513 protein-coding genes, 1 other RNA gene, 5 pseudogenes and 1 riboswitch (1 of these 520 running past the window's edge) are annotated in these 445,997 nt (G+C 47.7%); of the genes and pseudogenes, 220 read left to right on the forward strand and 299 right to left on the reverse strand.

Translation table 11 applies throughout. The annotated features are described in order from the left end of the window. Positions 1-189 (reverse strand): cold-shock protein (locus tag MUN34_RS05505; RefSeq protein ID WP_247857040.1); only part of this gene is annotated, 189 nt, incomplete at its 3' end. Positions 190-468: 279 nt separating this feature from the next. Next, the gene (locus MUN34_RS05510; RefSeq protein WP_026828177.1) at positions 469-723 is read right to left on the reverse strand and encodes a hypothetical protein; all 255 of its coding nucleotides are present in this window, start codon (positions 721-723) and stop codon (positions 469-471) included. A gap of 157 nt (positions 724-880) precedes the next feature. On the opposite strand from MUN34_RS05510, the gene MUN34_RS05515 reads away from it, so the two are divergent. The 5 genes from MUN34_RS05515 to egtD all read left to right on the forward strand — a co-directional run bounded on the left by MUN34_RS05515 (position 881) and on the right by egtD (position 5,494). Beyond that, positions 881-1,417, forward strand: a complete 537-nt coding sequence (locus MUN34_RS05515) for a GNAT family N-acetyltransferase (RefSeq protein WP_247857041.1) — start codon at positions 881-883, stop codon at positions 1,415-1,417. A 78-nt stretch (positions 1,418-1,495) separates the two neighbouring features. Next, entirely contained in the window at positions 1,496-1,963 is a 468-nt protein-coding gene (locus MUN34_RS05520; protein ID WP_247857042.1) for an NUDIX hydrolase, read from the forward strand. Between the two features lie 186 nt (positions 1,964-2,149). Continuing rightward, positions 2,150-3,133: a GMP reductase gene (gene guaC, locus MUN34_RS05525; protein ID WP_034769871.1), complete on the forward strand. Its 984-nt coding sequence runs from the start codon at positions 2,150-2,152 to the stop codon at positions 3,131-3,133. 132 nt (positions 3,134-3,265) lie between these two features. Beyond that, positions 3,266-4,537: an ergothioneine biosynthesis protein EgtB gene (egtB, locus tag MUN34_RS05530; protein WP_026828180.1), complete on the forward strand. Its 1,272-nt coding sequence runs from the start codon at positions 3,266-3,268 to the stop codon at positions 4,535-4,537. Further along, positions 4,538-5,494: an L-histidine N(alpha)-methyltransferase gene (gene egtD, locus MUN34_RS05535; RefSeq protein ID WP_247857043.1), complete on the forward strand. Its 957-nt coding sequence runs from the start codon at positions 4,538-4,540 to the stop codon at positions 5,492-5,494. It abuts the gene before it with no gap. Between the two features lie 43 nt (positions 5,495-5,537). Here egtD and MUN34_RS05540 read toward each other — a convergent pair whose 3' ends face one another. Together MUN34_RS05540 and MUN34_RS05545 are read right to left on the reverse strand one after the other, a co-directional pair. Beyond that, the gene (locus tag MUN34_RS05540; protein ID WP_026828182.1) at positions 5,538-5,876 is read right to left on the reverse strand and encodes a hypothetical protein; all 339 of its coding nucleotides are present in this window, start codon (positions 5,874-5,876) and stop codon (positions 5,538-5,540) included. Positions 5,877-5,973: 97 nt separating this feature from the next. Next, entirely contained in the window at positions 5,974-7,074 is a 1,101-nt protein-coding gene (locus tag MUN34_RS05545) for an NAD(P)/FAD-dependent oxidoreductase (protein ID WP_026828183.1), read from the reverse strand. 278 nt (positions 7,075-7,352) lie between these two features. Here MUN34_RS05545 and MUN34_RS05550 point away from each other — a divergent pair, with 278 nt between their 5' ends. The 3 genes from MUN34_RS05550 (at position 7,353) to MUN34_RS05560 (ending at position 9,937) form a co-directional block, all read left to right on the forward strand. Continuing rightward, positions 7,353-7,901: a hypothetical protein gene (locus MUN34_RS05550; protein WP_026828184.1), complete on the forward strand. Its 549-nt coding sequence runs from the start codon at positions 7,353-7,355 to the stop codon at positions 7,899-7,901. A gap of 111 nt (positions 7,902-8,012) precedes the next feature. Beyond that, positions 8,013-8,969, forward strand: coding sequence for a magnesium/cobalt transporter CorA (gene corA, locus MUN34_RS05555; protein WP_247857044.1), 957 nt, complete (start codon positions 8,013-8,015; stop codon positions 8,967-8,969). A gap of 14 nt (positions 8,970-8,983) precedes the next feature. Continuing rightward, positions 8,984-9,937: a LysR family transcriptional regulator gene (locus tag MUN34_RS05560; RefSeq protein WP_051525132.1), complete on the forward strand. Its 954-nt coding sequence runs from the start codon at positions 8,984-8,986 to the stop codon at positions 9,935-9,937. Between the two features lie 56 nt (positions 9,938-9,993). Here MUN34_RS05560 and MUN34_RS05565 read toward each other — a convergent pair whose 3' ends face one another. Together MUN34_RS05565 and MUN34_RS05570 are read right to left on the reverse strand one after the other, a co-directional pair. Then, positions 9,994-13,581 (reverse strand): dynamin family protein, encoded by a 3,588-nt coding sequence (locus tag MUN34_RS05565; RefSeq protein WP_247857045.1) that lies wholly within the window; start codon positions 13,579-13,581, stop codon positions 9,994-9,996. A 265-nt stretch (positions 13,582-13,846) separates the two neighbouring features. Next, on the reverse strand, positions 13,847-15,298 hold the full coding sequence (locus MUN34_RS05570; RefSeq protein ID WP_247857046.1) for an NAD(P)H-binding protein: 1,452 nt from the start codon (positions 15,296-15,298) through the stop codon (positions 13,847-13,849). A gap of 199 nt (positions 15,299-15,497) precedes the next feature. Between MUN34_RS05570 and MUN34_RS05575 the strand changes: the two genes are divergently transcribed. The 4 genes from MUN34_RS05575 to MUN34_RS05590 all read left to right on the forward strand — a co-directional run bounded on the left by MUN34_RS05575 (position 15,498) and on the right by MUN34_RS05590 (position 20,380). Then, positions 15,498-15,887, forward strand: coding sequence for a hypothetical protein (locus tag MUN34_RS05575; RefSeq protein ID WP_247857047.1), 390 nt, complete (start codon positions 15,498-15,500; stop codon positions 15,885-15,887). A 257-nt stretch (positions 15,888-16,144) separates the two neighbouring features. After that, positions 16,145-17,503 (forward strand): phenylacetate--CoA ligase family protein, encoded by a 1,359-nt coding sequence (locus tag MUN34_RS05580; protein ID WP_247857048.1) that lies wholly within the window; start codon positions 16,145-16,147, stop codon positions 17,501-17,503. Between the two features lie 195 nt (positions 17,504-17,698). Continuing rightward, positions 17,699-19,087: a phenylacetate--CoA ligase family protein gene (locus tag MUN34_RS05585; RefSeq protein ID WP_247857049.1), complete on the forward strand. Its 1,389-nt coding sequence runs from the start codon at positions 17,699-17,701 to the stop codon at positions 19,085-19,087. A gap of 477 nt (positions 19,088-19,564) precedes the next feature. Next, on the forward strand, positions 19,565-20,380 hold the full coding sequence (locus MUN34_RS05590; protein WP_247857050.1) for a polymorphic toxin type 44 domain-containing protein: 816 nt from the start codon (positions 19,565-19,567) through the stop codon (positions 20,378-20,380). A 305-nt stretch (positions 20,381-20,685) separates the two neighbouring features. Here MUN34_RS05590 and MUN34_RS05595 read toward each other — a convergent pair whose 3' ends face one another. Further along, the gene (locus MUN34_RS05595) at positions 20,686-20,892 is read right to left on the reverse strand and encodes a hypothetical protein (protein ID WP_247857051.1); all 207 of its coding nucleotides are present in this window, start codon (positions 20,890-20,892) and stop codon (positions 20,686-20,688) included. Positions 20,893-21,123: 231 nt separating this feature from the next. On the opposite strand from MUN34_RS05595, the gene MUN34_RS05600 reads away from it, so the two are divergent. After that, the gene (locus MUN34_RS05600; protein ID WP_247857052.1) at positions 21,124-21,768 is read left to right on the forward strand and encodes a VOC family protein; all 645 of its coding nucleotides are present in this window, start codon (positions 21,124-21,126) and stop codon (positions 21,766-21,768) included. On the opposite strand, the gene MUN34_RS05605 is transcribed toward MUN34_RS05600, so the two are convergent. Next, positions 21,733-22,656, reverse strand: coding sequence for a zinc-dependent alcohol dehydrogenase (locus MUN34_RS05605; protein WP_247857053.1), 924 nt, complete (start codon positions 22,654-22,656; stop codon positions 21,733-21,735). The genes MUN34_RS05600 and MUN34_RS05605 overlap by 36 nt on opposite strands. Positions 22,657-22,885: 229 nt before the next feature. Between MUN34_RS05605 and MUN34_RS05610 the strand changes: the two genes are divergently transcribed. From MUN34_RS05610 to MUN34_RS05620, 3 genes are all read left to right on the forward strand, one after another. Next, positions 22,886-23,461 carry a hypothetical protein gene (locus tag MUN34_RS05610; protein WP_247857054.1) on the forward strand — a complete coding sequence of 192 codons (576 nt, stop codon included), beginning with the start codon at positions 22,886-22,888 and terminating at the stop codon, positions 23,459-23,461. A gap of 318 nt (positions 23,462-23,779) precedes the next feature. Further along, positions 23,780-23,977 (forward strand): hypothetical protein, encoded by a 198-nt coding sequence (locus MUN34_RS05615; protein ID WP_247857055.1) that lies wholly within the window; start codon positions 23,780-23,782, stop codon positions 23,975-23,977. 114 nt (positions 23,978-24,091) lie between these two features. Further along, positions 24,092-24,487, forward strand: coding sequence for an RDD family protein (locus tag MUN34_RS05620; RefSeq protein WP_247857056.1), 396 nt, complete (start codon positions 24,092-24,094; stop codon positions 24,485-24,487). Between the two features lie 81 nt (positions 24,488-24,568). Here MUN34_RS05620 and MUN34_RS05625 read toward each other — a convergent pair whose 3' ends face one another. Next, on the reverse strand, positions 24,569-25,456 hold the full coding sequence (locus tag MUN34_RS05625) for an aldose epimerase family protein (RefSeq protein ID WP_247857057.1): 888 nt from the start codon (positions 25,454-25,456) through the stop codon (positions 24,569-24,571). 175 nt (positions 25,457-25,631) lie between these two features. Between MUN34_RS05625 and MUN34_RS05630 the strand changes: the two genes are divergently transcribed. The 5 genes from MUN34_RS05630 to MUN34_RS05650 all read left to right on the forward strand — a co-directional run bounded on the left by MUN34_RS05630 (position 25,632) and on the right by MUN34_RS05650 (position 32,296). Continuing rightward, positions 25,632-26,624, forward strand: a complete 993-nt coding sequence (locus MUN34_RS05630; RefSeq protein WP_247857058.1) for a LacI family DNA-binding transcriptional regulator — start codon at positions 25,632-25,634, stop codon at positions 26,622-26,624. A gap of 131 nt (positions 26,625-26,755) precedes the next feature. Next, complete coding sequence (gene ganS / locus MUN34_RS05635) at positions 26,756-28,030, forward strand: galactooligosaccharide ABC transporter substrate-binding protein GanS (protein WP_247857059.1); 1,275 nt, start codon at positions 26,756-26,758, stop codon at positions 28,028-28,030. A gap of 57 nt (positions 28,031-28,087) precedes the next feature. After that, positions 28,088-29,344, forward strand: a complete 1,257-nt coding sequence (gene ganP / locus MUN34_RS05640; RefSeq protein ID WP_247857060.1) for a galactooligosaccharide ABC transporter permease GanP — start codon at positions 28,088-28,090, stop codon at positions 29,342-29,344. A gap of 5 nt (positions 29,345-29,349) precedes the next feature. Further along, a complete protein-coding gene (ganQ, locus tag MUN34_RS05645; protein WP_247857061.1) occupies positions 29,350-30,198 on the forward strand; it encodes a galactooligosaccharide ABC transporter permease GanQ in 849 nt (282 codons plus the stop codon). Between the two features lie 46 nt (positions 30,199-30,244). Continuing rightward, positions 30,245-32,296 carry a beta-galactosidase gene (locus tag MUN34_RS05650; protein WP_282104331.1) on the forward strand — a complete coding sequence of 684 codons (2,052 nt, stop codon included), beginning with the start codon at positions 30,245-30,247 and terminating at the stop codon, positions 32,294-32,296. A 69-nt stretch (positions 32,297-32,365) separates the two neighbouring features. On the opposite strand, the gene MUN34_RS05655 is transcribed toward MUN34_RS05650, so the two are convergent. Further along, positions 32,366-33,247 carry a LysR family transcriptional regulator gene (locus MUN34_RS05655; protein WP_247857062.1) on the reverse strand — a complete coding sequence of 294 codons (882 nt, stop codon included), beginning with the start codon at positions 33,245-33,247 and terminating at the stop codon, positions 32,366-32,368. 112 nt (positions 33,248-33,359) lie between these two features. Here MUN34_RS05655 and MUN34_RS05660 point away from each other — a divergent pair, with 112 nt between their 5' ends. The 4 genes from MUN34_RS05660 to MUN34_RS05675 are packed head-to-tail and all read left to right on the forward strand — an operon-like array spanning position 33,360 to position 35,557. Beyond that, positions 33,360-34,097 (forward strand): SDR family oxidoreductase, encoded by a 738-nt coding sequence (locus MUN34_RS05660; RefSeq protein WP_247857063.1) that lies wholly within the window; start codon positions 33,360-33,362, stop codon positions 34,095-34,097. Between the two features lie 5 nt (positions 34,098-34,102). Further along, on the forward strand, positions 34,103-34,678 hold the full coding sequence (locus MUN34_RS05665) for a sugar O-acetyltransferase (protein ID WP_247857064.1): 576 nt from the start codon (positions 34,103-34,105) through the stop codon (positions 34,676-34,678). A gap of 1 nt (position 34,679) precedes the next feature. Beyond that, a complete protein-coding gene (locus MUN34_RS05670; protein WP_247857065.1) occupies positions 34,680-35,150 on the forward strand; it encodes a cyclophilin-like fold protein in 471 nt (156 codons plus the stop codon). After that, entirely contained in the window at positions 35,147-35,557 is a 411-nt protein-coding gene (locus MUN34_RS05675) for a cupin domain-containing protein (RefSeq protein WP_247857066.1), read from the forward strand. The genes MUN34_RS05670 and MUN34_RS05675 overlap by 4 nt, the downstream gene beginning before the upstream one ends. 75 nt (positions 35,558-35,632) lie before the next feature. On the opposite strand, the gene MUN34_RS05680 is transcribed toward MUN34_RS05675, so the two are convergent. Both MUN34_RS05680 and MUN34_RS05685 read right to left on the reverse strand, forming a co-directional pair. Continuing rightward, the gene (locus MUN34_RS05680) at positions 35,633-36,103 is read right to left on the reverse strand and encodes an NUDIX hydrolase (RefSeq protein ID WP_012370524.1); all 471 of its coding nucleotides are present in this window, start codon (positions 36,101-36,103) and stop codon (positions 35,633-35,635) included. A 44-nt stretch (positions 36,104-36,147) separates the two neighbouring features. Next, entirely contained in the window at positions 36,148-36,897 is a 750-nt protein-coding gene (locus MUN34_RS05685) for an SDR family oxidoreductase (RefSeq protein WP_247857067.1), read from the reverse strand. Positions 36,898-37,044: 147 nt separating this feature from the next. Between MUN34_RS05685 and MUN34_RS05690 the strand changes: the two genes are divergently transcribed. Both MUN34_RS05690 and MUN34_RS05695 read left to right on the forward strand, forming a co-directional pair. After that, positions 37,045-37,587 carry a DUF402 domain-containing protein gene (locus MUN34_RS05690; RefSeq protein WP_247857068.1) on the forward strand — a complete coding sequence of 181 codons (543 nt, stop codon included), beginning with the start codon at positions 37,045-37,047 and terminating at the stop codon, positions 37,585-37,587. 323 nt (positions 37,588-37,910) lie between these two features. Then, positions 37,911-38,546: an HAD family hydrolase gene (locus tag MUN34_RS05695; RefSeq protein ID WP_247857069.1), complete on the forward strand. Its 636-nt coding sequence runs from the start codon at positions 37,911-37,913 to the stop codon at positions 38,544-38,546. A 92-nt stretch (positions 38,547-38,638) separates the two neighbouring features. Here the strand turns inward: MUN34_RS05695 and MUN34_RS05700 are convergent, their stop codons facing one another. Genes MUN34_RS05700 through MUN34_RS05710 form a run of 3 tightly spaced genes read right to left on the reverse strand, consistent with a single transcriptional unit; the run spans position 38,639 to position 40,478 of the window. Next, positions 38,639-39,343 carry a class I SAM-dependent methyltransferase gene (locus tag MUN34_RS05700; RefSeq protein ID WP_247857070.1) on the reverse strand — a complete coding sequence of 235 codons (705 nt, stop codon included), beginning with the start codon at positions 39,341-39,343 and terminating at the stop codon, positions 38,639-38,641. A gap of 2 nt (positions 39,344-39,345) precedes the next feature. Then, positions 39,346-40,110 (reverse strand): creatininase family protein, encoded by a 765-nt coding sequence (locus MUN34_RS05705; RefSeq protein WP_247857071.1) that lies wholly within the window; start codon positions 40,108-40,110, stop codon positions 39,346-39,348. Beyond that, on the reverse strand, positions 40,110-40,478 hold the full coding sequence (locus MUN34_RS05710) for a YciI family protein (RefSeq protein WP_247857072.1): 369 nt from the start codon (positions 40,476-40,478) through the stop codon (positions 40,110-40,112). The genes MUN34_RS05705 and MUN34_RS05710 overlap by 1 nt, the downstream gene beginning before the upstream one ends. 219 nt (positions 40,479-40,697) lie before the next feature. On the opposite strand from MUN34_RS05710, the gene MUN34_RS05715 reads away from it, so the two are divergent. Both MUN34_RS05715 and MUN34_RS05720 read left to right on the forward strand, forming a co-directional pair. Next, positions 40,698-41,405 carry a tubby C-terminal domain-like protein gene (locus MUN34_RS05715; protein ID WP_247857073.1) on the forward strand — a complete coding sequence of 236 codons (708 nt, stop codon included), beginning with the start codon at positions 40,698-40,700 and terminating at the stop codon, positions 41,403-41,405. Positions 41,406-41,498: 93 nt separating this feature from the next. Further along, positions 41,499-41,867 carry a PH domain-containing protein gene (locus MUN34_RS05720; protein ID WP_247857074.1) on the forward strand — a complete coding sequence of 123 codons (369 nt, stop codon included), beginning with the start codon at positions 41,499-41,501 and terminating at the stop codon, positions 41,865-41,867. A 229-nt stretch (positions 41,868-42,096) separates the two neighbouring features. Here the strand turns inward: MUN34_RS05720 and MUN34_RS05725 are convergent, their stop codons facing one another. Together MUN34_RS05725 and MUN34_RS05730 are read right to left on the reverse strand one after the other, a co-directional pair. Further along, positions 42,097-42,414, reverse strand: a complete 318-nt coding sequence (locus tag MUN34_RS05725) for a hypothetical protein (protein ID WP_247857075.1) — start codon at positions 42,412-42,414, stop codon at positions 42,097-42,099. Positions 42,415-42,499: 85 nt separating this feature from the next. Next, complete coding sequence (locus tag MUN34_RS05730) at positions 42,500-43,120, reverse strand: serine/threonine protein kinase (protein WP_247857076.1); 621 nt, start codon at positions 43,118-43,120, stop codon at positions 42,500-42,502. Between the two features lie 144 nt (positions 43,121-43,264). Between MUN34_RS05730 and MUN34_RS05735 the strand changes: the two genes are divergently transcribed. Genes MUN34_RS05735 through MUN34_RS05755 form a run of 5 tightly spaced genes read left to right on the forward strand, consistent with a single transcriptional unit; the run spans position 43,265 to position 47,492 of the window. Then, a complete protein-coding gene (locus MUN34_RS05735) occupies positions 43,265-44,743 on the forward strand; it encodes a carboxypeptidase M32 (RefSeq protein ID WP_247857077.1) in 1,479 nt (492 codons plus the stop codon). After that, positions 44,740-45,471 carry a glycerophosphodiester phosphodiesterase gene (locus MUN34_RS05740; RefSeq protein ID WP_247857078.1) on the forward strand — a complete coding sequence of 244 codons (732 nt, stop codon included), beginning with the start codon at positions 44,740-44,742 and terminating at the stop codon, positions 45,469-45,471. The genes MUN34_RS05735 and MUN34_RS05740 overlap by 4 nt, the downstream gene beginning before the upstream one ends. Before the next feature lie 12 nt (positions 45,472-45,483). Then, positions 45,484-45,960 carry a hypothetical protein gene (locus MUN34_RS05745; RefSeq protein WP_247857079.1) on the forward strand — a complete coding sequence of 159 codons (477 nt, stop codon included), beginning with the start codon at positions 45,484-45,486 and terminating at the stop codon, positions 45,958-45,960. Next, a complete protein-coding gene (locus tag MUN34_RS05750) occupies positions 45,950-46,519 on the forward strand; it encodes a guanylate kinase (RefSeq protein ID WP_247857080.1) in 570 nt (189 codons plus the stop codon). The genes MUN34_RS05745 and MUN34_RS05750 overlap by 11 nt, the downstream gene beginning before the upstream one ends. Before the next feature lie 55 nt (positions 46,520-46,574). Further along, positions 46,575-47,492: an aminoglycoside phosphotransferase family protein gene (locus tag MUN34_RS05755; protein WP_247857081.1), complete on the forward strand. Its 918-nt coding sequence runs from the start codon at positions 46,575-46,577 to the stop codon at positions 47,490-47,492. An 87-nt stretch (positions 47,493-47,579) separates the two neighbouring features. On the opposite strand, the gene MUN34_RS05760 is transcribed toward MUN34_RS05755, so the two are convergent. From MUN34_RS05760 to MUN34_RS05770, 3 genes are all read right to left on the reverse strand, one after another. Beyond that, positions 47,580-48,491 (reverse strand): tetratricopeptide repeat protein, encoded by a 912-nt coding sequence (locus MUN34_RS05760; RefSeq protein ID WP_247857082.1) that lies wholly within the window; start codon positions 48,489-48,491, stop codon positions 47,580-47,582. A gap of 69 nt (positions 48,492-48,560) precedes the next feature. Continuing rightward, positions 48,561-49,004, reverse strand: coding sequence for a MarR family winged helix-turn-helix transcriptional regulator (locus MUN34_RS05765; protein ID WP_026828229.1), 444 nt, complete (start codon positions 49,002-49,004; stop codon positions 48,561-48,563). A gap of 63 nt (positions 49,005-49,067) precedes the next feature. After that, entirely contained in the window at positions 49,068-50,147 is a 1,080-nt protein-coding gene (locus MUN34_RS05770; protein ID WP_235188839.1) for a GTP pyrophosphokinase, read from the reverse strand. A gap of 133 nt (positions 50,148-50,280) precedes the next feature. Between MUN34_RS05770 and MUN34_RS05775 the strand changes: the two genes are divergently transcribed. Then, on the forward strand, positions 50,281-51,420 hold the full coding sequence (locus MUN34_RS05775) for a hypothetical protein (RefSeq protein WP_026828231.1): 1,140 nt from the start codon (positions 50,281-50,283) through the stop codon (positions 51,418-51,420). Between the two features lie 205 nt (positions 51,421-51,625). On the opposite strand, the gene MUN34_RS05780 is transcribed toward MUN34_RS05775, so the two are convergent. After that, positions 51,626-52,048 (reverse strand): organic hydroperoxide resistance protein, encoded by a 423-nt coding sequence (locus MUN34_RS05780; protein WP_012370502.1) that lies wholly within the window; start codon positions 52,046-52,048, stop codon positions 51,626-51,628. A 105-nt stretch (positions 52,049-52,153) separates the two neighbouring features. Here MUN34_RS05780 and MUN34_RS05785 point away from each other — a divergent pair, with 105 nt between their 5' ends. Continuing rightward, positions 52,154-52,588 carry a MarR family winged helix-turn-helix transcriptional regulator gene (locus tag MUN34_RS05785; protein ID WP_247857083.1) on the forward strand — a complete coding sequence of 145 codons (435 nt, stop codon included), beginning with the start codon at positions 52,154-52,156 and terminating at the stop codon, positions 52,586-52,588. A 22-nt stretch (positions 52,589-52,610) separates the two neighbouring features. Here MUN34_RS05785 and MUN34_RS05790 read toward each other — a convergent pair whose 3' ends face one another. After that, positions 52,611-53,066, reverse strand: a complete 456-nt coding sequence (locus MUN34_RS05790) for a hypothetical protein (protein WP_012370500.1) — start codon at positions 53,064-53,066, stop codon at positions 52,611-52,613. Between the two features lie 132 nt (positions 53,067-53,198). Between MUN34_RS05790 and MUN34_RS05795 the strand changes: the two genes are divergently transcribed. The 4 genes from MUN34_RS05795 (at position 53,199) to MUN34_RS05810 (ending at position 56,975) form a co-directional block, all read left to right on the forward strand. Then, positions 53,199-53,702, forward strand: a complete 504-nt coding sequence (locus MUN34_RS05795) for a PH domain-containing protein (protein WP_247857084.1) — start codon at positions 53,199-53,201, stop codon at positions 53,700-53,702. Then, entirely contained in the window at positions 53,699-55,153 is a 1,455-nt protein-coding gene (locus MUN34_RS05800) for a PH domain-containing protein (RefSeq protein ID WP_026828235.1), read from the forward strand. Before MUN34_RS05795 ends, MUN34_RS05800 begins: the two co-directional genes overlap by 4 nt. A 40-nt stretch (positions 55,154-55,193) precedes the next feature. Then, positions 55,194-56,120 (forward strand): alpha/beta hydrolase, encoded by a 927-nt coding sequence (locus MUN34_RS05805; protein ID WP_247857085.1) that lies wholly within the window; start codon positions 55,194-55,196, stop codon positions 56,118-56,120. A 66-nt stretch (positions 56,121-56,186) separates the two neighbouring features. After that, positions 56,187-56,975, forward strand: a complete 789-nt coding sequence (locus MUN34_RS05810; RefSeq protein ID WP_247857086.1) for a PP2C family serine/threonine-protein phosphatase — start codon at positions 56,187-56,189, stop codon at positions 56,973-56,975. 46 nt (positions 56,976-57,021) lie between these two features. Here MUN34_RS05810 and MUN34_RS05815 read toward each other — a convergent pair whose 3' ends face one another. Further along, complete coding sequence (locus tag MUN34_RS05815; protein ID WP_200868718.1) at positions 57,022-57,174, reverse strand: hypothetical protein; 153 nt, start codon at positions 57,172-57,174, stop codon at positions 57,022-57,024. 145 nt (positions 57,175-57,319) lie between these two features. Between MUN34_RS05815 and MUN34_RS05820 the strand changes: the two genes are divergently transcribed. Further along, on the forward strand, positions 57,320-57,913 hold the full coding sequence (locus MUN34_RS05820) for a DUF1129 domain-containing protein (protein WP_247857087.1): 594 nt from the start codon (positions 57,320-57,322) through the stop codon (positions 57,911-57,913). A 19-nt stretch (positions 57,914-57,932) separates the two neighbouring features. Further along, complete coding sequence (locus tag MUN34_RS05825) at positions 57,933-59,135, forward strand: hypothetical protein (protein ID WP_247857088.1); 1,203 nt, start codon at positions 57,933-57,935, stop codon at positions 59,133-59,135. 58 nt (positions 59,136-59,193) lie between these two features. Here the strand turns inward: MUN34_RS05825 and MUN34_RS05830 are convergent, their stop codons facing one another. Beyond that, positions 59,194-60,657 carry a potassium/proton antiporter gene (locus tag MUN34_RS05830; protein ID WP_247857089.1) on the reverse strand — a complete coding sequence of 488 codons (1,464 nt, stop codon included), beginning with the start codon at positions 60,655-60,657 and terminating at the stop codon, positions 59,194-59,196. A 163-nt stretch (positions 60,658-60,820) separates the two neighbouring features. On the opposite strand from MUN34_RS05830, the gene MUN34_RS05835 reads away from it, so the two are divergent. From MUN34_RS05835 to MUN34_RS05875, 9 genes are all read left to right on the forward strand, one after another. Then, positions 60,821-61,693 carry an SDR family NAD(P)-dependent oxidoreductase gene (locus MUN34_RS05835; protein WP_026828241.1) on the forward strand — a complete coding sequence of 291 codons (873 nt, stop codon included), beginning with the start codon at positions 60,821-60,823 and terminating at the stop codon, positions 61,691-61,693. A 234-nt stretch (positions 61,694-61,927) separates the two neighbouring features. After that, positions 61,928-62,413 (forward strand): GNAT family N-acetyltransferase, encoded by a 486-nt coding sequence (locus MUN34_RS05840; protein ID WP_247857090.1) that lies wholly within the window; start codon positions 61,928-61,930, stop codon positions 62,411-62,413. A gap of 73 nt (positions 62,414-62,486) precedes the next feature. Then, on the forward strand, positions 62,487-63,536 hold the full coding sequence (locus MUN34_RS05845) for an oxidoreductase (RefSeq protein ID WP_247857091.1): 1,050 nt from the start codon (positions 62,487-62,489) through the stop codon (positions 63,534-63,536). A gap of 174 nt (positions 63,537-63,710) precedes the next feature. Then, positions 63,711-64,790, forward strand: a complete 1,080-nt coding sequence (locus MUN34_RS05850; protein ID WP_247857092.1) for a C39 family peptidase — start codon at positions 63,711-63,713, stop codon at positions 64,788-64,790. A 157-nt stretch (positions 64,791-64,947) separates the two neighbouring features. Further along, positions 64,948-66,612 carry a DUF2339 domain-containing protein gene (locus tag MUN34_RS05855; RefSeq protein ID WP_247857093.1) on the forward strand — a complete coding sequence of 555 codons (1,665 nt, stop codon included), beginning with the start codon at positions 64,948-64,950 and terminating at the stop codon, positions 66,610-66,612. A gap of 131 nt (positions 66,613-66,743) precedes the next feature. Beyond that, positions 66,744-67,574: an iron uptake system protein EfeO gene (gene efeO / locus MUN34_RS05860; protein WP_247857094.1), complete on the forward strand. Its 831-nt coding sequence runs from the start codon at positions 66,744-66,746 to the stop codon at positions 67,572-67,574. 3 nt (positions 67,575-67,577) lie between these two features. Continuing rightward, positions 67,578-68,819, forward strand: a complete 1,242-nt coding sequence (gene efeB / locus MUN34_RS05865; protein WP_247857095.1) for an iron uptake transporter deferrochelatase/peroxidase subunit — start codon at positions 67,578-67,580, stop codon at positions 68,817-68,819. Beyond that, positions 68,803-70,485 carry an FTR1 family iron permease gene (locus MUN34_RS05870; protein WP_247857666.1) on the forward strand — a complete coding sequence of 561 codons (1,683 nt, stop codon included), beginning with the start codon at positions 68,803-68,805 and terminating at the stop codon, positions 70,483-70,485. Before efeB ends, MUN34_RS05870 begins: the two co-directional genes overlap by 17 nt. A gap of 94 nt (positions 70,486-70,579) precedes the next feature. Further along, the gene (locus tag MUN34_RS05875; RefSeq protein ID WP_026828249.1) at positions 70,580-71,041 is read left to right on the forward strand and encodes a YflT domain-containing protein; all 462 of its coding nucleotides are present in this window, start codon (positions 70,580-70,582) and stop codon (positions 71,039-71,041) included. 87 nt (positions 71,042-71,128) lie between these two features. Here MUN34_RS05875 and MUN34_RS05880 read toward each other — a convergent pair whose 3' ends face one another. After that, entirely contained in the window at positions 71,129-71,458 is a 330-nt protein-coding gene (locus tag MUN34_RS05880; RefSeq protein ID WP_026828250.1) for a YolD-like family protein, read from the reverse strand. Positions 71,459-71,654: 196 nt separating this feature from the next. Here MUN34_RS05880 and MUN34_RS05885 point away from each other — a divergent pair, with 196 nt between their 5' ends. Then, positions 71,655-72,323, forward strand: coding sequence for a hypothetical protein (locus tag MUN34_RS05885; protein ID WP_114595721.1), 669 nt, complete (start codon positions 71,655-71,657; stop codon positions 72,321-72,323). Here the strand turns inward: MUN34_RS05885 and MUN34_RS05890 are convergent. Then, on the reverse strand, positions 72,309-73,157 hold the full coding sequence (locus MUN34_RS05890) for an alpha/beta fold hydrolase (protein ID WP_247857096.1): 849 nt from the start codon (positions 73,155-73,157) through the stop codon (positions 72,309-72,311). The genes MUN34_RS05885 and MUN34_RS05890 overlap by 15 nt on opposite strands. 112 nt (positions 73,158-73,269) lie before the next feature. Here MUN34_RS05890 and MUN34_RS05895 point away from each other — a divergent pair, with 112 nt between their 5' ends. Both MUN34_RS05895 and MUN34_RS05900 read left to right on the forward strand, forming a co-directional pair. Next, on the forward strand, positions 73,270-74,295 hold the full coding sequence (locus tag MUN34_RS05895) for a helix-turn-helix transcriptional regulator (protein ID WP_247857097.1): 1,026 nt from the start codon (positions 73,270-73,272) through the stop codon (positions 74,293-74,295). A 286-nt stretch (positions 74,296-74,581) separates the two neighbouring features. Beyond that, positions 74,582-74,764: a hypothetical protein gene (locus tag MUN34_RS05900; RefSeq protein ID WP_247857098.1), complete on the forward strand. Its 183-nt coding sequence runs from the start codon at positions 74,582-74,584 to the stop codon at positions 74,762-74,764. 223 nt (positions 74,765-74,987) lie between these two features. Here the strand turns inward: MUN34_RS05900 and MUN34_RS05905 are convergent, their stop codons facing one another. The 12 genes from MUN34_RS05905 to MUN34_RS05960 all read right to left on the reverse strand — a co-directional run bounded on the left by MUN34_RS05905 (position 74,988) and on the right by MUN34_RS05960 (position 87,205). Next, positions 74,988-75,962, reverse strand: coding sequence for a hypothetical protein (locus MUN34_RS05905; protein ID WP_247857099.1), 975 nt, complete (start codon positions 75,960-75,962; stop codon positions 74,988-74,990). After that, entirely contained in the window at positions 75,959-77,005 is a 1,047-nt protein-coding gene (locus tag MUN34_RS05910) for a DUF58 domain-containing protein (protein ID WP_026828256.1), read from the reverse strand. The genes MUN34_RS05905 and MUN34_RS05910 overlap by 4 nt, the downstream gene beginning before the upstream one ends. Position 77,006: 1 nt before the next feature. Continuing rightward, entirely contained in the window at positions 77,007-77,915 is a 909-nt protein-coding gene (locus MUN34_RS05915; RefSeq protein WP_026828257.1) for an AAA family ATPase, read from the reverse strand. Between the two features lie 150 nt (positions 77,916-78,065). After that, a complete protein-coding gene (locus MUN34_RS05920; protein ID WP_247857100.1) occupies positions 78,066-78,281 on the reverse strand; it encodes a DUF3006 domain-containing protein in 216 nt (71 codons plus the stop codon). A gap of 15 nt (positions 78,282-78,296) precedes the next feature. Further along, entirely contained in the window at positions 78,297-79,169 is an 873-nt protein-coding gene (locus tag MUN34_RS05925; RefSeq protein ID WP_247857101.1) for a ComEC/Rec2 family competence protein, read from the reverse strand. Positions 79,170-79,171: 2 nt separating this feature from the next. Continuing rightward, entirely contained in the window at positions 79,172-79,780 is a 609-nt protein-coding gene (locus MUN34_RS05930) for a histidine phosphatase family protein (protein ID WP_247857102.1), read from the reverse strand. Positions 79,781-79,798: 18 nt separating this feature from the next. Next, positions 79,799-80,593, reverse strand: coding sequence for a DUF3307 domain-containing protein (locus MUN34_RS05935; RefSeq protein WP_247857103.1), 795 nt, complete (start codon positions 80,591-80,593; stop codon positions 79,799-79,801). Further along, complete coding sequence (locus MUN34_RS05940) at positions 80,590-81,237, reverse strand: SatD family protein (protein WP_247857104.1); 648 nt, start codon at positions 81,235-81,237, stop codon at positions 80,590-80,592. Before MUN34_RS05940 ends, MUN34_RS05935 begins: the two co-directional genes overlap by 4 nt. A 229-nt stretch (positions 81,238-81,466) precedes the next feature. After that, the gene (locus MUN34_RS05945) at positions 81,467-81,937 is read right to left on the reverse strand and encodes an NUDIX domain-containing protein (protein ID WP_233494529.1); all 471 of its coding nucleotides are present in this window, start codon (positions 81,935-81,937) and stop codon (positions 81,467-81,469) included. 330 nt (positions 81,938-82,267) lie between these two features. Then, positions 82,268-84,673 carry a DNA topoisomerase IV subunit A gene (gene parC, locus MUN34_RS05950; protein WP_247857105.1) on the reverse strand — a complete coding sequence of 802 codons (2,406 nt, stop codon included), beginning with the start codon at positions 84,671-84,673 and terminating at the stop codon, positions 82,268-82,270. 1 nt (position 84,674) lies between these two features. Beyond that, on the reverse strand, positions 84,675-86,636 hold the full coding sequence (gene parE, locus MUN34_RS05955; RefSeq protein ID WP_026828264.1) for a DNA topoisomerase IV subunit B: 1,962 nt from the start codon (positions 86,634-86,636) through the stop codon (positions 84,675-84,677). A gap of 167 nt (positions 86,637-86,803) precedes the next feature. Then, the gene (locus tag MUN34_RS05960; protein WP_026828265.1) at positions 86,804-87,205 is read right to left on the reverse strand and encodes a CoA-binding protein; all 402 of its coding nucleotides are present in this window, start codon (positions 87,203-87,205) and stop codon (positions 86,804-86,806) included. Positions 87,206-87,629: 424 nt separating this feature from the next. On the opposite strand from MUN34_RS05960, the gene MUN34_RS05965 reads away from it, so the two are divergent. The 8 genes from MUN34_RS05965 to MUN34_RS06000 all read left to right on the forward strand — a co-directional run bounded on the left by MUN34_RS05965 (position 87,630) and on the right by MUN34_RS06000 (position 97,992). After that, positions 87,630-88,670 (forward strand): tyrosine-type recombinase/integrase, encoded by a 1,041-nt coding sequence (locus tag MUN34_RS05965; protein WP_233550644.1) that lies wholly within the window; start codon positions 87,630-87,632, stop codon positions 88,668-88,670. A gap of 41 nt (positions 88,671-88,711) precedes the next feature. Beyond that, entirely contained in the window at positions 88,712-91,342 is a 2,631-nt protein-coding gene (locus MUN34_RS05970; RefSeq protein ID WP_247857106.1) for a DEAD/DEAH box helicase, read from the forward strand. A gap of 350 nt (positions 91,343-91,692) precedes the next feature. Beyond that, complete coding sequence (locus MUN34_RS05975; protein WP_026828270.1) at positions 91,693-92,370, forward strand: 50S ribosomal protein L25/general stress protein Ctc; 678 nt, start codon at positions 91,693-91,695, stop codon at positions 92,368-92,370. A gap of 91 nt (positions 92,371-92,461) precedes the next feature. Then, a riboswitch (TPP riboswitch) is annotated at positions 92,462-92,560 on the forward strand. 105 nt (positions 92,561-92,665) lie between these two features. Further along, positions 92,666-93,241, forward strand: coding sequence for an ECF transporter S component (locus MUN34_RS05980; RefSeq protein ID WP_247857107.1), 576 nt, complete (start codon positions 92,666-92,668; stop codon positions 93,239-93,241). After that, positions 93,238-94,797: an ABC transporter ATP-binding protein gene (locus MUN34_RS05985; protein ID WP_247857108.1), complete on the forward strand. Its 1,560-nt coding sequence runs from the start codon at positions 93,238-93,240 to the stop codon at positions 94,795-94,797. Before MUN34_RS05980 ends, MUN34_RS05985 begins: the two co-directional genes overlap by 4 nt. Continuing rightward, positions 94,763-95,488 carry an energy-coupling factor transporter transmembrane component T family protein gene (locus MUN34_RS05990; RefSeq protein ID WP_247857109.1) on the forward strand — a complete coding sequence of 242 codons (726 nt, stop codon included), beginning with the start codon at positions 94,763-94,765 and terminating at the stop codon, positions 95,486-95,488. The genes MUN34_RS05985 and MUN34_RS05990 overlap by 35 nt, the downstream gene beginning before the upstream one ends. Before the next feature lie 78 nt (positions 95,489-95,566). After that, complete coding sequence (locus MUN34_RS05995) at positions 95,567-96,607, forward strand: NAD(P)/FAD-dependent oxidoreductase (protein ID WP_247857110.1); 1,041 nt, start codon at positions 95,567-95,569, stop codon at positions 96,605-96,607. Between the two features lie 146 nt (positions 96,608-96,753). Beyond that, entirely contained in the window at positions 96,754-97,992 is a 1,239-nt protein-coding gene (locus tag MUN34_RS06000; protein ID WP_247857111.1) for a hypothetical protein, read from the forward strand. A 107-nt stretch (positions 97,993-98,099) separates the two neighbouring features. Here MUN34_RS06000 and MUN34_RS06005 read toward each other — a convergent pair whose 3' ends face one another. After that, positions 98,100-98,918, reverse strand: coding sequence for an alpha/beta fold hydrolase (locus MUN34_RS06005; RefSeq protein ID WP_247857112.1), 819 nt, complete (start codon positions 98,916-98,918; stop codon positions 98,100-98,102). Between the two features lie 166 nt (positions 98,919-99,084). On the opposite strand from MUN34_RS06005, the gene MUN34_RS06010 reads away from it, so the two are divergent. Then, positions 99,085-100,329, forward strand: coding sequence for a hypothetical protein (locus tag MUN34_RS06010; protein WP_247857113.1), 1,245 nt, complete (start codon positions 99,085-99,087; stop codon positions 100,327-100,329). 2 nt (positions 100,330-100,331) lie between these two features. Beyond that, the gene (locus MUN34_RS06015; RefSeq protein WP_247857114.1) at positions 100,332-101,552 is read left to right on the forward strand and encodes a hypothetical protein; all 1,221 of its coding nucleotides are present in this window, start codon (positions 100,332-100,334) and stop codon (positions 101,550-101,552) included. 1 nt (position 101,553) lies between these two features. Here the strand turns inward: MUN34_RS06015 and MUN34_RS06020 are convergent, their stop codons facing one another. From MUN34_RS06020 to MUN34_RS06045, 6 genes are all read right to left on the reverse strand, one after another. Next, positions 101,554-101,784 carry a hypothetical protein gene (locus MUN34_RS06020; RefSeq protein WP_247857115.1) on the reverse strand — a complete coding sequence of 77 codons (231 nt, stop codon included), beginning with the start codon at positions 101,782-101,784 and terminating at the stop codon, positions 101,554-101,556. A gap of 109 nt (positions 101,785-101,893) precedes the next feature. Continuing rightward, entirely contained in the window at positions 101,894-102,217 is a 324-nt protein-coding gene (locus MUN34_RS06025) for an antibiotic biosynthesis monooxygenase (RefSeq protein WP_247857116.1), read from the reverse strand. 71 nt (positions 102,218-102,288) lie between these two features. After that, positions 102,289-102,900: a hypothetical protein gene (locus MUN34_RS06030; RefSeq protein WP_247857117.1), complete on the reverse strand. Its 612-nt coding sequence runs from the start codon at positions 102,898-102,900 to the stop codon at positions 102,289-102,291. A gap of 65 nt (positions 102,901-102,965) precedes the next feature. Next, complete coding sequence (locus MUN34_RS06035; protein WP_247857118.1) at positions 102,966-103,679, reverse strand: nucleotidyltransferase domain-containing protein; 714 nt, start codon at positions 103,677-103,679, stop codon at positions 102,966-102,968. After that, positions 103,672-104,154, reverse strand: coding sequence for a hypothetical protein (locus MUN34_RS06040; RefSeq protein WP_026828284.1), 483 nt, complete (start codon positions 104,152-104,154; stop codon positions 103,672-103,674). Before MUN34_RS06040 ends, MUN34_RS06035 begins: the two co-directional genes overlap by 8 nt. A 147-nt stretch (positions 104,155-104,301) precedes the next feature. Beyond that, positions 104,302-104,706 (reverse strand): hypothetical protein, encoded by a 405-nt coding sequence (locus tag MUN34_RS06045; RefSeq protein ID WP_026828285.1) that lies wholly within the window; start codon positions 104,704-104,706, stop codon positions 104,302-104,304. Between the two features lie 143 nt (positions 104,707-104,849). Here MUN34_RS06045 and MUN34_RS06050 point away from each other — a divergent pair, with 143 nt between their 5' ends. Then, positions 104,850-105,233 carry a hypothetical protein gene (locus MUN34_RS06050; RefSeq protein ID WP_026828286.1) on the forward strand — a complete coding sequence of 128 codons (384 nt, stop codon included), beginning with the start codon at positions 104,850-104,852 and terminating at the stop codon, positions 105,231-105,233. On the opposite strand, the gene MUN34_RS06055 is transcribed toward MUN34_RS06050, so the two are convergent. From MUN34_RS06055 to MUN34_RS06085, 7 genes are all read right to left on the reverse strand, one after another. Then, positions 105,230-106,567: an MATE family efflux transporter gene (locus MUN34_RS06055; protein WP_247857119.1), complete on the reverse strand. Its 1,338-nt coding sequence runs from the start codon at positions 106,565-106,567 to the stop codon at positions 105,230-105,232. The two genes, MUN34_RS06050 and MUN34_RS06055, sit on opposite strands and share 4 nt — an antisense overlap. A 166-nt stretch (positions 106,568-106,733) precedes the next feature. After that, positions 106,734-107,642 carry a methyl-accepting chemotaxis protein gene (locus MUN34_RS06060; protein WP_247857120.1) on the reverse strand — a complete coding sequence of 303 codons (909 nt, stop codon included), beginning with the start codon at positions 107,640-107,642 and terminating at the stop codon, positions 106,734-106,736. 183 nt (positions 107,643-107,825) lie between these two features. Then, on the reverse strand, positions 107,826-108,584 hold the full coding sequence (locus MUN34_RS06065; protein ID WP_247857121.1) for an SDR family oxidoreductase: 759 nt from the start codon (positions 108,582-108,584) through the stop codon (positions 107,826-107,828). Between the two features lie 155 nt (positions 108,585-108,739). After that, positions 108,740-109,180, reverse strand: a complete 441-nt coding sequence (locus MUN34_RS06070; RefSeq protein ID WP_026828290.1) for an Asp23/Gls24 family envelope stress response protein — start codon at positions 109,178-109,180, stop codon at positions 108,740-108,742. Between the two features lie 47 nt (positions 109,181-109,227). Then, positions 109,228-109,434, reverse strand: a complete 207-nt coding sequence (locus MUN34_RS06075; RefSeq protein WP_114595755.1) for a DUF2273 domain-containing protein — start codon at positions 109,432-109,434, stop codon at positions 109,228-109,230. Between the two features lie 15 nt (positions 109,435-109,449). Continuing rightward, positions 109,450-109,992 carry an alkaline shock response membrane anchor protein AmaP gene (gene amaP / locus MUN34_RS06080; RefSeq protein ID WP_012370438.1) on the reverse strand — a complete coding sequence of 181 codons (543 nt, stop codon included), beginning with the start codon at positions 109,990-109,992 and terminating at the stop codon, positions 109,450-109,452. A 290-nt stretch (positions 109,993-110,282) separates the two neighbouring features. Then, positions 110,283-110,723: a hypothetical protein gene (locus MUN34_RS06085; RefSeq protein ID WP_247857122.1), complete on the reverse strand. Its 441-nt coding sequence runs from the start codon at positions 110,721-110,723 to the stop codon at positions 110,283-110,285. 106 nt (positions 110,724-110,829) lie between these two features. Here MUN34_RS06085 and MUN34_RS06090 point away from each other — a divergent pair, with 106 nt between their 5' ends. Next, the gene (locus MUN34_RS06090) at positions 110,830-111,558 is read left to right on the forward strand and encodes an SDR family oxidoreductase (RefSeq protein WP_247857123.1); all 729 of its coding nucleotides are present in this window, start codon (positions 110,830-110,832) and stop codon (positions 111,556-111,558) included. 36 nt (positions 111,559-111,594) lie between these two features. Here the strand turns inward: MUN34_RS06090 and MUN34_RS06095 are convergent, their stop codons facing one another. The 4 genes from MUN34_RS06095 to MUN34_RS06110 all read right to left on the reverse strand — a co-directional run bounded on the left by MUN34_RS06095 (position 111,595) and on the right by MUN34_RS06110 (position 114,305). Beyond that, positions 111,595-112,584, reverse strand: coding sequence for an LLM class flavin-dependent oxidoreductase (locus tag MUN34_RS06095; protein WP_247857124.1), 990 nt, complete (start codon positions 112,582-112,584; stop codon positions 111,595-111,597). A gap of 62 nt (positions 112,585-112,646) precedes the next feature. Further along, the gene (locus tag MUN34_RS06100; protein ID WP_247857125.1) at positions 112,647-113,339 is read right to left on the reverse strand and encodes an ABC transporter ATP-binding protein; all 693 of its coding nucleotides are present in this window, start codon (positions 113,337-113,339) and stop codon (positions 112,647-112,649) included. Between the two features lie 95 nt (positions 113,340-113,434). Beyond that, positions 113,435-113,833: a hypothetical protein gene (locus MUN34_RS06105; RefSeq protein ID WP_247857126.1), complete on the reverse strand. Its 399-nt coding sequence runs from the start codon at positions 113,831-113,833 to the stop codon at positions 113,435-113,437. Between the two features lie 55 nt (positions 113,834-113,888). Next, a complete protein-coding gene (locus MUN34_RS06110; protein ID WP_247857127.1) occupies positions 113,889-114,305 on the reverse strand; it encodes an Rrf2 family transcriptional regulator in 417 nt (138 codons plus the stop codon). A 128-nt stretch (positions 114,306-114,433) separates the two neighbouring features. Here MUN34_RS06110 and MUN34_RS06115 point away from each other — a divergent pair, with 128 nt between their 5' ends. From MUN34_RS06115 to MUN34_RS06125, 3 genes are all read left to right on the forward strand, one after another. Beyond that, the gene (locus MUN34_RS06115) at positions 114,434-115,060 is read left to right on the forward strand and encodes an NAD(P)-dependent oxidoreductase (protein ID WP_247857128.1); all 627 of its coding nucleotides are present in this window, start codon (positions 114,434-114,436) and stop codon (positions 115,058-115,060) included. Between the two features lie 243 nt (positions 115,061-115,303). After that, positions 115,304-115,846 carry a recombinase family protein gene (locus MUN34_RS06120; protein ID WP_247857129.1) on the forward strand — a complete coding sequence of 181 codons (543 nt, stop codon included), beginning with the start codon at positions 115,304-115,306 and terminating at the stop codon, positions 115,844-115,846. A 22-nt stretch (positions 115,847-115,868) separates the two neighbouring features. Beyond that, the gene (locus tag MUN34_RS06125) at positions 115,869-116,402 is read left to right on the forward strand and encodes a DUF4256 domain-containing protein (protein WP_247857130.1); all 534 of its coding nucleotides are present in this window, start codon (positions 115,869-115,871) and stop codon (positions 116,400-116,402) included. Between the two features lie 49 nt (positions 116,403-116,451). On the opposite strand, the gene MUN34_RS06130 is transcribed toward MUN34_RS06125, so the two are convergent. Further along, the gene (locus MUN34_RS06130; RefSeq protein ID WP_247857131.1) at positions 116,452-116,976 is read right to left on the reverse strand and encodes a transcriptional regulator; all 525 of its coding nucleotides are present in this window, start codon (positions 116,974-116,976) and stop codon (positions 116,452-116,454) included. 163 nt (positions 116,977-117,139) lie between these two features. On the opposite strand from MUN34_RS06130, the gene MUN34_RS06135 reads away from it, so the two are divergent. The 4 genes from MUN34_RS06135 to MUN34_RS06150 all read left to right on the forward strand — a co-directional run bounded on the left by MUN34_RS06135 (position 117,140) and on the right by MUN34_RS06150 (position 120,136). After that, positions 117,140-117,382 (forward strand): PLDc N-terminal domain-containing protein, encoded by a 243-nt coding sequence (locus MUN34_RS06135; protein ID WP_012370427.1) that lies wholly within the window; start codon positions 117,140-117,142, stop codon positions 117,380-117,382. Continuing rightward, positions 117,366-118,256 carry an ABC transporter ATP-binding protein gene (locus MUN34_RS06140; RefSeq protein WP_247857132.1) on the forward strand — a complete coding sequence of 297 codons (891 nt, stop codon included), beginning with the start codon at positions 117,366-117,368 and terminating at the stop codon, positions 118,254-118,256. Before MUN34_RS06135 ends, MUN34_RS06140 begins: the two co-directional genes overlap by 17 nt. Continuing rightward, positions 118,253-119,017 (forward strand): ABC transporter permease, encoded by a 765-nt coding sequence (locus tag MUN34_RS06145; RefSeq protein ID WP_247857133.1) that lies wholly within the window; start codon positions 118,253-118,255, stop codon positions 119,015-119,017. The genes MUN34_RS06140 and MUN34_RS06145 overlap by 4 nt, the downstream gene beginning before the upstream one ends. A gap of 225 nt (positions 119,018-119,242) precedes the next feature. Then, positions 119,243-120,136, forward strand: a complete 894-nt coding sequence (locus MUN34_RS06150) for a sensor domain-containing diguanylate cyclase (RefSeq protein WP_247857134.1) — start codon at positions 119,243-119,245, stop codon at positions 120,134-120,136. An 11-nt stretch (positions 120,137-120,147) separates the two neighbouring features. Here MUN34_RS06150 and MUN34_RS06155 read toward each other — a convergent pair whose 3' ends face one another. Then, positions 120,148-121,047: an alpha/beta fold hydrolase gene (locus MUN34_RS06155; RefSeq protein ID WP_247857135.1), complete on the reverse strand. Its 900-nt coding sequence runs from the start codon at positions 121,045-121,047 to the stop codon at positions 120,148-120,150. A gap of 147 nt (positions 121,048-121,194) precedes the next feature. On the opposite strand from MUN34_RS06155, the gene MUN34_RS06160 reads away from it, so the two are divergent. Both MUN34_RS06160 and MUN34_RS06165 read left to right on the forward strand, forming a co-directional pair. Then, the gene (locus MUN34_RS06160; protein WP_247857136.1) at positions 121,195-121,755 is read left to right on the forward strand and encodes an HAD family hydrolase; all 561 of its coding nucleotides are present in this window, start codon (positions 121,195-121,197) and stop codon (positions 121,753-121,755) included. A gap of 118 nt (positions 121,756-121,873) precedes the next feature. Next, positions 121,874-122,269: a GNAT family N-acetyltransferase gene (locus MUN34_RS06165; RefSeq protein WP_247857137.1), complete on the forward strand. Its 396-nt coding sequence runs from the start codon at positions 121,874-121,876 to the stop codon at positions 122,267-122,269. A 6-nt stretch (positions 122,270-122,275) separates the two neighbouring features. Here the strand turns inward: MUN34_RS06165 and MUN34_RS06170 are convergent, their stop codons facing one another. Next, positions 122,276-123,115 (reverse strand): hypothetical protein, encoded by an 840-nt coding sequence (locus MUN34_RS06170; RefSeq protein WP_214854569.1) that lies wholly within the window; start codon positions 123,113-123,115, stop codon positions 122,276-122,278. A gap of 64 nt (positions 123,116-123,179) precedes the next feature. Then, positions 123,180-123,638: an RNA polymerase sigma factor gene (locus tag MUN34_RS06175; RefSeq protein ID WP_247857138.1), complete on the reverse strand. Its 459-nt coding sequence runs from the start codon at positions 123,636-123,638 to the stop codon at positions 123,180-123,182. Positions 123,639-123,734: 96 nt separating this feature from the next. On the opposite strand from MUN34_RS06175, the gene MUN34_RS06180 reads away from it, so the two are divergent. Further along, entirely contained in the window at positions 123,735-124,139 is a 405-nt protein-coding gene (locus MUN34_RS06180; protein ID WP_247857139.1) for a nucleoside 2-deoxyribosyltransferase, read from the forward strand. Continuing rightward, on the forward strand, positions 124,136-124,693 hold the full coding sequence (locus MUN34_RS06185; protein WP_247857140.1) for an AAA family ATPase: 558 nt from the start codon (positions 124,136-124,138) through the stop codon (positions 124,691-124,693). Before MUN34_RS06180 ends, MUN34_RS06185 begins: the two co-directional genes overlap by 4 nt. A 9-nt stretch (positions 124,694-124,702) precedes the next feature. Here the strand turns inward: MUN34_RS06185 and MUN34_RS06190 are convergent, their stop codons facing one another. From MUN34_RS06190 to MUN34_RS06210, 5 genes are read right to left on the reverse strand one after another with little or no spacing between them, the layout of a single operon-like run. Continuing rightward, positions 124,703-126,022: a HAMP domain-containing sensor histidine kinase gene (locus tag MUN34_RS06190; RefSeq protein ID WP_247857141.1), complete on the reverse strand. Its 1,320-nt coding sequence runs from the start codon at positions 126,020-126,022 to the stop codon at positions 124,703-124,705. After that, complete coding sequence (locus MUN34_RS06195; protein ID WP_247857142.1) at positions 126,019-126,690, reverse strand: response regulator transcription factor; 672 nt, start codon at positions 126,688-126,690, stop codon at positions 126,019-126,021. The genes MUN34_RS06190 and MUN34_RS06195 overlap by 4 nt, the downstream gene beginning before the upstream one ends. 12 nt (positions 126,691-126,702) lie before the next feature. Next, positions 126,703-127,848, reverse strand: coding sequence for an ABC transporter permease (locus MUN34_RS06200; RefSeq protein ID WP_247857143.1), 1,146 nt, complete (start codon positions 127,846-127,848; stop codon positions 126,703-126,705). Next, on the reverse strand, positions 127,845-128,525 hold the full coding sequence (locus MUN34_RS06205; RefSeq protein WP_247857144.1) for an ABC transporter ATP-binding protein: 681 nt from the start codon (positions 128,523-128,525) through the stop codon (positions 127,845-127,847). The genes MUN34_RS06200 and MUN34_RS06205 overlap by 4 nt, the downstream gene beginning before the upstream one ends. Continuing rightward, positions 128,525-129,385 (reverse strand): efflux RND transporter periplasmic adaptor subunit, encoded by an 861-nt coding sequence (locus tag MUN34_RS06210; RefSeq protein WP_247857145.1) that lies wholly within the window; start codon positions 129,383-129,385, stop codon positions 128,525-128,527. Before MUN34_RS06210 ends, MUN34_RS06205 begins: the two co-directional genes overlap by 1 nt. Before the next feature lie 165 nt (positions 129,386-129,550). On the opposite strand from MUN34_RS06210, the gene MUN34_RS06215 reads away from it, so the two are divergent. From MUN34_RS06215 to MUN34_RS06235, 5 genes are all read left to right on the forward strand, one after another. After that, the gene (locus MUN34_RS06215; protein ID WP_247857146.1) at positions 129,551-130,246 is read left to right on the forward strand and encodes an ABC transporter ATP-binding protein; all 696 of its coding nucleotides are present in this window, start codon (positions 129,551-129,553) and stop codon (positions 130,244-130,246) included. A gap of 20 nt (positions 130,247-130,266) precedes the next feature. Next, positions 130,267-131,043, forward strand: a complete 777-nt coding sequence (locus tag MUN34_RS06220; RefSeq protein WP_247857147.1) for a hypothetical protein — start codon at positions 130,267-130,269, stop codon at positions 131,041-131,043. A 16-nt stretch (positions 131,044-131,059) separates the two neighbouring features. Next, entirely contained in the window at positions 131,060-133,696 is a 2,637-nt protein-coding gene (locus MUN34_RS06225; RefSeq protein ID WP_247857148.1) for an ABC transporter permease, read from the forward strand. Between the two features lie 96 nt (positions 133,697-133,792). Beyond that, entirely contained in the window at positions 133,793-134,380 is a 588-nt protein-coding gene (locus MUN34_RS06230; RefSeq protein WP_247857149.1) for a DedA family protein, read from the forward strand. An 83-nt stretch (positions 134,381-134,463) separates the two neighbouring features. Continuing rightward, entirely contained in the window at positions 134,464-134,874 is a 411-nt protein-coding gene (locus tag MUN34_RS06235) for a DUF2231 domain-containing protein (protein ID WP_114595777.1), read from the forward strand. Positions 134,875-134,913: 39 nt separating this feature from the next. Here the strand turns inward: MUN34_RS06235 and MUN34_RS06240 are convergent, their stop codons facing one another. From MUN34_RS06240 to MUN34_RS06265, 6 genes are all read right to left on the reverse strand, one after another. After that, positions 134,914-135,297 carry a GtrA family protein gene (locus MUN34_RS06240; protein WP_247857150.1) on the reverse strand — a complete coding sequence of 128 codons (384 nt, stop codon included), beginning with the start codon at positions 135,295-135,297 and terminating at the stop codon, positions 134,914-134,916. Beyond that, complete coding sequence (locus MUN34_RS06245; protein WP_247857151.1) at positions 135,294-136,244, reverse strand: glycosyltransferase family 2 protein; 951 nt, start codon at positions 136,242-136,244, stop codon at positions 135,294-135,296. Before MUN34_RS06245 ends, MUN34_RS06240 begins: the two co-directional genes overlap by 4 nt. A 3-nt stretch (positions 136,245-136,247) precedes the next feature. Further along, on the reverse strand, positions 136,248-137,915 hold the full coding sequence (locus tag MUN34_RS06250) for a DUF6044 family protein (protein WP_247857152.1): 1,668 nt from the start codon (positions 137,913-137,915) through the stop codon (positions 136,248-136,250). 1 nt (position 137,916) lies between these two features. Continuing rightward, positions 137,917-139,128, reverse strand: a complete 1,212-nt coding sequence (locus MUN34_RS06255; RefSeq protein WP_247857153.1) for a chloride channel protein — start codon at positions 139,126-139,128, stop codon at positions 137,917-137,919. Between the two features lie 34 nt (positions 139,129-139,162). After that, complete coding sequence (locus MUN34_RS06260; protein ID WP_236624445.1) at positions 139,163-139,519, reverse strand: potassium channel family protein; 357 nt, start codon at positions 139,517-139,519, stop codon at positions 139,163-139,165. A 124-nt stretch (positions 139,520-139,643) separates the two neighbouring features. Beyond that, positions 139,644-139,994 (reverse strand): cyclic-phosphate processing receiver domain-containing protein, encoded by a 351-nt coding sequence (locus tag MUN34_RS06265; protein WP_034769875.1) that lies wholly within the window; start codon positions 139,992-139,994, stop codon positions 139,644-139,646. A 105-nt stretch (positions 139,995-140,099) separates the two neighbouring features. Between MUN34_RS06265 and MUN34_RS06270 the strand changes: the two genes are divergently transcribed. Beyond that, positions 140,100-140,621, forward strand: a complete 522-nt coding sequence (locus MUN34_RS06270; protein ID WP_247857154.1) for a shikimate kinase — start codon at positions 140,100-140,102, stop codon at positions 140,619-140,621. Between the two features lie 2 nt (positions 140,622-140,623). On the opposite strand, the gene MUN34_RS06275 is transcribed toward MUN34_RS06270, so the two are convergent. The 3 genes from MUN34_RS06275 to MUN34_RS06285 are packed head-to-tail and all read right to left on the reverse strand — an operon-like array spanning position 140,624 to position 142,099. Further along, complete coding sequence (locus MUN34_RS06275; protein ID WP_026828320.1) at positions 140,624-141,007, reverse strand: YkvA family protein; 384 nt, start codon at positions 141,005-141,007, stop codon at positions 140,624-140,626. Between the two features lie 58 nt (positions 141,008-141,065). Continuing rightward, complete coding sequence (locus tag MUN34_RS06280; RefSeq protein ID WP_247857155.1) at positions 141,066-141,863, reverse strand: phosphotransferase; 798 nt, start codon at positions 141,861-141,863, stop codon at positions 141,066-141,068. Continuing rightward, positions 141,860-142,099: a hypothetical protein gene (locus MUN34_RS06285; RefSeq protein ID WP_235188846.1), complete on the reverse strand. Its 240-nt coding sequence runs from the start codon at positions 142,097-142,099 to the stop codon at positions 141,860-141,862. Before MUN34_RS06285 ends, MUN34_RS06280 begins: the two co-directional genes overlap by 4 nt. A 135-nt stretch (positions 142,100-142,234) precedes the next feature. Here MUN34_RS06285 and MUN34_RS06290 point away from each other — a divergent pair, with 135 nt between their 5' ends. The 4 genes from MUN34_RS06290 to MUN34_RS06305 all read left to right on the forward strand — a co-directional run bounded on the left by MUN34_RS06290 (position 142,235) and on the right by MUN34_RS06305 (position 145,311). Further along, entirely contained in the window at positions 142,235-143,233 is a 999-nt protein-coding gene (locus MUN34_RS06290) for an NADP-dependent oxidoreductase (protein WP_247857156.1), read from the forward strand. A gap of 158 nt (positions 143,234-143,391) precedes the next feature. Beyond that, positions 143,392-143,631, forward strand: coding sequence for a hypothetical protein (locus MUN34_RS06295; protein WP_247857157.1), 240 nt, complete (start codon positions 143,392-143,394; stop codon positions 143,629-143,631). A gap of 40 nt (positions 143,632-143,671) precedes the next feature. Beyond that, positions 143,672-144,844, forward strand: a complete 1,173-nt coding sequence (locus tag MUN34_RS06300; protein ID WP_247857158.1) for a hypothetical protein — start codon at positions 143,672-143,674, stop codon at positions 144,842-144,844. 119 nt (positions 144,845-144,963) lie between these two features. After that, positions 144,964-145,311 carry a DUF2200 domain-containing protein gene (locus MUN34_RS06305; RefSeq protein ID WP_247857159.1) on the forward strand — a complete coding sequence of 116 codons (348 nt, stop codon included), beginning with the start codon at positions 144,964-144,966 and terminating at the stop codon, positions 145,309-145,311. Between the two features lie 181 nt (positions 145,312-145,492). Here MUN34_RS06305 and MUN34_RS06310 read toward each other — a convergent pair whose 3' ends face one another. After that, positions 145,493-146,197, reverse strand: a complete 705-nt coding sequence (locus MUN34_RS06310) for an alpha/beta hydrolase (protein WP_247857160.1) — start codon at positions 146,195-146,197, stop codon at positions 145,493-145,495. Between the two features lie 104 nt (positions 146,198-146,301). Between MUN34_RS06310 and MUN34_RS06315 the strand changes: the two genes are divergently transcribed. Both MUN34_RS06315 and MUN34_RS06320 read left to right on the forward strand, forming a co-directional pair. After that, entirely contained in the window at positions 146,302-146,772 is a 471-nt protein-coding gene (locus MUN34_RS06315; protein WP_247857161.1) for a site-2 protease family protein, read from the forward strand. A gap of 14 nt (positions 146,773-146,786) precedes the next feature. Further along, a complete protein-coding gene (locus MUN34_RS06320) occupies positions 146,787-146,990 on the forward strand; it encodes a hypothetical protein (protein ID WP_247857162.1) in 204 nt (67 codons plus the stop codon). A gap of 74 nt (positions 146,991-147,064) precedes the next feature. Here the strand turns inward: MUN34_RS06320 and MUN34_RS06325 are convergent, their stop codons facing one another. After that, entirely contained in the window at positions 147,065-147,508 is a 444-nt protein-coding gene (locus MUN34_RS06325) for an Lrp/AsnC family transcriptional regulator (protein ID WP_247857163.1), read from the reverse strand. Between the two features lie 149 nt (positions 147,509-147,657). On the opposite strand from MUN34_RS06325, the gene MUN34_RS06330 reads away from it, so the two are divergent. Then, on the forward strand, positions 147,658-147,816 hold the full coding sequence (locus MUN34_RS06330) for a DUF1272 domain-containing protein (protein WP_081578956.1): 159 nt from the start codon (positions 147,658-147,660) through the stop codon (positions 147,814-147,816). A 47-nt stretch (positions 147,817-147,863) separates the two neighbouring features. On the opposite strand, the gene MUN34_RS06335 is transcribed toward MUN34_RS06330, so the two are convergent. Beyond that, entirely contained in the window at positions 147,864-148,331 is a 468-nt protein-coding gene (locus MUN34_RS06335; protein ID WP_247857164.1) for a DUF4188 domain-containing protein, read from the reverse strand. Beyond that, a complete protein-coding gene (locus tag MUN34_RS06340; protein WP_247857165.1) occupies positions 148,328-148,873 on the reverse strand; it encodes a PadR family transcriptional regulator in 546 nt (181 codons plus the stop codon). The genes MUN34_RS06335 and MUN34_RS06340 overlap by 4 nt, the downstream gene beginning before the upstream one ends. Positions 148,874-149,077: 204 nt before the next feature. Here MUN34_RS06340 and MUN34_RS06345 point away from each other — a divergent pair, with 204 nt between their 5' ends. Then, a complete protein-coding gene (locus tag MUN34_RS06345; protein ID WP_247857166.1) occupies positions 149,078-150,163 on the forward strand; it encodes a TolB-like translocation protein in 1,086 nt (361 codons plus the stop codon). Positions 150,164-150,216: 53 nt separating this feature from the next. Here MUN34_RS06345 and MUN34_RS06350 read toward each other — a convergent pair whose 3' ends face one another. Then, positions 150,217-150,636 (reverse strand): SRPBCC domain-containing protein, encoded by a 420-nt coding sequence (locus MUN34_RS06350; RefSeq protein WP_026828333.1) that lies wholly within the window; start codon positions 150,634-150,636, stop codon positions 150,217-150,219. Positions 150,637-150,798: 162 nt separating this feature from the next. On the opposite strand from MUN34_RS06350, the gene MUN34_RS06355 reads away from it, so the two are divergent. The 3 genes from MUN34_RS06355 (at position 150,799) to MUN34_RS06365 (ending at position 153,198) form a co-directional block, all read left to right on the forward strand. Then, positions 150,799-151,416: an ArsR/SmtB family transcription factor gene (locus MUN34_RS06355; RefSeq protein WP_247857167.1), complete on the forward strand. Its 618-nt coding sequence runs from the start codon at positions 150,799-150,801 to the stop codon at positions 151,414-151,416. Next, the gene (locus MUN34_RS06360) at positions 151,403-152,611 is read left to right on the forward strand and encodes an MFS transporter (protein ID WP_247857168.1); all 1,209 of its coding nucleotides are present in this window, start codon (positions 151,403-151,405) and stop codon (positions 152,609-152,611) included. Before MUN34_RS06355 ends, MUN34_RS06360 begins: the two co-directional genes overlap by 14 nt. 134 nt (positions 152,612-152,745) lie before the next feature. Further along, positions 152,746-153,198: a GNAT family N-acetyltransferase gene (locus MUN34_RS06365; protein ID WP_247857667.1), complete on the forward strand. Its 453-nt coding sequence runs from the start codon at positions 152,746-152,748 to the stop codon at positions 153,196-153,198. An 85-nt stretch (positions 153,199-153,283) separates the two neighbouring features. Here the strand turns inward: MUN34_RS06365 and MUN34_RS16000 are convergent. Beyond that, positions 153,284-153,370 (reverse strand): annotated as a pseudogene (locus MUN34_RS16000) (IS3 family transposase); the annotation flags it as partial. 58 nt (positions 153,371-153,428) lie between these two features. Here MUN34_RS16000 and MUN34_RS06370 point away from each other — a divergent pair. Continuing rightward, entirely contained in the window at positions 153,429-154,109 is a 681-nt protein-coding gene (locus MUN34_RS06370; RefSeq protein ID WP_247857169.1) for a hypothetical protein, read from the forward strand. A 557-nt stretch (positions 154,110-154,666) separates the two neighbouring features. Here MUN34_RS06370 and MUN34_RS15905 read toward each other — a convergent pair. From MUN34_RS15905 to MUN34_RS06400, 5 genes are all read right to left on the reverse strand, one after another. Beyond that, on the reverse strand, positions 154,667-155,578 hold the full coding sequence (locus MUN34_RS15905) for a methyl-accepting chemotaxis protein (RefSeq protein ID WP_348772893.1): 912 nt from the start codon (positions 155,576-155,578) through the stop codon (positions 154,667-154,669). A gap of 300 nt (positions 155,579-155,878) precedes the next feature. Then, positions 155,879-156,355: a VOC family protein gene (locus tag MUN34_RS06385; protein ID WP_247857170.1), complete on the reverse strand. Its 477-nt coding sequence runs from the start codon at positions 156,353-156,355 to the stop codon at positions 155,879-155,881. Then, the gene (locus MUN34_RS06390; protein ID WP_247857171.1) at positions 156,352-157,173 is read right to left on the reverse strand and encodes a hypothetical protein; all 822 of its coding nucleotides are present in this window, start codon (positions 157,171-157,173) and stop codon (positions 156,352-156,354) included. The genes MUN34_RS06385 and MUN34_RS06390 overlap by 4 nt, the downstream gene beginning before the upstream one ends. Before the next feature lie 18 nt (positions 157,174-157,191). After that, positions 157,192-157,371 (reverse strand): hypothetical protein, encoded by a 180-nt coding sequence (locus MUN34_RS06395; RefSeq protein WP_247857172.1) that lies wholly within the window; start codon positions 157,369-157,371, stop codon positions 157,192-157,194. A gap of 28 nt (positions 157,372-157,399) precedes the next feature. Then, positions 157,400-157,588: a PspC domain-containing protein gene (locus tag MUN34_RS06400; protein WP_247857173.1), complete on the reverse strand. Its 189-nt coding sequence runs from the start codon at positions 157,586-157,588 to the stop codon at positions 157,400-157,402. 136 nt (positions 157,589-157,724) lie between these two features. On the opposite strand from MUN34_RS06400, the gene MUN34_RS06405 reads away from it, so the two are divergent. Then, positions 157,725-157,940, forward strand: a complete 216-nt coding sequence (locus MUN34_RS06405; protein ID WP_247857174.1) for a hypothetical protein — start codon at positions 157,725-157,727, stop codon at positions 157,938-157,940. A 68-nt stretch (positions 157,941-158,008) separates the two neighbouring features. Here the strand turns inward: MUN34_RS06405 and MUN34_RS06410 are convergent, their stop codons facing one another. Next, positions 158,009-159,319, reverse strand: coding sequence for a right-handed parallel beta-helix repeat-containing protein (locus MUN34_RS06410; protein WP_247857175.1), 1,311 nt, complete (start codon positions 159,317-159,319; stop codon positions 158,009-158,011). Between the two features lie 93 nt (positions 159,320-159,412). On the opposite strand from MUN34_RS06410, the gene MUN34_RS06415 reads away from it, so the two are divergent. Continuing rightward, the gene (locus tag MUN34_RS06415) at positions 159,413-160,027 is read left to right on the forward strand and encodes a hypothetical protein (protein ID WP_247857176.1); all 615 of its coding nucleotides are present in this window, start codon (positions 159,413-159,415) and stop codon (positions 160,025-160,027) included. Positions 160,028-160,072: 45 nt separating this feature from the next. On the opposite strand, the gene MUN34_RS06420 is transcribed toward MUN34_RS06415, so the two are convergent. The 6 genes from MUN34_RS06420 to MUN34_RS06445 all read right to left on the reverse strand — a co-directional run bounded on the left by MUN34_RS06420 (position 160,073) and on the right by MUN34_RS06445 (position 164,593). After that, positions 160,073-160,576 (reverse strand): DUF1572 family protein, encoded by a 504-nt coding sequence (locus MUN34_RS06420; RefSeq protein ID WP_247857177.1) that lies wholly within the window; start codon positions 160,574-160,576, stop codon positions 160,073-160,075. Between the two features lie 20 nt (positions 160,577-160,596). After that, positions 160,597-161,775: a hypothetical protein gene (locus MUN34_RS06425; protein ID WP_247857178.1), complete on the reverse strand. Its 1,179-nt coding sequence runs from the start codon at positions 161,773-161,775 to the stop codon at positions 160,597-160,599. Between the two features lie 153 nt (positions 161,776-161,928). Next, positions 161,929-162,672: an SDR family NAD(P)-dependent oxidoreductase gene (locus tag MUN34_RS06430; protein ID WP_247857179.1), complete on the reverse strand. Its 744-nt coding sequence runs from the start codon at positions 162,670-162,672 to the stop codon at positions 161,929-161,931. A 22-nt stretch (positions 162,673-162,694) separates the two neighbouring features. Further along, positions 162,695-163,489, reverse strand: coding sequence for an SDR family NAD(P)-dependent oxidoreductase (locus MUN34_RS06435; RefSeq protein ID WP_247857180.1), 795 nt, complete (start codon positions 163,487-163,489; stop codon positions 162,695-162,697). Beyond that, positions 163,486-163,935 carry a MarR family winged helix-turn-helix transcriptional regulator gene (locus MUN34_RS06440; RefSeq protein WP_247857181.1) on the reverse strand — a complete coding sequence of 150 codons (450 nt, stop codon included), beginning with the start codon at positions 163,933-163,935 and terminating at the stop codon, positions 163,486-163,488. The genes MUN34_RS06435 and MUN34_RS06440 overlap by 4 nt, the downstream gene beginning before the upstream one ends. A gap of 229 nt (positions 163,936-164,164) precedes the next feature. Further along, complete coding sequence (locus MUN34_RS06445) at positions 164,165-164,593, reverse strand: OsmC family protein (RefSeq protein WP_481804375.1); 429 nt, start codon at positions 164,591-164,593, stop codon at positions 164,165-164,167. 286 nt (positions 164,594-164,879) lie between these two features. Here MUN34_RS06445 and MUN34_RS06450 point away from each other — a divergent pair, with 286 nt between their 5' ends. Further along, complete coding sequence (locus tag MUN34_RS06450; RefSeq protein WP_247857182.1) at positions 164,880-166,625, forward strand: methyl-accepting chemotaxis protein; 1,746 nt, start codon at positions 164,880-164,882, stop codon at positions 166,623-166,625. 71 nt (positions 166,626-166,696) lie between these two features. Here the strand turns inward: MUN34_RS06450 and MUN34_RS06455 are convergent, their stop codons facing one another. Continuing rightward, positions 166,697-167,215, reverse strand: coding sequence for a hypothetical protein (locus MUN34_RS06455; RefSeq protein ID WP_247857183.1), 519 nt, complete (start codon positions 167,213-167,215; stop codon positions 166,697-166,699). Between the two features lie 726 nt (positions 167,216-167,941). Here MUN34_RS06455 and MUN34_RS06460 point away from each other — a divergent pair. Then, positions 167,942-168,343: a VOC family protein gene (locus tag MUN34_RS06460; RefSeq protein WP_247857184.1), complete on the forward strand. Its 402-nt coding sequence runs from the start codon at positions 167,942-167,944 to the stop codon at positions 168,341-168,343. Positions 168,344-168,355: 12 nt separating this feature from the next. Here the strand turns inward: MUN34_RS06460 and MUN34_RS06465 are convergent, their stop codons facing one another. From MUN34_RS06465 to MUN34_RS06480, 4 genes are all read right to left on the reverse strand, one after another. Continuing rightward, entirely contained in the window at positions 168,356-168,694 is a 339-nt protein-coding gene (locus MUN34_RS06465; RefSeq protein WP_247857185.1) for a DUF1048 domain-containing protein, read from the reverse strand. Continuing rightward, on the reverse strand, positions 168,691-169,032 hold the full coding sequence (locus MUN34_RS06470) for a PadR family transcriptional regulator (RefSeq protein ID WP_114595817.1): 342 nt from the start codon (positions 169,030-169,032) through the stop codon (positions 168,691-168,693). The genes MUN34_RS06465 and MUN34_RS06470 overlap by 4 nt, the downstream gene beginning before the upstream one ends. A 169-nt stretch (positions 169,033-169,201) precedes the next feature. Next, entirely contained in the window at positions 169,202-170,635 is a 1,434-nt protein-coding gene (locus MUN34_RS06475) for a sucrose-specific PTS transporter subunit IIBC (RefSeq protein WP_247857186.1), read from the reverse strand. After that, positions 170,625-172,277: a glycoside hydrolase family 13 protein gene (locus MUN34_RS06480; protein ID WP_247857187.1), complete on the reverse strand. Its 1,653-nt coding sequence runs from the start codon at positions 172,275-172,277 to the stop codon at positions 170,625-170,627. The genes MUN34_RS06475 and MUN34_RS06480 overlap by 11 nt, the downstream gene beginning before the upstream one ends. Positions 172,278-172,396: 119 nt before the next feature. Between MUN34_RS06480 and MUN34_RS06485 the strand changes: the two genes are divergently transcribed. Further along, on the forward strand, positions 172,397-173,281 hold the full coding sequence (locus tag MUN34_RS06485) for a helix-turn-helix transcriptional regulator (protein ID WP_034769880.1): 885 nt from the start codon (positions 172,397-172,399) through the stop codon (positions 173,279-173,281). Positions 173,282-173,391: 110 nt separating this feature from the next. Here the strand turns inward: MUN34_RS06485 and MUN34_RS06490 are convergent, their stop codons facing one another. Genes MUN34_RS06490 through MUN34_RS06505 form a run of 4 tightly spaced genes read right to left on the reverse strand, consistent with a single transcriptional unit; the run spans position 173,392 to position 175,004 of the window. Then, positions 173,392-173,760, reverse strand: coding sequence for a hypothetical protein (locus tag MUN34_RS06490; RefSeq protein WP_247857188.1), 369 nt, complete (start codon positions 173,758-173,760; stop codon positions 173,392-173,394). 33 nt (positions 173,761-173,793) lie between these two features. Further along, positions 173,794-174,336 (reverse strand): nucleotidyltransferase family protein, encoded by a 543-nt coding sequence (locus tag MUN34_RS06495; protein WP_247857189.1) that lies wholly within the window; start codon positions 174,334-174,336, stop codon positions 173,794-173,796. 14 nt (positions 174,337-174,350) lie between these two features. Next, positions 174,351-174,827, reverse strand: coding sequence for a hypothetical protein (locus MUN34_RS06500; RefSeq protein WP_247857190.1), 477 nt, complete (start codon positions 174,825-174,827; stop codon positions 174,351-174,353). Between the two features lie 15 nt (positions 174,828-174,842). Further along, entirely contained in the window at positions 174,843-175,004 is a 162-nt protein-coding gene (locus tag MUN34_RS06505; protein WP_247857191.1) for a hypothetical protein, read from the reverse strand. Between the two features lie 335 nt (positions 175,005-175,339). On the opposite strand from MUN34_RS06505, the gene MUN34_RS06510 reads away from it, so the two are divergent. Together MUN34_RS06510 and MUN34_RS06515 are read left to right on the forward strand one after the other, a co-directional pair. After that, a complete protein-coding gene (locus tag MUN34_RS06510; protein WP_247857192.1) occupies positions 175,340-178,015 on the forward strand; it encodes an ABC transporter permease in 2,676 nt (891 codons plus the stop codon). A 147-nt stretch (positions 178,016-178,162) separates the two neighbouring features. After that, positions 178,163-179,050, forward strand: coding sequence for a hypothetical protein (locus MUN34_RS06515; RefSeq protein ID WP_247857193.1), 888 nt, complete (start codon positions 178,163-178,165; stop codon positions 179,048-179,050). A gap of 39 nt (positions 179,051-179,089) precedes the next feature. Here MUN34_RS06515 and MUN34_RS06520 read toward each other — a convergent pair whose 3' ends face one another. The 3 genes from MUN34_RS06520 to MUN34_RS06530 all read right to left on the reverse strand — a co-directional run bounded on the left by MUN34_RS06520 (position 179,090) and on the right by MUN34_RS06530 (position 180,959). After that, positions 179,090-180,052, reverse strand: a complete 963-nt coding sequence (locus MUN34_RS06520; protein ID WP_247857194.1) for a DMT family transporter — start codon at positions 180,050-180,052, stop codon at positions 179,090-179,092. Positions 180,053-180,157: 105 nt separating this feature from the next. Then, entirely contained in the window at positions 180,158-180,595 is a 438-nt protein-coding gene (locus MUN34_RS06525) for a hypothetical protein (protein WP_247857195.1), read from the reverse strand. A gap of 61 nt (positions 180,596-180,656) precedes the next feature. Beyond that, positions 180,657-180,959 (reverse strand): putative quinol monooxygenase, encoded by a 303-nt coding sequence (locus tag MUN34_RS06530; RefSeq protein WP_114595827.1) that lies wholly within the window; start codon positions 180,957-180,959, stop codon positions 180,657-180,659. A gap of 119 nt (positions 180,960-181,078) precedes the next feature. Between MUN34_RS06530 and MUN34_RS06535 the strand changes: the two genes are divergently transcribed. Further along, on the forward strand, positions 181,079-181,426 hold the full coding sequence (locus MUN34_RS06535; RefSeq protein WP_247857196.1) for a hypothetical protein: 348 nt from the start codon (positions 181,079-181,081) through the stop codon (positions 181,424-181,426). A gap of 10 nt (positions 181,427-181,436) precedes the next feature. On the opposite strand, the gene MUN34_RS06540 is transcribed toward MUN34_RS06535, so the two are convergent. Continuing rightward, positions 181,437-181,757, reverse strand: a complete 321-nt coding sequence (locus tag MUN34_RS06540; RefSeq protein WP_247857197.1) for a hypothetical protein — start codon at positions 181,755-181,757, stop codon at positions 181,437-181,439. Between the two features lie 104 nt (positions 181,758-181,861). Between MUN34_RS06540 and MUN34_RS06545 the strand changes: the two genes are divergently transcribed. Beyond that, positions 181,862-182,050 (forward strand): hypothetical protein, encoded by a 189-nt coding sequence (locus MUN34_RS06545; RefSeq protein WP_247857198.1) that lies wholly within the window; start codon positions 181,862-181,864, stop codon positions 182,048-182,050. Positions 182,051-182,092: 42 nt separating this feature from the next. Here MUN34_RS06545 and MUN34_RS06550 read toward each other — a convergent pair whose 3' ends face one another. Together MUN34_RS06550 and MUN34_RS16005 are read right to left on the reverse strand one after the other, a co-directional pair. Then, complete coding sequence (locus MUN34_RS06550; RefSeq protein ID WP_247857199.1) at positions 182,093-184,540, reverse strand: FtsX-like permease family protein; 2,448 nt, start codon at positions 184,538-184,540, stop codon at positions 182,093-182,095. Positions 184,541-184,557: 17 nt separating this feature from the next. Next, positions 184,558-185,210: pseudogene (locus MUN34_RS16005) on the reverse strand (ABC transporter ATP-binding protein). A 242-nt stretch (positions 185,211-185,452) separates the two neighbouring features. On the opposite strand from MUN34_RS16005, the gene MUN34_RS06560 reads away from it, so the two are divergent. Continuing rightward, positions 185,453-186,070 carry a CPBP family glutamic-type intramembrane protease gene (locus MUN34_RS06560; protein WP_247857200.1) on the forward strand — a complete coding sequence of 206 codons (618 nt, stop codon included), beginning with the start codon at positions 185,453-185,455 and terminating at the stop codon, positions 186,068-186,070. 114 nt (positions 186,071-186,184) lie between these two features. Here the strand turns inward: MUN34_RS06560 and MUN34_RS06565 are convergent, their stop codons facing one another. From MUN34_RS06565 to MUN34_RS06585, 5 genes are all read right to left on the reverse strand, one after another. Next, positions 186,185-186,955 carry an ABC transporter permease gene (locus MUN34_RS06565; protein WP_247857201.1) on the reverse strand — a complete coding sequence of 257 codons (771 nt, stop codon included), beginning with the start codon at positions 186,953-186,955 and terminating at the stop codon, positions 186,185-186,187. After that, positions 186,952-187,656 carry an ABC transporter ATP-binding protein gene (locus MUN34_RS06570; RefSeq protein ID WP_247857202.1) on the reverse strand — a complete coding sequence of 235 codons (705 nt, stop codon included), beginning with the start codon at positions 187,654-187,656 and terminating at the stop codon, positions 186,952-186,954. Before MUN34_RS06570 ends, MUN34_RS06565 begins: the two co-directional genes overlap by 4 nt. Before the next feature lie 108 nt (positions 187,657-187,764). After that, positions 187,765-188,139 (reverse strand): YciI family protein, encoded by a 375-nt coding sequence (locus tag MUN34_RS06575; protein ID WP_247857203.1) that lies wholly within the window; start codon positions 188,137-188,139, stop codon positions 187,765-187,767. Between the two features lie 252 nt (positions 188,140-188,391). Beyond that, on the reverse strand, positions 188,392-188,856 hold the full coding sequence (locus MUN34_RS06580) for a GNAT family N-acetyltransferase (RefSeq protein ID WP_247857204.1): 465 nt from the start codon (positions 188,854-188,856) through the stop codon (positions 188,392-188,394). Positions 188,857-188,870: 14 nt separating this feature from the next. Further along, positions 188,871-189,308, reverse strand: coding sequence for an NUDIX domain-containing protein (locus MUN34_RS06585; RefSeq protein WP_026828370.1), 438 nt, complete (start codon positions 189,306-189,308; stop codon positions 188,871-188,873). Between the two features lie 160 nt (positions 189,309-189,468). On the opposite strand from MUN34_RS06585, the gene MUN34_RS06590 reads away from it, so the two are divergent. The 5 genes from MUN34_RS06590 to MUN34_RS06610 all read left to right on the forward strand — a co-directional run bounded on the left by MUN34_RS06590 (position 189,469) and on the right by MUN34_RS06610 (position 192,101). After that, positions 189,469-189,939 (forward strand): GNAT family N-acetyltransferase, encoded by a 471-nt coding sequence (locus MUN34_RS06590; protein WP_247857205.1) that lies wholly within the window; start codon positions 189,469-189,471, stop codon positions 189,937-189,939. Between the two features lie 22 nt (positions 189,940-189,961). Beyond that, a complete protein-coding gene (locus MUN34_RS06595; protein WP_247857206.1) occupies positions 189,962-190,531 on the forward strand; it encodes a hypothetical protein in 570 nt (189 codons plus the stop codon). Between the two features lie 46 nt (positions 190,532-190,577). Beyond that, positions 190,578-191,009, forward strand: a complete 432-nt coding sequence (locus MUN34_RS06600; RefSeq protein WP_247857207.1) for a hypothetical protein — start codon at positions 190,578-190,580, stop codon at positions 191,007-191,009. Further along, positions 191,003-191,434 (forward strand): hypothetical protein, encoded by a 432-nt coding sequence (locus MUN34_RS06605; RefSeq protein WP_247857208.1) that lies wholly within the window; start codon positions 191,003-191,005, stop codon positions 191,432-191,434. The genes MUN34_RS06600 and MUN34_RS06605 overlap by 7 nt, the downstream gene beginning before the upstream one ends. Positions 191,435-191,687: 253 nt before the next feature. Next, entirely contained in the window at positions 191,688-192,101 is a 414-nt protein-coding gene (locus tag MUN34_RS06610) for a hypothetical protein (RefSeq protein WP_026828374.1), read from the forward strand. A 364-nt stretch (positions 192,102-192,465) separates the two neighbouring features. Here the strand turns inward: MUN34_RS06610 and MUN34_RS06615 are convergent, their stop codons facing one another. Beyond that, positions 192,466-192,972 carry a GNAT family N-acetyltransferase gene (locus MUN34_RS06615; RefSeq protein WP_247857209.1) on the reverse strand — a complete coding sequence of 169 codons (507 nt, stop codon included), beginning with the start codon at positions 192,970-192,972 and terminating at the stop codon, positions 192,466-192,468. Positions 192,973-193,196: 224 nt separating this feature from the next. Between MUN34_RS06615 and MUN34_RS06620 the strand changes: the two genes are divergently transcribed. Both MUN34_RS06620 and MUN34_RS06625 read left to right on the forward strand, forming a co-directional pair. Continuing rightward, positions 193,197-194,423, forward strand: coding sequence for an MFS transporter (locus MUN34_RS06620; protein WP_247857210.1), 1,227 nt, complete (start codon positions 193,197-193,199; stop codon positions 194,421-194,423). Continuing rightward, entirely contained in the window at positions 194,420-194,908 is a 489-nt protein-coding gene (locus tag MUN34_RS06625) for a hypothetical protein (RefSeq protein ID WP_026828377.1), read from the forward strand. The genes MUN34_RS06620 and MUN34_RS06625 overlap by 4 nt, the downstream gene beginning before the upstream one ends. Before the next feature lie 41 nt (positions 194,909-194,949). Here the strand turns inward: MUN34_RS06625 and MUN34_RS06630 are convergent, their stop codons facing one another. Further along, positions 194,950-195,597 (reverse strand): hypothetical protein, encoded by a 648-nt coding sequence (locus MUN34_RS06630; protein ID WP_026828378.1) that lies wholly within the window; start codon positions 195,595-195,597, stop codon positions 194,950-194,952. Between the two features lie 150 nt (positions 195,598-195,747). On the opposite strand from MUN34_RS06630, the gene MUN34_RS06635 reads away from it, so the two are divergent. From MUN34_RS06635 to MUN34_RS06650, 4 genes are all read left to right on the forward strand, one after another. Next, positions 195,748-196,041, forward strand: coding sequence for a hypothetical protein (locus tag MUN34_RS06635; protein WP_247857211.1), 294 nt, complete (start codon positions 195,748-195,750; stop codon positions 196,039-196,041). A gap of 22 nt (positions 196,042-196,063) precedes the next feature. Next, a complete protein-coding gene (locus MUN34_RS06640; protein WP_247857212.1) occupies positions 196,064-196,942 on the forward strand; it encodes an NAD-dependent epimerase/dehydratase family protein in 879 nt (292 codons plus the stop codon). A 241-nt stretch (positions 196,943-197,183) separates the two neighbouring features. Further along, positions 197,184-199,454 (forward strand): putative bifunctional diguanylate cyclase/phosphodiesterase, encoded by a 2,271-nt coding sequence (locus MUN34_RS06645; RefSeq protein ID WP_247857213.1) that lies wholly within the window; start codon positions 197,184-197,186, stop codon positions 199,452-199,454. 187 nt (positions 199,455-199,641) lie between these two features. After that, positions 199,642-201,534 (forward strand): DUF4084 domain-containing protein, encoded by a 1,893-nt coding sequence (locus tag MUN34_RS06650; protein WP_051525143.1) that lies wholly within the window; start codon positions 199,642-199,644, stop codon positions 201,532-201,534. Positions 201,535-201,659: 125 nt separating this feature from the next. On the opposite strand, the pseudogene MUN34_RS06655 reads toward MUN34_RS06650, so the two are convergent. From MUN34_RS06655 to MUN34_RS06665, 3 genes and pseudogenes are all read right to left on the reverse strand, one after another. Then, positions 201,660-201,869 (reverse strand): annotated as a pseudogene (locus tag MUN34_RS06655) (IS200/IS605 family element RNA-guided endonuclease TnpB); the annotation flags it as partial. A gap of 256 nt (positions 201,870-202,125) precedes the next feature. Continuing rightward, positions 202,126-202,473 carry a DUF3147 family protein gene (locus MUN34_RS06660; protein WP_247857214.1) on the reverse strand — a complete coding sequence of 116 codons (348 nt, stop codon included), beginning with the start codon at positions 202,471-202,473 and terminating at the stop codon, positions 202,126-202,128. Then, positions 202,454-202,864 carry a MarR family winged helix-turn-helix transcriptional regulator gene (locus MUN34_RS06665; RefSeq protein WP_026828382.1) on the reverse strand — a complete coding sequence of 137 codons (411 nt, stop codon included), beginning with the start codon at positions 202,862-202,864 and terminating at the stop codon, positions 202,454-202,456. Before MUN34_RS06665 ends, MUN34_RS06660 begins: the two co-directional genes overlap by 20 nt. A gap of 85 nt (positions 202,865-202,949) precedes the next feature. On the opposite strand from MUN34_RS06665, the gene MUN34_RS06670 reads away from it, so the two are divergent. Next, entirely contained in the window at positions 202,950-203,318 is a 369-nt protein-coding gene (locus MUN34_RS06670; protein WP_026828383.1) for a hypothetical protein, read from the forward strand. Between the two features lie 132 nt (positions 203,319-203,450). Further along, positions 203,451-204,098 carry a homing endonuclease associated repeat-containing protein gene (locus tag MUN34_RS06675; protein ID WP_026828384.1) on the forward strand — a complete coding sequence of 216 codons (648 nt, stop codon included), beginning with the start codon at positions 203,451-203,453 and terminating at the stop codon, positions 204,096-204,098. A gap of 42 nt (positions 204,099-204,140) precedes the next feature. Here the strand turns inward: MUN34_RS06675 and MUN34_RS06680 are convergent, their stop codons facing one another. The 4 genes from MUN34_RS06680 to MUN34_RS06695 form a co-directional block, all read right to left on the reverse strand. After that, entirely contained in the window at positions 204,141-204,578 is a 438-nt protein-coding gene (locus MUN34_RS06680) for a DUF4362 domain-containing protein (protein ID WP_026828385.1), read from the reverse strand. 13 nt (positions 204,579-204,591) lie between these two features. Then, the gene (locus MUN34_RS06685; RefSeq protein ID WP_247857215.1) at positions 204,592-205,884 is read right to left on the reverse strand and encodes a protoglobin domain-containing protein; all 1,293 of its coding nucleotides are present in this window, start codon (positions 205,882-205,884) and stop codon (positions 204,592-204,594) included. Between the two features lie 171 nt (positions 205,885-206,055). Beyond that, positions 206,056-206,571 carry an SRPBCC family protein gene (locus MUN34_RS06690; RefSeq protein ID WP_026828387.1) on the reverse strand — a complete coding sequence of 172 codons (516 nt, stop codon included), beginning with the start codon at positions 206,569-206,571 and terminating at the stop codon, positions 206,056-206,058. A 6-nt stretch (positions 206,572-206,577) separates the two neighbouring features. Then, complete coding sequence (locus tag MUN34_RS06695; RefSeq protein ID WP_247857216.1) at positions 206,578-206,916, reverse strand: ArsR/SmtB family transcription factor; 339 nt, start codon at positions 206,914-206,916, stop codon at positions 206,578-206,580. Between the two features lie 142 nt (positions 206,917-207,058). Between MUN34_RS06695 and MUN34_RS06700 the strand changes: the two genes are divergently transcribed. Then, complete coding sequence (locus tag MUN34_RS06700; RefSeq protein ID WP_247857217.1) at positions 207,059-207,925, forward strand: LysR family transcriptional regulator; 867 nt, start codon at positions 207,059-207,061, stop codon at positions 207,923-207,925. Here the strand turns inward: MUN34_RS06700 and MUN34_RS06705 are convergent. Continuing rightward, positions 207,907-208,539: a hypothetical protein gene (locus MUN34_RS06705; RefSeq protein WP_247857218.1), complete on the reverse strand. Its 633-nt coding sequence runs from the start codon at positions 208,537-208,539 to the stop codon at positions 207,907-207,909. The two genes, MUN34_RS06700 and MUN34_RS06705, sit on opposite strands and share 19 nt — an antisense overlap. A gap of 121 nt (positions 208,540-208,660) precedes the next feature. Between MUN34_RS06705 and MUN34_RS06710 the strand changes: the two genes are divergently transcribed. Both MUN34_RS06710 and MUN34_RS06715 read left to right on the forward strand, forming a co-directional pair. After that, complete coding sequence (locus tag MUN34_RS06710) at positions 208,661-209,428, forward strand: SDR family NAD(P)-dependent oxidoreductase (RefSeq protein ID WP_247857219.1); 768 nt, start codon at positions 208,661-208,663, stop codon at positions 209,426-209,428. Between the two features lie 84 nt (positions 209,429-209,512). After that, on the forward strand, positions 209,513-210,325 hold the full coding sequence (locus tag MUN34_RS06715; protein WP_247857220.1) for an SDR family NAD(P)-dependent oxidoreductase: 813 nt from the start codon (positions 209,513-209,515) through the stop codon (positions 210,323-210,325). A gap of 70 nt (positions 210,326-210,395) precedes the next feature. On the opposite strand, the gene MUN34_RS06720 is transcribed toward MUN34_RS06715, so the two are convergent. From MUN34_RS06720 to MUN34_RS06730, 3 genes are read right to left on the reverse strand one after another with little or no spacing between them, the layout of a single operon-like run. Next, positions 210,396-211,514, reverse strand: a complete 1,119-nt coding sequence (locus tag MUN34_RS06720) for an ABC transporter permease subunit (RefSeq protein ID WP_247857221.1) — start codon at positions 211,512-211,514, stop codon at positions 210,396-210,398. Continuing rightward, entirely contained in the window at positions 211,511-212,632 is a 1,122-nt protein-coding gene (locus tag MUN34_RS06725; protein WP_247857222.1) for a hypothetical protein, read from the reverse strand. Before MUN34_RS06725 ends, MUN34_RS06720 begins: the two co-directional genes overlap by 4 nt. Beyond that, entirely contained in the window at positions 212,629-213,510 is an 882-nt protein-coding gene (locus MUN34_RS06730) for an ABC transporter ATP-binding protein (RefSeq protein WP_247857223.1), read from the reverse strand. Before MUN34_RS06730 ends, MUN34_RS06725 begins: the two co-directional genes overlap by 4 nt. Positions 213,511-213,665: 155 nt before the next feature. On the opposite strand from MUN34_RS06730, the gene MUN34_RS06735 reads away from it, so the two are divergent. Then, positions 213,666-214,712 carry a phosphotransferase gene (locus MUN34_RS06735; protein ID WP_247857224.1) on the forward strand — a complete coding sequence of 349 codons (1,047 nt, stop codon included), beginning with the start codon at positions 213,666-213,668 and terminating at the stop codon, positions 214,710-214,712. 30 nt (positions 214,713-214,742) lie between these two features. Here the strand turns inward: MUN34_RS06735 and MUN34_RS06740 are convergent, their stop codons facing one another. The 3 genes from MUN34_RS06740 to MUN34_RS06750 form a co-directional block, all read right to left on the reverse strand. Next, the gene (locus MUN34_RS06740) at positions 214,743-215,732 is read right to left on the reverse strand and encodes a hypothetical protein (RefSeq protein WP_247857225.1); all 990 of its coding nucleotides are present in this window, start codon (positions 215,730-215,732) and stop codon (positions 214,743-214,745) included. A 24-nt stretch (positions 215,733-215,756) separates the two neighbouring features. Further along, entirely contained in the window at positions 215,757-216,743 is a 987-nt protein-coding gene (locus MUN34_RS06745) for a hypothetical protein (RefSeq protein WP_247857226.1), read from the reverse strand. Positions 216,744-216,898: 155 nt separating this feature from the next. Beyond that, on the reverse strand, positions 216,899-218,143 hold the full coding sequence (locus tag MUN34_RS06750) for a polysaccharide deacetylase family protein (protein WP_247857227.1): 1,245 nt from the start codon (positions 218,141-218,143) through the stop codon (positions 216,899-216,901). 190 nt (positions 218,144-218,333) lie between these two features. On the opposite strand from MUN34_RS06750, the gene MUN34_RS06755 reads away from it, so the two are divergent. The 5 genes from MUN34_RS06755 to MUN34_RS06775 all read left to right on the forward strand — a co-directional run bounded on the left by MUN34_RS06755 (position 218,334) and on the right by MUN34_RS06775 (position 224,835). Continuing rightward, positions 218,334-219,749 (forward strand): NAD-dependent succinate-semialdehyde dehydrogenase, encoded by a 1,416-nt coding sequence (locus tag MUN34_RS06755; RefSeq protein WP_247857228.1) that lies wholly within the window; start codon positions 218,334-218,336, stop codon positions 219,747-219,749. Between the two features lie 315 nt (positions 219,750-220,064). Continuing rightward, a complete protein-coding gene (relB, locus tag MUN34_RS06760) occupies positions 220,065-220,289 on the forward strand; it encodes a type II toxin-antitoxin system RelB family antitoxin (protein WP_247857229.1) in 225 nt (74 codons plus the stop codon). Next, the gene (locus tag MUN34_RS06765) at positions 220,286-220,555 is read left to right on the forward strand and encodes a type II toxin-antitoxin system RelE family toxin (protein ID WP_247857230.1); all 270 of its coding nucleotides are present in this window, start codon (positions 220,286-220,288) and stop codon (positions 220,553-220,555) included. The genes relB and MUN34_RS06765 overlap by 4 nt, the downstream gene beginning before the upstream one ends. A 373-nt stretch (positions 220,556-220,928) precedes the next feature. Next, entirely contained in the window at positions 220,929-221,624 is a 696-nt protein-coding gene (locus MUN34_RS06770) for an ABC transporter ATP-binding protein (protein ID WP_247857231.1), read from the forward strand. Beyond that, positions 221,617-224,835 carry an ABC transporter permease gene (locus tag MUN34_RS06775; RefSeq protein WP_247857232.1) on the forward strand — a complete coding sequence of 1,073 codons (3,219 nt, stop codon included), beginning with the start codon at positions 221,617-221,619 and terminating at the stop codon, positions 224,833-224,835. The genes MUN34_RS06770 and MUN34_RS06775 overlap by 8 nt, the downstream gene beginning before the upstream one ends. Positions 224,836-225,274: 439 nt before the next feature. On the opposite strand, the gene MUN34_RS06780 is transcribed toward MUN34_RS06775, so the two are convergent. Together MUN34_RS06780 and MUN34_RS06785 are read right to left on the reverse strand one after the other, a co-directional pair. Beyond that, positions 225,275-227,287, reverse strand: a complete 2,013-nt coding sequence (locus MUN34_RS06780) for a Na+/H+ antiporter (protein ID WP_247857233.1) — start codon at positions 227,285-227,287, stop codon at positions 225,275-225,277. A gap of 82 nt (positions 227,288-227,369) precedes the next feature. After that, positions 227,370-228,257 (reverse strand): helix-turn-helix transcriptional regulator, encoded by an 888-nt coding sequence (locus MUN34_RS06785; RefSeq protein WP_247857234.1) that lies wholly within the window; start codon positions 228,255-228,257, stop codon positions 227,370-227,372. Between the two features lie 83 nt (positions 228,258-228,340). Between MUN34_RS06785 and MUN34_RS06790 the strand changes: the two genes are divergently transcribed. Next, positions 228,341-228,862, forward strand: a complete 522-nt coding sequence (locus MUN34_RS06790) for a dihydrofolate reductase family protein (RefSeq protein ID WP_247857235.1) — start codon at positions 228,341-228,343, stop codon at positions 228,860-228,862. A gap of 95 nt (positions 228,863-228,957) precedes the next feature. Here the strand turns inward: MUN34_RS06790 and MUN34_RS06795 are convergent, their stop codons facing one another. The 4 genes from MUN34_RS06795 to MUN34_RS06810 form a co-directional block, all read right to left on the reverse strand. Further along, entirely contained in the window at positions 228,958-229,881 is a 924-nt protein-coding gene (locus MUN34_RS06795; RefSeq protein ID WP_247857236.1) for an NAD(P)-dependent alcohol dehydrogenase, read from the reverse strand. Positions 229,882-229,944: 63 nt separating this feature from the next. After that, positions 229,945-231,168 (reverse strand): cation:proton antiporter, encoded by a 1,224-nt coding sequence (locus tag MUN34_RS06800; protein ID WP_247857237.1) that lies wholly within the window; start codon positions 231,166-231,168, stop codon positions 229,945-229,947. Positions 231,169-231,171: 3 nt separating this feature from the next. After that, on the reverse strand, positions 231,172-231,672 hold the full coding sequence (locus tag MUN34_RS06805) for a cation:proton antiporter regulatory subunit (RefSeq protein WP_247857238.1): 501 nt from the start codon (positions 231,670-231,672) through the stop codon (positions 231,172-231,174). A 36-nt stretch (positions 231,673-231,708) separates the two neighbouring features. After that, on the reverse strand, positions 231,709-231,927 hold the full coding sequence (locus MUN34_RS06810) for an AbrB/MazE/SpoVT family DNA-binding domain-containing protein (protein ID WP_026831312.1): 219 nt from the start codon (positions 231,925-231,927) through the stop codon (positions 231,709-231,711). A 363-nt stretch (positions 231,928-232,290) separates the two neighbouring features. On the opposite strand from MUN34_RS06810, the gene MUN34_RS06815 reads away from it, so the two are divergent. The 3 genes from MUN34_RS06815 (at position 232,291) to MUN34_RS06825 (ending at position 234,593) form a co-directional block, all read left to right on the forward strand. After that, complete coding sequence (locus tag MUN34_RS06815; RefSeq protein WP_247857239.1) at positions 232,291-232,602, forward strand: DUF2975 domain-containing protein; 312 nt, start codon at positions 232,291-232,293, stop codon at positions 232,600-232,602. A gap of 84 nt (positions 232,603-232,686) precedes the next feature. Further along, positions 232,687-233,898, forward strand: a complete 1,212-nt coding sequence (locus MUN34_RS06820) for an MFS transporter (RefSeq protein WP_247857240.1) — start codon at positions 232,687-232,689, stop codon at positions 233,896-233,898. 32 nt (positions 233,899-233,930) lie between these two features. Beyond that, on the forward strand, positions 233,931-234,593 hold the full coding sequence (locus MUN34_RS06825; protein WP_026828408.1) for a hypothetical protein: 663 nt from the start codon (positions 233,931-233,933) through the stop codon (positions 234,591-234,593). A 44-nt stretch (positions 234,594-234,637) separates the two neighbouring features. On the opposite strand, the gene MUN34_RS06830 is transcribed toward MUN34_RS06825, so the two are convergent. Further along, complete coding sequence (locus tag MUN34_RS06830; protein WP_247857241.1) at positions 234,638-235,243, reverse strand: GNAT family N-acetyltransferase; 606 nt, start codon at positions 235,241-235,243, stop codon at positions 234,638-234,640. Between the two features lie 89 nt (positions 235,244-235,332). On the opposite strand from MUN34_RS06830, the gene MUN34_RS06835 reads away from it, so the two are divergent. Beyond that, positions 235,333-235,803 (forward strand): GNAT family N-acetyltransferase, encoded by a 471-nt coding sequence (locus tag MUN34_RS06835; RefSeq protein WP_247857242.1) that lies wholly within the window; start codon positions 235,333-235,335, stop codon positions 235,801-235,803. Positions 235,804-235,842: 39 nt separating this feature from the next. Here MUN34_RS06835 and MUN34_RS06840 read toward each other — a convergent pair whose 3' ends face one another. The 5 genes from MUN34_RS06840 to MUN34_RS06860 form a co-directional block, all read right to left on the reverse strand. Then, a complete protein-coding gene (locus tag MUN34_RS06840) occupies positions 235,843-236,376 on the reverse strand; it encodes a hypothetical protein (protein ID WP_247857243.1) in 534 nt (177 codons plus the stop codon). A gap of 13 nt (positions 236,377-236,389) precedes the next feature. Then, complete coding sequence (locus tag MUN34_RS06845) at positions 236,390-237,058, reverse strand: 5'-methylthioadenosine/S-adenosylhomocysteine nucleosidase family protein (RefSeq protein ID WP_348772903.1); 669 nt, start codon at positions 237,056-237,058, stop codon at positions 236,390-236,392. Between the two features lie 29 nt (positions 237,059-237,087). Further along, positions 237,088-237,585: a hypothetical protein gene (locus MUN34_RS06850; RefSeq protein WP_026828411.1), complete on the reverse strand. Its 498-nt coding sequence runs from the start codon at positions 237,583-237,585 to the stop codon at positions 237,088-237,090. Positions 237,586-237,757: 172 nt separating this feature from the next. Then, positions 237,758-239,218, reverse strand: coding sequence for a 6-phospho-beta-glucosidase BglA (gene bglA, locus MUN34_RS06855; protein WP_247857245.1), 1,461 nt, complete (start codon positions 239,216-239,218; stop codon positions 237,758-237,760). Positions 239,219-239,243: 25 nt separating this feature from the next. After that, on the reverse strand, positions 239,244-241,142 hold the full coding sequence (locus MUN34_RS06860; RefSeq protein ID WP_247857246.1) for a beta-glucoside-specific PTS transporter subunit IIABC: 1,899 nt from the start codon (positions 241,140-241,142) through the stop codon (positions 239,244-239,246). Between the two features lie 166 nt (positions 241,143-241,308). Between MUN34_RS06860 and MUN34_RS06865 the strand changes: the two genes are divergently transcribed. Genes MUN34_RS06865 through MUN34_RS06880 form a run of 4 tightly spaced genes read left to right on the forward strand, consistent with a single transcriptional unit; the run spans position 241,309 to position 243,412 of the window. Beyond that, on the forward strand, positions 241,309-242,019 hold the full coding sequence (locus tag MUN34_RS06865; RefSeq protein ID WP_247857247.1) for a GntR family transcriptional regulator: 711 nt from the start codon (positions 241,309-241,311) through the stop codon (positions 242,017-242,019). A gap of 13 nt (positions 242,020-242,032) precedes the next feature. Continuing rightward, complete coding sequence (locus MUN34_RS06870) at positions 242,033-242,479, forward strand: hypothetical protein (protein ID WP_247857248.1); 447 nt, start codon at positions 242,033-242,035, stop codon at positions 242,477-242,479. Between the two features lie 31 nt (positions 242,480-242,510). Then, the gene (locus MUN34_RS06875; RefSeq protein ID WP_247857249.1) at positions 242,511-242,975 is read left to right on the forward strand and encodes a GNAT family N-acetyltransferase; all 465 of its coding nucleotides are present in this window, start codon (positions 242,511-242,513) and stop codon (positions 242,973-242,975) included. After that, complete coding sequence (locus tag MUN34_RS06880; protein ID WP_247857250.1) at positions 242,972-243,412, forward strand: hypothetical protein; 441 nt, start codon at positions 242,972-242,974, stop codon at positions 243,410-243,412. Before MUN34_RS06875 ends, MUN34_RS06880 begins: the two co-directional genes overlap by 4 nt. 45 nt (positions 243,413-243,457) lie before the next feature. Here the strand turns inward: MUN34_RS06880 and MUN34_RS06885 are convergent, their stop codons facing one another. Beyond that, entirely contained in the window at positions 243,458-243,811 is a 354-nt protein-coding gene (locus MUN34_RS06885; RefSeq protein ID WP_247857251.1) for a hypothetical protein, read from the reverse strand. A 330-nt stretch (positions 243,812-244,141) separates the two neighbouring features. Here MUN34_RS06885 and MUN34_RS06890 point away from each other — a divergent pair, with 330 nt between their 5' ends. Then, complete coding sequence (locus MUN34_RS06890; protein ID WP_026828419.1) at positions 244,142-245,527, forward strand: MFS transporter; 1,386 nt, start codon at positions 244,142-244,144, stop codon at positions 245,525-245,527. 145 nt (positions 245,528-245,672) lie between these two features. Here the strand turns inward: MUN34_RS06890 and MUN34_RS06895 are convergent, their stop codons facing one another. The 4 genes from MUN34_RS06895 to MUN34_RS06910 all read right to left on the reverse strand — a co-directional run bounded on the left by MUN34_RS06895 (position 245,673) and on the right by MUN34_RS06910 (position 250,768). Then, positions 245,673-247,676 (reverse strand): heavy metal translocating P-type ATPase, encoded by a 2,004-nt coding sequence (locus MUN34_RS06895; RefSeq protein ID WP_247857252.1) that lies wholly within the window; start codon positions 247,674-247,676, stop codon positions 245,673-245,675. 144 nt (positions 247,677-247,820) lie between these two features. Beyond that, a complete protein-coding gene (locus MUN34_RS06900) occupies positions 247,821-248,498 on the reverse strand; it encodes a response regulator transcription factor (RefSeq protein WP_026831297.1) in 678 nt (225 codons plus the stop codon). 292 nt (positions 248,499-248,790) lie between these two features. Next, complete coding sequence (locus tag MUN34_RS06905) at positions 248,791-249,132, reverse strand: four-helix bundle copper-binding protein (protein WP_348772897.1); 342 nt, start codon at positions 249,130-249,132, stop codon at positions 248,791-248,793. A gap of 106 nt (positions 249,133-249,238) precedes the next feature. Further along, on the reverse strand, positions 249,239-250,768 hold the full coding sequence (locus tag MUN34_RS06910) for a multicopper oxidase family protein (RefSeq protein ID WP_247857254.1): 1,530 nt from the start codon (positions 250,766-250,768) through the stop codon (positions 249,239-249,241). 220 nt (positions 250,769-250,988) lie between these two features. On the opposite strand from MUN34_RS06910, the gene MUN34_RS06915 reads away from it, so the two are divergent. Then, on the forward strand, positions 250,989-251,561 hold the full coding sequence (locus MUN34_RS06915) for a YdhK family protein (RefSeq protein WP_247857255.1): 573 nt from the start codon (positions 250,989-250,991) through the stop codon (positions 251,559-251,561). A 46-nt stretch (positions 251,562-251,607) separates the two neighbouring features. Here MUN34_RS06915 and MUN34_RS06920 read toward each other — a convergent pair whose 3' ends face one another. The 4 genes from MUN34_RS06920 to MUN34_RS06935 form a co-directional block, all read right to left on the reverse strand. Next, on the reverse strand, positions 251,608-252,282 hold the full coding sequence (locus tag MUN34_RS06920) for a response regulator transcription factor (RefSeq protein WP_247857256.1): 675 nt from the start codon (positions 252,280-252,282) through the stop codon (positions 251,608-251,610). After that, a complete protein-coding gene (locus tag MUN34_RS06925; protein WP_247857257.1) occupies positions 252,279-253,595 on the reverse strand; it encodes a sensor histidine kinase in 1,317 nt (438 codons plus the stop codon). The genes MUN34_RS06920 and MUN34_RS06925 overlap by 4 nt, the downstream gene beginning before the upstream one ends. Before the next feature lie 515 nt (positions 253,596-254,110). Then, complete coding sequence (locus MUN34_RS06930) at positions 254,111-255,484, reverse strand: copper amine oxidase (RefSeq protein WP_247857258.1); 1,374 nt, start codon at positions 255,482-255,484, stop codon at positions 254,111-254,113. Positions 255,485-255,784: 300 nt separating this feature from the next. After that, entirely contained in the window at positions 255,785-257,089 is a 1,305-nt protein-coding gene (locus MUN34_RS06935; RefSeq protein WP_247857259.1) for a hemolysin family protein, read from the reverse strand. Positions 257,090-257,427: 338 nt separating this feature from the next. On the opposite strand from MUN34_RS06935, the gene MUN34_RS06940 reads away from it, so the two are divergent. The 3 genes from MUN34_RS06940 to MUN34_RS06950 all read left to right on the forward strand — a co-directional run bounded on the left by MUN34_RS06940 (position 257,428) and on the right by MUN34_RS06950 (position 260,381). Next, positions 257,428-258,480 (forward strand): hypothetical protein, encoded by a 1,053-nt coding sequence (locus tag MUN34_RS06940; protein WP_247857260.1) that lies wholly within the window; start codon positions 257,428-257,430, stop codon positions 258,478-258,480. Between the two features lie 105 nt (positions 258,481-258,585). Then, positions 258,586-259,164, forward strand: a complete 579-nt coding sequence (locus tag MUN34_RS06945; RefSeq protein WP_247857261.1) for a TetR/AcrR family transcriptional regulator — start codon at positions 258,586-258,588, stop codon at positions 259,162-259,164. A gap of 32 nt (positions 259,165-259,196) precedes the next feature. Further along, positions 259,197-260,381 (forward strand): MFS transporter, encoded by a 1,185-nt coding sequence (locus MUN34_RS06950; RefSeq protein WP_247857262.1) that lies wholly within the window; start codon positions 259,197-259,199, stop codon positions 260,379-260,381. 112 nt (positions 260,382-260,493) lie between these two features. Here the strand turns inward: MUN34_RS06950 and MUN34_RS06955 are convergent, their stop codons facing one another. The 5 genes from MUN34_RS06955 to MUN34_RS06975 all read right to left on the reverse strand — a co-directional run bounded on the left by MUN34_RS06955 (position 260,494) and on the right by MUN34_RS06975 (position 263,440). Further along, positions 260,494-260,916: an NUDIX domain-containing protein gene (locus tag MUN34_RS06955; protein WP_247857669.1), complete on the reverse strand. Its 423-nt coding sequence runs from the start codon at positions 260,914-260,916 to the stop codon at positions 260,494-260,496. Continuing rightward, the gene (locus MUN34_RS15970) at positions 260,799-261,155 is read right to left on the reverse strand and encodes an NUDIX domain-containing protein (RefSeq protein ID WP_247857263.1); all 357 of its coding nucleotides are present in this window, start codon (positions 261,153-261,155) and stop codon (positions 260,799-260,801) included. The genes MUN34_RS06955 and MUN34_RS15970 overlap by 118 nt, the downstream gene beginning before the upstream one ends. Positions 261,156-261,171: 16 nt before the next feature. Then, positions 261,172-262,059 (reverse strand): PhzF family phenazine biosynthesis protein, encoded by an 888-nt coding sequence (locus MUN34_RS06965; protein WP_247857264.1) that lies wholly within the window; start codon positions 262,057-262,059, stop codon positions 261,172-261,174. Next, positions 262,056-263,153, reverse strand: a complete 1,098-nt coding sequence (locus MUN34_RS06970) for a flavin monoamine oxidase family protein (protein WP_247857265.1) — start codon at positions 263,151-263,153, stop codon at positions 262,056-262,058. Before MUN34_RS06970 ends, MUN34_RS06965 begins: the two co-directional genes overlap by 4 nt. Before the next feature lie 110 nt (positions 263,154-263,263). Further along, positions 263,264-263,440 (reverse strand): hypothetical protein, encoded by a 177-nt coding sequence (locus tag MUN34_RS06975; RefSeq protein WP_200868719.1) that lies wholly within the window; start codon positions 263,438-263,440, stop codon positions 263,264-263,266. Between the two features lie 203 nt (positions 263,441-263,643). Here MUN34_RS06975 and MUN34_RS06980 point away from each other — a divergent pair, with 203 nt between their 5' ends. The 3 genes from MUN34_RS06980 to MUN34_RS06990 all read left to right on the forward strand — a co-directional run bounded on the left by MUN34_RS06980 (position 263,644) and on the right by MUN34_RS06990 (position 265,062). Continuing rightward, complete coding sequence (locus MUN34_RS06980) at positions 263,644-264,252, forward strand: Pr6Pr family membrane protein (RefSeq protein ID WP_026828426.1); 609 nt, start codon at positions 263,644-263,646, stop codon at positions 264,250-264,252. Positions 264,253-264,379: 127 nt separating this feature from the next. Further along, positions 264,380-264,589, forward strand: a complete 210-nt coding sequence (locus MUN34_RS06985; RefSeq protein ID WP_247857266.1) for a helix-turn-helix transcriptional regulator — start codon at positions 264,380-264,382, stop codon at positions 264,587-264,589. Continuing rightward, positions 264,586-265,062 (forward strand): DUF2178 domain-containing protein, encoded by a 477-nt coding sequence (locus MUN34_RS06990; protein ID WP_247857267.1) that lies wholly within the window; start codon positions 264,586-264,588, stop codon positions 265,060-265,062. Before MUN34_RS06985 ends, MUN34_RS06990 begins: the two co-directional genes overlap by 4 nt. Before the next feature lie 4 nt (positions 265,063-265,066). Here MUN34_RS06990 and MUN34_RS06995 read toward each other — a convergent pair whose 3' ends face one another. The 4 genes from MUN34_RS06995 to MUN34_RS07010 all read right to left on the reverse strand — a co-directional run bounded on the left by MUN34_RS06995 (position 265,067) and on the right by MUN34_RS07010 (position 268,087). Continuing rightward, a complete protein-coding gene (locus MUN34_RS06995; RefSeq protein ID WP_247857268.1) occupies positions 265,067-265,483 on the reverse strand; it encodes a GNAT family N-acetyltransferase in 417 nt (138 codons plus the stop codon). A 92-nt stretch (positions 265,484-265,575) separates the two neighbouring features. Continuing rightward, complete coding sequence (locus tag MUN34_RS07000) at positions 265,576-266,079, reverse strand: YusW family protein (protein ID WP_026828430.1); 504 nt, start codon at positions 266,077-266,079, stop codon at positions 265,576-265,578. 89 nt (positions 266,080-266,168) lie between these two features. Further along, on the reverse strand, positions 266,169-266,606 hold the full coding sequence (locus MUN34_RS07005; RefSeq protein ID WP_247857269.1) for a universal stress protein: 438 nt from the start codon (positions 266,604-266,606) through the stop codon (positions 266,169-266,171). A gap of 17 nt (positions 266,607-266,623) precedes the next feature. Beyond that, complete coding sequence (locus MUN34_RS07010) at positions 266,624-268,087, reverse strand: SulP family inorganic anion transporter (protein WP_247857270.1); 1,464 nt, start codon at positions 268,085-268,087, stop codon at positions 266,624-266,626. A gap of 340 nt (positions 268,088-268,427) precedes the next feature. Between MUN34_RS07010 and MUN34_RS07015 the strand changes: the two genes are divergently transcribed. Beyond that, positions 268,428-268,985 carry a nucleotidyltransferase family protein gene (locus tag MUN34_RS07015; protein ID WP_247857271.1) on the forward strand — a complete coding sequence of 186 codons (558 nt, stop codon included), beginning with the start codon at positions 268,428-268,430 and terminating at the stop codon, positions 268,983-268,985. Positions 268,986-269,033: 48 nt separating this feature from the next. On the opposite strand, the gene MUN34_RS07020 is transcribed toward MUN34_RS07015, so the two are convergent. From MUN34_RS07020 to MUN34_RS07045, 6 genes are all read right to left on the reverse strand, one after another. Beyond that, positions 269,034-270,695, reverse strand: coding sequence for an FAD-dependent oxidoreductase (locus tag MUN34_RS07020; RefSeq protein ID WP_247857272.1), 1,662 nt, complete (start codon positions 270,693-270,695; stop codon positions 269,034-269,036). 19 nt (positions 270,696-270,714) lie between these two features. Continuing rightward, entirely contained in the window at positions 270,715-272,019 is a 1,305-nt protein-coding gene (locus MUN34_RS07025; RefSeq protein WP_247857273.1) for an arsenic transporter, read from the reverse strand. A gap of 103 nt (positions 272,020-272,122) precedes the next feature. Then, positions 272,123-272,440 carry an ArsR/SmtB family transcription factor gene (locus MUN34_RS07030; protein WP_247857274.1) on the reverse strand — a complete coding sequence of 106 codons (318 nt, stop codon included), beginning with the start codon at positions 272,438-272,440 and terminating at the stop codon, positions 272,123-272,125. A gap of 89 nt (positions 272,441-272,529) precedes the next feature. After that, positions 272,530-272,814, reverse strand: coding sequence for a hypothetical protein (locus MUN34_RS07035; protein ID WP_247857275.1), 285 nt, complete (start codon positions 272,812-272,814; stop codon positions 272,530-272,532). Positions 272,815-272,826: 12 nt separating this feature from the next. Continuing rightward, complete coding sequence (locus MUN34_RS07040; protein WP_247857276.1) at positions 272,827-273,264, reverse strand: VOC family protein; 438 nt, start codon at positions 273,262-273,264, stop codon at positions 272,827-272,829. After that, a complete protein-coding gene (locus MUN34_RS07045) occupies positions 273,261-273,839 on the reverse strand; it encodes a GNAT family N-acetyltransferase (RefSeq protein WP_247857277.1) in 579 nt (192 codons plus the stop codon). Before MUN34_RS07045 ends, MUN34_RS07040 begins: the two co-directional genes overlap by 4 nt. 186 nt (positions 273,840-274,025) lie before the next feature. Here MUN34_RS07045 and MUN34_RS07050 point away from each other — a divergent pair, with 186 nt between their 5' ends. Next, the gene (locus tag MUN34_RS07050; RefSeq protein WP_247857278.1) at positions 274,026-274,784 is read left to right on the forward strand and encodes a bacteriorhodopsin-like; all 759 of its coding nucleotides are present in this window, start codon (positions 274,026-274,028) and stop codon (positions 274,782-274,784) included. A gap of 52 nt (positions 274,785-274,836) precedes the next feature. Here MUN34_RS07050 and MUN34_RS07055 read toward each other — a convergent pair whose 3' ends face one another. Further along, the gene (locus MUN34_RS07055) at positions 274,837-275,268 is read right to left on the reverse strand and encodes a hypothetical protein (protein WP_247857279.1); all 432 of its coding nucleotides are present in this window, start codon (positions 275,266-275,268) and stop codon (positions 274,837-274,839) included. Between the two features lie 159 nt (positions 275,269-275,427). Further along, positions 275,428-276,312 carry a LysR family transcriptional regulator gene (locus MUN34_RS07060; protein WP_026828440.1) on the reverse strand — a complete coding sequence of 295 codons (885 nt, stop codon included), beginning with the start codon at positions 276,310-276,312 and terminating at the stop codon, positions 275,428-275,430. 131 nt (positions 276,313-276,443) lie between these two features. Between MUN34_RS07060 and MUN34_RS07065 the strand changes: the two genes are divergently transcribed. Then, entirely contained in the window at positions 276,444-277,634 is a 1,191-nt protein-coding gene (locus MUN34_RS07065) for an MFS transporter (protein ID WP_026828441.1), read from the forward strand. A 98-nt stretch (positions 277,635-277,732) separates the two neighbouring features. Here the strand turns inward: MUN34_RS07065 and MUN34_RS07070 are convergent, their stop codons facing one another. Then, the gene (locus MUN34_RS07070; RefSeq protein WP_247857280.1) at positions 277,733-279,439 is read right to left on the reverse strand and encodes a methyl-accepting chemotaxis protein; all 1,707 of its coding nucleotides are present in this window, start codon (positions 279,437-279,439) and stop codon (positions 277,733-277,735) included. Between the two features lie 160 nt (positions 279,440-279,599). Between MUN34_RS07070 and MUN34_RS07075 the strand changes: the two genes are divergently transcribed. After that, positions 279,600-280,652, forward strand: coding sequence for a C45 family autoproteolytic acyltransferase/hydrolase (locus tag MUN34_RS07075; RefSeq protein ID WP_026828443.1), 1,053 nt, complete (start codon positions 279,600-279,602; stop codon positions 280,650-280,652). 53 nt (positions 280,653-280,705) lie between these two features. Here MUN34_RS07075 and MUN34_RS07080 read toward each other — a convergent pair whose 3' ends face one another. The 7 genes from MUN34_RS07080 to MUN34_RS07110 are packed head-to-tail and all read right to left on the reverse strand — an operon-like array spanning position 280,706 to position 286,703. After that, positions 280,706-281,179, reverse strand: a complete 474-nt coding sequence (locus tag MUN34_RS07080) for a GNAT family N-acetyltransferase (protein ID WP_026828444.1) — start codon at positions 281,177-281,179, stop codon at positions 280,706-280,708. A gap of 18 nt (positions 281,180-281,197) precedes the next feature. Further along, positions 281,198-281,785 carry a GNAT family N-acetyltransferase gene (locus tag MUN34_RS07085; protein ID WP_247857281.1) on the reverse strand — a complete coding sequence of 196 codons (588 nt, stop codon included), beginning with the start codon at positions 281,783-281,785 and terminating at the stop codon, positions 281,198-281,200. Positions 281,786-281,836: 51 nt separating this feature from the next. After that, positions 281,837-282,589, reverse strand: a complete 753-nt coding sequence (locus MUN34_RS07090; RefSeq protein WP_247857282.1) for a VLRF1 family aeRF1-type release factor — start codon at positions 282,587-282,589, stop codon at positions 281,837-281,839. Positions 282,590-282,602: 13 nt separating this feature from the next. Continuing rightward, complete coding sequence (locus tag MUN34_RS07095; protein ID WP_026828447.1) at positions 282,603-283,772, reverse strand: hypothetical protein; 1,170 nt, start codon at positions 283,770-283,772, stop codon at positions 282,603-282,605. A gap of 15 nt (positions 283,773-283,787) precedes the next feature. Next, positions 283,788-284,624, reverse strand: a complete 837-nt coding sequence (locus MUN34_RS07100; RefSeq protein WP_026828448.1) for a YitT family protein — start codon at positions 284,622-284,624, stop codon at positions 283,788-283,790. 12 nt (positions 284,625-284,636) lie between these two features. Next, positions 284,637-285,767, reverse strand: a complete 1,131-nt coding sequence (locus MUN34_RS07105; protein ID WP_247857283.1) for a M20/M25/M40 family metallo-hydrolase — start codon at positions 285,765-285,767, stop codon at positions 284,637-284,639. A 15-nt stretch (positions 285,768-285,782) separates the two neighbouring features. After that, positions 285,783-286,703, reverse strand: a complete 921-nt coding sequence (locus tag MUN34_RS07110) for a cation efflux transmembrane domain-containing protein (RefSeq protein ID WP_247857284.1) — start codon at positions 286,701-286,703, stop codon at positions 285,783-285,785. 224 nt (positions 286,704-286,927) lie between these two features. Here MUN34_RS07110 and MUN34_RS07115 point away from each other — a divergent pair, with 224 nt between their 5' ends. Next, positions 286,928-288,070, forward strand: a complete 1,143-nt coding sequence (locus tag MUN34_RS07115) for an AI-2E family transporter (RefSeq protein ID WP_247857285.1) — start codon at positions 286,928-286,930, stop codon at positions 288,068-288,070. On the opposite strand, the gene MUN34_RS07120 is transcribed toward MUN34_RS07115, so the two are convergent. Beyond that, positions 288,020-288,586 (reverse strand): DedA family protein, encoded by a 567-nt coding sequence (locus tag MUN34_RS07120; RefSeq protein ID WP_026828452.1) that lies wholly within the window; start codon positions 288,584-288,586, stop codon positions 288,020-288,022. The two genes, MUN34_RS07115 and MUN34_RS07120, sit on opposite strands and share 51 nt — an antisense overlap. A gap of 54 nt (positions 288,587-288,640) precedes the next feature. On the opposite strand from MUN34_RS07120, the gene cls reads away from it, so the two are divergent. The 3 genes from cls (at position 288,641) to MUN34_RS07135 (ending at position 291,228) form a co-directional block, all read left to right on the forward strand. Then, positions 288,641-290,080, forward strand: a complete 1,440-nt coding sequence (cls, locus tag MUN34_RS07125; protein WP_247857287.1) for a cardiolipin synthase — start codon at positions 288,641-288,643, stop codon at positions 290,078-290,080. Positions 290,081-290,312: 232 nt separating this feature from the next. Next, positions 290,313-290,858 carry an HAD-IIIA family hydrolase gene (locus tag MUN34_RS07130; protein WP_247857288.1) on the forward strand — a complete coding sequence of 182 codons (546 nt, stop codon included), beginning with the start codon at positions 290,313-290,315 and terminating at the stop codon, positions 290,856-290,858. Positions 290,859-290,913: 55 nt separating this feature from the next. Further along, positions 290,914-291,228 (forward strand): NUDIX hydrolase, encoded by a 315-nt coding sequence (locus MUN34_RS07135; RefSeq protein ID WP_247857289.1) that lies wholly within the window; start codon positions 290,914-290,916, stop codon positions 291,226-291,228. 9 nt (positions 291,229-291,237) lie between these two features. Here the strand turns inward: MUN34_RS07135 and MUN34_RS07140 are convergent, their stop codons facing one another. The 7 genes from MUN34_RS07140 to MUN34_RS07170 all read right to left on the reverse strand — a co-directional run bounded on the left by MUN34_RS07140 (position 291,238) and on the right by MUN34_RS07170 (position 296,361). After that, positions 291,238-291,687 (reverse strand): NUDIX hydrolase, encoded by a 450-nt coding sequence (locus MUN34_RS07140; protein ID WP_247857291.1) that lies wholly within the window; start codon positions 291,685-291,687, stop codon positions 291,238-291,240. A gap of 12 nt (positions 291,688-291,699) precedes the next feature. Then, positions 291,700-292,272, reverse strand: coding sequence for a YdeI/OmpD-associated family protein (locus MUN34_RS07145; protein WP_247857292.1), 573 nt, complete (start codon positions 292,270-292,272; stop codon positions 291,700-291,702). A 13-nt stretch (positions 292,273-292,285) separates the two neighbouring features. Continuing rightward, complete coding sequence (locus tag MUN34_RS07150; protein ID WP_247857293.1) at positions 292,286-292,948, reverse strand: Type 1 glutamine amidotransferase-like domain-containing protein; 663 nt, start codon at positions 292,946-292,948, stop codon at positions 292,286-292,288. A 170-nt stretch (positions 292,949-293,118) separates the two neighbouring features. Then, on the reverse strand, positions 293,119-293,427 hold the full coding sequence (locus MUN34_RS07155; RefSeq protein ID WP_247857294.1) for a PTS sugar transporter subunit IIB: 309 nt from the start codon (positions 293,425-293,427) through the stop codon (positions 293,119-293,121). Beyond that, positions 293,424-293,753 carry a PTS sugar transporter subunit IIA gene (locus MUN34_RS07160; RefSeq protein ID WP_071500674.1) on the reverse strand — a complete coding sequence of 110 codons (330 nt, stop codon included), beginning with the start codon at positions 293,751-293,753 and terminating at the stop codon, positions 293,424-293,426. The genes MUN34_RS07155 and MUN34_RS07160 overlap by 4 nt, the downstream gene beginning before the upstream one ends. Beyond that, positions 293,753-295,036 (reverse strand): PTS sugar transporter subunit IIC, encoded by a 1,284-nt coding sequence (locus tag MUN34_RS07165; protein ID WP_026833097.1) that lies wholly within the window; start codon positions 295,034-295,036, stop codon positions 293,753-293,755. The genes MUN34_RS07160 and MUN34_RS07165 overlap by 1 nt, the downstream gene beginning before the upstream one ends. Continuing rightward, positions 295,033-296,361: a 6-phospho-beta-glucosidase gene (locus tag MUN34_RS07170; protein WP_247857295.1), complete on the reverse strand. Its 1,329-nt coding sequence runs from the start codon at positions 296,359-296,361 to the stop codon at positions 295,033-295,035. Before MUN34_RS07170 ends, MUN34_RS07165 begins: the two co-directional genes overlap by 4 nt. 188 nt (positions 296,362-296,549) lie before the next feature. Here MUN34_RS07170 and MUN34_RS07175 point away from each other — a divergent pair, with 188 nt between their 5' ends. The 5 genes from MUN34_RS07175 to MUN34_RS07195 all read left to right on the forward strand — a co-directional run bounded on the left by MUN34_RS07175 (position 296,550) and on the right by MUN34_RS07195 (position 300,779). Then, positions 296,550-297,284 carry a GntR family transcriptional regulator gene (locus MUN34_RS07175; RefSeq protein ID WP_247857296.1) on the forward strand — a complete coding sequence of 245 codons (735 nt, stop codon included), beginning with the start codon at positions 296,550-296,552 and terminating at the stop codon, positions 297,282-297,284. Then, positions 297,281-297,985 carry a chitin disaccharide deacetylase gene (gene chbG, locus MUN34_RS07180; RefSeq protein WP_247857297.1) on the forward strand — a complete coding sequence of 235 codons (705 nt, stop codon included), beginning with the start codon at positions 297,281-297,283 and terminating at the stop codon, positions 297,983-297,985. Before MUN34_RS07175 ends, chbG begins: the two co-directional genes overlap by 4 nt. A gap of 196 nt (positions 297,986-298,181) precedes the next feature. Continuing rightward, complete coding sequence (locus MUN34_RS07185) at positions 298,182-299,198, forward strand: ROK family protein (RefSeq protein ID WP_247857298.1); 1,017 nt, start codon at positions 298,182-298,184, stop codon at positions 299,196-299,198. Then, complete coding sequence (locus MUN34_RS07190; protein ID WP_247857299.1) at positions 299,195-300,373, forward strand: MFS transporter; 1,179 nt, start codon at positions 299,195-299,197, stop codon at positions 300,371-300,373. Before MUN34_RS07185 ends, MUN34_RS07190 begins: the two co-directional genes overlap by 4 nt. A 25-nt stretch (positions 300,374-300,398) precedes the next feature. Continuing rightward, complete coding sequence (locus tag MUN34_RS07195; protein WP_247857301.1) at positions 300,399-300,779, forward strand: VOC family protein; 381 nt, start codon at positions 300,399-300,401, stop codon at positions 300,777-300,779. Between the two features lie 86 nt (positions 300,780-300,865). Here MUN34_RS07195 and MUN34_RS07200 read toward each other — a convergent pair whose 3' ends face one another. From MUN34_RS07200 to MUN34_RS07215, 4 genes are all read right to left on the reverse strand, one after another. Continuing rightward, on the reverse strand, positions 300,866-301,816 hold the full coding sequence (locus MUN34_RS07200; RefSeq protein WP_247857302.1) for a sensor domain-containing diguanylate cyclase: 951 nt from the start codon (positions 301,814-301,816) through the stop codon (positions 300,866-300,868). Positions 301,817-301,995: 179 nt separating this feature from the next. After that, on the reverse strand, positions 301,996-302,979 hold the full coding sequence (locus tag MUN34_RS07205; RefSeq protein WP_247857304.1) for a FecCD family ABC transporter permease: 984 nt from the start codon (positions 302,977-302,979) through the stop codon (positions 301,996-301,998). Then, positions 302,980-303,972 (reverse strand): FecCD family ABC transporter permease, encoded by a 993-nt coding sequence (locus MUN34_RS07210; RefSeq protein ID WP_247857305.1) that lies wholly within the window; start codon positions 303,970-303,972, stop codon positions 302,980-302,982. A 55-nt stretch (positions 303,973-304,027) separates the two neighbouring features. After that, the gene (locus MUN34_RS07215; RefSeq protein WP_119922815.1) at positions 304,028-304,954 is read right to left on the reverse strand and encodes an ABC transporter substrate-binding protein; all 927 of its coding nucleotides are present in this window, start codon (positions 304,952-304,954) and stop codon (positions 304,028-304,030) included. Positions 304,955-305,124: 170 nt separating this feature from the next. Here MUN34_RS07215 and MUN34_RS07220 point away from each other — a divergent pair, with 170 nt between their 5' ends. Together MUN34_RS07220 and MUN34_RS07225 are read left to right on the forward strand one after the other, a co-directional pair. Further along, complete coding sequence (locus MUN34_RS07220; RefSeq protein WP_247857306.1) at positions 305,125-305,886, forward strand: arylamine N-acetyltransferase family protein; 762 nt, start codon at positions 305,125-305,127, stop codon at positions 305,884-305,886. 14 nt (positions 305,887-305,900) lie between these two features. Continuing rightward, positions 305,901-306,380 carry an NUDIX hydrolase gene (locus tag MUN34_RS07225; protein ID WP_247857307.1) on the forward strand — a complete coding sequence of 160 codons (480 nt, stop codon included), beginning with the start codon at positions 305,901-305,903 and terminating at the stop codon, positions 306,378-306,380. 60 nt (positions 306,381-306,440) lie between these two features. Here the strand turns inward: MUN34_RS07225 and MUN34_RS07230 are convergent, their stop codons facing one another. The 4 genes from MUN34_RS07230 to MUN34_RS07245 form a co-directional block, all read right to left on the reverse strand. Beyond that, positions 306,441-307,151 (reverse strand): DUF554 domain-containing protein, encoded by a 711-nt coding sequence (locus tag MUN34_RS07230; protein ID WP_247857308.1) that lies wholly within the window; start codon positions 307,149-307,151, stop codon positions 306,441-306,443. Between the two features lie 51 nt (positions 307,152-307,202). Beyond that, on the reverse strand, positions 307,203-308,120 hold the full coding sequence (locus tag MUN34_RS07235) for a DMT family transporter (RefSeq protein WP_247857309.1): 918 nt from the start codon (positions 308,118-308,120) through the stop codon (positions 307,203-307,205). Continuing rightward, positions 308,105-308,773, reverse strand: coding sequence for a GntR family transcriptional regulator (locus MUN34_RS07240; protein ID WP_247857310.1), 669 nt, complete (start codon positions 308,771-308,773; stop codon positions 308,105-308,107). The genes MUN34_RS07235 and MUN34_RS07240 overlap by 16 nt, the downstream gene beginning before the upstream one ends. A gap of 95 nt (positions 308,774-308,868) precedes the next feature. Further along, complete coding sequence (locus MUN34_RS07245; RefSeq protein WP_247857311.1) at positions 308,869-309,642, reverse strand: CPBP family intramembrane glutamic endopeptidase; 774 nt, start codon at positions 309,640-309,642, stop codon at positions 308,869-308,871. A gap of 162 nt (positions 309,643-309,804) precedes the next feature. Between MUN34_RS07245 and MUN34_RS07250 the strand changes: the two genes are divergently transcribed. From MUN34_RS07250 to MUN34_RS07275, 6 genes are all read left to right on the forward strand, one after another. Next, positions 309,805-310,128 carry a PadR family transcriptional regulator gene (locus MUN34_RS07250; RefSeq protein ID WP_247857312.1) on the forward strand — a complete coding sequence of 108 codons (324 nt, stop codon included), beginning with the start codon at positions 309,805-309,807 and terminating at the stop codon, positions 310,126-310,128. Then, complete coding sequence (locus MUN34_RS07255) at positions 310,129-310,713, forward strand: HAAS domain-containing protein (RefSeq protein WP_247857313.1); 585 nt, start codon at positions 310,129-310,131, stop codon at positions 310,711-310,713. A 69-nt stretch (positions 310,714-310,782) separates the two neighbouring features. Then, on the forward strand, positions 310,783-311,958 hold the full coding sequence (gene tnpB / locus MUN34_RS07260) for an IS200/IS605 family element RNA-guided endonuclease TnpB (protein ID WP_247857315.1): 1,176 nt from the start codon (positions 310,783-310,785) through the stop codon (positions 311,956-311,958). A gap of 60 nt (positions 311,959-312,018) precedes the next feature. Beyond that, on the forward strand, positions 312,019-312,243 hold the full coding sequence (locus MUN34_RS07265; RefSeq protein ID WP_247857317.1) for a hypothetical protein: 225 nt from the start codon (positions 312,019-312,021) through the stop codon (positions 312,241-312,243). A gap of 3 nt (positions 312,244-312,246) precedes the next feature. After that, the gene (locus MUN34_RS07270; RefSeq protein WP_247857319.1) at positions 312,247-312,420 is read left to right on the forward strand and encodes a hypothetical protein; all 174 of its coding nucleotides are present in this window, start codon (positions 312,247-312,249) and stop codon (positions 312,418-312,420) included. Positions 312,421-312,459: 39 nt separating this feature from the next. Further along, complete coding sequence (locus MUN34_RS07275; protein WP_247857320.1) at positions 312,460-312,690, forward strand: hypothetical protein; 231 nt, start codon at positions 312,460-312,462, stop codon at positions 312,688-312,690. Between the two features lie 86 nt (positions 312,691-312,776). Here the strand turns inward: MUN34_RS07275 and MUN34_RS07280 are convergent, their stop codons facing one another. Continuing rightward, complete coding sequence (locus MUN34_RS07280; RefSeq protein ID WP_247857321.1) at positions 312,777-314,012, reverse strand: MDR family MFS transporter; 1,236 nt, start codon at positions 314,010-314,012, stop codon at positions 312,777-312,779. A gap of 102 nt (positions 314,013-314,114) precedes the next feature. Between MUN34_RS07280 and MUN34_RS07285 the strand changes: the two genes are divergently transcribed. Beyond that, entirely contained in the window at positions 314,115-315,740 is a 1,626-nt protein-coding gene (locus MUN34_RS07285) for an ABC transporter substrate-binding protein (RefSeq protein WP_247857322.1), read from the forward strand. A 178-nt stretch (positions 315,741-315,918) separates the two neighbouring features. Then, positions 315,919-317,073 carry a globin domain-containing protein gene (locus tag MUN34_RS07290; RefSeq protein ID WP_247857323.1) on the forward strand — a complete coding sequence of 385 codons (1,155 nt, stop codon included), beginning with the start codon at positions 315,919-315,921 and terminating at the stop codon, positions 317,071-317,073. A gap of 299 nt (positions 317,074-317,372) precedes the next feature. Here MUN34_RS07290 and MUN34_RS07295 read toward each other — a convergent pair whose 3' ends face one another. Together MUN34_RS07295 and MUN34_RS07300 are read right to left on the reverse strand one after the other, a co-directional pair. Next, positions 317,373-318,299, reverse strand: a complete 927-nt coding sequence (locus MUN34_RS07295; RefSeq protein ID WP_247857324.1) for an MFS transporter — start codon at positions 318,297-318,299, stop codon at positions 317,373-317,375. Further along, a complete protein-coding gene (locus MUN34_RS07300) occupies positions 318,220-318,573 on the reverse strand; it encodes an MFS transporter (RefSeq protein WP_247857325.1) in 354 nt (117 codons plus the stop codon). Before MUN34_RS07300 ends, MUN34_RS07295 begins: the two co-directional genes overlap by 80 nt. 230 nt (positions 318,574-318,803) lie before the next feature. On the opposite strand from MUN34_RS07300, the gene MUN34_RS07305 reads away from it, so the two are divergent. Beyond that, positions 318,804-319,100, forward strand: a complete 297-nt coding sequence (locus MUN34_RS07305; protein WP_247857326.1) for a hypothetical protein — start codon at positions 318,804-318,806, stop codon at positions 319,098-319,100. An 81-nt stretch (positions 319,101-319,181) separates the two neighbouring features. Here MUN34_RS07305 and MUN34_RS07310 read toward each other — a convergent pair whose 3' ends face one another. Next, positions 319,182-319,940, reverse strand: coding sequence for an SDR family NAD(P)-dependent oxidoreductase (locus MUN34_RS07310; RefSeq protein WP_026828479.1), 759 nt, complete (start codon positions 319,938-319,940; stop codon positions 319,182-319,184). Positions 319,941-320,023: 83 nt separating this feature from the next. On the opposite strand from MUN34_RS07310, the gene MUN34_RS07315 reads away from it, so the two are divergent. Beyond that, the gene (locus MUN34_RS07315; protein WP_247857327.1) at positions 320,024-320,404 is read left to right on the forward strand and encodes a MerR family transcriptional regulator; all 381 of its coding nucleotides are present in this window, start codon (positions 320,024-320,026) and stop codon (positions 320,402-320,404) included. Here the strand turns inward: MUN34_RS07315 and MUN34_RS07320 are convergent. Next, on the reverse strand, positions 320,401-321,471 hold the full coding sequence (locus MUN34_RS07320; protein WP_247857328.1) for a threonine aldolase family protein: 1,071 nt from the start codon (positions 321,469-321,471) through the stop codon (positions 320,401-320,403). The two genes, MUN34_RS07315 and MUN34_RS07320, sit on opposite strands and share 4 nt — an antisense overlap. A 131-nt stretch (positions 321,472-321,602) precedes the next feature. Here MUN34_RS07320 and MUN34_RS07325 point away from each other — a divergent pair, with 131 nt between their 5' ends. Both MUN34_RS07325 and MUN34_RS07330 read left to right on the forward strand, forming a co-directional pair. Beyond that, positions 321,603-322,274, forward strand: coding sequence for a hypothetical protein (locus MUN34_RS07325; protein WP_247857329.1), 672 nt, complete (start codon positions 321,603-321,605; stop codon positions 322,272-322,274). A gap of 207 nt (positions 322,275-322,481) precedes the next feature. Beyond that, positions 322,482-322,778, forward strand: a complete 297-nt coding sequence (locus MUN34_RS07330) for a hypothetical protein (RefSeq protein ID WP_026828483.1) — start codon at positions 322,482-322,484, stop codon at positions 322,776-322,778. Between the two features lie 82 nt (positions 322,779-322,860). On the opposite strand, the gene MUN34_RS07335 is transcribed toward MUN34_RS07330, so the two are convergent. The 5 genes from MUN34_RS07335 to MUN34_RS07355 all read right to left on the reverse strand — a co-directional run bounded on the left by MUN34_RS07335 (position 322,861) and on the right by MUN34_RS07355 (position 326,261). After that, complete coding sequence (locus MUN34_RS07335; RefSeq protein ID WP_247857330.1) at positions 322,861-324,003, reverse strand: GGDEF domain-containing protein; 1,143 nt, start codon at positions 324,001-324,003, stop codon at positions 322,861-322,863. Between the two features lie 103 nt (positions 324,004-324,106). Beyond that, the gene (locus MUN34_RS07340; RefSeq protein ID WP_214721421.1) at positions 324,107-324,436 is read right to left on the reverse strand and encodes a phage holin; all 330 of its coding nucleotides are present in this window, start codon (positions 324,434-324,436) and stop codon (positions 324,107-324,109) included. Further along, positions 324,433-325,095 carry a M15 family metallopeptidase gene (locus MUN34_RS07345; RefSeq protein ID WP_247857331.1) on the reverse strand — a complete coding sequence of 221 codons (663 nt, stop codon included), beginning with the start codon at positions 325,093-325,095 and terminating at the stop codon, positions 324,433-324,435. The genes MUN34_RS07340 and MUN34_RS07345 overlap by 4 nt, the downstream gene beginning before the upstream one ends. A 13-nt stretch (positions 325,096-325,108) precedes the next feature. Then, a complete protein-coding gene (locus MUN34_RS07350; RefSeq protein WP_247857332.1) occupies positions 325,109-325,924 on the reverse strand; it encodes a DnaD domain protein in 816 nt (271 codons plus the stop codon). Between the two features lie 136 nt (positions 325,925-326,060). Then, positions 326,061-326,261, reverse strand: a complete 201-nt coding sequence (locus MUN34_RS07355) for a hypothetical protein (RefSeq protein ID WP_247857333.1) — start codon at positions 326,259-326,261, stop codon at positions 326,061-326,063. 134 nt (positions 326,262-326,395) lie between these two features. On the opposite strand from MUN34_RS07355, the gene MUN34_RS07360 reads away from it, so the two are divergent. After that, positions 326,396-327,181, forward strand: coding sequence for a hypothetical protein (locus tag MUN34_RS07360; RefSeq protein WP_247857334.1), 786 nt, complete (start codon positions 326,396-326,398; stop codon positions 327,179-327,181). Between the two features lie 82 nt (positions 327,182-327,263). On the opposite strand, the gene MUN34_RS07365 is transcribed toward MUN34_RS07360, so the two are convergent. The 5 genes from MUN34_RS07365 to arr form a co-directional block, all read right to left on the reverse strand. Next, positions 327,264-327,809 (reverse strand): DUF402 domain-containing protein, encoded by a 546-nt coding sequence (locus MUN34_RS07365; protein WP_247857335.1) that lies wholly within the window; start codon positions 327,807-327,809, stop codon positions 327,264-327,266. A gap of 18 nt (positions 327,810-327,827) precedes the next feature. Beyond that, positions 327,828-328,610 carry a M15 family metallopeptidase gene (locus tag MUN34_RS07370; protein ID WP_247857336.1) on the reverse strand — a complete coding sequence of 261 codons (783 nt, stop codon included), beginning with the start codon at positions 328,608-328,610 and terminating at the stop codon, positions 327,828-327,830. Positions 328,611-328,681: 71 nt separating this feature from the next. After that, positions 328,682-329,782, reverse strand: coding sequence for a sensor histidine kinase (locus MUN34_RS07375; protein WP_247857337.1), 1,101 nt, complete (start codon positions 329,780-329,782; stop codon positions 328,682-328,684). Next, positions 329,775-330,473 (reverse strand): response regulator transcription factor, encoded by a 699-nt coding sequence (locus tag MUN34_RS07380; protein WP_247857338.1) that lies wholly within the window; start codon positions 330,471-330,473, stop codon positions 329,775-329,777. The genes MUN34_RS07375 and MUN34_RS07380 overlap by 8 nt, the downstream gene beginning before the upstream one ends. A gap of 129 nt (positions 330,474-330,602) precedes the next feature. Then, entirely contained in the window at positions 330,603-331,019 is a 417-nt protein-coding gene (gene arr / locus MUN34_RS07385; protein WP_247857339.1) for an NAD(+)--rifampin ADP-ribosyltransferase, read from the reverse strand. Positions 331,020-331,333: 314 nt separating this feature from the next. On the opposite strand from arr, the gene MUN34_RS07390 reads away from it, so the two are divergent. Both MUN34_RS07390 and MUN34_RS07395 read left to right on the forward strand, forming a co-directional pair. Next, a complete protein-coding gene (locus MUN34_RS07390) occupies positions 331,334-332,449 on the forward strand; it encodes a GGDEF domain-containing protein (RefSeq protein WP_247857340.1) in 1,116 nt (371 codons plus the stop codon). Positions 332,450-332,472: 23 nt separating this feature from the next. Further along, entirely contained in the window at positions 332,473-332,709 is a 237-nt protein-coding gene (locus tag MUN34_RS07395; protein ID WP_214721412.1) for a hypothetical protein, read from the forward strand. Between the two features lie 89 nt (positions 332,710-332,798). Here the strand turns inward: MUN34_RS07395 and MUN34_RS07400 are convergent, their stop codons facing one another. Next, on the reverse strand, positions 332,799-333,347 hold the full coding sequence (locus MUN34_RS07400; protein ID WP_247857341.1) for a GNAT family N-acetyltransferase: 549 nt from the start codon (positions 333,345-333,347) through the stop codon (positions 332,799-332,801). A gap of 106 nt (positions 333,348-333,453) precedes the next feature. Between MUN34_RS07400 and MUN34_RS07405 the strand changes: the two genes are divergently transcribed. The 4 genes from MUN34_RS07405 (at position 333,454) to MUN34_RS07420 (ending at position 336,088) form a co-directional block, all read left to right on the forward strand. Further along, on the forward strand, positions 333,454-333,648 hold the full coding sequence (locus MUN34_RS07405; RefSeq protein ID WP_026833144.1) for a DUF4177 domain-containing protein: 195 nt from the start codon (positions 333,454-333,456) through the stop codon (positions 333,646-333,648). Between the two features lie 148 nt (positions 333,649-333,796). Further along, the gene (locus tag MUN34_RS07410) at positions 333,797-334,084 is read left to right on the forward strand and encodes a hypothetical protein (protein WP_026833145.1); all 288 of its coding nucleotides are present in this window, start codon (positions 333,797-333,799) and stop codon (positions 334,082-334,084) included. A gap of 146 nt (positions 334,085-334,230) precedes the next feature. Continuing rightward, positions 334,231-335,469 (forward strand): MFS transporter, encoded by a 1,239-nt coding sequence (locus MUN34_RS07415; protein WP_247857342.1) that lies wholly within the window; start codon positions 334,231-334,233, stop codon positions 335,467-335,469. Positions 335,470-335,590: 121 nt separating this feature from the next. Next, positions 335,591-336,088 carry a DinB family protein gene (locus tag MUN34_RS07420; protein WP_247857343.1) on the forward strand — a complete coding sequence of 166 codons (498 nt, stop codon included), beginning with the start codon at positions 335,591-335,593 and terminating at the stop codon, positions 336,086-336,088. 15 nt (positions 336,089-336,103) lie between these two features. Here MUN34_RS07420 and MUN34_RS07425 read toward each other — a convergent pair whose 3' ends face one another. Further along, complete coding sequence (locus MUN34_RS07425) at positions 336,104-337,198, reverse strand: peptidyl-alpha-hydroxyglycine alpha-amidating lyase family protein (protein ID WP_247857344.1); 1,095 nt, start codon at positions 337,196-337,198, stop codon at positions 336,104-336,106. A gap of 219 nt (positions 337,199-337,417) precedes the next feature. Between MUN34_RS07425 and MUN34_RS07430 the strand changes: the two genes are divergently transcribed. The 3 genes from MUN34_RS07430 (at position 337,418) to MUN34_RS07440 (ending at position 338,809) form a co-directional block, all read left to right on the forward strand. Then, positions 337,418-337,960 carry a hypothetical protein gene (locus MUN34_RS07430; RefSeq protein WP_247857345.1) on the forward strand — a complete coding sequence of 181 codons (543 nt, stop codon included), beginning with the start codon at positions 337,418-337,420 and terminating at the stop codon, positions 337,958-337,960. 23 nt (positions 337,961-337,983) lie between these two features. Next, positions 337,984-338,205, forward strand: coding sequence for a PLD nuclease N-terminal domain-containing protein (locus tag MUN34_RS07435; RefSeq protein ID WP_119922777.1), 222 nt, complete (start codon positions 337,984-337,986; stop codon positions 338,203-338,205). A 178-nt stretch (positions 338,206-338,383) separates the two neighbouring features. Beyond that, complete coding sequence (locus MUN34_RS07440; RefSeq protein WP_026833149.1) at positions 338,384-338,809, forward strand: MarR family winged helix-turn-helix transcriptional regulator; 426 nt, start codon at positions 338,384-338,386, stop codon at positions 338,807-338,809. 19 nt (positions 338,810-338,828) lie between these two features. Here the strand turns inward: MUN34_RS07440 and MUN34_RS07445 are convergent, their stop codons facing one another. Next, positions 338,829-339,158 carry a hypothetical protein gene (locus tag MUN34_RS07445; protein WP_247857346.1) on the reverse strand — a complete coding sequence of 110 codons (330 nt, stop codon included), beginning with the start codon at positions 339,156-339,158 and terminating at the stop codon, positions 338,829-338,831. A gap of 52 nt (positions 339,159-339,210) precedes the next feature. Between MUN34_RS07445 and MUN34_RS07450 the strand changes: the two genes are divergently transcribed. Beyond that, positions 339,211-339,582, forward strand: a complete 372-nt coding sequence (locus MUN34_RS07450; protein ID WP_247857348.1) for a hypothetical protein — start codon at positions 339,211-339,213, stop codon at positions 339,580-339,582. A gap of 42 nt (positions 339,583-339,624) precedes the next feature. Here MUN34_RS07450 and MUN34_RS07455 read toward each other — a convergent pair whose 3' ends face one another. From MUN34_RS07455 to MUN34_RS07505, 11 genes are all read right to left on the reverse strand, one after another. After that, a complete protein-coding gene (locus MUN34_RS07455; protein ID WP_247857349.1) occupies positions 339,625-339,984 on the reverse strand; it encodes a DUF2178 domain-containing protein in 360 nt (119 codons plus the stop codon). Further along, the gene (locus MUN34_RS07460; RefSeq protein ID WP_247857350.1) at positions 339,981-340,199 is read right to left on the reverse strand and encodes a helix-turn-helix transcriptional regulator; all 219 of its coding nucleotides are present in this window, start codon (positions 340,197-340,199) and stop codon (positions 339,981-339,983) included. The genes MUN34_RS07455 and MUN34_RS07460 overlap by 4 nt, the downstream gene beginning before the upstream one ends. 118 nt (positions 340,200-340,317) lie before the next feature. Beyond that, positions 340,318-340,566, reverse strand: a complete 249-nt coding sequence (locus tag MUN34_RS07465) for a hypothetical protein (RefSeq protein WP_247857351.1) — start codon at positions 340,564-340,566, stop codon at positions 340,318-340,320. A gap of 106 nt (positions 340,567-340,672) precedes the next feature. Next, entirely contained in the window at positions 340,673-341,467 is a 795-nt protein-coding gene (locus MUN34_RS07470) for an ATP-binding cassette domain-containing protein (RefSeq protein ID WP_247857352.1), read from the reverse strand. After that, positions 341,464-342,264, reverse strand: a complete 801-nt coding sequence (locus MUN34_RS07475; RefSeq protein WP_247857354.1) for an ABC transporter ATP-binding protein — start codon at positions 342,262-342,264, stop codon at positions 341,464-341,466. Before MUN34_RS07475 ends, MUN34_RS07470 begins: the two co-directional genes overlap by 4 nt. An 11-nt stretch (positions 342,265-342,275) precedes the next feature. Next, positions 342,276-343,130, reverse strand: coding sequence for a nickel ABC transporter permease subunit NikC (gene nikC / locus MUN34_RS07480; RefSeq protein WP_051523971.1), 855 nt, complete (start codon positions 343,128-343,130; stop codon positions 342,276-342,278). Next, positions 343,127-344,071 (reverse strand): ABC transporter permease, encoded by a 945-nt coding sequence (locus MUN34_RS07485; protein WP_247857357.1) that lies wholly within the window; start codon positions 344,069-344,071, stop codon positions 343,127-343,129. Before MUN34_RS07485 ends, nikC begins: the two co-directional genes overlap by 4 nt. A 15-nt stretch (positions 344,072-344,086) precedes the next feature. Beyond that, positions 344,087-345,700, reverse strand: coding sequence for a nickel ABC transporter substrate-binding protein (nikA, locus tag MUN34_RS07490; protein ID WP_247857359.1), 1,614 nt, complete (start codon positions 345,698-345,700; stop codon positions 344,087-344,089). Positions 345,701-345,804: 104 nt separating this feature from the next. After that, positions 345,805-346,650 carry a hypothetical protein gene (locus tag MUN34_RS07495; protein ID WP_247857360.1) on the reverse strand — a complete coding sequence of 282 codons (846 nt, stop codon included), beginning with the start codon at positions 346,648-346,650 and terminating at the stop codon, positions 345,805-345,807. 71 nt (positions 346,651-346,721) lie between these two features. Continuing rightward, entirely contained in the window at positions 346,722-347,285 is a 564-nt protein-coding gene (locus tag MUN34_RS07500; protein WP_247857361.1) for a DUF1349 domain-containing protein, read from the reverse strand. A gap of 40 nt (positions 347,286-347,325) precedes the next feature. Then, positions 347,326-347,712 carry a hypothetical protein gene (locus MUN34_RS07505; protein WP_247857362.1) on the reverse strand — a complete coding sequence of 129 codons (387 nt, stop codon included), beginning with the start codon at positions 347,710-347,712 and terminating at the stop codon, positions 347,326-347,328. A gap of 60 nt (positions 347,713-347,772) precedes the next feature. Here MUN34_RS07505 and MUN34_RS07510 point away from each other — a divergent pair, with 60 nt between their 5' ends. Further along, a complete protein-coding gene (locus MUN34_RS07510) occupies positions 347,773-348,282 on the forward strand; it encodes a hypothetical protein (protein WP_247857363.1) in 510 nt (169 codons plus the stop codon). 25 nt (positions 348,283-348,307) lie between these two features. Here MUN34_RS07510 and MUN34_RS07515 read toward each other — a convergent pair whose 3' ends face one another. Next, the gene (locus MUN34_RS07515; protein WP_247857364.1) at positions 348,308-348,988 is read right to left on the reverse strand and encodes a VOC family protein; all 681 of its coding nucleotides are present in this window, start codon (positions 348,986-348,988) and stop codon (positions 348,308-348,310) included. A gap of 105 nt (positions 348,989-349,093) precedes the next feature. Between MUN34_RS07515 and MUN34_RS07520 the strand changes: the two genes are divergently transcribed. Next, the gene (locus MUN34_RS07520; protein WP_247857365.1) at positions 349,094-349,963 is read left to right on the forward strand and encodes an alpha/beta fold hydrolase; all 870 of its coding nucleotides are present in this window, start codon (positions 349,094-349,096) and stop codon (positions 349,961-349,963) included. A gap of 83 nt (positions 349,964-350,046) precedes the next feature. Here the strand turns inward: MUN34_RS07520 and MUN34_RS07525 are convergent, their stop codons facing one another. Both MUN34_RS07525 and MUN34_RS07530 read right to left on the reverse strand, forming a co-directional pair. After that, positions 350,047-350,553: a DNA topology modulation protein gene (locus tag MUN34_RS07525; protein WP_026828515.1), complete on the reverse strand. Its 507-nt coding sequence runs from the start codon at positions 350,551-350,553 to the stop codon at positions 350,047-350,049. Further along, entirely contained in the window at positions 350,550-351,608 is a 1,059-nt protein-coding gene (locus MUN34_RS07530; RefSeq protein WP_247857366.1) for a DUF871 domain-containing protein, read from the reverse strand. Before MUN34_RS07530 ends, MUN34_RS07525 begins: the two co-directional genes overlap by 4 nt. A 134-nt stretch (positions 351,609-351,742) precedes the next feature. Between MUN34_RS07530 and MUN34_RS07535 the strand changes: the two genes are divergently transcribed. Beyond that, complete coding sequence (locus MUN34_RS07535; protein WP_247857367.1) at positions 351,743-352,231, forward strand: DUF4825 domain-containing protein; 489 nt, start codon at positions 351,743-351,745, stop codon at positions 352,229-352,231. Positions 352,232-352,319: 88 nt separating this feature from the next. Here MUN34_RS07535 and MUN34_RS07540 read toward each other — a convergent pair whose 3' ends face one another. From MUN34_RS07540 to MUN34_RS07550, 3 genes are all read right to left on the reverse strand, one after another. Further along, positions 352,320-353,693: a PTS transporter subunit EIIC gene (locus tag MUN34_RS07540; protein WP_247857368.1), complete on the reverse strand. Its 1,374-nt coding sequence runs from the start codon at positions 353,691-353,693 to the stop codon at positions 352,320-352,322. 12 nt (positions 353,694-353,705) lie between these two features. After that, a complete protein-coding gene (gene murQ / locus MUN34_RS07545; protein WP_247857369.1) occupies positions 353,706-354,590 on the reverse strand; it encodes an N-acetylmuramic acid 6-phosphate etherase in 885 nt (294 codons plus the stop codon). Between the two features lie 148 nt (positions 354,591-354,738). Next, on the reverse strand, positions 354,739-356,679 hold the full coding sequence (locus MUN34_RS07550) for a glycoside hydrolase family 3 protein (protein ID WP_247857370.1): 1,941 nt from the start codon (positions 356,677-356,679) through the stop codon (positions 354,739-354,741). A 314-nt stretch (positions 356,680-356,993) separates the two neighbouring features. On the opposite strand from MUN34_RS07550, the gene MUN34_RS07555 reads away from it, so the two are divergent. The 3 genes from MUN34_RS07555 to MUN34_RS07565 all read left to right on the forward strand — a co-directional run bounded on the left by MUN34_RS07555 (position 356,994) and on the right by MUN34_RS07565 (position 358,670). Next, positions 356,994-357,656, forward strand: coding sequence for a type 1 glutamine amidotransferase domain-containing protein (locus tag MUN34_RS07555; protein WP_247857371.1), 663 nt, complete (start codon positions 356,994-356,996; stop codon positions 357,654-357,656). 266 nt (positions 357,657-357,922) lie between these two features. Next, positions 357,923-358,138: a dihydrodipicolinate synthase family protein gene (locus tag MUN34_RS07560; RefSeq protein ID WP_247857372.1), complete on the forward strand. Its 216-nt coding sequence runs from the start codon at positions 357,923-357,925 to the stop codon at positions 358,136-358,138. Between the two features lie 100 nt (positions 358,139-358,238). Further along, entirely contained in the window at positions 358,239-358,670 is a 432-nt protein-coding gene (locus MUN34_RS07565) for a VOC family protein (protein WP_235188860.1), read from the forward strand. A gap of 77 nt (positions 358,671-358,747) precedes the next feature. Here MUN34_RS07565 and MUN34_RS16010 read toward each other — a convergent pair. Continuing rightward, positions 358,748-358,904: pseudogene (locus MUN34_RS16010) on the reverse strand (IS3 family transposase); the annotation flags it as partial. Between the two features lie 167 nt (positions 358,905-359,071). Between MUN34_RS16010 and MUN34_RS07570 the strand changes: the two are divergent. Continuing rightward, positions 359,072-359,896 (forward strand): dihydrodipicolinate synthase family protein, encoded by an 825-nt coding sequence (locus tag MUN34_RS07570; protein WP_247857373.1) that lies wholly within the window; start codon positions 359,072-359,074, stop codon positions 359,894-359,896. A 165-nt stretch (positions 359,897-360,061) separates the two neighbouring features. Here the strand turns inward: MUN34_RS07570 and MUN34_RS07575 are convergent, their stop codons facing one another. Beyond that, positions 360,062-360,472: an Lrp/AsnC family transcriptional regulator gene (locus MUN34_RS07575; protein WP_026828525.1), complete on the reverse strand. Its 411-nt coding sequence runs from the start codon at positions 360,470-360,472 to the stop codon at positions 360,062-360,064. 153 nt (positions 360,473-360,625) lie between these two features. On the opposite strand from MUN34_RS07575, the gene MUN34_RS07580 reads away from it, so the two are divergent. Next, positions 360,626-361,390: an MBL fold metallo-hydrolase gene (locus MUN34_RS07580; protein ID WP_247857375.1), complete on the forward strand. Its 765-nt coding sequence runs from the start codon at positions 360,626-360,628 to the stop codon at positions 361,388-361,390. Between the two features lie 132 nt (positions 361,391-361,522). Beyond that, on the forward strand, positions 361,523-362,392 hold the full coding sequence (locus tag MUN34_RS07585) for a PhzF family phenazine biosynthesis protein (RefSeq protein WP_247857376.1): 870 nt from the start codon (positions 361,523-361,525) through the stop codon (positions 362,390-362,392). A 19-nt stretch (positions 362,393-362,411) separates the two neighbouring features. Here MUN34_RS07585 and MUN34_RS07590 read toward each other — a convergent pair whose 3' ends face one another. Together MUN34_RS07590 and MUN34_RS07595 are read right to left on the reverse strand one after the other, a co-directional pair. Then, entirely contained in the window at positions 362,412-362,702 is a 291-nt protein-coding gene (locus tag MUN34_RS07590; RefSeq protein ID WP_247857377.1) for a hypothetical protein, read from the reverse strand. 543 nt (positions 362,703-363,245) lie between these two features. After that, the gene (locus tag MUN34_RS07595; RefSeq protein WP_481804377.1) at positions 363,246-363,566 is read right to left on the reverse strand and encodes a winged helix-turn-helix transcriptional regulator; all 321 of its coding nucleotides are present in this window, start codon (positions 363,564-363,566) and stop codon (positions 363,246-363,248) included. Between the two features lie 138 nt (positions 363,567-363,704). Here MUN34_RS07595 and MUN34_RS07600 point away from each other — a divergent pair, with 138 nt between their 5' ends. Continuing rightward, on the forward strand, positions 363,705-364,283 hold the full coding sequence (locus tag MUN34_RS07600; RefSeq protein ID WP_147512593.1) for an NAD(P)H-dependent oxidoreductase: 579 nt from the start codon (positions 363,705-363,707) through the stop codon (positions 364,281-364,283). A 421-nt stretch (positions 364,284-364,704) separates the two neighbouring features. Here the strand turns inward: MUN34_RS07600 and MUN34_RS07610 are convergent, their stop codons facing one another. Further along, a complete protein-coding gene (locus MUN34_RS07610; RefSeq protein WP_247857380.1) occupies positions 364,705-365,568 on the reverse strand; it encodes a LysR family transcriptional regulator in 864 nt (287 codons plus the stop codon). Positions 365,569-365,684: 116 nt separating this feature from the next. Here MUN34_RS07610 and MUN34_RS07615 point away from each other — a divergent pair, with 116 nt between their 5' ends. Continuing rightward, positions 365,685-366,194: a hypothetical protein gene (locus tag MUN34_RS07615; protein ID WP_247857382.1), complete on the forward strand. Its 510-nt coding sequence runs from the start codon at positions 365,685-365,687 to the stop codon at positions 366,192-366,194. A 56-nt stretch (positions 366,195-366,250) separates the two neighbouring features. On the opposite strand, the gene MUN34_RS07620 is transcribed toward MUN34_RS07615, so the two are convergent. Further along, a complete protein-coding gene (locus MUN34_RS07620; RefSeq protein ID WP_247857383.1) occupies positions 366,251-366,550 on the reverse strand; it encodes a hypothetical protein in 300 nt (99 codons plus the stop codon). A 244-nt stretch (positions 366,551-366,794) separates the two neighbouring features. Continuing rightward, on the reverse strand, positions 366,795-367,718 hold the full coding sequence (locus MUN34_RS07625) for a LysR family transcriptional regulator (RefSeq protein ID WP_247857384.1): 924 nt from the start codon (positions 367,716-367,718) through the stop codon (positions 366,795-366,797). A 131-nt stretch (positions 367,719-367,849) separates the two neighbouring features. On the opposite strand from MUN34_RS07625, the gene MUN34_RS07630 reads away from it, so the two are divergent. Beyond that, positions 367,850-368,425 (forward strand): LysE family translocator, encoded by a 576-nt coding sequence (locus MUN34_RS07630; RefSeq protein WP_247857386.1) that lies wholly within the window; start codon positions 367,850-367,852, stop codon positions 368,423-368,425. A gap of 98 nt (positions 368,426-368,523) precedes the next feature. Next, a complete protein-coding gene (locus MUN34_RS07635; RefSeq protein WP_247857670.1) occupies positions 368,524-368,772 on the forward strand; it encodes a hypothetical protein in 249 nt (82 codons plus the stop codon). A 314-nt stretch (positions 368,773-369,086) separates the two neighbouring features. Here MUN34_RS07635 and MUN34_RS07640 read toward each other — a convergent pair whose 3' ends face one another. Continuing rightward, entirely contained in the window at positions 369,087-369,821 is a 735-nt protein-coding gene (locus MUN34_RS07640; RefSeq protein WP_247857388.1) for an acetoacetate decarboxylase, read from the reverse strand. Between the two features lie 13 nt (positions 369,822-369,834). Continuing rightward, positions 369,835-370,857: a ketopantoate reductase family protein gene (locus tag MUN34_RS07645; RefSeq protein ID WP_247857389.1), complete on the reverse strand. Its 1,023-nt coding sequence runs from the start codon at positions 370,855-370,857 to the stop codon at positions 369,835-369,837. A 100-nt stretch (positions 370,858-370,957) separates the two neighbouring features. Between MUN34_RS07645 and MUN34_RS07650 the strand changes: the two genes are divergently transcribed. Next, on the forward strand, positions 370,958-371,833 hold the full coding sequence (locus MUN34_RS07650) for a LysR family transcriptional regulator (protein WP_247857390.1): 876 nt from the start codon (positions 370,958-370,960) through the stop codon (positions 371,831-371,833). Positions 371,834-371,901: 68 nt separating this feature from the next. On the opposite strand, the gene MUN34_RS07655 is transcribed toward MUN34_RS07650, so the two are convergent. Next, positions 371,902-372,231: a winged helix-turn-helix transcriptional regulator gene (locus MUN34_RS07655; RefSeq protein ID WP_012370213.1), complete on the reverse strand. Its 330-nt coding sequence runs from the start codon at positions 372,229-372,231 to the stop codon at positions 371,902-371,904. A gap of 335 nt (positions 372,232-372,566) precedes the next feature. On the opposite strand from MUN34_RS07655, the gene MUN34_RS07660 reads away from it, so the two are divergent. Beyond that, positions 372,567-373,769 (forward strand): MFS transporter, encoded by a 1,203-nt coding sequence (locus tag MUN34_RS07660; protein ID WP_247857392.1) that lies wholly within the window; start codon positions 372,567-372,569, stop codon positions 373,767-373,769. A gap of 2 nt (positions 373,770-373,771) precedes the next feature. Further along, complete coding sequence (locus tag MUN34_RS07665; RefSeq protein WP_247857393.1) at positions 373,772-374,050, forward strand: winged helix-turn-helix transcriptional regulator; 279 nt, start codon at positions 373,772-373,774, stop codon at positions 374,048-374,050. Between the two features lie 14 nt (positions 374,051-374,064). Here the strand turns inward: MUN34_RS07665 and MUN34_RS07670 are convergent, their stop codons facing one another. Continuing rightward, positions 374,065-374,808 (reverse strand): class I SAM-dependent methyltransferase, encoded by a 744-nt coding sequence (locus MUN34_RS07670; protein ID WP_247857395.1) that lies wholly within the window; start codon positions 374,806-374,808, stop codon positions 374,065-374,067. Between the two features lie 157 nt (positions 374,809-374,965). On the opposite strand from MUN34_RS07670, the gene MUN34_RS07675 reads away from it, so the two are divergent. Then, entirely contained in the window at positions 374,966-375,871 is a 906-nt protein-coding gene (locus MUN34_RS07675; protein ID WP_247857397.1) for a TerC family protein, read from the forward strand. Between the two features lie 139 nt (positions 375,872-376,010). Here the strand turns inward: MUN34_RS07675 and sstT are convergent, their stop codons facing one another. The 24 genes from sstT to MUN34_RS07795 form a co-directional block, all read right to left on the reverse strand. Continuing rightward, positions 376,011-377,282 (reverse strand): serine/threonine transporter SstT, encoded by a 1,272-nt coding sequence (sstT, locus tag MUN34_RS07680; RefSeq protein WP_214848625.1) that lies wholly within the window; start codon positions 377,280-377,282, stop codon positions 376,011-376,013. Positions 377,283-377,674: 392 nt separating this feature from the next. Next, complete coding sequence (locus MUN34_RS07685) at positions 377,675-378,019, reverse strand: type II toxin-antitoxin system RelE family toxin (RefSeq protein WP_214848623.1); 345 nt, start codon at positions 378,017-378,019, stop codon at positions 377,675-377,677. A 28-nt stretch (positions 378,020-378,047) separates the two neighbouring features. Beyond that, entirely contained in the window at positions 378,048-378,365 is a 318-nt protein-coding gene (locus tag MUN34_RS07690) for a hypothetical protein (RefSeq protein WP_131504002.1), read from the reverse strand. 237 nt (positions 378,366-378,602) lie between these two features. Further along, positions 378,603-378,773: a DUF6440 family protein gene (locus tag MUN34_RS07695; protein ID WP_247857398.1), complete on the reverse strand. Its 171-nt coding sequence runs from the start codon at positions 378,771-378,773 to the stop codon at positions 378,603-378,605. Between the two features lie 197 nt (positions 378,774-378,970). Next, the gene (locus MUN34_RS07700; RefSeq protein ID WP_247857400.1) at positions 378,971-379,822 is read right to left on the reverse strand and encodes a hypothetical protein; all 852 of its coding nucleotides are present in this window, start codon (positions 379,820-379,822) and stop codon (positions 378,971-378,973) included. 114 nt (positions 379,823-379,936) lie between these two features. Beyond that, entirely contained in the window at positions 379,937-380,170 is a 234-nt protein-coding gene (locus MUN34_RS07705) for a hypothetical protein (protein WP_247857402.1), read from the reverse strand. Between the two features lie 16 nt (positions 380,171-380,186). Then, positions 380,187-380,963, reverse strand: a complete 777-nt coding sequence (locus MUN34_RS07710; RefSeq protein WP_247857404.1) for an ankyrin repeat domain-containing protein — start codon at positions 380,961-380,963, stop codon at positions 380,187-380,189. 326 nt (positions 380,964-381,289) lie between these two features. Continuing rightward, positions 381,290-381,598 carry a hypothetical protein gene (locus MUN34_RS07715; RefSeq protein WP_214848611.1) on the reverse strand — a complete coding sequence of 103 codons (309 nt, stop codon included), beginning with the start codon at positions 381,596-381,598 and terminating at the stop codon, positions 381,290-381,292. A gap of 127 nt (positions 381,599-381,725) precedes the next feature. After that, entirely contained in the window at positions 381,726-382,409 is a 684-nt protein-coding gene (locus tag MUN34_RS07720) for a hypothetical protein (protein WP_214848610.1), read from the reverse strand. Beyond that, positions 382,399-383,025 (reverse strand): hypothetical protein, encoded by a 627-nt coding sequence (locus tag MUN34_RS07725; RefSeq protein ID WP_247857406.1) that lies wholly within the window; start codon positions 383,023-383,025, stop codon positions 382,399-382,401. Before MUN34_RS07725 ends, MUN34_RS07720 begins: the two co-directional genes overlap by 11 nt. Before the next feature lie 109 nt (positions 383,026-383,134). Continuing rightward, positions 383,135-383,392 carry a hypothetical protein gene (locus tag MUN34_RS07730; RefSeq protein ID WP_014970230.1) on the reverse strand — a complete coding sequence of 86 codons (258 nt, stop codon included), beginning with the start codon at positions 383,390-383,392 and terminating at the stop codon, positions 383,135-383,137. Between the two features lie 673 nt (positions 383,393-384,065). Beyond that, positions 384,066-385,238 (reverse strand): IS200/IS605 family element RNA-guided endonuclease TnpB, encoded by a 1,173-nt coding sequence (tnpB, locus tag MUN34_RS07735; protein WP_247857671.1) that lies wholly within the window; start codon positions 385,236-385,238, stop codon positions 384,066-384,068. A gap of 192 nt (positions 385,239-385,430) precedes the next feature. Continuing rightward, positions 385,431-385,823, reverse strand: a complete 393-nt coding sequence (locus tag MUN34_RS07740; RefSeq protein WP_214848606.1) for a hypothetical protein — start codon at positions 385,821-385,823, stop codon at positions 385,431-385,433. Positions 385,824-385,868: 45 nt separating this feature from the next. Beyond that, positions 385,869-386,486: a hypothetical protein gene (locus tag MUN34_RS07745; RefSeq protein ID WP_247857408.1), complete on the reverse strand. Its 618-nt coding sequence runs from the start codon at positions 386,484-386,486 to the stop codon at positions 385,869-385,871. A 209-nt stretch (positions 386,487-386,695) separates the two neighbouring features. Continuing rightward, the gene (locus MUN34_RS07750) at positions 386,696-387,319 is read right to left on the reverse strand and encodes a hypothetical protein (RefSeq protein ID WP_247857410.1); all 624 of its coding nucleotides are present in this window, start codon (positions 387,317-387,319) and stop codon (positions 386,696-386,698) included. Between the two features lie 142 nt (positions 387,320-387,461). Next, positions 387,462-387,941, reverse strand: a complete 480-nt coding sequence (locus MUN34_RS07755; RefSeq protein WP_247857411.1) for a hypothetical protein — start codon at positions 387,939-387,941, stop codon at positions 387,462-387,464. Between the two features lie 159 nt (positions 387,942-388,100). Next, positions 388,101-388,271 (reverse strand): hypothetical protein, encoded by a 171-nt coding sequence (locus MUN34_RS07760; RefSeq protein ID WP_247857413.1) that lies wholly within the window; start codon positions 388,269-388,271, stop codon positions 388,101-388,103. Further along, the gene (locus tag MUN34_RS07765) at positions 388,268-388,954 is read right to left on the reverse strand and encodes a hypothetical protein (RefSeq protein ID WP_247857415.1); all 687 of its coding nucleotides are present in this window, start codon (positions 388,952-388,954) and stop codon (positions 388,268-388,270) included. The genes MUN34_RS07760 and MUN34_RS07765 overlap by 4 nt, the downstream gene beginning before the upstream one ends. A 26-nt stretch (positions 388,955-388,980) precedes the next feature. Next, the gene (locus MUN34_RS07770; RefSeq protein ID WP_247857417.1) at positions 388,981-389,547 is read right to left on the reverse strand and encodes a hypothetical protein; all 567 of its coding nucleotides are present in this window, start codon (positions 389,545-389,547) and stop codon (positions 388,981-388,983) included. A 29-nt stretch (positions 389,548-389,576) separates the two neighbouring features. Beyond that, positions 389,577-389,963: a DUF5412 family protein gene (locus MUN34_RS07775; protein WP_247857419.1), complete on the reverse strand. Its 387-nt coding sequence runs from the start codon at positions 389,961-389,963 to the stop codon at positions 389,577-389,579. A gap of 24 nt (positions 389,964-389,987) precedes the next feature. Beyond that, a complete protein-coding gene (locus tag MUN34_RS07780) occupies positions 389,988-390,224 on the reverse strand; it encodes a hypothetical protein (RefSeq protein ID WP_247857421.1) in 237 nt (78 codons plus the stop codon). A gap of 70 nt (positions 390,225-390,294) precedes the next feature. After that, positions 390,295-391,017: a DUF2750 domain-containing protein gene (locus MUN34_RS07785; protein ID WP_247857422.1), complete on the reverse strand. Its 723-nt coding sequence runs from the start codon at positions 391,015-391,017 to the stop codon at positions 390,295-390,297. 153 nt (positions 391,018-391,170) lie between these two features. Then, positions 391,171-391,752 carry a hypothetical protein gene (locus tag MUN34_RS07790; RefSeq protein ID WP_247857424.1) on the reverse strand — a complete coding sequence of 194 codons (582 nt, stop codon included), beginning with the start codon at positions 391,750-391,752 and terminating at the stop codon, positions 391,171-391,173. 59 nt (positions 391,753-391,811) lie between these two features. After that, the gene (locus MUN34_RS07795; protein ID WP_247857426.1) at positions 391,812-392,381 is read right to left on the reverse strand and encodes a suppressor of fused domain protein; all 570 of its coding nucleotides are present in this window, start codon (positions 392,379-392,381) and stop codon (positions 391,812-391,814) included. A gap of 205 nt (positions 392,382-392,586) precedes the next feature. Here MUN34_RS07795 and MUN34_RS07800 point away from each other — a divergent pair, with 205 nt between their 5' ends. After that, entirely contained in the window at positions 392,587-393,114 is a 528-nt protein-coding gene (locus MUN34_RS07800) for a hypothetical protein (protein WP_247857428.1), read from the forward strand. 62 nt (positions 393,115-393,176) lie between these two features. Here the strand turns inward: MUN34_RS07800 and MUN34_RS07805 are convergent, their stop codons facing one another. Genes MUN34_RS07805 through MUN34_RS07825 form a run of 5 tightly spaced genes read right to left on the reverse strand, consistent with a single transcriptional unit; the run spans position 393,177 to position 396,048 of the window. Beyond that, positions 393,177-393,764, reverse strand: coding sequence for a hypothetical protein (locus MUN34_RS07805; protein WP_247857430.1), 588 nt, complete (start codon positions 393,762-393,764; stop codon positions 393,177-393,179). Between the two features lie 13 nt (positions 393,765-393,777). Then, on the reverse strand, positions 393,778-394,647 hold the full coding sequence (locus tag MUN34_RS07810) for an SMI1/KNR4 family protein (RefSeq protein WP_247857432.1): 870 nt from the start codon (positions 394,645-394,647) through the stop codon (positions 393,778-393,780). Positions 394,648-394,673: 26 nt separating this feature from the next. After that, complete coding sequence (locus MUN34_RS07815) at positions 394,674-394,949, reverse strand: hypothetical protein (protein ID WP_247857434.1); 276 nt, start codon at positions 394,947-394,949, stop codon at positions 394,674-394,676. 46 nt (positions 394,950-394,995) lie between these two features. Then, positions 394,996-395,316, reverse strand: coding sequence for a hypothetical protein (locus MUN34_RS07820; protein WP_247857436.1), 321 nt, complete (start codon positions 395,314-395,316; stop codon positions 394,996-394,998). 48 nt (positions 395,317-395,364) lie between these two features. After that, positions 395,365-396,048, reverse strand: a complete 684-nt coding sequence (locus tag MUN34_RS07825; protein ID WP_247857437.1) for a hypothetical protein — start codon at positions 396,046-396,048, stop codon at positions 395,365-395,367. A gap of 138 nt (positions 396,049-396,186) precedes the next feature. Between MUN34_RS07825 and MUN34_RS07830 the strand changes: the two genes are divergently transcribed. Beyond that, the gene (locus MUN34_RS07830) at positions 396,187-396,408 is read left to right on the forward strand and encodes a hypothetical protein (protein ID WP_247857439.1); all 222 of its coding nucleotides are present in this window, start codon (positions 396,187-396,189) and stop codon (positions 396,406-396,408) included. A 217-nt stretch (positions 396,409-396,625) separates the two neighbouring features. On the opposite strand, the pseudogene MUN34_RS07835 reads toward MUN34_RS07830, so the two are convergent. Further along, positions 396,626-397,520: pseudogene (locus MUN34_RS07835) on the reverse strand (RNA-guided endonuclease TnpB family protein); the annotation flags it as partial. A gap of 359 nt (positions 397,521-397,879) precedes the next feature. Here MUN34_RS07835 and MUN34_RS07840 point away from each other — a divergent pair. Continuing rightward, the gene (locus tag MUN34_RS07840) at positions 397,880-398,635 is read left to right on the forward strand and encodes a geobacillin-26 family protein (RefSeq protein WP_247857441.1); all 756 of its coding nucleotides are present in this window, start codon (positions 397,880-397,882) and stop codon (positions 398,633-398,635) included. A gap of 733 nt (positions 398,636-399,368) precedes the next feature. On the opposite strand, the gene MUN34_RS07845 is transcribed toward MUN34_RS07840, so the two are convergent. From MUN34_RS07845 to MUN34_RS07860, 4 genes are all read right to left on the reverse strand, one after another. Beyond that, the gene (locus tag MUN34_RS07845) at positions 399,369-399,635 is read right to left on the reverse strand and encodes a hypothetical protein (RefSeq protein WP_114596040.1); all 267 of its coding nucleotides are present in this window, start codon (positions 399,633-399,635) and stop codon (positions 399,369-399,371) included. A gap of 21 nt (positions 399,636-399,656) precedes the next feature. Beyond that, positions 399,657-400,073, reverse strand: a complete 417-nt coding sequence (locus tag MUN34_RS07850) for a hypothetical protein (protein ID WP_247857443.1) — start codon at positions 400,071-400,073, stop codon at positions 399,657-399,659. A 74-nt stretch (positions 400,074-400,147) separates the two neighbouring features. Further along, complete coding sequence (locus tag MUN34_RS07855) at positions 400,148-401,104, reverse strand: SMI1/KNR4 family protein (RefSeq protein WP_247857445.1); 957 nt, start codon at positions 401,102-401,104, stop codon at positions 400,148-400,150. Positions 401,105-401,119: 15 nt separating this feature from the next. Next, positions 401,120-402,067, reverse strand: coding sequence for an SMI1/KNR4 family protein (locus tag MUN34_RS07860; RefSeq protein ID WP_247857447.1), 948 nt, complete (start codon positions 402,065-402,067; stop codon positions 401,120-401,122). Positions 402,068-402,238: 171 nt separating this feature from the next. On the opposite strand from MUN34_RS07860, the gene MUN34_RS07865 reads away from it, so the two are divergent. After that, positions 402,239-403,144, forward strand: coding sequence for an EamA family transporter (locus MUN34_RS07865; protein WP_247857448.1), 906 nt, complete (start codon positions 402,239-402,241; stop codon positions 403,142-403,144). A 15-nt stretch (positions 403,145-403,159) separates the two neighbouring features. Next, positions 403,160-403,624, forward strand: coding sequence for a hypothetical protein (locus MUN34_RS07870; RefSeq protein ID WP_026828582.1), 465 nt, complete (start codon positions 403,160-403,162; stop codon positions 403,622-403,624). Between the two features lie 82 nt (positions 403,625-403,706). Here the strand turns inward: MUN34_RS07870 and MUN34_RS07875 are convergent, their stop codons facing one another. After that, positions 403,707-404,183 (reverse strand): glutathione peroxidase, encoded by a 477-nt coding sequence (locus MUN34_RS07875; RefSeq protein WP_131502815.1) that lies wholly within the window; start codon positions 404,181-404,183, stop codon positions 403,707-403,709. Between the two features lie 74 nt (positions 404,184-404,257). Continuing rightward, positions 404,258-404,476: a hypothetical protein gene (locus MUN34_RS07880; RefSeq protein ID WP_026828584.1), complete on the reverse strand. Its 219-nt coding sequence runs from the start codon at positions 404,474-404,476 to the stop codon at positions 404,258-404,260. A gap of 231 nt (positions 404,477-404,707) precedes the next feature. Between MUN34_RS07880 and MUN34_RS07885 the strand changes: the two genes are divergently transcribed. Continuing rightward, the gene (locus MUN34_RS07885) at positions 404,708-405,676 is read left to right on the forward strand and encodes a DUF2268 domain-containing putative Zn-dependent protease (RefSeq protein ID WP_247857449.1); all 969 of its coding nucleotides are present in this window, start codon (positions 404,708-404,710) and stop codon (positions 405,674-405,676) included. Between the two features lie 54 nt (positions 405,677-405,730). Here MUN34_RS07885 and MUN34_RS07890 read toward each other — a convergent pair whose 3' ends face one another. Beyond that, entirely contained in the window at positions 405,731-406,360 is a 630-nt protein-coding gene (locus MUN34_RS07890) for a hypothetical protein (protein WP_247857450.1), read from the reverse strand. Between the two features lie 548 nt (positions 406,361-406,908). Between MUN34_RS07890 and MUN34_RS07895 the strand changes: the two genes are divergently transcribed. Continuing rightward, positions 406,909-407,346: a hypothetical protein gene (locus MUN34_RS07895; RefSeq protein ID WP_247857451.1), complete on the forward strand. Its 438-nt coding sequence runs from the start codon at positions 406,909-406,911 to the stop codon at positions 407,344-407,346. A 291-nt stretch (positions 407,347-407,637) separates the two neighbouring features. Here the strand turns inward: MUN34_RS07895 and MUN34_RS07900 are convergent, their stop codons facing one another. The 5 genes from MUN34_RS07900 to MUN34_RS07920 form a co-directional block, all read right to left on the reverse strand. Further along, positions 407,638-408,366 (reverse strand): GntR family transcriptional regulator, encoded by a 729-nt coding sequence (locus tag MUN34_RS07900; protein ID WP_247857452.1) that lies wholly within the window; start codon positions 408,364-408,366, stop codon positions 407,638-407,640. A gap of 82 nt (positions 408,367-408,448) precedes the next feature. After that, a complete protein-coding gene (locus MUN34_RS07905) occupies positions 408,449-409,870 on the reverse strand; it encodes a glycoside hydrolase family 1 protein (protein WP_247857453.1) in 1,422 nt (473 codons plus the stop codon). Between the two features lie 29 nt (positions 409,871-409,899). Further along, on the reverse strand, positions 409,900-411,237 hold the full coding sequence (gene celB / locus MUN34_RS07910; protein ID WP_247857454.1) for a PTS cellobiose transporter subunit IIC: 1,338 nt from the start codon (positions 411,235-411,237) through the stop codon (positions 409,900-409,902). Between the two features lie 15 nt (positions 411,238-411,252). Further along, positions 411,253-411,582 carry a PTS sugar transporter subunit IIA gene (locus tag MUN34_RS07915; RefSeq protein ID WP_034769915.1) on the reverse strand — a complete coding sequence of 110 codons (330 nt, stop codon included), beginning with the start codon at positions 411,580-411,582 and terminating at the stop codon, positions 411,253-411,255. A 5-nt stretch (positions 411,583-411,587) separates the two neighbouring features. Further along, a complete protein-coding gene (locus MUN34_RS07920) occupies positions 411,588-411,884 on the reverse strand; it encodes a PTS sugar transporter subunit IIB (protein WP_026828592.1) in 297 nt (98 codons plus the stop codon). A gap of 148 nt (positions 411,885-412,032) precedes the next feature. On the opposite strand from MUN34_RS07920, the gene MUN34_RS07925 reads away from it, so the two are divergent. After that, entirely contained in the window at positions 412,033-413,826 is a 1,794-nt protein-coding gene (locus MUN34_RS07925) for a type I phosphomannose isomerase catalytic subunit (protein ID WP_247857455.1), read from the forward strand. Positions 413,827-414,293: 467 nt separating this feature from the next. On the opposite strand, the gene MUN34_RS07930 is transcribed toward MUN34_RS07925, so the two are convergent. From MUN34_RS07930 to MUN34_RS07940, 3 genes are read right to left on the reverse strand one after another with little or no spacing between them, the layout of a single operon-like run. Next, positions 414,294-414,845, reverse strand: a complete 552-nt coding sequence (locus tag MUN34_RS07930) for a hypothetical protein (RefSeq protein ID WP_247857456.1) — start codon at positions 414,843-414,845, stop codon at positions 414,294-414,296. A 47-nt stretch (positions 414,846-414,892) separates the two neighbouring features. Next, positions 414,893-415,366 carry a GNAT family N-acetyltransferase gene (locus MUN34_RS07935; protein ID WP_247857457.1) on the reverse strand — a complete coding sequence of 158 codons (474 nt, stop codon included), beginning with the start codon at positions 415,364-415,366 and terminating at the stop codon, positions 414,893-414,895. A gap of 36 nt (positions 415,367-415,402) precedes the next feature. Further along, positions 415,403-415,690 carry a hypothetical protein gene (locus MUN34_RS07940; RefSeq protein ID WP_247857458.1) on the reverse strand — a complete coding sequence of 96 codons (288 nt, stop codon included), beginning with the start codon at positions 415,688-415,690 and terminating at the stop codon, positions 415,403-415,405. Positions 415,691-415,867: 177 nt separating this feature from the next. On the opposite strand from MUN34_RS07940, the gene MUN34_RS07945 reads away from it, so the two are divergent. Further along, entirely contained in the window at positions 415,868-416,107 is a 240-nt protein-coding gene (locus MUN34_RS07945; protein WP_247857459.1) for a hypothetical protein, read from the forward strand. A 49-nt stretch (positions 416,108-416,156) separates the two neighbouring features. Here the strand turns inward: MUN34_RS07945 and MUN34_RS07950 are convergent, their stop codons facing one another. After that, entirely contained in the window at positions 416,157-416,441 is a 285-nt protein-coding gene (locus tag MUN34_RS07950; RefSeq protein ID WP_247857460.1) for a hypothetical protein, read from the reverse strand. Between the two features lie 765 nt (positions 416,442-417,206). Between MUN34_RS07950 and MUN34_RS07955 the strand changes: the two genes are divergently transcribed. The 3 genes from MUN34_RS07955 to MUN34_RS07965 all read left to right on the forward strand — a co-directional run bounded on the left by MUN34_RS07955 (position 417,207) and on the right by MUN34_RS07965 (position 419,434). Next, positions 417,207-418,451 (forward strand): hypothetical protein, encoded by a 1,245-nt coding sequence (locus MUN34_RS07955; RefSeq protein WP_247857461.1) that lies wholly within the window; start codon positions 417,207-417,209, stop codon positions 418,449-418,451. Positions 418,452-418,789: 338 nt separating this feature from the next. Continuing rightward, positions 418,790-418,999, forward strand: coding sequence for a tyrosine-type recombinase/integrase (locus MUN34_RS07960; protein ID WP_247857462.1), 210 nt, complete (start codon positions 418,790-418,792; stop codon positions 418,997-418,999). A 99-nt stretch (positions 419,000-419,098) separates the two neighbouring features. After that, entirely contained in the window at positions 419,099-419,434 is a 336-nt protein-coding gene (locus tag MUN34_RS07965; protein ID WP_247857463.1) for a tyrosine-type recombinase/integrase, read from the forward strand. A 71-nt stretch (positions 419,435-419,505) separates the two neighbouring features. On the opposite strand, the gene MUN34_RS07970 is transcribed toward MUN34_RS07965, so the two are convergent. Next, complete coding sequence (locus MUN34_RS07970) at positions 419,506-420,651, reverse strand: THUMP domain-containing class I SAM-dependent RNA methyltransferase (protein ID WP_247857464.1); 1,146 nt, start codon at positions 420,649-420,651, stop codon at positions 419,506-419,508. Between the two features lie 109 nt (positions 420,652-420,760). Continuing rightward, positions 420,761-421,134: RNase P RNA component class B (gene rnpB, locus MUN34_RS07975), an RNA gene on the reverse strand. A gap of 134 nt (positions 421,135-421,268) precedes the next feature. Here rnpB and MUN34_RS07980 point away from each other — a divergent pair. Continuing rightward, entirely contained in the window at positions 421,269-421,712 is a 444-nt protein-coding gene (locus MUN34_RS07980) for a hypothetical protein (protein ID WP_247857465.1), read from the forward strand. Positions 421,713-421,768: 56 nt separating this feature from the next. Here the strand turns inward: MUN34_RS07980 and MUN34_RS07985 are convergent, their stop codons facing one another. The 4 genes from MUN34_RS07985 to MUN34_RS08000 form a co-directional block, all read right to left on the reverse strand. Next, positions 421,769-423,112 (reverse strand): S8 family peptidase, encoded by a 1,344-nt coding sequence (locus tag MUN34_RS07985; protein WP_247857466.1) that lies wholly within the window; start codon positions 423,110-423,112, stop codon positions 421,769-421,771. A gap of 60 nt (positions 423,113-423,172) precedes the next feature. Next, on the reverse strand, positions 423,173-423,589 hold the full coding sequence (locus tag MUN34_RS07990; protein ID WP_026828601.1) for a hypothetical protein: 417 nt from the start codon (positions 423,587-423,589) through the stop codon (positions 423,173-423,175). Positions 423,590-423,648: 59 nt separating this feature from the next. After that, the gene (locus MUN34_RS07995; RefSeq protein WP_026828602.1) at positions 423,649-424,341 is read right to left on the reverse strand and encodes a hypothetical protein; all 693 of its coding nucleotides are present in this window, start codon (positions 424,339-424,341) and stop codon (positions 423,649-423,651) included. Between the two features lie 68 nt (positions 424,342-424,409). Continuing rightward, positions 424,410-425,405, reverse strand: a complete 996-nt coding sequence (locus MUN34_RS08000) for a potassium channel family protein (protein ID WP_051525151.1) — start codon at positions 425,403-425,405, stop codon at positions 424,410-424,412. A 69-nt stretch (positions 425,406-425,474) separates the two neighbouring features. Between MUN34_RS08000 and MUN34_RS08005 the strand changes: the two genes are divergently transcribed. From MUN34_RS08005 to MUN34_RS08015, 3 genes are all read left to right on the forward strand, one after another. Continuing rightward, positions 425,475-425,702 (forward strand): DUF1659 domain-containing protein, encoded by a 228-nt coding sequence (locus MUN34_RS08005; RefSeq protein WP_012370146.1) that lies wholly within the window; start codon positions 425,475-425,477, stop codon positions 425,700-425,702. A gap of 34 nt (positions 425,703-425,736) precedes the next feature. Then, positions 425,737-425,943, forward strand: coding sequence for a DUF2922 family protein (locus MUN34_RS08010; RefSeq protein ID WP_012370145.1), 207 nt, complete (start codon positions 425,737-425,739; stop codon positions 425,941-425,943). A gap of 97 nt (positions 425,944-426,040) precedes the next feature. Next, complete coding sequence (locus MUN34_RS08015) at positions 426,041-426,940, forward strand: hypothetical protein (protein WP_012370144.1); 900 nt, start codon at positions 426,041-426,043, stop codon at positions 426,938-426,940. Between the two features lie 145 nt (positions 426,941-427,085). On the opposite strand, the gene MUN34_RS08020 is transcribed toward MUN34_RS08015, so the two are convergent. Continuing rightward, positions 427,086-427,508 (reverse strand): hypothetical protein, encoded by a 423-nt coding sequence (locus MUN34_RS08020; protein ID WP_026828604.1) that lies wholly within the window; start codon positions 427,506-427,508, stop codon positions 427,086-427,088. A gap of 356 nt (positions 427,509-427,864) precedes the next feature. Here MUN34_RS08020 and MUN34_RS08025 point away from each other — a divergent pair, with 356 nt between their 5' ends. Both MUN34_RS08025 and MUN34_RS08030 read left to right on the forward strand, forming a co-directional pair. Beyond that, positions 427,865-428,548 carry a lytic transglycosylase domain-containing protein gene (locus MUN34_RS08025; RefSeq protein WP_026828605.1) on the forward strand — a complete coding sequence of 228 codons (684 nt, stop codon included), beginning with the start codon at positions 427,865-427,867 and terminating at the stop codon, positions 428,546-428,548. 14 nt (positions 428,549-428,562) lie between these two features. Then, positions 428,563-429,144 (forward strand): DUF1643 domain-containing protein, encoded by a 582-nt coding sequence (locus MUN34_RS08030; protein ID WP_247857467.1) that lies wholly within the window; start codon positions 428,563-428,565, stop codon positions 429,142-429,144. A gap of 98 nt (positions 429,145-429,242) precedes the next feature. Here the strand turns inward: MUN34_RS08030 and MUN34_RS08035 are convergent, their stop codons facing one another. From MUN34_RS08035 to MUN34_RS08075, 9 genes are all read right to left on the reverse strand, one after another. Further along, complete coding sequence (locus MUN34_RS08035) at positions 429,243-429,758, reverse strand: GNAT family N-acetyltransferase (RefSeq protein ID WP_247857468.1); 516 nt, start codon at positions 429,756-429,758, stop codon at positions 429,243-429,245. Between the two features lie 235 nt (positions 429,759-429,993). Beyond that, complete coding sequence (locus MUN34_RS08040) at positions 429,994-432,369, reverse strand: glycoside hydrolase family 31 protein (protein ID WP_481804376.1); 2,376 nt, start codon at positions 432,367-432,369, stop codon at positions 429,994-429,996. Positions 432,370-432,527: 158 nt separating this feature from the next. Then, on the reverse strand, positions 432,528-434,051 hold the full coding sequence (locus MUN34_RS08045) for a cardiolipin synthase (RefSeq protein ID WP_026828609.1): 1,524 nt from the start codon (positions 434,049-434,051) through the stop codon (positions 432,528-432,530). Between the two features lie 103 nt (positions 434,052-434,154). Next, on the reverse strand, positions 434,155-435,279 hold the full coding sequence (locus tag MUN34_RS08050; RefSeq protein WP_247857470.1) for a GTP-binding protein: 1,125 nt from the start codon (positions 435,277-435,279) through the stop codon (positions 434,155-434,157). 155 nt (positions 435,280-435,434) lie between these two features. Then, positions 435,435-436,304, reverse strand: coding sequence for an alpha/beta fold hydrolase (locus MUN34_RS08055; RefSeq protein ID WP_247857471.1), 870 nt, complete (start codon positions 436,302-436,304; stop codon positions 435,435-435,437). A gap of 15 nt (positions 436,305-436,319) precedes the next feature. Continuing rightward, complete coding sequence (locus tag MUN34_RS08060; RefSeq protein ID WP_247857472.1) at positions 436,320-436,766, reverse strand: DinB family protein; 447 nt, start codon at positions 436,764-436,766, stop codon at positions 436,320-436,322. Beyond that, positions 436,759-437,274 (reverse strand): GrpB family protein, encoded by a 516-nt coding sequence (locus tag MUN34_RS08065; protein ID WP_247857473.1) that lies wholly within the window; start codon positions 437,272-437,274, stop codon positions 436,759-436,761. Before MUN34_RS08065 ends, MUN34_RS08060 begins: the two co-directional genes overlap by 8 nt. An 89-nt stretch (positions 437,275-437,363) precedes the next feature. Beyond that, positions 437,364-440,081: a bifunctional 2',3'-cyclic-nucleotide 2'-phosphodiesterase/3'-nucleotidase gene (locus MUN34_RS08070; protein ID WP_247857474.1), complete on the reverse strand. Its 2,718-nt coding sequence runs from the start codon at positions 440,079-440,081 to the stop codon at positions 437,364-437,366. A gap of 205 nt (positions 440,082-440,286) precedes the next feature. Then, positions 440,287-441,681, reverse strand: a complete 1,395-nt coding sequence (locus MUN34_RS08075; protein WP_247857475.1) for a hypothetical protein — start codon at positions 441,679-441,681, stop codon at positions 440,287-440,289. Between the two features lie 162 nt (positions 441,682-441,843). Between MUN34_RS08075 and MUN34_RS08080 the strand changes: the two genes are divergently transcribed. The 3 genes from MUN34_RS08080 to MUN34_RS08090 are packed head-to-tail and all read left to right on the forward strand — an operon-like array spanning position 441,844 to position 443,847. Continuing rightward, the gene (locus MUN34_RS08080) at positions 441,844-442,884 is read left to right on the forward strand and encodes a phosphotransferase (protein WP_247857476.1); all 1,041 of its coding nucleotides are present in this window, start codon (positions 441,844-441,846) and stop codon (positions 442,882-442,884) included. Between the two features lie 14 nt (positions 442,885-442,898). Further along, the gene (locus MUN34_RS08085; protein WP_247857477.1) at positions 442,899-443,348 is read left to right on the forward strand and encodes a hypothetical protein; all 450 of its coding nucleotides are present in this window, start codon (positions 442,899-442,901) and stop codon (positions 443,346-443,348) included. Between the two features lie 4 nt (positions 443,349-443,352). Continuing rightward, positions 443,353-443,847 (forward strand): SMI1/KNR4 family protein, encoded by a 495-nt coding sequence (locus MUN34_RS08090; protein WP_247857478.1) that lies wholly within the window; start codon positions 443,353-443,355, stop codon positions 443,845-443,847. 156 nt (positions 443,848-444,003) lie between these two features. Here MUN34_RS08090 and adhE read toward each other — a convergent pair whose 3' ends face one another. Continuing rightward, a protein-coding gene (gene adhE / locus MUN34_RS08095) for a bifunctional acetaldehyde-CoA/alcohol dehydrogenase (protein ID WP_247857479.1) crosses the window boundary here: on the reverse strand, positions 444,004-445,997 show its 3' portion. Its footprint extends 601 nt past the window's final position; the window shows 1,994 of its 2,595 coding nt (coding positions 602-2,595); the start codon falls outside the window, past its right edge; the stop codon is at positions 444,004-444,006.

A 445,997-nucleotide genomic window follows, 5' to 3' on the forward strand; every position in this document is an offset into this window, starting at 1 on the left:
AACGTTAGTTGCTTGCGGTCCGCGTTGGCCTTCTTCAACTTCAAACGAAACTTCTTGACCTTCGTCAAGTGATTTGAAACCGTCTGTTTGGATAGCTGAGAAGTGAACGAAAACGTCGTCGCCGCTTTCACGTTCGATGAAGCCAAAACCTTTTTCTGCGTTAAACCATTTTACTTTACCTTGTTCCATGTGTGTTGCCTCCTGCGTATGACTAAGTCACACTGATTATTACTACTGTGATCAATTTCATCGAGTCGAAAGTGTAAACTTTGTATCTCCACCGAACAACAATAATTACTTAATAATATAACATGGTCTCTAAGAAAAAGGAAGTAATAAACAAAATAAATGATATCTCGCCTAAAATTTATCAGAATCCATTAAGTAATGGAGCGTTAAAAGGAATTGTCGTCTCGTGGTCCGAATACATGAATCTAAGTAAATAAGTAGAAGGATTCAGTCAATTGTTTATCCGACCGGTTCACGTTGAGACCTGGCTTGTTTCACTGCACTGATTAAATAACCATGAATCGATGCGTATCGTTTAGGATTTGTCCAGACATCATGGAAAATTTGTTTTAGAGTAAGTTGGATGCGCCGTTCATCGGACAACATTCGTGTTAATAACAGATATAACGATTTTTCATACCGGTCATATAACAATTCGAGAGCGTATCTATTTTTTAGTTCGATTTGTTGGAATAACTCTTTATCAGTTCGCATGCTCTCCTCCTTGTAGTCGTTTACATCTTATTTTGTAAACACTTTGTTACTTGTTTGTTATTGTAATTTTCCCGATAAAAAAAATATCAAACACCTTAACTCTTTGATATTAAGATATTTAAGGAATAAGTTAGTCACAAAGAAGGAGAATGACTCCATGAATTCGATTTATTTACGTGTGTATACGAAAGAAGACGCACAGGCATTGCTCGATCTCAGCATTCGAAACCAAGGACATTTTGAATATTGGATGCCGGTCAAACCCCCAAAAGATACCTATACGTTGCCGAAACAACTTGAGCGAATTCAACAGTTGGAAGAGAACCAAAAAGCAGACCGTTCGTATGCGTTCGGGATATTTTTAACAGAAACGAATCAACTGGTCGGAGAAGTGTCTGCGGCGTTCGTCGAACGTTTCCCGGCAGAGACGTGTATGATCGGGTATCAACTTGATCAGCAGTATAACGGGCAGGGGATCATGTCAATAGCTGTCCGCCAAGCTGCGCGTCTCTTGTTCGATGAGTACCAGTTCCACCGTTTGCGGGCCGAAGTCATGCCTGAGAATATCGGATCGATCCGCGTCTTGGAAAAAGTAGGATTCAGACAGGAAGGGGTCGCAAAAAAGAGTTTGTTCATTAACGGTGCCTGGGAAGACTTCGTATTGTTTGCACTATTAAAAGAAGAACTCGATTAAAAGAAGAAATCGAATGAAGAGAAACGCTCGGGTACAGTCTTTTAGACATACATCAGGATTATCAAAGGAGAATGATTTATGCCCATGTCGACTTATTACCAGAATCTGCGTCAAAAAACAGGAAATCAATTGTTGTTCACGCCGTCTGTCGGTGCAATTATCCGCGATGCTTCCGGGCGAATCTTATTCCAAGATCCGGGAGGTCCGTTCTGGAGCCTTCCGGCGGGCGCAATCGAACCGGGCGAGCCGCCGGCAAAAGCGGTAATCCGTGAAGTATATGAAGAAACTGGATTGATTGTCCGTCCGGTCCGCCTGATCGGCTGTTTTGGAGGAGAGGCGTTTCGCCTGACCTACCCGGATCAAAACCAGGTGGAGTATATCGGCTTTATTTTTGCGTGTGATGTGTTGGAAGGAACGTTAACAGCGATTGACGGAGAATCCAAACAACTGTGTTATTTTGACAGGAAAGATCGTCCACCCTTAGCGCTTCCTTATCCCGAGCATATTTTTGAAAAAGGAACGGAAAGTAGCTTTTTTGAATGGTAAGAAGCATGGATTGATCAATTAAAGATGGAATACTCTATAAAAGACGAACATTAAAAGGTTTTTTGATAGAAAAATATGTTTTTTAGTGATTTTATTTTGACAAGCTTCCTAATGTTCGATATAGTATCCAAGTACGAACGTTACTATTTAATTAATAAAAAATATTCGTTATTTGGGGTGCTAGTGATGGATGTAGTATTTGATTATGAAGATATTCAATTAATTCCTGCAAAATCAATCGTAGGAAGCCGGTCGGAATGTGATACGACGGTTGAGTTTGGTGGACGACGCTTTAAGTTACCGGTCGTTCCGGCCAATATGCAGACAATCATTGACGAAAAAATTGCGACTTATTTGGCAGAGAACGGTTACTTTTACATCATGCATCGTTTCGAGCCCGAAACACGACTGGATTTTGTCCGGTCGATGCAAAAACGCCATTTGATTGCATCAATCAGTGTTGGCGTAAAAGCGGAAGAATATACATTCGTCGAGACGTTGGCACAAGAAGGCTTGACGCCAGAATATATCACGATTGACATCGCTCATGGTCATTCGGAAGCGGTCATTCGGATGATCCAACATATCAAACTGCTGTTACCGGACAGTTTTGTTATTGCTGGAAACGTCGGGACACCGGAAGCCGTTCGTGAATTGGAACACGCCGGAGCAGACGCGACAAAAGTTGGAATTGGTCCAGGTAAAGTATGTATTACGAAAATTAAAACGGGATTTGGTACGGGAGGCTGGCAATTGGCGGCATTAAGATGGTGTGCCAAAGCTGCCAGTAAACCAATTATCGCTGATGGCGGTATCCGGACCCACGGCGACATTGCAAAATCGGTTCGTTTTGGGGCGACGATGGTGATGATCGGTTCACTGTTTGCGGGACACGAAGAGTCTCCAGGTGAGACGCACGAAGTTGATGGATTACGCGTTAAAGAATATTTTGGTTCGGCGTCCGAGTTTCAAAAAGGTGAAAAAAAGAACGTCGAAGGAAAAAAAGTGTTTGTTGAACATAAAGGCAGCTTGTCAGAGACGTTGATTGAAATGGAGCAAGATTTACAGTCTGCGATTTCGTACGCGGGCGGTAACAAACTGCAAGCAATCAGGACTGTCGATTATGTGGTCGTCAAAAATTCAATCTTTAACGGCGATAAAGTGTATTAAGCTTGAGAAAGCGGCATCCTTAAAAGGTGTCGCTTCTTTTTTTATTTTATTGAGAGCGCTTACTTGAAAGGGAAAAGGGTAAAGAGAATGGTGCATATTTTCAGAAAAATCCATTTAAAGGAGTGCTTTGAAGTGAGACTGGAAACGACGACTTACTTAGTAGACAAGTTTTCTGCTGTCCGCAATCAAACCTTAGCATTGATCGAACCGCTCGAACCGGAGGATTTTATTATTCAAGCCAGCCCGGATGTCAGCCCGCCGAAATGGCATATCGCGCATACCACATGGTTTTTTGAGCGGATGATCCTCCAGGAATATGATGACCAGTATACAGTGTTTCATCCAAAGTATAACTATTTGTTCAATTCCTACTATAATTCGATTGGACCTTACCAACCGCGTCACCAACGAGGTGTTCTGTCTCGGCCAACCGTCGAGGAAATACTTGCTTACCGAATGCATGTGGACAAAGCAATCTTGTCCCTGTTGCAACAAAAGCGAGAAACTCCCGTTCAGCAAAAACTGGAGCAACTGATTGAAATGGGGCTACAACATGAACAGCAACATCAGGAATTAATCTTGATGGACGTTAAGTACAACTTTTTTGCTAACCCCTTACTGCCTGCTTATCAAAATAAAACAGAACCTGAACGTACTTTTGGCGTTGACGGTTCACCGACATTTAAACGGTTTGAAGGAGGACTCGTTGAAATCGGTCATGATGGTCAAGGGTTTGCCTTTGATAATGAAAATCCAGTCCACAAAACCTGGCTCAACCCGTTTGAGTTGGCAAGCCGACCGGTCACCAACCGTGAGTTTCTGGCCTTCGTCGAAGCAGGCGGGTATGAACAGTCAGAGCATTGGTTGTCTGACGGGTTTCATGTCGTTAATCAACAAAGTTGGAAAGCACCTTTGTACTGGATGAAAAACGAACAAGGTGAGTGGTCCGTCTTTACATTAAACGGAATCAAACCGTTACACTTGGACGAACCTGTTTGTCATGTCAGTTTTTACGAAGCCGACGCCTACAGCCGCTGGTGTGGAAAACGATTACCGACCGAAGCGGAGTGGGAGTACGTCGGACGGCAGGTTGAACAACGAGGAAATATGATGGGAGAAGGGTCCTACCATCCTCGACCTGTCAGTTCCGATCTGCAAGAGATGACCGGCCTGTTCGGTGATGTCTGGGAATGGACTGCGAGTGCCTATGCACCGTATCCGGGAAGCCGGCCGCTAGAAGGCGCGTTGGGGGAATACAATGCGAAATTCATGTGTAACCAGATGGTGCTACGAGGAGGGGCATGCGTAACGCCGGATGATCATATCCGCGAGACGTACCGTAATTTCTTTCCTCCGGATAAACGTTGGCAGTTCAGTGGTTTTCGGTTGGCAGGTGACCTTTAAATGAGTCAGCAGGTCAAAAGTTATGACATGTATACGAATCAACACAATATGCGTCAGGAAGTGTTGTACGGGTTATCGCAAGACAAGAAGACGCTCCAGGCAAAATATTTTTATGATCAAAGAGGGTCTGAATTATTCGAGCAAATTACACAACAACCGGAATATTATTTGACGAGAACGGAACTCGAGATTTTATCGGAGCATCAAGTGGCGATTGCCGATTGTATCGGACCGGTCCATACGCTGATTGAGTATGGAAGCGGCAGCAGTCGGAAAATCAAAAGTCTGCTCAGCTCATTACATCAGTTGGAGGCATATATGCCAATTGATATTTCCAAAGAGTTTTTGATTCAGTCCGCGCATCAACTTTCGCAGGACTATCCGACTTTGGATATCAAAGCCGTATGTGGTGATTATTCGACGCCACTGGTTCTGCCGATTGAAGACAAGCTAAAAAAAGTGATTTTCTTTCCCGGATCAACCATCGGCAATTTTGATCCCGACGAGGCCGCTGCTTTTTTGAGTCGTTCGTGTCAACTGCTGGAAAAGGGTGACGGATTTTTGATCGGTATTGATACAAAAAAAGAGGTGACGGTCCTACACGACGCCTATAACGATAAGGCGGGTGTGACGGCGCAGTTCAATTTGAACATTTTAAAGCATATCAATGAATCACTTGACGGAACGTTTGACCTGACATGGTTCGAACATGTTGCGTTTTATAATGAAGTGCTTGGCCGGATTGAGATGCATCTGAGAAGTCGGATTGATCAACTGGTGACCGTCGCGGATCAGACATTTAGCTTTAAACAAGGTGAAACCATCCATACGGAAAATTCCTATAAATACAGTGTGGATGACTTTCAAGTGTTGGCCAGACAAAATGGATTTACTCCGGTCACATGTTTTACGGATCGAAATCAATATTTTAGTGTCCATTATCTAGAAAAGACATGACGACAAAGAAACGACCATCCAATGGCGGATGGTCGTTTCTTTGTCAGCTCAGTCGGCTTCCGTCCGGAATCGGGTGCTCCGGGCAGACCAACACGGGCATGAGCTGATCGAGAGAACCTAACTCGAGAATACGACCGGACGAGCCGACGACGAGTCCTGGGACGTTCAGAGCGACAAGTGCTTGTTTGCCGATGATTTCTTCGTATTCAAAACGTGTTTCTTTCCAATCGAGGAACAAGGACTGTTGAAATTCTAAGAAATCGATCAGCAGTAACAGTAAAGCTGGTTCTTCGTCCGAAGTCCGGAGCGAACGAATTGTACCGACACGAATGTCGAGAGATTCCAGTTGATCAAGGGTCACGAAAGGTTTGATCGGATGCACATTCAACTCTCCTTTGATATCTCGAGTATAGAACGTTTGTTCTTGTTTATTAGCGGGTATAGACTATCAAGAAGGTAAAAGTTCGTTCGTTGTTTGCTCATTGAGGTAAATAATCCTCCAGATTGATATCGAGTTCTTGTCCTAACGCTAACTTCGCTAATTCACGCCCGAGATAGGGACCAATCGTTAAGCCGGAGGCTCCAAGTCCGTTAGCGACCAGTACATTCGGATGAGTCGCGAGTCGTCCGATGATCGGTAAGGAAGTACTGGTATAAGGACGAAGTCCGACACGCATCTCATTGATTTTCGAGTCTTCCAGTGCAGGTGCAACCGGCAAGGCGCGTGTCAATAAAGCATGCATGCCCTTGACGGTCGGTTGGAGGTTATAGTCAAGTTGTTTCTCATGCGTGGAGCCGAGCGCCAATTTTCCATCCTCAATCGATACAAGATACAGTCCACGTTGCCCCATGATGACGGGCCATTGTTGTGTTTGTTCCGCCGTGATGTCCAGATGGAGAATCTGCCCTTTTTCAGGACGGATGTCAAGTTCAAGATGCAACGGTTTCAGTAACTCATTGACCCAGACCCCTGCCGTCAAGATGATTTGCTCCGCATAATGCATTTCATCATCAATTTGGACACCCTTCACTTGACCGTCCACGACGATTAACGCGGCATCTGCTTCGACCACCTTCGCCTGCTGTTTGAGGGCGCCGCGTTCTAGTGCAGCGCGTAACGCACGTCCGTCAACTCGTGCTCCGCCGGAAACGAATAATGCATCTTCGACATATTCAATCAACGGAAACATCTGTTGCACACGATCAGCAGTCAAACGCTCGATTTGCTGAATCGCCGGCGCCTCGGGAAAACGATTTTCAGCAATGACCTGCATTTTTTCGATTTTTGATGTTTCGTGTAAAGCGATTGCGCCTACTTTTTGATAGCCGGTCGTCGTCTCACCAAGTGCCTCGAGTTCCGGAATCAAGGTGTCATAATAATGAGCACCGTTATTGGCTAATCGATACCAAGCCTTGTTCCGACGTTGCGTCATCCAAGGACAAATAATTCCTGCTGCGACGTGCGTAGCACGACCCGCTTCCTTCCGGTCAACCAACAAGACGGATGCGCCTTCTTTCGCTAAATGATATGCGGTTGAGGTGCCGAGAATACCTGCCCCGATCACGATATGGCTGTACATGCTTTTCATCTCATTTCTAAAATAATCTAATTCAAGTGTAAAGAAAAAAACGGCAAAGAACAAATACGAGTAAACGGCTGAAAACAGCACATTCAAATATGGGGAATGATGGGAAAGTAAAACTATTCATTAAAATGTTTCGTATACTGAATATAAACCAATATTTCACACGAAATATACGATTAGAAATGGCCCAATGAGGAAACATACCCTTATAGGCATTAGATCCCGACATCATCGACTCGAACATGTAGTCACCATTGAAGGAGGGGAAGGCAATGAACATTAGTCGCGCCATCGTACGCAAACGCTACACGGATCACACTTTGTTTTATTCTGCCATCCTAATTTGGAAGTTGCTCTTCTTCCTACCCTTGCTCATGTACGTCAACAGTGGGTCGGACAACATTTTTCGTCTTTATTTTGTACCGTATTTGACGGTCATCGTTTTATTTCGTGTCATGACCTATTTTGCCACGTATAAAGCGTCCTTCATGGAGATGACCGAGATGGGATTATCCGTCTTTTTGATCATTGCTGATTTTTATTTAATCGCGTTGTTTGATGTCCCCTTACCGTTTGGTATGATTATCATGCTGTTATCGATTTTACACTTTACAGCTGCTTTCAGTCGGTTCCGTTGGTTCCGCCGTCGTTTATGGCTGAATCGTCATTTAGAAATTTTAAATTTTTTGACCGATCACGGGGAGACACCGATTAAGATTGCTGTCGTCTCGGAGGATGAGATGCTTGTAACGACAAAAAGTGGTAAAGAATTTACGTATCGTCATGTCTATTGGAATGGTTTTTACTTCGAACGTGGATAAAGGGAAAGACTGTAGTGCTTGATTAAGTCTACAGTCTTTTTTTTATGGAAATGGAAGCGGATGTTTGCGATACTAAGTGAACAAACCGTAATGAAAAGAAGGTGAATGTTCATGATACGCTGTCTTCTAGTGACGAACGATCATCAAGTTTTAGTGGATGATGGTTTGGAACGTCTTCACGCACCAAACGTCAGATGGTATTTTGTCGATTTTGATCAGCCGACGGAGCAGGAAAAACAACAGCTGGTGTCCGCATTTGATTTTCACCCGCTGGCCCTTGAAGATTGTTTTCAATACTTACAGCGTCCAAAGTTAGAATATTACGACGGATACAGCTTTTTTGTGTTGCATGCCCTGGATACGGAGTCACTAAAAGGAAAAGAAATTAACCTGTTCGCCAATGAGAACTATGTCGTTTCTTACCACGAGGAGCCTTCAAGTGAAATTGATGTCGTGTTCCAAGCTTTTCAACGGATACATAATAAACCCGAACAGTGGGCAATCGAGATTGTTCATAAAATCATGGATAAAATCGTCGATGGTTATTTTCCGATCGTCCATGCGTTAGAAGACAAGATTTTTGCACTGGAAGGACGGTATGAACAGCGGGGGAATGATAAACGGATCATGGAAGAGATATTTGAGATTCGATCCGATTTGTTAGTAGTCGCCAGGACCATCTTGCCGATGCGGGATTTGTTGTACCGGGTCGTTGAATCCCGCCGGCTTGCGATTCACGCCAACAAAAAAGCGTTTTTCCAAGATATTTATGATCATCTACTTAAACTTAATGAAATGATTGAATATAACCGGGAGATGACGTCTGAATTCCGGGATAATTTCATTTCGCTCAACTCATATCGGATGAACAATATCATGAAGACGTTAACGATTTTCACGACCATTTTCATGCCTTTAACCTTCATCGCCGGAATCTATGGGATGAATTTTGAACATATGCCGGAACTGACGACGCGATTCGGATATTTCTTCACATTAGGAGGAATGGGAGTCATTGCGATGGGGATGATCCTGTATTTCAGAAAAAATCATTGGTTTGATGAGTAAGAGGGGGAAGTCGAGTGGACATTCGGCAATTGACATTTTTTACGACCATCGTAGATCATGCGTATAATCTAACACGGGCTTCCAAGTATCTTCATATTTCGCAACCGGCGCTCAGTCAACTGGTACGGGAATTTGAAGAGATGGAACAAGTGGAGTTGTTTTTGCGTCATCACGGACGATTGACCGGTCTGACAGACGCCGGACAACAATTTTATGAGGATGCGCTGAGTGTCCTGCACGGACATCAACAAATGATGGAACATCTTCACGAACGGTCACGTGTCATACGAGGGAAAGTCCGGTTGGGGATTCCACCGGTCATTTTGCCCGTCCTTTTTTCGCAACTGATTCCGAAATTAATGGCGGAACATCCCGGCATTGAGCTGGAAATCATCGAAGAAGGAGCTTTTGAATTGAAGCGTCGCCTGCTGCTCGAAGAACTGGACTTGGCGATTTTAATTGAACCGGGAGAATCCTATGGCATAGAACGCTATCGATTAATCGAGGATGAGGTCGTCGTCGCGGTGAGGCCAAGCCATCCGTTAAGCCAAACCAAAAGTGTATCTTACCGTGACCTGGCAGAGGAACCTTTGGTCATTCTCAATGATAGTTTCATGTTGCACCATCAGATTTTATCCCAGTTCCGGCATGTGCAAGTCGAACCACACATCTTTTTTACTTCCGGTGCTTGGGACTTATTGATTGGGATGGTACAAGAACTCGACGTCGTGTCGATTTTACCAGAACCGATTCTCCGATTTCATCATGCGGAGGATATCCGGATTTTACCGTTTGACCCTCCGATGTTATGGGATGTTTCGTTAAATCATTTAGCAGGGGTCGAGCAACGTCCGCTCGTGCGTCACGTCCAGGACTATGTCTTACATTACTTTAAATCCTATTGGCCGCATCCATCCGATCGTGGCGCAAACATTAAAAAGAACCCGGACCAGCCACCTCTTTTGTAAGAAGTGGATCTGATTCGGGTTCTTTGTGTAGTAATGGATCCGCTTATTGAGAAAAATTAAACGGTTTGATCCAGTTGGCTGATGCTCGAGTAAGCGTGTTTGAACTGTTCCAGATGGTCCGTCGTCGCTAAACTGCTTCGCTCCATCTCGATTTGTTTTTGTAACGTTCCAGATAATGCTGTATACATCTCGTCGAGCAAACGGGCGACGTGTTGCTGCGCGAGTTCGCGTAATCGCTGCTCTTCCGTTTCAAGATAAGATGTCGCATCCGGTTTCGTCAACTGCATTAATGCGTCTTTCAATTGTTCTTTTTCATTCCGTTCAAAAAAGGCTTTCGGATTACGGAAATACTGTTTGACGGACTGGTAAGGTGCCGCATCCTGGAAAGGACCTTCAAAATGGACGGACGTCATCGCCGGTGCTTCGAATGGAGAAAGTTGGAAAGAAGGGTTCAACTTCGTCGCATACCGCTCTTCTTCCTGGAAACGTTGAAGGAGAGCTGTTTTGATCCAACCGTCAATCCGGAAATGTGTCACGCGTAATTCCTGTTCAAAATCATATTTCAAAAAGCCAAGTAGTTCGACCAAGGCTTCGTGCAGGGCTTGTTGCTTTGTGGCGTTCGCGAAGCGGACGGGATGATACGCTTCTTTAAAGAAATCAGGGAAACGGTAATAGATCCTTTGATTGACATGATGTAACAGTTCATGGATTTCAGCAAATAAGGCATGACGGAGTAAATCGGTCCGTCGGTCTAAAAAATGTGCTTCGATCGTCTGACTCAAGTCATCCAGTTCATCTAGCCGTGTCTCTTTTCGCGCGATGTTGAATTCGGTCTGTTCCATCAATTGACGTAATCGGTGGACGGTTTTCTCCGTTTCCTCCGACAACACTTGAACGGCCAGTCCTTTAAGGTCCCGTTCCAGGAATTGATGGAAGGCAGATTCGAAGACAGGTAAACCTGATTCAAGCTCGCGGTCCGTCTGCTTTTCTGCTAATGCGTGAAGGCTCGAGACACCAAACAGACGAGGCGATCGAATACCAAACCGTTGTAATTCAGTCTCGACATATTGCAGGACCGCTTGTTTTTCAATGTCATTTTGTGCCAGGTCAATCGCATTAACGATGAAGAACATTTTGTCCAGTTCAAACGCATCTTTGACACGACCAAGCTGAATCAGAAACTCACGGTCGGCGCGGGCGAAGGCGTGATTGAAATACGTCACGAATAAGATGGCGTCCGCATCCTTGATATAGTCAAAGGCAACATCTGTATGACGGGCATTGATGGAATCGGCACCCGGTGTATCGACAAGTGTAATTCCGAGACGGGTCAACGGACTATCGAAGTACAAGTCGATCACATCGACAAAGCAACTGAGATGCTCTTTTGCGACATACTCCGTGAACGTCGGTTGATCGACCGTTTGTATCGTTCCGACGAACGGCGAAACAGACGGATAACCTGTTAAAAAAGCACGTAAAAAAGATGTATCCCGCAATGTGTGGTCCGGTTGTGATTCAATCCAATGTGCGGCTTCCTGCAAGGAAGTGATCGTGACGTCAAAAGCCTGAAGAAGGTCATTTATTTCGTCGACGAGTTCCTGTTCCGTCTTAAAGCGGATCGTCGCAGTACCGTGCGGATGTGCCGTACTGACCGGATTAATCCGGTTGATCGAAGCGGTCGTCGGATTAGGCGAGACAGGCAAAACCGGTTGTCCGAGTAACGCATTGCAAAACGACGACTTGCCGGCACTGAACGCACCAAACAAAGCAATCGTAAACGTACTGGAGGAGACACGTTTCAGTTTGTCTTGCAAATAAGCGACCGTATCTTCAAATCCGGAAACGGATGATAAGATCGTTTGAATCTGTTGTATGTCTTCCAGCGAATAAGCCCGTGTCTCCTCGACGCCGTTTGAAAAAGTTGCTTCCGTAGTAACGGCAACTTCCTCGAGTACTTCCTGCGGCTGGAACGGGACTAACGCTTGCTCGGCTTGAAGCAGTTCCTGTTGCCATTTCAAGACCTGTTGTCGAGCAGCTTCTAGTTGTTTATTCGTCGGCGCGTCCGCCTGCTCAAGATACGTCTTGAGCAATTGCCGGGAGTCAGCTTCGGTTTTCAACAAATCACATTTTTGACGTAAAGTTGTTTGTTCCGTCAGCAAGTCCTGTTTGACGCTGCCATCTGTTTGTTCCAGCTCTGCTCGAATGCCATCACGCCAGCGGTTCGTCTCTTTCGTATACCAGTCAGCCGTGAGACTGACGACACGATTCGTAAACTGGAGGACCGATTCACCGGTAATCGTGATACCTTCCTGGACGGCATCCTCGATGACACGGAGCGGCGGATCAAGTGGATAGGTGTCAATCTGCATCGTGTGCCGATCGGACAAAATGCCGGCTTCCGCTAAAGATTGTTTCATCAATTTCCGCAGATGTAAGGCGATTTCGGATGTCGTGACGGAGTGGTACGCCCGCATGAGATCTTCCGCCACCTGTTGCTGGGTGGTATGCGTCTTTTTGGCACTTCTGAAAAATCCGACTTTAAAGGACGCTTGTCGTGTTTCTAAAAAGATTCGCATTTTCTCACGAAGCTCAAACGGCATCAGTGTCGCATTTCGCAACAAACTTTCCCGGTGCTGTGAAAAACGGCTGACCCACTGTTCTGGTGCCATCAGTTCGAGTTGCAAATCGAGCTGATGCAGCTGTTCAAACAACGCTTCGGATTGTTGCCGCTCTGACGGAGTTATTCCTTCTTCCGTCGACTGGACAGCTTCTTCGATGCGTGTTTCGAGATACGTCACATGTTCGGCATGTAAGGATTCCAGTGTCGTGGCAGCTGATTGCAACAGTTTCGGCTGGACGTCACGGATGCTTTGATCGACGAGCTGTTTGACGGTAAGAAAATCATTTTCTGGATGATCCGCTTCCCGTAAGCTCGTAAAGAAGATTCCTTTTGGTTCGACGCCATGGGCTGCAAATGACTGGATGACCGAACGTTTAAAGGCTTCAAACGATAGTTCACTGGACTGGTGTTTGTCGATTTGATTGACAATCAAATACAATTCAGGCACGGAAGTCAACAATTCGCGTGTGACGGTGAAGTTCAACTCGGACTGGACATGGTTATAGTCCATGACGTAAAAAATCATGTCCGCTAAGTGTAAGGCGGACTCCGTGGAAATCCGGTGGGCGTCATCGACGGAATCGACACCTGGCGTATCCATTAAGACAAGTCCTTCCGGTAAGTTTGAGCCGGCATGAGTGATATCAATTCGTTCGACGGTGCCGTCACGTCCTAAGGTCTCAAGATGCGGTAAGTCGGTCGCGGCCAACTGGACGGCAGGACAATCATGAAAATGGACGATGGCGGCATCTTGCTCTTCCCGACGTAATGTGACGATATTGGCACTGGTCGGAATCGGACTGGTCGGTAAAATCGACTCTCCCGTCAAGGCATTGATCATGCTTGATTTCCCAGCCGAAAAATGGCCGGCGAAAGCAATCGTAAATTCACGTTTTAATAGTTTCGCTGAAAATTTATTTAATTTGTCGAGTCGCAGTTGATCCGACGAGGGTTGAATCAATGTTGTGAGAAGCGCTGTCGCTTCAATGTGATTTGTTAACCGTTCTTCGAATGAGCGCATGCCTGTGAAACCCCTTTCTTACAATCCAGTTTCAGTGTATCACGCTTATTTTGGTTCCGTCATCTGTTCATCGGTAAGTTCTGCAAACGGGCTGGAAAAGAGACGTCAAGACTTACGGATTCCGCGAAAACGGTATACGATGAAAAAAGAGTCATATCCGATCAACACGTCGGCAACCGACAATGCATCATGGACATAAAAAAAGATTGAATTCCTGAGAAATAAGGAATTCAATCCGCTGGATGGTAAAGATTTTTCTGAAACATCAGCCGTTCGTCTCAGGGACAATCATTTCCGATTCGTCCGGAGATTGTTCCGTTGTCTGCATCAAGCGAAGAAGATGAAGTTTGAACAGATACATGACGAGTAAATGGATATTGGCTTGTGTTGATTTGTAAATGATCCACGGTAAGGCCGGTACATATTCATGAATGGCGATTAGACATTCCTGGGAACCGGGAATTTGCCGGAATTCGATTCGGCCTTTGCTGTCTTCCTGAACTTGGGCAAACAATCCGCCGGAAATCCGGTACGTCGCTTGCTCAGCATCTTGGAACGGTTCTTTTGTCAATTCGAGTAATGGGGAATCAAGGAACGGCACTTGAATCCGTACGATGGTCTCATTCGCAATGCTTGAAGTCAGGAATGGTTTGGCGAAAGAGGAAAGCCACGATACATAGTTATCGGCTGCCCAGTTGGCATCGCGACCTTCCGGCAAGCGGACGCGCTGAACGGAGCGCACATCAAGCGCTTCCTCTTTTTGAGAAGAACGGCCCGACTGTTTCTTCTGGTCCTTTTCTTCCTGCTCTTCTTTTAACGCCATGCGGACAGATTCCTCAAACGTGATTTTTCCGTCGCTGATGCCGTGGACCATCTTATCTGGATCTGCGACCATCTCATGAACCATACTCTCGACGAGAGGATAAACCGTCTCTTTTGGTTCACCGGAAACTAATGTTACCCAAAGGCGTGATAGTTTGACGGTCATCAAAGGGATGTCAAACGTCGGTTGGTGTTTCCCCATGACTTCTGCTGTTTTTAAGATCATTTCCTTATACGTCATCGATTCCGGACCACCGATATCGATGGCACGGTCTTTCAGGTCCTCACGTCCGACGCTTGCTCCAAGCGCATGAATGACATCCGGCAATGCGACGGGATGTGTCTGATTCCGTGTCCATTCTGGTAACAACATGACAGGGAGTCGTTTGACGAGCTTCGATAAAATCGGGAAGGAAGATCCTTTTGGTCCGACAATCAAAGCGGCACGGATCGTCGTTACCGGTGTTCCATAAGCACCGAGAACACGTTCGACTTCCAAACGGCTTTTTAAGTGACGGGACAAGTCTTCGGTCTCCTCCGGAATGATACCGCTTAAATAGACAATTTGTTGAATACCGTTTTCTTTGGCGGCGCGGGCGTAGTTGTCGACTAAAATCAAATCCATGTCTTCAAATGACCCTTGTGTCAATTTAGCGGACGGCATCATGGAATGGACTAGATAGATGGCGATATCTGCCCCTTTTAATCCGTCGATTGTATCATTTAGTGAAAACAAGTCACACGAGCGCCATTCGACATGGGATTCGTCGTCCTTATCGTCCCCGTTTCGTGACAAGGCGATGACATCATATTTTTTCTTGAGTTCGTTTAAGAGATTGTGTCCGATATATCCAGTTGCACCTGCAAGTGCAAGTCGTTTACGTGTTTGAGTCATGTATTTTCCCCCTCGATTAACGTTACCTGTTGGATTTACCCGAATCAATCCGTTCGTAATCCCTTCAGATGTTTTCATGAGATAACAGGCTTGATGCGTGAAAAACAGGGGAAAAGAAAAAGAGATCAAAATGAGTGAAGACGAGTTATCGATTTCCAGGTACATAATACTTACTTTTTAATTTAAGGAGAGGACGAAGATGAATGCAGTCTGTTTCTTAGATGACCAACACAATAAGCGGTATCAGATGATTTTAAAACGTTTGAGTACACGGAATCGGGCGAAGACTCCGTTTCAGGCGATCCTGTTTTTGGCAACGGGGAATTTACAGTTGATGCAATTGTTCAGTGATTATTTTTTCCCGGAAACGGGTGAGTTTTTTTATCAGGAAATGTTGGCCGAACCAATCAATGACCGGATGATCGACGTGGAGCGTCAGCTTCTGGTGCAACTGTATAACGGTCGTACGACGTTGACTGTGATCGAAATCATCGATCAGTTGAATCCGAAAGAGTTAAAGTTGGTACTCGGAGCTATTCAGATCCGGATGTTTGGAACAGACGAAGAAATTGGTCATCGTCAAACGTGACGGGATTTTGAAAGAAAGGGGCTGAATCAGCCTCTTTTTTATCATTAGGAAAAGCAAAGAAAAAAGAATAAAAGAAAAATCATTAAAAAATGTTTGTGACATAAGCTTATTATCATAAAACGGTATCCGAATAAAAGCTAAGCTTGTTTATTAAGATTTGATTGAAGAGACGGATCACTGGAAATAAGATGTAAGTAACAGGAAATGGACAGTGGTTCAACTGAAATTTCTGACTGAGATGTGAGAGGAGTGGACGTATGCAACTCAAACAATCGATTTACTTTCATTCACCGATTTTTCTTCAAAATATCTTAACGACGATTTATGGGCGCATGCTGTATCAGGAACGATATGGTCCGGTCTATCAGAAACGGTTACAAGAACTAAAGGAAAAAGAACGTTTTCGGACGAATTCGCAAGTGGAACAGTTGAAGCGTCTGAATCAATTTCTACTGTTTTGTCAGACCTACAGTCCGTATTATAAAGAGCTGTTTGAGCAACACCGGATCAGCTTACCACTCCAGACGTTGGACGAATTAAAGCAAATTCCGGTGTTGAGCAAGGAAATCCTCCGGACGCGCAATGCAGACGTTCATGCTAAAATCCGGGCCCCTATCCTTGGAAAAACGGGCGGGACGACGGGAAAGTCGATTCAAGTCCATTACACAAAGGAAGATATGCAAATCCGGATGGCGCATCTCGACTATTTTAAGTGGACACATGGAATCGAACGCGGCATGCGACGCGCCAGCTTCACGGGTCAGACACTGGCTGCAGAATCACAGAAAGCACCGGTATATTGGCGGATGAATAAAGCGATTAATCAGATGTTGTTTACGATCAAAAACATTAACCCTCAAACGGCAACCTTGTACATTGAACAATTGAACCGGTTTAACCCGGAATCAATTGATGGCTTACCTTCAGGCATGATTGAAGTAGCCCGTCATGCAAAAAAATACAATATTCCGTGTACGTTCCGACCAAAGGCAATTTTCCCGACGGCTGAGATGATGACGCCTGCAGAACGCCAATTGATTGAAGAAGTTTTTCATGCGCCGATATTTGATCAGTATGCCTCATCCGAAGGGGCTCCAATCGTTGCGGAATGTCGTTACGGCAAAAAACATCTGCATTATGAAATGGGCATCATCGAGGTCGAAGCAGACGGTCAGATTCTCGTGACAAGTTTTGATACCCACGGGACTCCGCTCGTCCGGTATCGTGTCGGGGATCGAATGACGTTAAGTGAATCGACATGCCAATGTGGCCATGCCGGTCCGGTCATCGCGTCGATTGACGGACGGGGACGAAGTTTCATCCAACTGAAAGACGGTCATCGGATTTTCGAGGGAGAACTGGCCGGGATCGTTCGTGCCTTCCCGAACTGTATCGAGCGGGTCCAGTATATTCAATCGGACAAAGAAGAAGTCGTCATGTTATATGTACCCGACGAACGCTGTTTTAAAGAAGAACATGAAAAAGAACTGTATTTCGTCTTAAAACGTTTGTTTGGCGGACAAATGGAAGTGTTGCTACGAGCAGTACCGGAAATTCCGAAAGAAATCAGTGGAAAAACATTATTAATCAAACAATTGTTGCCGGAAAAGAGTTGACAATTCAAAAAATAAAAAAGAACTGGCAGATTACCCTTCATTTTCAAAAAGGTAATCTGCTTTTTAATTATTTTTCAAAAAAAGCGATACTTTACCAAAGAAGGAGGATCATTAAAATGGAAGTCGAATGCGGTAGATTTTGTCATGTGATTGTCAGAATGAAGACGTAATCTGAATGTATTAGGAAAATACTCAATGAAGGAAGTATCGAGTCGTTGTTCGAAAGGACGTGCGCAGATGGGAATCAAAGAGCAAGTCTATCTGTATTCACCGGTGTTCATGCAAAATCTTCTAACCACCCTGTATGGCTATCGACTTCAACGGGAACGGTATGGACCGGCGTACCAAAGACGATTTCAGGAATTAGCGGACAAATTGGAAAAGCCAATCGATGTGGAACTGGATCAATTGACACGTCTTAATACGTTTTTGCTATTTTGCCAGCAACATAGCGCCTATTACAACACGCTGTTTAAAGACTTGAATCTGCAACTGCCTTTTCAAACGTTAACGGAACTTCGGCAGATCCCGTCACTTGAAAAAGAAACGTTACGGCAACAAATCGAATCGATTCGCACGGATCTCGATGCACCGATTCTAGGGAAAACAGGCGGGACGACAGGGAAATCAATCCAAGTCCGATATACGAAAGAAGACATGCAGGTCCGGATGGCACACCTCGATTTTTTTAAAGCGACCCACGGTGTTAAAAAGGGCATGCGACGAATCAGTTTCACAGCACAGGCGCTCGTTTCGGAACGGCAACAAAAACCCGTCTACTGGCGGATGAATCATGCACTGAATCAAATGCTGTTCACCGTCAAGAAACTTAGTCCTGAAACGATGACAGCTTATTTGCAGGCAATCGACCGGTTTGATCCGGAATCGATTGACGGGTTGCCGTCAGCGATGATTGAGCTGGCCTACCATGCCAAACGAATCGGGATGGAATTGCAGTGCCGGCCGCGCGCCATTTTCCCGACGGCTGAGATGATGACCTCGACGGAACGAAAATTGATTGAAGACGTTTTTCATGCGCCTGTCTTTGATCAATATGCGTCATCGGAAGGAGCTCCGATCGTTTCCGAATGCCGTTTCGGGAATAAACATCTGCATTACGAGATGGGAATCATCGAAATCGAACCGGACGGACAAATCCTTGTGACAAGCTTTGATACTCACGGGACACCGCTCGTCCGGTACCGGGTCGGGGATCGCATGACGAGCAGCGGGAAAACCTGTTCCTGCGGACATGCAGGTCCCGTGATTGATTCGATTGATGGTCGGGGCCGAGGCTATATCGTTAAACAAAATGGTCAAAAGGTTTTTGAAGGTCAGCTGTCGAGTTTGGTCAAAGCGTTACCGAACAGTGTCGAGCGAGTCCAATATATCCAAAACAGTGAACGGGACATCACGTTTTTATATATTCCGGACCGGACCCGCTTTTTATCGGAGCACGAGGAACAATTGTATCGGTTTTTAAAAACCTTACTCGGCGCTGAGATGAACGTCTCGTTACGTGCCGTCGACAACATTCCGCGGGAAGTCAGCGGAAAGACGCTTCTTGTCAAACAGTTGATGTAAATGGAACACGGATCCAAGTGAGGATCCGTGTTTTTTTTGGATATTTTTTATTTACGGTATTTCTATTTTTCATGAAATCATGAGAATGGTAATGCGACTAATGTAATGATTAAAGTGATAATTACAAAAGTGAGATTGATTAGAAGATTAATTGTAAGTCCAATTTTTTGCTTCGCATTCGTTTTGAACATTGCTAATAGAGAAAGTAAAACGAAAAAAGCACTCAAAAAAATTGAAAATAAAACAGGATTTATTGAAAAAGTGTTCAAAAAGAATGAGTGAAAATCTTTGTTAAAGAAAGAATTGTAAATAAACAAAAATACCAAGAATGTTGCTAGATATAAGTTGATAATACGTTTCTTCATTTCTATCCTCCTATGTCAGTTATTAGAAAACAGATGTACTCTTTTTGTAAAAAAGAGTATTTCTATTGATATTATTATCCTATAGCATGTACCAATTAAAGGGGAGTTTAAATTGAAAAAAAATGTTTTAATATCGTCTTTAGCTGTATTAGCTATTACTGTAAGTTCATATTCAAGTGTTAAAGCTGCAGAAATAGAGTCTGCTGAGGAAACGGTAGGTACTTATGGTGTAGTAAATCCAGGGGGAAACGTTACTTCTTCATTTTCATCAATTATGTTGAAAAATGCTGCAAGAGTCTACCAATATAGAATTGAAGATAAAACCGTTCCTGTTGGAACAGGGCGTTTCTTTGCTAAAAAAGTGCAGAGTAGAGGACCATGGGATTACAAGCACGCTTATGGAGCGACTGACAAATACGTTTTCGGTGGTCGCACAATGAAAGGTGAAGATTTAGGAAATATGCATTATGGATATGTAGGAAGATTTGCAGGATTTACTGCTACTCAACTAAAAACTATTGCGGGTGTTGTACAAATATACAGTACAACTTCCAAAGTTAAATGGTACAAATCGTACTTTGACGATCCTAGTGATCAAACAAGTATAATCAGAGGAATCAATTACTATAATAATAAAAACTTACCTACTAAATCTTCTGGCTCCAGCTTACAAGTCCAAGCACTTGCATCTGAGGGGACTGACTTCAATTCATTCAAACGCTTATCACTCAATAATGTTCAAGATAACAATACATCTCTTGAAGAATCTAAGTTTCCAAATGGAATGACCGAAAGTCAATTTTTAGGTCAGTTATCACTAAAGGAAAGAACAAGTATTATAAAAGAAGCTAGGGAAACAGCTGAAGAAATTTTAGAGAATCCAGCTTATGATTCTCAATTAGAGGATCTGGGAATAAAAGATAAGTAATTATCTTAAAAAATAAAATAGCTGAAGAATCACATTCAAGTGATCCTTCAGCTATTTTATCTAGTTTCTAATGCCTACCATAGAAGATAGGCTTTTTTTTATCTACATTTTCAAAATACAGAAAGTCCTCTTTCTCCTTTGAAAATACATCGCTTTTTAAAATGGGTAAATAAGGGATTTAAATGATATAATTTAGACTTCCCATAAGGGATTCGGGGAGGATCTAGCGGAGCACGGTTAAACGGTCAAAGTCGAGCCGGGGCGAACGCGAAAGGGGATCTTCCCCTTTCCCGTTGCATAAATGGTTAATCCAAACTCAGCACGACTTGCTCACTTACTGGAGCAGATGCTTGTTGAGTACGGGACAATACGACATTTATTTTGGTCATGCATTCTGTGCGCAATAATAAATCGACTTGGTTCCCGGTCGTCAGTTGTTCCATCACCCGTCGGATCTCGAATATCTCCCCAGTGATTGCTAATTGATTATCTCCCAGTAGTAATATTTTCATCGTTTGCTAACCTCCCGTTCCCACGACGAGCAGCTGCACATTAACTAATTTATGAGTATTTACCACGGATAATTCACCTAGAAACACAATGTGGGGTGCAACTTTGAATTGCACACCACATTGCACACTTATGACGAAATTCTCTGATTTCACACTAAATTTCACACTAAATATACATCAGAAAACGACGGTATACCACCTCGTATCAACAAAATATAAGGAGAGATACATATGTTATTTCATTATCATCTGTGGACACCGTTGGTGGAGGAAACAGAACGGTTTTATCAACAGCTTGGTTTTCAGGTGACACAACGGATTGGTAAAATTGAGGGAGCATTCACCTCGTTTGATCCTCCGCTCCACTGGGATGATTTCCGTCAGCAACGGATTTTGTTTCGGATCATTGAGATGAAACGCGGAGCGATCAACATTACGTTTGGTCACGGAAAAAAGGTGATGTTTGATCATATCGGATTCCTCGTAACGGAAGCCGACCGACTGCAGATCCTCGACCGGGCGGAAGGTTTAGGATTGACGGTTCAGGCAAACGAACGCCGGACGTTCATTGGAACACCGTTTGGTTTCCGGATTGAATTGCAGACCCATCCGGATGCAGTCCAATCCCAAACAGACGACCAGCTCCTGCAGCTTGGAATCGCGACACCGACACTGGGTCTTGAGCCGTTGTTGTCTCAATTACTTGCTCGACCGGTTCCTGAAATTACGACGTCTGCAGCGGAACGGATGCATGTCAGACAGGCTGTGTTTTCCGGAATACCTGCGCTGCCCGAGCAAGATCCAAACGGTCTCGAAGTCCGGACCGTGAGTCCGCTCACGTCAATCAGCGGACGGATACTTGACGAAGACCTTTAAAGGCGTCGTGTCTGTCAGCAAACGCTCGAAACATCCGACTAAATCTTGGGCTGAGACCGTTTGTTCAAACAACTGCTCGAGGAGCGGAACATGTGGTGCCGTTTTGAAAAACCATACGGCATGTTCTTGGTAATCCCATCCGTCACTCGAACCGACAAGCCGCAATTCCTTCTCGTAAAAGGCGGGCGTCAATGACAATGTCTCGTGATTCCCGTCTGAAAGAATGCAGAGCTGTCCATGGGGAGAAAGCTTTTCCTGTAATAAGGCGAAAGCGTCCTGTCGTGCGGAACATTCCAGTGCATGTGTAAACGTCTCATCAGTGTCTGAGTATGAAGCATGCGCCCCGAGTGACAGCGAAAGCGATGTCCGGATCGGATCAGGATCAGAGACGACAATCCGGTCGACATGATAGTAGTGACGCAGATAGAAAACGGTCAGCAGTCCGATGACACCCATTCCGGTCACTAAAACCGAGTCCGTCGGTTTGGGGGCCAGTTTGCGGACACCTTTCGCAGCGTCGCACGATAAGATGTTCAACAAGGCGAGTTTGGGTGACACACCGTCCGGAACAGGAATGGCTTTGGCTTCCTCGACGAGTGCGATATCCTGATGACCGTAAAAGGCAAGCAGACGGTCGCCGACTTGAAACCGGGTGACCTGATTTCCGACGGCAATGACGGTGGCGTAGCTTTCGTAGCCGGTCTCTTTCGGATAGACAGGAGCCAGATCGGTCGGGTCGTCGCCACGGACTTGCGGCAGTTCAGCCCCGATGCTGATTGCACCGGCAATCGTCCGGACAAGCAGTTCGTGTGCCTGCACTGGAGGAAGATGATGCCTGGTCCAGGTGACAGACCGGGCTGCCGTGACCTGTAAGCGTTCTTGATCCATAAAAACCCCTCTTTTCTGAAAACATAAATCTTCTTTCTGTAGTATAAGGTAAAAAATCCCTTATCTAAATAAAAATATGACAATTTTGTAAGGTGGAAACTGTTCGGACAGGATCAGTTTACGAACAAGTTTGTGTTATTCTGAAAAAAAGACAGAAACAAAAAAGGACGTGACCCCCATCGAACGAATCGAAATGTCAATTCATCGCGGATTAGTGGAGTTAAAAAATTTGGATAAACGGATTCAAAAAGCACAGTCAAAATCGTTTATCGGTGTGCAGAACGGCAGTCAGACGCCGGCGGGATACCCGTCGGTCGTGACATTTGCGGAAGAAGCGCAGGCCAACCTGCAATCGATTCGGGATTTGATGGAGCGGCGGAACCGGATCAAGTCTGCCATCACGGCGTCGAATGCTGTGACGGTCGTCCGTATTAACGGTCGTGAGATGACCGTTGCGGAGGCGATTGACCGGCGGGATGCCGGGCTTGTCTATGAACGGCAATTGTTGCAGACGTTACGGGAGCAACTGCGGCAAGTCGAACAGACCATCGAGACAGAGCGGCAAGATGTCGTACGGCGGGCAGACAGCCACATCGAGGCAACGTACGGTTCCCGGGAAAAAGGGAATGCGGACGAGATGGAAAAATCACGTCGACTGTTCATCGAGCGTCTGGAGCCGAAATTGATTGATCCGTCGAACTTGCGCCAGGTCATCGCTGAACTGGATGAGACAATCGATACCTTTGAAACGGAAGTCGATTTTACATTGTCGGAAAGCAATACCGTAACGAAAATTTTTGCGTAATGACGATTCCCTGTTAGTCTGATATTCCTGCGACCAAACACGCCGGTTTTGTGCGATAACAAAACAATCCGTGCTTCGGCACCTCGCACCGGTTCCATCGAGAACCGGAAGTGAAAGTTCAATGTTCACAGCTCAAGGAACAACGAACAAAGGTGAACGCTCAGAGCATGAAAGCTAAACCTTCAACGAGCAAAGAGTGATCAAATCCACGATTCAACGGGATAAGAGAGGATTTGTTTGCTGCCTCTGGGAGTACCGCGTGGCTGGGCTGACAGGGAACCTACATAAAAAAACGTTGACCGGAGAGGATGGAGAGGTGTGTTGAATCTGTATTTGACTGTACTTGACATGTCGAACCTCGCGCTGGCATCATTTGTCATCGGACTCGTTTTGACCGTGAAGTACGGACGGCTGTTCGTCCGGCGAGATATTCCGGGATCCAGTAAACGAATGGCGGCTGTCCTGTATACGGGCTGTCTATTCGGTTTGAGCAGTATCGTTCTGCTGTATATATGACGAATGAACCTTTTTTGAACGGAGTCATCCGTTTCAAAGAAGGTTTTTTTGGTTGCGGCACGAAGGACATATAAACAGATCTGCCAGTTGAAGTGAAAAAAGGAGGAACTGAAAATGGATGGATTATTAAAACGTCGAATCGCGGCGGGCGTCGTCGATGTACTTGTCCAGGGAATCGTTTCCGGTGTGCTTGAGAAAACAGTATTGAAACGTATCAAGAACAAGGCAGTACATGCCCTGATTACGGAACCGGCCGTTAACTGTTTCATCGAGACGGTCCAGTTGTCGACGGGGAGCGGGCAAACCGTCGGACAACGCCTGTTTCGGATTCAAGTCGTCAGCGAGAACGGACAACCGCTTGCCTTGAAACAGATTGCGAAACGGATTGTGTACCGGGAAACGATTGCTCCGGTTAAAGCCTGGAAAAAACGGAAAGTATATCTGCAAGACGGATCGATCCTGCCGGAGGATGAATTTGCCGGGACCCGGGTCATCCGGAAAATCAACTAGGATCGCCGGTGGACCCGTAAAACAAATCAAACGGAGGAGGATGACAGATGCGCAGTCTGCTGTCCTCCTCTTGTTGTGAAATCAATACGTCGTGCTGAACGAATAAGTCGTCTCGTGAAAATAGGGAATTTGACTGTTTATGAGAGATGACAGAAGGAAAGCGGTTGAATCAAAACAAATACCGGAGAAGGAAGTCTCGGCGTGATGCGCTGCTCCAGAGAAAACAAAGCCGGGTTGGGAAGTTCCGATTGTCATCCAGCGGCCGCTTACTGCTTCGTGAACAGAGATGACCGGTTGTTGATGAAATAAAAAATAGGTGTCGCCAGGAGACCGTGAAAACATCTTGTCTAAAAAGAAACGGTGCAGACGACGACCTAACCGAAAATCAAAGGGGGTTCCTTTCGTCTGTTGCAAGCAGGGATTAATCGACAGCGCCGGTACGGGGTGGATGAAAGCAGAACTGGCAAACTTTAAATCATGTTGTGTAATACTGTCCTTTAAATTACCGCTTAAATTAAAGAAAATAGGAAGCGACAAAGAGAGGCGAAGCGGCTGGTTCGTCGTCGCCGCATAACGGAGAATCAATTGATTGCTGTTAGTCAGCAGATAAAGAATGTCGATTGCGATCACTTGTCCATCGACAGCCATTTCCGCCGACAGACGAAGTCCGGATTCTTGTATTGCCGAGCACTTTTCAGCTGTGAATGAAAGCTCGTGTAATACCAGATCGGTTTCGTAAACGGAACCGGACGACGTATCGTACAGCCGGCCGGATAAACCGGGAGGAATCACAGGAACCGTTGCCAAAGAACAGTCGAATATAATGTCTTCGGAATGACCATTCCGGTCAGGCACCATCAAACGTTCAATGCTTCCTCCTTTGCTTGCAATCTCGACTTCCATTCCCCGATCATTGTTCAAACGATATCGTGTCGACCGGTCTTTTTGTGAATTCATACGGGCCTGCAATGTCTTTCCTCCTCTTTTCTTATGAAATTAAACGCCTTTTAACGGTATAATACAGATACACCAATCAAATCAGTAAAATTATTTCCTTTTAATTTACCATATGTAAAGTATTTAAATCTAAAAATTTACTAAATTTTTTTACTTGAAATAATTCAAAAAAAGAGGAGAATGCAGGATGGCGACGATCAAAGATATTGCAAAGGAAGTGGGCTGTTCGATTTCAACGGTATCGCGGGTCTTGAATAATGACCCGACGTTATCAGTGGGAGACGAGACGAGAGCCCGGATTTTTGAAGTGGCAGAAGAAATCGGATACCGGAAAAAAACACTGAAAACGCTTGTGAAGAACATCGCGTTTTTATATTGGCTGACCGATAACGAAGAGCTCGAAGATGTCTATTTTCAAACGATGCGGGTGGAAGTCGAAAAAAAAGCACGGGAAAACAACATTGAATTGACGACCTACAAACTCGAAGGCGGGATTGAAAAAATCCCGCAGGATATCGACGGGTTCATTGCCGTCGGTTCATTCATGAACCGGGAGCTGGAATATTTGAGAGAATTGACACCGCATGGCGTATTTATCGACTCTACACCGGATCCCGCACATTACGATTCGGTTCGTCCGGATCTTGCGCAAATCACCCGTCAGGCAGTTGAAGTGCTGGTGGAGCAAGGTCACGAAAAGATTGGTTTTATCGGCGGCACGTACCATAACCTCGATACGGACACGGAAGAGATGGATGGACGAGAGCGGGCGTTTCGTCAAACGATGGAAGAACGTGACTTGTTGCGGGAAGACTTCATCTTTTGCCGGCGGGGATTTTCGGTCGACAACGGGTATTACTTAATGAATCAAGCGGTCGAACAACTCGGGGAAGAGTTGCCGACAGCGTTTTATGTAGCGGCGGATCCGATTGCGGTCGGTTGTTTACAAGTTTTGAATGAGCAGCAGATTGAGATTCCGAAACGGGTCAGTCTGATTAGTGTCAATGATACAAGTATTTCGAAATATGTGTCGCCGCCTCTGACGACGTTCCATATTGACCTCGAGGAGATTTGTCAAAATGCGATTCAACTTTTACTGGAACGTGTGTTAAAGAAACGAAACATTGTCAAGACGGTCTATATCGGCGCGAAATTGATTACTCGTAAAAGCACTTTGTAAATAAATTTAGTAAAATATTTTACTAAATTTATTTACAAAGTTTTCTTGTGGTGCTATATTTTGATTATTAAAGCGCTTACAAAAAAGTGTTTTAATCTTTTCAGAATATGACTCACAGGAGGAAAAAGAAGATGAAGAAAACCCTTACATATATGACTGTCCTGAGTAGTCTGGCATTGACGGCCTCGCTCGCGGCGTGTGGTCCCGGGGAAGAAGCACAGGGAAACAAGGAACAATCATCAAACAAAGAAGCGAAGCTGATCGTCTGGGAAGACATTGAAAAAGGCGAAGGAATCAAAGACATCGTTTCAAAATTCGAACGGGACAATGATGTGGACGTAAAGGTCATCGAAAAACCGTACGCCAAGCAAATCGAGGATTTACGACTAGATGGTCCGGCCGGTACGGGTCCTGATTTGTTGACGATGCCGGGGGATCAGATCGGCACGGCGGTAACGGAAGGAATCATTAAAGAGATAGATGTCCCGAAAGAGGTCCAGTCGATTTATACCGATGTCGCCCTTGATTCGCAAAAAGTGAAAGGAAAACTCTACGGTGTCCCGAAAGCAGTGGAAACAACGGTTTTATACTACAACAAAAAACTGGTCTCAGAAGAGGAGTTACCGAAAACACTGGAAGAGTGGTACACCTTATCGAAAAAAACGACAACCGGACAATCGTTCGGATTCCTCGCTTTATTTGATCAAATCTATTACGCCCAAAGTGTCTTAAGTGGATATGGCGGTTATATTTTCAAGCAAGATGATGAAGGGAAATACCAGACAAAAGAAGTCGGACTTGCGAATACCGGAGCCATCGAAGGCGCGTCCTATATTCAAAAGTTCTATAAGGAAAAATTATTCCCGGCAGGCATCATCGGTGAGCAGGGCATCAACGTTCTTGAGTCCTTATTTACGGAAGGGAAGGCAGCCGCCATCATCTCCGGTCCCTGGAATGTCGAGCCCTTTACGAAAGCAGGCATTGATTTCGGCATCACGAAACTGCCGGAACTAGAAAACGGAAAAAACATGAGTTCCTTCATCGGTGTCAAAAGTTATAATGTCAGCGCTTACTCAAAGCAATCGGAAATGGCGAACAAGCTGGCGCTTTACCTGACGAATGCGGAAAACTCAAAAAAACGTTTTGAAATCACAAAAGAAGTCCCGGCCGTCAGTGCGTTGGCTCAGGATCCGGCCGTAACGAAAAGTCCGGCCGCACAGGCAGTAGCCGAACAATCGAAATTTTCCGAGTTGACACCTAACATCCCTGAAATGAATGAAGTCTGGAAGCCGGTCGATGCCGCCCTTCAAACGATTGCGACCGGGAAAGCGGAACCGGCAGCCGCGATGAAGCAGGCCGTCAAGACGATCGACGGGCAAATCGAAGCGAAACACGGAGCGAAGTAAGAACGCTTCATGTGATACGACCAGACAGTCGGAGATTCTAGTAAAGAGGTGAAGGACGTGCAACACCGGAAAATTGGATTGATGTTATCGATCATTCCAGGACTTGGCCAATTGTATCACCGGCAATGGATGAAAGGCGGACTCCTGCTTGTAGTCAGCATTGCTTTTTGGATTTCGTTTGCCGATTTACTCAATATGGGATTATGGGGAATCGTGACACTTGGAACGGAAGTCCCTCGCGACAACTCGATTTTTCTGTTAGCGCAAGGCATCATTGCCATCATCGTCTTGTTATTCGGAACGGGAGTCTATGTGTTTAATTTACGGGACGCCTATCGTAATGGACAAAAGCGGGATCAAGGCATGCGACCGGATTCACTGTTATCGGATTACCGGAACTTGATCGATCAGGGGTATCCCTATCTGGTCAGTGGTCCGTCCCTGTTTCTGCTGATTTTTGCCGTAATCTTTCCGATTTTATTCAGTTTTGCCTTGGCGTTCACGAATTACGACTTGTATCATTCCCCGCCTGCCAAACTGGCGGACTGGGTCGGATTTTCTACTTTTGCTCAAATCTTCACAGTTGATATTTGGCGATCGACGTTCTTTGATGTGTTGTCCTGGACCGTTATCTGGACCTTGGTCGCCTCGACGTTACAAGTGTCGCTCGGTATCTGGATGGCAGTCCTCGTCAACCAAAAAGAGGTCCGGTTCAAACGGGTCATCCGGACGATTTTTGTCCTACCGTGGGCGGTACCGGGATTTGTGACGATTCTTGTTTTTGCCGGTCTCTTTAATGACAGTTTTGGTGCCGTCAACATGGATATCCTGTCTCTGTTCGGAATCGATCCCGTCCCGTGGCTGACCGATGAAAAATGGACACGGGTCGCGCTCGTCTTTATGCAGGGATGGCTCGGGTTCCCGTATGTCTTTTTAGTGACGACGGGTGTCCTGCAATCGATTCCGGAAGATTTATATGAAGCGGCAACGATTGACGGTGCCTCGATTTTCGCAAAGTTCCGGCACATCACGATGCCGATGGTGCTGATTGCGATGTCGCCGATCATCATCACCCAGTTTACGTTTAACTTCAATAACTTTAATATCATCTATCTCTTTAACGGCGGCGGACCGTCCGTACCGGGTTCCAATGCCGGTGGAACGGACATCCTCGTCTCCTGGATTTATAAATTGACGATGCAGTCCGGTCAATACGCGTTAGCGGCCGCGTTAACGATCTTACTGTCGATTTTTGTCATCGGCATTGCCTTATGGCAGTTCAGACGAACGAATGCGTTTAAGGAAGGAGCGTGATTGAGATGGCCACTGGAAACAAGACACGGACGGTTCGCCTGACGCTGACCTATTTGATTCTGCTGTTCGTTGCGACCTGTATCATCTATCCGCTCCTGTGGACGATTGGGGCGAGTTTTAATCCGGGCAACAGTTTGGTCAGTACATCGATCATCCCGAAAAATCCGACACTGGATCATTACCGGGAATTATTTGCCGGAAAAGAAAGTCTGCAATACAGTCAATGGTATATGAACTCGTTAAAAATCAGTCTCTTTACGATGCTCGGGACGGTCGTCAGCGTCTCCTTTACGGCCTATGCCTTTTCGCGCTTCCGTTTTAAAGGACGTCAGCAGGCCTTGACCTTGTTTTTGCTGTTACAGATGATTCCGCAGTTTTCCGCATTGATTGCCCTGTTCGTTTTGGCTCAGATGCTCGGTATGATGAACAGTCACTGGCTGCTGATTCTGTTGTATATCGGCGGTCAGATTCCGATGAATACCTACTTGATGAAAGGATATATGGATTCAATTCCGGTCGATCTCGATGAGAGTGCCAAACTTGACGGAGCGGGTCACACGCGGATTTTCATCCAAATTATTTTACCGCTCTGTCGTCCGATGCTTGCCGTGGTCGCGATGAACGGATTTACGGGACCGCTCGGGGATTTCGTACTCGCTTCGACGATTTTACGGACGCAGGAAGCGTATACGTTGCCGATTGGTCTGTTTAATCTCGTCAATGAAGCAATGGGCGCAAGCTATACGACGTTTGCCGCCGGAGCGATTTTGATCAGCATCCCGGTCGCAGTTCTGTTTGTCCTGCTGCAAAAACATTTTGTGTCCGGGCTAACGGCCGGGGGAACAAAAGGGTAAGAGAGAAAGAGATACGAAATAGAGGATTAAGGGAGAGGCTTAAAAAATGAGACGAACGATTTATACGACGAAAGCCAGACATCTGTTGCACGGCGGGGACTACAATCCGGATCAATGGCTCGACGTACCGGACGTCCTGCAGGAAGATTTACGGTTGATGCGTCTTGCGCATACGAATACGTATTCCATCGGCATCTTTGCCTGGAGTGCGCTCGAGCCGACCGAAAATCAGTTCACGTTCGAGTGGCTCGACCGGATCATCGACGATATTCATGCGAACGGCGGACAGGTCATCCTGGCGACACCGAGCGGGGCACGTCCGGCCTGGTTATCGCAAGCGTACCCGGAAGTGCTGCGTGTCGACGAATGCCGTGTCAGACAGCTTCATGGCGGGCGTCATAACCACTGTCTGACGTCACCGGTGTACCGTGAAAAAACACAACGGATCAATCGCTTGTTGGCCGAACGGTACGGGAATCATCCAGCGCTATTGATGTGGCATGTTTCGAATGAATACGGCGGCGACTGCCATTGTTCGCTCTGTCAGGAAGCTTTTCGTGACTGGCTGAAAGTGAAGTATGAGACGCTCGATGCGCTGAATGCTTGCTGGTGGAGTGCCTTTTGGAGTCATACGTTTGACGATTGGTCGCAAATCGAATCGCCGTCACCGATCGGCGAAAGCATGGTCCATGGTCTGAATCTGGACTGGAAACGGTTTGTGACCGATCAGACGATTTCGTTTTTTGAACAAGAAAGTGTCCCCCTGCGCGAATTGACACCGGATCTTCCGGTCACCACCAATTTCATGGCGGATACCGAAGATCTGATTCCGTTCCAGGCCCTTGACTACAGTCGATTCGCGAAGAATGTCGATGTCGTTAGTTGGGATGCCTATCCGACCTGGCACAATGACTGGGAAACAACAGCCAATTTAGCGATGAAGGTCGGGTTCATCAATGACTTGTTCCGGAGTTTGAAGCAGCAATCGTTTCTCTTGATGGAATCGACGCCGAGTGCCGTCAATTGGCATCCCGTCAACAAAGCCAAACGCCCGGGCATGCACCTGTTGTCCTCGATGCAAATGATTGCCCATGGTTCCGACAGCGTGCTGTACTTCCAGTGGCGGAAATCCCGCGGCTCGTCAGAAAAGTTCCACGGGGCGGTCGTCGACCATGACCGGTCGGAAGAGAACCGGGTGTTTCAGGAAGTCGCCCAAGTCGGACGAACCCTCGAGCAACTCGGCGCCGTCGTCGGTACGACGCGTCCGGCAGAGGTCGGGATTCTTTACGACTGGGAAAATAACTGGGCGTTAAATGATGCGCAAGGGTTCGCAAACGATACGAAACAGTATCCGCAAACGCTGCAGGAGCACTACCGTTTCTTTTACGAACAGGATATCCCGGTCGATGTCATCACGAAAGAACAGCCATTTGATGCTTACAAACTGTTGATCGTGCCGATGCTGTATCTGGTCAGTGCGGCGACCTTGGAACGGCTACAACGATTTGTCGAGCATGGGGGAACGTTGGTCACGACATACATGACCGGTCTCGTCGATGAACATGATTTGGCGTATGCCGGATGGCCGGATGAACTGAAGACGATCTTTGGCCTGACACCGGCAGAGACGGACACGCTGTATCCGAGCGATCGCAATCACGTGATGTTTAACGGGAAACAGTATGAACTGCAGGATTATGCGACGGTCATCCAGGTCGATTCAGCAAAAGTCGTTGGTACCTATACGGATGACTTTTATCAACAGACACCGGCCGTGACCAAAAATCAGTATGGACAAGGTGTCGCCTGGTATATCGGCGGACGACTCGAGGCAACGTTTCAACGTGACATGTATGCGATGTTAACGGATCGGTTAAACATCAAGGCACCTTTCGACACGACGCATACGGCAGAAGTATCGATTCAAGTGCGACGTGGACAGGAGGCGGACTACGGGTTCATCCTGAATTTTTCCGAAGTCGAGCAAACGATTGAACTGTTCGAGCCGTTGCTTGAGTCTGCAACACAAACGGAAATCAGCGGTCAGCTGATGCTTAAACCGTATGAAGTCAAGATCGTTGAACGGAAGAAAACATGAATGCAATTCAAAACGGCTTTTCAGACAGAGATATGTTCTGTCCGAAAAGTCGTTTTTTGGATGTGTCCGTTAAAAGGTTGTGTCCTCTTGCGGACGGCTCATCCATTCGAGCAGTGTTTTAGCCGGACGTGACAGGACTGCTTGTTTTTTCCAAATCAAGTAGGTGTTGGCAGTGAGCGCCGGCGCAAGCGGAACGAAAATGAGTTCACTTCCACTTGTGTTGATGATGCGGTCGAGACACACGGCATGACCGATTCCTTCCTTGACGAGGAGCGAAGCATTAAACAGCAGGTTGTAGGTTCCGACGATATGGACCGTGTCCCAGTCCAAACCGGTCCGTTCGGCAAACGTCCGGTTTCCTTGGAGTTGTTCCGAAACGATTAACGGAAGGTCTCGCAAGTCGTCTGCCATTACCGTCGCCTGTTGACCAAGCGGATGATCGCGCCGTGTCAAAATGCCCCATTGATCCGTTTGATCAAGTTTCAGGTGATGATAAGCGTTGACATCAAACGGCTCAATGACCAGTCCGAAATCAAGAATCCCTTTATCGAGCTTATCGAGGATATCTTGACCGTTCCCGCTGTGAATCCGAATCGTGACGTCCGGATGCCGCAACTGCATCTGTTTGAACGACCGGATGACCGGTAACAGGCTTTCCGTCTCGCCGCCACCGATGTAAAGTTCACCACGCAATGTTTCCTGTGTCGCGAGGTTCGTGACGATTTTATCTGCCAGCGTCACAAGTTCACGCGCCCGTTCCGCCAGATAATATCCGCTTTCTGTCAGGACGATGCCTCCTGGTGTCCGGTCGAACAACGGACCGGTTTCGTCTTCCAACCGTTGCAACTGACGGGACAGAGCGGGCTGTGAAATCCGAAGAATCCGTGCCGCCCGGGTGATGTTTTTTTCCTCGACGACTGCTAAAAAGTATCTTAATTGTTGAATTTCCATGGGGTCCTCCTATGCGTTTTGGTTATGGTATATGATTTTATATTAGCATTAGACATGAAGTGTGAATACTCGTAACCTTGTAGACAAGCAACAACTAAGAGGAGGAATACAAATGAACACACCACTAGATAAAGTCATTGTCATCATGGGCGCGTCAAGCGGGATCGGCGAAGCGACTGCACGTCTGCTCGCAGCACGCGGAGCCAAATTAATGCTCGCCGCCCGGCGGCTCGAGCGGTTAGAAGCCATTCGGAAAGCGTATCCCGAGGCGGATATTCAAATCAAACAGGCGGACGTCACTGAGTTTGATCAAGTTGAAGCTGTCGTACAGGAAGCAAAAGCAGTCTACGGCCGGATTGATGTTCTCTTCAACAACGCCGGTATCATGCCGACTGCTCCACTTGCGGCTGGACACCGGGAGGACTGGAAAAACATGCTCGACATCAACGTGATGGGCGTCTTGAACGGAATTGCCGCGACACTGCCGATCATGGAACAGCAACAGGCCGGGCATATCATTGCGACAGATTCGGTCGCGGGACATGTCGTTTATCCGGAATCAGCGGTGTATTGCGGAACGAAGTTTGCCGTCCGGGCGATTATGGAGGGATTACGTCAGGAGCAACGCGAAAATAATGTCAAATCGACGATTATTTCACCGGGTGCCGTCCAAACGGAACTGTATACGACGATCAGAGATCAGGCAACAGGCGAGTCGCTCCGGCAAGCGCAACAAGAGTGGGGATTGACGAGCGAAGATGTCGCCCAAGCCGTGCTATATGCCATTGATACACCGGACCGTGTCTCGATCAGTAACTTAATCATCCGGCCGACACAACAACAAGTGTGATGCTGATGGAATCATCATCACTTTTTCAACAGATTCAAAATCGACTGATTGAGGCGGACGATCCCCTACTCGAGCAGATTCATGCCGTACAGCGGGACGGAGAGCGGCTGCTCCACCGGTTGAATCAGCAGTTGTTGTCACCAATGGAGTTTCGCGAGACGCTGGGTGAACTGATTGGTCAGCCCGTTGATGAGAGTGTGGTCGTCTTACCCCCGTTTTATACAGACTTCGGGCGACATATCTCACTCGGGAAAGACATCTTCATCAATCGTGGAGTCATGTTGACGGATCTCGGTTCAATTCAAATCGATGATCACGTGCTGATCGGTCCGTTTGCGAAGCTGTTGACCGTCAATCATCCCGTCAGTCCGTCCAAGCGACGGGGACTGTCCGTCAAACCGATTCATCTGAAACGAAATGCCTGGGTTGGAGCGGGGGCAACGATCCTGCCAGGTGTCACGATCGGCGAAAATGCAATCGTTGCGGCGGACGCGACCGTGACGAAAGATGTGCCGGACTTGGCGATTGTCGCCGGAACCCCGGCGCGGATCATCCGTTATATCGATGAATCGGAGGACTGATATGAAGCGTCGAGTCGGGGCTGTCATCGTTCTCCTTTCGCTTGGACTGGCAGGTTGCGGTCCGGCGGTTCCGGTTTCGACCGAAGTCACACAAGAAATCAAGGAGAGTGCTATCATGAACATCACGATCAACGGTCAGGTTGCTTCCGTTCAACTGGAAGATAACGCGACGACAAAAGCAATACTTGCAGAAATGCCGTTTACAATTCAGATGGATGATTTACATCAGAATGAGAAATACTATTATTTCGACAAGTCGTTTCCGGCGAATCCCCAACCGATTCAGACGATTGAAGCCGGAGACGTGTTGCTGTATCAAAATAACTGTCTGGTGATCTTTTACCAAGCGGCTGAACCGGTTGTTCCGTATACACGGATTGGAAAAATCCATCATTTTCAGGATGTCCGGGCGTCGTTCGGAAACGATTCCGTTTCCGTGCAGTGGTATGAAGGAGAGGGAGGACAATTATGACAAAATCGAAGACAACTTTAGAACATCCTTTTGAGCGGGGAGAAAAAAATGAAGCCTTTGCGGCGTATTTCACGGGACAAAGTTACCTGAAACCGTTAGTCGATGATCCAACGCTCGAAATTTCGGTCGGTCAGGTGACATTCGAACCGGGCTGTCGCAACCATTGGCACATTCATCGAGGAGGATACCAAATCTTACTCGTGACAGACGGAGAAGGGTGGTATCAAGAGATGGGGAAGCCGGCCCGTCTGTTGCGAAGCGGCGATACGGTCGTCACCCATGACGGCGTCAAACATTGGCACGGGGCGACGTCAGACAGCTGGTTTTCGCACCTCACCATCACGGCAGGGACTCCGGACTGGCTGGAGCCGGTTTCGGAACGGGAATATGACTTGCTGAAGACATGAATTAAAAACGAGATCTACCTTCAGTCCGTCATCTGGACCAGAGCGTAGATCTCGTTGTCGTTTGAAGTGAAAAAATTAAAATGAACTTCCGAGTGTCCAAAAGGAATCACCCAGTTGCTGCATCAGTTCGTTGGCCCGGCTTTCAATACTTTCCGGTATCGTCGCTTGACTAAAGTAGGCCAGGTCAAGACTTTCCCCGTCAAGCATCGCCAGCGTCCCCGTGACGTTTTGGGCATGATAGAGATGAATGACACCGTGCACTTCATCGCCGTTCGGGTACTGGTAGTAAAAGCGAGGACCAGAGAAGACACCGATCAGTTCCAGTTGGTTTGTATGTAATCCAGTCTCTTCCTGCAGTTCACGGATGGCGACTTCTTCGAGCGTTTCGCCGAGTTCCATCGATCCGCCAGGTAGTCCCCAGTCGAGCGTATCGGACCGGTGTTGGAACAAAACTTCCTGCTGGTCATTTGTCACAAGGACGGTAGCGCCGACACTGATGATCGGACGACTGCCGATGAGTTGCCGTAATTCTGAGATGTATCCCATTTAAATCAATCCTTTCTTTTTCATCGTTTTGACAATATGGACGTTTACCGTGCGAATCCGCCTTCGGCATGGATGACTTGACCAGTGATCCATGCCGCGTCTTCACTGACAAGAAACGCAATCGTCCGGGCAGCGTCCTCCGATGTCCCGATCCGTCCGAACGGAAACTGCGGTATCAGGTGGGTCCGGATGTCATCCGTCATCCAGGTCGAATCGGTTGGTCCGGGATTAAGGGCATTAACCGTAATGCCGAATGGTGCGACGGCTGACGCGAACGAAGTCGTAAAAGCCGAAACGGCTCCTTTTGTTGTCGCGTAAGCGATTTCATCCGGCATCGGTCCGAGATCCTGACCGGATGTCAAATTGACGATTCGCCCGTCCGACAAACCGGCCGCAGCAAACGTCCGCGCGAACAACGTCGACAACAGGACGGTACTTCGGACATTGACGGCGTAATGGGCATCGAGCGACGAGACGTCAAGCGTGGTGAGATCCGTTTGTGTCGAATGCGCGGCATTGTTGATCAGGACAGACGGGGTGCCGAGAGTCGAGCACGTATGCGCAAGCACACGTTCTGCAGCATTCGGCGCCGACAGGTCAATTTCGAGCGCCTCGCTTTGAAAACCGTTTACCGCCAGTTCTGCTTGGAACGTCTTGATCCATTCGAGATCCGCCTTCCAATATGTAAAACAAATCGTCATCCCTTCGGCTGCGAGCTTCCGGCAAATGGCTGTGCCGATATCACGCGGGTGGCTTGCACCGGTGACGAGGGCGATCCGGGGAGTATGTGACATAACAGCGCCTCCAGTTCAACTAAGTATATGCTTGTTCATCTTACCGCTCCCGAAGGAACAACGTCTAGAGAAAAGAGGGATTTTTTTACAAAAAAGACAAGAGGTCTTAATTTTCAAGTGATATGATGGGATATGAGGTGGTCGAACATGACACAACGTAAATATGCCGCCCGATCATCGTGGAAGCGGATCGTAAAACGGCATTACCGGGAACGGTATCTTGAGACGAGATCGTTTACGGGATACGTGACCCGGCTTGATCTTATCGAAGTAACGCATCCGTTATTGGTTCGTTATTCGGAGCAGGAGATTCAGATTGTTGGCGACGGTTATTCCTGGCTCCAACAGTTTCCGGCAGGGCAGAAGCACGTCGTCACGACGATGTTCAATGCACACGGACAGGTTATTCAATCGTACATCGATATTTGTCTTCGACATGGGCGGGATACGACCGGGATTTTCTGGGACGATTTATTTTTGGATCTGGTTTTGTTGCCGTCCGGCGAGTGCCTGATTTTGGATGCGGATGAGTTGGAGACGGCGCGGGAAACAGGATTGGTCAATCAGGATCAGTACGCGGCAGCATGGATGGAAGTCGATATGTTGCAACATCAAATCAGGACGAAAGAGCTGTTGTTCCAACCGCTAGCCCTAGCCCGTGTGCACCATGATTTACTGAATGAAGCGTGACTAAAAGAACCCCATCCCGTTGATTAGATAGATCGTCAACAGGATGGGGGATTTGAAGTGATCGCAGTCTCGCGAGTTACGTCTAAACGATTTTGTTATGGTTATTATAGAGGACAAACAGAACGATACTGATGACGGCTAAGGCGACCACGATGAGCACCATCATGATGGTTCATCTCCTTTTTTTCTAGTGCAACACGACCTGTCCCGTTAAGTATCTTTACCCGCAAATCAGATAAATGAGTATGCAGTCTGAAGAAAGTGTTTAACAATTTGAGAAAACTGACGGGAGTCGTCTCTTAATATGCAAGGAGGACATCAATATGAAACAGGCGTATATCTTTGATATGGATGGCACGTTATTTCAAACGAACCGGATTCTTGGTCATGCGTTAGAAGATGCATTCGACTTCTTACGCATGAATGGTCGCTGGACCGGGGAAACACCGCTGGCTGGGTATCAGACGATCATGGGAGTGTCGTTACCGGAAGTTTGGCAAACCTTACTGCCGGGGCATTCGGACGAGGAACGGGCACTCGTTGACCGAATATTTCAAGACGCATTGATCCGTCACATCGAACAAGGGCAAGGTGCCTTGTATTCCGGAGCGCAAGCGACACTTCAGGTTTTAAAAGAAACAGGGCATCCGCTCTATATCGCAAGCAATGGCTGGAAAGTCTATTTAACGGCCATCGTCCGACAGTATGGGCTAACTCGCTGGCTCGATGGTGTCTACAGCATTGAAGACGTCGTTTCGTTGCAAAAAAGTGATCTTGTCGCCTACATCCTGTCCGAGCATCAGTTAACGGAAGTGGTCGTCGTCGGAGACCGGATTTCCGATTTCCAGGCAGCCAAGGTCAACCGATTACCCGCTATCGTTTGCCGGTTCGATTTTTCAAACGAAGCGGAACTGGCACAGGCAGATGTGATCATTGACGATTTACGGGAGCTCGTTTAAATCGATTTAAAAGCTGTAACGAAGTGACAAAACAGATCAAAACCGGTACCTCCTCCAAATGCTGAAGGGGACACCGGTTTTTGCTTATCTGGTCATTTTTTTCGGAACAGGGCCGTCCACAGTCCGGACAGTCCGAAGACGGAATCGGTCGGAGCCGCTTCCTGCATCAAGCGGATATCAAGAACCTCGAACGGTTCGAAAATCGACCGCAGTTTCTCTTCAGTGAAGCCGAGACCGCCGTTTAGACTTCGTTGCCGGTAGACATCCCAGTCCGTCATGTCGGATCCGCCGTACTGTCCGCCTTCGACGAAACAGGTCAAAGCAAAACAGCCGCCCGGCCGCAGGGCATCCGAAACGACGCGGATATAGTCGTGTCTGCGGTGCGGGGCGATATGGTGGAAACAACCGGAATCATAAACAAAATCATAGGCGCCCTGTTCGAACGGCAATTCAAAAAGGTTTCCTTGGCGGAACGAAATGTCGAGTTGCCGCTCCCGTGCCCGTTCATTGGCCCAGTCGACCGAAGTCTGTGCAAGATCGATTGCGTCGACCTGACTACCGTGTTCCGCGAGATACAAGGCATTTCGTCCGGGACCGCTTCCTAGTTCGAGCACCCGGTTCACCGGAATCTCCAGTTGTTCGACGTAGCGGACCAGATTCTCGTCCGGTTTGTCGACGAAAAAGGGGATCCGTTTCGTCCGGTCGGCATAAAATCCGTCCCAAAAGGCGGTTGGTTCCCGGAGTAAAGCGTCAAGCATCTGCAAAAGATCGTCGTGTGTCCGAATCGTTTCGTTCATCATCAGTCCTCATTTCTTCCCGGCAGGTTTCGCAGGCGGACCGCCGTCGTGAGTGTTTCTTTCAAGTGTTCCGCCCGTTTTTCAGTAAAGGTCGTCCAAAATGTCTCGCCGATCGTTGCCAGTTCGTCCGGCGAATAGACACCGGGTTCAAAGCATCCCCAACAACCGTCCGTCGTCAGTTGATCCCAAAAGACATAATCGGCGACCGGATAATGGGACAGCGGAACGTCCCCGCCCATCGGTTGCAGGTCAACGAGATCCGGACAAAGCCACATCCCGGTTGCGACGGACAACAGACCGCCGTGCCGTTCGTTTAATCCGTCGAGTCCCGCGGCATGCAAAGCCTCCTCGAATGCCCGGTAGCGGTGCGTCGTGATGACGACGAGCTCCGGATATTTAAAGTTAATCTGTTTGACGAAAGCCGACTCCCAGTAAGCGCCACCGTGCCCGTTGCAGAGGATGAATTGAGTAAACCCTTGCCGGTGCAGATTGACGATGATTTCTTCGAGCATCATCGATAACACCGTCGGGCTGACGGTGACGGTCCCGATTTGATTGGCATGTTCTTCGGATGTGTTAAACGGAAGCGTCGGTAAGACATAGGCGTTTAACCGTTCACCGAAAACAGCGGCCTGGCGCTCGGCAATCAATGTATCAAGATGCATCGGCAAATACGGTCCGAACTGCTCGGTCGCTCCGACCGAGAGAATCGCGGTGACAGTCTGACTGTCCTTAATAACCTTCGTACTGTTTTTATAACTGAGCATCAATTCATTTCCCTTGATTCAAATACTTGGCGCAACTCGATTTGTCCTTCACCGTGACCTTGCGGATCCGGCATACGTCTTGCCCAGGCCACTGCTTCGTCTTTTGACGCCACCTCAATCAAAATGAATCCTGCCAAATGGTCTATTGGCGGCTCAAACGGTCCGGATGTGACGTCCGGCTCCTCGTCGGGGCGGCGAAACGAAAACCGGAGGGCTTCCCGTGTCGGATGAAGTCCTTTCGCCATGACCCGGACACCGGCTTCGACCAGGTCACGGTTAAAGGCGGCCATCGCTTCCTGGAGTGATGGATCCGGAAAAAGGCCGGCTTCTGAACGGTCTGATGCTTTAACGAGCAATAGGAATAACATGGATCGACCTCCTTGCAAAATGTGAACGGTGGGGATGAAAAACTTCTATTGTATTTATTTCGACCAATCGGTTACACCTCCTGCATTTTAACTAAAAAATGGATGTTAAAATTCTTTTTGTGGAAGAAGAAAGGAAAAAAGTTGCCGCGTCAGATTCCTTCGATTAGCATAAAGTCAGAAGGCTGAACATGAGGTCGTATCAGAAAAAGGAGCAGGATAATGGTGTATTTTATCGGCATGTTTATGCTCGGTGTCGTTGCTCTGACGGCGCGGGGACTGTATTTTGACATCTTCCGCTTAACGGAGTGGGGGAGTGTCTTCGTTTTTCTCTCGGCAGCACTGTTGCTTTTTTGGGTGGAACGGTGGCAGCAAAAACAAGATACGGCATTCAACGGAAGCGGAAGCGGAACCGGTTACACGTCGCGTCTCAGTGACCGGCAATCGACAGGCATCAAACAGCTTTACCGAGCGGAGACGATCATCGGTTCCTACCGCCGGACGTTTAAGCAGGCCTGGCACCGCTGGTTCGTCGCTTTTCCGAAAGTGGAAAATTTTTTTCTGAATATCGATTTTGATTTTTCGCAGCGCGAACTCCGGTTCGAGGAAAAAGCGGGTAAACGGTGGTGGAGCAATCAGACCGAATGGACGATCGAAGAAGGCGGCGAAACCGTCGGGGACATCCAAACCGAAAATACGGTCCGGCATGCCGTCGAATTTTCCGAAGTATTACGGATGACGTACCGAGATGAGACGTATCAGATCCGGTCGCCTAGGTTATCCCGACGAATTGAAGTGAGACGCGACAAGACAACGATTGCGACAAGCCACCGGAAACGGCACCTGCTGACGTTTGATGTCCCCGATCTTGAGACACGGTCGGTCCTGCTCGCTGGCATGATTTTGTTTCGACTCCATTTTCGCGAGTGAAGCCGGATAATTTTACGTGGCTTGGTACAGACAGGGAAATCAGCTATCCTAGACAGGTAAGCAAAATTAAAAGCAGAAAGCAGGCGATTTTTGATGAGCAATCCACTGAGCCAACTCGCATGGACCTTTGTCTCTGAGTGTGACATCCCACATGACGTGCAAGGATTATTGATTCAAGGCGAAGAAGCGTTGTCCGCCTATAAGACGATCCGGGACGTAGCGATTTTTACGACACACCGGTTGATCATTCGGGACGCGCAAGGATTGACGGGTAAGAAGGTCGAAGTTTATTCGATTCCTTACAAATCAATCAATATGTATTCGACGGAAAACGCCGGTGGGATGTTTGACATCAATTCGGAAGTCCAACTGTTTACACGGGCCGGAACGATCAAAATCAATCTCAACAAAAAGGTCGATGTCCGTAAAATTGACTTGCTGATTGCGAACGCGATTCTTTAAAAAGGGGAGACTGGACGATGAAACGAGGAATTCAAAAAACGGCGGTGCTGGTTGTCTTGACGTTACTTGCAAGCCTCTGCCGAGCGAAACGAGTCCGTTAATTTTATTTCAATTTCCGTAATCTGTGTATAAAATAATTTCATACAGGCACGGGCGATTGTAGTCCTTCCAAACCGTCAGCTGTCATAACAGGTAAAAAAAGAAAAATGTTCAAAAAAAAACGGATCCTTCAAGGACCCGTTCCGCAACTGACGCTATACTGTTGTGCTGTTTTTTTGCTGTAACAGATCGTCGGGGTCATGCCGGTTTCACTGTCATAGTCGTACCACACGACATCATACATCCGGCCGTATTCCGGATCGAGCATTCGTTTATCGAGGATGGCGCTGTAACTTTGGTACGGATGACCCGCTTCATACAGATAATGCCGGATGGCACCGCTCTCCGTCTCATTCGAAAATACGACCGGAGACAGCAGGGGTAAGACGATGAACAAGGTGAGTACGGATCCACCAATCCACAGCCCGATTTTTTGCCAACGCTTCATTTGAAAATCACTCCATTTCAGTTAAAATATTGAAGTTATATGTAAAACAACGACCGACAGTCACTGGATTGTCGGTCGTTTTGGTTTACCCTGTCTTTCGCATCGACTCAAACAAACGTCCCTTGTAGACGTCTGCGATCGTGTTCAGGAAGGATTCGGAAAAACGTTTCGGGAAGTACGGTTTCGCATAAAAATACTGATAGGCACGTTTTAAGTCATCCCACTGCGTACACGGATCCGTCTGCCGGAACCGTGCGACATCAATGATTCGCGTGCCGGTCGGCGTCAACAAGATGTTTCGTAAGTGAATGTCGGATGGGTTCAAGCCGACCGAGCGGGCTTCTGCTAAAGCCTGATCGACGGTTTGGATGACATCGTCCGTAATGAGCGTGCCACTGATCAAACATTCGAACAACGTCTGTCCTTCGATGTATTCGATGACAAGGTAGTCTGGACCATATTCATACTGTTTGGCGTACGTCGCAAACGAATCCAATTGTTCATAAATCGATCCTTCGATTGCTGCAAGATGTCGGTGCGACGGGAAAAACTTTTTGATGACCCGGTCGGTTCCGGTGATGCGAAATACAAAGGCGCTGCGGCCTGTTCCAATCCACTCCAGTTCGTCCGGATGCGACGTTACCGTGTAACCTTCCGGAGTCTCCGTCATCCGGATGGCACAAGCCAGTTCGGAATCTGTCTTCACACATGCCACTTCCTTTCTCTTCTTTTATATTATACGACGTTTAAGCGGGGATGGTTTCATAAAACGACTCCTGTGTGAAAGTTTTGAACATTTTGTGATATGCTGAAATCGTAAGGCAACTACTTAGCTCAAGGGGGCATTTTAATGACTACTTTACAACAATGGCGTGACCATTTTGAGGCGCTTCGGGCATACGACGAAGCCGTCGCGTTACTTTATTGGGACATGCGGACATACATGCCGGAACAATCGGCCGACAACCGTTCGAAATCAATCGGATTCCTGTCGACGGAAAGTTTCCGCCGCCGGACGGGGACAGCGTATCAGACGTTACTCGAAGCGATGGGCCAAGAGACGTTGACAGGCGTCGAAGCGGTCTCATACGCGAAAGCGAAACAAGCATATGACCGCGACTCGAAGATTCCGGAAGCGGAATACCAGACGTTCATCACCTTGATTTCAGAAGCGGAAAGTGTTTGGGAAAAGGCGAAGGATGCGGATGATTGGGACTTGTTTGCACCATACTTGGAAAAAATCGTCGCGATGGAACGGAAGTTCGTTGAGTACTGGGGGTATGACAACCATCCGTACGATGCGTTACTCCATGATTACGAGCCGGGCATGACGGTCGCGGAACTTGATCCGTTGTTTGCGGAACTCCGTCAAGCGATCATCACATTGTTAAAACAGCTCGACGGAAAAACATTCCCGACACTCGACTGGTCAGCCGACCGCGAAACACAGATTCGATTGAATCACGAATGGTTACAGGACATCGGTTATGACTTTACGGCCGGGCGACTCGATGAGACCGTTCATCCGTTCCAGACGACGATCAACCGGAAAGATGCCCGTGTCACGACGAAGTACGATGAAAATGATTACCGCAATTCCGTTTTCGGAACGATGCATGAAGCCGGACACGCGACGTATGAGCAAGGCATCGCTCCGGAGCTCGATACGCTCGGACTCGGTGAAGGAGCTTCGATGGGCATTCATGAATCGCAATCGTTGTTCTTTGAGAACTTCATCGGCCGCAACCAAGGCTTCCTGTCGGCCCGCTATGCCGGTCTGCAACGAGCGATTCCTTCTTTGACGGATGTTCCGTTTGAGACGTTTTATGCTGCTGTCAACGAAGTCAAACCGTCACTGATCCGGATCGAAGCGGACGAACTGACGTATGCACTGCATATCATCATCCGTTATGAGCTCGAAAAACGTTTGATTACAGGCGAACTCGAAGTCAAAGACTTGCCTGCGGAATGGAACCGTCTTTATAAGGAATACCTCGGAGTCGATGTTCCGACGAACGCAAAAGGTGTCCTGCAGGATGTCCACTGGTCCGGCGGATCGTTCGGTTATTTCCCAAGTTATGCGCTCGGACTCGTCTACAGTGCTCAGCTGAACGAAGCGTTGCGCCGTGACGTCGCGCATGTTGATCAACTGATTGCCGACGGGACACTGGTACCAATCAAAGAATGGCTGAACGTCAACATCCATCAGCACGGAAAAGCGAAGACACCGGCGGAATTGATTCAAGCGGCGACCGGACAATCGATTTCCGTCCAACCGTTAATCGATTACCTGACTGCGAAATATACACGGGTCGTCGAAGCATTATGATGAAGTGGTTCGCCCATCGCGGAGCGAGTGATCGGTTTCCGGAAAATACGCTCGAAGCGATTGAAGCGGCGATCCCGTATGTCGACGGCATTGAATTCGATGTTCATTTTTCGCGCGACGGTGTCGGGGTCATCATTCATGACGAGACGGTGAACCGGACGACGGACGGAACGGGACGGGTCGTCGATTTGACACTCGCTGAACTGAAGCGTCTGAATGCTGGAGCGCGGTTCAAAGGGAACGGCGGACCGATGCAAACGACGATTCCGACGCTAGACGAAGTCCTCGAATTACTTGCGCCGACCGATCTTTTACTCAATATCGAGCTGAAGACGGATACGATCCGGTATCCCGGCATCGAAGCGTACACGCTTGAACGGTGCCGGGCACACGGCATTGCCGGTGAACGACTGATTCTCAGCTCGTTTAATCACTATTCGGTCGCGACCGTCCGGGAACTTGATCCGTCGATCGAAACCGCGATTCTCTATCCGTATCCGTTGTATCATCCGGAGCAGCAAGCGATCCTGCTCGGAGCCAAGGCAATCCATCCGGATTACCGCCGGGTGACAAGGGAAGATGTCGTCCTTGCTCATCAGGCCGGGATCGAGGTCCGGGTCTATACGCCGAAAACGGCTGCGGATGTCAGACGGATGATCGAGCTCGGAATCGACGCCGTCATCGTCAACGATCCACAAGTATTTCAGAAAAGTCTATCCATCCCATAAGGAGGTAGCGTCATGCGGAAGGAGCATCTGTTCATCATTTTAGCGTCATTGGTCGCACTCGTCATCGGTCTGCAGATTGGTTTTGCCAGTCTGCCGGAACCAAAACCGAAACAGGTCGAGGAATCAGTGACACGACCGGATGATTTTCAGGCAGGACTCCGCAACGCAAAAACCGAATTAAAGATGGTACAACGGTTTTCCCGTACCAGCACGCTCGAGCACAATCGTTCGAACCAAACCTGGATTTATTCCAGTCCGACACCGACACGTATTGCCGTTGATTGGTATTACGTCGCAAGTTATCCCGAAAAAAATGTTCAGATGACCCGAAATGACGTGTCCCGGATTTTAACGTATGACCGGTATCTCGTCGTCATCCGCCCGATTTATGGTGTGATCGAAGACAGTGAACTGGAACAATTTGCACTTCGCTTTTCGAGCTATTTCATGACGGTGCAACAACAAAAGGAGGAAAACGATGTCAGGTAAAATCATTCTGTTGATTGGTGGATCGGGCAGCGGGAAATCTTCCTTGATCAAACGATTACGCCAGGAATATGAACGGGTCCGCTTTATTCCGTCCGTGACGACACGACCGAAACGTCCGACGGAACACGACGGGGAAAGTTATCATTTCGTTGACGTCAAAACGTTCCAACAACTGATTCAGGAGAACGGATTCATTGAATATGCCCATGTCCACCGGGCCTGGTACGGGACACCACGCCAGGCGTATGAAGAAATTCTTGCGACCGATGGAATTGTCATCAAAGATATTGATCCGAAAGGGGCGGCAGCGTTCAAAACGTTGTTTGCCGATCACGTCATCACGATTTTCGTATCCGTTCCGCCGGATTTGATGAAGGAACGGTTGCTGATGCGGGGCGATACGCCGGAGTTCGAGGCACGGCTCGTCGACTATGCCGATGCCTGGAAAGAGCGCGATCATTACGATTATATGATTGAAAACATCGACTTTGAACAAGCCTATGCGGATCTGTTGAGCATCATTTCCGCCTATATTCCCGGACAACCATCCGAATCGTAACAGCAGGGATTGTTCCCTGCTGTTTTTAGTATCGTAAAGGAGAGGAGGGACGTGGATGGATGTCTGGTTACAGCTCTTGCAAGCGGAACCGGAGCTCCGGCCCTTGACCGACTGGAGCCGTCTTGCGACGCGCTATACCGATTCACCGAAATACACGGCGCGTGACGAAAGTGGATTATCAATCATTCATACCGCTCCGCTGGGGTTATTTGCGCGGAAAAAGCGGGAGTTTGAGCTCTTGCGACAACTGCATCAAGACGGACTGCCGGTCCCGGAACCGCTCAATTTGAACCGGATTTCGTCAGCAGACGTCTGTTACAGCCGTTATCGTTTCCTGACCGGTTCGACGATTCGAAATCGTTTACCGCTCGGTCGAGACATCGAGTACAGACTCGGTCGGGAGACGGGCCGGGTGTTAAACCGGATTCATCGTTATGAAGTGCCGCCGACAACAACGTGGGCGTACCGGTGTCGCGTAAAACACAACCGGTACGTCGCACTGTACCAGCAGGAAGCGATACCGTTGGCCGGCGATCAGGCCATCTTGTCCTTTATCGAGCGAAACATCGGATGGATTGCGGACCGGCCGAACCGTTGGCAACACGATGATATTCATCTCGCCAATCTGATTACGGACGGGGAGCACCTCATCGGAATGATTGATTTTTCAAATCATGATATCGGTGATCCGTGGCATGATTTCGTCAAAATGGGATTGTTTCAGGTTGAAGAGAGCATTCCGTTTGCCGTCGGTCAAGTCGACGGCTATTTTGAAGGAGATGTCCCGGAGCAGTTTTGGGACGTGTACAGCGTCTATCTGGCGATGAGCTGTTTTTCTTCGGTCGTCTGGACGAACCGTCATGCACCGGAAGAAGCCGACCAAATGCGGTGTCGGCTGGAACGCGTGATATCCGCCCATCAACGATTTGAGCGTGCAGTACCGGATTGGTATGAAACGTTCGACCGTTCTTGAGCGTCGGGATCGACCTTTAGTAGCCGTACCACATCAAAAGCCGTGTCCTTGACCGAACAAATCGGCTAAGGACACGGCTTTTTTGGTTCATTCACCATCCCACGTCTCATCGACGCGGGACGCATAAAAACGCAGGGCGTTGGCATAAGCGCGGATTTCAGGATTCTCCGTCGTCTCGACAAGCGTGTTGACCAATCGTTCCAACGCTTCGGACGAGCGGCCAAGATTATGTAACGTCAATGCTAAAAAAGTCTGTAAGGCAGCGTGTTGCGGAAAGCGGGCGAGTCCCTCCGATAGAGTTTGATACGCATCCTCGTATCGCCCGAGGGCACGGTACGTACTGCCGAGCCCGACATAGGCTTCCTGCAAGTCGGGAGCGGTCAGACCGCGTGCGATAGCGGTAACGTAATAAGGGACAGCAGCAGCTTCTTCACCCAGGTTGTCGTGACACCATGCCATCTGGTAATGAATCAACGGATCGTCCGGTGCCTGCTGCAGATAAGAAGCGACCAAGGCCTTCGCCGCATGATACTGTTTCGCTTGACGGAGACGCGAGACGGCAGCAAGGTCGAAATTCACCTCGGGAGATACTTTGTCTGATAGATGATAGACGAAGGTCAGGGGATGACGCGACTGTTCATCCGGTAAGATGCTGTAGCGAAACTGCAGACCGAGCCGAGAGGCGACAGCCAGGGCCGGTTCGTTATCCGGATTGATTGAAGCTTCAATCTGTTGAAAATCAAGTCTCTTGAAGGCAAGCACCAGCACAGCAGGAAGTGCTTCCGCGGCATAGCCCCGTCGTAAAAACAGCGGATTGATCTGGCAATGGATGTGTGCCGTCCGGACGTCCGGGCGATGAAGGGCTGAGACTATAATCGTTCCGAGCAGTGTTTCGTCGTCTGAACGAAACAACTCAAATCTATATTCGTCTTGCCTGGATGGATTAACGGCGCCTTGAATCCGTAACCGCGTGGTCTCAAGCGTCATGGAAGCTGTCATCTGAAATCACTCCTCGCATTTGGAATCGATACAAAAACCCTTCAACCAATTGGGCTGAAGGGAACGAGATTAATTTTGTTGTTCGAGTTTCGTCAAGAGTGTCCGGAACGTATCCAGTTCGGCATCCGAAAAGTCAGCGAAGACGTCAGACAGGTATTCCATCTTCATCGCTTCGAGCTTCCCGTATAATTCGATGCCTTCTTCCGTTGCCCGGAGTTCAACGACACGACGATCGAGTTCGCTCCGCTCGCGTGAAATCAAGCCTTTTTTCGTCAACTCATCGGCCAGTGCCGTAATCATACTCGCTGAAAACTGAAATTCGTTGGATAAAGCCGATGCGATTTGAGGACTGCTTGTGCAAAGCGACTTCAGGATAAAGAATTCGTTTCGTGTCAAGTAAGTCGTGAACATACTCCGCACATCTTTTTTGATAGCGCGGTAGTTCATGCGTAAGCCTTTTTCTGTATCGACGATCAACTGATCGCGATTTGCTACTTCTAATGTAGTTGCCATAGTTTCACTCTTTCCATACCGTAGTTTCTTCTTCCGAGATTTAGTATAGTGAAAAATTTTAGTTTAATCAATATTTTTCTCTTGAATCATCTGTTTACTTAACGGTTGGACTTGTTTGATGATGTCTTCGACGTTCCGGAGTTCCGGATAGAACCGGCGGAAGAAGTAGTCGATCCGGTGCGGATCATTCCCGGCAATCGTCACGGCCATACAGATGTAGGCGATCCCGATTCCTTGGCGTGGCAGGAACGGGTTTGGCATGACTTGTGCACACTTCAGGGCGAGCGGACTATGGATGGCGACGGCTTCAATCAATTCTCCATAATTCCGGATATCCACGTAATGGAACATCCGGATCAGTTCATTGATCAATTGCTGATCGGAATCGAGCATCATCTGGGACGTGACAAGTTGTTTGTCGAGATCGTTGATGACGGCAGAGTGATCAATGAAATAGTTTAAGTTGTCCGATGTAATCCGAACTTTATGAGGATCCGATAAAATTTGTTGGACCGTCTCGTCTTCGAATTGTTTCAGTTGTTTTTTGATGTTCACGAATTCCTGATCGGCGATTTCGAGCAGTCCGGCGACGCGGCTGAAACTGCGGCGGACTTCCGCCGGCACGCTGTTCGGATTTTTATACCCTAAATCGTGTTCGATTTCGGCCCAGGCATGTTGCAGGATCGAACGAATCTGGATTTCCGCGGTATGATCCTTGAATCGGCCGTATTCGCTGAGGGCGAGCCGCTGTTCATTCAACGCGGCAACGAAGTGGACCGAAAGATAGCCGAACTCGGTCGTATCGAGTAACGTCGATTTATCGACGGATTGATCCCGATCGATTGAAAATTCATTTTCGATGATCCGGGCAGCTTCCCGGACATCATCGTGAAAATAGGTCACGATCCGGATTCCGGTTAAATCGTGGACATCCCGGAGCGATTGGTATTTGTTCGGTTGGCGTAATACTTTTTGGTACAGGCTGTCGGACTCTTTCGTCCGGGCGACAATCGAATGGTATTTGATGCCGGCTGCATCGAGCAATTCCGATAATAAGACTTTTAATTTATCGGCAAAGGCATCATAGTCTTCCTTATCATTGACATATTCGAGCATCATCGTGTTTAAGTCCTGCGATTGCACGGAATTCACCTTCCTCATCAATTCTTCTTGCTTTATTGTAGCATTCGTTTTCGACGGACGCACGGCAGGACCCTGTTTCAAGGAGCCCGCTTCGTGGGAAAGAAAGAGTAGAACATCTGGGAGGGGTGCTAGAATGGAAATTTTGGACGCGCGCGCGTTGCCGGCTGATCATTCTGATATCTTACATGTCACACCATCATCGGTTTATTTCAGACGCCGACTCAACAGCAGTCAATTTCATATCAGCCGGTTTGATTTAGAGGATCAAGAACAGATTGACCTGACGCCCGACGTGTTGCAAGACCACGGACCGACACGCCCATTCGTCAAGAAGGGAAAAGTCTATTGTCTGAACGAACAGGACCGGGAAGACGGCGGAGAGACACAGCTCCTTTCCATCGATCTGCATTCAGGAAAACGCGAGCAGCTTGCCACGTGGCGTCTTGGCGGTGATCTGACACTCTACTGGGTGTTGAATGAACGGTATATGGTGTTGTTGCATGTCGACAAAGCGACGACAGCCTTTTTATATGATGTCGAGACGAGCCGCGAGCATCCGATCAAAGATGAACGGTTGTACGGCATCACGGAAAACTACCGCGAACTGTACTTTTTCCTCGTCACGTTAGCCGACGTCGATTATATCGTCTGCAATGCAAGACTCGATGAATTTTCCTTTTACGATGCCCTGGAAAGTGGCGTCATCTCACCCGAAGATCCGATTGATCATTCGGAAAGTCTGTTGATTGCCCCGCTGTCGACGATTGTTGAAGAAATAGAACAAGGCGTAGAACATTTGTCGTTTCGGACCTTGTTGCGGTTGGACGGAGAAGGGGATACCGTTCAATATCTAGGGGAGCAGGACGGACACCTCGTCTTTAGTGCCTATACGGAACGTTTAAACGAAGAAGTCTTTTATGAAATCAAAGACCAGTCGGCCGTCACGGAACGGGAACGGATCCGGTGGAGTGACTTTGAACCGCTGGATTTCACGTATGACGATGTCGAATCAACGATTTTCATCGTCAATGACCGGTCCGATCACCATCATGAAGTGATGAATCTGCGGACGGGTGCCCGTTACCTGGACCGAGATCCGTTTGAACGGGTGTTACGTGACCGGTTTTACCTGCACGAATCGATCGGTACGGACGCGGAGCCGATGGTGACGGTATACGACGGTGAACAGGCGGTTCGTCACCGGTTCGAGGATGCCTATTATATGATTGTATCCGGGGAATTGGTCATCCTGTCCGTCAAGCAATTAAACTGATGGACAGGACCGAACAAAACGTCGAATCACACTGTGAAGAAGGCAGTGTGATTTTTAAACTGACGAACTATTTATTTCATATACCATAATTATTATTTTAAAAAATTCAAACAAAAGGAGAAAGTATACGTTCCACCTAAAAAAAAACAACAAAAACCTCCTCCTGATTAGCAAAATACGCCAAGGAGGAGGAGGAGTGGTATGCTTATTCTGAGTCAGTCGTCCGTGTGAAGATGTCGACTTGGATGTTGCCAGCTGTTGCGCGTGAGTAAGGGCAAACGCTGTGTGCCAGTTTACCAAGCTCAGCAGCTTGTTCTTCTGAAACGCCACGGACAAGAACGTCCAGTTCAACTGAAAGTGTAAATCCGTCTGTTGCTTCGTTCAACGTGACGTGTGCGGTTACTTCACTGCCGTCATGTTTGATGCCTTGTTTACGAGCGACAAGATTTAAAGCGGAATCAAAACAAGCAGAGTATCCGGCAGCAAATAATTGTTCCGGGTTTGTCGCTTGTTTCTTTGATCCTGGTACAGGCATGGCAAGAGCGACGTCTAAAATACCGTCTTCCGATACGACGCGGCCGTCACGGCCTCCGACAGCTGTAGCAGATGATGTGAACATTGGTTTCATAATGATAACTTCCTTTCGGGTTGGCTGATTAATTTAAGTAGCTTACAATTAAATTGTATACAATCTATAAAAGAACGCAACTATTTTGCTTAAAGGAGGATATATATGTCGAATCCCTTATTGCTTGAAGAACAACTCTGTTTTCCGTTTTATGCGATTTCCCGTGAAATCACCAAACGGTACCGTCCGTTGCTGGAGCCGCTCGGATTAACCTATCCGCAATATCTCGTCATGCTCGTCTTGTGGGAGCAGGATCAACAATCGTTAAAAGCGGTCGGGGAACGGTTGCATCTCGACTCAGGTACGTTAACGCCCTTATTAAAAAAACTAGAAGCTTCCGGTTTAGTGGAACGCGTCAAAAATCCGACGGACGAACGACATATCCAAATCACGTTGACGGCAGACGGTCATGCCCTTCGAAATGAGGCGGAACAAATTCCGCTGGCCTTAAAAGACTTACTCGGTGTGTCGGAAGAAGATCTGGAACTGGTTAAACAGACATTAAATCGATTGACCATAAAAATGAACGGGACTGATTGACAGTCCCGTTCATTTTGAATGGTTATTTGCGGCGGAATCCTTCTTCTTCAAGATAGTTCGCTGCTTCTTTATACGAATTGAACGCACCGTCAAGTAAGTCGCCGGCGTAAACCAACCACGTATCGAGGTCTTCGTTTAACAATGTCAACTCGAATTGATTGTCGTTGATCCACGTTTCTTCCAACGTTTCCACGGTCTCGACCGTCTCGAGTGCTTTGATCGCATCTTGTAACAAGAGGATTAAAGCGGGCTCAGAGAATTCACGGATGTTGACGAAACCTTTCCGGTCCGTTTCATATCCTGGTAATCCTGCAGCGTAGACAAAACCGTTGCCGTTCGGGTGAAGATGATAGACGACGATTTTTTTCTCGAACTGACTTTCCGGGAAATGAAAATTGACACGGTTAAGCGAGACTTCTTTCCGGACAAGTTGTGGGAAAGTCTCGATGATGTTTAATTTTTCTTCAAATGTTAGCATGGTTCCTCCTTGAAATACATTTCTACTCTCTTATATATGCGATGATTCGCAGTGAAATGTCAACGTCTGTTTCTGACAGTGAAACTTCAGCAAGTCTCTTCCCGTATGGAAAAAGGAAAGGCAGGGGATTGGATGCAATCAAATCAACCGACCGAGAACTGGCAACACTTGCCACGTGCCTCGATAACCGCCGAACGTCAATACGTCGGCATTAAGTATACCATTTATCTGTTTCTCATCGGAACGGCAACCGTGGTTCAGATCAAGTGGCTGGATTTATCTCCCTGGTGGATGTGGATTCTGGCCGGTTTGTGGACAGGATTCTTTTTGCTTCAGTTCGTGTACGTCCCGAAGATTAGACAACGGTATTTTAAATACCGGGTCGATGATGAATTTTTAGTCGTCGAATTCGGAATCTTTATCTTACGACATGTTGTGACACCACTTGTCAAAGTACAGATCATCGATACGTCGTCCGGTCCGTTGCTCCGCCGCTTGAACTTGATGAACATGAACGTCCATACAGCATCCGGTCAAATTGAATTGCCCGGACTGGAGGTCACACAAGCAGGAATCTTAAGACAACGGATTGAACGATTCGCGAAACTTGAGGAACAGGAGGAGGAGTCGTTATGACACGACGGGTTCATCCTTTGTTCATCTTAATGACGACGCTGACACAGCTCCGGTCACTCGTCATCCCGATTGCCGTCATTTTGTTTAATGATTTGAAAAATGACGGATTTGGAATGTATACGATGATTGGTGTCGTGGTCATCAGTTTCCTCTTACTCGTGTTCGGCATCATTTCTTGGTACTTTTATACGTTTACGATTGATGAACAGTCGATTCGGGTCAACAAAGGAATCTTTCGAAAAAGTGAACGGACGACGCAACGCCAACGAATTGAGTCGATCGGTATCAATCAAAACCTGCTGGAACGGATTCTTGGTTTAGCGACACTGACCGTTGAGACTTCATCAGACAGTGGCAAACCGGAAGTCGAATTAAAAGGGGTCCGGCTCGAGTTTGCCAAGCAATTGAAGTCGACGATTGCAACAGAGATGCCAAAACCAGTCGAAAACGCGGAGTCGGCTGCCACCTATACCGTCGGCTTGATGGATTTAGTCAAGGCAGGCGCGTTATCAGGCAGACTGGGTCTTGCGCTTGTTGGGTTTGGAGCCGTCTATCAGTTTGCCAACCGGTTCATTGAAAAATACATCAGCCGGGCGTTTGATGAGCTGTTGCATTTATCGCTCATATTGTTACTGATCCTCGGCGGGATTCTATTGCTTTTGATTTATCTTGGATCAATTTTAGTATTCGTCCTTCGCTACGGTTCTTTTCGGGCAACGCTTGAAAAACAGCGGATGACCATCGGGTACGGTCTCCTGAACCGGACAGAAATTGTGTTTCACCAAGACAAGGTACAAGCACTCGTCATCGAAGAAAGCTGGATCAAACGGCGTTTGAAACGGGCCCATCTCTCCTTACACATCATCTCGGCAAGTGGCGAAGAAGAGAAGCTGTTGTTACACCCCTTCATCCGCACCAGTGAGATTGATGCTTTTTTAGTAGAGTTTTTACCGCGTTTTCAATTACAACATCCAACCAATCGGGCCGTTGATCGGGGATTTTTTTACGTCGTCCGTTGGCCGCTGCTCGGTTACAGCCTGGGATTAGTCCTGCTTAACGGAGCGATGCTGTATGGATTACCGGAACCTTTCCGTTACTTCGGTTTACCGTTCATCCTGCTGTTACCGGTCTACTACGCCATCGCCCGGTCCGGCTATCAAAATACCCGCTATGGACATCACGACGATTTGTTTGTCTTACGAAAAGAGCTCGTCAACCGGGAAACGATTTATGCACCCCGTCTGAAGATTGAAGCCTTTTCCAGCCAAGTGTCCCGTTTTCTCGAGCACAAGGATATTTTGAAGTTTCAGCTCACATTACGCGGTTCCAGCGTGTTTCATGCCGGTTACTTTACACAGGCGGAATTTGAAGATGTTTTAGAATGGTATCAACAGACTTTTCTCAAAGCTCAGACTCCACCGGCAGGGACACCGTTGTCCGGCGACGAATAGATTCTTGTAGAAACAGACGAAAAAAAAGGAGGGGACAATGATGCGCAGATGGATAGTTGTTCTCTTGCTAATCGTGCTGGGTATTGGAAGTCTGATCGGATATGACGGATACCGAATGCAACAAACGTTAATCGGACAGTCCGACCGCTCTCGCCTCCTGCCTGCTGAAAAGACAAATAACGAAACAGCGGATCAGGAGTGGGTAAAACGACAGGACATGGAACAACTACAATTGGCGACAACCGGTGAAGCACGGATCGGCCGGTATCTCCCGGCTACATCTCCTTCCGACAAGACGGTTTTGTTTCTTGCGGATGATGTTCGTTTTGGTTCGTCACAGACGGAGCCACTAATCCGCTTTTACCATGAACAGCTGGGTTACAACGTGTTTGTCCCGGACCGGCGTGGTCAAGGAGCGAGCAAAGGAACATTGAATTATGGCTGGCTTGATCGGTTGGATGTGATTGATTGGACCAATCAATTGATTGAGGAGACCGGAACCCGGCACGTCGTGTATCACGGAGTAGGGATCGGAGGAGCGACGGCACTTCTCGCAGCAGGAGAGCCGACCGTTCCGAAACAAGTGAAGGTTGTCATTGCCGAAGGCGCCTATGCCCGCCTTGATGATTGGTTCCAATCACTTGCGAAAGCTAATCTGACGTATCCGGCCGGACCGTCACTTGCTGTCGCGAGTAGCTTCAATAAAGTCGAACAAGACTTCTTTTATGGAGATGTCTCCGTCACGCGGCAGACCAGCCGGATCATGGTACCGACGTTATTGATCCAGGGAACGGAGGACAAGGTCGTTCCACCCCGGATGGTATACGAACTGTATCAGGCGAAACCCGGCATCAAACAATTGTATCCGGTGCGCGGAGCCGGTCATGATACTACCTATTCCAAAAATCCCGAGAATTACGAAAAGCGTCTTCGTTTATTCGTTCAACCCTTTGTCACGACACCTTAACCTGTGGTGGAAAGAGAAGGGCTGACGGGTGTTCAGAAAGACAGATTGAAAGGGGGACCAATAAAAATGACGGAGTTAGTTTGGGTAGGCAATGAAACACCGTTCGTCGATGTCATCTCCATTGAAGCCGTCGGACCAATCACGGTCGGACGGTTCGGGGGATGCAGCCGTTCCGGACAGACCAAAAATGAAGACGGGTGTGTTGTTTGGATCGGGGAAGAATGGGAATGGACGATGCTGCTCGATGCGCATGATACTGCAGAGAGTGCCATCTTACTAACGCAGTACTTTACGTCACACCGTTTGGAGATCGAACGGATCCTGAACGAACCCGTGGAAACGATGTTTTCGGTATTGGAACGGTATGTCGTTTCTCTGTTGGAACATGAAGCGTTTCGGACCGCCTGTCAATCGGTTCAAGGCGAGACCGCCTGCCTGTTTCTTGTCCGCAAGGGGAAATATGTCTGGTGGTTATCGGTCGGCGATGTTCTCGCCTATCTGTTCCATCCCGATTTAAGTAAACATCTGCAATACAAATTGAACGAGCGGCAGTTTTTTGAATGGATCGGTCGGGTCGATACGTTTGATTTACCGGTTCCGTGTTACAGCCGGGGAATTCGTGAGTTGCGACAGGGCGTCAATCATCTGTTGTTGACGACGGACGGATTAATCGAATGTCCGGGAGCGCCGTTCCGAGACGGAAAACAGCTGGAGAGGATACTTACGACGTCGACTGCCGGTGTCAAGACGTTATTGACGACGATCGAACAGCTTGGTGTAAGGGACAGCACAACCATCTTAGCCTGGGCAGTTGAGATTGAAGAAAACGTAACGATGCCCGGTAATGCAAAATAAAAGCATGACCCGTCTTTTCCATCTGGAAGGGAAAGGGGTCATGCTTTTATTCGGTCGTTGCCGGTTCAGCATCCGTCTGATTCGTTTGTAAGGGAATCGGCTCATGCGCGGTTTCTTCTTCTGTGTGAGTCAACGGCAAGGCAATCCCGACACTTGTCAATAAAGCGATCAGGGTGGCATTCGTTAAGGTTTGGTACATCTTTTATCTCTCCTTTCTTAAATACGAATAACCTTTTTAACTATTCTGAATATTTATTCGCGATTCGTCAAGTAATCGCCATCTTCCTAGTATTTTTTTTTCCCGTTGAACAGGTATACTTAAACATGAAAAAGGGGGATCTCGCTTGAAACTTACTAAAGCCAACACACGTATTTTAGAGTCATTATTACCACGTTTGAACCTGAACGCCGAAGAACCGGAGCGGACGGATATCGAACGCCGTCTCCAAGCGGATCTTTATGAAGCCCAACGTTTACAAAAACCGTTTGAAACGGTCCATGGTCAATCACCGGAAGAACGGTTGAATCAAATGATTGCCGAAATTCCGGAATTGCGACGGGTCGAGACCCAAAAGCGTTGGACGCGGAATTACATTTCGACGATTTTGATGTTTATCTTCATCGAAGGCATCGATGGTATTTTCCAGTTCGCCCTCGCGGATTACATTTTATTTTCCATCATCGCCTTATTTTTGATTGATGCGATGTCGATTCTGATCACTTCCCCGAAAATCCGTGACGTTAAAAAGCGGGTCTGGGTTCAATTTTTAGTCAGTTTCATCTTATTCGCCACATACAAAGCGGTCCTGATTCAATTCGTGCCGAATCCGGTCGTCCTGATGCAAGTCAGCGGTACCCCGGCGTATCTGATCGGAATTGGCGGATTAGTCGGATTGTATCTCTATTGGTCAAAAAATCCGCTTCGTAAACGCGCATAACGCAAGAGGAGGGAAAAAGATGGAGTTCACGCACTGGAAAAGACGTTTGCAAGATCATCTGGAACGGATGGGATTTGATTTACGCATTGAACGACTTGCCATGCAAGATATCCTGAAACTTGAAGCAACCCATGGCGCTTTCTTATTTTTCCCGATTACGATCAATTTATATGAACGGATGGGATGGCAGATGGTGGCGATTGAGTCCCACCATCCGGACAGTGTCGACGATTTGTTTGCCGAAGCCCAGGTCCAGTCCTTATTTCAAATGACGATGATGACCTTTGAAGAGGAAGAACGGGAATTCATTTTAGGCTTTTACAGCAATACCGGCCGCTATCTGACAGATACACTCTCATTGACCGGACAACTGGTCCGCATCATCGAAGAAGAATGGAATGCGGGCGAACCGCTCCGGATTGCGACGTTCGAATCGTTCCCCGGTTTGTTCGTCGCTCCGTCCTTTGCGCATCAGACGTATGCCTTCGCTGCCGTCGGAGACGATTGGCAGGTCTTCGTCGGACGGACAGGTCGTCCGGCAAGTGATTACCGTTTGGACGGAACGGTTCTCGCGCCGCATCGTGTTCCGGAAGGCGAGCTGTTCACCCGGATTCCACTGACCGTCCCGCTCCATCAGTTTGAGGACGTTCGAAAGCAATTGCAGTCGGAGCAGCAGGAAGTTCGAACATTCCTCACGCAAGCAATGGCGACCATCCAAGCCTACGATCCGTCGTTCGGTTTCGCTTGGCGGGGGACAGTGACGTTTTTCCATGGCATTCCCGTCAATCCGTTTGCCCAGCGGCTTTGGCTTGACGACGGACAAAAACGTTTCCGCATCATGCAGCAAGGATCGCGGCGGATTTTAGCGATTGGTGACACAGCACCGGAAGCGATTGAACGACTCGATCAAGCTGTCGGAGCGGGCGAACCGGACGGAACACCCGTCAGTGCCGTCGGTCAGTTGCTATTAGGGATTTGGAAACAATTTGAGTCCGATGAGACGACCTATCTGACGGAGGTGACCTGTGAGGGCATTTCAAGACAACAGGTCGAGAACCGAATCCGCAACGCCTTGGCACGACAGGAAGCGATTGAATGGATCGTCCAGGCGCAAAACAGTAATGACAGTTGCCGGTTCGCCGGGCTGACCATTACGTTCCCGCATCGTCCGCCGGGTGTTGTTCAGATTAAACGGGCAGATGATGTGACCGGAAGCGGCTGATAGTTTGAAAAGAACAGACCAAAAAAGCGGACGCCCTCAGGTGTCCGCTTTTTTGGTCTTAAATTCCGAGTGACGCAATCAACTTCCGGATGCGTTCCTCCGATTGTTTCGGTGTCAGGATCAACAATTGATCGCCTCCGATTAACCGGGTTTGTCCACGTGGTGTGATGATGGCATCGTGCCGGATGACAGCGACGACCAGCAAATCCTGAGGCATCTCAATCTCCTGCAATGTTTTCCCGTCAATCCGGCAAAAGGACGGGACACTGACTTCGACGATTTCGGCATTCGGATTGGCGACTGTCATGAATTGAATCAACGGTTCGATGTCGATTGCCGGTTTCGCATCGAGCTTCATCAGTTTAACGACCCAGGGCAAGGCTGTTCCTTGCAGGAGAGCCGACGTCATGACAGCAAAAAAAACGATATTGAACAGCGGGTACGCGTCCGGTAAACCACTCGATAACGGATAGGTCGCGAGAATAATCGGAACGGCGCCACGTAATCCGGCCGCTGTGATGACACTCTGTTCGCGGAAATTGTACCGAAAAGGCAACAAGGATAAATAAACGGCGAGCGGACGGGCGACGAGAATCAAGGTCAGGACGATGACGCCCGACATGAACAATGTCTGCGAATCAAGCAATTGCTTCGGGAACACGAGCAGCCCGAGCATAATGAACATGCCGACTTCTGCCAGGTGGGAGAGACTGCCGCTGAACCGAACGAGGATATCACGATAAATCAAATCATGATTACTAAGCCAAATCCCGGTGACGTACACGGCTAAGAAGCCGCTCGCATGGAGGCTCGTCGCGACACCGTAGGAAAGAAGCGCTCCGCTGATCAGAAGCGTCGGGTACAAGGCCGACGACTGCAGTTGAATCCGGTTCATCAAGGAGGTCAACAGCCAGCCGACGAACAGACCAATCAACAGACCGATCCCCATCTCGTAAAACAACAGCAGGATACCCTGTACGAGAGAGAAGGATTCCGGATTCAATGCGAATCCGGTAAACAGGATCGTCAAGAAGACGGCCATCGGATCATTCGTTCCCGACTCCGCTTCCAGCGTATGTTTGACTTTTTGATCAATCGGGCGACCGTTCAGCAATGAAAAGACCGCGGCGGCATCGGTCGAACCAATCAGAGCTCCGATCAGCAACGCCATCGGCCAACTGAAATCCAGCAGGTAATGCGCCACGCCTGCAATCAGTCCGGTCGTGACCAGTACACCGACGGTTGCAAGTGATAACGCTGCCGGAAGAACCGTTTTAAAATGACGCCACTTCGTATTCAAGCCGCCGTCAAATAAGATGATAACGAGTGCAATCGTACCGAACAGACGGGCCTGCTCGAAGTCGGCAAAATCAATTAATCCAGAGACATCCGTTCCGGCGAGGATGCCGACGAACACAAATAAAATCAGGGTCGGAACGTTCAGACGGACAGAAAATTTCGTCGTGACGATAGCGAGCAACAAAAGAATGCCGGCAAGCAACAGGACGGTCCCTTCATTCATAGGCGATCCCTTCTTTCGGTGAAAGACGTCTTTTTTTTAAGTATACGTCATCCCCGGCGGTGGCTTCAGAAAATAGTTTGGCGGAAGATGTGTATAAATCCGTAAAAAAAGGAAAACACGTATCATAACGGATCATTGATTAACGAAAGAGGAGGCATCTTATATGAACATCTGTGTAGTCACAGGAGCAAACTCCGGTATGGGAATGGTAACGATTCAAGAATTGCTCGAACGCGGAGACCGTGTCATCGCGACCGTCCGCTCGCAAAAAAAAGCAACATTGCTGATTCAACTTTTACGGGAACATGCAGTGTCGGATACGAATCTGGAAGTCGAGATTGTGCAACTGGATCAACTTGATTCCGTCCGGCGTTTTGCGGATGTATTATTCGACCGGATTGGCCGGATTGATCGTTTGATTTTGAATGCCGGCATCATGGTCCCGCCGTACCACGTGACGAAGGATGGATTTGAATCCCAGTTCCAGGTCAACTACCTCAGCCACTTTTATCTGATTGAACGGCTGTTGCCGTTGATTGAGCAGGGACACGATCCCCGCGTCATTTCGATTTCTTCCTTAGCGGGAGAAGGCGGGATGATCCGGACCGATATCGAGCTTGAAGCGATCGCACACGTCAAAAAAGAACAGTATAATCCGATGAAGTCTTACCGGGAATCAAAGCTGTTACAAATGGTCCACATGCGGGAGTTGGCGGAAGAATACGGTACGCGGGCTACGTTCGTCAGTGTCCACCCGGGTATCGTCAACACGGACTTGTTCTACCGGGGAAAATACGGAAAAGTGCTGAAGACCGTTCTGAAGCCGATTGCCCAAGTCGGCTATTGGACAGGGAAACTGTATACCCCGGAATATGGAGCAAAAACCGCCCTGTACCTGGCGACGACGGATGATGTACTCGACAATGGCGGCTATTATGCGGACTCCGCCCCGCGTCTCAGTAATCCGGTCGTGGAAGATGAGGCGTACCGTAAACAAGCCCGTGCCCTGTCGAAACGTTGGGTCGGACTCGTCTAAATGGTTTTAAAAAAGGTCTACCGACTCGTGGGAAGTCGGTAGACCTGTATTGTGCAGACTGGGGGTCTGATCACCCCCTGACTATACAGTATCGGAATATAGAATTTTAAAATATGAAAAAAATTACAAATTCATGCGTTTTCGTGATTTTTGCAGGTCTTTGCGCAAAACGGTTTTCTTCTGGTCTCACTTTCGTTAGGATGAAAGTAAATTTTTAATAACAGGAGGAACACGATGATACGATCAGCTACTGAAAGTGATGTCGACCGGATTGCGACCTTGTTGCGCGAAAAAGCCGAATTGTTTAAGAACCGGGGAAGCCGCCAATGGTCCGCTTACCTTGAAACGGATATAGAGGCCCTCGTGATGCGCGATCTGGCCGCCGGAAGACTGTTTGTGTATGAACAAGGACCGGACGTATTCGGTTCGATTGCTTTATTGCCGTCGCTCGAGTGGGATCAGACGTTATGGTCCGACAATGAAGGTCTTTACATTCACCGGATCGTCGTCAGTGAAACCGCAAAAGGCCAAGGAATCGGGACCCGTTTACTGCATCACGTCATTGCCGTCGCGCAAGCGGAACAAGAAACGTTACGGCTTGATTGTTTGGCATCCAATGACTTTTTAAACGGTTACTATGCGTCGTTTGGTTTTGAATCCAAGGGTGTTCGTGACGGTTTTTCGACATATGAGTACGCAGGGCTGCCGGTTCCAAAATAAAGCGGCATTTAGATAAGACAAGTGATTCATGCTTTGGTATGGTTAGAGAAAGAATTATTCGAGGAGTGATCGGATGCGACTTCAGATTGGTTTTATCGGCTTTGGAAAAAGTACAACCCGGTATCATCTGCCCTACGTCATGATTGAGGACCAGTTTGATATCACCTGGATTTACAATCGGAAATCAAAACCGGAATTAGAGGCGACCTACGAGTCGCAACTGCCGCATGTCCGGTTCACGACGGAGCTCGATGCGATGTTAAAGGATTCGGAGCTTCAGGTCGTCGTCATCAACACCCCGCCGGCGACGCATTTTGCCTATGCCCTGCAAGCGTTACAACACGGAAAACATGTGCTGGTCGAAAAACCGTTCACGGTGACGGAGCAAGAGACCCGTCGACTGTTCGAAGAAGCGCACCGGCAAGGCGTCAAGTTACTGGCTTATCAAAACCGGCGTTTCGACAGTGATTTTCAAGTCATCGAGCAAGTCATCCGTTCAGGCAAGCTCGGACGTCTCGTCGAAGTCGTCTCGCACTTCGATCTCTACCGACCAGATGCTGCCCCGGCGATTCCGCGTCCGGAAAATGGTGCCTTATATGGTCTCGGCGTGCATACGATTGATCAAATCGTGGCTTTATTCGGAAAACCGGAGCGGGTCGGATATGATATCCGGACGGTTCGTTTAGCCGGCAATCCGGATGATACGTTTGCCCTTGATTTTTATTATCCGGATTTAAAAGTCAGCGTCCGGACCAGTCATATCGCGTTGGCGGGTGCCCCGCGCTGGATGCTTCACGGGACGAACGGTACGTTCATAAAACAGCATATCGACCGGCAGGAGCTGGATCTCAAAGCCAACTACTTCCCGGGTGAGGAAGGATTCGGTGAAGATTCCGAAGATGACTTCGGTCGTTTGCTGTACCATGACGACCATGGTCATCTGCAGGATGTCCGGATTCCGAGCCCGGTCGGAGATTATGGCAAGTTGTATCGTGCCTTTTATGAAAGTATCGTCCACGGTACACCGTTACCGGTCTCGGAAGAAGACACAAAACTGGTCGCTCATCTGATGGAACAAGGTTTCTCGAAACCGTCGCCCTTCATTTTAGACCTTCAAAACTGAATTTCTTTAGATATCAATATAATTACATCTCAGCCATCTGCCTATGCAGAGCTGAGATTTTTTGTTATAAAGGAAAAGATATCACAATTTTTCAGAATTTTCTTATGAGATATTGATTAAAATTTCAAGAAGATGGGAAAAATTGTGTATACTACACACATAAGGGGGTTTATCATGAAAAAAATCATTACGTCCATTATTCTGGCAGGTGTTTTGTTCGGTGTGTTCAGTCCATCGCTCATTGCAGAAGCCGCCACGAAGTTGACGGTCACGACAGATGTGTTACGTGTTCGTGAAAAACCGTCGACAACGAGCAAGATCTTGGGGAACATCACCAAAGGAGCCGTCTATACTTCAAACGGGACGTCCGGCAGTTGGTATAAAATCACGTACAAATCAAAACCGGGCTACATACACAAAGATTATGTCCGTACGTCCACGACATCCAAGTATACGTCGACCGGTGCGCGTTATACGACGGTCGGTACGTTGAATGTCAGAACCGCTCCGAGTACGACGGCAAAAACCGTCACGCAATTGAATAAAGGGGTAAAGGTGGCGTCTTACGGGACGTCCGGCAGCTGGACACGTATTTTATACAATGGCAGCTACCGTTATGTCTCGACGCAGTATTTGACGAAAACGGCACCAAGCAGTTCTTCGAAACAATTAAACGTCCCGTATTACAATCAATACACGCTCGGTTATCCGTCAGGCTGTGAGTTCGTTTCCTTGAAAATGGCACTTGAATACAAGAAACAGGCTGTTTCGGCATCTTCTTTGTATAACCAAATGCCGAAAAGCATGGCCAACGCCACTTATAAAAACGGCAAGTATTACTGGGCAGATCCTGAAAAAATGTTTACCGGTAACCCGGCAGGAACGCTCGATTACTATAAAAACTGGGGAATTTATCCGAAAGGCATCCTGCCGCTCGCGAAGAAATACCGGAGTGGTGCCGTTGATATCTCTAAACAAGGGGTCAGCAAAATCGAAAGCGAAATCCGTAGCGGCAACCCGGTCATCGTCTGGGCAACCGTCGATTTCAAAAATCCGTACGGCTACTTCTCGTGGATCAAGCCGGATGGCAAAACGTTTACCGGTTACCGCAACTACCACGTCATGCTCGTGACAGGGGTCTCAAGCAGTGCGTTTACTGTATCCGATCCATACCGTGGAAAATATACGGTCAGCCGTTCACAATTTACTTCTGTTTACAATACGACAGGACAGTACGCCTTATCTGTCCGTTAATCCATTGACCGGTGAAGCTTTCCGCTTCATCGGTTTTTTTAATTCCACCGACCAGCTGGAATAAGGGTACGGATTTTAAAGAATAGGGAATTGGATAAAACATCGTGTAAAATAATGACAACCTCTAGTGATTCAGCTAGAAAGGAGTGGTCGGAAAATGGATGAAAAACGTTTGGAACAGCTGGAACAGGAAATTGTGCGGTTGAAAGCACGCGTCGATCAGTTGGAACGACAGCCGGTGAAAGAACCACAAATGGAACCGGTATCTTCCGTGACAAGGCCTGCCGTCCGTCCGGCGTTCGTCAAGAAGAGCCGGACACCGATTGTTAAAAAAACCCGGACGCGGGATGAATGGGAAAACGTCCTGGCGACAGTCTGGTTACCGCGAATCGGAGCGATTTTTGCAGCAATCGGAGCGATTTTTCTATTCTCCTACGCGTCCTTGGCCGGATTAATCAGTCCTGCGGTCCGGATCGGAAGTGGAGTCGTCATCGGCTTACTTGTCATGGCACTGGGGGAGTTGCAGTATGAAAAAAAACGACGGGATCTCGGAGTCGGTCTGGTCGCGACCGGGACAATTGTTTCCTTGGCCGCTCTATTTGCCGGTATGGCCTTATATCAATTTTATCCGCCATTGCTCGCCTTTTTCCTGGAAATCGTCGTGCTCGCCATTGCGTATGGATTAATGTTGTGGATGCGCTCGACAGCGTTACTGGTGTTAGTTTCCATCACCGGCTTTTTATTGCCGTTTCTCCAGTTAACGGATGAACCGAACGTCTTCTTATTTTTACTGTACGAAGTCTTTTTATTCACGGCATTGTTGTTTGCCGTTCTTCGTCTGAAGGCGGTCAAAGCCTATCCGGTCACTGCCGCCGTCTTTTTCCTGGCGCTTGTCTTTGGCAGTCTGACCGTCAATTTTGAGACACGTCCCTTGATTGATGAAATCACTTTACTCGGGGCATCCTTCATCGCCTATCTTGGTCTCGCGTACGTCGGGACGAAACTTCCGATTCCCTACAATTATCCGAGCTGGATTGCGGGCGGGTTCGTCCTGCTCAGCCTGTCCGTAGTCGATTGGCCGTTTGCTTACGGACTGGCAATCCTGTTTGCGTTAATCGCTTACGCCGTCGCCAATCAAACGAAGGACGCGTGGCAAAATGGCGTCGGACATGTCGGCATCCTGTTTGCGATTTCGCAGGTACCGGTCGATCCGCTGAGTTTCGGCGATCAATTCTGTTCGATTCTTTATGCGCTCTTCATTGCCGGACTGTGGTTTATCAAGCGGCAGCAAGTCCCGCACCAACGCTTTTTCGGAATTCTCGTGTATGTGATGTTCGTCCTGTATACGATCGGAACGTATGAGACATATCGATTCAACAATCAGTCATATGCCGTCGCGGTGTTTGGTCTGACGCTCGCGACGACAGCCTTCATCATCTTGCTTGTCCGGACCCACGGGGAAGTGATGTGGAAAAAGTATTGGCAAATCGTACTGTTTTTTGCAGCGGCCGGTGTATTTGTGACCTATACGCTGATCGTGATGGAACTGCCGTTTTACGCGACGCTTGATCAAACCGACCGCAGTACGACGTTGTCTGTCGCCTACATCCTGTTATCGTTTGTCCTTGTAGCGATTGGCCGCATCCGCGCAGCGGCAGCCTGGCGCCTGTCGGGTCTGCTGTTGCTGTCGGTCAGTGCCGTTAAATTGTTGCTGTTTGACTTGTCGTTCTTGTCTTTGATTCAAAAAGCATTTGTGTTCATCGGCTTCGGAATCGTCGCCTTTGTCATTTCGCGGACGTATTTCAAAAAACGTGAGTCTTGAGTCATCTGGAATCCTCTGCCTGCGGGCCTTGTCTGCAGGGGAGGATTTTTTTATTGAAATATATTGATAACGATTATCATTGTCGATTATACTGGTTGATGAACTTACTTAATCATCAGGGGGAACCATCCATGCGACATACAAAAACACTGACAATCACTCTCTTATCCATGACGGCTTTACTGGCAGCATGCAATGAACAACCAGCGACGACGAAACCGGCGGCAATCAAGCCGGATCAATTCGAGCAAGTCGTTGCCGATTACCGGACGTATGCGATTGCGGAACTGGAACAATTCACGAAACAGACGGAAGCCTTCACGACAGCGGTCAAAGAAGGAGACTTGGAACAGGCGAAGGGACTTTACGCACCAACACGGATGCATTATGAGCGGGCGGAACCGATCGCGGAAGTATTCGGAGATCTCGATCCGAAAATCGATGCCCGTGAAGGAGACGTCAAAGCGTCGGAATGGGGCGGTTACCACCGGATCGAGCAGGGTCTGTTTGAAAAAGGAACCACAAAAGGATATGAGGACTATGCCGACCAATTGATGAAAGATGTTCATCTGCTCCGGGCGAAAGTCGAGACGGTCGACGTGACTCCGGAACTGCTCGTTACCGGTGCGACCGACTTATTGAACGAAGTCTCGACGTCGAAAGTCACCGGGGAAGAAGACCGGTATTCGCATACCGATTTGTATGACTTCGCAGCGAACGTTCAAGGTGCTGAAAAAATTTATCAGCTGTTGAACCCGGCACTCCAAAAACAAGATGCTGCCCTGTCGAAAGAGATTGCAGCCCGTTTTGCTGATGTCAACGGGTTATTGGAAGCGAAAAAGAAAAAAGACGGTTACGTGCTGTATACCGAGTTGTCCAAGGCGGACGTCAAACAATTGAGTCAAGCCATCAACGAGCTGGCGGAACCGCTCTCGAAGATGGGGATCGTACTGGAGGGCTGATTGATGACACGAACTACTTTAGAAGCGGGGGTCACCCGGCGTGACGTCCTGAAAGTCGCTGGACTGACCGGTCTTGGAGCCGCTCTTTACGCGAGCGGACTCGAACGTTTTTTACCCCGAGCCTTGACGGCACAGGCGACGGATCAAGTCCCGTTTTACGGCAAGTATCAAGCGGGTATCCTGACACCTCCTCAAAATCATGTCCAAGTGGTCTCTTTTGATGTTCAGACGACCCGACGCGATGAATTGGTTGATTTGTTAAAACGTTGGACGCGTTCGTGTGCCCGGCTGTCAGCCGGATTACCGCTCGGTGACGCGGACAGTGCCTATGTCCCGCCGGAAGATACGGGAGAGGCGGAAGGACTGTCGGCAAGCCACCTGACGTTTACATTCGGTTGCGGTCACAGTTTATTTGCCGATGACCGGTTCGGAATTGGTCATAAACGTCCTGATTTGCTCCGGGAGCTGCCGGTCTTTGATCTCGATCAACTGGACCCGGAATGGGCAGGAGGAGATCTCGTCGTCCAGATTTGTGCCGATGATCAACAGGTCGTGTTTCATGCGTTACGGAATTTGACACGGATTGGTCGCGGCATCGTCAAGATTCGCTGGACGCAAGCCGGTTTTCAACGATCAAAGGTGGCGGATGCGGCAGGTGGGACACCCCGGAATCTGTTCGGATTCAAGGACGGGACCGGGAATCCGGATGTGTCACAGCCTTCTGTGCAAAATAAACATCTCTTTTACCAGTGGCAGGACGGGTCACCATGGTTGACGAACGGCAGCTTCCTTGTCGTCCGCCGAATCCAGATGCACCTCGAGGTATGGGACCGGACAATCCTGAAAGAGCAGGAGCGGACTTTCGGCCGCGAGCGCGCGTCCGGAGCCCCGCTTGGATCGAAAGAGGAATTTGCTGCGGTGACGCCAAGCAAACGGACGGTGCGCGGTGAAGCACAGCTTCCAAGTGACTCGCACACAGCGGTCGCCCACGGATCAGGAAAAGAACAACTGTTACGTCGTTCCTATTCCTATCAGGCCGGTATTAACGAAACGACCGGTGCGCTCGATGCCGGCTTACTGTTTTTATCGTATCAACGTTCACCGGAACAGTTCATCACCATTCAGCGACGGTTAGCAGCGTCCGACCGTTTAAATGAATACATTACCCATCGTGGCAGTGCCGTTTTCGCCTGTTTCGGCGGAATTCAAAAAGGAGGCTACATCGGTGATGCGCTTTTTGCTTAACTTATTTTTGACGGGACTTCTCTGCACGACGATCGGGATGCCGATTGTTCATGCCGATTCGAAAACAGATGCCTTGTATGTTTCAATCGGTCAAGCTCTGTCGGCAGTCAACGACCAAAACCGGAGTACCCTTCGGATGACCCTTGCCGAGTTGCAGAAACAGGTCGAGAAATTACCGGTTTCGGCTGAGCAGAAGGTGATTCAGCAACGATTGACGGAAGTCCAGAAACAAACCTCTTTGTCTGCCGTCAGACAACAGTTGACAGAGTTGTCGACGGCTGTCCGGGCGCTGGAAGAAACTAAACAGCCAACGGACGATCCGGCCGCTAAAAAACGTTTGAAGGAATTGTTCGCCTTAACGAAGCAACTGAGAACGGCATCCAACATGTCCGAACGTAAGCAGTTGCAGTCCGAATTGCTGACAGCTTGGACGGACCGTGAAACTGTCGTCCGGGAGACGAGTATCGGACACTATGGCCAGGTCGAGATGGGACTGTCCGCGATCCGGATTGCTTTGGCCCGCGAAACATTTGATTCGTCGGAGCTGAATCGGGCACTCGATCAATTTGATGGAAGTATCCGCTCCTTCCTGAAAGGCGAAACCGTCCAGGCAGTAAAACAGACAGGGCTCGCCGAGTTGACGGCATTACTTAAACAGGCGGATCAGCAACTCGCGGATCAGGACGTACCGGCAGCGGAGAAAACGCTGACGACCTTTATCGAACGTTGGCCGAGCGGGGAAGGGGAAGTCCGGACCCGTAGCAGTTCTCTGTATACGACGATTGAATCGGATGTGCCCGTCCTGTTATCGCGGTTAGATCAGACGACGGTGGATTCCACCCGATCCGATTTAGCGCCAATCATCACATCACTTGAAGTGTTAGCGCAGAAAACGACCTATTCCTTCGTGGATGCGATGCTCGTCATGTTGCGGGAAGGTCTGGAAGCCTTGCTGATCATCAGCGCCCTTGTCGCCTTTACCCGAAAAGCTAAGGTGACGGGAGAACGAATGATTTGGAGTGGGGCGTTATTTGGATTACTCGCGAGCGGAGCACTGGCACTGATCATCCAACAGTTCTTTTCAACGGCACTTGCCGCTGTCGGACGGGAACAGATTGAAGGGTGGACCGGACTGGCCGCAGTGTTGATGATGCTTCTCGTCGGTTCGTGGTTACACTCGAAAACGGCGATCGCTTCACGTCAAACCGAACTGGCAATGAATCTAGCGGGACGGTCCTTGTTTGCCGTCAGTTTTTTGACGATTTTCCGGGAAGGGGCCGAGACCCTGCTGTTTTATATCGGGATGGCACCCGCGATGACATCGACCGCTTTAGCCGGAGGGATTGTTTTAGCAATTGCGCTGATCGGGATTCTTTCGCTTGCTGTCATTTATTTGGGGGTTCGCCTGCCAATTAATCGGCTCTTTTTAGTAGCAACCGGTTTGATTTATCTTATGGCTTTTAAAATTTTGGGTGCCAGCCTGCATGCGTTGCAAATTACGGGCATCTTGCCGATCCATGTCATGTCATATATGCCCTCGTTACCTTGGATGGGAATCTATCCGACGTATGAAACGATTGTCCCGCAAGCCGGATTATGTCTTCTCATCGGTTTTTTGATATATAGGAGACGTCAATCTCCTGCGGTACTCCGGAAAGCCGTCTAAACCGTTTTTCAGTTTCATGTTTTATTCATTATGTTTCGGGAATAACTTTATATCGGGAGTAGATAATTGGCTCGCACGAAGGAGAGGAAACAAGATGATTGAAACAAGAATCGTACGGAACATGACGGCCGTCGACGCAGAAGTGACGAGCTTGAAGTCAAGCGGCTATTCGAATAAACAAATTTACATCTTTGCGAAGGATGAAGAATTGGCAGAACGGATTGCCAATGACACTCAGACGTTGGCATATCGGGTAACAAAAAAATCATTTTTTGAGACATTGATGTCAACAGTCCGCAGTAACCGAAAAGACCGCATTGCCCAATTGTCGGAACTCGGTATGACAAAGGATGTAGCAGAAGATTTGGAAGAGGAAGTCCGCCATGGTCGGATTGTCATCGTCGGTTCAAAATCCGACTTACTGAATCCGGCATTCGCCGCTTCTTATGTCGAAGACGAGACGAAAGAATACGGAGCAGGTGTTCCGAAACTCGAAGAGGAAGAAACAACGACGACCTTACCAGCCGACCAAAACGTTAAGTTGGATAAAAAATGAGGAACGTCAACTAAACAGGAACTGACAGCATCGTCAGTTTCTTAGACGAACAAGGGTGACGGATTCGAATCCGTCACCCTTGTTCGTCTATAGTAGCAATTCACGTATATCCATTACCTCATTGTACGGGATATGACGTCGTAAACCGGTTGATGTCTTGATTTCAATGATTCCGCGAGCATGAAAAAGAGCGGTAACCGTTCCAGTCAATGTGTTTTCCGTCCCGCGCTCGAGATAACGGACCGTCACCGTTCGACCGCTTCGGATGGTATCTTCTAAAACTTGTGGGAAAACAGTCTTTGTTTGCGTCGTCAGTCGGGCGGGATGCGCTTTGTACAAGTGTTCCAATTGCAGGATATGATTCCGTGTCGTGCGTTGTCGCCACTTCCGCTCCGTTCGTTTCTTGGACTGTAACACGTCGTTCCACCTCCGATTGAATCGTTTAGATGTAGACAAGACACTGCATCAGAATATTCCCCATTTATTTGGGAGATAAACCCGCTTCAGGAAGACGAAGACACTAGGCACTGGATAAGAAACAGAGGATGGTTTTGAATGTCCGATTTGCGGAAAAAGACTAGAAGTATGCCAGGAACAGAGGAGGAACTGTCTGATGGAACGAAGTACGTTAATTGCCCTTGAAAAACACTTATATGCCATTCAGCTTGAACTGGACGGCCTTGCCCGTCTAATCACCAAACAGTTGATGCAACTCAGTCAAGTCGCCGCTTCGGTCGAACACTTTCGACGGATGAGTTTTGATTTATACCAAAAACGGGAGACGCTCGATCGTATCCCACCCCAGGTTTTATATGAAACAGCTTTGGACTATGAAGATTTTCTCGATGAAGAGTTTGATGACATTCCGCCGTCCTGGGCGTTACGTCAGGATGAAGCGGAAGCACTCGATCAGTTATGGTGGTTTGAGTTTTTCAGGATTCAGGCCGATGTGGAGGATTGGTTGAGTCTCTACCTGATTCGGCGCATTCGGGAAGACATCCGTTACGTGCCGCCTGTCATCGAAAAAAACGCGTATGCGTTATCCGATGATGCCCGGCAAGTCTTTTGGCGTTTATTGCAACGTTCCGTTGCCAAACCTTCCTCGAAAATCAAGGCCAACCAACTGTCTTGCCGGATGGGCATATCGGAGATTGCCCGCTATGCACGCTTTAACCTGGAGCGGACACGCTTAGCGATTGAGGAACTGACGGCACGTGGAATTATTTCCATTGAGGAAGAAAACGAAAAGCTGAACCTTCGTGTTCGCTTACAAGTGATTTAAGGAAATGAAACGTTCAATCATTCGTTCGTCATGACGCGCGGATGGTCCGATCCAAATCAAGTGACCGGGACTTGCCGACTCGATGAACTGGGCATGTGCAATGGCGCGCCCGGCATAGCGGGCATGTTCGAATGGTACGGCCCGGTCCGCTTTGGAGTGAATGATCAATACCGGACAGCGAATCGCCTGCAAGAGCGATCGGTCGATTTGTTGCGTCAAATCAAATAAGACACCCCGGCCCGGTCCGTTCTGCAGTCCGACCTGGTACAACAATTGTTGATCGACACCATTCAATTGACCGCGAATCTCGTCACGTTGTAACAGACTGGTCATTTCGACCATCCGTACAGACGCTTCTTGGGGGAACTTGATTAACTTATCTTTGACGTAATGCCACAGTACCCATTGCAGGAGTTGCAACGGACGTTGAAGGAGCGGTTGAACTAGCCATGCCTGATAAGGAAGCGAGATTTCGTGTGTCATCGCACAGGCAAGGACGAGTGAACAGACCGCCGGATTGTTGCTCGCTAACGCAATGGCTGTCGGTCCGCCGGCGGAAATCCCGTATACGGTATAGTGTTCGATGTGACGTGAAGCCAGCCACCTTTTATAAAAAGCAGCCAGCTCAACTGGCGTTGATGCGACATGGAGCGGTGTTTTTCCATATCCCGGACGCGACGGGACAATGACACGATAACCGGCTTCAATCAGTCGTTCTACATGATAGACTTCCCGATAATCGGATTGTGTACCATGAATCAGTAAAATGACGGGACCCGTTCCGCTGTCACGGTAATCGAATCGGTAACCCTCCCAATCGGCAATGTGTTGCATCCAAATTCTCCTATCTCTTAAATATTTCCATATTATTGTTAATCTTCATACCTATTTAAGGTATAATGCAAGTATAATCAAACATCTTAGGGATAGGAAATGAGGATGCCCCGTGCCAAATGAAAAATTATCCAATCGGGATCGATTGTTAGCAGTCCGTGAAATTTTTGAACAGTATTCCGATGAAGAAGAAACGTTGACATTAGAAGAACTAAGTACAAAACTGTCCAAACGAGGATTGATTGAAAAACTGTCCCGGAAATCATTAAAAGAAGACATCGCGGCTCTTGAGAAATCGGGTTTTGACATCCATGCGGAAGTAACCAAAAATGGTCTCGCGATTCCGTATCATCTGGTCAGCCGTCCGTTCGAATACCACCATTTGCGTTTGCTCGTTGATGCGATTGCCAGTGCGAAGTTCATTTCCGAAAGCGAAACGGAGATTCTGGTTCGCAATATTCATACCTTGACGAGTAAACGTCTCGCTAAAACGTTGACACCGGTCATACATACCGTCAAGAAACCGAAAGGCGTCATCCCATTTTCAATCGATACCATCCAAAAGGCAATCATTGATCACGATATCATCAGTTTCCAATATCAAGGAAAGTTCAATGAACGAACACGAAAGTTCGAGTTGCGGCGGGACGGTGATTATTACCTTGTTGCCCCGGCTCATTTGATTGTGGATAATGGCAACTACTATTTGATCGGCCGTGATGAACGCGTCGAAGAGATTCGGACGTACCGGGTGGATCGAATCGTCAATTGCAGTGTCTTCGAACCGGCACAGACACCGGTCGTGGTCGAATCCACTTATTTGAGCAGCATGTTCAATATGTACGGTGGGGAACAGGAACAGTTGACATTAAAGTTTCATGAGAGCGTCATGCCGACCGTCGTTGATCGGTTCGGGACGGACATTCGTTGTCGTCGCTTAGATGGAGACTGGTTCGAAGTCAAAGTCGGTGCCTTGTTCTCGCAAGGGTTCATGATGTGGCTGATTCAGTTCGCCGAACAAGCAGAAATTCTTGAACCGGCCTTTTGTCGGGAAGCCTTTAAAAACAAAGTTTTGGAGCTTGCCAAAGTCTATCAAACAGGGATTACTGCCAGTCAACCGATAAATGAAAGTGTCTAAAGCGATGGAACAAGATCTTTTGCCTAATGGGGCAGAAGATCTTTTTTTGTCGTTTTTTGTCGTATATTCATATTTGAATATTTTTAAGCGTTTTTTCCGATTACCATTAAGGATATCTTATTTTTGTTACAGGAGGGGCATCATGCAACATATGGAAAAACCACGGATGGGAAGTGTTATTGCGGGAGTGTCATACCTCTTTTTCATCTGCCTGTCTTACACGTCTTGGTATTTATTATCAATTTTTGCATTCAATCTCCTTTTCAGTACGGAGCTTCTGATGTCCATGGATCTTGTAGTCTTCGGCTTTAGTCCTTTATTCGCATTAGGCATCACGATGTTTTCGCTGAAAGTGCTGAAACGGCATGCTCAGCCGAAATTCACACCTTACATATTAGTCATCTATAGTATCTCGACCAGTGTCTTGATCTATTATTCCGTCATCTACTCGATGTTACCGCGGATCTGATGATGCTTGCATGGTCTCGCCTTTTGGAATATGCTACGTGTAGAGTATCAGCATGTCTTGGAGGAGGGGATACGATGAATACACAGTATATCCTGGACTGGATGCCACTCGTGCTTCCGGTTGCTGCCATCGTCTTTATTGTCATCATCGCGCGTAAAGCGTCTAAAATTGATTCTAAATAACCAAAAGAAGGTGTTCCGGTATCGGAGCACCTTCTTTTAATTTAGCGTTCGATTTGTTCCCGGACATACTTTCGGAACAGTTGAAGATCGTACGCCGGTTCACTGCGGCTGAATTCAATCCCGTCGAGAAGCCGTGCGTGGGCTACGGCTTCCGGAAACTCGATCCGTGTTAACCATTCGACGGTCGTTTCCTCGTGACGCCGCGGAAAAGCCTGTTCGAGTTGCGAGGCGATTTTTAGTAGCGGGTGCTGGCTGTGCTTTTTGATAGGAGCCGGTTGCTTCGCCACTGTCGTCCGAACGACTGGTTCGGCTTCCGCTGATACGACCTGTCGTTTTCGAATCAAGTAGAAAGTGAGACCGACGACAAGAATCGCCAGGATAATCCCTGCCATGTTCAAATAAAACAGCGTATCGGAACTCATGCTGGCCGCCTTTAGACTTTCTTGCGGAGCAATATTCGCTAAGCCGGTCGTATTTGAACGCGTCTTTTGATCAATCTGTTCCGCAAGTGGCAACGTCCAGGTAAAGAGAGAGCCGAACGCTTCCAGTGCCGGACGGGTCAGGTTCGCGACAGAACCAAACAGTGCTTCTTTCAGCAGCCGAATCAAGATGACGAGAACGAGGCTGACCCCGAGAAACAAGGAGACACCCGCGATGATCCGACGCCATTCGACGAGATGCTGTCTTAAGAATGGGATCCCCCATAACAGACCGAGCAGAAGATAGGCACCGAGCGGCGGTGAAAGTCCCGGGAACAACAGACATAGTCCGGTCAGTCCCGTCGCGCTGATGGCGAACTTGTACGGCTGATCGACAGTCTCGAGCCATGTACCGAGGGCGATGACGAGTAACAGTAAAATGCTGATCAGCGGAGAGACGAACAGAAACGAGATCGCTGCTGCAAGTTGTAATCCGATCCGAACGGTACGTGCCGGGATGACTGCGAGCAACGGAAAAATCAGAATGATAAGCGGTGCGTGCAACAGACTGATGACGAGAATCCACCAGAGAATCATGCGCTCACCCCCTTGTGGCGGTGTCCAAGATGAATTTCCGCGGTCGTCGAGGGGACGGTCCGTTGAAGACGTTTTGTGAAATAACGGCGTTCGAGCGGCAGATCGTATTCGGAAATCCGGGCAAGGCATTCCATCGTCCGCAGAAATTGTTCCTTCCCTTTTCCTGAGGGCACGTGATACCACTGACCCTCCCGGTTGACCATTGAAATCCATAAACTGTACGATGCCCCTTGTTTTTCAAGTTCCCGGATAATCGTCGCAGCACGCGAGAGTAATTTTTCAAAATCACCGCGTAAAGCTAAACCGTCCGCGGACAGACCGTCAATGATGACCGCATAATCATGATTGCGCATCCGGTCATATTGATAGGAAAACAGTTCTCCTGTTTTCGCATAAGCCGACCAATAGATCGTCTTCGCATCGCCTGCGTAAGGGACGACCGAATGAAAGCTCGAGCGGTCCGTGAACGGACTCGACCGGTCAATCGTCTCGCCCGGAATCTGGCGCTCATTCCATTCGACCGATGCCGGCGCAAAATCAGGGAAGACATGACCGAGTTGCTGGATCGGTAACGTCAAATACAACGTCATCAGATGAAATGGATCGGAAATCATGATATCAAACGACTGGATGCGAATCGTTCCCCGTTTGGCTGCCGTGACGTCGATTTGAAACGGTACGTCGGCCTGACGCGGTACATAGACATGTTGCCGCCAAAACTGACTGCTGGCGTCTTCAATCCGGACTTGTTCCCCGAGAAGACCGGAGACTGTCACCTTTCCAAGGGAAAACCGTGTCGGATTATGAATTTCAAACGGGATGACAAGCCGATCGTCCCGGAAAGCCCGGACCGTTTCGACGAGCCGGACGCTCAGACGTTCTCCAAGGTACTCGAGATACTTCGGTAAGAGATAACCATATAACGTGTAGGCGACGAGCAGTGTCGCAAGCAGAATCGAGCCGTACAGAGTACAGATGCCGGCTGCGACGGCAATCCAAAATAAAATCATCGGATGAAAGGACTTCGGTGTAATCAATTGCATGTTACACCTCGGTCGGAACAGTCAACGACTCCAAAATCTGTTGGACCAAGCGACCGTTCGTCATCTTCAATGTCGCCTCGAGTGTCAGGACAAGCCGGTGGGCAAGCAGCGGATTGGCCAGTTGCTTAATGTCTTCCGGAGTAACATACGTCCGGTCATGCATCCAGGCCCGTGCTCGTGCGGCTTGCAGGAGCGCCAGGGTAGCTCGGGGACTTGGACCGATTTCGACGTCCCGATGCGCCCGTAAGGCATCACAGACGTCGAGCAGGTAGTCTTCGACGGCGTTTTCGATTGTGACGGCTTGTACTTCCTGTTTCCAGGTATTCAGTTGCTCGAGTGGCAGCTGGAACGTACTCGGTTGTAAGTGAGCCCCTTGCAACAACGCTTTTTCGACCCGTCGATCGAGCGGTGCAAACGACAGTTTAAACAAAAAGCGGTCGAGTTGTGCGTGGGGAAGGGGGAACGTCCCTTGACCGTCAAAAGGATTTTGAGTCGCGATGACTAAAAAATGTTGCGGTAACGTATAAGAGGTATCTCCGATCGTGACCTGTGCTTCACCCATCGCTTCGAGTAAGGCGGACTGTGTCCGCGGCGTCGTCCGGTTAATTTCATCGACAAGGACGATGTTGGCGAACAGCGGACCAAACCGTTGTTCGAATGACCCGGTCAACGGATTAAACAATTCCATTCCGAGCAGATCGGTCGGTAACGTATCCGCGGTACATTGGATACGGGAAAATTTGGCATCGAGTGTGTTGGCCAGTGATTTGGCGAGTGTCGTTTTTCCGGTACCCGGCCGGTCTTCGAGTAGCACATGACCTTCCGACAACAGACCGATCAGCAGATGATCTATGACATGTTCTTGTCCGAGGACCGCTTGCTTTAAGTTCGTTCGTAATTGTTGGAACATGGATAAATCCCCCTTTTTGTTTCGTATTCTTAAAGTTTACGAAAATTCAGATAAAACCGCCAGTGATTTAAGTGTGTTTCTCAGATTTACTGGTTTTACTAGAAGAGAAACAAAAAAAACCTTGACCGGTTCAGGGTCAAGGAACAGTGTTTAGTCTTCAAACAGTTCATCCATTAAGTCATCGATTTGCCGGCGGCGGTTCTGCGTTTCGTCCCGGAGAATCCGGATTGAACGACCGCGCCATTCGAGCCAATCTCCGATGATTGCGGCATGGGGCAGGCGCAAACGGGGGACTTGAATCGTTTCACGGTTCTCTGTCTCACAAATCGCCTGATCTCCGTCAAATTCGGTAACGGTCATCTTCATCGTGCATCCTCTCCTTTACTCGGGACGTAAGTCGGTCCGGCTTTTGACTTGAATCGTTTGGCCGTTTGACATGTACTGAATGGTGCCCATCCGGTCTGTCCGGTCGACCGTGATGCTTTCCGCTGCCAGAGCGTTCATGACGGTCGGACGCGGATGACCGTAAGCATTGCCTTTACCGGCTGAAATCAACGCACGTGACGGGTGGACCGCTTGTAAAAACGGGATTGAGGAGGACGTATCGGCGCCATGATGACCGATTTTTAACACATCAGCCCTTAAATCCATTCCGGATTCGAGCAAATCCTGTTCCGTCCGAATCGGAGCGTCTCCCATGAAGAGAAAGCTATTGTCCTGATGAATCAGCTGGACGACCGCGCTCCAACTGTTTAAATCACTTGTCCCGTCACGGAGCGGGGCGAGTAACTTTAAACGAACCGCCTCAATCGGAATCACAACCCCGGACTTAGCCGTTTTAATGGTCACGCCTTGTTTTTTTACTGCGAGTAGAAAATCACGGTAGGTTTCTGTCGTGTGATTGACACGTGGGGCATAGACTTGATCAACAGGCAGAGCATCAAGAATCGTATCCAGTCCGCCGATATGATCTGCGTCCGGATGCGTCGCGATGACTGCCGTCAAGCGGGTGATACCAAGCGTTTTGAGATAGCGGACGATATCGTCGCCTTTACCGTTGTTCCCACCGTCAATCAGAACCGTATCGTTTTTCGTCTGAATCAATGTGCTGTCGCCTTGACCGACGTCAAAGCCATAGACATTGATGACCGAAGCCGTATCCGGACGGTCGCCCGGTAGCGGTTCGTCGTCGCGTGTCATGTAAAAGACGACGATCAGACACAGGGCAAGCAACGCAACGGAACCCCATTTCATGTTTACTCCTCCCGTCTCTCAAACAGATACAACATGCCGTTGCGTGGATGACCGAAGCGGGGACCGATGTATCCCCGCTTTTTTAATGCAGACCGCATCAAAATCATCATCCCGCCGTGTCCGACGAGCAAAACACGTTCGTGTTCCTTTTGTTCAAACGTCAATTGGTTTAATAGGATCGTAATCCGCTCGTTGGCATCCTTGATCTCTGCTTGAATTCGTTTGCTGAATGGAGCGACAAGTCGTCCGATCAGCGCCCAGGCGAGGAACGGAAGACGAATCCGCGAGCGGATGGTCGGGAACGGCACTTCACGTAATAAGTCCGTCACGATGATGTCCTTTCCATAAACGCTTTCCGCTGTTTGGACGGCCCGTGGCATACTGCTCGCGTAACAGATCGTCCAGTCGATGTTGCCGAGTTCAACCGGTTGGACATCGATCGTCGAGACGTCATAACGCTCAATCCAGGCTTCGATATCGGCTGCGCTGATCCAGCCTTTGGTCGGGTAACCTTCCGTTACCCGGTGGTGTCTGACTAATCCAATCTGTTTCATGATTTTACGACGGTCGCTTGCGTCAAGAAACCGTCCACCTCTCTTTCTATCTCTCAATCTATCGTCTTGCTGTCGTTACAGGGCAAGGCGGATCGCCATCCCGCACAGCAAAGCACCGAGAATGCTCAGTAAACTGCCGATGATATAATATTCCGCAAAGCGGCGGTCGTCAAACTGTTTAAAGCGGGCTAATGCCTTCAAGGCAATGATGAATCCGATGGCGCCTGTTGCATTGACTGCCACCAGACAGACGATGATGGTCCGTTCGACGAGCCCGATGTAACGGCCGACACCGTTGATTTCCGTCGTATAACTGCGGGCAGAATCTTCGACTTCATGCGTGACGGACCGCTTCAGACCGTCCAGTTGTTCTTTTCGTGTGACCTTCCGCTCAAAATGCGATTCAATCAAGCGGGGTGCGAAGGGGGCAAGCAACGGGGCAATCCCGCGTCCGATCAATTCTGTCGCAATCAAACCCCAGACGCTGACCCATAGGATTTGCTCCGGTAACGTAAACGATACCGGCCAAGCGACAGGGGTGAAAAAGAAGACAATCCCCGTCAGAATGGCGATATGGAGCAGCTGGTCGATCCAAAAGGCAAGGGCCGGGGGCAACAGTCGTTTTAAGGGCGAACCGTCCAGCAAGGCATGTGTGACGATGATTCCGCCACCGATCATCCAGGCCGTCGGACCAGTCACGTCATCCATCTGGTAAAAGAGTCCGAGGACGGCGGCTGTGCCGATGCTATGTATAGCGAGATGTTCGAGTAATACCCGCAACTTGCGTTGTTTCGACTTCGCCATCCGTTGACTCTGGAACGGGAAGTCTGCCAGCAGGTGGATGAGGAGCAGGCTTAACAACAAAGTCATCCGATCGCCTCCCAGACTTGCAACTGTTTTAAGGCATCGATCAAGGCCTGTTCCAGGCGTTTACGCTGTTTACGTTGGGAGCGGGCAACGAGTTTCGAGACATTCATCCGGGCATCTTTTTCTTGAAAGCCCATCTTCAAGCCGATTTCTTCATAAGTAGCATCCGGATGCTGATCCATCAGCCGGTGCAATTCGATTTGCCGGTCCGTTTTACCGAAATAAGCAGGGTACAGCATCTCAATATAACCGTTCAGCAGGGCGGTCGGCAAATAGGGTGGTCCTGAAAAAGCAATCTGATTCGCGGTCTGTTTTGCAGCTTCCTGGGCTTCGAAAGCGAAAATAATGGCACTCCCGTTCGCTTCATCAGCATTAGCCGTCGATAACGTCTCATATTGACCGAATCCGATCCCGATATAGCCGTTTAACGGTTGATTCAACAGCATCAATATGAGCGGATAACTAACGGCATATTCGTTGAATACACCAAGCAGACTGTCACCGGACTTGATTTGAAACGGTACGAGTGCTTCGGGAAAGGCATCGTTCAGCTGATCAGCCAATCGATGTAAATCGGTTAACAATTGTTCTTTACTGGAATAAGCACGGGAATTTCGAATATCAAATGAAACTGCGACAGCTTGCATACAAATCCTCCTCGTTACCGAATATACGGTTACTTATCTATTGTTACCGGTTAAAGGGTAACAATAGACGTGTTACTGTATTTAGAGTAACAGGGAAGCGTAAAAAAACAAAGACAGTTGCGTTCTTTTTTTCTTAAGTTAACATAACATATATTATCAATAGTTAACAAATAACGTCTCATAATTAAGGTAAACTCAACATAGTGAGACAAAACAAAAAAACACGGGATTAACCGTGTTTTCGACAATCGTAATGATGTGTCCGTTCCAAGCGGCTCATCAAACGATCCAGGAAAATATGATGCCGGCGTTCGAGTTGCGTGATTCGTTCAAGCGGTAACCAAGCGAAATGGAAAAAATCACCGCAATCTTGACCGTCACCAGCGACACAATGCGTCCATCTGTTTTCCTGACATTCGATATGAGCATGATAGAAATACGTGTAATGCACCCGCATTCGTTCCGGATAACGCATTTCTTCTTCACCTACGTACTGGACGGTCGCGAGCGATAAACCGCTTTCCTCGAGCGTTTCCCGAACCGCGGCTTCTTTGGCGATTTCAGCATCTTCGATTGTGCCGGCAGGAATTTGCCAATCACTGTCTGGAGCGGATTGCGGATGAAAAACAAGTAGTTCCCATCCCTCTGGTTGCTCCCGTGTGATATAGATTGCTACTTTTTCGCGTCTTCTGAATTTCATCGTCATCACCTCTCCAGTTGGCAGATGGCACAAAAGCAGCCGAGGAACATGTCCGTAGCTGCTTGATGAAACGAATCCTATAAGCTAAAGCTCCGAACTGCCCGCTCCACATACTTCGTGGTAATCTTGCCTGACCATTTTCTTTTATTGTAGCGGTTATTGCCGGTCGTTTCAATTTGTAAACGGGTGATTTGCCGATAATTCGAAGAAAAGTCTGAAAAAGCGGGAAAAACAGACGTCAGAAAGCTAGAAACGAACGGGAAAGAGCGACTTTACGCCGTATTTCATAAAAAAAGACACCCCTCTGCAAAACTGAGGGGCATCTGACCATCAAACGGTATACCAATCGAGAAGCGGACCAAATTTTTCTTCGTCATAGGCAAACGAACCGTTCGATAACCGGTCGAGGAAGGACAACGATTGGACTTGAATCGTCTTTTCCTGCTCTTTTCCGATCAAAATCAGTTCTTTTGTTTGGGTGACGTCAATTAATGCTGCGACCTGATGCGGTTTCGATTTTAAGTCGCGTAACAGCTGCGTGCCGCGTAAGGCACGGTTCGAGACTTGGAACTGGTCAGCAAGGCGCATTTTCTTCAGTGCGCCCCGCTGCGTCAAGAGGACGATGTTCGGTGCTTGTTTAAAGCCGATCGCACCGGCAACGACATCCTGATCACGCAGGTTGATTGCTTTCACACCCGCTGCCCGGACACCCACGACCGGCACGTCGTCTTCCGTGAACCACAGACCAAATCCGTGCTGGGTCGTTAAGAACAATTGCTCTTGCCCGGTAGAAACCTTCGCATATAAGACTTCGTCATCAGCCCGTAAACGGACACCTTGAAGTGGTTTTGACTTCCGCTGGGCATTGTAGTCGCTCAATTTCGATCGTTTGACCATCCCTTGGCGGGTCACGAACAGACAGTGCGATGTCTCGTCAAACGTGCGGACGAGATCAACCGATAAAATCCGGTCGCCGGAATCAAGCGGCACGAGATTGGCGACGTGTTGTCCCCCGTCCTTCCATTTCGTATCGGGTAACTGATGGACCGGGATCAAAAGATAGTTCCCCTGGACGGTCCAAACGATTAAGTGATCCGTCGTCATCGCCTGTCCTTGATACAACAGACGATCCTGTTCCTTCATCTCCGGCAAATCATTGGTCGCTCCGAAAGAACGCATCGAAGACCGCTTGATATAGCCGTTTTTCGAGACGAAGACCATCGTTTCTTCGACGGCAATCATGACTTCTGTCTTCAGCTTCAACTCTTCGACTTCCGCTTCGACCGTCGAACGCCGGTTATCAGCAACCTGCTCTTTTAAGATTGTTAATTCTTTGATGATCAATCGGTTCCGCGTTTTTTCGTCGTTGAGAATCTTCTCGAGACGGGTAATTTCTTTTTCGAGTTTCGCCGCTTCGTCCTGCAATTCGACGATATCGGTATTCGTTAACCGATACAATTGAAGCATGACGACCGCTTCCGCTTGGCGGTCCGTGAAACTGAACCGTTCAATCAGCTTGTCTTTCGCTTCCGATTTGTTGGAGGCAGACCGAATCAACGCGAGTGTTTCATCGAGGACCGAAATCGCCGTCATCAAGGCCGAAACGACCTCTTGGCGGCGTTTTGCCTGCTCGAGATCAAACGACGTCCGGCGGATGACGACATCCTTGACGTGGCTGAGATAGGCGTCAAGTAACGCGAGAACGCCCATCTGACGCGGTGTCCGCTCGTGGATCGCGACCATGTTGTAGTTATAAGCGACTTGCAGATCAGTCTGCTTCAGGTAGAAGTGAAGCACCCCTTCTGCATCCGCTTCTTTTTTCAGCTCAATGACGACACGAAGACCATCACGGTCCGTCTCGTCGCGGACTTCCGCGACTCCTTCGACTTTGCGGTCCAGGCGGAGTTCTTCCATCCGTTTGACGAGGTTCGCTTTATTGACTTCATACGGGAGTTCCGTAATCAGGATTTGTTGGCGTCCACCGCGTAACGTCTCAATCGTTGCCCGCGAACGGATGATGACTTTTCCGCGTCCGGTTTCAAACGCTTTTTTAATGCCATCGAGCCCTTGGACGACTCCGCCGGTCGGGAAATCAGGACCTTGCATATGCGTCAGTAAATCATCGACGGTATGCACCGTTCCCGAGATTCGGCCAATTGCCGCGTCCAACACTTCACCGGCATGGTGCGGCGGGATTTCCGTCGCATAACCCGCTGAGATCCCGGTCGACCCGTTCATCAGGAGATTAGGTAAGAGGGACGGCAATACAAGCGGTTCCTCGGTCGTATCATCAAAGTTCAGCGTGTAATCGACAGTCTGTTTATTGATGCCTTCGAGGATCAAGCTCGAGACTTTCGATAAACGAGCTTCCGTATACCGCATCGCTGCCGCACTGTCGCCGTCGATCGAGCCGTTGTTTCCTTGCATGTCGACTAACGGATACCGGAGTTTCCACTCCTGACTCAGACGGACCATCGCTTCATACACCGATGAATCGCCGTGCGGGTGGTAGTTACCGATGACGACGCCGACCGTTTTCGCGGATTTCCGGTAGGCGCGGTCAAACAAGTTGCCTTCCGTATGCATCGCGTACAAGATACGGCGTTGCACCGGCTTCAACCCGTCCCGGGCATCCGGTAAGGCTCGGTCCTGGATGATGTATTTCGAATAACGACCGAACCGGTCCCCGACGACTTGCTCAAGGGACAGGTTCAAAATGTTTTGCAGGTTAGACATATCAGTTCACACTCTCTTTCGTCACATGTTCATTTTCAATGATCGAGAGGTCTTCCGTCAGCCCAAACGCTACATTGTCTTCAATCCAGCTTCGGCGGTGTCCGACGTTATCGCCCATCAGGACGGATACCCGTTTTTCAGCGACAGCTGCATCATCGATCGTGACACGAATCAACGTCCGTGTATCGGGATCCATCGTCGTTTCCCAAAGTTGTGGGGCATTCATCTCACCCAGTCCTTTGTAACGCTGAATCATATACCCTTTGCCGAACTTTTTCGTTGTTTTAGCAAGGGTTTCTTCGTCCCAGACGTACTCGAACTTCTCTGATTTGCCCTTCCCTTTGGAGACGCGGTAGAGCGGCGGCAAGGCGACAAAAACTTTTCCGGCATCAATCAACGGACGCATGTAGCGGAAGAAGAACGTCAATAATAAGACTTGGATATGCGCCCCGTCGGTATCGGCATCTGTCATGATGATGACTTTGTCGAAGTTACAGTCGGACAGGTCAAAGTCTGCTCCGACGCCGCTGCCGATCGCGTGGATGATCATATTGATTTCTTCGTTTTTCATGATATCGGCAAGTTTGGCTTTTTCCGTGTTCAGGACTTTCCCGCGTAACGGTAAAATCGCCTGGAACGTCCGGTTACGTCCTTGTTTCGCTGAACCGCCGGCGGAATCTCCCTCGACGAGGAACAATTCGTTTTTCTCGGCGTTTTTCGACGCAGCCGGTGTCAGTTTCCCGTTCAGGATGCTCGAACGTTTCTTTTTCTTCCCGTTCCGGGCTTCTTCGCGGGCTTTACGCGCCGCTTCCCGGGCCTGAGCGGCGCGGATCGCTTTTTTGATCAGGAGTGTCGCCGTTTGTGGATTTTCCTCGAGATACGTCGACAAGCGGCGTGTAATAACGGCGTCACAGCTCGTCCGGGCTTCCGGAGAACCAAGTTTTGATTTCGTTTGTCCTTCGAATTGCAGAAATTCTTCTGGAATCCGGATCGACACGATCATCGTCAATCCTTCACGGATATCGTTGCCGTCGAGGTTTTTATCTTTTTCCTTAAGCAGCGTGTTTTTGCGGGCATACTCATTCATGACCCGTGTCATCGCCGTTTTGGCACCGACTTCATGTGTTCCGCCGTCGCGTGTCCGGACGTTGTTGACGAACGACAGGACGTTTTCCGAATAGGCATCCGTGAACTGGAACGCGATATCGACTTCGATCTCATTTTCCGTTCCTTCAAAGGCGACTGTCGGATGTAACGTATCTTTGTCGTCATTTAAATAGCCGACGAATTCGCTGACTCCGTCTTCATATTGGAACGTGTCCGCTTTGTCCGACCGTTCATCGGTCAGTGTGATTTTCAGACCTTTTAGCAGGAAGGCCGATTCACGCAGGCGTTCTGCTAACGTATCGTAATTGTATGTCAATGTGCTGAAGATTTTTCCATCCGGTTTGAAATAGACGCTCGTTCCTTTTTGACGGGTCGTTCCCGTTTCAAGCAAGGTCGTTTTCGGAATTCCCCCGTCTTCGAACGTTTGCTCAAACTGTTTCCCGTCGCGGTAAATCGTAACTTTTAACTGCGTCGACAGGGCGTTGACAACAGATGCCCCGACACCGTGCAGTCCGCCCGATGTTTTATAACCGCCTTGACCAAATTTACCGCCGGCATGAAGCACTGTGAAGATGACTTCTGCAGTCGGTTTTCCGGAAGCGTGCATCCCGGTCGGCATACCACGTCCATGGTCGCGGACGGTAATTGCATTATCTTTATGGATGATGACATCAATCTGTTCCCCGAATCCGGCCAGTGCCTCATCAATCGCATTATCAACGATCTCATACACCAAATGGTGGAGTCCGCGATGATCGGTCGAGCCGATATACATACCCGGGCGCTTCCGGACTGCTTCGAGTCCTTCAAGCACCTGTATGGCATCATCATTATAATTGTTTAAATCTGTCGCCATGTTTTTCACCTCAAATAGAAAAACGTCGAATATTCCAAACGTTCGTTCGTTTTTCTAGTAGTCTGTATCTAATTGTAGGCATCTTCTTGCTATCTGACAAGGATAATCTAGAAAACAAGAAAAAAAGACACCTACTGTCAAGGGGTAGATGTCTTGCCGGATCACGATCACAAGTACTGGTGTTCAATTTTAATACAACGGTTTTCGATGTACGGAATACCGGCACCGAGTGCCAAACTTTCCGCTTCGACACTCGATAACCCGAGCTGATTCCAAATCATGCCGACGTCACCGTGTGCGACGGCATCTTTTGCTGTGTCCGCCAAAAATTCCGAACGACGGAAAACATCGACGATATCGATGTGTCCCGGGATACTGGCGACACTCGGATATACTTTCTGCCCGTTCCATTCATTTAAGGTCGGGTTGACCGGAATGACTTCGTAACCATGTTGGACCAGGTAATCAGCAATCCAGTTCGCAGTTTTCCCTGAATCACTTGATACACCGACGACCGCAATACGTTTTGCGTCTTTTAATAACTTACGAGCTTGTTGATCTGAAATCATGTTATGTCCCCCTCGTGTTAAATACAAGATAGTCTTAGACTATATACCCCATTCGATTTGGATTAAGCCTCGAAACGGGCACATTCACAATGTCCGAAACCAAAAATTGACCAAAACGTCCTGTACGAAATCGAGACGACCAACTCCCTGTCGGAAGGAAGTTCACTGCAACTGAGAGCGAATTTGGAACTTTCGATTTGTTCCTGGAATTAGGTTGACATAATAGTGTTATTGTATTTTAGATGCTGAAAGGGGGTGTTTTCTCGTTTGCATCGAGTTGAATGATTACCCATCCCGATGATTTTCGCTGCAACTGAGAGCTCCCTGTCTGACAATTTAACGTTGCGTGAAATAACTATTTCACGCAAACTAGTGAACCATCTACCAACGTTTGGTATAGTAGTAACAGAGAGGGGATAGAATGATGAGTTTGTTTAAAAACCTAGGAAAAACGGTAAAACCGATACCCCTTCCCGCCCATACGATGGATCTTCCGGGGTATGTCCGGATGCCGGATTTTATCCGGTCCTATATCGACCATTTGGCGTCGAAAAATTTCTCGAAAGCGACGATGCGGCGGTATGTCTACGATTTTGATTCATTTTTCCAGTTCGTCGCGGAAGCGTCGGGAGAAGCGATTCAGGCGCGGGATATCACGCAGGACGCATTTCTTGAAATTGACGGGTCCGGGATTGCCGCTTATGCGGAATACTTAGCGTTAACAAAACAAAATGCCCCGAGCGTCATCAATCGGAAACTGTCAGCACTTCAATCCCTGTTCCGGCATTTGATCGATATCGGTGTCCTGTCGGAAAATCCTGTCGCAAAAATCAATCGTCCGAAACAGGCGAAGCGGGATCCGGTTTACTTAACGAAACGCGAATGGGACGAACTGATGCAGCTGTTGCCATCAAACGTCGAGATGAATGCCCGGGAAGCTGCGCATTATGAGCGGGATCGCGTTCGGGACGTCACCTTGTTCCAGTTGCTTGGGTACAGCGGGATGCGGCTCAGTGAAATGACACAATTGACGTGGAGTGCCGTCGATTTCCACGAAGGGACGATTCGGGTCATTGGGAAAGGTAACAAGGAACGGGTCATTCCGCTCGCGAAACCGGTCCGGGTCGCCTTACGGAAATACGCCGCGCATTACAGTCTGACGATGCGGGGAGCAGAACCGATTTTTCAGAAACAAGGCAAAGCGCTCAGTCCCCGGGCGGTCCAACATATCTTAAAGCGCCACGTCGACCGTCTGCGTCCTGTTTTGCCGTTTTTGGAGCGGAAACAAATCACACCGCACAAATTACGGCATACATTCGCGACGCGCCTGGCGACCGGCGGGGTCGATGTCTTGACGATTCAACAATTGCTCGGACACGAGTCGGTTGCGACGACGCAGGTTTATGCTCATATCGGTGATCAAGAGAAAAAACGGGCAATTGAATTATTTGATAGTGAACGATAATTGTATTATGTCACCTACATCCTAAGGAAAGGAGCAACGGGATGAATTATGGACTAAGTGAACGAAAAATCAAACAAATGTCGGATACATATGCGTTCCGTCGCGGCAAACGGTATGTCGCCGCTAAAAAAGTCACGCTGCGAAACTACCAATCCGGTGACTTGCTCGTCGAAGCCGCTGTTCAAGGCGAAAACCTGTTCACCGTCACTGTCCGCGTCAAGGAACACGGTGTGGATGCCGGCTGCAACTGTCCGTCACTTGCGATGGATCAATCGTTTTGCGGACATATCGTCGCCGTGTTGCTAGCGATGCATCATGTGCAAGTCTACGGCACTCCTGGCGGAAATCAATCATTAATCCGTCCGTTTGCGACGACGCGGCAGACCGAAGACGCGGCGGTGACGGCTTATTTGCAAACATTAAATAAAACGGAACGGGCAAAAATCCGGTTTGATGTCAGCGGTTCGGCGATTGTGATGGAAAGTATCACGGCGCAACAACGTTTTATCATCAGTCCGATGTATTTTGACCGACTTTTGCAAAGGCGTGACCGTTTACGGAACCTTGCCGACGTCTGGCTCAGTCCCCCGCTCAAACAACGACTCGTCAGCGGTCCACCGACGGTCGAGCTGGCACTGGACCGGGAAGCTGGTGGACTTGAACTGCTCGTGACGTTTAGCTATCAGGGGGTTCGGATCAATCCATTACAAGAGACGGATTGGCTCGGGCGCGATGTATCGCTCGAAGGAGCCGTCCTCCGCTACGTGACGGGGAGTGGTTTCTTGGAGCGGAACGGTCGCTATCGGTTAGAGGGAGAGGCGGCGGAATATCAATTTCTGAAAGGTTTGCTCGATCCCCGCGTCGTTTACGGTGAACTCGTCGTCCAAGTGACGGAGAGTATCCGGCAATCCTTACCGAACGGACCGTTCCATCCGCGGATCGATGTCGACACGACGGACCGCCTGGATTGGTTAACCTTCCGCTTTTCCATGGACGGGATTCCGGAAATGGAACTGAAACGGGTCTTGCAGTCCCTTGTCACCCGGAAAACGTATCACCGCTTAAAGAACGGTCAGTTCGTTTCCTTTGAGACACGGGCCTTTCAGCAATTGCAACGCGTCTTTCGGCAACTCGAAGCAGCAGAGCAGGACCAACTTGAAGCGATTTTACGTGCACCGGCTCTGCCGAACCTCAAACATCTGGTCGGTGCCTCCTTCTTGCATGTCCATAAACAATTAACGGAACGGTGGCTCGAGCTGAAAAATGGAACAGGTGTCTACCTGAACTTCCCGGAAGTACTCGACCGCCACTTATATCCGTACCAGCGGGCAGGCATCCAGTTCATGGCGAATCTTGCGGGGCATGACGGGCACGGGATTTTAGCGGACGAGATGGGACTCGGGAAGACGATTCAGGCGATTGGTTATCTCGAGACACTTCCGTCGGGTCGGATCTTGATTGTCGCCCCGGCTTCACTGCTCCATAACTGGCAAGCGGAACTCGCGCGATTTGCCCCGACGAGAACGGTTCACCTGTTGACCGGAGCGCGGAAGCACCGGCTAAACCAAATCGAGACAGTACCAGCGGACGGGATTTTTCTGATTTCCTACCCGTCGTTACGGGCCGACATGGAGGCACACCAGACCGTCGAATACGACGTCGTAATTTTCGATGAGGCACAACACCTGAAGAATCCAGCGTCACAAACCGCTGTCCGCTTGCGCCGTATTCGGGCGAAACGTCGGTTTGCCTTGACCGGAACGCCGCTTGAAAACCGGACCGATGATCTCTGGTCGATTTTCCGGGTCATCTTCCCCTCCTTGCTGCCGGACTTACAGACGTTTCAAACGTGGTCGCATGACGAGATCAAACGATTCATCCGACCGTTTCTGATGCGGCGGACAAAAGGCGAGGTGTTGCAGGATTTACCGAAGAAACGGATTGTTCACCACTATACAGACCTCGGTCCGACACAGAAAAAGCTTTATGCGTCCTACTTATCTAAACTGCAACTGGAAACGTTGCGTCATTTGGATGAAACGAAACGCGAGGACCGGATCAAGTTGCTCGCAGGTTTGACCCGCTTACGGCAGATTTGCTGTGATCCGGCGTTGTTTGTCGAAGATTATACAGGCGAATCCACAAAACTTGAACGACTGCTTGAAATCATTGAAGAAAAAGTAGCGAGCGGACATCGGATCCTGATTTTTTCCCAGTATACGAAGATGCTGGCCCGGATTCGGGAACGACTGGCAGCACGGCAACTTGCCCACTTTCTACTGACCGGTGAGACACCGGTTGAAGACCGGGTCGCACTGTGTGACCGGTTTAATGCCGGTGAAGTCGATGTCTTCCTGATTTCCTTGAAAGCCGGCGGGACCGGTCTGAATCTGGCGACGGCAGATACCGTCATTTTATACGACAGCTGGTGGAATCCGGCCGTCGAGCAACAAGCGGCTGACCGGGCCCATCGATTGGGACAGCAGTCGCCGGTCGAAGTAATCAAGTTATTGATGACCGGGACAATCGAGGAAAAGATGGCGGAATTACAAGATCGCAAAGCACTGATGATTGATGCCGTCTTATCGGATCAGAAGCCGGATATTTTAACGATTCGCGAACTCGTCCGTCTGCTCGATTCCCCCTCTTTTATCGATTCAGCAGATGATTAACCACACAAATCAAAGGAAATCTTAAAAAAATGAAAGACCTTCAATCCGTTGTCTAGCAACAGGTTTGAAGGTCTTTCGACAATCAAATTCAGAAAAAAAGGTTTTAACTTTTGAAAGACAGGGGTATATCTACATTAGCACCGTACAACACGGTCGCTTTTCAATTATTGTTTCTCAATATCAGCGTAATGACCTGGGAGAGAAATGCTACTTACTCACTTCGTTTTTCATTTCTGAATGAAATCCAGTTGAACTAGCATTTAGCGCAAGAATTTCTGTTGGAACCTATTGTTCCACTCCTACATTCATTACCTTTTGAGGGCTATACCAAATTCAAGGGGGAAATGAACATGTCAGTAACATTAAAAGTAGAAGAACGCGAAGTACGCCCACGCTCACTTAGAAAGCAATTACGTCATGAAGGAAAAGCTCTTGGTGTCGTGTATGGCTACAAAGTGGAAAGCACACCGATTTCATTCGATGAAAAAGAATTGGTCAAGGTTGTCCGTGATCATGGCGAAAACGTCTTGGTTGCTCTTCAAATCGGCGGTAAAAAGGTCAACACGTTGATCAACAAGCTTGATATGGATATCTTTACACCAACGATTAAACACGTTGAATTCATCGCTGTTAAAATGGATGAAGAAACAGAAGTCGAAACGGATATCGTCCTCGTCGGCGAAGCAGCCGGTGCGAAACTTGGCGGATTCCTTTCACAAACACTCTTTAAAGTAACAGTTGCCGCAACACCAGATAAATTACCGGAACGGATCGAAGTTGATGTAACGGATCTTGCAATCGGAGATTCAATTACAGTAGCTGATCTTCCGGAAGAAAAAGATTTCCGTGTCGTCACAGAAGGTGACATCCAAGTTGCAGCAGTCGTTGAATCGACACTTGAAGCTGAACTTGAAGAAATCGAAGAAGCAGAAGCTGAGGCACAAGCAGCTGATGCGGATACAGCGACAGACGATTCAGAACAAACTTCTGAAGAGCAAGCTGAAGAAAACAAAGAAGATAAAGAGTAATCTTTTCTCTCCTCCCCTCGTGGGAGGTTTTTTTATGCATATTGACAAGTCACGGCGACAGCCGTACAGTGAAGAAGGTACACATCATTGACACATCCACTAGGGGAGCCAGTTGGCTGAGACGATTCACTTCGGACCCTTTGAACCTGATCTAGTTCATACTAGCGTAGGAAAGTGGAGCGGAATCCTCGTGCTCTTTTTCTGCATCTTGCAGGTTACACGACCGCTCTCTTTTCATAGAGGGCGGTCTTTTTTGTGGTTTCTTTGTGGATGTGCATTTAAAGGAGTAGTGATTATGAACAGTTGGAAAATGAAAGAAATCATCGTCATGATGATGCTCGCCGTCGCGTGTGGTGTCCTCTACTTAGGGTGGTCGACGTTATGGTTACCGATCTCGGCCATCTTCGGACCGGTCGGATCAAACTGGATGTTCGGTATCTGGGTCATTGCCAGTCCCCTAGTCGCCTACATCATTCAAAAACCAGGCGCAGCATTGATTGCAGAAGTCGTCGCTGCTGCCGTCGAATTGTTTACGGGGAGTCACTTCGGCTTATCGGCACTGTTGATTGGATTTGCACAGGGAATCGGAGCCGAGATTGCCTTTGCCGTGTTCGGCTACCGGACGTTTAATACGTTCACCTTGATGTTGTCCGGTGTCTTCGCCGCCGTCGGAAGTATGGTTTACAGCCTCATCGTGAATGGATTTGCCTACTATACGACGACGACCCTGCTGTTGACGTTTTCCCTGCAACTCGTCAGCGGAGCATTGCTCGGTGGATTGCTCGCAAAAATGATCGTCGACGCGCTCGTTAAGACGGGGACACTGAACGGTTATGCGGTCGGACGGCAACGGAAGCAGCGTGCCGCATGATGCAGTGCGAGCACCTGTCCGTCCGTTATCCGGATCAGGATAACGCGGTCTTACACGACTTGTCGATCACGATCCAAAAAGGAGAAACGACCTTGCTCGTCGGTCCAAGCGGCAGTGGCAAGACGACCTTTTTACACGTTCTTGCCGGTCTGTTGCCGGACACGATTGAAGCAGATGTCACCGGTCACTGGTTGACCGAGGGAACGGTCGGGATTTTGTTCCAACAACCGGACGATCAGTTTTGTATGCAGACGGTCGGCGCGGAAATCGCCTTTAGTCTCGAGAATCGACAGATCGCCCGCAGTGAGATGGAGGAACGCATCCAGTTGCTGTTGGCGCGGGTCGGACTTGATCTTGCCTTGACGACACCGATTGCCGAACTGTCCGGCGGGATGAAACAACGGATTGCTCTAGCCTGTGTGTTGGCACTTGAACCAGACATCCTGTTACTCGACGAACCGACGGCACAACTCGACCCGAGTGGTCAACGGACGATGATGCATCTGATTGAAGAATTGCATCACGATCCCGACTTGACGCTCGTTCTGATCGAACATCAGCTCGATCAGTGCGTGACGTTTGCCGACCGGGTAATCGTCTTTGAAGGTGGTCGCTTATTGCTTGATGGCACACCGTATGACGTGTTTCATCAACAGCGGGATGTGATGACAGCGCTTGGCATTGCGATGCCGCTCCTCTACCCCTACGGACTTGAGACTTTACCGGAGCTGTCCGGACAAGCCTGTCATCTGAAGAAACGTCCGGTTGAACGTCGAGCGGTTGGAACGGAGCGGACATTTGAGCTGACGCGGGTCCGTGTCAAACGGGGGGAACGGACGATTCTTAACGATTTTTCATGGACGACCTTTTCCGGTCAATGGATCATGCTCGTCGGACGCAACGGGGCTGGAAAAAGCACGGTCCTTGAGACACTGGCAAAATTACTTCCGTCTAAAGGCGATATCCGCTTGTTTGACACCCCGCTTCGGAAATGGTCGGACCGGACGTATTACCAACAAGTCGGCTTTGTTTTTCAGCAACCGGACTTCCAGTTTCTTAAACAGACAGTCGCCGACGAACTTGCCATCAGCTGTGCTACCTTTGATCCGGAACGGGTCCAGACGGCTTTGCGTCACTATCGACTGACCGATGTCGCGGATCAGTCTCCCCTCGCGCTCAGTCTCGGACAAAAAAGACGGTTGAGTGTCGCGACGATGTTACTGGAACGAAAAGCTGTCCTATTGCTCGACGAACCGACCTTTGGACAAGACGCTGAGACGACGGCACACATCATCGACGTGCTGCATCAAGCCCGGGAGGCAGGAACTACGGTGATCATGGTGACGCACGACATGGAGCTGGTCCACCGTTACGCCGACCGTGTTGTCGTCATCGGCGAAGAGTGTGTCCAGTTTGACGGGACGCCGCTGGAGTTGTTTCAGGAAGAAGCACTTTTGGAACAAAACCAACTGTTCCGTCCGGTATCGTTTCTTTATCAACAACTCGAGGAGGTGAAATACCGTGCAGGAAAACGACACACCGCTCGCACGTATTAATCCGGCGGTCAAGCTCGGAACGCTTCTCTATGTGATGATGTTGCTGATTACGACGTCGAGTCTGCACGTGACGCTTGCCTTATCAGTATTTGCTGCCGTAGGGGTCTGCAGTTCCGGTTGGCGTTTGCCGGTGCTCCTTCTGCGTTTGGCTCCCTATGGTCTCTTGTTTTTATTGACGTTTTGGATGATGGCGGCGTTTGGCAAAGGCAGCACCGAACTTTGGACGTTCGGCTGGTTTCGGATTACGGAAGAAAGTCTTGATCATGCCTGGTTGATTGCGACCCGGATGCTCGCTTTTGTCTTCCTGAGCTTAACGTTCGTCGCGACGACGGACGCGACACGGTTCGTCATGAGTCTGATTCATCAATGTCATCTGCCGGTTCGCCTGGCCTACGGTTTTTTAGCCGGTCTTCGCTTTATTCCGATCTTTCGGCAAGCGATCCGGACCATTCGTCAAGCCCGGCGTGTCCGCCAGCAACGGTCGATTTGGCCCTGGCAAACGTTTTTTGACATCAGTCTGCCGCTCTTTACGACGAGCATCATCCGGTCGGAACAGATTGCGATTGCGATGGAAGCGCGTCAGTTCCAAACGAACCGGACGTATTATGTCCGACCAATCGTCACCCGCTTCGATTTGTTGTTTTTTGGTCTCGTCAGCAGCATCGCGACGTCGCTTCGTCTTTTTGTCTGACCAGCGGGAGATTACTTCCCGCTACATCAGGGAAATACCATCTCAGGTGTAAAGAAATCAAAAAAGTAGGTGAACGTCGTGAAACGAATCATTTTAGTAGGTGCGGGTCATGCACATTTAGAATGTATCCAACAAGGTAGTCATCCGGATGTCGACTGGATCGTCATCAATCCTTCACGCTATCAATATTATTCCGGGATGTTCTCGGGGTTGGCGGACGGGACCTATACGCTCGATGAGACCCGGATCGATGTCAAAGCGTTGTGTGAGCGCCACGGGAAGATGTGGATCGAGGACCGGGTTATTCGAATTGACGCGGCGAATAAACAGGTAGTATGCCAGTCCGGACAAATCCTGTCGTATGACATCGTGTCGTGTAACATCGGTTCGCGCGACTGGGAGATTGCCGGTGCACCGCGTGTGACGATAAAACCGAACTACCGGATTGATCAAGCGCTCGAGGTGTTTAGGAATGCCGTTTCCCCTGTCATCGTCGGCAGTGGCGCAGCTGCAGTCGAGATGGCGGCGTCTTTTCGGTCCGCCGGCAGTCCGGTGACGCTGATTCACGAGGAACCGTTGCTCGCGGGTCATCCGGCTGGTCCAAAGGTTGCGAAACGGCTCGATCAACTGGGGGTCAAACGAATCGTCGATCGGTTTGATACGCTGGAAGATCAAACGGCGTGGTTACAATCCGGTCAGTCGATCCAGACGGATGCCCTGTTATTTTTAGGCGGTGCCCGTGCGAGTAAACTGTTCCAGAAATCGGATTTGTACTGTGACGCGCGAGGGTTTCTGCTCGTACATGAAACGTTGCAGGCACTGGAGGATCCGTCGATCTTTGCCGTCGGTGACTGTGCGACGCTGACCGCGTATCCGGACACACCTAAAAACGGGGTGACGGCCGTTCGTCAGGCACCGGTCTTATTGACAAACCTACTTCGGTTCGTGAATCAAGAGCGTCTGGTGACGTTTCGGCCACAACGGCGTTATTTGACGATCCTTGCCCTCGGCGGTAAACAGGCGACATTGCTGTACGGGCGTCACTATCAGACCAACCATCTCAGCTGGTGCCTCAAACAATGGATTGACCGTCGGTTTATCCGCAACTATACGAATTGATCCACCAATCACGGATGTCCGTGATTGGTTTTTTTATCTGTGTTGACTCCTTGTTCAAAAAAATAACCATTTTTATACAGGTCTGATATGGTAATATGATGGATATAAAAAATAGAGGAGGAATTGTCATTAAAAAAGGGTTACTGATGATGGGTCTGGTCTCCAGTCTTATTTTGACCGGCTGCGGACAAGAACGGTTGCTTCAATTGGAACCGGTTCCTGCCTATTGGACCGCACATGCATTTGCTTCCGGTCAATACATAGAAGAAGAGGTCATCGTGGAACAAAAGAAACAATTGTTGCGGACGTGTATGGAGAAAAAAACGGTTCCTCTACCGAAATCATACCGGACGTTGCAGGCATTCGGCATGGTTTTTTCATTGAATGATTTAGAGTTTCAACCAACTCCGACCGAGGTGGTGTATCTTGCACAAGGTCAGCAGTTGTATGTATCCTGTCGTTCGTCCAAGACACACGAATTGCGTGTCCACCGGGTGAAAGCGGCGGATCATCCATGGGTCCGCTTAACAAAGGGTCAGGATCGCACCCCGATGAAAGCACCGGCTCTCATTCCGCTGACAAAGGAACAACAGGATCGGCATATCTCCACTAATCGGGACACGACGGCAGAAAATGAATTTGTGCGAGACTTGAAGCCGTTTTACGGTCTTCAATTGCCAGTTTCGGGACAATTGTTGTTTGTCATGACCGAGTCCGGTAAAGAACATATCATTCGAAATATTCCGATGTCGTCCCTTCACCAGCAAGCGGAGTTTTACCTGGTAAGCCGCCGACATGCCGACGGCTCGACATCCCGTTCGTTGACCTTTTCACGCTACGATTGGGAAATCATGGACCGGCAAATCATGACAGCATACAAATCTGATCTGATCCGCATGAAGCAATATCCTTTGCCGAAAACCTTACCGTTGAATCAAACGATTCCGTTCGTGACGCTCCAGATAAAAGGAGAGCAGATGGTAGAAGAAAAGACACTCTCGATACGTTATCAGCCGGTCTATCGTCCGGTCGACGAATACCAAATTGAGGCTGAACCGACGCAGGGAATGACAGCCTACTTCCATCCGACGATGACATCGTTTGAAAAAGCGAAACGGTCCGAAATGGTCACCCTGCCAAATCAGCTGTCCCGAGCGATTGCCAAAGAGTTGAAAGCTGTCACACTGGAAGAACCGCAAGGAGCAAACACACCGTTCTCATATATGACGTTGCTTGAAGACGGCAACACTCAAACCTTTAAAGTCTACGTTAAAAAACGCGCCAACAAGACGGATCTTTACTTACAAGATCAACGGACGAAAAAAAGTGCCAGATTGTCAGGTGAGTTGGCACGGCAAGTCAGCGAAGAATTAGAAGAACAGTGATGCTGAGCGGTTTCCTGCTCCGCTAGTTATGATGTGAGACGAGCTCACTTAAAACCCCATCTGCTTCTCCTGAAGGAAAAGCAGATGGGGTTACGTGTTTTTTGCAGTTAGACCGTTTGGCTTGATTTGATGTATGAAACAAGTGTTTCCGTAAACTTCTCACGTTCGTCGAGGAACATCCCGTGTCCACTCTCTTCAAAAACTTCGAGACGTGAACCGCTGATGTTTTCATGCATGACTTCGGCAAACTCGAACGGACAGACTTGGTCTTTTTTTCCGTGCATGATGAGCGTATCGACCGAAATCTTCGGCAGACCGTCCCGTAAATCTTCATCACGTAAGGCAATCGCCGATTGGATTGTACCGTGGGAGGAAGCGTCGACACTCAAGTTATGGAACCATTGCTGGAGCGGTTCCGGATGCTCTTTCGCAAAAAAGATTTCCCCGAATCCTTTCAGCATCGACGGACGGTCCTGTTTCGTGTCCTCGATCAAAGCATCGACTTCCTCTTTTGTCATGCCGTACGGATACCCTTCGCGTTGCGTGAAGACCGGCGCGGCTGCTCCCGCTAAAATCAGTTTCGATACATTGGTTTCCCCATGATTTAAGAGATATTTTAAAGCGATTCCGCCGCCCATCGAGAAACCGAGCAACGTGACGTTTGTTAATTCCAATTGTTGAATCACTTCGTTGATATCCGACGCCATCGTCGTATAGTCATATCCTGTAGCGGGCGCATCCGATTTTCCGTAGCCGCGGTAATCGACGCCGATGTAACGGTACCCTTCTTCAAGCAAACGGTTTTTCTGATATTCGAACATGTTATTGTTTGCCGGCCATCCGTGTAACATCACGACCGGTTGTCCTGAACCGATATCTTCTACATGAATCTTCGTTCCATCGACTGCTTGAATAAATGTACCCATTTCTGAAAAACCCCCATTGAATTAATAGTGTTGTTTTCGTGCCCAATTAGAATATACCCCATTGATGCATAAAACTAACATCTTAACGTTAAAAGGTTTTCAATTTTGAAATTATTAGGAATAAAATGAGACATACATGGTAAAATATTGTTAAAAAAATGAAGAGGTGAGGATCATCAAAAGACGGATACTCAGCATCAGTCTCGTCAGCAGTCTGTTCCTGACAGGATGCGGATTAGAACAATTGTTGCAGTTAGAACGCAATCCGAATTACTGGGAAGCTGTAAACTTTTCGGATGAATTATTTGAACCAGTACCAAAACAACAGTCAGCCTACCTCTTAAAAACATGCGAAAACACAAAAAAGACGGCTCCCCTGCCGAAGCGATACCGAACGCTTGGTGAATATGGACTTTACTTTAACTTACAACAAATCGGCACCTATACCCCACCGATTGAATTGCAATACATCGCAACAGGAGATACGTACTACTTAACGTGTCGTTCACCGAAAACGAATCGGCTGACGGCGCACCTGATTCAATTAAAAAAGCATCCTTGGCTGAAACCAACTTCAGGTCAAGAACGTACACCGATCACAGAACCGGCTTTAACCGTCCGTACATATAACAAGGCAGCAAAACGGAAGGAAGAGGTTCTAGGTGTATCAAAGAACGTGCAGCGTCTGTCAATCGAGTTTCCGGTGACCGGGCAGATCGTGTTCTTGGAACAAGAAGAAGACGGACAACAGAAACCCCTTTTTGGATTACCGGCATCGTTTTCCTATCCGGAAATTGAACTGTCATTTGAAAAGACGACGGATGGGCTGCCGTCTATGACCTATGCACTTGTAATCAAGTCAGACCAGTACTTTAATCAAGAAGACATCGTAAACAGAATGGGCAAACAATCCATTGAGTTGACCTATCACCCGCTTCCTGACGCCTTACCGGTGAACAAGACGATTCCATACGTGACCTTCCAATCAAAAGACACGGAAAATCCGCTGAATAAGACGATTTCTCTGCGTTATGAGACAACAGTAAAAGATATTCGTGTCCGCGGCTTTAACGGGATTGGAAATGATAACAAGGAAATCCATGGATTTCTGCATCCGAACGACGCTGCACTCAAAGACGGAAACTTCCGGCAATTATCTCTGTTACCGGACAAGCTTGCCAAGCAGGTTTCGAACGATTTAAAGGAAGTAACGCTTGAAAAAACCCAAGGGAAACAGGCGGGTATCCGGTATATGACGTTGATTCAAAACGGGAAAAGCCAATCGTTTGAACTGTACGTAAAAGCACGCGCCAACAAAACCGATATCTATGTCAAAGATACGAAAACGAAAAAAACAGCGAAACTGTCCGGTGAAGTCGCAGCCGACCTCCTGACAGAAGTGGAGGAATAACCATGCGTCAACTGATTCCAATAGTGCTTGGAGCCGTCCTGTTGAGCGGATGCAGTCCGGAGGCAAAACCGATCCAATACACCTACTTACCGGAAGTGTATGATACGTTGAACCTGACTGACTTCAAGAAAGATGATCCGAAGCTTGGTGTTCTCATTAAACAGGTGTGCGCGACGAAACCGGTTGCCGCACCGAAAGAGTATGCAATCGGCAAACAGTATTTCGTTAATCTCGTCAGTCAGTTTCCGGAATCGATGGGCGAGCAGGCCGTCTATCTGAAAACAAAACAGGGTCGTTTTTTGTATTGCCATGATTATGTGTCAAAACCGGGTTATCACAAATTGACACGAAAACAGGACCGTTTTTCATCCAAACACCTGGTCACTCCTAAAAATCAGGTGGAGTTTCAGAAGTTATCTTCCAACTTCGAAGAAAGTGTCCGTCTCTCCGGCAGATCCTTGATGAAATCCGCGCGACAGCTGACGGTCCCGACAACCGGCTATCTCGTCGTCCGGGCAACAAATGAACAAACGAAGCAGACGGTCGTCACGAACATCATGGAACTGACACCGTTTGTCGGACCCGTCCCGCTTGTCCTCGAATCAAATATTCAGATTCAAGAACCGTACGAGGTCCAGCTGAACCTGATGGGACAAATCCGTTATCGCGCGTCGATCCATTCGTCGAAAGAGCGAAGTACGATCCAGTTCAAGCAGGCACCGCATACAGACGGCACTTACGGTACGGTCACGGTCAAAGAAAAAACCGGAAAGACGACCCGCTACAAGCTGACCGTCAAGCACGAACAACAACTTCCGCCTAATCTTGACGTGCCGCCGGACGAACTGTACGACGCGGACTATTCTTTACCGCGTTTCGCCCTGTTCCATGACCGGCCGCTTGGAAAGTTGAAATTTGTGAAGGGCGATTTAGACATGGCGGAGCCGCTCTCACCCGAAGCCTACATCGAGACGTCACTCGAAGAATCAAAACGGTTGGTCCGATTGATTGAGGACAGTGAAGAGGCAGAGCCAAAAGGACGATTGGCCGAGCGGCAGTATTTGACGTTACTGAATAAAGGGAAAGCGCAACAGTTCAAGATTTATCTCGACCAGCGAATCAAAAAAACCGATGTCTATCTCGAAGATGTCCACCGGAAGGTCAGTTTTAAGCTGTCTGCTGCAGGACGCGACGTATTGCTTGATACGTACCACATCAAATGATTTAAAATACCAGATGTTCGACAGCGAAGATGACACCGCAAAATAAGATGAAGGCGATCCCTTCGTGTAACCACTCTTCGCGGGTCAACTGTTCCCGCAAAAAAGATGCACAGGCAATCAGCAGTGCAAAAAAGTACAGGTAGACAAAACCGCCGGACAGGAAAAAACCGATGATGAAAATCATGCCGAACAAGACCGTTAATCCTGAAACGATGCCTTTACGTGTCGTCATCTTCAGTCACCTCTCGAGGTTCAGTTTTAATCCTTTTACCCGCTTTCCGGTTTATCCATTCCAGGCAAAAAACCGTCTCTTCCCTATTCGTGGGAAAAGACGGTTTTGTTTAGGCATGCGTATGATCGGCGACGACGGCATATTCCGTCACGGCGTTTGACAGGACAAGCGGTTTGACTTCCGATGTCCCCTCGTCCCGTTTCTTATGGACGCCTTTATAGGCTTGGCTGGCTTGCCAGGCATGGAAATGCGCTTGTTTTTCCCACGTCGTCATGATCGTGACGATATCATGTTCGTCTTGACTGAGGTCGACTAAGACCTGCATCCGGATAAATCCTTCCATCTGCTCGATGCCTTTAGTCGTTTGAAAACGTGCCGCGACTTGGTCAGCTTTCCCGTTTTGCACCCGTAATTGGTTCATTACAATCCACATACTAAATCCCCCTCTTGTTGAACTATATTCAGTATACCGAACAACTAAATCTTCTTCCTACTGAGAGGTCTTCAATCAAGCGTATTCGATAAACGGCGTAACTGTTCATCGCCTTGGTGGTCGACCGCATGAATATCAAAAAAGAGTGAGCGGGGAAAGGCTTTTGGTAAGGCCTGAATCGTATGGAAGCTATCCTTTTGTCCGACATCGAGCGTCCGTTTGATATCAGTTAGCGGTACGGTTCGCTCGTGTGTCCCGACGGACGTGACTTTATACGGATCAAACATTAACGTATCCAGTTTCCGCGACGGGTTTTCCCCGTAAACGACCAGAAAACGATGTTGATCGACTTCCAGTAACCGTCCTTCGAACCAGTCGGATGACTGCGGAGTTTGGCGGATCAATTTGACGAGCTGATAGGACGCAGTCGTTTGTTTTAGCAGGATCAGATACTGCATCGTCGGTGTTTTGACGAATGCGACTAAATGCCGGTCGCCGAGCGGTTCGATCCAGTAGACCTGTTTCGTCGAAAAGGTCACCGCCGGCTGCTGTTTCTGTACCGTCTTGACAATCAATTGTGGTGTCATATCGACGGATGTCGCAGCCTCTTTCGTCTGGAAATAAAACAGACTTCCGCCGAGACCCAGCAGGAAAAATAACAGTAGGAACATCCGGTGTTTCATGACAGTGCCGCATCACGAAGCGGATGACCGTCCGGAATGGATCGTTTCATGATGCTCGCCCCCTTTCACTTTCCGAGTGAAAAGCCGTCAAAATAACGACCGCCGCGTTCATCGAGCCACTGTTCCAGCAAGTCGATGACGGCTTGTTTTTCATCCAATCGGAAGTAGGCTTCAAAGGCCTCCACCAATTGACCGGCCTCGACCGGCTCGATGGCTTCAAGACTGCGGATCAGCCATTTTCCCTGCCCTGTCCAGTGACCGGACGTCCGCAAACGGAAATCCGTTGCCTGCTCGAGCAAGCGGGTAGCGATTCCGAGTCCTTCCGACCGCTCCGTCACACCGATGAAATCATCAAGCAGATCAGTCAAAAAGTAACGCGCGCGGTCCGTTTCGGCAGGCGACAGCACCGGTGGACCGGTGAGCAACTCTGATTCCGCCTGCTCTTTCAAAGGTTTGAGCAGGTCATGATCGCGCAGGACGAGTCCCTCTGCGACCATCCGTTGCATCGACGGACGTCCCCGTTCCCGGTCCTGCCGGAAAAACGTCCGGATGGTCGTACTCGAATGGATGAATGCTTCGACCGGATAATCATCAAAGGTAAACGATTCCCGGTATGAAGCCTTGATGGATTCCCGAAATAGAATTAGATCAAGATCCGATGTCGCGGTCGCCTGCCCCCGGACGAAGCTTCCGGCAAGTAACGCAGCGTCACAATCCGGATAGTGGCTCTCGACGATCAAACGGGCAGTCCGCTTGGCACACGACAATGGATCATTCATGTGACTGGTTCTGTAACATCGTATTGTCGGAAGCAAAAACAGCCAGTTCATCGCCCGGTACAGCGACAATCGACACAAGACCTTTATCCGGTAACGCCATATCGATGGCCCATGATTCGTAATACGTATCCGATCCGTTGATGACAAGCGTTTTTCCTGAACTGAACGTAATGAACAGATGCGGAGCAGCTTTTCCGATGCGGACGGCAATGATTCGTTCTGTATGTAACGTCACAATCAAGTGAAGCATCTCTTCTTTCGGCATATGGCGGACGACCCAGTCCTTCGATGATTCGACATCCCCGTAATACAACCGGTCCGTCTCGATCCGGATCGAGATATCGGGAATCGTGGCATCGTAGAGATTGATCAGTTCGATGCTGATGAAGCCTGTCAGGTGAATCGTCGAGATTTGAGTACCAGTCAAATAAGTAGAAACGAGTTTACGGGCAATTTGATGATCTTCTTTATTCATAATTCCACCTCTTCACAAAATAGTTGACGGTGATGTCAATCGTGTTGTCCTTTTTCTTTCCTATAAATTTACCACATATTAGCAGAGGACGGGAGAGCGAACAAAAAAACAGATGACCGTCCGGTGAACGTCATCTGTCTTACAAGGTCAATTCGCTTTTTTCAGGATGTTCAGCAACCACTTCTGCAAGTCTTTTCCGCCTTCATAAAACGAACAGTCGCGGAGTTCGATTGTGTGTCCGCCCGCTTGGATCAATTCGTTGAATGTGTTTCCGAGGTCACGGTTTTCCCACTGTCGTTCATCGTTCAAATACTTGAAACCGAAGTTGCATTCGACGTTAAAGATAATATGGAACGGTTCCTTAAACGATTGGACGGCGCGGATCATCTCGAGGAGAATCATCCGTTTCGGCGTTGATTTTTTAAACGTATCGATGACGGTCGTCCGGCGCCCGTGAAATTCGACGACACGGACGGCACGTCCTTCATCGGCTTTGAAATCATAACTCGTCCGGATGGAGACGATGATTTCGCGTTGATCAGTTTGTTGCATATTCTACCACTGCCTTTCTCTCGCTTGAGTATACCATCACCCGCGGCTTGTCTTGAAGGGTTATTTTACAATCCGTCCCGAGAACGATTGAATCCTCCCATTATTTGTCTTATAATGAAAAATATGCTGAAAGGAGCTTGGTTGTGAACCCGTTATTTTCCATTATCTTAACTGTTTGCTTACTTTTCACAGGGTGTTACTGTACGCTCGACGAGCAGACGGACGGCCCCCATTTCAAGTCTCGTGCGCGGACGATTTCGAAGTATCACACGTTTGATATCGAATTTTCGAAAGGACTGCGTCCGGATCAAGTCTCGGACCGTACGGTTACGATCACGGACTCGACCGGTGAACGGATGCAGACGGAGCTTGAAGTCATTGACGGCAAAGAACTCCGGATCAAGCCGCCCCGCTCGGGTTATCAAAAAGGACGCCGTTATATCATACATATCCGGGATTCGATTGATGCACGAAAACAAGTTAAAAGTAATACTATAAAAGAACGGACCTTCACTGTTGATCGTTAAACAGGAAGATCCGTTTTTTTGTCCGGACGTTCAAATGTCAGGTTCATCCGGCGCTCCGCCAGATGAAGTGACAGCGATCGTGTCAAACCGAAACCGATGAACGCGAGCCAGACCCCGTGATTGCCGATCCAGTAAATCGACAGCAGTAACAGTCCGAACACGAGAAAAGCCTCGATCATCGAGTTCCGGACCGGTTTTGCCCGGGCCAGTCCCGAAAAGACACCTTCGTACAGCATCGCAAATCCGCCGGTCAACGGAAAGACGAGGATCCACCCGTAATACAGGGCAGAGACGTCGAGCAGGAGCGGATCGGTTGAAAACAGTTGCAGGAAGGCATCCTGGAAAACAGCTAACAGTCCGATGATCAATACGATGGAAGCAATCCCGAATTGCCGTGTCAACGAAAGACTTTTCCGGTAACCGGCTTCATCGCTCCGCCCTCGCGCCCGTCCGACGAGAATCGTCGAAGCACTGCCGAGTCCTCCGAACCAGTAGGCAATCACATACTGGATCTGCAACAAGATGGCATTGGCTGCCAGAACATCCGGTCCGAATTGTGCACCTGTCCGGGTAAACCAGCCGGTCACGAGCAACAGAAAAATGGTCCGGACGAATAAATCGGCATTGACGGTAAAAAACTGCCGATACGCCTGGACACGGAATAAGAGATCGCGATAGGCCGGTTTCCAGGCGAGCTGCCGGACCATGATCAGGAATCCGAAAGCGACGATACTGATTTCAGCGACGAGCGTTGCAATTGCGACACCGGCTACACCGTATCCAAGGCCGAGGACAAAGATGACATCGAGGACGATATTGATGAGGTTGCTGAATATTTGAATCAATAGAGCACGTTTCACTTGTCCCTGCCCGATCAGCCAGCCGAGAACCGCATATCCGATCAGGACGAACGGTGCCCCGTAAATCCGGTAATCGATGTACGTCGTGACATCCGGCAACAAGGTTTCGGGTGCTGCCAGTAAGTAAAGCCCCCCCGCCGTCAACGGAACACGTAAAAGAATCAGAACGAGTCCGATCATGAAGCCGAGTAAGACAGGACGGTATAAAGCAAAGTGCAACGCCGTTTCATCATGATGGACGCTGGCTTGGGCGCTGAAACCAGTCGTACTGACTTTTAAAAATCCGAACAGCCAGTAAATCGTGTTAAAGAAAACAGCGCCAATCGCAATCGCACCGATGGCGACCGCATCCCCGGTTTGTCCGATCGTAATCGTATCAGTGACGCCAAGCAGCGGCGTCAAAATACTCGACAGAATCAGCGGATAAGCAAGCAGGCCGTACTGTTTTGCTGTAACAGTCGTCGGGACTGACATGACCAGCCCTCCTTTTTTGAGTTGCCAGGCTACTGTCGATTTCATCAAACATCTGCTTATTATAATGTATTTTGGACTGTTTGACGTAAAAAGACCTTCTTCCGGATGACTCTTGTCAGAATCACACGAAAGAAGGTGGAAATGAGTAATTAAAAAAATATAGGCTTCATAACACCTGCACAAATTCTTTTGCCTGTTGCTCCAATTGCTTGGCAGAATCCGCCAAGAGATCAAATTCGCGGACCGTCTGTTCGAGCTGTCCGCTGCTCGTTTTAACTTTTAACGAGATGTGTTCGATACTCGTTGAGACTTCCTCAATCCGTTTAACGATTCCTTCGATATTCTCTTTGATTTCACCAATCGATTGGGAGACTTTATTGGAAAGATTGCGGACTTCTGTCGCGACGACGTTGAACCCACGACCGTGTTCGCCGGCGCGCGCCGCTTCGATCGCTGCATTGAGAGCCAACAGATTCGTCTGGGCAGCGATGTCACGGATCGTCTTGACGATATCCGTGATTGAATCGGTCTGCGCCTGGAGTTGGACGAGATTCGCAAGGTTTGTTGTCGATTCCGCTTCGATTTGTTGAACGGTCGCGAGCACGTTCAGTCCGTCTTGTCGTCCGCTTTCGGATTTCACGGTTAAAAAGGCCGATGTGGCATTCAATTCATCCGCCATCCGCAAGACGTCCTGTTGCCGAACCGTGATATCGGTCGCGATTTTCGAGACACCGACGACACGGCGGCCATCTTCTGAGAAAATCGGCATATACGTCGCTTCGAGCCATTTTTGCTGTCCATTCGCCGCCCGCCGTTCGATTTTGTCCTGATAGGTGATGCCTTGCATCAACTTTCGCCAAAACAGTTCATAAGCCGGACTGTCCGCGTACCCCGAAAAACAAAGATCCCGATGATACTTCCCGATCAGCTCGTCGACCTCATACCCCATCGTCCGGGCAAACAACTCATTGACGTAAGCGACCTTACGTCGGTCATCAAATCGGATAATCGCCAGGTTCTGTTCAATTGCCCGGATGACCTGGGTATCCGTCACACGTGTCGTCTGTTCCTGCATCGATCGATCCACTCCTCTCTCAATCTCCACTCGATGATCATTAAAATGGTTATCTTGTATTATTATCCCTTATATCGACTAATCCCTTCCAAACTGGTCTTTCATTCAGAAAATAATTCATGCGTATGTATCCATTCAGCTAAAAAGAGGCTCCCTGAAGGAAGGGAACCTCAGAAAATATCTTTAATAAGCACTCCATCCGCCATCCGCTACGACGATCGCTCCGTTGACGAAGCTGCTGTCTTCCGACGCAAGGAACAGGGCCAGCTTGGCAATTTCTTCTGGTTGGGCGGTTCGTGGATTTAGTCCCATCCCGAGCATCGTCCGTCCCATGCCGAACTCGTTGATGTTCGTCATCGACTGGCCGATGTTCGTCTCGACTGCGCCGGGGGCAATGCCGTTGCACCGGATCCCCTCCTTGGCATACAGATAGGCGGTATTTTTCGTCAAGCCGACGACGGCGTGTTTTGAAGCAGTGTAGGCGGCTCCGGCCCGGGCACCGTTCAATCCGCCAATCGAGATGTTATTAAGGATGACGCCGTGCCCTTGCTGCTGAAAAATCGGAACGGTCAACCGCATCAATCGCATGACGGCTGTCGTGTTAATGGAGAAAACGCGTTCCCAGCGTTCATCCGAGATATCCGCGACACCTTCCATCCCGTCCATGATGCCGGCATTATTGACAAGGACATCCAGCTTACCGTACGTCGTGATGGTTTGATCAATCAATTGCTGAACGGCTGTTTCCTCTGCCACATTCGTTTCCACTGCGAGTGCTGTTCCTCCGTTTTCGGTGATTGTCTGCACGACTTGTCTCGCCGCGTCGCCTTGAATGTCCGAAACGACGACATGTGCCCCTTCTGCCGCAAACAACTCGGCCATCGCTTTCCCCATGCCGGAGGCGGCTCCCGTGACGATGATGACTTTTTCCGATAAGCGCATAATTCCTCATCCTTTCCGATTGGATTTAGCCTTTCCTTGTTCTTTTCCCTTTTTTTGTTCGGACAGTCGCTTGGCTTGATGGCAATTCGGTAAACGTTTTTTTGAAAAACATAAAAAAACGGGAACCCCCTGATGAGAGTTCCCGGACGCTTCGATTATTTTAATTCGCGGCTTGTTTTTTCTTCCGCCTGTTCGTTTTTGCTTTTCGCATCGAACTCGGCTCGCGTCATAACGTCTTCAACATGCATGTTGACTTCGACGACTTCAAGTCCGGTCATATCTCCGATTGCTTTTTTGATTTTGGCGACCGTTTCCTGGAAGATGGACGGGATATTTTTGCCGTATTCGACGATGACACGGAGATCAAGCGCCACTTGGCGTTCACCGACTTCTGCGCCGACACCTTTTGTGATGTCTTCCGTGCTGCGGAGACGATCCGTCAAACCGCTCATGAATCCACCACTCATCGATAAGATGCCTTGGACTTCGTTTGAAGCAATCCCGGCGATTTTTTTGATGACCTGATCTTCGAATGTTAATTTATTCGAGCGTACCTCTTCAGTTTGTCCAGTTGTGTTTAATGATTCGTTTGCCATTTGAAATCTCTCCTTTTAAATGTAGTATGAAATGATTTATATATGAATCAATCCCGGTTAAAGAACTGAATCCATCCTTCAATATCAAGTGCTCCGTCCCGCCACTTCCCAATCAGAAAGCCGATCGCGGTAAAGACGAGCAACAGCATCGTGGGTCCGAAACCGATTGTCAGGAATAGAACCGCGATCACGAGTCCAACGAGACCGCCAATTAATCGGAACCGGTACGGATACAACTGTTCTTTCGTACTCATGTTCAATTCCTCCCTTTAGACGACACGTTCAGACGTTTTGGTTTTCGTATCGCTGATTTTGACTTTTGTACTCGTCACCGGCAATTCAAGCAAGGACTCGACGGCGTGTTTGGCACGCTCTTGGATGTCTTTGCCGATCGTCGGTAACCCTTCTTGTCCGAAGACCGAGCAGTCAACCGTTAAGGCGACCGTTTCTTTTTTCGAATGGATATCTGCATGGACGCTTGGCGTCCGGACTCCATTGATACCACGAATCGACTCAAGCGCCGTCCGTTCGATGGTTTCTTTCGAAATCGTGATGTTGCCATCTCCTGTCCGGATCAACAACCGTTGACCTTTCGAGCGGCTGAGTAATCCCGTGAATAAGAGAATAACGAATACGAAAGCTAAAAAACCACCAATTGAGAGCACCGTGTAGCTGTACCATTGTTGATCCTGCCATTGTTCGAGCAGCGGACTGAGTCGCGGTACGTCATAGACGCCGAGGACCAGTAAGCCGACGCTGACTAACCCGAGCAGACCGATGAGAACGAGTAAAAAACGATTGAACCCATTCATCTTCATCTCTCCTTTAGATAACATTGTAAGATTCTTTCACATAAGACTTTCGCTAGCTGAAATATTATGTGTATGGTGTGTTTATTCCCGTTCACTAGACCTTAAAACATTTAAAGACACTTTTAATTAAAGTTCCATTATTCTGATTATTCAAAGGTGGATTTAATGAAAACCAGTGTTTTACTTACTATATTTCATAAAAAAAGTCCCTTTCGTCGAAAAATCAAGGAAGGAACTTTCATATTCTATGAAAAAACAGGATTTACCATATGGTTCTTGCATTGTCAATATCATTTTACCCGGATGGAAAATGCGACGTTTCCGTCCCCTTGCTTCCACCACGCATAAACATGATAGATATAAAGCCCTTTCTTGTTTGGTGCGGTTAACTGTTCGTTCTTCAGTTGAACGGTTTTATTTGTTCCGTCCTTCCACCACTGTTCTGTCTTAGTGCGTTGAGGGGGCGGACCGTCGTTGAAAGCAACTTCAATGATCGTACCCGGTTTGACGACAGTCGGTGTTTGTTTTTCCGTCATCTCGAGCGGTGTCGAATAAACGGTATCGGCACATTGACTGATCAAGAGACCATTCCAACAATAGGATCCGCTCGTCACGTCGATCTTCGTCCCGGTGATGGAAACATCCGGTTCAGGCGGTGCACCGCGAAACGGTTCGAGATATAACATGAATCCGACTACTAATAAGAGAACGAGCCAAAATCCTTTTCGCATCCTTTTTATCCTTTCTGCTTCGAACTGTTCGTCCGAGGTTTGCTTATGCTGAAAAAAGGTTAATACTTCTAGGGTTGAGTTAAAAAATATGTAGGAGGTTTTTTGAATGATCGAAAACAAAGTCGTCATCATTACAGGAGCATCAAGTGGCATCGGGGAAGCCACTGCCAAGTTACTGGCTAAACAAGGTGCGCAACTAGTTCTCGCAGCACGCCGGGAAGATCGTCTGAAAACTTTGCAAAAAGAAATTGAAGAACTCGGCGGCAAAGCCGTCTATCAAGTAACGGACGTCACGGACGCATCGCAAGTCGATGCGCTCGCGAAACTCGCACAAGACACGTTCGGTTCGGTCGACGTCCTCGTCAACAACGCCGGTTTGATGCCGTTGTCAAAACTGAACAAAAATAAACAGGATGAATGGAACACGATGGTCGACGTCAACATCAAAGGCGTTCTCTATGGCATCGGTGCCGTTCTGCCGTATATGCGCGAGCAGAAACGTGGACACATCATCAACATCTCGTCTGTCGCAGGACATGACGTCATGCCATCAAGTGCCGTCTATAGCGGGACGAAGTTTGCCGTCCGAGCGATTACGGAAGGTTTACGCAAAGAAGAATCGGTTGAGAATAACATCCGTGCGACAATCATTTCACCGGGAGCGGTCGATACCGAGCTGAAAGATCACATCACGGATGAAGAGATCAAACAAGGCATCGGCAACTTAAAAGCGATGGATGCCGATGCGATTGCCCGTGCCATTGCCTACGCCGTCAATGAACCGGATGATGTCGCGGTCAACGAAATTTTAATCCGCCCGACAGCACAGCAATAATTCAAAACGAACACCGCCCAAGCAGGCGGTGTTTTTTTAATGGAGTAATCGTTCCGCAATCAGCTGATAGGACCGGAGCCGTTTGTCCTGATTAAATGCGTTGTTGATCAACAGGAACTGATCAGTCTGATACCGGTCGGACAAGTCCTGCAGTTCTTTAGCGACGGTCTCGGGTGTTCCGACGATCGACCGCCGGCGGTCGTTTTGAATACGCCGTTGCTGTTCTTCGTTCCACTGTTTCGTTTCAGTCGTCGCAAACGACGGCACGATCGAATGGCCAAGCCGGATTCCTTGAATCCAGGCGTCCTGCGTTCGTGCCAATGCTTCCGCTTCTTCCATCGTTTCGGCACAGATGACGAAAACACAGACGATGACGTTCGGTGTCCGTCCGTCGACCGGAACGAATGCGTCCCGGTAAGTCCGTAACGTTTCTTCCCACTTGTCGGGATTAATGAAGTGACCAAACACAAGTCCGTGTCCGCGTTCAGCAGCGAGTATCGCACTGCGTGGCGACAGTCCGAGCACGGATAACGGGATCCGTTCCTCGACACGCGGCGTCGTCTTGACGATCCGGTACGGATGACGCGACGACAAGGAATCTGTCAAAAAACCTTCAACCTCGTCGAGTAACCGCGGAAATTCAGCAGCGGCATTCTCGGAACCGTCCGTCAAGGCGCGCCGGGTCCGTTCGCTGCCACCCGGTGAATTGCCGATTCCGAGTTCAATCCGGTTCGGATAAAACGCAGCCAGTGTCGAAAACGTCTCGGCGATTTTTAACGGACGGTACTGAGGTAATAACACCCCGCCGGAACCAAGTTTGATTCGGGAGGTTGCGTCCCCCATCCGGCCAATGAACAATTCCGGTGCGGCACTGAGTAGCCCGTTCGTATTGTGATGTTCGGCAAACCAGTACCGGTCATAGCCGAGACGTTCCGCCTCGACGACCAATCGTTTTGTCGCTTCCATCGTTTGTACAATCGTATCCCCTTCGTGAAGCGGGACTTGATCCAAGATTCCTAAACGCATACACTCGCCTCCTCTACACATTCAGTGTACGCGGTCAATGCGGTGAATTCAAAAAGAAGGTGTCAGGCGCGGACGAGCCGGCGGTCTTCGATGATCAGTCCGTCGCGCATCTCGATTTTCCGGTTCGCCCGTTCGGCGAGAGCCGGATCATGGGTGACGAACAGGACACCGCACCCCTTTTCTTCATTGAGGGAGCGCAACAGGTTAAAGATGATTTCACCCGTTTCCGTATCCAAATTGCCGGTCGGTTCATCTGCGAGTAACCACTTCGGTTCATGGACGAGCGCCCGGGCGACGGCGACCCGTTGTTGTTGTCCGCCTGACAGTTGCGACGGCAGCGATCCGGATTTATCCGTCAGTCCGACCTTTTCGAGTAACGACAATGCCCGCTCTTTTTTGTCATACGTCACTTTCCGCCCGAATAACGGTGCCATGACGTTTTCGAGTGCTGTCAGTGTCGGAATCAAGTGGAACTGTTGAAAAATGAACCCGACGTTCTCGAAGCGGAAATCGGACAGTTCTTTGCTCTTGAGCTGATGAATTGCTTGATCCCCGTATGACAAGGTACCGCTTGTCGGACGGTCGAGTGTCCCGATTAAGCTCAGTAACGTTGATTTTCCTGACCCGGATGGTCCGATAATCGAGATGAAATCACCTGCATCGAGCGTGAGATTGATATCCGATAACGCATGGGTCTCGATCCCGTCACCGGTAAAGGATTTTCCAATTTGTTGACAGATGAATGTATCTTGCATGAACATTCTCCTCCTCTTTATGTAGCTGTCTACCTGTTTCTCCTTTTTATTGGGAATTCCTGCAAAAAAAGACCTTCTTTTTCAGAAGGTCAGCGTCAGGAAGACATCGAAGGGCGATTCGTCGACGGTTTTTTAAAGTAGAGCCATTCATACGGAACGATATAAAACAGACAGGCAAGCGTCGCAAATCGGACGATAGCACTTAAATTTTGGCGTGACTCGACGAAGGTCTCCTGACCAAAATAATCATAAAAACCGATGAATAACAGGATCGCAAAAACTCCGGCTGTCAGATAAACCAGCAAACGTAACGACAACGGATGTCGCCTTGTGATGAAGAGCATCGGCAGACCAATCGCAAACGTAAACAAAGTCGTCGCAAAGGTACCAAACTGGTATAAAAATTCATTTTCGACATTTGTTAAGAAGGCATACGCAGTGAACAATAAAAAGGATCCAATCGCACTGACGGCTGAATAACTGACCAGACGCATGATGACATTTCTCCTTTCAAAAGTGAAGGCGTTTTCAAAAAAAGACAGACGACCATCATCTTGCCGTCGCAAGACGATGGATGATATCAGATAAGGTTTCCGCTTCCAGTTCTGCCTCGAGTGCCTGTTGTGCACGCACAAAGGTCTCGTCGAGCGTCGATTGGATATTCCGACCGACCGGACAAGCCGGGTTGGGTTGTTCATGCATCGAAAATAACGTCTCTTTTGGTTCGACGGCACGGTAAATCATCAATAACGTAATGCCAGCCGGATCTTTCGTCAACGTTGCCCCCGTTTTCCCGGCGACGGTTTGCAACAGCCCGGCTTGTCGTAACAATCCGGTCAAACGGCGAATGACGACCGGATTCGTATTGACACTTCCAGCGATGTATTCGGAAGATAAGGCTTGATCCGGGTGGGTGGCGATTAACGCCAGTATATGAACAGAAACCGCTAAACGACTATTAATCATTTGTTTCACCACCAATGCTTTCAGTTTAATGAGCTCGACGTTTAATGTCAATTGGCTTGACAATCGCAATTTCTGTAACTAAACTAATTACATGTAAGAGGTACATACTATCCAAGGAGGCGTTATTGATGAAGATTGCGATTATTGGAGCCAGTGGAAAAGCAGGTCGGGTTATTTTAGAGGAACTTGCACAGCGGGGGCATGCCTTGACGGCCATCGTCCGTGATGCAACCCGCACGACACATGATACCGTACTCGAAAAGAATGCATTTGAACTGACGACGGAAGAATTGACGGATTTTGACGTCGTCATCAATGCGTTTGGAGCATCACCGGGAAACGAACATCAGCATGTCGATTTAGGTCGGCATTTGATTGATCAATTACGCGGTACTCCGACCCGTCTGATCATCGTCGGCGGTGCGGGCAGCCTGTATGTCGACGAGGAACAGACACTCCGTCTTGCCGATACGCCGGATTTCCCGTCCGCTTACCTGCCGACGGCGAAAAACCAGGCGAAGAATCTCGAGGATCTACAACAGACCGTCGATCTACACTGGACGTTCATCAGTCCGGCCGCCTTTTTTGATCCGGAAGGACCACGGACCAGAAAGTATCAATTGGCGAAAGATGTCCTGACCGTCAATGCCGCGGGTGACAGTTACATCAGTTACGCCGACTATGCCGTTGCGTTAGCTGATGAAGTCGAGCATCACCGCCACGATAAAGAACGGATTTCTGTAGTATCCGTCTGATTTGATGTATCTGCGACGTTCCCGTCCGACGGGAACGTCTTTTTTGTATATCCGATCCGCGAATGAATCGCCGGGAACCCCCCTTCCTTTCTTCCAATCTGCTTTTCCCTTATACTTGAAGGTGACTCAGTGAAAAGAACTCGATCAATCTTGCATCCGCGTCACTCCAATCGTTCATGAAAAATGGGACGACGTATTTTTTTTCATGGCAACAGGCAATATGATTCGAGCGAGGAGAACATTATGAGAATTGGCTATATGCGACCATTTTTTGAAGATCCGACTTGTGAAAAGCAGGTTGAGGTACTGAAGACATATGAAACGGATGAAATCAAAACAGAGGAACACGGGGCCTCGAAACGCCGGTATGTGCTCGATCAACTGTTAGAAGATATAAGACCGGGCGACATCATTCTCGTCTCTCATTTGTATGTGTTGGCGGATTCAACGCGTCATTTGATCGACGTGTTAAATAGCCTGGATACCAAGCAGGCCTATCTCTTATCCATCCGGGAAAACATCGATACTCGGCAGGCGCTCGACCAATCATTCCGCGAAATCGTCCAACACCTCGTCGCCCTGCAAAGCGACGTCGTCAGCATGGCAACCAGGGAAGGCTTGTCCAAAGCAAAGGAACTCGGCAAGCAGACAGGACGTCCGCGAAAGCCGGATGAAAACGTCAAACGGGCGATTGACATGTATCAAAGCAAGCAGTACAGTCTGGCCGATATCCGGGAACAAACCGGAATCAGCAAAAGTACCCTTTACCGTTATTTAGAAAAATAACAGGCAGAAAGGCGGAAGAAACATGGACAAGGAGACGTTACAGGAAAACCTGCGCCAACGCTGGCTTGATCATCCGGATCGGCATCCGGGTATCCAATGGGATGAAATCGTGACGCGGATATCGGCGGAAATTCTCGAAGCGCTTGACTGGATGGAACAAACCGGCGGTGAACCGGATATCCTGTTGCTACCGGACGGTCAGTTGCTTCTCGTCGATTGTGCACCGGAAAGTCCGGCCGATCGCCGCAGTTTGTGTTATGACAATCTTGCGCTCGAAAAGCGCAAGAAAAATAAACCTGCCGGCAGTGCCGTCGCCACCGCGACCGAACACGGCGTCCGGTTACTGACGGAAGAGCACTACCGTCATTTGCAGACGGTCGGGGAATTTGATGTCAAGACGTCGAGCTGGATCGAGACACCGGAAGCAATCCGGACGCAAGGCGGTGCTTTGTTTTGCGACCGACGCTACGGTCATGTTTTTCTCTATCACAACGGTGCCGATTCCTATTACGCCAATCGCGGATTTCGAACGTACCTCATGCTAGGAACGATTTAAAAAATGGTCCTCAAGCTCTTTGGCTTGAGGACCATTTTTTGATTTTCCGTCAAGGGATGATGACTAAGGACACAGTTCTTTTCGTCTCCGCCTCTTCGTGATGTGCGGATAAGCCGTGATACTTTTCCAGTAAGGCGGCGAGCTCGGATTCAAACGTCCGGAATGTTTCATCGGGTAAATTGAGTTTTACAAGAGAGAATGTCGCCTGATCAGGGCTGTCGGTTAAAGAAAGCGTCTCCTGATAGTTCTTATAATTTTGCAAAATATACATAAAATAAAGCGAGACGAAATTGACTTTTTCGTCGTAAGTTGCGGAAGCCCAGTCTTCCTCTTTAATCTTATATCCGGAAGTGTTCAAGGCATAAATTTTTTCCTCAACTTTTCCTGCACGCTGGACGCCGATAACTTTCAACAAAGAATCTTGAAGCATCGCATTCACATGACGGTACAGCGTAGCTTGGGGAACGTCATCGAGCCGTTTATTCAGCTGCATGATGGACATTCCCTCATCACGATCAATTAATTCCAGTGCGATTTTGAACCGGACCTGATTCTTAAACAAATCTAAATTCATTTCATTGCTCCCTTTCCTGGCACATTAAATGGGACGTATTTCAAACAATACACGTTCCGCTACATGAACATACCATATGTTCAGTGCAATTTTTATTAAAAGTAAAAACAGGTTGACTTATTAATTATCATTATCGATAATGATAATAGAAAGGAGTGCTTGTATGAATACAGAGATAACGCCTTTACTTGAGATTGACTGGCTGCAATGGCTTCCCCTCCTCATCCCGATTTTCTCCTTACATGTATTGCTGATTGGAATCACCCTTTTTGACTGGTCGAACCGAAAAAAACAGATTGCTTTGCCGTATGTCTGGTTATTTGTCATTTTAAGTATGCAACTGATCGGTCCGATTCTGTACCTGATCGTCGGAAGGAGGAGCATCCGTCATGATTACCATTCATAATCTCCACAAAACGCTGAATAAACGAAAAATTCTCGACGGGATTGATTTTTCGATTCAGGAAAACGAATGTATCGGCTTGCTTGGCCCCAATGGAGCAGGTAAAACAACGCTGATCAAATGTCTGATCGGGATTCTTTCATATGAGACAGGCGAGATTTCATTTCAGGATCAGCCGATTGAACGTTACAAAAAACAGATCGGTTACTTATCGCAATACACGGATTTTAAACCCTGGATGACGTGCCGGGAGTCTTTGCTCTTTTTCGGCAAATTATCTGGCATAAAAAAAGAGCTGCTGCAGAAGCGTATTTCAGAAACATTAAAAGAAGTCGGCCTTCAGGACAAACAAGATGTTCCGGTCGAACAGTTATCGGGCGGAATGAAACAACGCCTCGGAATTGCGCAAGCCATTCTGCATGAGCCGCAATTTTTAATTTTAGACGAACCTGTCGCCTCCCTCGATCCAATCGGGCGAAATGAAATCCGGAAACTGATCGGCCGTTTGAAGCAACGGATGACGATTCTGTTGTCAACGCACATACTGCATGACATTCGGGAGATTTGTGACCGTTATATCATCATGAAAAACGGTCGGATCATCAAACACCTTTACCGGGAGGATCAAACGATTGATCTTCAACAGGTACGCCTTCAGTTCAGGACTGCTGTATCAGTAGATCAGGTCCTAAACTGTTTCCCATCCGTCACCGTAGAAAAACGATCCCCTGTCGCCTTTCTCATCACCGGAACATATGCGTTCGATCTCAAACACGTCTTAACCGTCTGCACTTTAAAACAGCTGGACGTGATATCCGTCGGTTTCCATGAAGTGGAACTGGAAGACACATTCCTCGAACTGGCGGCGGATGTATGAGTCAGTTCAAAGCACTTGTAAGGATAGAATTGACAGAAGCGGCAAAGGAATATAAATACGTCTGGTTGACGATTTTTTTTGTTCTACTCGGTTTGACTCAACCGTTGATTAATCTGTACATGGACCTCATTCTGCAACAGATGGGCGGTTCGATCGGAGTCATTCTCGACCCGGACAAACCAGCTCCGACTGCAAACGAAGTATTTTTATCGACCATTTCCGGTCAATTTAATCAGATCGGACTGATTATCTTACTGATCAGCTTCATGGGGCTGATTGCAACGGACCGTCAAAAAGGAATGCAGGATTTTATTCTGACGCGCCCGGTCTCGATACACTGTTATGTCTCGGCCAAACTGATAGCCCATTGGTTCATCAGCATGTTCAGTCTTGGATTCGGAATTCTGACATCCTACGGCTGTACCGTGTATTTGTTCGACTCGTTCCCGATGACAAAATTGATTTCCTTTTCCATTCTCTACAGTCTGTGGATTCTTTATCTGATCAGTCTGGTCATCGTCATCAGTATGTATGTAAGACATCAGGTCCTGATTGCGATTTCTGCCATTGGAATCAGCTTTCTCCTCCTGATCCTCAAGAACCTTGACCCTGTGTTTTCTGATTGGTTACCCTCGTCGATCTTAAACGTTGCGGAACATCAATTGGTCGGATCATCTGCTATGTCTTATGCAAGTATCTTTTCGTGTTTGTTGCTCACTTTTTTGAATCTGATGTGGGCCGGTAAAAAACTGAAGAACTAACGGTCTTCTATTTCCGCTATTAAGATTACGACAACACGGCACCTGCCAAAGCGGGTGCCGTGTTTAGGATGTTCGGAACTCTTGGGAATTAAAATGGGATTTTATGTATATGTAAAACAGTTTCTTTGCTATACTTTAGTGTGTCTGATTTTACAAATCATTCCATCTTCATATTAAGGAATAACTACATAAGGCAGGTGAAACCGTGTGCTGTGGGTCGGAATCATGATTGGGATTGTATGTACACTGCTCGGACGCTTAATGTTTCAAAAAATGAAACCGTCGTCTTCCGTCCAGCCGACAATCGCGTCATTCGGAAAACATTCGAAGGATATCATGTACATTTTTGAAGTGAAACCAGTCTATCGCTTTCGTTATATCAGTCCTTCTCTCGATGAACATATCGGTGTTGGAACGGTTGAAGCGAGTTATGCCGATCCGTCCGATTGTTTCGACCGGATTCATCCGGATGATCTCGAGATTTTAATGTCGAAAATCTCGGGTAACTGCAACTACGATGAACCGTTCCTGCAACGCTGGCGGACGAATGACGGTACATATATTTGGTTTGAAGAATATACGACTCCGATTTATGAGAACAGCGAAATCGTTGCCGTTCAAGGTGTGATCCGGAACATGAATGCAGCGAAGGCCAAACAGCAGGAACTCGAGCAACTGTGTCAACGCGATACGTTGACCGGTCTCTACAATCGCCATGCATTCGACTGCTTGATCGAAGAGATGATATCCTCTGAAGCTATTCCGCTGGGTCTCCTCACGCTGGATCTGAATGATTTAAAACGGGTCAATGACCGGTTTGGTCATATCGCAGGTGATGCGTTGCTCCAACAGACGGCCCTTTGCTTAAGCCGTTTCAGCCAAGAGGCGTTCCGTCTCGGGGGAGATGAATTCGTCATCGTCTGCCAGGGGTACACGGAACAGCAGTGTCTCCATTTGCTGGAACAATTACGGAGCGAGTTCCTCAAACATGACCTGTCGATTGCCGTTGGGTTTGCGTATGATGAAGCAACAACCGATGTAGTGACCGTGTTTCAAAAAGCGGATCAAGCGATGTACAGCGAGAAGCAGCGGACTAAATCACTGGTTGGACTGAACTAAGATGCTCCGCTTCATTGCGACACGTCCTTTACTGGAGTTTGGTCGAGCTGTCGGATTGCCGCGATGACAAGTTCCGGCCGGTCGAGGTGAACGGCATGACCTGCTCCTTCAGCAAATCGAATCGTTGCCGTTTTTGTCAGGTTTGCCTGTCGTAATATGAGTTGATGCCACCTCTCTTCCAGCTGACGCACTTCCGTTTCCGGTAATCCGTCCTGCAGTCCTTCGGCAATGGCTTGCCTCTGGTCCCGTCCGATGACAATTAGCGGCAAGTCGGGAAACGTGTTTCGTTTTATCCGTTGCGCATCCACTTTCCAGTGTGTGACTTCCTCCGCCATCATCGCATATAGTGCCGGTTCGGTTTGGAAGTTGAGCAGTGCTGACTGAATCATCTGTGGTAATCGTTGTTGTGCCGGCGTCAGTACCGGTTGAACCAAATGACGTAATTGATCCTTCGTTTGTGTTGCGTAATGCCGGCATCGTTCAATCCAGGTGGCATCAGATGACATGGTATCAAGCACCGGTGTATCAAGAGTATCCAGTTCGTGTAAGTCAACCGACGTCGAATCTGCCAATAGCAGCCCTTTTAACTGATCGGGATGACGAATCGCAAACTCTTGCGCAATCAGTCCCCCGTAGGAATGGCCGACCAGGAGAATCGGTTCGTCTACGTTGCAATGGGTCAACAGTGTTTGCAGTTGTTGAACAGCGTGATTGGTCCGGTGAACCCCTTCCCCTTCCCTCCATGAATGCCGGTGGAAGCTGAGCACCCGGTTGGTTGTTTGAAGTGTTTGGACAATTTCATACCACTCATGATAGGAACAGCCCATTCCGGTCAAAATCACGATGGGTGTTCCGGCTGTTTGTGTATCCAGATACTGTACTGGGTTAAATGAAGATGTTTTTGTTTGCATGTGACTCTCCTTGTGCAATTATTTTAACGAATATAGATATAGTGATGTTCTGTACAGATGTAAGATATCCTGTTCGATTATTGTAATTGATTTTAAAATAATATTACGGTAATTGAAATATATAGAATGAATAGGAGTTGTCATTTCATGACCCTCTCCGCTGTTTTATTTGATCTCGACGGGACGTTACTTGATCGTACGACTTCTTTGCAGCTCTTTTTGAAATCTCAACATGCTCGTCTGATTGCGCCCGTTTCAACTTGTCCACTTGACGCTTATCAAACCCTCTTTCTGACCTTTGATCAAAACGGTCTCGTCTGGAAGGATGTCGTTTATCAAAAACTAATCACCCACTTTCAGTTTGAAGGTGTCACTGCTACTGAGTTGTTACAAGATTATCTCTCGTCGTTTGCCTCAAGCAGTGTCTTGTTTCCTCAAACGCTCGACCTTTTGCAACGTCTATCACAAACATATCGCCTTGGGCTCATAACGAACGGTCGGAGTGACTTGCAACGATCGGTCATCGCCCACCATCAATTGCAGACATTTTTTGATCCGATCTTGATTTCGGAAGAAGTTGGTCTTGCGAAACCCGATCCGGCTTTGTTCCTCCGTCCCGTACAAGATTGGGGACTCACAACGGAACAGGTCCTGTTTATCGGGGATCATCCACTGCACGAATCAAAGGAGCAGAATCGGTTGGCATGACGGCGGTATTAAAAAGTAATCGACCGGTCGTCAATAGTCCGTCCTCCTACACTGTGAACGATTGGTCGGAACCCGAACCCTTGCTCATCCAACTTAACTTAGAAAGAAGGTCACGCTTATGACAACTGCCTATCAGATCCGCCCGTACCAAGATCAGGACTTCCCCGCCATTCAGCGCTTAAATGCTGCGGAAGGCTGGAACCAGCTCGTCCGTCTCCATGAACGGACCCAACTCGCTTGGCAACACTCAAACGCTGCGCTTGTCGTCGAACATGCGGAAGAGGTCATCGGTTATGTCCGCGGAATGACCGACACTCAGGTCACGTTGTACATCTGTGAATTACTGATTGAGGCCGATTTCCGTGGCCAAGGTCTTGCTCAACAGCTGTTCGCCCGTCTGCATGACTGGTATCCGACGACCCGGATTGAGGTCCTGGCGTCAAGCAGCTCGGAAAGTTTTTACCGCGGTCAGGCGTTCCGCCCGTTTTACGGCTTTCGGAAGTCCTTTGAGTAATTGGTGTTACTGGTTCAACTGCTCCCAGACATCATCAAATACTGGCCCGTTGACGGCAAAGTAACGGTCGAGCGGTTCATAATAAACATAGCCTTCACGAATCAACCGGAATTGGTTCGTCACCCCGTCTGCCATCGTCACGTTCAGAATCCGTAGATCGGTGTCATTTTGATACTCAACGACATCCGCCGCAAGATCCGACTCGCGTAACGGAACCGCCTTGCTCAATTCAGCAAATAATTGACGCAGCCGGGATCCTGCGGAAATCGGTTCCGAGTTGGTCGATTCCCATGTCGAGAACGTTTGATAATTAGCACGAAGAATTGTCTGTTGCAGGTGAAGCTGTTGGAAATAATCCGGACGGAATGTCGACCGGTCCAGCACGCGGACGATTTCAGCCCCGTCCTCCTGTCCGACCGCGAGCAGTCGGATCGCGGGATCATATCCTTTTACGACGTAAATCGTATAATTCTCTAGATTCGATCCAAGTGATTGCTTGACGTTAACGGCTTCCGCGCCTTCGGTCCAGGTATTTTTGGAGACACCTAACTTTTGTCCACGCAACTGAAACTCCGTTTCTTCGGCGATTGTCGTATCACTTTGCAGGTATATCGCTTTCTGGTAGACAAGTCCTGGAATCATCGAGGCGGTCGATTGGTCGATTGGCGGCTGGATCCAGGATTCAATCCGATCATATTGCAACAGACCAATCAGCAGACTAGCTGCTAAAATCAGTTGCGGTAACCGATGTTTCCGTTTTTTCCGGCGGAGTCCCTGCTCCATCCGAGCATGAACGGTATCCGGTACGGGAATGTCTTTTAATGCTGTCTCAAGTTGCTGTTTCATCCGGACTCTCCTCCTTTCGCTTGATGGCGTTGTAGTTTTTGAATCGCCCGGTATAACGTACTTTTCACCGTACTGATCGGAATATCGAGTAATCAGCAATTTCCTGAAAGGAATAATCGGCTTGATACCGTAACGTGATTAACGACCGTTCCTTGACATCGAGTCGTTCAAGTAAATCAGTCAGGTACAGTTGATCAACGACCACATGTTCAAACGACGGGATTTGCGGCTCACCCCTATCCTGTGCCGTATCGTTTGTCCAGACCAGCACTTGGTATTTCTTAAGATGATCGAGTGCTGCATTGATCGTGATCCGGGTCAGCCAAGTCTTAAAATAGGTGACATCCTGCAGTGACTTCCGGTACTTCCAGGCGCGAAAAGCGACTTCCTGAACGTTTTCGAGCGCTTCCTGCTCGTGTTTTAAATACAGATACGACATCCGGTAAATATAGCGTTCTTCGGCATATAACGCTGCGAGAAACACATCATCCGTCCAACTCCCGGCGATTTTTTTACGGAACACGGCACTCCTCCCTTTCCTTTCTATATCATTAGACTGATTAAGTACCGATTTAGTTTCAAAAATCTGTAAAAAAATATAAGACAGGGGGATCTTCAAATGAATTTTTACACCGCCAGCAGCTTCCGCAACATCGAAGACGTCCGTTTCATAAACGATCGACTAATCAAGCAAGGTCATCACCTGACGTACGACTGGACACAATCGGAACGGGTCGATACACCGGCTGCCCTGCAACGGATCGGACAGTTGGAACTCGATGCCGTCCGGGCGAGCGATTGCTTGATTTTAGTACTCCCTGCCGGAAAAGGCAGCCATGTCGAGCTCGGGATTGCTCTTGCTTACCAGATTCCGGTTTTCCTTTGTATGCTCGATCCGACGGGATGGACCGGTTCGGAAGCGAGCACGTTTTATCACGTCGGTGATGTCAGACCGTGCTTCGGTCAGACTGAGGACTGGATCCGGACCATCCTCGACGCGATGACTGAGCGGACAGTCCGATGAGACGGATTGTTCTTCTGACCGTCGGCAAGACACATGCCGGAAAATCATCGTTTGCCGACCGCTTGTCCCGGTTGTATCCATCGTTTCTTGTCATCGATCAAGACGTGCATGCCCGTTTCCTGAACACCCATTATCAAAAATTGTTACCGCTCGATGGTCCAAATCGCTTAAAGCATCAACTGACGGACACGATTGTCGAACATGCCCGTCTTCAGTCTAATCTGGATCTGATTGTCTGCAATGCCAATCTGACAAAAAAACAGCGCATCCGCTTGTTGCAACAGTTTCCAAAGGACCAGTTCCGAACGATTCTCGTTCACTTTGACCTTGCCGAAGAAGTCCTGTTGGCGCGGGTTACCGCTTCCACAAAAGATCGCGCAGAAATCCGCGGTGTAGAAGATTACCGGCAGATTCTGTCCCGTCAACGGTTGGAACGTCCTGAACCGGATGAGGCGGATCAGGTGATCCGGATTCGCACACAAACCGACATCGAGTCTTTCCTGCAGGACACTGCCTGGTTCATGAATGAGGAGCCGTCAAAAGGACCTGTTTGAGCAAACGGCTCAAGCAGGTCCTTTTTGTGGTATTTGAATCCGGGCAGATGTTCCTTGACCGGGTGTGCTGTCAAGAGTCACTGCCCCGCCGTGTAATTCGACGATCCGTTTGACAATCGACAAGCCCAGTCCATGACCATCCGTCGTCCGTGAGGTCTCGCCCTGATAAAACCGGTCAAACACGAATGGGAGTTCCGCCGCCGAAATGCCTTTTCCTTGATCGGTGATGGTTAACGTCACATCCGTTGCTTGTGTCAGCCGAATCGACAGGACGCCGTTTGCAGGTGAGAAATAAACCGCATTTTGCAGAAGATTGAGTAAGACCTGTTGCATCAGTTCCTCTTCCCAGACGACCGTCACTTCCGCCAACTCGAGATCGAGGGTCAGATGTTTGTCTGTCCACTGGGATTCCAGTAACAGCAAAACATGACGCACCTGCTCATCAAAACGATAGGCTTTCCGCTGGATGATTGACTGATGATCGAGCCGCGATAACCGGACGAGGTTTGAAGTCAGGCGGGACAGACGGTCACTTTCCTGTCCGATGATCTGGATGTAATGCTGTTGCTTGTCTTCCGGAAGACCGGGCTGTGCCAGTAACCGGCTGAACCCATGGATTGAGGCAATCGGTGTCTTCAGTTCATGGGAAATCGCCGCCGCCAAATCTTTTGCCAAATACTCGTTTCGTTGCAAGGCGACGGTCATCTGGTTAAAGTTCTGAATCAAGTTCGCGACTTCATCACTCCCCTGATCCGGAATCTGAATGTCATAGTTGCCTTGCGTCACTTCAACAGCCGCTTCACTGATCCGTTTGATCCGTCGGGTCACGAGCCGGACGGCAAACCAGGTCAGGAAAAAAGCGACGGCAATCGTCAGACCGATTCCAAACAAGGACGAGTTGCGAATACTTGAGACAAGGTCCTGGTCCGGGTTCGGTGTCGCCACCAAGTAACGTTCCCCGACCTGCCGAATATGAAGCGGGCGCTCCGAAAAGCTTCCGGCGACAGCCACTTCTCCTTTCCGGCGAAGCGTCTCTGTTTCAGCTTTAGTCAGTGAAACCATGGTTTGTAAACGGTCGGCCGAGATTTCCGTCGTCTCGATCACCGATTGTTCGACGTAGCGGCTGGCTGAAGCGAAGGACAGTTCTTGTTCGACCATCAACCGTTCGACGGTACCCGTCCGTTCCGCCAGTTGTTGTGCGACGTCTTGGCGGACCGAATCGAATTGGAAAAAGAACGTCGCCCCGAGCGGAATCAATAACGGCAACAGCAGCAAGCCAAACAAGATGAGGAAAAACCGACCGGAGATCGACTGGAAAAACGGCTTCATAACACGACCCCTTTGTAGCCGAGTCCCCAGACCGTCTCGATCGTAAAGACTTCATACTGATTAAATTTATCCCGTAACCGTTTGACATGGACATCAACCGTCCGGCTGTCACTTTCAACATCATATCCCCAAATCTCATCCATTAACTGTTGGCGTGTGAAAATCTGTTTCGGTTGGGACAACAGACGATAGAGCAATTGAAATTCCTTATGCGGTAACGCAAGTTCGCCGTCCGGTGTGACGACGGTCGCATCACGCATCCGTAACGTCAAAGTCTTCACGACAAGTTCCTGTGTCGCGACGATTTTGGATCGCCGAAGCAAAGCATGAATCCGTAACAGCCATTCATCAAGATCAACTGGCTTAACCAGGTAATCATCGACGCCGGTCACGAATCCCGCTTCCTTATCAGCAAACGTATCGAGGACCGTCAGCATCAAAATCGGCAAATCATAACCGGCTTGCCGTAACGCACGGACGAGTTCGATGCCCGAGACATGCGGCATCATGACATCCGTGACCAGCAGATCAATGTGTTGTTCGTCAAAGCAGGCAAGCGCTTGTGCCCCGTCTGCGGCTTCGATCGTCCGGAATCCTGCCGCACGTAATGTCTCGCCTAACAGGTACCGGACATGTGGATCATCTTCTGCAATCAGGATGGTAACCATCCCACACCTCCTTTACGCATTGCGCAGGGCTTCAATCGGATGGAGCAACGATGCTTTTCGAGCGGGCGCATATCCGAAGACGACCCCGACGAGCATTGAAAAACCGGCTGCAAGGAGCAACGTCCCGACGGAAATCGTAAACGTCGTTCCAATCAACAGACTGACGAGGTATGCCAGACCGACCCCGACGATGATGCCAATCCCACCACCCATCAAGGATAATAAGATCGACTCGAGTAAAAATTGGAGCCGAATCGCCCGTGGTCGTGCGCCGAGTGCTTTGCGCAGACCGATTTCCGTCGTCCGCTCCGTGACCGAGACGAGCATCATATTCATGATTCCGATGCCGCCGACAATCAAGGAGATCGAGGCGATGCCGGTCAACAGCAACGATAACATCGTATTGATTTGATCAATTGAATCGAGGGCTTCATCAAGACTGACGATCGTATAGCGGTCTTCCTGTTCATTATAGAATTGATACATTTTCGCGGACAGATCCCGTTTGACGGTCGCGACGTCGGCCGACTCCTCTTTGAAGACATCGACTTGTTGCACCGTGTCGATGTCAAGCGTCCGCAGTGCCGTCGTATACGGAATCACGACTTCCTCCGAGTCGGCATCACTCACACCGATGACCTGATACGTCAAACCGTTCAGGAACAGCGACTGTCCGACCGGTTCCTGTCCCGGAAAAAGTGTCCGGGCAACGGACGGACTGATGACAGCGACGACGGTTTCCTGCTCGACATCACTGATTTTGATTTCCCGTCCCTGTGTGACATCGGCCGACTCCTGGTAATAGATCTGATTGCGGCCGCTGATCGTCACGTCATCGAGTCGGGCGTCTGCCGATCGGATCGATAATTGAGTCGTCAACGTCGGGGCAATACCGCGTGTCCCGTCGACTTGATTTAATTCTTCCAGTTGTCCTTGGGATAATCCTGCTTTTAATGGAGACGCCGTCGTTTGAATCGTCAATTTGTTTGCCCCGAACGTCGAGACTTCGGCATTGATCGAGGCGGTCGCCCCGTTGACGATTGAAATCAGGGCGATGATTGAAGCAACACCGATGATGACCCCGAGTGTCGTCAGAAAAGACCGCATTTTATGGTGGACGATATTCGTCCAGGCCATCCGGAAGGTTTCGCGTATCATGGACGACTCGCCTCCTGTACCTGTCCGTCTTCAATCCGGACGATTCGTTTCGCCTGTTTCGCAATCGCGATGTCGTGGGTGATCATGACGATCGTCTTCCCTTCGTCCGCCAACTCGTGAAACAAGCCCATAATTTGCTGGCCGGTCTTTTGGTCGAGTGCACCGGTCGGTTCATCCGCCAGCAGCAGCGTCGGTTTCGTGACGAGCGCCCGGGCAATCGCGACCCGTTGTTGTTGACCGCCGGACAGCTGATGCGGATAGACACTTCCCTTTTCCCCGAGTCCGACCCGCTTCAGTAAATCAACTGCCTGCCGGCGCCGTTCTTTTGGCGGAACACCCGCATAAATCAGAGGCAACTCGATGTTTTGCAGGACCGTCAATCGCGGTAACAGCTGAAACTGTTGAAAGATGAAGCCGACTTCCTGATTGCGGATCCGGGCAAGTTCATCTTCTGACAGTTGACTGACATCCTGGTGTTGCAGGTGATAGTTGCCGCTTGACGGGATGTCGAGACAGCCGATGATGTTCATCAAGGTCGACTTACCGGATCCCGACGGACCGAGGATCGTCACGTATTCCCCGGCCTCGATCGATAAATCGACATCTCTCAAGACCGTTTGCCGGTTTTCGCCTGCCCCGTAAGCTTTCGTAATCTGTGTTAACTCGACGACGGCCATTACGATGCACCTCCCGGAGGAGTCGGTAACAGACCCGAACTGCCTTGTTCAGTCGGCAACACGACATAGTCATCAACGGACAGACCTTGTTTGATTTCAATGTCTTGCCCGTCCGTCACTCCGGTCGTGATGAACCGGCGGACGACTTCGCCTTCTTCTTCGACGTAGACATACGGACGGTCATTTTCCGTATACTCGACGACATCGAGCGACAAGACGGCCGCCTCTTTGACCAATTGTTTGTTGATGCGGGCCTCGACGGTCATGCCGACACGGAGTTGGTCCGGCTCATCGATCGTGACGTCCGCCGTGAAATACGACAGTCCATTCTCCGTGACCGCTTCTTTCCCGACCGATTCCACCGTACCGTCCACCGTTTCGTCCAAGCCGTTTACACGCAACTCGACCGACTGACCTTGTTTGAGGCGATGGACATCCTGTTCATCGACCTTCAGTTGAACGGTCAAGTCCCTGTAGTCCGTAATGACGGCGAGTGACGTATTGGGTCCGTAGATGGCGTTTGGTTCGACCTCAAGCTTGGAGACCTCACCCATGATCGGGGCTTGATACGTTTTGCCACTCATACTTGAAAACAGAGTGTCCCCCGCCTTGACTTGTTGTCCGACTTTAACCTCGACCGCCTTGACTTCGACCAGCTCATTACTGACGACCGTACTGCGCTTGTCGGCCATGACTTGTCCCGTGAAATGATAATACGTCTGTAATGTTTTTTGTTTGACTTGCTCCCGTTTTAATCCATCCGCTGACGATTGTTGCCCTAGCGCTGCGACACCGGCTGTCCCGATCAGCAGGATGACTAGCAATCCGACCCACCATTTTCGTTTTTTTGTCTGCTTCATCTGTTGGTTCCTCCCTTGTCTTGAATACTCATACTGTAGAAGAAAGTTATGAACCAATTATGAATTCCGGTGGCGTTTCATCAAGAAAATCTTTTTTCTTCAATAGACAAAATTTTCAAATAATATTACACTTATTTTACCTTATTTTGTAAAAGGAGTGGTTTGATGGATATCTTGGTTAAAGACGTTTCGCATACCTTCAGCCAGGCGGGATTACAGAGTGAAGTCTTAAAAGCGTTGACCTGTCAGTTTTCCGCCAGTGACATCACCGCCCTTGTCGGTCCGTCCGGATCAGGCAAATCGACGTTTTTAAGTCTGATCGGCTCGCTCGACCGGCCGACATCGGGGCAAATCGACTATGACGGACAAGATATCACGAAGTGGAAGAACCGGCAATTGTCGAAGTTCCGGGCGCAGGAAATCGGTTTTGTCTTTCAACAGTTTCACCTGTTGCCCGCGTTGACGGTCAAAGAAAATCTGCTCGTTCCCTTACTGAAACAAAAAACCGACTTCAACAAAGAAGACCGGATTGCGGAAATCTTGGAAAAAGTCGGACTGACAGCGAAACAGGATGCCTTGCCGGCGCAATTGTCCGGCGGGCAACAGCAACGGGTCGCGATTGCCCGAGCCCTGATCAATCGGCCGCGCTGGATTCTCGCCGACGAACCAACCGGTAATCTCGACTCGGTCAACGGGGAGATGATCTTTCAACTGTTGCTCGATCTCCATCAAGAAGAACAATGCGGCATCTTGTTCGTCACGCACGATTTGGCCCTGGCCGAACGGGCGGACCGGATTCTATTCATGCAGGATGGACAGATTGTTGAAGACCGGCGGAAACAGACCGTTCGGAGTGTGTAAAAACGATTCATGAAGGCGAGGTGGGATTCATCAAAACGTTCCGGTCCAAACTCATTGTATGCATGATTGGTTCATCCGCCGTCTTTTTTCTGCTGTTGTTTACGACACAATCGGTCTATCAATCCTTTCGGCAAGCAGACTTTTCTGAACAGGAAACGACGGTAAAACGGGGATGTGGAAAGGATTCGTTGTCAAATCGAATTTTTTTAAAATATAACTGTTCCGAAGGGATCATCCGAGAAGATTCCGAGGGTGAAATTCTTGGGGGTGCGACTGGGAAAACGGAAAAGATCGAAGGTGCTTCACGCGGAAAAGTAAAAACGGCTGAATCGACCTCTTTCTTCGAAACAACCAAGGAAGCCGCCCGTTCCAAGTCGTCCTATTGGTTATGGGCAGGTCTGTTGCTTGTCGGGTTCTTCATGTTCTTCATCTCTCATCATTTCAATCAGCGACGGCTCCGGAATCGCCCAATCAGCGAAACTTCCGTAATCCATAACCGGACCGCCTTACCACGACCATTCTCGATTCATCCGACGAGCACACCCAAGATGCCCGTTCCACCGCAGGAATCTGTCCGGCTGCTCTTATTCGACTTCAATCAGCAATTATCAAAACCATTGCAACGCCGACGGCACGAGTCGCTGACAAAGTGGACGCAGCGAATTGAGTTGTCGACGTCACTTGCGCCCTACCTGATTACCCGCTATGCAACAGAGACAGATGTTGATCCAAACGAACTCCGTCACTTCAAACAGGATTTAACAACGTATTTACGCCATCAGTCTTCCCATCACTGAATAAAGGAGAATCCCTATGCTACGTTTCGTTTTGAATCATTGGCGCCGACAACGGTTTAAGTTCATTTTGACGTTTGTCGGCGCGCTCATCATCAGTGCCGGACTCAGTCTGATGTTCAACCTGACCGACTCCAGCCAAGGCACGGTCGAACAGACGTTACAGAAAAAATGGTCGTCCGCCTACGATATCGTCGTCCGGCCAAAAGGCAGTCAAATGTCTACTGAATCAAGTGACCTGCTCGAACCCAACTATTTAAACGGTATCAACGGCGGGATTTCTTTTAAACAATATGAAACAATCAAACAGATGAAAGAGATTGATATCGCGGCACCGGTAGCCGTGATGGGCTACGTCAATACGACGGTCAATTTCAAAAAGAAATTGAAGTTCCCAAGAACACCAGGTTTGTACCGCATCACGACAACCAACTATATCCAAAACGGTTTTAATAAAGAACGTCAATCGCAAGTCATTCTACATGTGGCACAAGGCAGTAAAATCTCCATTCCAAGCAATGTTTCGTTTTTGACGGAACCGATTGATGATTTTGAAGATGCAGTCGCAAGTAATTCAGTTCTTGTCGTTGCGATTGATCCGAAGGAAGAAGCACGACTTGTCGGTTTAGATAAAAGTGTCAATTCAAAAAATAAATCGCGTTATTTTTCGTCCCTTGACCGGTACGAGTACGATAAAAGTACGAGTAAACATACGATTCCTGTTTTAGTGAATCCCAACTCTTACAATCAGGGAAACTATATCTATAAAATCGAAAAACTAAATGCGCCCTTCAAAACAGAACAAGATCAACAAAAACTGGTCGATGAATTGATTAAAAAACAACCAAAACGATCGCTTGACCAATCGGTTTTAAATACATACCCTTCTAAGATCATCGAACGAGTCAATATTCCGACGTCTAAAGTGGAAGAAACGTATTTACAAACGTTGATTAATAATACAAACGTGACGTATTCCGACCCGGCAGAAGAAGACGGCGGAATGCTCCTTTACAACACGGGTCCTCTTCAATTCAAGTCGGAATCCAGTCCTTATCCGAGTCGTTGGAATACGGCTTACGAAGTCTCGTCTTCACCGCTTGAAATCAAAGATTGGCAATACGGCAAAAGTATCTTCCCTGCTAAAGGATACCGCGTCATAAAATCTGTCGGTAAAAAAGTAAAGAAACCAAAGCCGGGCGAAGTGGACGTCCTCTTTCCTTATCTCGCTTTTAAGGTCGTTGGTCTGTATGATCCGAACAAAATCAAAGTTTCCAAAGATCCGCTTAATGAACTGCCGATGGAAACGTATCGTCCGTCCTCTGCCGATCTCGTCCTCGATGCGAAAGGTGAGCCGGTTAATCCGGCGAAATCAATCGATACGTCCGGCAATCCCGTTGGTTTGCTGACGAGTTCACCAAACATCCTGACGACACTCGAAAGTGCACGAGGTGTCAGCGGTGAACAAGCAATTTCCTCGATTCGCCTCAAAGTCAAGGGCGCAACGACCGTCAGTGAAGAGTCGGAACAACTCCTTCAAGACGTCAAGACACAAATCGAACAGGAAACCGGACTGATCGCCACGATTACGAAGGGTTCGTCCCCGCAACCGGTCGTGACAAAAGTCGTCGATAACGGCAAAACACTCGGCTGGATCGAACAGCCGTGGATTCATATCGGCGCCGCGATGACCATCTTCCGCGAGACGAGTGTCGGCTTTTCCGGTGTCATCTTCGCAATGCTCGCTGTTGCCATCGTTTATGTCCTTGCGACGAGTTACGTCTCGATGCTCGCCCGGCGAAAAGAATTCGCTGTGCTGCTGGCACTCGGCTGGCGGACAAAAGACTTGTACCGGATCGTTTTAATTGAAGCTGCCCTGCTTGTCGGGTTTGTCTCCGTCGTTGCGCTGATCGTCGAAAGTATTTTCTCATATGTCCGAAACGAAACGATGAACGGGTGGAGTTTACTTTGGATTACCCTGTTCAGCCTCGTGATTTACTTTGCCGGTGCCGCCTGGTCTGCCTTTACGATTCGGAAAATCTCGCCGTACGAAGCGATCAAGACCGGGGAATATGCATCATCGTCTCACGTCAAACTCGGTCTCCGGTCGACCTGGACGCTGGCACTGAAAGAAATCTTCGGTAAATGGAAACGTAATGCGCTGTCGATTCTATCGATCGCCTTGCCGACAGCTCTATTGACATTTTTCCTGTTCGTCACGTTCCACCTGCAAGGTGTCCTGTATACGTCATGGCTCGGTCAATTCGTTGCCTTACAGGTCGGTCCGATGCATTATGTGACGATGGGGGTTGCGATCACGATTGCCATCCTGACGACCGGGGAAATCATGTGGCAAAACGTCACCGATCGGCGGGCGTCGCTCGCCATCCTGAAAGCCGTCGGTTGGACGAACGGTTCCGTCCGTCAGTTGATTGTGTTAGAAGGTGTGCTGATTGGGTTCGTCGCCGGAATCGTCGGCCTGAGCATCTCCTACATCACGATTTATGTCTTGTATGACTTAGTTCCATGGGACGAACCATTGTTGATTGGGGTCTCGCTCCTTCTGCCGGTGTTGTTCGGGACAATCGCTTCGCTCCTGCCGGCGCAAATCGCGGCACGCGTCAATCCGTATCAGGAGCTGAAAGATGCCGGGTGACTTTAAAAATTAACCCGCCTGAGGATGGACTCTCTGTACGGAAAGGCATGCTACACTGGGTTCACATCAATTCCGTACAGAGAGAGGATGTTCGAGATGGGGAACTGGCAATCGTGGCTTGAACTTTACAGTTACTGGGGTGTCGTACTAGCTTTACTCGCGCATTTCATTCCGACTGAACTAATCATGGGGTATGCCGGCTATTTGGTTGCCTCCAATCAGATGTCGTTTCTCCTGATGTTCGGAGCCGGTTTAGTCGGGTTTTATGTTTCCCAATCCATTCTGTATGTGCTCGCTTATTATGGCGGTGAACGGGTCCTGTCATTCTTAACGCGCCTGCTTCATATCAATCCAATCCGGATGCAGCTGGTCGAAACGAACCTCCGGGCGTACGGAGGCTGGTATCTGTTGCTTTCTCCGATTTGGAAGACTTTATTCGGTCTGATGGCCGGGACGTTACAGATTCGTTTTTCAACGTTCACCCTCTCGACGTTACTTTCCTTCACCGTCTGGTCATTATTCTTCATGACGAGCGGTTATCTGTTACAGGAACGCTGGACACTTGTCGCGACGTTTGCAACACGTCATCTCAGCTGGATTATCATCGGCAGCATCGTCCTTTTCCTTCTCGTGCGAATGGTCATCAAAAGACGGAAGCAGAAGAAAAATCAACCGGAAGATTGACTTCATTCACAAATTCCCGGAAATAATTTTTAAAAAATATTGATACACTTAGCTAAATTCGATTGTCAGAGGAGGACGTTTTGATGTTAGGTGGAATTCCGCTTCACCCGTTACTCGTGCATATGCCGATTGGTCTCTTGTTATTCGCCACCCTGCTGCTTCTCGGCAGCTTAAAGTGGACACAATTGAAACTTTTTTCGCTGATCACCTTATGTGTTGGACTACTGTCCGGTATTGCCGCTTACTTAACGGGAGACGGCGCAGAGGAATTTGCGGAAAGTCAGTTGAACGTGGCACGTGATGCCATTCATACTCATGAAGACTTCGCCTTGTACAGTCTGTTGACGTTTGGTTTATCGCTCGTCCTACTCCTGCTGCACTACCGTTCGAAGAAACAACCGTTGCTGCTAGCGAGTCTCGTCGTCGCAATCATCGGCAGTGGCCTTCTCGCCTATGCCGGCCATCTCGGCGGACAGATGGTTTATGTCAAATAAGTAAAGCCAAGCGCTCTTTTTCTCGATGTGAGAACAAGATCAGCTTGGCTTTTTGAATACCCAATAATTTTGTCCGATGAAGTTCAAGACCGTATAAAGGACCATCCCGACAAGAATCGCTCCCGTCCCGCCGAACGACGGAAGAAAGAGATCGATTACAAATAAACTAAGACGATAGGCGATCAGGTAGCTGATCAGTACGACAAGCAAAAAACGAATCCAGTCCGTTTTCAAGCTGGTCGTTGCAGAAAACGTAAACCGGCGATTCAGCAGGTAACTGACCACGATGCCGCATCCATTCCCAAATGCCGTCGCCCCCCAATACCCGGTCTGAAAGCCGTGGTACAACAAAAGGGTCATCCCGAGTCCAATCAGCGTGTTGACCAGACCAACCAGTAGAAAACGCAGGATTTTCCGTGTCATTTCAACGTTTCCTCAATCGTATACGAGGGGCGCCGTTTCACTTCACTGAAAATTTTACCGACGTACTCGCCGATCAATCCAATCCCGAACAGCTGTAAGCCGCCGATGAACCAGATGGACAGCATTAAGGACGCCCAGCCGCTCATCGTTTCGCCTTCCGCAAACCGGTACAACGTATATCCGACAAAACCTCCGGACACGAGGACCATGAATAACGATAGAAAAAATAACAATTTGATCGGTCGGACGCTGAAGGAAGTCACTCCGTCCCAGGCGAGCGCCAACATTTTCTGAAGCGGATATTTCGACTCTCCGGCCAAACGTTCCGTCCGGGCATACGGCACTTCTTCCGTCCGAAAACCAAGTGTCGGGACAAGTCCCCGTAAATACAGATTCCGTTCCGGATAATTGGCCAACGCGGCTACCGCCCGTCGACTCATCAAGCGGTAATCGGCATGGTTATAGACCGTTTCGACCCCGAGTGTTGTTTCAAGACGATAAAACCACTGGGCCGACGTCCGCTTAAACCAGCTGTCACTTGTCCGGTCCGTCCGCACACCATAGACGATATCAGCCCCGTCATGAAATCGTTTCAGAAAGGTTTCGATGATGCCGAGGTCATCCTGCAAATCGGCATCGACCGAAACGAGACAGTCGGCTGCTGCATATCCTTCCATCAATCCGGCATGAAGGGCATGCTGGTGTCCGACATTATGCGCAAGTTTGATTCCTTGAAAACGGTCGTCCCGTTGATGAATCTGTTCAATCTGTTGCCATGTGTCGTCCTGACTGCCGTCATCAATGAAGAAGATAAACGACTGTCCGGACAATTGACCGGTCGAAATCCATTCAGTCAATCGTTCTTGAAGCGCATGGATGGTCATTGGTAACACTTCTGACTCGTTGTAACAAGGAATCACGATTCCGAGAATCGGTGCATCAGACATGATTCATCCTCCTTCAGGCGCGACACGATACAAGTAAATGATCCAGGCGGATTGGGCGTCACGAAACGTTTTCTCAAGTTTCAGACCAATCGATGATGCATTCCGGATCGGGACAGCCGACAACAGATAATCTCCATCCATTCGTTTGAGCTGAACGGTGTCGATATCCAAGTGACGGACCGGCTGTTGATTCGTCTTCGTATAGTCATAGTTTTTACCCAGTTCAGCCGAATAAATATAGACACGATTCCCCCAATTATCAAAATAACGTTGCAATTGGGGACTTTTCTTTAACTCACCTTGAATAATGGTCCGAAACTCCTGTTTATACGTGAGCGGATAAAAGTTGACGTAACCGTCCAGTGTCCGAAAACCGTTATACTGCGCGATTGCCGGATGTAAACCTAACGACACGACCTGATAGGTATCAGTCGGCTTTCCGATGTATGACTGAATCCGCGAAAACTGGTGGACCGCGTAAAATTCGCTGAAACTCGGTTGCTTCTGGTAAATGATTTCCGGATTCCAAATCAACAAGACGACTGCCTGCAGCAGGATCATAATGGTGACGAGCCGCTGACGGGCACGTCGCCATAACCAATCGAGTGCCAAAGCGAACAGGATATACCACAGCATCGGTTCCACAAAGTGAAAACGGGCAAAATTAAACGTCTGCATTACGTGAATCCGTTCTTTCAAAGGTTTCCATCCCGTATAAAACCAACAGGCGTACCACAATGATAATCCGGCAAGTAACACCAGACCCTGTTTCAACCAACGGACGGTGGGATCTTTCCGGTGAACGGCGATGACGAACACGCCAAGGATTAGGAACAGTAAAATCGGTGTCTGGGCCGCCTCGGCATGCGTATGACCCAAAACAAATTGTTTGAAAAACAAGCGAATCGTCCGCCAGAATCCATTATGACCGATATCAAACTGGTCACGGCTCGTCACTTCACTTTCCCATAACATCGAGTAGACCAACCGGTATTCAATCAAAAGATAAAGCAGGACCTGTGCTCCGAAGGCCGTCCAAAATAAAGCGCGGAATGATTTTTGACGCCATTCTCTGTACAAACCGAACAGGGCTAACAAAGCTAAGAAAAATACGATGCCGAGAACGAAGCTCGAGTAAAACGGCACAAGTGCGAGGGTAAGCAAACTCAATCCGATTCGTTGTTTCTGCCACAGGTTCAGGTAAGCCCATAACAGGAGCGGCATCCCGAGTGTACTGAGCATCCCGGACGGCCAAACCGGCGTCCAGGCAAACAACACCGCAACGAACATGATGACGGCTCGCGGCAACTGAAGCTTCAAATGATCGCGTAACAGCAAATACAAGCCGATAAAAGCAAAGATCCGCGTCAATCCTTGACTGATGACATATGCCGTATAAGGCGAGAACCATTCATAGAGCCACAAAATGCCCGTCCATTCACTGACGAAGGCATTTCTAGAGACGACACCGCCCACAAGATTCGGAACGGTATCCTGTAACCCGGCATGAATACTGCCTGACTCCACTAAGTTTTTATACCAGACGACGTTCGAGTCGAGGTTATCGTGAATCCGGACGTGTGCCTGTTCTCCTAACCAAAAGAGCGGCAGGAGATAACAGAGCGTCAGCAACACGCCAAGACCAATCCAAATCGGCTCTTTTGTTTTCATGTCACGCTCTCCCCCCGAGACGAACAGACAGTTGTTTGATTAACACAGCAACAGACAAAATGAACGGGAAAAATTGTAACGGAAATAAAAACAGCAGCAAGGTTGCGGTGACGAACGGTTGTTTGAGGATGACCGTACAACTGGCAGCGACGCTGACCGCAACCAGCAGGCCCGGTGTGTACGGGAAAACGGACGCTAAGGCAAATGCCATCGCTGTACTGGAAAAGACTGCCGGAAAGATTTTTCCGCCCCGCCACCCGAACGAAAAACAGACATGGGTCAAAAGCGCTTTCCCGATGGCGATGCTGATTAAGAATAAGACCGATTGATCGAAGGCAATCCGCGAGAACTCAAGAATTTTTTGTTCGCCGGAAAATAAAAAATAAGACGACAGGCTACCGAACAGACCTAAGATTGCACCGGCTGTCAGGGCCAGTCCCAGTGGATGCGGATACTTCCGTGCCACCGCATCCGTCCAGCGGCCAAACATTACAAATAGATACCCGAATCCGGTCCCGATCATGACTGCCGGAAGCAGGAAGTACATCACCTCCGTCGTCCAGTTGACTTTTGGTATACTGATTGAAAACAAAACTTCATGCGGGAACAGTCGATTCAGTGTCGTAAAGGCGAAAATCCCGCAGGCTGTCGTCAGTGCATACAACAAGACTTTGATGGACTTCCGCTTGAAGTTGGACCGGTTCACCCCGTCTTCGAGAGCTTCACTGACGCCGATCAACGGCGCATAAAAAATCGTTGATAACATCGCTCCGATCCCAAGATCAAGCAACTCTTTTTTCTTCTGCAGGGTCCAGGTCATCCGGTCACCTGCCCACGTCATCCATCCGCCGAGGATGCTGATCAATGCCGCTTCCGGACCGAGACTTGCTCCAAACGTCAGGACGAGTAAGGCAGCCACGATATTTTTAACAACCGTCCCTTCATATGCGACCCGACCCGTTGTCTTGAATTCCTCAAGCGTCTGATGCATCGTCCGGGGATAGTCGCCGATATACGTTTGAAACAGTCCGATCAGCAGTCCGCCAAACAGACAAATCCAAAACGGATAAAACGTGGTGTCCAGTTGGCCGGGAATCGTCGTCCAGACAAGATGAATCAGCAGATTCGACAATGCCAGAAACAATGATGCGAGTGCACCAACGAGAAAACCAAGCAAACAACTGTACAGGACGAATACCAGATTAAAGTTCATCCGCATCACTCCTCAGCCCAAGAAAAAAAGCCTGTCACTTCCGGTTTGATTTGTTTTTATTTAAATGGAACTCTTTTAACGCCCGGTTGAAGTTGACGATCAGGGCACTGATGACACCGATCCCAAGCAAGACATACCCCATCGTAAAAATCTTGCCGATTGGCGTGACCGGATGAATATCACCATATCCGACCGTTGTCAGCGTCATGACGGAAAAATAGAGGGCATCCAGATAACTCAGTTGTTCGACGCTGTGATAAAAAAACATCCCGACCGCAAGGAGAAAAGCGACGGAGAACATGACGGCTTTTTGTTCGTCCTGCCGAAACAGGATTTTCAGGACGTAATACATATTGCGCAATAGAATGAAAAAGGCAATCATCGCATCCATCCTCTCCTCACAAGCAGACTTGACACGTAACGACTATCGTTCCTTTACCTTATCTATTGAATTACCCGAAAAAAGGAAGAACGATTCTTAAATCGTCTCCCTTCCCAAGTGCTCTTGTTTACTTTTACTCGCCTGTATAACGATTGACTGTAATCGAATAATGAAATATTTCGATGTCAGGATGAATGAACCCACGTTTTTGCGCACCTTTTAATGTCTCATACATATTGGCGCGCCCGACGCCGTTATCCGTGTGAATGTATATTTTCTTCGCCCTCAACCCATTTTCACAAAAGTATTTAACAAAATCGTAACCGTCGGGTAACAAATTCCCTTCGTTATCTTCTCCTAAATCATGATCAAGTGATAATATATCCACTTCATGTTGTTCAAACAGGGCAATCGCTTCATCCATCGTTCGAGCAATTGTAAAACCTTCCGGACAATCACGCAAATCATCCAAATAGATATTCATGTCAACACATCCGTTTCTAATTATTTATTCGGCTATCCATTTCAGAGAATGATAATATGAATGTTAAAAGAATCGCTCTCATAGCGCGTTAAGGAGGTCAGAAACATGCGGATTCAAATCATCGGCGGTTCCGGCACCGGGAAAAGCACGCTCGGCAAGTGGATCGGGCAACAGGAAGGTATCCCCTGGATCGACACAGATCATTATCTGTGGAAAGACCACATCTTCACCGAAAAGCGCTCGATTGTCGAACGTTATGCGTTATTTACTCCGGATATCGAGCGCCATCACCATTATGTCGTCTCCGGTTCCATCTTTTCCTGGAACGAAATCGGGTTTCATAATCGGGAATTGCTGGTCTTTTTAACGTTGGACGAAAACACGCGGATGGAACGCTTAATCAAACGGGAACAAGAACGGTATCCTGATTTCACGGGATCGAATGTATTTCTCGACTGGTGCAACACGTACCTGACGGCGACCGATCCGGCGATGATCGGGACGCTAGCCGAGCACCGTCTTCAAATGATTCGTTCTGCTTCTCCCGTCATTCAAATCGATGCCGCGTTGCCGACGGATGTAATGTACAAACAAATCAAATCCGCCTATCAGAAACTATCAATCTGAGCTTACCGGACGGCATCGTAAATCTTCAGTCCTATCCAGATGCTCAGTGTACACCACAGCAAGAGGATCAAGGCGCCGACAAACCAATTTTTCGGTTTATCCGCCCCCATCCATTGTTCTGCCTTGACGGTAGAGTCGTCGATGACTTCCTGCGGTAACATCCTTAACGCAAGCAGGATGCCTAAAGGGACAAGAATGATGTCGTCCAGGTATCCTAACACCGGGATGAAATCCGGAATCAAGTCAATCGGACTGAACGCATAAGCGACGATACAGGCCGTAAATAATTTGGTATACCAGGCGACCCGGTCGTCCTGATAGGCAAAATATAAAATAAAAATCTGCTTTTTTATTTTTTTCGCGGTATCCTTCAATTTTTCCAACATGATGATTCTCCATTCTTCAACCATTTGAACCGGTGGCGACCCGTTCAACATTTCCGGTTCACCGGAACCAATCTGCTCCCTCGCGTTCGAGAAAATCGAGTTCTTGTTCGTAATGCGTGACGTGCCCCTCTTCGATCATCCGTTGAAAAGCTTCGTCACCTTCCGCCGCTTTCCGGTGAATCGTTTTGATCAATGCTTCCACACGAAGCAGCACGGTTTCGTACATCTTGCCCTTTAGCTCCGTTTTGCCGTAGGAAGACAAAAACAGGTTGATTCGGTGCCGAATCCGTTCCTGATCGTTAACCGGATTATAATGAGCCGGCTCACCGTCTGCCGTCATTTGATGCCGGCTTAACGGGACACAGGTGTAGAGCGTGTAGGCCACATCCCAAATCCGCGGTCCCGGGGCAGCAACGTCGAAATCGATGATTCCGACAGGCCGTTCGCTTCGGAAGATGAGATTATAGACGGCAAAGTCATTATGACAAATGAGTTCGAGCGGTTCCGGTGTTCCGTCGAGCGGCTGCCAATCGTTTGGTACCGGAAAATCAGCGATGGCATCATGGTATCCCCTTAACAACCGGGCCGTCTCCTCGAGGACACGGTCTGACCGCATATACGGCTGAAGCGGATAATTCCCGGCTTCGCCTTCGATGAACGACAGAATTTCGCGCCCCTGTGGATCCATTCCTAAGTAGCGCGGGCTTCCTTCAAATCCTTTTTGCTCAAGATGTTGCAGTACCCGGTGGACTCGAAGACTCTCCGGTTTTTGTTCCCGTCTGACCGTATCCCCGATCCGTGAGACGTCGGAGACATTCCCGCCCGTCAATGGTTCTTCCTGTTCCGATTGTTTCATATTTTATCTTCCCCTTTTGACTGATTGAATACCGGAACAAGAATCGCCGCTCCGGCTAAACTGATGATGAGATCGCGCCATGAGACTAACCCGATATCAAAATGAAGGATCGTTGCTATTCCGTTCGTGACAATCAGTAAGAGGACGTACAATGTCAGACTGAGCGGCACCATCCGTTTAACGAACCGCGGCACACGTAACCACAGCCGTAACAATCGTTCTCCGGTCTTGTTCATCTCATTCACCCCAAACTCCAGTTTTTCCCTGTTCCTGTTTAGCTTATCATGTCCGAATGAATCACTCAAAGTGTTCTCCCGCTGGATCAACTGGTAGACTAAAAGCAGAAGAACCAGGAAATGGAGAGGATTTTCATGAAAGCGATGACGATTTCAAAATACGGCCAGGTCCCGCTCGAACAAACCGAACAGCCCCGCCCGGACGTCCGGCCGCATGACGTTCTTGTGGAAATTCACGCAGCGAGCATCAATCCGGTTGATTTTAAGATTCGGGACGGTGACGTCAAGCTGTTGATTCCATATCAGTTCCCGCTGATTCTCGGCAATGACTTCGCCGGAGTCATTGTTGAGGTTGGTCATGCCGTAAAACAGTTTCAAGTCGGGGATGCCGTCTACGGACGGGCTGAGAAAAACCGGATCGGCACCTTTGCCGAATACATCGCGATTGATGAACAGACGCTTGCCTTAAAACCGGCTTCGCTCTCGTTCGAGGAAGCAGCGTCGATCCCGCTCGTCGGCTTGACATCGTATCAGGCGCTGCATGACGTCCTGCAGGCGACACCAGGACAAAAGATTCTGATCCAGGCAGGTGCCGGTGGCGTCGGAACCTTTGCGATCCAACTGGCGAAAGCGATGGGTTTGTACGTCGCAACGACGGCGAGCCCCGCCGGACACGACCTCGTGGCGTCACTCGGCGCTGATGAAATCATCGATTACCGGACCGAAGCGTTTGACGAAGTCCTCCATGATTATGACGGGGTCTACGATACAATCGGTGGTGAGACACTCCGGCGCTCGTTTAAAATCGTCCGACCGGGTGGACAAATCGTCTCGATTTCCGGTTTGCCGAACGGACGGTTCGGTAAGTCCTACCGGTCCGGTTTCTTGAAGACAAACCTGTTCCGTCTGCTGACTCTTCGCGAGACATTGCTCGAACGAAAACATCGTGTTAGATACACATTTTTGTTCATGCGACCGAGCGGCCGGCAACTGGAACACATCACGGAATGGATCGAGACCGGACAAATCAAACCGGTCATCGACCGCATTTATCCGTTTGAAGAGGCACAGGCTGCGCTCGAGTATTCCGAGTCCGGTCGTGCCAAAGGAAAAGTCGTCTTAAAAATCAAATAAACCGTTCAAACGGTCAAGAAGACAGCAGACAATCTGGTGACTTTCTGACCGTTTTTTCATTGATGACTTCTTAAAATTTTATTATGTAAATAAACAATTAATGATATAATATGTTAAATATAGGATAATTAATTTTGGGTTGGGAAAGGAGTACACTGATGGACGTCCGTACCGGCACTTCGTATAAGTATTATTTTTGGAAACGGTTTTTTCTGCTGTTCATTCCACTGTTTTTGATTGGGATTCTACCTGAGCCGTTCATTACAGAAAATCCATTCAACAGTCTTGAAGATTACGGCGAATTCGCCTTCGTCTTTTTGTTGTATCTGATTGTGATGTCCGGAATTTCTGCTTTTTTCGTCTCGATGCGTTGGCGAATGAAACACCACCGCCGTTGAGCTCGATTCCCCCACTTTACGTAAAAGGAGACCACCTACTATGTCCCGGAAGACTTTTTTTGCGGCGGCGTTGACGTTGACGCTTGTCGTCACGGCAGGATGCACCGATTCGAATACAACGAAGCAACAACCGAAAGTTTCGGCAGATCAGGCTCAAGCTGCGCCAACCCTTGAACCCGTCACTGCTCCGTTGTCCGACTATGGAAAATACATGCCGCTGAAGCGACAATCAGAAACGGTTACGCTTGGAAGCCATCAGACATACAATCTGGCCCCGTTCTTTACCGGACAAACCGTCGTCATTGCGCCGGACTACCTGTATCAGCAATCAATCTATTATACGCACGTCAAACAAACGAGTGACACCACCAGTAAAAGCTACATTTACCGGTACAGCCAAGGGTCGAACGATAATCAAGTATTGCATACGGTCAACCGGACCATCGGTATGATGACCGGAGTATCGCATTACCTGTTTTGGGTCGAATCCAATCCGACCAAGTCGGGACAAAAATGGGCGATTCGTTCGATGGACTTAAAGACGGAAAACATCAATACGCTTGATCAGGGCATCAGCCGTCATGATACGGCAATTCCTTATCTCGATGCATCCTCAAAACGGATATCCTGGATGACACAGGAAGCGACACCGAACCGAACGAAAACAATCCTCAAGTCGTTTGATGTGGCGGAAGACACGATCATCATCCATCAGCAGTATATTTTAAAGGAAGGTAAAAAGCAGGAGGGTCAATACCCGTTTGACTTCCGCCGGAGCGATGCCGGACTGATTTTGCATACAAGTACTTTCAAAAACGGTCATCAAGCGCCGACACTCGAGACGTTTGACGGCACGTTCAAACGACGAATGAACGGGCTGATTGATTTTGAGCACAGCAAAAAGTATGTCGCGACTGGTGAAGAAGGATCGGCCATCTTTATGAACAAGAAGGCGCAAAAAACGGGTTACCAGTTCAAACCGGCCGATAACCGGCTGACGGTTGACGCGTTCCGCTTTTTGTCTGCTGACCGTGTGATTTTCCGGGAGAGCATATCAAAACTTTGGTACGCCGATCTTGCGCGCGGCACAGTTGCCCCTTTGACGGAAATGGCCGATACGACGTCCAAACCGATTTATGTGAACGGGAAGCTGGCATACGGGGTATCGGACGACGAACAGATTGAATTCCATGTCATCGATTTGAAAAAATGATTGGTTAAGACCGTTCCTTTCGTACGAAAAGGACGGTCTTTGTTTTATCCGGAGGGGTCCATTTCGAGCGTTCGGTATGCTACACTTTTGGTAATAATTAGTCATGAGGAGGAGATACGATGACGAAACATCGGTTATACACGACAGCGTTTTCGAGTGTCTATCCGCTTTACGTGACAAAAGCGGAACGCAAGGGTCGGACGAAACAGGAAGTCGATACGATCATTTGCTGGCTGACCGGTTACTCGGAGCAACAACTCGCAACGCTGGCAACAGATAAGACGACATTCGAAGCCTTTTTTGCGGATGCGCCGGACATGCAGGAACGTCGATTGTTAATCAAAGGTGTCGTCTGCGGCGTCCGAGTCGAAGACGTCGAGGAGCCGTTGATGCGAGAAATCCGCTATCTCGACAAGTTGATTGATGAACTGGCAAAAGGAAAAGCGTTCGAGAAAATCTTACGGTAAGAATCTAAGGAAGAAAAATCGTATGCTGACTACCATCGCGTCACTCTTCGCTCTCGTCACGATGTTAATGAGCGGTTTTTACCTCGTTGATCATCATCTTCGGTACGGCGTCCCATCTAATCACTAAGTACTAAAAACCCGGGCACCTCAAGCAGGTGTCCGGTTCTTCTGTCTATTCTCGTTAAAAACGATCATTCAACCAAATGAAGATGTCCGCTATCATCTGATCCGACACGGTATGGTTGATCGACGGATGTTTCAGAAACGTTAAATCGTGATGGATTTTGCCCACTTGTCGTACATAATGCTCCTGCGTTTCAATCGGAATGACCGCATCGCGTTGTCCATGTACGAATAACGTTGGTGTAGACTGTTCTTGCAGGACAGGATCATACGCCCGCAAGTGTCGTTCTTCTTCCGCCGTTAAATCGTCTCTTTTGTCACGTCTTCGGAAAAACTGTTCCGAAAAGAGGAAGGAGCCGGACCCGTTGATGTTAATCACCCCTGCGCTACCGTCATGTTTAGCAGCAGCACCGCTGGCGATGAATCCTCCCATCGAGACACCAAGCCAAATGATGTCCTCTCTTCGAACGTTCAGCTGCTTAACGAGCGCATTCGATTCTTCGATGCTTTGAAACACGACTTCCCAAAAGTGACGTTCGACGACGCCCGGGTTAAAATACGTTGCTAACGCATCACGGCTGTCATGCAGGTGGAGTTCCGGCACAATGACCGTAAACCCTTGTTCCGAAATCATCTGGGCGAATTCTTCATATTTTGTCACGCTTGATCCCCAGCCGTGGTACAAACAGATGATTTTGCGGTAATCCTGACGCTGAGCTGGAAATATGCGAATTGGCAAAGTTGAATCAGTTAACAGGTTCATTTAATAAGTCTCCTTTTTCAATCTCTAGATGAATAAATGACAATTATGTAAGTTGCTTTCAACATCCAATTTTTGTTATGTTTGTGAATGAGAGGAGGAAGAACATGGGTTTACTATGGTTCAATCTAATCATGTTTGCCTTTTACTTACCGAGTCTTATTCTGCACGAATACGGTCATGCGCTCGTCGGTCGTTTGATCGGTCTGAGGCTAAAATCAGTTTCCATTGGCAAAGGTGAACCATTCTTACGAATCGGTCATTTTTCCGTCGCCAAAAAGCAGATATGGGAAGGCTTATATCAACCATATCCTACAACAGTCCCGCTTCGCCGTGGACAAAGAGCTGTCTTGTTACTCGGCGGGATTTTCGCGAATTTTATAGCCGGATTGTTCGTCGCCGGATTAAGTCAGCTCTTTCCAAGTCCGGTCATGCATCTGTTGGCTCCACCATTTATACAGATATCCATCATTTTCATTTTATTTAATCTGATTCCGATTCGCTTGACTAGTGGCTTTCCAAGCGACGGACTACAATTAAAATGGTTATTCTTTAATAAAAATTCACGGACTGACTGACAGGAGATGATTTCATGCTGAGACCCTTATTGCTCGCAAGTAGTCTATTACTCGTCGGATGTAACTCTTCCGAGCAAGCTAAAACCGTCCCATGGGGCGAACAGACACCGGCTCAAATCGAGAGGCTGAAAGCCCATAATATTGAATTTATAGTTAAAGACGGCCAAGTACTGATTCCTGAAAATCAGGTAGAAGAAGCAACGAAGTGTTGTACTTAATTTAAAACATAATCATGCGGTTATTTCCTTTAAAAGTTCAGGGGATAGCCGTTTTTTATTACTGAATTACATGATTAAATCAAAACACCGTCCCCGACCGTAAAAGCTTTAAACGCAACGGGTGACGACAAGCGGATCCAGGTCGACGGTTTGCCGTACCTCATTGAGGCGTCGATAAACGTTTCCAATGTCTCTACGGATGGTGTGTACAGTTTGACCATGAAGTTAAACGTCCCGGCGAGCCGGTGGCACTCGACGACATCCGGATGACTCTTGCAAAATGCGATAAACGCGTCGCATCTTGTGTCTTCGAACATCAAAATCGCCATGATTGTTTTGTCAAGCGCAACGGGATTGATGACGGCCCGGTATCCTTCGATGACACCTCGGTCCTCGAGTTTTTTGACGCGTTCGTTGACGGCAGGTGTCGACAGACCCACCGTTTTACCGAGTTCCGTCCAGGACATCCGCCCGTCTGCCTGCAATGCCCGGATAATTGCGTAATCAATTTCGTCCATTTTCCAACCCTCCTAATATTATGAAGACATATCTTAAAATTACCATTCATTTTCAGGTGAAGCTACTGAAAAACAAGGAAAATTATCTGTCTGGTCACGTTCTTCTTTCGTACAATAAAGACAGATCAAAAATAAGTGAGGTGAAAGACATGCAGGCAACAAATTGCACCCGCTGTGCGGAGACATTTGAAGACGGTCAGGAAACGTATCACTGTTCGCACAACTGTACCTTTTGCAAAGAGTGTACTGAGACGATGAATTCGATTTGTCAAAATTGCGGGGAAACATTGGTCCGGGTTGAGCAGTAATACATACAGCAAGGGAGCGGATGCCATTGATCCGCTCCCTTCGTTCGTTATTCACGTGTCGACACCGGTTTCCGTTCGGCCAGCCGGTCTTTCGCCTGCTCCTGATGTTTCTGAATCGCACTTTCTCCGACCGCTTTTGCCAGTCCCCGCGTCGGCAGATTGACATACATCGTCTCATAGTTGCTGATTTCAAACGTCTCATGGAAAATCCCGACGGCGTTACTCGCCCGCGACGACTGATTAAACTTTTTCCAGGCGGTCAGGTGACGGTTACCGTGCGAATAGGCAATCAGAGCGTCGGAGGAACGCCAATACTGAATCAACGTAACTGAACGCCAACCGACGAGCATCTCATGCGACAATAAACCAACCTGCTGCTCATAACATTCCTCAATCATCGGTGTCATCGCCTGGACGGTCGGCCACCATTTCCGGACCGATCGCAGACGGTTGATCCGTAAGCCGATGATGAATACGACGATGTCTTCATTTGGTGTCGCGATCACGCGTTTCATGATGATGTTCCTCCTTCGAGTGTCTGAACGGACGCTTCACACCATTCCAGCAGTGCTTGTGTCTTGCGTTTGCCGTAATCAAGCGTCAGCAGCCAATACATGGCATCATCCGCTTCTTTATAGGTCAGAATCGATTGTTCAATCATCTGGTATGTGTCCAATCGCTCCCGGAGCAGAGCGGCATGCTGATGAATCTTCTTAATCGTCGTTTTTTTTGACTCATGCCGGGCAAAATAGAGTTTCAGCAACAGTTCATTCCGCTGGACCGGAAGTTCCGTCGTCGGCTCCTCGACCCAGCGTCCGAGTTCCGCCTCGCCGTCCGGTGTCAGAACAAACGTCTTCCGGTCATCCCCCTCTCCGGTTTCTTCGACGATCAATCCTTCCTGCACCAACGTTTTCAGCATCGGATAGACCTGTCCGAAGCTGATCTTCCAAAAGTGGTTGAGACTCGTATCAATCGTATGTTTCATTTCGTAGCCTGACGTACAGCCGCTTGCCAGTAAACCTAAAATCGCATACCGGGTCATGTTTTCTTTTGGCATAAGTCGCTCCTATATCTTTTAGATAGTATCTTTTAGATATATATTCCCGGTCTTTCAGTTACTAAACGAATATTCAGAATATTTATAGTTAGAAAATTATCTTACATTTTTGTAAGTCCCACTTCTTTTTTAGGGGAATGGATTTATTTCCCTATACACTAATAGAGTTTTCATTTTCTTAAAACAGAACGGGAGTTTTCCGATATGCCTTATTTTTTAAAACTCAGCTTATTCAGCCTTGTCCTGCTGCTTGCCGGATGCAGTCAGCCGAAGACGGAATCAATTCAGCCGGTACCGGCACCAACAGAATTAATCCGCAGTGAGGGCTTTTCGACACTTGGACCAAGTACGAGTTACGACTTAACAAATGTCTATCTACGTTACCCTTACCTGTCTGGTCCAAGCTATATCGATGAAGCGGCCGTGTACTTTTATGCCTCAAGCGAAAAAGACAGTTCGATTTTCCGTTACTCGCTGACGGATCGGGACCTGGAGAAACTATATTCGACGAGCCAAACCATCTATAAGCTGGTTGGTGTCGGACGACAACTGTTCTGGATCCGTTATCAGGACAACGGGAAGGACAGCAACTGGACACTCGAAGTGATGGACTTAGCAACCGGATCGCTTCAACAACTTGACCATGGAAGAGAATCGTCTAGTTTTTATCCGGATCTCCAAGCCACGACGGCACATGTCTCTTGGATCAAACATATCAGTCAGAAAGATCAGACCCAGTCACTCGTGCAAAAATATGATGCGGCGACCGGGTATGTCACGACACAAAAAACGCTGACAGTGAAGGAATCAGAAACCCGAAGCGGCGACTATGCCCAGTACATACGGGACGGTGATGCGGGAATTCTTCTTGATCAAACAACATACAAAGCAGATGAAAAAACGACCGCCTACACGACGCTTTCCGGAAAAGCAATCAAAAAGACGACCATGCCGTTTGATTTCGCCTATGGACAGCATTATCTGGCTACGGGAGCGGAAGGGTCTGCGGGATTTCAAGCTCATGTGTCGAACCACACGTCCTACCACTATAAGACTCCGGAACCGTATTACCTGATTGACGGTTTTTGTTTCCTGTCAGCAGATCATGTCGTCTTCCGGGAAGAACAGCATCAACTCCTTTATGCGGACCTGATAAACGGTACGGTTGTCCCACTGACGGATAAGGAAGGCGAGTATTCGAAACCGGTTTTCACAAATGGTCGGCTTGGTTACAGCGTCGTCCAAGATGATGGAACCGTGTCTTTCCGCATCATTCAAGTCAACAACTGAACATGAGAAAAGCCCGTTCCAGATTGGACGGGCTTATTGGTGTCTGTTCGTATTCAGTGTTGTTCCGCGTATGCCTTGAAGCGGTCAAGGATGGCCTGCCACCCAGCCTGTTGCATTTCCGGAGGGTTCATCGACTCCGCTTCAAACGTTTCAACAACTTCCGTTTCATCACCATTCGCCGTAAACAGAATCGTCACGTGGCGTCCGTCGTCAATCGTATACGCTAACTTTTCATAGAGAATGACCTCTAGATAGACGCCGGAAAAATCAAAGCCGACACTTCCGTCCTTTGCCGCCATGTGACTGGAAAAACGACCACCTGCTTGAACATCATTCGTCGCTTCCGTCGTATGCCAATCATCCGATGCCGCATTCCATGCTTTGATGTGTTCCGGTTCCGTCCAATACGTCCAGACTTCGGCGACCGGACGTTGGATTACGGTCTGGATCTGAATTTCTTGAGCTTGGTTCATATGAATCACTCCTCTGTAAGTTCAGAATCTGTTCTTTGTTTAACGTTCTGCTTTAACTGAACAAATCCTTCTTTTTAAAAATGGTTTATTTTGTCATTGATTCAGGTATACTAGCTTTACAGTTAATAAAAGTTAACCGGTTAATAAAAAGGAGTGTTAATAATGGAACAGCAGGCGATTTTGATTCTCGAACAGTACGAACAACTCAAAGTCATCAGTGATCCGATGCGGACAAAAATGCTGATGCATCTGATTGAACAACCACATACCGGCCAGCAATTGGCCCAAAAACTTGACGTCTCACGGGCAAAGATTTTGTATCACCTGCGTGAACTCGAAAAGTATCAGTTGATTCAACTCGTCGAGGAAGAAATCCGAGGCGGAAATGTATTGAAGTTTTATCAGGCCGTCGCCCGCGGATTCATTCCGGCTGATCATCTCCTGAATCTTGTCGAGACGAAACAAGCGACACGCCAGTCTTATGTCGAGGTCCTCGACCGGGCGAAAACACGTGTCTTGACGGCGCCTGACCGCTCGTTTGCCCCGCGTTCTTCTGACGTCGAGAACTGGGAAAGTCTGTCGATGCAAAAAGAACTCCGGCTTACACCTGGGCAATTCTTGACGTTTACGAAACGGTACCGGGAACTGTTGCAGGACGTCGAACAGGATCCGTCGACGGCTGAAGCGGACAAAAAATTATATTACGTGATGGCGACGGCTTTTGAGATTGATGCACCGTTAGTTCAAGCGGACGAGGAGGGAGGACATGCAGGCGACTGAGCAAAAAACGCATCACCCGCTCTTGCGGAACCGTTCGTTTCGAGCGCTTTGGCTCGCCAGCACCTGTTCCTTCCTCGCCTTATCGACCTACTTATTTGCCGAGCAATGGTATATTCTTCGCGTCTTAAAACTTGATGCTTATTTAGGTCTCGTCTTGATGCTGACGTTGTTGCCGCGGATATTCTTGATGGTGGTGGGTGGCGTGATTGCCGATCGATTCAAGAAATCGATCATTTTACGCTATTCCAGTCTGCTGCGATTCACCTTTGTTCTGCTGTTGCTGTCTGTCTACCACTTCGAGCTGTTGACGATCGTTCCACTCGCTGTATTTGCTTTTACGTTCGGTTGTATCGATGCGTTCTTTTCCCCTGCCAGTGCGTCCCTGCTGCCCCTTCTCGTTTCGAAAGAAGATCTGACGCGGGCCAACTCGATTCTTCAAACCTCCAATCAGATGGCATTGTTCTCCGGACCGTTGCTTGGCGGCGTACTGCTGACCTTCGCTTCGTTTCACTTCTTGTTTTTGACGATTGCGCTGTTTCTTTTGCTCGCATCGCTCGGTACCTTTTTCATTCGCGAACATCCCGTCGACAATCCGACTCGGACCTCCGCTTGGCTTGAGCTCGTGCAAGGATTTCATTATGTGTTTGCCGACCCATACTTAAGACGGATTCTCTTCCTGCTGATTATCATCAACTTCTTCTTTTTTGGTCCTTTGCTGATGGGGATTCCCCTGTTGGTCGAACGGGTTTTATTGGGTGAAGCTCTTGATCTGAGTTATCTCCAAGGTGCGTATCAGCTCGGCATGCTGCTCGGGGCTGCCTGGATCGGCTTCAACCACTCGATCAACCAGTCGTTTCGCCTGTTGCTGTCGTTGATTGGTCTGCTTGGAGTCGGTCTTGGTTTACTCGGACAAATTGGACACGTCTGGCAAGGCGTTCTGCTACTGCTGACAATGGGAGGCATCTCCTCCATCATCAATGTTCTGATTTTGACGACGATTCAAACGACGACACGCCCACAGATGATGGGACGGGTCATGAGCCTTGTCAACGCTTCGTCAAACGGTTTGGTTCCATTGTCTTATGCGGCCTTGTCTCTTTCGCTGTCATTTGATGTCCGTCTCGAACAGATTCTCTTGTTATGCGGCTGCGGTATCGTTTTTGTGGTGTGTGCTGCCTTCGTTCGGATTCGGTGAACGCGTCAAAAAAAGTCATGTCCCGCCCGTTTCGGGGGGATATGACTTTAACTTGTCGAAATGAATAAACAGGAACGAAGAATCATGAGCCATTGAAACAAAACTAATCCGTGAGGGGGATTGCCTGTATGAATATAAACATCCGTCAACTGTCAGCTCATGAGAATCCTCCGATGGAGCTTTTGCTATTAGCGGACCCGTCTCAGAAAATAGTCGAAGAATATGTAAAAAGAGGTCGTTGTTTCGTAGCTGAAATAAGGAATCAACTGATTGGGGTACATGTGCTTCTACCCACGAGACCGCAAACGATCGAAATCGTAAATATTGCAGTAGACGAGAAGTATCAAGGCAACGGCGTCGGAAAATATCTCTTAAAACATGCCATTCAAACCGCGCAAGCGATGGGCTACACAACCATTGAAATCGGGACAGGCAATTCAAGCATTGGCCAGTTGGCTCTTTATCAAAAATGTGGATTTCGTATTGTTGGAGTCGATTTAAACTTCTTCTTGCGGCATTACGAAGAGGACATCATAGAAAACGGTATCCGGTGCACAGATATGATTCGGTTATCTCAAGACGTATAAAGGTCTCTATGCTCTTCATCCAAAACAGTTCGTCTATCTTGATTGGATTGTCAGCACTAAACCAGACAATTTTCTTAACGAATGATTACATATAGCGAAAGTGGTTGAACCAATTTATGTAATCCTGTAACTTACGTTTCAGTTCCATCAAACTCGAGAACACTCGTTTTTTGACAAACTCTGAAGTGAACTATAAATTAGTTACTAATGAATGAAAGGAATATTTTATTATGCATTTAGAAATTAAAAGTTATATTGAAATTCCTCCTGAAAAAGAAGAACTAGATAAAAATCAGGAATATCCGGGATTTGTAGAGATGACTGATTTAGAAGATAAAGATGTATTTAATTATGCATTTGGACGATCTGACGGCTATCCTTCAGGAAAAGTCGTTTTTTATTTAGGTGGTGAACCACTCCCTTTCAACGCACATGTTAGTGAGCTATATATGTTTTGGCATTTATTAATAAAGAGTGTACCAACAAATGATTTATATGACATTGAAAGATCAGACTGGACTCTGCAATATGAGAACGAAGAAGTTTCTTCTCATTTTACCATTCGATTTTTCTATCCAAAAAAAATAGCGGAATTTCATTATAAAAATCAAATTTTGGCTACTTTTTCATTAGATACATATAAAAAAGCAGTCCTACAAGGATTTTTAGATTTTATGTGGCATACGAATTTAGAGTTTGAAACGATTGTTTATGATTCGCTAGGTGAAGAAATTGATTATGCGTCTATGAGAGAAGATACTGGAGATGATTTATATAATTGTCGCTATATCTTCTTGCAATTCATGAAAGAAATGTATCGACAAAAGAAATACGATTTAAACACTCTCATTAATCTCGATTTTAAGGTAAGTCGTTCTTTTTCTGATTTAAAATATGAGTTAGAAGATTAAATCTATAAGAGTAATCCCTGTATCACTTCTTCAAATGTTTCATCAATGACGACAACAGTCTCTGTTCAACGCATTTGATACCCTGTTTAAAGAAAGAACTTAATCTATAAACAGGAACAACTTAATCTATAAACAGGAACAACTTAATCTATAAACAGGAACAACTTAATCTATAAACAGGAACAACCTGAAGCGGACTGATCCATCTATCAACATGGCATTTCTGAAGCATTTGACAAGATTTCTGTCGTATTCTATACCTATGTTAATACATGAGCAGGCTAGACGAATTAGCCAACAACGGTCTCTTACATTTTGGTGAGGGACCGCTGATCATATCAGCACTATAAGTATCTTTTCATAGCAGAGACTCAGGAGGAAGATGGATTGTCAATAATAAACTAGACAATTGTCTTAAGGAGTGTTTGATGCAGCAAAGTGTGTCTTAAGAAAACGATTCGAAGCGACAAAAAAGTGGCCCTTCTCGATAAAGAGAAAAATGACCACCTTGTCTTCAGTATTAAGTCATGTCCAATCTTAGCGTATGACTTGTTCGTTTAAATGACTGTCGTGAATTTTTTTGCCGTTTCATTCAGTTCATGCGCCGACTCGCTGACGGTCTCAAACCGTTGCAACGTCTCTTCCATGACAGAGACACTGGACGAGGCATCGGCGTTTGCCCGCGTGATGCCCTGTTGAATCCGCTCCAGTTCCTTGTTCATCTGTTCCGTCGTGTCGCGGACGTTGATGACGGCGAGTTCAACGAGTTTTGAGAGATTACGGACTTCCGTCGCGACGACGTTAAAGCCGCTTCCGTGCTCACCGGCGCGTGCTGCTTCGATCGAGGCGTTCAGCGACAATAAGTTGGTCTGGGCGGCAATCTCTTTAATCGTCCCGGTGATTTTTGTGATCTCGGAAGACTGTTCCTGCAGATTCGTTAAGGTCCGTAAATTTTCCTTGGCATCATCCGCCATCTTCTCGATCGTTTGTTTGAGTTGCCGGCTTTCCTGTTTGCCTTGCACGGAGCGGGCATCCAGATCCGTTGCGATGCCGGCAAAGGACGTCGCATACTCTTGGATGGTTTCTTGCCGGTCCGTGATATCAGAAGCAATCTTGACGACGCCGACGACTTTGTTTGCTTCATAAATCGGCATATAGGTCGCCTCCAGCCAAATCGAGTCGCCACGTGCGTCAATCCGCTCGATTTTATCAGCCGAGCTGAAACCGGCCAGCAGTTTGCTCCATAATTTCTGATACGCCTCACTGTTTGCAAAATCCGCTCGGCAAAACAGGTGGTGGTGCATGCCAATCATCTCATCGCGTTTGTATTTCATCGTCTTCGCGAACAAGTCGTTGACATCAACGACCCGGCGTTGCGTATCAAAACGAATCATTGCGACATTGTGGGTCAGAGCTTCCAGAATATCAGCAGAAGCAAGGGTTGGGTTTGTTAGTTGAGGTGTCGTCACGTGGTTAATCTCCTTCAGGTCATCATTTCAAATTTCATCCATTTAGTTACGAAACTATTTTATGAAAAAACGTTTTTGTTTGCCATTTATCATAACAAGTCCCATTTCCGCTTCACATCAATCTGCTCAATTTAAGAAAAACATTGACCCCTTTCTCAAAACAGGTCTTTTTTAGGAATATCTACTCCTTTCTTTGCAACTTATTACCAATCACGAACTGCTTTCGTCAGGAAGTGGTTCTTGAAGCTCCGATGCATAAAAAAAGCCCTCTCCGATTCACGAAGAATCGAGGAGGACTTACTATTTCAGGGTAAAACCACGTTCATTTAAAAGAGTCTCCCATTCGCTTAAGTACATATACTCCTGCGTGCCAAGCGGATTATCGAGCTTCGTGATGAATTCGAGACTGTTGCCGTCCGGATCATTGAAATGAATTTTCGCATGGGCATGCTGGGCAATCGGCATGACGAACGGTTCCGTCCCTTCAAAACCAAACGCCTTACGTGGCGTATAACCACGCTCCGTCAGCCAATGGACCGACTGACGCAAGCCGTCGAGCGAGACATGAAAGGCGATATGCCGGATCGACGGATGATACGGCAACCCGACTTGGTCCGCTTGCCAAAGACCAAGCCAGCTTTGCTCTTCGACAATCCAGAGAAAAGCGATTTTTTCATCCACGATGTGATCAAGCTTCAACCCGAGTCCTGTATAAAACGCGATTGACCGCTGTAAGTCGCGGACCGGCAGATGTGCTTCATATAGGCCAAGAATCATCGCTGTTCACGTTCCTTGACGTGTCCATTCAACGCCGCAATATAGCGGCTTGCCGAACGGGCGACGGCTGCATTCGCATCCGTAACAACGATTTTATGGAAGGCATCGTAGATTTGATTAAAGCGGACGTCTTTTAAAGCGGACGCCATTTCAGCGACGGTCGTTGCCGGTAACGGAATCAGGTTCGGATAACTGTACATGAAGCTGACCCACGCCCGGTCGGCGACGACACGGACGATATCTCCCGTCAGTAATATCCCGCGACCGTCGTTCCCGGTCGTCCATTCGAGAACGGTCGCCCCGTCAAAATGACCGCCAATCCGGTGTAAGATGACATCCTCACTTAACACGAGTTGATCACCGGACCAGAAGACGATCTGTTTACTCGGTCGTGTCACCCACTCTTGATCCGCTTCGTGGATATACAGCGGGATACCAAATGTTTCCGCCCATTCGACCTGAGTCGCATAATAATGCGGATGCGATAACGCCATCGCGTCGAGCTGACCCACTTCCTCGATGACAGTCTGATCGAGATAGGTGATGCAGTCCCACAGAATCCGTTTTGTTCCCGCGACGAGATAAGCCGTCTGCCCGATCCCAAACTTTGGTGTCGTGACGAGACTCATGAGACCCGGTTGTTCTTCTGTCACCGTCGTCTGATACGTCCCGGACGAAATCATGTCCGGAAGTGTTGTCCACGATTGACCGTTTGGATTCACATACTGCCGTTCATCCGTGCAAATCGGACAGATGTCGTCCTGTGTTACGTTCTCATCCATCTGGACCCCGCACGTCGTACAAATTAAGTAAGTCATTCCATTTCCCCCTGCTGTTTAAGATCTTTTGACGCGTACCCAAATGATGTTGATCAGGGCAAAAATCAGAGCCCCGGCTACGAATCCGAGCAGGACACTGACGTCAAAGGTCCCTTTCGCTTCGTAAACAATCAGTAAGCCGACGATTGCGCCAATCAAAATGCCTAACACACGAAGTGCAATCTTTCCGTTTGTCATCGTCATAACCTCCTTTTGTTCATTTGTTTTACAACGTTCTTGGTGCATCCGCCATCGTGTTCGCGAGAATCATGTAAATGATTAAATTGATCGGAAGCGGAATGACAATGAAAATCAGGCGGACGGCTAGTGACGAGATACCGAAGTGTTCCGCGAGTCCGCCGCACACCCCTTGAATCGAGCGGTCCGTCGCTGATCTGCGTAATGATTGTGCCAATCGTCTCCCCTTCTTTCTCTGATTCGATGTTGGGTGATTCATCCATATGTTACAATAATTAGTATAACGTAACGAGGTTCAATTTTGCAGGGGACAACCCCTTTGATTCGGAATCTGACAGAAAGGACGTGAGACGTTGGATATTTTTTATTTGATTCAGGAACGGGCGTTACCGTTCTCAATTTTGTCTTTACTGATGATGGCGAGTGCCGTCGTCGTGTATGTCGTCTGGAAAAGACAGGTCAGCTTGCCGCTGCCGTTGCGTATTTTTACGACTGTCGTTTGCCTGATCTGTATCATCGGTTCGGCCGGATTGATACTTTTCACACTGTTCGTCGGCTACAATGCCTAAAAGATGCAAGTACGTTAAACAAACAGACGTCACTTTCCCTCGTGAGGAGAATGACGTCTGTTTTTCATTCATCGTATGACTGCCCGCTCAAAAGCAGACTCAGTGCGGTATTCTCGATCCTGCCAAATCCAACGCTTCGCTGTTCCTTTCGCCAAGCGATAGGCGTTCTGTTCAAACTGATTACCGGAGCTTGTGTTGAAAAAGTGGGCGACAAACAGATTATCGGGACCCGTTGTAAATGTATTATGGTCGATCCGGTTATCGCGGACATCGTGCTGGACCAGCAGCTGTCCCCCTTCGAGCCCTTTCGTATCATTGGCCGTGACTTGATTCCCTGTAATCCGGACCTGTTTCGTTCCGCCCCGCTTCTTATCGTATCCACCGATCGAAATACCGGTGAACCGGTTTTGTTGGACGAGATTGCCGCGGACCGTGACTTGTTCCGCGTATTTCCCCGCATGTTCACTCGTCACTTCGATGCCGATATCATTCCGCTCGACGGTATTTTTTTCGATTGTCAGCCGTTTTCCACCGTCGACATAAATGCCGGCTGCATTGTACTCTTTGCCGTAGACCGGATTGCCGTAACTTGAACTGTCGGAGACGTGATTGCCGGCAATCGTCCCGTTCCGCGCATAATCCTCGGCCGGATTCGTTGCGACCCCTTCATATCCGATCAAGTCGATGCCGATGTTATCGTTCCGTCGTACAGTGTTGTCCGTGACGGAGAAACCGTTGATATTGCCGTTCAGAACCAGGGCTTCACTTGCCCCAAGCCGATTATCTTCGACCCGGTTGCCGCGGACAGTGATCTGCTTTAAACGACCAGTTCCATAAATCGCAATCCCGTGGGCGTTGCCGTCTTTCGCATTGGTCTTAATTCGCCGGACCTGATTGTCGATCAATTGAATGTTCCGTCCTGTGCCGGTAACAAAAATTCCGATTGGTGTCTCATTGATTCGTGTCGTCGCGATGTCTGCGACCACCAGTCCTTGAATCGTCACGTACTGTCGATTTTCGATCCGGATGAGCGCCGTGTCCCCGTCTTTCTGCTTCAACGTTTTCCCACTTAAGACCACTTTCTCCTGTTGATAATTCCTAAAAACGACCGGTGCTTGTTTCCTCCCGCTGTGCTTGACCGTCAACGCTTCCGTGTACGTTCCTTTGCGAAGGTACACCGTCGTTCCGGCTTTCGCGAGCTGACTGGCTCGTTTCAGCGTTTTCAGCGGTTGTTTGATTGAACCGGCATTTGTATCCTTGCCGGTCGGCGCGACATACAGAACTTTTTTGGCAGCTGTCGACTCCGCCGGTTCTTGTTGCCATGTCGCCGAACAGCCAAACAGTCCGAGCGACAGCAAGAGAATAAAACGTTTTTTCATGTAACCCTTCCTTCCTGTGACACCTAATCCGATTGTAAATATCATCCATTCCCCTTACACTGAATATACTTACAGATGAAGGACGTGACGTGGATGTTGAAACAACTGCTTGTCTGTTCACTATCGGCACTTTTACTTGCCGGTTGCAGTACGGAAGAAGCCGTGCCGAAAAAAGTCGTCAAACCAATGGAGCTGCCATTAGAATTCAAACTCGATACTTCTAAAAATCCATCAGATCCGGACAAAACTGAAGCTGTTTATACTATGACCGGGAAAATCGATAACCCCCTTTACCTGACCGGAATTGAGTATTTTGCATCCGGCGAACAAAAAATCTGGTTTACAGAGACCATCAAACCTGGTCAATATGACGGGGAAAAACTGAAACTCGGGCAAGAGTTCGATACGACAAAAGGCTATCGTTCATACATGTATGACTTAGATGGTCTCATTCAAGAAAAATCAGAGGAATCTGATACTTTAAAGAAATTCATGATGAATGGCGTCGAGTTTCGCGACAAGTCATTTCGACCATCTGAATATGAACTGTTGATGTTTGAGAAATCGACTGTTCAAACATCCATGAGCGGTAAATCCATGGATACCATCCATTCCCCTGAAGGCATTAAACTCAAAAAAGGCGAGCGTGCTTTTACGATTTCGTTATCGACAGCTCCGGTCGGCGGATCGAGTGACGATATATTATAAAAAACAGACCTGTCTCTTTACGTAAAAGAGGCAGGTTTGTTTCGCTCAGTGCCGCTGATGCGGCAAGGGAATCGTCAATGGTTTAAAGTCCGGTCCGAGCAGTATTTTCATCAAAAAAATCAGCTGCCCGGCATGATAGGCATAATGCGCCAGCTGCCGTTCAATCGCGTCGACGACGAGATGCGGTTCACCGCGGATTAAAACGGTTTGTTCCAGATCGTCCGGTGTCAAGGAAGCAAGCGTTGATTCGACGAGTTGCCAGCCGTCGTTCCACAGTGTCAGTAAGGTCTCTTTGTCATGCCCCTGGTCGACAAACTCGGCGTCCCGGTTACGATCCGGCTTTTCCCCGTCTGTCGTCAAAAAGTCGGTCCAGCGTGAGGTCATATTGTTCGTCATATGCTGAATCAACAACGCGACGCTGTTCGTATCCGGTGCCAGTATCTGATGAAACTGTTCCTCGTTCAGCCAGCCGAGTGCCTGCTCCGCCGGTTCCCGGACGGCCCGGAACCTCGCTTGAATTGCCGTCAAATATACCTCTTCAAAAGCCATTTCATTCCCTCCCTTTGCTATTAATCCACCACAAAGTCCACGCCGTTTGCTCCTTCGACCGGTATCGTCCGTAACGTTTTTAAGTTGTCATCCGTGACGATCAATCGGCCTTTTCCGGAAAATGACGTTTTACTTTCCGTAAAAAATGACGTCTTCTTATACGGATTCCGGTACAGGTAACGGTAATAGTTACCCTCCTGCCAAAAACTAGGTCGGACCGATTCAACCCGGAACGCTTGTCCGAACGTCCACTTAACGAGCCGTTGATCCGTATCGTTTTCACCGGTGCAGATGATTTGATAACCGGTCTGTTTGTTGATCATCCGCATCGGTTCCGTCGCCCAGTAGTTGACATCATCCAATACTGAAAATAACTTTTGCTGCATCGTTCCGTCCGTCTTCAGCTGGATCATCACGCCGTCGGTCGTTGCAAAATACGCGGTGTCTTTCGCGCCGTATAACGCCGTATAGGCATACGGTTCGTCCGCTTTTCGAATGACGCGTGATTTTCCGGTCTTCTGGTCAAGCAGAACCATACCGGTCGCCCCTTCTTTATCATCCTCGGTACCGTTGTTGGCATAAGCAATCGTCTGATTCAGTTCAAGAATCGGTGAATCAAAGACCGGCATCAGCCGGTCTTCAATCGGATACCGTTTGTCTGTCCGGACGTTGATCAACTGAATTTTTTCCTTTGGCTTCGAGGCATTCGATTCCAGCCAAACATCTTTCCCGTAATGGGCAACGGATGTGATCGCTGTATTCGGCACCTCATGTTTTGTAAACTCGCCACGTTTTAAATCATACGTAAAAAAGTGATCGGCTTCGATGCCATCCGGGTGATGCGCATAGATGTGCCGCGGGTCGGTTCCTTTTTGTGACAGCCTCATCCAATAGAAATCCGGGTCAGCAATTGCTTCTGCCTTCAGCTCTTTACCCGTTTTTGATAGTGTCGTCATCAATCCCGGTTCTTGCGGATCATCCTGTGTTTCTTTATAACGGTTAATATCGCTTCCATACAGCAGGATGACCTGACCGTCTTTCGGTGTAAACGTCATCGTCGTGAGATCCTTCGAAATGATCGGATAGGAAACGGCTTTTGGTTCCTCCGGACGCAATCCGAGATATACAGCACCTGCACTGACCAAAACGGCCAGGCCCGCCGTTCCGTACAGCATTCGTTTTTTCCATGATTGAAGCATGAATATCCACTCATTTCGTTTGTCATTTTCACCTTCCATTGTACCGCTTTTTTTGTAAAAAAATCCTTCTAAAACGAGTTTCCATTACCAATTGACCTGTTGTTCGAGAAAAAAAGACACTGTCGGATGGACAGTGCCTTCGTGTCGTTTCAATTATCTGGCAGTGACGCCACCGTCTACCGGAAGACCGATCCCGGAGATATGACTCGCTTCATCGGTCGCGAGGAACACGACGGCATGCGCAACTTCTTCGGCTTGCCCGACGTGACCAAGCGGAATCACCTGTTCAAAATAGTCTTTATAGGCTGTCATCGACGGGGCACTCATCTTCGTCTCGATGTACCCCGGATAGACGGCATTGACCCGGATGTTGTACTTGCCGTAATCGACAGCCGCCGCCCGCGTTACCGCATCGATTGCCCCTTTTGATGCCGTATATCCGCCGGCTCCCGCCATTCCGCTGATGGCAGAAATCGAGGCGATGTTAACGATCGATCCACCCGTTTCCTGCATCAAGTGAATCGCCTGTTGCATCCCGAGCAGAACGCTGTTGACGTTGATGTTAAAAATCCGGGACCAATCGGTTTCATCCTGCTCTAAAAACGGCGTACTTAGTGCAACGCCGGCATTGTTGACCAACACATCCAGTCGATTAAACTCCCGCTTGATCATATCCGTAACATCCTGCCAACTTTCGCGGGAAGAGACGTCGTGGTGTAAGGCATACGCTTGACCGCCTTCAAGCAGAATCTGTTTGACGACAGCACGGACGGCCTCCTCATTGATGTCGGTCGCGACGACGACGGCACCTTCACGCGCCGCCATTAATGCGGTTGCTTCACCCATGCCACTCCCGGCGCCGGTCACTAACATGATTTTTTCTGCTAATCGATTCATCTTCATTCACTCCATTTCTGAATTACTGCTGCATTGCTAAAAAATCGGGACTAGTCGGATTGCCGATATAATGTCCACCTTCAATCTGAAGGGTTTGTCCGGTCATGAATTTTGATTCGTCCGACGCGAGATAAACGACGGCATGTCCGATGTCATCGGCTTCGCCGTGATACGGAAGGGCATTGTATTTTTCGAAGGTCGCAAGCAGACTTGGACTCATGTTGGCTTTGGCCGCCGGTGTCAAAATCAAACCGGGGGCAATCGCATTACAGCGGATTAAATCCTTCCCGTACTGTGTCGCGATATACTTCGTCAACTGGACGACGGCAGCTTTTGACGTCCCATAGGCAGAACGGATGCTGTCACCCGCAAAAGCCGACATCGAAGCTGTATTGATGATTGATCCGCCACCTGCTTCCTTCATATGTGGAATCGCATATCTTGCACCAAGCAAAACACTTTTGACATTGACGTTCATTAATCGGTCCCATTCCGCCAAGTCCATTGCGACGACATCGAGATCTTTCTGAAGGTTCGTCAGACCGACATTATTGAACAACACGTTAATTTTCCCAAACGACTCGACGGTAAAATCGACAGCATGCTGAATCGATTCAGCTTCAGACGCGTCCAAGAAGACGGCAGAAGCTTGTCGTCCTTGTTTCCGTAACTTAGCCGCTACTTCTTCCGCTCCATCGACGTTATAATCTGCTACGACGACGGTGGCTCCTGCTTCGGCGAGCAAAGTCGCCGCCGATAAGCCGATACCTGACGCACCACCCGTCACCAACGCTACTTTTCCCGCTACTCGATTCATCGTTTCACTCCGTTCTCCCGCTTTGCCCGGATATGGGTCAACAGTTTTTCGTTGATTGCTAAATAAAGCCGAATCTCTTCTTCATCTAACACGTCATACAGTTCAAGATACTGTTGTTTCCCGATCGCCTGGGCTTCACTTAAGATTTGCTCTCCCTGTTGCGTAATCTGCAGCAAGACTTGCCGGCGGTCCTGTTCGTTATAGACCCGTTCGACGAGTTCAAGTTGTATCAGTTTTTTAGCGATGTTCGTCATCGCCCCTCCCGTAAAACCAAGTGTTTCTGCTAACTTCATCTGATTTTGAGGACCTTTCCGTTCCAGCTCACCTAACGTCAGAATCGGCGATATCCCGACATTGTATGGAAAACGGGTATTCCAATCGATGATCGCTTCATTCGTCACGGCTTCGACAGTGTGGATCATCTTAAAAAGCTGATCTTGTTCCATTGGTTCGACATCCTTTCTTGTTGCAACGTATTTTCATCATGTAAAATCTAATCCATTCCTTATCGCATTGAATAATTTAACACTAAACTATTTAGTTGTAAACATTTTTAAAGATCCTTATAATTTCTATTGTCGGGTGATTATGAAACGCAACAAAAAACAGCCATTTCTCGAAGACGGATACGAGTAATGGCTGCCCTTTTGCCTTTCAGCTCATACTGAAGTGATGTTATGCCTTCGTCCAGTTGGCGATAAGCGTCACGCCCGCTGCAGTCAGCGTCGTCGAAATCGGACAACGTACGTCAACGAGGCGTTGCAGTTCCTGGATCCGTTCGTCCGTTTCAGACGTTGTCACTTTGGCATGGACCGTTACACGCTGGAATTGTGTCCGGACGGACGGGTCGCCCATCATGCCCCGTGGATCGATTGATCCCTCGATTTCAAATTCAATTCCGTGCAAATCAAAATGAATTTCCTTTGCGACGAAGTGTGCGACGACATTTTCACATCCGGCGAGGGCGACGAGTAACGTCGCAAGCGGATTTGCCCCGTGATCCGCTCCGCCCATGCTCTCTGGTTCATCAATCCGAATCGTATGGTTTCCTGACTTTCCTTCCGTATACATCCCGTTTGAAACTGCTGTAACTTTTTCAATCACTGCAATATCCTCCTTTTATCAGTCCTTTTTTCGACGGTTCTTCATTCATTTCTCTACAATTCCTTTGTTCTGAACTTGTCAAACCTCGTTCCTTTCTGAAGAGAATGAAGCTGAATCGTGTATCTCTCCCTGTCACCTGGGGTTCATCCGAATCGTTTGGAAGAAAGCGTCCTCTCGCCTGATTTTGATAAAAAAAATCCGCCACTTTATTTGAAAGCTATCCAAAAAATAAAAAACGAGACGATAGTATATATATCACCTAATGAATCCTGCAGGAGGTCCACCCATGACAGAAACACACACACACTCCATCCGTACACGATTATTACTGATTGTCAGTTCCATCCTCATTTTGTTTTTCCTATTCAGCAGCGCTGCCCTTTACTACAACACGAATCAAACTGCCGTCTCGACGCTTAAAAAAACGGCGGAGCAGGATGCACAGCGTATCGCCAATACATTTGATACAGCAACGTACACTGATTTTTTGAACAATCCGCGCCCTTCCGAAGATTATGAGAAACTCCGGAAATCGCTTGATACATTACGGAAGCAAAACGGGCTTCTTTACGCCTATACGGCGAAGGTCGAACAGAATCAAGTTAAGCTGTTGATTGACGGTCTTCCGGTCGCGGATGCTGCCAAGATTAATGATCCGGCAACTGGAGCCGTCGCGTCCGATATGAAAGAAGTCTTAAAAGGTAAAACGCACACGACGGACGTCATCGATGATCCGAAGTACGGTCAATACATCAGTGTCTATGTCCCGCTTAAAAGTGAGACGGGTGACATCATCGGCATATTAGGTGTCGACATCGCGGCAAAAGACGTCGAGACGTTGACGACGACGCTGTTAAAACAGACGTTGCCGCTGTTTCTCGGTTTACTCGTCTTACTCTTACTGTTGACGCTCGGGTCACTGTATTACATACTCGGTCGAAAATTGAAACCGCTCGAAACCCTGCAATCCGTCGCGCAGATGATTGCCGACGGAAAACTTTCGCAAGCCGATCAGACGATGCAACAACTGAAGATTCCGGCAAAAGATGAAATTTACACGCTCGCCCGCTCGATTCAACAGATGAATCAAACACTCCGCCTGATGATCGTCGACATCAAACGGACAACGGCTCTCGTCACGGACACAAGTCAGGCGATTGACGCCGGGACAACGGAAGTCCTCGACGGCTCGACGCAGATTGCCGAGACGATGTCGGAAATCGCGACTGGAACGGAAAGTCAAACGCACACGACACTCGCCTTGACGGATGAGATGAGCAGCTTCTCCTCGCTCGTTCAAAAGACGACCGACGACAGTCAGCACATCGAACAGACGGTCGAGACGATGCGGCTTACGACCCGCGACGGACAAACGCAGATGAAACAGTCCGTCATCCGGATGAACACGATTCATACGCACGTCGTCGAAGCAACGGAGCAGGTCCGCCAACTGAAACAACAATCCACCGACATCCAAGGACTGGTCACGATCATCCGTGATATCGCGGCACAGACGAACTTACTGGCCCTCAATGCCGCCATCGAAGCGGCGCGTGCCGGCGAACAAGGCAAAGGATTTGCCGTCGTCGCAACCGAAGTGAAGAAGTTATCCACACATGTCGCGAGCAGCGTCGATCAGATTGCGGCAATCGTCCAGAATATCACCGGGAATTCGACGCAAATGGAAGTCCGGTTCGCTGAGACGTTACAGGAGACGATCTCCGGTCAACAGGAGATTCAAGCGACGGACGGCTCGTTCACCCAAATCGCGGAACAGGTCGGGACAGTCGCGTCGTCCGCTGCCGGGATGCGGCAACAAATGCTTGACGTCGCTCGAACGGAAGCCCGGATCCGCAATGCCTTGACGGAAATTGCCGCTGTCGCCGAAGAACACACGGCCGGCAACGAAGAAGTAGCGGCGGCGTCCGAGCAGATGATTGCGACAATCACCGGACTGCATGTCCTCGTCGAAACGTTAAATGAAACATCGACCTACTTAACGAATCAGACGGAGAAATTCGATCTGACGTAATCAAAAAGCGTCCGTTTCCTCGACAGGAAACGGACGCTTGTTTTCGGTGGAATCGTAACTGTAGAATGAGCCTACTTTTTCACGGATTCAGTCGAGGATTGTATCGTGCCGTTCGTTTTATTCTTGAGCGCATCCGGCACAAGCGGGGATTGTAGTGCTTGGGTCATCTGTTGGATAGAGGGATTGGTTTCGAGCGTATTTTTAAGTTCGACGGTCCCGTGTGTTGAAAAGGCAGTATGCCACTTTTCCGATTTTAAGTACCGCGTCGCAAACAGGTACGTTTGACCTTTTTTTAACAGGGCGTCTTCGTTGTACAGAACCAGAATGCGATGGCCGCCTGGATTTTTTTCGAAGCCGCCCAGTTGATTGACTGTAATATGACCGTTTAACGTTCCCTTCAAGTTTTTCTTCACTTGAACCGCATACTGTGTTTCAGGAAATCCGTCAGGACGTCTGCTGCTCACTTCCGTTATGACTTCACCTATGAATACGTTGTCCGCGGCACCTGCAAGGAGTTGAGGATTCGAGAAATCCGCAATCTCATTCCGTTGACGGTGTACCAGTTCAGGAGGCTTTGTCATGTTTATCAAAATCAGGCGAGAATACTCCCATCTCTAAGCGTCTCAGGGCGAAGCCCAGCGTAGGTGGGAGATGAATCGCCTTCGGGCAAGGCGTGTCTTGCGACACGTCAATTGCACGACATTGTTGGTTTAAAAACACTCAAAAACAGGAAAAAAATCAATGTCATGTTCTTTGAAAACTGAAGATATAGGGTTGTGACAGGAAGTTCGTCTGTCACGTAAAATCTTCAACGTTCACCTTGCAGATGACCGAAGTAGCGAAAACCAAGCAGAGTAGGCATCCGCGTAAAAAGAAACGGACAAGATTAACTCTCAACCGTCGGGACGACGGGGTTAGCCTGATAAACTTTCGACCGTTAGGTCGGATAACTCAGGAATCCTCCACCTCTTAGCGTAGCGTAGGTGGAGGTAGTTCAAATAGTAGAAAGTTAAAAAACTTAAGACTACAGCTACAGTCGTGAGTAGACCTTTTTTCATTCTGGACCCTCCCCTTCGCTGGTTCATTCGCTTCGCCTGCTCGAACCGTGTCTGATGCCGTTCATAACGGTAAGATGTATTTTCTATTATTTTACAATGAGGATATCTTTATTTCTACTCCGATTGACGTTATTCTGTTGACTGGAATGTAAAGCGTCCGTTTCCTCGACAGGAGACGGATGCTTGTTTACACTAAAAATTGATTTGATATTGCTAGCGGCTACATATGACCCGCCCCACATGAAAGGATGATTGACGATGAAACAAATCCATCACCTCTGTATCCAAACGACCGATTACACCGCGTCGAAAACATTTTATGAACAACTGGGATTCGAACTGGTTCAGGAGTCCCCTGATTTCCACACCCGTGCTTTTAACAGTTGGTTGAAGCTCGGTGATTTTTACATCGAACTCCAGACGAACAAAGTCGACGAGACATTGACACCCTATACAAAACATACAGCGGGTCCCGTTCATTTTGCTTTGTACGTCGATGATCTGCAGGCAGAAGTCGCACGGCTCGAACAACTCGGCATGCCGTTTTTGCCGAAACACGGCGGTAACATCTACTTCGTCGTCGACGGTCACCTCAGTAAGTTAAAAGCCCCGGAAGGAACGATCATCGAGTTGCGGGATACTTGGACGATCAACGGCTGAGGCAGCTCCGTGTTACTTCCGGTTAATCGATTCATTTAATTTGGTGCGATATCGATCATTCCAGGAAGGTTCGCCCTTGATGAGATCGTCACAGAACGCGGCGACATCCGGTCCCGTGATCTCTGTGACGGTTTTGCCTTCTGCTGCCCCCATCTCAAACAAGTCGAGTAATCCCTCAAAAATGCGACGAGTCGACGGCCAATCAACCGGTCCTCCGGCAATCGCCAGATACTTCTGAATCGCACGATAGGCATGGAGATAGTCGGCAGGTAAAGTTTTCACGCGACGCTCCATCGCGCGGTAGTGCCGTTTATCATCTAAGTTACCCATGATTTTTTCAACGATACTCATACTCGTTCTCCTTTCGGTTGACTCATTTTCAGCTCTGTCAGCTTGCTTGAAACGAAGCGCCAACGCTCCCAGAACGAAGCCAGCCGCGCTTGACCGGCAGCATTCAAAGTATAAAACTTCCGTGGCGGTCCTTGTGTCGATGGTTTTTTGACGGTATCGACGAGTTGATTTTTTTCAAGCCGCATCGTGATCGTGTAGACCGTTCCTTCCACTACATCCGTAAAGCCCAACTCACGTAACTGTCTTGTGATTTCATATCCGTACGTCTCTTCCCGGCTGATGATTTCGAGCACACATCCTTCGAGCACGCCTTTCAACATTTCTGTGATGTCTTCCACGGCATTCCCTCCACTTCAGTACTCTGTACTACTATCTACAAGTATATAGTAATACTTACTAGTGAGTATGTCAAACGTCCATTCCGAAGAAAAACACATATTCAAGTAAGAGATTGGGAAATTAATTCCCGCCCCTACTTCAATATGTGTTCTTAATTCATACCGCTGATTACTGATCAACTCGATTAAAGCGTTTGGATTTTGCGAATACCAATGTCAGGATAAAGGAAACGATGACGGATAATAGGACGGCAATTAAAAAATCGATGATACTACCGGGTTTCATCGTGACGAAGCCTGTGATTCCGGCAGGACCGGGCGCGACATTCAAGATTTTTGTAAATGCCGCGTAGGCTCCACCTACCGCTGACCCTAACATCGCCGCATAAAATGGATACTTCAAACGAAGATTGACACCGAACATAGCGGGCTCCGTAATCCCGAGCAGCGCGGATAATCCGGATGAAACGCCGATACTTTTTAATTTCGAATCGCGTGTCGTTAGCATCGCAGCAAATGTTGCGCCGCCTTGCGCTACGTTATTACAGGCGACCAGTGCCAGTAAAAAGGATCCGCCACCTGCAATCAGCTGGATATCAACCGGTAACAAACTATGATGCATACCGGTCAATGTCAACGGAGCTAAAAAGAGTCCGAAAATCGCACCACCGACGAATCCTAACGTGTCGTACATCCAAACGAGGCTTTCGGCAAGGACGTTCCCCGCACTCCGCATCACACCTCCGACAAAGACAAACGTCAAGACGGCCGTAATGAACACTGACAACAACGGAGTCAGCAAATTATCGAGCGCAGACGGCATGACTCTGCGAATCCGTTTTTCTGTAAAGGCTAATACGAAAGACGAGGCTAGGACAGGTAAGACCGTTCCCTGGTAGCCCACTTTCTCAATTTCAAACCCGAATATGTTCCACGCCGGAACGGTCTGATCAATGACTGCCTGACCGTATCCATAAGCGTTCAGCAAGTCCGGATGCACCATGATCATCCCGATGACGGCTCCCAGGTAGGGATTCCCACCAAAAATCCGTGTCGCCGAGAAGCCGATTAATATCGGTAAGAAGACAAACGCCGCATTGGCGAAGAGATTGATCATGCTCGCCAAATCAGCAATTCCGGGATACAGATCAATCAAAGATTTTCCGCTGATGAACAGACCCTGAGATGTCAGGACATTGTTGATTCCCATCAGTAAACCGGCTGCGACAAGCGCCGGAATGACCGGAACGAAGATGTCCGACAATAATTTAATCAAACGCTGAAAGCGATTCATTTTTTGATCAGCATCTTTTTTTACATCCTTTTTATTCGAAGTCTCGATGCCCGCAAGTTGGATGAACTCCCGGTAAACTTCGTCGACCGTACCGGCTCCGATGATGACTTGGAATTGTCCGCCACTTAAAAATTGACCTTTGACTAAATCGATTTCCTCTAATACTTTCGTGTTGACGCGCTTGTCATCCTGGAGGACAAGGCGCAGCCGTGTCGCACAGTGCGAGGCACTGATGACATTATCCCGGCCGCCAATCGCTTCCAGAATTTCTTCCGCTACCACGTCGTATGTATTTTGCTTAATCTTCATTCCCTGATTCTCCTCTTTTCTCAAGATACATGATGGCTTCATACGGACGCAGATACACATCTTCCAGTTCAACGGAAGAATCTTTATAATTGCTACTCAAAATGATCCGTTTTTCCGCTCCCGGTAAGACGATTGAGACGGGTTGTTCATAAAAGTTACAGACGACGACCAGTGTCTTGCCTTGAAAATGACGCTCGTATGCAAAGACTTGTTCATGTTGTTCAAAAATCAATCTAAAGGATCCATACACAAGGACGTCATGTTTTTTCCGAAGGGCAATCAATGTCTGGTAATGATAAAAGATGGAGTCCGGATCATGTAGTGCCTGCTCGACGTTGATGTCTTCATGATTTTCGTTGAGTTTCATCCATGGTGTCGCGTCTGAAAACCCGGCATACCGGTCCCGATTCCACTGCATCGGCGTCCGTGCATTGTCTCTCGCCTTTAATCGGATGGCTGCCATTGTTTGTTCATGACTGAACCCTTTTTTTATCCGTTCGCGGTATATGTTTTGTGTTTCGATATCTTTATAATCCGCGAGGGAGGCATAAGTAGCATTCGTCATCCCAATCTCTTCCCCTTGATAAATATAAGGGGTACCCTGCATCCCGTGTAAAAGTGTTGCTAACATTTTTGCTGATTCCACTCGAAATTCCTGATCGTTCCCCCATCTGGAAACGATCCGCGGCAAGTCGTGGTTATTCCAAAATAAACTGTTCCATCCGTTAGAATGAAGAGCTGTTTGCCATGTATTCAAAACACGCTTCAACTCTGTTAATACGAGCGGTTGTACATCCCAACGTTGTTTTCCGGGGATTTTATCCAATTGAAGATGCTCGAACTGAAATACCATACTCAATTCCTGCCGTTCCGGATCAGAGTAAAGGGGTGCATTTTCTGGCGTTGCCCCCCACGTCTCACCGACCGTCAACAAATCATGTCGACCAAACGTATGCTGATGCATTTCCTGTAAGTACGGATGAAGCATGGGTCCGTTTTCCTTGATTTGATTGTCCGGATCTTTACCAATCAAATCGATGACGTCCATTCGGAATCCACTCACCCCTTTATCAATCCAAAAATTCATCATGTCATAGATATCATGACGTAACTTTTGATTCGACCAGTTTAAATCAGGTTGTGCGTCGCTGTAGAAATGTAAGTAGTACTGATCCGTTTCAGCATGCCATTTCCATGCCGCCCCACCAAAGTTAGACTGCAACTCATTCGGAACCCCTCCCTTTACAGGATCACGCCATATATAATAATCGCGGAACGGATTACCTTTTGCCTGCAATGCTTGTTGGAACCAGTGGTGCTGATCGGACGTATGATTGACTACCAAATCCATGATCAGACGAATACCACGATTTTTACATGCCTCAATCAGCTGTTCAAAATCCTCCATCGTGCCATATTCAGGCGAGATCGAATAGTAATCACTAATATCATATCCGTTATCGATTTGAGGCGATTGATAGACAGGACATAACCAGATCACTTCTGCTCCTAACCTTTTGATGTAATCTAACTTCTGGATAACACCCTTTAAATCGCCTATACTTGTATTTGGACGACCAGCTTTAAAACTTTTTGGATAAATTTGATAAATTACACTTGTGTGCCACCATTTTTTAATCATTTCTTTTCACACCCCTTTTTGAAAACCCTTACAAGAAGTAGTGTAGCCGTTTTTGAAAGCAATATTCTTGTACAAAAATGAATAATAAATAGCACATTTTTGACAAAGGAGAAATTAGGATGCATCTTCAGCAAGAGTTGCGCGAGACTTCAATTCATGGGACATTGGATTTTCCGTTACATATTTACAGTAAACAAAAACCGAATGGTTATCATGTCGGTTTTCATTGGCATAAAGAGATTGAACTAATTTTTGTCGAGGCGGGCGAACTGGTTCTTGCCCTTGATTCGGAGGTCCATCTTTTACAGGCGGGGGATATCGCACTGATCAATGCCGAGGATTTACATCAATTATCAGCGTCCGGTTCGTCTTTTCATCACGCAATCGTTTTTCACCCGAAGATGTTTGGCTTTGATTATCCGGATGCCATCCAAACACATTACATCCGACCCTTGATTTCAAACAAAGTCCGCTTTCGTTCCGTACACGAACTGCCTGAAGCAGTTCGTCTTCAACTACGGACGTACATTCAAGAAATCATTCAGCACTACGAGGAAGCAAATCAATTAAAGTTATTCCATGTCAAAACGATTCTTTTCCAACTTCTTTATGTGCTGTTTAAAGAGGATGTGTTTGAGCCGGTTCAACCTGAAATGAAGCGGAAACAAGCAAACATTCAAAAAATCCTGACGTATATCACGGAACAGTATGCCACTAAAATCACGATGGAGGATTTAGCAGGAATCGTTCAAATGAACACTTCCTATTTTTCACGGTATTTTAAAAGCGTGATTGGGGTTTCACCGCTCCATTATTTGAATCAGTATCGGTGTGAACAAGCTGCCATCTTGTTACGCGAGACCGATTATCTTGTCCTTGATATCGCATTGATGACCGGATTTGACCATTTCAGCTACTTCATCAAAAAATTTAAACAAGTAAAACAAATGACACCTTCTGAATTTAGAAAAGCGCATGCTGCTTTTTCCTCCCATCGCGTTTGAATTCAAGTAAATTTTTCATTCAGATGCACTAACAGCAAGGCAACAAAAAATGCTTATACCGATTTAGCGTTCCGGCAAAAGCATTTTTTGATAACTCATGATGATTCCTTTCATTTGATTCCCAAATTCTCGAGATACGTCGTTTTTGCCTTGTCGAGTTGATCGGACACCGTCTTTATATCCGTCACCCGCACGTACCGGTCACCCTGCTTTTGGTAAACACTTTTTTTATCTCCCTGCAGAGGTGCATCATAGTAAAGTTCAATCCAGTCCCCGTCATCACTGACTTCAATTCCCGTTTCTTTTCGGATAATCGGATCGTGATTCTGCCGAACGAGTTCCTCGTTTTCCAGTTTGATCACGGTCTCAATGGATTCATTAAATTTCTTTTTATAGTCAGGCGCCGGTGCGGGTTCCCGGAATAGATAAAAAATCAGTAGAGCACCGAGACCGGCAACCAGCATCTTCCGAAAATCCATCTGATCCCTCCTTTGACAGTTGATCCTGATTTTTTAGAACCGGTCGACGATCCGTAAATCAGACCGCTTGTCCCATCGTTTGTCGGTGACGCGTTTTTGAAAAATCGCATGACGCGGTAATCCTTTTGAGAACAGCGGGGTCGGGCGAATCGTCCGGGTCTGTAAATCGGCTGCGCCGTAGGCCAGATACAACTGGAACTGTCCGTCTGTTAACTTCGCCGCAATCGCCGTCACCGTCTCCGGAAAATGCGCGATCGCGTCACAGGTCGATTGATACGGCGGTAACTCGTTTTTCAGATGCATCCGCGCCTGATTTTTAACGGACCACGGCAACGGTTGCCAAGATTTCAATTGCTCTTCGTAATGTTTTTCCGTCGCTTCCGATCTATCGGTCACGTCGTAATAGACGACATCAATGTCCTGTTCCTCAGTCAAAGTCAGTCCCCAAATCAACGACCGGATGTAACCGGCGCAAATCCAGGCATCCGGCAGTCCGAGCCGGTCGACGAGGATTAACTGTTCGCGCAGTGTTTCATTTTCGCGTAATGCATGGTGAATTTCGTTTGTTTCCTGCATTGCTATGCCCCCATTTAAGTCTTCAGCTTCTTCCACGTCTTCGGATAGGTCCGCAACTCTTTTTTCGTCGGATGTTCGGGATCGAGTACTTTTCCGCGGCGTTCAAGAACCGTATCCGTCAGTAAGAGCACAACGGCAAGCAACAGATAAACTCCGATGCTGGTGAAGAACGGCAGGCTCAGATTCAATACGACCGGCAGGAACAGACCGACCAATACGATGAAGCAGTAATCAATCACGTACTGGATCTGGATGATCCGCTTCATTGCCGGGTTCGGTGTCAACGCCATATACCGATTGACTTCTTTTGAGTGCAGGCGGGCAATCAGCACCAGCGCAACGATGAGAACGGCAAACGGCCAGTAAGCCCCGCGATTGGCGATAATCAAAATAATACTTGTTCCGTACAACAGTGCACTCAACATGCGTTGTTTCATCAGACGCCGTTTTGCCTCCTGAATGAAGCGGGTGCGTTCTTGTTTATTTTTCATACCTCGTTCCTCCCCTCACCAGGACGGCGGGTCATTTCGATGATGGATATCCAGTTCGTGATCGTTTGACGTATATGCACGATCATCCATTGACCGTTCCCGGTAACCGCGTCGTGCTGCTAAAATCGTCATTCCTACAGCAATCACGGCAAATATACCAATCATGATTATCGCCATTCCTCCTTTTAGAAATCCGCTACTTATATCCTATTCGCTTCCATTTACCTGATGTCCTTTAACCAGATTAAGCAGTCATTCCGGACGATTCGTAAAAATAAATTGATGGAATTTTTAGATAATTATATCCATTCTGAACCAAAAAGGTTCTTGAATTGTATATAATGGTAAAATAATCATTTTCACATGAAAAATATTACATACAACTTTTGAGGGAGGAACTGTGATGAGCGATGTACGTAAAAATCCAATCGTCATCCGAATGAATGAACCATCATTTATTGAACCTGTTGTTTCGTTTTTTTCTAGTCAAAGGATGATTGGAGGAACCGCGGATGCTTAAATTCATCTGGAATTCCTGGTGGCGTAACAAGGAGCGGTTCATCCTGCTCCTCGTCGGTGTCCTGATTGTCAGCACCGGACTCAGTTATCTGATTGGGACGACGCAGGCGAACAACGGTACCGTCGTTGATGAACTGCAAAAGCGCTGGGGCTCGTCTTACGACATCGTCGTCCGACCGCCGGACAGCCGCAGTGTAACGGAAGACTTGAAGCTGCTTGAGCCAAACTATATGAGCGGTCTCGACGGCGGCATCACAATGAAACAGTACAAGACGATTCAACAGATAAACGATATTGAAGTCGCGGCTCCGATCGCGATGATCGGGAATTATTATGCGGATGCCCAGATTGGGACATACGATTTTAAAGAGCAAGGCATCTATAAAGTCACGATTCAAGATGTTCAGGATACCGGTTTACAGCAAGAACAACAGACGAACTCTTACTTTTTAGGTGCCGGATGGTCTCCTTCCGAAAGCGATGGCCTGAATCGTGATCTTTCGCCGCAAGAGTTGGGAAAACAACCGCTGATGGAGTTCGGCAGCGCAACGATGCTCGCCGGAATCGATCCAAAAGCAGAAGCCCGGCTCGTCGGTCTCGATCAAGCGACGAAAAAAGCGACACACAGCCGCTATTTCACAAAAGACGATATCGCGACAGACAACGGAGATGATGTATGGAACATCCCGTTGATTTTAAACAGTCATGAATACGTCGATGCCTACCGGAAGTATCGCTACGAAAAAGTCGATGTTCCCTTAGTTAATGATTCGATGACCGAGACAGTCCAAGATATTATGAAAAAAGGCGGGAAATCGTATCTGAAGACGCTTCCGGTCCAACCTGCGAAAGTCTATAAGATTACGACAAATGAAACCTCTAAAAAACTGGTCAACGACATCTTAAAAGGTACGGTTCCGTCTAAACCAGCTGGAAGCTTCGACTGGATGTACTTGAAGCCCTCCTCCGTCGAATACCAGGCGCTCGCGAGTCCGTTCGCTACACGATGGCCGTTTGCCTATCAGGTCACACCACAGGAAGTGCCGGAAGATGTTCAATTGGCCAAACGAACGATGTACCGAAAAGTCCGGTCGTTTGGAGATACGTCCATCAATTTAAATTCCGTACCGAAGATGAATTTAAAGTTCATCGGTGTGTTCGATCCACAAAAACTGAACATTTCGAAGGATCCATTGACTGAGCTTCCGATGGAGACGTACTTCCCGGCGAAGGCCCAATGGGTCATGGACAAAAACGAACGACCCGTTAATCCCATCCGTGACGTCAAGCCGACAAATGATCCGTATGACTTCCTGACGAAACCGCCGTCGATGCTGACGACACTCGATGCGGCGTTTAAGCTTCGCGGCGATAAAGCCATTTCGGCCATCCGGGTCAACGTCAAAGGGGTCGAAGCCATGAATGCAACGAGCGAAAAAAAATTGCAGGCTGTCGCTCAAGAGATTGAAGACAAGACGGGACTGATTACCGATGTGACACTCGGATCCTCCCCTCAACTCGCCCTGACCTATCTGCCCGGCTTAAAAAATGAATCCGCTTTAGGTTGGGTTCAGCAACCGTGGATCAAACTCGGTTCCTCGATGGCGATCTTCCAGGAAGCGAAAGTCGGGATGAGCGGTGTCATCGCGAGTGTGATTGCCGTTGCCCTCGTTTATGTCTTCAGCTCGAACATCATCTTGCTCTATGCCCGCAAAAAAGAGTTTGCGATTTTACTGTCGCTCGGTTGGCGTCCGCGTCAGTTGTCGAAGCTGCTATTTTTGGAAGCGACGCTACTCGGTACCTTCGTCGCCCTGATTTCCTGGACGATTCTCGGGTCGTTCTGGCTGACGACGGATCATCCGATCGCTCTCCGACGGATTCTGTTGATCGGACTCGCCGGTCTCTTGATTTACTGGGGCGGCACGCTCGTTCCGATGGCTCTGATCCGCCGCATCCAGCCGTTTGAAAGCATGCGGTCCGGTGAAGTCTCTAAAGGCCGTCGGCTCGTCCGGTCGCAATCGATTTTCGGGATGAGTCTCAATCAGTTGTTCACATACTGGCAACGGACGTTGCTGTCAGTCGTCGCGATTGCCCTGCCGACCAGTCTGTTTATCTTCTTCCTCTTCGTGACATTTCGGCTGAAAGGCGTCTTGTATGCGACCTGGCTCGGCGAGTACGTCGCGCTTGAAGTCGGGACGATGCACTACGTCGCAATGGCAGTCGCCCTCTTGATTGCCATCCTGACGACAACGGAAATCATGTGGCAAAACGTCAATGAGCGGAAACCGCAACTCGCCGTCTTAAAAGCAACCGGTTGGCGCGACGGCTGGATCCGGCTGCTTGTCCTGACGGAAGGCATGTTGACCGGGTTATTCGCCGGTGTCATCGGTCTCTTACTTGCGCTCGCGATGATTGGATACGTCTATAACCAGTTCCCGGTCAATGAGCTGTTGTTCCTCAGTGTGATGCTGTTCATCCCGGTCGTGACCGGAGTGCTCGGTGCGCTGTTGCCGGCACAACGGGCCGTCCGGATTACGCCGAATGCAGCGATCGGCAGTGTCGCCGTCAATACCCAGGCGACGGAACGCCGTTTTAAACTGGCCCTTGGCACGATCGGCGTCGTCTTAGCCGCTGGCGTCTCCAGCCTGTTCCTGTTTGCTGCAAACTAAGACATCACGCAAGCACCAAAACAGACGCAGGATAAATCGTCTGCCGTTCAAACGACCGGTACGAAAATCGCTGATTTAAAACAGACCGAGTCGAAGAAAACAGCGGCTGTTTCGCAGTCGGAAACCGACAAAAAAATCAAGAAGCTGATGAAAAAAGGTATGGTGCAGACGACTCCAGGCGGCGAACGGATCAATAATCAGTTCTTTTATGTCGATCCGCTGATCGAGACACCAAAAGAACTGGATTTACAAGAAAAACCGGGTTACCGTTTTGTGACGGTTCCGGCGATTATGCAGGATAATCAGGATTCCTCAATAAAAGGTGCCAAGTCCATCTATCGGCCAAGCACCTATGCGATGACCGCTCCTGACGGAAAGGAATATTTGCCGGTTGATTATGTCAATCATAATGAAAAAGCCTGGAAATTCAGTTATCAGTATTTTCCGCCCGAAAAATCACGCGTCGATCTCGTCTATCAAGTACCGGAAGACGAAAAAGTATTGGTCCTGTATGCATCAGATAGTGCGTTCCCGAGAACGGTCACCGTCAAAATCGAATTGCCTCCGGTAGCAAAGGCTTTGACGGATCAAGAAGAACAAGCCGTCAAACAGATGATGAATAAAGGTGTCGTCAAGACCTATCCCGGTGATCCGCTTCAGAAAAAAGCAGTGTTTCATGTCGATAGCCTGTTGCCGAATCCACCGAAAGAGTTGAAATTAAAACCGCGGAGCGGTTACCAATTGGTCACGTTGCCGTTGATTTTTCAGGATACGTATTACGATTATGACGGAAGTTCCGTGAATTACCGTCCGAATACGTTCACGCTGCAAGCACCGGACGGAACCGAGTATGAACAAATCGATTACGTCAACCGAAATGAAAAAGCGTGGAAAAATGGATTCCAGTATTATCCTCCGTTTCGTTCGCGAGTCGATTTTGTTTATGAAGTACCGGATGATCAGTCTGTTTTCGTCATGTATGCGTCAAGTGAAGCGTTCCCGAAACCAACAACCGTCAAAGTCGAACTGGACTAAAAAATGCTCTCTTCCGTCATTGGAAGGGAGCATTTTTGATTAGAGCCGGATCAGCACGATGCCGACAATCATCAGCCCGAGGCTGACCAGTTGAACACCTGTGACTGGCGCTTTCGCTGCGCCAAACAATCCGAACCGGTCAATTAACAGACTGCCGGTCAACAGACCGATCGTCACGATAACGACAGCGGCACCCGCTCCGACCAGCGGCACGATGACGGCATTCCCGGCGATGAACAAAGCACCGATCAAGCCGCCGATCCAAATCCACCATGGTGTCGGGAGTGACCGGTCAAACTGCCACTTCGTCCGGACGATTAGATTGACAAGCAACAAGGTCACCGTACCGACGATAAAGGAAATCAATGCTGCTTTAATGGCGGAATCGAGTACCACTCCGAGGTGGCCGTTGATCGCGGCTTGAGCGGCACTCATCATCCCCATGACGACACCCATGATCCGCCAGCCGTAGATCGTTGGATCGACCGGCTTCGCTTGTTCTGGATAGCGGCGTTTTGTAAGCCAGTCACCGAGTGCAACGGTACCGACGACACCGAGCAGCACAAATCCAGCGCCGAGTAGTCGCGTCGACGACAGTGGTGTGACGGCGGTCGAAAACCAACCGAAGTTGTCAATCAACAGGCCCATTAAGACCTGACCGAAAATCGGCATGATGACTGTCTGGACACCGCCGATTCGCGGAAACAACAGAATGTTCCCAGTCAAGAAAATGACACCGAGCACGCCGCCGATCCAAATCCAGCCGGGTTCCGACCAGACACTCGGATTCAGACGGAAATTCTGTTCAACGAACAGCGTCAGTACGATCAAAAAAACCGTCCCGATGCTGAACGACAGCAGAGAGGCAAGGAACGGCGAGCCGACAATGCCGCGTAAGCGTGTGTTGACACTCGTTTGAACGGGAACGAGGATCCCGATGATTAATCCGATGATAATGGCAAGAATAAGAAGCCCTCCTTTTGTACGAATCGTTCCTATCATATGCCAGAGGCGGACAGGAAAGCGATTTGCCTGCTTATACCGTCAGTTGAACACAAGAAAAAGCATCCGAATGCTACGGATGCTTTTCCAACAAAATGTATTTAGTTAGCGGTATTCTTTGCTCATCGGCTGTTCCGGATCGGCTCGACGGATCCGGTTCTCGATGATGGTTTCGATTCCAATCCCAAGCAGCATGAAACCTGCCACGTAAATCAGTGACATGTCCGTATCACCTCTCCGTTCTGTAGTGATGATCAGGAGCAGCATGAGTGAAATGATGCCAAAACCCATGATGGACCGGAGTCGAATCAATCGTTTGGCACGTGTCGAGTCTGACAGTCGGCTGATTTCGAAACTTTCGCGACTTAACATCACGCCGGAAATCACCAGTGCGCAGAGGAACACCAAAATCGACCAAATGGATTGGTTAAAAAAGTGAGTTGCCAAATAGGCGCCACCGGTAAAAACGACCGACAGAATCCGTACCGGTTTCGTTTGCTTGCGAATGGTTTGTATGGTCTGAATCCGTTCTTGTTTGTTCATCTTCTCACCTCATGGCGATAATACGTGTATTGACTATAAGGGTTCCCTCTTTTTGGAAAAATTATACCAATCCTTTGCCCCCATGCGGCTGATCTTCAAGCACCCGTTCGACATGTAACAGAATCGGTCTCGCCTGTTCAATCAACTGTCTCGTCGCCGGCAGTTGCAATGACGCTGTATGTGCCGCTTGGTCCGTCCAAATCTCCCGGACTATTACGGTATCGGATTCTTCAGTCGTGCTGACGACATACTGCTTACAATCCGAGACATCCTGTAAGGAAGTTGCTGCTTCTAACAATAAGTCCACCAGTCGTTGTCCCTCACCTGCTTGCGTCGTAAACTTTGTCCATAATCCGTAAAACATCTTCATTTCCCCTTTCATGACATGGTGATTGCTTGTTTAAGTAAAGAATTCTGGGAACACTTGGTTAAAACGGACGTATATGAAGTCATAGCTTACATAAGAAAAAGGAGGATTCTCTCTTGAAGAACCGTCTGATGTTAACGACCGGTTTGTATCTGCTCGTCATGATGATGACGATTTACGCCATTTTTTTTGAACAATCCGATTCTACTTTCTTACTGATCGTCCAACTTGGACTGTTGATCCACTTCTACTTCCAGTACCGGATGTCATTCATATTACCTGATCAGAATGTTCCAACTGCACCATTTCGATTGAATGTCCTTCGAACCGTACTTATTGTAGCAGCTATCATCACATACGTTGCGCTCGATACCGTACCCATCCTGCTCGCAACGGCTGTCGCTTTAGTGATCGCTGTGCCGACGCTTGTCTCCTACCTCCGTTTACGGATGCAGGAGGACTGACGCGTACGGTTCATTTTCGTTCCGGTAAGGAGCGGGTGCGTCCAATGAAGACGACCTGTTGCTTCGCCAGTCGAAAGACCTGATATTCACCACGCGGATCGGTGTTCAGCTGGACGGCAACCTGATGCCGGGCTTCTTTTGAAGATGCCGTCTTGTCATAGGCAGACCGGACCGCAACGATCGTCTCTTTGCCATATTGCTCGGCGACATGTTTCGTCACCCGGGCACGCACGATTTGTTCAAACGTCTCATCCTGTTCCTGCTCAAGAAAAAACCAACCGATGCCGCCGATCATTCCTAATAAGAGTAGTGCCAGTACCGTCTTTCGCATTTCGAACGCCCCGTTTCCGTTTTGTTCTCTTTAGACAGAATTCGCTATTCATTCCAGACCTCCTGCTTGTTGAAGAAAAGCAGGAGGAGAAAGGAGGTCTTCATTTGTCTTCTCGCACTTTTCCTTTAGTGTTTCGCTTGTTATTGGCGGGATTGATTCTCGTCAATCTGCTGAACACCACCGTCCTCGGCCTGCCGCGATTGACGCTCGTAACCAATATTCTACTTGTGCTGGTCGCATTCTTCTTTTTCGTCCGTTTGCTGAAAACTTCGCAGAACAAAAAAAAGCCGTGAATCCATTCCTCTTTCAGGAATCGGGTTCACGGTTTTTTGTCGTCACTGATTCAATTCTTCGACCAGATTTTCCTGTTTCCGTCTTGTCGTGAACCAGATCAGTCCGAACACTAACACGACAAGTCCGGTAACCGTCATGCTGATACTCGTCAAGTCCAGTGCGATGTTTCCGTGATCGACGCGTGAGATCAAGAAGGTGGTGCCAATCCCGGTGACGAGTCCGAATCCGATGCCGCTACCGATGAAAATCAGCATTTGAATCAAAATCAAACATCGGAGCGATGACCGGGTCAAGACCAACGTCCGCAACAATGCATACTCGCGTCGTTTCGTCGCCAAATAATTCAATAACGAATTGGCGAGACCAAACCAGACGGACACACTCATGACAGCCAGCGCGACGATGAAGACAATCCATCGTTCTTGCAGTTGCTGATTCGCTAGGTTGACGGACGTCTCATACCGGTTCAACTGGAGCGTCGGATAACGTGTCGTCAGTTCCTGCAACACGGTCTGTGTCTGCTTCGTGTCGGCTACATCGATATACAGTGCACCAAGCCGGTCTTCAGAAGTACGGATTGACGACCGCCAGTCGAACCAGGCGTCCGTTGGTAAGTCCGGGTCAATCTGTCCGACTTCAAATTGACCAATCGAGACTGTCCCCATTTCTCCGTCGATAAAACGCCCCACCTCAAGACGGTCACCAACTTCCAATTCATTCGCTTGCGCAAATGCTTTAGAGACGATGAATTGATCGTTTTCTAAAGAGCGAACGGGTTTTCCAATTGCGTCAAGTTTTTCAAGGTCTGTCAATGCGTAATTAAAAGTAATGGTGTGATCTGATTTTATGATTTCAAGTCCACTTACCGGAGAAACGAACGTACTTTTTGCTTCCGGCAGCTCCTCTTCAATCGTCTGTGTCAGTTCAAGTGGATCAGCTTTTGTCCCTTCAATCAAGCGGCTTTTCAGGACCAGTTCCGTCGGATATTGTGTCTTCAGATAGGTCAGCTCATTTTGTTTAATTGTTTCAAGGAAGGTCGAACCGAGGACAACAACAACCAGCAGGATTTGGACGATCAACATCAGCAACGCGTTTTTCCGTATTTGCGGCAAGACACTCCGAACAGCCACAAACGTCGTCGGTCCAGCCACTTTTTGAAGCAACGGTTCAATTCGGACCAACAGCCACTTCAGCAACAAGGGCGTTGCGCTGTACATCATCAGAAGAAAACTGATAGTCGACACGAGATACCCACCGGCTCGGTGATTGTCTGTTTGCGCGAGAATCGTCGCATATAACAGCGCCCCTGCTGTGAGTGAGACGAAAAATTTAACGAAACGTCCACTGAGCTGCGACGCTTTAGGTCTATCATGATTTTGACGCATGACATGGAGCGGCAGAATCCGCCGGTTGCGGTAAGCAGCAGCACTCAGCAATAAAAGAATCAACAGGCTACTGCCGATTGTAACGAAAAAGGCCAGTTGCCCATCAAACGGAATGACCGCTCCCTTCAATGCAAACAGTTCCCGCCACCGCTCCTGCAGGACACTGTAAAAAAATCCGCTCAATAAGAAAGCCATCAGAGCTCCGGCGCAGACGATCAGACTCGACTGGATCATGAAGATTTGGAACAATTGCCGCGTCGTCGCCCCAAGCGTCCGCATGATGGCGAACTGATACCGGTGTTTGCGGAGAAAGACATCAAAATTCGTCATCAGGATAAACGCGGAGACGATTAAAATCAGTCCGGCAATGATGCCGACATAGACCTGCATGGCCGAGACACCGTTGACGTTCGAAGTTTCGGTTTCGGCAAGTTCGACGCGCAGTCCAGATATGGCTTGTGTCAGTCGATCCGCATAGGCAACGACATCCGAATCCTTTTTCAACTGAACCAAGACATACGTCGCAAGACCTTCTTGCCCGACGGTTGCATTCAATTCTTTGACATCCGCATACGACATCACTAGCGTATCCGGTGCTGCTCCGCTCGCTGATGCGTCCGGCTGGATATCAATCACGCGGTACTTGTTACCTGCAATCGTGAGTGTCTGTCCTACTTTGACGTCATAGGCTTTGGCTAATCCCGCATTCGGAATGACCTCGCCCCGCCCCACTGATTGCTTAAAATGATAGCGGCTTTTGGCGAGCGTATCGTTTTTTGTCCCAATCGTATAAACATCCGCCGTCGTTTGTCCGGTGACCGTCAAATTCGTAATCAAAATCGGTGAAATCTGCCGGGTCTGTTGATCTCCTGTCAACCTGTCCAAAAAGGATTGATCGATGATTTTGGTTTGTCCACTTTGATAGCCGACCGACAAGTCCATCTTGCCGAAGAGCCGCTCGATATCAGCTTGAACCGAAGCCTGGCTTTGCGAAACAAACAAGACCATCGACAGGACAAGTAAAATCGAAATCATCACGCTACCGATTGAGGTCAGAAGAATCATCGGACTTTTCCGGTATAATCTCAGTGCTAATCGGAACAAATGCTGTTTCTCCTGCTTCATACCGACCTCACGTAACGCTCGAACGTCTCCATGATTGGTCCAAGTTCTCCGGTCGACGGCTGATCGGCTACGATACGTCCGTCGTGGAAGTACAACACCCGGTCGGCGTAAGACGCGACCTGCGCATCATGCGTGACGAGCAGGATGCTGGTCTGTTGTTCTTTGTTCAGCGCCTTCAGCAGCGTCATGATTTCCGTCGACGTCCTGAAATCAAGATTCCCGGTCGGTTCGTCTGCTAAAATGATTGGCGGCTCTGCAATCAACGCTCGGGCAATGGCCACGCGTTGCTGTTGTCCGCTCCTTTTAACATCAACGGCAACGCGACATTCTCCGAAACCGTCAAATCGTCGAGCAGATGGAACGATTGAAAAATGAAGCCGATGTTTTGTTGCCGATATAACGTCGCCGCCGGTTCCGTGAAGATTTCGCGTTGCGCTTCATCCCGCAACCGCAACGTACCGCTTGTCGGCTGATCGAGAGCACCGAGAATGTTCAGCAAGGTACTTTTTCCGGAGCCGCTCGTCCCCATGATGGCAATGAATTCCCCTTCCTGCATCGAAAACGAAACATCGTCCAGTGCATGAATCGTCTCCGTTCCCCGTTGGTACGTCTTTGTCATGTGTTGAATTTGCAATAATGATGTTGTCATTTTATTCTCCTTTTTATGTATATTACATTCACATAATACCATTAAAAGGATATTCAACCTTTACGAAATTTGAATGGATGTTTAACACGTATATTATAAGTAAATTAGTTTTGAACCTAAACCGACGTGGAATATCTAACCATATGTAGGATGACCTGCCTCTGACATTGATTTTGTACTTCTATTTCCTTCCTAACCCCACATTGACCTTGCACCTCTCACTTTATGAGGAGGAACTGAATATGGATGCAGATCGAACACAGACAATGCAGACGACGAACGTCCGATTAATACTCGGAGCCGTTTTGTTGATCTCCGGATTTTATGCTCTCGCCTCTTTCAGCTGGGCCTGGTGGGGATTGTTCATCGGAGGTGGGCTAGCGTGGCTGATTGCTTTTCAAACCGATAGTAAAATTGCCTTCTCCCGTCCACGGAAACTTTGGCTGATTCCTGTCGGCGCCATCGTTTATCTTGTCACCGCCACGCTGACCGGATTACTTGCAAAAGGAATCGGCTTTGATTGGGCCGCCAATCCGGGAGCCGGGCACCTGAATCAATTGATTTTCATGTTACCGTTCATGCTGATGGGGGAAGAATTGCTCGGAATCGGCATTTTGGAAGGTTTGCGGAGTAAAGGACTATCCTTCTTACTCAGTTCGCTGATCAGTGCACTCATTTTTGGCTTGATGCATGTCTTTTCCTATTGGGACGGTTCCGTCTTCTCGACAGTCGCCCACGTGCTTTTACTTCAAGGTGTCGCCCGTTTAATCTTCAATTACGTCTATTTGAAGATGGGACGCAGTATCTGGGGTTCTTGGCTGACCCATCTTCTGATCGATCTCATCGCACTCGCCCGTTGAGACCACTTCACCACTCGCTCAAGTCTCATGGAATGTCTTATTTTTTTATACGACAAAGGGTGCCGGATTTGATTCCGACACCCCTTTTTGTATGCCCAGACAAATAGGACGCCTTTACTTATCTGCCTTGCGGTACGTCAAACCGATGAACTGTGACTTCTGATTAAAAAGTTTCCGATAAGACATGTAACCGACGAGTACGGCGGACGTTGCTGCCGTCGTCAGCAAGAGGAATAAGATCAGCAGTTGATACAGAACGGCTTCCATCGGGTCGGCCCCGCCAATGATCAGACCGCTCATCATGCCCGGCAGTTGGACGAGGCCCATCGTCTTTTGCGCTTCAATCGTCGGAATCATACTCGTCCGGATCGCGCCTTTCAGACTCGTATCAATCGCCGTTTTCGTATCACCCCCGAGGGATAAAATCAATTCAATCACTTCGTCGCTCCGTTCGACCTCGTCCTTGAACTTATTGAGAAATAACAGCGACAGAATCATACAGTTCCCGATGACCATCCCGCTGATCGGGATGACTTGCTGGGCTTCAAACGGAATGATGTTTAATCCAAGCATCAGTCCCATCGTCAGGACTTCGACCGAGACCAAGGTCGCAAGGACAATCCACTGGATACCGGGAATCCCGTCACCTTTACGGATCACGTTCAGTGTCGCTGCACCGATCATCAACAAAATCATCAGCAGGATATAAATCGGACTGTCGCTTTCAAAAACGAATGTCAGGATATAGCCGATGATCAGCAGTTGAATGATCGAGCGGACGGTCGCGATCAGGATGTCTTTTTCAAGCCCGAGTTTCAGCGTAAAGGCAAGAATGAGTGGTATCGCGATGAAAATCAAGGAAGTTGCCAGTTGGACGTAACTCATGACAATTCCCCCTTTAGGAACGCCTGAATGTCCGAACGTGCTCCGTCCGGCTCAAGCAACGAGACGTCCCCCTGCTCAAGCAATTGACCGTCTTTTAAGAACCAGACCTCTTCACTGACCCGGCGTGCCTGATCGAGATCATGCGTGATCCAGATGACGGTCACCTGAAGCTCGCGTTGCAGGCGCTGAATCAGCTGTTCGATTTCCTTGACCATCCGAAAATCAAGACTGGCCGTGATTTCGTCGAGCAACAAGACATCCGGTCGATTGACGAGCGTCCGGGCAATCGCAAGCCGGCTCCGTTCACCGCCTGACAACTCTTTGACCGGCTGCTTTAAGTCGACATGGAGGTCGACTTGTTCCAGCAGTCGCTTTGCTTCGTCCGGTGCCAAGGTCTCGCGGAAAATCGTTTTCGGCAAACTGAGATTATCCATGACGGACCCCGGCAACATCGGCGCACGTTGAAACGCCATCCCGATTTGTTTCCGCAGTTCGACAAGGTTCATCTGTTCCAAGTCCTCGCCGCGGTAACGAATCCGACCGCTGTCCGGGGAAATCAGTCCGTTGATTTGTTTTAAGCACGTCGATTTGCCGGCACCGCTTGGTCCGACGAGCGTCGTGATTTTTCCTTCCGTAAACGCACCCGAGATGCCACGGAGTATGTGTTTGTACTGCACGTCTTCAAAGGTAATGATCGACACGTCTGCTTCACCTGACTTTCTGGTTTCTTTTGATCAGTTATGAAACAGGTATACCCGAAAATCACAAAAACATACAACGCACCGATGCGCTGTATGTTCAAAAACCGTCTATTTTGCTTCTTTCGGATCAATCAACGGCCGCACTTCCATCCGCCAGCCGTACTTCTGTGCTTCCGGTAACTGGGTCGTCGGATGAAGCAATGCCAAGTCGACCGCCTGTTCCATATCATCCGCTTCAAACACGATCAGACTGCCGATCTGTTCCGTTTTGTCCGGGTCCGGTCCGTCCTGATGCTGAATCTGACCGTCGAGAAGCCGGGCCCGTTTCGTTTCGGCTCCCGGATGCCATTCATACAAAACGTTGAGCTTCGTAAAAAAGGTCTCGAGCGGTGGATTACACCGTTCCATGACGGCATCGAGCTCTTGTTGCGAGGACTGATTCATCTTTTCTGCATCGTAATAACCGATGAATAGAAATAACATCTGATCCCTCCTAGTTCCAAGGCTTTCCTGACACGTCGTTCATTATTTAACTACCCTGTTTTTAATGGATGTAATACAAAACACCTTGTCTCCGTCGAGGAAACAAGGTGTCGCTTATTTATTAGCAATCTTCCGCAACAGATACAACGCGTACACCATTGACGGGATCGCCATGACGAGAACTGCTATGCGCAGCAAACCAAAAATGAAATTCAAGTCTGTATAATCCATTCATACTTCCTTCTTTCTTTCTTAATTTAACGATTTTGCGACGACTTGGCGCATCTTTTCAAAGCCGAGCCGTTCGTAGAAGACATCGACCCCATCGTTGCTCATCCAGTAGTCGAGATCGATTTTATGTATGTCCTGTTCGAGTGCGCGACGTTCCACTTCAAGCAACAACTGACGGCCAAACCCTTGCTGCTGTTTGTCATCGACGATACAGAGATGATGAACGCGGGCTTTCGAATGGGCAAACTGAAAGGCACTTTCCGGACGCCGGAGATATTCGATCCAGACGTAGCCGATCGCTTCTCCGTCGAGTTCGGCAATCAAAAACTGATGGTTCCCGGTTCCGACGATTTTCGCAAAAAATGCCCGGACCGTCGCAAAGTCGTACGGTTTAAAGAAGTTCGGCTGCTGCGCGACGTGCGGCTCATGGACGTAGCGATTCAGCCTAGCTAATGTATCCAGGTCCGTTGTCTCGACAATCTGCATGTGTACCCCTCCGCTCAGTGTGTGATTTGTCCATTGAAGACGTACGGGACCGTCTGTTGCGTCGTCAGAATCTGTTCGTATTCTTTCGACAGATTCATGAACTGAACGGCGTCGGCAATCGTCACCCACGAAATCTCTTCGATTTCATCCGGAAAAATCGTGCCAATTTCGCCCCCGCGAATCTCCGACTGGAAAAAGAAGAACAGACAATGTTCATCGACTTGCGGAAAAAACGCTTCGCTGACGTGTAACAGTTCCCCGACCGCAACGTCATATCCGGTTTCTTCCTTCGCTTCCCGGACGGCTGCTTCCGGTAACGTCTCCCCCGCTTCGACTGTTCCCCCGGGCAACGTGTAATACGAATAAGACGGTCCGATATTTTTGACCATCAGGACCTGATCCCGTGTCTCGTTTAATAAGACGTTATAGACGATATTCTTTTGGCGTGTCATGTTCGTTCCCCCTTAGATCAATAGATGGTATTTTTTAACTTATCTACTATACCATAGTCTTTTTCAGGCAGGGACAGTCCTCCATAAAAAAGGAAAAATAATTCCATGTGAATGACCTTATGGTAAAATAATTCCATTACGTTAAAAAAGGAGGATTAGGATGATTCATTTGGAACCGGCAACCGACAGCGATGCTCTTGCTTTATTTGAACTGCAAGTCTCAGCGTTCAGTCCCTTGTTTAAGAAATATCAAGATTACGACACGAACCCTGCCAATGAAACGATTGACCGGGTCTACGCACGGATTCATCATCCGACGAGCACGTTCCTAAAAATCATCGCGGACGGACAGCTCGTTGGCGCAATCTGTATTCGCTGGAAAGAAGACGTTCATTTCCGGATCAGTCCGCTGTTTCTGGCACCGGAGGCCCAAGGTAACGGATTTGCCAAACAAGCCATGCTGCTCGCGGAAGCCCGTTATCCGCGGGCTAAGACATGGGAACTGTCCAGTCTGCTTGAAGAGACGAAGACGTGTTTATTGTACGAAAAGATGGGTTACGTCGAAACCGGTGTCCGGAAACCGCTGAACGACAAAGCAACGCTGATCCATTATCAAAAAGTCATGGCATGAAAAAAGGAGAATACAAATGTCGATGAAAAAAACAATATCTACTGCTTTATTGTCCCTTGCGCTGCTCGTTCCGTTGTCACCGGACGCGATTGCTGAGACAAACGGACCGACGACGGAGCAAAAAAATGAGTGGTATCAACAATACGAGATCGTGATTGAATCCGTGAATCAACGTCATCCGGATGGTGAGCTGGAGTTAGCCCCGATCTATGCCTTTCGGGATGAAGACTGGCGTCCGGTCGAGGAATTCAGAAAAATCGCGGAGAAGCGGAGTACGTTCCAGATTTCTTTGACATCAAACGAGAAACAGGCGGTAAAGGAGGAATCGGCAAGTGAAATTAATGTCCGACCGGATATCACGACCGCCTACAGTCAAAGTGCCGGACGTCATCTCTGTTCGGATACGGTTTCCGTCACGTCCGAATCCCGGACGAAAGGAAAATGGATTCAAAAAGGTTATACAGCGACGCGCATCGATGCCAATCAAACGTATGAAATCAGTCTCGGCGGTTACTACACGATGGATGGCATCGTCACGGGACACATTCCGACAATTGAATTCCATTGCGGACGGAACGGTGAAATCATTTGAAGATGCTTTGAAAAATCAAAATCGTTAAGAATAAAGGAGAGTTATTATGCTCAAAAAAATAACCGTTGTCCTACTGACATCCGTCTTGGTTTCAGGCATTCTGACCTATTGCTCCTATACACCCGTGTCGGAACGAGCCGGTGACACGATGTACACATCAGCGAGTGGCATCTTCATTCTGTATTTGATTTATGCTCTGCCGATCATTTTGATTTCCGGTTTTTTGACGGATGTATTAATCCGAAACAGGTTAAAACATCTTCCCTCCCGGCTTCGGTTTTTCGTTCTGGCTGTTTTGTATGGACTGTCGGGTGTTTTAATTGGAATGTTTTTGATTCTGACACTTTCAAAAGAGGATTTTGATATTCCGGCTTCCCTTGCGATTGCCGGAGGTTCCGCCCTGCTCTACTATCTCGTAACTTACCTGATTGAACGGGCTTTCCGGCGTCTTGATAAAAAGGAGACTCCTGTATGTTGAACAAATTATTAGCGGCCGTTCTGACCGCAATCGCCATTTCCGGTATAGTGACGTTGGTTTTATCCAGCTATACATTTTTTGAAGATTTCTTTGATGATGTCTATTTCTCATCTTTCGATTTTTTCGTCATGTGCACAATTTTTTCGTTTCCGGTCATCTTAATTTCGGGAATCCTCGTCGACTGGTTGAAGAAACGAGTCGTTTCGTTCTCTCCTATGCTCCGGAAGACGAGTCCTTTATTGTATGGTGTATCCGGCAGTTTAATCGCTCTGGTCATTCTATTGTTCCTTCATGACGGATCCGTTCGGTTCAGTGATTTGTCGGTATTGCTACCGCTTCTTATGCTTTGCGGTGTATCAGCGATTCTGTATTTTTGGATCTCGCATAGAATTCTCAAAAAATCGAACAATGCCCCTAAAAAATGATTCACGGTTTAACTACCGTCATCATTTTAAAAGGTTCCTCTTCAATTATTTAACAGCCTTTAACTCTGGAAACGTTCGACGTGATATCGGGTGTTACTATCGCTATGTTTTTAATCTTGACACTCACGAAAGATGATTTTGATATTCCGATTTCTTTGTTGATTGCTGGATCTTCGGCCTTGCTTTACTTCATCGTATCTCGCCTAATCAAACGAACTTGGCGGTATCCTACATAAGATAAGGAGACTTCCCTATGTTCAATAAACTGATTGCCGCCGGACTGACCGCTATCGTAACTTCAGGTCTGATTATCTCGATTTCTTACATTCGCTCAGCCTTAGAGGCTCTGGATGATGATCTCTATTTTTCGATTTTTTTATTCTACACCCTTTCTTCTTTCCCGGTCATTTTAATTTCGGGAATCCTAGCCGACTTTTTTGTGAAACGAATCGCTCCGTTCTTTTCCACTAATCGGAATATTTTTTTGCTGAAAGCCATAGTATACGTCGTTTTCGGCTGCATGATTGCTCTTTTCTTGCTGTTTCTTGACCATGAAGGCAATTATACTTTTAGTGATCTCAATTTTGTATTGCTCGCTGGAGTATCGGCGTTCCTTTACTTTTTATTTTCCTTCGAACTCCAACGTAGAAAACGTAGCATCCCCTGAATTCACACATAAAAAATGACTCCAGAATATACACTGGAGTCACTTGAATATTTCGAGGGTATGTATTAATTTCGCTTTTTCATCCTTGGGACTGCCGTTTTTGAAAAGCAAAGATTGCCAATAATAAAGCCGCCAGTTCGAGTGGATAGTAAAGTAGAATCGAGACATCAATGACAGCATTCTGCGCCAATCCCAAGACTCCGCCTTGAAAATTTAGCCATCGCCCAGTAGATTAGGATCAATACGAACAATTCTCCAAATAACACGAACCTTAATGCCGTATCGCTGAGAAATACGCTTGAAAAATTCAAAATGATCTGTGTCAGCATTTTTATCTGTCCTTCTCAAAAACATAGTAAACGATTTACCGCGCCCAAATATAATGAATCAGCCTCATCCGTTGACCGTGTAACACCACTTCTTCTTCTTTATTTACTCGTCGGAATCCGCTATGCGTCAAGATTTTTTGCGAGGCTAAGTTCCCGTCCGTCGTTTTTGCTTCGACTTTATCGATATCAAGCTTCTGACAGTTCTTAAGCAATAATCGAACCGCCTCTTTCGCAATCCCTTTTCCAGTATGTAATTGCCCGATCCGGTAACCGAGTTGCGCACTTTTATCGATCGGACTCCGGTCAACAAGATTGATTCGGCCAAGAATCGAACCGGTTTCGTTCTTGATCAAGAAAAAGACGGAACTACCGTCCTTTTGCTCCTGTAAGAGAGCCGCATGCCGTTCCCGAAAAATGTCAGGCACATAGTAGTCATCTCCACGTGACGGAATCGACTGCTCGAAATAACGCCGGTTGTCACATTCAAATGCGTATAACTCATCGGCATCACCTGCTGTACAAGCTTTTAACTGAATTCTCATACTGACTCCTCTTCATGAAGATTTAATGGTAGGTTGTCCATTCTTCCTTTTGATGAAACGACTGACCGGGACTCGCATTGATTTATGTCTTGTATTCGTGATCTTACTTCTTATTCCTTTTCAAACTCCTAATTACCCCTTTAAAATTCCATATATTATCATTATAATCATATAAGATACAGTTTATCACCGATTCATCACTACAGGTCAAGTTAGGAAACAGCATGTTCATCAAACGAAATCATCATAATTTAGCTACCCATAATGTCCGTGTCTTTTATTTCATTACTTTGTTCGGCACGATCAATCTCCTCGATCCGGTCATCACCTTGTTTTATTTTCATCGTGGCTTGTCGGCATCCGACATTCTGATCATCCTCTTCATGTATTGTGCCGCCACATTAGTATCGGAAATCCCGACCGGTACCTTTGCCGACCGTTTCGGACCAAAAGCGTCCTTTTTAACCGGCAGTCTCATCAGTGTTTTTTCGACCAGTCTCTTGCTGATTGCGGATGACCTTTGGTGGTTTTCGATTCAGGGACTGCTGTGGGGATTATCAACATCCTTCTTTTCCGGTTCAGACGATGCCTTGATTTATGAATCATTAAAGGAAAGTGGACAGGAAAAGACGATGAGTCAGGTCATGGCAAAGATCTCGTCCGTCATGTTCTCCGTCACGATTTTTACCAGCCTGATCGGCGCCTATCTCGTCCGCGATTTGGCGGAAAGCCAGTTCCAATTTCTGATCCTCATCGGAATTCTCTTCAAAATCATCGAATTCTTGTTGATTTTCAGTCTGATCAATCCTAAATCGTTTGATCAGTTCCGGGACAACCCGTATACCCATGTCAAAAACGGTTGGCAGATCATCCGCCGATCACCGGATCTGATTAAAGCCTTTTTCAACTTCACGATTGTGTTGATTCCGTCTGTCGTGATTTTCGGCAAATTTGAGCAACCGTACGTGACGGGAGCCGGACTTCCGATTGCATGGCTCGGCGTTTTGTACGCAAGCGCCGCTCTACTCAGCATGCTGATCACCCGACATCTCGCCTGGCTGTTGCTCCAGTTTAAACGGACGACGTTGATGCAACTATCCGGCGTCGTCACACTGCTTGCTGTTTCACTGGCCAGTTTCCTGTTTGACAGCTTGTGGATTGCCTTAGTGCTCTTTTTTGTCCTGCGGATGCTTCGATCAATCCGCCAACCGCTTTATTCCGGTATCATCAACGAACACATCCCGTCCGGCAGCCGGGCGACGACGCTCTCGTTGCTCAATCTCGTCGATTCCGCGTTCGACTTAATCATTCTCGGAACGATGTCGTTTGTTGCGACCCTCGGATTACCGGCCATCTTTATCGGATGCGCGCTGATTATCGGAGTCGGTCTGTTGTTTCCGGTGCGGGAAGCGAAATATGTACAGGAGCAAGAAGGGAGACATATCGTATGATTTACCGGAAAGTAATTGCGGCTTCGATCTCCGGCGCGATCTTTGCCATTTTGTTCGGTCTGTTCGTTCCGGATCCGACGAGCGCTCCTGCCAACTCGATTTGGCAGTATCTATCAAGTGTTATAATTACTATTCCGGCCTATCTGATGTACAGTTTTCCGTTCATCCTGATTTACGGCGGGATAACGTCACTTCTCAGTGAGATCATCAGCCGACGAATCACTAAACATCAAAAAGCTGATTTCGTTGTTTCTGGTGTGTTGCATCTGGCATTCGGATCTGTTTTTTTCCTGATATTTAATCCTTACGCCGGTATCCTCAGCTTAGCTGCAGCACTCCTGTTTTTCGTGACAGATCGTTACTTACAAAACAAACGAGCTTCATACCGGCTGACGCAAGCCTTGATGAGTCTAGAAATTCCGATTGGCGTCTGGATTTTGTTCATGGGAATCGTTTACCTTCAAAGCCTGGTAACTGGAAACTGAACAAGAGCGGACGACCTGACACTCCAGGTCGTCCGCTCTTGTTAAAAGTATGTATTAAACCCTATCTCATCTTCCCGCAGAATTCCTTTTTCATTGATGTATTCCGTGGTCAGATTTCCGTGCCGGAGTAACTTCTTTTTCTTTATAGCCGTTGCCAGCCGCGTCAGATTTTTTTCTTCCGTCGGTAACCGGTCCCGCTGCAGTGTAATCGTAATGAACGGTGGGATTTTTGCTTTCTCATACTCGCTTGACGATGATGGATCCAGCTTCAATTGTTGGACAGCGTCTTGATAATACACTGCCTTGTATGCGGTCCCTTGACCGAAAATCGTTTCGACAAGCGGACGGATCTTTTCCGTCAGTGTCTGCGACCACTGTTCAGACAAGTAGGTATCCGTAACCTGCTTTGTCTGCTGATCGACATACACGAAAAAATCTATATTTGTCTTTAAGTCATTCAGTTGCACGGCATAATCAAACTCGGAGTACCTGCCCGTTGAGTCGTAGAAGACACCCGCTACTTCAGCCTGTTGAAAGTGCTTCGCGATGTATGATTTCGTCTCACGTACGACTCGATCTGCTTCCGGTTCGTCCGGTTCCATGGACTGGACATACAGAAAAACAACCAGACCTGCCATCACGACCATGACACCAAAAAGAATCAGTAGCTTTTTAGCAAATGCGCTCATGTTACCCCCTCCTTTTTCCCTAATACTACCATCCTGATTGTTCAATTGACTAAATTCATCCATATTTTTCTTTCGTATTTCTTTTAATATCCCTACAATGAAAATAATCCGTTTTTCTCTGAATACTTTTGATGAAAGCGTGGTGAAGACATGCGCCGCACCATTCGTTTACTGATTCTGGGTCTGTTCATAGTCTGCGTTTTATCCGGCTGTTCCAATGAGGAATATGTGATCGAAGAAATCCAAGGCAATCAGCTTTCGCTCGGTCCTGAGGAGCAGGATCCGGAAGCTTCGTATACCTTGACCGAAGTCACGATTGACGATCAGACGAAGATTGACGGTCGGACCAATCCCGTATCCGTCTTAAAACCGGGGGACATCATCCGGTTCGAATACCGGAAAGACAAACAACCGCTCGTCGCAACGATCGAGCGGGTCAATTGATAGAAGAAAGAAGGTCGATGATTTGAAACTGACAGGAAAACGCATTTTGGTGACCGGCGTCACCGGGACGGTCGGCGCGCGTGTCGCAAGACGACTTGTGCCGGAAGCACTCGAAGTCCGCGGCTTGATCCGGAATCCCGATCAGCTTGTTTTCGTGGAGCAACTGGGTTTCACACCGGTCCTCGGTGACCTTACCGATCGAGCGTCGCTTAGACAAGCGATGGAGAAGATTGACTGGGTGATCCATTGTGCCGCCTATCTTGGAGAGGACCCGGTCCTTGCGCATCAAGCCAACGTGGTTGGCGTCGAGCACTTGGCAGCTGTGGCACATGAAACGGGTGCACACATCATCCATATCTCGACGACATCCGTCTACGGAGAACCAGCGGACGGTCAGTTGACGGAGTCGTCGCCGCTCGCCGTTGACCATCCGGCACCGTACATCGAGACAAAAATCCGCTCGGAACGCATTTTGAACCAGTATGCAGCGCACGGACTTGATGTCCGCATTCTACGGTCCGGCGCCATCTGTGCCGAACACCATTCCTACTGGGGCGACCGCCAAGTCAAACGGATGCAGGAGGCGGAGATCGTGACTTGGGTCCATCCGGATGATGTCGTGAACTGGGTTCATGCCGATAATCTGGCCGTGATGGTGTACCTCGTCCTCACGCGTGGGAAATCCGGTGACGTCTTTCATGCGGTCGACGCCAACATTCCGGAAACCGACTTTCGCATGCGTCTGATCGAAGCGTCGGGCAAGCCGTATCGCATCCCGAACCGGATAGCGGAGCATCCGACCTATTCGAACGACAAAATCGTTGCCCTCGGTTACCGGCCGGTTCGTTCGTTTGAAGAAACGATGGACAGGTTGGTTTATATGTTTCAATCTCCTGTATGAAACAAGCTCACGTCTGCTTCATTTAAATGGCTCCTGTCATTTTTTTATTCCTGCAGTACCTATTAAATAAAAAGACATGATCTTTGTGATCAGTGTCTTTTTATTTTTGATGCCCCGCTTTTATATCTATAAAAATGATTCTTCAGGTTTATTTGAATTACAATATCGAAATAATCCCTCAAAAAGCCGATATACTATTGAACTACAGGTGTCTTATCAACAGCTTAGAGGAGGTTTTAATTTGAGAAACTTGAAATTCATATCTTTTTTAAGTCTTATTTTTGTTTTTTTATCATTCGGATTTCACTTATTTATATTTGAAGGACCGTCCTGGAAGCGCGTGTTAAATTTAAATAGTATTCAATTAACGGTTGGATTGTTAAGTACTTATTGGCTGTTTAAGACATTCCGACGTGCAGCAAAGAAGGACCAACCCTTTTGGCTATTTCTCTCTGGAGGAACATTTTTTTCAGCGTTCGGGACATTCATTTGGATAGTAATTATGTTACGTTCTCACACCGTTCAAACGCCCGTTTTTTCGTCAGTACTTTGGATTTGTGCTTACTTTCTTTATTTCAGTGCTTTGATTTTTAAATTACGTAAGGATAGCACCATTTTAGCAAACACGACGTACTTCTTTAATATGGCCATCTATATGGTGGCGGCGAGTTCAATTAGTTATTTCTACTTACTTCATCCGCTTTATCATCTGCAAAAAGAGTCTTTTTGGTTAAACGCCATCACTATATTGTTTCAATTTGCCGATTTAGGTATTTTATTTTTTATTGTGACTGTCGGTTATTTAATACCATTTGATCGCAAGAACCATACTTTGATTTTTCTCGTTATCGGATTATTTCTACAGGTGATCGGAGATGTGATTTTTGCTCAACTCACCATCGAGAATACCTATGAAGCCGGTAAGCTGGTGGATTTCATGTGGACACTTGCTTTATTGTTCATCGGATTTACAGGCCTTCACTATGCATCTACCCAATCGCAGTATACTTTAAAAGTTAAAAGACCTTTTTTTAGACGAGAATTTTTACTTCCTTATACGAGTATTCTTCTTTTATCTTTTTTAATGATTAAATCGTATGAATGGCATCTAAATGCTTTGAGTATCGGATGGTTTACCATTTTTATACTCATCTTGATTCGACAAACGATCGTTTTAATAAAAAATAAGCGCCTGTTGACGGAACTTGAGGATGTCGCATATCGGGATCGTTTAACTGGTATTGGTAACCAGGCGGATTTCATCCGGTCGACCCCTGAACTTAAGCAATATCCCAACACATCGATTGCAGTTGTAGTGGTTCATTTGGATCGATTTAAACAATTCATGGATGCCTTTGGTTATCATGTGGGAAATCAAATCATACAAGTCATGAATAGCCGATTATCCGTCATCCTTCCGAAAGGGGTCCGTGTATTTCGGACGAGCGAAAATGAATTCACTGTGCTACTTCCTTACGAAAAAGTAGAAACGCTTCATGAACGATGTAACGAGATGATTGCTTTTTTACGGACCACTATGAAAATTGAATACCATGAGATCAGCCTGGTCCCCCGAATTGGAATTAGTTTATTTCCTGTCCACAGTGACGATCTAGAAGAGCTTCAAAGATTAGCAAGCGAAGCCTTGTATCATTCACAAAATAGAACGCATCATCTGTATACTTTTTATGATACTTCGTTCACTTCACGACTAGCACAGCATTTGGAAATGGAGACCCATTTGCGAAATGCACTACAATCAAATCAATTTGAAGTGTATTATCAACCGAAAGTACATTTATCGACCGAAAACATCGTAGGTATGGAAGCATTGATACGATGGAAACATCCGGACTTCGGATTCATCTCACCTGCTGAATTCATCCCAATCGCAGAAGAGTCCGGATTGATCAATGAAATCGGTGAATGGGTGTTGCGTACGGCTTGTATGTATAATAAAAAACTCCAAATGTCAGGCTTCACGCCACTTCTGCTATCAGTAAATGTTTCGTCACTTCAATTTCAGAATCCTCTTTTCAGTGAGAAAGTGGAAACGATTTTAGAGGAAACAGGCCTGGATGCTCAGTGGTTGGAATTAGAAATCACCGAAAGTATTGTTCAGGATATTGAGGAAAGTATTTCCATCCTCCAAGACCTTGCTCGACTGGGTGTCGAAACGTCGATTGATGACTTCGGTACAGGATATTCTTCACTGAACGTATTGGAGCAGCTGCCGATCGATACGCTGAAAATTGATAAATCCTTTGTCGATCGACTAGAGGAGGATTCCTCTTCTCCAATCGTCAAAACCATTATTGAGCTAGGTATGAATTTAAAATTATCGATTGTCGCGGAAGGGATTGAAACCTTGCAACAGAAAAAAATCTTGCAACAATACGGCTGTCCGATTGGACAAGGGTACTTCTTCTCACCGCCCGTAGAAGCACAAGCATTTATGGCCTTGCTTCCCGTTCACGAAACAATAGTTTTAACGCAAATCAGTCATCACTGAGGTTGCACTGAAAACAGACGATCACAATGATTCGTCTGTTTCTTGTTTAAAAGACGCAGAAAGCGACATAGTTAAAAGTTTTCTTATGTAAACGAATTTTCATTCCCCTAAACCATAATTACCTGCTAGAACCATGAGGTAAGCATGTATAATGAATAAATCACAAAAAAAGGAGTATAGATGATATATGCTTAAATCATTACGATGGCCTTTATCCATTACGTTTTTTTATCTCTTCTTCTATTATATATGGATTTTAGCTTGGAATGATGACTTCTATATTCAAGCATTCGGTGGAAATCTTTTTTCTGTTTTCGGAATCTTCATCGCCTTCGTTTGGCTCTCGTCCACAGTCAAAAAATCGAAAGGTACAGATAAAACATTTTGGATTCTACTGACAATCGCAACATGCTGTTACCTGATTGCAGAGATTATCTGGTTCATTACAGAGAGTATCTTTTTAAGGGCAGTACCTTCTCCGGGTCTGACCGATGTTTTTTATCTGTTACAGGTTGTTTTTATTTTAAGTGCCCTGCTGTACAAAGTCTTTCATCAAACAAAAAAGCAAGAGCGCGTACCCTTCCTGTTTGATGTTTTAATTGTTTTAGTAGTCGCCTCGACATTTTCTTGGCACTTTTTAATTGCGCCCATTCTGGATTCACACGATATCAGCATGAATGAGTTGGTCGTTTCGTTGGCGTATCCGATTGGCGATTTAGGAATGCTTTTAGCAACCGCTTTTCTTTTTTTCAGTGCGACAAAACAACACCAAAATCTTTCGACACTACTTGTATTTGCAGCTTTATTAGTCCAGGCAATCGCCGACTCCGTTTACCTCTATTTGTTGTCGATTGGTGCCTATTTTTCCGGAAGTTTCATTGATCCGTTATTCATTGTCGTCATGATGATACTCGGATTGTCGGGATTACTTCATTCCTCTTCCAAAACGCCAGTAGAGTCCGAAGTGCTGATTGCCCAAATGAATATTTTTCAGCTGTTGACCCCGTATGGAGGTGTCCTGATTCTATTTCTTTTCATGGGCTTACACTCGACCGGAATGGATTCAGTCACCATCGGATCGGGTCTATCAATTGTCTTAGTGATTGTCAGACAAGTACTCATGATTTTGGAAAATCAGCGTCTGGTCAAACAATACTACCGCAAGACGCAGGAGTTAGAAATGAGTGAAGAACGCTATAAATCGTTATTTGAATATCACCCGGATCCTGTGTATTCCACTGATCTTACTGGTCGGTTCGAAAGTGCCAATAAAGCTTGTAGCACCCTGCTTGGTGTAACAAATGAAAAAATACTCGGTAAAAACAGTTTATTATACGTCGATCCCCTTGATCGTGACCGTGTCACTTTTGAGCTCAAACAAGTATTTATTGGCCATCCCCGGAGTTATGAAACAATCGTTAACGGTCATAATGGAAATAAAGCATACATGCATATCACAAACATTCCGATCATCGTTCGTGACAAACTGGTCGGCATCTTTGGCATCGGGAAAGACATTACAACCAACAAGGAAAACGAGAAGAAAGTTAACTATTTGGCCTACCATGATGCCCTAACCGGACTTAACAACCGGATTGCTTTTGAGGAAAAAATACATGAATTGATTAATACTCAAACCAATATCAACGCGAATCAAAACATTTCATTATTTTTCATGGATTTAAATCAATTTAAACGTGTGAACGATTCTTTAGGGCATGACGTAGGTGATCAACTTCTTACAGCTGTTGCTCAGCGTCTGCTTAATATGTCCGAATCTTTTACGATGATCGCAAGACAAGGTGGAGATGAATTTACTTTAATTGCGGAAAATATCGAATCTGATTCAAATTTGCAGGAGTTAGCAAGCATGTTAGTAACTCGTCTTCAAGATCCTTACAACATTCAAGGACATACCATTCATTGTCCTCCAAGTCTTGGTGTATCGTCCTTTCCAATGGATTCAAATTCATTTCGAGAATTGATGAAACATGCAGATATTGCGATGTATGCTTCTAAGAAAAAAAGCCTAAAGGGAGCTTACACTTTGTATTCCTCACTCCATGAGTTAGAAAAGTAAGTAATCCTCTTGAACTACCTCCACCTACGCTTCACTTAGAGGTGGAGGATTCCTGAGTTATCCGACCTGGTCGAAACCTGATCAGGCTAACCCCGTCGTCCCGACGGTTGAAGAAGCTAAAATGCGTTCTGCTTCTTGAAGAAGCGGTCAAACGCATCGGCAAGGTGTTTGACGCTGATCTGAACAGATGTACTATCCACTTCCTTCAACCAGTCGAACTCCTGCTTCAACAAAGGAATTTCTTTGGAACAAGAACCGAAAGACAGCCCTTTTCCAGTGGTCTTGTGCATTTCATCCCACTTCGCCAGGAAGTGGTTGAAGATGAATCGCCTAATTTTGATAAAATCATTTTTCATGACTCTAATTAAAAGAACTTATTTAATAACAGAGGAATGATTTCTCCACATGTTAACTGGACTACTGACAATTCGTTTACTCCATCTTTCAAAAGATGTCGCTTCTCGTTCGTCCGGAGAAAAAAATCACATTCATGTCCTCAATGATATTATGTAGATTTTCATAATCGTATCGTTCTTCAAAGGACTTGATCTATACTTGAAAATAGATCGGCAAAAGTTAATTACTTCGTTATCAAAGTCGACTCCACAGCTGAGTGAGTTGTTGCTGTACGGTCCAAAACATCCACCAACACGCTCCAGCGCACACCATGCTAAGTAAAAGTGATCCACCTCGACTCAAAAGTAGATACAATACCAACAACAGAAGAAACGTCGCCGGTAAGCCGTACAGGACACTTTTGACAAACGCCGTCACTTCCATTTTTGATTGGCCTTGCCGGACGAGCCAAATGAGACTGATCAGACTGACGAGCGGCAGGGCCGCAATCACCCCGCCGTACGTCGGGGAACGTCGGGCCAATTCCGTGACAAAACCGATGATGACGGCACTGGTAAAGATTTTAATCAGAAAAGCAGTCATCGGTCGCCTCCCGAAACAGCTGAAATGCCGTTTGAATCATGTGTTGTTCTGCAGGAGATAATTGGTTTAAAACATGCTCGACACGTTTTGCGTCGAGTTCGGTATGCGTTTTGACGGCTGTCCGTCCTTCACGCGTCAAACTGACTTGAACGACACGCTGGTCGACAGATGACCGTTGTTTGACGACATACCCAAGCCCTTCTAACTTTTTCACATGCTCCGACGCGGTATTCGGAGACAAATTAAACCGGGCTGCAATCTCCTTCACTGTAATGGCGCCTGTCATTTGAATCGTTTGCAAGATCCGGACACTTTGATGCGACAGATTTGCCGTCCATTTCGGATGCAGATGATAGTACAACCGGGCAAAGTCTTCATGAATCGCTGACATCTCGTTCACTCCCTTTTATATCGTTACATCCGATTATATCGTAAATTACGACATAAATAAACAGTCAGGAAAGCGAGGACAGACCATGAAAAAACGAATCACACTGTTCGTCATGAGCAGTCTATTCTTTACAGCAGGATGTACGACTGACACAACGACTTCGACGACAGATTCAATTGCGACGGAAGCCCGTCAAGATCCGGCGGCTGATTTAATCCGGGCAGACGACCGGGTGTATCGGCTCGACGGAAAAGATGCGACAATCAAAAAAAAGAACGTGATTTCCTTTTCGACTGTCACGAAACAACTTACCGCCAAACAACCGTTGACGGACCAATCGGCGACAGACTGGCAATCCGGAACGAAGTTATACCGGAGTGAAGACGCGACCGGTGTGCTGTTTGTTTTCAAAGGAACGACCGCTTACCGGTATACGGCCATTCCGGAAGGCTGATGGGTGCGAAATCCTTCTCTGTTCGAGACGACCGTCCCATTGAACCTTACGATTTTGTTAGTTAAATCTCTTTGAGGTAGATGGTACACTAATCCCATTACGTTCCAACGATCCACTAAGGGAGACTTCTTGATGAAAGAAACCACGCACACATCCACTTCCACCTTGACGACGGATGAAAAAATCATTCGCTTGATCCAAGGTCTTCACCAGTTACATACAACACCGATGAAAGCAGCACATTACCAAAAATTAGCACATTACCTGCCCTATCCCTCTTTACAGGAAATTGAACAACGGTTTGGCTCTTGGACCAAACTATTGGAACAAGCGGGCATCGTCAAACCGTTCGAGTTGTCCACCGAGGACCATTTGATGCTGAATCGGGCAAAACCCGGTACGTCCAGCCAAAAACGCTGGAGTGTGGATGAAAGTATCGCTTTTTATATCAAGACGCGTGGCTCACGCGTGACCATCCGCTCTTACTCGGAGTTACGGGAAACACATACGCAGATGGTGAGCGCAAACACCATCATCCGGCATTATGGGACATGGAAACAGGCACTGGCACATTTCCGGTTGTCGTCAAACGGTTTTTATTCCGACGCAGATTGCCTGAACGCGTTGCGCCAGGCATACGAAGAGCTCGGTCCTGACTTAACGAGCCAAGAGTATGTCCGGTTTGCGCGTAAGCACCAGGCCCCTTCCTTGACCTTATTAATCGAACGGTTCACGAGTTGGCGGGAAGCTTTACGGATTCTCGAAGAGACACTCGACTAAAAAACGGTTGATCCTCGCATGATTCGGAGGATCAACCGTTTTTCATTTTTTAAGTTCACCTGGATTTGATTTGAAAATCTCATGATCCTGTCCTTCTTTGCAGCCGGTCAGGGTAAAGGTGTTCCCTCCCTCAGTTGTTTGTTGCTCAAGGTTTTGACAGATTTCCTTGTTCCGGTCGTCTGCCTGCGAACCATATTCATCACGCGACGAATCGAGGGAATAGGTAAACCGTTTCCCGTCATACGTGACATCTTCAAGGATTGCATCCCCTTCCGTCGTATACCCCGTAATCCGGATTGTATCCTGTTTCTGTTGCCCGACTCGCGTTAAAAACGTCTCGAACCGGTCAAGATTATGCCGTTCCGGCGTCGTGACGATGTCACCGTTTTTACTGGCTTCTTTTAACGGGTAATCGTTGCTTGCACAACCGGCAAGCATCAGAATTCCAACTCCAAACAACAGATGGATTCGTTTTCTCATCCCTATTCCCCTTTCAGAGTGTCGTCGCGACGGTCTGTAAATCGTCAGCCGTCTCCGCAATCGATTCCGCGATATGGCGCATACCTTCAATCGTTCCGGCGACCTGTTCCGTATCCTGCGACAATGTAATGATCTGTTTCGAGACATCGACCGTTTGGCGGGAAATCGTCGTAAAGGCGGTGACGACACGGGTCAGTTCTTCCGTCGTTTGCACGACCGACTGCTCGGTCCCGCTCATCCGCTCCGAGACTTGTCCCATTTTCGAAGTGATTTCCTGGGCGATGCTTGATGCTTCTGACGCGGACCGTTTACTTTCTTCCGCCAGTTTCCGGATTTCCTGGGCGACGACGGTAAAGCCGCGTCCCATCTCGCCGGCTCGTGCCGCTTCGATCGAAGCGTTGAGACTCAACAGGTTCGTCTGATCGGAAATCGCCGTCACCATCCCGGCAATCCGTTCGATTTCGCGTGACAAAAAGGCGAGCTGTGTCATCTGTTCCGTCGTCAGCGTCATCTCTTCTACAACTTGTTCAAACCGTTTCGTTTCCGCCTCGACCAATTCGACACCGTCTGCCGCTTCTTTGGCTGCCTGGGTCAATTGTGTCGCAATCGCCCCTGTCGTCACGGACACCTGTTGGGCATGCCGCTCCATTTCCTGAAAACTGGCAGACGATTGTTGACTCATCGCGGCCAGTTCCTCTGTCGACTTTTGAACGGTCTGTCCGACACGCTGTTTCGCATCCGTCACCGTCTGCCGCTCGGCTTCGACCATCTCCTCATACATCGTCAAAACGATCTGTTGTTCGAGATTAAACAGTTTCCCGGCAGAGCGGACAATCCGGACCTGTTCCGACTCGGGTAACGTACTGTCCTCGATTTGCCGGCTCAAGACGTTTAATACCTTTTGGAAGGCGGCGATGTACCACTTATTTTGCAGGCCGATCCGGACATGCCGATCGGCGATCCGTTTTCGGACGTTGATGTAGTCCGGTGTGACCTGTCCGTCAAACATCTGGAGGATATGCTTGGCGAGCGTTCCTTTTAACCGTTCGAGTGTCGAGTGCCGTTCAATCAGTTGTTTCAGCTCCGGCACCCGGACCAACTCCGCATAAAACGCATCGACCATCTGCGGCATCCACTCCGCGACATCGTGACGGATCAAACGGATGATTTGTAAATCCTCGACCGTCAAATCAATCAGCTGGAGTTGTTGCGCAAATGCTGCCCCCGCTTCTAAGCGAACATGTTCCTGTTCTTGTTGCATCCGTTCTGAAAACGTAATCTCTTGTTGTTTCGACCACCATTTCACACTATCGATCCCCTTTTTCAGTCATCTCATCTTGTATAACGGCTTCATACTGCCAAAGATGAAGCATTTTCCTTTGAATTCCCAAAATGAATGACACTTTTCCCAAAAGAGTGACAGTTCTGAATGACTGTTCGAAAAAAACAACCCGTCCGTGACGGATTGTCAGATCTTTTAGGATACAGTTCGTTGCGCAAGCCATTGATCGAGACGATGCAATTGTGAGGTGAATCCTTCTTTCATTCCCATCTCAAGGACTTGTTTTACCGCTTCCTCGGTCTTAAAGTCCGACCGGAACACTACCCGAGTCCGGTCACCGACGGCTTCGAACGTCGTCACGTTTTCACTGCCCGGCAATTCTTCGGAAATTGTTCCGGAAGCATCCGAAAAATAGTCGGCGTGGGCGTAACTTTGCGGAGCATCGATTTGTCGGAAGATGGCTTTTCCCCACGACTCCATTCCGTAGAATTCCCCTTGCGCGGGATCCTTGCAGCGCATACAGTAATGCCAAATGCCGCCTTCGACGAAATCAAAGGTCGTGATTTCCGTTTGCCAGCCTTCTGGTCCCCACCAGGCTTCGAGATGCTCTTTTTCCGTAAATGCGGCAAATACCAGCTCACGAGGAGCGTCGAACGTCCATTCCATTTGAAGAACGGAACCTTCGACTTTCGTTTTTAGTTTTTCCTGCATTTTCATTCACTCCTTTGGGTTGACTGTGTCCTGTATCTGTTCCAAATATCCTTCAAGTCGTGTCATCCGGCTGACCATCTGCTGTTCAAACGATTGGCTCCACGCAGTGAGACCTTGGAACGGCTCTGTCCGCAAATGATAGATTCTGCGGTTGGCGACCGGTTCGATCCGGACGAGATCCGCTTCGAGCAAAACTTTCAGGTGTTTCGATGTTTGCGGTTGGTTGAGACGTAACTGCGCCGCAATTTCACCGACCGGTAACGGACCCGTCTTCAATAGTTCGACGATTTTCAAGCGATTGGTATCGGATAAAGCAAATAACGTACGTGCAAGCCCATCTGACATGATTTCCACCTCTTCTATTTATATATACCCCAAAAGGAATATTCCAAACGAAGAATATATAAAATTGAGCGAAATAGTTGTCAGACGAAACAAACGTACAGTATCGTCAAAGCACAAGAAGCGAGAGCGAGTGTGAAGTCTGATGAAAACCGAATGGCTCGAAGCCTTTCACGTCACGGCGGAAACATCCAGCCTGACGAAAGCGAGCGAACTTTTGCATATGACGCAACCGGCGCTTAGCAAACAAATCAAAAATCTCGAACAGGCGGTCGGCGCTCCGCTGTTCACACGGACGACGAGCGGCGTCTCGTTGACGCCGGCAGGAGAAATCGTCTTCAAAGACGGACAAAAAATTCTCGAACAGCTCGATGACATGCAACGAAAAATTGATCAGTTGCAGGGACAGACGTCGTTTACACTCGGTTCATGGCCGAGTGTCGCCATGTCTTACCTGCCGCAACACTTCGCCAACCATCCAACAGTGGGCGGTCCGGAACTGAAGATCAAGACGGCCCATACGTACATCGAACTGATGGCCGGTTTGGAGCAGCATCAGTACGATGCCGTATTGCTCGACGATCGGCAAATCGAGCATCCGTATCCGTCGACACACCTGTATACGGAACCGTTTTTACTCTACTTCCATGAAGCTGACGAACGGTTCGAAGGCTGTGTCGATGTCCGGTTCGATCAAATCGAAGCCTCGTCGTTCCTGTCCTTGCCGATCGACTGTGACTCGACGAATATCCTGAAAGCCGCGTTTGCGGAACGCGGGGCGACCTATACCGTCGCCTCGGAAATGGAATTTGGTTCAAGCGTCCTTGGCTTCATCCGGGCAAAACTCGGGATCGCGATTTTACCGGCAATCTTTCAGGATGGTCTCCCGCCGGAAGTCCGGACATTGCCGATCACCGGTTTTGATGTCACACGCGAATTATCTCTCGTAACACGGGACGCGGAACACCATCAAACGTTACTCCGCATGATCGGTCATCCCCGCAACCGTTGATTCAGTTGGTTCCGCAGAGCGTCGATTTCGGAACGGTCGAGCGTCTGATCGTCGATTTCCCCGTAACGGACCACATGATAAAGTAGCGGATTAATCGGCAACTCGATCCGGTCGAGCCAATCCTGGACCGTTTCTTCCGGCCGGCGTTTTGATCCGTCCGGTAGCTGCCGGTCAAAAGAAGCAATCAATTGACGGACTTCGGAAACGGAGTCCGTTTGTTGTCGTTGTCGCTCCGGACGCCAGTCAAGCGGTGCTATCTTCGGACGTAAGATTTGCGGATCCCCCTCTTCCGTCGGCTCAAGCAACTGTTTACGCCGGCGGTATCCGAGTAACCGGCGGAACACAAAAACAGATAAGAAGGCTGTGACCAGTGCTCCGACCGGCAGCAGAATATCCGGCAAGAACAAGGAGGTACCTTTGATCATTGGACCTTTCGGGAACGGTTTTGCTCCAAATTTCGGCCCATTCATTGCTTTGCGCGGCTTAATTTTGTAATGGAATGTGTAATCCGCCGGTTTATAGATATATGTCTTATAAACATAACGTTCAAACGCGACGAGCGATGCGGCCATTACCAAAACGGATAGAATCATCAGTCCGAGCTTCCGTTGCATAATACGCCTCCTTTTTTTACCAAATAATAACATATAGCGGCTAGTCCTTCAGCATTTTTCTTTCTTTTCAGTCAATTTGAGCGTACAGTAAAATTACACTGTCAGAATAGGATGTGATCATATGTACTTACCTTCGTTTCAACTGGATCAGAAAACCGTTCTTGTGACCGGTGCCGGTCGCGGCATCGGCCGTGCCCTGGCGATCGGAATGGCGGAAGCTGGCGCGGATGTCTTACTGGTCGCCCGCACGGAATCCGATTTACAGGAAACCGCAAAACAGATTGAACAACTTGGACGGCGCGCCTTTGTCTTAACATGCGACGTGACGGACCGGACGCAGGTCCAGGCGACGGTCGACCGTGCCTATACATATGTTGACCGGATTGATGTCCTTGTCAACAATGCCGGAATGAACATCCGCTCGAAAGCACTGGATGTCACCGAGGACGAGTGGGAAACAATCCAGCAGACGAACTTAAAGTCTGTCTTCCTATTCTCACAGGAAATCGGACGCCGGATGCAGGACACCGGCGGCAGTATCCTGAACATTGCTTCGGTTGCGGGACACGTCGCCTTACGAACCGGTGTCGTCTATGCGACGACGAAAGCCGCCTTGATTCAGATGACAAAAGTCTTAGCGCTTGAATGGGGTCCGAAAAATATCCGCGTCAATGCGATCGGACCGTGGTATTTCAAGACACCGCTGACGGAACCGTTGCTCGCCGATCCCGCTTATTTGCAGGACATCGTTGACGTGACACCGCTCGGCCGGGTCGGTGAACTGACGGAACTCGTTGGACCAGCTGTGTTCCTTGCGTCGGACGCCGGAACGTACGTCACCGGACAGACGCTGTTCGTTGACGGCGGGATGACGATTAAAGGATTTTAACGTGAGACGAAAAGGACTTCCGATTTTAATCGAAAGTCCCTTTTTCTGTCGTGTCCTATTTTTAAAGTGAGGTGGGAAAACCAGATGGATTCATTAAGAGATACGATTGCTGTCGTTACCGGCGCATCCCGCGGCGCCGGTCGCGGAATCGCTTACGAACTGGGACGATCCGGAGCAACCGTCTACGTGACGGGACGCAGTACGCAGGAAAGCTCCACCGACGGTCGTCCGGAAACGATTGAACAGACGGCCGCCGGTGTCACGGCTCGCGGTGGTCTCGGTATTCCGGTCCGTTGTGACCATACCGATCCGGACGAGATAACTTGCTTGTTCCAACAGATTCAAGACCAGCACGGTCAGATTGATCTGCTCGTCAACAGTGTGTTCGGCGGTTCGGAAGCTTCCCTTCCTGTGGGGCAAGGCAAACGATTTTGGGAACGTCCGCCGGAACACTGGGACGCGATGATGGTCGCCGGCCCGAAAGCCTATTTGCTGACGACGCGGGCGGCTGTTCCGTTGCTTCAGCAAAGTCCAACAGCATTGATCGTCAATTTGACGTCGTTCACGCCGGATCAAGCCGCCGGCAATTTGTATTATGACTTAGCGATGCAGTCAATCAACCGAATGACATTTGTGATGGGTCAGGAACTTCGAACGTCTCGCGTCGCTTCGATTGCGCTCTGTCCCGGCTTCATGCGGACGGAACGGGTCGTCGACGCAGGCTTCAGCAGTGATGCGACTGAGACAACCGCTTATGTTGGACAGGCTGTCGTCGCCCTTGCCCAGGACCCGGATATCCTGCAACGGACCGGGCAAGCTTTGTTCGTGTCGGATCTCGCACGTGACTACGGCTTTACGGATCAGGACGGAACGCAACCGGCGACGTTTGTTTTGTAAGTAATCTTTTATCGGTTTACACAAGAAGGTTCGGCTTGGTCTCGCGACAGCCGAACCTTCTCGTATTTCATCATGCCATTCTCCGACCAATTACTCGGTACATCAGTTTGATTAAAATGAGTGACGTGATAAGTGTGACAACAAGTACGGCAACCGGTAACAAGACCGGATAACCGAAGACATTAACCGTCACATACTCCCGGAATAAAACGTAAACACTTAGTGCCTGTCCCTGTGTGAACTTCACCAAAGTCCACATGAACTCCGGTGTTTCTGTATTAAACAGAACCGTTTCAATCAGAAAAGGTCCGCCGACGATGAGTCCACCGAGGAATACAGCGACCACCGTCTGTTTAATCAACATCGACAGGAACAACAGGACGATGACAAGCGAAACGGCAATCACCCACTGATACAATACGGAAAACCCGTATAATTCAGCGAACGTCAACGGGTAAGGTGAGTTGCCGTAAGCCGCTTGGATCGGAATATCCCAACCGGAATGCCCGCGGAAGAAACATAGCAGTTGAACCAGATTGTAGATTAGAATCGTCCCCGTTACCAGTGCGACGGATACGATCAGCTTGGCCGTCAACAATTGTTTTCTCCCATGCCGTGAAGAATACAGATACGCCGCAACACCGGTCTGATATTCATTCGAGAAACTGACTGCTGTTCCGAAAATCAGGACCACTGCCAACAACGCATATCCACCGGTTCCTGAAAACGTCAGCAGTTGATCAAACGTTTGATAGTTTCCGACCGGACGATAATCAATCGCTTCCGTCAAATCAGCTTGTAATGAGAATTGCCGTTTTTCATATACAGTGGATGCCTCCTCTCCTTCCTGACGGAGCGAAGAGACATCTTTGGATTGCTTGCCATAAGCGGATGCAGCCTCGAGCACGTTATGATAGGAAGCATTTTGTTTCTTTTCCTCTGCTGTCGGATGACTTTTTTTGACATAGGCTTCACTCCCCGCTTCCGCACGCGCAATCATTTCTGTCGTCAGTTCCCCTTCAAACCCTGTGTTGACACGATCCGCCCACGGCCATCCCATCCGTTGCACGGAAAAGTACAATCCGGCAATCAAGATGACAAGCAGCAACAACCATAAAAAGCGTTGCTGCAACAATTTGTAACACTCAAAGCGGATTAACTCCCGCAACGTACTGTCTGATTTTTTCATACGACTTGCCTCTTTCGACTAGTTTGATAAAGGAATTTCAATACAATCAGGGTCACGACTAACTGCACAAGCAGGATGGCAACCGGCAACAGCAACGGAATCCCAAGATGGATCGTTTGATATGTCTTAAACACTTCTCCGGTCAACAAGGCACGGCTCGGGAAAAATAAAATCCCTTGCTCAAAAAGTTTCATTTCCAGAAAAAAGATGCCTGAAATCACAAACTGGTAAAGAAGCGGGACACCCATTAAAATGCTCGACCAAAGAATCGCTTGAATCGCTGTTTTGGCGAAAAACGATATCGTTAGCACCCAAATGCCAAGCACGATTAATACAAATGTCTGATAACCAAACGATACTAACCAATATTGCCCGATGGAGAACGGGTACGGTGAATCGGTCAAACCGTTTACAACCTGCATTGGAGCGGACCAGTCGATGGTTCCGAAACGATACGAGGCAAGACCCAGAATGCCTAGATGCAAGATCATATTGACGCCTGTCAGGAAGATCGATCCAGCAATCAGTTTCGCCGTCAGTAACTTCGTCCGACCGTTCACAGCAGGCAGTTGGTATTGATCAACGCCCGAAACCCGCTCTTTGGAATAGATGAACGCAATCAGCAACAGCAAAGGGAACAGCAGGACAGCAACGCCGGTTTGAGTCGTGAACGCTACTGCTTTTTCTGCCGGGATGTGGTACTGGATCGTGTCCAGATTGATTTGTTTCAACAGACTGATATGTAAGGCACGGTCCCGTTCGTCAAAGCCCGGTTCAACCGTTTTATTCGCTAGCGCTTCCAGCCCCTGCGCTTTAAAAATTTGTGCTTCTTCGATGTTAAACAGATGGGCGAATGCTTCATTTTCGTATGAAGTGGCGGAACCAAACTGATTATCTAGATCATAATCTTCATCATTAATTTTATTTGCGCGGTCATGTATTTTCTTAAATGTTTCTGCTGTCGCCGGACCTTCCCATGCGGCATACTTCGCGCGGACGTTTGCTTCCTCTTCTGAAAATACGGACGACATCAAGTACAGCAGCAAGGCGACGATGAACAGCAGGGCAGGAATTGATGTACAGAGTTTATACAATTCAAAGCGTATCAACTGGCTCATGCACTTTTTCCCCGTCCGTCCAAATGATACAAATATAAGTCTTCCAGCTGCGGCTCATCTTGAACCGCCTTCGGATGCGGCAGTTGGCTTGAAATGATTCGGACCCGGTTTTTACCTTGTCGCGTCTGTTGGATTGATCCAATTTGATATGTCTCTTGTAAATCGAGTAATTCCTGGTCCGTCACATCAACAGTCCAGATTTCCGTCGCAATTTCATCCAATAGTTCATACGGATTGGCCTGTTTAATGATGCGTCCCTGTTTCATCAAAATGATTTCACGGGCAATCGATCCGACATCCGAAACGATATGGGTCGACAGCAGTACAATTCGCTTCCGGGCAATCGACGCAATCAGATTCCGAAAATGAATCCGTTCCTTTGGATCAAGGCCGGCCGTCGGCTCATCAATGATTAGGAGTTCCGGATCATTCAGCAACAATTGGGCAATCCCGATTCTCCGCTTCATGCCGCCGGAAAAACTTTTCAACTTCTTATTGGCGTGTTCTGTCATGTTGACCGCTTCGAGGGCGGACATGACGCTTGTTTGGACATCCTGTTTTGGCACCCCTTTGACGGTCGCGAGATAACTTAAAAATTTAGCGGCAGTAAAGTTACTGTAGACTGGGGTATCTTGCGGAAGATAGCCGATTTTCTCACGGTACGCGTCAGCAAGCGGCGACATTTCTTGTCCGTCAACAAGAATCTTACCCGTTGATGGCTTAAGCAATCCTGCTAAAATCTTCATCAACGTCGACTTACCTGCCCCGTTTTCTCCGAACAAAGCATAGACGCCCGGTTCTAACGTGATGTTGGCATCCATCAATGCCTTTTTCCCATTCAGATATGTTTTTGAAGTGTTTTGAATCTCAATCTTCATCCCATTTGACTCCTTGTGTTCATTATTTAATCTAGCATCTTACACATTATACAAAATTTGTATCTTTCAGTGTAATGGATTTCAAATAAATGTTTTTGCTATAATGGGTATTCTTTGAATTCAAATGAGAGCGTATGCAGAAAGGAGTTCCGACTATGGAACAGACCAACCCATTTACTTTAATCAATCAGGCAGTCATGAGTTACGATCTTGACTTTCAATCGCTTGAAGTTGAACCCGTCTCTTTAACAACCTACGGCAAACACGGAGATTTACACTACAAAATCCTGATTGACGGACACCCCTATTCGATACGCTTGTTGCCGAAAAAGCGTTATATCGAGTCTTCTCTTCCACAATCTACATCGGATATCCTTACGCTACAGTTACGATACACCGATTATTTGCGCACGCAGGGCATTCCGTTCATGGAGCGTGTGAAACCGGCGAACGAAGCTTTTTTTACGACCATCACGGATCCGGTCGGACTACATTGGACATGTTGTCTGTTCCACTGGATGGACGGACACCACGTAACGGCAAATACGATACATACGGCGGCTCGGATGGGCACGTTAGCCCGTCAGTTACATGATGTCTCGTTGCACCAACACGATATCTGTTTTCCATACATTGACCATACGATTGTCTATCAACGTTGGCTCGGCGATTTACAACGCCTTTTGGTCTCACGGATGCCGGAATCGGCCCGAAATTCCCTGCAGGAGTATCTGAATCTAGCACAATATCATCTCGACACCGCAAAATATCACCAATCTCCTTCCTTTCAACCGGTCATCTCGACTGATTTGAATTCGCTCAACATCTTATGGAATCAGAATCAACAAATCATTGGAATCGTTGATCACGAACATATCGGTGCAACCGACCGCGTGCAGGATTTGGCCTGGCTGATCAAATGGTATGCCCGGACGGAAGGGATTGGCTCGCATGACGTGTCCGGACGTTTAGCCAAAAGTTTACTGACCCACTATAATTCGCCGACCGTCCTCGTATCGCAAGACGATCCGCGGTTGGCTGCCTTGTTATGGCTCTCGGGCTGTTTTAATCTGCATTTCGTTGAACGGACGAAACAGCTTGCGTTCGATGCAGAAAACAACCCGATCGGTTATGATCAGTTTCGGCTTCATTTGCAGACATACCGTCTTCGGGGCGAGCGACTGGTCGGTCTGTTAACCTAACAAAAAAAACAAGTCACAGGACTTGTTTCTTCACAATACACGAAATGGACTAACGCTGTCGGATGGTTTTAAACGATATGTAGCAATTGGTTTAAAGTAGCTGTTCAGCGTCTTGACCTGGTACTCGCCTGTTTGCGTAACTAACTCAAGGACATGATAGGTTTTCGTTTTGCTGTCATACACGTAGTCGATCAAATCATGATCATTGTCATACAGAAGTCGGGCTTGTTTCGTCCGATGATTGATTTCAAAGAAACAGTCCATATTGAAAATCAGTTCGGTTTCCCGTGAGAGCATCTGTGTTTTCTCTACTCCACCTTTTACATACTGGTTTGAAGTCATCGTATTCGTGCTACGCTGTTTTTTTGTGTCGTAAGACAGAATCGTTAATTTATTCTCGTTCTTAGGTGAGGTACCGTAAATCTTCAGTTGTGAACCGGCTAGGCGAATGTAATCGGCATAGATTAATTCTTCGATGATCTCATGATGGAGAGGTTTCAATGATGTTGTATCAAAGGTATGGAGTTTGATCGAGTAATCGATTCCTTTCATATGATCTGCCAAAACATATAATTTGTCACCGGTCACGATCAAATCTTTTCCGAAGCCGGTATAACGTTTCGTCGCACCGATTTTCTTAAAGTCCAATGTATATTTCGTCAGCGAAAATTGATTGATTGCCGATAAACTCATCACGTAATAGGCATTTTTATACTTCTTGATTCGCATCGGTCCCGACTCAATCTGCTTGATGGTCGTCTTACTATTTTTCAAGTTGATGACACGGTTATGATAAGAACTGTACAACAATCCATCATGCAGACGATCAGCGCCTTTCAGCGCATAACGCACCGTTTCAATCTTTTTATTGCCGATATAAGTCTCGAATGTTGTTATCGGTTGCTGATAACTTGTTGATACGACTTGATACGTATCTTTTTGCGCCGCTACAGCGTGATTAAATCCAACAGTCATACTGACAACTGTTGCTGACATCAGCAGCTTGTAAGCTTTTTGCATAAGTTACACCCCTTCCTAAATTTTTCATAACACCTGAAACGGCATCAAACGGCCGATTGGCTGAAACTTATAATCGGCAACCGGTTTAAAGTGGCTGTTCAGCGTCTTGACACGGAAATCTTTTGTCTCGAAATTCCCTTCGAGGACGTGATACGTTTTTGTTTTGCTGTCGTACGCATAGTCAATCAGTGCCTGTTTACTGCTGTACAGCACCCGGACCTGTTTCGTCTTTTGATCGACTTCGAGCATCGAATACGTATTGAAGACTAAATCTTTTGTCGGCGACAAGGCTTTTGTTTCATCGATCCACATGACGGGTTGCTTGGATGTCAGGACGATTTTGCCCTGTTGTTTTTTTAAGTCATACGACGCAATCGACAACTCTTCCCCTGTTTCTGTTTTATTGCCGTAAATTTTCAACTCGTTACCGGTATGCCGGAAATGAAACGCAAAAACCATCGGCTTGATTTTCTCAAGATGGAGAGACGCAAAATGTGTAGTATCAAATGTATATACTTCAACCGAATTCGTTTCTGTCTCCATGTTATTTGCGAGAACATACACTTTATCTCCGGTTACGATCATGTCCCGTCCGTGACCGCCAAACCGTTTCGTCTGGCCGATTTTTTTGAAATCAGACGTATATTTTGTCAGTGAAAATTCATTGAGCGCGGATATAGTTAAGACATAGTAAGTATTTTTATACTTTGTAACCCGCAGTGGCGAGTCGGCGACTTTTTTGAGTGTCGTCTTGCTGTTTTTCAGGTTGATAACCTGGTCACCGTAAGAACTGTACAACAAGCCATCATGCAGACGGTCGACACTGCCTAACGTGTAACGTACCGTTTCCACTTTCTTTCCGCCGATGAAGCTCTCAATTTGGGTCAACGGTTGACTGTAGCTCGTCGAAGCGATTTTGAAGCTGTCCGATTGTGCCGAAACATCATGAGTAAAACCAATCGTAGAACTGACAACCGTTGCTGCCATCAACAGCTTATATCCTGTGTGCATGTCCTGGGTTCCTTTCCATACGAACCATATTGAGGTTCTAGCAACCGTCACATCCTGACGTCTCTACTTTCTCCTCTATATAAATAATACCCATTTAATGTCACGTGGAGAGTCGTGAATCACTAAATGGGTCAATTCGTTTTTCAGGAATGAGATTATTTTTTAACGACCGGCCGCATCGGATCAAAGACGGCTTTCGAATCGAAGAACGGGTCCAAGACCTTTGTTTTTTTCGCCAGTGCCTGGCGGAGCCGGATCCCGTCGACATTGATCCGTGCCTGACGGTAATAGTCTTTGCCTAACTGTTTCCAGGCATGCTGCGACGCATCGACGTTATAAAAATAATGGAACCCTTGCTGCGTCAAGTAGCGGTATTTGTCCCCCGTATACCCATGCCAATTCTGAATATCACTGCCGAACGGATAAATCAACTGACGGGTCGTTCCGATCAATGGGGCGACATCACGGTTGTAGCGAGCCGTATCCGCCTGAAGCGTTGCCAGACTGACTTTTCCGATCGCGATGTGACCATAGGTGTGGCTGGCAAATTGCCATCCGTCCTTCTTCAAGGCCGTTGCAGTCGCTTTTGCCTGTTGACGCGCCTGCTCAACTTTAGAAGAACTTCCGTACTGCGCATACGACGACCGGTACCCGAGAACGCCGTTATAGCCCGTAATACCAAGTAATCCTTTCGCACCATGGTAAGAGAAGTCCGGATGGCGGTTGACGAACGCATCCACGATCGGCACGAGATCATACGCACCGTCCGGTTTTCCGGTCATCGAATTGGTGATCCGCCCGTTTTTCACTTTCAACGTCGTCGCAAAACCGTCTCCCGTCATATATTCATAGTAGTTGACATCATCCTGCGACAGGACAAGCGGCTTTTTGCCCTTTGGAAAAGGGAGCCCCTTTTCCGTCATCCGTCCGTCTTTCCACACCGCAAGATCAGTCGGTCGGACGAGGACATAGTTCCGCTGATACAGAGCGGTCAACATCCGTTCGAACTCCCCTTGCGTCACCATATAATCATCGTAGCCCTGCTGTTTCCGGTCCCCGTCAAAGGCGCGTTTCGGTTCGGCGATCAAGGAGTGGAAAAACAGGTGCGGGACGGACGTACCGGCTTTAATCATACTGAGATCCGCCTGTTTCGCCGCGTATTCCTTCCGCTTTTGTTTGGCTTCCGTCGTCTTTAACCGGTCGACAATCCGGATCGCCCGGGCGTAATCATACTGAGCGGCAATGAAATCAGCGCGCTTTAACTCCTGCCGTATGTAATCCGTGTCTGTCGCCTGTCGCTCGGTCTGTTTCGCTTTCGTTGCCGATGCGGCCGACTGTTGATTACATCCACTGACCAGAACAATTCCGGCAAGCGTGACTCCGATCCACTTCCTGTTCATATTCATCCCATCCCTTCTTCGATCTGAGATTTTCTGTCATTATTCTTTATATTCCCAATTATTCATTTGCTTAACGGTTTTCCCGGGGGTATTCCAGTTCGTTATGCCCCCCATCCAAAGCGGAAGTACACAAACCGGCCGGATGGGTGTTTAATAAGGGACGTAATGAAAACACACGGAGGTGCAACACATGATAGAACAAAATGTAATCAATGGAGTATGGTATGACACAGAGGAAACGATTCCGGTCTTCAACCCGGCAACAAAAGAATTGCTCGGACACGTCCCGAGCAGTACAGCAGACGATGCGCAACGTGCCGTCGATGCAGCAAGTACGGCATTCGTCGACTGGTCGGAACGGACGGCCGATGACCGCGCTGATAAAATCGATGCCTGGTACCGCTTGATTCAGGAACACCGCGATGAACTGGCAGACATCATGACACGTGAACAAGGAAAACCGTTCATCGAAGCACGTGGAGAAATCGATTACGGGAACCAATACGTCCGTTGGTACGCAGAAGAAGCACGCCGGATTTACGGGGAAACGATTCCGGCATCTGTGCCCGGAAAACGGCTCTTCGTTGAAAAAGAACCGGTTGGTGTCGTTGCGGCGATCACACCATGGAACTTCCCGGCGGCGATGATTACACGGAAACTCGCTCCGGCGCTTGCTGCAGGCTGTACGGTCGTCCTCAAACCATCGGAAGAAACACCGTATACAGCACTTCGCCTCGTCGAACTGGCGATTGAAGCGGGTATTCCGGCTGGTGCCATCAACGTCTTGACGGGAGACGCTGCAACCATCAGTGGTGTTTGGCAAGCCGATTCCCGCGTCCGGAAAATCACGTTCACCGGCTCAACAGCGGTCGGTAAATTAATCATGCGTCAAGCGGCTGATACAATGAAAAAATTATCACTTGAACTCGGTGGTCACGCTCCATTCATTGTCACAGAAAATGCGGATCTCGACAAAGCCGTTCAAGGTGCCATCCGCTCGAAATTCCGCAACGGCGGTCAAGCTTGTGTCGCAACGAACCGCTTTTATGTCCAGGCATCGGTTCTCGACGCCTTCACTGAAAAATTCGTCGCCGAAGTCAAGCGGTTGAAAGTCGGTAACGGGCTCGATGCCGATTCAACAATCGGACCGTTGATCAATGCAAAAGCTGTTGCTAAAGTCAAAGCACATATTGACGACGCCGTCGCAAAAGGCGCCACGATTTTAACAGGCGGCACAATTGACGACTCCGTCGGTTATTTCGTCGAACCAACTGTCCTCGGTAACGTGACAGAAGACATGATTTGCATGCAGGAAGAAACGTTTGGTCCGCTCGCACCGATTTCTGTCTTCGAAACACTCGACGAAGTCATCGAACGCGCGAACAACACACCGTATGGTCTTGCGGCATATGCGTTCTCGGAAAAAATCGACGAAGCGCTTCGTCTCGGTAAAAAACTCGAGTACGGGATTGTCGGTTTGAATGACGGCGCACCATCCGCTGCGCAAGCACCATTCGGCGGTTATAAAGAAAGTGGACTCGGTCGTGAAGGCGGCGTCTACGGCATCGAGGATTACCTCGAAGTCAAATACCTGTCACTCGGTTAATCGCAAAATGTGGCTGACTCATAAGTCGCTCTAAAATTAATAAAATGGCCGATGATTCCTTCTTTCCACGGAATCATCGGCCATTTCTATTCAAATTAATGAATAACACACAAAATTATCGCATTTAAACCCTCTATATTTATTATGGAAATGAGGAAATACGCTTGTAACAAGATGCATTCATTTAAGGTTTTCACATACGTTACAAGCCGGACCTTTAGCTTTTAAAGAATGCTTATTCTGAATCATCCAATTCAATTCTATGTACTAAAAACCTATTTTGTATTACAATGTATTACAAAGGGGATGATAATCATGAGTACGATTTCCGTACGCTTGGATGATGAGGATACACGCCTCATCAAGGATTATGCGAAGGCGAAAAACATCACGATTTCTACACTCGTACGCGATGCCGTCCTCGACCGTATCGAAGACGAAATCGATTTACAACTCTATCATGATTCCATGGCAGCACACCGTAAAAACTCAGAAGCGATTTCTTTCGACGACATGATGAAGGAACTTGATTTAGAATGACAGCTTATAATGTAGAGTTCGAGCGCGGGGCTCAAAAGTCTCTCAAGAAGATGGACCCACAACAAGCGCGGATCATCATGTCCTGGATCAAGAAGAACCTTGTCGGGACGGATGATCCGCGTCGTCATGGGAAAGGACTCGTCTCGAATCGCTCTGGTGAATGGCGATATCGAATCGGTGACTATCGTCTAATCGCTGACATTCAGGATGAAAAAGTCGTGATCTTAATTCTTGAGATAGGGCATCGACGAGATGTTTATAAATGATCGTCGTGAAGAATAATTAATTACTTAACCTAGCAAATAGCATAGTTATTATAGAAGGAAGTCCACATCATTTCACAGATGTGGACTTCCTTGTTTTCATTTTGCTTGTCTTGACACGATAGTTATCTGTATTGGCATGTAACACTAACTAATATCTACTTGATGAGCATGAACGAAGATATTCGTTATTCGAAGAGTGGAATGAATATTTTTACTAGAATAGATTAATCATTTAAATAATTGACTTATTTTTCAGACATTTCTGTATTTTAATGGTTTAATGACATTATTTTTATGATTATAATAGGAAAGTAATGGGTTTTATTACTTACATATGGAATTGATTAAATACGATTTCCAGGAGGTAAGGTACATGGCTTATTCGTTTACGTGCAAAAATATTACGAAATCGTTCCAAACAGGTGAAAACGAGACGTTCGCTTTACAGGATATCCAACTCGACTTCGCTGAAGGAGACTTTATCTCGATTATCGGACCTTCCGGTTCTGGTAAGTCGACGTTGCTCAGTATTCTTGGGACGCTCGACACTCCGACTTCAGGAGAATTGCTGTTCAACGGGAAAGACATCTCTAAACTAAATGCAAAGCAACTCTCGGACTTCCGGTTCGAGAATATCGGTTTCATCTTCCAGCAGTTCCACCTCATCCCAATACTGACAGCAATTGAGAACGTGCTCGCTCCTCTCTTCGGACGAAAGGTCGACTATGATAGGGAAAAACGGGCACTCGAGCTCCTGGAGGAGGTCGGACTCGCAGACAAGATCCATTCTCTCCCTTCGCAACTCTCCGGTGGACAACAGCAACGTGTCGCCGTCGCCCGCGCACTCATCCATCGTCCAAAGTGGTTACTCGCGGATGAACCGACTGGGAATCTTGACACAGCGACTGGTGAGGTCATCTTTAGTCTGTTAACGAAACTGAACCGTGAGAACGCCTGTGGTGTCTTTTTCGTCACGCATGATCCCGACCTCGCAGCACGTGCGAACTGGACGATTACGATGAAAGATGGTCGAGTTGTCGAATCGTCGGAGGTACCTGCCTATGCTTAAGTTCATCTGGAACTCGTGGTGGCGTAACAAAGAGCGCTTCATTCTTCTTCTTATCGGTGTATTAATCGTCAGCACTGGACTGAGTTATTTAATTGGAACGACGCAAGCCAATAACGGAACGGTCGTTGACGAGCTACAAAAACGTTGGGGATCATCCTACGATATCGTAGTTCGACCTGAGGGTAGTAGGAGCGTGACGGAAGACTTGAACCTACTCGAGCCGAACTACATGAGTGGACTCGACGGTGGCATCACCCGTAAACAGTACGAGACGATCAAAAAGATCGCTGACGTCGAAGTCGCTGCCCCCATCGCGATGATTGGAAACTATAATACTTATGCCGAGTCGGAGACGTACAATTTCAAGGATCAAGGCATCTATAAGATTACGATTCAGGACACGCAAGACACTGGTTTAAAGAAAGAGAAGGAGACAACCACTTCTTTTGTCGGTGCAGGCTGGTTCCCTCCAGAGAGTGACGGATTAAATCGAGATATCAGTCCACAAGGGTTAGGAGAACATCCTATCATCGGTTATGGAAGTGCTACGATGCTTGCCGGGATTGATCCGGAAGCAGAAGCAAAGCTTGTCGGACTTGACCAGGCGACTAAGAAAGCGACCCATAGCCGTTATTTCACGAAAGACGATGTCGTGGACGATTATGGAAATGACGTATGGGGTATCCCACTGATTCTGAATAGTCAGGAATACGTCAATGCGACACGGACCCTACGTTACGAGAAAGTCGATGTGCCAGTCATCAACGACTCGATGGTCGATACGGTACGAGGCATCATGAAAAAAGGTGGTGAATCCTATCTCAAAACACTTCCGGTCAATACTTCGAAAGAATTTCACGTGTCAACTCAACAAGCTACTAAGCAACTCGTGCAGAATATTTTGCAGGATAAACTTCCGGAGAGGCTCCCAGGAAGCTTTGAATGGATGTCTTTAAAACCATCATCCGTTGAATATCAAACAATCGCTAGTCCATTTGCTACACGCTGGCCATTCACTTATCAAGTGACACCTCAAGAGATCTCGAAGAACGTTCTGATCTCAAAACGATCGATGTATCGAAAAGTACGATCCTTTGGTGATACCTCCATCAACATGGATGCCGTTCCCAAGATGCGTTTGAACTACATTGGTGTCTTCGATCCAAAAAAATTAAACATCTCGAAGGACCCGTTGACGGAACTGCCGATGGAGACCTACTTCCCCGCGAAAGCCCAATGGGTCATGGATAAAAACGAGAAACCGGTCAATCCAGTTCACGACGTCAAACCGACGAACGATCCGTATGATTTTTTGACAAAACCACCGTCGATGCTGACGACGATTGATGCCGCTTTTAAGTTACGCGGTGAAAAAGCGATTTCTGCCATTCGTGTCAACGTCAAAGGTGTCGAGGCGATGAACGCGACCAGTGAGAAAAAGTTGAAAGCTGTCGCTCAAGAGATTGAGGACAAGACCGGTCTGATCACGGACGTCACACTCGGTTCATCACCACAGCTCGCCTTGACCTATTTGCCTGGACTAAAAGGGGAATCAGCACTCGGATGGGTTCAGCAACCGTGGATCAAACTCGGTTCGTCGATGGCGATCTTCCAAGAGGCGAAGGTCGGGATGAGTGGCATCATCGCCAGTGTCATTGCCGTCGCACTCGTCTATGTCTTTAGCTCGAACATCATCTTACTTTATGCACGTAAGAAAGAATTCGCAATCTTGCTCTCGCTTGGTTGGCGACCACGTCAGCTCTCGAAATTGCTGTTCCTGGAAGCGACGTTACTCGGTACACTCGTTGCCTTAATTTCCTGGACGATCCTCGGTTCGTTCTGGCTGACGACGGATCACCCGATTGCCTTATCACGGATCATCTTAATCGGACTCGCTGGTCTGTTGATTTACTGGGGCGGTACGCTCGTCCCGATGACGCTCATCCGCCGGATTCAACCATTCGAGAGTATGCGCTCCGGTGAAGTCTCAAAAGGTCGTCGGTTCGTCCGGGCACAAAGTGTCCTTGGGATGAGCATCAATCAACTCGCAACCTACTGGCAACGAACGATCCTCTCGACGATCGCGATCGCTTTGCCGACGAGTCTGTTCATCTTCTTCCTGTTCATTACGTTCCGATTGAAGGGTGTCCTGTATGCGACATGGCTCGGGGAATACGTCGCGCTCGAAGTCGGCACGATGCATTACGTCGCGATGAGTGTCGCACTCTTGATCGCCATCCTGACGACGACCGAAATCATGTGGCAGAACTCCAACGAGCGAAAGAGTCAGCTCGCCGTCTTAAAAGCAACCGGCTGGCACAATGGTCAAATCCGGACGCTCGTCTTAAGTGAAGGACTGATGACGGGACTTTTCGCTGGAATCATCGGCTTACTGATTGCCCTTGCGATGATCGGTTTCGTTTACAATCAATTCCCGACTGGTGAGCTCGGTTTCTTGAGCATCATGTTATTGATTCCTGTCATCACGGGAGTTCTTGGTGCCCTCTTACCCGCTCAACGGGCTGTCCGAATCACACCGAACGCTGCAATCGGTAGTGTCGTTTCGAACCAAAAATCGACCGAACGTCAATTCAAGATTGCCCTTGGTTCAATCGGTACGGTACTAGTCGCAGGTGTTGCAAGTTTATTCTTCTTTGCAGCAGAAGAGACGACAACGACGACCGTTCAACCAAAGGCTGAACCAACTGTCATAACGACCGGACAAAAGTTAAAAGATCAACCGAATGAACCGATTCAAAAGAAACAGTCAAAGGGAAAAAATAAAGACGTCATCGAAGAACTAATGGATAAAGGTCGTCTTCAGACTTATCCTGGTGATAAAAACTTACTGAAGCAACGTGGGTTCATGGTCAGTTCGGCGAAACGTGTTCAACTTAAGGATCTTCCCAAAGATAAACAAGCCGTATCCGTCAGACTTGAGATGCAAGTAAAGGGTGAAGATTCAGCTGACTCTTATATCGACTATAAACCATCTACTTTCCCATTGATTGATCGTCAAAAGAAAAGCTACACGCCAGAAGAAACAATCAACCTGAACAAAAAAGCCTATTCAGACAGCTTAGGCTACTACGCTCCTTTACACTCAAAAATCGATGTCATCTACATCGTACCGAAGACTGAAGATACCTTTGTCATGAACGTAAAAACAGGATTTACCGGTTTTCTCTTCACCGTTAAAATCAAATTATGATCTTTTGATATCTCGGCCCATCATCAAGCTAGATGATGGGCTTATTTCTTACTTCACGACTACCGGATGTTCAAATGACTCATACCTTATTATTGGATTTTCTAGGACCTGACAAGGGCTCAGATAGTAAAGTATTGGATTTATATTGAACTACCTCCACCTACGCTACGCTAAGAGGTGGAGGTAGTTCAAGGATAAACGGGAACGAAGAATTTTTAGCGATTCATTCAAACAACAGATGGTTCAACTTCATAAGAAAATTGTCTAATTTAGTGTTGAAAATCCACCTTTTCAATAGCGAAACCTTTCGTCTGTACGTCACATAGTGTCACATAAGGAAAAGGAAGGGAATTCCCGGATTCACTCCGGAAATTCCCTTCCTTTTTGTTCATTTTAATCAAGAGATATCCTCACTATTAAGTCAGTCCCATTTTTCCATTCATTCTACATATTCGTAAAGAACGACACTCTCAATATAATGAATGAAGCGGCGCAATTCTTTTTCTTCCTCGCCGGACAAATCGCCTTCTTTTGACATCGAAGCGATTTCCTGGCGCTGGACTTCGATTGCCCGTAAACAGAGTTCTTCTTTTTGTTGATCGACATCGGCTTTTCCGCCGACCGGTGACGACCAGCGTGTATGCTTAAACCGTAACCGTTTGTAAAATTCGAGCACGCTTTGGACGACATCGGGCGGATAATCGCCGCGGCATCCTTCGAGCCGGGCGATGACCCCTGTCATGACCTGTTCATACAGTTCATGCTCGACTTGCGTCAGATAAATCAATTGATCGGATGACATATTCGACCGTTTCCGTTTCCAAAGGATTTTCCGTATCGGTTGCATCAGACGGAAACGGGCTTCCTTGTCAATGGCTTCACGCCGGTTATCGATTGACCGGAAGACTTCTTTTTTCAACTGGTCCGGTGTTTTGTGCTCCTGCAGGAACTGCTTCGTAAAGTCACGTTCCCACTGGACGGCCTCAAGCCGCAGTTTTTTCAGCTGTTGGTTGAAGTGGGTTAATTCTTCTTCACTTTTCTCCTGTGCCCGTAACAGGCGCAGCATGACGTGATATTCATTCAATAAATCAAAGGCGACGGTCGAGTTTTCTTCTTGGACGACCTGTTTGATTTCCGTGATTGCCCGTTTGACCATCCGCTGTTTATACGAATTCAAATCGAGTTCCGGCTGGGCATCGGCCTCACCGCGGTTGAGCAACGGTAAAAGGATTGTCGCGAGAACCAGTGTGAAGATGATGACACCGGCCGCGAGGAAAATGATCAGCGACCGTTCCGGGAACCCTTCTCCTGATTCGGTCACGAACGGTAATGACAAGACCCCGACCATCGTAATCGTTCCGCGGACGCCGACGAGTGTCGTGATGACATCCTGCTTAAACGACGGTTTGCGGTGATCCGCTTTTTTCAGGAAGCGATGGTCGAACCAGTTAAAGAACATCGTCCAAATCAGACGAATCAACAGAATGACCGTTCCAATCTCAATCACAAATGACATCAGACGCCAGTTGTTGATCGCATCATCGGCAAAGATTTCGCGTGTCGCTTCCGGTAACGTCAAACCAAGTAATAAAAAGATGATCCCGTTCAGGATATAGGCAATCATCGTCCAGATGTTGTCGGTCAACGTCTGCTCCTGGGCAAAAAACGTTTCCGTCCGTTCTTTGATCAAGGCGTGGAGAATCCCGCCGGTGACGACAGCGATGACACCGGACGCATGCAAGACTTCTTCTGCAACAAAAAAGATGATGAACGGTGTCAGGATTTGCAACAACGCATAAAAAACGACATCTTCAATTCCGGTCCGCCGTAATTTCATCTTCAACCAGTTCATCGCGACACTGATGGCGAGACCAACGACCGCTCCGACGGCGAACATGTAGACGAATTCCGTCGTCGCCTGTTGGATCGAAAAGTAACCGGTGACGACAGCTGCGACCGCGTAACTGAAGGCAACCAGTCCTGACGCGTCATTGATCAGTGATTCACCGCGGACAAGATTTAAAATCTGTTCCGGAATCTGGACGCGTTTCGCAATCCCGTTGACGGCAATCGGATCGGTCGGTGAGAGGATCGCAGCGAGCGCAAAGGCGGCCGCGACCGGAATGACCGGTACAAGCCAGTTGATGAAGTATCCACCGATGACCGTCGTCAATAAGACGAGGACGATAGCATTACCGAAAATGGCAGCGCGCATCTTCCACAATTCATCGCGCGGAAAATGTGAACTGTCATTATAGAGCAATGGAGCGATGAATAATAACAGGAACCATTCCGATTCGACTTCAATCTTCAGTCCGCTGATTAACAGTGCCGTAATCGTTCCGACGAGGATTTGAATCAGTGCCGTCGGAATGAAGCGGATGTAGTGTCCGAGGACTTGCGTCAAGATGATTAAGGCTAGCATTAACAAAATAAGTGATAACGTTTCCATAGAAAACCCCTTCCGTTTTTACCATGTTTCTCTGGTTATATCGTAACATAGTTTCTTACTGACTTAGGAACAGGACCCTTTGTCATGCCTGATAGATTGCCAGCACATCACTGGCGTGGCGCCGGATTTCTTCCTGTAACGCTAACGGTTCGAGTACCTTGACTTCCCGACCTAGTCCAAATAACTGCCGGCCGAGAAACGGGAGTTCCAGTCGTGGTACCGACCATGTCCGTTGCTCGTTGAGTGGTAAAATCCCTTCGAACAACCGTTCTCCAAGCGGTGTCAACTCGAGACGGACCGTCACCTGTTCTCCTGCTCCATTTAAATGTTCTGCTTCTTCGAACGTCATTCGTTTCGACGGGATCGTCGTCTCAGTCACCTGTTCTATCCGGTCAACACGGTACTGGCGCAATCCCCGGTCCGTCTGCGCGAGCAGATACCAGCGGTTGCGCTCAAATGTCAGACCAATCGAATCAATGACAATCGTTCGGCATCCGCTCGTCGTACGATAGACGATCTCTCCTTTCACTTCTGCTTCCATTAAACGCAATAGGTTACGTGTCAAGGGAGACGCCGGTGTATCCGGTCGCGCAAAGCGGACCCGTCCTTTCAGCCGGTCGAGCTTGACTTCGAGATCCCCCGGCAATTCGTGCAAATACCATTCGGCAAGATTGCCCCGCAATGCACCAAACGGCAAATCCGGAATCTGTCCGACCCAGTCAAGCATCAAAAACAACGTGATGGCTTCCTGTTCCCGCAAGGCAAGCGGCGGCAACAACCGGTTCGGCAGGACCCTATATCCACCTGCCGCTCCCCGTTCACTGTAAATCGGGTACCCGTTTGCTTCGAGTTCGAGCAAATCACGCTGGATCGTCCGCAAGGAAACTCCGCAGGCTTCCGCAAGTTCCCGTGCCGTCAGCAGTTGTTGCCGGTTCAGCAGACGCATCACTTTTAAATGACGACTTTTCATAAAAATCCCCTCTTTAATTACGACATCTTTTGTCATGATTATACCGTAGACTAAGTATAGAACAAACAACAGGAGGAGTTACGATGACAAAAACCGTTTTATATATCGCCTGCAGTTTAGATGGGAAAATCGCCCGTTCAAACGATTCACTCGATTGGCTGTTTGCCGTCGAAGGCGACGGTGACAATGGGTACGCGACGTTCATGGAAGACGTCGGTGCCGTCATCATGGGCCGGAAAACGTTTGACGAAGTCTTGGTGCTGAGCGAAGAGTATCCGTACCCAAGCATCGACAACTATGTCATGACCCGGCAACCGGGCAAACTGTCGGAACACGCGACCTACACGAATGAATCACTCGATGCCTTAATCAATCGGATCGGTCCGACGATCGACGGGAAGATTTGGCTGATCGGTGGTGGTGAATTGATTCAGGAAGCCTTACGGTTGCAACTGATTGATCAGCTCGAACTGGCGATCGCACCGGTCGTTCTCGGCAGCGGGATTCCGCTGTTTCCGGAAGGGACGCTTGAGACCCGCTTCCGCCTGACCGGTTGCCGTCCGTCCGGACAATTCGTCATGGCAACCTATGATGTCTTGAAGTAATCTACAGCACAAGCAAAAACCTTTGAAACAATGCATTTGATTCATGCACGTGTTCAAAGGTTTTTCCTTACGTGATTGTATTTCATTTTACCCGTTCAGCCATAATCGTCGGCAACCGACACAATGACATTGCCGTGCTTCTGTCCGGAATCGACGTAACGGTGGGCGGCGACGATGTCTTCAAGCGGATACACCTTGTCGATGACCGCTTGGATTTGCCCCGCTTCAAACCACTCATTCAGCAGGGTTAAATCTTTTTTCAGCGCCCGGGCGACGCCTTGTCCGGCGACTGACCGAAACGCTCCGTCCGCCTTGACATGCTGACGCGCTGTCCGTTTATCGACCTTCCCGAAGGCATCAAACACTGCGTCATACTTCGTTAACGACGCATCGTAGTCCGGTTTTGTGTAGTCGACGACGACATCCGCGCCAAGCCGTGTGACCAATTCCGCATTTCGCCCGCTACAGACGCCCGTTACATGAAGACCATACTGTTTCGCGATTTGGACAGCAATTGAACCGACGGCTCCGGACGCCCCGTAAATCAAGATCGTCTTCGCCTGCTCGAGGTTCAGTTTCCGGAAAAAATGCAGGACGGTCGTTCCGCCAAATGGAAGGCTGGCTGCTTCTGCAAAGCTCGCGTTACGCGGCATCTGCTGGACACATTTGTTTTCCTTGATGCAGGCATACTCGGCGTAACCGCCAAAGCGCATCCCGGTCAGGGCGTAGACCCGATCGCCGACTTTGAAGTCCTTCACACGGCTGCCCGTCGCGACGACTTCGCCTGCTAAGACGACTCCTAAAATCGGCTGTCTCGGTGCTTTCCATCCGACGACGAGACGCATCGGAAGCTTCCCTGCTACCGGGACATCGAGTGCCCGCATCCGCCGGTCTCCTGAGTGAACGGCGGAGGCATATACCTGAATCAGCAGATCAGATGCTTTCGGGACAGGTTTTTCGACCTCTTGCAATTTCAATACATCCGGTGGACCATAGGCAGTACAAATGACGGCTCGCATCGTATCCCTCCTTAAGCAGATTTGTTACTTAAGGAATACGACAGTGGCGTCTTAAAAACCTGCTTATCGCGATTTCGTTTTCGATTTTTTCGGTTTCGGCTCCGTCCATTTAAAGATTCCGTTCATGAAATTAAAGATCCGTTTCGATTCTTTTGTCATCAGTGGTCCGAGGATCGCGAGGATCAAGACATACAAGGCGGAGAACGGTGACAGGATGTCCATCAGTCCACCGGCAATCCCGAGATTCGCGACGATGATCGAGAATTCACCGCGAGAGACGATGGTCAAACCGATGTTCGAGGATGCTTTATGCGACAATCCGGCTCTCCGTCCGGCAATCATCCCGGCGACGTAGTTTCCGACAATCGTGATGACGACGGCACCAAGTGCGAGCCAGACGGCATCGAGCAACATCGTCGGATCAATGCTCAGTCCGAAGCTGAAGAAGAAGATGGCTCCGAAGAAATCACGGAACGGAACGACGAGGTGTTCAATCCGCTCACCTTGGTCCGTCTCGGAAAAGACCAGTCCGAGCAGTAAGGCACCAATCGCTTCCGCGACATGAATCGTCTCCGAGAAGCCGGCGACGAAGAACAAGGCGGCAAAGACGACGATGATGAACACTTCATCCGAGGCAATCTTCAGCATCCGGTTGAGGAGAGGTGTCGCTTTTCTTGCGATGATGAAGAACAGCAACATGTAACCGAGAGCAATCAAGATTGACGTGACAGAAGACAATAAGGTTGTTCCGTCGCCAAGCAGAAGTCCCGACAAGACGGACAGATAGACGGCGAGGAAGATATCTTCAAACATGATGATTCCGAGAATCAACTCGGTTTCCGTATTGCCGGTCCGGCGTAAGTCGACCAGGACTTTCGCAACGATCGCACTGGATGAGATCGTGATGATTCCGGCAATGATCAACACTTCATATAACGGGAAGCCGGCGATGAAGCCGTACAGCAAACCCCCGGTAAAGTTGATCGAGAGATAAATCGTTCCGCTCGTGACGATGGATTTGCCCGACCGGATCAACTTGCCGATCGAAAACTCCAATCCGAGATAAAACAGGAGGAACAGGACACCGATGCGTCCGAGAAAACTGATGAACTCTGCACTTTCAATGAACTTGAAGTCTAGTATCCCGATTGTCGGAGCGTGCGGTCCTACGATCATTCCTAAAATGATTAAAAACGGAATAATCGAAAAATTCAATTTATTCGCAAGCAATGCTGCGATCGCCACTAAGATAAGCGCGGTACCGACTTCAAATATTAAATGATCCATCTATCATCCGCCTCCTTCGATTGAGAATAACGCTTTCGTGATATGGCGGACGTTTTGACGTTCTCCGGACAAGACGATGGTATCTCCTGCTTCAAGACGTGTTTCCGGTCCCGGATTCAATGATTTTGATTTATCGTGTTTCAGAACCGCGATGATTGAGATGTCATATTGATTGCGAACATCAAGCTCACCGATCGTCCGGTTATTGACGGCTGAATCCTGTCCGATCTTGAACCATTCGATGACGAGATCGTCAAATGCCAGTTCAATTTTTTCCAAGTCTTTCGGTTTATAGGCCAGCCCACCTAAAATACCGGCCATCTGCCGTGCTTCGGCGTCATTAAACGTCACGCTCGAGATGCTCTCATCAAAATCGTCGTCGTCATAATGGTGCATTTCCCGGCGACCGTCATCATGGACGATCACGACCACCTTATCTCCCCGTGTTGTAACTCCTTCGAACTTCCGTCCGATTCCCGGTAAATCCACTTCGCGCATATCCATGTGTAGTTCCTCCTTTGAATTGGTCAATCGATTGGTTTACAAATGATGATTGGCTTTCTGTATGAGTGCCTTGAATTTTTCGTCACTCAATATATCTTGAAGGTCATGCAGCTGTTTTAAATCCGCTTTCGCCATGATGACAAACCCGTCTTCCTCGATGAATGCAACGCGATCTCCTTCCTCCACCTGTAACGCTTGTCTAATTTTTTTCGGGATCGTAATCTGTCCCTTGGACGTCAACTTGGATAGCTCCATTCCGAACTTCCTTCTTTCTTTTTCTGATTTTCCTTACTTCCTTACTTTTCTTATTTCTAGCATAACATACTTCAAGTTTAATTCCGAGTACTTTGCTTTGAATTAATAAAAAAGAATCGATTCCCTCGCTTAAATCCGCCTTCAGACGGGCAATCTTTCATGTCGGCTGTTCTATACTGACAGAAAGAAAGGAGGGATTGATCATGAAAAAATGGCGTCTCGTGTATTTGCAACTGGTTTTCACTGGAATGCTGATTGGTTTGTTCGGATTAACAGGAGTCGCGATTTCCCTACTTAATTAAAAGAGCACAGAAAGGATTCTCGCTGGATAGTTTACTGGATAAGCCGGGCTATTTTATTTTGATGGCGGGACTATTAGCATTCATCCCTTGTCTGATCGCTTTCATCCATACCTTGAAAATCCTTCGTTCCCTCAAATCAAACGCAACCGTTACTCCAGCCGCTTCTTCGTTCGGGATCATCACCATGTGTGGTTATCTCATAAGTGCCGTCGCACTCTGTTTATTTCCTGTCATGTTCATCGTCGCCGACCGTGATGATGCGCCCGGTCTCATTCTTTTTGCTTTCCTGCTGATTTTGATCCCCTTTACATTCAGCGTAATCAGTTCGCTTCTACAGTCACTTCTACAGAAACCGGATTCACGTCCTGAATAAGTAATTGAATTCTCGTATAGCACATCATCCACACTTCCTGTATACTTTTGGTAAAATATGTATGACCAAAGTAGGTGGACTATTGTGTCTCGCACTTCAACGCTACTTCTCTCATTCGGTATCTCCCAGTTCGGAGATTTTGTGTATTTAGTCGCCATCAATGTTTACCTCTATCAATTGACCGGATCAGCCGCTGCGGTCGCCGGTCTTTGGATCATTGGTCCACTTGCCTCTCTGTTCACGAAATTTTGGGCCGGCAGCGTGATTGACCGGGTCGATGTCCGGCGATGGTTGATTGGAACAGATGCGATCCGTGCACTGCTCGTTGCCTTAATTCCCCTGATTTCGACGTTGCCGTTGATTTACCTGACATTGTTCGGACTTGCGCTCGTCAAAGCGTTTTTTGAACCAGCCGCAATCAGTTATCTGACGCAAATCGTCCCGGAAAACAGCCGCAAATCGTTTAATGCGTACCGGAGTCTGATTACATCAAGTGCTTTTTTGATTGGTCCGGCCATCGCCGGATTATTGTTGCTTATCGCAACACCGGGAGTGGCTATCTGGATCAACGCGGTGTCGTTCCTCGTATCCGGTCTGTTACTGCTTACTTTGCCGTCTGTTCCGCACGCAGCATCTACTCCAAAACTACAGGTCGGGGATCTCGCAACAGATTGGCGGACTGTGAGCCGCTTCAGCCGTACCAATCGTTTCGTTTGTCTGATTTACATACTCGGGATTCTGTCCATGAGTCTCGCTCTCGCGATGGATGCCCAGGAAGTCGTGTTTCTACAGACAGTCGTCGGTCTGACCACAACCGATTACGGACTTCTGATCAGCATCACGGGAATTGGTTCCGTTCTCGGTGGTCTGACCGTGGCACGTTTTGCGAACCGGCTGTCGCTCAAGGCATTACTCGTCAGCGGTTATCTGTTTGTTGCGCTCGGTTACTTACTTTATGCGACTGCCGACTCATTCCTGATGGTGACGGTCGGATTTTTGTTACTCGGCTTTTTTAATACGTTTTCCGGAACCGGTTTCCTGACGTTTTACCAAAACAATGTCCCGCACGATTTGATTGGCCGCTTCACGAGCCTGTATGGTCTTGGTCAAAGCCTGGTTCAAATCCTGTTCATTTTAGTGATTGGTTTTACCGGTGATGTGCTCCCGCTTCGGTTCAGCATCATCGTTGCCGCCGTCCTGCTTGCGGGACTGAGTGTCGTGCTGATTGTTAGTGTTCTGCGATCAAACAAGGAAGCATTTTTCCGCGAAGATCAGACAACAAAACAAATTTCTTAATTCCTACACTACTTATAAGGATGTGCTCCACTATGAAAATTTTAATCGGCCAACCCAAGCAGGAAACCCAACTCGAACAATTACGACGTGAGATTGCCGCCTATCCGGACATCAATCTCCTTCTCTATCCGGAAGGGTATTGCCGCGAGACAGATGTCGCGACGTTGCGCCAGTTAGCAAAACAGTATGCGACGATCATCGTGACCGGTTACCGCGACGCAAACCGTTTGGACCGGGCACTGATTATCAATGCAGAAGGAGAGCTCCTGCTCGACCGGGCAAAGACACCGGAAGCGGGTCCGCTCTATACGCCGTCGACCGCCATCGTTGCCGGGCAAGCAGCCGGATATCTGCTTTGCCGCGAGGTTTTTCTCGGACTCGATGGTCTGAAGCACGATACGGTGGATATCATCTTTAATCCAATCGGTGTCGGAATGTTTAGTGAGGAACAATACACGGACTGGTCCGGTGAAGCACAAAAAATCAGCCGCCAGCAATCAGCACTGTTCATCGGAACGAGTCACGCCGACGGGTCATACCGGAACTGCGGCTTCTCGATTCCGACGGCGTTTGCCTTTGACGCGACCGGGGAAGCGATCTTCCTCTCAAAAGATGATCCACGGACGCGGATTCTTGATACGGTGACGCATACGGTTGAATTCGTGGATGCTTCATCCGTCGAGCAGACAATGTAATCAGAAAAACCCCCAAACCGGCAAACCGGATTGGGGGTTTTGACTCATTGATGTTGTTTCGTCTGTTGTGTCGACCCTTGGCGCAACATGGAATACTCATCCCGTAACATCGAATACATCTTGACGTCGTGAAACGCTTCTTTGATGAAGATTAACCGGCGTAACGTTCCTTCGTACGTCATGCCGACTTTTTCCATCACCCGGGCGGAACCGATGTTGCCTTCCATGCACCGGGCCTGAATCCGCTCGAGCTTGAGTTCTTCAAAACCGTATGCCATGACACGTGCAACGGCTTCTGTGACGATGCCTTTGCCCCAGAACTGGCGCGATAACGCATAACCGAGTTCCGCCTGTTTATTGTCGTCAAGCAACAAGTGGATGAAATCAATCGTCCCGATCATCTTGCCGGTTTCCTTCCAGACAATCGCCCATGGTGCTTCTTTCCCTTGCTCGTAGTTCGACAGGACGTAGTTCAAAAACTGTTCCGCCTGTTCAATCGTCTGATTGGCATTCCAGGTCACATAACGGGCGGTTTCCTCGTCTTGTGTGTATTCAAATAGATCGTCGAGATCTTTCCCTTGCAGTGGTCGCAACACCAATCGTTCGGTTTCAAGGACCGGTAAGTGTTGATAAAAATCCGTTGTCGTCATGTTCGTTCCCCCGTTCTTTTTTTACATTATATAGAAAAAATAACAGGAATGCGATACAGTGGAGAAAATTATATCCGGAGGTACAAATTATGACATTTCAAGCTGTCCCGATGACGGTTGATCAGGCAACTGCCGTCCTGAAGTGGACCTATCCGCCGCCGTACGATTTTTACAATATGGAGACGTCGGAGGAAGCATATGCCGAACTGCTCGACGGTTCCTATCAGGCCGTCATCGATCAAGCACAACTGGTCGGCTTCTTCTGTACCGGCCGATCCGCGCAAGTACCGCCCGGTCGTCCGCTCGGACTGTATGCTGATGATTATTTGGATATCGGACTCGGCCGTCAGCCAAAACTGACAGGGCAAGGAACTGGTTTTACCTTTTGTTCGTTTGTCCTCGATACCGCCAAATCCCAGACTTCCTTACCCCTTCGTTTGACCGTCGCGACATTTAACGAACGGGCGATTCACCTGTATGAACAGCTCGGGTTTCGGCGCCAATCGACTTTTTCAACAGCTCACGCCACTTTTCTCATCATGACGCAATTTCATGCGTAAAACGCCATTCCGATTCTATGCCGGAGTGGCGTTTTCCTGTTACTGCTGCCGTTTGTTCTTGACCGTTTCCACTGTTTGAAAGACATTCGAATACATGGCGGTGATATGTCCCTTCGTTTTCACATCGTTGTATAACCCGTACGTCCAAAACAAGGTCGTTTTCCCGTTTAAGTAACCGGCTGCATAATCGGTCGTCTCCCCCGCCGCTTCCTTGTACGAAATCCAGTCCGCGATGAACGGCACATGCCCCTTATTCGACCCGATGAAAAACGTCGGAATTCGCATTTTCAAGTAGGTATCGGCATACTCGCCTTGATCCGCTTCCAGTAATTTATTCGGCATGATCAGTACAGCGTCGAACGTCGAAGCGACCTGCTTGCGATTTTTTAATTCAGCGAATGAAATTTCCTCTAGACGGACGTTGTCTTCCCGGACTTCAGGTGCTTTCCCGATATAGGCAATGTGTAAGTATTCGCCCGTATACCGAGGGAAGTCGGGCTCTTTCGGTTGTCCGATTCCACATCCGCCAAGCATCAGCGCAATCGTGACTGAACAAAAAACTCGTTTTTTCATAACGGCACTCCTTTTATATGAATACGTGCAGATAGTCGTCAAAAATCCGCGTCATGACCTTCGGTGTATTGGCGATGTAGACGTTGATCTGCTCCTGATTCGACTGAAGCGGATCAAGATCCGTCTCGTCCGTCGGAACATCCGAGATACCTTTGATGATGATGCATTCGACCGCATTCTTTCGGCAGATGTAGGCAATCGCTGCTGCTTCCGTATCCGCAATCGTGATGCCGTTCGCCTGCAGTTCGAGATAATCGTTCCACATGACGACCGCGCGGTCAGCCGTCCCAATCGTCCCGTTACCTTTAATGCCGTATTTCAGCACATCGATTTCAACGATGAACGACGGTTTCAGCAACGGCTCGACTTCCTTCACCGTACAGTCATATTGAACCGCTCGGTCCGGAATGAGGATGTCAAGTACGTCAAACCGTTCGTCGATCCCAGCGCATGTCCCGACGACAAGCACTTTCTGAAGTGAAAAACGCGCCAGCATGTACTGATTCCCGCCGACCCCGTTTACTTTCCGGACACCGGTGCTGTAAAAAACGACAGGTTTCCCGTTGATTGTCCGGCAAAAGTATTCCCCGTACGGGTACGTGATCCGTTCCGTTTCTTTCACGTGAAAGTAATCTAACGTCGCTTCAAACTCCCAAACCGTCGCAATGCTGATACCCACCATGAAGCGGTTCTTGCCAATCGCCTCCGAACTCAATCCCATTTCCCCTCTTCATCCATCCAATTCCGCCGCTTCAAGTCAAACGTTTCTCCTTCGTCGTGGACATTAAAATAGGCAGGCAGTTGAACCCGCTCTCCACCGGCTTGTTGCCAACACGTGCTGAACCAATCCGCAAAGAGTTGTCGCTCCTGTTCGATCAAGATTTCTTCATTTTCCTCATGGAACACATCAAAGTCATCCGATTGTTTCGGTGTAACGTGATAATACACCGCCTCGTCGAGCATCGATTTACTGCCGGCAAAGCCCGGCGTCCCGTCTTCTTCAAACACTTCATTTGCTTCCCGGTCCATCGAAAAGAACATGATTGATAGATCATGCCGCGACGGTTCGATAAACGCAGAAAAATCTAGCAGTTCGACATCCTGTGCAAAGTTCGCCTCTGCGATTGTCTTCAAATTTTTGACCAGCACGTCTGTGTGCTGCGCAAGATTCGTTTTGATTGAAGCTAAATACTCATCAACTGTAAACATATGTATAACCTCCATCATATTTTTGAATCATCCTGTATTTAGGATGATTTTTATTAATCCATACAAAAAATGGATGACATCTTCTTTATCATCCTGTCTTTCGCTTGATCAAGCAAGTCTTTTTTCGATACAACAAATAACCTCCACCCGCTTCAGGTGGAGGTTTGCCGGCTTAACGTTGTGTTGCTTTGTCATACGCCAAGTCTTGTCCGTTTGTCGCAATGACCTGTTTATACCAGTCGAACGAATCTTTTTTCATCCGCTCCATTGAACCGTTGCCTTCATTGTCCCGGTCAACGTAAATCATCCCGTAGCGTTTTTTCATCTCACCCGTCGTAAACGATACGATGTCGATGATGCCCCACGGTGTGTAGCCCATCAATTCGACGCCGTCTTCCGTGACCGCTTCCGTCAACGCTTCGATATGCGTCTTCAGATAATCAATCCGCGCTGCGTCATGAATCTTGCCATCTTCAATCGTATCGACGGCCCCAAAGCCATTTTCGACGATGAAGAGCGGGAGTTGGTACCGGTCATAGAGACGATTCAGAACGTAGCGGAGTCCAACCGGATCAATCGCCCAGCCCCAGTCGCTTGACTGGATGTATGGATTCTCGACACCGTTCGCAAGACCGCCGTTGACGATGTTGCCTGTATTGTTGACAGTCGCGTCGTGTTTGACGGTCGTTGACATGTAATAGCTGAAGCCGATGTAGTCGACCGTTCCGTTTTTCAGGATTTCGTCGTCGCCGTCGAGAATCGGAATGGCATATCCTTCGCGTTCAAACTCTTTTAAGGCATAGTTCGGATAGTAACCGCGCGCCTGAACATCCGGGAAGAAGTACCGTTGACGCATCGATTTTTCAGCCAGCATGACGTCTTCCGGATGCGACGAGTATGGATAGATCGGGACGTGTGAAATCATCGCCCCGATTTGGAAGTCGGGATTGATCGCTTTTCCTTTCGCGACGGCAAGAGCACTGGCGATCAACTCGTGGTGACCGGTCTGATACATGACTTCCATCGCGTTTTCGCCCGGTTCGACTTTGACACCGGAGTTTGTCCAGAGGAACAACGGGTTTTCGACATCCATCTTGTTGTTGATTTCGTTGAACGTCATCCAGTACGTGACTTTGTCTTTGTAGCGCGTGAAGCAGACTTCAGCGAATCGTTCGAAGAACTCGGCGACTTTCCGATTACGGAACCCGCCGTATTCGCGGGCCAGGTGCAACGGCATTTCGAAGTGTGACAGCGTGATGATCGGTTCGATGCCGTGTTTCAACAACTCGTCAAAGACATCATCATAAAACTGCAGTCCAGATTCATTCGGTTCCGTTTCGTCGCCGTTCGGGAAAATCCGGCTCCAGCCGATTGACGTCCGGAGACATTTCAATCCCATCTCGGCGAATAACGCGATATCTTCTTTATAGCGGTGATAAAAATCAATCGCTTCATGGTTCGGATAAAACGTCCCGTCTTCAATCGTCTCGGTGATTCGTCGGGCAACTCCGTGTTCACCCGCTGTCATGACGTCAACGACACTTGGTCCTTTGCCACCGGCGTTCCAACCGCCTTCAAATTGATGGGCAGCGAGTGCCCCGCCCCATAAAAAATCGTTTGGTAATGTCTTCATCTTCGTTTCCTCCTCATGTTTTCTCTTATTTAACGATCGTTAAAATCGCTGTATTGGTTTCGACCGTTTCGTGTTTCCCGACGATCACTTCCGCATAACTCGACGCGTTCGTAACGATGACCGGTGTGATGGTCTGTAAGCCGTGCTGTTCGATGGCAGATGCGTCAAACGTCAACAGTGTTTGCCCCGCTTCGACATGCGTTCCGTCTTCAACGTGTAACGTAAACGGTTTTCCGTCCAAGCCGACGGTTTCGAGACCGACGTGAATCAACACTTCGACACCACTTGTCGACCGGAGACCAATCGCGTGTTTCGTCGGTGCAATCATGACGATGCTGCCGGTAAAGGGTGCGACGACCGTGTTGGAAGTCGGACGAATCGCGACACCTCGTCCCATGGCTCCTGATGCAAAAACTTCGTCCGGTACGTCTGACAGTGGTACGACTTGTCCCGCGAGTGGTGCTTGAATTGTTTCTTCGTTCGTCAGTGTCGCGCTGACTTCTTGTGCCGGCACCGGTGTCGCTGGTGTTGTTGTCACCGGGACGACTTTCTCTTCACCAAAGCCAAGAATTTGAATCAGGACGATTGGTAAAATCAACGCAATCGCCGTTCCGATCAATAATCCGACGATTGACGACGGATAATCGGAACTGATGCCGTTAACGAGCGTCAATGGTCCCGGCAAACCTGCATAGGCGAAGTAATACGGTTTGAAGAAACTGGCGACGACAGCTCCAACCGCGCCCGAGATACAGCCGTAGATGAACGGTTTCTTAAAGCGTAACGTCACGCCGTAGATCGCCGGTTCCGTGATTCCGAAGATCCCGGTCAGACCGGCTGAAATTCCGACTTTTTTTGTTTCTGTATTGCGTGTTTTTAAGATGACACCGATGACGGCACCGACCTGAGCGATGACGGCAATCGTCTGATACGCCTGGAACGAATCCCGACCATATTGTTCGAAGTTCGCCAGGACCATCGGTGTGACGCCCCAGTGGACACCAAAGATGACGATAATCTGCCAAAAACCGCCGATGATTAGTCCGGCAAGCGCCGGTGCATTTTCTGCTAAATAATTGTATCCGTTTGCAATTCCTTCCGCTCCGAGTGTCGTGATCGGACCGATGACGAGAATCGTCAGCGGCACCATGATGACCATACAGAAGAACGGGACGAACAACGGTTTGATGACGTCATTGATTGTCCGGTTCAGGAATTTTTCAAGATAAGACAACAACCAGACGAGGAACAACGGTGGTAAGACCGAAGACGTGTAAGTCGTTCCCGATAAGGCGATGCCGATGAATGAAATTGATTCACCGGATGTGATCCGTCCGGCCATCTCGGCCCACGTCGGGCTGACGAGTGCCGCACTACAGGCGACGGCGATGAACTGATTGACTTTAAAGTGATTCGCTGCCGTGATTGCAATGAAAATCGGCAGGAACGTGAACGGTGCCCAAGAGATAAAGCTGAACACTTCATATGTTCCCGTCGCGGCAAAGTCTTTAAACACAAGTGAAATTAAGATGAGTGCCCCTTGCAGGATACCGGCCGCTGCCAAGATATAGACGAACGGTGCAAAGACGGCGGACATCGTCGCGATGATCCGGTTCAAGATGGTTCCTTTGGGTGTTTCGGTTCCCTGATCCGAATTCCCGTCCTCTAATGAAACAAGTGGCCGGAATGCTTCATAGACTTCCCCGACATGCTGTCCGATGACGACCTGGAACTGACCGCCTGACTCGACGACCGTGATGACACCCGGTAAAGCAGCGACCTGGTCTTTCGCCTTCGCATCCGACCGCTTCAACACTAACCGTAGCCGAGTCGCACACCGCGCGACACTGATGATATTGTCCTCGCCGCCAACCGCTTCCAAAATCGAATGCGCCAGCTGCTGATAATCCCGCACTTTACTCATCCCTGAACCTCCTTATGTTGTAAATCCGAATCGTACATCCTTATTATAATTGTACATGTACAATTTATCAATCCATATTTAATTTAATTATTTGAATAATGTAGTTCAAAATCGTCTTATGCTATAGTAAAAAAGTAGAACAATTACTGGAAAATGAGGGTGAACCATGCTGAAATACCAACAGACGGCGACGGAAATCGAAGCCTATATCGAACAACACGCATTACAGCAAGGAGATAAATTACCGGTTCTCGATCAATTGATCCGTCAATTCGAGGTCAGCAAGACGACGATGACGAAAGCACTGGAATTATTGGAGCGAAAAGGGACCATCTTTCAAGTCCGCGGCAGCGGAATTTTTGTCCGCAAGACAAATCGGAAAGGCTATATCGAGCTGTTTTCGACGCAAGGTTTTAAGCAGAATCTCGTCGAACATGACATCCGGTCGAACGTCCTGTCGTTTGAGTTAATCCCGTGTCCTGACGCGATTGCTGAAAATCTCGGCTGCACGACCGGTGACATGGTTTATTTCATTAAACGAATCCGCTACATCGACGGGAACATCATGTGCCTTGAGGAATCGTATTACCGTCAAGCAATCGTGCCCTATCTGAACCGAGAAATCGTCGAACAGTCGATTTTCGAGTACCTCGAGACGGCGCTCGGACTGAACATCGGGTTTTCGGACATGTACATGCATGTCGGTAAGTTACCTGACTCGATTGCAAAACACTTGGAGCTTGAAGCCGGTGATCCGGCATTGACGGTCGAGACAATCTTCCACTTGACGAACGGCCGACCGTTCGACTATTCCGTCATCACCTATCATTACGAGCACTCGCAATTCGTCGTTCAGGCGAACGGCTTGTATTTATGAGGGAGATAATCGCATGAATGAAGAAGTGCTTTTCTATTACGCGATTCTCGCTGGCGGTATCATCTGTATGGTGCTGAGTGTATTGTTATATTTCTGGCTCCGTGAGGATAACGGAATCGAATTTTCCCTGTTTTTCCGACTCGTTTTACTGTGTTTATTCGGGGTGGGACTGGTCTGGTATTCGGCTCCGAGCCTGAAGTACGTCGTCTACCATGACTATGCGACGACTAAAGGAGTCTGTACGGTAGAGTACAATGATGAATCCAAACCGCGGACGCTTGATCTTTATTACGATGAAACAGGCGACTATTTCAGTTTCTTGGATCGGGCAGACCTCGGCGCATACGGACCGGACGTTCCATACACTTGTCACGTGACGACGACAAAAGATCATGAATTTGAGATTTCTTACCGGATTTACGATTTCAAGACGGATAAGTTATTGTATTCATCTGAATGACCGAAACTACTTCGAGGGTAGGAATGTGACCATGACCATCCAAACTAACCGATTGACGATTGTACCGTATACGACTGAATGGACGCCGCTCGTTTTGGAACAATGTTACGAGAACGGTCCTGAACTTGAGAATCACTTAATTGAACTGGCAGAAAAACCTGCCCTGCTCCTCTGTGGCAGCTGGCTCGTCATCCGCCAAGCTGACGGCAACATCATCGGGGACATCGGCTTTAAAGGACGACCATCTGCCAATAAGGACGTTGAAATCGGCTACGGCTTATTGGAACGTTATCAAAACAATGGTTATGCGACAGAAGCCGTCGGTGCTCTCGTCGATTGGGCGTTGTCACGTCCGGACGTTGCGACTGTCTCTGCTGAAACAATAGCGACGAATCGTGCTTCGATTCGGGTCTTGGAGAAAATCGGATTCCAAAAAACTTGTGCATCCGATACCACCTTTCACTGGTCCCGCCATCAGACGGACGTATCCAGATGAATGCTGAAATCATCACTTATTTTTTCATTTTCTTGTTAGGTGTTTCATTTGTCTTACCGGCCTGCTATCTTTTTGTCCTTCATTTTGACAACAAACAGTATTCCTTTTTCCAAAAACTCAAATGGACAGGTATCCTATTACTCGGATTGCTATGTCTCTGGGTAACGGTACCGAGTTTTACCGAGATGGTGTTTCGTGATTACCGGGTATTAGTAGGTGCCTGTGTTTTGGAACCGTCTGAGTCAAAAGGAACATCAATCGACATCACCTTAACAGAAACCAACGATACGTTTTCTTTCCGTGACGCACCTGATCTTGATGCCTATGGCAAAAAGATTCCGTACTATTGTCAGGTAACGACAACACGAAACGGAGACTTCGAAATCGATTATCGGGTCTATGATAAAGACACGAAAAAGCTGCTCTATGCGAATTAAGGACACAAATAAGCGGAGTTCCTGTGAATAGGAACTCCGCTTATTTTACTGTTCGATACCCGCTCGTTCAGCCGGTTCAAGAAACAGTTCATCATCAAATGTCGTCAGTTCGATCATCCGGCCGTCTTTTTCATACCAAGCGGCCAGTCCTTCCCGGTCGACCCATTTCCAGCCGGCTTGCCGGATCCGCATTTCGTATAATACGCCGGGTCCTTCAACTTCCGACACGAGATGCGTCTTGACTAATAAACCCTCCGGCTTTTCCACGACCGTCCCCGTCCGTGGAATCGGAAAACCGTTCACTTGCGACGTCTCAAACAGATAATACCAAGCCGTTCCGCTGATGATCACCACACCTAACAAACCTGCCAACCACTTTCCCATGCGTCGCGTATTCATGTCATCTCGCCCCTCATCATTCATCTATGTATCCATTTAATTTTACCAATCATTTCCTTGATTTCACCTCCTGCTTAGGGAGGATTCTTGACGGACAAATAAAATGAAAACGAATGAGAAACGTGTCATTTTTGTGAAAAGAAATGAAAAAAATTATTATTTTTTCATAAATCTTTAGGACAAGACGTCTTCCTTAGAGTCTCAACGGATTGACAACTCCCTGTACAGAGCCATTCTCAGTCGTTTTCAAGTCATTAAGCCGCTTAGCGACTTGACTTCATTTCCTACTATGTTACGATACGAACTTATTAAAGGGAGTGAATAGAACTTATGAAATTCAGAAAAGAAAAAGTCAATGTCGTCGACATGAAGCAAACCAAAAAAAGTGTCTACGCGACTGGAATTGGGAATGCGATGGAGTGGTTCGATTTTGGTCTTTATTCGTATCTCGCAATCATCATCAGTCAAAACTTCTTTAGTGCTGTTGAAAATGATGAACTGAAGCTTGTCTTTACCTTTGCGACGTTTGCGATCGCTTTTTTAATGCGACCAATCGGCGGAATCGTCTTCGGACGAATCGGAGATCGCCTTGGAAGAAAGGTCGTTTTGACGACAACAATCGTCATGATGGCCGGTTCGACCCTCATCATTGGATTATTACCAACGTATGATCAAATCGGAATTTGGGCACCAATTTTACTGTTACTGGCCCGGATTTTACAAGGTTTCTCAACCGGCGGTGAATATGCCGGTGCAATGGTCTACATCGCTGAATCATCACCAGACAACAAACGGAGTGCCCTCGGAAGTGGCCTTGAAATCGGAACACTAGCCGGGTATATTCTCGCGTCGATTCTCGCAACCGTCCTGTTCGTCACATTATCCGACGATCAAATGGCGTCATGGGGCTGGCGGATCCCGTTCATTTTAGGGGCACCACTCGGACTGTTTGGTCTGTACCTGCGTCGTCATCTTGATGAATCACCGATCTTCGAAAACGAAATCAATGAAAATACGGAAGAACCGGCTACGTTCCGGGAAATCCTCCGCGATCATAAACGCGATATCATCGTGTGTTTCATCGCCGTTGCGTTCTTCAACATCACGAATTACATGTTACTATCGTATATGCCGTCTTACCTGAATGAAGTCATGGGAATTTCAAGTTCAACGAGTACGATCTTGATTACCGGCGTCATGGTCATCATGATTCCGCTTGCTTACTTCTTCGGTAAACTCAGCGACAAAAAAGGCAATCGGAATATCGTCCTGTTTGCACTGGCCGGTCTGTCGATTCTGTCGATTCTCTCGTTCTACCTGATTGGTCTGAAACCACTCTTGTTCGTCGGAATCGGAATCTTCATTCTTGGTTTCTTCCTCGCGATCTTCGAAGGAACGATGCCAAGTCTGTTGCCGAGTATCTTTTATACAGACGTCCGTTACCGGACATTGTCTGTCACGTTTAACGTTTCCGTCTCGATCTTCGGCGGAACGACACCCCTTGTCTCGACATGGCTCGTCCATGCGACACAAAATCCGCTCGCACCGGCGTATTATCTGACAGCCGTCAGCGTCATCGGCTTCATTACGTTCTTCTTCTTCTTCAAGAGTACATCGGGCAAAGCCTTAAAAGGTTCGCACCCGACCGTCTCAACGGAAAAAGAATTGCACGCTGTCGCGAAAAAACCGGAAGACGCCTTATGGTGGGCAGAATAATTGCATGATTACGCAAAAAAACGGTCTCTCCTATTCGAGGGACCGTTTTCGGCTATAACAAATCCATATGTCAAAATCAAACGAAATTTTGACATCTTGCCGGCGCGGAATAGTAGACAAAGGCGACAGTCAATGTAAATATGAATTATATTTTGAGCATTCTGGCATTCACAGCGACAATAATCGTACTCAAACTCATCAGTACCGCTCCGATTGCCGGAGACAGAATGATACCATAAGAAGCTAACACACCTGCTGCGAGCGGAATCGTAATAATATTGTATCCAGCAGCCCACCATAAATTTTGAATCATTTTATTATACGTATTTCGCGAGAGATCCAGAATAGAGAGTACATCATTTGGATTACTTCTGACGAGGACGATATCTGCTGTCTCTACTGCTACATCAGTACCGCTTCCGATTGCTATTCCTACATCAGCTTGTGCAAGGGCTGGTGCATCGTTAATGCCATCTCCTACCATACCTACTTTTCTTCCTTCGGCCTGGATAGTTTTTACTTGTCTCGATTTATCATCAGGTAATACTTCAGCATAGACTTCATCAATACCAAGCTGTTTAGCGACCCACTGTGCCACTTTTTCATTATCACCCGTGAGCATGATGGAACGGATGCCTCTATTCCTTAACTCAGTGACTGTATCCTTGGCTTCTGCTCGAACCAAATCAGCTAATGCAATCATTCCTGATAAACGTTCATTCTTCAAGACAAAAATGACAGTCTTCCCTTCCTCGGACAACTTCTCAAATGTTTCTTCATCGATTGCTAGTTTTTCTTGACGAACATATCGAGGACTCACAACACGAACCAACAATCCATCCACTTCTCCTTTCAATCCTACTCCTGTCATAGAACTAAAATTTTCAACTGTTGGAAAAGAGAGATCAAGTTCATTTGCCTTTGCAAGTATCCCTTGTGCGAGAGGGTGTTGCGATGATTGCTCTACAGCTGCAGCAAGTCCTAGTAATTCATTCTGAGAGGAATCCTGGACAGGAATGATATCTGTGACCCCGAAGTTCCCCTGCGTTAAAGTTCCGGTCTTATCGAAAATAATCGCATCCAAACGACGTGCCTCCTCAAACTGCGTACGGTTTCGAATTAACAATCCTCGCTTAGCCGATATCGCAGTAGACACAGAAACGACGAGAGGCGCTGCCAATCCTAATGCATGAGGACATGAGATAACCATGACCGTCACCATCCGCTCAATTGCGGTACTGACTGAGTACCCTAGTGCTAACCAGATAATGAACGTCAGAATGCCTGCACCAACTGCAACGTAGAAGAGCATTTTTGCTGCACGATTTGCTAAATTTTGTGTTTTTGATTTTGATTCCTGTGCTTCACTGACTAAATCAATCACCTTTGAAAGGTAAGTACCTTCACCAGTATCCTTGGTTTCGACTGTCACACTTCCTTCTTGGTTGATAGAACCAGCAATCACCATGTCACCTTTTTGCTTTTCGATCGGTAACGATTCGCCTGTCAACATCGATTCATCGATCGTCGTCGTCCCCTTTATTATCTTTCCATCTACGGGGACTTGTTCGCCTGGCTTGATGAGAATCGTATCTCCCGTATTTAGTTCGGATACAGGAATATCTTCTACTTCATCTTTATTGATACGATGCGCGATACTGGGGAGTAGCTTCACAAGTTCTTGTAAGGCATTGGAAGCACCCATGATTGACTTCATTTCAATCCAATGTCCTAGTAACATAATATCGATAAGTGTCGCCAGTTCCCAAAAGAAATCATGTCCTTCTCCAAATCCGAGTACGATTGCAACACTGTAAAAATAGGCAACACTGATTGCCAAAGCAATCAACATCATCATGCCAGGATTTTTGTTGCGAAGCTCATCCAAACTACCTTTTAAAAAAGGCCACCCTCCATAAAAGTAGACTATCGTAGACAATGTAAGTAACACAAAGTCATCGTATTGAAAATTAATGCTTAGACCGGACCATTCTTGAATCATTTTTGACAGTAGCAAAATTGGAATCGTTAAACCTAGCGATACAAAAAATCGTTTTTTAAAATCTTCAATCATCCCTTCATGCCCTGCATGTTCATGATGAGAGGAATACGTAGTATTTTCATTATCATGATGCTGATTATGTTCCATGAAGAACCCTCCCTGTAGCTAGTGTATAGAGAAGAAACAGAATCCTGCCTAACGCTTACTACCTTTTTAGACAATCAACCAAAAGACATACAAAATATCTAACAAGATTCTGTGAAGCATCGTTTTATTCTTGGAGAATTTTTTTCATTCCTCTCCTTCAACCCATCGATATCCACGTCCCCAAATGGTTTTCAGATGACGATCGATTGGATAATTTAAATCTCTCAACTTTTCTCGAATCATCTTAATATGAGAATCTACCGTTCGCGGATCCGATTCTGAAGTATAGGACCAGACAAAGTCATAAAGTTCCAATCGATTAAATAACCGTCCTGGATGTTGGAGAAATAGTCGCAACAACGCATGGGCTTTAGGAGTAAAATCAATCACATTCCCATCGAGTAAAATGAAATCGTTGTTTTCATCCAGTACCAACCCTTCATACATGACATGTTCCTTCGGCTTTCGCCGCATGACCGAACGGACTCTCGCTAATAACACCTCTCCATTAAAAGGCTTCGAAACATAATCTGTCGCTCCCGCGTCTAATCCCTTTACGATGGATTCAGCATCGTCTAAAGCAGTGATCATGATGATTGGAATATCTGGATGGGCATCCGTTATTTTTTTACATACCTCAAAACCATCGTACAAGGGCATCATGACATCAAGTAGAATGAGATCAAATGATTCTTTCTTCACCTTCTCAAGCGCCTCGATGCCATCATGCGCTGTACTACAGTCATAGCCAACCGGTTCTAGGTAAAGCTTTAAGAGTTGTCTCATTCTGATCTCGTCATCAACAATTAAAATTCTATTCATTTTCTAACCCTCCTCTCAATTCAAAATATAAAATTTTTTCAAAAAAATTTCACATTTTCTTTTTATCATTGACTTAAACGATTAGAAATGGAGTTGAAACCATGAACCTTCTTTCAAAAATTTTGCTCGTCATTTTATATGTATCACTTTTTTCATTCTCAGTAATGTTAGTATATCGAGCCTATGAATTTTTTCATCTTTAATTCAAACTTCCCTTTTGAATAGAAAAAAATGCCTACACTAATCATATTCTTTTGATTGGTATAGGCAGGTTTTCTATCTTTCTAATCGTCTATGCAAGGAGTTTTTGACATTGACTTGCACATTCTGCACATGCTTTTGCACATCTTTGGCAATGTTCATGATCATGTTTTGAACACTCATCCGCACATTCCCTACAAATTTCTACGCAACTTTTAGCGAGAGCACTAAGTTGATTACTATTTCGAGAAATAGCATGTACCAGTAAGCTGCAGATATCTGCACAATCTCGATCCAATCGTATACAGTCTGTCATCGAAGATACATGAGACTCCTTTAAACAGGCGTCAAAGCATTCATTACATGTTATTATGCATTTTTGTAAGGCTTTAATGATTTCATTGTTTTCATGGGCCATCGCAATTCCCTCCATTTATCCATCTTACTTATTTTGATACACAAGAGTTATTTCCTCCATTTGTGAAAAAAAGATGAAAGTTAGCAAGTGTCCCTTCAGACATCTTTAATTTCTTACTCCATTAATCTACTTTTAATTGTCCCATCATTCCATTTTCCTCATGTTCAAGTATATGACAATGATACATGAACACTCCTTTTTGCTTGAATGTCATTCGAATTTTAACTCGTTCTCCCGGTTTAACAGCTACAGTGTCTTTAAGTCCTCTCTCTTGACTATTGGTTTGCACACCATTTCGTTCTAATACAACAAACTGGACCCCATGTATATGAAATGGGTGAATCATTCCACCCATCATATCTTTTTTGTTGTATATTTCCCATGTCTCCGTCCGATTTTGTTTTACCTTAATATCAATTCGATTTTCATCAAATGTTTTTCCATTTATCTCAACCATTTTCCCCATTCCGAAAAGCGTTAGTCTACGATCAGGTTTTAAATCCGCATCATTCAGTTTTGGCATCTTTTGAATGGCATTGGTTATCTCCGAATTTCGGCCTTGCTTTTCTTTTAGTTTAAACTTGGTAATCGTTACTCCATCTGTTATCAGGGATACCTGTTCTCCTATTGAATGTTTTGAAAAATCAAGTAGAATCTCAGTTCTCTCACCTGGACTTAGCGCAACCGACCGAACTTTTTCAGGCTTGGAAAGATAACCGCCATCACCTGCTATTTTTTCGAAGCTTGCACCATCTGATAACTTCACTACATAGTTACGCGCATTAGATCCGTTTAACAGTCTCACTCTTATTTGAGAGTACTTTACGTCAAAATACGGATTGAGTGTGCCATTCACGACCAACGTATCACCTAAAGCCCCATCCGGTTTTTCAATATCATCATAATTCATGCTATTCTCTTTATTAAACTGTCGATCCTGTAAAATTAAGGGGATATCATTTTCACCATATTTTTGAGGAAGATTGGTTTTTAGATTGACCTCTTTTACATATAACAATCCTGCCAATCCTTTATACACTTGACTGGCTGTTTTTCCCATTGGATGGGGATGAAACCAAAGTGTCGATTCATTCTGTTCTACTTTAAAGGTTACGTCTTTTGACTCACCAGGGTTCACGATTTGATGGGGACCACCTTCTACTTGTGAGGGTACGACGAGCCCATGCCAATGAAACGTAGTTGGCTCATCAAGTTGATTTATCGTGCGTATGCTGACAGTTTTTCCTTTTTTCAATTCAATCATAGGACCTAAATAATTTCCGTTGTATCCTAACGTATTTGTTTGATCACCGTTTGCAAAAAAGCGTGTTGTTCCCTCTCGAGCGACGACCGTGTAACGCATCGACTCTTTATCCTCTTGATCGGGTTTTAATACTTTAGGCAAACCTAAAGGATTCTCCTTTTCAGTAGAATTCTTCAACTTTATATTCGTAGCATGCCCCATTCCGCCGTTTTCCATACCCATCATGGTATCGCTTGAAGATTCATTTGAAGAATTCATCATGGAGCCCATGCCACCATGATTCAGATTTCCCACACCTATGCGTGATAGAAAAAAGAAGGAACCTATACTGCCAATCAACAATAATGCCAGCACACTTCCGATTACGATAATCCATTTTCCTTTCATAACACTCATTCCTTCCTGTTTGATATTAGCTTCACTGTAAAGGATGATTGTGAAAAAAATGTGGTTTTTACAGAATGGCATGATGCGTTAAGCGGATGATGATTAAATGAGACAAAAAGATTTTTCGAATGTGCTTTTTTATGACCGTCTGCAAAGTTTCTGCAAATTTTAATGTTACAGTGTATACCAAACACTACAACATTACCGGAGGCGATTCTTTATGAAATTCAACAAAAAGCTCTTAACGACAACGATGGTGGCTTCTCTCTCTTTAGCACTCGCAGCATGCGGAAGCAGTGGGGACGATTCTAAGTCGAATAGTAACATGGATAAAAATATGGATGGCATGGACCATTCAACAATGGATATGTCCGGTTCTAAAGAAGTTCCAAAAGGGTTAAACGATGCTAAAGATCCAAAGTTCAAAGTTGGAGACATGGCGATGATTAAAGAGGCCCATATGGAAGGGATGAAAGACGCCGAAGCAACTATCGTAGGAGCATACGATACAACGGCATACAGTATTTCTTATGATCCAACAAACGGTGGAAAACGTGTGACAGACCATAAATGGATCATCCAAGAGGAAATTGTAGAAGCGAAGTCAACACCTTATAATGTTGGGGATGAAGTCAAAGTAAGTGCGGATCATATGAAGGGCATGCAAGAGGCTACTGCAACGATTGATTCAGCCAAAGAGACGACTGTTTATATGATTGATTTTGAATCGACGTCGGGTAAACAGGTGACCAATCATAAATGGGTCACCGAAGACGAACTAGCAGCTGAATGACACTTTTAGAATCTAAAAAAAGCGTGGGCCCATGCCTCCGCTTTTTTTAGTTTGAAGTCCATTTGTAGCCGATACCCCAGACTGTTTGGAGGTGTTTCTCGATCGGAAAACCAATTTTTCTAAGTTTTTCCCTTAAGTTTCGAACATGAGAATCTACCGTTCGCTCGTCCGTCCATTCACTGGCCAACCATAAACTTGTGAGCAACTCCTCTCTTGAATACACTCTACCAGAATTTTTTAATAGTTTGCCCAGTAGAGAAAATTCCTTCGGTGTGACTTTCACTTGACGACCAATGTAGTATAATTCATGAGAAAATTCATCCCAAACCAAGCCGGAACACTCGATTTTGTTATCCATTCCTGAAGATGTTCGCCTAAAAATGGATTGAATTCTAGCTTGTAACTCTTCCTCATCAAATGGTTTAACAATATAATCGTCTGCACCAAGGCGTAATCCTTTTACGATTTCTTCTTTTCCATGGAGAGCCGTCAACAGGATGATTGGTACATTCGAGACCTCGCGGATCTTACGACATGTCTCAAATCCGTCCATTACGGGCATCATGACATCTAATATGATTAGTTCTGGTTCGTCTGTTTCAATCAAATCCAATACGTCTTTTCCACTGTTGAGTTTGATGCAATTATAAGTTGGTTGCAGATAAAGTTCGATCAATTCTAGCATTCGTTTTTCATCATCCACCAGCGCGATTGTTTTCATGCCGGAATCCTCCTTAAATCGATGACAACCTTTAGTCCGTTTTCCACATTAACAGCTGAAATACTCCCATTATGTGCCTCGACAATTTCTTTCGTAATGGCCAATCCAAGACCTGTGCCTCCCGTTTCACGATTTCGTGAAGAGTCTACTCGATAGAACCGATCAAATAAATACGGAAGGGACGTCTCATCTACTCCAGTTCCTTCATCTACTACTTCGATATGATTTTCATCTAGTCTCAAGAACACTCTTTTTCCAGGCTCAGTATATTTCAATGCATTGTCTAAAAGATTAAGAAGCACTTGATTAAATCTAGCTTGATCAATGCTTTTATAAATCGGTTCTCGGTTTAGTTGAACAACCAACTTGACCTGTTTGTCTTCAAATTTAGAATTAATCCTTCTACTAATTTTTTTCAAGAAATTATTTAATTCTGTTTGCTGAGGTTCTATTTGAAAATAAGGGTCTTCCATTCGTGCTAAGTCGAATAAATCATCTATCAACTCTTGTAGCCGTTCGGATTCTTCATAGATTATTTCTCCATACTTAGAATCTTCTTTTTTTAGAAGACCTGCATAACCCTTGATATACGTAATGGGCGTACGCAGTTCATGTGTAATGGAAGTCAAGAACTGTTTTCTCGTGTTTTGAATATGAGACAAGTCAACAGATAGTTTCGTGATTGCTCGAGCTAAGTCTCCTACTTCATCGCTTCGTTCAATTTCCTGAATCTTAACCATTTCACCCCGACTTAACTTTATCGTTGCTTTTTTCATGGACAGGAGCGGTTTGATGACCATGTAACTTAAAAAATAAACGCTCACTAACAAAAAGAAAACGAGCAACAACAAGGAAAATATCACTTGTTGCTTCAATTCACCCATGATATGACGAATGTATTTTGTCGGTTCTAACATAATCACTTTCCCACCATTATCGGTATTACTTACTGTCACAAGAAAATCACCGTTTCGCCAATTTCCTTCAACAATTCCATCCTTTTTTTGGATCCATTCAGAACGCAAAAAATTTGAAGCGTCATTGGACGAATCAATCACTCGATTCTTTTCATCCAAAATAATAACGTCAGTCATCGCTTTCTCTTCCATCAACACAACATGATTGATTGTTTGACGTTCAAAATTGTTTGATAACACATCTCGATGGCTATTTCCCCTTTCCTGAAGACTTTCTAATTCGCTTCGTACTTGTTGATCTTCCAAAATGTTATATACGATGGCAGACGATAAAATAAAAATCATAAGAATTCCGAGAAAGTAAAACATGGTAATTTTGAATGAAAGTTTGTTCATAATATTCCTTTCTGTTCTGATTGAACTACCCTCACCTACGTGATACTTAGTATTACTAGGAGAAGCATGATAACGTTTAAAAGAAAAAATAGTCTTCACTCAATCGGTATATATAGCTCATATTCTTCTCTAAAAAAACAACTAATCGATTCTCCAGAATAGTAATCAGCATAGTCGTCTATCATACCGTTTCTTACATTTCCACCTCTATTTACTGTTTCGTGCAACGAAATGTAAACTCAATATCTTGGATTTGAATAAAAGCATCGAATAATGTGTCATCCTGTTCATAGGAAGTAATGATGAAAAGATTATGATTGTTTATTTTTCATCATAAAATCTATTTGTGAAAAAAACGTGCATTTTTAAATTAAATTTTCACTTGTTTTTACAATCAACTTGATATGTTTTTCTCCAAAATGGTGATGCCTACTTTTTTTAATGAAAACACTATTCAACTAGAACTAACTAAAAAAAAGATGATGTCCTAGGACACCATCTTTTTCAGTTCAATATCAGTGTTGTGAGCGACGACCGCGAAGTCCGAAGAATCCGAGGATCGAAGCGGCTGCGATTCCGAGTAATGACCAGAGGATACCCGCTGAAGATTGTGCTTCAGCTGCTCCACCAAGACCTGTGTTCGGCATTCCGGCTGGTGCTCCTTTGAATTTATCCGGGAACTGATCGACGATCGCTGTCGCTGTCCCTTCTCCGACTCCGTACATGTGACCGTACGCTTCACGGATCGCCGGGTACGTTTTATCATAGTCTTTTTCATTGTAGCTATTGAAGGCCAGTAACAGTTGATCGACGTGGACCTTGAGTCCTTCTTCCAAGTCTTTCGACTTCAGGCGACCTTCCGTTGCAGCATCGAGGAAGGCGGCTTGTTCGACGCGGTATTCATCCAGTTCTTGAACGGCCATGTCACGAGCTTCTTCGTCTTTCGCGCCAGTCGCTTTGACATAATCGACGAAGTAACCGATGTGGCTCGACCAAATTTTCTTGAACTCTTGTGCCGCTTCGCTGCCGTAGACAGAGCCAATCGATGCTGTCAGGTCATCTGTGTTCTCGCCAAGTGCTCCTGCTGCTGCGTCGAAGTCTTTTGCTCCGTCAATCCCTTTTTGCATCGTCAGAATCGCAAGCGCTGCGTGTTCCGAGAAGTTTCGGTTTAATCCGGCACGAAGATCAGCTGCCGGTGTATCGACTTTCGTATTTTTGAATTTATCCGGGTATTGATCGACGATGGCACCGGACAACCCTTCACCCACCATATACATATGCTCGATGGCGATACGCAGATTGCTGTATGTGGCGTCATAGTCGCCTGCGACATAACTATCAAACGAAGTCAGCAATTGCGTGATATGGACTTTTAATCCACCCTCTAAATCAGCCGCTTTCAGACGACCCTCTGTTGCCTTGTCGAGGAAGGCGGCTTGTTCGACGCGGTATTCATCCAGTTCTTTTAACGCTTTTTGTTTGGCGTCTTCATCTTTGGCACCAGTCGCTTTGACATAATCGACGAAGTATCCGATATGGCTCGACCAGATTTCCTTGAACGCTTCGCCTGCCTCATCTCCGTAGACAGATCCGACAGCGGCCGACAGTTCATCCGTATTCTGATTCAAGGCACCCGCTGCTTGTTCGAAGTCTTCTTTTCCGTCAATTCCTTTTTGCATCGTGACGACTGCTAAATACGCGTGTTCAGATAAAAGCTGATCAAGCGTCGCTCGCAAATCCGAAGCTGGCGACGACACATCAAGCGAAACCTTGCCCGAGCTGTGGGACATCTTACTATGATCTTCATGACCATGGGCACTGACGCCTGCTGCTGGAATCAATAATGCGGCACTGAGTGGAACGGCGAGATACGACTTTTTCATCTTCATCTTGTAAACACCCCTTTGTTTTTTTGGACTACACAGAGATAACGTAAGCAGTTCACAAATAGTTTTACTTTTCCATCATTTTTTTACTATGATTACAAAATTTAGAGTACAAGCTTGATCAAATAGGCATTTCTCATGTAACTATTCATGTAGAAACTATCCATCATACACATAATATTTTTTGCTCGAAAAGAGACCTTTTCTCATCATCAACACTCTCAACACTGACAACATCATTTGTAACTCAAGTTCATATTTCTAATGCAAAACCGCCCCTCGAATCGAGGGGCGGTTTATTGGTTAGGACAACTGTTTTAATACCAGTTTCACCTGCTGGATTTGATAATTTTCGACGTGCAAGAGTTCCAAATCATACGTTTCCATCGATAGCGTTTCCCCAACTTGATAATCCGTCCCTTGCGCCTGGATGAATCCACCAATCGTATCGATTTCGTCCGCGTCAGTAAACGTCAGGTTAAACCGTTCCTGTAAATCTGCCAGTAACACGGTCCCGGACAGGTGGTATTCTGTCTTCGAAATCGTCTCGATGTCGGCTTGTTCATCTTCGTCGAATTCATCACGGATTTCACCGACGATTTCTTCAAGCAAGTCCTCCATCGCAATCATCCCTGCCGTTCCACCGTACTCGTCGATGACGAGCGCGATGTGGGAACGCGTCACCTTCATTTTCAGCAACGTTTCCTGAAGCGGTGTCATTTCGGAGACGGCCGGAATGTCTTTCATATACTTCTGTAAGTCGCGTTGTTGATCGTTTGCCTGATCGGTCAGGACTTCCTTGACATTGACGTAGCCGATGATTTTATCTTTGTCAAAATCCTCGATGACTGGGTAACGCGTGTATTGATTGTCCGTCATGATTTGCAAGACTTCGGCCCATGTCATGCTGAGCGACAGCGTCGTTACATTCATCCGCGGCACCATGATATCCTTCGTCACCCGCTCGTCGAACGCAAAAACATTTTGCATCAACGCAAGTTCCGTTTGATTGATCTCACCGCTCTTGAAGCTTTGCGACATGATGATCTTCAACTCTTCTTCCGAATGGGCTTGTTCGTGACCGGCCGGCTGAACGCCGAACAGACGCAGGAAAACACGTGCTGAACCGTTCATCACCCAGATGAATGGATACATGATTTTACCGAACACATACAAAGCCGGTGCAAGCAGTAATGTCATCCGTTCCGCGTACTGGATGGCAAGTGTCTTCGGAGCAAGTTCACCGATGACAACGTGTAAAAACGTCACCGAAACGAACGCAATCGTATAGGAGAGAACCGTCGACAGGGCCGCTGCGACACCAAACTCATCAAATACCGGTCCAAGCAACTTTTCGACGGTCGGTTTCCCGAGCGCTCCGAGTCCCAGTGCCGTGATCGTGATTCCGAGCTGACAAGCAGACAAGTAATAGTCCAAATCGCTTGCGACTTTCTTCGCCAAGACCGCTCCTTTGTTTCCTTCCTGAATCATTTGATCAAGCCGTGACATCCGCACCTTGACGACGGCAAACTCCGATCCGACGAAAAACGCCGTCAAGACAATCAACAACACCAGTAATGCCAAATTCAATACTAACAATATGTCCAATTCTGTCCCCTGAAACAGGGGGTCACCTCCATGAGAATAATTTTGAATCGCAAAAATGATTCCATCATCAAACCGTACAGTAAAACGTTCTAGTTACAATCATAACGAATCTTTTTCCGGATTTCAATTGTTTTGCCTTTGGTAATGACTTGATTATTCAGAATAATCTGATTTCAGTTTCTAAAAGGAGTACTTTTGATACTAGGTTTGTTTAGGTGGTTTACCGGCAATATAAGACCTATGCACATCAACATCTCAAGTTAATACAGCTTAACGTCAAGTTTCTTGAAATCAAATGATTTACGCAAAAATCGTAAGTGGAGAGGTAGTGGATTATTATGGAAAAAACAAGAAAAGGTTTCTCGTCGTACTTGCGACCGGAAGCAGATGGAGCAGGTCGAAACATTTCGTGGAGTTCAATCATCGCGGGAGTCGTATCATTTTTTGCACTTTTAATTACATTCAGCTTAATCGGTTCAGCAATCGGTTTTGGTGTCACGGATGTGACATCGGATAATCCGTTTGACGGTGTCGGAATCGGCTTAGCCATCTGGGCAATCCTGTCGTTGTTAATCTCATTGTTCGTCGCTGGTTTCGTTTCGGGTGTGACATCGTCACGTGCCGGACTCGTCCATGGTTTCCTCACATGGTCAACAAGCGTCATTCTCTTGTTCGCTTTGTTGACATTCACGACAATCAACACATTCCAAACAGTTGGTTCAGTACTTGGTACAGTCGGTGGTGCAGCAGGTCAAGGTGTCGGCGCAATCGCCAGCACAACATCAGACGCTGTCTCAAAAGGATTCAGCTCAGTCACAGACAATGTCTCAGACGTCGATACAAAAGAACTTGAAGGCAATGTCGATGAAATTCTAAAAGATACAGACATTAAAGAATTACAACCAAACTACTTGCAAGGTCAGCTCGATGCGGTCAAAGATGACGCAACAGCAGCCGGTAAAGATGTCTTAACAAAACCGGAAGACTTCGATAAAATCGTCAGCGATCTTGGTGACAAATTGACAGCACGTTCAGAAAAAATCCAAAACTCAGTCGATGAAGACAAAATTGCTGAAGCCGTTGCTCAAAACACAGATCTCTCACAAGCAGAAGCAGATAAAGCAACGAAAAACATCGTTGACGGTTTAAACCAGGCAACAAGCGAAACAAGCAAACAAATCGAAAACGCAAAACAAACACTTGATGAAACATCAGCTGATCTCAAGAAAACAGTTGAAGATGTCCGTGTTCAAACAGAACAAGCGACACAAACAGCATCTAAAGTTTCAATCTGGGGCTTCGTCGCTCTCATCTTAACGATGATTGTGACATCAATCGCCGGCATCACAGGTTCACGTGTTGCATCACGCGGTCGTATCGCCAACAAATAATCGAATGCATGCAGCCGAAGGTCCCCGCGACCTTCGGCTTTTTTGTTTGACAATCGTTTTGAATCTGTTAGGCTGTTAACTAACGACCGTTAGGAAGGTGATTGAATGAAAGCTTCATTATTATTGCAAACGGCCCTGCGGCATTTTGCCCAACATGGCTACGAGGGCGCGTCCTTACAAGAGATTGCGCAGGAAGTCGGAATTAAAAAACCGTCGATTTACGCCCACTATCGCGGAAAAGACGATTTATTTTTGACGGCGATGCGTTACGCACTCGACACACAAAAAACGCATCTCGCCACGTACTTTATCTCGACCCGTCATCTGTCGCTCGAACAGAGTCTGAAAGGTTTTTTTGCGTGGTTTCTCGAGGAGAGCACCCAAAATGATCAATTGAAATTTATTTTACGGATTGCCTATTTTCCGCCAGTCAAACTTGAACGGGAAGTGACGGATTTGATTAATCCGTTTTTTGATACGATGCAACGCCATTTGACCCGTTTGTTGCGGGAACGCGACCGCCAAGAACAGATTTTATATTCGGACGATTATGCCAGTGCCGCCCTCGCCTATTTGACGGTGACGGAAGGTACGATGACCGAGTTCGTCTACAACGGTGTCGAGGCCTATCAACGACGTTTTACTGCCGTCTGGCCGATTTTTTGGCGGGGACTTGTCCGCTGATGATTTAAACTACAGAAATAGAGGGATTCACCATGCAAAATAACAAATTGATCTTAGGCACCCTGTTGCTTAACCTGTTTATCGCCTTTTTAGGGATTGGCCTTGTCATTCCCGTCACTCCGACGATCATGAACGAGCTGGACATTTCCGGTTCGACCGTCGGTTACATGGTCTCGGCATTCGCCTTTGCCCAGCTTGTGTTATCTCCGCTCGCCGGCCGGGCCGTCGACAAGTACGGCCGCAAGCCGATGATCATCATCGGTCTGTTCATCTTCAGCATGTCGGAACTGCTGTTTGGTCTCGGTCAATCGGTCGAAGTCTTATTCGCGTCGCGGATTTTAGGTGGTGTCAGTGCCGCCTTCATCATGCCGGCCGTCACAGCGTTCATCGCGGATATTACGACAAACGAAACACGTCCGAAAGCCCTCGGCTATATGTCGGCGGCGATTTCGACCGGATTCATCATCGGACCCGGCATCGGCGGCTTCCTGGCCGACATCGGGACCCAGGTGCCGTTTTTCTTTGCCGCATCGTTTGGCTTGACGGCAATGATTTTGTCGGTCTTTACATTACGCGAACCGGAACGCCATTATGAACAGACGACAACACCGCAGCAAAAAACCGGTTTCCGGAAAGTCTTTTCACCGCTCTACTTCATCGCCTTTATGGTGCTGCTGATTTCTTCATTCGGACTCGCGTCGTTTGAGTCACTGTTCGCGCTGTTCGTCGACCGGAAGTTCGGCTTCACGGCGAAAGACATCGCGCTCGCGATTTCACTCGGGGCAATCGTCGGTGTCATCGTCCAAGTCGGCTTGTTTGAACGGCTGACCCGCTGGTTCGGAGAGATTCGTCTCATCCGGTACAGCTTAATCGGTTCGACATTATTGGTTCTTGTCATGACCTATGTGACAAGTTATCTTTCGATTATTCTCGTGACGATGGTTGTCTTCGTCGGCTTTGATTTAATGCGCCCCGCTGTCACGACGTATCTGTCGAAGATCGCCGGGAACGAACAAGGTTTCGTCGGCGGGATGAACTCGATGTTTACGAGTATCGGGAATATTCTCGGACCGATCATCGGCGGGATTCTGTTTGACGTAGATCTCAACTATCCATTTTACTTCGCGACGGTCATGCTCGCGATCGGAATCGCCTTGACGTTCGTCTGGCGGGAACAACAGCCGGCTGAACAGACGATTGAACAAAAATCATCTTAATGAAATAGCCCAAATCTCTTCTGTATCCAAGTCGGAATACGAGAGACATTTGGGCTTTTTTTATGGATTAAACTTCATCATAAAAGATGATAGATTTTTTTCGTTATCAATTTCATGACACCACATACTGTTTCACAATCCAATTCTCGATTCGCATCATTGTCTCGGTCTTTGGATTTTCCAAATAGTCAAAGGCTTTTAAGACCAGCGGTGATGCGTTGGACATATCGACGTCTGCCCGGCTGACCCAGGACGAACCGGTTGAGTCCTGTCCGTCAAACATCTTTGGAACAGATCGCCCGCCGTCAGCCTCTATCACCTGGAAAAACACTCCGATATGATGCAGGTGCGACGCATGATACCAGTCGGATTGAATGACGAATTCAAACGTCCCGATTAATCGTTTTGAACGGACCGTCAGCCCGGTTTCCTCTTGGAATTCGCGGTCCAGTGCATCCGGTAACGTCTCAAAGTCTTCCAGACTCCCGCCCGGTAAATCGTACCGGTACGTATACGGTCCGCCCTGCTTATGGATGACGAGCAGTTTTCCTTCATTAAAATAGATGCCGTATGTGCCGAATGCCCGGTTTCCTCTTGGAATTCGCGGTCCAGTGCATCCGGTAACGTCTCAAAGTCTTCCAGACTCCCGCCCGGTAAATCGTACCGGTACGTATACGGTCCGCCCTGCTTATGGATGACGAGCAGTTTTCCTTCATTAAAATAGATGCCGTATGTGCCGAATGCTCGGTGGAATGTTTCTTGTAATGGTTGCATGGTGATTCTCCATTTCTTAAAGAGTGATTTCTTGAGAGGTGTTTCTGACACTGATTCCTGCGATCATTACTTCCCAATTTGTTTGATTACGGTTGACTGTAACTTCAACCAGTCCCTCGCGTCCCATTTCATGTCCCTGTTCCACTTGAAAGACCTGTCGTCCTTGGGATTGTAGATTTATGTATGCAGCATGATAAATCCCCATCACACCACTTGCGGTACCAGTCACCGGATCCTCTTCTGTTCCAGACTGTGTTGCAGAAAAATGTCTTCCATGCATATCAGCGTCCGACATATAGGTTTCAAGACAAACCGGATGAATGGATGCTTCCGGAATCTGTTTTAAAACTGAAGCAAATCGTTTATTGTCCGGACGCATATTGAGAAAGTCTTTTAATCGTTTAACCGGAATGATCAGCGTCCAGTTTCCCGTACTTCCATAGATGACTGGAAAACGTTCATCCAGTTGATGTGACTCCAAGCCAATACTCTCAAGAACAGGTTCCAGATCACCCTCGAATGGAAGGAATCGCGCTCTCCCCTGTCGCATCCGGATTTGAATCCCTTCCGTCGTTCGAACCGTCTCCATCGCTAGTTGACCAATTTTCGTCTCGGTTACATGACCCAGTTCTCGTTCCGAATTATGTTCTTGAAGCGCCGTCCATGCGGCGATTGTGCCATGACCGCAGAGATTCATCTCAGATTTCGGTGAAAAATATCTCAAGCGAGGAACCGGTTGATTCAATTGACACACAAACGTCGTCTCTGTAAAACCCGTTTGTGCCGCGATGTATTGCATTTGTTCTTGTGCCAACGCATCTCCGTTTAAAACAACACCAGCAGGATTTCCTTTTCCAGGCGTTGTCGTAAAAACATCATAATGCAAAATCTCTACCTTTTTCATTCGCTCACCTCTTCACTCGGTTTGAAATTGATGATCTTCAGCCACCGCTCGACCGATTGCAACGCCCCTTCCAGATGACCGCCGAACGCCGGATCACTTTCCGTTCCGAGTAACGTCACCGTGTCCTTCCACGGATCTTCGAGGTCAATCGGTTGATAGACAGGAAAGTCGGTTAACGGTGCCGCATCTGCTATCGTTGCCGTCTCTTGCTCCTTTGCCCAGTCCTGATAAAAGACAGCTAACGGATGACCGGCTTCTTGTCCAAATAAACGGGTCAACTGCTCAATAACCTGCCGCTTCAATTCCGCTTCGCTGAAAGCCGCGCGTTCTGATGCCGTCAGACGGAAGAAGCCGAATAAAGCACCGGGTCCGGTTTGCGGCGACGCATCATGAATTTCCTGTAAAATCCCTGACCAGCTGATGGCAAAGCCCGACCGGTCCGCTTGTCGCCAAAACGGTGTTTCATAAACGATAACGACTTTCGCCTGTCCGGCCATCCAGGTCGGTGTGGCTTCAAGTTGTCGGTGCACGGCTTCCTGTAAAGTGGGAATCCAGATCATCCGGCTGCTGAGTCGTGGCGGTAACGTCATGAGTACATGATCAAACGACTGTTGCGTCTGTGTCCCTTGATGTTCAATCGTCAGTTCAACCTGCTTCTTTTTCAGAATGGTGGTGACGCGGTGTGACAAACGAATCGTATCCGGACTAAGTTTTTCAGCCAATGCATTCGGCACGCTTTCCATTCCCTTCACCAGTCGATGCGACAAGACCGTTTGCCCGTCCGGTAAGGAATGCTGTTCAATTTGTCCCGGTGACCTCTCAAGCATCATCGTTCCATGCGTCGCCTGAATGAGTGTCGGCAGTTGCAGCAGATTGATGAGGTTCGTCATCAACGATTCCGTGTCCGGCCAATACCAGGTCGGTCCAAGATCAAAATCGTATATTTGTCCTTTGTAAGATAACGTTTCGGTCAGAATCCGTCCTCCGATCCGATCACGGGCTTCAAAGATGGTTACGTCGTACCCCGTCTCCTGCAAACGCCAAGCGGCATATAGCCCGGTGATGCCGGCACCGATGATGGCGACTTGTTTCATGAGTCATTCCTTCTTTCCAGTGATTTCCTTTCCAGTGTACCGAAATTCAGCGCGCGCGCCCACTGCCACACAAAAAAACAGAGCGTCATCCGACACTCTGCCGTTCTTTCTTAAGAGGATTGCGCATGCCGCCAGTCGTCTTCATCAAAAACCGACTGGACCCATTCCAGGGAGACATATAATGATTTCGCGATGGATTCGTCGGATTTCCCGAGTTTACGCAACGTATGGACGATTCGAATCCTCCGCTCCAGTTCACGTTCATCAGGTAACAATTCCGGCATCATGTCGGCGCCTCCTTTCTCTCTCTAAGCCAACCATCATCGTTTTGTGTTAGTTACCCGATTATCGGTTGAATATTCCGAAAATTCAAGAGTTTCGATGATTTTTGATAAAGACTCTCAAAAAAGTAACAGTACCTTCTCGACAAGGAACTCCGACTCGGCTGTCGAAGACTCTATTATCCGGTCAAAAAAAGGAGTGTTTCGACATGTCTTCCTCTTTTCTGCGTATCGTCCGATTAGGTTTTGGTCTGCTTGGTCTTTTGGCCGTCGGCTATCAATTCTATGCCAGCACGAGTCGTCCCGGTTTCAACCCGGTTAACTACTTCAGCTATTTTACGATTTTAAGTAACTTATTTCTTGCACTTGTCTTACTGATCACCGCCAGTTCGAACAAGATGTTTCAACGCGCAACCAGTGTCCGTGGAGCTGCAGCTTTGTACATGACTATTACCGGCATCGTTTACTTCGTATTGCTGCGAGGGCTTGAAGAAAGTTTACAAACACCGATTCCCTGGGTAAACACGGTCCTTCATTACGTCATGCCGCTTGTCGGATTACTTGATTGGTTACTGATCCGCTCCCCGAGCCGTCTTTCACGGAATCAATTTTTAAGTTGGCTGCTCTTCCCGTTGCTGTACTTGGTGTACAGTCTGATCCGGGGAAGTTTAACCGGTTTTTATCCGTATCCTTTCTTGAATGCCTCGAAGCAAGGAGTGTTCATCGTGACAGTCAGTTGTCTCGTCATCATGATCACCTTCATTGCAGTCGGCAGTCTGTTGCGCTGGTGGAATAATCGTCGCTATCAAAAGTCGTAACGGTGTTTTTTAGTAACTCGTCTGAAGGATGGACGAGTTATTTTATTATCATCGAATGTAAAGTCTACTTTACAAAATGTAAAATAGACTTTACAATCTAAGTATCAATGATTAAAGGAGACCTGCGATGAAACTAATCAACCGGGTTAAATCGTTGCGCAGCAGCAACGGATGGACGCAGGAACAGTTTGCTCAGATGATCGGTGTCACACGCCAGACAGTCATCTCACTTGAAAAAGGCAGCTATACCCCGTCCTTGTTACTGGCGATGCAGATTGCACGGGTGCTTGAACGTCCTGTCGAATCGATTTTTTATCTTGAGGAGGAATCGGAATGAAACGTGTCGTCATCCAATCGTGTTTGAATATTTGTATGTATTTTTTGGCTGCGATTTTCATAAGTTCGATTCATGATCAGCTAAACGTTTTTCAAAATAATCCGGTCAATGGTACAGGTTTTAATTTTACTCTGGACCTGTCCATCATACTTCCGATTATTTTGGTCGCAATCGGAATTTCAGTCACCGGCTACTGGATGCGGACAGATAAAAAAAGTTCTTTTTCCAAGTGGTCGTCGTCGACGACTGAGTTTTCTGATGAAGATGAACGGGAGGAAGTGATTACAGGAAAAGCAACACGTGCCGCATACGTGAGCTTTTTAATCACCTTACCGATATTGATGATTGCCTTGTTGTTTGATGTTCCGCTGATGTCGATTTTTCCAAACTTTGCGTTTTATGCCATTGCGTTTGTCTTAACAGCAGGAACCTTTTCCTACATGGCGGCCTGGGTCTATCATTACCAACGCTGAACGTTCATAAATACTTGACGAAAAAGTATTGCGTCTGCCCTTCCGCCGGATGATCGGCGAGACGACCGTATTCTTCAAACCCGAGCTTCTCATAAAATCCCGGTGCCTGAAAATTGAACGTATCGAGCAAAATCTTACTGCATGATTTCTCTTCGGCAATCGATTCGATTTTTACCATCAGCTGTTTCCCGGTACCGCCGATTCGGTTTTTCGGATCGACCCACAAAAAATGTACCTGCAGATGATTCCACACATAACTTGCCGTAACACCGCCCAGGAGTTCTTCGTCTTCATTCCATGCCAAAAAGCAATATTGTTCCGCTTCCGTATAGAGCGCTGCCGGAACGTGTTGCCGGTTATAAGCAATCAGTTGTTCCCGGATCCATTGCCCGTCTTCCGTCGTACCACTTGTGATTTCCATAATTCACAACCCCCGATTGAAATATTTTACAATACGTTCTTATCATATCATGGAGAGAAAAGAAATAGAGGCGCCGCTTGGCACCTCTATTTTTACTTCTTGAATTCTTTTTCCGTTCCATCGGCAAACTCGATCTCGACTTCAAGCCGGGTCGTGTCCTTAATGCCAAAGACTTTCTCGACTTGGGCAATCGCGTCATCATTTGCCGTATCGGCATCAAGATTCAGTTCGTCGAGCTTTGCATCCAGCATCTTCATCGCTTCGTTGCCTTGCGACTGTTCACCGTTCATCTTGTAATCGGCTTCCGTTCCGTCGTTGTCCCGGTCATAACTGATGTCGACGGCGTCCATCGTGTCCGCAGTATCCGCCTCAACCGACAGACTGACGAATCCGTAATCCTTGTCGGCATTGTCCGTCACCGTATCCTGATCCTGATTCGTTGCCGTATCGTCCTTCATTGAGCTGTCATCTTTCAAGCCGGTATCATTTGTCGTCGTTGTTTCCTCGACTTTTTCCGTTTCCTGATTGTCCGAATTGCCGCATCCTGCTGCAAATAAGGCAAGACCTAGAACCGGGACCAAATATGTCTTCTTCATTAGAATGACCCCCTCTTTTTTTTGACTATCCCCTGGGTCAAGACACATAAATCGTTGTAATGTGCGATTTCCAAAAAAAGATTCACTCGTCACTTCACAATCAAAACCGGACATTTGACGCGCTTGGCGATCTTGGCGATCTTGGCGATCTTGTGACTGACACTGCCGAGGACCATCTCCTGCAGACCGTTTAATCCCCGGCTACCGATAATCGTTAAATCGACATGCTGTTGATTGGCGTGATCCACAATTGTCGGACCCGGCTCACCGCGAAGAATCGTCACGTAATAGGAGACATCAGCTGCTTCTAACTTTTCTTCGACCGGTGCCAGTCTTTTTCTGCGGGCGACTTCAAGTCCTGCCGTTCCTTCCGTATGCAGGACATCGTCTTTGATTTTTCCGAAGTCAGCGACGTAAACGACTTCCACTTGACTGTCCGGACTGAGCCGGGCAATCTTAATGGCCTCTTCCGCCGCACGGACGGAATGTTCCGAACCGTCGACGGCTAATAAGATATGTCGATACATAACCGTTCCTCCTTAACTCAATGTGTGGAAATTTTCGGGATCGGATCCTGATGAACCGCCAACCGATCAATCAGCTTCTTACTTTCCGGATTCAATCCGATCAGTTCGACTTTGTTTTGATTCGCCATCAAGCGGAGCATCATCTTGTCAATCGCTCCGACGGCCGAATCATCCCAAATTTGGGTGTTGCTGAAATCAATCCGGATCTGTTGGTTCGTCTCCTCATAATCAAATGAAGCGATGAAATGATCGACCGAAGCGAAGAACAACGGACCTTTGACGGTATACACCGTTTTTCCGGTTTCTATCTGTTGCTTGACCTTGATTTTCGAGACTTTGGCGACAAAGAATAGCGCACTTAACACGACGCCGGCCATGACGCCGATCGAGAGATCGTGTGTCGCGACGACGATGATGACCGTTGCGAGCATCACGAACGCATCCGCTTTCGGTGCTTTGCGGAGATACGTAAACGACGACCAGTCAAATGTGCCGATCGAGACCATGATCATGATTCCGACAAGAACCGGCATTGGAATTTGAATGACCCAATTTCCGAGGACGATGATCAAAAACATCAGGAACAGTCCGGCGACAAGCGTCGACAGCCGGCCTCGCCCGCCTGACTTGACGTTGATGACCGATTGACCGATCATGGCGCATCCCGCCATCCCTCCGAAGAATCCGGTGATGAAGTTGGCAATCCCCTGCCCCCGCGCTTCACTGTTTTTTTCGCTTTCCGTGCCGGTCATGTCGTCGACGATCGTTGCTGTCAATAAAGACTCAAGCAACCCGACGATTGCCAGTGCAAGCGAGTACGGGAAAATGATTTGTAACGTCTCGAAGTTCAACAGGACGTTCGGCAAGAAGAACGACGGCAACGACCGTTGAATCACCCCAAGATCACCGACTGTCCGTAAATCAACTTTCAGATAAATCGCCGCAATCGTCAAAACGACAATCGCAATCAGCGGTGCGGGAATTGCCTTGAAAAAGCGGGGCAAAAGATAGACAATTGCAAGCGTCATCGCGACGAACACATACGTCATCGTAGAAATCCAGATAAAATGCGGAACCTGCGCCATGAAAATCAAAATCGCCAGTGCATTGACGAAACCAATCATCACGGCACGCGGAATGAATTTCATCACTTTCGCGACTTTCAAGACCCCGAATACAATTTGGATGATTCCGGTTAAAATTGTTGCGGCGAGCAGATAGTCAAGCCCGTATTCCTTGACGAGCGGGACCATCAAAAGTGCCATCGCTCCGGTCGCCGCTGAAATCATCCCCGGTCGCCCACCGACAAAGGCGATGATAACGGCAATACAAAACGAAGCATACAGGCCAACCATCGGATCGACACCGGCAATGATCGAGAAGGCAATCGCCTCCGGAATCAAAGCAAGCGCAACAACGATGCCTGCCAATACATCACCTCTGACATTTGAGAACCATTGTTCTCGTACACTCATTTTCATTTGTTTCTTCCACCTTTCTGTTGAGAAGCGTTCTTTTCTCAACATCCTGTCCAGTTTTGAATATCCACAGTCTAGCACCATTAGTTTCAAAAAGGAACACTTTTGGTCTTTTTTATTTTTAAGCGCTAAATTTGATCCATACTAAAAAGGAGTTCATCCGAATCGATGAACTCCTTGTGTAGTACCGGAGTTGGATTTGAGTAGGTCGCTTAAACGTCTTCAGAAATCCTATCCTGAGAATACAGTGGTGATGACCAAAAAATGATTCATTTCAGTGCGCTTGTTTGCTAAGCTGAATGTAATTTCACAGAATCAATAGTTTGCACAGGAGGAATTTTAAATGATTGAATCCGTGATTTCTCTCCTTTCCCCACTCTTTGCCTCTGCTCACGTCAGATGGGGCATTGGTGGTTCGGTTCTCCTCGCCCACCATGGGTTGGTGGAGCATCCAAACGATGTGGATTTGCTCTTTCATCCGGACGATTTCGCTGTGGCTGAACGGATTTTGAAGCAGTTCGGTAAACAACAGCCGTCTCAAGATAAAGGAGTTTTTTTGACACGCCGGTTTGAAGAATACACGATTGGAAGCGTTGAACTGGATCTCATCGTCGATTTCAAAATTCAACATACAGCAGGCGTTTTTTCATTCATTTTTGATGAGACGGCTGTGACGGAACAGGTCAGTGGCGGGGGACAATCCTATCCGTTCATGCATCTCGAGGATTGGTACGTCTTCTATCTATTGATGCCGGGACGCGAATCCAAAGTCTGTCTCCTTGAAGACTACTGGACGTCTCACCCGCTCGACGCGCCGGAACGGTTACAAACCGCACTCGCTGCTTCCTTGCCGGACAGCATCCGTCAACGAATTGAACATACTTACCGGTATGCGCAGTAAAAAAAGCGGCTCTTCTGCGAAGAAGAACCGCTTTTTGTCATCGGACCATTACTCGGTCAGACACTTTTTGCAATGTTGATAGTTTTTATTGCCGCCGGATAAGTTACAGACATCCGTAAAACCAAGGTTCTTGAGTACGTTTTGAGCAGCGTTTCCGGTCACCCCTTTGTTACAGTAAACAATCGTCGGCAACGTCGGATCGAGTTCCTTCGCCTGTGTCCGCAGTTCACCGAGTGGGATATGAATCGCACCGTCGACGTGATTTTTTTCGAACTGGGCTTTCGAGCGCGTATCGATGATTTGGAACGACTTACCGTTTGCGACTTGTTCGATCAACTCACTTGGTGTCATCAAACGGGCTGTTTTTTTGATGGCATTGTCGAGTGCCATCCCGGTATAGAGCACCGGATCCTTTGTCGTCGCAAATGGTGGCGCATAGGCCAAGTCAAGGTGGAACAAATCCTCTGCTTTTGCCTTGAACGTCATCGCTGTCGCCAGGACATCGATTCGTTTGTCGACCCCTTGTGGACCAACGATTTGTGCGCCAAGGACCCGTCCTGTCGCCCGGTCGGCAATCGCCTTGATCGTCATTTCTTTTCCACCCATGTATTCCGGACGATCCGGTTTGATGTTATGGAGAACTTCGATGTCGTATCCGGCTTCCCGCGCTTCTTTTTCCGTCAAACCGGTCTGTGCGACCGTCAGATCAAAAGCCTTGAAGATGCCGGTTCCAAGAATACCGCGGTGTTCCGCTTCTTCCCCGGTGATGACCATCCCGGCAATCCGACCCATCTTGTTGGCGGTCGAGCCGAGCGGACGGTAAATCGCTTCTCCGGTAATGACGGAGAAACTTTCTGCGACATCACCGACGGCATAAACATCCGGCAGATTCGTCTGCATCTTCCGGTTGACGGCGATTGCACCCGTCTGCCCGAGTTCAACGCCGATCTGCTTAGCGAGATCCGTATTCGGTTTGACACCGACTGACAGAATGACGAGCTCTGTTTCAATCGATTTGCCACTCTCAAGGGCGATGTCCGTGACCCGTTCCTTCCCGTTTAATGCCGTCACCGATTCACCGAGCAGCAGTGAAACGCCTTTATCTCTTAAATGATCAGCAACCCGTTCTGCCATGTCACGGTCAAGCGGTGGCATGACTTGCGGCAGGCGTTCGACGAGTGTCACCTGAATCCCGCGATATGTCAGTTGCTCGGCCATCTCAAGACCGATGAAACCGCCGCCGACAATCGTTGCCGTTTTTGGATCATGGGCGTCGATGTACGAGCGGATTGCATCGGCATTCCGGACATTGCGAACCGTAAAGACGTTGTCGTGATCAACACCCTGTAAGGGCGGAACGATGCTTGACGCACCGGTCGCAAGCACCAGCGTATCGTACGTATCCGTCAACCGATCACCGGTCGCTAGATTAACGATTGTCGCCGTTTTCGTTGCGTGATCAATCGATTCGACTTCGTGTCGGGTGTGGATGTCGATGTTATAACGTTTTTTGAAGAATGCGGCATCGCGTGGTGTCAATTCGTCGATGTCGGCAATTTCGCCACCGACGAAGTACGGAATTCCACAACCGGAATAGGAGATGTCCTGATCGCGGTCGTAAATCGTAATTTGTAAATCTTCACTGTTCCGGCGTGCTTTTGCCCCAACCGATGTCCCGGCGGCAACTGAACCAATGATCAACAATTTCATGTAAGTGTCCTCCTGAAAATTAATAAAGTAACAAGCTGATGTACAATCCGAGCAACGTAATCGCAAGCGTTGGAATCGTCAGAATCGTACCGATTTTAAAGTATTGTCCCCAGCCAATCTTGACACCTTTTGAGCGCAAAACGTGCAACCAGAGCAAGGTCGCCAGACTTCCGATTGGTGTAATTTTTGGACCTAAGTCAGATCCGATGACGTTGGCATAAATCAAAGCTTCCCGGATGATTCCGGTCGTTTGACTGAGATCAATCGCAAGGGCATCAATCATGACGGTTGGCATATTGTTCATGATGGATGAAAGAATGGCAGCAAGGAAGCCCATGCCAAACGTCGCCGCGGCCAGATTCGTCGCAAAACCATCAATGATATCTGCAAGGACTTGTGTCAATCCGGCATTTTGCAGACCATAGACGACGATATACATTCCGAGTGAGAAGAAGACGATTGCCCACGGTGCACCGGCGATGACTTTTTTCGTCGGCACACTTGGTGAACGACGCGCCATCAACAAGAAGAACAAGGCGATGATGCCGGCAACGAGACTAACTGGAATGCCGATCAAGTCACTCGTGAAGTAGCCGACGACAAGCAACACGAGCACCAGCCACGATAACTTGAACATCCGCTGATCCTTGATTGCTGTATACGGGGCGACGAGTTGCGTCACATCATACGTCTTCGGAATACTTTTCCGGAAGTACAGATACAACACAAGCAAACTGCCGATCACGGAAAAGACGTTGACGAAAACCATTCGTGACGCATATTCCGTAAAGCCGATGTCAAAGAAGTCGGCCGAGACGATATTGACGAGGTTCGAGACGACGAACGGCAAGCTCGCCGTATCGGCAATAAATCCGGACGCAAAGACGTACGCCAAAACGACGTAGTCCGGTAATTTTAAGTAGCGGACGATGGCGAGAACGATTGGTGTCAGGATTAAGGCGGCACCGTCATTTGCAAATAAGGCCGATACCAGTGCGCCGAGTAGTGTCAGGTACACAAAAAGTTTGACACCGCCCCCTCTCGCGATGCGTGCCATATGAAGTGCAGCCCATTCAAAGAAGCCGACTTCATCCAAAATCAACGAGATGATGATCAGAGCAATAAACGTAAACGTCGCATTCCAGATGATGCCCCAGACGGTCGAGACATCATCCAGATTAACGACGCCGGTCAGTAAAGCAATCAGTGCCATTCCCATCGCGGAGTAGCCGATGCCAAGACCTTTTGGTTGTTTGATGATTAAAAATAACGTGATCAGGAAAATCCCAATCGCAAGTAGATGTGTGCCGGTCAATGCGTTCACTTCATTTCTGGATTAATTTTGTTCTCTGTTTTACAACGGCTGTATACATTTTTTCGTACATAACATTTCTGTTATGTATCAGCCATGTTTGTTTAATTAAAACTCAGCAACTCTTCGGTACAGGAACTGGTAATGGTTCCATTGAGGTTAAGATCGTCAACAACAAGTCATGCTGCGGATGATCCGGATTCAATCGGAAGTAAATCCATTGCCGTTCACGCCGTTCCAAAATTACCTGTGCTTGACGCAACAATTTTAAGTGACGGCTGACGGCGGGTTGTGAGATATCAAACATTTCGACAAAATCACAGACACAATGTTCCCGGGCATGCAACCGACGTAACACTTCAAGACGTGTACTGTCACTGAGCAGTTTTAAGAACTGGCTCATCTCTTCGACAGGGTTCGCCGTACGAATCAAGTCAATTCCTCCTTTCCGGATTGAGCTTCAACGGGAAAATCGTCAGCCGACACGTTCGGACTGACGATTTTCTCTATATAACCAATTTATTATATAACCTCTTTGTTATTCAAGTCTTTTTTTAGCTGACGTCTATTAAAACGCGGATACAGTTGATTGACCGTCAAAAAGTAGACAAAAAAGGCCGCAAAGTAAAAATTGATGAATTTTTTCATTTCTTCGGTGCTCGGCCAAATCGTTTCATCGTACATCAAACGTCCAGATGCCGTGATGACGACAGGATGCGTCGCAAGCGTCAGACCAATCAGGACGAATAAACAAACACCAAGATCATTGAGCCAGACCTGGGTGCTGCCTTTTGAATTACGAAACATCTTTTCCCTCCTTTAGTTTAAGATAGTTTCCGCTATTTCCAGTATGATGCCTTCCGGTCCCCTGACATAACAAATTCGGTACGTTTCTCCAAACTGCTCTGCCGGACTGATCGAAGTATAGCCCTGCTCGTTCACGATTGTCATCATCGCGTCAAGCGACTCGACATTGAGACAAAGATGACGAAGACCTGCCGCGTGAACTTCGTTTGATGATTGAACAGTATCGACTGGAGTCTGATATTGAACAAGTTCAAGCCACGTCTCTCCGTCGGGTACGCCGAGAGCGGCACACGAAGTCTTGACGTTACGCAGACCGGTAATCCGGTCGAGTTGCGGTCCGGACGATTCCCATTCACCTTTTACGACGAATCCCAAGCTGACGAAAAAACGTGTCGCTTCCACTAGACTCAATACGTTGATACTGACGTGATCAATCCGGTTCACTTTCATACCGGTTTTTCCTGTCCGTGTTGTTCCCGTACCATCAACTGATAATCTGGTTGCAGCAACGAAAAAATCCGTCCGTCGTGCGATGAGCCGCCTTGATAAAGATAACCACGCAAAATCCCTTCCTCTTCGAACCCGAGTCGTTTTAACAGTTGAACAGATGCCTCGTTTTCTAAAAACGTCACGGCACCCATCCGGTGTAATCCAAGTGTCTTAAACGCATATTCCAACACAGCTTGAATCGCTTCTGCTGCATAGCCACGCCGCCAGTGCGCAGGATCAAGCTCAAAACCGATTTCCGCCTTTTTGCTGTACAGACTGAGATGATTCAGACCAAGCGTCCCGATGAACGTCCCGCTGTCACGGATCATGATGCCCCACCGGATTCCTTGTTGCGTGTTATACGTCTGTTTGAAAGACCCGATGATGTTCAACGCATCGTTTTGTTCACGAAGTGGATCCATTCCGTAAAAGCGGGTGACGGTTTCGTTCGATAAGATATGAAAGAGTGCCGAAGCGTGTTCCGGTGTTACTTCAACGAGCTGTAAACGAGTCGTTTCTAAAGTGGGAAAGGTCATCTGAATTCCTCCATTTTGGTGTTTTAGGTTCTGTGTCCCGAACTGTTCAAAAAGTACGTCTAACTTGTGTCTTTTCAGTACCTCACCGCACATCACGGAACGGTTGAAGCACTTCATTGTTGCCGGTGCCGTCCTATACTAAATGTATAGAAGCGCGTGTTTTGTGTACTGAAGGAGTGACTGATCATGGAAGAAGTCAATTTACTCGTTCTTGCCACGCAGTATATGTTTTGGGTCGGATTCGTCGGTATGGCTGCCGGAACACTCTACTTTTTAGTCGAACGGAATTCACTGGCACCGGAATACCGCTCCACCGCAACCGTTGCTGCACTCGTCACCTTTGTCGCTGCCATTCATTATTACTTTATGAAAGATGCCGTCGGAACGTCCGGTCTGTTATCGGAAATCGACGGTTTTCCAACGGAAATCCGTTATATCGACTGGCTCGTCACGACGCCGCTGTTGCTCGTCAAGTTTCCATTGTTGCTCGGTCTGAAAGGCCGGCTCGGCCGGTCCTTGTTAACGAAACTCGTAATCGCTGACGTGATCATGATCGTCGGCGGCTACATCGGCGAATCCTCAATCAACATCGCCGGCGGTTTCACGCAACTCGGACTGTGGTCGTATCTGATTGGTTGTCTCGCCTGGATCTATATCATCTATCTGCTGTTTACGAATGTCACGAAAGCTGCCGAAAACAAACCGGCTCCGATTCGCGATGCCCTCTTGAAAATGCGGTTGTTCATCTTGATCGGTTGGGCCATCTATCCGATCGGCTACGCCGTCACGTTGTTTGCGCCGGGCGTTGAAATCCAGCTCGTCCGCGAATTGATTTACAACTTTGCCGATTTGACGAACAAGGTCGGGTTCGGTTTGATTGCCTTCTTCGCCGTCAAAACGATGTCGTCCTTATCGTCGCAAAAAGACAACACGTTAACATCTTGACGAAAGTTTTGAACCAGTTTCGCCGTCAGGCGGAGCTGGTTTTTTTGGTTGATTATCGGTTTTCCTCCAAATGCTTAAAATCAACTTTATCGCTTGTGGTTGAAAATCCGATGAGCTCCACGTTTCCTTTATCATTTACAGCATAGGTATAGACGGCATCCGGTTCATTGCCAAAGACGACGTCGATTTTATACGGATTGAGATGCTTATATTGTTCTTCCCAATAAGGAACAGTCATTGTCGTCCAACGTTCACCCGGATAGGTCTTCTCGAGATACATCTCGACCTGCTCGGCATTGCTCGCACTTCGTAGATCAAGATAATACGGATAAACCATCAAGTAGACCCCGTACGCGATACAGATGACACCGGCGAGAGTGAACATCATTGCGCGTCCGCGTGATTTCAACTTTATTCCGAGCAGAACGATTGGTAACACGATTGCGGACAGCATCATGGCAGCAATCATTTCACGTGGGTCCACTTCCATAACCTCCTTTTCTCACTGTTTCTATCTATTACTGTTCACTACTTCAAATCCCTTCTTTTTCCATAAAAAAACAGGCATCCGTTTGGGATACCCGTTTCAAATAATCAATCCTTGACCTGATTTATGACTTCTTATGAAAAAAACAGAGCTCTGTCATTTTTCTAATGTGTCGGGAGTAAATAGCGTGAGTGCTGTTTGAATAAAAACATCCGTCGCCTTTGAAGTATCTTTTTTGTTCCGCACGGCCAATTGGATATTACGAAACGTCTTCGGTGTGAGTTCACGATATATAACGTGATCGGGTAACGTCCCGATGCTTTGTTTCGTCGTAATGGTCACCCCTAATCCTTCCTGAACCATACTTATTCCCGTCTCGAGCTGATCCATTTCAAACCTGACTTTCGGAATCAGGTCATGTTCTTCGAATAAACTGTAGATGTGCTTTTCGACACCATCCTTCCCCATTAAGAGGGGTTGCTCTTTCAAATCGAGGATACTCACGGTTTCCTGAGCGGCCAAAGGATGACGGACCGGCAGAAGGACAATCAGTTGATCCTCTGCAAGGGCAATCGTATCGAATTCTTGATCCGTCGAAGTGATGATTCCCACATCCACGCATTCTGTCCGTAACCATTTTTTAATCTGATCGATTGTTCCTTCCCACAACTTAATCTCCAGTCCGGGATACTGTTCCTCCATCGTCCGAATGATTTTAGGCAGAAAACGTGTATATGCGGTCCGGTAAGCACCCACATGAACTTTTCCGATTTCTAATCCGCGTTCTGATGCCACCAATTCATCTACTTTTTGGAACTCACTCGTGATTTTCCGAAGAATGACCAGAATCTGTTCGCCGACCTCCGTAAAAAACAATCCGTTCTTTTTATCTCTTTTAATCAACTTGGTTCCGAGCTGCGCTTCAATCGAAGCGACCGTCCGGCTGACGGCCGGCTGCGTCATGTGCACGTGTTCTCCGGCTTTAGTAAAGCTGCCCGTCTCGGCAATCTGGATGATGAGTTCGATTTGTGATCTGTTCATAACGTTTTTGGTATGCCCCCTATGACAAATATGCATTTTATTAAGAAGTACAGCTACTGTACTATGAGTAAGTATTTCAAGCAACCCGAGAGTTGAAAATACAAAAGTCATAAACCGAGGTGTACCGTATCATGTCAAACATATCGAAAATTTATTTATTAGCAGTTATCAGCTTCTTGAATGGGACATCCGAATATGTCATTGCCGGTATTTTAGATAAGATTGCTGATGCCAATCATATTTCCGTCTCTTCCGCCGGACAACTCATTACAGTATTCTCCATTGCCTTCGGAGCAGGAACACCTTTTCTGATTGCAATGACGGCTCGATTGGAACGAAAGAAACTGCTTGTCTATGCGCTGACGATTTTTTCCATCGTCAATGTGCTGATTGCTTTCTTGTCAGGTTACGAAATGTTAATGACCGCCCGAATCCTTTCCGCCCTTTGTGCGGGAGTCATTCAAGTGACGCTGTTAACGCTTGCTGCCGTCTTGGCAGCCCCCGGAAAACAAGGGGGTGCGATTGCCACGGTCGTCATGGGAAATAGTACAGCCTTAGTCGTCGGCGTTCCGATTGGACGGGTCGTAGCCTCCCACTACGAGTGGAATGTCATTTTCATCGGTCTTGGCCTAATTGGATTACTGCTCTCCGTCTTAGCACTGGTGATGATCCCACAAACCAAGGCCGAGGAACCCGTTCCATTACGTGAACAATTTAAATTCTTCATGCAACCGCGAATCTCAGCCTATCTGCTCATTACGTTCCTTTGGTTGGGCTCGTATTCCGTCGTATTCACGTATATTTCTCCATATTTCCTGGATGTCTTTAACATGAGTAACCAAGGGGTGACGACGGCACTGTTCCTATTTGGAATCGCAAGTGCCATCGGTTCTAAATTAGGCGGATTCGGAACCGACAAATGGGGATCGTTCCGAACGCTGGCTGGAAGCATGTTGCTTCATGCACTCGCCTTATTCCTGTTCCCGTTCATCGGACAATCGGCTTCCCTGTTCTACGTTTTACTTGTTTTCTGGGCACTGGCAGCCTGGTCTTCCGGAACACCGATTCAATTCCGACTCATTACGCTTGCACCTTCAGCAGCTAGTATTGTGTTAAGTCTGCATAGCGCCTTCGGACAAATCGGGATGGCAGCAGGTGCCGGAGTCGGCGGAATTGCTGTCAAAAACAGCTTATTGCATTATTTGCCATGGATTGGTGCTTTTGCACTCGCCGTTTCAGTCGTCGTCATTCTCGTCGACAACAAGCTGTCGAAGTCGGTAGAGACGCGGCAAACAGCAGAACCATTCTATGCAGAGAAGTGAGTTTGACTCTTCTTTTAAAAAAACAAACGGTCTGAATTCTTTTCTATAGAATTCAGACCGTTTGTTTTTTGTTTTTTAGTTAGATGAACAGGTACGACTTACACATGAAAACGACTTGATAATCGTTTCAAATCTTCCGCCATCGTCGCCAGTGATTGCGACGCCGACGAAATTTCCTGCATCGAAGCCATCTGTTCTTCCGTCGAAGCCGAGATGTTTTCCGTTCCTGCGGCCGTACTTTCCGTCACCGATTGAATCTCACGCATGATCGCGGAAATCTGTTCACTGCCGGCAGCCATTTCCTGGACAGCACCGGAGACTTCCTCCACTTGTCCCGTCACGTCACTGATCGAACGTTCAATCGCTTGGAACGAAGCGCTCGCTTCTCCGGCAACTTGAATCCCGTTCGTCATTTCTGCCGTCACCTTCTCCATCGACGTAACGGATTGTTCCGTCTCGCGTTGGATGACTTGAATCAAGCTTTCGATTTGTTTCGCAGCAAGTGCCGACTGCTCAGCGAGCGTCTTGACTTCCGCTGCGACGACTGCAAATCCACGTCCTTGTTCGCCGGCGCGGGCCGCTTCGATCGCCGCATTAAGTGCCAACAGATTCGTCTGCGCCGCGATTCCAGTGATCGAATCGGTAATCTGACCGATTTCCTGCGACCGGTTTCCGAGTCCGACGATCACTTGACCCAGTTCCGTGAAATCGGTGTTAATCCGTTCCATCTGCTGACCGAGTTGGCTGACGACCTGACCGCCGTGCATGACTTTATCCATCGCGTCGCCCGTTGCGTCCGTCATCTGTTGGGCGTTACCGGCGACCTGACTGACACCGGACGTTAAGTCCTGGACGGTCCGCGACGCACCGGACACTTGATTTAATTGCTGGCTTGCACCGCTTGCAATTTCTTCCATCGTCACAGCGACCATTTCCGTCGCTTTTGTCGTTGCTTCCGCATTCGTACTTAATTCGTCTGATGCTGTCGCGACATGTTTTGACGTGTCCGTCATTTCGATGATGACGTGGTGGAGCTGTTCTGTCATCGTGTTGAATGATGTCGTCAATTGACCAAGCTCGTCTTTCGAAACATAATCACCGCGGACGGTTAAGTCGCCCTCACCCGACTGCTTCATCCACCCTTGCAGTGAACGGATTGGTCGTGTAATCAGACGTGTGATGTAAATTGCGAGACCTGCGAATAACAGTAACGCGAGTAGGAAAATCCCGAGCATGATGTAAAACGCTGTCTGCTTTTCCTGCTGGTTCAATGCGTTGATGTCTCTTGATTGTTTTGTCATGGTTTTCATCAAACTTTTCGCTGAGTTGGCAACATTATCACGGACTTGCTCTAGATTTTCCGAGTAACTCTTATAAGCGTCGTCATTTTCATTTCGTGACGCAAAGTCTTGCACTACACTCATTCCGTTGTCGTACGCCAATACATTGTCTTTTAATTCCTCTAATTGCTTGGATGATTGAGCGGTCATCTTAGCTTCACGCTCGTATGTACCTAAAGACGACTGAATTTGAGCTTGACGTATATCAATTTCAGATTGTAATTCTTCGATTCGCTTTTCATCCGTCGTTAGAATCATTTCAACCAAAAACGAGTCGAGTGCTCGAGTATCAATCCGAATTTGAGCAACTTCTTGCACAGGTAGTAAATTTTCTTTGTACATGATTTGCGAGGCATTCGCCATCTGATTCAGGAAATAGAGTCCGGCACTTGCTAGCAAAATCATTGCGACAATTGCTGTCGCGATCAACAGTTGAATCTTTTTCCGTACTGATAAATTTTTCATAGGTAGACCCCTCCCACCTGTTTATCGGTCAATTAAGCAAATGATTCAGTCTTTTTTCATTTTTCATCATCCGGATGTGTTGTACTGAGCCCTTGTTTACGACAGTAGATGACGGATTCGATATAATCAGAATCATACAGAAACCAAAGGAGTGAACGCTGTGCAGTCTGTCTCAAACGAAATCACGCAGTTCCGTGGAACACACTATGAATTCGGTCGCGAACAGGGGCGCTACGTCAAACGAAATGAACTGCTTCATAACCGCGAAGACAACTGGAAGATCCGGGTTCCGCGTTTTCAGGTCGATCCCGTCGAAACGAAAGAAATGTTCTTACGCTATGCCCCGCACATCTGGGACGAATTACTTGGCTTACAGGATGAACTGCAATTATCACTCGCCGATACATTGCTCCACTTTGGTCATTACCGGGTTGAAGGACCAAAAAGTGGCTGTTCGATCATGACCGGCGATAATTTCCTCGTCCGCAACTATGATTATCATCCGATGACATACGACGGACGGTTTTCTGTCTTCCAACCGACCGACGGCGGTTCCGCCATCATAGGACCGGCGTCCCGCGTCACGGGACGGATGGACGGGATGAACGAACATGGTCTCGCGATGGGCTACAATTTCATCAACCGCCGCCGGCCCGGTGACGGCTTCGTCAGTTTCATGATCGGACGGATCATCCTCGAGATGTGTACGTCCGTCGATGACGCGATTTCGCTCGTCAAGGAGATGCCGCACCGCGGATCGTTCAGTTATGTCGTCCATGATCGGTCAAACCGCTCATTCGTCATCGAGGCGACAGCCCGTGACATCGAAGTCCGGGAGACGAATCTCTGTACGAATCATTTTGATTTGCTGCAACATGAAAACCGGTTCCACCTCGACGACTCGAAACGGCGGATGATGGAGCTGAAGACTCACCAGCACATGATCCAAGATGCAGAATCGGCGTTCCGGCTGTTGAACGATTCCGATAAAGGAGTTTTCTCCGACCTGTACAGTCACTGGGCAGGAACGATTCATACATCGGCCTATTTCCCGTCCGACATGAAAGTCTGGTTCGCTTTAGGAGGCGACCAACAACCGGTCGAGTTTGACTTTAAGGACTGGCTGGCTGGAAATGACTTTACGTCGACACATATCAACGGTGAACTCGAAACCGATATCCAGTTCGCCAACACCCTTCAGACCTGGCGCTGAAGACAGTAAAACACCTCGGTTGTCCGCTTGGAACAACCGAGGTGTTTTGTGTGTCAGTTCAATGTTTTCGTCATATGTAAATCCGTCGTAACGAATCCGGTCGTTTCATAGAGATGAATCGCCCGGGTGTTATGAGCAAAGACGTGTAATTTGATTTTTTTAATGTTCATCCGCCGGGCGACCTGTTCAAGCATCTCGATCGCTTGCCGTCCATACCCTTTCCCTTGATGATCTTCTTCGATTTTGAAATCAAAGATAAAGGCGGTTCGGCCGTGCGTCGATTCACTTAATTGAAACCAGATCATGCCGACGGGTGGCTGTTCGGTGTCGTCCAAAATCGAAAATAGATAATGCTGTTTCGTGTGAATCCCGTCCGGTAATAATTGACCGTACTCCGCTGCCGAGCGGTCAACGGCTTCGACTTCTGCCCATGTCCCGGCCTTGACCTTCTCCTCGGCATATTCTTTGATCGCTCCCGGTAGATATGCTGCATATGCCGTTTCCGACATTTTTTCAAATTGAATCATCGTCAATCCCCCTTTGTTTCAGTTCGAACGGTTGTCTGTCTGCAGTTCGGCCCCAATGAAATCGTGTGACCAATCCCGTGCAAGCATCGCGTAAACGGCAACATCATGATACGTGTCATATAACTTTTCCGCATCCCGAAGGATTCCTTCCTGCTGAAAACCTAAACGTTCCGGTATCTTCCGGCTTCGTGTATTGCCGACCGCGCATTCAATGACGACCCGGTTCAGTTGTAATGTCGTAAAACAATAGTCTGTGATAAATGCGACGACAGTCGTCATCAATCCTTTGCTGCGCCCGTTCCCGGTCAAATAATACCCGATCGACGTTTGCCGTAACATCTGATTGATTTCGTGTAAGGCAATCGTCCCGACGAGTTCGCCCTCAAAATAGATCCCGCAGGCAAAGCCGTTGCCGTTCGCATAGTCCGTCAACCAGGCCGGAATGATTTCGTTCCGGTAGATGTCGGGTCCCGTCGCTCCGTCGACCCAGCCGAGCCATTGGCGCAAGTGGTCCCGGTTCGCGTCAATCAACGCATACAGCGCGTCGGCGTCCTGGCGTTCGATTAATTTCAAACTTAATTGATCGGTAATATGGTGCATGAACATGTTTCGTCACTCCTTATGTAACGTCTAAAGCTATACTTTAGACGTTGACGCTCAAAATACCTGCTTGAGAATCTGTTGCTGGCTCGATTGCGACAAATTTTTATGAATGACCTGTTTTGGTTTGGTCGTTAAGGCCTGCTCGAGGAAGTTCGCTTGCGACCGTTCGCCGATGACGATGATCTGCTCCCAACCGAGCGACCGGTTTAATTTTTCGACCTCTCCCGATAATTCCCGGTAAAACCGTTCTGCCTGCTGTTCGACCCGATCGCGGAAATCGTCCGTCTGATTGCTGCTTGCAGCGCCGCTCCGCCCGCTCCGTCCCTGGTAACGCCGCCATTGACCGGTATCGAGATCCAGTTCATACTCGTGCGCCGCGTCCACTTCGCCGAGGCGGACGTCAAGAACGGTCGCCGAATCAAGATGCGTCAAAACGATACCGGTCCGAGGGAATTGTTGGTCCAGTACTTCGAGTTGATTAAGATTTGGTTTAGCGTAATAACTGATTTCATCCGTTACATCGAGCTGGAGCAAATAGACTTCATGGAGCGAATCATCACTTGAGACAAAAGCGACGATACTCCGCAGTAAATCCGTCCGCTGATTGTTGACGGCTTGTTCCAGTTTCGTAAAAACCGCTTCGACAGCCTTTTTATCATCCTGTTCCGTCAACAGGCGTTTCTTTTCATTACGAAGAATCGTCTCCCACTGATTCCGCTTATCCGGTGCCGTGCTCAGATACACCGACAAGACATGCGTCGACCCGTCAAATTCCTTTAACCGTTTGATATCTTCTCCAAGTCCCATGATAATGCCCCCTTTAATAAATGAATGACGCTAAAATCCCGGTGATAAAGACGGATGTGATCGTGACCGTCGAGAAGCCGGCAACGACCATCTTCGGTAAAATCTCATCTTCAATGATCTGGACCTCGTCTTCCGTCTCTCCGATATTTTTAGCTGCTTCCTGACTGAGAATCAATGTACCGGGAAAACCATATAGTGACGTCAAACCGATTGCGATCGCCATCGGGTACGAATAACCGAGGAATTTCCCGGCAAGCATCGCGAACAACACGATCCCGAGTACACCAAGGATGAAGGCGATCAACAGTGGCACAAACAGTTCGACGAGATCCGCAAATGACGTCGTTGCGAGTGGTCCGAAGATAATCAGTAAAATCGCAAGCATCATCAGACCGTAAGCATCAATTCCGTTCAAGACGTTCGGTTTCAAGACGCCGGTCGCCCGTAAAGCAATCCCGAGTAATAAGGCAATGACAAACGTATTGAGCCAGCCGTTCGTCAAACCACTGAGGAAGGACGAGACGATGACGACGACACCGACGACAAACAACGTTCCGGCCGTCGTTTGAAACGGTTCCGGCAATATCGTTTGTTTATCGGATGATTCCGCCGGATCGATTGCTGCTTTTTTCGTGATGCTGCCATCCCGGACTCCGTCACGAATCCGCAACGCTTCCTTGCGCAGAATGACCGACGTCAGTGGAAAACCAATCAGCCCTTGTAAGGCGGCAATCAAGACCGGAAAGACAGCGACCGAGATCAATCCGGCGTTGAGCGCTTGTTCCTGGACGATGATGACGGAAATCGTCCCACCGCTGACCGCGGCAATCGCGCTGAGGACGTAATTCGTATCAAGGAACAGCCGGCCGATCGTAAAGAGTAATACACTGATCCCGATCACCGCTGAAACCCCGATCAGAAACGTTTTCCACTGCCGTTTAAATTCATCGAGACTGATGAGCGTTCCGAGATGGACGATGATCATCCCGACGACGGTCTGTCCGAGTGGCAGCAAAGCTGATGTCGGCAGGAGATCTTCCGGGAACAGGTTGGTCTTGAATCCGATCAAGAAGATGATGGAAGCAACAAATAAGGAAGATAATAAGGCCTTTGTTTTTTTCGAGATATAATCGCTGACCGTCCAGATGAGCATGATGATCGTAAAGGCAATAATCGGTTGCATACGTGTTCCTCCCTTTTAGACGACCGGTTGGTAGTTAAACCCGAGACCATGAACGTCGGCGACATTGTAGACGATGATGAAGGAACCGCGGTCAATTTGATGGATCGCTCGGATGACAGCGGCATATTCGGAACGTTTCATGACGACCATCAGCATTTTTTTCTGTTCTCCCGAGTAGCCGCCTTCAACAGTGAAAACAGTCATCCCCCGGTCAAGCGACGTCAACAGGTAATTGCGGATCTCGTCCGCATGCAACTCACTCGTGACGAAGATCGCTTTTTTCCGTTCAAGCCCGATTTCGATATAGCCCATCACAAACGTCGTGATGACGATCGAGGCGACAGCAAACAAAAACTCTTCCAGACCAAAGACGAAGATGTTAAAGACGACAATCGTCGCATCGGTCAAAAAATAGCCGACGGACGTATTCAGCTTAAAGTATTTATGAAAAATCAACGGTGGAATCGTCGTCCCGCCGCTTGACGCTCCGAACCAATAAAGCGTAGCGACACCGATCGCAAACAGCACACTGCCAAAGGCGACCGAGAAGAAGCGGTCGGAGACAATCATCGTTTCCGGAATGATTCCTAGTGCAAGAGGCAACATCAGACTGCCGAGAACGGACTTTAAGAAGACTTCTTTGCCCAAAAACACGAAGGCAAACAATAACATCAACAGATTGAGAACCAAGACGACAATCGAACGGTCAATACCCAACACTTCTTCCAGCAGAATCCCGATTCCGGTGACTCCGCCCGCTGCGACATGATGTGGTCCTAAAAAGAGATTGATGCCGGCAGCGAGGACAAAAATTGCCAGGATAATCAAAACGGTTTCACGAAACAGTTTCATCACCCGGCCCCCTTACGCTGACGGATCTGGGAAGGACGGCATCTGCCGGACCAGTTCCAAGGCAAAAACGACGGCTTGTTCGAATTCGGTGATTGGAATATATTCTTCGACCGTATGAATCTCTTCATAACCGATCGACACATTGACGACGACTTTGCCTTGTTCATTAAAAACGTTAGCATCCGTGCCACCACCACTCCGTTCAAACCGGGCAGGACGACCGATGGTTTCCAGACAGTGTTTGGCATGTGCGAGCAACGGATGGTCGTCTTCAAAATGATAGCCGGTGATGAGCGGTGTCGCCTTGAAGTCGAGTTTAGCGCCGAATCGTGTCACCTCCTCGTTTAAAATCGTTTCGATTGCTTCGACCTGATCGAGACACTTTTGATGATTAAACGAGCGGACTTCCGCGACGAGCTCGAGGTGTTCCATGACGACATTCATCGCCGTCCCACCCTTCACCTGACCGATGTTCGCCGTCGTTTCGTGATCGATTCGCCCCAGTTTCATCCGGCTGATCGCTTGGGCCGCGACTTCAATCGCCGAAATCCCTTTTTCCGGCTCAAGTCCGGCATGGGCAGCGCGACCGGTCAGACGGATATCCAAGCGATACATCGACGGGCTCGTCGTGATAATGCCGCCGACCGGTCCGCCGTTATCGAGGACGTAACCAAATTTCGCCTGCAGCATCGACATATCGACCGCCTTGGCACCAAGGAGCCCGACTTCTTCTCCGGCTGTCAGGATAAATTCGATCGGACCGTGCCGAATCTGCTGTTCTTTTAAACGTTTGACCAACTCCAGCATGATAGCGATTCCGGCCTTATCGTCCGCGCCAAGGATCGTCGTTTGATCGGACTGAATCCGTCCGTCCCGTTCAAGCGGATGAATGCCTTGACCGGGAGACACCGTATCCATATGTGACGAGAAAAAGACCGGTTCGATCGACGTGTCTCCGTCGAGCCGAGCAACGAAGTTATTGGCGCCCAGTCCCGTCTTTTCTTTCGTCGCATCTTCGTCGATGGTCAGACCAAGCGCCTGAAAACGCCCGATCAAGTCCTGTTGAAACGGACCTTCCGCATAAGATACGGAGTCGATTTGAACCAGTTCCATGAATTCTTGGATCAGTCGTGTCGTTGACATCTTAGTCCCTCCTATTCATTCCGCCCATTTACGATTAGCCGTAAACGCGACGGTGAGCCACTTGGTTTGCGGTAACCAATCAAGTGCCGCGTCGATTTGTTCGCGAATCAAATCTTGTTCCAGAATCGAATCGTAGCGGTAGTTTTTGGCGACAATCAGATCAATTTCGATGAAAATCAGACTGCCTGTTTTGGAAATCCGGAGGTACATATCGTCGACTTCGTATTCATCGACGATTTTGGCGACACTCTGTTTGATGTCGATCATCAACCGTTCACTCGTCGACATCCCAAGCATTTCCCGCATCGCTTGAACCATCTCCTTGACCGGATAACGAATCAGAAACAAGACGATCAGCATCAGCATGACCGGATCGACGTACCGGGCGACGTTTTCAAAAGACAACCAAGTCGCAATTCCAGCGATTCCGTAACCGGCGACTGCACCGATTCCCATGATGACGGTCAGACGCCACTGTTCGACTTCCGCTGTCGCTAAAATCGAACGTGCGGACCGATTGAGTTGCTTCAGGTGGCGGTATACGACAAGCGCAATCAAGGCACTGATTGTCAGATAGCCGATGACAAATCCCAGTTCGACCGGATCACCACCCGACCGAATCGTGTCGATGGCAGCGACAAATGCGTAAATAAGTAGGAGAAAGACGATGAGATATTGAAAGAAAACAAGAATGGGTTCCAATGATTCTTTGCCAAACGGGAAGTGGACATCATCCTTGACGGTGATGAACCGACCACCTCGAAGCGAAAAAACACTTAAGACGACACTCAGCAACGCATAAAGTCCGTCAAACAGAACAAAAGAGGAAGAAAGAAGGAATCCGGCGGCAATGCCAAACACCGATAAGAAAAGAGAACTAAAGATGGAACGTTGCAACAACCGGTCTTCGATGACCGGATCTTTTACTTGCGCCAACCGCTTCACCTCCCATAACGGAAGTGGCTATCAGGTCTGCTAAACGATGACAGCATGACACATCTCTGAACAATGAATCGAAGTTAGTTTATGATTACCCCATTTTTTAAGCAAATAACATTTAAATGTGAAAAAGCACATATCTTTCAGAATTTTCACGCTATTTTCAGCAGTTTCGGGGAAAGGATACAACATGCCACTTATTTTCGAGGGAGGAGATTGCCTTGTCCGGATTGATTTCCAATCGTTCCTTTCGTATCGGTCTGTTCATCCTGCTTGTCCTTGGCATCATCTATATGGCACGACAGGTCGACTTTCTCTTTTACCCGTTACTCGTCCTGTTTACGACGATTTTCACCCCGTTCATCATCGCCGGGATTTTATTTTACCTCTCCGTCGGTTTCGTCGATTCACTCGAACGTCGTCTGCGTTCGCGCAAACTGGCAATTTTCATCGTCTTGATTTTGTTGCTTGCGCTCATCATCGTATTTCTTTTGACGTTATTCCCGCTGATCACGAAACAGCTTTTTGCGTTCATCAGTGCCGTCCCCGGTTTTGCTGAACGTCTGTACACACAATCCCTGTCGCTTTATGCCAAATACGGGACGTCGATTCCGTCACTCGAGAGCCAGTTTTCATCGGTCGAAAGTTCGATGAAAAGTGCGACCGCACTCCTCGGGAACGTCTTTTCCTCGATTGCCGGTTCCGTGCTTTGGCTGATTCAGTTGATTGCCTCGACCATTTTCACGTTATTCATCGCCCTTTTTTTATACGTCTTCATGTTGGTCGACGGAAAAAAATTACCGAATGCGTTGGTCCAGTTCATCCCGATCAGTTACCGTAAGGAAGCCCTGCTGATTTTAAAAGACATGAACGGGACGATCCGCTCTTACGTCCGGGCGCAACTGATCGTCTGTACATTCGTCGGAAGTCTCGCGACACTCGTCCTGTGGTGGCTCGATGTCCCGTATTTCTTACCGCTTGGTCTGTTCATCTTCGCGACGAATATCATCCCGTATCTCGGACCGTTCCTTGGCGCTGCGCCGGCTGTCTTGATCGGCTTCTTGGATGAACCGATCAAAGGCTTATATGTCATCATCGGCATCACGATCGTCCAGCAACTTGATGCCAATGTCATCTCCCCGCTCGTTCAGGGAAAATCCTTGAAAGTACATCCGATTACGATTACGGTCGTCCTGCTCGTCGCCGGGCAACTGGCGGGAATTCTCGGTATGTTGCTGGCCGTCCCGTTTTACGCCGTCGCGAAGGTCACGGTGCTCAACATCATTAAACTCGCGCAACTTCGGAAAATGGCGTTACGGACGGACAAACCAGTTCCGGATCGTGTCCCGGAAGATCCAACCTAACAAGCAAGAAAGGATTACTAGTCCGGGCAACAAGATGACACCGCCATGGGTCGCCCACCATGTCGAAAACCGATTCAACAGACCATAGACGCCGAGACGATTAACGAGAATCGTCCAGAGCAACGCATAGACGCCGGTTCCGGCTAGCGTCACGAGCACGTAGGGTCGAAACGGATAGGCGAGCAGTCCTGCCATGTAATGAATCGGACGCCGGACACCCGGCAGAAAAAACGACATGGCAATGGCGACCGTTCCTTTCTCCTGGAGAATCACTTCGGCTTTCGCGAGATGTTTATTGGTCAATAACTTTTGAAAGAAGGGAAGTTCGCGAAAAATACGGGGAATGCCGTAAAACAGATTAAAACACACGAAACAGGCGGACCAGACGGATAAAAAAATCAGGATGAGTGCTTGATCCTGGCGCAACCAGCTGCTGATTTGGCGGATGACCAACAAATCATCCGAAATCGGGATGAACAAGATACTCGAGATGAACCGGATCCATTCCGAAAACATGCTGTCTTCCCTCCCATCGAAGTCATTCTTTCTGAAAACGAGGTGTTCGTATTGATGGACTATACCCTAATCTTGCCGGTTTTGCTCTATGTTGTCCTATTTGCTAACGTCGCTGCGGCAATCGCCATCCTGTTTTTCGAACGGCGTGACGTCAGTGCAACCTGGGCCTGGCTGATGATTCTCTTTTTCTTACCTGTCATCGGCTTTTTGATTTACTTATTGTTTGGCCGGTCGTTGAAACAAGAGACGTTTTATCACGTCCCGGAAGCACGCCGGTTGGCGCGCGAAGAAGAGCTTGTGGTGCAAGCGAACGACGAAGTCCCCCGCGAAGCACCGCTTTATCCGTATCGGAAGTTGATTCAAGCGAACCGCTCGTCAGGAGCCCTGTTGACGGAAGCGACCGATGTCCGGACGCTGTTCGACGGTCATCAAAAATTTGATACGTTGCTCGCTGACATACAGAGTGCCCAAGTCGAAATCAACATTCAATACTTCATTTTAAAACGCGATCCGCTCGGCGACCGTCTACTGAACGCTTTGTTCGAACAGGCAAAACGTGGCGTCAAAGTCCGGATTCTGTATGACGCCGTCGGCTCGTGGAAACTAAAAGCGAAGGACTTCGCGACGTTCAAACAAGACGGCGGTGAAGTCCGCTCCTTCTTCTCTTCGCCGCTCGGTATCTTAAACCTGCGGATCAACAACCGGAATCACCGGAAACTCTGTACGATCGACCGGCAAATCGGGTATATCGGCGGCTTTAACGTCGGATCGGAATACCTCGGAGAGGACGAACAGTTCGGCTACTGGCGGGATACACACCTCCGGGTCCTCGGCCCCGTCGTCGAAGAACTCGAGTTTCATTTTGAACAGGACTGGGACGCCGCAAGCAACGAGCGGACGGACTGGTCGACTGCCCCGATTCCGCCGCTTGAAGTCGCCACGGACCGGGTGCCGGTTCAAATCGTGACGTCCGGTCCAACGTCGGAGACGGAATACTTGAAAAACATGCTGATTCAGATGATCCACACGGCGGAAAAATCAATTTACATCCAGTCGCCCTACTTTATTCCCGATGCCAGCTTCATGGATGCCTGCCAGATTGCCTTGGCTTCCGGTGTCTCCCTCAAAATCATGATTCCGAACCAGCCGGATCATCCTTTCGTCTACTGGGCGACATATGCGGCAGTCGGCGAATTGATTCAACATGGGGCCGAAGTCTACACGTATGAGATCGGCTTCATGCATGCGAAGACAATTGTCGTCGACGGGAAAATCGCCTCGGTCGGGACGACGAACATCGACGCCCGGAGTTTCCGGTTGAACTTCGAGATGAATGCGATTTTGTACGATGCGACGATTGCGGAAGAACTGGAGCTGCTCTTTTTGTCCGACGTTGCCGACAGTGCCTTGCTGACCCGGGAAAAATATGCCGCCCGTCCGCGGATGATCCGCTTTAAGGAAAGTATCTCGCGGCTGTTGTCGCCAATCTTATGATGTTTTGAAAAGCAACATCCTTTTAATAACTGACAAGATGGACGAAGAATCATAAACTAACTCATTTATCGCTAAACATACTCATTTTGCATGATTTTGAGTATGTTTAGCGCATTTGACTATGTTTAATGCGTTCATTTTCCTGTTAAACATGTTCATTTGCCATAAAAATGAGTAAGTTTAATGGCTTGGAGTGACGCACCGATTAAATCAATGACGGGAGATCAAAACATTGAAAAACATAGAAGCTGTCTTTTTAGATCGAGACGGAACCATCGGTGGTGGCTCTACAATTCACTACCCGGGAAAATTTGAACTGTTTCCGTATACTGCTTTGGAAATCAATCGATTAAAAAAAGACCACATTCCATTATTTTCATTTACAAATCAACCCGGTATCTCCAAAGGGTTAGCAACCATAAAAGACTTTCAACAGGAATTGACTGGATTTGGTTTTGATGATGTTTACATATGTCCACACAATCCTCATGAAGGTTGCACGTGCCGTAAGCCTGATATCGGCATGTTATCCAAGGCGCAAAAAACTCATAATTTAACTCTAGAAAATTGTGTCGTCATCGGTGATCGTTGGACCGATATGCTAGCAGCTTCAAAAGCAGGATGCATTAAAATATTAGTGAAAACAGGCGCAGGTGAAGCTTCGCTTAACGACTATCATGACGAATTAAATAACATCCATATTGACTACATTGCAAGTGACTTAAAGGATGCCACCAGTTGGTTGTACAGCCAGTATCATTTGACTGACAGAGCATGAAACAAGATAGAGTATCGTTTGTCGGTTTTAAATTTTACATAAAGGTGGAGATTAGATGATGCCGAAACATTTACTCTCAGCAGGTGCCGTCGTCCTTGATGAACACGGAAAAATCCTGCTTATCAAAGGGTCACAACGAGGTTGGGAATTTTCGGGTGGGATCATCGAACTGGTAGAAACGATTGAGGATGGCATCATTCGCGAAGTGAAAGAAGAATCAGGCATTGATATTGAGGTGGTCCGATTTTGTGGCATCTATCAAAACGTCAATGAACATGTTTGTGCGACCTGTTGGCTGGCAAAAGCGGTTGGCGGGACACCACAAACTAGCAGCGAAAGTCTGGAAATTTGGGAACCCGCCTTCTTTTGATTCGTGTCATTAGCGGATGACAGCTTCCTTGACCGCCCAGGCCTGATGGGCATGAAACAGATCGTCGACTTCATGCAAGCCACACCAGACCAAACGGTGGTCCCCTTCGACTGCTGTGTGTATCCGTTCATGTAACGTCATCTTAAAAAAGAACGCGTCGTTGAGAATCGCTTTCCCGTTTGGTGTCAGCACGTACTGATCGGCACGGCCGATTGGCGCATCGATTTGAATCGTAAACCCGGTCTCTTCGAGCAGCTCCCTGTGAAGTGCTTGCTCCGGTGTTTCTCCCCGCTCGATTCCCCCACCCGGTAACAGAAGATTATTCCATTTGGTCTCGACGGTTAAGAATGTCTGCTGTCGCTGATCGTATGCGACGCCATAGACACTTTGCTTATACTGGTAGTGCCGCCCTTTCAATTTCACACCAAAAGTCGGTCTCTTCTTTTCATCAGATATCATCGGTCATCTCTCCTAATAGTTTCCCGTTAATTTCCCGCCGTCGTCCCACCGTCCGAGCATTTTTCCTTGTGCCGTGTATTTCAAAAAGTTGGCCAAGCGTTTTTCATATTCCGGACTACCGGGTTTGTATTCCTGAATATAACTGATTCGGACCCGGACATACAGATCGGGCAACGTCTTAAAAAACTGATAGGTTGCTGCGTCTTTTTTTAGTTCCTCGAGAATCGCTTCATTGATTTCGAACGGTGTCTCTAAATTCGGCAATATCTTTATTCCCTGTTCGTGCATCTTTCCGAGTGCCTTTAAGCGACGGACCCGTTCCTTGTTCAGTTCCGTCCAGTGACTGTTTTTACGGCGTGGTGTAAAGCGTTGGGCTTTTGTTGAGTCATCCATCTTTTTGCTGATTCCGTCAATCCAGCCAAAACAGAGCGCTTCCTCAACCGTCTCGATATAATCCAGCTGGTAGTCACCCGCATCCCTTTTATGGAAGACGAGCCAAATCTCGTTTTCTGTTAAATGGTTACTTTCCAACCAATTGCGCCACTCTTCGATTCGTTCGACATGTAATCGTGTTGTGATGTCCATGAATTCCTCCGTTTTAATCAAATCGTTTCCAGTGACCTTCTGAAATCACTTCCACTACGCCATCAACAACCTGAATCGCCGTTTGATCATCAATCGCATAGGATGGTCCTGTGAGACCAGCCGCCCATTTGACAGCTTCGTCTAATGTATTTTCCGGTAACAGTTCGTGATCCAGATGCGGAAAAATCGAAAATTCAACCAATCCAAGGGTTTCATCCGACGTTGTATCAGGTGGTGTCCACTCCACGAACGCTTGACCAATCCGCGGCGTAAGCACCATACTACCGGCACTTAACCCGACGTAAACTGCTTTTAGTGAAGGCAATCGCTCTGCAAGTCCCGACTTTTTCATCCAGTAGTTTAAAAATAGGGGATCTCCGCCATTCACCAACAGCACATCGGCCTGTTCGACAAGCGGTACCCAGAGTGATTCATCCAGACTCGGTAGTGCCGTCAATTCGAGAACACCCACCGACTGAAATCCTAATTCACACATCGGTGTTGAACCGGTTCCTGTGATGAATGAATACGCATGGTACGGACCCTCCTTCATTCCGTAAACGGCTGTCGGGATGCACAGAGCATGTGCCTCCGCAATCGGCTTTCCGAGTAAATCGACGAGCGCACGACGTTGACTGTCATTTTGAATGCCGCCTGAAGTCAGCAATACTTTCATAAGAACCCTTCTTTCCGGATTGAATGGTGAAGCGATTTACGATTCTATCTACTTCTTCACATTTCATGTTTATCCTGTTCCTGTTGCTTTATCGATTCATGTTCAGACAAAAAACGTCAGCAAGTAAAATCGGCAGAATAGACCGTCTTTACTTACTGACGTGGAGATAATCAAGCTTCTGTTAATAAGGATTGAGCCTGTTCGAGGACCAAGTCCCCTTTCATCAGACCATATGCCATCTGATTGATGATCGCGACGCGAACCCCTTTTGGTTCTGCTGCTTGGCGAATCTTCGTTTCTAAATACCGGACTTGTGGTCCGATTAAAATCACATCCGTCTGATCCAGATGATGCGATAATTCACTTTCGGGAATGGCTTCGATCGTCACATCAAGAGCTTGTGCCTCAGCTTGTTCACGCATTTTCCGAACTAAGATGGATGTCGACATGCCGGCCGAGCAAACGAGTAAAATGTTCATGATTTTTCCTCCAGTCGTGTGAGTCGCGTATACAGTTCGACCATCTCGACAGCTAAATCTCTGACGGTCATCGCTGTCATCAAATGGTCTTGGGCATGAATCAATAGAATCGATAACGGCGTCTCAAGCCCTTTTGCTTCGTCCTGCAGTAAGGTCGTTTGGGCACGATGCGCCTGTAGACTTTCTTGATTGGCTTCTTCCAGTTTGGTTTGTGCCAATGAGAGGTCTCCTTTTTTAGCGGCCTGAATGGATTCCATTGCTGCCGAACGGGCATTACCTGCATGAAGAATCATCGTAAACGATAGGATTTGCAGTTCTTCTGTCATCAGCTTGCCATCTTCCCTTCTGTTTGTTTTTTCATCGCCCGGACACCTGCTGCGACGAACGGGACATAAATCGCTGTCGCGAGTGTCAAGTTGACGACTTGTAGTGCAATTCCGCGCCAACTCCCGCCTGTCACGAGATAGCCGCTGATTAAAGGCGGTGTCGTCCACGGTAAAATCGCGACGGTTTTTGGAACCAGTCCGGTCGACAACGCGACATAGGACACGATTGTTAATGTGACCGGTACCAAGATGAATGGAATCAACATGATCGGGTTCAAGACGATTGGTAAGCCGAAAATCACCGGTTCGTTGATATTAAACAATCCAGCGGGTGTCGATAACTTGGCGACTTCGCGGTAGGGATGATTTTTCTGTTCACGGATGACAAAGAAAATGGCAAAGAGAAGAGCCAGCGTCGTACCGGAACCCCCTATGAATACGAAGGAGTCGAGGAAAGGTTTCGTCACCGTATTTGGGACGTCGTAAGCAGAAGTCCCGGCCTGGAACGCTTCCAGGTTCTGCTGAATCAACGGCAGATAAATCGGTTCGATGACGGCTCCGATGATGTTCGTCCCATGTAAGCCGAAGAACCAGAGGATATGATTTAAAAAGGCAATTGCAATCGCAGCCGGAAGTGTGTCTCCAAATCCTTGTAACGGTTTTTGGATACTGTTGAAGATGACTTCAAACAGGCTCGATTCAATGGCAAGTGTCATGAATAATTGGAATCCGCCGACGAGAATCAAAATCAACGTTGCCGGAATCAATGCTTGGAACGAGCGGACGACACCATCCGGAACCCCATCCGGCATCGAGATCGTCAACCGTGTCTTCAGTAAGATGCGAAACAGCTCGGTCGTCAAAAGAGAAAGAATGATGGCGACGAATAGTCCTTGCGCGCCGAGCCAGGCAAAACTGAGTCCCCAGTCTTTCGTGACCGGAACGAGAATGATATAGGAGGCGACGGAAATCAACCCTGCCGACAACGGGTCGACATCGTAACTTTTAGCCAGGCTGTAGGCGATCGAAAAAGCCACCAGCAATCCTAAAATCGCAAACGATCCGTTCCAGATGTTTCCCCCTAACCCTTGCCAGTTTCCTTCTCCAAACAGCCCGTTCATCCAACCGACGAAATCAAGACTGCCGATGGCGGGGAAGTTATTGATCAGTATCGCGAGAGACCCGACGATGATCAGGGGCATAATGGCGACAAATCCATCCCGTATCGCGACGAGATGGCGTTGGGCCCCGATTCTTCCTGCGATTTCAATGAATTTATTCATGTCCGTTGCGCCTCCTTGGATTGAAATTGTGGTAACCATGCTGCGTGCGCAAGCAACATCTCCTCGAGTAGCGGTTGCGCCCGCTTTTCATCTTGAATCAATGGATTCATCAAAAAGGCTAAGTAAGCGTCTTTGGTTGATCCGCTTAACGCGGCTTGTATCGTCAGTTCTTCCATCTGCTTCATCTGCAGAATCAATCCTTTGACGGATAATGGTAATGGTCCGACCGCGATCGGGAGCGGACCTTCTTTCGTAATGACGGCGTTGACTTCGATGACGGCATCGACCGGTAAGTCGGAAATCGCCCCACGGTTTAATGTATTAACGGTCTGGATGTCTCCTCGGTTATTGTAAATCGAATCCATCAGGGAACAGGCAGCATCACTGTAATACGCGCCACCGCGTAATTCGAGTTCAGCCGGTTTTTCGTCCAACTGTTCATCCTGATAGGCTTCGAACAATGTCCGTTCGACTTCCTGGACAATCTCGGCCCGGGTGCCGTTCGTGTCGTAGGCGGCGAGGTCCTTCTCGAGCGTCTCAGCGGTTTGGAAATAGTACTGGTGGTAGGGATTCGGCAACATGTTGACGGCTTGCAAGAAGGCATCGGACCAACCAAGACTGACGATATTCGCCGGTGAAAAATCAAGCTGTTTCGACATCAGTCGCTGCATCACCTCTTCTGTTCGGTCGCTTCCGTCGACAAAAACCCGGCGTCCAAAGACGAAATGGTTTAAACCGATAAACTCGATCGAGACGCGCTTGACATCGACGTGTAAGACTTCGGCAGTCGAGTTCCGCATGTTAAACGGAATGTTGCAGACGCCGATGACTTTCTGATGCGGACCGTGCTTTAATAACGCTTCCGACACGATGCCAGCTGGATTCGTAAAGTTAATCAGCCAGGCATTGGGACAGATTTCGTGCATCTCTTTCGACAGCTCGAGCAGGACAGGAATCGTCCGGAATGCTTTGAAAATCCCGCCCGCGCCATTCGTTTCCTGACCGATAAAACCGTGTTTCAAAGGAATCCGTTCATCGAGTGCCCGTGCTTCCAACCCCCCGACGCGGATTTGTGTGGATACGAAGTCTGCTCCTTCCAGTGCGTGGCGCCGATTCAAGGTGGCGCTTAAACGAATTGGCAAGCCGGACCGGCGCAGCATCCGCTCCGCAAGCCGGGTAATGATGTCCAACTTGTCTGTTCCGGATTCAATGTCACATAAGACGATTTCAGAAACCGGAAAGGATTCATACCGTTTAATGAACCCTTCGATTAATTCAGGTGTATAACTTGATCCACCTCCGATGATGACGACTTTGATCCCCATGATAACAACCTCCCGTTTTTTTGTAACCGCTTCCTCTTTTTCTTGTTTGTAATGTATCATACAAAAAGAACAAATGTAAATACAAATTTTAAATGTATTAATACAAATACATTCAATTTGTTATAACATTTGCATTCAGTTGTTTGTTATCGGTACAATAAAAGAAAACTCGTGAAGGAAGGTCCGTCATGGAAACCAACCAATCGCTACATTCTTATATCAAAGAAGAATTGTTAGATCGCATCAAATCGGGACTCTATCAAGCCGGTCAACAATTACCGACCGAATATGAGCTTTGTGAAGACTTTGATGTCAGCCGGACGACGGTTCGTGCTGCCTTGAATCAGCTCACCCTCGAAGGGTATTTGATTCGTCAGCAAGGGAAAGGGACGTTCGTCGCCGATCAAAAAGTACGCCAAACCTTATCCGATACACCGGACACCTATACCGAACAACTTGCCGTACAAGGCAAACGGGGGCATGTTGCGGCCGTCGATTTAACAGTCGTTCCGGCAAATGCGGCAATCGTCGCAAAATTGCATGTCACGCTGAATGACCCGATTCAACGGATCGAGCGGATTCGCCGGGCCAATGACGAACCGACGCAATATGAAATTTCCTATATTCCCTGGCACATTGCGCCAGGTATCACAAAAAAACAAGCGGAACATTCTCTCTACACGACACTCCGCGAAACGTTTTCGATTTCCGTCGCCAAAACGACCGAATCCCTAGAAATCACGTTGGCAGATGAACGCATCAGTGCCCATTTGGATTGTGAGCTCGGCATGCCTTGTTTTTATATTGAAACCGTTGCGGAAAACAAGGACGGAGAGCCGATCGAATATTCCCGCTCTTATTTCAGAGGCGACAAGACGAACTTCGTCATCGAACGGCATTATGCTGTGGGTGACGCCTTATGAACATTCTCATCAATGCCGATGATTTCGGGTTAACACAGGGCATAACAGACGGCATCATTCTAGCCCATCAAAGCGGAATCGTGCATGCAACGACGATGATGATGAATGGACGGGCCGTTCCCTATGCCGTGCAACAAGCGAAACGATTCCCGGAACTGAAGGTCGGGGTTCACCTTGTGCTGTCTTGCGGACGCCCACTGACGACGACGACCACGACATTGACGGATGCGTCCGGTCAGTTTCGCATTACCAACCAATATGCGGAACAGGTCCCCCCTTCTCAAGAAGACGTCTTGACGGAATGGACCGCCCAAATCGAAGCTTTTTTGGCAACCGGTCTGCCACTGCATCATATCGACAGCCATCACCACATCCACGGCTGGGAGCCGTTGCAGGAGGTCGTGTTGGAATTGGCGCGTCGTTACGATGTCCCGGTCCGATTTGTTTCAACACTTGAAGACCATCCCGAACATGCGCTGACCACTACGCTGTATACCGGTTTTTATGGCGCAGGGATTTATCTGGATTTGTGGGAGGAACTGCGTTCACTTGATGCCGAATCGGTCGAAATCATGGTCCATCCGGCTTACGTCGATGCCGATCTTCAAGACGTCAGTTCTTATACGGATTACCGCGAAAAGGAGCTTGCCCTATTAACTTCCCTCACGTTACCGGACGATATGACGCCGCTTACGCGATGATAGATGGTAAGGCGAAGCAAAAATTATTTTCTACACACGAGGGTGGCAGATCACAAGTCTGCCACCCTCGTTGTGTTCAAAAAGAATCAGCTGGTTGTCCGATCGTTTCAAAAGCATTTGCCATTTTGCTCTCCGCTTGCTACACTCAATTCGACTACTTATTAAAATATTTTAAAAAGTAAAAAGGAGACTACCTATGGCTGGAACCAATCCCGATTTAGTAAGACAACTCCGGCAAGCGATCCTGTTCCAAAGGATCCGGACGATTCCTGAATTGTGCCGTGTGTTGTCGGCCAGTTTTCCGACGGTCAAAAAGCACGTGGATATCTTGATCGCACATGATGAAATCGACGAACAGATGTCGGAATCGTCAAATGGCGGCCGCCCGGCAAAACAGTACCGGTACCGGGCCGATCATACCCATGGACTTGCCCTCTACCTTGAACTCGATGCGATCGGCTTTCGGATCTTCGATGCGATCGGAACGGGTCTGTCATCTGGCACGGAACCGGTCGAAAAAAATCAACCGCACGTCCCTGCTTTGATCCGTCTGATTACCCGACTACTTCAGGACAATCCACAAATCACTTTCTTGAGCGTCGGTGTTGCGGCATCCGTCGAAGGCGGACAGGTCTTTTTTGCACCGGATTATCCGTCCCTGCAACAAGTCAATCTGAAACAGACGCTTGAATCCGAGTTCCGGCTACCGGTCGTCGTCGAAAATGATATGAATGCGGCTGTGATTGGATTTCACGAAGCACATCAGCGCAGTCAACAGTCATTGATCTATTTGTACTTAGGGAAAAATGGTCCCGGTTCCGGGATTTTGATCAACGGACAGCTCGTCCGCGGCAGCAGTCATTTTGCCGGTGAAATTTCCGTCGTCCCGCAATACGACAAGAAAACATTCGGACAGGCGATCGCTAAGCGGCAAACCGCCTTGGACACCCAGACGATTGATGCCATCAGCCGCTTGACGACGACGTTCGCTGCGACGCTGAATCCGCATCTGTTGATCTTTAACGGGGAAGAACTGACGGAACACGATCTGGAACAGATCCGAATCAAGACAGCCGAGTATATCCCGGAAGCGCATATCCCGCTTTTGATCCGGAGTAACTGGGAAACCGATTACCTGAACGGCTTGACCCGACTCGGCTTGCAGCTTCTGACCGAACAACCTTTATCAGCGAACAGGAGGACATCTTCATGAGTGGTATCTTGTTACTCAGCATCATTTATCTTGCCTTCATCAGTTTAGGATTACCGGACTCCTTGCTCGGCGTCGCCTGGCCCGTCATGCGGACGGAATTTGGTGCCGATCTCGAAGTCGCCGGTTGGCTGTTCATGACGATTGCCAGCGGAACGATTATCTCGAGCCTGTTCAGCGGCAAGATTCTCAATCGATTCGAGACGAGTCATGTTACAGCGTTTTGTGCCGCAATCACGGCGAGTAGCCTGCTCGGCTTTTATCTCGCTCCGTCGTTGATCTGGCTGTTCCTGCTCTCGATTCCGCTTGGACTCGGAGCCGGCGTCGTCGACGCCGCCCTCAATCATTTTGTCGCGACCCGCTACAAAGCCCATCATATGAACTGGCTGCATTGTTTTTGGGGCGTTGGCGCAACAACTGGTCCGTTGATCATGGCGGCGATGATGAGCGAATCCGGCGACTGGCGCAGCGGATATTTGACCGTCGCCCTGACCCAGTTTGGACTTGCCCTCGTGCTCCTTCTCAGTCTATCGCTCTGGAAACAGGCACCGGTCGCTGTTTCGGACGTACCGGACGATTTGTCATTGACTGATACTGCGTCCAAACGATTGGTTGGTCTGCCGTTCGCACTCGCTTCATTTGTCCTCTATTGCGGCGTGGAAGCCTTGATCGGTTTATGGGGCAGCAGTTATCTCGTCCAAGTAAAGTCGTTTTCGGTTCAGACGGCCGCGACCTGGATTTCTGTCTATTACGGCAGTATTACAGTCGGGCGGTTTTTAAGTGGTTTCTTATCGCTCCGTTTAACGAACCGTCAGTTGATCCGGACCGGACAAGGAACTGCCTTAGTCGGCAGTCTGTTGTTTTTCCTCCCACTGGATGGTTTGATGTTTACCGGTTTCATCTTGATTGGACTTGGACTCGCTCCGATTTACCCGGCGATGTTACATGAGACACCGGTCCGGTTCGGACGGGATGCAGCAAAACGCTTGATGGGCATTCAGATGGCGTTTGCTTACAGCGGCAGTACGTTTTTACCGCCCTTGTTCGGTGTCCTTGCCTCGCTTTTGACGTTGCAACTGTTCCCGGTCACAGGATTCCTGATGATTTTGTTCCTGTTGCTCTGTTCCGAACGTCTCAATCGTGTTCTTGCCAAACGGGCGTTGTCCCGCGCTTCCTAATTCTTCAGAAAAGGAGTTTGCTCTCATGAAAATTGAACATATCGCCATCTGGGTTAAGGATCTTGAACGAATGAGAACCTTTTACGAAACGTATTTTGATGCTCAAGCCAATGCGTTGTACCATAATCCGACAAAAGGTTTTTCGTCTTATTTCCTGCACTTTAAATCAGGAGCCCGGCTTGAGTTGATGCACCGGATGGATATCGACCACGAGGCACCGCGCGACCGATTTGGTTATGCGCATATTGCCTTTTCACTCGGCAGCCGGTTCGCCGTCGATCAGTTGACGAACCGACTCGAACAAGACGGCTACACTCGCCTCGATGGTCCCCGTCTGACGGGAGACGGGTATTATGAAAGTGTCTTTCTGGATCCGGAAGGGCTGACGATTGAGCTGACTGTCTGATGCCATACAAAAAAACACCATCTGTCTGACGCCCTTCTCGCGAAGCGGACGTGCAGACGGATGGTGTTTTTGATCTGTCCTGAAGGTCAATCGGTCAGTGCCTCAAACACCTTGTACCTGTTCTTGCCGGACGACTTGGCCTCGTATAACGCGATATCGGCCTGCCGCAGGAGATTTTTCAAACTGATTTCCTCCGCCGTATACGAAACGATCCCGATACTCGTCGACAATTCATATTCGTCCCACTGGCTCAGACAGGCGAGGACTTCGTCTGCTTGACGAAGCAATGCTTCCTGACTGATGCCGTAAGAAAAGTGGAGCACGAACTCATCTCCCCCCAGCCGAACGGCGCACGCTGCTTTTTGTCCTGCAATCAGCGTTTGCAGACGTCTTGCCACTTCTAATAACACCACATCACCCGCGTCATGTCCATAAACATCGTTGATTTTCTTGAAACCATCCAAATCAAGGAAAAAGAGCGCACCCGCCTCGCGAGGCTGCGTATCGAAGCGGTTCATCAAATACCGTCTATTGTAGAGATCGGTCAATGGATCGCGCCAAACGAACCGTTCCAACTCCAAATAATACGAGAACAGACGAACAATCCGTTGTAACAGTTTGATGCTTTTGCCTTCAAACAGACTGGCTTCATCATTGATGGCACATAACGTCCCAAATTTTTCACCGTTCGTCAGCGAAATCGGAATCCCTAAATAAGACTGGACGTTAGCCCCTTTAAGGATCTCTCTCATCCCGTCGAGACTCGGCTCTTTCGTTACATCTTCGTATACTAGCGGTTGCTTGGTTGTAAAATCGATTCGGTTGCAAAGGGAATGATTCAAATCGATGACCATCCCTTCCGCAACACGCATACTAGTCTCCTCATCCGAGAGTTTCAGGATCAGTTGCTCCCCATTCTCGATGGCGGATAGATAAAACAGTTGCTCCGGTAGAATTTCTTTTGCCAAATCCAGTAAATCATCCGCTAAATCGTCAAATTTTGTGTACATCTTCAATTCTTCAAATTGTATGTTCATTCGGCACCTCGACATGACATAGTTTTCAAATACTCCATTTGCGTCGTTAAATGCAAGTTATAAAGTCATTTTACCATAAAAAGGATGACAAGACAGAATAGGCGTGAAAATCGGATTGCAACAAAGAACCCCCGAACGGATGACATGTGACCGTTTGGAGGTTCTTACATTGGATAGCGTCACGCCCGTTCTTTCCGCAACAGGTACAAGAAGTACGGCACACCGATGATTGCCGTGATTAATCCGGCTGGAATCTCAAGCGGCGGATGGATGCCGCGTCCGATAGCGTCCGCAACAACAAGCAGTCCACCCCCGACGAGGACAGCCATCGGAATCAACAGATGATGCCGGTGTCCGATCAAACGTCGTGCCATATGCGGGGCGACAAGACCAAGAAAGCCGATCGACCCGACCATCGCGACCGCGACACCCGCTAAGGCGACGGCAAAGGCGAGGAATACATACCGTGTTCCCTTCATCCGTAATCCGAGACCAATCGCTGCGTCTTCACTGAGCGATAAAATGTCGAGTTGCCGGTGACCGGACCAGATGACGAGTCCAAGCAACAGGAAGACCGGTGCCAGAACGTACACTTCCGTCCAACCTTTGCCGAACAAGCTGCCGGCCAGCCAGACGAGCGAATCATTGGTCTGGAGAGGAAACTTGATCAACAGGTATTCCGTTCCCGATGCACAAATCGCACTGACGGCGATGCCGAGCAAGGCAAAGGAACTGTTTTGCAGTTTCCCGTGATCCGCAAGCAGCATCAACGCGACCATCACAAGCGTTGCTCCTATTAAGGCGGCAAGTGGCGTCAAGACAAGCGGACCGTCGGGAATCAAGGCAATCGTCAAGACGGCGAACAACGCGGCCCCATTCGTCACCCCGATGACATCGGGCGAGACGAGCGGATTGCGGATGATCGCCTGTAACAAGACACCGGACAAGGCAAAACAACCGCCGGCGAGTAACGCGAGGAGCGTCCGTGGCAAACGGTAGTTCCAGACGATGAAGGAACCGGCACCGTCTCCTTGAAGAGCCGCGACGATTTCACCAGGTTTCAGAAAAACGGAACCGATACCAAGCAACAGGAAACTGAGCACGGTGACAAACAGTGACATGAGGACTAGACCGAGCCATGGTTTTTGACGGAGTCTGTTCATTTAGGCAATCCCCCTTGTCTGCCGTTTCGCTAAATACAAAAAGAACGGCGCTCCGAGTAATGCGGTCACGATCCCGACCGGTGATTCATACGGATAGGCGATGAACCGGGCGAGTACATCGGCATATGTCAGCAACAGACCGCCGCACAATGCCGAAATCGGTAAGACATAGCGGTAATCCTCACCGACCAACCGCCGGACGATATGCGGGACCATCAGACCGATGAAGCCGATTGCTCCGGCGACCGCGACCGTCACCCCGGCCAGCAGGACAACAGCGACGGCTGCCAGCATCCGGATCCGGGTGATGTTCTGCCCCAGTCCGACGGCTACATCTTGACCGAGTTGGAAAATCGCCAGCGACTTGGCCAAGCTGAATGCTAAGATCAAGCCGATGATCGACCAGGGTAGAATCAACTGCACTTCGATCCATCCACTGTCACTGATTGAACCGGATAACCAGTACAGGACATTGGTAATCCGGTCGTTGAATAAAATCAACCCTTTCGTCAAGGACGTCAGCAATAAGTGGATCGCCATCCCGACGAGGGCCAGCTTCAGACTCGTCATGCCGCGGACGGAGGCAAACGAGAAAACCAGTAATCCGCCAATCATTGCACCGAAAAAGGCGAAATAGACCAGATTCGCTGTCCCGAGTGCCGGGAACAGCAACAAAGCGAGGACGACAAACAGCGACGCCCCGGCGTTGACGCCGAACACTTGCGGCGAAGCCAGCGGATTACGTGTGACCGCCTGCATCAAGGCACCGGCGACGGCTAAGTTTGCCCCGAGTAATAAACCGAGTAACAACCGCGGCAAGCGGAGTGTCGTCAAGACCAATGTTTCTTTCGAGAGATTGCCGGATGACCATTCCCGAATTGCTTCGAACGGTTGAATCGTCGTGACACCAAGAAACAGACTGAGGTAGGATCCGAGTCCGATCAGGACAAGGAGTACGACGAGCAAGCGGATCAATCGTGTGTGTCGGATCATCAACTGATCCTCCTTTCATCAACAAAAGCCAGATTGCTCTGGCTTTGTCTGTCGTTTACTTGTTTTTTTGATTCAGCAGTTGAATCGCTTCATCGACAATTTGTTCCGCGGCGTCGAGTCCACGGTAACGGGTCCATAAGTCCCGATTGACTTCGTAGACTTCCCCTTTTTTAACGGCTGTGATCTGATTCCACAGCGGATTCTTTTTCCACTCATCGAGCAGCTTCGGATCGGCTTCTGCCATGAAGATGACATCCGGATCCCATTTGACGATCTGTTCAAGTGTGATCGTCACGGTTGGTTCCGCTGTTTTCGTGATGGCATTATCGATCCCCATTTTTTCGAGCAATTCGCCGTCAAACGATGTTTCACCGTGTGCCGTCAACGAATCCGACCGGAAGACACCGACCATGATCTGGCGTTGATCGTTCGGATCGACTTTTTGTTTGGCAGCTGCGAGACGCTCCTCGTGTAACTGGAGACGTTGATCCATCTTGTCCGTCTGACCAACCGCTTCCGCGATGCTCTTAAACGACGCGATGTTTTCCTGATACGTCGCGTTCCGGCTCTTCAAAATGATCGTCGGTGCGATTTGTTGCAACTGTTTGTAGATTCCTTTATGCCGGTTGAAGTCACCGATGATCAAGTCCGGTTTCAGAGAACTGATGACTTCGAGATTCGGTTGCTGGCGTGTTCCGACTTCCGTAAAGGAAATCTTCTTGCCGAGCAGCCCCGACACATCGTCTTTGTTTTCTTGCGCGATTCCAACTGGTTCGATCCCCAGTTCGTCAAGCGCGTCGACGAATGAGAATTCCAGGGCGACGACGCGTTTCGGATTGTCCGGAACGTTTGTTGTCCCCGCTTCGTGCGTGACTTTATGCGTCTGTTTCGTCTCTTCTTTCGCTTGTCCGGCGCATGCCGCAAGCATCAGACAACTGATCATCAAGACGGCTAATGCCCATGATGTGCGTGTACGTGACATGGTAATGCCTCCCTTTGAGTTCGGAATGAGAATCATTCTTAATTAATCCTGTTTCAGCATAACAAAGATTTATTCGAAACAAAAGACCAAATCTTATTTCCAGATAACATATGTCATTTTTTGGACGGATTGTGCGATAATAAAAAGACGAAACAAAGGAGGAATTTCCGTTGTCATCACTCATAAAAGAGATTGCCGCCCGGATTAAGTATCCGCTCGGACATATCATCTCGTTTGACGATTTACCCGCGTTACTCGAAGCGTTTGCTTATCATCTTCCGTTTGATAACCAGGCGGTCCTGTCGAAACGGACTGCCCCGTTTAATCCGGATCGTCTCGAGCAGACATTCGTGACGGATCGGACTGGGGGCGTCTGTTACGACTTAAATCATCTGCTCTATGAAATCTTGCGGATCAAAGGATTTGATGTCGCGCTCGTCAAAGCGACCGTCTTCGATCAGGAAAATGACAGCTGGTCCGCGACCGGTCCGACACACGTCGCTGTCCTGCTCCGACATCAAGGGGACACGTATGTTGTCGACACCGGCTTTGGCGTTAATCTCGCATTACGTCCGATTCCGTTAAGCGGTGAAACGGTCACCTCACCAAGCGGCAGTTTCCGGATTGCGCCGAATGGTGCCGGCTATCAACTCGAGATGTTGCGGACCGGTCAGGACGACGAATTTGTCATCGGTTACCACTTCTACACGCAACAGACCGTATTGCCGGAACAATTGTCAACCATCGAACAAGTCATCCAGGACCATCCCTTGTCCCCGTTCAATAAACGTAGTCTGCTCGCCATCCGGACACCAAACGGTCACCGCATCCTGACGCAACAAGCTTTAACGACCTGGATTGACGGTAAGAAAACAATTCAACCGGTCGCCTCGGACGACCAGTACGTTGCTTGGAAACACGACTTCTTTTAAGGGAGAGATGATGCTTGTACCGTTATACATTGTGTTTGATCCGGAAAGCCGATCAGTGGTTGTTGCTAAATCGTCAAAAACAACCGGCGATGGGCATGTGGAACGGGGTCGGCGGAAAAATCGAATCCGGTGAGTCACCGACGGAAGCCGTCATCCGGGAAACGTTTGAAGAAACCGGGCTTACGATACCCGATGTCCAGTTCGCCGGAACGATCCTTTTACGGGCGGATGAGACGGTCGGAATCTACCTGTTCCTGGCCGACATGCCGGATGAGCAGATGATCACGACGCCGCTTGCGACCCGTGAAGGCATTCTTGACTGGAAACAAACGGACTGGATTCTTGACCCGGAAAATACCGGTGTCATCAGCAACCTGAAAGCGTACTTGCCGTATGTCATAAAACAAAAGACAGCACAGCTCCACACGTTCGATTACGCCGGTCATCAACTGCTGGATCATCAGATTTCGCCGCTCGAACATGTTATTCAGTAAAAAAATACGTCCGACTGCTTACTGACAACACCTGTCAAAAAAGCAGTCGGACGTTTTCAATTAATTTAAACCAAACCATTCCAATCCGGTCACGATCAAAGCGACCATCACAATACCTGGCAAGAGATTCGCGACCCGGATTTTCGTGATTCCGGCGAGATTTAAGCCGATTGCTAAAATCATCACCCCGCCGGTCGCTGTCATCTCGACGATGAACTGTTGCAGGATGGCATCCGGAACGAATTGGGTAATCGCAACAGCGCCGAGGGCAATCGCCCCTTGATACACAAGAACCGGAATGGCGGAGAATATGACGCCGATCCCGAGCGTCGAACTGAGGACAAGTGCCGTGAAGCCGTCAATCAGTCCTTTTGTATAGAGGACGTCGTGGTCTTGGCGCAGCCCACCGTCTAATGCTCCAAGCACGCCCATCGCCCCGATGACGAAGATCAATGTCGCGGTGACGAATCCTTCGGCGATGTTTGACGGTCGCCCCCGTCCTATTTTGAGTTCAAGCCATTCACCGACCCGATTGAGTTTTTCGTCAATCCGTAACCACTCGCCGACTGCTCCGCCTAAGACGAGACTGCCGATGACGATTAAAAAGTTTTCGCTTTTCAGCCCCATCTGGACACCCAGCACGACGACGGCGAGACCAATCGCTTGGACAACCGTTTCCTTCGTCCGCTCCGGAATTTTATGAAACAGCAGACCGAGTAATGTACCGATGATGATTAATCCTGTATTGACAAGTGTACCGGTTAAGACCATCCTTTATCCTCTTCTCTAAGTAATTTTAATTACATATGGTATTTGAAATAATTATATTCCCGGTACTTCTTTTGACTGGCCCTGCTTTAAACTGTGAATCGTCATCCCGAGCATCACGAGCAGCATCCCGAACAACGCGAGACCGGTCGGGAACATGGCGTGTAAAAACAGCATCTCCCCGAGGACGGTGAACAGGATTTCAAACGACTGCGTTGCTTCGACGGCTGCGAGACGAACCGGTTCCGTCCGGACGAGTGTCGTCGCATAAAAGAACAGTGATGTCGCGATGACGCCGGAGAACAAGGCGACCAGTCCCGACTGACCGACTTGTCCCGCGGACGGTAAGCCGACCTGCACGTAGGCAATCCCGGATAACACGAGCCAAAACGGCAGACTGGCCACCGTCATCCCGAGAATCCGGTCAAAGACATCGAGTTCGTCCCCGTACCGTTCCATCATCTTCCGGTTGCCGAGCGGATAGGCGATCGCGGCACAGATGACCGGAAGGACGCCAAGCAACAACGTCGTCAACGACACCCCTTCCGCGACCGACAGTTGCATCAGGCAGACACCAATGATGATTAACAGCGAATAGCGGAGCGATGCCCAGGGAATCGTCTGCTTAAACAGTGGTGCCAGCAACGGTCCGGCCAGAATCGTCATTTGCCACGTTCCGGCAATCAGCCAGCCGGGTGAATAATCGGCAGCGAGGCAAATCCCGCTGTAAAAAATGCCGAAGCCGATCGTCCCGTAGGTCAGCCAAAACTGTGGCGCTTCCCGGAGCGCCGACCAGACACGACCGAGCCGGCGTCTGCAGGCGACAATCACGACTAACAGCGGCAACATCAGATAAAACCGTAAAGCGGCACTGTAGATCCAGTGTCCCCCACTTCCTTGCATCGATTGATTCAGAATGAAGGTGACGGCAAAAAACATCGCCGCGAAAATCCCGATTATGATGGGTCGCATGGGGTATCCTCCTCCAAGGAAGCAATCAGGTGACGTCCGAGACCGTTCCAGTTGTGTTCGGTCGCACGGACGATTGTTTCGATCTTCCCGTTTTGACAGGCTTCGATGATCGTTTGATGATCCGTGACCGAATCATGTCCGTGGCGGCTGAACTGGGCATATTCAAGCCGGCGGATCAGCGGGGTCAAGCGGTTTAACGTGTCCGTCAGTTGACCGTTTTGACTCCGTTCAAGGAACAGCCCGTGAAAGGCGTCATCAAGTTGCAACGCCGTTTCAGCATCTTCGTGCGTAATCGCGTCCTGAAACGCTTGATTGAGTTCAATTAGACGGGTGATATCCGCTTCCGATAAGGGAAACGCGAGACGTGCCGCAAGCGCATGCAGTGTCGCGACAATCGGAAACGTCTGCCGTGCCTGCGTCGCGTCAAGCATCGTGACGTTCGTCCGTGATCCCCGTTTCGAAACGACAAGTCCCTCCTCCTCCAGTTTCTTCAACGCTTCGCGGACCGGTGTCCGGCTGACGCCAAACGTCTCCGCGAGTTGCTGATCGTTCAGTTTTTGACCCGGTGACAAGGTCAAGGTGATGATTTGCTGTTGCAGTCGTTGATACACTTCTTCACTTAAGGAAGTTCGTTGAATCGGTTGATTTTTCATACAACTAATATATTACATATCAATTATTGCTGTACAGTATTTTTTTCCAGCAAAAAAAGCATCTCATGATGAGATACTTCTTTGTTTTCCCTATGTTACACACTCGGTGTCAACGGTCCTTTTAAGTGACTGAAATCATGCCGCTTGAGCAGCAGCAGCTGAATCAGAATTGCCAAGGCAACAAACACTTGCGTCACGAGATTCGGGATCGCGAGATTCACATTCAGAACATCCGCTGCGATACTTGAAAAATCCCACAAGGCGTGGAAAAAGATCAACGGCCACAGATTGTTGAGTTTCAAAGCAATCAAGGCAAAAAACAATCCGAATAAAAACGTATTGCCAAGCTGAAAGACCATCGCGCTTAGGGGGATGAAGGCAATCAGATTCAACAGATGAAATGACGAGAACAAAGCGGCGCTGATCACAATCGCACGGTACGGATGCCGTCCCGGATGGAGTTGGCGTAAGATGATTCCTCGGAATAACACCTCTTCGTTAAAGCCGACGAACAAGGTCGTCACGAAGATGATGGCGACGAGCTGAATCGTTGCTGCAGACAAATCGTCATAGGAGGCGACGAACGCATTGACGACGAGCACGACTTGATACAGCACAATCAACAAAATCGGCATGTACCAGACGAGTCCCCGGATTTTTAACGGGGAGAAACCGACGGCTGCAAACGAACTGTTGCGACGGATGAACCAGACTAAAAAGACGGCGGTCACGATTTCACCAAAAATCGCAATCCGCAACAATTCCGGATCCCCGTAGTAGATGCCGAACCCAAATGCCGAGACGGCCATGACAAGCGCCATGATCAAGAAAACCACTGCCGCTGAGACTATGATTATCCGCTTTTTCATGCGAATTCCCTCCTCAGAATCCGGCTGACCGTTCCTCGCTTTTACACTTTATTTACCTCATTTCCGACAAAAATAATCATGATTTCCACCACTACCTTGCTTTGCAAGATAGCATGAGATACACTTACCTTGTATTACATGATAGCGAAACGAGGAATTGAAATGTCATCAACGCAAATGTTAAAAGGAATTCTCGATGGATGTCTTCTCGCCTTGATTGCAGAGGAAGAACTGTACGGCTACGAACTGGCAACAAAACTCGCCGCCCATGGTTTTACCGACATCAGTGAAGGGACGATTTATCCGCTCCTGATGCGGATGCAAAAACTAGGTTGGATCGAAGCGACACAACGTGTCTCTCCAAGCGGACCAAAACGGAAGTATTATACCGTCACTCCGGACGGTCGCATGGAACTGGCGGCCTTTACGGCACGTTGGCGGCAATTATCAACAAGTGTCCATCATATATTGAAGGAGGAGGATTAAATGCAGACATTATCTCCCGCGTCCGTTCGATTTTTGGCGGACTTAAAACTCTATTTACTGGCGTCCGGAAAAAATGAACAGACGACACAGGATATCGTGACGGAACTCGAGAATCACTTACAAGAAGCAGAAGCCGACGGCAAGTCGACCGTCGCGATTACCGGTGCCAGCCCGGCCGACTACATGAAATCCATCGCATCGGAAATGACGACGGATTACCGTGAGTCGGTTGCTATCCTCTTGCAAACCATCGCCGGCGTGTTCTGTTATTTACTGTTTCAAGACCTGCTCGACGGACCGCTCGCGTACAGCCTCTATTTTCTAATCGGCTTCATCGTGTTGATCAGTCTCTTCCTGATTGCTCTGAGCCGATTGTTTCGGTACAGCGCCACGCATCCCGACTCGAAACGGTCATTCATTTGGTTTGGTCTTTACGGCAGTCTGACATTCCTCTTGCTGATTGGACTGTTTTTCACGGATTCGCTCGTCTCTTCGCCGATGATTCATTTCTCCTGGTGGAGCAGCTGGCTGATTGGTCTTTTTGCCTTTTTATCAAAAATTAGGCGAGAATACTCCCACTTCTAAACGAAGTGAAAGTGGGAGATGAATCGCCAGCCTGCCTTTCGGGTATATTCCTTTTGAAGGAGGTGAAAAATGGTATTGAAGCACAAGGCCTACAAGTTCAGAATCTACCCCACGAAAGAGCAGAAAATTCTGATTGCGAAGACGATCGGATGTTCGCGCTTCGTCTTCAACCACTTCCTGGCGAAGTGGGAGGAAACGTACAAGACCACTGGAAAAGGACTGTCCTACGGTTCTTGTTCCAAAGAAATTCCTTTGTTGAAGCAGGAGTTCGACTGGTTGAAGGAAGTTGATAGCACATCTGTTCAAACGAGCGTCAAACATCTTGCCGATGCGTTTGACCGCTTCTTCAAGAAGCAGAACGAACACCCTCGATTCAAGTCGAAGCGCCATCCCGTCCAGTCGTACAAGACCAACATACAGGGCAAGTCTCAACTTCCTGAAGTCTCGATTGGATGCAACCAGCTCAAACTTCCGAAGCTGAAATGGGTTCGTTTCGCCCACTCGAAGCAGGTCGAAGGCCGGATCTTGAACGCCACGATTCGACGTAACGCTTCAGGCAAATATTTCGTCTCCCTGCTCGTCGAGCAGGAGATCAAAGAACTGCCGAAGACCGGTTCATCCGTCGGCGTCGACGTCGGACTCAAGAACTTCGCCATCCTGTCGGACGGCACGGTCTACCAAAACGACCGTTACTTCCGGTCGCTTGAGAAGAAACTGGCGCGCGAACAACGCAAGCTCTCCCGCCGTCAACGCATCGCTCTGAACAAGAAAGTGAAGCTGTCCGAGGCGAGGAACTATCAGAAGCAGAAACTGAAAGTCGCCCGTATCCACGAGAAGATCGCCAACAAGCGCACTGATTTCCTGCACAAGATATCGACCGAGATCGTCAAAAACCACGACGTCATCGGCATCGAGACCTTGCAGGTAAAAAACATGCAGAAGAACCGCAAGTTGAGCAAGGCCATCTCCGATGTCAGTTGGTCAGCGTTCTTCCGCATGCTGGAGTACAAGGCAGAATGGTACGGGAAGACCATCGTGAAGGTCGGGAAGACCTTTGCTTCCAGCCAACTGTGCTCCAGCTGTGGACATCAACACAAAGACGTGAAGCATCTTGGTTTACGTGAATGGACATGTCCGAATTGCGGGATCCACCACGACCGTGATGTGAACGCAGGATTGAATCTTAAACGAGAAGCTGAACGCATCTTGGCTTCTTCAACCGTCGGGACGACGGGGTTAGCCTGATCAGGTTTCGACCGTCAGGTCGGATAACTAAGGAATCCTTCACCTCTAAGTGAAGCGTAGGTGGAAGGTAGTTCAATCACCGTCTACACGGCTTACCGGGCAAAAACTTGGATTTTACCGATTGGTCTGCTTGCGTACCTGTTGCCGCAAGTCGTGATCCGGTACGGATTTGACGGCTCGCCACTACTCGCTGTACTGGTCGGCTATCTCTTTGCCACCATCACGATGACCGGTCTGTTTTTTTATGAAACGAACTTCAAAAAGTCGGAAACTATGGAGGATTAAACGATGTCTCACACGCTATTATTTGTTGTCATCATTCTGTCGCTCGTGATTTGGTTGACACTCTCAAAAGAAGTCTCGAAATCCTCAAAAGAAATCAACCGTCCCAAAATGCTGACCTTGTTGAGCGCCGGCTGTCTGTCGACGCTGATTTTGGTTCTCGCACTGGTTCAACGATAACCACCATGTTCCTCCAATCAAACGATAAGGAGACATTTCATGAACTTCAAAATATTTCTTCTCAGCTTCATCCTGATTTACCTGTTGCTCAGTCTTCCCTCCTTCTTCGGAATCGGCTATGTAATCGACTGGGTACCGGAAGCTACGCTCGGTCAAAAGTTCAACGGCTATGTGATCGAAGGACTGGGAAACCAGTTTCTTTTGAAAAGCTTATGTGCCGTGATTGCAAGTATGGTCCTGAGTCTTCTGATGTCAAACCGCACGGCGTGAAAACGTATGTAATGCCACAAAAAGACGTCCCGCTCTGTTTGAACAGGACGCCTTTTGCTGTATTTATTCATTAAGATCAGTGTCGCTTAGGAAGCCTGTTGTTTCTCGATGACTTTTTCTTTCCGGAACAAACCGAGGTAGACCAGTCCAAGGCCGAGACAGACAATCAGTCCAATGTAGACACTCATCATGAACGGCGCGAGAATCGCTCCGAGAATAATCGTCGAGCGGGACAACAGATCGGCACCGGCATGTGACGTTCCGGCAAAGGCCGAGTAGGCACCGCGTTGGTCGGCCGGCATCATGTTGGCTTTTTCCGCGTTCAGCGTCGGGGAATAGAGCAGCTCCCCGATCGTCGCGATGAAGATGAATGTCAATAACAGTGTCAGCGAGTTCGCACTCGTCACCGTCGCGTAGCCGATGATGTAGAGGACCAGTCCGCCGACCAGTGCCTGTTTGTTCGTAAAGCGATTTGAGAACCGTTGAATGAAGAACGTCAAACAGACGACAAGGATTGTATTTTCAATGTTGATCAAACTGAGCATCCGGACGCCGTTGACGGTCAGGTCACCGATCGTAACTGTGTCGAATTCGTCCGCCAAGCGGACGGCGACGTAACTGCTTATCGAAAATTCGGCGGCGAGAATACACATCGAACCGAAGACCACTTTAACGAACGGCCGGTCACGCCAGGCGATCTGATAACTTTTCCCGAGATCGCGGAATACATTCCGGAGCGGTTGTTTCTGCCAGACGTGTTTCGACTCGTCGAGCAAAAAATGATAAGCGACCGGTAACAGCAAGGACGTACACGTCAGAAGACTGAATAAGAACAACCGGTTGCTGACGTAAAGCCAACCACCAAGCGCCGTTCCGAGGGCGATCGACAGATTGATCAGCCAGTAATCGATCGCATAAACGGCCCGCCGGTTTTCCGGTGTCGTTGCGTCGATGATGATTGCACTCATCGCCGGCCGTCCGATGTTGCTCGTCACCGTGAAGATCGCATAGGCAATCGTAAAGAGCAGCATTTGATTGGCGGCAAGACAAATCGTCATCACTAAAAACATCAATCCGGTCGCCGTCGTAGACAGGACGAGCAGGCGTTTCCGGGGAAAGCGGTCCGCGAGATAGCCGCCGATCAAGCCAATCAGGAAGCTGATAACCACTGTCCCGATCAAAAAGATTCCGGCAAACACTTTGTTGTAGGCTTGGACGAACAGCAATGCCATAAACGGCATGATCGCGAACGAAATCGTCCGGTTAAAAAACGATGTAACCAGTCTTACTTTAATTGGTTGAGGCATTTCTTTCCATTTCATATTGTCACCTTCCATTCTCTACCTGTATGATAAACAAGACAAGTACATAAAAAAATGGACATCGTCAGAAAAAGATGTCCCCTTTTAGAATGGAGGAACGAGATGGACGCGTATCTGTTCACGTTATGGAAAACCTGCCGGGAAGGCTCCTATTCGATTGCCGAACTGGCCGACACAATCCATTTAAGCCCCAAACAAACGAAACGCTATTTGAACCGGTGGCAGGAAGACGGTTGGCTCGCGTATACGAGCGGTCGGGGCCGCGGACATCTGACGGCACTCGTCTGGCTGCGTCATGTCGAACGCGAATATGCGAAACAGATGCTCGAACGGATTGAACGGGAGTCGGTTGATGCGGTGACGGAAGAACTGAGCTGGGACTGGTCACCGGCGCAAACGGGACGCTTCATGCGAAAGCTTGAGCAAAAGTTCGGCTATACACAGGAATTGTCCGATGCCCTGCTGATTCCCCGCAGACGTCCCTTTTTGACGACGAATCCGCTCGAAGCGGCTGACATCCACAGTGCCCACCTCGTTCAAAACGTCTTCAGCCGATTGTTTGCAATCGACGCCGACGGCAAACTGCAGGGCGAACTGGCGCACCATTATGCCTGGAACGGACCCGTCCTGTCGCTCTATTTACGAAAAGATGTCCGCTTCCATGACGGATCGCTCTTGACGAGTAAGGACGTCACGAAAAGTCTCCGGAAACTGGTTGCCTATCCCGCTTATGCCAAATCGTACCGGCATGTCCAACACATTCAATCCAATGGACCGTACCAGGTTGATATCACGTTGGACCAGCAGCGCCATTCGCTGCTGCCCAAACTGGCGACGATCCATACGAGCATCGGCAAGGACAACGTCGGAACAGGACCGTTCCAGCTGGCACAAAATGACCCGAAAAAGACGATTTTGTCAGCTTTTTCGAACTATTACGGCATCCGCGCCCTGCTCGACCGGATTGAGTTCATTCAAATGCCCGATGCCTATGATCCCGTCTACCGGACATCACGGTCAGACTCCGGTGAAACGGATACGATCTCGACTCAGTCCGGGTTTGGACTCGTCTTTTTGAATCCGCGTCCTGGTGGTCCGTTCGAGCGACCGGAAGCGCGGCACTATATTCACCGGTTGATTGCCGCGATCCGTCCGGCGATCCAGTCACTCAATGAACGGGGTTTTCCGAACGACCGCGGGTTTCTTGAAAAGTTCAGTTCCGTCCATCCGCTTCCGGAGGGTCCTGCCGTTTTGTTTACACAACCGCTCCGGATCAAGCTGACTGACTTCACGGACAAGGTGACACGCTGGTTATGCGAGACACTCGACGCGCACGGAATTCCCTATGAGTTCGTACCGATCGGTTTTAAAGCGAGCATCACCGATTTTCATGCCTTTGACACGATTGATCTCGCCGTTCACGCAGAAGTCTTTGAACGGAACTTGCCGGTCGCCTTTCATCAGTTTTTAACGAATGATTTTTCCCCGCCAGCGAAGATGTTCCGGCAGATGCCGGAGATGGACAAATGGATTGACCGGTACGATGAGACGCCGTTCGAAGACTGGATGAGGTTACACCAGACGGTCGAGCGGCATTTGATCGACTCGTCTTACTTCATTCCGCTCTATGACGATACCCGGATCATCCCGTTTCCGATTGAATTACAAAATATCACGATTGATTCGTTCGGCTACTTCGATTTCTCGAAACTGTGGATTTCTTCTTGACCTCTGACTTCCCTCGGAGGTTTTTTGTCGGTTACTTGACGAATTGATGGCATCCTTGTGACAAAAATCACGTACTGTTCTAAATCTAGTATTTAATCTATTGCATTAAAAACAGATGTGACGGATACTGAACTCGAACCTGATCTGACCATCCATCATCCGAAAAGGAAGTGTCTTTATGTTAACGTCATCGACCATCGCCATCATCAAATCAACTGTCCCGGTTCTTGCCGAACATGGTCACAGTATCACACGTGTCTTTTATCAGCGCCTGTTTGACAATCATCCGGAAATGAAACATATCTTCAATCAGTCGAATCAAAAAAACGACCGCCAGTCGCAGGCCCTTGCGACAGCCGTCTACGCCGCAGCCGCCCACATCGACCGGCTTGAAGAACTGAAACCGACGTTATTACCCGTCCTCCATAAACACCGTAGTCTGCAAATCAAACCGTTCATGTACGACATCGTCGGGACGGAACTGATTGGTGCGATCCAGGACGTCCTCGGTGACGTAGCGACACCGGACATCATCGACGCCTGGACCATCGGCTACGGGGAAATCGCCCAGCTGTTCATCTCGCTCGAAGCCGAGCTCTATCAACAGGATGAACAGGCGATCGCCTTTGAAGGCTATCAGCCGTTCGTCATCGAGACAATTACACTTGAGTCAAGCGACATCAAATCGTTCACGTTGCGTCCGACAGACGGACGACCACTTGCCCCGTACCAAACCGGTCAATACGTCACCGTCCGCCTGCAAGCTCCGGACGGTCTTTGGCAAAACCGCCAATACAGTCTGACGACGGTCACAAATGGAACGTCGTACACGATTGGTGTCAAACAGGACGGATCCGTCTCGAACCAATTGCACGGGTTGTCCGTCGGCGATAGCGTATTGCTCAGCGCCCCGGCCGGTTCGTTCACTTTATCGGACTCATATGCTCCGTTCGTCGGTCTCGCCGGCGGTATCGGTTTGACGCCACTACTCGCGATGACAGAAGCAGCCCTTGAAACAGGTCGCAAAACGACGTTATACGTTGCCGTTCAAGACGACCATGATCGACCTTTCACCGAACAATTGGCCCGGTTTGAAGAACAGGGTGCGACGATCCTCCGCTATGCGGAACGCAATGCACTGCCCGGCACGACACCGGGACGGTTGTCGATAGATGATGTAACGAACATTGACGGGACAGCCGACACGTATGTGTGCGGACCGGAAGCGATGATTCAGTTCGTCCGCCGCCACTTTAGCGGTCAGCCGGACAAGCTGCATTTTGAAGTCTTCGGACCAAGTCTCGCGCTCGATGCGCCGACTGCCGTTTCGTAACATTCTCTTATCAATGGTAAAAAAAACGACGCTACCCTTCCTTGCGGGTAGCGTCGTTTGCTGTTAACTTCATCGTCAACCGTTTCGTTCGAACCGGTTGTATGTACGTGCTTATTTTTCAAGCTCCGGTGTCATCCGGCGCCATAAGACATTTAACATGACCGTCATTCCACCAATCGGAATCAAAAACATCAACGCAAGCATCGCCATTCCATCCATCTTCTGCATTCTCCTCTGTAAGCGTTTTTTTAAGTATAACGCCTCCCGCTTCTCCCGCCCTCCGCCTGAAGGCCGATTTGTCATCCGACTTCGTCCCGTCGCACTTCCGCTGCCGGTGTTTTACGCTGAAGTCGTAGGATCAGCAGGATCAGCAGACCGCTGCCGGAAAAGAACAGAAACACGGTGTCAATCGCAAACACGGTCGTCAAATACGCGGACAATCCGAAAAACAGCGCTGAACTGAAGGTCGAGGCGGCGACCATCGCCGAACGGATCCGTCCGAGTAAGGCATCCGGTGTCGTCTGTTGGAGTAACGTCGAGAACGGAATTCCGAACAGACTAAGCGCCATCCCGAGCAACAACATCCCGCTGAAGGCAAACGGTAAGGACGTCGTCAGTCCGATCAGCAGGGTAAAACCACCCTGCAAGACCATCGACAGGTAAAACATCTGCATCAGGTCAAGCCGGTCCGCAAGTTTGGCATAGACGAGCGACATGCCGATCCCGCCGATGACGAGGGCCAGTTCGAGCAGCGAAAACGTATTCGCTCCGCCTCGGATGACATCTTTCGCAAACGGCGCGAGTAAGGCGTTGACCGGTGTAATCATCCAGTTCGCGAGGATACCGAACACTAAAATCCGGATCAATCGGGTGTCACGCACTAAATAAGTAAATCCTTCCCGTAAATCAGTCCAATAGGTCATGTCCGGTTTGTCTGCCGCTTCCTTCCCTGACGGTAACTGGAACAACAGGAACCAGGCGATCAGGTGGACAACGGCTTCCATTCCTAAAATCACCGTGATCGAAAATCCACTGATCAACACACCACCCGCCAGTAAGCCGGCAAGCGTCCCGACCCGGTCGAGCGTACTCAAATAGGCATTGGCAACCGGCAACTGCTCGGACGCGACGATCCGGGTGACGACTTTAAACGCCGTATTGCCGCCGATGACTTGCAGTAACGTCTGGAAGGCGAGCAGACAGAATAACGGCACAAGCAAGGGCATCGGTCTGTGTCAGGATGAACCAGACGGCAATGAGCAGGAAAAAGCGAATCAGGACGGTCGCTTTCAGCAGGCGGACCGGCTCGATCCGGTCAATCCACGGTCCGACCAGACTCGAGCTGATGAAACGAATCACAAACACGGCACCGATCACCAACGAGACGGCTGCCGGCGACAGCAGCTGGGCACACGTCCAGTAGATGGCAATATAGGAGATACTGGCGCCGACGATAGCAATCAGGTCGGATATATAAAAATAACGAAACAGGCGGTTCATTCCAACTTCCCCTCTCATGACCGGATTCATCCGTTATTTTCTCTTTCATCAGTTTACACTTTTTTACATAATCCGGACAGATTCCTTTCCATATTTTACAGCCTTCCGTTTTCCCGACATCTGTTCGTCATATTTAGTTCATCTTGTTATCGACTTCTCATCGGACTGTAACGAAGATTTTGTGATTCGTCCTCTATACTGAAAACAGAAGGAAGTGAAGAGCCATGAGAATGCATACACGTACAGTCACCCATCATGAGTCGACGGATCATCCATCAGAAGTACGGCTCGGTTATTACTTTTTATTGATCGTCTTGCCGCTTGGTCTGGCGCATCTCGCCCAGTCACTGATCCCGTCAGTCGATTCCCATCAATCGTTTTTATTGTCCACGCTTACGATTTGCGCGATCAGTCTGTTTTCGATTCTCGGAAGCCGGACCGACGGCAGTCCTAAAACTACATTTTTCAGCTACGCGCTGTTTTTAGTCGTCAGCTTAACGTCGACGTTTGTCATGCCGCTGATTTGAGATGAACTACATAGTCGCCTCATCCGCTTCAGACACAAAAAAACCAGTTTCCGCTATCCGGAAACTGGTTTTTTGTCTGAGTTAGTTGTTTGCACCGACATACGTGAAGAGTGGTCCACGCAGTTCAAACGAATAATCTTCCGCATTGACGATGCCGACGATTTGATCGCTGTCGAGCAACTGATCGAGGAACGTCGCCATTTCAGCCGCTGTATGGTACTTGGCGACGTTTTTGCTGTAATCAAATCCAGCTTCCCCCCGCGAACGGTCAGCGAATTCTGTTTCTGTCGCAGCAGGCGCGAGAACTTTCGCCCGCAGTTTTGCTCCGGAGTTTTTCAGCTCCTGCGCGAGTCCTTCCGTATAGGCACTGACATAGAATTTCGTCGCGCAGTACGTGACCGCGTTCGGGACGATCCGGTAACCGCCGCCGGATGAGACATTGAGGACCGTTGTCCCTTCGACGTCATGATAATCATGGACATAACGGCTTGTTAAGACCGTCAACGCTTCGATGTTCAGACGGAGCATCTTCTCGACTTTCGGGACCGAAACGTCTTTGACGTTATCGAAGTCACCGAATCCGGCATTGTTGATCCACGTCTCGATGTCGAGATCTTTTAAGGAATCATACAATTCATGGACGTTTTCCGATTCCGTTAAATCAACCGAACGCAAGATGACATCACTGTCCGGTGCGAGTGCTTTGACTTCGTCGCGTAACTTTTCCAGTTCATCCGTCCGGCGGGCGACGAGAACAAGCGATTTTCCTTTTTTGGCAAGCACTTTTGCTGTTTCGTATCCGATTCCTGAGCTGGCCCCTGTAATGACTGTGTATTTCATCTGTAATTCCCCATTTCTGTTTGGTATAGTGAAAGTCTACAAGTTAGAGTCAACTCTAAGTCAAGCAAGAAAGGTGCGAAAACATGTATACAATTTCAGAAATCAGCCAGTTAACACAGACGACGGCCCATACAATCCGGTATTACGAAAAAGAAGGACTGTTATTCCCGACCCGTACCACAAGCGGGATCCGGCGTTATGACGAGACCCAACTGACGTGGCTCCGTTTTGTCCTGCGTCTCCGGTCGACGCATATGCCGATTGACCAAATCCGACAGTACGTCGAACTGTTCCTCGCTTCGTCCGAGACACACGATACGTCGCTTGAGCGGCTCCGTCTCCTTGAAGCACATCAAGAAAACGTCCGCCAGCAACTCGCGGAACTCGTCCGGACGGAACAGATGATTACGGAAAAAATCATGGCTTACCAACAGCTTCATCCGACCGTCAACAAAACGATTTAAGAAAAGACTTCCCGGAACCGTTCAAATCCGGATTCGAGTGTTTGCGGATCAAGTTCCGCATAAGCATCACCGACACTGATTTCTGTTGAACAATACCCGTCTTTATCGACAAGATAACCTACAAATCCAAGACTTGTTTCTTCCTGGACCTGTTCGAGTTTCGGAGAAACGTCTGCCGCCTGACCATTGAAGTGCAGATGGAACATGTTCGACACCGGGACTTCCGGTGTCGTATGGATGCCCGGCAACGCATTGAACCGGGCTGCCAACTCTTTCGCATCCGTGTAATACTGCCGCATGCGTTCCTTTCGCAGTTCATAATAATAATCGGCCGAAACGATATACGGATACAAGCTGATCAAGTCCCCGCCGTACCGCCGTTTCCAGATCCGCGCCGTCTTGCAAAACGCTGACGGTCCCGCGAGAATCGCCCCGGCGATTCCACCGAGTCCTTTATAAAACGAGATGTAGACACTGTCGAACAGACCAGCAATGTCGGCAGCCGTCTTGTCGTAATACGGCAACATCTCAAACAGGCGGGCGCCATCAAGATGAAGCCGGATGCCCCGTTGCCGGCAAAACCGGCTGATCGCTTCCAGTTCGCGATATAGCGGGGCGACACCGCCGATTTCCCGTTGCGGCAGTTCCAGCAGCAGACAAGCGATGTCCGGTAACGCTTTGATTTCGTCGAGCGTCATCAGTCGGTCAGCTGCGCCGACAAGAATCGTTTTGATCGGATGCAATTCCTTTAAACCATCCTGTTCATGGATTTCGAGGTGACAAAGCGGATGGTAGGCGACGGTCCGGTTATCCGTCTCGTCCGACCAAATCCGTAAGGCGACCTGTTGCGCCATCGTGCCGCTCGGGAAAAAGACGGCGTCCTCCATCCCCAGTAGATCCGCAAATTTTCGTTCGAACGGTTCGATGATGGATCCCGTCCCGTACTGGTCACTTACCGTCTCATCTGCCACACCTTCAAAAGCGGTTTTTAATACTCCAACGTTCCGTTTCCCGTGCCCGCTGACCTGTCCTGTTGCTTGTTGAAAGCTTGTGCGTAAACGATTCATCTGATAACCTCCATTTTTTTAGGAAATAATGACTAATTTTTGAAAAAAACAGAACGTTTCCCTGTCGTATTTGCTATACTCAGTTCAGACTAATTCATTAACCGTTTTGACGATATCAAAGAGGTGATCCCATGCAGACTTCATTCCGACTGAAAATCGGATTGTTTCTTTCCAGTGTTTTACTGATCGTTTTCGTTATCCAGTCCGTCGTCCCTCGTTTTCTGACGTCGTTCGTTTCTTTCTTCGACAGTCGGACGACAAGCTCCTGTACGACACGCTGTGGCGACGCGTCTACTCTTTCGCTCCCGTCCGATCCACTTGTCATAAACTTCGACCCGATCGTCGAGAGCGTCGCGGCGGAACCGGAACCGCTGTTATTACGGACCGGCTTCGATTCTGCAGTTATCGCACCACCGTATCCATTCATCTTCATCTTCCTGGTGTTTGTATCAATCGGACTGCTCGTCTATTACATCAAGGTCATCCGACCGACCCGCTTCCAACCGCTTCTTTTAACTCAATCCCGCGTCGAAGTGATTCATTATCCCCACCAGGAATTGCCGGCAGAGGATATTCGCCAACATATGCTGATGTTTAACCGCCGGCTTCCGCAAACGATGCAACGACGCGAACAGGAGACGATGACCGAATGGTTCACGCGAATCAAGTTTCCGTCGCCGGTCAATCCCCATTACTTAGAAGTCCGTTATGGCGGGCACCTCTCGATCCCAATCCACCAACTGACTTTTTTTAAACAAACGACCGAAGACTTTTTACGGAAAGTCGGACCGACCATCATTTGATTCAGTAGTGCCTGATTCCAAATCAGGTGTTCCTGCATCAAGTGATTTTTTTGTTATCCATTAAACCATTCCCTAATCCACCAGTATTCGGTCTTTTTCGGACAGAAACTGATATTTCTAAAAAAATTTGGGTATTATAGACTATATAGCTAACTAACATCTTATAATTTTTTGAACTGTTTTTGAAAGAGAGCGAGGCGAAACGAGATGATTACAGCACAAGAAGCGTACTTCATCAAAAATGGTCTGAATGAACAGTTTCAAGACCCTCGAATCGACTGCGACTTTTCCATTTTCTCGCTCGAACCGTTTCAACTCCTGTTGCAGGTACATGATGCCGAAATGGATGAATTGAGTACGGAAACCCGGTACGTCCTAAGTCGTAAGATTCGGTCTCAACTGCATCAACTGGACGCAAAAGTCGGCGGCACACCCGTCAAAACCGTGTTCGTTATTTCTGCGCCATTGATTTCCGATCATTCCTATTGTGTGATTTTGCAATGATTCCAAAACCCATCTATTGGTCTCAAAAAAGCTCTGATCCCATTTTCGAATGGAATCAGAGCTTTTTCTTTTGAAGAAGCGTTCAACTCGCTTCATAGCTTGAAATCTGATTACGACCACTCGACTTGGCACGGTACAGGGCTTGGTCTGCCAGGACAATCAAATCCCCTTCCGTCAAGGTTTCATCCGGTCGTGCAACCGCTAGTCCGATGCTGACGCTCAACTGACAAAGCGGTTCATACGCACTGTGTTCAATCTTCAACCGGAGGATTTCACTGCGGATCCGTTCCGCGACATGCGTGATTTGCCCGACGTGCTCCGTCAAGATGACGGCAAACTCTTCTCCCCCGTACCGGGAGACGAGTCCAAACTCACCCGCCTGTTTTTTTAATGTAGCGGCGACTTTCTGAAGACACCAGTCGCCTTTCAGGTGACCGTACGTATCGTTGTACAGTTTGAACTCGTCGACATCAATCAAGATCAGTCCAACGTCCGTCTGTTGTTCCCGGGCTACCGTAAACGATGCTTCCAGATGTTCATCAAACGCACGCCGGTTCGGAATCCCCGTCAAGGCATCATGCAACGAGCGGTGAATCAATGCCTGTTGGCTGCGCTCGAGTCGGAATGTCTGCAGGAATGCCATCAGCAGCAAGACGGCCACACTGACAACAATGACGATGACCCACTTGGCAGACGCCGACGCCTGTTTGGAACGATCAGTCGCTTCCTGGATGATTTTGTCGATATCTTGATTGATTTTTGCATTGATTGGTCGAAACTGATTGACGTAGTCCATGCCGCTGTAGCGTTTCAGTGTTGCCCGTTCGATTTGATTGCTTTGGATCCATCGAATCTGCTGTTCATAAAAGCCATCCGTCCGTAAAATCAACGGGATAGCTTCTTCTGCCAGCAACTGTTTGAGAATCGGATGGCGTTGATCCAGCATCTTCAATGTGGCGATCGTCTCTTTCAATTCGGCATTCGTATTTTTAAATTGTTGGAACGTCTGATCATTTTGATTGAGTAAGTAACTGCGGACCGTCAACTCTTGATCCAGCAATAAAGGGAACAGTTGCGAAGCGGCATTCGATATCGGAATCGCTTCCGTTGTGATCCGGTCGTTCTCTTGTTCAATTTTCAGGAATGCATTGTAACTCCAGATACTGGTAAACATCAATGAAAACAATGCAAGTAACAGGTAAAATTGCAACGTCGATAATTTCAAGTTCAGTCTGACCTCTTTCTTTTCCGTCGGCAGCGGCTGCAACATGCTGACGATACGGGACGCTACCTTATTATCGGTATCTTGGGATCAAACCATTAGCGCTCTACTCGAAATATTGCCCGTTGTCTGCACATTTGAAACAATTTCCCAGTTGACGTTGCACATTCAATTTGTTCTCGTCTGATTTTTCACGTCTTTTTGGTCTTTTTAATTGAACCAAATAGTGCTGCGCCCGCGCCGCCGCCTGAGTCAGATTATTATTTTTCCACCAGGCATAGATAAGTGTAATTGCTCCAACCAAAGCCGTCAGTGCCGTCTCGACTTCCGTTGTTTCGAACGGTAACGGATCGTAACCAAACGCAAGTAGCGTCAAGTTGAGAAGACTGTAGAGCGGAACGACCAGACGAAGCAGAGCGGTGCGGCGGTTCTTCATCGTTGTCCTCCAAACAGTTTCCGCCAAGTCACCGGACCGATGACACCGTCGACCTGCAACTGGTGTCGGCGTTGAAATTGTTTGACGATCCGGGTCAACGTCGCGTCAAACAGACCGGTCAAAGGAAGCGACAGTCGCTTCTGAATCAACCGGACGATGGTCCGGTCCATTCCTGTCGCCCCCGCGTGGACAGGCCGTCCGGGATAACGGGGGCCGAGGATCGGCTTCGCCTGCCCATTGACGGCATCATACAGTTGAAAGTGCGGATAGTCGGGAAAATTGCCCCAGTCGCCGCCCCACTGCATCTTATGTCGCTTCATCGCCCGCACGAGACGGTTCAACCGCGGATCAGGCGGTGCGAGAAAGTCCGCCCGTTTTCCGCCCGCTGCATAGAAAAATAGATCCACCGCGACGCCAAAATTGTGGTTTGATGCACCGCCCCGGGCATAGGTGACGATCTTGCCGGGCCGCGTCCGGCCGATCGCAAATAACGCATCTTGTTCCTGCTTCGTCCGAAAGGCATGCGCGACACCAATCGGCAATCCCTCTGCCGCAAGTTCCGTGATGACGGACCGGGTGATGGCGCTGACGTCCGGATCCATCTCTTTCGTCAGTTTCCGGTCAGCCCGTTCGAGTAACCAGTTCAGTGATGGGTTCATAGGTTCCTCCTCGTTAAATGAGTGCTGCCAACAGTTGATTCAGTTCTGTCTGATCGGGAACGGCTTGCTCGAATCGGCGTTTTTGTTCCCGTTCCGCTTGCTGTTGTTGCCACCGCTCCCGCTCGACCCAGTCCGGTAATTTCCCAGAAGCCGAACGGTTCGTTTGACGCCGAACAGGTTTTTTGCGGCGCTCTGCTTCATGTCTGTTGATTTGCTCCAGCGTCAACAGGTTCTGTTGCTTCAGTTTGGTGATGATTGCTTTGACATAGTTCCAATTTCGGACGTTTGCCGCTGCCGCCTGTTCAATCGCATGTTGAATAACGGCAGGACTTGTCTCGTCGAGCAGCTGTCCGAGCTGATTCCGAATGGACGGGGTGATCCGTCCGATCTCCGTTTCGAAGGAACGGATGATGCCGTCGATTCCTTGATCCGATGGTGAAGGTGATTCTTTTTTTAAGATCTGTTTCTTCACCCCTTTTTCTTCGGGGGCACGATCCGCCACCCCGGCAGGCGTCGTTTGACCGGCCTGCTGCCGGGAGCCGACCGGGTTGTCCGCGCAGATGCGGTACCCGTTTGACGTCTGCCCTCCGTGCCGGTCAAATCGTTCGGCTTTCTCGATCCAGCCTTTTTCGACAAGCGTCTGGAGACAAGTCTTAACGGTTGTCTTGCCGCACGGAACAGCGTCCGCAAGCGTTTGATGCGACGGAAACGCCAGTCCATCCTGTCCGGCATAACTGCACAGAATCAGGTAAATCATTTTTTCATGGACGGATGAAAAGTCTGTTCCGTCGCGTAACAAGTGGTGCTCGACACGTAAGTAAGGTTGCATGAACGGGTCCTCCTTTTGATTCAGGAGGAAATTCCTCCTTTCTATCAAGCAATAACAGGACGCTCCGCCCATTTGTTCGAAAAAAAAACAGGCATGGTCTTCGGAATCAACTGTTCCGAAAAGCCGTACCTGTTTTTCACATGAATTGGAGATACACATAAGGGAGAACGCCTGCGAGAACAATGCTGAACGCCGCCATGCCAAGCGTGATGGTGATGGCCTTTGACATCGAAATCGTTTGTTTTTGATAGGCCGAAAAAACGGCCTTGATGATCGTCAAGAGCATCAGACCACTCAAGACAAAAGAACCAATCACGAGGACAATCAGTAAATCCATGACACATCTCCTTCCATCATTTAGGATATCGCACGTATGACTTGATGATAACTTGCCTTGACGAAAATCTCAAGCTGGTTAGACTGGAAAGGAGAACGCTTTCACACTACTCATTACTTTAAAGGAGCTTTTCGATGCCACAACGACAACATACTCTACTCGCACGTCTTGACCAGATCGGTCATCAGCTCGCACACACACAACAGGCCTGGTTATTGCTTGGACTCGGCTCGGTCGGTCAAGAATTGGAACGGCTTGATGACTATTCCGATCTTGATTTTTTCGTCATCACGAAACCGGGACAGAAACAACGGTTCCTCGACCAACTGGATTGGCTCGAATCCGTCCATCCGCTCAGCTTCATTTTCCAAAACACGGTCGACGGTTTCAAGCTGTTATTTGCCGATGGGATTTACGGCGAGTGCGCGATTTTTGAACTCGACGAGATGCCGGAGATTGCCTTTTCTCCCGGTCGGATCGTCTGGCAAGACCCGACGTTTCCCGGAACAGACCTAACTGTCTCTAAACAAACACCACCCTCGATTCGACGGGACACCCTTGATTTTGCGCTGAACGAGGCCTTGACGAATCTCTACGTCGGACTATGCCGCTACGCCCGCGGGGAACGGCTGTCTGGTCTGCAACTCGTCGAACAGCATGCCTTTTCCCAACTCCTGTCCGTCCTTCATCTGCTCGAGCCGGAAGTCGTCTATTATCCGGATCAGTACGGCAACGAACGCCGAGCCGAACAACGATTTCCGCAAGCACAGGAACGGTTTGCTGACGTGCTGCAAGGATACAGCCGGGTCCCGCAATCCGCACTCGCGCTGCTCGAGTGGCTCGAGCAACTGCATCCTGTCAATCAAGCGATGTCCGCTGAAATCCGGCGGTTGGCTGCTGTTTGTCAAAAACAAAAATGAATTCAAGAAAAATGACTCGTTTCACGCGACTGACATCTTAAAGCGTGTGAAACGAGTCTTGTTTTACATTCATTACTGTGTTTCAAGATTGACGGTCCAAGTGCCCCTTTGCTTGCAGCTGCTCCAACTGTCTCGTCAAAAATCCGTCAAACGGAAAATCCTGTTGTTCGATTTTGTTCTGCAGACGGCGCAGCATCTGCTCTGCCCCTTCGATGACCTCATCCGGATAATGATATGTTTGCTGATTTTCCAAAAATTCATCCGCGTCGACGACCGTCCATTGACCTGCCGTGTCCCGGATGAGATCCAGATCCAGATCGACGAACCGGAGACCGGAAACCGTCCGCTCTGCCGGCAGACAAATATTGCAGTAGTAGCGGACTTGTCCATCCTGCTCAAGATCAAGATTGACGGTATAGCCGTCCTGCAAATCGTAGTATTCGAGTGACGGCGTGTCGCAGATAAAGGTCTGGTTTCGTGTATGATGGTGCAAAACACGGCCCCGTCGTCCGTAGACGACCAGATACTGCCCGGTTTCGGTCAACAAAGTCGTTTCCCACTCACAATGCAGAGACCCGTCATATTTGACGGCTTGAATCTGAATGTCTGGTTCGTTCGACGAATTCATGCGACGATTCCTCCTCACTTATTTTTGTAACCGTGACGTGACGATAAAACCTTTTGTATTGTTCCCGGACACGTCAAAGACGGGCGTATCCGGAATTTTGAGTGCACGGTGTTTGGTGTACTGTACAAAATAGGTATGACCGGCAGTTTGAATCTGATAGGTATGTTCTTGTTTAAGGTAATTTAAATATTCTTCGAGCACCCAGTTTTCCTCATACATCTTCGTACTGTGCGGCAGACCGACATAGCGGATGTGCCACGGTTCAAACGAGATTCCCGTCACGCTCTCTTTTCCCTTTGGGTAGCGGATGATAAATCCAAACTGATGCGCATGTTTGGCAAGCCATCTGCCCTCTTTCGATTGTTTCATTTTCCCGCGTGTCGAGCCGATGTCTACCGACAGACCCGTCTGGTGTTCGCTGTGTCCAGCAGGCAACGCAAAGTCCGCACCGTATTCTTCATACAATGCCTGTTGCAGCTTCCCACTTCGATAGGCACTATTGATTCGAAAGTGATCGACGCCGACCTTTTTCGCCCGTTGCATCATCCGGTGTAAGGCGGTTGCGACATGATCCTCAAGCAGTACATCAGGCTCGACGATTGTTTCCGAGACCTGCTTGGCAACAGCAGATAAATTACGGGGATCTTGTTGAATCTTCGTCTGCTTGTTGATTAACACCAGATCTCCCTGATGCACGGAAACCTCTTTTAAGGAAATCGATTGTGTAAAAGCCGGTGTCCGGCTTACACAAAATTGATAGACGATGAGGCACGTTAATAGGACGACGATTGTTTTTTTCATGTTAGACCCTCTCCTTTACTTCCTTACACTCAGCGTAAAGAAAAGGGTTTAAAGGAAAGTCGGGAAAAACCTTAAAGATTTCTTAAATCGGACGGCAACGTGACTTCGAACCGAATCTGTCCATCCGGTTGTTTGACTTCAATCGTCCCTGCGTGTTTCTCGACGATTGTCTTCGCAATGAACAATCCGAGACCGGTCTGTTTCGTCGGCATGTTTCGGACTTGATCCACCGTGTAAAACATATCAAACAGATGCGGGACGTCCTCTTTGCGAATCGGCGGACCGTAGTTGGCAATCTGAATCGTGATGACCTCACCTTGGCGCGCTGCCCGGACCTCGATTGGTCGACTCACATCCCCGTACCGCAGGGCATTACTGAGTAGATTCTCGAAAACCCGTGCCAGTTCTTTTCCGTTTCCGTAAACGGTGAGATTCGGAGCGATTTGTTGGTCAATCCGACCGTCGACTCGGCTGATCATCGGATACATCTCGTCCAGAAGTTGCAACAACAACTCATGCAGGTCAACAATTGACTGTTCAGTCGCCTTGAGCGACAGGTCCAGTTTCGAGATATCGAACAGGGTTTCCATCAACTCCTCGAGATCCCGGGATTTTTTATAGGCAATCTTTGTATAAGCGATGCGTTGCTGGACAGTAATGGACGGCTGGTTCAATAAGTCCAAGTAGCCGGTCACCGATGTCAGGGGTGTCCGTAGATCGTGGGCTAAATTGGCAATCAGTGTTTCTTTACTGCGCTGCGCTAACGTCTCGGCTTGAATCGCGGTCCGCAATCCACTGCTAGCCTCGTTGAGATCGTTTGCGATTTGACGGAATTCATCTTTTGAGGAAATCTCGATCTGATGCGAAAAATCACCGGCTGCCAATTGGCGGATCCCGGTCGAGATTTCATTGAAGTATTTGGTATAAGTCCGCGTCAATAAGTAGAAAACGAGGATGGCGAAGGGAATATACAGCGTTAAAAACACATAAATATCGCCGACTTCGCGCATCCAAAATCGGTACTTCATGTAGGTATCGCCGTAAAAGACGTGGTGATGGTAATAGTATTGCAGAGATTTATAGATCGCGAACGTGACGACTGCTGCAATCAGCAAACTTTGGATGAACAGATAGATGATCCGAGTCCGGAAACTGTTGATGAATTTACGCATTCACCTTGTACCCGACTCCCCAGACCGTTTCGATCAACCTGTTCGCTTTGTTCGTATCCTCAATCTTTTTCCGTAAGGTCCGGATATGAACCATAACAGTGTTGGCCCCTTCAAAATAATCCTCCTTCCACACACGCTGGAAGATTTTTTCTGAACTGAACACTTGATTGGGTGAGCTGGCGAGTAACCAGAAGATCTCAAACTCTTTTGGTGTCAGATTGACCTTTTGTTCGTTCACGAGCACCGTCCGTTGATCCGCATCCAGACATACGTTTTGAATGTTGAGGACGTCTGCCTTGGATGAAGCTGTCTGTCCGGTCCATTGAAAGGCGCGCCGTAACTGGGCATTGACCCGGGCGACCAACTCCAACGGGTTAAACGGTTTCGTCATATAGTCATCCGCTCCGATCACCAGGCCGCTGATTTTATCAAAATCGGACTGTTTGGCGCTCAGAAAGATGACCGGTGTCTGATTGATCTGCCGGATTTGCGTCAACACTTCATGACCGTTCATTTCCGGCATCATGATGTCTAGAATCACAAGATCGATCGACCGCTGTTGAAACAATGACAGACCCGATTTTCCGTCATGAGCAAGTAGCGTAGCGAATCCTTCGTTGCGTAAATGGATTGAGACGAGTTCGGCGATTTCGACTTCGTCTTCGATGATGAGAATCGTTCGTGTCTGCATATGCTGTCTCCTTTTCTACGTCTGAACAGCTTATATGATGGCATAACGAATCCTTCATTCCCCTTTTTTCAAAACAGATTCCGCAGGCTTTTTACAATCGTTTCCAGACGTCGTGATTCTTCTTTTGGCTTAGTCTAAAATCACATTTTTTCCTTCCGCGCGCAACTTGGCGAGGGACGTTTTCATCTGTTGGATCACTTCTTCCGTATGCCGTTCCCATGTCGCAAGCTCCGCTACGATGACAAGCGGTTGCTGCGACCGGTACGACCGCGTCGGATTTCCCGGAAAACGTTTGTCGGTCAAATTCGGATCATCTTCGAACGTCCCGAGCGGCTCGACGAGATAGATGTGTTCGGCACCGTCCCCTTTTGCAAGTTCGGCGCCCCACTTGGCGGCTTCAAGCGTTGCCGTAAAATAGATGTAATTGGCGTGTTTGTCCTGATAATTGGACGGAAAATGCGCCTCCAACTGATCGCCGACGTTCAATGCTGCTTTTGTCCCGTGAAAAAACGGTCCCCGGTCCAGTACTTCGGTTTGGTCTGTCATCAAAATCCCCTTCCTCTCTTCAGTGTTCTTGCTTGTAGTATAAGGTGAGATTTGACAGAAAAGTAGTCTGTTTCCTTTAGGGCAATCGCGGTATACTTCTAGTAGAGGGATTCATCACGCGTTACCCGGATTCAGCAGGATTTATTCAGCCAGTCGGGTTCTTTCCATGCATTTTATTTCGCAACACGATTGAATCGACAACTGGTATTACTATAGATTTCCCGTCCCAAAACTGTCCCTATTCGTTCTTCTCGTTTGACAACTTTTGTCAGCATGGTATCGTGAAAGTATCAAGGTCAAGGATGTGGAAAATCATGTTCATCGTCGAGTTACTGATCAACGCTTGTATCGCGTTCACCGGATTTTATATCATCTCGAAAATCATCCATTCCACCCAGTTTTCATCCTATACGATGAAGTCGATCATCATCGGACTGGCGACCGGATTACTTGGTGTCTTGTTAATGTTCAAAGGTATTCAAGTCAACGAGTCCCTCCGGATGGATCTGCGGCATTTACCACTCGTCTTACTGGCATTTTACGGCATTCGTTTTCCACTCGTCATCGCGACAGCCATCATCGCCAGTTCCCGCTTTTTATTCGGGGTCACACCACAGGCCTTCGTTGCCTTCGTCGCGATTGTCGGTATCAGCAGCGGCATGCTTTATATCCACCGGAAGTTGTTGAACCGGCCGTTCCTGCAAAACGTTTCGTTGAACGTCTGGGCCCTGTTGATGATTACATGCGCCGTTCTGATCAACTTAGGATTCAGTGACACGGCACTCCGGCTGTTACTGTCGACCTGGACAATCGGTCTTGCGGTCGGTGTCCTCTCGAGCATGTTGACGCTTGATTTCCAGACTTTGAATCAGCAGGTCCAACTGTACAAAAAATCAGCCGAACTCGATCACCTGACCGGTTTGTACAATCGGCGGGTCTGGGATGCCCGGACGGCAGGACTCGAACAAGAAGGACGGATCTACAACGTCCTTGCGCTCGACATCGATCACTTTAAGCATGTCAACGACACCTACGGACACGGTAACGGTGATCTCGTCTTGCAACAGTTTGCCAACATCCTGAAGGAAGAAACCCGCCCGCACGATATCACGGCCCGGATCGGCGGTGAGGAATTCATGATTCTCGTCTATGACCTGTCCCCGCAAAAAGTCGTCAAGGTCGCCAATCGGATTCGTGAACGGATTGCGACGGAACGGTTTCAACTCGACGGGTTCCCGGCGATTGAAGTCACGACCTCAATCGGCATTGCCCACGGGAAACATGTCCACATTCAGCGGATGAGCACGCTCGCTGATGATGCCTTGTATACGGCGAAACAACAAGGACGGAACCGGACGATTCTGTTTGATCAGCTCGACCAGCAAGATGTCGCCGTCACTCAGTCGTCGACCGAAACGATTCATTCTTAAACACATACGTTGGGGGTTAGTTGATGTTTGAACCAAAAAGAGAATTCATCACGACAGCAGAAACGATTTTATTTGTCAGCACGCTGTTTATCTGGTTATACATCGAACAATACTTTGATATCGTGGACACCTGGTGGTGGATGTTACCCGTCATGACGTTCGTCCTATTCTTGCGATCTTTCATCGGTCGCCGCGTCGACCTGAGCTTTGGTTGGAATGATGACGAAGAAGAACGAGAGTTGGATCAAAAACAACGTTAAACAGAAACAGCCCGGTCCTATCCGCTTTTTTCGGATAACGACCGGGTTGTTTTTTGGAAAATGCATGTAGTTTCAATGATTGAACCTCGTTATAATTTGAGCGCCTTTTTGCGTGTCAGGACCATCTGGATCGAGTCGATCCATTTCCCCTCGACTTCTACATCACGGGCATCCACACCGGTCACTTCAAAACCGATTTTTTCATAGACGTGTCTCGCTCTTGGATTGATGGCCAACACACTTAAGGTCAGTTGGTCTAAAGCCGTGTGTCGGAACAGATAATCCATCAACAATCGTGTCGCTTCTGTTCCGAGACCTCGATTTCTGCCGTCCGCTCCGATCAGAATCCGGAAATTCATGCTTTGCTGTTGTTGCTTATAGTCGTTGACGACAACTTCCCCTACCAGTACGCCTGACTCCTGATCGATGACGGCCAAATCCAACCGATCCGATTGTTCGTTTCTTGTGGCATACCACGTTTGCAGGGTCTTTCGGTCGATACCGGAGGAACTTCCGGTTAATGTCAGAACTTCGGGATCGAGCAAACATCGTTCAATCCATGGAATGTCCTCCATTGCAAAGGGACGGAGAATGACCTTTTCTCCGATTAAGGTGGGTTTAGCTGTTAAATCCATCATTTGATTGTTGCTCCTTCGTTTAGAATTCATACTTTCAGGTTTTCTTTCTGGGAACCATTTCCTATTTCCGCTCGTACGATACAAGACGATTAAAGGAGGGGCTATTATGTTCGAATACCAATTCATCCGGATTGATTTTAAGCGGTTATCCGGCAACCCGAAAGAAGATTACCGGGACGTCATCACCCAACAAGCGGAAGACGGCTGGCGGTTCATCCAACTCGTTGCACCTGATTTCGTGACGTCCGGCGTAGGGGTCGGGTCTTATTATGAACTGATTTTTGAACGTCCACGATCGTAAGAACGAGTATCCTGAAACGATTTTGTTCTGTTAATATACCGAATCGTTATCCTCAAATGACACTTCCTTACATTTTTGTTCGTTTTCTGTTTCCTTTTTATCCTGTACAATCAAGGAAGTTTGATCATCTAAAAGGAGGCGTGGCTTCATGAAGTTTCCGAAATGGCTGCTGTACCTCGGGGCGCTTCCGACGTTCGGATTTGCTTTTTACGCCATCACGAGTCCGGATTTCCGAACCGAATTCACGGCACTGTCGTCACTCAACGCGCCTGTCACATCCGTTGTGCTGACCGTGTTCGTCGCTTATTGGACGTTGTTCTTTATCTTGACGAACGGACTTCGTCGACACCTCGACTTGATCGTGTTGTCCGCTTTGTTGCTGATCTGTTTTATCTTGACGAGCCTGTTTGCTACGCTCGATTACTTTCTCCCTTGAACGCCTCCCGCAAGCCATCTTTTTGATGGCTTTTTCCATTTTCTTCTTGCAATGCCACCCTCCGTCCCGTAATATCAATTGTAATAAATTTCTATATATTCGAAAAACAATTGTCGAAAACAGATTGACTTTGGGGGCGATGCTGGATGGATTTCAAAACATGGAAACACCCTGCTTTATTATTGACGAGTGTCGGGATTTCGAATCTTGGCGCCTGGGTCTACTTCATCGCGCTGAACTTGATCGTGCTCGACCGGACGAATTCGGCATTTGCCGTCTCCATCCTCTACATGCTTGTCCCGATTGCTGCCCTGTTGACGAGTTTTTGGTCGGGAAGTCTGATTGACCGGGTCGACAAACGAAACATGATGGTGCTTCTTGACGTGTCTCGAGCTGCCCTGATTGCGATTCTTCCGTTTATCGATTCGTTGTTTGTCCTCTATGCCCTCGTCTTTTTGATCAATATGGGCAGTTCCTTGTTTGAATCCGCTTCCCTGATCTACATGACGAAACTCGTCTCGCACAACAACCGCCAACGGTTTAACGCCTTAAAAAATTTCATCCAATCCTGCGGCTTCATTCTCGGACCGACGATTGCCGGTCTCCTGTTCCTTGTCGGCTCACCGGCATTTGCGATTTATATGAATGCCGGTGCGCTGGCCTTGTCTGCGCTGATTCTGTTTTTCCTGCCGGATTTGGAGAAACGAACGACGTTTGCCGAGGCCGAACGCCTCAGCTTGCGGATGATTGCCGACGACTGGAAAGAGACGTTGCGGTTTACGCACAAGCACCGGTACATCACACTCGTCTACGGTCTGTTTTGTGTGATGACGATTTTCATGTCCGGTCTCGATTCTCTCGAAGCCTCATTCGCGACACGGGTGCTGGCGTTTTCTGAGAGTACATACGGCTTCCTCGTCAGTATCGCCGGCGTCGGGATCATCGCCGGCTCCGTCATCAACGCGACGTGTACGAAGTGGCTCAGCCTGCGTTTCTTGATCGGATTCGGTGCTGTCACGACACCGATCGGTTACCTGCTGTTTGCGACGGGGGACAGTTTCTTCGTGGCAGCGGTCGGCTTTTTCCTGCTGACGTTCGCCTTATCGTTTGCCAACACCGGTTTCTTGTCGTTTTATCAAAACAATGTCCCGGTTTCAATCATGGGCCGCTTCTCCGGCGTCCTCAACGTCGCCGAGTTGGTCTTGGTCATCGGACTGACGTTATCGATCGGGATGCTCGCCGAAGTCTTCTCGATCCGTTCGACCTACATCGTCTTTTCGCTTGGCTTCCTGTTGATCGGACTGATCACGTTACCCATCGTCTTGAATCGCGCGAAACGGGCGTTGTATACGCTGACGGTCGAAGAAGAACCAAAAGTCTCTTAATTTAACAACAGGAGCCACGAGGATTTCTCCTTGTGGCTCCTGTTGTTTGGTTTGTTTAGACCGTTGCCGGTCAGGATATAGTCAAGAAACCTGCTGATCTTCAGCCGAAGGAGGACTTCACATGACAGGAATCGACTGTCTGCTTCACCTGCACCAAGAACTCGATCGGTATTCGGAAGACGAATTGCACTACATTTCACGTCCGGGTGTCTGGTCGCTTGGTCAAATGTATGACCACATCTTGCTGGTCGCTCACGAATATCTGGACGAAGTCGAAGCCTGTGCTTCATGCACCACTCGCTCAACTGCCGGAAAAACGCCGTATGGCGAAGAGTTGTTTCGACGAGCTGCCTTTCCGCCCGTCAAAATCAGGCTTCCGGACGAGATGAATGCTCCACCGAACAATACTGACAGTGCCGATCAGTTAAGACACCGTCTTGTTCAACTGGTCGAACGAATGGAAGACTGGTCGGCACGACTTGATCAGATTGATCCAGCCTCGAAAACGAAACACGGTGGGTTCGGTTGGCTGAACGCCCGTGAATGGTATCAGTTGATCGAAATGCATACCCGGCATCACTTCCGTCAGAAACAGGAACTGGAACACCAGTTACCTTGAGGTATACCATTTGATTCAGTTGCTTTGGCTTAATTCGGATGAGGGAGTAAACTGTTGCAGCCGCTTATTCATTAATTCCGCGACAAAAATCGTTCCGTCGTCCGCAACAGCCAGATCGTGGGCAATCCGCAGCTGACCAGGCTCTGTGCCAAACCTGCCGAATCGCTCCAGAATCGTACCTTGTTGATCGAGCACTACAATTTGACTGCGGGCGTCCACTGTCCGTTTATTCAAATAGTCACCGCCGTCAGCGACATACACCTTTCCGTCCGGACCGACCTCGACCCCATACGGTCGACCGAGTTCCGGTTGATCCCATGTCTGCTGATGACGACCGAATCGGTCAAATACTTGAATCCGGGCGTTGTTGCGGTCGGCAACATACAAATTCGACGCCTCGTCACTACTGATACCATGCGGCAAATTGAGTTGACCGTCTGCCGAACCCAATTGATTGACTTCCCACTCGAACTTGCCGGTCCGGTCGAATTTCGCAATCCGGTGATTGCGGTACCCGTCCGCGACTGCAAACGAACCGTCCGGTAACACCGTCACATCGGTCGGACGGGCAAACAGGTACTCGTTCAACCGGACCGGGAAGTTCGGCAACTTGTTGCGAATCCGAAGACCCGCTTCCGTTCCGAACGGATACGATTGTCCATAAACCGCTTGAACGTCGCCTTCCGGATTCAGCTTAAACACTTGGTTCAAGCTGATGTCCGTCACCCAGATGTTGTTGGCGTCATCAACTTCCAACCCGTGCGGGGATTGAAACAAATTCTGACCGATCGTCCGTTTGACCGTCCGCGTCTCACCGTCGAGCACGACAATCGTTGCCTCTTTGATCATCGCCTTACTGCCGTACGTCCCGTTTGCCCGGTGCAGGTAGTAGATATCTCCGTTTGGTCCAACGGCGACACCGCTCGCTTCACCTGCCTGTTGTTGTTGATTGTTTGTTTTCGGCCAGACTACTGTTCCTTCATAGTGTTCACTGGTCGCTTGGACCGGATACGATTTCTTAAAGACCGGTTCTGCTCCTCCGCGTGACCACCACGCCACTGTCAGTCCAAGTACCAACACACTCCCGAAGAAGATGGTTTTCTTTTTCATTATGTACGACTCCTTTTGTTTACTCCTTTCACTATACGTCTTTTGTTTCGTTTCCCTCCTCCGCCCAGGGATGTAATTTTCCTCCGGCTTCCGTCTCTTCCCTTATTCGTCCCCTTTTTGCACGATTGTCACAAAACGGTAACGTTTCTGACCTTCCCTCCAATTACCAAAAAGTGTATATTCAAAGCATCGATTACGTCAAAGGAGGCTTTTCCCCACGTGAAATTCTTCAAATCCCCTCGGGTGCTTGAATTGGAATGGATTCCGAAACAGGACTGGCAGACGGTCTGTACCAAGCGCATGATTGACATACCGCATCATCCAAACGAACAAATCGTCGGACTTGCCTACAACAATCAACAGCAAGTCGTTCAAGTGACACGAAACATTCAGGCACCGCTGTTCGGCTATTACGTCACCTTACTCGAAAACCGGCAGGCGACAAAAACCGTCTTGTCGAAACGTTCGCACATGACGATTCAACACCTGTCGACACGCCTGTTCGGATCCGTCGAACTGGCCGAGTATTCCCTGCTTGATATCCATGTCCGGGAAGAAGGACTCGGTGAACGGGGTCTGTTGCTGGAAGCGTTGATTTATGACATCGAACAGAAGTACACCCATTACCGGGTCAGCGGCGATTTCACCGCCATCTCCTACGGCGGACGTGTTGCGGCCGAGTGTTTTACACGGTACGGGTTTACGATTGATCAAAATCAATTGATTTTAAAAAACTATCAGGATCGTTCGTTCGTCAGTTAACCCGCTACTAGGAGGTATATGCATTGCGTCTGAAAGAGAAACCATACGTCAAAGCCGTCGTCTACACACTCGAATTCCTGTTACTCGTCGTATCCTATATCGACTTATGGAAACGCCCGCGCACCCGCGGACCCAAATGGTTGTGGGGCATCCTGATTTTTCTCGTCAACTACCTTGGACCGGTCGTTTATCTCGTCTGGGGACGTCATCCCGCGGCACCATCCGAACCGTCAATCCAAGACTAAAAAAGCTTCACTCCGTTGCCTGAACATCCGGGCAAACGAGTGAAGCTTTTTTGTTCGTATCAAGTGGTAGGAGAACGCGTGATTATGTGGTAATTTGATTATTATAGATTACTTTATTTTCGAAAAGCTTCACCTATCATCGTACCGTTCACGAACGGTGACAGAAAAGAGGGATTTGATGACGTCACACTTGTCCACTCCATCCTACCGTCATTGGCAGGGGATTCAAAAACTCCATCACCGCTACATGAAAGAAGTCAACGCCGTCTTAAAGGACTGGGGCTTGTCAAAATCACAGTTCGACATGCTGGATACGCTCTACCGCGAACAGAGTGCCACTCAAAAATCACTGGAGGCGACGCTCGAACTGTCAAGCGGAGCCATCTCGCAAACCTTAAAAAAATTGTTTGAGCAACACCTCATTACCCGGAAACGGATTGACCGGGAAAAACGACTTGTCTTGACGCCGTCCGGGGAGACGATCGTTCAAGAGTCGGCCCCTGTCGTCGAAGTCATCCACGAGCAGTACTTCAAAGCTTTTACGATGGACGACCACGAGTCGTTTGACCGTCTGCTTCATAAGATGCAAAGCAGTCACTTTTGATACCTGGATGCAATCGTCGTTACCGTTCTGTCTTCGGCAGACTCTCTTCGTCGATTACACCCATCTCGATGACTTGCCCGTCTTGTAAACGATACGTTATGTATTCATTTGGCTTCAGCGACAGGACATCCGCACGGACTGCCACGGCATACCGTTTATCCTTGTCCCGATGCTTGTCGTTATAATAGGATTTGACGACGATCGGTTCACTTGTTCCATAAGTCTGTTCGACATGCTCTACGACCTGACGCATGACTTCCTGTTCATATGCACGGTCGTATCGCGTGATGTACACGTACGATGCAGCTGCGACCAGGACCAGACAGACGATCCACATCAGTTTTTTCATGCTACAATCTCACCTTTCTCATACTCTACTTTTTCATAAAGGAGCGCTGCCGATGATTTTGCGTCACTTCACCCACCGCCGGCATCTAAAAGCCATCGTCGCCCGCGGCGGACTATCCGTAAAGGATACAGCTGAACCTTACTTACAGTTCGAATTTAATCCACCAAGCGACCACTTGAAAGAGACGTTCCATTCGCTTCATCAATCCACCAGTGAGCCGTGGGACGAGACGGATACGGTCACCCTCGACTTTGACTTCGTCAAGATCCAGGCCGCGGACATTGATGTTCTGGAACAGGTTGAACCATTTCTAGGAAAAATTGACTCTGATTCTGCCAATGGTCCAGTCCGCTTCGTCAAAAACTTTTTGTCGCTTGGCTATTTAACGGAAGAATCACGGGAACAGCTGTCTGAATACTACTGATCACACGTCAAGAACAGGCCAATCGTGCCTGTTTTTTTGTCGTCAGCTGCGTCGATTGTAGATAAACATCATGACCGGGAAAGTCATGACCTGAATGAACAGTAAATACATAAAAGCTTTCATGATATCTTCGATGACGTTCCACTGGAAGAGCATCAGCATCACAAAAACATAGACAATACTTAAAGCGTATGACATGTGACCACTTTTCCGCTTGATTTCTTCTTGCCGTTCGTCATGGGGTTCAGCAGCCGGAAAAACTAGATCGGCGGCCAATTGACTCAAACCCGCTAATATCATTATTATACTGAGTGGACTCGGTCCATCAAATATTGCCAAATAGTTGCCGTATAGTATTAGAACTGCGGCGAGTAAACGATTGATCATCGGCATATGTTTCATCCTACATCGTCTCCTTTTTTCTTCGATTCGGGAATAAAAATCGCTTCAATCGGACAATCAAACAAAGCCGCAATCGAAAAAGCGAGTTCGAGCGACGGATTGTACCGCTCCTTTTCAATCGAAATGACGGTCTGTCTCGAGACACCTAACGTCTTCGCCAAGTCCCCTTGCGACCAGTGTCGCGCCTCTCGTAACACCTTTACCTTATTTTTCATCGCAGTCACCTCTTGCTTCCAATAATATGTAAAAAAGTTTCGTTGTGTCAAGTTTCCTTTACAGATTAAATAGAAGAAAACCGCCGATTCATCTGATTCGACGGTCGGCGGTTTAATATCACGATTTAATCGGTTGTGCGGCTTTTTGCTGTCGACGTTTTTCATCTTCCCGCCACCAGCCGTTGATGAATAAAACGGCTGCAATGGCAAAAAAGGCAAACGGGAAATAAGTTAAACCAAATGATGCCATAGCTTGTTTCGATACTTCCCATGCCACCATCATATACACCTCAAAGATTTTTAAAACAAACATCATCAATATCCCTACAGTTACCGCAATTGCACCTGCCAGATAATTTTTGTTCATCTATTATCGCTCCTTGTTCGCTTTTGTTCAGTTTACCTTAAATACCCATTATTTACCTGTAAAACAAATAAAAAAAGAAGCCTCTTTTAACTGTTGTCAAAAGAGACTATTTTCGAATCGTCCGGTACCTTGGATGGATCGCAAGCATGGCGTTTTTAATCGCCAGGACATGCGGATCCGTCGCGTCTGCAAAAGCCTTGCGGGTCGGGTACTCTCCGACGATGTGACCTTGATCTAAAATTATGAATCGGTCGCTGAGTGCCTGAGCCGCTTGCAGGTCATGGGTAATGAACAGATAGGACAGGTCATATTTGTCCTTTAATTCCCCTAACAGCGCGAGGATCAGTGCCTTATTGACCATATCGAGACTGCTGACGGCCTCATCGAGGATGATCAGTTTCGGATTTGTCGCAATCGCCCGGGCAATACAGATCCGTTGCAACTGCCCGCCGCTGAACTGATTCGGATATTTCGCCAAATCCGCGCGGGTCAATCCAACCTGTTCGATCAAGGTGACCAACCGGTGCTGCAGGGCATCCGGCGCAAGACGCGTAAAATTCGTCAACGGTTCGGCAATGATTTGTCCCGCCGTCATCTTCGGATTGACTGCAGCAAACGAATCCTGAAAGACGACTTGGATGTCTTGCCGGTAATCGTTTGCCGCCGTCCGGTAAATGTCCTGTCCTTCGAACAGGACACGCCCTGCTGTTGGTCGTTCGAGACCCAGCAGAATCCGTCCAAGTGTACTTTTTCCGGCACCACTTTGACCGAGCAATCCAAGACACGTCCCGGCTTCAAGCGTCAACGTGACGTCCTGTAAGATGGTCCGTTCCGTCTGCCGCGACAGAAACCGTTGGCTGCCATACCGGTGTGACACCTGTTCCATTTGCAGAAGGCTCATGCGTTCATCCCTCCTGCCTGAATCCCGTGTTGGGCTAACAATCGTTGTGTGTACGGATGTTGCGGACGGTCAAATAAATCAAAGACGTCCGCACGTTCGACGATTTCCCCGTGCCGCATGACAAGAACCTGATCCGCCATCTCGGCGATGACACTTAAGTCGTGGGAAATCAACAGGATTGCCGTGCCATAGGTCGCCCGGACCTTTTCAAGATAATACAACACGAGCTTTTGATTGTAGACGTCAAGCGCCGTCGTCGGTTCATCGGCAATTAGGACATCCGGTCGCAGGCAGACGGCAAGGGCAATCATGACCCGTTGCAGCATTCCGCCGCTCAGTTCAAACGGATAGGCTTTCAAAATCCGGTCCGGCTCCTCGAGATTCACTTCCTGTAGCGCTTCAAGCGCCCGGTCCTTCGCTTCGCGTTTGCTGCACCGGTCATGGGTCCGGATCGTCTCGATCAATTGATGACCAATCGTGTAGACCGGCGTGAAAGCACTCATCGGGTTTTGCATGATGAAGGCAATTTGTCCGCCGCGGACACGCCGAAGCGTTCGGTCGGACAGCGTCATCAAATCCGTTTCGTCTAGCTGAATCCGACCTGACTGACGGATCACTTTTTCGTCCAGCAGACGCAGAAGGGCCAGACTCGTCACCGTCTTGCCGCAACCACTTTCGCCGACGAGTCCGACGATTTGACTGGCAAGAAGTGTAAACGAGATATCCCGGACGAGCGTGGTGTCGTCAACGATGGTTTCGACGGTCAATTGTTCGACAGATAAAACAGGTTTCATCATGGCGCCTCCTTTCATTTAGGTGGTTTCGTCACGCCGAATCGTTCCGATAACGATTCACCGAGTAAGTTAAAGCTCGCAATGACGAGCATGATCATCACGCCGGGATAAATCATCAGTTCCGGATTCGTCCGGATATACGATTTGCCTTCATGAATCATGGCGCCCCATTCCGCTGCCGGAGATTGCACGCCAAGACCAAGGAACGACATTGCAGAAATATCCATGATCGCCCAGCCCATCTCGAGTGTCCCGATGACAAGCAACGGCGGCAGGATGTTCGGCAACAGATGGGTCCGAAAGATTTTCCAATGTGACGAGCCATTGACGCGTGCTGCCGCAATAAAATTCTTTTCCTTCAGTGTCATGACGAGTCCGCGGAACATCCGGGCATAGTAGACCCACTGGACAAGCATCAAGGCGATGATGACCTGTTTGAGTCCCGGTCCGAAAATCCCGACGAGACCGAGGACAAGAATCAGACTCGGAAATGCCATTACCCCGTCACAAAACCGCATCAACAGTTGATCGACCCAGCCGCCGATATAGCCGGCGAGCGTGCCGATCAACAAGCCGATCAGCAGCGACGACGCAAATATCAGGACGGCGAAGCCGAGTGACACCCGGGCTCCGTATAACAGACGCGATAATGTACAGCGGCCAAGATGATCGGTCCCGAGCGGATACGTCCAGGACGGTTCCTGCAGTTTCACCGCCAAATTGACGAGAAACGGATCATGCGGCGCAAGCCACGGTGCGGCCAGTGCTGCGAGAAATAACAGCCCTAAAAAAGCGGAACAGCCGATCAAAATCAGCCGTTGGTTTGACAAGCGGTGCAACAGACTTGGTCGTCGAAGCGGAATATTCATCGTCTGTCCCCTCCTTTCCGGGCAATCCGGGGATCAATCGCCAGTTGCAATAGATCGACGAGCAGACTGCTGCCGATGAATAATAGTGCCGCCAAAAACACATATCCTTGAATGATTGGCATATCGCGGTCAAAAATCGCTTCGATGAAGTAGCGGCCAAAGCCCGGCCACGAAAAAACCGTTTCGACGATGATCGTCCCCGTCAACAGTTTTCCGAGATTCATGCCGAGACCGGTGATCATCGGTGGAACAGCGACACGGAGAACATGTTTGGCCAAAATGACTGTTTCGCGGATGCCGCGTGTCCGGGCGAACAAGACGTACGGTTCGCGCATCGTCTCGATGACACTCGTCCGAAGCAACCGGGTATAAAGCGCAATCAGCGGTAACGCAAGCGTAATCGCCGGCAAGATGACATGACTCGGACTGCCGATACCGCCGACCGGTAACAAATCCAACTGGACGGCAAAAAAGAAAATCAACAGATAGCCGAGCCAAAACGACGGAATCGATGCGCCGACGAAGGCAATCAACCGACTCAACTGGTCAAAAAATCCATTTTTCCGGATCCCCGCGAGAAAGCCGAGCGGGATGCTGACGATCACGGCCAGCAACAGACTCGACAGCGCCAGCTGGACGGTCGCCGGCAAACGGAGCAACACTTCGTCGAGGACCGGTTTCCCGGAAACGTACGATGTTCCGAAATCAAAACTTGCCAGCCGGACGACGGTCGTCACGTACTGGGCCAAAAACGACTGATCGAGTCCGAACTCGGCCCGCTTTTGCGCGAGCACCTCTTCCGTCGGTTGGATGTGGGCGGCAGACAGATACGCTTCCGCCGGATCGACCGGTGACAAATGAATCATCACCGTCAGTAATAAAATAGCGAGGAGCAGGATCGGAATGACCGACCCGACCCGTTTCAGAATATAGACGCCCATTCCGTACACCTCCTTTTACTTGATGCCGATTTGAGCGAACGGGCTTTCATCACGGTTCGCGGCAAATTTAAAGTTCGTGACACCGTTTTGATAAATCGCCATCTTTTTCAGATACGAGATCGGGACGAGGGCTCCTTGATCCTGGAGCGACGGCAGAATCTCGGCATACATCTTCTGACGTTTCGTTTCATCAGTCGTCTTCAGGACATCTTTCATTTCCTGTAACAGTTGATCCTTGTTCGGGTAAGCGGAAATCGCTTCTTTAAAACCGAATCCGTCCGTACCGATGATGTTGACGAACGTGTGCGGATCATACGGTGCCCCGAAGTTACTGTACATGTTGATATCGAATTTGTTGTCTTTGAAGCGCTGGACTTGATCCGGCAGCTCGACACCAACGATTTTCAAGTCGACGCCGATAGTCGCCCACTCTGACTGTAACGTCTCCGCCATCGCTTTTTGAACAAGTTCCGCGGCATCATACATCATTTCAATCTGTAACGGTTGCCCGTCTTTTTCACGGATTTTTTTGCCGTTCGGCAGTTTCCAGCCGGCTTCGTCCAGCAACGACTTCGCCTTTTTGACATCAAAGTCCCGTTTCTCGACGTTCAGGTTCGATGTGTACGGCAGGTTCGGCGGCAGGATGAAGTCAGCCGGTGCTTCGAGACCGGACGTGATTCCCTCAACAAGTGTCTTCTTATCAAAGCCGTATTGCAATGCCTGACGGACGCGTTCGTCCGCGAGCTGTTTTTTCTTCGTGTTCATGATCAGTAGACGTGTCGCAACCGGTTCCGACATCGTCGTCTTGTAGGATTTCGTTTCTTTCAGTTGATTATAGGCGTCGACACTGATTGCCCCTTCCCCGAAAATCAAATCGATGTCGCCTTTTTCAAAAGCGAGTACGCGGCTTTCGGCATCGGGAATGATGTCGACCTTGATTTTCTTGACTTTCGGCTTTGGTCCCCAGTAGTTTTTGTTGACCTTAAACGTCGCGTATTGATCCGCTTTGTACTCGTCGAGCACCCACGGACCGGTTCCGACTTCTTGTTCGACGCCTTTTGACGTGTCGCCGTTTTTCGGGAAGCCCGCTTCGCCGAGGAAGCGGACCGGTCGGACGACCGCCAGTTCCTGAATCGTCGGGTAGTACGCTTCCGATAACGTCATCCGGAACGTCTGCTTGTCGACGGCTTCCGTTTTGTCGATTTTTGAGATGAAGCCAAGCCAGCTATGTAAGGCTTTGTTTTTGAGGACGGCATCAAAGTTCTTTTTGACGATTGTCGCGTCAAACGTCGAACCGTCCGAGAACTTGACATCATCACGCAAGGTGAAGGTATAGGTCTTGCCGTCTTTTGAGATGTCCCATGATTTCGCGAGGAACGGCTCGAGCTTTCCGCCTTCTGCGTAATGGACGAGCGGCTCATAGACCATCGACTGGGCAAACAGTTGCGACGGATTGTAGACATGCGGATTCATCTCGCCGATGTCCCGCGGCCAGGCCATCGTTAATGTATCTTGATCTGATTTATTGTCAGCACCTTCGTTCGGGTTCGAGCAACCAAACAGCAGTGTCGTAATCGAAAGGATGGAAACAGCTTGAAGGATGGATTTCTTACGGCGTGAAACGTTCATAGTGGACAGGACTCCCATTCTTATTGATAATCATTTTCAATTGTAAGAGTCCGTGCTAAGAATTGTCAATGGATAATCCGTGAAAGCGTTGATTTTGCGGTGTTTTACGATGAGGTCGAATCATTTTTGTATTGCGTGTAATCTGCCTCAATACATTCGAAGACTTTTCCAGCCCCATAGTAAAGTGCAATGAGTCCACCAATCCACATACTCATATCGGATATTCTTTCTAGCACCAGCGAGAAATTCAATACACTACTGCCTAGTAGAATAATATGAAAACATGCCTTTTTTTGAGCAAGCTGCCTATTTCTAGTTTCACTTGAAAACTGATACTTAAAGTCTGTTCGGTAGTAACACCATTCAAACAGAGTTGTATGCGACGACAAGGATAAAAAGAATACCCAACCGACAAAACTACCAGTCAACCACAATTCGTTCCATTGGAGGAATGGTATCGCGCTGGTCAAGACACCTGTGCTGAATATGAATGGCATGAGAACGAAAAACAAGACCTGATCGATGAAGAAACAGAAACGATTTTTTAAAAAGGTCCAAAACGTTTTTTTGTCTCGATTCGGATCAACTTGATTTTTCTCGTTTGAAGATTCATCTTCTACAATCAAAGGACTAATTGTGAGAAGAAAAATAAGTGCCAAAACGATCAAGGCAATCCCTTTCAGCGAAACGGTATCTCCTCTGTGCAGATTCTCTAAAAATAGAGCAGTCGCATAGAGAATAATTAAAAGATAACCCGCAAACAGAAGATAGTTGCTCCGTCCTTTTCGGTCAAAGACGATTCGTCCACGAACCAGTTGCCGGATCATCGTTTCATACCAACAAATGAAGCAATCCATTGGACGATTTAATTGATGGATGACATACATTAATCGACCGACAATGCCGTAAGATAGGAAGCATACTAAAAAGCTACTGAAGATCATGCCCATTCCATTTTCTCTCCCTTCACAAATAAAGCACTCATAAGATGATATGAGTGCTTAAAGTAATCTGATTTTATTTATATTTCGCGACAATCAAACGCCAGTATTTCAACGTCACACCCTTGCCCTTCAAGATTCGGACTGCAGGCGTACGGTCCGACTTTCCAATCCCCTTCCGCATGCAAGTGAGCAATCCGTAACTGCTCCTTCGTTTCACCGTCGATAAAGTACAGTTCGACGTCCTGTTGGTTGCAGACGAGCTCAAACGTCAACGGCCGATCAAAGACCGTATTATCGATATCACGCGACGACCAATCGGAGTAGCCGAACGACGTAACGACCGCTCCGAGATGCGATTTTCCGTCCGGAATGAATTCCGCTGAAACTTTTAGCCAGTTATCTTCGTTTAAATAGAGTAGGATACCTGCCTGGTCATACGTCAGTCGCGGATGCAGCTTCACTTCGATTCGGCAGGAAAAAGACGGTGCCGGAATCGGTTTAAGTAAGGCGTGACCGGTCATCCGGTTGAATTGATAATAGGTATTGCGCCAAAAGTCGGTATCGCCCTCTGTCGTGAATGTTAAGCGTTCCTGCATGTCGATTTCAGTTGGTTGGTTGATCCATTCGTAATCTTGCCACATATCAATTCCTCCTGTTTTATAAATGAGTGTGTTGCATTGGTTACTTGTCGTCCACAAACTGCTCGAACTCCATATGTTCAGGTGCACGGAAGTCATTCTCATTATAACCTGTTTCCTTAAAGCCATAGCCCACGTAGACGGCAGTATAATCTCCATTTTTTTCTCGAACATTAAAAGCATATGACGTCCGGGAGTCATCATGGAACGTAACATCGTAGCCATAACCGTATTTCGAGAAATGACTTTGCATCTGATACTCGTCTTTTTCTAGCCCGTACTGTTGTTCCAGTCGGTCTTCCAAATACAGTTGCCGCAGGATTTTCTGATGAAAGGTATACAAAAAACATGAAACCAACATAAGCACCATCGAAATCAAAATTAAACGTCCAATCCGCCACTTGCCGTTTACTTTCCAAAAGTGTGTCATCAGTGCTCCTTCCCTCCTGTCTCCACGTATGATACGGTACGGATAAGGAAGATATTGTTAATGCAAGTTCCTACTCTTACGAAAGAAGTGATTCACTTGAAAAAACATATTTTGAGCCTTTGTTTCCCGGTCGTCTTTTTAATCGTTCCGTTCTGGACCGATCAACTGTCGCCCTTGTTACAGACACTCTTTTTCCTGATGTTGTTCATCTCGATTTGTCTGTCATTACATACGGGCTGGACATTACTCAGCCCACGCTTTCCGAACTGGACGAAACGCGTCAACAGGATTCATCCGGCACTCGGTATCCTGCTTGGTCTCGTTCTCCTGACGGCATTCGGTTACCTGTTCTTCACCGTTTTTTCGCTCATCACGTTTGGGATCATCCAAAGTATCCTGACGATTGTCCTGATGTATATCGGACTGGCGATTTTTGTCTTTCTCCTCAGTTGTTTCGTCGAAGGGATTACGCGTCAATCCAAAGAGGCGTTGTTTCAGCCCGTCTTGATTTTTGTTTCCGTCTCCTATGTCGTCTTGACGACGTTCGGGATTTTACAGCTCATAGCGTAACCTTTAAATCCGTCTTATGACGGGTTTATTTTTCGTGGTGCAAGACACCTTCTGCATCCAGTCGGACGCGTAGATTCACGTCGAGTTCGAGAACAAGTGGACTGGTAATGGCCGGTTTCGGTGAGAACAACCATGTCCGGGCTTCTCGTCCAAGCAACAGATGTGTCCCGTCTTCCGGTGCTCCGAGGAAATTCAGGAAGTCGACGTTAATCGGTTGATGGTAGCGGTGAAAGACACCGAGTTCAGCAAATTTTGCTCCGACACCAGCGACGTCCGGCGTCGTGACGTTCATTTCTCCGATATCGAGAATGTTATGTACACTGAAGCTGTCAAGCGACTTATTCGGATTGACATCATGGCGGGCAATCAATTCGACGACGTTTTCATCCGGATCATAAAAGTAAACGGAATGGGCATTGATGTTCTCAAAAAAGATTTCGTCTTTCCCGTCCTCGATCAGTAACGGGACACGATGTTGCAACCAGTCCTTTGCCAGCTGAAACGCATCCCCCGGGACGTTAAACGCAAAGTGGTATTGTTTCGGTTGCTCTGTCGTGTCGAGCTCAAACCGAAGTCGGCTCGTCCCGATCTGCACCGTAAACGCTGTTGCCGTTTCCTCGACGAGCGGAAAACCGAGTGTCCCCGTATAAAAGTCCTGCATCGGCTTTATCTGATCCATCCAAAGTGTTACTGCTGTAATTTTCATCTTTCTTCTCCTTTATTATTGATTCAAATTGATTAGCTTTAGTATACAACAAATGATGTATAATACTGGTTAATTAGTAAATAAATCCCTATAGGAGGCAGACAGATGAAACGCTATACACTGGAATGTAACGGGATTTCAACACAGATTACCGAATGGGGCGAAGCGGACCGCCCGGTCATTTTTTGCCTGCACGGTCTTGGCGGGACGAGCCTCAGCTTCATTGAACTGGCCGATGCCTTACAAGATACGTACCGAATCGTTTCGATTGATGCACCCGGTCACGGAAAGACCGAACCGTTTCCGGACGAGCGGGACTATCAGTTTGCCCGCTTTTCCAATTGGCTGAACCGGCTGTTTGAACAGCTCGACATCCAGAACTTTTATTTTCTGTCCCATTCCTGGGGCAGCTTCATCGCACTCTTTTATCAGAAGGAACAGCCGGACCGGGTTCTCGGCTCCATCCTGATTGACGGCGGATATCAGAGCAAACGGTTACGCGGGACACCACTCGAACAGGAATCTGCATTTTACGATACGGATTTCGAAGAGTCCGTCGCGACGTGGGAAGAGTTCCGGGACGTTGCCGTCTACGGACCCAAGATGCGCCGGTCGCCACTGCTTGATCTGGCCGGCAAGGATTTTGTCCGGATGCAGGACGGCCGGTACTACTGGCATGCCCGGGCAAAGACGGCGCGCGCCATCCTGACCGCGATGTATCAGGATGAAATTCTCGATTTCCTCGACACCGTTCCGGGTGACAACCTGGTGTTGCTTCGCGCGACGTTACCCGTTTCCGATGAACCGTTCCGTCAAGAAGCAATCGCTCTGTGGCAGAAAAAAACCGGAGGGACTGTCGTGTCTGCTCCTGCGACTTCCCACATCGTACACTGGGATAATCCGGCATTCGTGTTGCACGTGATTCAGGAACACTGGACCAAGACTCTTGCTGTCAATGAACAGCAACAGCTCTAAATCAGTAAAGGATTGAATGCTTAAAAAACGACTCCCTGTTGTCCGGGAGTCGTTTGCTTTGTTTTCTCTTTTCCACGTACTGCTTAGCCAACACTTTCGATGAACCGCCGGACTTCTTTCCGTGACTTTAACACGATAATTGTCTTCGTTGCTGCCGCTTGAGCAAGTCTCGCTTGAATATCCGGTCGCTGTTCATCCGGATAACGCCACACCCACTTCAAAAAAGCAAAATCGATTTTTTCCGGACACCCGGCCGCCATATCTGGTCGTGACTTATGCCGGTACCGAATCGACCGTTTGAGAATCCGGTAGACACACGTCGTTCGCGGTAGATCAAGAAAGATGATCGTATCCGCCGCGTTGAGCCGGAGGTCCATCGTTCCACCGTAATTTCCGTCGATGATCCAGTCATCCCGGCTGATCAAGTCCGTTTGTATCCGTTGTTGTTCCTCGCGCGGAACTGCCTGCCAGTCCGCCCGCCACAACAAACTGTCGAGATGGTGGACAGAAATACCGAGCCGTTGACCCAGTTGTCTCGCAAGCGTCGACTTACCTGATCCGCCGGAGCCGATCAACATAATCTTTTTCATTCCGTTTCCACCCACTCCAGCCGGAACCGCACGCCGGGACCAATCTGTTGCAGCAGCGGCCGGTCCGCTTCAATCACGCGTCCAATGACATTGACCCGTTCGTCGGCCGCGAGATCCCGTTTGGTGATTTGTAATTCCCCGGCATACCGACCGTAACGCAGATTATCAATCGTAATCGATCCAAGGGGCCGGTCGGATACAGTCGCAGGTTCGAGAAGTTCGTCGCCCGGTCGGCCGTAAGTACGTGACTCGACCGAGCGGATGACATCGCGTGCCGGATCCATCCGATTTGTCTGGACGCTCTTCAACAGGGAATCACCGCCTTGTCCCGTTGCCCGGAGGACAATGATCCCCTCCTGATAGGCAGCAAACTGCCGCATCGTCGTGTCCGACAAGCCGGGGTCCCCGACCAGAATCCGGTCGACGGACGCTTCGAGTTCGAGATAACAGGTAAATGGCGCTTGTCCGCGATGGTCTTCGAGCGTCGGTAACGTTTCGTGAAGCGGACCACGCAGTTGCCCGTCTCCCGGAATGAAGGCTTGGACACGGATTCCCTGTTCACGGAGCCACCGGTTTTTATCATTGAACCAGTCACGATCCAGTCCCGTTTCCGGTCGCGGATAAAAGTTGTGCCACGCCTCGACCTGCTCAAGCACAAGTCCCTCCACTTTCATCGTGTCGAGTTCTTCCGCCGTCAGCGTACTGGCGTTTAAGGCAATCATCAGTTGTCTCGACAAATCGGCGACCTGTTTCGGTGTCACACCATAGTCGACCCGCAGTCCGGTCACTCCCCACTCGCTCAACGTTCCGGCATCGTCCCACGTCTTGCCAAGCGCGGCAAGGGAAGTCGGGGCGATATCCGCGACGAGTTCCATCTCGAGCTGTTGCGCCAGTTGTCCAAGCGTTCGTAAGCGTTCCGTGTACAACGAGGGATCGTCTTCCGGAATATGTAACGAGGTAAAGATTGATGTAAAACCAATCGTCCGCATCTGTCGGATGCTGTCTTTCGCCTCACCTGTCAGTGGTTCACTCAAATAAACGGCAAGTCCTTTCATATGTTTCACTCCTTCTTGTCAGCGTAGTGTTCAAAAACCACCAATTGTTACTAAAGTTCCAATATAAGAATTTTTTAGGAGATACCTCATGAATTATGATACCATTAGTATGAGATACATAAAGGAGAGATTGTATGAAACGAATTTTGATTCTATTCCTGTCGATCGCCTGTCTGGTATTGATCTGGAACGGCTACAGTCAACATGCCGATTCAAAGACGGACCTGTTCCACTATAAACATTCCTATGTCGGCGATAACAGCGCCGTCGCGAACATCGTCAAAGAACTGGCACACCATCAAGAGTTGCATCAAATTGCTCTCGAAACGAAACAAACACCGTATGGCATCCATTTGACTTACAAGGATATCGAGACAGAAAACATCGAACAGGAGATCAAAGAAACGGTCCTGTTCAACGCAACCTACCTGTTTGTCCTCGTCGATAACGTGGACCGGATTACCTTTACCTTCCCGGACTACGATTATACAGTGACACGGGACCAACTCGAACACTGGTACGGTCAAAACCTCAGCACGATAAAACAGGAGTCCGATGTAAAAAAGCTGCTCCAACACCATTTGAAGTCGGAAACCAAGATCAACCAGTTTTTTGCTGACTGATCCTGAACATGATTTGAGTCAAAAAAGATGGAACATCACTGCGACGTGATGTTCCATCTTTTTGTTGTGTGCCGCTCTTTTGCTGATGTTAAATCCCGTCCGCCATTTCTTCCTTGAATCCAAACCAGAATGTAAACAAGAAGCCAAAAACATACGAGATAACGAGACCGCCGATATATGTCAGGTACATCCCGTTAGCAATCAACGGTGTCAATGACAGACCGGATACACCGACCCCAAGTGCTGCTGTCTTCATCGTCGCCTGGAAGGCTCCGCCGACTGCTGCTCCCATACAAGCTGTCAGGAATGGACGGCCGAGCGGTAAGGTGACCCCGTAAAGTAACGGTTCGCCGATACCGAGGAACCCGACCGGAATTGCCCCCTTGATGATGTTGCGCAACCGTTGATTCCGTGTCTTGACGAAAATCGCCATCGCTGCCCCGACTTGCCCGGCTCCCGCCATCGCAAGAATCGGTAGCAGTGCCGTGTTGCCAATCGTATTTAACAGCTCCAAATGAATCGGTGTCAATCCGTGATGGAGACCGACCATGACGAGCGGCAGGAAGAATCCGGCGAGGACGGCACCGGCAAGCGGACCACCGACTTCAAGAATCACGTTGATTGCCTTCATGATGCCGTCAGACAAGACCCCCGCGACCGGCATGATCGCATAGAGTGCCGTAAAGCCGACAATCAAAACAGTAAAGAGTGGTGTAAAGATGATATCAATCGAGACCGGCATGAACCGGCGAATATGTTTTTCCAGATACGTCATCAACCAGGCGGCAAAGATGACCCCAAACAAACCACCCCGACCGACGACTAGCGGTTCACCGTAAATAATTATATCGACAAGTAACGGATTAAATAGAATTCCGCCGGCAATTGCGCCGAGAACCGGTGTGCCACCAAATTCCTTCGCCGTATTCCAACCGACGAGAATCGCTAAGTAGGCAAAGACGGTACTGCCGATCAATAACAGAATCTGCATCCACGTTTCTGTCGCATCAACTCCGGCGTTTTTCGCGAAGTTCGCCGCTCCGTTGATGATCCCCGATGCGACCAGTCCCGGAATGAGCGGAATGAAGATATTTCCCAAACGGCGTAAAAAACGTTTGAACGGTGACTTTTGTTTGTCCTTCACTTTTTGCCGTTCGATAGCAGCCCGTTCTTCAAACGTCAGATTCTCATCGACCGACTCTTCACCGATTGCAAGTCCCGTCTCACGACTCAAATGATCGGCCACCCGGTTGACCGTTCCTGGTCCAACAACGATTTGCAGGGTCTCGTCATCGATGACGCCCATGACACCGTCAATTTGTTTGAGGGCCTGGATGTCCGCTTTCGTCGGATCTTTCAGCGACAACCGGACACGTGTCATACAATGGGCCAGTTGCCGGAGATTGTCTTTTCCCCCGACATGTTCAAGGATGGCGGATGCGAGCACTTCTTCCTTCTTCATGTTCGTCCCCCCTTAAAGCGCGTCGCGGACGAATCCGTGCGCATGTTGTAATCGTTCGACCGCCTCAGTATACGAAACGTCCGCTAAAATCATGACGATCGCCGTCTTGACGTGACCATTCGCCGATGTGAAATAACGCGCGGCTGTCTCAAGATCAACCCCTGTCGCTTCCACGATCATTCGTTTGGCCCGAATTTCGAGTTTTTCATTCGTCGATTGGACATCGACCATCAAGTTTTGGTAGACCTTCCCGACACCAATCATCGCTGCCGTCGAAATCATGTTCAACACGAGCTTTTGTGCCGTGCCGGCCTTCAGGCGTGTCGAGCCGGTCAAGACTTCCGGTCCGGTTTCGACTTCAATTCGGAAGTCCGCGTGTTCACTGATCGCCGCCTGCTTGTTGCAGGACAGGGCAGCCGTCGTCGCACCGACTTCACGTGCATAGTCCAGACCGCCGATCACGTAAGGAGTCCGGCCGCTTGCTGCGATGCCGATGACGGTGTCATTCGCCGTCAGCTGAAGTGCCCGTAAATCTTCGACAGCAAGTGTCTTGCTGTCTTCCGCTCCTTCGACGGCTTTGATCAGTGCCCGTTCGCCCCCGGCAATCAGTCCGACGACCATGTCCGGTGAGACCCCGAACGTCGGCACACATTCGGCCGCATCGAGCACACCGAGTCGGCCGCTCGTTCCGGCTCCGATGTAAATCAATCGTCCGCCCGCTTGAAACGATTGAATAACGCGATCGACGACTTGTTTGATGACCGGTATTTCCTGCTGAATGACAGCAGCGACCGTTTGATCCTCCGCATTCATGACCGTCAACATTTCTTCGACCGACATGTCGTCGAGACGCATCGTCTTTTCATTCCGGCGTTCTGTCGCTAATTTCTCTAACATGACCTTCATCCTCTCTGACAACTCCTTTTACTTTCTATTCGAAAAATATAATAACAATTAAAATTAATAATAAATGAAATTTAATTTCAAAAAGAGTCAATAGGGAAAGCCCAATCGGATTGATTGAGCTTACCTATTCCCTACGTCCTTACCGGTTCCAGTTGCGGAACCCATCCCCAAACTCGAGGTGAAGTTTGTTCCGGAACGTACCGTCTTTGAACTTCGGTACATCAACCGGCAGTTTTCCTTGTGGTTTCACTTCACCAAAGATGGCGTGGATTCCTGCCGGTAAATTCGGTCCAGCTGATTTCGTGTTCCCGGCTTCCGAGTCCGGTCCGTTCGGATCCCCCTTGAAGCCGTAGACAAGCAGTTGCGCTTTTGCGTCCGGTTGCACGGCGACATCATAAGGGTTTCGGAGACTGAGCAGGACGGACGGTGTTTTTGTGCGTTTCGCCTGACGGAACACTTCCGCCGGAACATAATGGTCCGCCGATGTCGCTTTCAGCTTGTCACTGTTGTTAACGTTTGAGCCGACGATGATGTAGTCCGCAGCTGCGATCTTTTCTTGCAGATTCGGATTTTGCTCCAGATGCGGCGTCGACGCCGTATAATTTTCTGTCAATATGTTCACGTGTTTCAAATTGTCCGCGTTTTTCTCAAGCGACCGGATTGTCTTGACCATACTGTCCGTCTGATCTTTTGCCGGTGACAGGACCAGGATCGTCTCCCCTTTTTTGGGTTTGAACGGCAATGTTTTCTTGTCATTTTTAACGAGCGTGACTGCCGCTTCCGTCATTTTCCGCTCAAGTGCCTTATGTTCCGGACTGCCGACAATTGTTTTCGCTTGTGCCAGTTTTTCATCGAGCGTGACCGGTGTGTCCGTTTCATTCCAAATGCCGCGTGTTGCTTTTAACGTCAAAATCCGCGAGACAGACTGATCGATGTCCGCTTCCGACAGCTCACCGCTTTCGACAGCTTCGATCACATCGTCAAAAATCGTCTCGAGTTTCGTCACGTCTTGTGTCGACCGGAGAATCGTCGGCATCAAGGCGATATCGACGCCGGCTTTAAACGTCTTGATGACGGCTTCCGACTCCGTGAAGTTGTCAGCAATCGCCTGCATGTTCAAGGCATCGGTAATGACAAGTCCCTGATACCCGAGCTCTTCCCGCAAGACGCCGGTGATGACGTCATCCGATAACGTCGCCGGTAACGGGAACGTGCCTTGTGTCGATTCGACGACCTCATCTTCGATTTGCGGCATCCCGATATGTCCCGTCATAACCATATCGATTCCTTCAGCAATCGCCCGTTTAAAGGGAATCAGTTCCAGCCGTTTCAGTTCGGCCAGTGATTTATCGACGACCGGCAAGCCGTAATGCGAGTCCACTGCCGTATCCCCGTGTCCCGGGAAGTGTTTTGCCGTCGCAGCGACACCTTGCTTCTGAATGCCTTGCGTCATCGCTGAACCGAGTTTCCCGACCAGGTTCGGATCACTTGAAAACGACCGGACCCCGATGACCGGATTCCCCGGATTGTTGTTGACGTCTAGGACCGGACCAAAGTTGACGTTAATTCCGAGAGCCTTCAACTCGGACCCGATGATGCCGCCTGCCGCTTCCGCATAGGATGCACTCCGGGTCGCGCCAAGTGCCATATTACCCGGCAAATTCGTTCCCGTACCGAGTCGTGTCACGATGCCACCTTCTTGGTCAATCGTCACGAACAACGGGATATCGTTGCTTGTATCCTGCTTGACGACCTCCTGCAAGTCATGGACCAGTTTCGTTGTCTGCTCCGTCTCGCTGACATTTTCCGCAAACAGGATGACGCCCCCTAAATCAAACCGGTCGATGACCCGTCCGACTTCCGGTGCCAGTTGCGTATGATTGACCCCGTCCCATAACCGGAAATCCGGCATGATCATTTGTCCGATTTTCTGCTCAAGTGTCATCTGCTCCAGTTGTGCGTCGACTCGTTGCGTAACGGATGGTGTCGTTTCGGCCGCGACCGGTTGTATTGGCAGCGACGCGGCGAGTAGCGCCGTCGTCAATCCGAGTGTTGCTGTCCAGTTGAGTTTCTGTCCCATATGCTCAGCTCCCCTTTTGTTTTGACCCCTGCTTGAACTGCTTCTACATCCACTGTTTGGCGTTTTTCCAACCGCCGTTGGTACTTTCCCCTGCGTTCACCGTTAGTATAGCAACCACCTTACAAAGAAACAATGTTTTATTTGAAAGCGTAATCAATATGAAACAAAATTTCTATTTATATTATTCAATAGTATGAAGTCTTCTATAAATTTATTTATATATAGACCTATTTTTATTAATTTGTTTTTACATCAACTACGCGCTATTCTAATCACGTAGCGAATTACTGAACACATCCAAGGAGGAAATAAACATGAGTAAACACGTATTAATGGTCGTCACAAACGCCAGCAAAATGAAAGAAGGACATGCAACAGGCATTTGGTTATCCGAGTTCGGCGAAGCCTATGTTGCGTTCCAAAAAGAAGGCTATACGATTACGGTCGCCAGTCCAAACGGTGGACTTTCGCCAATCGACGCCCGCAGTCTCGAAGACGACGTACCGGCAGACATTCAAGCCACGGCCCCACTGCTCGAAAACACACTCGATCTGAAATCCATCAGCGACTTCAGTCCGTTTGATGCAATCTTCATGCCGGGTGGTCACGGTACGATGTTCGACTTGCCACACAGCGATGTCTTGAACCACGCACTACGGACGTTGTTCGAAGCGGGTAAAACCGTTGCTGCCGTCTGTCATGGACCAGCTGGACTCGTCAGTGCGACACTGACAGACGGAACACCACTCGTCGCCGGTAAAACGATCGCAACGTTCACGGATGAAGAAGAACGCGCGACAGGACTCGACATCTACATGCCGTTCCTGCTTGAGACACGTCTCCGCGAACTTGGTGCGAACATCATCGTCGCCGACAACTTCACAGAAAACGTTCAAGTCGACGGAAATCTTGTAACAGGTCAAAATCCACAATCTACGGTTGCGGTTGCAAATGCCGTCATCAAGACACTTAACTAAACAATCAAGGGAGATCCTTTTTTACGAAGGATCTCTCAGACTGAAGACAAAAAACGATTTTTCTCGTAATCGAGAAGAATCGTTTTTTTGCTGGCTTCTAATCGTTTTCACTAAACAAACATTGTTTTTGAACTTTATAATTTCTACGTTTGTTCATCTGGAATGCTAAGTATGAATATGTCATACTACTCTCGAATAACACGGAGTTCATCCAAAAAACTTAGGGCGAAGGAGTAATTATATGTTGAAAGAAGTCTTTCACATTGGTGTCAACTGCATTTTTCCGAGATGTAGCCCTGAATGTAAACGGAACAATTGAACATATTCGATATTTATTCGACCAAGGAGAAAAGTCGATTCTTGTGTGCGGATCGACTGGAGAGCAACATAGCCTGGAACTGAAAGAAAAATTATTTTTACTAGAGGCATTAATGATTGCTCACGAGCACATGATCGAACATAACAAAATCGGTAAGAGTTGACCAAATGACCCCAGAATTGAAGGAAAAACGAGACTCTAGGATCAAAACTCCTGAGAAAAATCGCGAAATGAATCTTGAGGGCCAACTATAAGAAAAGGAAGTGTTTCAAACGATACAGTCTGTTGTATATATTGCATTGGTTGTTGATGACTATGATGAAGCCATTAATTTTTATACGAAAAAGTTAGATTTCACATTACTTGAAGATTCCTATCAAGAAGAACAGGATAAACGCTGGGTTGTAGTTGCTCCTCCAGGAACACTTGGAACTGCAATACTACTTGCAAAAGCTTCGAAAACAGAACAGCTTCCGTTCGTAGGTAATCAAACCGGCGGCCGAGTTTTCCTATTCCTTGGAACAGATGATTTTTGGAGAGATTACAACAAAATGATTGAAAAAGGAATTAAATTCGAAAGAGAACCTAAAGAGCAGCCTTACGGAATTGTAGCTGTATTTAAAGACTTGTACGGAAACCTGTGGGACTTGATTCAATTCAAAGCAGACCATCCAATGTTCAAACGAATAAATTGAACTACTTCCCACCTACGCTACGCTTAGAGGTGTAGGATTCTTGAGTTATTCGACCTAACAGCCGAAAAATTATCAGGCTAACCCCGTCGTCCAAGTTGTTTATGGAGGCGCTCTTTGTTATAGAAGTAGGTTGCGATGTAGAATTCCAGCTCTTCATAGGCTTGAAACTCATGCAAATAATACAGCTCTGACTTCAAAGCACCACAAAAAGCCCTCGATTGGGACATTGTCGAGAAGAATCGTTTTTTTGCTGGTTTCTAGTCGTTTTTACTAAACAAACATTGTTTTTGAACTTTATTATTTCTACGTTTTTTCATCTGGAATGCTAAGTATGAATATGTCATACTACTCTCGAATAACACGGAGTTCATACAAAATACTGAGGACAAAGGAGCAATAATATGTTGAAAGAAGCCTTTCACATTGCTGTGCCAACTGCATTTTTTCCAGATGAAACTTTGAATGTAGACGGAACAATTGAACATATTCGATATTTGGTCGACCAAGGAGAAAGGTCGATTCTTGTGTGCGGATCGACTGGAGAGCAACATAGCCTGGAACTGAAAGAAAAATTAGTTTTACTCGAGGCATTGATGAATGAATCATATTTACTTAATGACGAGATAGAGGTTTTATTTGGAGTATCCGCAATTAGACAAAAAGAAGCCGTTGACTTAGCTCACGCCATAAAAGAGACTCGAATTGCGGGAATATTGCTAGGATATAGTCCGTATCTCCTGCCATCACAAACAGAAGCTCTACGGTACTCTGAAACAATCATTCAAGCTAGTCAAAAAGATACCATTCTCTACAATAACCCCGGTCGGACAGGATTTGATTTATCCATTGAAAGTATCATTCAATTAAGTGCTCAAGACAAAGTCATCGGAATAAAAGAAGCCGGTAATAAGAATAAAGTAGAACGATTACAAGAACACATCAGTGACTTTTATTATTATGCGGGGGGAGAAGTGGATTTGAAAGATAAAGTCGCTTTAGGGTTCAATCGATTATCTTCCATATCAGGCAATGTATATCCGAAGGAAATAAGAAAATGGTTTTTTTCTTTGATCGAAAATACGCTACTTGCAGAGAGCGAGCAAAAAGAGGTCACCGCCTTGATCAACACAGTGTTTGCCGGTTCTCCTATCGTTCATCTTAAACGAGAGATCAATGCAAAAGGAATTGCGATGGGAATTTGTCGAAGCCCTTTAGGAAATTGTTAATCGATTTCATTCGCCTTCGCTACTTTTGTCATTCAAACAATGCGGAAACATCATATTCTCCATATGAGCTTCCCAATCAAGAAGAAAGTCGTTGTCCGTCTCTTCTTTCTTCTTGATTGAAGTTTATGTTTAGCCGGTCGAATCTGGACAAAACAACATGACAGTTCATGGTTCGATGACGATTGAGAGTTTGTAGTTCACATACTTACTTAACCCTTTCAAAAAGGCGTTCAGTTCACCATTTGATGGAAATCTGCACTCCAATAGGTAACATGATTCACCACTCAGTTTATAATTTCGCCTGACATATTTACGATGTTCTTCTAAGAACAATAAATAGGGATCATGGAACGAGGAAATCATAAAGATGTTCACCATCGCATGAACGGTGTTTCCTATCTTCTCTTCATCCACCGTAATGGAATAGTTCCGGATAACGTCAGATTCTTCAAGTTTCTTCACCCGAGTTGCTACCGCTTGTCCAGTCAAATGTACACGTTCTCCGAGTTCCCGCATCGTCATCCGACTATTTCGGTTTAGTTCTTCCAAAATTCTATAATCTGTTCGATCAAGCATGGCTGCTCCTCCTTTATTCGCAAAAGAACGATCTATCATGACATCACTTTCAAATATCAAGTTTTTTTATCTATTTACTTGATTTCTTCTATGTCTTATTCGCACATTCTTTTTTTATACTATATTTATCATACGATAAAAGGAGAAATGATGATGAATATTCAACTTATCCGAAATGCGACAATCCGACTGGAGTACGCGGGACTTACTCTCTTAGTTGATCCATTTTTGGCAGATCAAGGTGCGTACCCTGCATTTCCGAACTCAGTCCGACAAGACAAAAAAAATCCTTTGGTAGACTTACCTCTGACGGTAGAAGAAATTATCGATGGCGTGGATGCGGTGATTCTGACCCACCTCCATCTTGATCATTACGATGAAGTCGCCAAACAACATCTGCCGAAGGATGTGAAAGTATTCGTTCAAAATACCGAAGATCAAGCTCTGATCGAAAATGATGGATTCACCAACGTCGAACTATTGACGGATGAATCTACATTTAAAGAAGTAGAACTCATTAAAGTAAAGGGGGAACATGGACGAGGCGAGATTCTGAAACTGACAGGTGAAGTATGCGGAGTCATTCTCAAACATGATACAGAACAAACACTATATATTGCAGGCGATACTGTTTGGTATGAGGAGGTTTCAGAAAATATTAAGTCACACGCCCCTTCCGTCATCGTCGTGAACGCCGGCGACAATCAATTCCATGAAGGAGGCTCTCTCGTGATGGGGAAAGAAGACGTACATGCTGTTCATCAATCAGCACCAGACGCCTCCATCATCGCCGTCCATATGGAAGCCGTCAATCATTGGACTTTATCAAGAGAAGACTTACGTAGATTTGCGACGTCGAAGCATTTTTCTAGTAAACTCGTCGTTCCTGAAGACGGTCAAATCATTAATACTCTATAAAAATCTGTATCCCGATGTTGATTCCGCTTGAACTTCCTCCCCCGCCTACACTTAGAGGGGGAGGATTCCTAAGTGAAAATGACACGGAGGTGCTTTCCGCTAAATTTCAAACATTTGAAAAGGAGTAGACTCATGAAACAAGAGGTGTTTACAGTCCGATCTTTCGCAAAAGATACCATTGGAGGGAATGAAGCAGGAGTAGTCTTAAATGCAAATCATTTGAAAGAAGACCAGATGAAAAAAATTGCGCTGCTTTTGGGTTACAGTGAAACAGCTTTTGTGAGCGAATCGGATATTGGAGATTTCAAAGTCCGCTTCTTTACTCCAGAATATGAAGTAGATCTTTGCGGCCATGCGACGCTCGCTGTTTTTCATATTTTATTCAGTGAAAAAATCATAAGTACAGGCACTTTTTCACAAGAAACCCAAGCTGGAGTGTTAGAGGTTGAAGTAAAGCAGGACGGGACCATCATGATGAATCAAAACCGGCCACAATTTTTGGATATATTACAGAAGGACGAAATAGAACGGTCATTAAACATTGATCCCACTGAAATATTAAGTGATTTGCCCATTCAGATCGTTTCTACAGGTCTAAGAGATATCATCATCCCGATTAAAAACCTTAAAACACTTCAGCGAATAAAACCAAACTTTTCCGAGATTGCAGCTGTCAGTAAAAAATATGACACTATAGGGTATCATCTATTTTCATTCGATACCTTGGGTAACGCAAATGCACATACAAGAAATTTCGCGCCTTTATACGGTATCCCAGAAGAGTCTGCTACAGGAACATCCAATGGTGCTTTAAGTTGTTACTTATTCAACTATAAAAAACTGGAGAACAAATCCGTAGAAAACATTGTGATTGAACAAGGTTATACAATGAAGAAACCTTCAGAAATTTTTATTGGATTGCTATGCGATGAAACCGGAATTACACGTGTAACCGTTGGTGGTAGAGCTGTCTTAATCGAAAAAAGAGTTTTGGATGTGTAAAAAAGAGACCGAGACATTATTAGCTGACTACACCTGTTTCACTACAATAAAATTCTACTGGAATGTTGTGAGTTGAAATAACTCCATTGGAAGAAAATTTCCCGCCAACAGAAATATCGTAGGTTCTTCCTCCATCGATCATAACAGTCGAATATCCTGACTGAGTCCATTTTCCTTTACTCGACGTATCTTTAGATGTTACCGAGTTAACATCTGAGAAGAATTGTCGACCTGCTGATGCTCCGTTGACCAATGAGACAGTCAATACAGCACCTAATGCCGTTGACAACAATGCATTTTTCACGTTCATTTTGTTCCCTCTTTCTTTTTTCAGCATATTTAATACACTGTAAAAATAGCACGATGTTGAAATTTTTTTATACTTTTACAATTCGTTTTTCTTATCTTAATCACATTATTTTTTAATAGTTAATTACTTACATTGAATTTATTGTTTGACTAAAAAGAAAACTATTATAGAGTTAAAAAATATTAAAATATGAATTTGTGATATTCAATTAATTTTTATTGAAAACGTATTTTTCACTTTATTTTTATCAATTCCTTATAGCAAAAAATGATTCCCAATATCTTCCACTCTATATTTTCAGTCGCAAATGTAGAGGCTACTCATGCATGAGCTACATTGCTCTTTTTACTCGAATGGAGAGACTGTGACATAACTAGCTGACTTTTATAGAAGAAGGCCCTCGAAACGTTTTTCGTTTCGAGGGCCTTCTCATTTATAAAGCTGAGTTATGTCCCAGTCTCATTTTTTTCAATAAACTTCTTTAGAATCAGCTAGTCATGTCCAAGCTTCTTTCCTTTTAATTTCTTAAACTATACTGTTTTTTTATTTCAATTGTCTTTCTCCCCAATCACAAATCACATCCATAACCGGAATTAACGATAAACCACGTTCAGATAAGCTGTACTCTACTTTAGGAGGGACTTGAGGATATTCTTTACGTCGTATTAAAGAATCTTTTTCTAACTCTTTCAAAGTATTGGATAACGTTTTGAAGGAAATAATACCGAGTTGACGTTTGAGTTCATTATAGCGAATCGGCCCGCCGTATAGATACAATGTATATAAAATTTTCATTTTATATTTTCCTCCTATTAATGACAAAGTGTAGCCAAAGCCTGTATTAGTTAGAACACTTTGGGATATACAAGAGTCGACTTCTACCTTTACATTCACATTTACACTCTCCTTTTGGTTAGTATCTAACTTTAATTACCGTACTTGTCTCCTTTTATAGCACAAAATACAATACATGTGTACCACAAAAAAGAGGAGGAATTTTTAATGAAGACTATTGTTTATGCACACCCATGGGAGGGCAGTTACAATCATGCGATTTTAACCGCCATTACAAAAGACTTACGTGAGAAAAACCAAGAATTTCAAGTAATCGATCTTTACAAAGACGGTTTTAATCCTGTTTATTCTGCGGAAGAACTTAAACTATTCAGCCAAGGGGAAACCACCTATCCTTTAGTGAAAGAGTATCAACAACAATTAAACAAGACGACTGAGTTGATTTTCGTCTTCCCTATCTGGTGGTTTGACCTACCTGCTATTTTGAAAGGGTTCATTGATAAAGTGATGCTCTTTGGTTTCGGTTATTTGGAAGACGAAGAAGGAAATTTGACAGGATTATTGACACACATCACAAAAACAACTATCGTCACTACGTCTACTGCAGAGCAGAACTTCTTAGAGAACGAGGGTGGTAATGCAATTCAAGGTGTATTCATCAACCGGACACTTGCCGATATCGGTATTAAAAATGATCTGACTAAGTGGATTCATTTTTCTCGAGTAAACTTGACTACAGATGAAGACCGAAAACAATTCCTCGACGAAATTGCTCAGAAAATCTGAGGAGTACAGAAATTATAAGAACACTAAAACTGTCTTTGGACACAATCGTAAAGAATACGTCGAATTGTGGCGTTCAAGATACGGCCTGTGACCTGTTTCGAATGGGCGAAACGAACCCATTTCAGCTTCGGAAGTTTGAGCTGGTTGCACCCAATCGAGACTTCAGGAAATTGGTTTTTGCCTTGGATGTTGGTCTTGTACGACTGGACGGGATGGCGCTTGGACTTGAAACGAGGGCATTCGTTCGCTCGATACCGCTTCCTAGGGAAAAACAAGCAAGAGCGACCCTGCAGCGAAGCGAAGCGGCGCAATGCTTGTCTCAGGAAAACGATTCGAGGCGAATAAAAAAAAACGATCTTTCTTGTTTAAGAGAAAAATCGCATTTTGTCTTCAGTCTGAAAGTAGAATCCGCAATCGGATTCTACTTTTTGCGTTGCAGGGCGGCTAAAATATCGAGCATCAACGGATCATGCCGCGATTCGGTCCGGTACGCCATGTAGATATGGTTCGTCGCAAAACGCTCCGGTGCGATGACTTGAATCGTTTCGTCTTTCAGCGCTTGACGAATCAAATAATCCGGCAACACACTGACACCATGCGAAGAAGCGACGGCTTTTAATATGGCATCGACGTTAGGCAACACCATCTCCGGTCGAATGTCCGGCCGTTCTCCAAACTGTGTCTGGTAATACCGCCGGATGATCGGCAGTTCGAGTCCGTAGCTGATCCACGGCTGACGATCCATCCAGTCCTTCAAATCATCGTCCGGTTGCTCCCATGTGTGAGGGGCGACGAGGAAAAACGTCTCGTCGGCAATCGGAATGTACTGGATACCCGGTTCTTCAATTCGTTTCGTCGAGATGACAAAATCGAGTTCACCTATTGCGAGCCGCTTCAGCAATTGGTCGGTCAAGCCGAAATCGCCGATGTACTGGGCGAGATCAAGCGGCAGGACCGGAATCACTTCGTGGGTGATGAATTCAGTCGGACCACCGAACTTCAACAGCGGACGCACCTGCTCACCTGCGACATATTTCATTTCGAGCGACAGTTCTTCCAAGCGGTCAATCAAACCGACGACTTGCGTATACAGCTCCTTGCCAGCATCCGTCGGAACCATCTGCCGCGGGGCGCGAATGAACAACGAGCTTTGCAATTCCGCCTCGAGGGCCGCGATATGCTGGCTGACGGCGGGTTGCGTCAAAAAACGGATCCGTGCGGCCGCTGAGACCGAACGTTGTTGGTACACATGGATGAAGCTCCGGTACCATTCAAAATCTATCATTGTATTCGCTCCTTTTCCTGCGATACTTTAAGTATAAGGAGCCGTCAGGCATTAGACAAATAACATTTCAAGCAAGCATCCATAATAATATTTATAGTTAGAAAGGATTGATCCAGATGAAAAAATTCAGAGGCAAACACCGATATTTCCGGAATCTGCAAAAGGAACAACAACTCAGCGCCTATCCGCTCGATTTCAGTCCCGAAAGCTGGTTCAATTTTTGGCACGTCCATCTTGATTTTGACGGACGTGGAAACGGTCACCTTAAAATGCGAAAAGCACATGTCCAGGCACTGTTCCATCTGATGGATGAGTTAAACGCTGCCCTTCAAACGTGGGGGCAGCCGTATCAGCTCTGGATCGAACTGTCCCGGCTCGATGCAGGATTGGACGCCGTTTTTATCCATACACGCAATCCGAACGACGATAATTTTCCCTTTACCGATCCAACTTTAACGGAACCGACCGAAAGATTGCCGGACTATTTGCAAACCATCGATGGATTGAAGCATTATCACATCCGGTTGTCCGAACGAATCACATATGATGCGTTCGACGACGAACCGGAAGAAATCACGGATCACATTCTCGTCATCGAACGACGAGGGAGTCGTTACCTTATTTAACCACGTACATACGGACGGTCCTATGAAAGGAACCGTCCGTCGACAGCGACTGACCTTCAAATTCTTTTGAAAATCATTTTGGAACCGGCAAGGAACACAATCAGAAGTACGCCGCCGAATACGAGATTGATCAGCCAAGGCAACGTTCCCATAAAGACTTCTCTTGCCGCACCGTTGAACCAGTAAGCTAGAGCCGCGAACAACACCACACTCATCAGCAGGATAAACGAAAAGCCGCTGTCCTGCTTCTGCGTTTTCTTGGCAATCCCGTAACCGATGAGAAAAACAACCACTGCCCCAATTGCAAAATAAATGTAAAACCATGCATCGACCGAAAACATTAACGAACTATTCAAATCGACTACCCCCTATTAAGAAATGAATTTCCTTAATAAGGAATTCGTCATTTTACCCCCTAATTCCTTTCGCCTGATCATACAAACCAATCGCCCGCATCATTCGCTCCTGCATCTCGATGCGATCCAAGACGCCGAGTCCCCCGCTGTTTCGACATGATTAAGTCCACTGCACGACTCTCTTTTTATAACGAAACATAACAAAGCTTGGGTGCCCAAGCTTTTTCCCTTCATCCAAATGCCCTTATTCTTTGAACGAGTTCGCCTCGACATCAGCCGTCCAATCAACTTGTTTCGGAATCGAATCGATGACCGCTTCCATAAACGCATGGGCGATGGGTGAGACCCATTTCTTTTTCTTGATCAGGATATGCGAATAGATCGGTTCGAACGCCTCGTCTTGCTTGATGATTTTCAGACTTCCGTTCTCCAGTTCCTCTTGGACCGTGATATACGGTAACACGGCGAACCCAAGACCGCTCATGACCATTTTCTTGATGGCACCGATACTCCATAACTCCATCGTCTGAAAAGAAAGCAGATTTTGTTTGGTCAGGTGTTGCTCAAACATCGTCCGGTAACTGCACCCTTGTTCATTGGTGATATATACATGGTCCGACTGCTTCTTTTGAATATCCTTAAAATGTTCAGGTGCGTCCGGAGCACCGACCATCACGATTTTTTCTTCGGTCAAAACATGATGGAGACATTTTTCGACTGCCATGGCAGGAAACAGCATCAAGGCCACGTCGACCCGTCCATTCAAAAGTTCCTCCTGGTTTTCGCCGCACGTCCCGTTCGTCAAAATCAGTTTGACATCGGGATGGTGTTGCGAAAATCGTTTGATGACGGGACCGAGGCGGGAGATCGTCAAGGATTCCGGAGCGGCTACGCGCAACGTTCCACGAAATCCGTCCGTTTTTTGCATGTTTTTAATCTTGTCATGAGTCGCAAGCAGGTCTTCCGCTAACGGAATCAGCTCTTTTCCTAAGGCGGTCAGCTGTAATTTCCGATTGAAGTACGTGAACACTTCGCCCCCGACACTTTGTTCCAGAGTTTGCATATGGGAGGTAATCGTCGACTGCGTGTACCCCAGTTCAGCAGCTGCTGCCGTGTAACTGCCGGTTTCAATGATTTTCAAAAACGTGGCAAGATGCCTGATTTCCATTCGATTAAACACTCCTTTCGTTCATCCATCGAAATAAATGATGGTTCCATTTTTTATTTCAATTTTATTAATTTATAGGTTCATCATACAATAATAAAAAATAGAGAGATAGCGATCAAAGGAGAATTTTCATGAACGTAGCAGCATTTTTGTCATATGTCATCATCACTTCCATTACCCCCGGTCCGAGCAACCTGCTCATGATGAACGAAGCACGTCATTTCGGATTCGTCGGCGCGTGGAAATTCAACGGCGGCATCCTGACCGGTTTCGCCTTTCTCGGACTACTGAGTGCCGGGTTCACAGCAGGTTTGGATCAATTGTTGCCGATGCTGGAACCGTATTTGCAGCTGGCGGGTGTTGCGTATTTACTGTATCTCGCGTGGAAAATCGGTTTTCCGAAACCAACCAGCGGTAAAACGATCGATGTGCAGGCAACGTTTTTATCCGGTTTTGTCTTTCAGATGATCAACGTCAAAAGCATCTTATTTTTTCTGACGGTCCTGTCGACCTTCATTCTGCCGCACAGCGGTTCGGCTGTGCAAACGATGGTCTATCTGGGGTATACAATTCTGTTGGGGTGGGCGGCTCTTTTATTATGGTCGGCTTTCGGCTCCCTGTTCAGCAGCTTCTTCACGCGGTATGACCGCCTTTTCCGATTCACGATGTCCGCCTTACTGGTCTACTCGGCTGTGACGATCTTTTAATTAAACGGACGGATGCTCCTGTCAGATGAGCATCCGTCCGTTTTTTGTTATGATGGATATGGGAATATCAGGATAAAAGGAGTGGTTCGAGCATGCCGATCCGTTGGAAAGAAGAAACCATCGTATTTGAAACCTTTCGTGAGGCAGACGTCTGGGCCGATGCACTCGCAAACGAAATCTACGGTCGCACGATTAACGGGTACTGTACACCAGACCATAAGATTGCCTGTGCCCTGACCTTTTATTTGGCGCTTGTGCCGGAATTCCGGGTTCAAACGGCAGAAATACCGTTTGAAGGTATCACTTATTATCAGGTATGGATTAAACTTGTTGAACCTGATCAGTGAGAGGAGGATTCGATATCAAATACAGCTGAAGCCTTATCGTTCTATTTAAAACGTCTTTCCTCAGGCGCGTGATGCACGGCTGATTGTCTCCACCTTGTTTTTACTTTTGTTTCTGGTCGATTTTATTCCGCGCGGCTAGTATCAAAATGCAATGCTTGCCTTTACGCTCACTGTCGGAATGTTTGTCACCTTCATCGGACTGCGCTGAAAGAGACACACTCGATAAGTGATAATACGTCAAAAGACCGCATCACGTGGATGCGGTCTTTTAGGTTGTCACGGAACAGGAAGATACGGCTTCCCCTTTCGTTGTTTTACTTCATATAATCAAAAATCTTCTTCGGACCGCCGAGTCGTAAGTCGGCGATGATGTGCTGGGCATCAATGATTTTTCCGACCGGGAAATCGGCCAGCGGTGCCATGACATGCTGGAACAATTCCAAACGGGCCGGTCCGCGGTAGGCTTCCTTAACCTGAATATCCGTGATTTGACTGCGCGTTAATTCAGAGATGATCAGCTCCCCTTCGTAGCCGCGGTGCTGTTTCAGCATGAATTGCGGTGTCCCGATGATGGCTTTCGCCTCTTCTTCTGTTACTGGATAGTATTTGTAGCCCATCGTTGCCTGGGCGACACGAAGCGAATGATAATCGAGGGTCCCGACTAAGACGTCGTTATCCAAATAGAGTTTTGGCGAACCATATTTTTTCGGGAACGAGGCCACTTCCCGCCCGGAAGCGATCGCTGCCTGGTTGTTGACGTACATCGACAGGTAGAACTCCCCGACTTCCCCGTTATATCGGACCGGGATGACATGTCCACATTCCAGATACGATCCGAGTCCCGTACTGTCCGGCATATTGATGACTTCAAACTTGATTTGATTGCCGATCAACTCAAGCGGTTCCGGTACGACGGCCCGCAGTTGTTCGAGATCCGTTTCATAAACGATATTCAAATATTCACGGTTCCGGAAGAAAATATCGACCGCTGGAAAGACCGGCGCGTTGACCGGTGTCGCGACGATATTCTGGACATCCTCTTTTTTCATCTGATCATCTCCCTTATTTGACTGCGAGAAGTGCCTTGAACTGCTCGACACTCTGTTCAAAATCGGTCACTTCCTGTTTGTCCTGTGCATTTCGGACGAGTGCTTGAATCATTGAATTGACCGGTGTCGGAATGCCGTATGTTTCCCCATACATCGTGACGACACCGTTAATGTAATTAATTTCCGTCGGCTGATGTTTCCGTAAGTCCTGCAACATGCTCGCTTCAAGATTCCGCGAGCTGTTCATCAGTTGCGGCAGTTCAATCATCTTTTGTTCGATATCATCAAGTTCGCTGTACACCGTCAAATCCGCTTCTCCCATCCGGGCAAATTCGATGCCGTGCGCATGACCGACATCGAGGACTTCCTTCATGGCATAAATCGCGGCCCGCAACAGGACCGGATGGTCGAGCACGTCGCCATACGTCCCGTTACAGGCGGCAGACAATCCGCTGAAGGCACTGTTGATGATCAGTTTCGACCATTTCGTACCCGGCAGGTTATCGGAAATTTCCGTTCCGCCAATTGTATCGAGGACTTCTTTTAACTGAACGATCCGGTCTGTCGTCGCCCCGTCGAGTTCGCCGATTTGCAACGCATATTTTTTGAAGAACGCGTAGTCTGTTGTCAGGCGGGATTGTCCCGGTCCGACATACGTCGCCCCGAACTCCACCGAGCCCGCGATAATCTGTTCGCTCGGAATATGCTGGCGGATGATTTCTTCCGGTACTCCGTTTTGCAAGGAAACGAGGATGCCGTCTTCTTTTAAAATCGCTTTGACCGCCGGTAAGACTTGCGGATTGTAGAGCTGTTTCGTCAGCAACAATACGATATCATACGTTTTAGTAATCTCTTCCGGCAGAAAAGCCGTGACGCGTTGCGTGATATCGGGTCCGACGACGTGTGCCCCTTTCTCGTTTAGTTGTGTGACATGTTCTTTGTTCGTATCAATCAAGTCAACGACAGGATATGTTTCACTTAAATACGCACCCATGATGGTACCGAGTGATCCTGCTCCATAAATTGCGATATTCATTTCCATCACCTCTGCACTCAGCATATACCGGTTTTCACATAAACAAAAATATATAATGATGTATACTACCATAAACGATTACTTATAGGAGGTGTGAGGGGTGGAATTACTTCATTTACATTATTTCAGAACCGTCGCAGAAGAACTGAATTTTACTCATGCCGCGAAACGTCTGTTCATCAGTCAGCCGGCACTCAGCATGACGATCAAAAAACTCGAACGGGAATTGGATACCGAATTATTTAACCGGAACGGTCGGACAATCACCTTGACGAATCAGGGACGGATCCTGTTGCAGTCCGTCGAAAAAATCGAAAATGAACTCGAACTCGTCAAAGATCGGCTGTCGAATCCGGAACAGGATGTGACGATCAGCCTCGCCAGTTCACACGGCCGCTTCATTCAGATTCTGCTGGCGGAATTTTTGGCCAATCCGTCAGCGACACTGTTCAATACAGAGATCTTGTCGAACCGTGAAATCCTGTCGCAACTTTTGACTGATGAAATCCATTTATCGATCAGCTTTATGGAAATCAAACATCCTGAAATCACAAGCGAACCCGTGGTCGAAGAAGACATCGTCCTGACCTATCCCGGTCATTATACGGAGCAGGACGTAATGCGTGTGCTCTATGACAACGAGACGGCAAAATCTTTCCTGTTCCCGTCACACAATAAGGATTACAACAGCTTCATCAAATTAAAGATGACAGAATTCAGTTTATACGCGGATTCGATTCGTTACATTGATGACGTCTCCCTGCAGGTCGCATTGCGTCAGCAACGGTATTTCAGCTTCGTTCCCGTTTCCGTCTGCCGGGAACTGAAGCTTCCGTTCGTCGCCAAGGATAACCTGACGATTGTCTCGAAAATCTATTTGTCACGCTTGAGCCGCGGCCTGACCGAAGAACAGCAGACGGTTTACGATGCCATCAAACAGTTCTTCCTCCGCGAAGCCGCTTCCTTCGTTAAATAACGGATATCTGAAAAAACGACCGTCCTGATGACAGGCGGTCGTTTTACTGCGCAGTATAATAGTTCACTTTAAGAAGACACGACTTCCTCGCCTGTCAAATCGATATGCCCTTCCCCCCAGGCACACATCGCATCTAAGATCGGGCGCAACGACCAACCGTAATCCGATAAGGAATAGATGACTTTCGGCGGGACCTGTTCGTAGACCGTCCGGATGATGACACCGTCCTGTTCCAGCTCGCGCAGTTGTTGCGTCAACATTTTTTGCGTGATGTTCGGCATCAGCTTTTTCAATTCGCTTGTCCGGCGTTCGCCTTTAATGAGATGACACATGATGACGACTTTCCATTTACCTCCGATGACTTGCAGCGTTGCTTCGACCGGAATATTGTAGGCCATGCTGATTCTTCCTTTCGTTACGAAGTACGGCGGGACAGGTACTTTTTAGTGCCTATCGCACTTGAAAGTGCGTACTTCTCAAGTAGATTTGATGGGTTTATGATAACAACTGTCAACGGAAAGTACAAGTCGCCTTCATCCATTACTTCAATCGTTGAGGGTAGGGTACTTTTTAGTGCCTATCGCACTTAAAAGTACGTACTTCCATAAAAAGCAACGCCGCTCTATGATGGGATCACGCAGAAGTGTTCCTGTTTGAAAAACGATCCGGGCCCGGTCGTCCAGAGCATGGTTGCGCTGTTTCACTTTATCTCATTTATCCAGGAGGAATTATCATGAATCAATTAAACCCGCGTGCTGAACAGGAACAGGTCCCGCAAAACGGCCGCTTCGCCCTGCTTGCACTTGCCATCAGCGCCTTTGGCATCGGAACGACGGAATTTGTCCCGGTCGGACTGCTTGCCGCCATCGCCGGTGACTTAAATATCGGCATCACTCTGGCCGGACTGATCATTTCCGGTTACGCAATCGGCGTCGCCGTCGGTGCACCGATCTTGACTGCCCTGACGAACCGGATGAACCGAAAAACATTACTGATGGCGTTGATGGTCGTCTTTATCGCCGGTAATCTCGTATCGGCCGTCGCACCCAGTTTCGAACTGTTGATCGTCGCCCGGTTCATCACCGCGTTCTCACACGGTGTCTTCTTCTCGATTGGCGCAACGATTGCCGTTCAGCTCGTACCGGAACATAAAAAAGCCAGCGCCATCGCCTTGATGTTCACCGGACTGACGGTCGCGACCGTAACCGGCGTCCCACTCGGCACATTCATCGGTCAATCATTCGGTTGGCGTGCGACGTTCTTTGCCGTTGCCGCACTCGGTGTCATCGCCATCATCGCGAGCTTTTTCCTGATTCCAAAAGACTTGAAACAATCACCACCGGCGAAGTTTTCCGACATGTTCAAACTGTTGACGAACGGTCGTTTAATGCTCGGTTTCCTGATCACCGCCCTCGGGTACGGTGGAACGTTCGTCGCCTTCACGTATCTGACACCAATCATGCAGGACGTCACCCACATCAGTCCAAGCCTGATCAGTATCATCCTGCTCGTATACGGAATTGCCGTCGCCATCGGCAACACGGTCGGCGGAAAACTTGCCAACGGAAATCCGATCAAAGCGTTGTTCTATATGTTCATTCTGCACGCGATCGTCATGATTGCCCTGTCGTTCATGATTCCGTTTAAAGTCGCCGGCATCATCGGCATCATCCTGATGGGACTGCTTGCTTTCATGAATGTCCCAGGTCTGCAGCTCTACATCGTTCAGCTGGCGGAAAAATACGTCCCGGCAGCGGTTGATGTCGCTTCCGCGTTGAACATCTCCGCTTTCAACATCGGGATCGCCCTTGGGGCAACGATCGGCGGACTCGTCGCCGATACGATCGGACTTGTCCACACACCATGGGTCGGTGGAATCATGGTCATCCTCGCCGTCATCCTGACTGCCGTCTCCCGTCGTCTTGAACGTCTATAATCATGCCGACGGATATGCGTGCACTTGACTACACCGTCCGGATGCTCGGAACGGTGCACGAGATGCACATCATCGCTCAATTATTGCAGGCTCCTTGTTCAATCGACCAGTTGTCGTCAATCGGACCCAAGCATTCACGTAGAGAGTTGACCGTGTGTCTGACCCATCTTACACAACGGGGAGTCATTGAACGACCAGAAGCCGTCTATCAACTGACGCCAATCGGTGAAAGTTTGTATCCCATCTTTCACGCCATCGAAAAACAAACCCAGCATCCGTAAGCGGAGGCTGGGTTTTATCTTGTCGCGACAAGCGTGAATTCCCACGGGATGTTTTCGCCCTGCCACTCCCGATGTTCGTCCAGTTGCGCGAGCGTGAAGCCGCTTCTGATGACGATGTTCACGATTTCACTCATCGTATAATGCCGCAATAGCACCTTCGGAAAGTCAGCTTGTTCAGCCGGATCAAAATGGGATTGATACGCAATTTTTTCTTCATATGTATTCTGATCGAAATAGCGCGGGATGTACTTATCTTCATGAATACAATGTTTGATCGGATGATAATCACTCAAAATCAGTTTCCCGCCCGGCTTGAGCAAGGCAAACAAAATCGCCGTGAATGCCTCCAGGTCATGAAAATAATGCAATATCCCGCCTTCAAGATACAGGACATCGAATTGGTGCTGATAGGTATGCAAATCGATCTCATAAATATCGCCGACGACATATTCAATTTCTGTCCCGGCACAAGCGGCAAGTTCAAGGGCATAGCGACGGTTGTCTTCCGAAATATCAAAGACGGTGACGTCCGCTCCAAGCAACGCCAGTGGAACCGCCTTACGTCCGTTTGATCCACAGAGATTGGCAATTCGTTTTCCGACAACTTCTTCAAAATAGTTCTGATGTTTCTTCAGGCTTGCTCTCGGGTCGGCCATGATTTCTTTTGCCTTGTCCACCGGTGACCCGTCGCGTTGATTCCAAAATTCATAAGCACGGTATTCCCAGGCGGTTTTATTGATGGCACTTGATTTTTCCATACCATTCTCCCCTTTTAACGTTTATTTTGATTTTAAGGCAAAAAAGTGTCTGATTGAATTTTTAAAGAGAAACAGCACACTCATCACTTTACTTTAAGTTCTTATGAACCTATAATTAAAATATGAAAAGCACACCACTTAAAAGGAGGAAGCGCTGTTGACACTATTGATTGTATTTTTAGCGATCGTCTTCATCATGCTCGCATTGGACCTTGGCGTGTTTCACAAGAAAGCTCATGAGGTCTCGCTCCGCGAAGCCTGGACGTGGACGTTCGTCTGGATCGGACTCGCCGTCGCCTTTGGCGGTTGGTTGTTCTACGCGCAAGGCAGCGACGCTGCAATTGAATACACGAGCGTTTATTTCATCGAAAAGGCACTTGCGATTGATAACGTCTTCGTCTTCTCACTCGTCTTTGCGTACTTTGCGATTCCGTTGAAGTACCAGCACAAAGTCTTGTTCTGGGGAATTCTCGGTGCCATTCTCTTCCGCGTCATCTTCATCGTCGCAGGGGTATCGCTTCTTGAGAACTTCGCATGGGTGTACTACATCTTCGGGGCATTCCTCGTCTACACGGGTTACATGATGTTTAAGAACATCGGTCAGGAAACGTCGCTTGAAGAAAACAAAACGATCCGTTGGCTTGAGAAGCGCTTGCCAATCACACAAGACATCTCGTCCGGTAAATTTACGCAACGGATCAACGGTAAATTGTTCTTCACACCATTGTTAATCGCGTTGATCTTCATCGAGATCTCGGATATCGTCTTCGCCGTCGACTCGGTCGCAGCAAGCTTCGCCTACTCGCGTGATCCGTTCATCATCTTCTACGCGAACATCATGGCAATCCTCGGACTCCGGAGTCTCTACTTCGTCCTCGCGAACCTGATTGACCGCTTCTACTACTTGAAACACGGTCTCAGCTTCATGCTTGTCTTTATCGGAGCGAAGATGATTTTCAGCGATGTCTACAAAATGCCGATCTGGATGTCGCTCGGGACAATCGTCCTTGTCATCCTGATCAGTGTCATTTACAGCTTTAAAAAGACAAAAACACAAAAGTAACTTCAGTTAACCGCAGACAAGGAGGGAATCACATGATTCTCTCCTTGTTTTCCGTTCCATCCATGACGGCAAAAAAAGATGAAAGACATCTCTTCTTACGGGATGACTTTCATCTTTTTCATGATCTCATCAACGCAAATCAGCTGTTGACGACTTGTTCAGTTGGTTCTTCCGCCATGATTGGCCGATTGATTGACAGTTGTTCGCCGTCTTTTAACCGTTTTTTAAATTCAGCTGTCGCTGTAAACAGTACATCCGTTGAAGAGTTGAGTCCTGTTTCAAACGAGTCTTGTAAGACACTGATGATGAATCCGACAGCGATAACTTGCATCGCGATCTCATTCGGAATTCCGAATAGGCTGCAGGCAAGCGGGATCAACAGGAGTGATCCACCCGCAACACCGGAAGCACCACAGGCACAGACAGCAGCCAGGACACTTAAGATGATGGCAGTCGGAAGATCGACCGGGATGTTCAGCGTATTGACCGCAGCAAGCGTTAAGACCGAAATCGTTACGGCCGCCCCCGCCATGTTGACGGTCGCGCCAAGCGGAATCGAAATCGCATACGTCTCTTTATCGAGACCAAGTTTTTTACACAACTCCATGTTAACCGGAATATTGGCAGCCGAACTCCGTGTGAAGAAGGCTGTAATTCCGCTCTCACGGATACATTTAAAGACGAGCGGATAAGGATTTTGACGAACGTTGATGAAGACGATCAGTGGATTGACGACAAGCGCAACAAACAGCATCGTTCCGATCAACAGGACAAGCAATTGACCATAGTTGAGAAGGGATCCGAGACCGTTTTTTGTAATCGACTCAATGACAATCCCCATGATTCCGAGTGGTGCGAGTTTAATGATCCAACCGACCATCTTCGCGATCGCATCCGAGAAATTAGAAATGAACGTTTTCGTTGAATCGGAAGCATTTTTCAGTGCTAATCCCAACACGATGGCCCACGTTAAGATCCCAATGTAATTGCCTTGGACTAACGCATTGACCGGATTGTCCACCATGTTCAAGACGAGTGTCCGGATGACTTCAATCGCATTACCCGGCGCAGCTAATTTCTCCGTACTCTCCGTCAGCGCGATGTTGACAGGGAACAGGAAACTGAATACGACAGCAACGGCTCCCGCCAAGAACGTCCCGAGGAGATACAAGAAGACAATCGACTTCATGTTCGTCTGTTGTCCTTTTTTATGCTGGACGATTGCTGCCATGACCAGGAAGAATACTAAGACAGGCGCAACGGCCTTCAGCGCGGAAACAAACAGTGTTCCAAAGATGGTGATGGACTGTGCAGCTTCAGGAATCGATACAGCTAAAATAATACCAATAATCAAACCGACTGCAATTTGTTTCACTAAACTGATTTGGTTCCACATCTTCAAAACTTTCATACGTTCCCCTCCAGGCTCAAAACGAATAAGTTATTTAGAATTTGAAAAACAACGATTCTCTCTCCTATCCAAAAGACAGATAGTTTACTCGTTTACTTTTCTAAAAATTCTCTCAGTTTGTTGTGTTCTATTTTTACATAAATCCGGTGAAATAAAAACTAGTTTTTTGCAAGAAATCCGAATCGTTTAAGATTAGGTGATAAAAGAACAGTTATGCAATCGATTGCATCATTAAGAACAAGAAGTACGTTTCAAGGAACTTTCTCTTACGAAATAGAATCAAAAAAGAATTATTCTAGGTACAATCAAAACTGATCGATTTTAACGAAATACAAAAAGACGATTCCTCATTCAATACAGGAATCGTATTCTTTAATTATGACAAATTGTACTTACTTTTCTTTTCGATTTAACGCATCTCTATAGACGCGTTCCCTCGTACGCTCTCCAATTGCTAAAATACTAACAATCCCTTCGATCTCTTGCTGAATTTCCTGATCATCCGATATTTTTATAATCGTTAATTGCTCGTCACGAATCGTGTAAACGAGACGAAGATTCAATGATTTGTACTTTAGCTTATAACAACCAGTCAATGGAGCACGTAGCGGCTCACCGTGTTTTTTTGGATCAACTGCTAATTTCTCCTGTACATCCCGCTGAATAATTCGAATGATTTGTCGATCAAGCTTTTTAAGTTCTTTAACAGCTTTAGGATGAAAATTAACTTTATACACAAGCATTCCACACTTTCAACATTGATTTTTAGTCAATGCTCAGAGAAGCAAATACGTCGTCAGCATCAATGAATGTTTCCGGCGAATTTTCCGCATCTCGTAGACGAGAAAGAAGCTCAAATTCTTCAATTAAAGCTGCTTGTTTGATAATCATCTCGCTCATTTCTTCGAATTGATGAAAACCTACAACGACCGTATCAATTTCTCCTTGCGCATTAGTGACGAAGAGTGGCACCTCTTGTGCTTTTTCTCTTGTCTGTTTGAAAGAACGTGAGACAGCAGTCGTTGAGATAATTTGATCCGCAGTAAGCGTCACAACCGACCGTTCTTTTGATTTCGAAATCATATAAAACTCCTCCTCAATCCCACTCTGCTCTTCACCTTGTTACAGTAATCTCAGTTTTCATAGATAGGCACCATGCCATTGAAACGTTTAGATGGATGAGTGAAAAGCACGTGGATAGTTTTAAATATGATATAGTAGACAATTTCTTTGCTTTAATAACTATATACATCGTATCACACGTTTTAAAAAACGTATAGATAAACGTTTTAAAAAACGTATCGAAATACGTTTATAGATTTAACTTTTATCAACAATTACATTTCCTTTTTGGTCTAATAAGGGCGTCATCCCACTGAGACCAAGACCGCTTGTCATTATATAATTCACACCGGTCTCTGTATCGACGATGATTTTAATGATTCCTCCGCTCAGATGTTGTTTGGACTTCACGGTAAACCGTTTTTTCATTCCGCGTACACTCCTTGCTTCATTTTTTAATCAAGACATCTATTTTCCCGGGAACTTCGAGCTTATCAATGTTCAAACGTTGTATCTCTAACGTCATCTTTAAATCCTTCTCTTCTCCGACCCAACAAAATAGCGCTTAAAGTAAAACAATAACAGCATCCGAAAAGGATGCTGCGCATTGTAAACCAATTCTGTTATTACTTCTTCGTCATGTAGACTCCAATGATTTTTGTGTATAACGCATCTAATTTCGCGTTTTCTTCAACCAGGATTGTTTCTTTTGTATTCACAAACAGTTGATTCGCTTCTTCAAATTTACCGGCGTAAACCAGCAGTCTGATTGCACCGCGTTTGTCTCCGACGATTTCCGATGAGTCTTCACGAGCATACAGTAGCCGATCATATACTTGATCCATGATTTCGATTTTCTCGTCTGCACTGAAGTTATTGGCATCCAGGTACGTTTTCAAACGATTGGCGTAGTCCTTATAGTCGAGAACCGTTAAGGCTTTTGTAATCGATCCGTATTGACCTTCAAATAACTTGATTTGGTTATTTTCGTAGTCAACGATTACTTTGTACAGAGCCTGTCCTTCTTTGGTCAACACCTTTTCCACCTTCGTCAAACGAATGGTTTCTTTTTTCAAAGCATCAATCCGCTTGTCCGCAGCCTTTCTTTCCTTCTGCGTGTTCACTTCTTTAATCAGCTTTTTCAAGGCTTCCGCTTCTTTTCGTGCCTTCTTACGGTCCGTCATATACTGTTTTGATTTTTTGTTATACGCTTCCACTTTGGCGCGGTACACAGAATCCGTGATGTAATCCGGTACTTTGATTCCGCCCAGATTCCCCAAATGGAAGAGTGTGCTGCCGTACGATGCTACGACTTTCGTTTGTTTAGCGCGATACTTTTTGTAGTCGAATTTTTTCTTGGCGACTTGAGTCGTCTTGGTCGAAGCGTCCGCTACATTGCTGTTTACTCCGACTCCCGTCAATACAAGAGCCGTTACAAGCGTACTCGCCATTGCTTTACGAACCGTTACTTTTTTCATACGTTCACGTCCTTTTTTATGTGGATTATGTTTTACATAAGGAAATAAGTAAATATATTCCATACCCTCAGTTTATCATGTCCGGATGCCGTTGTTGAACAGAATTCAATCGTGTTACCACTTTATTTTATCTTCTGGAATGATGAGATAAATCCCTAAAACAAGTAAGATTCCGAACAGGACATAATCCGTTGTCGGTAGTCCTCCTCCCCAGCCAAGATCCCCCTCTTTCGTAACAATCATTGATCCCACAGCCGCAATCGTCTCCGTCATTTTGTTGAGTTGAATGATCAGCATACTAAACAAAACCGTCTGGACGATAATCAAGACCCCAATCCATTTCTTCACGTCGATTTCCTCCTGCTCAAGTTTGTAATAAGGCTACGATTTCCGGATAACGATGTTTGACGGCAAAGTCGAGTGCCGTTCTCCCTTCCGTGTCTGGATGCTGTCGGTCTGCACCATGCTCCAATAATAATTTGGTGATTTCGGTCAAACCGTACTGACTCGCAAGCATCAACGGGGTATTGTTCTCATTGAACGGATTTTCGATTTCAATATCGGCTCCTGCTGCCAGTAATGCCTGTACCGCTTTGATATGCCCTTCCCCGGTGGCCAGATGGAGTGGTGCAAAGCCGTTCATTTCCATCCGATTGACATCGGCTCCCGCTTCCACCAGCATACGAATTTTCTTTGTCTTTCCTTCTTGAGCCGCATAATGCAGCGGCGTATGCCCTTCTCCACTATCTGTCTGCCAATCCACACGTGTCCGGTCTTCCAGTAATCGTCGAAGAACCCGTTTGTTCCCGGAACGGACAGCGATAAAATGCAGTGCCGTATAGCCGTCCCCGTCAAAATCAAGGGCAGCACCGCGGTCAATCAGCTGAATCGCGATTTCACCCTGCTTTTCATACAAGGCGAGATGTAACGGTGTCAGACCATCTTTATCGCGTTGGTTGATGTTCACCTCATGATCAAGCAACAGTGTGACGATTTCGTCATACCCTTCCTCGACTGCCCAGTGCAGTGCGGCAGATCCTTCTTCATCGAGCGCATTCAAATCATCTCCGCGCGCGATACAGGTCTTCACCTTTTTGATATTTCCGAAAAAAGCATGATCTTGAATTGATTTTTTAGCCATGTCGTCTCTCCTTTTTTTCACCTATCGTCAAGTCGAATGATGTCGTGTCGTATAGAAAAAGAAGAAAACGATTTTACTCGTTTTCTTCTTTTCGATTAGTCGGATCAATAAACGTTTCCATCTAAACTCGAGCATCTTGACTGTCCCGACAAGATACAACATACCGATATGGAGCAACATACTCGATTTTGCTCTCGGTTCTCTCAGACGCACGATGTGTTTCACTAATAATTAAATCGCCCGTCGTCTCATATCGAGAGCATGGACAGTTGTGTAGCAGTATGGGTGACCCAGGTGTATTGATTCACGCTTAACTCCTTTACGTGTTAAAAGTTCGTTTGTTTTTTACGTTTAACCAGCAAGAGAACAATCAGAAGAAGAGCCTCAAGAATCAGAAAGATACCACCAAAGAAATAAACGACCAGAACCTGACTGACTCCATCAATCGCGACTTCAAAAAACCACATTAGGGAGATGACGAGTGTATAGATGAAGTTGACAAGTGTTCCTCTGAACAGACTTTCTTTTAAGCTTTTCGTGTTCCGAGCTTGACTAGTGATGACAACGATCGCTCCTATTGCCCAGATGATCAACAAAAGCTCAAAGACAAAATCAGAATTCCGTTGTACGTCCATGACATCGCTCCCTTTTTCGATAGACTGATTCAGTTCATGAATCGTGCCGATTAATGTGCTACGTATAATTCACAGGATTGTTACACCCACCAGTCTTCCGAAAGTTGAATGCATGGGATTTTCAGTTTCACTCTTCGAAATCCGGATACTCTGTTATTTTCCGTCTACTGACACGTTTACCTTGTCCGATTTGATCCGTTTTTTTCAAATGGTGCTGCACGACAAGTAACACCAACATGACTGCTGATAAAACAGATAAAGTGGCGTAATATGGCTGTACTTCCCGCTCCAGTTCAAAAGCGGACAAAACCTGCAAGACCATCAACGCACCAAACATTCCGTGAAAGTATCGCCGGAAAATTTTGGGCAGACCGGCTTGACGAAAAGTTTCATACCAGACGTACAGTCCTAAACCGAATGCAAAATTATTAAGCCTCTCGTAAGGAAGGACGAACAGGAGCACCCCGAGTCCAAGGAACAGCCATGCCAAACGAATAGCCGGATCAAAAAAGGCCGGATCAAGCGATGATTCTTCCGATGCTTCGATGACGTGCACTGCCTGTTCTGCCTCTGTCAGCGGTCGAAAGCCGAGTGCTTCTTTTTCTTCGGCCAACTGACGCATCCGCTGTTTCATACCGACATAAAACGGAAATCGTTCTGTCGTGATCTCTCCTTCGTTCGTTTGGCCATTCGCCTGCTCTTGGATGGAGACCTGATAAAGCGTCCGCCCCACCCGGTAACAGACCCAGTAATCGACGGTTTGACTAATCTCTCGTTTTAACTGAATCAGTGATTCTTGTTTATCCTTCATGCGGCGTGATCTCCTTCGTCGTCAGTTCCTTCAATTGTTGCGTCGTGTACAGTAAGAGGATGAATCCTGCGATGAGGCAGACGGTTCCGTTGGCAGAAAGATTAAATGGTTTTAAATAATCTTTTGATGAACCGGCCAATATGAAAAAGAATATGCCTCCTGACCAACGATAAAAGCGGGCACGGGCTGTTTTTCCTTCGATATAGATCGGATAAAAGAAAGATAAGAACACAAGCGGAATATATCCCGGGATTGGTAACAGACCGGTTAATGTCGATACTCCGCACAGCATGAGCAAGAGAGCACTCAGGAGACGCAGTTTGATGTTGCGCCGATCTGCGCGGTAGTCCATCGCCTCAGATTGAGAAAAAGGTGCTTTCAAGTACCCCTCCTCCATCTTTTGACGCATCCATTCTTTTTTCTGACGATAGGCGGCAAATGTATTTTTAAAAGGCATTCGAACAGTCGCCGTCTCTTCGTTAACTTCAATCATGTCGTCACTATCCGGGGCCGGTTCTTTCCGGGCAACGCCTTCCCTGACGAATAACGTGCGTCCTTCTTGGTGATAGACGACATGATAGACTTCATCGTCAATTTGCTTTAATAATTGCACCATGCTGGTAGCTCCCTTTACATCGCTGTATATATAATTTTTTTAAGACTGCATCCCACACCTTCAGTCGTGTGTGATGAATGATGCCCGCCTCCTATTTCTTCTCTTTTCCTTACCAAACTGCGTTGACACCATACAGTAAAAGCACCCCTCCTGCTAAGCAGAAATAACCGTATTGTCTGACGGATAATGAACTAAAGAGGATGACACCAATCGATAAGAGAAGACTGAGCAAAAATGAATCGACATGATCGACCCCGTCTCCATGCCCGGATAACGGCGTTTTGTTTGCATGCTTACATCGGATGAAGTACGTTCCTAACATCAACAAAAAGAGTCCGGCAGCAAGACCGATGAATGGTAAGATCACGAACGGTTCCTCCAAGATATGTATTCATTTTCATTAGATAGTAAATTTTTTATAAAAATATTATACTACTTATAAATACGATATTTCCCTTTATTAAGTTTCAAAAATGAAAAAAATCCCAAATCGAATGTTTAGAGATCGTAATCAAGAAACGTAATTCTCCCAATCGGATATCGACAAGATGTTTAGAAATACCACATACAGAAAAAGCCGACATCGCTGATTGGATGTGGGCTTCGTTTGATTATCGTGAGTTTTAATGGATTGACCGTATTTTTCTTGATCGCAACAATTAATTATGAAGTTTTAAAACCTCTTATACGAAAGGCTTACAATTGAAGTCTACTAATTTATCCGTGTCGAATAATAGATTTTCGAATTGATCCGCTCGATGCTGTTCGATATATTTTTTTCGAATTTAAATATTTTCACGGGAATACGACTATAAGTACAGAAAAACAAACAATGGTGATTAAAATCATCCCAAAGGTCATAGCTAGGTTAAACGTCCAATAGGGTATTGATTGATTCTTATAAACATCCAGTCTCTTGATCGGCAAGATAAATATTAACCAAATGGTAATCATAAAAAAAGCAGTTGAACTACCTCCACCTACACTTCGCTTAGAGGTGAAGGATTCCTGAGTTATCCGACCTAACGGTCGGAACCTGATCAGGCTAACCCCGTCGTCCCGACGGTTGAAGAAGCTAAGATACGTTCAGCTTCTCGTTTGAGATTCAATCCTGCGTTCACATCCCGGTCGTGGTGGATCCCGCAACTCGGGCATGTCCATTCACGCAAGCCTAGATGTTTCACATCCTTGTGTTGATGACCGCAACTCGAGCAGAGTTGACTTGATGCGAAGGTCTTGCCGACCTTCACGACGGTTTTCCCATACCAGCCCGCCTTGTATTCGAGCATACGGAAGAACTCCGACCAGCTGACGTCCGAGATGGCCTTACTCAATTTGCGGTTCTTCTGCATGTTCTTCACCTGCAAGTTCTCGATGCCGATAACGTCGTGGTTTTGGACGATCTCGGTCGATACCTTGTGCAGAAAGTCAGTGCGCTTGTTGGCAATCTTCTCGTGGATGCGGGCGACCTTCCGCTTCTGCTTCTGGTAGTTCTTCGACTCGGAAAGCTTCACTTTCTTGGCCAGGGCGATGCGTTGACGGCGGGAGAGCTTACGCTGTTCGCGCACCAGTTTCTTTTCAAGCGAACGAAAGTAACGGTCGTTTTGGTAGACCGTGCCGTCCGACAGGATGGCGAAGTTCTTGAGTCCGACGTCGACGCCGACGGATGAACCGGTCTTCGGCAGTTCATGGATCTCCTGTTCGACGAGCAGGGAGACAAAGTATTTTCCTGAAGCGTTTCGTCGGATAGTGGCGTTCAATATACGGCCTGTGACCTGTTTCGAATGGGCGAAACGAACCCATTTCAGCTTGGGAAGTTTGATCTTCTTGCACACAATCGAGACTTCAGGAAGTTGATTTTCGCCTTGGATATTGGTCTTGTACGATTGGACGGGATGGCGCTTGGACTTGAAACGAGGGCGTTCATTCTGTTTCTTGAAGAAGCGATCAAACGCATCGGCAAGATGTTTGACGCTGATCTGAACAGATGTACTATCGACTTCTTTCAACCAGTCGAATTTCTGCTTCAACGAAGGAATTTCTTTGGAACAAGAGCCGTAGGACAGTCCTTTTCCAGTGGTCTTGTACGTTTCCTCCCACTTCGCCAAGAAGTGGTTAAAGATGAAACGCGAACATCCAATCGTCTTCGCAATCAGGATTTCCTGCTCTTTTGTGGGGTAGATTCTGAATTTGTAGGCCTTGTGCTTCAACACCATGTTTCACCTCCTTCAAAGGGAATATACCCGAAAGGCAGGCTGGCGATAAGATACGTTTATCCGAAACTAACTCATCGATTGAAAATCTTATGATAATCCACATTCCTATGTTAATCACAAATGCTGCGATGAAAAATCTCATTAATATTGATTGATTCATATTGTCTCCTTAGTTGTATTGATCGTTGATTAATCACCCCAAAAACAAATCAACGCGTTCTGGTATACAGTCGCGATACACATTCGCTTAAGCAATTCTAAAAATTGATGTAGTTCCATTATTAACTCATTTGATTGATGAATCATCCAAGGTTCATTTGGATAATAATGTGCCTGATTCACTAACCATGCTTCCTTCGGCGTACAATACCGTTGAATGAGTAGTTCACAAATTCCGATCAGCTCGTTCACTTCCCTTGCTAAAAACAATCGATCCGCATAGGAATCTAGGTGAATCAGCAAATCACAACGATCAGAAACGCTGGAGAAGTCTTGAATCAAAAAAATGTGGACACGAATCGGGTAACGGAGAATATCTTTTTCTTCTGGAACTTCTTTTAAGCTCGTACTGATACCAAACATATTTTCGTCTCTCCTTTCTTTAAGGTTTGCCTGTTTTACTTTTCCTTACTCATAGTAATCGATGCCGTCACCTTCAGGCAGTAACGCTTTCACCTTGTCCTCTGTATCAAAACAGGCTTCATTCGAAAACAGATAATAGCCCATGAAATCGTGTTCGATCGTGATGAAAGACATTTCTTCTGTTGTATGAACAACAGGAATGATACGTTCTTTTTTGAAAAACCATCCTTTAACCATTCTCAGCTCAAACGTCAGGAGATTCGTAAACGAGAGGAAGTAAAAATCGTTTGCAGCAGCATACCAGTACGTTTCGTCCAACAGAAGTTCCAGTTCGCTGGCATCGTTCACTTGAACACTGTAATAAGGTCTGCGCTTATCCGGTGAAAACTTCGTGTAAGACAATTTTTCCCGCTGAAAAAACAACTCTATATCCTCATCTGTAAACCCGCCACCAAACGTCACGAAGATTGGGAATCGATTCAGACGTATCAAAAAATGCTTTAATACATCGTTCGAATCAGCTTGGTAGTCTCTTTTCTCATCATTCGGGATGCACCCCATCGAGTAGATTGATTTGATGTGTTCTGGTTCATCGGTGTCTAGATAGCGTTCCTTGATCACTTTTTTATGATCGGTATGCTCCTCGAGATAGATATATAGCATAAGTCTTCCTCCATGTATCCTGCTTGTTCCATTCACTAAACGAAACTTCCCTATGCATCGTGGTCCAGTTATTTACGCATGTTGAATATCGTCTATATTTCCAAAGTGCGCGATCTTTCCATTGGTACAGAAATGATCGAGCATACCAAACCGTCCATTTACATCACGTGTCATAATAAAGTTATACGGCATGCACAACATGAACTCTGTCATGAAGTTCTCGAGCGTTCGTCGAGTCGAGAGGGCTTTGAGTAATTCGTTTGCAGGAATCCAGAAGTAATTTCTTTTCGGTTCAGCAAATGCAACAAACGATCTTCGAAGACGCCTTGCCAATTCGTATCGGTTAATGTCATCGCATGAATCGAGTCCTCATCATTTAAAACGCCACGGCCGCAAAAAACGACCTCAACCGGGAACGTCGCATACGGTAAGACAGCATCAAAAAAGTTTTCGTACTCCGTACCCGACTCGCTTAGTTCCTCATAGAAGACACCATACATCAAGACACTATCGTTAGTAACACGAACGATTTCCTGCCCGTGTTTCCGAATGCTGAGAATCGTCTTCGACTCGGCTGACATCCCTATCTGTTCGATTTCGAGTTGATTTAGAAATGTCTCCAGTTGCGACGTTTCTGTCATAATGACATGCGATAAGGCCGTCCAGTCCGATAAATCATAAGTATTGCGGTTCTGTTTCACCGGACGTTCCAACAACTTGACTTCAAAAGGATAGTTATGCTGAGTCACCTGAATTCGGACGAGCTCTTGCCAATCGTCATGCGGTAACAGTTCCCGGTAGACATCAATCCATTCACCACTCTGAAATTCCACTTTTGCTCCCCCTAAAACTTGGCTTACCTCACTCCTTAGTACGTTGCAAACCCAAAACCCCATTCACCAATCGCATCGTTCGACTACTCGGGTAATACTGTTAAGTTCTTCCTTGGATGATCGTTGTGATTTTTCCATCTATTTAATCCCACATACAGGTCACACTTTGGTCTACTTCAAGCCGTAAATGAATCAGGGTATTTGCGTTTAGACCCGAGAGTGTTAAAGAGCGAGTTTTTCCACCCGTATAGGACAATTCGAAAACGACATCTTTCATCTCTTTTAGTAAAAAGAATGCCCAGTGAAGGTCGTATTCACGTTCATACAAAAGATCCCACAATGGTTCATTAAAAGCCGTTTCGTTTACCGCATACAATTTCGTAAAATCATTTTCATCCAACGGTTGAAACGCGGAAAACACCTTTTCGTTTGGAATCCGCGGTTTTTGAATGATTAAGGAATACCCCTCCGACAGTTTCTCGAGCAATGTCGTTTTACTGTCCGGAATATCTTCTTCCATCACGGATGAGGGCAGGTCCTTGATCTTCAACGGGAGACCCACTTCATATTCAAACGGGTCGTCAAATTTCAAAAGTTCTTCATAAGAATAGGTTGTCTTCATCGATATAGTCCTCTCTAACATCCGTTGTGCTTAAGATTTCTGGTAGGCATATTAAAAAATCTCAACTTATACTTGAATGGTTACTTCAACAAGCTTAGGCGAGACGTTTTTAATCGCTGATTTTCAATTATTCGAAGTCCGCTTCAAAATCCCATTTCCTCAGTTTCCCTTCTCCGTTAGGCGAGATAATACTTGTTGACAGAGGTATCCGACGATATGATCATGGGTCGTTCTTTCCTCCAAGTCATCGTTTTCAATCAATTCGTCAATCGCTTCCGAAATGACGTTCCACAGTTCTGTATTCTTGTATCGATCGTAAGGAGTTTTCATTGCTTATTCTCTCCCCGCTTTTCTTGTCGCTCCCGCCACTCCATGAACCCTTCCGTCTCTTCTTTTAAAAAGCGCAACCAAAGTTCATACGTCCGGGCGTGTTCCTGCCATTCCTCCATGAACTCGGTCTTTTGAACCGAATCATCAAGTTGATCTATCAACAAACGGGTTTCCTGCAGCGTCTCCGCATCGTCCTCTGTCTCACTTAAATACAAATCTTCATTGAGATGATGGAATGCGTACCACAGCCAATTCAACAGATGACGAATCATTGTCTCGATTGCCAGTTGTTCCTGCCGACCACCGCGGTCAATCGCCGTCTGTAGATACTCAAGACGGTTGTCTTCTTCAAAAGAGAAGATCCCAAACCACCGATACGGTCGTACGTCTTCCGGCAAATCATTCATCCATTGTTTCAGGACAGGTTTTAATAACCGCTCATTCAAAGGATGAATCAGCAGTTCATGCACATCTTCTTCTCGTTCACATGCGGTCAGCAACCAGTCCGCGAACTGCCGTTGCCGCTTAACATCCCATACAAGTGCTTCCGCTATGAATTTGTTCATCTTCTGTAAAAACACGTTTCGTAATCCCTGTTGTTTCGCAAGATAAGCGGAACGTAATGATGCGAAGTCTGAACTCTCTTTTTCTTGAAGCAATTGCTTTAAAAACGTTGATGGCATGTCTAATCCTCCCGTTTCTCGTCAGATTACGCGTTAAAACGTTGTCTGCTTTTAGTCATGTAGCTCCACAGGAACACTCCCGTTACGAGTAACAGACCGGCGTCCAGATATTTTATGTCCGGTACATGTCTGTAACTGATGTTAATCAGGACATAACTGATAAAGCACATCGTTTTGACCCAAAACGGCAGCATTTTTCCGCTCGTCGACATGATGAGGAAGGGAACTGCAAGGATGACCATCACGTACGGAGATAAAGTCCAGGGTGTTACGAGTGGAATCAATCCCACTCCGAAAAGTACATACGCAAACCATGTCGCCCTCTTGTGAAACGTCGACTGTTCTTCTTGACTTGGCACCGGATCCGGTGTGATTTCCTGTTGATACCCGTCTGCCTGCTTCTCGGCAATCAGTTCCTTCACGCGACGTCGGGCTTGAAAACGAAACGTAAACCGTTCTTCCGTTTTTTCATCGATATCTTCATCGAGCATCCATGGTTCATTGACTCCAAAAAATGCCTGAACCGTCCGGCCGTCGCGATAAATGGTCCAGGAATACATTAAGCCGTCGATTTGTTTTCTAAGTATGATCATCAGGATATTTCATCTTCCCTTCAGGAACTCTATTTTGCTGGATAAATCGGGTGCTCCAATCTGAAATCATACACCTCGGTCCAGATGTTTAAGCGGGTGTCATTAATAATGACAACGTCCCGTCGCCATTTCACACTTACCTCTCTACACGGATATTCCCAGTAGACACGCCGCTGTTCTTTTGTTTTTTGATCTTCCATGATGCCTAGCATCGCAAATCCCGTCGTCGCCCCGCCGCTCGAACGGTAAAACCGTAACGTATACCGCTCGTCCGGAGAAGTGACCGTCTTGTATAGATCGCCTCGCGGTACGTATTTGATATCTACGGCGAAGAGCGAGATGTAGATTTGCCAGGCCAAATATCCCGCCAGCAGTATGCCAAGTAGACTGGCGATGATTCTAAATTTTTTCCACACATTAATTTCCTCTTTTCTTGCTTTTTACCATGACGTACTGATCCCGTACAGCAGAAGAAAGCCGCCGACAACACAAAGATAGCCGTACTGTTTGACGGATAAGGAACACAGGATAAACATCAAGACCGATCCAATGATTGAATCGGTTCCGTTAGCCGCGTCCAAAAAAGGTGTCTCATCCGGGTGTTTGGACCGGACACATTTCAGACCCAGTGCAAATAAAACAAGTACGACTCCGCTTCCGATGAATGATAAGACCATGTTTCCCCCCGATTCGTTAACTTGTCATTTCAACTACGTCTTGTTTGGAAAAGTGGTGCTTACTCTGTCGTCAGCCTTCGAGTTCCTCGAGAACGTTCTCCGGATCTAGCTCGAGCCCCTGTAAACCGGCATCCCAGTTCAGTCCGCAATACAAACCGTCCTGAATCATGTTCGGCAACCAGCCGTCTGTAAAGACATCGAGATCGAGACGAACCAGATGATACTTCTCCCATCCGTTTGTCTGGCAGGCACGCGCTCCTTCTTCCGTCGAGAAGAACAATAACACATCCGATTCATCTTGGTTCGACGGACAATAGGCCCAACCCGACTGCCTTAGTTTCGATAATCCGTAGACAGATCCTGTCTCGAGTACGGTTTCAAAAAATTCATCCGCTTGCATGGCACTCTCTAAAAGCTGTTGCTCTTGTTCCAAAAAGGTTACGAGCGTCGGGGCGACCGGGAACAACTCCTGTTCTTCGTGATCCCACAGGACGATCTTTTCTGCGTCCGGCAAGAGATAGCCGAGTTCATCCCCGGAACCGTCCGCGGCAATCCGGAAAAAACCACTCGGATAGTCTTCTACATCCATCGAGTTGACATGGACGATATCCTCCCATGTCCGCTTGATATACTGTTCGTCCTTGATCGGATGGAATTGCCACTCACCGGCTTCAAACTTGTTTTCCTTTTTAAAGTACGCCCGCAACTCGGACGGCAGCGAAAACCTGAGTTCAGCCTCGACTTCCTGCAACCGTTCTTCTGTAATGCCTGGTAATCCGATCTGGTGTTCCATTTTCACTACTCCTTTATGTATAATTTCGTTTCTTTCATTTTCATATATTCAAGCGGACTTTCAAATTTGTATCTGTAGCCGATTAATCAGCTAACAATTTCCTTCAGTTCTTTTCTCTCCAAATCTTTTGTGAATCATGGCGCCTTTCTGCATCTATCTCTTTCGCACTTGCCGATACAGCGGAATGATCCGTTCCCTCGGTCCGATGACATCCACACCTTCTCCATCCGGTCCGACTGAGACGACAGCGTACGAGACATCGATTCCCGGAAAGTCTTCTGTGGCTGATAATACATCTGTTCCGTCCGTGATCACGGAATAGAGATAATTTTTCTGACCGTGACATCCGCATGCGTGCAGGAATGGAATCATTTCTCGCAACATTTTTTCCTGATGAACGATGAGCCGTATGCTGATGTCATGCGAAGCTTCTCTTCCATCAACGATCTCTGTTCCGTTATTGCTTGACGTCTGATACGGTATGTCGAAGGATTCGAGAACCTCAATTGTTTCATTGATCGAAAAATCAAATACATCAAAGACCATGCAGATCGGGAATGCATTCGTTTGTCCAAGTAACCACATCGCATCCTCGCTGGCAACTTCTTCGGTTGATTGGTTGATCGCGAATCCCCACTCAAAATAAATATTGAGATGTTCATACTTTTGAAAACGCTCATCCTTCGGTATATTGACTTCTAGATGATGAACCTGTTTGTAGTGATCGACGAACATGTTGCTTTCTTCCTCTCTACAGCAACGTATGATTGCTTTTCGTTCTATGAATATGATCCTCAAATCAATGGCTGACGTGTTAAGTCAAGTAGTTCATCCTCTGTTGCATCAATGATTTCGTCGAAAGCATCCATGCCCTGTTGCTCGAGATAGTCCGCTTCCGATTCGAAAATCGGAACAAACCAGACCGGCAAAACGTGTTCCGGCTCATCAAAACTGGCATCCCCATGATGGATGAAAAAACTCTCGTCAAAATAAAATGGTGCCGTCACGTATACCCCTGCAAAGCCGTATTGTCCGAACACTGTCTTAGGCATGCTGTAAAATTCGCCCAATTCAAATGCCTGTCCAGTTTCCAAAGCATGCGTCGTCAGACGCCATAGTAATTCGATGACATCTTCCTCTGCTTCCTGCTGTCTAACCGACATCATCAGTTCCTGATGATAAAATCGCTCCTCTTCAAACTGGAGCGGTCGCCACAGTAAGCCGATTGTTGTCGCCGTATACGCATTATCGATGGGGGCGTTCTCAAACTTAAGGAATCGAATGTTTTCTTCCATCATATCTTCTAGTTCTAAACTTCCTTTAATGTCACCACAGTGTTTTTCCAAATGCTCAATATAATTCATATGTCTTCCCGTTTTCTTTCTTCGCCGACCAAACAAGTCGTAAAAGAAATTCCATTTATATTTCATATTATATAATCAGATAACATTATTGGGAATTTTTATTTTTAATTGTTAACCCCTGTTTTTTTCATTTTGATTTAGGTGCTTTTTCCAAATTATTGGTATAATTATTGTGATGTTAAACGAACGTGAAAGGAACGTTGACATGAAAAAATTGTTATTTGGTTCACTCATTGCCGCTACTGCACTAGCTGGTTGTGGTTCAGACATATCAACAGAAGTAAAAGCTTCTTCTTATGATGGAACATACTTAAAAATCGGTGTGATTGGAGAACAGCCTGATCTGCAAGAGAAAAATGTAAAGTTTTCAACACTCTCATTTGAAGAACTAGAGGACACGAACCGGATTTCCTCAAAGTTTGATGCGGTGTTCATCACAAAAGATAACTTAAAACAGGCAGATGAAGAGAAGTACGTGAAGGTGTACCGGAAGCTCGATGTTCCGACCTTCTTCTTAGAGACAACAAAGGGATTTCTCCCCTTCGTGTTTGAAGATTTAACGTATGCCAAGGCGAGCGAAGTGAATGATGCCTATGTATCCGGTTATCTGCAAGAGAAAAAGGATAGCTATCGCTACTGGGGATATGGACTCAATAACAATCAAAAGAACGATAAAAATGTCAAAGATGTCTACTCACGAATCTTCGAGACGATTGCAGAAGTGAAAGAATAACGAAAGGAGTGCCAACCGGGTCTGTTTCCATCCCCCGTTTGCACTCCTTTTACCATATCCGCTCATTCAACGTCCTCGATTTCAATCGTCTCGTGTTGATACGGATGATTTGAAAAATTGGAAATAAAGTCAAATCCATTGCCATCATGATTCACCCATAGGAAGAAACAATTCCGCTCATCATCCGAGAAGTTCAACATGAACTTTTTAAAATAAAAGTCATTTTTTGTCTCATCGATTTTAACCGTCTTCTCGCTTGAAAACAGTATACTCTCGTTATTGTATGCATCTTGATAGGCTTTAGGAAAGTGATGAAGAAATGCTTCTTCTGAAGTGATGGTCAATCGATGATAGATATTTCCCCGGTCAAATCTTTTACTGCTGTCAGTGTCGTGTGAAATATTGATCTTGCCCGAACCACTCATACTATGGACGTACAAAGGATAGTGGTCCAATTCCAGTAAAAATTCTCGAATTTTCTTACTGTAAAGAGCCATGCCATCCTGCCACGACTCTTCCAACAGCTGATCCATATCGACATCTGCGTATTCTTCATCATCCTCATGACAGTGAAAACGAACTTTTCCTTTGTCCTCGGACGTAAAGATAAAAGCAGTTTCTTCACCGACCAATATATTGTCCAATCCCATTATCCTAACTCCTTCATTCGTCCTCTGCGAAGTCAATTCGTACGCCGACGATTTGCCGCGAGACATCATATTGTATGTCAACGTCATACAGCCCGTCTCCAAAACCTGACGTTGAGACGGCACCAAATGAGACGATACCGGCCTGATCGTCGGCAGAAACAACTGTCTCAAACTCCATCGCTTGATTCTGACGATAAGCTGTCCAATCAAAAATGCCGGCCAATGCCGAGTCCACGCCGAGTGGTTGTTCCTGCCGGTGCCATTTGCCGCTCCGCTTTTTGTCCCCTTCAAAAGCAAGCAATTGCTTAACCCATTCGTCTTCCGTGTAAATGATAGCTGCGGTCCAACTGCCTGATTTCACATTCGACAAAATCAGCTGTAAATCGGTGTCTTCTTCTAGTCCGTAATAAGGATCCGTCACGATTAGCTCGTTGCCTTCTACCATGAAACGACCAATTCGGTAGGTCTGATTCGTTTTTCGTTTCGGGACATGCCAGTCGACGAACTGTTCCAAAGAAGACGACGGATATTTTGCAATTCCCGTCTTTTCACTCCATTTAAAGACGAGTTCCTGCAGAAAACGTTTTCGAATCCGGTAACACAGCTTGTCACCCGTTAGATTTTCACCGATACAAATCAAGTCATCGGGCAAGCCAGCCGGACGCTTCTCATTGTGACGAACGAGATCGATCGAAACTGTTCGTTTGGTTGGTACAGGATAAAGGCTCCATTCACCAAACTGTGCACCGTTCGTCTGTAAGAAAAGGTCTTTGTATTCATCTGGAAACAAAACACCTAATGCTCGTTCCGCTTTTTTCAGGTCAACGGCTGATACCCCGGGCATCTTTGAATCGGGATGGAGGCGTTTAATGAGTTTGCTCACGATATCATCGCTCCTGTCCATGTTGTTTAGACGGCGTAAGGCAACCAAATAATTAATACAAGTGACAGCACCGTTTTAGAAAATTGTTTTTTCTCCAGAAACCATGGCAGTAACACCAGCCCGACTAGCGTCATGGCAAGCAACACCAGTCCTAGATTAAAGTAATGCGCTCCCGCTGCTAACGGAATACTCATAATCCGAAAATCTGCATTCGGAAAATAACCGAGTCGGGTAAAAAGTATATTTCCAAATACGCCGCCTACCATCAGCAGGATGGAGATGATCAACATTTTTTTCTTCAATATGAACAGCCCCTTTTTAACATCTATGTATGATTTCTATCATATGTCATCCTAAAATCGTTCCGAACATCACCACGACCAAAGCCAGCGTCAGTGACCAGACAATTGTTCTCCTATGGTTCCCTTCAATTCGTACATACCAGAGCGGAAAGATATTCATGACTAAAAAACTAAATGACCGATACAGCTTTTCCTCTGCAGCATCCCATCCAAGCAGTGCGGTCGCACTCACCAGAACCAATAACAAGACGGTCAAACTGACGCTGATTGTCCAGACACGACTGCCCGGTTGCAACCGATTAAACAGAAAGGCCACGACCGTTCCGATACAGGTAGCTATACACAGATAATACAAAACGTGCTCCACTCTCATTCCTCCATATCTAATTTCATCCTTCTTTTACGTGTACCAGGATTAATCGGTTTCGTCATCCAGTAGCCAGTCCTCATTGATTTGCGAAATGACGGTCCCTTTCGGAAGCCGGGTCACCAGGTGTTCAATTGGTATATAGTTTTCATCGTTTGACAGCAGGTAAAATCCATTGCCATCATGGGCAATCTTAAAACAGGTCATGTTTGCATGGATGGTCAAAACACAAATCGGGCGAATCAGTTTCAATCTCCACCATTTCGTCTCCCCCAACTTAAATGACAGATTGTCTGAGTACGAAATCGTGTAAAACAGATTTTCTGATGCCAGCCAGTAGGTTTTGTTCAGGACAAGACGCAGTTCTTCCGCATTTTGAACGGTAATCGTATAACACGGATGGTATTCCTTAAAACGGACTTTCATCTCTCCGCTTCGAAACTGTGTATCTAAATCCAATACGACATACGAAAGATTGTTTTGCTTGAAGAACGCGTCATGTTCTTCATGTAACTCGTACTCATCCACAAAACTGACATAGAGTGGAAACACCTGTTGATGAATTAAGAAGTCGAGTAAAAAGTCTTTGTTTTCATCTGCTCCGTCTTTTTCAATTCGGCTTACATCAATAAGATAAGCTGTCGTCAACTCTCCACCCATTTCAAATGGGTATCCTAAGTTCATCGCATCCTTTTCGATAATCTTTTCTTCCATAATCATGATTTCTGCCATATTGCTCTTTTCACCCCATCATCGTATCGTTCTGTTCTTTTAAGCATAACGAACCTTGCCTTGGCTTTCTATTTTTTAATATTCGGTCTACTTTTTGATATACTAACAGAAGAACGTATATCGGAAAGGATGGCGTATATGTGGAAACCCGTGTTGTTTTTTTCTGTTTGGCTCAGCATGACTATGCCGCTTCTGTTGATTGCTGTCTTTACAATCTTCCAACCATTCCTCGCTTTTGATGAGAGCGGCATCATCCTGCTTGGTATCCTCTTAATTATCACAATCGGAAATGTCTATCTCGCATCTCGTGTTTGGACACGGATTGAAAAGAAGCTGTATCAACGTAAGCATTTTATGTGAAAAACGCAGATCCTCTTGTTCACCGAAGAACAGAGGATCTGTTTTTTTTGTTAACTTTACCTCACGCAAGGGAGCCGGCAGGATACTTAATGCGTGTCGTTGCCCCGCTCGCCATGTCTTTGATGTCAAAGAACCCGTTTTGAAGCTCGTTTTCGCCGAGGACGATGACTTCCGGAATGTGTTTCCGGTTGGCCCGTTCCATTGATCCGCTTTGATATTTGTATTCTAACTGCCAGACGAATTCATACCAACTGACATCTCCAATCGATTTGGCGATCTTATGGTTCTTCATCATATTCTTCGATTTAAGTGTCTCGACGACGAGGACTTGGTTATCGTCAACCATCCGTTTCGACAGCTTACGAAGAAAATCTTGACGTTGATTTGCAATCTTTTCATGCTTCTTGGCGAGGATGATCCTCACCTTCTCTCGGTTCTTACTCCCGATCTTCTTGCGGGACAAGGCGCGTTGCGCCTTCTTTATCTTCTCTTCGGACTTTCGAAGAAAACAAAGATTGTCAACTTTCTCAGAAACACGCTCATCATTTGTCATGATGGCGAAGTGCTCCAAACCAAGGTCGATTCCTACTTTATTTTGGGCTGGGACCCATTGCGCTTCGGCTTGATCGACAAGGATGGAGATGAAAAATTTCCGCGTCTTCGTCATCGAGACCGTCGCGGACTTGATCACACCATCAAACGGACGATGTTGCTTCAACTTCACAAAACCGATTTTAGGAAGTTTCACCTTACCATCTTCGATGCGGATGCTCCCCTTTAGATTGTTGGTTGTGTAAGAGGCCCGGTCGTTGTGCTTCGATTTGAATTTCGGAAACCCGACAGACTGATCCCGAAAAAAGTTGGTATACGCCTTGTTTAAGTCCATCTGAGCGTTCGCAAGAGAAAGACTGTCGACTTCTTTTAGGAAAGGGAATTCGGGCTTGTACTTTGCTGGTGTCGGGAGCTTCTGCTTCGCGTCAGGATTGAGCTTCGAATCTTCATACAATCGGATCCATCTTATTGTAGACGAAACGGACACCGCCGAACGTCTTCACAAAATATTCTTGTTGGGGTTTCGTCGGATAGAGTCGAAACTTGTACGCCTTCAGCAACGCAATCACACCTTTCCTTTTGATTCGTCATACTCATTTTATCGAACGATTGGAGTCTTGCAAAGTCAGGCGATTCATCTCCCACCTACGCCGGATTTCACCCTGATTTCCTAGAAAAACCTGCTTTTTTTCACTCCTCCTTACAAATAAAAATCACCATTTTCACGAGATTTACTACTTTCATAATGAGTTACCCTTTTTAGAATATAGAAAATAAATTTCATCCATTCGATGCCACTCTCAAAATTCTTAAAGTACATCAATCGATTTCATCTTACAAAACAGTAAGTGTAATTTCTAAGACTTAAGTGTTATAAATATATCTGAATTAAAAATATTCTATAAAGGATTGATATGCTATGAAAATAAGTTCTAAAATTTTAATTTTACCTATGTCTGCATCAATTTTATTAACACCATTTTCTAACTCAGTAAATGCTGAAGAATCAACGATTAGTCAACAAGAGAATGATACAGAAATACTTAAAGCAATGTCTGACTTCGAAATTCAAAACTCCGATTTTAAAATAATTAAAAGTAATCCTTTGGAGAACGTTATTCAAGTTACTGAAGATGATATTACTTCGATAATTTCATTCGATAAAATAAATCAGATAATGACTATCGAATCACAAAGTTATTCCACTAAAGTTATAGATTTTAACTCGACTGATACAAGTAATGACTTTTCAGATGAGAATTTTTTAATGAAGTCAGCTTCCGTTTCTAAAACTTCAGAAAATACATTTAGTAACTATGAATATACAATTACTCACAGCAAGCCAGAAAAATGGAACATTCGCATGCCTAAGGGCGATTCACTGTTAAGCAAGAATTCAAAAAGCGTTACATATAAATCCTCTACCAAAGGGAATTTAAATAGTTTTAAATCACAAGTGGATAAAATCAATTCACTCGAATTAAATATTATTGGTGGTGCTTCAGTTTCAGTTTTAATGTCAGGTTTAGCTGTCGTTTTATCAATTCCAACTGCAGGTGGTGCGACGGCTACAGCTGCATTTGCTGCCGCAGGAATATATGGTAATACCGTTAAGCAGTTACTTTCACTTATGAACGCGATGAAAAATGCTAAAATTTATTATATGCGTGCATAGAATTAGGGAGATGACAAAATGAATATGCTTATATTTATATTAATGACCGTTATTACATTAGTAATTATCAGTACAGGAATATTCCTCTTAAAATTTTCCAATACTAAAAATAAATCAACACGAACATCAGGATATATTTTAACTAGTGTTGGTATTGTTGGTTTTCTCGTTTTCATTTTAGCAACTCTCTAATAATGTTTTTGTCCGAGCATTATTGATAACTAGCAACTAACATATTTTCAAATCTTTCTGATAGAATTAAATCTTAATTGACTCTATATAATTTAGACATTCCATCTAAATTATATAGATTTTTTGTATTAAAAAACCATTTCCAAAATGCAATCAATTTAAGCCTTCTTTACAAATAGAAGTAGATTATCAATATTTTTCAGTTATTTTGATAATGTGTCTTATCACATTTCTATGTGAAGCCTTGATTTTTGAGAGAATGTCCATTAAAAATAAGTCCAACGATATCCTCTAACTGGACATCATTGGACTTATTTTTAATGGATTGCTTATTGGATTTATTTTAGTTGATTTTACAATTATTTCTTCTTTTGTTCATACCCCATCACCCAGCCATGCAAGATCATGACGAGTCCGACAAGTGTCAGAACAGTCTTCAAAAATGGTCGACAAGAAACGCATGGATACGATACCCGCTACTCTCAGCATCAATAAACCCGAAAAGTTTTTAACCATTGACTTCATTCCTCCAAAATCACATTTACTCTGCTGATTTTTCAGCTTCTAGTGCTGCTCGTTTTTGTGCTTCCTGTTTGAAGTCCTCATTCCACCAACCGCCAATCAGGAACGTACATCCCACAATCAATGCGATAACCGGGAAGTAGATCAAATGATATTCTTCGAGTGCCTCTCCATCAAACTTGGGTGACAGTTCGATATAAGCACTATACATTTGAACGATTAAGAATAAGAAAAAGCTGACAATCAATGACCATATTCCATAGCGGTAACTTGGATTCTTCCACATTTTTATTCCTCCTGGATTGAATTAGTTTAATCTGATTTCTTTATCGCCACCTGCGCTTTCACCTTTATCGTCACGAACGATATAGTCAATGTCATACACACCCGCTGGAATGACACCGGCTTTGACTTTTCTCTTCAGCGTCACCGTTTTATGCGGTTGCACTTCTTTCGACAACCGTTTCGGCTCCACCTCTTCGTACGAGTCATAGACGACTTTTTGCGAATCGTGCTTTCGGACCTTGACGTTGAGCAGATGACCGGCACGGGAGTCGACTTTCACCGGATAATCGCCGGTATTGGTCAGTTTGTATTCAAATACAAACCCGTCTTTGACACTTCCTGTGTACCCCGTTTCGATCGTCTGACTACTCGGTTTCATATCGAGGGACATGCATCCGGCTAAACTGAATAACATTGGGATAATCAGTAGTTTTTTCATTTCCATTTCTCCTTTTCGCATGCGTTTCAAAAGAGTTGAAGAAATGAAGGTGCTCTTTGAACGTAACGCTTTGCTTATTTCCAACCCGGTAATGGACGCGGCAACTGGTCCGCAAAGGCCCGGTAGCCGTCATAACTGAGCCCTTGTTTTTGCGGGCTTTCATTTATAATTAATGAGTCGCCTGTTTCTTCTTCATTTTCCCAAAATCGAGATTCTGTCTGAAAGACATTAATTAATGAATAATGAAATTGTCGACCAGACAGCCGGTTACGGACATCCTCAATTAGCTTATTAAAACGGGATCCGCCTTCATGACGCGACATCAACCGTTCTTTACCAGACTTTCCTTCGTAGATCGAGACAGTATATTCGTAATCTGAATCAGTTTTTGAAATCGGATATTCGATTTCGACCCGGACGGAATCGACAAATTTGATCGGCATTGGGGGTTTAACGGTCGCTTCCGGAGTCTCTTCGTCGACGAAATAATTATCCTTTTCAATGCTGAAGTCTTTAAATTCCCAAAACACGTCCCCTTGGGCAATGATCGAATACTCAAGAAACGTGCCGAAGTTTTGGCCGATTGGATCGGCCTCCTCGGTTGATAACTCATGGAACACCCAATACATATAGGGTGTATCCTCCGTTTTCGCAAACTCCCGGTTAATCAACAGGTACCCTTCATTGATTTCCCCAATCACCCAGTAATGGTCGAAGTCTTCATGAATCAATTCATATTCAATCGCTTCATTCGTCGCTTCAATCACCTGGTCCAGTGAATGCAAGACCAGCCCAAGACCATCATCGAGAATAAACAGATTCGCTCCATCATGCAGTTCGAGGAACGTTTGGTATTCGCTCGGTAATTTTTGATTGAATTCAGCTTCGAATGCCGCAAGCGATGCCCACGTCACCGGTTCCGGGAGATTAAATTTCGCTTGACCGATTTCATTGTACTTCCGTTGAATGAACGTTGATCCATGACTGATTTTCTGCTGAAGCCCGCCGAGTACTGCTGCGATTTGATTCATATCATTCTCTCCCTGTCATGCTTTTTCCCAGCCCGGTAACGGACGTGGTAAGTCGTTCACAAATGCTTGGTACCCGTCATACTGCATGATTTGGGTTTGTGGATGTTCGACGCGTTTCGCAATCTGTTCACCATATGCATCTTCGTTTTCCCAAAGCGGTGCTTCTTTTTGAAAAACGACGATTTCAGAATAGTAGTATCCTGGTTCATCCAAAGTACCCGCTAGATAACGTTGGATTTGTTTAAAATTATCGAAACCGTTTGATTCCGACCGTAACTGGGCTTTTCCATTTTCATATGTATAGAAAGAAACAATAAAACCTCCCCGGCGGTAAATCGGATACTCGATTTCGATCCGGACCCGTTCCTCAGATGCAATCGGTACACCAGCCTGCTCGTGCTCGGTTTCGTCTTCGACATAGTAGTCGTCTTCCCGGACATCGAAAATGTTAAATTCCCAATACATGTCGCCCTGGGCGATGATCGACCGTTCAAGAAACGTCCCGAAGTTTTGACCGATGGCGTCGGTGTCTTCCGTTGACCCTTCATGATACTTCCAGTACATGTAGGGTGTATCTTCCGTTTTTGCATGATCCGTATGAATCAGAAGGTACCCTTCGTTCACCTCACCGATGATCCAGTAATGATCATAGTCTTCATCAATCAGACCGTCTTCCTTAGCTTCGATCGTCTTTTCGATCACTTCCTCGAGCGGATACAAGACCAGTCCCTCGTCACCTAACATAAACAGTTTCGCTCCGTCATGGAGTTCGAGAAAAGTCTGGTATTCGCTCGGTAACGGTTGCTTGAACGCGGTTTCGAATGCTTGAAGTGTTTCCGGTTTGACCGGTTTCGGCAAATGGAACGTGGCGTGACCGATTGAATTGTAACTGCGTTGAATAAACGTCGATCCCTGGCTGATTTTTTGTTTGAGTCCATCAAGGACAACTGCGATTTGATTCATTGGATCCACCCTCTTACTTCTCTATGTATGAGCCGTTTTGCCTCATCTTCCTTTAGTCTACCATTTTAACAATAATTTAGGTGGTCTGAACTTCCTGTTTCTGTGGTATTCTTTTTCTAATCAAAAATGATCATTAAACAGCATCTATGTCTATTAATCCGGAGGTAAATCATGCAAAAACAGTCTTCGATGCTGCTGATTTTACTGGCGGCAATGCTTTGGGGTACGACCGGCACGTCGCAAGCCTTTGCGCCGGAAACGGTCCATCCGATTGCTATCGGCGCAGTCCGCTTAGCGGTCGGCGGCTTATTTTTACTCAGTCTCGCCTTATTGACCGGAAAGCTGACGCTGAAAGACTGGCCGCTGCCAACGATTTTTCTTGCTGCTGCCAGCATGGCCGCCTATCAACCGTTGTTCTTTTCCGCCGTCCTCATGACCGGTGTCGCCGTCGGAACCGTCGTCGCGATCGGCAGTGCGCCGATTTTTTCCGGATTGATTGAATGGATTTTCTTAAAAAATCGACCGGGCACGATTTGGTGGCTGTCGACATTGCTTTCCATTGCCGGTTGTTTACTGTTAGTCATGAATCTGGCATCCGTTTCAGTCGATCCGTTCGGGATCGTGCTCGCACTCGGTGCCGGAATGTCCTTTGCCATCTACACGTTTGTCAGCCGGGACTTAGTGAAAACACACCCTCCGCTATCCGTCGTCGCGGTCGTGTTTACACTCAGCGCTCTCTTGTTATCGCCTCTGTTGTTCCTGTTTGATCTGTCGTGGGTCTTCAGTCTGCGCGGTGCCGGCATCAGTCTGCATCTTGGCATTTTCGCAACCGGGCTTGCCTACTTGTTGTTTGCACGAGGTCTTGCGCACGTCTCGTCGTCAACAGCCGTCACGCTGTCGCTCGGTGAACCGTTGACCGCTGCCTTGCTCGGCGTGTTTGTCCTCGGGGAGACGTTAAGTCTGTTGTCGTGGGGAGGCATTTTACTTCTATTCTGCGGTATCGGTCTGCTCATCTGGTCGTCGCGTTCGACACGTCAGCCGGACATCGTCGAACTCGCCAAGGAAAAACACTCTTAAAGGAGGGCATCAGTCATGCATATCACATTCGAGAAACTGACGTACCGGGAAGACTATCAAATTGCGCTTGATCACTTTATAATCGATCGGGCCAATGGCAATCGATTAACGTTTTACTTCCGCGGTCATACGGACGAAACCATGATTATCAGCGGTGATTACGCCTGCAATTATTTTGAACTGTCGTTTGAAGCAGACAGCGTCCTGCTTCGATCGTCGGATTTGCATGAACTGGATGACGGGGTGGAGTTTAATACGGTTCCGCTCGTCCTGTATAAGGACTCGGCACTCCTGACTTTTGCGACGGCCTGGATGGGGCTGAAGCGGGACCCGTCGCGAGACTGGACGCATTACGCCATTCGAGCCTTCGAACAGGACTTTCATATCCTGTCCCCGCGTCCGCCCGTTTTTACGGACCTCGGTCATAAGATGAGTGACTATATCGTTAAACAGACGTTCGATCCGCCAACGAATATTTGATAAAAAAAAACCTACCTCGCCAAAGGTAGGGTGATGCGACTCGTCTCGCCCGACGGCTTGCGCCGGACGGGACGTGGTTTAATTATACATAGCGCGCCAGTGTTTTTTCAATCGTCTGAATCGAATCGACCGGCGCAAAGCGTTTGACGACCCGTCCTTCGCGATCGACAAGAAACTTCGTGAAGTTCCACTTGATGTTCGACGACAGCAGACCACCCTGTTGCTGCTTTAAATACGTATACAACCGGTGTTCTGCCGGGCCGTTGACGTCAATCTTCTGAAACATCGGAAACGTCACACCGTAATTCCGCTGGCAAAACTGCATCGTTTCTTGCTGATCGGCAAATTCCTGATTGTTGAACTGGTCACACGGAAATCCAAGGACCTTGACGCCTTGATCGGCATACTTGTCGTACAACCGTTGCAAATCCCCAAACTGACCGACAAGTCCGCATTTACTGGCTGTATTGACGATGAGAAGTACCTCTCCGGCGTAATCCTGCAAGGAAATGGTCTGTCCGGTTGCGTCTTTCACCTCGATCTCATAGAGCGATGGCATCCCGTCGCACCCCCTTTTCTGTCAGTATACGCCGCTGAAAAAGCTCCGTCTTTTTTGAACACGCAACCAGTTGCTTACCAGATGGATTCTTCCCGGCCACTCAGCTTAATGACAAACGGCATGATCAATAGAAAAAACAGGCTGACGTATCCGAGTGACAGGTAATGTTGCGTATCTTTTGAAAGATACTGCTTCTTGCCGCAGTTCGGGCAGTCTTTGCCATGGTTTGCAAAGCCGACAGCCAGTACGTCCTTCGTTTTCCACTTGTAGTCGCAATTCGTACACCGTACCATTTCATCATCCCCTTTGAATTCTTTTACCTGTTTGTTCCAGTAAAGGTTTCACGATTATGATGATTTGTTGAGAAACGTCAATCAACGAAACATACTTCATCCTTAGTCTTACCTTAAACTCTTTTATCATATCCTGCTAATCATAAAAATTACAAATTTTGTATTTTCAAATTATGAATGGTAAAATTAATCCATCCTGTAATAGAAATACAAGAGATGGAGGTCATCCCGTTGGAAAAAGTAATTGCTCCTTTGGTTTGCATCCCGTTCCTGCTGTTAGCATCCTGCACAGACGAAACGGAAAAAACAGTGACGCACTCTGAAAGTAAAGAATTTAAACCGGAAACTGTGAAAATCAACAAGGATAGTGAATTAAACATCGTGCCGCTTTATACGCCCTATCAAAACTATCTGAAGGCATCCCTTAAAGAAAATGATCCGGAAACGGATAAAAAAAACTATGCGAAATCTGTCCTCGGCTACATAGATGAGATCGGAAAGAAAGAAAACTTTGATACAACCAGTTTAAAAGGCTACATCATGTTGCAATCAACTGTTTACGAGCAAGAACTGGTGGATCGGACAAATGAATTGATGAAACACCATGACGAAATCAAAGATATCATCATAAAAAACTATACCGCTGCAAATAAGGTACTTCCTAAAAAGAAAAGTACGATTTTCATCGTACCTACCAACTCGGAAGATGGGTCCATGAGTGAATCCATGAAGGGAGTATTTGCCGGAGCATATAAAGACACGTTCATTTTGTATCTCGATACAAACTTTGATAAGGATGTACTTGCGTATACAGTCGCGCATGAATACCATCATTTGATTCTTCACGATACCGCCGAATTTAAAATGAATGCGGTTCTTGATTCAATCATCACTGAGGGTAAGGCAGATGCCTTTGCCGATCGTGTCGTCAAGGGTGTTTCACCGCCGTGGAACGTACCGATGGATGACAAGACCAAGAAACATGTCGCCAGTCTGATTGAAAGCGGTGAAGCTACTTATGAAGAAGTTGTAGGCGGTAATCACCAAAAGGATATTCCCCAATGGAGTAACTATATCTTAGGACGGGATATCATGGATCACTACTTTAAAACGAATCCTGACCGTTCCATATCGGAATGGACAGTTGCAGATCAACAGGATATTTTAAAGGGCTACAAGTACCAAGATATTCTGGAATGATACATACATGCCGAAAAATTTATCATTGTAGAATGGTTACTTAGTAAAAGGATTTCAATCTTCTCTTAAACTTACGTTGGATAATGCCCGAATTACATTTTCGATGATGTCGAGAGAATTCGGAATCTGAATCCATCTTTCCATCTCCTGGTCAAAATAAAGTCCTTGTTTTCGCATGTTTTCTTTATTGTTCACTTCATCAAATTCTAAAATTTGATTCAGATTTCGATTGGCTTCCTCAAAGTCATCGAACGGTCCTGAGCCATAATAAAAGAGTAAGTCTTCTTTTGTAAATCCCTCTAATTCTAGAATCTTTTCTTCCATTAATTCGAGTGGACGTATACGGGCTTTCGCATAATCGATGATCGTCGGATAAACGCTAAATGGTATGTCGTATTCTAAAAATCGTTTCGAATACCATTCCCAAATCCATTTCCACTTACAGATGAAATACACGATGTATTCTACTTGTGATGTTTCTTCCAGCTCATGCATTTCGTAAGATAATGTGATGGTGTCTTGTTCCAGCTCGAATTCAATAATAAATTCACCATTCCTATTTTCATCTTCCAGAAGTTCATTGATTCGTAAATCATTTAGTTTAAGATAGTCCAACAATGAAACTGGTCTTTTCGCTTCTTCACGAAATAAAACGCTAATATTTTTAATCACTTCGATTGTCATTTAGAACCTCCAAAAGGAATCAAGCAAGATCACCTTGCTTGATTCCAGTAGTTTTATCAAAATCAGACACAAATATAACTACTCCTTAACCTTAAGAACGAAATCCTCATGAAAGTCATCACCGCGGTACTTATATACAACAACTACAAAATGAAGGAGTAGAAAAACATGTTTTATGATGAATACGAACTGCTTGAGTTATTCGAATCCGAACCGGAAGAACTTTATCAGGAAGGTGCCGGTTTTTATATGTATAAGAAGGTAGACAAACTCGGATTTCAGCTATTATTGTATATCTCACAATATGAACATAAATGTGACGTCAGTCTAAGTAATGATAAGTACAGGTGGACGATCTTCGATTTTGAACTATATCATATAGAATCAATAAGAAATGAAAATGAGTGTTTAAAAATCAGAGGCAATTCAGGAAAAACGAAAATTGATATACAATGTAAGCCAAATTTCAGTTTAACGCATATTAGATTATCTGATTAAGAATACGATTGATCTTTTAAGATATCATTTGCAAAGGAGGACAGTTTCAGATGCGTAAATTTTTATTAATCGGCTCTGTGATTATCATCATTGCTTTGTTTGTTCAATTCGAACCCTTCCGTGATGAACCACCCGATCCCCGTGTCGAGGTACAGGGAAAAAGTATTCCGACGGTCCAAGGGACATTTTGCTGGAGTGGCATGTTTAGCGGCCAATGCGTAGACAAAATCTATGTAGACGGTTTACACATGACTGAAAAAAGTAAACCGGTCACCGTCATGCCGAACAAGAAAATCCAGATTTCCTTCGATCCAGAACCTGATACAATCAAAATCCTTCGATTTAACAAGGAGACCGGTAACAAGGTTACGTTAAAAAATAATCAACTCGTAACACCGAAAGAAGCCGGAACATATGCCTATGAACTTCAAGCAAGATGGTCTGAGAATGGCGATGGTCAGTTTGCTTTCTTAATCAAGGTAGATTGAAGGGTGAATTGAATAACGGTATCGCACCGGTAACTATCCTCTGATTACTGACATCTAAGATGAGAAGGTCGTGACCTTGATTATTAAAATCGGTATTTTCATGATATCTATAAATCAGGGAGCTGAGACTTACGTGTGCGTAAGTATATAAACACATAAAAAAACAGGCTGTATACATTTCGATGTCGAAAATGAATACAGCCTGTTTTTTAATGACATTTAACTTGTGATCGACTATTGAGTGCCCGTTTACCCTAGTTGAGCTCTTTGAGATAACTTACCTATTCTTTTTTAGCGACCGATATGAACAGACGTAAATACAAATTTATCATATCGATGCCGCGAAAATGAATATTCGAACGGTTTTCCGTTTCCGAGAAAGACGACTTGTTCGACTTCAATCACGGGATCGGTTTCTTCGTTCCCTAGATATTCACGATCCCACTGGTTCGGTTTGTCTGCGCGAATCATCTTGTGTGAGCTGGTGATCGTATAACCGAGTTCTTCCTGAATGTACCCGTAAATCGAACTGTCCAGAATTTCTTTCGTCAATCCGGTGATCAGTGATGAAGGCATGAACGTATGTTCAATGACGTATGGTTCTTCTTCCACATACCGGACACGGCGTATCTCGTAGACCGGATCGGTTTTCTCAATCATCAAGTGGCGGGCGACTTCCGCTTCCGGGAAGCGGACCTCGAACTGCAAGACTTCACTCTTCACCGCCCGTTCCCCGAGCAGTTTCGTCAACCCCTGCGATTCTTTATTCAATACATTGATTCTTCCCTGCGAAAAATTCGATGGCAGGATGAACGTGCCTTGCCCTCGTTGCCGGTAGATGATGCCTTCCAGTACTAAAATCTCCAGTGCGCGTTTCATCGTCATTCGGCTGACTTCGAATTCCTGTCCCAGTTGAATCTCATCCGGCATGGCTTCTTCTACATCATATCCGCCGTTGAGGATTCGTTCGCGTAACTCATCCGCGATTTTTTCATACTTTGGTTTCTTTTTTGTAGACATGATTCCACCCCATGTATAGACATATAAGAATAATATAACAAAAAAAGATAATCAGGGCTAGATATACCCTGATTATCTTTCATCATTTTATGAAACCATCTTCTTCTATCAATTGTTTGAACCAATGTCCACTTTTTTTGACCGTTCTGGTCTGACTGGCCAAGTCCACCCCGACGAAGCCATATCGGTTTTTATACGCATTGCTCCATGACCAGTTATCCATGAACGTCCAAAGATGATACCCTTTGACGTTCGCACCTTCTTGTAAGGCAAGATGGACCCACTTGAGATGCTCCGCGATGAAATCGATCCGGTAATCATCCTGAATGCTTCCGTCCGCATCACGATACCGTTCTTCTCCCTCGACGCCCATGCCGTTCTCCGAAATGAAGCACTCGATGTTTCCATAGTTCTCACGCAAGTTCGTCAGGATGTCATAGACACCTTTCTCATAAATCTCCCATCCGCGGTGGCGGTTCATTTTACGTCCCGGCATCTCGTAATAATCGAACAGATGCTCCGGCATGAAAGGTGCTGCGGGGTTCGGCAGATGCTCCTTCACCTTGATCCGTCTCGGCTGGTAATAGTTGATGCCGAGCAAATCGACAGTATGTGTCGCAATCATCTGCCGGTCCGTTTCTTCCATGTCCGGTAGAGCGTTTTGTTCCTCTAACAGATTGATCAGTTCTTGCGGGAAGGTCCCGAGCACGGATGGATCCAGGAAGGAACGGTTGAACAGGATGTCCGCTAAATAAGCAGCTTGAACGTCTGCCTCATTCTGACTTCTCGGATAAGAAGGCGTTAGGTTCAGAATGATACCGATCTTGCCCGTCTGGTCTGAATCCTTATACGCCTTGATGGCGAGCGCACTTGATAGGATCGAATGATACGCGACCTGAACGGCTCTTTTGAAGTCCACTACATTCGGATAATGGAAATCATATAAATATCCACCTTCGACCGGGACGATCGGCTCGTTATGCGTGAACCATTTCGATACGCGGTCACCGAACAACTCGAAGCAGGTCTTGGCATAATCAACGTAGTGCATGACGACCTCCCGGCTCTCCCATCCACCTTTTTGTTGCAGCGCCAGCGGCATATCGAAATGGTATAGATTGACGAATGGTTCGATATCCGCCTGGATCAGCTCATCGATCACACGATTATAGAAGTCCACGGCCAATGGATTGATTTTCCCTTCACCTGTCGGGAACAGCCGTGACCAGGAAATCGACAGTCGGAAAGAGTTGTGTCCCAGTTCCTTCATCAAAGCGATATCCTCTTCGTACCGGTGATAAAAATTAGACGCTATGTTCGCACTGACCCCGTCAAAGAATCGGTTGGGCTCTTGCTCGTACCAGTAGTCCCAAATGTTCGGACCCTTCCCCGCTTCATCTGCCGCCCCTTCCATTTGCGTGGCGGAGGCAGCCGTTCCCCACCAAAAGTCAGTCGGAAAAGTATACTTTTTTGTTTGTCCGGTCATGTTTTCAATCTGATTCATCGTATGCACATCCTATCTGTAGTTTTCACTCAACCGATTTGTTGATCTTTTTCCTGTATGGTCTTCGCCTCTTCTCTCTCCTTTTTCAGGTTCAGACGATCGATGAAGACAAGGAATGGGAACCACACGGCCATGATGATCGCGAAGTTGACGAGTTGTAATAATCCGCCGGCCAGGGAATTCGTGGCCATCATGCCGCTGATGAACATCGGGACGGTCCACGGGACGGCGACACCGGTCGGAGGCGGAACGAGACCCGTTGACATGGCGAAGTACGTCACGGTGACGGTAATCATCGGTGCGAAAATCCACGGAATCATGATCAGTGGGTTCATGACAATCGGGAGTCCGAAAATCATCGGTTCATTGACATTGAAGATACCCGGTCCGATTGACAACTTCCCGATTTGTTTTAACTGTTTGGAACGCATGAACAACAGAATAGCGACGACGACAGCCAGGGTCGAACCTGATCCGCCGATCCCGACGGTATAGATTTCGATGAACTGTTTACTGATGATGTTCGGGATTTCTCCGTTTGACGTGTAGGCGTTCAGATTTTCGAGTGACAGCGTATTCCAGATCGGATCCATCACCGAGTTGACGATGACCTGACCGTGGAGACCGAAGAACCAGAACAGCTGGACAAAGAAGATGGCAATCAAGGTCGGGACGAGTCCGTTTCCTAGATTGACGAGCGGCTTTTGGACAAGGTCAAAAATGAGATCGTGTAAGTTCGTGTTCAAAATAGAAGTGACCGCAATGTTGATCATGAGGAAGGTAGTGAGGGTCAACAAGGCCGGGATGAGAGCCGAGAACGATTTGGCGACCGCAGTCGGCACGCCGGACGGCATTTTGATCGTCCAGTTCTTCTGCACGACGAAGCGGTAGATTTCTCCTGCCAAGAATCCGGTGATCATGGCAAGGAACATGCCTTTCGCACCTAAGCGGTCGAGCGGGATGACGTTTCCGACCGGACCTGTGACATTTTCAACTGAAACAAAAAACGGAGTAAGTAATAAAAACGAGACTAAAGCAATGACACCACCGAATACGGCTTCGACTTCGTAACTTTTAGAAAGATAATAGCCAATTCCAAATACCACAAACAATGACATGATTCCCATCGTCGCGGACGGTGCATTCCCGAGTGACGTCTTGAAGGCATCGAGTACGCCAGGAGACATGAACTTATCAAGAAACGGTAGATTCGCGACGACGACGATCAACGAACCGAACATCGTAATCGGAAAAGCAAGCATGAACGCATCACGTAACGTTTGCAGGTAACGACTGTTATTCAAAAATGCCGCCATCGGCATCAGGAAACGACTCAACAGGTCGAACCACTTACTATTCTCAGTCATCTCAAACACTCCTTCTTATTTTTTAGAAAACTTATGTTCCATGAGCTCGATGAGCCCCGAGGTTAAATCAAGCATCGTCTGCGTCGACATCAAGTGGTCCTCTGCATGCAGCAGTAAGAGGGACAACGTTGCCGGTTCCCCGTTCGCTTCCTTTTGCACTTGTCCAAAGTGAACCTGGTGCGCTTCCTGCAGTTGCGAACGTGCACTGGACAGCAATTGATCAAACTCTTCAAAGGTACCGTCTTTATACACTTCGATTGCCTCACGGATCGTACTTCTTGCATTCCCGCTGTGCAAAATCATCATGAATGCTACTTGTTCAATCGTCTGTTCATTCGTTGGCATATCATTCACCCCATCAATTTTACGGCTTGTTCGTACGCCGCTTTTCCGTCAGCCATTCCATACGCCATCATATCGATCACTTCGACCGGCTTATCTGTTGCCTTTTGAAATTTCGATAATAGAAAACGCATCTGAGGTCCAATCAGGATGACATCGGCACCATCCATCTCTTTCATTGCCTGATCTTGTCCTACTGCCCAAATCTTGGCTTCTTCTCCGATTCCCTTCGCATGTTCCTGCATTTTCGATACGAGGATACTCGTCGACATTCCCGAGCTGCACGCCAACATAATTTTTTTCATTTAAAATTCCTCCTTTTTTTGAAATCGCTTACAAGTTTGATTATACGGATTTATTCTTTCATGTCTATACTTGATAATTATTTTGTTTATTTTTATTTTTTAAAAGTGTAGAGTTGTTATTGAAAATAGATTGAAGGAGGAATAAGACATGCAGGAACCGATTTTTTTCGAACCCGTCGTGAAAGAGCGAATTTGGGGTGGTCAGAAGCTTCGACAGTATGGTTTCCCCGTTTCAGGCGAACGACGTATAGGTGAAGTCTGGACGATTGCCAGTCATCCGAACGGTATGACGACCGTTCAATCCGGAACACTGACAGGTCTTACGCTGAAAGAATTATGGTCAAATCACCCTGAAATTTTTGGAATGGAGACGGACTCCGACTTCCCGCTTTTACTGAAGTGGATCGATGCCTCGACGGATTTATCGGTCCAAGTCCACCCGACCGACGCGGATGCGAGACGCTATGAAGACCAGCCGTTCGGTAAGAACGAATGTTGGTACATCATCGATTGTCCTGAGAACGCTACTCTCATCTATGGTCATTCCCTGTCCTCGCCATCCGAACTTGATACGGCAGTCGACCAGGGAACCTTAGTCCAATCACTGAAGCACATCCCAGTCTCAAAAGGTGACTTCTTCTATGTCCCGGCCGGAACGGTCCATGCTTTGACGAAAGGCTGTGTCGTCCTCGAAATCCAACAAAGTTCAGATACGACTTACCGGCTATATGATTATGATCGTCTCGATCCTGTGACAGGAATGAAACGTTCGCTTCATCTCGAGCAAGCCCGACGCGTCATCCGTTTCCCGCATTTTCACTACGCGGAACCTCCTGTTTTCTTATCTTCCTTCCGCAAAAGATTGACGCAGACACCTGATTTCTTCGTCGAAGAATGGACCATCCGCCAGACACATACCTTGGAGTCATCCCCTCTGTTCCAAATCATTACGGTCATCGAAGGAACGATCGAATTAAATGGTGTCAAATTATCAGTTGGCACAACAGTCCTCTTACCCGCTAACAGCGAGCATACTGTCTCCGGAACAGGACTTCTGATCGTCACTGGTCCCTCACTAAAAATAATGCGCCCGCTCCGGATCGGGATCGATTTAGGCGGCACTCAAACACGCGTCGCCGTCGTCGATCAGAATACCATCATCAAACAGCTGTCGTTTCCGACACGTCCGGCAGCCGGTCCGGCACAAACTATCTCTCACATCAAACAAGCCATTCAACTGTTCTCGGACGAATTCCAGCTGACGACAATCGGTATCGCAGCCCCCGGTCCGCTCGATGCCAAGACGGGACATCTCCTGTCTCCTCCGAACTTGCCGGGTTGGGATGACGTCGATCTCGTCACCCCTCTATCCTCGACGTTCGACATCCCGGTGTCGCTTGAGAATGATGCGAATGCCGCAGCCCTCGGCGAAGCACTATTCGGAGCAGGTCAATCGTACTCTTCCGTCTATTACGTGACCGTCAGTACGGGTATAGGCGGCGGATATGTGTATGAGAAAAAACTCATTCGTGGGGCACACGGATATGCTGGAGAAATCGGCAATACGATCATCGATTCATCCGGTCCGGCACATCCTGTGCTTAATGCCGGTTCGCTTGAAGGACTGGCTAGCGGCACAGCTCTTCAATCACGGGCTTTAGAAAAGCAGACGTCGTCCATCGAACGATTACTGGAGGACCCGCAAGAACGTACTCGTTTCATCAACCACCTGGCGACAGGACTCGCCAATATCATTCATACGATTGATCCCGATGTCATCGTCATCGGCGGCGGTGTTACCGGATCAGCTGGTTTGTATTGGGAAGAGTTGCTTGAAGCAGTCAGCGGATTAGTTTATCCGTCGCTCCGATCCAGTATCGATATCCGTCTCTCGACACTGAAAGGACATGCAGGAGTCATTGGAGCAGCATCTCTAGGGTGATTCACTCCCTCACAGATGTTCTCTATCTCAGAAGTATCAACTCGATGATTCGATTCGTTACACAACCTAAATATTGTCATTTCCTGTTTGGAAGGTATAATGAGTTATGAATCTATATTGGAGTTGATCCCATGCCTCAAACATTGTTTTACGCTTCCGTCCTCAATAGCATCTACATCGCAACCAACCTGTTTACTTATTCCGATAACGTCTTCAACGCACCGCTTGGTGTAACGACTCTCATTGCAATAGTGTTGCTGATTCTCAACAATCGACTAAAGAAAACTGCAACCTCTACTTTCATCAAAACTACAGATGTCCTTAGTTTTATTAACATCCTGATTGGATTTTCGCTGATTGTTTTTATCTAGGAATCTAAAAAAGATGAGCGTATACATCAAGTTGATGTGTACGCTCATCTTTTACGAATTATGTAGACTGATCTTACTTTTGTTTTTGAATCAGTTTTAGTCATCGATGATTTCCCTGTCTTGAAACGGATGCTCCGTAAAGTTTGCAATAAAATCAAAACCGGCAGCATCGTGACCAATCATTAAATAGTAGATATCCTTCGAAGGAATTGAAAAATCAAATTCAAACAACAACCAGTCCTCCGGATCATTGATGATCGAAACGTATTTTTCCGTCGTGATCAGAACATTTTGCCCGTTATACGCATCAAAATAAGCTAGCGGGAGAAGCTGTTCGACTTCTTCGAGCGAACAGATCTCAAGAAGATAATGGTATCGTCCTCTTGATAACTTGGTCGTTTTTCCTACTTTTGAAAGGCTGATTTCTGAAACGCCACCAAAAGCATGTATATAGAGCGGATACCGGTCCAGTCCCAAAATGAAGTCCTTCAGCAGAAAAAACGCCCCATTTTGATATTTATCTGCTCCAGGAGATGCAGACTCATAATCTTTATCATCAAAGAATGCATAGAATTGTGTGTCTCCTTGAAATGTGGTTTTCCATTTAAACGTATCGTCTAATCCTCCTAATACTCGGTACAAAATCATCGACTCGACTCCCTCGTTGTCCGTCCCCATTAACTACTGTTCCATATTCATTTCATGATTCCTGTATGCAGACGCATTTTGACGAATTCATAACTTCCGCCGTTCGTTTCCTGCTGAAACCGTTCAATCGGCTCAAAGCCGCTTTTCGCATACAGCCGGATGGCCCGTTCGTTAAACGTCGCGACAGCTAATTCGATGTGATGTGGTTGATATTTCTCGATCGCGAAAGCGAGACCGCTTTCCAAAAACGCTACGCCGTTTCCCTGTCCCGTCAAATCTGGTCGCATTCCCAGTGCCAACTCAAGACTATTCTGTCCGGGCTCAAATACAAAAAATCCGATTAGTTGTGTTTCATCCATCACCGCATAATAATGTTCCGTCCGTTGATCGGGATCTAAAAATTCTGCCAAGTCGTCCGGATCGTTCGGCATATTATAAAAGGCAAAGTCACCTTCGTATGTCCAGTCGTAGGCAATCTGTTCCGCCTGACGTTGCGTCAACGGTAAATAAGAATAGGTCATCGTACATTCTCCTTTTTTACGCCGTTCATTAAACAATCATGTTCTGTTCTTTCTGGTTTCCAGCAAGACCGGTGTCAGATTCAATCCAATTGACACAATCGTCAAAATCCAAAAGGCGCGCTCCATTCCGGGTACAACGTCTGCGAGCGCCGCCCAGTCTTCTGCTTCGACCCAGCTCTTCAGTTGACTGTATTCTGCGCACAGCGTGAGTGCCGTGAGCGATAAACCGGCAGCCATTGCCAGCTTATAATCCTTACCGATGAAGTACAAAATCAGATTCACCGCCGTTGCGAGAATCGCGAGTATACCAAACAGTAACCACATTCTTTTCCCTCCTGTCTTCCGTTAATCTATTTTTCGGCAACTGATGAAGGGTTCCCTGTTTAAAAGAACTATTCAGCTGCACACACTTTATTTTTTACAATTTTTACTATTAAATTGGTAAACTAAAAGAAAATGTAGAAACACATCATTACGCTTCGTTTTAAGAGAGGAGAACGCATGAGAAAAAAATTGGGTTGGATATCAGTTGCCCTGTTCATCTTCAGCATTGCTCAAGTATATCTGTTACCGGTAAACGGATTTTGGGGAAGTATATTCTTAGTAGGAGGTTTAGTAGCAGCACTAGTGACTGCTCTGCTCAGCACAAGAGGTGTCGGAAAAGTGATTGCCCTCATTCTGTTATCAGGTGTTATGGTGTATTTTGTTTACGGTATATATGTCATGATCGGATTCGGATGATAAACTAAAAAACCGCTCAGACCGAGCGGTTTTTTTAAGGAACAAGGACTTACTTGAAATCCTCGATTCGCAGGCGTTCCAGTTCTTTTTCCTGATTTCTTTTGAACACCTCTCGCCCCTCCATCCACTCTGCCATCAGACAAAAAAAGCCGATTCCCATAACCAGCAATTGAGCTTTTACGCTCACGGTATCCACAGTCAAGTACCGCCACGCCATAGCCGCTACGAAAATCACCGGCATCACTGCACCCAGGTACACTTTCTTTTGACTTGATAACGCATAGTGAATGAGAAGCATGACTGTGAACAGCATTGCTTTCAGAAAAAAGTCCATTTGTTCGTCCTCCTGTTTTTGAATGTTTTGCTCGATCATCAGCTGATATGAATAACTTACCACATCGTTTTAGAATTTAATTAATAATTACTTATAATTACAAAAATGTAAGTAATATTATAATCGAATAAAAACTAGCATGTGACGTCGAAACGAATTATCATTATCTTTCGGCAGATACAAAAAAATCGCTCATTCGCATGAGCGGTTTCTACAAATTACGCTTGCGGACGTTTCCGACGCAATCCTCAGGCAAGTGATGTTAGTAATCAAGTCACAAATTGATCTGTCGGGAGAGTTACTTGAGATCCTTGATTCCCTGGTAGGCGTCGCGTAGTTCCCTAACTACAATTTGATTAATTTACCACGTGTTTCAGCGTATCCATAAAAAGAAAAGACTACCATTGTGTTGTATCTGGCGAGTTGTAGGGATTGGTTAATACAAGGATGACGAGTATATTATCATTTCTTGCGAGTCTCGGATGACCTAGGATTTTACAGGACTGTGGATTCACTCTTTAATCATGAGCGTTCACGGCACAGAGTTTATTATTAATCTAAATAATTCCACTCCACATCTTTTCATCAGACTACTCGAGTAGCATAATTCATTCTCTACGTTTTTACACAACTTGGATGATGTAATCCATCTCAGCAACTCCTTCCAAGAGATACCCCTTAGTGAGGTGTGAGTGTGTATGGCAGGAAAATATAGGATGTTGTCGAAAATATATATATAACAGAAATGGAACAAGGAGGGATGATTTGAGTAAACGTTTAAATGAACCTCGTATGACGTCAGGCGGAAAATGGACGCTAGTTTCGATTTTCGTCGTGTTATTGATTGGTACTATTCTAGGGAACATGAGTAGTCAAAGTAAGGTTTCTGATGAACCTAAGAAAGAAGTTAAGGCAACTGATGAAAAGAAAATTGAAAAAGAACCCGATTTAAAGAGTACAGATTTAAAGAACTCAACACCCGATACCATTGAGAAAGATTTGAAATTATATGATAAGGATATTGATAAAGTGACTGTAAAAGATAAAACATTGATTGTCACCTATAGAGATTCAGCATTTTGGAGTGATAATTCACTCTTGGAAGAATACGCCTATAATTCAATCAATCTGATTGAGGATCTTTATCCGAACCAAAACTTTGATTTATTCGCTTTTGAACGCCCTACCGTGATGACAGACGATAGTGGAAATGAGAAGTTAGATACGGTATTCAAGTCCTTTTATACCCGTAGTACACTGGATCAGATAAATCTTGATAACTTCACGAACATGGTTCTCGTTGATAGGGAGCGTTATTTTCAAAAAGCAGACGGGTACTGGCTACATCCTGGCATCTTCTTGAATGTCGATAAGAAGTTACGTGAAAGTATTCGCTCCCCTATCAACTTCGACAACATGGATGAATCCCGTTACACCATGCGAGATGGTGCCACGAATGATTTAGTAGAACAACCGGATTCCGTGAAAAAAGAGGAACCGATCGTTGCGGAACCCGTCACGGAAGACGCAGTGGAAGAACCGCAAACAGAAGCTGAACAATCTATTTCGTATGATGCTCCCGCCATCGTCAATAGTACATTCATCATTACGCAAGGATTCGATCAACTCTCTTTCAAAATCAAAGAACTTAGCGGCATGGTTGGTACGAAGGGGGATCTTGTCACCGCCCCACTATCGTCTTCGCTATTCAGCTTGAAAGAAATGATGGATCACACTGGTCAAGAAATCACAAAGTTACAACAAACAAGTACACCATCTGACATTAGCGCCACAACAGAACAACTGGCCACCAATCAAGCTGAAATGAACCGGATTTATGAGGAACTTCAACAACAGTTTTATAGCATCGACAAACAGGATTATCCGGATGCCGTACAACTCGCGAGTGCCATCAAACAGAACTTTAGTGTGATGGAGAAACTCACTCATCCTGACGTTTCAGCATACAGCACATTCTTTAAAGAAAACGCAGATGAAGAAGGTTCGTAACCGTAGTACATTGAAGGCACTCAGGTGCCTTTTCTTACAGTTGAAAATAGAACATATGTACGCAATAAGAGGAGCACACGAATATGAACATCATCAAGCAACCGAACGGTCGATGGATAGTGCGGATCAATCTAGGGTTCGACTAGACTGGGAAACGGACTCAACTTTCCTACTCGTCTGAACGTAAGAAGGACGTCGAGTTTTGGGTAGCGGACCAACTCAGCAAACGACGGGACTGATCCATCCGCAAGGTCATCAATACGCGTCGCATGGGATTCACGGACCACCTCTTGAACCTATTCTCGCAGGTAGCGAAATTAAGTGAAGGCGTCAAGGACATGACGAAATTGATGGCCGCCGAGTTGTCAGAGTACCTCAAAATCGCGAAGACAGTCATGACGACAGGGAATTATGCAGCCGTCATTCTGATCTCCTATACGGGTATGCGGGCCAGAGAGACGACGGCACTCCATTGGTCTGATGTCGATTTTGAACGAAAGCGTATCATGGTCATGCGGACCGCAATCGAAACGGTCGGTGGTCATTAGTTCTCCCAAACGAAAGGGAAGAAGGTCCTAGTAATCATCATCCCAGACATCGTCGTCGAGGAACTGATACAGATCCAACGGGAACAAAAGTATAATCAAGTGCGGCTCGGATGGCGCAATACAGAAAATCTCATCTGTACCGGTGTGACCGGTGCGTATCTCTGGCATTCTGGACTACGCCGACGCCATCACTTGACGCTCGCCTCTGCTGAACTTCCGCCTGTCACCTTACACGGCTTACGCCACACGCATGCCACTTTACTTCTTGAAGTCGGCACACACGCAAAGGTGATTCAGGAACGACTCGGTCATGCTGATGCCAAGACGACAATGGACACGTATGCGCATGTCATTCACACCTTACAGGAAAATACTGCTTCCCAGTTCGCATCTTCATTGGACGACAAAAAAGCCGCTCAACCGAGCGGCTCCTGACATTTTGCGAAAAAAATTTAAAAAGTGGGAACTGAGTGGGAACTGGCGACTACCCTGCCCTAACAATCCGCTTAAGACTGCGGTCTTTTCCGACGCAATCCGTAGTACTGGTAGAATTGTACTTCAATATTCCCGTTATACAGCTTACGGCGTTTCGTCGCCGGGCGGCCGAATGCTTTTTCGAACTCGACGTACGACGTGATCATGTAGACACTGTAGTACGGGAATTCACGGAACGCATTGCCAATCTTCCGGTACAGCTGATGCACTTCACGTGCGTCCTCGAGACGTTCCCCGTACGGTGGGTTCCCGATGATGACACCAAAGTCTTCCTTCGGCTTAAAGTCGGCTGCGTCGCGTTGCATGACGTTGATCGCGTCCCGGACGTCTGCGAGCTCGGCGTTTTGTTTCGCGAGCTTGACCATCTCCGGATCCGTATCGTTGGCATAGATTTTGAGCGGCTTGTCCCACTCAGCTTTTTCGTTTGCTTCCTTGATTGCATCGAACCAGGCTTTTTTCGGAATGCATGCCCATTCCTGCGACGCGAATTCGCGGTTGATTCCCGGTGCGATATTACGGCCGATCATTGCCGCTTCAATCGCCAATGTTCCCGAACCCGTAAAGACGTCATAAAGCGGCATATCCGGCTTCCAGTTCGTCAGCATCAGCATTGCCGCGGCCATCGTCTCTTTCAGTGGTGCCGCCGAGTGGAACTCGCGGTAGCCACGTTTATGCAGGGCGTCGCCTGACGTATCGATCGTCAGCGTCGCGATATCTTTTAAGAGCGCAACTTCGATCGGGAAGCTGGCACCGGTTTTCGGTAACCACTCGTCGCCCATGTTGTACGCTTCCTGCATGTGCGAGACGATCGCTTTTTCCGTGATTTTCTGACAGTCACGGATCGAGAACAGTTTTGATTTGACCGAGCGGCCGTTGACGACGTAGTTCGCTTCCCACGGCAACAGTTCGCTCCACGGGAGGTCCTTGACCTGATCAAATAATTTTTCGAATGATGTCGCTTTAAATTCCGCAACGACGAGTTTGACACGGTCTGCCGTCCGTAACCAGAGGTTGAGACGGGGAATGTCCTCGAGTTCACAATCGATGTAGACTTTTCCGTCCTCAACCGTACACTCGTATCCTAAATCGCGGACTTCCTTGGCGACGAGGGATTCGATTCCCATTGCCGCCGTCGCGATGACTAAACGTTTTGCCATGATTGTTCACGCTCCTACCTGTTTCTAATCGTTCCAAGTTCCATTCAATAAAAAAAGAGCCCAGTTGGACCTGGACTCTCGTTCAAAGTAAAAATAACAGCCTATGTGGTCCTGTAAGCCATGTTCTGTTCCCTAGTGTTGCAAACGGTTTGACCCTCACACGTGGGCGACAATCATCTATCTCCGTATTTACATACGCTCTCCTTCGCGTTCAGTTCCGCTCCGGAAATTCCCCTACCAAATTTGGGTTTCTCGCTCGTGGGGTTTACCTCGTTCCACCCTTACTGTTTCCAGTAAGGCTCCGTCACTGTGGCACTTTCAAGAAGTTTCGGCCATATCCGAAGACTTAGGCGTTCCTTCTGCCGTCAGCACGACGCTGCCTACACTTATCTTTTCGTGTAGCACGATCACTACAACCATCGCAGGTTGTGCGAGCATGGACTTTCCTCAAAGCACCGAAGTGCCCCGCAATTGTCCGAACCAACATAGTCACTGCTTAACAGTGTAGCGTACGCGAGCGTTTCTAGCAAGAGGTATTTCTCGTTTGATGGGCGGAAAAGTTGCAATTCTTTCTGATTTTACGGTATAGTACAATGGTTCAGAAAGGGGCATATACCATGAAAAAAAGACGCTCTGGTACGAACCAGCGTACCGTACGGAAGTTGACGTTCTTGATCGAGATTGATGAAATCAAGGCCCTTCATCTCCGGAACGGCATTTTTGCCTTTTACCGCAAGGGTGAACTCATCCATGCGTTCGAGCCATTTAATGTAAAACAACCTGATGCATTTTCGAAACGGAGTTACCATTTTGACCAGCATGACATCTTACTGATGAATGAACGGTTCCCGCAACAGATTCCGCTGTACGACGAAGCGATGACGTTACGGTCGTGGGCGAATCAAGTCGAATACGGCTTGTATCAGCTGATCGATTCAGGACGCCTGTCGTTCATCCATGAAGACGATACCGGCTACAAAATGGAAGCAACGATTCAGTGGACCGGCGAAGCGCTAAACGTTCCGACGCCCATCTATAAAAAAGGAAAAGACCCAAAGTAAATACTTTGAGTCCCTAACGAGCTGTCTCCCCTAAGGTGAGACGGCTTTTTTTGTTGTTATTTGACGGTGATGACCCGCTCCGTCACGCGTGTATGACGCCCGCTCGACGTCGCAAAGACGAGTTTATACGTCCCTGCTTCTTTTAAAGCGTACGTATACTTATGGGTACCGTTCCGCAGATAGTCATTCGTAAACGTCTTGACGATTTTGCCGTCCTTGTACAGACGGGTCAGCGTCTTCGCGTTCGAATACTCGTCAAAGTAAAGCGCGAACGGCTGATTCGGCTTCAAGACGGACGGGACGGACACTTTCGAGACCGGTGACGGAATCGTCGCAAGCATCCCGGCATTCAGACGGCCTGTCCCGTAATGCAGTGACGTATCGCCGGTCTTTTTCGCCGCAGCCGCATACAGCTTACTGCGGAGCGTACTGTTCGTAATGAACGGATTCTTCGATTTCGCAAGCGCAATGACACCGCTGACGATCGGTGTTGCCATCGATGTCCCGTCGAGATAACCGTACTTGTTGCCGACCATCGTCGAGTAGACGCCCTCACCCGGTGCCATGATGTTCAGCCCTTTCCCGTAGTTCGAGAACGTCGAAGCGCGTCCGAGCGTCCCGACCGAACCAACGGCAATGACCGAGTTCATCGAGGCCGGGAATAACAGTTTATTGCGTCCGTCGTTCCCGGCTGCACTGACGACGATGATGTTTTTCGCTTCCGCTTTTTTGATTGCGGCTTCCATGTACGGATCGTATTCGTATTGACCAAGCGACAGATTGATCACGTCGGCGCCTTGGGAAATGGCATACAATACGCCGTCCCCGATATCGATCGAACTGGCAAAGTCGCCGTCAAAGACGTCAGCGCCAATCAGTTTGACACCGGATGCGACCCCAACCGTTCCTTTGCCGTCTTCTGCTGCCGCGACGATTCCTGCGACATGCGTCCCGTGATCGTCCGGTTTCCGGATGCCGGAAATCGTCGTCGTCTTATAGATGACGTTTTTGAACTCTGAGTGATTGACATCAATCGCATCATCGATAACCGCAACACGAACGTCCGATTTACCACGACTGTATTTCCAGTAAGTAGGAATACGCGATTGGTCGAGATATGTCTGTTGCAATTGAGCGGAATCCGTCGCCTTTTCGACGACACTGACCGGAATCAGATCGGCTTCGACATCCGCCTTGTCGATGTGCGGCAACGGTTCGACGAGTGAAAATCCGTCCTGTTTCAATTCCCGAACTTCCTGAAGTCCCTGTTCCGCAAGCCATGTTTGTTTCTGTTGTTCATTAAACGTCGGATCATACTGCACATATTGAGAATTAGCGAACGCAGAAGTAGGTAACCCTACGACGACAGCAAATGTGAGTAGTGCAAGTTTCTTTTTCAATGTGGACCCTGCCCTTCTCTTTTTACACGCCGATTCTATTGATGTGCTGATCCAAACGGACTAAAAAAATGGAACCGTCCCATCGGACTCTTCGCTGACTTCAAATGGAATGATTTTTCCGATCGTGACATAGGAGTAATAACGGACGAGAACGGCACGCCAACGTTTGGCATCAATCCCGGTCAAATCTTCTCCGAGCGGTGATCCGTCAAACGTCTCGAACTGTTGGCAGAAGAAGGCTTCCTCTGCCTCGCTCCACGTCACGGCTTCTCCGATAAAACCGGTGGAAAACCGGACAAAATCAGCAATCGACGGACCAATCACTTCAGACGGCAAACGTTCGCTCATCCGTCCGACCAGCTCATACCGATCGCGTTCCGCCTGCTCTGCTTCTTCTAATGAATGGCACAGCAAGACTTCCCGGTTGATCTCCACTAAAACGACATAATCACCTCGCGGCAAATTGACGTGTATCATCCCTACACCCCTTGGATTAAATTCGTGTAGTATCTAGATGTCACTTTCTATGAGTTAATTTATAATGTCCATTTTCGATCAAACATCAATTCTATCGGTTCGTTATCCTTAGACTTTAACATACGAACCCGTGTCGTATCAATTTGATCGAGTAAATCCGCATCGCCGAGTGATCGGATGACCGGTACGTCCGACTGCTCAATCCGTGACCGGAACGGTGTCAGTAAATCCTGTTGACCACTGGCGAGCGCGTACCAAGCGAGGCGGGCAAACGGTTCATCCTTCGCCGTCTCCAAAGCGTAGCTCTCAAAAATGTCTGGTAAGTAACTGGAAAATTGTTCAAGTGCATCAATTCGTTCTGCGAGATCGAGTACCGTTAACCAACTTGGTAACGACAATAACGATTCACTTGACCACCAATCAATCAAATCAATATGTTCTTTAAACAACTGTTGCGCTTCTGTCCGGTCGATGAAATGGTGCATCGTCTGAATCAATTCGTTCCAGGCAATCGACCAGTATTCTTCCGACGGATTAGCGGAGATGAAGAATTGACGGTAAACCGTCAACAGTTCCGAGACTTCCTGTAACGTTTCGACTTCGAGCCGTTGATTTAACCGACTAACTGCTTTTGTGAAATAACTTGGCTCCAACGTCAACGCCATATAAAGTAATTTCGGCACATCTTTTAATTCCCCTTGATCGACCGTCTCAAATAATTCCTGAATCCATTCTGGTTGTGAGTTTGTCATACACTTTTCTCCTCTGCATAGTAAATGTATTTACTATACCCGAAAAAGAATTAATGTAATCCTATTCCTCAGACAGCTCCAATCCGCTGCGCGGTTTCTTCACTGCATAGGACGATCAGTGTCGTATTCGGAGGAATCGGTTCGTTTAACCGCCGGTTCAAATCGAGCCGTTTACCGTCCGATAAAATCGTCACCCCGTCTTCGAGCAGGATATGAAAGGCATCACGAAACGTCTGCCACTCGGGTTTAGCGGGAAGCGAAAACATCCCGTCCCCGTCTTTCGTCAAGAGATTCGTCACGACTTTCGAGACACCGGGATGGTAGGCGGCGAGTATCGCCATCCGGGCGACTGTTTCGTCGCCAAGCAACACTTCATCGACTTTGACCTGTTCAAAACTGTCGAGATGTTCCTCGAGCATCATCTCGACGATCGTATAGATGTTCGGATTCGCCCGTTCGATGCTCGCCGCGATCAACAGCGTCCGGCCGTCAGCAAGCGCCGGTGGAATCGAATGATCGGCGAGGACGATCGCCCGGGTCGCTTTTTTGATATTCGCCCGCTGTAACGTCGCGTCCAGCGCCGGGTCACCGCTGACATAATGGAACCGCGGATGACTGAACGGTTCCCGCTCGAGATCATCGATTAGGATGACGTCCGTTGTTTCAAGCAATTCGTCGATGACGTGTTTTGAACGGCGGCTGTAGCCGAAGACTAACGTATGTCCCGTCTCTTTCACTTGCAATAACCCTCTTTCCTTTTGATTGCGAATCAATTGGACTCCGTCGACGAGTTTTGAAATCAGACCGCCGACGATCCCGATGCCGAAGATGAAGACGAAGATTGTCATGAAACGTCCGAAATCTGTATTCGGGAAAAAGTCCCCGTACCCGACGGTCACGACCGTCGTCATCGTCCAGTAGACGGCCCGGAAGTAAGAGCCGAACGTGTCCGGTTCCGCCAGATACATGATTAAGGCGACACCAAACACAAACAGAAACGACGCATAGGCGAGCGTCCGCATCCTCAAAAAGGACATCCGTCGTAAAAAACGTAACCAGACCATACTTTTTTTCACCCTTTCCGAACATTTCCTGTTTTCGTCCTGTCAATAAGGGCGAAGGAGGTGATACACATGACACAAGCTGAAGAAATCAAAACCAGTTTAGTCGTCGTCTTCGAACGAAACGACAAGGTGACACCAAACGGGGATGCTGTTCTCGCCCGCCGTCGCTTTAACGGTCTGCGGTCCGATCTTGAACCACAAGTCGTCGCGTCAATCGGTCAGGCAATCGGTAAGATGCTTGCCGGCTCGTACACACACACGGAAATCAGCCGTGACTTCGCTTTACTTAACGCTTAAGGCACTTCACTACATCAATTAAAGGAGGAATTTGATGGAACACACGATTGTTCTGACATTCGATACGTTACTCAAAAAACCGTACCGCTTACGCCTGACGGGTGCGAAACCCGATACGTCGGTCACCGAGATCAAGGCACTCGGACAGCTGATGGTCGACCACGACCCGTTCCATGACGGGCTCGTCAAGTTGAGCCAGGCCGAGTTGCAAAACAGTTCGGAATCCGCCTACGTCATTTAAGCGGAGAAAAACTCATCGTCATCATCACCCGTAGAGGTGATGGTGACTTTTTTTTGGTATACTAGAAACATCAAGCAACTGGAAAGGAAGTCAATTTATGGCCAAACGCCCTCTTACGCCCCGCGAATGTGAACTCGTCGTCAGCAGCCTCTACGTGATGGAGCTGATTCCATTCGAAGGAATCATGGAACGACTCGAATCAATCACACTCCGCGATATCATCGGACCGGTCGCTGCCGGCGAGATGTCCCGGGAGCAGGCTGCCGATGCCCTCGATCAATACATCAAAGTGCGCCGCCGCCGTTTCCGTAACGTCCCGCCGGAACACCTTTGGTCGCTCGACGACCGGATGGAGCAAGAAGCGTTACGGATGATCCGCAAACGTGCGCCGTTGACGGCCGGTGAAAAACTCCAACCGAAAGCGATCCCGTTCGAAATGGGCGATACGGTCGAAATGACGGTGACGGAAGTCCAGGAACGTAACGGAAAAGTCAACGTCATCGGCAAGGTCGGCCAAGTGACGGCCAAACTGCCCGTCGCCAACCGGCAAGCGGTCAAAAGCAGCAAGACGATGTCCGCCTGGATCACCGGAATTGAAAAGAAACCGGCCTTGATCCATCTGTCGACGTCCGATTACGGAAAACATCAACCGTCCGCTGACGTCAAAGAAGCCTATGTCACGGCCATTGCTTCACTCCGGGAGTACTTCGAGACGATGACGGTCCCGTCGACGGAAGAAGTCGATCTCGCGAAGTCACTCTTCCAACGGATGATCCGCCGTGATCAAAACGACTGGTTCACGGTCTACGTCGCGATGGGACGTCCACAGCTCGACCACGTCCGGCGCTGGGTCAAAGTCATCCAGATGCTTGGCAAGTCACTTCGCGGTGACGAGGAAGCGACCCGTATGCTTGCCTCGCAAGAAGACCGGTTCTTCAAGGATGCCTTGCTCCGGGCGTGTCGGGCGGCTGAAAAAAACTTCTCGAACCCTATGTAATGCTTTCGACTACAAGGAAGCCTTTTCCTCGTCTGTTTCCAAAATCATTTTTTCAATGACGGTCTCTTCATCTGCTTCTACGGTGAGGGACCGTTTTGTCGTCTACCAAAAAAAGACCGCCGGCGTCGGCCGGCGGTCTAACGAATTATGTGATATCAACTGTTGATTCAAGTGCCCGGCAGGTCCGGCGCACGGTCGGAAGGAAATCCGTCCGTTTGGCGACCCCACCCTCAATCAAAAAGTGCTGGATGCCTTTCGTACGTTGAATGGCCGTCAAGACGGTGACCAGTTCGATGAACCAGTTCGAAATCAATTCCACGACCTGTTCATCAAATGCTGCTGCTCCATACACATCATACCCGTTCTCGCAGAGATGGTTCGGGAAACGTTCCTTGAACCGAAAAATCAGTGTAGCCGTTGTTGGAATGTAAAAGTGATCGAAGATGATCCGTTGTTCTTGATCTGTTTCTTTCTCCGTCAGTCCATCCATCATCAACTTCGGTTGACTCCCGATATTCAGAGTCCAACTTGTTTTCTTTCGTTCGCCAGTGGAAGTGATCGTTCGCATGGTTTCGTCCATCTCCTTTGATGTGTAAGCGTTTACCTCTTCATTTTACAAGCCCATCGACGATTCCTGCAACCGTCAAAATCTTAAAAAATGAACGATGACTTCATCTGACATTCAGTCTATCAAATTTCGCTTGTTTTGACGATGTCAGTAATTAACAACTTCTTTACTCGTTACAACCCGATTTAATCGGAAAACCCTTCTTAAAATGAAGCTTTGCGACAGGATTTCCGTTGTTCTCTCACTGCATGTGACCGCTCTCACCGTTGCACGGGAACGGACTTTACAAAAAAACTATTAGCCGCTTGCGAAATATGATACCATTCAGTGGAATCACAGAAAGAGGAGAGAACAAAATGCGAAAAGTTTTTCGATTAAGCATCTTGTTCGTACTGATCGTCCTCATCGGTAGTAGCATCATCTACTGGCAAAACCGGGAACGTGTCCAAAATGAACTGTATCGCACCTATTATGGACAGTACGGTGTCCCAGCCGAGAATATCGACATCTACGAACAAGCCGGTGACCGCTACGAGGTCGATTGGAAGTTACTTGCCGCGATTCATCGCGTCGAGACGATCTTCTCGAAATCGTCCGCCATGCAGTCTTCCGTCGGTGCAATCGGCCCTTTCCAGTTCATGCCGAAGACATGGGTCGGTTGGGGGTATGAAGGCGGAACGTCACTTGGCGACATCGAGCATGACGGGATTGACTTGACCGATCCGGAAGCCATCAAACAATATGGCGGACTTGGTGTCGATGCGAACGGAGACGGCAAAGCCGATCCGACGGATTTGACGGACAGCGCTCACACGGCCGCGAAGTACCTCAATCAGCACGACGTCACGACACGCTCTGACCGAGGAACGCTTGAATCTGCCCTGTTTGAATACAATCGCAGTGAACAGTATGTCATTGACGTCCTCGACCAATACGATGCCTATCAACAACAAATCGAGCCGATTGATGCGAACGATCTCGATTTCAAGAAACAGACACTTGCCCAACTCCTTCGCATCAGCTTACGTTTGACCAACTAAAAGGAGGCACCACCATGACACAACCCGATCGTTCGTCCTTGACGATTGAGGAATCGTCGATCCGCGTCCAAACGACGTTTGACGAAGCAAAAACAAAACGCTATCTGCGGAGTTACATCTTTGACGACGTGACGGACGGCGCATACGTCGCTGCCCTGATTTACACGCCGCGGACGACGGATGCCTTTTTATCCGGGACGACGACGCAACGCGCGTATAATTTGATGAAAAAGCATATCGAAGATCCGATCAAACAATACGACATCATCAGTCTGATGCCGGACCTGCTTGTCAGCGAAGACTTGCCGTTCGCGCAAGCCAGTTTTGACGAAATCAATTACGAGTTCGTCGAACAGACGCTACGTCAGGTCAAGGAGACGAATGGTGTCGTCTTATGCGGCTGGGGTTCGCCCGGTCGCCTGATGCACCATTTGCCGGCCTACGAAAAGCTGTTTGACCAGTATGCCGACATTCTGTATTGTTCCGGCATCACCTCAAAAGGGGAACCGAACCATCTCCGGTTGACCGTCGACGACAGTCCGATGATCACCTATCCGGACATGAAGTTGAAGGCGAAGAAGTTAAAGCGTAAATGATAGTACTTTAAAGGTGTTCTTTCCGTCAGTTGCGGAAGAACACCTTTTTAATTTCTTTTTTTCATCTCCCTTAAAACGTGGGAACGTTACTAAGTTCATCAGTATGTTTCTTTTACACATTCCATTAAAACCGAGTCATGATTTAATTCTTTGATTTGCTTAAAACCGCATTTTTTATAACTTGAAATTGCTCTTTTATTCGTTTTCTTAACATCCAACACTACCTTTAAAGCACCTTTGTTATTCCAAAGGTCATCTAACATCATTCGAATCATTATGGAACCTATCCCCATGCCCCATAATTGGGGTTCACCAATGAATTGATCCATACCATAAGTATTTTGATTGTTCGGAAGTTCGTATTTTTTTAAATCGGTTTCCTGAATCTTATAGTACTGTATATAACCGATTGGTTCATTTTTGTACTCTACAATACATGGTGTAACATAGTGTTCCCCTTTAATTCTAGGACCATATTTATTGATTACTCGATCTAAATTTGAAGGCGGTTCTTCATAGAATTCTAATACCGTCTGATTAGTTAACCATTTCACCATTAAATCAAAATCATATTTAGTCATCGCTCGAATATGTATATTAGCCTCCAGTATCACACTGAATTCCCCCAGTCATTTTAAATTTGGAGTTCTAGTACTCTTCTAAACAATAAAAAGTTTATATCTCTTTTCAATATTAACCTTTATTTAATAGAGCCATATAAAAAAAGTAGCGATGGACGTGTCCATCGCTACTTTTGTCCTGTTTGCAAATCTCACTACTCTTCATCCGACTCCTACAGGGAAAAGCAGATGAAAAGAGAGTGAGAGCTTGTACTATCTTGCTTTGTTTTTAGAACAACATGATTTCAAGCAGGCAGTCGACGAGATCCTTCTCAAGATTTAGCGCCTGCAATTGATGCATCAAGTTGACCGGTTCCAGTCGTTGCGACAGCAACCGGTACAAACGGTCCTTCAGATCATAGCCGATCTCCGCCTGATCAAGGAACGTATATAACCGTTCCATCCGGTTATCATTTGTCGACATGTCGACCTGAAGCGACAAGACTTGCGTCTCACCGAGTTCACCAAGATCAACCGACAATGATTGAGTCTGATGATCATAACGGCTCGGCAGGACTTTCCCGTCCCGTGAGACGTGTCCTTCGTTGACACCACGCAAGATCAGTGTCACTTCCCGTTTTTCCGGCAACAGTTCCCGTTTGCCGAACGGGGTCGCGATCGTCAAAGTCCGGGCCGCCCAGTCGAGTTCAAATGCCGTCTCGACATTTTCCCCGTCCCGGTGCGCGACACCGACATTGTCATCTTCAAACAATGTGAACCGGTTCGATGCGCCCGGGAAAACAAGCAACTCGAGATGCTCCGGATTGTGGAGCGCATTCGAATGTTCGATGTGCTGACCGAGCGGAATGATGGCGCCGGCTTTCGCGAGGACCCCTTGATCGTCAAGCTTTCGGAACAGACGCATCTGTTTGCCGCCCGAATAACGGTGACCGGTAAAGAAATCAAACCATTCGCCGTCCGGTAACCAAGCCGTCGTCGCCGCGACGTGCAGCTTCGGATTCATCGGCTCGACGATCGGTGTAACCATCAGTTCCGTCCCGAAATAATATTGGTTCGGAACGGCATACGCCAGTTCGTCTTCCGGATGTTCGTAATACATCGGCGAGACGAGCGGCAGACCGTCAAAGTGATTGCGGGCGTTCATCGTATAGATGTACGGGACGAGCTGATGACGCAGACGCAGGTACTTCTTCATCACCTGCTCCGACTCGACCGAGTAACGCCACGGCTCTTTCCCGTTGAAGATGCTCATCGTGCTGTGGAGACGCATGATCGGGCTGAAGACGCCGTACTGGAGCCAACGCGTCGACAGTTCGTCGTCCTTCTCCCCACGCTGGTGACCGCCGATATCATGACTCCACCAGCCGTAGCCGATGTTTGAGGCCGTCGCCGTGAAGTACGGCTGGAACTTGAGCGATGCCCAGGAAATCAACGTATCGCCCGAGAAACCGACCGGATAACGGTGACTGCCGGGTCCGGCATACCGCGAGAAGATCAACGGACGGTTGCCGTCCCGTGCGATATCGAGCGCATGGTAATGATTGAGCATCCAGAGCGGATCAAGCCCCTTCATCTTCGAGTTGGCGCCCTGTTGCCAGTCAATCCACCAGAAGTCGACCCCATCGGCTTCGTGCGGGTGATGCAGCTTTGTGAAATAGTTTTCGATGAAATCGCGGTCCGAGAAGTCGAACGGAATCCGGTCTTCCGTATCCGGGTCAACCCCCATCGCAACAGCCATCGCCTCATACGCTTCTTCGAATCCACGGACACCGTCGGCCGGGTGCAGGTTGAGTGTCACCATCCGGTCGTCATCCTTTAACCATTGCAGGAACCCTTTTGGATCCGGAAACAGATCGCGGTTCCACGTGTAGCCCGTCCAGCCGCTGCCGTATTTCTCCGGAATGTCCGTCACGTGCCAGTCCATGTCGATGACGCTGACCGAAAACGGCACATCTTCCGTCTTGAAGCGGGTCATCAAATCCTTGTATTCTTTTTCGTTATACCGCCAGTAGCGGCTCCACCAGTTCCCGAGCACTTGCCGCGGTAACATCGGTGTCGGACCGGTCAGGCGGTAAAAGTCTTTCAGCGCCTGTTTGTAGTCGTGACCGTAACCGAAGTAATAGATGTCTTGCGCTCCTTCTTGACGGGGTTCGACGAAATGATCCTCCGTCAGGACGAACGACGCGGAGTCGTCAATGGCCGCATAGCCTTGGCGGGAGATGATTCCTTCTTCGAGCGGAATCTCCCCGTCGGCATGGTCAAGCGTCCGCGCCGTCCCTTTGAGGGTTCGGAGCGGTCCGCCGTACGTGTAGCGGCTGTAATACGTACTGAAGTTTCCAAGGACGTCGATGTAGAGGGTGTTCGACGCAAACGGTCCTTTCGTATAATGCAAATGGACGTGTTCCGTGATAATTTGCAACTCCGTTTCGTCTTCGACGATCCGGTACGACGGCACTGGGAAATCACGGTACCAAACAGTTTGCGTCGGTCGGTCTTCGAATTGTCCGTCCGCTGCGTACTCGAGTCGAATCAGACGACTGGTGAGAACAGTGAAGCGGTATGTGTCACCTTGGACAATCGCTTCCGGTCGTGCCAATGGTTTCATGTCTCGGGTATAGAAATGGGATTCGTCAATTGTGCGCATACGGGATCAGGACGCGAACGCCCTTGTCACTTCCTTCCAAAAATTAAGTGTGCAACCGATTACACTATTAGTGTATAAGAGTTGTTGTTCCCGTTTCAAGTGACAACTAATCAAAAAGCGCACCAATCCTCTGAAAATCAAGGACGGTACGCTTGTGATCATAACAATGGCGAAATCAAACGGGAGAACGATTCAAAGATTCGGAACCGCATCGGTCGTTTGACATAATCCGCTGACGACAGCTGGATCGAGACATCGAAATCATCGATGAAATCGCGTTCGAGCCGGGCTGCACTCTCGGAATCATACATGAAGGCCATCAGTTCGTAGTTCAGAACGAAGCTGCGGATATCCATGTTCGCCGTTCCGACGACGGCAATCTTTCCATCGACGAGGAACAGTTTGGCATGGATGAAGTGCCGATTGTACGTATAAATTTTGACTCCATCTTTTAACAAAGGTCCGAAATAGGACCGGGTTCCATAGTAGGAAGTAAAACTGTCTCCCTTACCCGGCGTCAGAATCCGGACGTCCAGTCCGGCACGGGCCGCGAGACGGAGCAATGTCATCGTCTCGTTATCGGGAATCAGATACGGCGTCGAAATCCAGATCGACCGTTGCGCCGAGATGATGGCAGCAATCAACGCGTTCCGGATGGCCGGATCTTTTGACGTCGGTCCACTCGTCACGACCTGGACCGCGCCATCCGACTCGACGTCATGTTTCGGGAAGTAATGTTCGATTGCCCCTTCGCCGGCGAACGTTTCCCACGTATCACTGCCTTCGAGATGGGCGTATAACCAATCATCGAGGAACGTCGCCTGTAATTCCTTGACGGCCCGTCCTTCGAGCCGAAGGTGGGTATCGCGCCAAAAACCGAACTTCTTACTTTTCCCGTCGTACTCGTCGCCGACGTTCAGTCCACCCGTGAAACCGATCTTCCCGTCAATGACGACGATTTTCCGGTGATTGCGGAAGTTCGCCGTGAAGATGAATAACGGACTTGAAATCGGATCGTACGCCGCAATCTTCGCACCGGCTTCCCGGAGCGGTTTTAAAAAGCCTTCCCCGAGCATGTAACTCCCGAGTCCGTCAAACATGAACCGGACTTCGACACCGGCGTTTAACCGGTCAATCAATGCTTCGCGGATTGCCTGGCCGGTCTCGTCGTTCCGGTAAATGTAGTACTGGATATGGACATGATGCTGCGCGGAACGAATCATCCGGAGAATTTCCGGGAACGTCTCGTTACCGTTCGTCAGGATTTGACTGGCAGTATGGACATCAACGCCACCGCCGCCAAAGTTCCGAATCGTATTGGCCAGCTTCAGGTGATTCGGCGGCAACTCACTGACCGCAAGCGATCGGACGGGACGAATTGCCTGTTTCAGCAATGTCCGTTCGTCATGCGACCGCCGGTTCCGGCGGCGGCGGCGCGGATTGCGCCCGAACATCATCCAGATAATGACGCCAAGAATCGGTAAGAAAATCAAAACTAAAAACCAGGCAATCGTCGATTCCGCCGTCCGGTTTTCGATGAAGATGATCATGATGACAGCAAGCGGTACGACGGTCGCGGAAATCGTCAGCACATAAAATAAATAGCCTAATTGGTATAGTCCCCAAATGATTCCGCCTGCGACTAAAAACACGAGCGCGAACTGTAAAATCCGATTGCGCACTAGACTTCCTCCTCTGCAACGTACTCTATTCTTTTCATTCCCTGTCTCCTTTAAAAATATAGCAAAAAAAGAAACCACGGATGTGATTTCTTGAAAAGTTGACCTATTTTGAAAAATTCACGTCGTACAGCTCGCGCCCCGGAATCGGATCGTTCAGGCTCGCCCAGTTCGTTTCGTGCTCTTGAACAAGGCAAGCGTCAAACTCCACTTCGAGTGCCTGCTGATCAAAGCCGATCCCAATCAGAACGAGTTCGGTCCGGCGATCCGCGACTGATTCGAAGCGTCCGGCATATTCCATATTCGAGGCATATCCCGCCTGATGGAACAACAAGGCGATTTCCGGGCGCGTCGCAAGGTAGATAAAGCCCTTCGCGCGAACGATTTCTTCCGGCCACGCCTCAATCAAAGCCAGCAACCGTTCCGGATGAAACGGAATGTCGCGCTTGTAGACAAACGAACTGATCCCGTATTCTTCCGTTTCCGGAACATGTTCCTCGGCATTCAGCTCACGGATCCAGCCGGCACTTGCTGCCGCCTGTTCAAAATCAAACAGATCGACGTCGAGGATTTCAGCCGGATCGACTTGTCCGTGGACCGTCTCGATCAGTTTGGCAATCGGATTTAATGCCTTCAAGTAGCCGATGACATCATGTTTCTCCTCATCCGTTAACCGATCGATTTTGTTCAGCAAGATGATATCGGCGAACTCGACCTGATCGACAAGCAAATCAACGACTTCCCGGACGTCCGTCTCGTCGACCGCCTGTTGCCTCTCAATCAACGATTCACCGGACTCAAAGTCTTTCAGGAATCGATAGCCGTCGATGACCGTTACCATCGCATTGATTTTTGTCGTCTCCGTCAAATCAATCTGACTGTCTTCATCGAGGTATGTAAACGTCTGAGCAACCGGAATCGGTTCCGAAATGCCACTCGATTCGATGACGATGCCGTCGATATTGCCCTGGTCGACGAGCCGCCGGACTTCCAGTAATAAATCGTCCCGCAACGTACAACAGATGCAACCGTTCGATAACGTTACGAATGATTCTTCCGTCCGCGAAAAACCGCCTTGTTCGATCAACACGGCGTCGATGTTGACTTCGCTCATATCGTTGACGATGATGGCAAGCTTGCGCACTTGCCGGTTGTTTAATAAATGATTTAATACAGTTGTCTTACCGGCACCAAGATAACCGGACAGGACCGTGATGGGGATCGGATGCATAGTCATTACTCCTTTTTAGTCAAATCGTAATCATTACGTTTTAAATAGTAATCGTTCCGGTTTAGCCTGTCAACTGCTGTTTTACAACATGAAAAAAACTCCCGCTTCCATGACGGCCCTCGACGCGTCATGGAAATGGGATATCTGAATCAAACTTATTTAAAAAAGGCGTTTCGGATCAAACCGACGATCGTTGTCGCGGCCTCTTCCGAAAATCCGGCAATCGTATAATGATTCGTGTCCGGAATGACATGGAATTCCGCGTCCGGCAAACTGGCGGCAAACCGTTCATGTGCGGCATTGATCCGTTTCGTCAGTTCCGGATTCAGCCAGTTTTCCGGCATCCCGCCGGCCCAGTCCGATGCGGATAACACGAGAACCGGCGGCACAATATGCTCGACGACTTCCAGGACGTGCTGATTATTCGCTTCGACTGCCTGCCACTCGTCCAGCGTCCCCCGCCAGTGATTTTTCCGTGCCATGTTGCGCCACATCGGAATCCGATCGGCTTCCGGCAGACTGGTGAACATCCGTGCGCCGAGGTCATCCGGAATCAACCAGGCGAGTGGCCGGACATGACTCAAGACATACAAAAAGCGGTTCCATTCCTCCTGCGTCCGCTCATACCAATTTGGTAGTTCCGCATCGACTTCCGGATGCGACGGATCAAGCAGGACAATCCCTGCCGTCTCGTCCGGTCGGCGGCGTCCGAGTTCAAGCGAGATATAGGCACCGAGGGAATGCCCGATGAAGACGAACGGTCCTTTGATGTCCAGCAAAGCAAGGACCCGTTCCAGTTCATCCGCTTGTTGCGTAAACAACCGTTTCGTTTTACCGCGGGTCGATCGGCCGTAACCGAGCCGCGAATATTCGAAAACGCGACCCTGTTTCAATAATTCCCCGCGGAGCCAGCCCCATTGGTAATGACTCGACATCATTCCGTGATCGAGGATGAACGTCACATTCCCCGTCCCTGTCAAGCGTGTATCAAAGCGGCCGTCTGCTGTATCTACAATTCGTTCCATTTCAACACTCTCCTATTATTCAAACAAATTCAACTTGATGTCATAACCAAGCAGGTTCAAGTAATCAAATAACTGTGACCGGTGATGATACAAATGGACGGCTGCTTCCATCAGCCAACCGGCTGAGCTGTCGGAGACGCCCCAGTAGGTCGGTTCCGTCGCAAAACCACTTGCAAGCCGGTCTTGATAATACTGCCACGACCGGTCCAAGCGGTCGACAAGCTGATCAGGCGGCACCGGAATGGCATAAAACTGTCCCATTTCGTCTGCCGTCGCTCCGGTCGCAATCCGTAAATCGGCTTCGAGCAGCACAGCGAGATGCACCGCCACTTCATAGACGGACCGCTTGCCGGGAATCGGATGTTTGTCCCAGTCTTCCGGCTGAATCAGCCGGATCAACGCACGTGTCGTCCGGACACCGACACCAACGTGCCGGTCAAGTGCCTGTTGCCAGTCATTCATGCGACCACCAGACCAGTGCCCGTTGCTCCATCGCTTTGACAAAGGTGTCCTTGCCGGCAATGTAGGCACTGATGTCTTCCGGATACCGTACCGCCAGTTGCTCTTTGATTGTACTGTACGCTTCGACTTCCTGCGGATGTTCTCGCAAGTAATCGCGAAAGACGACGTGACGCATGATTTCCGGATTGCCGGTCGCATACAGATGAATGTGGTGTGTCCGGTCGTCGCCGCCTTTTCGGTAATAGCGGCGCCCGGGCATCCCGAACTCCCCTTTGGTTTCATAGCCAATCTGTTCCATCGCTGCGTCAAATGCTTCGATCCCGTCAAGTGAATCGACGACCGGCAGGATATCGAGTATCGGTTTTGCCGATAATCCCGGAACCGATGTACTGCCGATATGATGAACTGCAAGCAGACGGTCGCCGAAAATCGTCTCCAACTGCTCTTTTGCCTGTTGAAACGCTTCTGGCCAGGACGACTGATATGGTGTGACGATGACTTGCCGCATGGTATCCTCTCCCCTCTTAACTAGTATGCCAGTTTTTTCCTCAAAACCAAAACGACTCCTCAGATGAGAAGCCGTTTTGGTTTGTTGTCTTATTTTTTCGTGATGAAGTAACGCGATTGATCGAGACGGTCCGATGCTGTGTAGATGTTCATTTTGTATGAACCCGTCGCTAGACCTGTCCGCATTTTGAGGACGTAGTTGCCGTGGTTGTCGGCAACGTCCTGCGCAATCAATTTGTAGCCGCTGCTTGTTTTTTCGAACAAGCGGACGATTTGACGTTTTTCGACTTTGCCCGTCAATGTCTTTTTACCCGCCCATTTTTTGACCGGATACGTATTTTTAATCGTAAATGACGCCTTTTTCGTGATTTTATTTGAGATGTCCGTCGACTTGACTGTGTACGTGCCCGTCATCAGACCATTTTTGACCGGAATCTTGAAGCCGCTTGCCGTCGTTTTCGCTTTCGCGATTTTCGTCGACCCTTTATAGAGCGTGACATCGAGTCCTTCCGTTGCTTTTCCTGTCAAGACCGTCGAACCGTAGACGGCTGATTTCTTGTCGATGGCTGGTGTCGCGACGACACCTGTCCCGACAGTAACTGTCGTTTCTTTTTTCATGAAACCGAGCTCCGAGACGACCGTCAACTTGTCACGCAGTTTGACCGGACGGACGGTAACGGCATACTTGCCGGTTTCGTCGGCTGTCGTCGTGCCAAGGACCGTCGTGCCGCGTTTGACTGTAACTTTTGCTCCGGCGACCGCTTTACCGGTAACGACTTTTGCTCCCGGTTTGATAGCGCTGACACTGACATTAAAGTCTTTCATCGGCACATCGAGTTTGAACTTCAGGAACGTTCCTGTCTCACCAGCGCGTTTAACCCCAGTGTTCGTGATGCCTTCATACCGTTTCGTGTAGTCTGCAGCCGCTTCCGCTGAATCAAAGTCCACCGTGATCGGTTTGCTGGCAACGAGTGACCAGTTGTTGTCCGCTTGATAATCAACCGGCTGTTTTGCTTTGATGAAGTCCGAGATGACGTTGCGTGTCTCGTAAGCTGATTTGTAAACGATTTTCTTCCCTTGACCAAGACCCGGGAAAGTCGCACTGCCGGCACGGTAGTTGTTCGTTGCGACGAGGAACTCCTGATTGTCCGTGATTTCCTTGCCTTGGTACTTGATGTTTTGAACACGGCTCGCGTCTTCCTTGACGACCACACCGTTGTAGTCAAACTTCGCCGGTTTCGTGATGTCGATATCATACGTCAAGCCGTCGAGAATATCGAAGTTATAGCTGCGGAACTCTTTGTTCAGCAAGTCTGTCTTCGCATCCGTCACTTCATTGAATTGACCGGCTGACATCTCGAGCCAGTTTTTGACGTCGGCTCCTGTCACTTTGACGACTTCGAGTGTATTCGGATAAACGTAAAGATCGGCAACGTTTTTCAACGCAATCGGCCCTTTTTTGATCAACGTATAGTCAGACGCGTTGACTTGATTGCGGCCGCCTGTTTTGAATGGTGCACCGGCAGATAAGAGCGGTAAGTCTTTATACTGAGCGAGATCCGCATTTTCTTTGAGTTGTTTTTCGACATACCATTTTTGAGCGTTCGTTACGAACTGGACTGAATCGTCATCTTGAACGAGAGCAAAGAAGCTTTGGATGTCATCGTTGATCGTTCCGACCTGTTGGCGGATGTAAGCGAGTGTGCCTTCATGCGCTTTTTCAATTAATTTAACAGCACCGGCATCTGCCACCGTGTCTTTCGTGACGTCTGCCAGTTTTGATCCGGCTGTATCGACGACCCACTTGTCGCCGTCTTGTTTTAATTGAAGATCGATGACGCCAACATTTTTTCCTTGCGTGTTGGCCATGACGACCGGTTTACCGTTGATGAGACCGTTTGCTGCGTCGACGTTCGGTAAGTTATTGAACGCTGATGTCTTGTCCGGGAATTTCCCGTGCTGGTGACCGGTCATCAAGACATCGATGTCGGCGATTTTTGTCAACGCGTACCCGACGTTTTCATCGCCGTCTTTTTGATCCGCTGTATCCCCGATTCCTGTATGGGCAAGTGCGACGACGACGTCTGCACCGGCGTCTTTTAATTTTTTCGCCGTTGCTTTAGCGACCGGAACGATATCTTCCGCTGTCACTTTCCCTGTCAGGTTGCCGGCATCCCACGCCATGATTTGTGGTGTGACGACCCCGAAGACACCGACTTTGACCGTCTTCATCTGACCGTTTTGGTCTTTGACTTGACGTTCGATGATTTGATAATCCTTCCCGTCCGTGTTGAACTCGGAAACAATCGGTTTTTTCGTAACAGCATCGAGGACATTCGAGTTCACGAATTTGATTTCGCCGCTTGATGCTTTCATCGCTGACTTCAGGAAGTCGAGTCCGAAGTTGAACTCGTGGTTCCCGAGTGTGACTGCGTCATAACCGATGTATTCCATCAATTCGTACATCGGGTGTTTCCCTTTGTTGCCTTTGTCGTATTGATTTTTGACGTAATCGCCAAATGGTGTCCCTTGTAATGTATCGCCATTGTCGAATACGAAGCTGTTGGCTTCGCCGACGACGTTTTGTTCCTGTTTGATGACGGTCGCAGCTTTGACAAGACCAATCGTCTCATCTTGCGCATCCTTGAAGTAATCGTAGTTCATCGAGTTTGTATGTAAATCAGTGGTCTCTAAAAAACGAAGTTTGACGACGCTGTTGTCGGCGGCGAGTGTCTTGACTTGAATGACGGGCGCAAGCATCGGTGCGATCAACGTGCTGGCAATGACGATTTTCGTGACTTGTTTCATCTGATTTCCCCCTAAGTATAAATGACTGCTCAACTAATTTAACACGCTTTCATTGTAGCTTATAGCGACTTTGAATAGGTCGGACATCCGTCTTATTTAACCTGCTTAACTAATTCCAAATACTGGCTTAATAATCTTCAAACAGCCTTTACATGTTAAATCAAAAAACGCCGCCCTTCCCTCTCAGGTCGACCGGCGTCATTGGTTATACAGTTGGTTTTCGTTTGATGACAAATCCAATCAATCCGGCAATCAATGCCATCCCCGCAGCGTAGAGCGGCGTCAGTCCGGTCGGTTGCTGTGAAAACTGCAACAGCGCTTCATTGCGCCAAGCGACAGTAAAGTCTGCCGTAGTTGCTTGAGCGACAAGGAAACTCGTGACACCGATCAGGACTGCGAAAACAATCGGATCAAGAATTGTCTTGAATGCCCGGATACTGGCAAACAGATACAGAATAAACGGAATCAGAATCAAGATCCAGTACGCACTTTCCGAGTTGACCGGCTCCGGCGTGACTCCTGCTGATTCGGCATCAAGCGCTTGAATCGTCTGCCTTGCGATACCGTAATCAATTGGTTCAAGATTCAACCGGGTATCGGATAAATCGGGACGTTCACCGCCGAGAATCGTCAACAGTTGTTCTGCCACCCGATCCGTATCGATTTCTGCCAAAACATCTTCAATCGATTGATTTAATTGACCGGTCGAGGTTTCACCGTTCAGCATCGTCACCGGTACATCAACGTCCGCACCGAGCACATTCGCTTTGTAGGCAATCTGCCCACCGTGCAACAAGTCGTACATTCCGCCGCTTCCGGCATCCAGACTCGCGACGGTCAAGGCCGTCCGAAGTGCCGAATCCCCGTCATACTGCGTTTCATCTGTGACGACGAGATACAGTTGGAGGCAACTCGCGAACATTAAGACAAGCAAGCTGCCACGGGCTGCTGCCGATAAACCGGACAACCCTTGCGGATACAGTGCCAGATAACTTAACGCAATCACGATGCCGAGCGCAAGCAATCCTTGTGTCAACACACCGTCCTGGAACGATAAAAAGGAAATCGAGTCACTGCGCTGAACGAGCATGAACCAACCGATCCAAGCAGTCACTAAAAAACTGACGGACCGGACTGTCCATCCGAGCCGGTTCGCTTTGATCCGCATCAGTAAAAAGAGGATAAAAACAAGTACGATGCCGAATACTGAAAGCAAAAGGGAACCATATGTCACGTCGAACGTCAGCGGGGACAAGACTTGATTCAAATCAATCCCAAAGATCGACAGGACATCTCCGGCCGAACTCGCTCCGAGTACTTGGTTGATGATTGCTTCCCGGACGGCAGACGGCATCGTCACGTCGAGGCCACCGACAAACAGCAACATCAGCGTTACTGTCACGTCACTGCTTCCCCAAGTGACACCCGCATCCTGCATTTGATTCACGAGTGACTGATAATCGCTTGAGGACTCGATTTGTCCGGTCACGACTGTCATCAGACCAAATAACACCGCAAAGAAGATCAGACCAAACCCGATCCCGAATACAAGATCCATAATTGAGAAACGCCTGTTACGCCGCTCTTGTCGTTGTTCCATCGCCAATCCCTCCTTTTCCTTTGTTTGATTATTCCTGTTCTATGCCGTTCAGAAACGCCAGTCGCCTAATTTCAATGACTTCTGGTCATTTCCGTACGATATACTCTAATTATAACCAAATCTGTATGGAAGAGGAATTTCGATTTCATAAGGAGGAACGACGTGACGACAACAGAAAACGCTTCAACACTATTTAAGACTATCAGCAGACGATTCAAGCTCGGGGAGTTACTGACGGATCCGGATCCTCTGTCCGGTGGTCTGTTGCACAAGATGTTTCTTCTTCAAACGACGACCGGAACGTATGCAGTAAAGTTACTGAATCCGATCATCCTCTCCCGTCCGACTGCACGGCAAAACTTCATCGATTCGGAACGGATTGTCACAGCTTTAGCTGGCGAAGTCTCTGCCTTGCCCGCCCTCACGATCAATGGATCCGCCTTACACCAAATCGGTACACAATATTATCTCGTCTTCCCATGGGTGGACGGGTTGACGTTGCCGATTCACCAAGTCACACCAAACCACGCTGAACTGATCGGTGAACAGTTGGCGCAGATTCATACTGCGGACCTGTCCTCGCTGCCGATTCAACAAACCGCTGCATCACCTGAGTCTCCGGTTCCATGGGACACATTCGCAGAAAAAATCCGCCAGCAAGGCCACACACTGCTAGAACCTTATTGGACGGACTTAAAACGAATCAAACGTTGGGACAACGAGGCGTCTTCTGCCCTAAAACAATTGCGAGGAACATCGGTTCTCAGTCACCGCGATTTGGATGCCAAAAACGTGTTATGGAAGTCCGGTGCACCGATTCTCATCGACTGGGAATCGGCCGGTCCGATTCATCCGATGCACGATTTTTTAGAAACGATCCTTTATTGGTCGCTCGATGAGCAAAATCATGTGCGACGAGACCATTTCGAGGCATTCGTCAAAGGGTATCATGCGGCAGGCGGTCGACTTGACTATCCTCTTGAGCCAGCTCTGTCCGCTGGATACGCGAGTAAACTCGGATGGCTTGCCTATAGTCTGTCCAAAGCTCTTCACCTTGAACCCGTAACTGAAAAGGAGCAACAAGTTGCCGTTCAACAGGTGCACGAGACGTTAAAAGCGCTCAAAGACTACGAAGCGCTGTGTCTGGTGATTAGAAAGTGGTGGCATGACAGTCAAAAGAACACGACTCGTACTTTTCAGTAAGGAGCTGGATTTAAATGTCTATCGCTTACACTTACCTCATGACACTGATTGGAATGAATCAGTACGATAAGGCCAAAATCTTATTTGATACATATGACATCGATGAAATCAGTGATGAATTAATCGGGGACGCCTTTGATCACGAGACAGACATTTTGTATCAGTTCGTCTGTTATCTGATTGAACAACAAGAAACAGTCAAACTGCACGAGTTAGCGTTTGGTTTATTGATTCATCCTTTTTGTCATTATGACCGCGCCTACTACCGAGCGTATGACCATGTTCAGCGAACAGTTGCTCTGACTCATCGTCAAGAAGTCGCCTTCCTTGAGTATTTGTTGTTTTTAGCGGAAGTGCCCGATCAAGTCACACCGAAACAGGAAGCCCGTGCTGTGGCGAATGAAATCTTACGGATGGAACCGAAGAATCGAGTCGCAAAAAACTTTTTGAAGGGGATGAACTAAAGACATGTATCAAGCAAGGATGGAAACATTACTTCAATTACAGGCCCGCTTAATCAACGGTCAGCTCGAAGTGCAAAAGGAAAAAGGATATGTCGAGGTCGAATCGTTCACCTTCCATTCAGGCGCCAGCCCGGAAGAATTGGCCCGGCTACCGAAAGACACGCCTAAAGAAATCATACATTTTTTAAGTATTCACAATGGCGCCCGTCTTTACTTCACGCCGGACGGAGGCGGTGGGTTCGAGTTGTTTACGATTGAAGATATCTTGACCTATCTCCCGATTTGGGAATGTCCGTCTGGGTTTATTCCGATTGGGGCCGGTCCTGACGGCGAATGGCTCGTTTGTGAATCAATCAGTGAAGACGACAATCGGATCTGGACCGGTGAATTCCTGACGTACGAAGATCCTGACTTCGAGCGGCTTCCTTTCTCCTTCGATAAGTGGCTCGATTATTTGATTGTTGCGCAAGGGACGATGTATTGGGACTGGTTTCGTTAATCTTTTATGTATACATATACCTCTACTTCAGGAAAGCAAAGACAGGAATCCGCCTGATTTTCACCTCATCTCACATGATCAAAAACACACGAAAGCCTTGCCTCCGTTAACCGGAAGCAAGGCTCTTTTGAATTGCCATGATGTTTTTCTCTCTATTTAGATACCTTCGTAAGCAGATTCCATGATTTGACGGAGTTCCGTCACGAGCGGCATTTTCGGATTCGCTGTCGTACATTGATCCTCAAACGCATCGACGGCCATCTTGTCGAGTTTCGCTTCAAAATCGGCTTTTTTGATGCCTTGGGCTTTGAACGACATCTTGATGTTGAGGCGTTGTCCGAGTTCACTGACAGCTTGGATAAACGATTCAACCCCTTGTTCCGTCGTTGTTGCCGGCAGACCGAGGTAACGGGCGATTTCCGCATAGCGTTCATCCGCGATAAACGATTCGTATTTCGGGAAAGCTGCGAGTTTTGTTGGTTTTGATGCATTGTAACGAATGACGTGCGGCATCAGGATCGCATTCGTCCGACCGTGTGGTGTGTGGAACTCCCCACCGATTTTGTGCGCGATTGAGTGGTTGATGCCGAGGAAGGCATTGGCAAACGCCATTCCGGCCATCGTTGAAGCATTGTGGACTTTTTCGCGTGCTTCGGCGTCTGAACCGTTATCATAAGCACGTGGCAAGTACTCAAAGATCATCTTGATTGCTTTTAACGCCAGTCCATCCGTGTAGTCGTTCGCAAGGACGGAGACGAACGCTTCCGTTGCGTGTGTCAGAACGTCCATCCCAGTATCCGCCGTGATTGAGGCAGGCACCGTCATAACGAACTCCGGATCAACGATCGCAACGTCTGGTGTCAACGCATAGTCAGCAATCGGATACTTGACGTTTTTTTCTTTATCGGTGATGACGGTGAACGGTGTGACTTCTGATCCCGTACCGGATGTCGTCGGAATAGCGACAAACTTCGCTTTGTTACCGAGTTCCGGGAACTTATAAGCCCGTTTGCGGATATCCATGAATTTTTGACGCAGATTCGAGAATGTTTCGTTTGGTTGCTCATAGAACAACCACATGCCTTTCGCGGCATCCATTGCCGATCCCCCACCAAGGGCGATGATCAAGTCCGGTTTGAAATCGTGCATCGCTTGCGCACCGATTTGAACGGTCGTCACGGATGGATCCGGTTCGACTTGGTCAAAGATCCGGTAGCTGACGCCTGCCGGCAAGTTACGGATGACTTTATCGGCATAGCCGAACTCGACCATCGATTGATCGGTGACGATCAATGCCCGGGAGACATTTTGAATCGATTTCAAGTATTGAACGGAGTTTTTTTCAAAGAAAATCTTTTCCGGTACTTTGAACCACTGCATGTTCACGCGTCGTCTCGCCACCTTCTTGACATTGAGTAGATGTTTCGCCGTTACGTTTTCAGAGACCGAGTTTTTCCCGTATGATCCGCAGCCGAGTGTCAGTGATGGTGTCAATTCATTGTAAAGATCGCCGATTCCACCGTGTGCCGATGGGCTGTTGACGAGAATCCGGCACGCCTTCATCCGGAGACCAAACGCTGTCATCAACTCATCATTCGTCGTATGAATGACCGCCGTGTGACCAAGTCCACCGATTTCAAGCATCCGTTCCGCGACGTGGAAGGCATCGTTCGTTGAGGCGACACTGTAAGCACCGAGAACCGGGCTTAATTTTTCGTGTGACAACGGTTCTTCCGCTCCGACTTTTTCGAGTTCCGCGACCAGCATGACCGTATTGCTCGGAACGTCGATGCTGGCTTTTGCTGCAATCCATGTCGCAGGTTTTCCGACGATGTCCGCATTGACGGCACATGTATCAGTTTTGATGACGAGCGCTTCAAGACGTTTTTTCTCGTCCGGCGTACAGAAGTAGCAACCGAGTGCTTCCATTTCTGCCCGCACTTCGGCATAGATCTCTTGATCGACGATGACCGCTTGCTCAGACGCACAAATCATTCCGTTATCAAATGTTTTGGAGAGAACCAAATCACTGACGGCGCGTTTGATTTTAGCTGATTTTTCGATGTAACACGGTACATTACCCGGTCCGACACCAAGTGCTGGTTTACCGGTTGAGTAAGCGGATTTGACCATGCCGGCTCCACCTGTCG

It is taken from the genome of Exiguobacterium sp. 17-1 (assembly GCF_023096305.1).
Classification (GTDB): domain Bacteria; phylum Bacillota; class Bacilli; order Exiguobacteriales; family Exiguobacteriaceae; genus Exiguobacterium_A; species Exiguobacterium_A sibiricum_A.

Bases quoted from the DNA above. Each gene is read 5' to 3' on its own strand.
- MUN34_RS05510 (WP_026828177.1), bottom strand. From the start codon at position 723: ATGCGAACTGATAAAGAGTTATTCCAACAAATCGAACTAAAAAATAGA.
- MUN34_RS05515 (WP_247857041.1), top strand. From the start codon at position 881: ATGAATTCGATTTATTTACGTGTGTATACGAAAGAAGACGCACAGGCA.
- MUN34_RS05520 (WP_247857042.1), top strand. From the start codon at position 1,496: ATGCCCATGTCGACTTATTACCAGAATCTGCGTCAAAAAACAGGAAAT.
- guaC (WP_034769871.1), top strand. From the start codon at position 2,150: ATGGATGTAGTATTTGATTATGAAGATATTCAATTAATTCCTGCAAAA.
- egtD (WP_247857043.1), top strand. From the start codon at position 4,538: ATGAGTCAGCAGGTCAAAAGTTATGACATGTATACGAATCAACACAAT.
- MUN34_RS05545 (WP_026828183.1), bottom strand. From the start codon at position 7,074: ATGTACAGCCATATCGTGATCGGGGCAGGTATTCTCGGCACCTCAACC.
- MUN34_RS05550 (WP_026828184.1), top strand. From the start codon at position 7,353: ATGAACATTAGTCGCGCCATCGTACGCAAACGCTACACGGATCACACT.
- corA (WP_247857044.1), top strand. From the start codon at position 8,013: ATGATACGCTGTCTTCTAGTGACGAACGATCATCAAGTTTTAGTGGAT.
- MUN34_RS05565 (WP_247857045.1), bottom strand. From the start codon at position 13,581: ATGCGCTCATTCGAAGAACGGTTAACAAATCACATTGAAGCGACAGCG.
- MUN34_RS05570 (WP_247857046.1), bottom strand. From the start codon at position 15,298: ATGACTCAAACACGTAAACGACTTGCACTTGCAGGTGCAACTGGATAT.
- MUN34_RS05575 (WP_247857047.1), top strand. From the start codon at position 15,498: ATGAATGCAGTCTGTTTCTTAGATGACCAACACAATAAGCGGTATCAG.
- MUN34_RS05580 (WP_247857048.1), top strand. From the start codon at position 16,145: ATGCAACTCAAACAATCGATTTACTTTCATTCACCGATTTTTCTTCAA.
- MUN34_RS05585 (WP_247857049.1), top strand. From the start codon at position 17,699: ATGAAGGAAGTATCGAGTCGTTGTTCGAAAGGACGTGCGCAGATGGGA.
- MUN34_RS05595 (WP_247857051.1), bottom strand. From the start codon at position 20,892: ATGAAAATATTACTACTGGGAGATAATCAATTAGCAATCACTGGGGAG.
- MUN34_RS05600 (WP_247857052.1), top strand. From the start codon at position 21,124: ATGTTATTTCATTATCATCTGTGGACACCGTTGGTGGAGGAAACAGAA.
- MUN34_RS05605 (WP_247857053.1), bottom strand. From the start codon at position 22,656: ATGGATCAAGAACGCTTACAGGTCACGGCAGCCCGGTCTGTCACCTGG.
- MUN34_RS05620 (WP_247857056.1), top strand. From the start codon at position 24,092: ATGGATGGATTATTAAAACGTCGAATCGCGGCGGGCGTCGTCGATGTA.
- MUN34_RS05630 (WP_247857058.1), top strand. From the start codon at position 25,632: ATGGCGACGATCAAAGATATTGCAAAGGAAGTGGGCTGTTCGATTTCA.
- ganS (WP_247857059.1), top strand. From the start codon at position 26,756: ATGAAGAAAACCCTTACATATATGACTGTCCTGAGTAGTCTGGCATTG.
- ganQ (WP_247857061.1), top strand. From the start codon at position 29,350: ATGGCCACTGGAAACAAGACACGGACGGTTCGCCTGACGCTGACCTAT.
- MUN34_RS05650 (WP_282104331.1), top strand. From the start codon at position 30,245: ATGAGACGAACGATTTATACGACGAAAGCCAGACATCTGTTGCACGGC.
- MUN34_RS05655 (WP_247857062.1), bottom strand. From the start codon at position 33,247: ATGGAAATTCAACAATTAAGATACTTTTTAGCAGTCGTCGAGGAAAAA.
- MUN34_RS05660 (WP_247857063.1), top strand. From the start codon at position 33,360: ATGAACACACCACTAGATAAAGTCATTGTCATCATGGGCGCGTCAAGC.
- MUN34_RS05665 (WP_247857064.1), top strand. From the start codon at position 34,103: ATGGAATCATCATCACTTTTTCAACAGATTCAAAATCGACTGATTGAG.
- MUN34_RS05670 (WP_247857065.1), top strand. From the start codon at position 34,680: ATGAAGCGTCGAGTCGGGGCTGTCATCGTTCTCCTTTCGCTTGGACTG.
- MUN34_RS05675 (WP_247857066.1), top strand. From the start codon at position 35,147: ATGACAAAATCGAAGACAACTTTAGAACATCCTTTTGAGCGGGGAGAA.
- MUN34_RS05680 (WP_012370524.1), bottom strand. From the start codon at position 36,103: ATGGGATACATCTCAGAATTACGGCAACTCATCGGCAGTCGTCCGATC.
- MUN34_RS05685 (WP_247857067.1), bottom strand. From the start codon at position 36,897: ATGTCACATACTCCCCGGATCGCCCTCGTCACCGGTGCAAGCCACCCG.
- MUN34_RS05690 (WP_247857068.1), top strand. From the start codon at position 37,045: ATGACACAACGTAAATATGCCGCCCGATCATCGTGGAAGCGGATCGTA.
- MUN34_RS05695 (WP_247857069.1), top strand. From the start codon at position 37,911: ATGAAACAGGCGTATATCTTTGATATGGATGGCACGTTATTTCAAACG.
- MUN34_RS05700 (WP_247857070.1), bottom strand. From the start codon at position 39,343: ATGAACGAAACGATTCGGACACACGACGATCTTTTGCAGATGCTTGAC.
- MUN34_RS05705 (WP_247857071.1), bottom strand. From the start codon at position 40,110: ATGCTCAGTTATAAAAACAGTACGAAGGTTATTAAGGACAGTCAGACT.
- MUN34_RS05710 (WP_247857072.1), bottom strand. From the start codon at position 40,478: ATGTTATTCCTATTGCTCGTTAAAGCATCAGACCGTTCAGAAGCCGGC.
- MUN34_RS05715 (WP_247857073.1), top strand. From the start codon at position 40,698: ATGGTGTATTTTATCGGCATGTTTATGCTCGGTGTCGTTGCTCTGACG.
- MUN34_RS05720 (WP_247857074.1), top strand. From the start codon at position 41,499: ATGAGCAATCCACTGAGCCAACTCGCATGGACCTTTGTCTCTGAGTGT.
- MUN34_RS05725 (WP_247857075.1), bottom strand. From the start codon at position 42,414: ATGAAGCGTTGGCAAAAAATCGGGCTGTGGATTGGTGGATCCGTACTC.
- MUN34_RS05735 (WP_247857077.1), top strand. From the start codon at position 43,265: ATGACTACTTTACAACAATGGCGTGACCATTTTGAGGCGCTTCGGGCA.
- MUN34_RS05740 (WP_247857078.1), top strand. From the start codon at position 44,740: ATGATGAAGTGGTTCGCCCATCGCGGAGCGAGTGATCGGTTTCCGGAA.
- MUN34_RS05745 (WP_247857079.1), top strand. From the start codon at position 45,484: ATGCGGAAGGAGCATCTGTTCATCATTTTAGCGTCATTGGTCGCACTC.
- MUN34_RS05750 (WP_247857080.1), top strand. From the start codon at position 45,950: ATGTCAGGTAAAATCATTCTGTTGATTGGTGGATCGGGCAGCGGGAAA.
- MUN34_RS05755 (WP_247857081.1), top strand. From the start codon at position 46,575: ATGGATGTCTGGTTACAGCTCTTGCAAGCGGAACCGGAGCTCCGGCCC.
- MUN34_RS05760 (WP_247857082.1), bottom strand. From the start codon at position 48,491: ATGACAGCTTCCATGACGCTTGAGACCACGCGGTTACGGATTCAAGGC.
- MUN34_RS05765 (WP_026828229.1), bottom strand. From the start codon at position 49,004: ATGGCAACTACATTAGAAGTAGCAAATCGCGATCAGTTGATCGTCGAT.
- MUN34_RS05775 (WP_026828231.1), top strand. From the start codon at position 50,281: ATGGAAATTTTGGACGCGCGCGCGTTGCCGGCTGATCATTCTGATATC.
- MUN34_RS05780 (WP_012370502.1), bottom strand. From the start codon at position 52,048: ATGAAACCAATGTTCACATCATCTGCTACAGCTGTCGGAGGCCGTGAC.
- MUN34_RS05785 (WP_247857083.1), top strand. From the start codon at position 52,154: ATGTCGAATCCCTTATTGCTTGAAGAACAACTCTGTTTTCCGTTTTAT.
- MUN34_RS05790 (WP_012370500.1), bottom strand. From the start codon at position 53,066: ATGCTAACATTTGAAGAAAAATTAAACATCATCGAGACTTTCCCACAA.
- MUN34_RS05795 (WP_247857084.1), top strand. From the start codon at position 53,199: ATGCAATCAAATCAACCGACCGAGAACTGGCAACACTTGCCACGTGCC.
- MUN34_RS05800 (WP_026828235.1), top strand. From the start codon at position 53,699: ATGACACGACGGGTTCATCCTTTGTTCATCTTAATGACGACGCTGACA.
- MUN34_RS05805 (WP_247857085.1), top strand. From the start codon at position 55,194: ATGCGCAGATGGATAGTTGTTCTCTTGCTAATCGTGCTGGGTATTGGA.
- MUN34_RS05810 (WP_247857086.1), top strand. From the start codon at position 56,187: ATGACGGAGTTAGTTTGGGTAGGCAATGAAACACCGTTCGTCGATGTC.
- MUN34_RS05815 (WP_200868718.1), bottom strand. From the start codon at position 57,174: ATGTACCAAACCTTAACGAATGCCACCCTGATCGCTTTATTGACAAGT.
- MUN34_RS05825 (WP_247857088.1), top strand. From the start codon at position 57,933: ATGGAGTTCACGCACTGGAAAAGACGTTTGCAAGATCATCTGGAACGG.
- MUN34_RS05830 (WP_247857089.1), bottom strand. From the start codon at position 60,657: ATGAATGAAGGGACCGTCCTGTTGCTTGCCGGCATTCTTTTGTTGCTC.
- MUN34_RS05835 (WP_026828241.1), top strand. From the start codon at position 60,821: ATGAACATCTGTGTAGTCACAGGAGCAAACTCCGGTATGGGAATGGTA.
- MUN34_RS05840 (WP_247857090.1), top strand. From the start codon at position 61,928: ATGATACGATCAGCTACTGAAAGTGATGTCGACCGGATTGCGACCTTG.
- MUN34_RS05845 (WP_247857091.1), top strand. From the start codon at position 62,487: ATGCGACTTCAGATTGGTTTTATCGGCTTTGGAAAAAGTACAACCCGG.
- MUN34_RS05850 (WP_247857092.1), top strand. From the start codon at position 63,711: ATGAAAAAAATCATTACGTCCATTATTCTGGCAGGTGTTTTGTTCGGT.
- MUN34_RS05855 (WP_247857093.1), top strand. From the start codon at position 64,948: ATGGATGAAAAACGTTTGGAACAGCTGGAACAGGAAATTGTGCGGTTG.
- efeO (WP_247857094.1), top strand. From the start codon at position 66,744: ATGCGACATACAAAAACACTGACAATCACTCTCTTATCCATGACGGCT.
- efeB (WP_247857095.1), top strand. From the start codon at position 67,578: ATGACACGAACTACTTTAGAAGCGGGGGTCACCCGGCGTGACGTCCTG.
- MUN34_RS05870 (WP_247857666.1), top strand. From the start codon at position 68,803: ATGCGCTTTTTGCTTAACTTATTTTTGACGGGACTTCTCTGCACGACG.
- MUN34_RS05875 (WP_026828249.1), top strand. From the start codon at position 70,580: ATGATTGAAACAAGAATCGTACGGAACATGACGGCCGTCGACGCAGAA.
- MUN34_RS05885 (WP_114595721.1), top strand. From the start codon at position 71,655: ATGGAACGAAGTACGTTAATTGCCCTTGAAAAACACTTATATGCCATT.
- MUN34_RS05890 (WP_247857096.1), bottom strand. From the start codon at position 73,157: ATGCAACACATTGCCGATTGGGAGGGTTACCGATTCGATTACCGTGAC.
- MUN34_RS05900 (WP_247857098.1), top strand. From the start codon at position 74,582: ATGGATCTTGTAGTCTTCGGCTTTAGTCCTTTATTCGCATTAGGCATC.
- MUN34_RS05905 (WP_247857099.1), bottom strand. From the start codon at position 75,962: ATGATTCTCTGGTGGATTCTCGTCATCAGTCTGTTGCACGCACCGCTT.
- MUN34_RS05910 (WP_026828256.1), bottom strand. From the start codon at position 77,005: ATGCAATTGATTACACCGAAGTCCTTTCATCCGATGATTTTATTTTGG.
- MUN34_RS05915 (WP_026828257.1), bottom strand. From the start codon at position 77,915: ATGTTCCAACAATTACGAACGAACTTAAAGCAAGCGGTCCTCGGACAA.
- MUN34_RS05920 (WP_247857100.1), bottom strand. From the start codon at position 78,281: ATGAAGATGACCGTTACCGAATTTGACGGAGATCAGGCGATTTGTGAG.
- MUN34_RS05925 (WP_247857101.1), bottom strand. From the start codon at position 79,169: ATGAAATGGGGTTCCGTTGCGTTGCTTGCCCTGTGTCTGATCGTCGTC.
- MUN34_RS05935 (WP_247857103.1), bottom strand. From the start codon at position 80,593: ATGACTTTGTTGTTAAGCCTGCTCCTCATCCACCTGCTGGCAGACTTC.
- MUN34_RS05940 (WP_247857104.1), bottom strand. From the start codon at position 81,237: ATGCAAGCTGTCGCAGTTTCATTTGATATTCGAAATTCCCGTGCTTAT.
- MUN34_RS05945 (WP_233494529.1), bottom strand. From the start codon at position 81,937: ATGAAATTCAGAAGACGCGAAAAAGTAGCAATCTATATCACACGGGAG.
- parC (WP_247857105.1), bottom strand. From the start codon at position 84,673: ATGTCTAACCTGCAAAACATTTTGAACCTGTCCCTTGAGCAAGTCGTC.
- parE (WP_026828264.1), bottom strand. From the start codon at position 86,636: ATGGCGACAGATTTAAACAATTATAATGATGATGCCATACAGGTGCTT.
- MUN34_RS05960 (WP_026828265.1), bottom strand. From the start codon at position 87,205: ATGATTTCAGATCAACAAGCTCGTAAGTTATTAAAAGACGCAAAACGT.
- MUN34_RS05965 (WP_233550644.1), top strand. From the start codon at position 87,630: ATGAGTTTGTTTAAAAACCTAGGAAAAACGGTAAAACCGATACCCCTT.
- MUN34_RS05970 (WP_247857106.1), top strand. From the start codon at position 88,712: ATGAATTATGGACTAAGTGAACGAAAAATCAAACAAATGTCGGATACA.
- MUN34_RS05975 (WP_026828270.1), top strand. From the start codon at position 91,693: ATGTCAGTAACATTAAAAGTAGAAGAACGCGAAGTACGCCCACGCTCA.
- MUN34_RS05980 (WP_247857107.1), top strand. From the start codon at position 92,666: ATGAACAGTTGGAAAATGAAAGAAATCATCGTCATGATGATGCTCGCC.
- MUN34_RS05985 (WP_247857108.1), top strand. From the start codon at position 93,238: ATGATGCAGTGCGAGCACCTGTCCGTCCGTTATCCGGATCAGGATAAC.
- MUN34_RS06000 (WP_247857111.1), top strand. From the start codon at position 96,754: ATGATGGGTCTGGTCTCCAGTCTTATTTTGACCGGCTGCGGACAAGAA.
- MUN34_RS06005 (WP_247857112.1), bottom strand. From the start codon at position 98,918: ATGGGTACATTTATTCAAGCAGTCGATGGAACGAAGATTCATGTAGAA.
- MUN34_RS06015 (WP_247857114.1), top strand. From the start codon at position 100,332: ATGCGTCAACTGATTCCAATAGTGCTTGGAGCCGTCCTGTTGAGCGGA.
- MUN34_RS06020 (WP_247857115.1), bottom strand. From the start codon at position 101,784: ATGACGACACGTAAAGGCATCGTTTCAGGATTAACGGTCTTGTTCGGC.
- MUN34_RS06025 (WP_247857116.1), bottom strand. From the start codon at position 102,217: ATGTGGATTGTAATGAACCAATTACGGGTGCAAAACGGGAAAGCTGAC.
- MUN34_RS06030 (WP_247857117.1), bottom strand. From the start codon at position 102,900: ATGAAACACCGGATGTTCCTACTGTTATTTTTCCTGCTGGGTCTCGGC.
- MUN34_RS06035 (WP_247857118.1), bottom strand. From the start codon at position 103,679: ATGAATGATCCATTGTCGTGTGCCAAGCGGACTGCCCGTTTGATCGTC.
- MUN34_RS06040 (WP_026828284.1), bottom strand. From the start codon at position 104,154: ATGAATAAAGAAGATCATCAAATTGCCCGTAAACTCGTTTCTACTTAT.
- MUN34_RS06045 (WP_026828285.1), bottom strand. From the start codon at position 104,706: ATGCAACAAACTGATCAACGCGAAATCATCGTCTCCATCCGGACGAGT.
- MUN34_RS06055 (WP_247857119.1), bottom strand. From the start codon at position 106,567: ATGTCAGTCCCGACGACTGTTACAGCAAAACAGTACGGCCTGCTTGCT.
- MUN34_RS06060 (WP_247857120.1), bottom strand. From the start codon at position 107,642: ATGCAGGAACAGACGACACGTGTGACGGATACCCAGGTCATCCGGGCA.
- MUN34_RS06065 (WP_247857121.1), bottom strand. From the start codon at position 108,584: ATGCGCTTATCGGAAAAAGTCATCATCGTCACGGGAGCCGCCTCCGGC.
- MUN34_RS06070 (WP_026828290.1), bottom strand. From the start codon at position 109,180: ATGGCAAACGAATCATTAAACACAACTGGACAAACTGAAGAGGTACGC.
- MUN34_RS06075 (WP_114595755.1), bottom strand. From the start codon at position 109,434: ATGAGTACGAAAGAACAGTTGTATCCGTACCGGTTCCGATTAATTGGC.
- amaP (WP_012370438.1), bottom strand. From the start codon at position 109,992: ATGAATGGGTTCAATCGTTTTTTACTCGTTCTCATCGGTCTGCTCGGG.
- MUN34_RS06085 (WP_247857122.1), bottom strand. From the start codon at position 110,723: ATGCGAAAAGGATTTTGGCTCGTTCTCTTATTAGTAGTCGGATTCATG.
- MUN34_RS06090 (WP_247857123.1), top strand. From the start codon at position 110,830: ATGATCGAAAACAAAGTCGTCATCATTACAGGAGCATCAAGTGGCATC.
- MUN34_RS06095 (WP_247857124.1), bottom strand. From the start codon at position 112,584: ATGCGTTTAGGAATCTTGGATCAAGTCCCGCTTCACGAAGGGGATACG.
- MUN34_RS06100 (WP_247857125.1), bottom strand. From the start codon at position 113,339: ATGCAAGATACATTCATCTGTCAACAAATTGGAAAATCCTTTACCGGT.
- MUN34_RS06105 (WP_247857126.1), bottom strand. From the start codon at position 113,833: ATGCGTCTGGTCAGTTATTCAGCCGTCAGTGCGATTGGATCCTTTTTA.
- MUN34_RS06110 (WP_247857127.1), bottom strand. From the start codon at position 114,305: ATGATTAATAGTCGTTTAGCGGTTTCTGTTCATATACTGGCGTTAATC.
- MUN34_RS06115 (WP_247857128.1), top strand. From the start codon at position 114,434: ATGAAGATTGCGATTATTGGAGCCAGTGGAAAAGCAGGTCGGGTTATT.
- MUN34_RS06120 (WP_247857129.1), top strand. From the start codon at position 115,304: ATGAGAATTGGCTATATGCGACCATTTTTTGAAGATCCGACTTGTGAA.
- MUN34_RS06125 (WP_247857130.1), top strand. From the start codon at position 115,869: ATGGACAAGGAGACGTTACAGGAAAACCTGCGCCAACGCTGGCTTGAT.
- MUN34_RS06130 (WP_247857131.1), bottom strand. From the start codon at position 116,976: ATGAATTTAGATTTGTTTAAGAATCAGGTCCGGTTCAAAATCGCACTG.
- MUN34_RS06135 (WP_012370427.1), top strand. From the start codon at position 117,140: ATGAATACAGAGATAACGCCTTTACTTGAGATTGACTGGCTGCAATGG.
- MUN34_RS06140 (WP_247857132.1), top strand. From the start codon at position 117,366: ATGATTACCATTCATAATCTCCACAAAACGCTGAATAAACGAAAAATT.
- MUN34_RS06145 (WP_247857133.1), top strand. From the start codon at position 118,253: ATGAGTCAGTTCAAAGCACTTGTAAGGATAGAATTGACAGAAGCGGCA.
- MUN34_RS06150 (WP_247857134.1), top strand. From the start codon at position 119,243: ATGATTGGGATTGTATGTACACTGCTCGGACGCTTAATGTTTCAAAAA.
- MUN34_RS06155 (WP_247857135.1), bottom strand. From the start codon at position 121,047: ATGCAAACAAAAACATCTTCATTTAACCCAGTACAGTATCTGGATACA.
- MUN34_RS06160 (WP_247857136.1), top strand. From the start codon at position 121,195: ATGACCCTCTCCGCTGTTTTATTTGATCTCGACGGGACGTTACTTGAT.
- MUN34_RS06165 (WP_247857137.1), top strand. From the start codon at position 121,874: ATGACAACTGCCTATCAGATCCGCCCGTACCAAGATCAGGACTTCCCC.
- MUN34_RS06170 (WP_214854569.1), bottom strand. From the start codon at position 123,115: ATGAAACAGCAACTTGAGACAGCATTAAAAGACATTCCCGTACCGGAT.
- MUN34_RS06180 (WP_247857139.1), top strand. From the start codon at position 123,735: ATGAATTTTTACACCGCCAGCAGCTTCCGCAACATCGAAGACGTCCGT.
- MUN34_RS06185 (WP_247857140.1), top strand. From the start codon at position 124,136: ATGAGACGGATTGTTCTTCTGACCGTCGGCAAGACACATGCCGGAAAA.
- MUN34_RS06190 (WP_247857141.1), bottom strand. From the start codon at position 126,022: ATGAAGCCGTTTTTCCAGTCGATCTCCGGTCGGTTTTTCCTCATCTTG.
- MUN34_RS06195 (WP_247857142.1), bottom strand. From the start codon at position 126,690: ATGGTTACCATCCTGATTGCAGAAGATGATCCACATGTCCGGTACCTG.
- MUN34_RS06200 (WP_247857143.1), bottom strand. From the start codon at position 127,848: ATGATACGCGAAACCTTCCGGATGGCCTGGACGAATATCGTCCACCAT.
- MUN34_RS06205 (WP_247857144.1), bottom strand. From the start codon at position 128,525: ATGGCCGTCGTCGAGTTAACACAGATTACGAAAGCTTACGGGGCAGGC.
- MUN34_RS06210 (WP_247857145.1), bottom strand. From the start codon at position 129,385: ATGAAGCAGACAAAAAAACGAAAATGGTGGGTCGGATTGCTAGTCATC.
- MUN34_RS06215 (WP_247857146.1), top strand. From the start codon at position 129,551: ATGGATATCTTGGTTAAAGACGTTTCGCATACCTTCAGCCAGGCGGGA.
- MUN34_RS06225 (WP_247857148.1), top strand. From the start codon at position 131,060: ATGCTACGTTTCGTTTTGAATCATTGGCGCCGACAACGGTTTAAGTTC.
- MUN34_RS06230 (WP_247857149.1), top strand. From the start codon at position 133,793: ATGGGGAACTGGCAATCGTGGCTTGAACTTTACAGTTACTGGGGTGTC.
- MUN34_RS06235 (WP_114595777.1), top strand. From the start codon at position 134,464: ATGTTAGGTGGAATTCCGCTTCACCCGTTACTCGTGCATATGCCGATT.
- MUN34_RS06240 (WP_247857150.1), bottom strand. From the start codon at position 135,297: ATGACACGGAAAATCCTGCGTTTTCTACTGGTTGGTCTGGTCAACACG.
- MUN34_RS06245 (WP_247857151.1), bottom strand. From the start codon at position 136,244: ATGTCTGATGCACCGATTCTCGGAATCGTGATTCCTTGTTACAACGAG.
- MUN34_RS06250 (WP_247857152.1), bottom strand. From the start codon at position 137,915: ATGAAAACAAAAGAGCCGATTTGGATTGGTCTTGGCGTGTTGCTGACG.
- MUN34_RS06255 (WP_247857153.1), bottom strand. From the start codon at position 139,128: ATGAACTTTAATCTGGTATTCGTCCTGTACAGTTGTTTGCTTGGTTTT.
- MUN34_RS06260 (WP_236624445.1), bottom strand. From the start codon at position 139,519: ATGGATGCGATGATTGCCTTTTTCATTCTATTGCGCAATATGTATTAC.
- MUN34_RS06265 (WP_034769875.1), bottom strand. From the start codon at position 139,994: ATGAATATCTATTTGGATGATTTGCGTGATTGTCCGGAAGGTTTTACA.
- MUN34_RS06270 (WP_247857154.1), top strand. From the start codon at position 140,100: ATGCGGATTCAAATCATCGGCGGTTCCGGCACCGGGAAAAGCACGCTC.
- MUN34_RS06275 (WP_026828320.1), bottom strand. From the start codon at position 141,007: ATGTTGGAAAAATTGAAGGATACCGCGAAAAAAATAAAAAAGCAGATT.
- MUN34_RS06280 (WP_247857155.1), bottom strand. From the start codon at position 141,863: ATGAAACAATCGGAACAGGAAGAACCATTGACGGGCGGGAATGTCTCC.
- MUN34_RS06285 (WP_235188846.1), bottom strand. From the start codon at position 142,099: ATGAACAAGACCGGAGAACGATTGTTACGGCTGTGGTTACGTGTGCCG.
- MUN34_RS06290 (WP_247857156.1), top strand. From the start codon at position 142,235: ATGAAAGCGATGACGATTTCAAAATACGGCCAGGTCCCGCTCGAACAA.
- MUN34_RS06295 (WP_247857157.1), top strand. From the start codon at position 143,392: ATGGACGTCCGTACCGGCACTTCGTATAAGTATTATTTTTGGAAACGG.
- MUN34_RS06300 (WP_247857158.1), top strand. From the start codon at position 143,672: ATGTCCCGGAAGACTTTTTTTGCGGCGGCGTTGACGTTGACGCTTGTC.
- MUN34_RS06305 (WP_247857159.1), top strand. From the start codon at position 144,964: ATGACGAAACATCGGTTATACACGACAGCGTTTTCGAGTGTCTATCCG.
- MUN34_RS06310 (WP_247857160.1), bottom strand. From the start codon at position 146,197: ATGAACCTGTTAACTGATTCAACTTTGCCAATTCGCATATTTCCAGCT.
- MUN34_RS06315 (WP_247857161.1), top strand. From the start codon at position 146,302: ATGGGTTTACTATGGTTCAATCTAATCATGTTTGCCTTTTACTTACCG.
- MUN34_RS06320 (WP_247857162.1), top strand. From the start codon at position 146,787: ATGCTGAGACCCTTATTGCTCGCAAGTAGTCTATTACTCGTCGGATGT.
- MUN34_RS06325 (WP_247857163.1), bottom strand. From the start codon at position 147,508: ATGGACGAAATTGATTACGCAATTATCCGGGCATTGCAGGCAGACGGG.
- MUN34_RS06330 (WP_081578956.1), top strand. From the start codon at position 147,658: ATGCAGGCAACAAATTGCACCCGCTGTGCGGAGACATTTGAAGACGGT.
- MUN34_RS06335 (WP_247857164.1), bottom strand. From the start codon at position 148,331: ATGAAACGCGTGATCGCGACACCAAATGAAGACATCGTCGTATTCATC.
- MUN34_RS06340 (WP_247857165.1), bottom strand. From the start codon at position 148,873: ATGCCAAAAGAAAACATGACCCGGTATGCGATTTTAGGTTTACTGGCA.
- MUN34_RS06345 (WP_247857166.1), top strand. From the start codon at position 149,078: ATGCCTTATTTTTTAAAACTCAGCTTATTCAGCCTTGTCCTGCTGCTT.
- MUN34_RS06350 (WP_026828333.1), bottom strand. From the start codon at position 150,636: ATGAACCAAGCTCAAGAAATTCAGATCCAGACCGTAATCCAACGTCCG.
- MUN34_RS06355 (WP_247857167.1), top strand. From the start codon at position 150,799: ATGGAACAGCAGGCGATTTTGATTCTCGAACAGTACGAACAACTCAAA.
- MUN34_RS06360 (WP_247857168.1), top strand. From the start codon at position 151,403: ATGCAGGCGACTGAGCAAAAAACGCATCACCCGCTCTTGCGGAACCGT.
- MUN34_RS06370 (WP_247857169.1), top strand. From the start codon at position 153,429: ATGCATTTAGAAATTAAAAGTTATATTGAAATTCCTCCTGAAAAAGAA.
- MUN34_RS06385 (WP_247857170.1), bottom strand. From the start codon at position 156,355: ATGATTCTTGGCCTATATGAAGCACATCTGCCGGTCCGCGACTTACAG.
- MUN34_RS06390 (WP_247857171.1), bottom strand. From the start codon at position 157,173: ATGACTTACTTAATTTGTACGACGTGCGGGGTCCAGATGGATGAGAAC.
- MUN34_RS06395 (WP_247857172.1), bottom strand. From the start codon at position 157,371: ATGACAAACGGAAAGATTGCACTTCGTGTGTTAGGCATTTTGATTGGC.
- MUN34_RS06410 (WP_247857175.1), bottom strand. From the start codon at position 159,319: ATGAAAAAACGTTTTATTCTCTTGCTGTCGCTCGGACTGTTTGGCTGT.
- MUN34_RS06415 (WP_247857176.1), top strand. From the start codon at position 159,413: ATGTTGAAACAACTGCTTGTCTGTTCACTATCGGCACTTTTACTTGCC.
- MUN34_RS06420 (WP_247857177.1), bottom strand. From the start codon at position 160,576: ATGGCTTTTGAAGAGGTATATTTGACGGCAATTCAAGCGAGGTTCCGG.
- MUN34_RS06425 (WP_247857178.1), bottom strand. From the start codon at position 161,775: ATGCTTCAATCATGGAAAAAACGAATGCTGTACGGAACGGCGGGCCTG.
- MUN34_RS06430 (WP_247857179.1), bottom strand. From the start codon at position 162,672: ATGAATCGATTAGCAGAAAAAATCATGTTAGTGACCGGCGCCGGGAGT.
- MUN34_RS06435 (WP_247857180.1), bottom strand. From the start codon at position 163,489: ATGAATCGAGTAGCGGGAAAAGTAGCGTTGGTGACGGGTGGTGCGTCA.
- MUN34_RS06440 (WP_247857181.1), bottom strand. From the start codon at position 163,935: ATGGAACAAGATCAGCTTTTTAAGATGATCCACACTGTCGAAGCCGTG.
- MUN34_RS06450 (WP_247857182.1), top strand. From the start codon at position 164,880: ATGACAGAAACACACACACACTCCATCCGTACACGATTATTACTGATT.
- MUN34_RS06460 (WP_247857184.1), top strand. From the start codon at position 167,942: ATGAAACAAATCCATCACCTCTGTATCCAAACGACCGATTACACCGCG.
- MUN34_RS06465 (WP_247857185.1), bottom strand. From the start codon at position 168,694: ATGAGTATCGTTGAAAAAATCATGGGTAACTTAGATGATAAACGGCAC.
- MUN34_RS06475 (WP_247857186.1), bottom strand. From the start codon at position 170,635: ATGAAGATTAAGCAAAATACATACGACGTGGTAGCGGAAGAAATTCTG.
- MUN34_RS06480 (WP_247857187.1), bottom strand. From the start codon at position 172,277: ATGATTAAAAAATGGTGGCACACAAGTGTAATTTATCAAATTTATCCA.
- MUN34_RS06485 (WP_034769880.1), top strand. From the start codon at position 172,397: ATGCATCTTCAGCAAGAGTTGCGCGAGACTTCAATTCATGGGACATTG.
- MUN34_RS06490 (WP_247857188.1), bottom strand. From the start codon at position 173,760: ATGGATTTTCGGAAGATGCTGGTTGCCGGTCTCGGTGCTCTACTGATT.
- MUN34_RS06495 (WP_247857189.1), bottom strand. From the start codon at position 174,336: ATGCAGGAAACAAACGAAATTCACCATGCATTACGCGAAAATGAAACA.
- MUN34_RS06500 (WP_247857190.1), bottom strand. From the start codon at position 174,827: ATGAAAAATAAACAAGAACGCACCCGCTTCATTCAGGAGGCAAAACGG.
- MUN34_RS06505 (WP_247857191.1), bottom strand. From the start codon at position 175,004: ATGGCGATAATCATGATTGGTATATTTGCCGTGATTGCTGTAGGAATG.
- MUN34_RS06510 (WP_247857192.1), top strand. From the start codon at position 175,340: ATGCTTAAATTCATCTGGAATTCCTGGTGGCGTAACAAGGAGCGGTTC.
- MUN34_RS06515 (WP_247857193.1), top strand. From the start codon at position 178,163: ATGAAAAAAGGTATGGTGCAGACGACTCCAGGCGGCGAACGGATCAAT.
- MUN34_RS06520 (WP_247857194.1), bottom strand. From the start codon at position 180,052: ATGATAGGAACGATTCGTACAAAAGGAGGGCTTCTTATTCTTGCCATT.
- MUN34_RS06525 (WP_247857195.1), bottom strand. From the start codon at position 180,595: ATGAACAAACAAGAACGGATTCAGACCATACAAACCATTCGCAAGCAA.
- MUN34_RS06530 (WP_114595827.1), bottom strand. From the start codon at position 180,959: ATGTTTTACGGATTATGGACAAAGTTTACGACGCAAGCAGGTGAGGGA.
- MUN34_RS06540 (WP_247857197.1), bottom strand. From the start codon at position 181,757: ATGCGAAAGACGGTACTGGCACTACTCTTATTAGGAATGATCGGCGGC.
- MUN34_RS06560 (WP_247857200.1), top strand. From the start codon at position 185,453: ATGGATGCAGATCGAACACAGACAATGCAGACGACGAACGTCCGATTA.
- MUN34_RS06565 (WP_247857201.1), bottom strand. From the start codon at position 186,955: ATGAGTTACGTCCAACTGGCAACTTCCTTGATTTTCATCGCGATACCA.
- MUN34_RS06575 (WP_247857203.1), bottom strand. From the start codon at position 188,139: ATGTTATTTCTATTCATCGGTTATTACGATGCAGAAAAGATGAATCAG.
- MUN34_RS06580 (WP_247857204.1), bottom strand. From the start codon at position 188,856: ATGCAGATTGTCGAGACAACGGACCTGGATACATTAGCTAGGCTGAAT.
- MUN34_RS06585 (WP_026828370.1), bottom strand. From the start codon at position 189,308: ATGACACGCCAAAAGAATATCGTCTATAACGTCTTATTAAACGAGACA.
- MUN34_RS06590 (WP_247857205.1), top strand. From the start codon at position 189,469: ATGATTCATTTGGAACCGGCAACCGACAGCGATGCTCTTGCTTTATTT.
- MUN34_RS06595 (WP_247857206.1), top strand. From the start codon at position 189,962: ATGAAAAAAACAATATCTACTGCTTTATTGTCCCTTGCGCTGCTCGTT.
- MUN34_RS06600 (WP_247857207.1), top strand. From the start codon at position 190,578: ATGCTCAAAAAAATAACCGTTGTCCTACTGACATCCGTCTTGGTTTCA.
- MUN34_RS06605 (WP_247857208.1), top strand. From the start codon at position 191,003: ATGTTGAACAAATTATTAGCGGCCGTTCTGACCGCAATCGCCATTTCC.
- MUN34_RS06610 (WP_026828374.1), top strand. From the start codon at position 191,688: ATGTTCAATAAACTGATTGCCGCCGGACTGACCGCTATCGTAACTTCA.
- MUN34_RS06615 (WP_247857209.1), bottom strand. From the start codon at position 192,972: ATGAGAATTCAGTTAAAAGCTTGTACAGCAGGTGATGCCGATGAGTTA.
- MUN34_RS06620 (WP_247857210.1), top strand. From the start codon at position 193,197: ATGTTCATCAAACGAAATCATCATAATTTAGCTACCCATAATGTCCGT.
- MUN34_RS06625 (WP_026828377.1), top strand. From the start codon at position 194,420: ATGATTTACCGGAAAGTAATTGCGGCTTCGATCTCCGGCGCGATCTTT.
- MUN34_RS06630 (WP_026828378.1), bottom strand. From the start codon at position 195,597: ATGAGCGCATTTGCTAAAAAGCTACTGATTCTTTTTGGTGTCATGGTC.
- MUN34_RS06635 (WP_247857211.1), top strand. From the start codon at position 195,748: ATGCGCCGCACCATTCGTTTACTGATTCTGGGTCTGTTCATAGTCTGC.
- MUN34_RS06650 (WP_051525143.1), top strand. From the start codon at position 199,642: ATGCTTAAATCATTACGATGGCCTTTATCCATTACGTTTTTTTATCTC.
- MUN34_RS06660 (WP_247857214.1), bottom strand. From the start codon at position 202,473: ATGACTGCTTTTCTGATTAAAATCTTTACCAGTGCCGTCATCATCGGT.
- MUN34_RS06665 (WP_026828382.1), bottom strand. From the start codon at position 202,864: ATGTCAGCGATTCATGAAGACTTTGCCCGGTTGTACTATCATCTGCAT.
- MUN34_RS06670 (WP_026828383.1), top strand. From the start codon at position 202,950: ATGAAAAAACGAATCACACTGTTCGTCATGAGCAGTCTATTCTTTACA.
- MUN34_RS06675 (WP_026828384.1), top strand. From the start codon at position 203,451: ATGAAAGAAACCACGCACACATCCACTTCCACCTTGACGACGGATGAA.
- MUN34_RS06680 (WP_026828385.1), bottom strand. From the start codon at position 204,578: ATGAGAAAACGAATCCATCTGTTGTTTGGAGTTGGAATTCTGATGCTT.
- MUN34_RS06690 (WP_026828387.1), bottom strand. From the start codon at position 206,571: ATGCAGGAAAAACTAAAAACGAAAGTCGAAGGTTCCGTTCTTCAAATG.
- MUN34_RS06695 (WP_247857216.1), bottom strand. From the start codon at position 206,916: ATGTCAGATGGGCTTGCACGTACGTTATTTGCTTTATCCGATACCAAT.
- MUN34_RS06700 (WP_247857217.1), top strand. From the start codon at position 207,059: ATGAAAACCGAATGGCTCGAAGCCTTTCACGTCACGGCGGAAACATCC.
- MUN34_RS06705 (WP_247857218.1), bottom strand. From the start codon at position 208,539: ATGCAACGGAAGCTCGGACTGATGATTCTATCCGTTTTGGTAATGGCC.
- MUN34_RS06710 (WP_247857219.1), top strand. From the start codon at position 208,661: ATGTACTTACCTTCGTTTCAACTGGATCAGAAAACCGTTCTTGTGACC.
- MUN34_RS06715 (WP_247857220.1), top strand. From the start codon at position 209,513: ATGGATTCATTAAGAGATACGATTGCTGTCGTTACCGGCGCATCCCGC.
- MUN34_RS06720 (WP_247857221.1), bottom strand. From the start codon at position 211,514: ATGAAAAAATCAGACAGTACGTTGCGGGAGTTAATCCGCTTTGAGTGT.
- MUN34_RS06725 (WP_247857222.1), bottom strand. From the start codon at position 212,632: ATGAGCCAGTTGATACGCTTTGAATTGTATAAACTCTGTACATCAATT.
- MUN34_RS06730 (WP_247857223.1), bottom strand. From the start codon at position 213,510: ATGAAGATTGAGATTCAAAACACTTCAAAAACATATCTGAATGGGAAA.
- MUN34_RS06735 (WP_247857224.1), top strand. From the start codon at position 213,666: ATGGAACAGACCAACCCATTTACTTTAATCAATCAGGCAGTCATGAGT.
- MUN34_RS06740 (WP_247857225.1), bottom strand. From the start codon at position 215,732: ATGCAAAAAGCTTACAAGCTGCTGATGTCAGCAACAGTTGTCAGTATG.
- MUN34_RS06745 (WP_247857226.1), bottom strand. From the start codon at position 216,743: ATGCACACAGGATATAAGCTGTTGATGGCAGCAACGGTTGTCAGTTCT.
- MUN34_RS06750 (WP_247857227.1), bottom strand. From the start codon at position 218,143: ATGAACAGGAAGTGGATCGGAGTCACGCTTGCCGGAATTGTTCTGGTC.
- MUN34_RS06755 (WP_247857228.1), top strand. From the start codon at position 218,334: ATGATAGAACAAAATGTAATCAATGGAGTATGGTATGACACAGAGGAA.
- relB (WP_247857229.1), top strand. From the start codon at position 220,065: ATGAGTACGATTTCCGTACGCTTGGATGATGAGGATACACGCCTCATC.
- MUN34_RS06765 (WP_247857230.1), top strand. From the start codon at position 220,286: ATGACAGCTTATAATGTAGAGTTCGAGCGCGGGGCTCAAAAGTCTCTC.
- MUN34_RS06770 (WP_247857231.1), top strand. From the start codon at position 220,929: ATGGCTTATTCGTTTACGTGCAAAAATATTACGAAATCGTTCCAAACA.
- MUN34_RS06775 (WP_247857232.1), top strand. From the start codon at position 221,617: ATGCTTAAGTTCATCTGGAACTCGTGGTGGCGTAACAAAGAGCGCTTC.
- MUN34_RS06780 (WP_247857233.1), bottom strand. From the start codon at position 227,287: ATGGAAACGTTATCACTTATTTTGTTAATGCTAGCCTTAATCATCTTG.
- MUN34_RS06785 (WP_247857234.1), bottom strand. From the start codon at position 228,257: ATGAAAAGTCGTCATTTAAAAGTGATGCGTCTGCTGAACCGGCAACAA.
- MUN34_RS06790 (WP_247857235.1), top strand. From the start codon at position 228,341: ATGACAAAAACCGTTTTATATATCGCCTGCAGTTTAGATGGGAAAATC.
- MUN34_RS06795 (WP_247857236.1), bottom strand. From the start codon at position 229,881: ATGCGAGCCGTCATTTGTACTGCCTATGGTCCACCGGATGTATTGAAA.
- MUN34_RS06800 (WP_247857237.1), bottom strand. From the start codon at position 231,168: ATGGATCATTTAATATTTGAAGTCGGTACCGCGCTTATCTTAGTGGCG.
- MUN34_RS06805 (WP_247857238.1), bottom strand. From the start codon at position 231,672: ATGGATATGCGCGAAGTGGATTTACCGGGAATCGGACGGAAGTTCGAA.
- MUN34_RS06810 (WP_026831312.1), bottom strand. From the start codon at position 231,927: ATGGAGCTATCCAAGTTGACGTCCAAGGGACAGATTACGATCCCGAAA.
- MUN34_RS06815 (WP_247857239.1), top strand. From the start codon at position 232,291: ATGGCGGGACTATTAGCATTCATCCCTTGTCTGATCGCTTTCATCCAT.
- MUN34_RS06825 (WP_026828408.1), top strand. From the start codon at position 233,931: ATGAAAATTTTAATCGGCCAACCCAAGCAGGAAACCCAACTCGAACAA.
- MUN34_RS06830 (WP_247857241.1), bottom strand. From the start codon at position 235,243: ATGACGACAACGGATTTTTATCAACACTTACCGGTCCTTGAAACCGAA.
- MUN34_RS06835 (WP_247857242.1), top strand. From the start codon at position 235,333: ATGACATTTCAAGCTGTCCCGATGACGGTTGATCAGGCAACTGCCGTC.
- MUN34_RS06840 (WP_247857243.1), bottom strand. From the start codon at position 236,376: ATGAAAAAACGAGTTTTTTGTTCAGTCACGATTGCGCTGATGCTTGGC.
- MUN34_RS06845 (WP_348772903.1), bottom strand. From the start codon at position 237,058: ATGGTGGGTATCAGCATTGCGACGGTTTGGGAGTTTGAAGCGACGTTA.
- MUN34_RS06850 (WP_026828411.1), bottom strand. From the start codon at position 237,585: ATGTTTACAGTTGATGAGTATTTAGCTTCAATCAAAACGAATCTTGCG.
- bglA (WP_247857245.1), bottom strand. From the start codon at position 239,218: ATGAAGACATTACCAAACGATTTTTTATGGGGCGGGGCACTCGCTGCC.
- MUN34_RS06860 (WP_247857246.1), bottom strand. From the start codon at position 241,142: ATGAGTAAAGTGCGGGATTATCAGCAGCTGGCGCATTCGATTTTGGAA.
- MUN34_RS06865 (WP_247857247.1), top strand. From the start codon at position 241,309: ATGCTGAAATACCAACAGACGGCGACGGAAATCGAAGCCTATATCGAA.
- MUN34_RS06870 (WP_247857248.1), top strand. From the start codon at position 242,033: ATGAATGAAGAAGTGCTTTTCTATTACGCGATTCTCGCTGGCGGTATC.
- MUN34_RS06875 (WP_247857249.1), top strand. From the start codon at position 242,511: ATGACCATCCAAACTAACCGATTGACGATTGTACCGTATACGACTGAA.
- MUN34_RS06880 (WP_247857250.1), top strand. From the start codon at position 242,972: ATGAATGCTGAAATCATCACTTATTTTTTCATTTTCTTGTTAGGTGTT.
- MUN34_RS06885 (WP_247857251.1), bottom strand. From the start codon at position 243,811: ATGAATACGCGACGCATGGGAAAGTGGTTGGCAGGTTTGTTAGGTGTG.
- MUN34_RS06890 (WP_026828419.1), top strand. From the start codon at position 244,142: ATGAAATTCAGAAAAGAAAAAGTCAATGTCGTCGACATGAAGCAAACC.
- MUN34_RS06895 (WP_247857252.1), bottom strand. From the start codon at position 247,676: ATGGAACATAATCAGCATCATGATAATGAAAATACTACGTATTCCTCT.
- MUN34_RS06900 (WP_026831297.1), bottom strand. From the start codon at position 248,498: ATGAATAGAATTTTAATTGTTGATGACGAGATCAGAATGAGACAACTC.
- MUN34_RS06905 (WP_348772897.1), bottom strand. From the start codon at position 249,132: ATGGAGGGAATTGCGATGGCCCATGAAAACAATGAAATCATTAAAGCC.
- MUN34_RS06910 (WP_247857254.1), bottom strand. From the start codon at position 250,768: ATGAAAGGAAAATGGATTATCGTAATCGGAAGTGTGCTGGCATTATTG.
- MUN34_RS06915 (WP_247857255.1), top strand. From the start codon at position 250,989: ATGAAATTCAACAAAAAGCTCTTAACGACAACGATGGTGGCTTCTCTC.
- MUN34_RS06920 (WP_247857256.1), bottom strand. From the start codon at position 252,282: ATGAAAACAATCGCGCTGGTGGATGATGAAAAACGAATGCTAGAATTG.
- MUN34_RS06925 (WP_247857257.1), bottom strand. From the start codon at position 253,595: ATGAACAAACTTTCATTCAAAATTACCATGTTTTACTTTCTCGGAATT.
- MUN34_RS06930 (WP_247857258.1), bottom strand. From the start codon at position 255,484: ATGAAGATGAAAAAGTCGTATCTCGCCGTTCCACTCAGTGCCGCATTA.
- MUN34_RS06940 (WP_247857260.1), top strand. From the start codon at position 257,428: ATGGAAAAAACAAGAAAAGGTTTCTCGTCGTACTTGCGACCGGAAGCA.
- MUN34_RS06945 (WP_247857261.1), top strand. From the start codon at position 258,586: ATGAAAGCTTCATTATTATTGCAAACGGCCCTGCGGCATTTTGCCCAA.
- MUN34_RS06950 (WP_247857262.1), top strand. From the start codon at position 259,197: ATGCAAAATAACAAATTGATCTTAGGCACCCTGTTGCTTAACCTGTTT.
- MUN34_RS15970 (WP_247857263.1), bottom strand. From the start codon at position 261,155: ATGCAACCATTACAAGAAACATTCCACCGAGCATTCGGCACATACGGC.
- MUN34_RS06965 (WP_247857264.1), bottom strand. From the start codon at position 262,059: ATGAAAAAGGTAGAGATTTTGCATTATGATGTTTTTACGACAACGCCT.
- MUN34_RS06970 (WP_247857265.1), bottom strand. From the start codon at position 263,153: ATGAAACAAGTCGCCATCATCGGTGCCGGCATCACCGGGCTATATGCC.
- MUN34_RS06975 (WP_200868719.1), bottom strand. From the start codon at position 263,440: ATGATGCCGGAATTGTTACCTGATGAACGTGAACTGGAGCGGAGGATT.
- MUN34_RS06980 (WP_026828426.1), top strand. From the start codon at position 263,644: ATGTCTTCCTCTTTTCTGCGTATCGTCCGATTAGGTTTTGGTCTGCTT.
- MUN34_RS06985 (WP_247857266.1), top strand. From the start codon at position 264,380: ATGAAACTAATCAACCGGGTTAAATCGTTGCGCAGCAGCAACGGATGG.
- MUN34_RS06990 (WP_247857267.1), top strand. From the start codon at position 264,586: ATGAAACGTGTCGTCATCCAATCGTGTTTGAATATTTGTATGTATTTT.
- MUN34_RS06995 (WP_247857268.1), bottom strand. From the start codon at position 265,483: ATGGAAATCACAAGTGGTACGACGGAAGACGGGCAATGGATCCGGGAA.
- MUN34_RS07000 (WP_026828430.1), bottom strand. From the start codon at position 266,079: ATGAAGAAGACATATTTGGTCCCGGTTCTAGGTCTTGCCTTATTTGCA.
- MUN34_RS07005 (WP_247857269.1), bottom strand. From the start codon at position 266,606: ATGTATCGACATATCTTATTAGCCGTCGACGGTTCGGAACATTCCGTC.
- MUN34_RS07010 (WP_247857270.1), bottom strand. From the start codon at position 268,087: ATGAAAATGAGTGTACGAGAACAATGGTTCTCAAATGTCAGAGGTGAT.
- MUN34_RS07015 (WP_247857271.1), top strand. From the start codon at position 268,428: ATGATTGAATCCGTGATTTCTCTCCTTTCCCCACTCTTTGCCTCTGCT.
- MUN34_RS07020 (WP_247857272.1), bottom strand. From the start codon at position 270,695: ATGAAATTGTTGATCATTGGTTCAGTTGCCGCCGGGACATCGGTTGGG.
- MUN34_RS07035 (WP_247857275.1), bottom strand. From the start codon at position 272,814: ATGTTTCGTAATTCAAAAGGCAGCACCCAGGTCTGGCTCAATGATCTT.
- MUN34_RS07040 (WP_247857276.1), bottom strand. From the start codon at position 273,264: ATGAAAGTGAACCGGATTGATCACGTCAGTATCAACGTATTGAGTCTA.
- MUN34_RS07045 (WP_247857277.1), bottom strand. From the start codon at position 273,839: ATGACCTTTCCCACTTTAGAAACGACTCGTTTACAGCTCGTTGAAGTA.
- MUN34_RS07050 (WP_247857278.1), top strand. From the start codon at position 274,026: ATGGAAGAAGTCAATTTACTCGTTCTTGCCACGCAGTATATGTTTTGG.
- MUN34_RS07060 (WP_026828440.1), bottom strand. From the start codon at position 276,312: ATGAACAGATCACAAATCGAACTCATCATCCAGATTGCCGAGACGGGC.
- MUN34_RS07065 (WP_026828441.1), top strand. From the start codon at position 276,444: ATGTCAAACATATCGAAAATTTATTTATTAGCAGTTATCAGCTTCTTG.
- MUN34_RS07070 (WP_247857280.1), bottom strand. From the start codon at position 279,439: ATGAAAAATTTATCAGTACGGAAAAAGATTCAACTGTTGATCGCGACA.
- MUN34_RS07080 (WP_026828444.1), bottom strand. From the start codon at position 281,179: ATGATTCAATTTGAAAAAATGTCGGAAACGGCATATGCAGCATATCTA.
- MUN34_RS07085 (WP_247857281.1), bottom strand. From the start codon at position 281,785: ATGTTCATGCACCATATTACCGATCAATTAAGTTTGAAATTAATCGAA.
- MUN34_RS07090 (WP_247857282.1), bottom strand. From the start codon at position 282,589: ATGGGACTTGGAGAAGATATCAAACGGTTAAAGGAATTTGACGGGTCG.
- MUN34_RS07095 (WP_026828447.1), bottom strand. From the start codon at position 283,772: ATGCAACCGATTATTGCCTTTACGATCATCATGCTCATCTGGACGGTC.
- MUN34_RS07100 (WP_026828448.1), bottom strand. From the start codon at position 284,624: ATGAAACTGTTTCGTGAAACCGTTTTGATTATCCTGGCAATTTTTGTC.
- MUN34_RS07105 (WP_247857283.1), bottom strand. From the start codon at position 285,767: ATGTCAACGACACGACTGATCCAAGAATTCATGGAACTGGTTCAAATC.
- MUN34_RS07120 (WP_026828452.1), bottom strand. From the start codon at position 288,586: ATGTTTTCGGAATGGATCCGGTTCATCTCGAGTATCTTGTTCATCCCG.
- cls (WP_247857287.1), top strand. From the start codon at position 288,641: ATGGACTATACCCTAATCTTGCCGGTTTTGCTCTATGTTGTCCTATTT.
- MUN34_RS07135 (WP_247857289.1), top strand. From the start codon at position 290,914: ATGATGCCGAAACATTTACTCTCAGCAGGTGCCGTCGTCCTTGATGAA.
- MUN34_RS07140 (WP_247857291.1), bottom strand. From the start codon at position 291,687: ATGATATCTGATGAAAAGAAGAGACCGACTTTTGGTGTGAAATTGAAA.
- MUN34_RS07145 (WP_247857292.1), bottom strand. From the start codon at position 292,272: ATGGACATCACAACACGATTACATGTCGAACGAATCGAAGAGTGGCGC.
- MUN34_RS07150 (WP_247857293.1), bottom strand. From the start codon at position 292,948: ATGAAAGTATTGCTGACTTCAGGCGGCATTCAAAATGACAGTCAACGT.
- MUN34_RS07155 (WP_247857294.1), bottom strand. From the start codon at position 293,427: ATGAACATTTTACTCGTTTGCTCGGCCGGCATGTCGACATCCATCTTA.
- MUN34_RS07160 (WP_071500674.1), bottom strand. From the start codon at position 293,753: ATGACAGAAGAACTGCAAATCCTATCGTTTACGATGATTCTTCATGCA.
- MUN34_RS07165 (WP_026833097.1), bottom strand. From the start codon at position 295,036: ATGAATAAATTCATTGAAATCGCAGGAAGAATCGGGGCCCAACGCCAT.
- MUN34_RS07170 (WP_247857295.1), bottom strand. From the start codon at position 296,361: ATGGGGATCAAAGTCGTCATCATCGGAGGTGGATCAAGTTATACACCT.
- MUN34_RS07175 (WP_247857296.1), top strand. From the start codon at position 296,550: ATGGAAACCAACCAATCGCTACATTCTTATATCAAAGAAGAATTGTTA.
- chbG (WP_247857297.1), top strand. From the start codon at position 297,281: ATGAACATTCTCATCAATGCCGATGATTTCGGGTTAACACAGGGCATA.
- MUN34_RS07185 (WP_247857298.1), top strand. From the start codon at position 298,182: ATGGCTGGAACCAATCCCGATTTAGTAAGACAACTCCGGCAAGCGATC.
- MUN34_RS07190 (WP_247857299.1), top strand. From the start codon at position 299,195: ATGAGTGGTATCTTGTTACTCAGCATCATTTATCTTGCCTTCATCAGT.
- MUN34_RS07195 (WP_247857301.1), top strand. From the start codon at position 300,399: ATGAAAATTGAACATATCGCCATCTGGGTTAAGGATCTTGAACGAATG.
- MUN34_RS07200 (WP_247857302.1), bottom strand. From the start codon at position 301,816: ATGAACATACAATTTGAAGAATTGAAGATGTACACAAAATTTGACGAT.
- MUN34_RS07205 (WP_247857304.1), bottom strand. From the start codon at position 302,979: ATGAACAGACTCCGTCAAAAACCATGGCTCGGTCTAGTCCTCATGTCA.
- MUN34_RS07210 (WP_247857305.1), bottom strand. From the start codon at position 303,972: ATGATCCGACACACACGATTGATCCGCTTGCTCGTCGTACTCCTTGTC.
- MUN34_RS07215 (WP_119922815.1), bottom strand. From the start codon at position 304,954: ATGTCACGTACACGCACATCATGGGCATTAGCCGTCTTGATGATCAGT.
- MUN34_RS07230 (WP_247857308.1), bottom strand. From the start codon at position 307,151: ATGGTCTTAACCGGTACACTTGTCAATACAGGATTAATCATCATCGGT.
- MUN34_RS07235 (WP_247857309.1), bottom strand. From the start codon at position 308,120: ATGCGACCCATCATAATCGGGATTTTCGCGGCGATGTTTTTTGCCGTC.
- MUN34_RS07240 (WP_247857310.1), bottom strand. From the start codon at position 308,773: ATGAAAAATCAACCGATTCAACGAACTTCCTTAAGTGAAGAAGTGTAT.
- MUN34_RS07245 (WP_247857311.1), bottom strand. From the start codon at position 309,642: ATGAAAAAGCGGATAATCATAGTCTCAGCGGCAGTGGTTTTCTTGATC.
- MUN34_RS07250 (WP_247857312.1), top strand. From the start codon at position 309,805: ATGTCATCAACGCAAATGTTAAAAGGAATTCTCGATGGATGTCTTCTC.
- MUN34_RS07255 (WP_247857313.1), top strand. From the start codon at position 310,129: ATGCAGACATTATCTCCCGCGTCCGTTCGATTTTTGGCGGACTTAAAA.
- tnpB (WP_247857315.1), top strand. From the start codon at position 310,783: ATGGTATTGAAGCACAAGGCCTACAAGTTCAGAATCTACCCCACGAAA.
- MUN34_RS07270 (WP_247857319.1), top strand. From the start codon at position 312,247: ATGTCTCACACGCTATTATTTGTTGTCATCATTCTGTCGCTCGTGATT.
- MUN34_RS07275 (WP_247857320.1), top strand. From the start codon at position 312,460: ATGAACTTCAAAATATTTCTTCTCAGCTTCATCCTGATTTACCTGTTG.
- MUN34_RS07280 (WP_247857321.1), bottom strand. From the start codon at position 314,012: ATGAAATGGAAAGAAATGCCTCAACCAATTAAAGTAAGACTGGTTACA.
- MUN34_RS07285 (WP_247857322.1), top strand. From the start codon at position 314,115: ATGGACGCGTATCTGTTCACGTTATGGAAAACCTGCCGGGAAGGCTCC.
- MUN34_RS07290 (WP_247857323.1), top strand. From the start codon at position 315,919: ATGTTAACGTCATCGACCATCGCCATCATCAAATCAACTGTCCCGGTT.
- MUN34_RS07295 (WP_247857324.1), bottom strand. From the start codon at position 318,299: ATGCCCTTGCTTGTGCCGTTATTCTGTCTGCTCGCCTTCCAGACGTTA.
- MUN34_RS07300 (WP_247857325.1), bottom strand. From the start codon at position 318,573: ATGAACCGCCTGTTTCGTTATTTTTATATATCCGACCTGATTGCTATC.
- MUN34_RS07305 (WP_247857326.1), top strand. From the start codon at position 318,804: ATGCATACACGTACAGTCACCCATCATGAGTCGACGGATCATCCATCA.
- MUN34_RS07310 (WP_026828479.1), bottom strand. From the start codon at position 319,940: ATGAAATACACAGTCATTACAGGGGCCAGCTCAGGAATCGGATACGAA.
- MUN34_RS07315 (WP_247857327.1), top strand. From the start codon at position 320,024: ATGTATACAATTTCAGAAATCAGCCAGTTAACACAGACGACGGCCCAT.
- MUN34_RS07320 (WP_247857328.1), bottom strand. From the start codon at position 321,471: ATGAATCGTTTACGCACAAGCTTTCAACAAGCAACAGGACAGGTCAGC.
- MUN34_RS07325 (WP_247857329.1), top strand. From the start codon at position 321,603: ATGCAGACTTCATTCCGACTGAAAATCGGATTGTTTCTTTCCAGTGTT.
- MUN34_RS07330 (WP_026828483.1), top strand. From the start codon at position 322,482: ATGATTACAGCACAAGAAGCGTACTTCATCAAAAATGGTCTGAATGAA.
- MUN34_RS07340 (WP_214721421.1), bottom strand. From the start codon at position 324,436: ATGAAGAACCGCCGCACCGCTCTGCTTCGTCTGGTCGTTCCGCTCTAC.
- MUN34_RS07345 (WP_247857331.1), bottom strand. From the start codon at position 325,095: ATGAACCCATCACTGAACTGGTTACTCGAACGGGCTGACCGGAAACTG.
- MUN34_RS07350 (WP_247857332.1), bottom strand. From the start codon at position 325,924: ATGCAACCTTACTTACGTGTCGAGCACCACTTGTTACGCGACGGAACA.
- MUN34_RS07355 (WP_247857333.1), bottom strand. From the start codon at position 326,261: ATGGATTTACTGATTGTCCTCGTGATTGGTTCTTTTGTCTTGAGTGGT.
- MUN34_RS07360 (WP_247857334.1), top strand. From the start codon at position 326,396: ATGCCACAACGACAACATACTCTACTCGCACGTCTTGACCAGATCGGT.
- MUN34_RS07365 (WP_247857335.1), bottom strand. From the start codon at position 327,809: ATGAATTCGTCGAACGAACCAGACATTCAGATTCAAGCCGTCAAATAT.
- MUN34_RS07370 (WP_247857336.1), bottom strand. From the start codon at position 328,610: ATGAAAAAAACAATCGTCGTCCTATTAACGTGCCTCATCGTCTATCAA.
- MUN34_RS07375 (WP_247857337.1), bottom strand. From the start codon at position 329,782: ATGCGTAAATTCATCAACAGTTTCCGGACTCGGATCATCTATCTGTTC.
- MUN34_RS07380 (WP_247857338.1), bottom strand. From the start codon at position 330,473: ATGCAGACACGAACGATTCTCATCATCGAAGACGAAGTCGAAATCGCC.
- arr (WP_247857339.1), bottom strand. From the start codon at position 331,019: ATGACAGACCAAACCGAAGTACTGGACCGGGGACCGTTTTTTCACGGG.
- MUN34_RS07390 (WP_247857340.1), top strand. From the start codon at position 331,334: ATGTTCATCGTCGAGTTACTGATCAACGCTTGTATCGCGTTCACCGGA.
- MUN34_RS07395 (WP_214721412.1), top strand. From the start codon at position 332,473: ATGTTTGAACCAAAAAGAGAATTCATCACGACAGCAGAAACGATTTTA.
- MUN34_RS07400 (WP_247857341.1), bottom strand. From the start codon at position 333,347: ATGATGGATTTAACAGCTAAACCCACCTTAATCGGAGAAAAGGTCATT.
- MUN34_RS07405 (WP_026833144.1), top strand. From the start codon at position 333,454: ATGTTCGAATACCAATTCATCCGGATTGATTTTAAGCGGTTATCCGGC.
- MUN34_RS07410 (WP_026833145.1), top strand. From the start codon at position 333,797: ATGAAGTTTCCGAAATGGCTGCTGTACCTCGGGGCGCTTCCGACGTTC.
- MUN34_RS07415 (WP_247857342.1), top strand. From the start codon at position 334,231: ATGGATTTCAAAACATGGAAACACCCTGCTTTATTATTGACGAGTGTC.
- MUN34_RS07420 (WP_247857343.1), top strand. From the start codon at position 335,591: ATGACAGGAATCGACTGTCTGCTTCACCTGCACCAAGAACTCGATCGG.
- MUN34_RS07425 (WP_247857344.1), bottom strand. From the start codon at position 337,198: ATGAAAAAGAAAACCATCTTCTTCGGGAGTGTGTTGGTACTTGGACTG.
- MUN34_RS07440 (WP_026833149.1), top strand. From the start codon at position 338,384: ATGACGTCACACTTGTCCACTCCATCCTACCGTCATTGGCAGGGGATT.
- MUN34_RS07445 (WP_247857346.1), bottom strand. From the start codon at position 339,158: ATGAAAAAACTGATGTGGATCGTCTGTCTGGTCCTGGTCGCAGCTGCA.
- MUN34_RS07450 (WP_247857348.1), top strand. From the start codon at position 339,211: ATGATTTTGCGTCACTTCACCCACCGCCGGCATCTAAAAGCCATCGTC.
- MUN34_RS07455 (WP_247857349.1), bottom strand. From the start codon at position 339,984: ATGAAACATATGCCGATGATCAATCGTTTACTCGCCGCAGTTCTAATA.
- MUN34_RS07460 (WP_247857350.1), bottom strand. From the start codon at position 340,199: ATGAAAAATAAGGTAAAGGTGTTACGAGAGGCGCGACACTGGTCGCAA.
- MUN34_RS07465 (WP_247857351.1), bottom strand. From the start codon at position 340,566: ATGAACAAAAATTATCTGGCAGGTGCAATTGCGGTAACTGTAGGGATA.
- MUN34_RS07470 (WP_247857352.1), bottom strand. From the start codon at position 341,467: ATGAGCCTTCTGCAAATGGAACAGGTGTCACACCGGTATGGCAGCCAA.
- MUN34_RS07475 (WP_247857354.1), bottom strand. From the start codon at position 342,264: ATGATGAAACCTGTTTTATCTGTCGAACAATTGACCGTCGAAACCATC.
- nikC (WP_051523971.1), bottom strand. From the start codon at position 343,130: ATGAATATTCCGCTTCGACGACCAAGTCTGTTGCACCGCTTGTCAAAC.
- MUN34_RS07485 (WP_247857357.1), bottom strand. From the start codon at position 344,071: ATGGGCGTCTATATTCTGAAACGGGTCGGGTCGGTCATTCCGATCCTG.
- nikA (WP_247857359.1), bottom strand. From the start codon at position 345,700: ATGAACGTTTCACGCCGTAAGAAATCCATCCTTCAAGCTGTTTCCATC.
- MUN34_RS07495 (WP_247857360.1), bottom strand. From the start codon at position 346,650: ATGGGCATGATCTTCAGTAGCTTTTTAGTATGCTTCCTATCTTACGGC.
- MUN34_RS07500 (WP_247857361.1), bottom strand. From the start codon at position 347,285: ATGTGGCAAGATTACGAATGGATCAACCAACCAACTGAAATCGACATG.
- MUN34_RS07505 (WP_247857362.1), bottom strand. From the start codon at position 347,712: ATGACACACTTTTGGAAAGTAAACGGCAAGTGGCGGATTGGACGTTTA.
- MUN34_RS07510 (WP_247857363.1), top strand. From the start codon at position 347,773: ATGCAAGTTCCTACTCTTACGAAAGAAGTGATTCACTTGAAAAAACAT.
- MUN34_RS07515 (WP_247857364.1), bottom strand. From the start codon at position 348,988: ATGAAAATTACAGCAGTAACACTTTGGATGGATCAGATAAAGCCGATG.
- MUN34_RS07520 (WP_247857365.1), top strand. From the start codon at position 349,094: ATGAAACGCTATACACTGGAATGTAACGGGATTTCAACACAGATTACC.
- MUN34_RS07525 (WP_026828515.1), bottom strand. From the start codon at position 350,553: ATGAAAAAGATTATGTTGATCGGCTCCGGCGGATCAGGTAAGTCGACG.
- MUN34_RS07530 (WP_247857366.1), bottom strand. From the start codon at position 351,608: ATGAAAGGACTTGCCGTTTATTTGAGTGAACCACTGACAGGTGAGGCG.
- MUN34_RS07535 (WP_247857367.1), top strand. From the start codon at position 351,743: ATGAAACGAATTTTGATTCTATTCCTGTCGATCGCCTGTCTGGTATTG.
- MUN34_RS07540 (WP_247857368.1), bottom strand. From the start codon at position 353,693: ATGAAGAAGGAAGAAGTGCTCGCATCCGCCATCCTTGAACATGTCGGG.
- murQ (WP_247857369.1), bottom strand. From the start codon at position 354,590: ATGTTAGAGAAATTAGCGACAGAACGCCGGAATGAAAAGACGATGCGT.
- MUN34_RS07550 (WP_247857370.1), bottom strand. From the start codon at position 356,679: ATGGGACAGAAACTCAACTGGACAGCAACACTCGGATTGACGACGGCG.
- MUN34_RS07555 (WP_247857371.1), top strand. From the start codon at position 356,994: ATGAGTAAACACGTATTAATGGTCGTCACAAACGCCAGCAAAATGAAA.
- MUN34_RS07570 (WP_247857373.1), top strand. From the start codon at position 359,072: ATGTTGAAAGAAGCCTTTCACATTGCTGTGCCAACTGCATTTTTTCCA.
- MUN34_RS07575 (WP_026828525.1), bottom strand. From the start codon at position 360,472: ATGCTTGATCGAACAGATTATAGAATTTTGGAAGAACTAAACCGAAAT.
- MUN34_RS07580 (WP_247857375.1), top strand. From the start codon at position 360,626: ATGAATATTCAACTTATCCGAAATGCGACAATCCGACTGGAGTACGCG.
- MUN34_RS07585 (WP_247857376.1), top strand. From the start codon at position 361,523: ATGAAACAAGAGGTGTTTACAGTCCGATCTTTCGCAAAAGATACCATT.
- MUN34_RS07590 (WP_247857377.1), bottom strand. From the start codon at position 362,702: ATGAACGTGAAAAATGCATTGTTGTCAACGGCATTAGGTGCTGTATTG.
- MUN34_RS07600 (WP_147512593.1), top strand. From the start codon at position 363,705: ATGAAGACTATTGTTTATGCACACCCATGGGAGGGCAGTTACAATCAT.
- MUN34_RS07610 (WP_247857380.1), bottom strand. From the start codon at position 365,568: ATGATAGATTTTGAATGGTACCGGAGCTTCATCCATGTGTACCAACAA.
- MUN34_RS07615 (WP_247857382.1), top strand. From the start codon at position 365,685: ATGAAAAAATTCAGAGGCAAACACCGATATTTCCGGAATCTGCAAAAG.
- MUN34_RS07625 (WP_247857384.1), bottom strand. From the start codon at position 367,718: ATGGAAATCAGGCATCTTGCCACGTTTTTGAAAATCATTGAAACCGGC.
- MUN34_RS07630 (WP_247857386.1), top strand. From the start codon at position 367,850: ATGAACGTAGCAGCATTTTTGTCATATGTCATCATCACTTCCATTACC.
- MUN34_RS07640 (WP_247857388.1), bottom strand. From the start codon at position 369,821: ATGAAAAAAGAGGATGTCCAGAATATCGTCGCGACACCGGTCAACGCG.
- MUN34_RS07645 (WP_247857389.1), bottom strand. From the start codon at position 370,857: ATGAATATCGCAATTTATGGAGCAGGATCACTCGGTACCATCATGGGT.
- MUN34_RS07655 (WP_012370213.1), bottom strand. From the start codon at position 372,231: ATGGCCTACAATATTCCGGTCGAAGCAACGCTGCAAGTCATCGGAGGT.
- MUN34_RS07660 (WP_247857392.1), top strand. From the start codon at position 372,567: ATGAATCAATTAAACCCGCGTGCTGAACAGGAACAGGTCCCGCAAAAC.
- MUN34_RS07665 (WP_247857393.1), top strand. From the start codon at position 373,772: ATGCCGACGGATATGCGTGCACTTGACTACACCGTCCGGATGCTCGGA.
- MUN34_RS07670 (WP_247857395.1), bottom strand. From the start codon at position 374,808: ATGGAAAAATCAAGTGCCATCAATAAAACCGCCTGGGAATACCGTGCT.
- sstT (WP_214848625.1), bottom strand. From the start codon at position 377,282: ATGAAAGTTTTGAAGATGTGGAACCAAATCAGTTTAGTGAAACAAATT.
- MUN34_RS07690 (WP_131504002.1), bottom strand. From the start codon at position 378,365: ATGATTTCGAAATCAAAAGAACGGTCGGTTGTGACGCTTACTGCGGAT.
- MUN34_RS07695 (WP_247857398.1), bottom strand. From the start codon at position 378,773: ATGAAAAAACGGTTTACCGTGAAGTCCAAACAACATCTGAGCGGAGGA.
- MUN34_RS07700 (WP_247857400.1), bottom strand. From the start codon at position 379,822: ATGAAAAAAGTAACGGTTCGTAAAGCAATGGCGAGTACGCTTGTAACG.
- MUN34_RS07710 (WP_247857404.1), bottom strand. From the start codon at position 380,963: ATGGCTAAAAAATCAATTCAAGATCATGCTTTTTTCGGAAATATCAAA.
- MUN34_RS07715 (WP_214848611.1), bottom strand. From the start codon at position 381,598: ATGGACGTACAACGGAATTCTGATTTTGTCTTTGAGCTTTTGTTGATC.
- MUN34_RS07720 (WP_214848610.1), bottom strand. From the start codon at position 382,409: ATGAAGGATAAACAAGAATCACTGATTCAGTTAAAACGAGAGATTAGT.
- MUN34_RS07725 (WP_247857406.1), bottom strand. From the start codon at position 383,025: ATGGTGCAATTATTAAAGCAAATTGACGATGAAGTCTATCATGTCGTC.
- MUN34_RS07740 (WP_214848606.1), bottom strand. From the start codon at position 385,823: ATGTTTGGTATCAGTACGAGCTTAAAAGAAGTTCCAGAAGAAAAAGAT.
- MUN34_RS07745 (WP_247857408.1), bottom strand. From the start codon at position 386,486: ATGCTATATATCTATCTCGAGGAGCATACCGATCATAAAAAAGTGATC.
- MUN34_RS07755 (WP_247857411.1), bottom strand. From the start codon at position 387,941: ATGAAGACAACCTATTCTTATGAAGAACTTTTGAAATTTGACGACCCG.
- MUN34_RS07760 (WP_247857413.1), bottom strand. From the start codon at position 388,271: ATGAAAACTCCTTACGATCGATACAAGAATACAGAACTGTGGAACGTC.
- MUN34_RS07765 (WP_247857415.1), bottom strand. From the start codon at position 388,954: ATGCCATCAACGTTTTTAAAGCAATTGCTTCAAGAAAAAGAGAGTTCA.
- MUN34_RS07770 (WP_247857417.1), bottom strand. From the start codon at position 389,547: ATGATCATACTTAGAAAACAAATCGACGGCTTAATGTATTCCTGGACC.
- MUN34_RS07780 (WP_247857421.1), bottom strand. From the start codon at position 390,224: ATGGTCTTATCATTCATCGGAAGCGGAGTCGTACTTGTTTTATTTGCA.
- MUN34_RS07785 (WP_247857422.1), bottom strand. From the start codon at position 391,017: ATGGAACACCAGATCGGATTACCAGGCATTACAGAAGAACGGTTGCAG.
- MUN34_RS07790 (WP_247857424.1), bottom strand. From the start codon at position 391,752: ATGTTCGTCGATCACTACAAACAGGTTCATCATCTAGAAGTCAATATA.
- MUN34_RS07795 (WP_247857426.1), bottom strand. From the start codon at position 392,381: ATGAATTATATTGAGCATTTGGAAAAACACTGTGGTGACATTAAAGGA.
- MUN34_RS07800 (WP_247857428.1), top strand. From the start codon at position 392,587: ATGAAAAAATTGTTATTTGGTTCACTCATTGCCGCTACTGCACTAGCT.
- MUN34_RS07805 (WP_247857430.1), bottom strand. From the start codon at position 393,764: ATGGGATTGGACAATATATTGGTCGGTGAAGAAACTGCTTTTATCTTT.
- MUN34_RS07825 (WP_247857437.1), bottom strand. From the start codon at position 396,048: ATGGCAGAAATCATGATTATGGAAGAAAAGATTATCGAAAAGGATGCG.
- MUN34_RS07830 (WP_247857439.1), top strand. From the start codon at position 396,187: ATGTGGAAACCCGTGTTGTTTTTTTCTGTTTGGCTCAGCATGACTATG.
- MUN34_RS07840 (WP_247857441.1), top strand. From the start codon at position 397,880: ATGAAAATAAGTTCTAAAATTTTAATTTTACCTATGTCTGCATCAATT.
- MUN34_RS07845 (WP_114596040.1), bottom strand. From the start codon at position 399,635: ATGTGGAAGAATCCAAGTTACCGCTATGGAATATGGTCATTGATTGTC.
- MUN34_RS07850 (WP_247857443.1), bottom strand. From the start codon at position 400,073: ATGAAAAAACTACTGATTATCCCAATGTTATTCAGTTTAGCCGGATGC.
- MUN34_RS07855 (WP_247857445.1), bottom strand. From the start codon at position 401,104: ATGAATCAAATCGCAGCAGTACTCGGCGGGCTTCAGCAGAAAATCAGT.
- MUN34_RS07860 (WP_247857447.1), bottom strand. From the start codon at position 402,067: ATGAATCAAATCGCAGTTGTCCTTGATGGACTCAAACAAAAAATCAGC.
- MUN34_RS07865 (WP_247857448.1), top strand. From the start codon at position 402,239: ATGCAAAAACAGTCTTCGATGCTGCTGATTTTACTGGCGGCAATGCTT.
- MUN34_RS07870 (WP_026828582.1), top strand. From the start codon at position 403,160: ATGCATATCACATTCGAGAAACTGACGTACCGGGAAGACTATCAAATT.
- MUN34_RS07875 (WP_131502815.1), bottom strand. From the start codon at position 404,183: ATGCCATCGCTCTATGAGATCGAGGTGAAAGACGCAACCGGACAGACC.
- MUN34_RS07880 (WP_026828584.1), bottom strand. From the start codon at position 404,476: ATGGTACGGTGTACGAATTGCGACTACAAGTGGAAAACGAAGGACGTA.
- MUN34_RS07890 (WP_247857450.1), bottom strand. From the start codon at position 406,360: ATGACAATCGAAGTGATTAAAAATATTAGCGTTTTATTTCGTGAAGAA.
- MUN34_RS07895 (WP_247857451.1), top strand. From the start codon at position 406,909: ATGCGTAAATTTTTATTAATCGGCTCTGTGATTATCATCATTGCTTTG.
- MUN34_RS07900 (WP_247857452.1), bottom strand. From the start codon at position 408,366: ATGTCTACAAAAAAGAAACCAAAGTATGAAAAAATCGCGGATGAGTTA.
- MUN34_RS07905 (WP_247857453.1), bottom strand. From the start codon at position 409,870: ATGAATCAGATTGAAAACATGACCGGACAAACAAAAAAGTATACTTTT.
- celB (WP_247857454.1), bottom strand. From the start codon at position 411,237: ATGACTGAGAATAGTAAGTGGTTCGACCTGTTGAGTCGTTTCCTGATG.
- MUN34_RS07915 (WP_034769915.1), bottom strand. From the start codon at position 411,582: ATGCCAACGAATGAACAGACGATTGAACAAGTAGCATTCATGATGATT.
- MUN34_RS07920 (WP_026828592.1), bottom strand. From the start codon at position 411,884: ATGAAAAAAATTATGTTGGCGTGCAGCTCGGGAATGTCGACGAGTATC.
- MUN34_RS07925 (WP_247857455.1), top strand. From the start codon at position 412,033: ATGCAGGAACCGATTTTTTTCGAACCCGTCGTGAAAGAGCGAATTTGG.
- MUN34_RS07930 (WP_247857456.1), bottom strand. From the start codon at position 414,845: ATGATTTTGTACCGAGTATTAGGAGGATTAGACGATACGTTTAAATGG.
- MUN34_RS07935 (WP_247857457.1), bottom strand. From the start codon at position 415,366: ATGACCTATTCTTATTTACCGTTGACGCAACGTCAGGCGGAACAGATT.
- MUN34_RS07940 (WP_247857458.1), bottom strand. From the start codon at position 415,690: ATGTGGTTACTGTTTGGTATACTCGCGATTCTCGCAACGGCGGTGAAT.
- MUN34_RS07945 (WP_247857459.1), top strand. From the start codon at position 415,868: ATGAGAAAAAAATTGGGTTGGATATCAGTTGCCCTGTTCATCTTCAGC.
- MUN34_RS07950 (WP_247857460.1), bottom strand. From the start codon at position 416,441: ATGGACTTTTTTCTGAAAGCAATGCTGTTCACAGTCATGCTTCTCATT.
- MUN34_RS07960 (WP_247857462.1), top strand. From the start codon at position 418,790: ATGACGAAATTGATGGCCGCCGAGTTGTCAGAGTACCTCAAAATCGCG.
- MUN34_RS07970 (WP_247857464.1), bottom strand. From the start codon at position 420,651: ATGGCAAAACGTTTAGTCATCGCGACGGCGGCAATGGGAATCGAATCC.
- MUN34_RS07980 (WP_247857465.1), top strand. From the start codon at position 421,269: ATGAAAAAAAGACGCTCTGGTACGAACCAGCGTACCGTACGGAAGTTG.
- MUN34_RS07990 (WP_026828601.1), bottom strand. From the start codon at position 423,589: ATGATACACGTCAATTTGCCGCGAGGTGATTATGTCGTTTTAGTGGAG.
- MUN34_RS07995 (WP_026828602.1), bottom strand. From the start codon at position 424,341: ATGACAAACTCACAACCAGAATGGATTCAGGAATTATTTGAGACGGTC.
- MUN34_RS08000 (WP_051525151.1), bottom strand. From the start codon at position 425,405: ATGGTCTGGTTACGTTTTTTACGACGGATGTCCTTTTTGAGGATGCGG.
- MUN34_RS08005 (WP_012370146.1), top strand. From the start codon at position 425,475: ATGACACAAGCTGAAGAAATCAAAACCAGTTTAGTCGTCGTCTTCGAA.
- MUN34_RS08010 (WP_012370145.1), top strand. From the start codon at position 425,737: ATGGAACACACGATTGTTCTGACATTCGATACGTTACTCAAAAAACCG.
- MUN34_RS08015 (WP_012370144.1), top strand. From the start codon at position 426,041: ATGGCCAAACGCCCTCTTACGCCCCGCGAATGTGAACTCGTCGTCAGC.
- MUN34_RS08020 (WP_026828604.1), bottom strand. From the start codon at position 427,508: ATGCGAACGATCACTTCCACTGGCGAACGAAAGAAAACAAGTTGGACT.
- MUN34_RS08025 (WP_026828605.1), top strand. From the start codon at position 427,865: ATGCGAAAAGTTTTTCGATTAAGCATCTTGTTCGTACTGATCGTCCTC.
- MUN34_RS08030 (WP_247857467.1), top strand. From the start codon at position 428,563: ATGACACAACCCGATCGTTCGTCCTTGACGATTGAGGAATCGTCGATC.
- MUN34_RS08040 (WP_481804376.1), bottom strand. From the start codon at position 432,369: ATGCGCACAATTGACGAATCCCATTTCTATACCCGAGACATGAAACCA.
- MUN34_RS08050 (WP_247857470.1), bottom strand. From the start codon at position 435,279: ATGCATCCGATCCCCATCACGGTCCTGTCCGGTTATCTTGGTGCCGGT.
- MUN34_RS08055 (WP_247857471.1), bottom strand. From the start codon at position 436,304: ATGGAACGAATTGTAGATACAGCAGACGGCCGCTTTGATACACGCTTG.
- MUN34_RS08060 (WP_247857472.1), bottom strand. From the start codon at position 436,766: ATGAATGACTGGCAACAGGCACTTGACCGGCACGTTGGTGTCGGTGTC.
- MUN34_RS08065 (WP_247857473.1), bottom strand. From the start codon at position 437,274: ATGCGGCAAGTCATCGTCACACCATATCAGTCGTCCTGGCCAGAAGCG.
- MUN34_RS08070 (WP_247857474.1), bottom strand. From the start codon at position 440,081: ATGAAACAAGTCACGAAAATCGTCATTGCCAGCACGTTGATCGCACCG.
- MUN34_RS08075 (WP_247857475.1), bottom strand. From the start codon at position 441,681: ATGGAACAACGACAAGAGCGGCGTAACAGGCGTTTCTCAATTATGGAT.
- MUN34_RS08085 (WP_247857477.1), top strand. From the start codon at position 442,899: ATGTCTATCGCTTACACTTACCTCATGACACTGATTGGAATGAATCAG.
- MUN34_RS08090 (WP_247857478.1), top strand. From the start codon at position 443,353: ATGTATCAAGCAAGGATGGAAACATTACTTCAATTACAGGCCCGCTTA.